This window comes from Amycolatopsis sp. NPDC088138, from assembly GCF_044741685.1.
GTDB lineage: Bacteria > Actinomycetota > Actinomycetes > Mycobacteriales > Pseudonocardiaceae > Amycolatopsis.
Genome location: NZ_JBIUTB010000007.1, coordinates 1 through 449,141, shown reverse-complemented (window position 1 = coordinate 449,141; position 449,141 = coordinate 1). Strand labels below are relative to the sequence as shown.

General features: G+C 70.4%; 440 protein-coding genes and 2 tRNA genes (1 of these 442 running past the window's edge). 219 read left to right on the top strand and 223 right to left on the bottom strand.

Features of this window, described 5'->3' with window-relative positions; all coding sequences use genetic code 11:
* The 3 genes from ACIOD2_RS38735 to ACIOD2_RS38725 all read right to left on the bottom strand — a co-directional run.
* Positions 1-183, bottom strand: partial view of a putative T7SS-secreted protein gene (locus tag ACIOD2_RS38735; protein WP_400549818.1) — the 5' end (the start) only. The gene continues 1,017 nt to the left of window position 1, outside the view; the window shows 183 of its 1,200 coding nt (coding positions 1-183); the start codon lies at positions 181-183; its stop codon lies off the left edge, out of view.
* Positions 180-692, bottom strand: coding sequence for a hypothetical protein (locus ACIOD2_RS38730; protein WP_400549816.1), 513 nt, complete (start codon positions 690-692; stop codon positions 180-182). The genes ACIOD2_RS38735 and ACIOD2_RS38730 overlap by 4 nt, the downstream gene beginning before the upstream one ends.
* 146 nt (positions 693-838) lie before the next feature.
* Positions 839-3,322, bottom strand: a complete 2,484-nt coding sequence (locus ACIOD2_RS38725; RefSeq protein WP_400549814.1) for an endonuclease/exonuclease/phosphatase family protein — start codon at positions 3,320-3,322, stop codon at positions 839-841.
* A gap of 126 nt (positions 3,323-3,448) precedes the next feature.
* Between ACIOD2_RS38725 and ACIOD2_RS38720 the strand changes: the two genes are divergently transcribed.
* A complete protein-coding gene (locus ACIOD2_RS38720) occupies positions 3,449-4,405 on the top strand; it encodes a CapA family protein (protein WP_400549812.1) in 957 nt (318 codons plus the stop codon).
* A 290-nt stretch (positions 4,406-4,695) separates the two neighbouring features.
* Here ACIOD2_RS38720 and ACIOD2_RS38715 read toward each other — a convergent pair whose 3' ends face one another.
* Both ACIOD2_RS38715 and ACIOD2_RS38710 read right to left on the bottom strand, forming a co-directional pair.
* Complete coding sequence (locus ACIOD2_RS38715) at positions 4,696-5,142, bottom strand: limonene-1,2-epoxide hydrolase family protein (protein WP_400549810.1); 447 nt, start codon at positions 5,140-5,142, stop codon at positions 4,696-4,698.
* A 16-nt stretch (positions 5,143-5,158) separates the two neighbouring features.
* A complete protein-coding gene (locus tag ACIOD2_RS38710) occupies positions 5,159-6,076 on the bottom strand; it encodes a TauD/TfdA dioxygenase family protein (protein WP_400549808.1) in 918 nt (305 codons plus the stop codon).
* A 323-nt stretch (positions 6,077-6,399) separates the two neighbouring features.
* On the opposite strand from ACIOD2_RS38710, the gene ACIOD2_RS38705 reads away from it, so the two are divergent.
* Both ACIOD2_RS38705 and ACIOD2_RS38700 read left to right on the top strand, forming a co-directional pair.
* Positions 6,400-6,774, top strand: coding sequence for a hypothetical protein (locus ACIOD2_RS38705; RefSeq protein WP_400549806.1), 375 nt, complete (start codon positions 6,400-6,402; stop codon positions 6,772-6,774).
* A complete protein-coding gene (locus ACIOD2_RS38700) occupies positions 6,771-7,343 on the top strand; it encodes a hypothetical protein (protein WP_400549804.1) in 573 nt (190 codons plus the stop codon). Before ACIOD2_RS38705 ends, ACIOD2_RS38700 begins: the two co-directional genes overlap by 4 nt.
* On the opposite strand, the gene ACIOD2_RS38695 is transcribed toward ACIOD2_RS38700, so the two are convergent.
* Positions 7,336-8,118 (bottom strand): SDR family oxidoreductase, encoded by a 783-nt coding sequence (locus tag ACIOD2_RS38695; protein WP_400549802.1) that lies wholly within the window; start codon positions 8,116-8,118, stop codon positions 7,336-7,338. The two genes, ACIOD2_RS38700 and ACIOD2_RS38695, sit on opposite strands and share 8 nt — an antisense overlap.
* Positions 8,119-8,302: 184 nt before the next feature.
* Here ACIOD2_RS38695 and ACIOD2_RS38690 point away from each other — a divergent pair, with 184 nt between their 5' ends.
* Positions 8,303-9,250, top strand: coding sequence for a Kelch repeat-containing protein (locus tag ACIOD2_RS38690; protein ID WP_400549800.1), 948 nt, complete (start codon positions 8,303-8,305; stop codon positions 9,248-9,250).
* A gap of 76 nt (positions 9,251-9,326) precedes the next feature.
* Here the strand turns inward: ACIOD2_RS38690 and ACIOD2_RS38685 are convergent.
* From ACIOD2_RS38685 to ACIOD2_RS38670, 4 genes are all read right to left on the bottom strand, one after another.
* A tRNA-Ser gene (locus ACIOD2_RS38685) sits at positions 9,327-9,414 on the bottom strand.
* 33 nt (positions 9,415-9,447) lie between these two features.
* Positions 9,448-9,657, bottom strand: a complete 210-nt coding sequence (locus ACIOD2_RS38680) for a CsbD family protein (protein WP_323325705.1) — start codon at positions 9,655-9,657, stop codon at positions 9,448-9,450.
* Between the two features lie 58 nt (positions 9,658-9,715).
* Entirely contained in the window at positions 9,716-10,144 is a 429-nt protein-coding gene (locus tag ACIOD2_RS38675; RefSeq protein WP_323324620.1) for a nucleoside deaminase, read from the bottom strand.
* Between the two features lie 23 nt (positions 10,145-10,167).
* Positions 10,168-10,650: a tRNA adenosine deaminase-associated protein gene (locus tag ACIOD2_RS38670; protein ID WP_323324621.1), complete on the bottom strand. Its 483-nt coding sequence runs from the start codon at positions 10,648-10,650 to the stop codon at positions 10,168-10,170.
* A gap of 77 nt (positions 10,651-10,727) precedes the next feature.
* On the opposite strand from ACIOD2_RS38670, the gene ACIOD2_RS38665 reads away from it, so the two are divergent.
* The gene (locus ACIOD2_RS38665) at positions 10,728-11,957 is read left to right on the top strand and encodes a M20 family metallopeptidase (protein WP_400549797.1); all 1,230 of its coding nucleotides are present in this window, start codon (positions 10,728-10,730) and stop codon (positions 11,955-11,957) included.
* Here the strand turns inward: ACIOD2_RS38665 and ACIOD2_RS38660 are convergent.
* The gene (locus ACIOD2_RS38660) at positions 11,954-13,909 is read right to left on the bottom strand and encodes a phosphocholine-specific phospholipase C (RefSeq protein WP_400549795.1); all 1,956 of its coding nucleotides are present in this window, start codon (positions 13,907-13,909) and stop codon (positions 11,954-11,956) included. The two genes, ACIOD2_RS38665 and ACIOD2_RS38660, sit on opposite strands and share 4 nt — an antisense overlap.
* On the opposite strand from ACIOD2_RS38660, the gene ACIOD2_RS38655 reads away from it, so the two are divergent.
* The 4 genes from ACIOD2_RS38655 to thrS all read left to right on the top strand — a co-directional run bounded on the left by ACIOD2_RS38655 (position 13,908) and on the right by thrS (position 16,969).
* Positions 13,908-14,369 (top strand): VOC family protein, encoded by a 462-nt coding sequence (locus ACIOD2_RS38655; RefSeq protein WP_400549793.1) that lies wholly within the window; start codon positions 13,908-13,910, stop codon positions 14,367-14,369. The two genes, ACIOD2_RS38660 and ACIOD2_RS38655, sit on opposite strands and share 2 nt — an antisense overlap.
* Before the next feature lie 25 nt (positions 14,370-14,394).
* Positions 14,395-14,862 (top strand): heme-degrading domain-containing protein, encoded by a 468-nt coding sequence (locus ACIOD2_RS38650; RefSeq protein WP_400549791.1) that lies wholly within the window; start codon positions 14,395-14,397, stop codon positions 14,860-14,862.
* 78 nt (positions 14,863-14,940) lie between these two features.
* Positions 14,941-15,564: a dihydrofolate reductase family protein gene (locus ACIOD2_RS38645; protein ID WP_400549789.1), complete on the top strand. Its 624-nt coding sequence runs from the start codon at positions 14,941-14,943 to the stop codon at positions 15,562-15,564.
* Positions 15,565-15,730: 166 nt separating this feature from the next.
* A complete protein-coding gene (thrS, locus tag ACIOD2_RS38640; protein WP_400549787.1) occupies positions 15,731-16,969 on the top strand; it encodes a threonine--tRNA ligase in 1,239 nt (412 codons plus the stop codon).
* Here the strand turns inward: thrS and ACIOD2_RS38635 are convergent.
* From ACIOD2_RS38635 to ACIOD2_RS38610, 6 genes are all read right to left on the bottom strand, one after another.
* The gene (locus ACIOD2_RS38635) at positions 16,902-17,729 is read right to left on the bottom strand and encodes a MerR family transcriptional regulator (protein WP_400549785.1); all 828 of its coding nucleotides are present in this window, start codon (positions 17,727-17,729) and stop codon (positions 16,902-16,904) included. The genes thrS and ACIOD2_RS38635 overlap by 68 nt on opposite strands.
* Positions 17,730-17,840: 111 nt before the next feature.
* Positions 17,841-18,617, bottom strand: a complete 777-nt coding sequence (locus tag ACIOD2_RS38630) for a tyrosine-protein phosphatase (RefSeq protein ID WP_400549783.1) — start codon at positions 18,615-18,617, stop codon at positions 17,841-17,843.
* Positions 18,618-18,630: 13 nt separating this feature from the next.
* The gene (locus ACIOD2_RS38625; protein WP_400549781.1) at positions 18,631-19,458 is read right to left on the bottom strand and encodes an ABC transporter permease; all 828 of its coding nucleotides are present in this window, start codon (positions 19,456-19,458) and stop codon (positions 18,631-18,633) included.
* Complete coding sequence (locus ACIOD2_RS38620; protein WP_400549779.1) at positions 19,455-20,348, bottom strand: ABC transporter permease; 894 nt, start codon at positions 20,346-20,348, stop codon at positions 19,455-19,457. Before ACIOD2_RS38620 ends, ACIOD2_RS38625 begins: the two co-directional genes overlap by 4 nt.
* Complete coding sequence (locus ACIOD2_RS38615; RefSeq protein ID WP_400549777.1) at positions 20,345-21,394, bottom strand: ABC transporter ATP-binding protein; 1,050 nt, start codon at positions 21,392-21,394, stop codon at positions 20,345-20,347. Before ACIOD2_RS38615 ends, ACIOD2_RS38620 begins: the two co-directional genes overlap by 4 nt.
* Positions 21,391-22,617 carry an extracellular solute-binding protein gene (locus tag ACIOD2_RS38610; RefSeq protein WP_400549775.1) on the bottom strand — a complete coding sequence of 409 codons (1,227 nt, stop codon included), beginning with the start codon at positions 22,615-22,617 and terminating at the stop codon, positions 21,391-21,393. Before ACIOD2_RS38610 ends, ACIOD2_RS38615 begins: the two co-directional genes overlap by 4 nt.
* Before the next feature lie 122 nt (positions 22,618-22,739).
* Here ACIOD2_RS38610 and ACIOD2_RS38605 point away from each other — a divergent pair, with 122 nt between their 5' ends.
* From ACIOD2_RS38605 to ACIOD2_RS38590, 4 genes are all read left to right on the top strand, one after another.
* Positions 22,740-23,645, top strand: coding sequence for a dihydrodipicolinate synthase family protein (locus tag ACIOD2_RS38605; protein WP_400549773.1), 906 nt, complete (start codon positions 22,740-22,742; stop codon positions 23,643-23,645).
* A gap of 474 nt (positions 23,646-24,119) precedes the next feature.
* Positions 24,120-25,157: a fatty acid desaturase family protein gene (locus tag ACIOD2_RS38600; RefSeq protein ID WP_400549771.1), complete on the top strand. Its 1,038-nt coding sequence runs from the start codon at positions 24,120-24,122 to the stop codon at positions 25,155-25,157.
* Complete coding sequence (locus ACIOD2_RS38595) at positions 25,154-25,336, top strand: RGCVC family protein (protein WP_323324636.1); 183 nt, start codon at positions 25,154-25,156, stop codon at positions 25,334-25,336. Before ACIOD2_RS38600 ends, ACIOD2_RS38595 begins: the two co-directional genes overlap by 4 nt.
* 929 nt (positions 25,337-26,265) lie before the next feature.
* Positions 26,266-26,424 carry a DUF6307 family protein gene (locus ACIOD2_RS38590; protein ID WP_323324637.1) on the top strand — a complete coding sequence of 53 codons (159 nt, stop codon included), beginning with the start codon at positions 26,266-26,268 and terminating at the stop codon, positions 26,422-26,424.
* A 3-nt stretch (positions 26,425-26,427) separates the two neighbouring features.
* Here ACIOD2_RS38590 and ACIOD2_RS38585 read toward each other — a convergent pair whose 3' ends face one another.
* Positions 26,428-27,381, bottom strand: coding sequence for an RNA polymerase subunit sigma-70 (locus ACIOD2_RS38585; protein WP_400549768.1), 954 nt, complete (start codon positions 27,379-27,381; stop codon positions 26,428-26,430).
* 211 nt (positions 27,382-27,592) lie between these two features.
* Between ACIOD2_RS38585 and lysA the strand changes: the two genes are divergently transcribed.
* A complete protein-coding gene (gene lysA, locus ACIOD2_RS38580; RefSeq protein WP_400549766.1) occupies positions 27,593-28,936 on the top strand; it encodes a diaminopimelate decarboxylase in 1,344 nt (447 codons plus the stop codon).
* On the opposite strand, the gene ACIOD2_RS38575 is transcribed toward lysA, so the two are convergent.
* Complete coding sequence (locus tag ACIOD2_RS38575; RefSeq protein ID WP_400549764.1) at positions 28,914-30,566, bottom strand: APC family permease; 1,653 nt, start codon at positions 30,564-30,566, stop codon at positions 28,914-28,916. The genes lysA and ACIOD2_RS38575 overlap by 23 nt on opposite strands.
* Before the next feature lie 171 nt (positions 30,567-30,737).
* Between ACIOD2_RS38575 and ACIOD2_RS38570 the strand changes: the two genes are divergently transcribed.
* Complete coding sequence (locus tag ACIOD2_RS38570; RefSeq protein WP_323324640.1) at positions 30,738-31,214, top strand: Lrp/AsnC family transcriptional regulator; 477 nt, start codon at positions 30,738-30,740, stop codon at positions 31,212-31,214.
* Positions 31,215-31,259: 45 nt separating this feature from the next.
* Here the strand turns inward: ACIOD2_RS38570 and helR are convergent, their stop codons facing one another.
* Positions 31,260-33,464 carry an RNA polymerase recycling motor ATPase HelR gene (gene helR, locus ACIOD2_RS38565; protein ID WP_400549762.1) on the bottom strand — a complete coding sequence of 735 codons (2,205 nt, stop codon included), beginning with the start codon at positions 33,462-33,464 and terminating at the stop codon, positions 31,260-31,262.
* A 123-nt stretch (positions 33,465-33,587) separates the two neighbouring features.
* Here helR and ACIOD2_RS38560 point away from each other — a divergent pair, with 123 nt between their 5' ends.
* Positions 33,588-33,980: a VOC family protein gene (locus ACIOD2_RS38560; RefSeq protein WP_323324642.1), complete on the top strand. Its 393-nt coding sequence runs from the start codon at positions 33,588-33,590 to the stop codon at positions 33,978-33,980.
* Here ACIOD2_RS38560 and ACIOD2_RS38555 read toward each other — a convergent pair.
* Positions 33,956-34,459: a DUF6328 family protein gene (locus ACIOD2_RS38555; RefSeq protein ID WP_400549759.1), complete on the bottom strand. Its 504-nt coding sequence runs from the start codon at positions 34,457-34,459 to the stop codon at positions 33,956-33,958. The genes ACIOD2_RS38560 and ACIOD2_RS38555 overlap by 25 nt on opposite strands.
* Positions 34,460-34,566: 107 nt before the next feature.
* Between ACIOD2_RS38555 and ACIOD2_RS38550 the strand changes: the two genes are divergently transcribed.
* Positions 34,567-35,121 (top strand): superoxide dismutase, encoded by a 555-nt coding sequence (locus ACIOD2_RS38550; RefSeq protein WP_400549757.1) that lies wholly within the window; start codon positions 34,567-34,569, stop codon positions 35,119-35,121.
* Here the strand turns inward: ACIOD2_RS38550 and ACIOD2_RS38545 are convergent.
* From ACIOD2_RS38545 to ACIOD2_RS38530, 4 genes are all read right to left on the bottom strand, one after another.
* The gene (locus ACIOD2_RS38545; protein WP_400549755.1) at positions 35,118-35,507 is read right to left on the bottom strand and encodes a TIGR03667 family PPOX class F420-dependent oxidoreductase; all 390 of its coding nucleotides are present in this window, start codon (positions 35,505-35,507) and stop codon (positions 35,118-35,120) included. The two genes, ACIOD2_RS38550 and ACIOD2_RS38545, sit on opposite strands and share 4 nt — an antisense overlap.
* A 72-nt stretch (positions 35,508-35,579) precedes the next feature.
* On the bottom strand, positions 35,580-37,724 hold the full coding sequence (locus ACIOD2_RS38540) for a DUF2339 domain-containing protein (RefSeq protein ID WP_400549753.1): 2,145 nt from the start codon (positions 37,722-37,724) through the stop codon (positions 35,580-35,582).
* A 60-nt stretch (positions 37,725-37,784) separates the two neighbouring features.
* Entirely contained in the window at positions 37,785-38,750 is a 966-nt protein-coding gene (locus ACIOD2_RS38535; RefSeq protein ID WP_400549751.1) for a Gfo/Idh/MocA family protein, read from the bottom strand.
* On the bottom strand, positions 38,747-39,343 hold the full coding sequence (locus tag ACIOD2_RS38530; RefSeq protein WP_400549749.1) for a TIGR03086 family metal-binding protein: 597 nt from the start codon (positions 39,341-39,343) through the stop codon (positions 38,747-38,749). The genes ACIOD2_RS38535 and ACIOD2_RS38530 overlap by 4 nt, the downstream gene beginning before the upstream one ends.
* A gap of 52 nt (positions 39,344-39,395) precedes the next feature.
* On the opposite strand from ACIOD2_RS38530, the gene ACIOD2_RS38525 reads away from it, so the two are divergent.
* Positions 39,396-39,806 (top strand): MarR family winged helix-turn-helix transcriptional regulator, encoded by a 411-nt coding sequence (locus ACIOD2_RS38525; protein ID WP_400549747.1) that lies wholly within the window; start codon positions 39,396-39,398, stop codon positions 39,804-39,806.
* A gap of 6 nt (positions 39,807-39,812) precedes the next feature.
* On the opposite strand, the gene ACIOD2_RS38520 is transcribed toward ACIOD2_RS38525, so the two are convergent.
* Complete coding sequence (locus tag ACIOD2_RS38520; protein ID WP_400549745.1) at positions 39,813-40,628, bottom strand: SAM-dependent methyltransferase; 816 nt, start codon at positions 40,626-40,628, stop codon at positions 39,813-39,815.
* Between the two features lie 103 nt (positions 40,629-40,731).
* Here ACIOD2_RS38520 and dusB point away from each other — a divergent pair, with 103 nt between their 5' ends.
* A complete protein-coding gene (dusB, locus tag ACIOD2_RS38515) occupies positions 40,732-41,877 on the top strand; it encodes a tRNA dihydrouridine synthase DusB (protein ID WP_400549743.1) in 1,146 nt (381 codons plus the stop codon).
* A 3-nt stretch (positions 41,878-41,880) separates the two neighbouring features.
* Here the strand turns inward: dusB and ACIOD2_RS38510 are convergent, their stop codons facing one another.
* Positions 41,881-42,030, bottom strand: a complete 150-nt coding sequence (locus tag ACIOD2_RS38510; RefSeq protein WP_400549741.1) for a hypothetical protein — start codon at positions 42,028-42,030, stop codon at positions 41,881-41,883.
* Positions 42,031-42,208: 178 nt separating this feature from the next.
* Between ACIOD2_RS38510 and ACIOD2_RS38505 the strand changes: the two genes are divergently transcribed.
* From ACIOD2_RS38505 to phoU, 12 genes are all read left to right on the top strand, one after another.
* Positions 42,209-42,868: a VC0807 family protein gene (locus tag ACIOD2_RS38505; RefSeq protein WP_400549739.1), complete on the top strand. Its 660-nt coding sequence runs from the start codon at positions 42,209-42,211 to the stop codon at positions 42,866-42,868.
* A 32-nt stretch (positions 42,869-42,900) separates the two neighbouring features.
* Complete coding sequence (locus tag ACIOD2_RS38500) at positions 42,901-43,593, top strand: GntR family transcriptional regulator (RefSeq protein WP_400549737.1); 693 nt, start codon at positions 42,901-42,903, stop codon at positions 43,591-43,593.
* A complete protein-coding gene (locus ACIOD2_RS38495; RefSeq protein WP_400549735.1) occupies positions 43,590-44,591 on the top strand; it encodes an ADP-ribosylglycohydrolase family protein in 1,002 nt (333 codons plus the stop codon). Before ACIOD2_RS38500 ends, ACIOD2_RS38495 begins: the two co-directional genes overlap by 4 nt.
* On the top strand, positions 44,588-45,466 hold the full coding sequence (locus ACIOD2_RS38490) for a PfkB family carbohydrate kinase (RefSeq protein ID WP_400549733.1): 879 nt from the start codon (positions 44,588-44,590) through the stop codon (positions 45,464-45,466). Before ACIOD2_RS38495 ends, ACIOD2_RS38490 begins: the two co-directional genes overlap by 4 nt.
* Positions 45,463-46,899 (top strand): purine-cytosine permease family protein, encoded by a 1,437-nt coding sequence (locus ACIOD2_RS38485; protein ID WP_400549731.1) that lies wholly within the window; start codon positions 45,463-45,465, stop codon positions 46,897-46,899. The genes ACIOD2_RS38490 and ACIOD2_RS38485 overlap by 4 nt, the downstream gene beginning before the upstream one ends.
* Positions 46,896-47,423 carry a cysteine hydrolase family protein gene (locus ACIOD2_RS38480; protein ID WP_400549729.1) on the top strand — a complete coding sequence of 176 codons (528 nt, stop codon included), beginning with the start codon at positions 46,896-46,898 and terminating at the stop codon, positions 47,421-47,423. The genes ACIOD2_RS38485 and ACIOD2_RS38480 overlap by 4 nt, the downstream gene beginning before the upstream one ends.
* Before the next feature lie 10 nt (positions 47,424-47,433).
* Positions 47,434-50,628, top strand: coding sequence for an NACHT domain-containing protein (locus tag ACIOD2_RS38475; RefSeq protein WP_400549727.1), 3,195 nt, complete (start codon positions 47,434-47,436; stop codon positions 50,626-50,628).
* A complete protein-coding gene (locus ACIOD2_RS38470) occupies positions 50,625-51,458 on the top strand; it encodes an alpha/beta fold hydrolase (RefSeq protein WP_400549725.1) in 834 nt (277 codons plus the stop codon). Before ACIOD2_RS38475 ends, ACIOD2_RS38470 begins: the two co-directional genes overlap by 4 nt.
* Before the next feature lie 81 nt (positions 51,459-51,539).
* Complete coding sequence (gene idi, locus ACIOD2_RS38465) at positions 51,540-52,103, top strand: isopentenyl-diphosphate Delta-isomerase (RefSeq protein ID WP_400549723.1); 564 nt, start codon at positions 51,540-51,542, stop codon at positions 52,101-52,103.
* A gap of 120 nt (positions 52,104-52,223) precedes the next feature.
* Entirely contained in the window at positions 52,224-52,928 is a 705-nt protein-coding gene (locus ACIOD2_RS38460; protein ID WP_400549721.1) for a GGDEF domain-containing protein, read from the top strand.
* A 993-nt stretch (positions 52,929-53,921) separates the two neighbouring features.
* Positions 53,922-55,382, top strand: a complete 1,461-nt coding sequence (locus ACIOD2_RS38455; protein ID WP_400550650.1) for an LCP family protein — start codon at positions 53,922-53,924, stop codon at positions 55,380-55,382.
* A gap of 83 nt (positions 55,383-55,465) precedes the next feature.
* Positions 55,466-56,131 carry a phosphate signaling complex protein PhoU gene (gene phoU / locus ACIOD2_RS38450; protein WP_400549719.1) on the top strand — a complete coding sequence of 222 codons (666 nt, stop codon included), beginning with the start codon at positions 55,466-55,468 and terminating at the stop codon, positions 56,129-56,131.
* Between the two features lie 161 nt (positions 56,132-56,292).
* Here the strand turns inward: phoU and pstB are convergent, their stop codons facing one another.
* The 6 genes from pstB to ACIOD2_RS38420 all read right to left on the bottom strand — a co-directional run bounded on the left by pstB (position 56,293) and on the right by ACIOD2_RS38420 (position 62,203).
* Positions 56,293-57,069, bottom strand: coding sequence for a phosphate ABC transporter ATP-binding protein PstB (gene pstB, locus ACIOD2_RS38445; RefSeq protein WP_284747324.1), 777 nt, complete (start codon positions 57,067-57,069; stop codon positions 56,293-56,295).
* A gap of 10 nt (positions 57,070-57,079) precedes the next feature.
* Positions 57,080-57,997: a phosphate ABC transporter permease PstA gene (pstA, locus tag ACIOD2_RS38440; protein WP_400549717.1), complete on the bottom strand. Its 918-nt coding sequence runs from the start codon at positions 57,995-57,997 to the stop codon at positions 57,080-57,082.
* 2 nt (positions 57,998-57,999) lie between these two features.
* Complete coding sequence (gene pstC / locus ACIOD2_RS38435; protein ID WP_400550648.1) at positions 58,000-58,920, bottom strand: phosphate ABC transporter permease subunit PstC; 921 nt, start codon at positions 58,918-58,920, stop codon at positions 58,000-58,002.
* Positions 58,921-59,119: 199 nt separating this feature from the next.
* Positions 59,120-60,250, bottom strand: a complete 1,131-nt coding sequence (pstS, locus tag ACIOD2_RS38430; RefSeq protein ID WP_400549715.1) for a phosphate ABC transporter substrate-binding protein PstS — start codon at positions 60,248-60,250, stop codon at positions 59,120-59,122.
* A gap of 226 nt (positions 60,251-60,476) precedes the next feature.
* Positions 60,477-61,382 (bottom strand): mycothiol synthase, encoded by a 906-nt coding sequence (gene mshD / locus ACIOD2_RS38425; RefSeq protein ID WP_400549713.1) that lies wholly within the window; start codon positions 61,380-61,382, stop codon positions 60,477-60,479.
* 68 nt (positions 61,383-61,450) lie between these two features.
* Complete coding sequence (locus ACIOD2_RS38420) at positions 61,451-62,203, bottom strand: response regulator transcription factor (RefSeq protein ID WP_323324667.1); 753 nt, start codon at positions 62,201-62,203, stop codon at positions 61,451-61,453.
* 175 nt (positions 62,204-62,378) lie between these two features.
* Between ACIOD2_RS38420 and ACIOD2_RS38415 the strand changes: the two genes are divergently transcribed.
* The 5 genes from ACIOD2_RS38415 to ACIOD2_RS38395 all read left to right on the top strand — a co-directional run bounded on the left by ACIOD2_RS38415 (position 62,379) and on the right by ACIOD2_RS38395 (position 65,603).
* Positions 62,379-63,278: a DUF2993 domain-containing protein gene (locus tag ACIOD2_RS38415; RefSeq protein ID WP_323324668.1), complete on the top strand. Its 900-nt coding sequence runs from the start codon at positions 62,379-62,381 to the stop codon at positions 63,276-63,278.
* Between the two features lie 9 nt (positions 63,279-63,287).
* Positions 63,288-63,716: a TlpA family protein disulfide reductase gene (locus ACIOD2_RS38410; RefSeq protein ID WP_400549710.1), complete on the top strand. Its 429-nt coding sequence runs from the start codon at positions 63,288-63,290 to the stop codon at positions 63,714-63,716.
* A 274-nt stretch (positions 63,717-63,990) separates the two neighbouring features.
* Complete coding sequence (locus ACIOD2_RS38405) at positions 63,991-64,425, top strand: DUF4395 domain-containing protein (RefSeq protein ID WP_400549708.1); 435 nt, start codon at positions 63,991-63,993, stop codon at positions 64,423-64,425.
* A 30-nt stretch (positions 64,426-64,455) separates the two neighbouring features.
* Positions 64,456-65,292, top strand: a complete 837-nt coding sequence (locus tag ACIOD2_RS38400) for a sulfurtransferase (RefSeq protein WP_392759477.1) — start codon at positions 64,456-64,458, stop codon at positions 65,290-65,292.
* Positions 65,292-65,603 carry a DUF1416 domain-containing protein gene (locus ACIOD2_RS38395; RefSeq protein ID WP_247059122.1) on the top strand — a complete coding sequence of 104 codons (312 nt, stop codon included), beginning with the start codon at positions 65,292-65,294 and terminating at the stop codon, positions 65,601-65,603. Before ACIOD2_RS38400 ends, ACIOD2_RS38395 begins: the two co-directional genes overlap by 1 nt.
* Before the next feature lie 54 nt (positions 65,604-65,657).
* On the opposite strand, the gene ACIOD2_RS38390 is transcribed toward ACIOD2_RS38395, so the two are convergent.
* Entirely contained in the window at positions 65,658-66,053 is a 396-nt protein-coding gene (locus ACIOD2_RS38390) for a MerR family transcriptional regulator (protein WP_400549705.1), read from the bottom strand.
* A 63-nt stretch (positions 66,054-66,116) separates the two neighbouring features.
* On the opposite strand from ACIOD2_RS38390, the gene ACIOD2_RS38385 reads away from it, so the two are divergent.
* The 5 genes from ACIOD2_RS38385 to ACIOD2_RS38365 all read left to right on the top strand — a co-directional run bounded on the left by ACIOD2_RS38385 (position 66,117) and on the right by ACIOD2_RS38365 (position 70,293).
* The gene (locus ACIOD2_RS38385) at positions 66,117-67,457 is read left to right on the top strand and encodes a DHA2 family efflux MFS transporter permease subunit (protein WP_400549703.1); all 1,341 of its coding nucleotides are present in this window, start codon (positions 66,117-66,119) and stop codon (positions 67,455-67,457) included.
* Positions 67,458-67,584: 127 nt separating this feature from the next.
* Complete coding sequence (locus ACIOD2_RS38380) at positions 67,585-68,199, top strand: FABP family protein (protein WP_400549701.1); 615 nt, start codon at positions 67,585-67,587, stop codon at positions 68,197-68,199.
* Positions 68,200-68,210: 11 nt separating this feature from the next.
* Entirely contained in the window at positions 68,211-68,807 is a 597-nt protein-coding gene (locus tag ACIOD2_RS38375) for an allophanate hydrolase subunit 1 (RefSeq protein WP_400549699.1), read from the top strand.
* Positions 68,804-69,661: a biotin-dependent carboxyltransferase family protein gene (locus ACIOD2_RS38370; protein WP_400549697.1), complete on the top strand. Its 858-nt coding sequence runs from the start codon at positions 68,804-68,806 to the stop codon at positions 69,659-69,661. The genes ACIOD2_RS38375 and ACIOD2_RS38370 overlap by 4 nt, the downstream gene beginning before the upstream one ends.
* A 212-nt stretch (positions 69,662-69,873) precedes the next feature.
* Positions 69,874-70,293, top strand: coding sequence for a hypothetical protein (locus ACIOD2_RS38365; protein WP_400549695.1), 420 nt, complete (start codon positions 69,874-69,876; stop codon positions 70,291-70,293).
* On the opposite strand, the gene ACIOD2_RS38360 is transcribed toward ACIOD2_RS38365, so the two are convergent.
* On the bottom strand, positions 70,272-71,120 hold the full coding sequence (locus ACIOD2_RS38360; protein ID WP_400549693.1) for an aminodeoxychorismate lyase: 849 nt from the start codon (positions 71,118-71,120) through the stop codon (positions 70,272-70,274). The genes ACIOD2_RS38365 and ACIOD2_RS38360 overlap by 22 nt on opposite strands.
* A gap of 31 nt (positions 71,121-71,151) precedes the next feature.
* Between ACIOD2_RS38360 and ACIOD2_RS38355 the strand changes: the two genes are divergently transcribed.
* From ACIOD2_RS38355 to ACIOD2_RS38345, 3 genes are all read left to right on the top strand, one after another.
* A complete protein-coding gene (locus ACIOD2_RS38355; RefSeq protein ID WP_400549691.1) occupies positions 71,152-72,285 on the top strand; it encodes a YgfZ/GcvT domain-containing protein in 1,134 nt (377 codons plus the stop codon).
* Between the two features lie 49 nt (positions 72,286-72,334).
* Positions 72,335-72,901 carry an aerial mycelium formation protein gene (locus ACIOD2_RS38350; RefSeq protein WP_400549689.1) on the top strand — a complete coding sequence of 189 codons (567 nt, stop codon included), beginning with the start codon at positions 72,335-72,337 and terminating at the stop codon, positions 72,899-72,901.
* 88 nt (positions 72,902-72,989) lie between these two features.
* Positions 72,990-73,925, top strand: coding sequence for an asparaginase (locus ACIOD2_RS38345; RefSeq protein WP_400549687.1), 936 nt, complete (start codon positions 72,990-72,992; stop codon positions 73,923-73,925).
* Here ACIOD2_RS38345 and ACIOD2_RS38340 read toward each other — a convergent pair whose 3' ends face one another.
* Positions 73,926-74,822 carry a hypothetical protein gene (locus ACIOD2_RS38340; RefSeq protein WP_400549685.1) on the bottom strand — a complete coding sequence of 299 codons (897 nt, stop codon included), beginning with the start codon at positions 74,820-74,822 and terminating at the stop codon, positions 73,926-73,928.
* 207 nt (positions 74,823-75,029) lie between these two features.
* Between ACIOD2_RS38340 and ACIOD2_RS38335 the strand changes: the two genes are divergently transcribed.
* The 3 genes from ACIOD2_RS38335 (at position 75,030) to ACIOD2_RS38325 (ending at position 77,137) form a co-directional block, all read left to right on the top strand.
* Positions 75,030-75,218 carry a DUF3073 domain-containing protein gene (locus tag ACIOD2_RS38335; RefSeq protein WP_247059144.1) on the top strand — a complete coding sequence of 63 codons (189 nt, stop codon included), beginning with the start codon at positions 75,030-75,032 and terminating at the stop codon, positions 75,216-75,218.
* A gap of 125 nt (positions 75,219-75,343) precedes the next feature.
* Positions 75,344-76,198, top strand: coding sequence for a 3-hydroxybutyryl-CoA dehydrogenase (locus tag ACIOD2_RS38330; RefSeq protein ID WP_256475830.1), 855 nt, complete (start codon positions 75,344-75,346; stop codon positions 76,196-76,198).
* 93 nt (positions 76,199-76,291) lie between these two features.
* Entirely contained in the window at positions 76,292-77,137 is an 846-nt protein-coding gene (locus ACIOD2_RS38325; RefSeq protein ID WP_400549682.1) for an alpha/beta fold hydrolase, read from the top strand.
* Here the strand turns inward: ACIOD2_RS38325 and ACIOD2_RS38320 are convergent.
* The 4 genes from ACIOD2_RS38320 to ACIOD2_RS38305 all read right to left on the bottom strand — a co-directional run bounded on the left by ACIOD2_RS38320 (position 77,113) and on the right by ACIOD2_RS38305 (position 81,908).
* Entirely contained in the window at positions 77,113-77,961 is an 849-nt protein-coding gene (locus ACIOD2_RS38320) for an ECF transporter S component (RefSeq protein ID WP_400549680.1), read from the bottom strand. The genes ACIOD2_RS38325 and ACIOD2_RS38320 overlap by 25 nt on opposite strands.
* A 649-nt stretch (positions 77,962-78,610) precedes the next feature.
* Positions 78,611-80,209 carry an ABC transporter ATP-binding protein gene (locus ACIOD2_RS38315; RefSeq protein WP_400549678.1) on the bottom strand — a complete coding sequence of 533 codons (1,599 nt, stop codon included), beginning with the start codon at positions 80,207-80,209 and terminating at the stop codon, positions 78,611-78,613.
* Positions 80,206-81,285 carry a CbiQ family ECF transporter T component gene (locus ACIOD2_RS38310; protein WP_400549676.1) on the bottom strand — a complete coding sequence of 360 codons (1,080 nt, stop codon included), beginning with the start codon at positions 81,283-81,285 and terminating at the stop codon, positions 80,206-80,208. Before ACIOD2_RS38310 ends, ACIOD2_RS38315 begins: the two co-directional genes overlap by 4 nt.
* The gene (locus ACIOD2_RS38305) at positions 81,282-81,908 is read right to left on the bottom strand and encodes a hypothetical protein (RefSeq protein ID WP_400549674.1); all 627 of its coding nucleotides are present in this window, start codon (positions 81,906-81,908) and stop codon (positions 81,282-81,284) included. Before ACIOD2_RS38305 ends, ACIOD2_RS38310 begins: the two co-directional genes overlap by 4 nt.
* Before the next feature lie 77 nt (positions 81,909-81,985).
* Here ACIOD2_RS38305 and ACIOD2_RS38300 point away from each other — a divergent pair, with 77 nt between their 5' ends.
* The 3 genes from ACIOD2_RS38300 to ACIOD2_RS38290 all read left to right on the top strand — a co-directional run bounded on the left by ACIOD2_RS38300 (position 81,986) and on the right by ACIOD2_RS38290 (position 84,749).
* Positions 81,986-82,900: a Gfo/Idh/MocA family protein gene (locus ACIOD2_RS38300; RefSeq protein WP_400549672.1), complete on the top strand. Its 915-nt coding sequence runs from the start codon at positions 81,986-81,988 to the stop codon at positions 82,898-82,900.
* Between the two features lie 265 nt (positions 82,901-83,165).
* Positions 83,166-83,825, top strand: a complete 660-nt coding sequence (locus ACIOD2_RS38295) for a VanZ family protein (RefSeq protein ID WP_400549670.1) — start codon at positions 83,166-83,168, stop codon at positions 83,823-83,825.
* A 171-nt stretch (positions 83,826-83,996) separates the two neighbouring features.
* Complete coding sequence (locus ACIOD2_RS38290; protein WP_400549668.1) at positions 83,997-84,749, top strand: GNAT family N-acetyltransferase; 753 nt, start codon at positions 83,997-83,999, stop codon at positions 84,747-84,749.
* Here the strand turns inward: ACIOD2_RS38290 and arfB are convergent.
* From arfB to ACIOD2_RS38260, 6 genes are all read right to left on the bottom strand, one after another.
* A complete protein-coding gene (arfB, locus tag ACIOD2_RS38285) occupies positions 84,746-85,177 on the bottom strand; it encodes an alternative ribosome rescue aminoacyl-tRNA hydrolase ArfB (protein WP_400549666.1) in 432 nt (143 codons plus the stop codon). The genes ACIOD2_RS38290 and arfB overlap by 4 nt on opposite strands.
* A gap of 33 nt (positions 85,178-85,210) precedes the next feature.
* A complete protein-coding gene (gene purM, locus ACIOD2_RS38280) occupies positions 85,211-86,281 on the bottom strand; it encodes a phosphoribosylformylglycinamidine cyclo-ligase (protein ID WP_400549664.1) in 1,071 nt (356 codons plus the stop codon).
* Between the two features lie 40 nt (positions 86,282-86,321).
* Positions 86,322-87,851, bottom strand: coding sequence for an amidophosphoribosyltransferase (gene purF / locus ACIOD2_RS38275; protein WP_400549662.1), 1,530 nt, complete (start codon positions 87,849-87,851; stop codon positions 86,322-86,324).
* A 120-nt stretch (positions 87,852-87,971) separates the two neighbouring features.
* On the bottom strand, positions 87,972-88,277 hold the full coding sequence (locus ACIOD2_RS38270) for a hypothetical protein (RefSeq protein WP_400549660.1): 306 nt from the start codon (positions 88,275-88,277) through the stop codon (positions 87,972-87,974).
* On the bottom strand, positions 88,264-88,503 hold the full coding sequence (locus ACIOD2_RS38265) for a DUF397 domain-containing protein (RefSeq protein ID WP_400549658.1): 240 nt from the start codon (positions 88,501-88,503) through the stop codon (positions 88,264-88,266). The genes ACIOD2_RS38270 and ACIOD2_RS38265 overlap by 14 nt, the downstream gene beginning before the upstream one ends.
* A gap of 250 nt (positions 88,504-88,753) precedes the next feature.
* Complete coding sequence (locus tag ACIOD2_RS38260) at positions 88,754-89,632, bottom strand: helix-turn-helix domain-containing protein (RefSeq protein ID WP_400549656.1); 879 nt, start codon at positions 89,630-89,632, stop codon at positions 88,754-88,756.
* A 164-nt stretch (positions 89,633-89,796) separates the two neighbouring features.
* Here ACIOD2_RS38260 and ACIOD2_RS38255 point away from each other — a divergent pair, with 164 nt between their 5' ends.
* Positions 89,797-90,630 carry an SAM-dependent methyltransferase gene (locus ACIOD2_RS38255; protein ID WP_400549654.1) on the top strand — a complete coding sequence of 278 codons (834 nt, stop codon included), beginning with the start codon at positions 89,797-89,799 and terminating at the stop codon, positions 90,628-90,630.
* An 8-nt stretch (positions 90,631-90,638) separates the two neighbouring features.
* Here ACIOD2_RS38255 and ACIOD2_RS38250 read toward each other — a convergent pair whose 3' ends face one another.
* Positions 90,639-91,019 (bottom strand): sterol carrier family protein, encoded by a 381-nt coding sequence (locus ACIOD2_RS38250; RefSeq protein WP_400549652.1) that lies wholly within the window; start codon positions 91,017-91,019, stop codon positions 90,639-90,641.
* 56 nt (positions 91,020-91,075) lie between these two features.
* Between ACIOD2_RS38250 and ACIOD2_RS38245 the strand changes: the two genes are divergently transcribed.
* From ACIOD2_RS38245 to ACIOD2_RS38225, 5 genes are all read left to right on the top strand, one after another.
* Positions 91,076-91,783: a type VII secretion system-associated protein gene (locus ACIOD2_RS38245; protein WP_400549650.1), complete on the top strand. Its 708-nt coding sequence runs from the start codon at positions 91,076-91,078 to the stop codon at positions 91,781-91,783.
* An 80-nt stretch (positions 91,784-91,863) separates the two neighbouring features.
* Positions 91,864-92,706, top strand: a complete 843-nt coding sequence (locus ACIOD2_RS38240; RefSeq protein WP_400549648.1) for a lysozyme — start codon at positions 91,864-91,866, stop codon at positions 92,704-92,706.
* Positions 92,707-92,900: 194 nt separating this feature from the next.
* Positions 92,901-93,776 (top strand): lysozyme, encoded by an 876-nt coding sequence (locus ACIOD2_RS38235; RefSeq protein WP_400549646.1) that lies wholly within the window; start codon positions 92,901-92,903, stop codon positions 93,774-93,776.
* Between the two features lie 174 nt (positions 93,777-93,950).
* Complete coding sequence (locus tag ACIOD2_RS38230) at positions 93,951-94,871, top strand: hypothetical protein (RefSeq protein ID WP_400549644.1); 921 nt, start codon at positions 93,951-93,953, stop codon at positions 94,869-94,871.
* Between the two features lie 4 nt (positions 94,872-94,875).
* Entirely contained in the window at positions 94,876-95,958 is a 1,083-nt protein-coding gene (locus ACIOD2_RS38225; RefSeq protein ID WP_400549642.1) for a pentapeptide repeat-containing protein, read from the top strand.
* Here ACIOD2_RS38225 and ACIOD2_RS38220 read toward each other — a convergent pair.
* The gene (locus ACIOD2_RS38220; RefSeq protein WP_400549640.1) at positions 95,955-96,878 is read right to left on the bottom strand and encodes an NADP-dependent oxidoreductase; all 924 of its coding nucleotides are present in this window, start codon (positions 96,876-96,878) and stop codon (positions 95,955-95,957) included. The genes ACIOD2_RS38225 and ACIOD2_RS38220 overlap by 4 nt on opposite strands.
* Before the next feature lie 64 nt (positions 96,879-96,942).
* On the opposite strand from ACIOD2_RS38220, the gene ACIOD2_RS38215 reads away from it, so the two are divergent.
* Positions 96,943-97,500 carry a TetR/AcrR family transcriptional regulator gene (locus tag ACIOD2_RS38215; protein ID WP_400549638.1) on the top strand — a complete coding sequence of 186 codons (558 nt, stop codon included), beginning with the start codon at positions 96,943-96,945 and terminating at the stop codon, positions 97,498-97,500.
* Positions 97,501-98,116: 616 nt separating this feature from the next.
* Here ACIOD2_RS38215 and purL read toward each other — a convergent pair.
* Positions 98,117-100,423 (bottom strand): phosphoribosylformylglycinamidine synthase subunit PurL, encoded by a 2,307-nt coding sequence (purL, locus tag ACIOD2_RS38210; RefSeq protein WP_400549636.1) that lies wholly within the window; start codon positions 100,421-100,423, stop codon positions 98,117-98,119.
* 288 nt (positions 100,424-100,711) lie between these two features.
* On the opposite strand from purL, the gene ACIOD2_RS38205 reads away from it, so the two are divergent.
* Genes ACIOD2_RS38205 through ACIOD2_RS38195 form a run of 3 tightly spaced genes read left to right on the top strand, consistent with a single transcriptional unit; the run spans position 100,712 to position 104,541 of the window.
* Positions 100,712-102,346, top strand: coding sequence for an ABC transporter ATP-binding protein (locus ACIOD2_RS38205; RefSeq protein WP_400549634.1), 1,635 nt, complete (start codon positions 100,712-100,714; stop codon positions 102,344-102,346).
* Positions 102,343-104,088, top strand: coding sequence for an ABC transporter ATP-binding protein (locus ACIOD2_RS38200; RefSeq protein ID WP_400549632.1), 1,746 nt, complete (start codon positions 102,343-102,345; stop codon positions 104,086-104,088). The genes ACIOD2_RS38205 and ACIOD2_RS38200 overlap by 4 nt, the downstream gene beginning before the upstream one ends.
* 24 nt (positions 104,089-104,112) lie before the next feature.
* Entirely contained in the window at positions 104,113-104,541 is a 429-nt protein-coding gene (locus tag ACIOD2_RS38195) for a pyridoxamine 5'-phosphate oxidase family protein (protein ID WP_400549630.1), read from the top strand.
* Between the two features lie 87 nt (positions 104,542-104,628).
* On the opposite strand, the gene purQ is transcribed toward ACIOD2_RS38195, so the two are convergent.
* Positions 104,629-105,306, bottom strand: coding sequence for a phosphoribosylformylglycinamidine synthase subunit PurQ (purQ, locus tag ACIOD2_RS38190; protein WP_400549628.1), 678 nt, complete (start codon positions 105,304-105,306; stop codon positions 104,629-104,631).
* Positions 105,303-105,542: a phosphoribosylformylglycinamidine synthase subunit PurS gene (purS, locus tag ACIOD2_RS38185; RefSeq protein ID WP_086675945.1), complete on the bottom strand. Its 240-nt coding sequence runs from the start codon at positions 105,540-105,542 to the stop codon at positions 105,303-105,305. The genes purQ and purS overlap by 4 nt, the downstream gene beginning before the upstream one ends.
* Positions 105,543-105,703: 161 nt before the next feature.
* Between purS and ACIOD2_RS38180 the strand changes: the two genes are divergently transcribed.
* Positions 105,704-107,284, top strand: a complete 1,581-nt coding sequence (locus ACIOD2_RS38180) for a GMC family oxidoreductase (RefSeq protein ID WP_400549625.1) — start codon at positions 105,704-105,706, stop codon at positions 107,282-107,284.
* A 252-nt stretch (positions 107,285-107,536) separates the two neighbouring features.
* Here the strand turns inward: ACIOD2_RS38180 and ACIOD2_RS38175 are convergent, their stop codons facing one another.
* Positions 107,537-109,033 carry an aldehyde dehydrogenase family protein gene (locus ACIOD2_RS38175; protein WP_400549623.1) on the bottom strand — a complete coding sequence of 499 codons (1,497 nt, stop codon included), beginning with the start codon at positions 109,031-109,033 and terminating at the stop codon, positions 107,537-107,539.
* Positions 109,034-109,067: 34 nt separating this feature from the next.
* The gene (locus ACIOD2_RS38170) at positions 109,068-110,204 is read right to left on the bottom strand and encodes an MFS transporter (protein WP_400549621.1); all 1,137 of its coding nucleotides are present in this window, start codon (positions 110,202-110,204) and stop codon (positions 109,068-109,070) included.
* A gap of 69 nt (positions 110,205-110,273) precedes the next feature.
* Between ACIOD2_RS38170 and ACIOD2_RS38165 the strand changes: the two genes are divergently transcribed.
* Both ACIOD2_RS38165 and ACIOD2_RS38160 read left to right on the top strand, forming a co-directional pair.
* On the top strand, positions 110,274-111,212 hold the full coding sequence (locus ACIOD2_RS38165) for a DUF5937 family protein (RefSeq protein WP_400549619.1): 939 nt from the start codon (positions 110,274-110,276) through the stop codon (positions 111,210-111,212).
* A 39-nt stretch (positions 111,213-111,251) separates the two neighbouring features.
* Positions 111,252-111,887: an MBL fold metallo-hydrolase gene (locus ACIOD2_RS38160; RefSeq protein WP_400549617.1), complete on the top strand. Its 636-nt coding sequence runs from the start codon at positions 111,252-111,254 to the stop codon at positions 111,885-111,887.
* A gap of 20 nt (positions 111,888-111,907) precedes the next feature.
* Here ACIOD2_RS38160 and ACIOD2_RS38155 read toward each other — a convergent pair whose 3' ends face one another.
* Positions 111,908-112,858 (bottom strand): SDR family NAD(P)-dependent oxidoreductase, encoded by a 951-nt coding sequence (locus tag ACIOD2_RS38155; protein WP_400549615.1) that lies wholly within the window; start codon positions 112,856-112,858, stop codon positions 111,908-111,910.
* 90 nt (positions 112,859-112,948) lie between these two features.
* On the opposite strand from ACIOD2_RS38155, the gene ACIOD2_RS38150 reads away from it, so the two are divergent.
* The gene (locus ACIOD2_RS38150; RefSeq protein ID WP_400549613.1) at positions 112,949-113,563 is read left to right on the top strand and encodes a TetR/AcrR family transcriptional regulator; all 615 of its coding nucleotides are present in this window, start codon (positions 112,949-112,951) and stop codon (positions 113,561-113,563) included.
* 95 nt (positions 113,564-113,658) lie between these two features.
* Here the strand turns inward: ACIOD2_RS38150 and ACIOD2_RS38145 are convergent, their stop codons facing one another.
* From ACIOD2_RS38145 to ACIOD2_RS38135, 3 genes are all read right to left on the bottom strand, one after another.
* The gene (locus ACIOD2_RS38145) at positions 113,659-114,354 is read right to left on the bottom strand and encodes a DUF2334 domain-containing protein (protein ID WP_400549611.1); all 696 of its coding nucleotides are present in this window, start codon (positions 114,352-114,354) and stop codon (positions 113,659-113,661) included.
* Between the two features lie 74 nt (positions 114,355-114,428).
* A complete protein-coding gene (locus tag ACIOD2_RS38140) occupies positions 114,429-114,920 on the bottom strand; it encodes an NADPH-dependent FMN reductase (protein ID WP_400550646.1) in 492 nt (163 codons plus the stop codon).
* Entirely contained in the window at positions 114,814-115,818 is a 1,005-nt protein-coding gene (locus ACIOD2_RS38135) for a phosphoribosylaminoimidazolesuccinocarboxamide synthase (protein ID WP_400549609.1), read from the bottom strand. The genes ACIOD2_RS38140 and ACIOD2_RS38135 overlap by 107 nt, the downstream gene beginning before the upstream one ends.
* A 47-nt stretch (positions 115,819-115,865) precedes the next feature.
* On the opposite strand from ACIOD2_RS38135, the gene ACIOD2_RS38130 reads away from it, so the two are divergent.
* Positions 115,866-116,672, top strand: a complete 807-nt coding sequence (locus ACIOD2_RS38130) for an S-adenosyl-l-methionine hydroxide adenosyltransferase family protein (RefSeq protein ID WP_400549607.1) — start codon at positions 115,866-115,868, stop codon at positions 116,670-116,672.
* Here ACIOD2_RS38130 and ACIOD2_RS38125 read toward each other — a convergent pair.
* The 12 genes from ACIOD2_RS38125 to ACIOD2_RS38070 all read right to left on the bottom strand — a co-directional run bounded on the left by ACIOD2_RS38125 (position 116,555) and on the right by ACIOD2_RS38070 (position 129,351).
* Complete coding sequence (locus tag ACIOD2_RS38125) at positions 116,555-117,436, bottom strand: MOSC domain-containing protein (RefSeq protein ID WP_400549605.1); 882 nt, start codon at positions 117,434-117,436, stop codon at positions 116,555-116,557. The genes ACIOD2_RS38130 and ACIOD2_RS38125 overlap by 118 nt on opposite strands.
* Positions 117,437-117,714: 278 nt before the next feature.
* On the bottom strand, positions 117,715-118,458 hold the full coding sequence (locus tag ACIOD2_RS38120; protein WP_400550644.1) for an amino acid ABC transporter ATP-binding protein: 744 nt from the start codon (positions 118,456-118,458) through the stop codon (positions 117,715-117,717).
* The gene (locus tag ACIOD2_RS38115; RefSeq protein WP_400549603.1) at positions 118,455-119,222 is read right to left on the bottom strand and encodes an amino acid ABC transporter permease; all 768 of its coding nucleotides are present in this window, start codon (positions 119,220-119,222) and stop codon (positions 118,455-118,457) included. Before ACIOD2_RS38115 ends, ACIOD2_RS38120 begins: the two co-directional genes overlap by 4 nt.
* Before the next feature lie 7 nt (positions 119,223-119,229).
* Positions 119,230-120,009 (bottom strand): ABC transporter substrate-binding protein, encoded by a 780-nt coding sequence (locus ACIOD2_RS38110; RefSeq protein ID WP_400549601.1) that lies wholly within the window; start codon positions 120,007-120,009, stop codon positions 119,230-119,232.
* Positions 120,010-120,016: 7 nt separating this feature from the next.
* Complete coding sequence (locus tag ACIOD2_RS38105) at positions 120,017-120,793, bottom strand: ABC transporter substrate-binding protein (RefSeq protein ID WP_400549599.1); 777 nt, start codon at positions 120,791-120,793, stop codon at positions 120,017-120,019.
* Position 120,794: 1 nt separating this feature from the next.
* Positions 120,795-121,619 (bottom strand): transporter substrate-binding domain-containing protein, encoded by an 825-nt coding sequence (locus ACIOD2_RS38100; protein ID WP_400549597.1) that lies wholly within the window; start codon positions 121,617-121,619, stop codon positions 120,795-120,797.
* Between the two features lie 148 nt (positions 121,620-121,767).
* Positions 121,768-123,198: an adenylosuccinate lyase gene (gene purB / locus ACIOD2_RS38095; protein ID WP_400549595.1), complete on the bottom strand. Its 1,431-nt coding sequence runs from the start codon at positions 123,196-123,198 to the stop codon at positions 121,768-121,770.
* A gap of 56 nt (positions 123,199-123,254) precedes the next feature.
* A complete protein-coding gene (locus ACIOD2_RS38090; protein ID WP_400549594.1) occupies positions 123,255-124,613 on the bottom strand; it encodes an N-acetylmuramoyl-L-alanine amidase in 1,359 nt (452 codons plus the stop codon).
* Entirely contained in the window at positions 124,610-125,452 is an 843-nt protein-coding gene (locus tag ACIOD2_RS38085; RefSeq protein ID WP_400549592.1) for a DUF4380 domain-containing protein, read from the bottom strand. The genes ACIOD2_RS38090 and ACIOD2_RS38085 overlap by 4 nt, the downstream gene beginning before the upstream one ends.
* The gene (gene dgoD / locus ACIOD2_RS38080; protein ID WP_323324726.1) at positions 125,446-126,591 is read right to left on the bottom strand and encodes a galactonate dehydratase; all 1,146 of its coding nucleotides are present in this window, start codon (positions 126,589-126,591) and stop codon (positions 125,446-125,448) included. The genes ACIOD2_RS38085 and dgoD overlap by 7 nt, the downstream gene beginning before the upstream one ends.
* 13 nt (positions 126,592-126,604) lie before the next feature.
* Positions 126,605-127,288 carry an SDR family NAD(P)-dependent oxidoreductase gene (locus ACIOD2_RS38075; RefSeq protein ID WP_400549590.1) on the bottom strand — a complete coding sequence of 228 codons (684 nt, stop codon included), beginning with the start codon at positions 127,286-127,288 and terminating at the stop codon, positions 126,605-126,607.
* A 14-nt stretch (positions 127,289-127,302) separates the two neighbouring features.
* Entirely contained in the window at positions 127,303-129,351 is a 2,049-nt protein-coding gene (locus tag ACIOD2_RS38070) for a hypothetical protein (protein WP_400549588.1), read from the bottom strand.
* 123 nt (positions 129,352-129,474) lie between these two features.
* On the opposite strand from ACIOD2_RS38070, the gene ACIOD2_RS38065 reads away from it, so the two are divergent.
* Genes ACIOD2_RS38065 through ACIOD2_RS38055 form a run of 3 tightly spaced genes read left to right on the top strand, consistent with a single transcriptional unit; the run spans position 129,475 to position 131,991 of the window.
* Positions 129,475-130,389 carry a sugar kinase gene (locus ACIOD2_RS38065; protein WP_400549586.1) on the top strand — a complete coding sequence of 305 codons (915 nt, stop codon included), beginning with the start codon at positions 129,475-129,477 and terminating at the stop codon, positions 130,387-130,389.
* Complete coding sequence (locus ACIOD2_RS38060; protein ID WP_400549585.1) at positions 130,386-131,003, top strand: bifunctional 4-hydroxy-2-oxoglutarate aldolase/2-dehydro-3-deoxy-phosphogluconate aldolase; 618 nt, start codon at positions 130,386-130,388, stop codon at positions 131,001-131,003. Before ACIOD2_RS38065 ends, ACIOD2_RS38060 begins: the two co-directional genes overlap by 4 nt.
* Entirely contained in the window at positions 130,996-131,991 is a 996-nt protein-coding gene (locus ACIOD2_RS38055; RefSeq protein WP_400549583.1) for a lactonase family protein, read from the top strand. Before ACIOD2_RS38060 ends, ACIOD2_RS38055 begins: the two co-directional genes overlap by 8 nt.
* On the opposite strand, the gene ACIOD2_RS38050 is transcribed toward ACIOD2_RS38055, so the two are convergent.
* From ACIOD2_RS38050 to ACIOD2_RS38030, 5 genes are all read right to left on the bottom strand, one after another.
* Positions 131,988-132,365, bottom strand: a complete 378-nt coding sequence (locus ACIOD2_RS38050; protein WP_400549581.1) for a hypothetical protein — start codon at positions 132,363-132,365, stop codon at positions 131,988-131,990. The two genes, ACIOD2_RS38055 and ACIOD2_RS38050, sit on opposite strands and share 4 nt — an antisense overlap.
* Before the next feature lie 129 nt (positions 132,366-132,494).
* Complete coding sequence (locus ACIOD2_RS38045) at positions 132,495-134,525, bottom strand: alpha-galactosidase (RefSeq protein WP_400549579.1); 2,031 nt, start codon at positions 134,523-134,525, stop codon at positions 132,495-132,497.
* Positions 134,522-135,343: a carbohydrate ABC transporter permease gene (locus ACIOD2_RS38040; RefSeq protein WP_400549576.1), complete on the bottom strand. Its 822-nt coding sequence runs from the start codon at positions 135,341-135,343 to the stop codon at positions 134,522-134,524. Before ACIOD2_RS38040 ends, ACIOD2_RS38045 begins: the two co-directional genes overlap by 4 nt.
* Positions 135,340-136,257: a carbohydrate ABC transporter permease gene (locus ACIOD2_RS38035; protein ID WP_400549574.1), complete on the bottom strand. Its 918-nt coding sequence runs from the start codon at positions 136,255-136,257 to the stop codon at positions 135,340-135,342. Before ACIOD2_RS38035 ends, ACIOD2_RS38040 begins: the two co-directional genes overlap by 4 nt.
* A gap of 1 nt (position 136,258) precedes the next feature.
* Positions 136,259-137,557, bottom strand: coding sequence for an ABC transporter substrate-binding protein (locus ACIOD2_RS38030; protein ID WP_400549572.1), 1,299 nt, complete (start codon positions 137,555-137,557; stop codon positions 136,259-136,261).
* Between the two features lie 154 nt (positions 137,558-137,711).
* On the opposite strand from ACIOD2_RS38030, the gene ACIOD2_RS38025 reads away from it, so the two are divergent.
* Positions 137,712-138,413 (top strand): FadR/GntR family transcriptional regulator, encoded by a 702-nt coding sequence (locus ACIOD2_RS38025; protein WP_400549570.1) that lies wholly within the window; start codon positions 137,712-137,714, stop codon positions 138,411-138,413.
* Positions 138,414-138,417: 4 nt separating this feature from the next.
* Here ACIOD2_RS38025 and ACIOD2_RS38020 read toward each other — a convergent pair whose 3' ends face one another.
* The 3 genes from ACIOD2_RS38020 to ACIOD2_RS38010 are packed head-to-tail and all read right to left on the bottom strand — an operon-like array spanning position 138,418 to position 140,252.
* Positions 138,418-139,014, bottom strand: a complete 597-nt coding sequence (locus ACIOD2_RS38020; RefSeq protein ID WP_400549568.1) for a TetR/AcrR family transcriptional regulator — start codon at positions 139,012-139,014, stop codon at positions 138,418-138,420.
* A 34-nt stretch (positions 139,015-139,048) separates the two neighbouring features.
* Complete coding sequence (locus ACIOD2_RS38015) at positions 139,049-139,750, bottom strand: hypothetical protein (protein ID WP_400549566.1); 702 nt, start codon at positions 139,748-139,750, stop codon at positions 139,049-139,051.
* A complete protein-coding gene (locus tag ACIOD2_RS38010) occupies positions 139,743-140,252 on the bottom strand; it encodes a SigE family RNA polymerase sigma factor (RefSeq protein WP_392759584.1) in 510 nt (169 codons plus the stop codon). The genes ACIOD2_RS38015 and ACIOD2_RS38010 overlap by 8 nt, the downstream gene beginning before the upstream one ends.
* Positions 140,253-140,387: 135 nt before the next feature.
* On the opposite strand from ACIOD2_RS38010, the gene ACIOD2_RS38005 reads away from it, so the two are divergent.
* A complete protein-coding gene (locus tag ACIOD2_RS38005; RefSeq protein WP_400549564.1) occupies positions 140,388-141,410 on the top strand; it encodes a threonine aldolase family protein in 1,023 nt (340 codons plus the stop codon).
* Positions 141,411-141,426: 16 nt separating this feature from the next.
* Positions 141,427-142,005 carry an HAD family hydrolase gene (locus ACIOD2_RS38000; protein WP_400549562.1) on the top strand — a complete coding sequence of 193 codons (579 nt, stop codon included), beginning with the start codon at positions 141,427-141,429 and terminating at the stop codon, positions 142,003-142,005.
* Positions 142,006-142,026: 21 nt separating this feature from the next.
* Here ACIOD2_RS38000 and ACIOD2_RS37995 read toward each other — a convergent pair whose 3' ends face one another.
* The 9 genes from ACIOD2_RS37995 to purD all read right to left on the bottom strand — a co-directional run bounded on the left by ACIOD2_RS37995 (position 142,027) and on the right by purD (position 149,892).
* Positions 142,027-142,215, bottom strand: a complete 189-nt coding sequence (locus ACIOD2_RS37995; protein ID WP_400549560.1) for a hypothetical protein — start codon at positions 142,213-142,215, stop codon at positions 142,027-142,029.
* A gap of 103 nt (positions 142,216-142,318) precedes the next feature.
* Positions 142,319-143,497: a pyridoxal phosphate-dependent aminotransferase gene (locus ACIOD2_RS37990; RefSeq protein ID WP_400549558.1), complete on the bottom strand. Its 1,179-nt coding sequence runs from the start codon at positions 143,495-143,497 to the stop codon at positions 142,319-142,321.
* Positions 143,498-143,523: 26 nt separating this feature from the next.
* On the bottom strand, positions 143,524-144,612 hold the full coding sequence (locus ACIOD2_RS37985) for a transglycosylase SLT domain-containing protein (RefSeq protein ID WP_400549556.1): 1,089 nt from the start codon (positions 144,610-144,612) through the stop codon (positions 143,524-143,526).
* 71 nt (positions 144,613-144,683) lie between these two features.
* Complete coding sequence (locus ACIOD2_RS37980; RefSeq protein ID WP_400549554.1) at positions 144,684-144,995, bottom strand: hypothetical protein; 312 nt, start codon at positions 144,993-144,995, stop codon at positions 144,684-144,686.
* 133 nt (positions 144,996-145,128) lie between these two features.
* Positions 145,129-145,902, bottom strand: coding sequence for an ESX secretion-associated protein EspG (locus ACIOD2_RS37975; RefSeq protein ID WP_400550642.1), 774 nt, complete (start codon positions 145,900-145,902; stop codon positions 145,129-145,131).
* Positions 145,892-147,511 (bottom strand): hypothetical protein, encoded by a 1,620-nt coding sequence (locus tag ACIOD2_RS37970; RefSeq protein ID WP_400549552.1) that lies wholly within the window; start codon positions 147,509-147,511, stop codon positions 145,892-145,894. Before ACIOD2_RS37970 ends, ACIOD2_RS37975 begins: the two co-directional genes overlap by 11 nt.
* Positions 147,512-147,520: 9 nt before the next feature.
* Positions 147,521-148,087 carry a DUF3558 domain-containing protein gene (locus ACIOD2_RS37965; RefSeq protein WP_400550640.1) on the bottom strand — a complete coding sequence of 189 codons (567 nt, stop codon included), beginning with the start codon at positions 148,085-148,087 and terminating at the stop codon, positions 147,521-147,523.
* A gap of 25 nt (positions 148,088-148,112) precedes the next feature.
* Complete coding sequence (locus ACIOD2_RS37960) at positions 148,113-148,454, bottom strand: hypothetical protein (RefSeq protein WP_400550638.1); 342 nt, start codon at positions 148,452-148,454, stop codon at positions 148,113-148,115.
* A 163-nt stretch (positions 148,455-148,617) separates the two neighbouring features.
* Positions 148,618-149,892, bottom strand: a complete 1,275-nt coding sequence (gene purD / locus ACIOD2_RS37955; protein WP_400549550.1) for a phosphoribosylamine--glycine ligase — start codon at positions 149,890-149,892, stop codon at positions 148,618-148,620.
* 169 nt (positions 149,893-150,061) lie between these two features.
* Here purD and ACIOD2_RS37950 point away from each other — a divergent pair, with 169 nt between their 5' ends.
* From ACIOD2_RS37950 to ACIOD2_RS37940, 3 genes are all read left to right on the top strand, one after another.
* Positions 150,062-151,201, top strand: coding sequence for a glycerophosphodiester phosphodiesterase (locus ACIOD2_RS37950; protein ID WP_400549548.1), 1,140 nt, complete (start codon positions 150,062-150,064; stop codon positions 151,199-151,201).
* 40 nt (positions 151,202-151,241) lie between these two features.
* Positions 151,242-152,165 (top strand): serine hydrolase domain-containing protein, encoded by a 924-nt coding sequence (locus ACIOD2_RS37945; protein WP_400549546.1) that lies wholly within the window; start codon positions 151,242-151,244, stop codon positions 152,163-152,165.
* A gap of 71 nt (positions 152,166-152,236) precedes the next feature.
* Positions 152,237-153,775 carry an amino acid permease gene (locus ACIOD2_RS37940; RefSeq protein WP_400549544.1) on the top strand — a complete coding sequence of 513 codons (1,539 nt, stop codon included), beginning with the start codon at positions 152,237-152,239 and terminating at the stop codon, positions 153,773-153,775.
* Between the two features lie 65 nt (positions 153,776-153,840).
* Here the strand turns inward: ACIOD2_RS37940 and ACIOD2_RS37935 are convergent, their stop codons facing one another.
* Positions 153,841-155,070 carry an MFS transporter gene (locus tag ACIOD2_RS37935; protein WP_400549542.1) on the bottom strand — a complete coding sequence of 410 codons (1,230 nt, stop codon included), beginning with the start codon at positions 155,068-155,070 and terminating at the stop codon, positions 153,841-153,843.
* A gap of 150 nt (positions 155,071-155,220) precedes the next feature.
* Between ACIOD2_RS37935 and ACIOD2_RS37930 the strand changes: the two genes are divergently transcribed.
* Entirely contained in the window at positions 155,221-156,855 is a 1,635-nt protein-coding gene (locus tag ACIOD2_RS37930; RefSeq protein ID WP_400549540.1) for a Na+/H+ antiporter, read from the top strand.
* Here the strand turns inward: ACIOD2_RS37930 and ACIOD2_RS37925 are convergent.
* Entirely contained in the window at positions 156,836-157,738 is a 903-nt protein-coding gene (locus tag ACIOD2_RS37925; protein ID WP_400549538.1) for a TIGR03564 family F420-dependent LLM class oxidoreductase, read from the bottom strand. The two genes, ACIOD2_RS37930 and ACIOD2_RS37925, sit on opposite strands and share 20 nt — an antisense overlap.
* Before the next feature lie 298 nt (positions 157,739-158,036).
* Between ACIOD2_RS37925 and ACIOD2_RS37920 the strand changes: the two genes are divergently transcribed.
* Complete coding sequence (locus ACIOD2_RS37920) at positions 158,037-158,534, top strand: OsmC family protein (protein ID WP_400549536.1); 498 nt, start codon at positions 158,037-158,039, stop codon at positions 158,532-158,534.
* A gap of 11 nt (positions 158,535-158,545) precedes the next feature.
* On the opposite strand, the gene ACIOD2_RS37915 is transcribed toward ACIOD2_RS37920, so the two are convergent.
* Entirely contained in the window at positions 158,546-159,832 is a 1,287-nt protein-coding gene (locus ACIOD2_RS37915; protein ID WP_400549534.1) for an adenylosuccinate synthase, read from the bottom strand.
* 77 nt (positions 159,833-159,909) lie between these two features.
* On the opposite strand from ACIOD2_RS37915, the gene ACIOD2_RS37910 reads away from it, so the two are divergent.
* From ACIOD2_RS37910 to ACIOD2_RS37875, 8 genes are all read left to right on the top strand, one after another.
* Positions 159,910-160,590 carry a hypothetical protein gene (locus tag ACIOD2_RS37910; protein ID WP_400549532.1) on the top strand — a complete coding sequence of 227 codons (681 nt, stop codon included), beginning with the start codon at positions 159,910-159,912 and terminating at the stop codon, positions 160,588-160,590.
* 140 nt (positions 160,591-160,730) lie between these two features.
* Positions 160,731-161,369: an HNH endonuclease family protein gene (locus tag ACIOD2_RS37905; RefSeq protein ID WP_400549530.1), complete on the top strand. Its 639-nt coding sequence runs from the start codon at positions 160,731-160,733 to the stop codon at positions 161,367-161,369.
* 186 nt (positions 161,370-161,555) lie between these two features.
* Positions 161,556-163,166 carry an ABC transporter substrate-binding protein gene (locus ACIOD2_RS37900; RefSeq protein WP_400549528.1) on the top strand — a complete coding sequence of 537 codons (1,611 nt, stop codon included), beginning with the start codon at positions 161,556-161,558 and terminating at the stop codon, positions 163,164-163,166.
* A complete protein-coding gene (locus ACIOD2_RS37895; RefSeq protein ID WP_400549526.1) occupies positions 163,163-164,119 on the top strand; it encodes an ABC transporter permease in 957 nt (318 codons plus the stop codon). Before ACIOD2_RS37900 ends, ACIOD2_RS37895 begins: the two co-directional genes overlap by 4 nt.
* Positions 164,112-164,936 (top strand): ABC transporter permease, encoded by an 825-nt coding sequence (locus tag ACIOD2_RS37890; RefSeq protein WP_400549524.1) that lies wholly within the window; start codon positions 164,112-164,114, stop codon positions 164,934-164,936. Before ACIOD2_RS37895 ends, ACIOD2_RS37890 begins: the two co-directional genes overlap by 8 nt.
* Entirely contained in the window at positions 164,933-166,486 is a 1,554-nt protein-coding gene (locus ACIOD2_RS37885; RefSeq protein WP_400549522.1) for a dipeptide ABC transporter ATP-binding protein, read from the top strand. Before ACIOD2_RS37890 ends, ACIOD2_RS37885 begins: the two co-directional genes overlap by 4 nt.
* On the top strand, positions 166,486-167,505 hold the full coding sequence (locus ACIOD2_RS37880) for an LLM class flavin-dependent oxidoreductase (RefSeq protein WP_400549520.1): 1,020 nt from the start codon (positions 166,486-166,488) through the stop codon (positions 167,503-167,505). The genes ACIOD2_RS37885 and ACIOD2_RS37880 overlap by 1 nt, the downstream gene beginning before the upstream one ends.
* Before the next feature lie 16 nt (positions 167,506-167,521).
* The gene (locus tag ACIOD2_RS37875; RefSeq protein ID WP_400549518.1) at positions 167,522-168,628 is read left to right on the top strand and encodes a glycosyltransferase; all 1,107 of its coding nucleotides are present in this window, start codon (positions 167,522-167,524) and stop codon (positions 168,626-168,628) included.
* Here ACIOD2_RS37875 and ACIOD2_RS37870 read toward each other — a convergent pair.
* Positions 168,612-170,504 (bottom strand): FAD/NAD(P)-binding protein, encoded by a 1,893-nt coding sequence (locus ACIOD2_RS37870; protein WP_400549516.1) that lies wholly within the window; start codon positions 170,502-170,504, stop codon positions 168,612-168,614. The two genes, ACIOD2_RS37875 and ACIOD2_RS37870, sit on opposite strands and share 17 nt — an antisense overlap.
* Before the next feature lie 194 nt (positions 170,505-170,698).
* On the opposite strand from ACIOD2_RS37870, the gene ACIOD2_RS37865 reads away from it, so the two are divergent.
* The 4 genes from ACIOD2_RS37865 to ACIOD2_RS37850 all read left to right on the top strand — a co-directional run bounded on the left by ACIOD2_RS37865 (position 170,699) and on the right by ACIOD2_RS37850 (position 175,287).
* A complete protein-coding gene (locus ACIOD2_RS37865) occupies positions 170,699-170,992 on the top strand; it encodes a hypothetical protein (RefSeq protein WP_400549514.1) in 294 nt (97 codons plus the stop codon).
* Positions 170,993-171,078: 86 nt separating this feature from the next.
* Complete coding sequence (locus ACIOD2_RS37860; RefSeq protein ID WP_400549512.1) at positions 171,079-172,224, top strand: LLM class flavin-dependent oxidoreductase; 1,146 nt, start codon at positions 171,079-171,081, stop codon at positions 172,222-172,224.
* Positions 172,225-172,541: 317 nt separating this feature from the next.
* A complete protein-coding gene (locus ACIOD2_RS37855; protein WP_400549510.1) occupies positions 172,542-173,801 on the top strand; it encodes an MFS transporter in 1,260 nt (419 codons plus the stop codon).
* 319 nt (positions 173,802-174,120) lie between these two features.
* A complete protein-coding gene (locus ACIOD2_RS37850; protein WP_400550636.1) occupies positions 174,121-175,287 on the top strand; it encodes a GGDEF domain-containing protein in 1,167 nt (388 codons plus the stop codon).
* A gap of 1 nt (position 175,288) precedes the next feature.
* Here ACIOD2_RS37850 and ACIOD2_RS37845 read toward each other — a convergent pair whose 3' ends face one another.
* Positions 175,289-175,933, bottom strand: coding sequence for a TetR/AcrR family transcriptional regulator (locus ACIOD2_RS37845; RefSeq protein ID WP_400549508.1), 645 nt, complete (start codon positions 175,931-175,933; stop codon positions 175,289-175,291).
* Between the two features lie 71 nt (positions 175,934-176,004).
* Positions 176,005-176,415: a DUF3151 domain-containing protein gene (locus ACIOD2_RS37840; RefSeq protein WP_400549506.1), complete on the bottom strand. Its 411-nt coding sequence runs from the start codon at positions 176,413-176,415 to the stop codon at positions 176,005-176,007.
* A gap of 296 nt (positions 176,416-176,711) precedes the next feature.
* Here ACIOD2_RS37840 and ACIOD2_RS37835 point away from each other — a divergent pair, with 296 nt between their 5' ends.
* Together ACIOD2_RS37835 and ACIOD2_RS37830 are read left to right on the top strand one after the other, a co-directional pair.
* Positions 176,712-177,905: a hypothetical protein gene (locus tag ACIOD2_RS37835; protein WP_400549504.1), complete on the top strand. Its 1,194-nt coding sequence runs from the start codon at positions 176,712-176,714 to the stop codon at positions 177,903-177,905.
* A gap of 195 nt (positions 177,906-178,100) precedes the next feature.
* The gene (locus ACIOD2_RS37830) at positions 178,101-178,901 is read left to right on the top strand and encodes an HIRAN domain-containing protein (protein WP_400549502.1); all 801 of its coding nucleotides are present in this window, start codon (positions 178,101-178,103) and stop codon (positions 178,899-178,901) included.
* Positions 178,902-178,949: 48 nt separating this feature from the next.
* Here the strand turns inward: ACIOD2_RS37830 and fbaA are convergent, their stop codons facing one another.
* Both fbaA and ACIOD2_RS37820 read right to left on the bottom strand, forming a co-directional pair.
* Complete coding sequence (gene fbaA / locus ACIOD2_RS37825) at positions 178,950-179,981, bottom strand: class II fructose-bisphosphate aldolase (RefSeq protein WP_400549500.1); 1,032 nt, start codon at positions 179,979-179,981, stop codon at positions 178,950-178,952.
* Positions 179,982-180,142: 161 nt separating this feature from the next.
* Positions 180,143-180,964: an LLM class F420-dependent oxidoreductase gene (locus ACIOD2_RS37820; protein ID WP_400549498.1), complete on the bottom strand. Its 822-nt coding sequence runs from the start codon at positions 180,962-180,964 to the stop codon at positions 180,143-180,145.
* Between the two features lie 72 nt (positions 180,965-181,036).
* Here ACIOD2_RS37820 and ACIOD2_RS37815 point away from each other — a divergent pair, with 72 nt between their 5' ends.
* The 6 genes from ACIOD2_RS37815 to ACIOD2_RS37790 all read left to right on the top strand — a co-directional run bounded on the left by ACIOD2_RS37815 (position 181,037) and on the right by ACIOD2_RS37790 (position 186,821).
* Positions 181,037-181,945, top strand: coding sequence for an aldo/keto reductase (locus ACIOD2_RS37815; RefSeq protein ID WP_400549496.1), 909 nt, complete (start codon positions 181,037-181,039; stop codon positions 181,943-181,945).
* An 81-nt stretch (positions 181,946-182,026) separates the two neighbouring features.
* On the top strand, positions 182,027-182,941 hold the full coding sequence (locus tag ACIOD2_RS37810) for an SDR family oxidoreductase (protein WP_400549494.1): 915 nt from the start codon (positions 182,027-182,029) through the stop codon (positions 182,939-182,941).
* A 9-nt stretch (positions 182,942-182,950) separates the two neighbouring features.
* Complete coding sequence (locus ACIOD2_RS37805; protein ID WP_400549492.1) at positions 182,951-183,424, top strand: pyridoxamine 5'-phosphate oxidase family protein; 474 nt, start codon at positions 182,951-182,953, stop codon at positions 183,422-183,424.
* An 81-nt stretch (positions 183,425-183,505) separates the two neighbouring features.
* Positions 183,506-184,978 (top strand): flavin-containing monooxygenase, encoded by a 1,473-nt coding sequence (locus ACIOD2_RS37800; RefSeq protein ID WP_400549490.1) that lies wholly within the window; start codon positions 183,506-183,508, stop codon positions 184,976-184,978.
* Positions 184,975-185,835, top strand: a complete 861-nt coding sequence (locus ACIOD2_RS37795) for a metal-dependent hydrolase (protein ID WP_400549488.1) — start codon at positions 184,975-184,977, stop codon at positions 185,833-185,835. Before ACIOD2_RS37800 ends, ACIOD2_RS37795 begins: the two co-directional genes overlap by 4 nt.
* Before the next feature lie 50 nt (positions 185,836-185,885).
* Positions 185,886-186,821 carry a PDR/VanB family oxidoreductase gene (locus tag ACIOD2_RS37790; RefSeq protein ID WP_400550634.1) on the top strand — a complete coding sequence of 312 codons (936 nt, stop codon included), beginning with the start codon at positions 185,886-185,888 and terminating at the stop codon, positions 186,819-186,821.
* Here ACIOD2_RS37790 and ACIOD2_RS37785 read toward each other — a convergent pair.
* Positions 186,816-187,100, bottom strand: a complete 285-nt coding sequence (locus ACIOD2_RS37785) for a YciI family protein (RefSeq protein WP_400549486.1) — start codon at positions 187,098-187,100, stop codon at positions 186,816-186,818. The two genes, ACIOD2_RS37790 and ACIOD2_RS37785, sit on opposite strands and share 6 nt — an antisense overlap.
* A gap of 189 nt (positions 187,101-187,289) precedes the next feature.
* On the opposite strand from ACIOD2_RS37785, the gene ACIOD2_RS37780 reads away from it, so the two are divergent.
* The 4 genes from ACIOD2_RS37780 (at position 187,290) to ACIOD2_RS37765 (ending at position 190,273) form a co-directional block, all read left to right on the top strand.
* The gene (locus ACIOD2_RS37780; protein WP_323325727.1) at positions 187,290-187,862 is read left to right on the top strand and encodes a SigE family RNA polymerase sigma factor; all 573 of its coding nucleotides are present in this window, start codon (positions 187,290-187,292) and stop codon (positions 187,860-187,862) included.
* Positions 187,863-187,953: 91 nt separating this feature from the next.
* Positions 187,954-189,105, top strand: a complete 1,152-nt coding sequence (gene nagA, locus ACIOD2_RS37775) for an N-acetylglucosamine-6-phosphate deacetylase (RefSeq protein ID WP_400550632.1) — start codon at positions 187,954-187,956, stop codon at positions 189,103-189,105.
* Positions 189,106-189,130: 25 nt separating this feature from the next.
* Positions 189,131-189,517, top strand: coding sequence for a hypothetical protein (locus ACIOD2_RS37770; RefSeq protein WP_400549484.1), 387 nt, complete (start codon positions 189,131-189,133; stop codon positions 189,515-189,517).
* A gap of 45 nt (positions 189,518-189,562) precedes the next feature.
* The gene (locus ACIOD2_RS37765; RefSeq protein ID WP_400549482.1) at positions 189,563-190,273 is read left to right on the top strand and encodes a DedA family protein; all 711 of its coding nucleotides are present in this window, start codon (positions 189,563-189,565) and stop codon (positions 190,271-190,273) included.
* Positions 190,274-190,276: 3 nt separating this feature from the next.
* Here the strand turns inward: ACIOD2_RS37765 and ACIOD2_RS37760 are convergent, their stop codons facing one another.
* Together ACIOD2_RS37760 and ACIOD2_RS37755 are read right to left on the bottom strand one after the other, a co-directional pair.
* A complete protein-coding gene (locus ACIOD2_RS37760; RefSeq protein WP_400549480.1) occupies positions 190,277-191,668 on the bottom strand; it encodes an FAD-binding oxidoreductase in 1,392 nt (463 codons plus the stop codon).
* 85 nt (positions 191,669-191,753) lie between these two features.
* Positions 191,754-192,179 (bottom strand): PPOX class F420-dependent oxidoreductase, encoded by a 426-nt coding sequence (locus tag ACIOD2_RS37755; protein ID WP_400549478.1) that lies wholly within the window; start codon positions 192,177-192,179, stop codon positions 191,754-191,756.
* Between the two features lie 265 nt (positions 192,180-192,444).
* Between ACIOD2_RS37755 and ACIOD2_RS37750 the strand changes: the two genes are divergently transcribed.
* From ACIOD2_RS37750 to ACIOD2_RS37735, 4 genes are all read left to right on the top strand, one after another.
* Positions 192,445-192,978, top strand: a complete 534-nt coding sequence (locus ACIOD2_RS37750) for a MarR family winged helix-turn-helix transcriptional regulator (RefSeq protein WP_392759679.1) — start codon at positions 192,445-192,447, stop codon at positions 192,976-192,978.
* Positions 192,975-195,563: an MFS transporter gene (locus ACIOD2_RS37745; RefSeq protein WP_400549476.1), complete on the top strand. Its 2,589-nt coding sequence runs from the start codon at positions 192,975-192,977 to the stop codon at positions 195,561-195,563. Before ACIOD2_RS37750 ends, ACIOD2_RS37745 begins: the two co-directional genes overlap by 4 nt.
* Positions 195,560-196,381: a YceI family protein gene (locus ACIOD2_RS37740; protein ID WP_400549474.1), complete on the top strand. Its 822-nt coding sequence runs from the start codon at positions 195,560-195,562 to the stop codon at positions 196,379-196,381. The genes ACIOD2_RS37745 and ACIOD2_RS37740 overlap by 4 nt, the downstream gene beginning before the upstream one ends.
* A gap of 130 nt (positions 196,382-196,511) precedes the next feature.
* Entirely contained in the window at positions 196,512-197,180 is a 669-nt protein-coding gene (locus ACIOD2_RS37735) for a DedA family protein (protein ID WP_400549472.1), read from the top strand.
* 1 nt (position 197,181) lies between these two features.
* Here ACIOD2_RS37735 and ACIOD2_RS37730 read toward each other — a convergent pair whose 3' ends face one another.
* The 7 genes from ACIOD2_RS37730 to ACIOD2_RS37700 all read right to left on the bottom strand — a co-directional run bounded on the left by ACIOD2_RS37730 (position 197,182) and on the right by ACIOD2_RS37700 (position 202,818).
* Entirely contained in the window at positions 197,182-197,595 is a 414-nt protein-coding gene (locus ACIOD2_RS37730) for a VOC family protein (protein WP_400549470.1), read from the bottom strand.
* Between the two features lie 176 nt (positions 197,596-197,771).
* Entirely contained in the window at positions 197,772-198,515 is a 744-nt protein-coding gene (locus ACIOD2_RS37725; protein ID WP_400549468.1) for an SDR family oxidoreductase, read from the bottom strand.
* Positions 198,512-199,147, bottom strand: a complete 636-nt coding sequence (locus ACIOD2_RS37720) for a nucleoside/nucleotide kinase family protein (RefSeq protein ID WP_247059300.1) — start codon at positions 199,145-199,147, stop codon at positions 198,512-198,514. Before ACIOD2_RS37720 ends, ACIOD2_RS37725 begins: the two co-directional genes overlap by 4 nt.
* Complete coding sequence (locus ACIOD2_RS37715) at positions 199,144-199,980, bottom strand: PfkB family carbohydrate kinase (RefSeq protein WP_400550630.1); 837 nt, start codon at positions 199,978-199,980, stop codon at positions 199,144-199,146. Before ACIOD2_RS37715 ends, ACIOD2_RS37720 begins: the two co-directional genes overlap by 4 nt.
* A 2-nt stretch (positions 199,981-199,982) precedes the next feature.
* The gene (locus tag ACIOD2_RS37710; protein WP_247059304.1) at positions 199,983-200,792 is read right to left on the bottom strand and encodes an ATP-binding cassette domain-containing protein; all 810 of its coding nucleotides are present in this window, start codon (positions 200,790-200,792) and stop codon (positions 199,983-199,985) included.
* The gene (locus ACIOD2_RS37705) at positions 200,789-201,805 is read right to left on the bottom strand and encodes an ABC transporter permease (RefSeq protein ID WP_400549465.1); all 1,017 of its coding nucleotides are present in this window, start codon (positions 201,803-201,805) and stop codon (positions 200,789-200,791) included. Before ACIOD2_RS37705 ends, ACIOD2_RS37710 begins: the two co-directional genes overlap by 4 nt.
* Complete coding sequence (locus tag ACIOD2_RS37700) at positions 201,802-202,818, bottom strand: substrate-binding domain-containing protein (RefSeq protein ID WP_400549463.1); 1,017 nt, start codon at positions 202,816-202,818, stop codon at positions 201,802-201,804. Before ACIOD2_RS37700 ends, ACIOD2_RS37705 begins: the two co-directional genes overlap by 4 nt.
* Before the next feature lie 118 nt (positions 202,819-202,936).
* On the opposite strand from ACIOD2_RS37700, the gene ACIOD2_RS37695 reads away from it, so the two are divergent.
* Together ACIOD2_RS37695 and ACIOD2_RS37690 are read left to right on the top strand one after the other, a co-directional pair.
* Positions 202,937-203,974 carry a LacI family DNA-binding transcriptional regulator gene (locus ACIOD2_RS37695; RefSeq protein WP_400549461.1) on the top strand — a complete coding sequence of 346 codons (1,038 nt, stop codon included), beginning with the start codon at positions 202,937-202,939 and terminating at the stop codon, positions 203,972-203,974.
* A 70-nt stretch (positions 203,975-204,044) separates the two neighbouring features.
* Entirely contained in the window at positions 204,045-204,911 is an 867-nt protein-coding gene (locus ACIOD2_RS37690; RefSeq protein ID WP_400549459.1) for a LacI family DNA-binding transcriptional regulator, read from the top strand.
* Position 204,912: 1 nt separating this feature from the next.
* On the opposite strand, the gene ACIOD2_RS37685 is transcribed toward ACIOD2_RS37690, so the two are convergent.
* Positions 204,913-207,279 (bottom strand): hypothetical protein, encoded by a 2,367-nt coding sequence (locus tag ACIOD2_RS37685; protein WP_400549457.1) that lies wholly within the window; start codon positions 207,277-207,279, stop codon positions 204,913-204,915.
* A 166-nt stretch (positions 207,280-207,445) separates the two neighbouring features.
* Here ACIOD2_RS37685 and ACIOD2_RS37680 point away from each other — a divergent pair, with 166 nt between their 5' ends.
* The 3 genes from ACIOD2_RS37680 (at position 207,446) to ACIOD2_RS37670 (ending at position 209,474) form a co-directional block, all read left to right on the top strand.
* Positions 207,446-208,465 carry a hypothetical protein gene (locus tag ACIOD2_RS37680; RefSeq protein ID WP_400549455.1) on the top strand — a complete coding sequence of 340 codons (1,020 nt, stop codon included), beginning with the start codon at positions 207,446-207,448 and terminating at the stop codon, positions 208,463-208,465.
* Between the two features lie 143 nt (positions 208,466-208,608).
* A complete protein-coding gene (locus ACIOD2_RS37675) occupies positions 208,609-208,857 on the top strand; it encodes a hypothetical protein (protein WP_400549453.1) in 249 nt (82 codons plus the stop codon).
* Positions 208,858-208,946: 89 nt separating this feature from the next.
* Positions 208,947-209,474, top strand: a complete 528-nt coding sequence (locus ACIOD2_RS37670; RefSeq protein ID WP_400549451.1) for a GNAT family N-acetyltransferase — start codon at positions 208,947-208,949, stop codon at positions 209,472-209,474.
* Here the strand turns inward: ACIOD2_RS37670 and ACIOD2_RS37665 are convergent.
* Positions 209,439-210,461, bottom strand: a complete 1,023-nt coding sequence (locus ACIOD2_RS37665; protein ID WP_400549449.1) for a glycoside hydrolase family 76 protein — start codon at positions 210,459-210,461, stop codon at positions 209,439-209,441. The genes ACIOD2_RS37670 and ACIOD2_RS37665 overlap by 36 nt on opposite strands.
* 72 nt (positions 210,462-210,533) lie before the next feature.
* Between ACIOD2_RS37665 and ACIOD2_RS37660 the strand changes: the two genes are divergently transcribed.
* Positions 210,534-212,672, top strand: a complete 2,139-nt coding sequence (locus ACIOD2_RS37660) for a molybdopterin-dependent oxidoreductase (protein ID WP_400549447.1) — start codon at positions 210,534-210,536, stop codon at positions 212,670-212,672.
* An 8-nt stretch (positions 212,673-212,680) separates the two neighbouring features.
* Here the strand turns inward: ACIOD2_RS37660 and ACIOD2_RS37655 are convergent, their stop codons facing one another.
* The 12 genes from ACIOD2_RS37655 to ACIOD2_RS37600 all read right to left on the bottom strand — a co-directional run bounded on the left by ACIOD2_RS37655 (position 212,681) and on the right by ACIOD2_RS37600 (position 218,578).
* Entirely contained in the window at positions 212,681-213,202 is a 522-nt protein-coding gene (locus ACIOD2_RS37655) for a hypothetical protein (protein ID WP_400549445.1), read from the bottom strand.
* Positions 213,203-213,237: 35 nt separating this feature from the next.
* Positions 213,238-213,894 (bottom strand): TrmH family RNA methyltransferase, encoded by a 657-nt coding sequence (locus ACIOD2_RS37650; RefSeq protein ID WP_400549443.1) that lies wholly within the window; start codon positions 213,892-213,894, stop codon positions 213,238-213,240.
* A 15-nt stretch (positions 213,895-213,909) separates the two neighbouring features.
* Positions 213,910-214,302, bottom strand: a complete 393-nt coding sequence (locus ACIOD2_RS37645) for a DUF2784 domain-containing protein (protein WP_400549441.1) — start codon at positions 214,300-214,302, stop codon at positions 213,910-213,912.
* 313 nt (positions 214,303-214,615) lie between these two features.
* Positions 214,616-215,173, bottom strand: a complete 558-nt coding sequence (locus ACIOD2_RS37640) for an alkaline shock response membrane anchor protein AmaP (RefSeq protein WP_400549439.1) — start codon at positions 215,171-215,173, stop codon at positions 214,616-214,618.
* The gene (locus ACIOD2_RS37635; RefSeq protein ID WP_400549437.1) at positions 215,170-215,661 is read right to left on the bottom strand and encodes a DUF6286 domain-containing protein; all 492 of its coding nucleotides are present in this window, start codon (positions 215,659-215,661) and stop codon (positions 215,170-215,172) included. The genes ACIOD2_RS37640 and ACIOD2_RS37635 overlap by 4 nt, the downstream gene beginning before the upstream one ends.
* 26 nt (positions 215,662-215,687) lie before the next feature.
* A complete protein-coding gene (locus tag ACIOD2_RS37630) occupies positions 215,688-216,047 on the bottom strand; it encodes an Asp23/Gls24 family envelope stress response protein (RefSeq protein WP_400549435.1) in 360 nt (119 codons plus the stop codon).
* A gap of 3 nt (positions 216,048-216,050) precedes the next feature.
* Entirely contained in the window at positions 216,051-216,233 is a 183-nt protein-coding gene (locus tag ACIOD2_RS37625; RefSeq protein ID WP_323324842.1) for a hypothetical protein, read from the bottom strand.
* A 2-nt stretch (positions 216,234-216,235) separates the two neighbouring features.
* The gene (locus ACIOD2_RS37620; protein WP_400549432.1) at positions 216,236-216,682 is read right to left on the bottom strand and encodes an Asp23/Gls24 family envelope stress response protein; all 447 of its coding nucleotides are present in this window, start codon (positions 216,680-216,682) and stop codon (positions 216,236-216,238) included.
* A gap of 114 nt (positions 216,683-216,796) precedes the next feature.
* Positions 216,797-217,099, bottom strand: a complete 303-nt coding sequence (locus tag ACIOD2_RS37615; protein ID WP_400549430.1) for a hypothetical protein — start codon at positions 217,097-217,099, stop codon at positions 216,797-216,799.
* Complete coding sequence (locus ACIOD2_RS37610) at positions 217,090-217,452, bottom strand: Asp23/Gls24 family envelope stress response protein (protein WP_400549428.1); 363 nt, start codon at positions 217,450-217,452, stop codon at positions 217,090-217,092. The genes ACIOD2_RS37615 and ACIOD2_RS37610 overlap by 10 nt, the downstream gene beginning before the upstream one ends.
* Entirely contained in the window at positions 217,449-218,021 is a 573-nt protein-coding gene (locus ACIOD2_RS37605; RefSeq protein ID WP_400549426.1) for an Asp23/Gls24 family envelope stress response protein, read from the bottom strand. The genes ACIOD2_RS37610 and ACIOD2_RS37605 overlap by 4 nt, the downstream gene beginning before the upstream one ends.
* Complete coding sequence (locus tag ACIOD2_RS37600) at positions 218,012-218,578, bottom strand: RNA polymerase sigma factor (RefSeq protein ID WP_400549424.1); 567 nt, start codon at positions 218,576-218,578, stop codon at positions 218,012-218,014. The genes ACIOD2_RS37605 and ACIOD2_RS37600 overlap by 10 nt, the downstream gene beginning before the upstream one ends.
* Before the next feature lie 161 nt (positions 218,579-218,739).
* On the opposite strand from ACIOD2_RS37600, the gene ACIOD2_RS37595 reads away from it, so the two are divergent.
* Positions 218,740-218,925, top strand: coding sequence for a CsbD family protein (locus tag ACIOD2_RS37595; protein ID WP_323324854.1), 186 nt, complete (start codon positions 218,740-218,742; stop codon positions 218,923-218,925).
* Positions 218,926-218,961: 36 nt separating this feature from the next.
* On the opposite strand, the gene pyrE is transcribed toward ACIOD2_RS37595, so the two are convergent.
* The 4 genes from pyrE to ACIOD2_RS37575 all read right to left on the bottom strand — a co-directional run bounded on the left by pyrE (position 218,962) and on the right by ACIOD2_RS37575 (position 223,610).
* Complete coding sequence (pyrE, locus tag ACIOD2_RS37590; protein ID WP_323324856.1) at positions 218,962-219,528, bottom strand: orotate phosphoribosyltransferase; 567 nt, start codon at positions 219,526-219,528, stop codon at positions 218,962-218,964.
* Positions 219,529-219,555: 27 nt separating this feature from the next.
* Positions 219,556-222,003, bottom strand: coding sequence for an ABC transporter permease (locus tag ACIOD2_RS37585; RefSeq protein ID WP_400549421.1), 2,448 nt, complete (start codon positions 222,001-222,003; stop codon positions 219,556-219,558).
* The gene (locus ACIOD2_RS37580; protein WP_400549419.1) at positions 222,003-222,764 is read right to left on the bottom strand and encodes an ABC transporter ATP-binding protein; all 762 of its coding nucleotides are present in this window, start codon (positions 222,762-222,764) and stop codon (positions 222,003-222,005) included. The genes ACIOD2_RS37585 and ACIOD2_RS37580 overlap by 1 nt, the downstream gene beginning before the upstream one ends.
* Positions 222,765-222,839: 75 nt before the next feature.
* The gene (locus tag ACIOD2_RS37575; RefSeq protein ID WP_400549417.1) at positions 222,840-223,610 is read right to left on the bottom strand and encodes an SDR family NAD(P)-dependent oxidoreductase; all 771 of its coding nucleotides are present in this window, start codon (positions 223,608-223,610) and stop codon (positions 222,840-222,842) included.
* A 70-nt stretch (positions 223,611-223,680) separates the two neighbouring features.
* Here ACIOD2_RS37575 and ACIOD2_RS37570 point away from each other — a divergent pair, with 70 nt between their 5' ends.
* The gene (locus ACIOD2_RS37570; protein WP_400549415.1) at positions 223,681-224,382 is read left to right on the top strand and encodes a hypothetical protein; all 702 of its coding nucleotides are present in this window, start codon (positions 223,681-223,683) and stop codon (positions 224,380-224,382) included.
* Here the strand turns inward: ACIOD2_RS37570 and ACIOD2_RS37565 are convergent.
* The 4 genes from ACIOD2_RS37565 to ACIOD2_RS37550 form a co-directional block, all read right to left on the bottom strand.
* On the bottom strand, positions 224,379-225,137 hold the full coding sequence (locus tag ACIOD2_RS37565; RefSeq protein ID WP_400549413.1) for a hypothetical protein: 759 nt from the start codon (positions 225,135-225,137) through the stop codon (positions 224,379-224,381). The two genes, ACIOD2_RS37570 and ACIOD2_RS37565, sit on opposite strands and share 4 nt — an antisense overlap.
* 187 nt (positions 225,138-225,324) lie before the next feature.
* Positions 225,325-227,919 carry an ATP-dependent chaperone ClpB gene (clpB, locus tag ACIOD2_RS37560; RefSeq protein WP_400549411.1) on the bottom strand — a complete coding sequence of 865 codons (2,595 nt, stop codon included), beginning with the start codon at positions 227,917-227,919 and terminating at the stop codon, positions 225,325-225,327.
* Positions 227,920-228,023: 104 nt separating this feature from the next.
* Positions 228,024-229,211: an MFS transporter gene (locus ACIOD2_RS37555; RefSeq protein ID WP_400549409.1), complete on the bottom strand. Its 1,188-nt coding sequence runs from the start codon at positions 229,209-229,211 to the stop codon at positions 228,024-228,026.
* Between the two features lie 99 nt (positions 229,212-229,310).
* A complete protein-coding gene (locus tag ACIOD2_RS37550; RefSeq protein WP_400549407.1) occupies positions 229,311-229,796 on the bottom strand; it encodes a MarR family winged helix-turn-helix transcriptional regulator in 486 nt (161 codons plus the stop codon).
* A gap of 325 nt (positions 229,797-230,121) precedes the next feature.
* Here ACIOD2_RS37550 and ACIOD2_RS37545 point away from each other — a divergent pair, with 325 nt between their 5' ends.
* The 5 genes from ACIOD2_RS37545 to ACIOD2_RS37525 all read left to right on the top strand — a co-directional run bounded on the left by ACIOD2_RS37545 (position 230,122) and on the right by ACIOD2_RS37525 (position 234,981).
* On the top strand, positions 230,122-231,297 hold the full coding sequence (locus ACIOD2_RS37545; protein WP_400549405.1) for a globin domain-containing protein: 1,176 nt from the start codon (positions 230,122-230,124) through the stop codon (positions 231,295-231,297).
* Positions 231,298-231,658: 361 nt separating this feature from the next.
* Positions 231,659-232,762, top strand: a complete 1,104-nt coding sequence (locus ACIOD2_RS37540; protein WP_400550628.1) for a globin domain-containing protein — start codon at positions 231,659-231,661, stop codon at positions 232,760-232,762.
* 66 nt (positions 232,763-232,828) lie between these two features.
* A complete protein-coding gene (locus ACIOD2_RS37535) occupies positions 232,829-233,521 on the top strand; it encodes a dienelactone hydrolase family protein (RefSeq protein ID WP_400549403.1) in 693 nt (230 codons plus the stop codon).
* 165 nt (positions 233,522-233,686) lie between these two features.
* Positions 233,687-234,445, top strand: a complete 759-nt coding sequence (locus tag ACIOD2_RS37530) for a lytic polysaccharide monooxygenase (RefSeq protein WP_400549401.1) — start codon at positions 233,687-233,689, stop codon at positions 234,443-234,445.
* Positions 234,442-234,981 carry a DUF305 domain-containing protein gene (locus tag ACIOD2_RS37525; protein ID WP_400549399.1) on the top strand — a complete coding sequence of 180 codons (540 nt, stop codon included), beginning with the start codon at positions 234,442-234,444 and terminating at the stop codon, positions 234,979-234,981. Before ACIOD2_RS37530 ends, ACIOD2_RS37525 begins: the two co-directional genes overlap by 4 nt.
* Before the next feature lie 74 nt (positions 234,982-235,055).
* Here the strand turns inward: ACIOD2_RS37525 and ACIOD2_RS37520 are convergent, their stop codons facing one another.
* From ACIOD2_RS37520 to ACIOD2_RS37495, 6 genes are all read right to left on the bottom strand, one after another.
* The gene (locus tag ACIOD2_RS37520; RefSeq protein WP_328447068.1) at positions 235,056-235,481 is read right to left on the bottom strand and encodes a heat shock protein transcriptional repressor HspR; all 426 of its coding nucleotides are present in this window, start codon (positions 235,479-235,481) and stop codon (positions 235,056-235,058) included.
* 5 nt (positions 235,482-235,486) lie between these two features.
* A complete protein-coding gene (gene dnaJ / locus ACIOD2_RS37515; RefSeq protein WP_400549397.1) occupies positions 235,487-236,668 on the bottom strand; it encodes a molecular chaperone DnaJ in 1,182 nt (393 codons plus the stop codon).
* A 36-nt stretch (positions 236,669-236,704) separates the two neighbouring features.
* Positions 236,705-237,412 (bottom strand): nucleotide exchange factor GrpE, encoded by a 708-nt coding sequence (gene grpE, locus ACIOD2_RS37510; RefSeq protein WP_400549395.1) that lies wholly within the window; start codon positions 237,410-237,412, stop codon positions 236,705-236,707.
* Positions 237,409-239,280 (bottom strand): molecular chaperone DnaK, encoded by a 1,872-nt coding sequence (gene dnaK, locus ACIOD2_RS37505; protein WP_400549393.1) that lies wholly within the window; start codon positions 239,278-239,280, stop codon positions 237,409-237,411. Before dnaK ends, grpE begins: the two co-directional genes overlap by 4 nt.
* 571 nt (positions 239,281-239,851) lie before the next feature.
* A complete protein-coding gene (locus ACIOD2_RS37500; RefSeq protein WP_400549391.1) occupies positions 239,852-240,085 on the bottom strand; it encodes a hypothetical protein in 234 nt (77 codons plus the stop codon).
* 37 nt (positions 240,086-240,122) lie between these two features.
* Positions 240,123-240,893, bottom strand: coding sequence for a DUF4097 family beta strand repeat-containing protein (locus tag ACIOD2_RS37495; RefSeq protein WP_400549389.1), 771 nt, complete (start codon positions 240,891-240,893; stop codon positions 240,123-240,125).
* 173 nt (positions 240,894-241,066) lie between these two features.
* Here ACIOD2_RS37495 and ACIOD2_RS37490 point away from each other — a divergent pair, with 173 nt between their 5' ends.
* Both ACIOD2_RS37490 and ACIOD2_RS37485 read left to right on the top strand, forming a co-directional pair.
* The gene (locus tag ACIOD2_RS37490; RefSeq protein WP_392759771.1) at positions 241,067-241,600 is read left to right on the top strand and encodes a YbhB/YbcL family Raf kinase inhibitor-like protein; all 534 of its coding nucleotides are present in this window, start codon (positions 241,067-241,069) and stop codon (positions 241,598-241,600) included.
* A 7-nt stretch (positions 241,601-241,607) separates the two neighbouring features.
* Entirely contained in the window at positions 241,608-242,045 is a 438-nt protein-coding gene (locus ACIOD2_RS37485) for a GNAT family N-acetyltransferase (protein ID WP_400549387.1), read from the top strand.
* Here ACIOD2_RS37485 and ACIOD2_RS37480 read toward each other — a convergent pair.
* From ACIOD2_RS37480 to ACIOD2_RS37465, 4 genes are read right to left on the bottom strand one after another with little or no spacing between them, the layout of a single operon-like run.
* Positions 242,023-242,457 carry a GNAT family N-acetyltransferase gene (locus ACIOD2_RS37480; RefSeq protein ID WP_400549385.1) on the bottom strand — a complete coding sequence of 145 codons (435 nt, stop codon included), beginning with the start codon at positions 242,455-242,457 and terminating at the stop codon, positions 242,023-242,025. The two genes, ACIOD2_RS37485 and ACIOD2_RS37480, sit on opposite strands and share 23 nt — an antisense overlap.
* 28 nt (positions 242,458-242,485) lie before the next feature.
* Positions 242,486-242,932: a cyanase gene (gene cynS / locus ACIOD2_RS37475; protein ID WP_400549383.1), complete on the bottom strand. Its 447-nt coding sequence runs from the start codon at positions 242,930-242,932 to the stop codon at positions 242,486-242,488.
* 14 nt (positions 242,933-242,946) lie between these two features.
* Positions 242,947-243,507: a TetR/AcrR family transcriptional regulator gene (locus tag ACIOD2_RS37470; protein WP_400549381.1), complete on the bottom strand. Its 561-nt coding sequence runs from the start codon at positions 243,505-243,507 to the stop codon at positions 242,947-242,949.
* On the bottom strand, positions 243,504-243,833 hold the full coding sequence (locus ACIOD2_RS37465; RefSeq protein WP_400549379.1) for a DMT family transporter: 330 nt from the start codon (positions 243,831-243,833) through the stop codon (positions 243,504-243,506). Before ACIOD2_RS37465 ends, ACIOD2_RS37470 begins: the two co-directional genes overlap by 4 nt.
* A 153-nt stretch (positions 243,834-243,986) precedes the next feature.
* Here ACIOD2_RS37465 and ACIOD2_RS37460 point away from each other — a divergent pair, with 153 nt between their 5' ends.
* The 4 genes from ACIOD2_RS37460 to ACIOD2_RS37445 all read left to right on the top strand — a co-directional run bounded on the left by ACIOD2_RS37460 (position 243,987) and on the right by ACIOD2_RS37445 (position 249,092).
* Positions 243,987-246,212, top strand: a complete 2,226-nt coding sequence (locus tag ACIOD2_RS37460) for a (Fe-S)-binding protein (protein WP_400549377.1) — start codon at positions 243,987-243,989, stop codon at positions 246,210-246,212.
* Between the two features lie 90 nt (positions 246,213-246,302).
* Positions 246,303-247,238: a hypothetical protein gene (locus tag ACIOD2_RS37455; RefSeq protein WP_400549375.1), complete on the top strand. Its 936-nt coding sequence runs from the start codon at positions 246,303-246,305 to the stop codon at positions 247,236-247,238.
* A 217-nt stretch (positions 247,239-247,455) separates the two neighbouring features.
* On the top strand, positions 247,456-248,070 hold the full coding sequence (locus tag ACIOD2_RS37450; RefSeq protein ID WP_400549373.1) for a DUF742 domain-containing protein: 615 nt from the start codon (positions 247,456-247,458) through the stop codon (positions 248,068-248,070).
* 17 nt (positions 248,071-248,087) lie between these two features.
* On the top strand, positions 248,088-249,092 hold the full coding sequence (locus tag ACIOD2_RS37445) for a cation diffusion facilitator family transporter (protein ID WP_400549371.1): 1,005 nt from the start codon (positions 248,088-248,090) through the stop codon (positions 249,090-249,092).
* On the opposite strand, the gene ACIOD2_RS37440 is transcribed toward ACIOD2_RS37445, so the two are convergent.
* The 3 genes from ACIOD2_RS37440 to ACIOD2_RS37430 all read right to left on the bottom strand — a co-directional run bounded on the left by ACIOD2_RS37440 (position 249,089) and on the right by ACIOD2_RS37430 (position 256,310).
* On the bottom strand, positions 249,089-249,781 hold the full coding sequence (locus ACIOD2_RS37440; protein WP_400549369.1) for a CAP domain-containing protein: 693 nt from the start codon (positions 249,779-249,781) through the stop codon (positions 249,089-249,091). The two genes, ACIOD2_RS37445 and ACIOD2_RS37440, sit on opposite strands and share 4 nt — an antisense overlap.
* Before the next feature lie 127 nt (positions 249,782-249,908).
* Positions 249,909-255,686 carry a hypothetical protein gene (locus ACIOD2_RS37435; RefSeq protein WP_400549367.1) on the bottom strand — a complete coding sequence of 1,926 codons (5,778 nt, stop codon included), beginning with the start codon at positions 255,684-255,686 and terminating at the stop codon, positions 249,909-249,911.
* A 153-nt stretch (positions 255,687-255,839) separates the two neighbouring features.
* On the bottom strand, positions 255,840-256,310 hold the full coding sequence (locus ACIOD2_RS37430; RefSeq protein WP_400549365.1) for a MarR family winged helix-turn-helix transcriptional regulator: 471 nt from the start codon (positions 256,308-256,310) through the stop codon (positions 255,840-255,842).
* A gap of 73 nt (positions 256,311-256,383) precedes the next feature.
* On the opposite strand from ACIOD2_RS37430, the gene ACIOD2_RS37425 reads away from it, so the two are divergent.
* Positions 256,384-257,577 carry an FAD-dependent oxidoreductase gene (locus tag ACIOD2_RS37425; RefSeq protein ID WP_400549363.1) on the top strand — a complete coding sequence of 398 codons (1,194 nt, stop codon included), beginning with the start codon at positions 256,384-256,386 and terminating at the stop codon, positions 257,575-257,577.
* Here the strand turns inward: ACIOD2_RS37425 and dcd are convergent.
* Both dcd and ACIOD2_RS37415 read right to left on the bottom strand, forming a co-directional pair.
* Complete coding sequence (gene dcd, locus ACIOD2_RS37420) at positions 257,574-258,155, bottom strand: dCTP deaminase (RefSeq protein WP_328447029.1); 582 nt, start codon at positions 258,153-258,155, stop codon at positions 257,574-257,576. The two genes, ACIOD2_RS37425 and dcd, sit on opposite strands and share 4 nt — an antisense overlap.
* Before the next feature lie 23 nt (positions 258,156-258,178).
* On the bottom strand, positions 258,179-259,372 hold the full coding sequence (locus ACIOD2_RS37415; protein WP_400549361.1) for an oxygenase MpaB family protein: 1,194 nt from the start codon (positions 259,370-259,372) through the stop codon (positions 258,179-258,181).
* Between the two features lie 110 nt (positions 259,373-259,482).
* Between ACIOD2_RS37415 and ACIOD2_RS37410 the strand changes: the two genes are divergently transcribed.
* Positions 259,483-259,553: transfer RNA gene (locus tag ACIOD2_RS37410), tRNA-Gly, on the top strand.
* A gap of 263 nt (positions 259,554-259,816) precedes the next feature.
* Here ACIOD2_RS37410 and ACIOD2_RS37405 read toward each other — a convergent pair.
* The 4 genes from ACIOD2_RS37405 to ACIOD2_RS37390 all read right to left on the bottom strand — a co-directional run bounded on the left by ACIOD2_RS37405 (position 259,817) and on the right by ACIOD2_RS37390 (position 262,843).
* The gene (locus ACIOD2_RS37405) at positions 259,817-260,350 is read right to left on the bottom strand and encodes a hypothetical protein (protein WP_400549359.1); all 534 of its coding nucleotides are present in this window, start codon (positions 260,348-260,350) and stop codon (positions 259,817-259,819) included.
* A 641-nt stretch (positions 260,351-260,991) separates the two neighbouring features.
* Complete coding sequence (locus ACIOD2_RS37400; protein ID WP_400549357.1) at positions 260,992-261,288, bottom strand: hypothetical protein; 297 nt, start codon at positions 261,286-261,288, stop codon at positions 260,992-260,994.
* Positions 261,289-261,305: 17 nt separating this feature from the next.
* On the bottom strand, positions 261,306-262,496 hold the full coding sequence (locus ACIOD2_RS37395; protein WP_400549355.1) for an RNA polymerase sigma factor: 1,191 nt from the start codon (positions 262,494-262,496) through the stop codon (positions 261,306-261,308).
* Positions 262,493-262,843 (bottom strand): YciI family protein, encoded by a 351-nt coding sequence (locus tag ACIOD2_RS37390; RefSeq protein WP_400549353.1) that lies wholly within the window; start codon positions 262,841-262,843, stop codon positions 262,493-262,495. The genes ACIOD2_RS37395 and ACIOD2_RS37390 overlap by 4 nt, the downstream gene beginning before the upstream one ends.
* A gap of 118 nt (positions 262,844-262,961) precedes the next feature.
* Between ACIOD2_RS37390 and ACIOD2_RS37385 the strand changes: the two genes are divergently transcribed.
* A complete protein-coding gene (locus ACIOD2_RS37385) occupies positions 262,962-264,161 on the top strand; it encodes a cytochrome P450 (protein WP_400549351.1) in 1,200 nt (399 codons plus the stop codon).
* Here ACIOD2_RS37385 and ACIOD2_RS37380 read toward each other — a convergent pair.
* Positions 264,158-264,808 (bottom strand): hypothetical protein, encoded by a 651-nt coding sequence (locus ACIOD2_RS37380; protein WP_400549349.1) that lies wholly within the window; start codon positions 264,806-264,808, stop codon positions 264,158-264,160. The genes ACIOD2_RS37385 and ACIOD2_RS37380 overlap by 4 nt on opposite strands.
* Positions 264,809-264,896: 88 nt before the next feature.
* On the opposite strand from ACIOD2_RS37380, the gene ACIOD2_RS37375 reads away from it, so the two are divergent.
* Both ACIOD2_RS37375 and ACIOD2_RS37370 read left to right on the top strand, forming a co-directional pair.
* Positions 264,897-265,274, top strand: coding sequence for a nitroreductase family deazaflavin-dependent oxidoreductase (locus ACIOD2_RS37375; protein WP_400549347.1), 378 nt, complete (start codon positions 264,897-264,899; stop codon positions 265,272-265,274).
* 8 nt (positions 265,275-265,282) lie between these two features.
* Complete coding sequence (locus ACIOD2_RS37370) at positions 265,283-265,816, top strand: GNAT family N-acetyltransferase (RefSeq protein ID WP_400549345.1); 534 nt, start codon at positions 265,283-265,285, stop codon at positions 265,814-265,816.
* Here the strand turns inward: ACIOD2_RS37370 and ACIOD2_RS37365 are convergent.
* From ACIOD2_RS37365 to ACIOD2_RS37345, 5 genes are all read right to left on the bottom strand, one after another.
* On the bottom strand, positions 265,806-266,132 hold the full coding sequence (locus ACIOD2_RS37365) for an MmcQ/YjbR family DNA-binding protein (RefSeq protein WP_400549343.1): 327 nt from the start codon (positions 266,130-266,132) through the stop codon (positions 265,806-265,808). The two genes, ACIOD2_RS37370 and ACIOD2_RS37365, sit on opposite strands and share 11 nt — an antisense overlap.
* A 38-nt stretch (positions 266,133-266,170) precedes the next feature.
* A complete protein-coding gene (locus tag ACIOD2_RS37360) occupies positions 266,171-267,865 on the bottom strand; it encodes a bifunctional metallophosphatase/5'-nucleotidase (RefSeq protein WP_400549341.1) in 1,695 nt (564 codons plus the stop codon).
* A 113-nt stretch (positions 267,866-267,978) separates the two neighbouring features.
* On the bottom strand, positions 267,979-268,758 hold the full coding sequence (locus ACIOD2_RS37355; protein ID WP_400549339.1) for an alpha/beta fold hydrolase: 780 nt from the start codon (positions 268,756-268,758) through the stop codon (positions 267,979-267,981).
* A 51-nt stretch (positions 268,759-268,809) separates the two neighbouring features.
* A complete protein-coding gene (locus ACIOD2_RS37350; RefSeq protein WP_400549337.1) occupies positions 268,810-269,889 on the bottom strand; it encodes a Gfo/Idh/MocA family protein in 1,080 nt (359 codons plus the stop codon).
* 49 nt (positions 269,890-269,938) lie between these two features.
* Positions 269,939-270,412, bottom strand: a complete 474-nt coding sequence (locus tag ACIOD2_RS37345; protein WP_400549335.1) for a GNAT family N-acetyltransferase — start codon at positions 270,410-270,412, stop codon at positions 269,939-269,941.
* An 86-nt stretch (positions 270,413-270,498) separates the two neighbouring features.
* Between ACIOD2_RS37345 and ACIOD2_RS37340 the strand changes: the two genes are divergently transcribed.
* Together ACIOD2_RS37340 and ACIOD2_RS37335 are read left to right on the top strand one after the other, a co-directional pair.
* On the top strand, positions 270,499-270,633 hold the full coding sequence (locus ACIOD2_RS37340; RefSeq protein ID WP_400549333.1) for a hypothetical protein: 135 nt from the start codon (positions 270,499-270,501) through the stop codon (positions 270,631-270,633).
* Positions 270,634-270,737: 104 nt separating this feature from the next.
* The gene (locus ACIOD2_RS37335) at positions 270,738-271,382 is read left to right on the top strand and encodes a VanZ family protein (protein ID WP_400549331.1); all 645 of its coding nucleotides are present in this window, start codon (positions 270,738-270,740) and stop codon (positions 271,380-271,382) included.
* Here ACIOD2_RS37335 and ACIOD2_RS37330 read toward each other — a convergent pair.
* Both ACIOD2_RS37330 and ACIOD2_RS37325 read right to left on the bottom strand, forming a co-directional pair.
* Positions 271,323-271,499, bottom strand: coding sequence for a hypothetical protein (locus ACIOD2_RS37330; RefSeq protein WP_003058066.1), 177 nt, complete (start codon positions 271,497-271,499; stop codon positions 271,323-271,325). The two genes, ACIOD2_RS37335 and ACIOD2_RS37330, sit on opposite strands and share 60 nt — an antisense overlap.
* Positions 271,500-271,565: 66 nt before the next feature.
* Positions 271,566-272,219, bottom strand: a complete 654-nt coding sequence (locus ACIOD2_RS37325; protein ID WP_400549328.1) for a class I SAM-dependent methyltransferase — start codon at positions 272,217-272,219, stop codon at positions 271,566-271,568.
* A gap of 253 nt (positions 272,220-272,472) precedes the next feature.
* Here ACIOD2_RS37325 and mug point away from each other — a divergent pair, with 253 nt between their 5' ends.
* The 5 genes from mug to ACIOD2_RS37300 all read left to right on the top strand — a co-directional run bounded on the left by mug (position 272,473) and on the right by ACIOD2_RS37300 (position 277,083).
* Entirely contained in the window at positions 272,473-273,051 is a 579-nt protein-coding gene (mug, locus tag ACIOD2_RS37320) for a G/U mismatch-specific DNA glycosylase (RefSeq protein ID WP_400549326.1), read from the top strand.
* A gap of 342 nt (positions 273,052-273,393) precedes the next feature.
* Positions 273,394-274,179, top strand: a complete 786-nt coding sequence (locus tag ACIOD2_RS37315) for a response regulator transcription factor (RefSeq protein WP_400549324.1) — start codon at positions 273,394-273,396, stop codon at positions 274,177-274,179.
* 159 nt (positions 274,180-274,338) lie between these two features.
* Positions 274,339-276,174 carry an acyl-CoA dehydrogenase gene (locus ACIOD2_RS37310; protein ID WP_400549322.1) on the top strand — a complete coding sequence of 612 codons (1,836 nt, stop codon included), beginning with the start codon at positions 274,339-274,341 and terminating at the stop codon, positions 276,172-276,174.
* 193 nt (positions 276,175-276,367) lie between these two features.
* Positions 276,368-276,643: a GlsB/YeaQ/YmgE family stress response membrane protein gene (locus ACIOD2_RS37305; RefSeq protein ID WP_400549320.1), complete on the top strand. Its 276-nt coding sequence runs from the start codon at positions 276,368-276,370 to the stop codon at positions 276,641-276,643.
* A gap of 146 nt (positions 276,644-276,789) precedes the next feature.
* Complete coding sequence (locus ACIOD2_RS37300) at positions 276,790-277,083, top strand: GlsB/YeaQ/YmgE family stress response membrane protein (protein ID WP_247059437.1); 294 nt, start codon at positions 276,790-276,792, stop codon at positions 277,081-277,083.
* Here the strand turns inward: ACIOD2_RS37300 and ACIOD2_RS37295 are convergent.
* The gene (locus ACIOD2_RS37295) at positions 277,073-278,476 is read right to left on the bottom strand and encodes an MFS transporter (RefSeq protein WP_400549318.1); all 1,404 of its coding nucleotides are present in this window, start codon (positions 278,474-278,476) and stop codon (positions 277,073-277,075) included. The genes ACIOD2_RS37300 and ACIOD2_RS37295 overlap by 11 nt on opposite strands.
* Positions 278,477-278,590: 114 nt before the next feature.
* Between ACIOD2_RS37295 and ACIOD2_RS37290 the strand changes: the two genes are divergently transcribed.
* Together ACIOD2_RS37290 and ACIOD2_RS37285 are read left to right on the top strand one after the other, a co-directional pair.
* The gene (locus tag ACIOD2_RS37290; protein ID WP_400549316.1) at positions 278,591-279,433 is read left to right on the top strand and encodes a helix-turn-helix transcriptional regulator; all 843 of its coding nucleotides are present in this window, start codon (positions 278,591-278,593) and stop codon (positions 279,431-279,433) included.
* The gene (locus ACIOD2_RS37285) at positions 279,430-280,194 is read left to right on the top strand and encodes a leucine-rich repeat domain-containing protein (RefSeq protein ID WP_400549314.1); all 765 of its coding nucleotides are present in this window, start codon (positions 279,430-279,432) and stop codon (positions 280,192-280,194) included. The genes ACIOD2_RS37290 and ACIOD2_RS37285 overlap by 4 nt, the downstream gene beginning before the upstream one ends.
* Before the next feature lie 4 nt (positions 280,195-280,198).
* Here the strand turns inward: ACIOD2_RS37285 and ACIOD2_RS37280 are convergent, their stop codons facing one another.
* The 3 genes from ACIOD2_RS37280 to ACIOD2_RS37270 all read right to left on the bottom strand — a co-directional run bounded on the left by ACIOD2_RS37280 (position 280,199) and on the right by ACIOD2_RS37270 (position 284,812).
* Positions 280,199-281,878 carry a VanW family protein gene (locus ACIOD2_RS37280; protein ID WP_400549312.1) on the bottom strand — a complete coding sequence of 560 codons (1,680 nt, stop codon included), beginning with the start codon at positions 281,876-281,878 and terminating at the stop codon, positions 280,199-280,201.
* A 782-nt stretch (positions 281,879-282,660) separates the two neighbouring features.
* Positions 282,661-282,993, bottom strand: a complete 333-nt coding sequence (locus tag ACIOD2_RS37275; RefSeq protein ID WP_400549310.1) for a GroES family chaperonin — start codon at positions 282,991-282,993, stop codon at positions 282,661-282,663.
* A 1-nt stretch (position 282,994) separates the two neighbouring features.
* On the bottom strand, positions 282,995-284,812 hold the full coding sequence (locus ACIOD2_RS37270; protein WP_400550626.1) for an NHL domain-containing thioredoxin family protein: 1,818 nt from the start codon (positions 284,810-284,812) through the stop codon (positions 282,995-282,997).
* A 177-nt stretch (positions 284,813-284,989) separates the two neighbouring features.
* Here ACIOD2_RS37270 and ACIOD2_RS37265 point away from each other — a divergent pair, with 177 nt between their 5' ends.
* Positions 284,990-285,565 carry a hypothetical protein gene (locus ACIOD2_RS37265; protein WP_400549308.1) on the top strand — a complete coding sequence of 192 codons (576 nt, stop codon included), beginning with the start codon at positions 284,990-284,992 and terminating at the stop codon, positions 285,563-285,565.
* Here the strand turns inward: ACIOD2_RS37265 and ACIOD2_RS37260 are convergent.
* From ACIOD2_RS37260 to ACIOD2_RS37240, 5 genes are all read right to left on the bottom strand, one after another.
* Positions 285,555-286,022 (bottom strand): SRPBCC family protein, encoded by a 468-nt coding sequence (locus tag ACIOD2_RS37260; protein ID WP_400549306.1) that lies wholly within the window; start codon positions 286,020-286,022, stop codon positions 285,555-285,557. The genes ACIOD2_RS37265 and ACIOD2_RS37260 overlap by 11 nt on opposite strands.
* A 497-nt stretch (positions 286,023-286,519) precedes the next feature.
* Positions 286,520-288,835, bottom strand: coding sequence for an oxidoreductase (locus ACIOD2_RS37255; protein WP_400549304.1), 2,316 nt, complete (start codon positions 288,833-288,835; stop codon positions 286,520-286,522).
* Positions 288,836-289,034: 199 nt separating this feature from the next.
* Positions 289,035-289,796: an amino acid ABC transporter ATP-binding protein gene (locus tag ACIOD2_RS37250; RefSeq protein ID WP_400549302.1), complete on the bottom strand. Its 762-nt coding sequence runs from the start codon at positions 289,794-289,796 to the stop codon at positions 289,035-289,037.
* Positions 289,793-290,599 carry an amino acid ABC transporter permease gene (locus ACIOD2_RS37245; RefSeq protein WP_400549300.1) on the bottom strand — a complete coding sequence of 269 codons (807 nt, stop codon included), beginning with the start codon at positions 290,597-290,599 and terminating at the stop codon, positions 289,793-289,795. Before ACIOD2_RS37245 ends, ACIOD2_RS37250 begins: the two co-directional genes overlap by 4 nt.
* A gap of 83 nt (positions 290,600-290,682) precedes the next feature.
* Complete coding sequence (locus tag ACIOD2_RS37240; protein ID WP_400549298.1) at positions 290,683-291,507, bottom strand: basic amino acid ABC transporter substrate-binding protein; 825 nt, start codon at positions 291,505-291,507, stop codon at positions 290,683-290,685.
* 148 nt (positions 291,508-291,655) lie between these two features.
* On the opposite strand from ACIOD2_RS37240, the gene ACIOD2_RS37235 reads away from it, so the two are divergent.
* Genes ACIOD2_RS37235 through ACIOD2_RS37225 form a run of 3 tightly spaced genes read left to right on the top strand, consistent with a single transcriptional unit; the run spans position 291,656 to position 295,114 of the window.
* Positions 291,656-293,314, top strand: a complete 1,659-nt coding sequence (locus tag ACIOD2_RS37235; protein ID WP_400549295.1) for a circularly permuted type 2 ATP-grasp protein — start codon at positions 291,656-291,658, stop codon at positions 293,312-293,314.
* A gap of 13 nt (positions 293,315-293,327) precedes the next feature.
* Positions 293,328-294,275 carry an alpha-E domain-containing protein gene (locus ACIOD2_RS37230; RefSeq protein ID WP_400549293.1) on the top strand — a complete coding sequence of 316 codons (948 nt, stop codon included), beginning with the start codon at positions 293,328-293,330 and terminating at the stop codon, positions 294,273-294,275.
* Positions 294,272-295,114, top strand: a complete 843-nt coding sequence (locus ACIOD2_RS37225; RefSeq protein ID WP_400549290.1) for a transglutaminase domain-containing protein — start codon at positions 294,272-294,274, stop codon at positions 295,112-295,114. Before ACIOD2_RS37230 ends, ACIOD2_RS37225 begins: the two co-directional genes overlap by 4 nt.
* A gap of 36 nt (positions 295,115-295,150) precedes the next feature.
* Here ACIOD2_RS37225 and ACIOD2_RS37220 read toward each other — a convergent pair whose 3' ends face one another.
* Positions 295,151-296,572: a M20/M25/M40 family metallo-hydrolase gene (locus ACIOD2_RS37220; protein ID WP_400549287.1), complete on the bottom strand. Its 1,422-nt coding sequence runs from the start codon at positions 296,570-296,572 to the stop codon at positions 295,151-295,153.
* 373 nt (positions 296,573-296,945) lie between these two features.
* Between ACIOD2_RS37220 and pdhA the strand changes: the two genes are divergently transcribed.
* The 3 genes from pdhA to ACIOD2_RS37205 are packed head-to-tail and all read left to right on the top strand — an operon-like array spanning position 296,946 to position 300,506.
* A complete protein-coding gene (gene pdhA / locus ACIOD2_RS37215) occupies positions 296,946-298,151 on the top strand; it encodes a pyruvate dehydrogenase (acetyl-transferring) E1 component subunit alpha (RefSeq protein ID WP_400549284.1) in 1,206 nt (401 codons plus the stop codon).
* A complete protein-coding gene (locus tag ACIOD2_RS37210; RefSeq protein WP_400549281.1) occupies positions 298,151-299,143 on the top strand; it encodes an alpha-ketoacid dehydrogenase subunit beta in 993 nt (330 codons plus the stop codon). The genes pdhA and ACIOD2_RS37210 overlap by 1 nt, the downstream gene beginning before the upstream one ends.
* A 16-nt stretch (positions 299,144-299,159) precedes the next feature.
* Complete coding sequence (locus tag ACIOD2_RS37205; RefSeq protein WP_400549278.1) at positions 299,160-300,506, top strand: dihydrolipoamide acetyltransferase family protein; 1,347 nt, start codon at positions 299,160-299,162, stop codon at positions 300,504-300,506.
* 49 nt (positions 300,507-300,555) lie between these two features.
* Here ACIOD2_RS37205 and ACIOD2_RS37200 read toward each other — a convergent pair whose 3' ends face one another.
* Positions 300,556-300,849 (bottom strand): DUF6191 domain-containing protein, encoded by a 294-nt coding sequence (locus tag ACIOD2_RS37200; protein ID WP_400549275.1) that lies wholly within the window; start codon positions 300,847-300,849, stop codon positions 300,556-300,558.
* 95 nt (positions 300,850-300,944) lie between these two features.
* Between ACIOD2_RS37200 and ACIOD2_RS37195 the strand changes: the two genes are divergently transcribed.
* Positions 300,945-301,526: a TetR/AcrR family transcriptional regulator gene (locus tag ACIOD2_RS37195; RefSeq protein ID WP_400549272.1), complete on the top strand. Its 582-nt coding sequence runs from the start codon at positions 300,945-300,947 to the stop codon at positions 301,524-301,526.
* Positions 301,527-301,546: 20 nt separating this feature from the next.
* A complete protein-coding gene (locus tag ACIOD2_RS37190; protein ID WP_400550624.1) occupies positions 301,547-303,493 on the top strand; it encodes an ABC transporter ATP-binding protein in 1,947 nt (648 codons plus the stop codon).
* Here ACIOD2_RS37190 and ACIOD2_RS37185 read toward each other — a convergent pair.
* Entirely contained in the window at positions 303,490-304,194 is a 705-nt protein-coding gene (locus tag ACIOD2_RS37185; protein ID WP_400549269.1) for a zinc-binding dehydrogenase, read from the bottom strand. The two genes, ACIOD2_RS37190 and ACIOD2_RS37185, sit on opposite strands and share 4 nt — an antisense overlap.
* Before the next feature lie 131 nt (positions 304,195-304,325).
* Here ACIOD2_RS37185 and ACIOD2_RS37180 point away from each other — a divergent pair, with 131 nt between their 5' ends.
* The 3 genes from ACIOD2_RS37180 to ACIOD2_RS37170 all read left to right on the top strand — a co-directional run bounded on the left by ACIOD2_RS37180 (position 304,326) and on the right by ACIOD2_RS37170 (position 305,774).
* Entirely contained in the window at positions 304,326-304,703 is a 378-nt protein-coding gene (locus ACIOD2_RS37180; protein ID WP_400549266.1) for a TetR/AcrR family transcriptional regulator, read from the top strand.
* A gap of 123 nt (positions 304,704-304,826) precedes the next feature.
* Positions 304,827-305,294: an FxsA family protein gene (locus ACIOD2_RS37175; RefSeq protein ID WP_400549263.1), complete on the top strand. Its 468-nt coding sequence runs from the start codon at positions 304,827-304,829 to the stop codon at positions 305,292-305,294.
* Positions 305,295-305,348: 54 nt separating this feature from the next.
* The gene (locus tag ACIOD2_RS37170) at positions 305,349-305,774 is read left to right on the top strand and encodes a very short patch repair endonuclease (protein ID WP_400550622.1); all 426 of its coding nucleotides are present in this window, start codon (positions 305,349-305,351) and stop codon (positions 305,772-305,774) included.
* Here ACIOD2_RS37170 and ACIOD2_RS37165 read toward each other — a convergent pair.
* From ACIOD2_RS37165 to ACIOD2_RS37155, 3 genes are all read right to left on the bottom strand, one after another.
* Positions 305,752-306,852 carry a DNA cytosine methyltransferase gene (locus ACIOD2_RS37165; protein WP_400549261.1) on the bottom strand — a complete coding sequence of 367 codons (1,101 nt, stop codon included), beginning with the start codon at positions 306,850-306,852 and terminating at the stop codon, positions 305,752-305,754. The two genes, ACIOD2_RS37170 and ACIOD2_RS37165, sit on opposite strands and share 23 nt — an antisense overlap.
* 316 nt (positions 306,853-307,168) lie before the next feature.
* The gene (locus tag ACIOD2_RS37160; protein ID WP_400550620.1) at positions 307,169-307,720 is read right to left on the bottom strand and encodes an SCP2 sterol-binding domain-containing protein; all 552 of its coding nucleotides are present in this window, start codon (positions 307,718-307,720) and stop codon (positions 307,169-307,171) included.
* 93 nt (positions 307,721-307,813) lie between these two features.
* Positions 307,814-308,476 carry an SCP2 sterol-binding domain-containing protein gene (locus tag ACIOD2_RS37155; RefSeq protein ID WP_400549258.1) on the bottom strand — a complete coding sequence of 221 codons (663 nt, stop codon included), beginning with the start codon at positions 308,474-308,476 and terminating at the stop codon, positions 307,814-307,816.
* 127 nt (positions 308,477-308,603) lie between these two features.
* Between ACIOD2_RS37155 and ACIOD2_RS37150 the strand changes: the two genes are divergently transcribed.
* Complete coding sequence (locus ACIOD2_RS37150; RefSeq protein WP_285477575.1) at positions 308,604-309,260, top strand: TetR/AcrR family transcriptional regulator; 657 nt, start codon at positions 308,604-308,606, stop codon at positions 309,258-309,260.
* Here the strand turns inward: ACIOD2_RS37150 and ACIOD2_RS37145 are convergent.
* Positions 309,252-310,085 (bottom strand): MaoC family dehydratase, encoded by an 834-nt coding sequence (locus ACIOD2_RS37145; RefSeq protein ID WP_400549255.1) that lies wholly within the window; start codon positions 310,083-310,085, stop codon positions 309,252-309,254. The two genes, ACIOD2_RS37150 and ACIOD2_RS37145, sit on opposite strands and share 9 nt — an antisense overlap.
* A gap of 3 nt (positions 310,086-310,088) precedes the next feature.
* Entirely contained in the window at positions 310,089-311,423 is a 1,335-nt protein-coding gene (locus tag ACIOD2_RS37140; protein WP_400549252.1) for a 3-oxoacyl-ACP reductase, read from the bottom strand.
* 93 nt (positions 311,424-311,516) lie between these two features.
* Between ACIOD2_RS37140 and ACIOD2_RS37135 the strand changes: the two genes are divergently transcribed.
* Positions 311,517-312,806: an acetyl-CoA C-acetyltransferase gene (locus ACIOD2_RS37135; RefSeq protein ID WP_400549249.1), complete on the top strand. Its 1,290-nt coding sequence runs from the start codon at positions 311,517-311,519 to the stop codon at positions 312,804-312,806.
* Between the two features lie 49 nt (positions 312,807-312,855).
* Here the strand turns inward: ACIOD2_RS37135 and ACIOD2_RS37130 are convergent, their stop codons facing one another.
* Entirely contained in the window at positions 312,856-313,395 is a 540-nt protein-coding gene (locus ACIOD2_RS37130) for a DoxX family membrane protein (protein ID WP_400549246.1), read from the bottom strand.
* A 176-nt stretch (positions 313,396-313,571) separates the two neighbouring features.
* On the opposite strand from ACIOD2_RS37130, the gene ACIOD2_RS37125 reads away from it, so the two are divergent.
* Entirely contained in the window at positions 313,572-314,306 is a 735-nt protein-coding gene (locus tag ACIOD2_RS37125) for a MerR family transcriptional regulator (RefSeq protein ID WP_400549243.1), read from the top strand.
* Positions 314,307-314,382: 76 nt separating this feature from the next.
* Here the strand turns inward: ACIOD2_RS37125 and ACIOD2_RS37120 are convergent, their stop codons facing one another.
* A complete protein-coding gene (locus ACIOD2_RS37120; protein WP_400549240.1) occupies positions 314,383-314,874 on the bottom strand; it encodes a hypothetical protein in 492 nt (163 codons plus the stop codon).
* Positions 314,875-314,998: 124 nt separating this feature from the next.
* Between ACIOD2_RS37120 and ACIOD2_RS37115 the strand changes: the two genes are divergently transcribed.
* From ACIOD2_RS37115 to ACIOD2_RS37105, 3 genes are all read left to right on the top strand, one after another.
* Positions 314,999-316,189 carry an AAA family ATPase gene (locus ACIOD2_RS37115; protein ID WP_392759892.1) on the top strand — a complete coding sequence of 397 codons (1,191 nt, stop codon included), beginning with the start codon at positions 314,999-315,001 and terminating at the stop codon, positions 316,187-316,189.
* 238 nt (positions 316,190-316,427) lie between these two features.
* On the top strand, positions 316,428-316,577 hold the full coding sequence (locus ACIOD2_RS37110) for a hypothetical protein (protein ID WP_323325032.1): 150 nt from the start codon (positions 316,428-316,430) through the stop codon (positions 316,575-316,577).
* Between the two features lie 233 nt (positions 316,578-316,810).
* Positions 316,811-317,737 (top strand): GNAT family N-acetyltransferase, encoded by a 927-nt coding sequence (locus ACIOD2_RS37105; protein WP_400549235.1) that lies wholly within the window; start codon positions 316,811-316,813, stop codon positions 317,735-317,737.
* Here ACIOD2_RS37105 and ACIOD2_RS37100 read toward each other — a convergent pair.
* A complete protein-coding gene (locus ACIOD2_RS37100; protein WP_400549232.1) occupies positions 317,734-318,309 on the bottom strand; it encodes a peroxidase-related enzyme in 576 nt (191 codons plus the stop codon). The two genes, ACIOD2_RS37105 and ACIOD2_RS37100, sit on opposite strands and share 4 nt — an antisense overlap.
* Positions 318,310-318,404: 95 nt before the next feature.
* On the opposite strand from ACIOD2_RS37100, the gene ACIOD2_RS37095 reads away from it, so the two are divergent.
* Entirely contained in the window at positions 318,405-319,010 is a 606-nt protein-coding gene (locus ACIOD2_RS37095) for a hypothetical protein (RefSeq protein ID WP_400549229.1), read from the top strand.
* On the opposite strand, the gene mctP is transcribed toward ACIOD2_RS37095, so the two are convergent.
* Both mctP and ACIOD2_RS37085 read right to left on the bottom strand, forming a co-directional pair.
* On the bottom strand, positions 319,004-320,659 hold the full coding sequence (gene mctP, locus ACIOD2_RS37090) for a monocarboxylate uptake permease MctP (RefSeq protein WP_400549226.1): 1,656 nt from the start codon (positions 320,657-320,659) through the stop codon (positions 319,004-319,006). The two genes, ACIOD2_RS37095 and mctP, sit on opposite strands and share 7 nt — an antisense overlap.
* Positions 320,656-320,937, bottom strand: a complete 282-nt coding sequence (locus ACIOD2_RS37085) for a DUF3311 domain-containing protein (protein ID WP_400549223.1) — start codon at positions 320,935-320,937, stop codon at positions 320,656-320,658. Before ACIOD2_RS37085 ends, mctP begins: the two co-directional genes overlap by 4 nt.
* Positions 320,938-321,125: 188 nt before the next feature.
* Here ACIOD2_RS37085 and ACIOD2_RS37080 point away from each other — a divergent pair, with 188 nt between their 5' ends.
* The 3 genes from ACIOD2_RS37080 (at position 321,126) to ACIOD2_RS37070 (ending at position 323,990) form a co-directional block, all read left to right on the top strand.
* Positions 321,126-322,745: an alpha/beta hydrolase gene (locus ACIOD2_RS37080; protein ID WP_400549220.1), complete on the top strand. Its 1,620-nt coding sequence runs from the start codon at positions 321,126-321,128 to the stop codon at positions 322,743-322,745.
* Between the two features lie 170 nt (positions 322,746-322,915).
* Entirely contained in the window at positions 322,916-323,188 is a 273-nt protein-coding gene (locus tag ACIOD2_RS37075; RefSeq protein WP_392759901.1) for a helix-turn-helix domain-containing protein, read from the top strand.
* A gap of 1 nt (position 323,189) precedes the next feature.
* On the top strand, positions 323,190-323,990 hold the full coding sequence (locus tag ACIOD2_RS37070; RefSeq protein ID WP_400549217.1) for a GNAT family N-acetyltransferase: 801 nt from the start codon (positions 323,190-323,192) through the stop codon (positions 323,988-323,990).
* Here ACIOD2_RS37070 and ACIOD2_RS37065 read toward each other — a convergent pair.
* The 13 genes from ACIOD2_RS37065 to ACIOD2_RS37005 all read right to left on the bottom strand — a co-directional run bounded on the left by ACIOD2_RS37065 (position 323,987) and on the right by ACIOD2_RS37005 (position 336,977).
* On the bottom strand, positions 323,987-324,562 hold the full coding sequence (locus tag ACIOD2_RS37065) for an EndoU domain-containing protein (RefSeq protein WP_400549214.1): 576 nt from the start codon (positions 324,560-324,562) through the stop codon (positions 323,987-323,989). The two genes, ACIOD2_RS37070 and ACIOD2_RS37065, sit on opposite strands and share 4 nt — an antisense overlap.
* A 30-nt stretch (positions 324,563-324,592) precedes the next feature.
* Complete coding sequence (locus tag ACIOD2_RS37060; protein WP_400549211.1) at positions 324,593-325,873, bottom strand: hypothetical protein; 1,281 nt, start codon at positions 325,871-325,873, stop codon at positions 324,593-324,595.
* Positions 325,867-326,472: an ATP-binding cassette domain-containing protein gene (locus ACIOD2_RS37055; RefSeq protein ID WP_400549208.1), complete on the bottom strand. Its 606-nt coding sequence runs from the start codon at positions 326,470-326,472 to the stop codon at positions 325,867-325,869. The genes ACIOD2_RS37060 and ACIOD2_RS37055 overlap by 7 nt, the downstream gene beginning before the upstream one ends.
* Positions 326,469-327,344 (bottom strand): TIGR03621 family F420-dependent LLM class oxidoreductase, encoded by an 876-nt coding sequence (locus ACIOD2_RS37050; RefSeq protein WP_400549205.1) that lies wholly within the window; start codon positions 327,342-327,344, stop codon positions 326,469-326,471. The genes ACIOD2_RS37055 and ACIOD2_RS37050 overlap by 4 nt, the downstream gene beginning before the upstream one ends.
* 13 nt (positions 327,345-327,357) lie before the next feature.
* Positions 327,358-328,200: a TIGR03621 family F420-dependent LLM class oxidoreductase gene (locus ACIOD2_RS37045; protein ID WP_400549202.1), complete on the bottom strand. Its 843-nt coding sequence runs from the start codon at positions 328,198-328,200 to the stop codon at positions 327,358-327,360.
* Between the two features lie 58 nt (positions 328,201-328,258).
* Positions 328,259-330,082 (bottom strand): phosphoenolpyruvate carboxykinase (GTP), encoded by a 1,824-nt coding sequence (locus ACIOD2_RS37040; RefSeq protein ID WP_400549199.1) that lies wholly within the window; start codon positions 330,080-330,082, stop codon positions 328,259-328,261.
* Positions 330,083-330,432: 350 nt separating this feature from the next.
* Positions 330,433-331,146, bottom strand: a complete 714-nt coding sequence (locus ACIOD2_RS37035) for a hypothetical protein (protein ID WP_400549197.1) — start codon at positions 331,144-331,146, stop codon at positions 330,433-330,435.
* A 104-nt stretch (positions 331,147-331,250) separates the two neighbouring features.
* On the bottom strand, positions 331,251-333,089 hold the full coding sequence (locus tag ACIOD2_RS37030; protein ID WP_400549194.1) for a dynamin family protein: 1,839 nt from the start codon (positions 333,087-333,089) through the stop codon (positions 331,251-331,253).
* Positions 333,086-333,427 (bottom strand): nucleotide exchange factor GrpE, encoded by a 342-nt coding sequence (locus ACIOD2_RS37025; RefSeq protein ID WP_400550618.1) that lies wholly within the window; start codon positions 333,425-333,427, stop codon positions 333,086-333,088. Before ACIOD2_RS37025 ends, ACIOD2_RS37030 begins: the two co-directional genes overlap by 4 nt.
* Positions 333,428-333,618: 191 nt before the next feature.
* Positions 333,619-334,233, bottom strand: coding sequence for a TetR/AcrR family transcriptional regulator (locus tag ACIOD2_RS37020; protein ID WP_400549191.1), 615 nt, complete (start codon positions 334,231-334,233; stop codon positions 333,619-333,621).
* Entirely contained in the window at positions 334,230-334,709 is a 480-nt protein-coding gene (locus ACIOD2_RS37015; protein WP_400549188.1) for a hypothetical protein, read from the bottom strand. Before ACIOD2_RS37015 ends, ACIOD2_RS37020 begins: the two co-directional genes overlap by 4 nt.
* 46 nt (positions 334,710-334,755) lie before the next feature.
* Complete coding sequence (locus ACIOD2_RS37010) at positions 334,756-335,403, bottom strand: hypothetical protein (RefSeq protein ID WP_400549185.1); 648 nt, start codon at positions 335,401-335,403, stop codon at positions 334,756-334,758.
* Positions 335,404-335,462: 59 nt separating this feature from the next.
* Positions 335,463-336,977 carry a dynamin family protein gene (locus tag ACIOD2_RS37005; RefSeq protein WP_400550616.1) on the bottom strand — a complete coding sequence of 505 codons (1,515 nt, stop codon included), beginning with the start codon at positions 336,975-336,977 and terminating at the stop codon, positions 335,463-335,465.
* Positions 336,978-337,186: 209 nt separating this feature from the next.
* Here ACIOD2_RS37005 and ACIOD2_RS37000 point away from each other — a divergent pair, with 209 nt between their 5' ends.
* Positions 337,187-338,341: a sensor histidine kinase gene (locus tag ACIOD2_RS37000; RefSeq protein WP_400550614.1), complete on the top strand. Its 1,155-nt coding sequence runs from the start codon at positions 337,187-337,189 to the stop codon at positions 338,339-338,341.
* On the top strand, positions 338,338-338,994 hold the full coding sequence (locus ACIOD2_RS36995) for a response regulator (protein WP_400549183.1): 657 nt from the start codon (positions 338,338-338,340) through the stop codon (positions 338,992-338,994). Before ACIOD2_RS37000 ends, ACIOD2_RS36995 begins: the two co-directional genes overlap by 4 nt.
* Positions 338,995-338,997: 3 nt before the next feature.
* Here ACIOD2_RS36995 and ACIOD2_RS36990 read toward each other — a convergent pair whose 3' ends face one another.
* The 3 genes from ACIOD2_RS36990 to ACIOD2_RS36980 all read right to left on the bottom strand — a co-directional run bounded on the left by ACIOD2_RS36990 (position 338,998) and on the right by ACIOD2_RS36980 (position 341,554).
* The gene (locus ACIOD2_RS36990; RefSeq protein ID WP_400549181.1) at positions 338,998-339,930 is read right to left on the bottom strand and encodes an endonuclease domain-containing protein; all 933 of its coding nucleotides are present in this window, start codon (positions 339,928-339,930) and stop codon (positions 338,998-339,000) included.
* A 128-nt stretch (positions 339,931-340,058) separates the two neighbouring features.
* Positions 340,059-340,970, bottom strand: coding sequence for an SDR family NAD(P)-dependent oxidoreductase (locus ACIOD2_RS36985; RefSeq protein ID WP_400549178.1), 912 nt, complete (start codon positions 340,968-340,970; stop codon positions 340,059-340,061).
* A complete protein-coding gene (locus ACIOD2_RS36980) occupies positions 340,967-341,554 on the bottom strand; it encodes a TetR/AcrR family transcriptional regulator (RefSeq protein ID WP_400549175.1) in 588 nt (195 codons plus the stop codon). Before ACIOD2_RS36980 ends, ACIOD2_RS36985 begins: the two co-directional genes overlap by 4 nt.
* 207 nt (positions 341,555-341,761) lie before the next feature.
* Between ACIOD2_RS36980 and ACIOD2_RS36975 the strand changes: the two genes are divergently transcribed.
* From ACIOD2_RS36975 to trmB, 6 genes are all read left to right on the top strand, one after another.
* Positions 341,762-342,700, top strand: coding sequence for an ABC transporter ATP-binding protein (locus ACIOD2_RS36975; protein WP_400549172.1), 939 nt, complete (start codon positions 341,762-341,764; stop codon positions 342,698-342,700).
* Positions 342,701-342,728: 28 nt separating this feature from the next.
* Positions 342,729-343,481: an ABC transporter permease gene (locus ACIOD2_RS36970; protein WP_400549169.1), complete on the top strand. Its 753-nt coding sequence runs from the start codon at positions 342,729-342,731 to the stop codon at positions 343,479-343,481.
* A gap of 100 nt (positions 343,482-343,581) precedes the next feature.
* Positions 343,582-344,493: an ATP-binding cassette domain-containing protein gene (locus ACIOD2_RS36965; protein WP_400549166.1), complete on the top strand. Its 912-nt coding sequence runs from the start codon at positions 343,582-343,584 to the stop codon at positions 344,491-344,493.
* Complete coding sequence (locus ACIOD2_RS36960; protein ID WP_400549163.1) at positions 344,490-345,251, top strand: hypothetical protein; 762 nt, start codon at positions 344,490-344,492, stop codon at positions 345,249-345,251. Before ACIOD2_RS36965 ends, ACIOD2_RS36960 begins: the two co-directional genes overlap by 4 nt.
* Before the next feature lie 176 nt (positions 345,252-345,427).
* Positions 345,428-345,979 (top strand): hypothetical protein, encoded by a 552-nt coding sequence (locus ACIOD2_RS36955; protein ID WP_392760119.1) that lies wholly within the window; start codon positions 345,428-345,430, stop codon positions 345,977-345,979.
* Between the two features lie 44 nt (positions 345,980-346,023).
* A complete protein-coding gene (gene trmB / locus ACIOD2_RS36950) occupies positions 346,024-346,707 on the top strand; it encodes a tRNA (guanosine(46)-N7)-methyltransferase TrmB (RefSeq protein ID WP_400550612.1) in 684 nt (227 codons plus the stop codon).
* Positions 346,708-346,798: 91 nt separating this feature from the next.
* Here trmB and ACIOD2_RS36945 read toward each other — a convergent pair whose 3' ends face one another.
* Both ACIOD2_RS36945 and ACIOD2_RS36940 read right to left on the bottom strand, forming a co-directional pair.
* Entirely contained in the window at positions 346,799-349,048 is a 2,250-nt protein-coding gene (locus ACIOD2_RS36945; RefSeq protein WP_400549160.1) for an FtsX-like permease family protein, read from the bottom strand.
* The gene (locus tag ACIOD2_RS36940) at positions 349,045-349,746 is read right to left on the bottom strand and encodes an ABC transporter ATP-binding protein (RefSeq protein ID WP_247059524.1); all 702 of its coding nucleotides are present in this window, start codon (positions 349,744-349,746) and stop codon (positions 349,045-349,047) included. Before ACIOD2_RS36940 ends, ACIOD2_RS36945 begins: the two co-directional genes overlap by 4 nt.
* Before the next feature lie 174 nt (positions 349,747-349,920).
* On the opposite strand from ACIOD2_RS36940, the gene ACIOD2_RS36935 reads away from it, so the two are divergent.
* From ACIOD2_RS36935 to ACIOD2_RS36925, 3 genes are read left to right on the top strand one after another with little or no spacing between them, the layout of a single operon-like run.
* Positions 349,921-351,720: a sensor histidine kinase gene (locus ACIOD2_RS36935; protein WP_400549156.1), complete on the top strand. Its 1,800-nt coding sequence runs from the start codon at positions 349,921-349,923 to the stop codon at positions 351,718-351,720.
* Entirely contained in the window at positions 351,717-352,370 is a 654-nt protein-coding gene (locus tag ACIOD2_RS36930; protein ID WP_323325092.1) for a response regulator transcription factor, read from the top strand. Before ACIOD2_RS36935 ends, ACIOD2_RS36930 begins: the two co-directional genes overlap by 4 nt.
* Positions 352,371-352,393: 23 nt before the next feature.
* Positions 352,394-353,701, top strand: coding sequence for an amidohydrolase family protein (locus tag ACIOD2_RS36925; RefSeq protein WP_400549152.1), 1,308 nt, complete (start codon positions 352,394-352,396; stop codon positions 353,699-353,701).
* 128 nt (positions 353,702-353,829) lie between these two features.
* Here the strand turns inward: ACIOD2_RS36925 and ACIOD2_RS36920 are convergent, their stop codons facing one another.
* The 5 genes from ACIOD2_RS36920 to ACIOD2_RS36900 form a co-directional block, all read right to left on the bottom strand.
* On the bottom strand, positions 353,830-354,507 hold the full coding sequence (locus ACIOD2_RS36920; protein ID WP_400549149.1) for an SDR family oxidoreductase: 678 nt from the start codon (positions 354,505-354,507) through the stop codon (positions 353,830-353,832).
* Positions 354,504-356,114 carry an SdrD B-like domain-containing protein gene (locus tag ACIOD2_RS36915; RefSeq protein WP_400549146.1) on the bottom strand — a complete coding sequence of 537 codons (1,611 nt, stop codon included), beginning with the start codon at positions 356,112-356,114 and terminating at the stop codon, positions 354,504-354,506. The genes ACIOD2_RS36920 and ACIOD2_RS36915 overlap by 4 nt, the downstream gene beginning before the upstream one ends.
* Before the next feature lie 87 nt (positions 356,115-356,201).
* Complete coding sequence (locus tag ACIOD2_RS36910; RefSeq protein ID WP_400549143.1) at positions 356,202-358,265, bottom strand: PhoX family protein; 2,064 nt, start codon at positions 358,263-358,265, stop codon at positions 356,202-356,204.
* A gap of 99 nt (positions 358,266-358,364) precedes the next feature.
* A complete protein-coding gene (locus ACIOD2_RS36905) occupies positions 358,365-359,585 on the bottom strand; it encodes an MFS transporter (protein WP_400549140.1) in 1,221 nt (406 codons plus the stop codon).
* Complete coding sequence (locus ACIOD2_RS36900) at positions 359,575-360,033, bottom strand: MarR family winged helix-turn-helix transcriptional regulator (protein WP_400549137.1); 459 nt, start codon at positions 360,031-360,033, stop codon at positions 359,575-359,577. The genes ACIOD2_RS36905 and ACIOD2_RS36900 overlap by 11 nt, the downstream gene beginning before the upstream one ends.
* A gap of 67 nt (positions 360,034-360,100) precedes the next feature.
* Here ACIOD2_RS36900 and ACIOD2_RS36895 point away from each other — a divergent pair, with 67 nt between their 5' ends.
* Positions 360,101-360,739, top strand: a complete 639-nt coding sequence (locus ACIOD2_RS36895) for an HAD family hydrolase (protein WP_400549134.1) — start codon at positions 360,101-360,103, stop codon at positions 360,737-360,739.
* Here the strand turns inward: ACIOD2_RS36895 and ACIOD2_RS36890 are convergent.
* The 4 genes from ACIOD2_RS36890 to ACIOD2_RS36875 form a co-directional block, all read right to left on the bottom strand.
* Positions 360,732-361,466 (bottom strand): hypothetical protein, encoded by a 735-nt coding sequence (locus ACIOD2_RS36890; RefSeq protein WP_400549131.1) that lies wholly within the window; start codon positions 361,464-361,466, stop codon positions 360,732-360,734. The two genes, ACIOD2_RS36895 and ACIOD2_RS36890, sit on opposite strands and share 8 nt — an antisense overlap.
* On the bottom strand, positions 361,463-361,993 hold the full coding sequence (locus ACIOD2_RS36885) for an RNA polymerase sigma factor (protein ID WP_400549128.1): 531 nt from the start codon (positions 361,991-361,993) through the stop codon (positions 361,463-361,465). Before ACIOD2_RS36885 ends, ACIOD2_RS36890 begins: the two co-directional genes overlap by 4 nt.
* A 123-nt stretch (positions 361,994-362,116) precedes the next feature.
* Positions 362,117-363,205 carry an inositol-3-phosphate synthase gene (locus tag ACIOD2_RS36880; protein WP_400549125.1) on the bottom strand — a complete coding sequence of 363 codons (1,089 nt, stop codon included), beginning with the start codon at positions 363,203-363,205 and terminating at the stop codon, positions 362,117-362,119.
* Between the two features lie 69 nt (positions 363,206-363,274).
* The gene (locus ACIOD2_RS36875) at positions 363,275-363,829 is read right to left on the bottom strand and encodes a PadR family transcriptional regulator (RefSeq protein ID WP_323325114.1); all 555 of its coding nucleotides are present in this window, start codon (positions 363,827-363,829) and stop codon (positions 363,275-363,277) included.
* A 244-nt stretch (positions 363,830-364,073) separates the two neighbouring features.
* Here ACIOD2_RS36875 and ACIOD2_RS36870 point away from each other — a divergent pair, with 244 nt between their 5' ends.
* From ACIOD2_RS36870 to ACIOD2_RS36850, 5 genes are all read left to right on the top strand, one after another.
* Entirely contained in the window at positions 364,074-364,472 is a 399-nt protein-coding gene (locus tag ACIOD2_RS36870) for a DUF5318 domain-containing protein (protein WP_323325117.1), read from the top strand.
* A gap of 67 nt (positions 364,473-364,539) precedes the next feature.
* On the top strand, positions 364,540-367,287 hold the full coding sequence (locus ACIOD2_RS36865) for a transglycosylase domain-containing protein (RefSeq protein WP_400549120.1): 2,748 nt from the start codon (positions 364,540-364,542) through the stop codon (positions 367,285-367,287).
* 192 nt (positions 367,288-367,479) lie between these two features.
* On the top strand, positions 367,480-367,824 hold the full coding sequence (locus ACIOD2_RS36860; protein WP_400549113.1) for a hypothetical protein: 345 nt from the start codon (positions 367,480-367,482) through the stop codon (positions 367,822-367,824).
* Positions 367,825-368,404: 580 nt separating this feature from the next.
* A complete protein-coding gene (locus ACIOD2_RS36855) occupies positions 368,405-370,672 on the top strand; it encodes a transglycosylase domain-containing protein (protein ID WP_400549110.1) in 2,268 nt (755 codons plus the stop codon).
* 78 nt (positions 370,673-370,750) lie between these two features.
* Positions 370,751-373,222: a transglycosylase domain-containing protein gene (locus tag ACIOD2_RS36850; RefSeq protein ID WP_400549108.1), complete on the top strand. Its 2,472-nt coding sequence runs from the start codon at positions 370,751-370,753 to the stop codon at positions 373,220-373,222.
* A 64-nt stretch (positions 373,223-373,286) separates the two neighbouring features.
* Here the strand turns inward: ACIOD2_RS36850 and ACIOD2_RS36845 are convergent, their stop codons facing one another.
* Positions 373,287-374,333, bottom strand: coding sequence for a Gfo/Idh/MocA family oxidoreductase (locus tag ACIOD2_RS36845; protein WP_400549105.1), 1,047 nt, complete (start codon positions 374,331-374,333; stop codon positions 373,287-373,289).
* Positions 374,334-374,389: 56 nt separating this feature from the next.
* On the opposite strand from ACIOD2_RS36845, the gene ACIOD2_RS36840 reads away from it, so the two are divergent.
* Both ACIOD2_RS36840 and ACIOD2_RS36835 read left to right on the top strand, forming a co-directional pair.
* Positions 374,390-375,448 (top strand): ROK family transcriptional regulator, encoded by a 1,059-nt coding sequence (locus ACIOD2_RS36840; RefSeq protein WP_400549102.1) that lies wholly within the window; start codon positions 374,390-374,392, stop codon positions 375,446-375,448.
* A gap of 48 nt (positions 375,449-375,496) precedes the next feature.
* Positions 375,497-377,053 (top strand): glycosyltransferase family 87 protein, encoded by a 1,557-nt coding sequence (locus tag ACIOD2_RS36835; RefSeq protein WP_400549099.1) that lies wholly within the window; start codon positions 375,497-375,499, stop codon positions 377,051-377,053.
* Here the strand turns inward: ACIOD2_RS36835 and ACIOD2_RS36830 are convergent.
* A complete protein-coding gene (locus ACIOD2_RS36830) occupies positions 377,046-377,819 on the bottom strand; it encodes a deoxyribonuclease IV (protein ID WP_400549097.1) in 774 nt (257 codons plus the stop codon). The two genes, ACIOD2_RS36835 and ACIOD2_RS36830, sit on opposite strands and share 8 nt — an antisense overlap.
* Before the next feature lie 116 nt (positions 377,820-377,935).
* On the opposite strand from ACIOD2_RS36830, the gene ACIOD2_RS36825 reads away from it, so the two are divergent.
* The 12 genes from ACIOD2_RS36825 to dnaB all read left to right on the top strand — a co-directional run bounded on the left by ACIOD2_RS36825 (position 377,936) and on the right by dnaB (position 387,789).
* Positions 377,936-378,745: a hypothetical protein gene (locus ACIOD2_RS36825; protein WP_400549095.1), complete on the top strand. Its 810-nt coding sequence runs from the start codon at positions 377,936-377,938 to the stop codon at positions 378,743-378,745.
* 122 nt (positions 378,746-378,867) lie between these two features.
* A complete protein-coding gene (locus tag ACIOD2_RS36820) occupies positions 378,868-379,773 on the top strand; it encodes a hypothetical protein (RefSeq protein WP_400549092.1) in 906 nt (301 codons plus the stop codon).
* A gap of 91 nt (positions 379,774-379,864) precedes the next feature.
* On the top strand, positions 379,865-380,773 hold the full coding sequence (locus tag ACIOD2_RS36815) for a hypothetical protein (RefSeq protein ID WP_400550610.1): 909 nt from the start codon (positions 379,865-379,867) through the stop codon (positions 380,771-380,773).
* A gap of 113 nt (positions 380,774-380,886) precedes the next feature.
* A complete protein-coding gene (rpsF, locus tag ACIOD2_RS36810; RefSeq protein WP_400549089.1) occupies positions 380,887-381,216 on the top strand; it encodes a 30S ribosomal protein S6 in 330 nt (109 codons plus the stop codon).
* Between the two features lie 17 nt (positions 381,217-381,233).
* Positions 381,234-381,758, top strand: coding sequence for a single-stranded DNA-binding protein (locus ACIOD2_RS36805; protein WP_400549086.1), 525 nt, complete (start codon positions 381,234-381,236; stop codon positions 381,756-381,758).
* 42 nt (positions 381,759-381,800) lie between these two features.
* Positions 381,801-382,049: a 30S ribosomal protein S18 gene (rpsR, locus tag ACIOD2_RS36800; RefSeq protein ID WP_003098744.1), complete on the top strand. Its 249-nt coding sequence runs from the start codon at positions 381,801-381,803 to the stop codon at positions 382,047-382,049.
* Positions 382,050-382,060: 11 nt separating this feature from the next.
* Complete coding sequence (gene rplI, locus ACIOD2_RS36795) at positions 382,061-382,516, top strand: 50S ribosomal protein L9 (protein ID WP_323325143.1); 456 nt, start codon at positions 382,061-382,063, stop codon at positions 382,514-382,516.
* Positions 382,517-382,644: 128 nt separating this feature from the next.
* Positions 382,645-382,998 (top strand): hypothetical protein, encoded by a 354-nt coding sequence (locus ACIOD2_RS36790; RefSeq protein ID WP_400549081.1) that lies wholly within the window; start codon positions 382,645-382,647, stop codon positions 382,996-382,998.
* The gene (locus ACIOD2_RS36785; RefSeq protein ID WP_400549078.1) at positions 382,995-383,597 is read left to right on the top strand and encodes a DUF3558 domain-containing protein; all 603 of its coding nucleotides are present in this window, start codon (positions 382,995-382,997) and stop codon (positions 383,595-383,597) included. The genes ACIOD2_RS36790 and ACIOD2_RS36785 overlap by 4 nt, the downstream gene beginning before the upstream one ends.
* 2 nt (positions 383,598-383,599) lie before the next feature.
* The gene (locus tag ACIOD2_RS36780; protein ID WP_400549076.1) at positions 383,600-384,997 is read left to right on the top strand and encodes a hypothetical protein; all 1,398 of its coding nucleotides are present in this window, start codon (positions 383,600-383,602) and stop codon (positions 384,995-384,997) included.
* 88 nt (positions 384,998-385,085) lie between these two features.
* The gene (locus ACIOD2_RS36775; RefSeq protein ID WP_400549073.1) at positions 385,086-385,874 is read left to right on the top strand and encodes an ESX secretion-associated protein EspG; all 789 of its coding nucleotides are present in this window, start codon (positions 385,086-385,088) and stop codon (positions 385,872-385,874) included.
* A 508-nt stretch (positions 385,875-386,382) separates the two neighbouring features.
* A complete protein-coding gene (gene dnaB / locus ACIOD2_RS36770; protein ID WP_323325756.1) occupies positions 386,383-387,789 on the top strand; it encodes a replicative DNA helicase in 1,407 nt (468 codons plus the stop codon).
* 62 nt (positions 387,790-387,851) lie between these two features.
* On the opposite strand, the gene ACIOD2_RS36765 is transcribed toward dnaB, so the two are convergent.
* Entirely contained in the window at positions 387,852-388,304 is a 453-nt protein-coding gene (locus ACIOD2_RS36765; protein WP_400549070.1) for a MarR family winged helix-turn-helix transcriptional regulator, read from the bottom strand.
* Positions 388,305-388,370: 66 nt separating this feature from the next.
* Between ACIOD2_RS36765 and ACIOD2_RS36760 the strand changes: the two genes are divergently transcribed.
* Complete coding sequence (locus ACIOD2_RS36760; RefSeq protein ID WP_400549067.1) at positions 388,371-388,751, top strand: MarR family winged helix-turn-helix transcriptional regulator; 381 nt, start codon at positions 388,371-388,373, stop codon at positions 388,749-388,751.
* A gap of 67 nt (positions 388,752-388,818) precedes the next feature.
* A complete protein-coding gene (locus ACIOD2_RS36755; protein ID WP_400549064.1) occupies positions 388,819-389,577 on the top strand; it encodes a DODA-type extradiol aromatic ring-opening family dioxygenase in 759 nt (252 codons plus the stop codon).
* A 160-nt stretch (positions 389,578-389,737) separates the two neighbouring features.
* Here ACIOD2_RS36755 and ACIOD2_RS36750 read toward each other — a convergent pair whose 3' ends face one another.
* Positions 389,738-392,893: a PE-PGRS family protein gene (locus ACIOD2_RS36750; protein WP_400549061.1), complete on the bottom strand. Its 3,156-nt coding sequence runs from the start codon at positions 392,891-392,893 to the stop codon at positions 389,738-389,740.
* Between the two features lie 211 nt (positions 392,894-393,104).
* Positions 393,105-394,034: a hypothetical protein gene (locus ACIOD2_RS36745; protein ID WP_400549058.1), complete on the bottom strand. Its 930-nt coding sequence runs from the start codon at positions 394,032-394,034 to the stop codon at positions 393,105-393,107.
* Between the two features lie 203 nt (positions 394,035-394,237).
* Here ACIOD2_RS36745 and ACIOD2_RS36740 point away from each other — a divergent pair, with 203 nt between their 5' ends.
* From ACIOD2_RS36740 to ACIOD2_RS36730, 3 genes are read left to right on the top strand one after another with little or no spacing between them, the layout of a single operon-like run.
* Entirely contained in the window at positions 394,238-395,497 is a 1,260-nt protein-coding gene (locus tag ACIOD2_RS36740) for an AI-2E family transporter (RefSeq protein WP_400549055.1), read from the top strand.
* Positions 395,494-396,630 (top strand): MacS family sensor histidine kinase, encoded by a 1,137-nt coding sequence (gene macS, locus ACIOD2_RS36735; RefSeq protein WP_400549052.1) that lies wholly within the window; start codon positions 395,494-395,496, stop codon positions 396,628-396,630. The genes ACIOD2_RS36740 and macS overlap by 4 nt, the downstream gene beginning before the upstream one ends.
* Positions 396,627-397,283 carry a response regulator gene (locus ACIOD2_RS36730; RefSeq protein WP_400549049.1) on the top strand — a complete coding sequence of 219 codons (657 nt, stop codon included), beginning with the start codon at positions 396,627-396,629 and terminating at the stop codon, positions 397,281-397,283. Before macS ends, ACIOD2_RS36730 begins: the two co-directional genes overlap by 4 nt.
* Before the next feature lie 4 nt (positions 397,284-397,287).
* Here the strand turns inward: ACIOD2_RS36730 and ACIOD2_RS36725 are convergent, their stop codons facing one another.
* Complete coding sequence (locus tag ACIOD2_RS36725) at positions 397,288-398,193, bottom strand: hypothetical protein (RefSeq protein ID WP_400549046.1); 906 nt, start codon at positions 398,191-398,193, stop codon at positions 397,288-397,290.
* 225 nt (positions 398,194-398,418) lie between these two features.
* Here ACIOD2_RS36725 and ACIOD2_RS36720 point away from each other — a divergent pair, with 225 nt between their 5' ends.
* Positions 398,419-399,084, top strand: a complete 666-nt coding sequence (locus tag ACIOD2_RS36720; protein WP_400549043.1) for a DUF1707 domain-containing protein — start codon at positions 398,419-398,421, stop codon at positions 399,082-399,084.
* A gap of 73 nt (positions 399,085-399,157) precedes the next feature.
* Here ACIOD2_RS36720 and ACIOD2_RS36715 read toward each other — a convergent pair whose 3' ends face one another.
* From ACIOD2_RS36715 to ACIOD2_RS36685, 7 genes are all read right to left on the bottom strand, one after another.
* Entirely contained in the window at positions 399,158-400,540 is a 1,383-nt protein-coding gene (locus ACIOD2_RS36715) for an MFS transporter (RefSeq protein WP_400549040.1), read from the bottom strand.
* A gap of 84 nt (positions 400,541-400,624) precedes the next feature.
* A complete protein-coding gene (ptsP, locus tag ACIOD2_RS36710; RefSeq protein ID WP_400549036.1) occupies positions 400,625-402,256 on the bottom strand; it encodes a phosphoenolpyruvate--protein phosphotransferase in 1,632 nt (543 codons plus the stop codon).
* Between the two features lie 86 nt (positions 402,257-402,342).
* Positions 402,343-403,212: a ribokinase gene (locus ACIOD2_RS36705; protein WP_400549033.1), complete on the bottom strand. Its 870-nt coding sequence runs from the start codon at positions 403,210-403,212 to the stop codon at positions 402,343-402,345.
* Positions 403,213-403,470: 258 nt separating this feature from the next.
* Positions 403,471-404,619, bottom strand: a complete 1,149-nt coding sequence (locus ACIOD2_RS36700; protein WP_400549030.1) for a DUF6346 domain-containing protein — start codon at positions 404,617-404,619, stop codon at positions 403,471-403,473.
* A gap of 36 nt (positions 404,620-404,655) precedes the next feature.
* Positions 404,656-405,684 (bottom strand): hypothetical protein, encoded by a 1,029-nt coding sequence (locus tag ACIOD2_RS36695; protein ID WP_400549027.1) that lies wholly within the window; start codon positions 405,682-405,684, stop codon positions 404,656-404,658.
* On the bottom strand, positions 405,677-406,015 hold the full coding sequence (locus ACIOD2_RS36690) for a hypothetical protein (protein WP_400549024.1): 339 nt from the start codon (positions 406,013-406,015) through the stop codon (positions 405,677-405,679). Before ACIOD2_RS36690 ends, ACIOD2_RS36695 begins: the two co-directional genes overlap by 8 nt.
* Before the next feature lie 25 nt (positions 406,016-406,040).
* Positions 406,041-406,568: a YbaB/EbfC family nucleoid-associated protein gene (locus tag ACIOD2_RS36685; protein ID WP_400549021.1), complete on the bottom strand. Its 528-nt coding sequence runs from the start codon at positions 406,566-406,568 to the stop codon at positions 406,041-406,043.
* A 199-nt stretch (positions 406,569-406,767) separates the two neighbouring features.
* Between ACIOD2_RS36685 and ACIOD2_RS36680 the strand changes: the two genes are divergently transcribed.
* The 6 genes from ACIOD2_RS36680 to ACIOD2_RS36655 all read left to right on the top strand — a co-directional run bounded on the left by ACIOD2_RS36680 (position 406,768) and on the right by ACIOD2_RS36655 (position 411,233).
* Positions 406,768-408,174, top strand: coding sequence for a hypothetical protein (locus ACIOD2_RS36680; RefSeq protein ID WP_400549018.1), 1,407 nt, complete (start codon positions 406,768-406,770; stop codon positions 408,172-408,174).
* Complete coding sequence (locus ACIOD2_RS36675; protein ID WP_400549015.1) at positions 408,171-408,923, top strand: ESX secretion-associated protein EspG; 753 nt, start codon at positions 408,171-408,173, stop codon at positions 408,921-408,923. The genes ACIOD2_RS36680 and ACIOD2_RS36675 overlap by 4 nt, the downstream gene beginning before the upstream one ends.
* A 95-nt stretch (positions 408,924-409,018) precedes the next feature.
* Positions 409,019-409,330, top strand: coding sequence for a hypothetical protein (locus ACIOD2_RS36670; protein WP_400549013.1), 312 nt, complete (start codon positions 409,019-409,021; stop codon positions 409,328-409,330).
* Entirely contained in the window at positions 409,327-409,941 is a 615-nt protein-coding gene (locus ACIOD2_RS36665) for a DUF3558 domain-containing protein (RefSeq protein ID WP_400549011.1), read from the top strand. The genes ACIOD2_RS36670 and ACIOD2_RS36665 overlap by 4 nt, the downstream gene beginning before the upstream one ends.
* 149 nt (positions 409,942-410,090) lie before the next feature.
* A complete protein-coding gene (locus tag ACIOD2_RS36660) occupies positions 410,091-410,447 on the top strand; it encodes a DUF3558 family protein (protein WP_400549009.1) in 357 nt (118 codons plus the stop codon).
* 48 nt (positions 410,448-410,495) lie between these two features.
* Positions 410,496-411,233 (top strand): TetR/AcrR family transcriptional regulator, encoded by a 738-nt coding sequence (locus tag ACIOD2_RS36655; protein ID WP_323325199.1) that lies wholly within the window; start codon positions 410,496-410,498, stop codon positions 411,231-411,233.
* Here ACIOD2_RS36655 and ACIOD2_RS36650 read toward each other — a convergent pair.
* From ACIOD2_RS36650 to ACIOD2_RS36640, 3 genes are all read right to left on the bottom strand, one after another.
* Entirely contained in the window at positions 411,230-411,976 is a 747-nt protein-coding gene (locus ACIOD2_RS36650; RefSeq protein WP_400549005.1) for a 3-oxoacyl-ACP reductase family protein, read from the bottom strand. The genes ACIOD2_RS36655 and ACIOD2_RS36650 overlap by 4 nt on opposite strands.
* A 90-nt stretch (positions 411,977-412,066) precedes the next feature.
* Positions 412,067-414,907 carry a leucine--tRNA ligase gene (gene leuS / locus ACIOD2_RS36645; protein WP_400549002.1) on the bottom strand — a complete coding sequence of 947 codons (2,841 nt, stop codon included), beginning with the start codon at positions 414,905-414,907 and terminating at the stop codon, positions 412,067-412,069.
* Positions 414,908-415,062: 155 nt separating this feature from the next.
* Positions 415,063-416,223, bottom strand: a complete 1,161-nt coding sequence (locus tag ACIOD2_RS36640) for an esterase-like activity of phytase family protein (protein WP_400548999.1) — start codon at positions 416,221-416,223, stop codon at positions 415,063-415,065.
* Between the two features lie 65 nt (positions 416,224-416,288).
* Here ACIOD2_RS36640 and ACIOD2_RS36635 point away from each other — a divergent pair, with 65 nt between their 5' ends.
* The gene (locus tag ACIOD2_RS36635; RefSeq protein WP_323325205.1) at positions 416,289-416,702 is read left to right on the top strand and encodes an SdpI family protein; all 414 of its coding nucleotides are present in this window, start codon (positions 416,289-416,291) and stop codon (positions 416,700-416,702) included.
* A 12-nt stretch (positions 416,703-416,714) separates the two neighbouring features.
* Here ACIOD2_RS36635 and ACIOD2_RS36630 read toward each other — a convergent pair whose 3' ends face one another.
* Positions 416,715-417,296, bottom strand: a complete 582-nt coding sequence (locus ACIOD2_RS36630; RefSeq protein WP_323325207.1) for a YqgE/AlgH family protein — start codon at positions 417,294-417,296, stop codon at positions 416,715-416,717.
* 203 nt (positions 417,297-417,499) lie between these two features.
* Between ACIOD2_RS36630 and ACIOD2_RS36625 the strand changes: the two genes are divergently transcribed.
* The 3 genes from ACIOD2_RS36625 to ACIOD2_RS36615 all read left to right on the top strand — a co-directional run bounded on the left by ACIOD2_RS36625 (position 417,500) and on the right by ACIOD2_RS36615 (position 419,782).
* Positions 417,500-418,792: an MFS transporter gene (locus tag ACIOD2_RS36625; protein ID WP_400548995.1), complete on the top strand. Its 1,293-nt coding sequence runs from the start codon at positions 417,500-417,502 to the stop codon at positions 418,790-418,792.
* 142 nt (positions 418,793-418,934) lie between these two features.
* Positions 418,935-419,459, top strand: a complete 525-nt coding sequence (locus ACIOD2_RS36620) for a YbaB/EbfC family nucleoid-associated protein (RefSeq protein WP_400548992.1) — start codon at positions 418,935-418,937, stop codon at positions 419,457-419,459.
* Positions 419,459-419,782: a WXG100 family type VII secretion target gene (locus tag ACIOD2_RS36615; RefSeq protein WP_323325213.1), complete on the top strand. Its 324-nt coding sequence runs from the start codon at positions 419,459-419,461 to the stop codon at positions 419,780-419,782. Before ACIOD2_RS36620 ends, ACIOD2_RS36615 begins: the two co-directional genes overlap by 1 nt.
* A gap of 2,577 nt (positions 419,783-422,359) precedes the next feature.
* Here the strand turns inward: ACIOD2_RS36615 and ACIOD2_RS36610 are convergent.
* A complete protein-coding gene (locus ACIOD2_RS36610; RefSeq protein ID WP_400548989.1) occupies positions 422,360-423,805 on the bottom strand; it encodes a hypothetical protein in 1,446 nt (481 codons plus the stop codon).
* Between ACIOD2_RS36610 and ACIOD2_RS36605 the strand changes: the two genes are divergently transcribed.
* The 6 genes from ACIOD2_RS36605 to ACIOD2_RS36580 are packed head-to-tail and all read left to right on the top strand — an operon-like array spanning position 423,776 to position 436,518.
* Positions 423,776-427,552 carry a toxin glutamine deamidase domain-containing protein gene (locus ACIOD2_RS36605; RefSeq protein ID WP_400548986.1) on the top strand — a complete coding sequence of 1,259 codons (3,777 nt, stop codon included), beginning with the start codon at positions 423,776-423,778 and terminating at the stop codon, positions 427,550-427,552. The two genes, ACIOD2_RS36610 and ACIOD2_RS36605, sit on opposite strands and share 30 nt — an antisense overlap.
* Positions 427,552-428,001: a hypothetical protein gene (locus tag ACIOD2_RS36600; protein ID WP_400548983.1), complete on the top strand. Its 450-nt coding sequence runs from the start codon at positions 427,552-427,554 to the stop codon at positions 427,999-428,001. The genes ACIOD2_RS36605 and ACIOD2_RS36600 overlap by 1 nt, the downstream gene beginning before the upstream one ends.
* On the top strand, positions 427,998-429,458 hold the full coding sequence (locus ACIOD2_RS36595) for a TNT domain-containing protein (protein ID WP_400548980.1): 1,461 nt from the start codon (positions 427,998-428,000) through the stop codon (positions 429,456-429,458). Before ACIOD2_RS36600 ends, ACIOD2_RS36595 begins: the two co-directional genes overlap by 4 nt.
* A complete protein-coding gene (locus tag ACIOD2_RS36590; protein ID WP_400548977.1) occupies positions 429,459-431,702 on the top strand; it encodes an ADP-ribosylglycohydrolase family protein in 2,244 nt (747 codons plus the stop codon).
* 16 nt (positions 431,703-431,718) lie between these two features.
* Positions 431,719-434,574: an ADP-ribosylglycohydrolase family protein gene (locus tag ACIOD2_RS36585; protein WP_400548974.1), complete on the top strand. Its 2,856-nt coding sequence runs from the start codon at positions 431,719-431,721 to the stop codon at positions 434,572-434,574.
* Between the two features lie 36 nt (positions 434,575-434,610).
* Positions 434,611-436,518 carry a TNT domain-containing protein gene (locus ACIOD2_RS36580; RefSeq protein ID WP_400548971.1) on the top strand — a complete coding sequence of 636 codons (1,908 nt, stop codon included), beginning with the start codon at positions 434,611-434,613 and terminating at the stop codon, positions 436,516-436,518.
* Here ACIOD2_RS36580 and ACIOD2_RS36575 read toward each other — a convergent pair whose 3' ends face one another.
* The 3 genes from ACIOD2_RS36575 to ACIOD2_RS36565 all read right to left on the bottom strand — a co-directional run bounded on the left by ACIOD2_RS36575 (position 436,519) and on the right by ACIOD2_RS36565 (position 440,265).
* A complete protein-coding gene (locus ACIOD2_RS36575) occupies positions 436,519-437,370 on the bottom strand; it encodes a class I SAM-dependent methyltransferase (RefSeq protein WP_400548968.1) in 852 nt (283 codons plus the stop codon).
* A 12-nt stretch (positions 437,371-437,382) separates the two neighbouring features.
* Positions 437,383-438,720 carry a sensor histidine kinase gene (locus tag ACIOD2_RS36570; protein ID WP_400548965.1) on the bottom strand — a complete coding sequence of 446 codons (1,338 nt, stop codon included), beginning with the start codon at positions 438,718-438,720 and terminating at the stop codon, positions 437,383-437,385.
* Between the two features lie 102 nt (positions 438,721-438,822).
* On the bottom strand, positions 438,823-440,265 hold the full coding sequence (locus ACIOD2_RS36565; protein ID WP_400548963.1) for a CCA tRNA nucleotidyltransferase: 1,443 nt from the start codon (positions 440,263-440,265) through the stop codon (positions 438,823-438,825).
* 99 nt (positions 440,266-440,364) lie between these two features.
* Between ACIOD2_RS36565 and ACIOD2_RS36560 the strand changes: the two genes are divergently transcribed.
* From ACIOD2_RS36560 to ACIOD2_RS36530, 7 genes are all read left to right on the top strand, one after another.
* The gene (locus ACIOD2_RS36560; protein ID WP_323325234.1) at positions 440,365-440,907 is read left to right on the top strand and encodes an NUDIX hydrolase; all 543 of its coding nucleotides are present in this window, start codon (positions 440,365-440,367) and stop codon (positions 440,905-440,907) included.
* A complete protein-coding gene (locus ACIOD2_RS36555) occupies positions 440,904-443,051 on the top strand; it encodes a DUF6049 family protein (RefSeq protein WP_400548960.1) in 2,148 nt (715 codons plus the stop codon). The genes ACIOD2_RS36560 and ACIOD2_RS36555 overlap by 4 nt, the downstream gene beginning before the upstream one ends.
* Positions 443,052-443,940: 889 nt before the next feature.
* Complete coding sequence (gene murJ / locus ACIOD2_RS36550) at positions 443,941-445,815, top strand: murein biosynthesis integral membrane protein MurJ (protein ID WP_400550607.1); 1,875 nt, start codon at positions 443,941-443,943, stop codon at positions 445,813-445,815.
* Positions 445,816-445,894: 79 nt separating this feature from the next.
* Entirely contained in the window at positions 445,895-447,487 is a 1,593-nt protein-coding gene (locus ACIOD2_RS36545; protein ID WP_400548957.1) for a hypothetical protein, read from the top strand.
* A gap of 31 nt (positions 447,488-447,518) precedes the next feature.
* On the top strand, positions 447,519-448,142 hold the full coding sequence (gene sigM / locus ACIOD2_RS36540; protein ID WP_323325239.1) for an RNA polymerase sigma factor SigM: 624 nt from the start codon (positions 447,519-447,521) through the stop codon (positions 448,140-448,142).
* Entirely contained in the window at positions 448,139-448,930 is a 792-nt protein-coding gene (locus tag ACIOD2_RS36535) for a hypothetical protein (RefSeq protein WP_400548952.1), read from the top strand. The genes sigM and ACIOD2_RS36535 overlap by 4 nt, the downstream gene beginning before the upstream one ends.
* Before the next feature lie 77 nt (positions 448,931-449,007).
* Positions 449,008-449,141 (top strand): FAD-dependent oxidoreductase (locus tag ACIOD2_RS36530; RefSeq protein ID WP_400550605.1); only part of this gene is annotated, 134 nt, incomplete at its 3' end.

The window sequence follows — 449,141 nt, the reverse complement described above, 5'->3', positions numbered from 1 at the left end:
GGCGAACGCCTCGCTCGCGTCGCCCTGCCAGACACCCTGCTTGGTGACGATCTCGCGCAGCGACACGTTCGCCTCCGCCAGATCGCGGCTCACGACGCGGTACTTGCCGGCCAGGTCGGTGATGCCGTCAAGTTCACCGGGCGCGGGGTCGAAGCCCAGGGCCGGGAAGTCGCGGGCACTCATCGGCCGTGGCCGTTCAGGATGTCGGTGATGCCACCGGTCGCGCCGCCACCGACCGGGCGATCCTCCCGGCCCGCCGGCTTGCCGATGCCCGGCGCTCCGCCCGTGTAGCCGCCGCCGACCGGGCCGTCGCCCGGCTGGTCCGTCAGCTCACCCACGCCCGGCATCCCGCCCGTGATCCCGCCGCCCACCGGACCATCACCCGAGCCGAACACCGCGGAGCCGAACTTCCCCAGCTCCCCGCCGAACTCGGCCTCGATCCGCTCGTACTTCCCCTTCGCCTCCTTCAGCCGCTCCGTGATCCCGACAGCCGCGTCACCGAGCCGCCCGATGCCGTACCGCCAGGCCTCCTCGAACTCGACGCCCGCGCGGCCCAGGTCAGCGTGGCCGAGCGAACCGAACGCCCCGCCGCCGCCGAGCTTCCTGTTCGCGTCAGCCATTCCGTCCGCCGCTGTGCCGAGGTCGCCGATGAGCTTGCCCAGCTCCTCGACCTTCACCGCGTAACCGTCCACGCCACCCTCCCTGTGGTCCCCATCAACCGGTAAGACGACTGAACACGCAGAGCGGTTTCGAAGTCACCCAACGTCACCCGAAGGAGTGGGCACAAAGAAGGCCGCCACCGGGCAAAGCCCGATGGCGGCCTTCGGAAAAGCGACTACTACGGCTGCGGGAAGTACTTCCCGAGCACCTGCTCCAGGTAGTCGAGCAGGTCGTACAGCGCGTCCTGGATCGCGTTGCCCGTGCTCGGCCGGAACCGGATCACCTGCGGGTCGTGGTCACTGGCCTGGTCGGCGAACTCCGCGTTGATGTGGACGACGTCGTAGTCCACCCCTCGCAGCGCTTTCGACGCCAGGATGTGGTCCAGCACCTGCGACTGGCCCTCGAACACGTAGCTGTAGCGCTCCGCCTCCGGCACCGACGCGATCAGGTCCTTCAGCACGCCACCCGCGGTGAGCGTCTGGACGGCCGGCGAGAACGGGTAGTCGTTCAGGTCGCCCGCCACCACGACGTTGGCGTTCTTGTCCGACGCCAGGAGCTGGTCGACGAACCCGCGCAGCAGGGTCGCCTGCTTGGCGCGCTGCACCTCGGAACTGCGCACCGGCGGCTGGTTGCGGCCGTGCGTCGGCTGGTCGCCGCCCTTCGAGTTGAAGTGGTTGGCGATGACGAACACCGTGCGGCCCTGGAAGACGAACTCGCCGGCCAGCGGCTTGCGGCTGGCCGTCCAGGCGTCGTTCGCCGGGTCGACACGGCCCGGCGACGCCGTCAGGTGCGTCTTGCCGTGGTCCTTCGTCACGCCCACCGGCGTGGTCGGCGTCCCACCCGGGCGGTCCACAAAGGACACCCGAGCCGGGTTGTACAGGAACGCCACCCGGATGTTGCCGCCCGGCTGGCCACCGTCCTGGTCGTTCACCGGGTCGATCGAGCGCCACTGGTAGCGCGGGCCACCCTTGGCGACGATGGCGTCGGTGAACTTCTGCAGGGTCTGGTCCGCGGCGACGACACCGTCGTCGGTCGCGCCCGTGTTGTCCTGGATCTCCTCCAGGTTCACGATGTCCGGCGTGGCCAGGTGCGTCACGATCGCCTCGCCGAGCCGGTCGTACTTCGCCTGCGGGTCGCTCGGCGCCAGGTTCTCGACGTTGTAGGTCGCCACGGCCAGCTCACCCGTGCGCTGCTTGCGCGTGGTCTCGGCCTGCAGCCCGTTGTCCTTCTCGGCCCCGAGCACGCTGGCGAGCAGCGTGTAGCCACCGAAGGTGCTGTACTCGACCGGCCCGGACGTGACGCCGGTCAGCGCGTCCCCGACGTTGAGCTTCGGGAACGGCCGCTGGTCGAACGAGATCAGCGACTGCACCTTGAGGACACCGCTGTTGAGCTTGTCGTAGCCCAGGTAGACGCTGCCGCCGCGGACCGACTTGTGCTGGTCCGGCTTGGTCGTCACGTACAGCTCGTTGAACGAGTTCGACGGGCCGACGACGCGGGCGTCGGTGACGCTCACGATCTCGCTCTCGTGCGCCTCCCAGAAGTCCAGCGCGTACTTCGCCGGCTCCAGGGGCAGCGCTTCGATGTTCCCGCCGGGCGACGGCGCGTACGTCTCCGGCACCGTCGCCGGGCTCAGCACGGTCGGCGCGGGCAGCGCGTTGTCGTGCGAGTCGACCGTCCACTGTGCACTGCTCAGCTCGGTCAGCGACTGGTAGACCGACGTCGACGGCGTGTCCGGGTAGAACTCGCGGACGGTGCCGGTCGCGGTCACGGCGTCACCCACGTTGACGGCCGGGCTGGTCGAGCCGGTGAACACGAACAGGCCCTCGCTGGTGCGCGGGTCACTGTCCGGAGCCGGGTCGGTGATCCAGAAGCCGCGGGACGAACCGAAGGTCCGGGTCGCGGTGACGACCCCGGTGACGCCGCTGACCTTCTGGTCCTTGAACGGCGAGATCCGCGTGGTGCCCTGGATTTCGTGGATCTTCGCGGGCGTCCCCGGCTCGCCGGGGCCACTGCCGCCGGTGGTCTCGCCCGCGGCGTTCGTCGGGGTCGGGTCGCCGGTGGTGAAGTCGGTGGCGTTGTCGTCGGTGTCGGCCAGCGCCGCACCGCGCGCGACGGACGTCGAGTTCGACGGCGCGGCGGTCGGGTTGCCCTCCCGGACGGTGGCGGTGCCGAACCCGACGAGGTCCTTGACCCGGGTGTCGGCCGCGCAGTCCGCGGCGGTCTTGCAGGTCAGCGCGGTGGTCCCGGAGACGAGGGCGATCGTGCCCGCGGTCGCCGACATCTGGATCGTGCCGGTCGCGTCCGGCGCGGGCAGTGCGACGGTGCCCCCGGCACCCTTGCCCTCGGCCACCAGATAACGCCCGTTCGGCGCGACGCTGCCGGTCAGCTGCGTCACCTGCCAGGTGCTCGACGCGCTCGGCGAACCGGGCAGGTACTGGACGCTGAAGCCGGCCAGGCTCGCGGCCGCAGTACCGTGGTTGCCGAGTTCGACGAAGTCGTTGGTGATTGTGGCGCCGGAGTTGCCGCCACCGCCGTAGACCTCGGCGATGACCGCGTCGGCGCTGGGTGCGGCGAAGGCGGCCGGTGCGGCCACCCCGCCGAGCACCAGGCCCGACGCGACGGCCACGGTCAGCGCAGCCTTGGATCTGTGGGTCTTGGTCACCCTGAGTCCCCTTTTTGCTTGAACAGTCGTGGCATAGTCCCCCGAACAGATGAGGAGCAGGAAGACAAAGATGCAACGATTCGTAACAACTACTTTCGTCGTCACTCGATCGGCAGAGCAGGTTTCGTGATCACGCTGGTACTCGGCGGGGACGTCAACGTTCAGGGCCGCGCGGAGCCGTCGAAGGCGTTCGAACCGTTGAATCCCCTGCTCCAGGGCGCCGATCTCCGCTTCGTGAATCTGGAAGGTCCACTCGATACGACCATGGCCGAAGCGTTGACGTCGGCCACCATCGACGTCGTCTCGTGCGCCAACGACCTCAGCGCGATGACGAGCCTCCCGGTGCTCGACCACGCCGGGGTCGCACACTGCGGCGCCGGCGTGAACCTCGAATCCGCCCACACTCCCGCCGTACTCGACCGGAACGGGCAGAAGGTCGCTTTCCTCGCATACACGTCGCTTCGTTCGGCACACAGCCACATCGCGCAGGCGGACTCACCAGGGGTCGCGCAAGCGTTTGCGACCACCGCCTACCAGCCGGACCCGCGCGTCGCCGAGATCCCGGGACGGCCACCTCTCGTCCGCACGACGCCGCTGCCCGAACACCTGGAGCGGCTCGTCGCGGACGTGCAGCGCGCAAAAGCCGGCAACGACCACGTCGTCGTCTCGATGCACTGGGGCCTGCCGGGCACGGACCTCACCGAGTACCAGGTGACCTACGGGCGAGCGGCGATCGACGCGGGTGCCGATCTGGTCGCCGGGCATGGGCCACACACGATCCAGGCCGTCGAGGTGTACCGCGGCCGCGCGATCCTCTACAGCCTCGGCAACCTGGTGTTCGACTGGCCGGCGATGCGCGGACGGCACGTCGACGGACTGCTGGCCGGCTGCATGTTCGGCGACGAACCCCGCCTCGAGCTCATCCCGGTACGGCGGAACGCCGACAACGAGTGCGAACCGCTTTCCGGCGACGAAGCGGTGAAGGTGCTGCGCCACGTCGCGGACGCCTCCGCGCTGCGCTCCACGACCATCTCCGTCCGGGACGGGATCGCCTCCGTCGGCGGACTAGGCGTTGGGGCGTAACGGATCGCGCGCGAGGAGTTACAGCTCGCGTTACGCCTGTCACCCATCCGGCGCATCTGCCTTAAATGCAGGTCAAGGACCGGAGTCACCGGTGTGAAGCAGCGGTACGGTCTGTTCCAGCCGCCGGGAAAGTGGCGCGCACCACTCAGGAGGCACAAGAAGTCAGCACGACACGGGGGGAGGGAGAATGATCATGTGGGGGTTGATCGTTCTCAGCTGCGTGTTCGTGCTGGTACTGGGGACCGCCGCGGTCGTGGACCTTCGGGCCCACGACCGCGGCCGTAACCGGGTCAGCGGACAGCGGACCTCGCCCGATAACGGCCGATGAGCGACCGCGCGCCGGCCAGCGCGACCCGCCCGGCGCCCTTCGCACTCGCCGCGAGCACCGTCGTCCAGTCGAAGTAGTCGCGCCACAGCACGATCCGGCCACCTTCGACCTCGAACGTGCCGCACACCCAGAACTCCGCTTCCCACGCGCCGCGGCGCAGCACGTCGGTGCGTTCGGTGAGCACGACGTTGCCGTCCGCGGCGATGTGGTGTGTCCGCGCTTCGAACCCGGAGCCGAACCGGGCCATCAGCCGCAGCTGCTTTTCGACCGCCGCGACGCCGCGGGCGGGCGGCAACGGCACGTTCTGGTACACGATGTCGCTCGCCGCGAACGTCAGCGCGCGGTCGATGTCGAGGTCTTCCAGAGCCTTGAGGAAACCGGTCACCACTGCTTGGGGGTCTTCGGTCATGCCCTCAGGCTAAGGCTCAGAACGGCCGGTCGCCCGCGATGGCGACGCGCTCCGCGATCCGGACGTGCGGGTGGTAGTCGTTCACCGCGTAGTGCTGCGTCGCGCGGTTGTCCCAGAAGGCCACCGAGTCCGGCCGCCAGCTGAACCGCACCTGGAACTCGGGCGTGTGCGCCTGCAGGAACAGGTACCGCAGCAGCCGGTCGCTCTCGGCGCGCTCCAGTCCGACGATGTGCGTCGTGAACGCCTGGTTGACGAACAGGGTGCGCCGCCCGGTCTCCGGGTGCGTCCGAACCACCGGGTGCTCGACCGGCGGGAACCGCTCCTGCCACTGCGCGAGCAGCGCCGGGTCGGCGAACCGGTCGAAGCCGGGGAGGTAGTCGTGCACCGCGGTGAGGCCGTCGATGCGGGCGCGGACGTCTTCGGGCAGGTTGTCGTAGGCGGCGGCCATGTCGGCCCACATCGTGTCGCCGCCGACCGGCGGCACCTCGATCAGCCGCAGCACCGAGCCGAGCGCCGGGTTGGGCCGCCAGGTGACGTCGGTGTGCCAGATGTTCTCGTAGCCGGGCATGGCGGCCGTGCGCTCGAAGCGCGTGACGTGGTCGTCGTCGCCCCGCGCGATGAACGGGTTGGTCTCCAGCTCACCCCAGTTCGCGGCGAAGGCGCGCTGCTGCGCCGACGTGATCCGCTGGTCGCGGAAGAAGACCACCTTCCACTCGAGCAGCGCGCGGTTGAGCTCTTCTCGCAGCTCAGGGGTCACGGCTTCGCGGAGATCGACACCTTCGATCTCCGCGCCGATCACCCGGCCGAGCGGGCGGAGGGTGAACAGCTCGTACGGTTCGGACGTCTGGTGCAGGACACGCGGGCCTTCGACGATGCCGTCGGCGGGCGTCACGGCCTCGCGTAACTGAATCCGGGCAGGCAGGTCTACGGACATGGTTGTGCTCCAAAGGTTTTCGGGGGATTTCGGACGCCGGGCTCGCGTCAGGCAGGGGGTGAGCCCAGGCGGCCGCGGCGCAGGAGCAGCTCCACGGTGCCTTCCCCAACCGACCGCTTGGAGGCGCGATCGTGCCACCGGATCGGCGTGCTTTCCGAGGTGGCGGGCATGGGTTCATGGTCACCGTTGTCCCGCCCCGCGGTCAAGACGTCCACTTGGTGGAACGCCCCAATGCCGCAGGTCACCGCGATGCGGGCGGCCCGGGCCCATGAGGCAAGATCTTCCACGATCGAGTGAGCGCCCTTGACGACGGAGGTCACCCCATGCCGGAAGGCAGAGGCTCGCGGATCGACAGTGACTTCCCGGGGCTTCGCCCCGGGGCCGGGGGCTTTGCCACCCGGAACCCCCCAAAGAGGCCTGACCGGCTCCGCACAGCAGCCGACCAGCTGGATCAAGCCGCAGCCGCGGACGACAAGGCCGCCGGCCGGTTCGCCGAGGCCCGCGTCGACTCGACGCCGTTCGGCATCTCGGCGCAGGCCCGCGAGCTCGCGGCCCGCTGGTCGTCCGCTCTCGCGGCCCGGGAAGCGGACGCGCGCGTCCTCGGCGACGCGACGTCGGACCTGGCCGGCCGGCTCCGGATGGCGGCCGACACCACGAAGAGTTCGGGCTTCCGGGGGCGGATCGCGGTGGCGCCGTGACGCTCGAACTGTTCGAACACCCGGCGCTGACCTCGGCCGCGTCGCGGCTGTCGACGCTTCGGGCGGCCGCGGGCCGGATCGGCGCCCCGGACCCGGTCGCGATCCTGCGCCACCTCGACTGCGCTCCCTCGGCGATCCGCACCTCGGCCGCGGCGGTCGACGCGGGTTCCACCGTGGTGACGACGGCTGCTGCCGAGTTCCGCACCGGAGTCGACCACGCGGAAACCGGCGGCAGCGCGGAAACGTTCGGCACCTGGGCGGACACAGTGGACGGTCAGTACGCCGAGGCCGCCCGCGCGGCGGCGTCGACCGCGGCGCTGGGTGAACGCATCGCCGACTACCTGGACGCCCTGGCCCGGTCGACATCGGCCGAGGTCGCCGCGATCGCCGAAGCCGCGGAACCGGCGGCGTCAGCGGTCCTGTCGGACGACCGATCGGCCGAGGTGGTGAGCACGGTCAGCGGCGCGTGCGCGTCGGTGGTCCGCACGGTCCAGCAGAAGGTCGCCTCGCTGTCTTCCCTCGCCGCGGAACTGGAACCGCTGACGACCCCGGCGGTCGACCTCAGCTGAAGTGCTCCCGGGCCCAGTCCTCGAAGGGCCGCGCGGGATGCCCGGTGACGCGGGCGACGTCCAGCGACACGGGCTCCGGTTCCTCGACCAGCGACGCCCAATAGTCCAGCGCGCCGGCCGCGAATTCCGCACCCATTTGCCGAATCAGCTCCGCCTTCGCTTCCGCGATCGGCTGTTCTTCCCACACCGCCGGCGTTCCCAAGGCGTCCCCGATGAGTCTCACCTGTTCGGCCTGGGTGATCGCCTCCGGCCCGGTGACGAGGTAGACCTGCTCGGCGTGGTCCGAGATGAGCGCTTTCACCGCCATATCGGCGACATCGCGCTCGTGCACGAGTGACCTTTTGGCTTCACCATAGGGCCCCCGCACGACACCGTTCTTGGCTTGCTCCGCCCACCCGAGGGCGTTGGTGGCGAGGCCGGTGACCCTGAGGAACGTCCAGTCGTCGGTGATCTTTTGGACGGCCTTTTCGACGTCGCCCCAAACACCACCCTGCTCCGCGCTCATCGCGGAGAGATAGATGATCTTCTTGCCCTTCAACGGTTCCACGGCGGCTTCAATCCCCTTCGCATCGAAGGAGGGCCAGAGCAGGTAAACGGCGTCAACTCCCTCGGCGGCTTCGGCGAGATCAGTGATGTCACCTTGCACGACGTCCACACCTTCGGACGCTTTCCCCGGATCCCGGACAAGAACACGAACCCCCACGCCGGCGTCCACCAGGCCGCTGACGACGTGGCGTCCGGTGTGGCCGGTGGCCCCGGTGACAAGAACGGTCATGGTGTGCTCCTTCGGTGATCGCCCGGTACCTGCCCAGGCTCACACTTCAAGCCCCCTTCAAGTCAAGGACGCGATTCGGTATCGACGTGCCCGGAAGTGGAACAAATGCTCGCACGGACGAGACCTCCTTCTTAATCCCTTGCGCTACCAGGGAATAGATCACTGAAGAACGAGGGCGGAGAAAATGAGCAAACCATGGAAAGATCGGCCACCGTTGCACACCGGGCGGTTCGCCCATGACGTGGCGACGACCGGCGGGCAGATCTACGTCATCGGCGGCGTGGCCGTAACGGGGTTTCTCGGGTCCGTCGAAACCCGCCGGGTCCACGGGGACGGTGAATGGCACGATGTCGCCCCGATGCACACGCCACGAGGCAACCACGCGGTCGGCGTCCTCGACGGGATGATCTACGCCATCGGCGGCATCGTCCAAGGTGAACCGGACGACCAAGGCACCGCCGTCGTCGAGCGCTATGACCCCGACGACGATCAGTGGACCACCTGCCGGCCGCTGCCGGCCGCCCGCGGGGCCACCTCCGCCGCCAGCCTGGACGGAGTGCTCTACGTCGCCGGCGGCGTCCTCGACAAGGACAACCCCGACGACAACGAACACGCCACCGACTCCGTGCTCGCGTTCGATCCGCAGGCGGACCGCTGGACGCCGGTCGCGTCGATGCTGAGCCCTAGAGCCCGCCACAGACTCGTCGCGGCGGGCGGGCACCTGTACGCGATCGGCGGTGCGCTCAGCAGGATCCAGGAGGCGTACCGGACGGTGGAACGGTATTCACCGAACTCCGACCGATGGGAAGCCGTGCGTTCGATGCACCAGCCGCGAGGTGTGCCGGCAGCGACCGTGCTCACGAACGGCCCCGAAACCCGCATCGTGGTGGTCGGCGGCGGCCCCGGCCCGGCGAGTGATCGCCTGGCCCGTCACCGCACCACCGAGGTCTTCGACGTGCACAGCGGAAAGTGGGAGCTGCTGAGCACGCTGCTTCCCCACGGCACGGCGGCGTTCGGCTGCGCCCGCGAATCCGGCAACAAGGTGCTGGCGATCGGCGGGAGCCCGGTCATCGACGGCGCCCCCACGATCACCTCGGACGTGCTCGCGCTGAAAGTCCCCCACACCGGCTGAGCAAGAAACCTGAGGCACCACAGCAAAACACCCGGCGTCCCTTTGCGGGGAGCCGGGTGTCTCGCTTGCTCAAGAGCGGTGGCGGTGGGATTTGAACCCACGGACGGGGATTAGCCGTCACACGATTTCGAGTCGTGCTCCTTCGGCCGCTCGGACACGCCACCGCCGAGAAATATACCGGAGGGCCTCCCGCTGTCTCACATGGGGTCAGCGGGCCGCTCGGGCCGGCGCCGGGACTGGACGTCCCGGATCACGCCGCTCGCCTTGTCTCGCAGGTCGTGGGCCACTTCGCGGACCTGGGCGGTCCTTCGCTGGGCTCGGCCGGATGCCCTCAGACGCCGGTTGCCGGTCACGTCTCCGAGCTTCTCGCGAGCGCCGCCGACTGCCTGCTGGACCTTGTCCTTCATCGTCACGACGGTTCCTCCTTCGACGGGGACCTCACCGAAGGGGTACCCACCGATGGACTCAGCGACGCGTCGCGAAGTACGTCTCCAGCAGGGACGCGCACTCCGCCTCGAGGACCCCGCCGTGGACTTCCGGGCGGTGGTTCAGCCGCCGGTCGCGCACGACGTCCCACAGGGACCCGACCGCGCCCGTCTTGGGCTCCCACGCGCCGAACACCAGCCGCGAGATGCGCGCCAGCACCAGCGCGCCCGCGCACATCGTGCACGGCTCCAGCGTCACCGCCAGCGTGCAGCCCTCGAGCCGCCAGCCGTCGCCCACCACCTGGGCGGCCGCGCGCAGGGCCAGGACCTCCGCGTGCGCCGTCGGGTCGCCCAGCTCGGTCCGCGCGTTGCGCGCCGCGGCCAAGGGCAGCCCGTCGGGGCCGAACACGACCGCGCCGATCGGGACGTCCGCGCCGGGGGCGTGCGCGGCCTCCAGCGCCGCCTCCACGGCTTCGGTGTCGGACGGGCGTCTCAGAGCTCGTCCAGGAGCTTGGCGAACTCGGTGCCGAACCCGACGCGCTGCGCGATCATCTGCAGCTGCTCGTCCGGGTACAGGTCGACCTCGCCGACGATGACCTCCAGCTCCGGCGCCGGCAGCCCGAGGTCCGCGAGGATCTCGAGATCGCCTTCCGGCCAGACCGAGTCGTCTTCCTCGTCCGGTGGTTCGACGCGCAGGACGTCGAGGACGTCCGCCGCGATGTCGTAGTCGAGTGCCGCCGCCGCGTCCGAAAGCAGCAACGCCGGTCCCCGCGGGCTCGGCCGGACGAGGACGAAGAACTCGTCGTCGACCGCCAGTAGCCCGAAGGCCGCGCCGGTGGAACGTAGTTTGCCCAGTTCAGTGATCGCCGCGTCCAGCTCTGTCAACGCCCCCGGGTCGAGCGCACTGCACCGCCACCGACCGTCCTCCCGGACCACGGCTACCGCGAAGCCCGTGACCGGCTCATCCACCGCCATGCGCACACCGTATTCCGCTGCCCGACCGAGCGCACGCACGGTGCGCCCGAAGCGCCGCATGGGCCACTATCGGGAGCATGACCGGACCCACTGACCTGCCCACCCTGCCCGGCGCACCATTCGCCGGCCTCCTCGACGGCGCGCGGGCGCTGCAGGACCGCACCGTCGCGCTGCGGCGGGCGGTGCACCGCCGGCCGGAACAGGGCCTGCACCTCCCGATCACCCAGGCGGCCATCCGCGAAGCACTCGCTGACCTGCCGTTGGAGATCACCGAGGGCAAGTCCACGACGTCGCTGACGGCCGTCCTGCGCGGGTCCCTCCCCGGCCCGGCGGTGCTGCTGCGCGGCGACATGGACGCGCTGCCGCTGTTCGAGGAGACCGGATTGGACTTCGCGTCCGAGGACGAGGAGTCGATGCACGCGTGCGGGCACGACACGCACGTCGCGATGCTCGCCTCGGCCGCGCGCCTGCTCGCCGGGCGGAAGGACCAGCTGGCCGGGTCGGTCGTGTTCATGTTCCAGCCGGGCGAAGAAGGCCACCACGGCGCCCGGTTCATGATCCACGAGGGCGTGCTCGACGCCGCCGGGACGCGGGTCGAGCGCGCGTTCGGCATCCACATCCTCGCCAACCTGCGCAGCGGCCTGCTGTCGGTCCGCCCGGGCCCGCAGATGGCGTCGGCGGACTCGTTCCACGTGCGCGTCATCGGCAAGGGCGGGCACGGGTCGGCGCCGCAGCACACGATCGACCCGGTGCCCGCGGCCGCGGCGATGGTCGGCGCGCTGCACACGATGATCACGCGCCGGGTCAGCGTGTTCGACCCAGCCGTGCTGTCGGTGACGCGGATCCAGGCCGGCACGACCACGAACATCATCCCGGAGAGCGCCGAGCTCGAGGGCACGATCCGCGCCCTGTCCGAGCACACGCGCGCGCTGGTCCGCGCCGAGCTGCCGAAGGTGTGCGAGCAGGTCGGCGCGGCGTACGGCTGCCGCGTCGTCGCCGACGTCGAGCCGGGCTACCCGGTGACCGTCAACGACGACCGCGTCGCCGCCGAAGTCCTGACGATCGGTGAAGCCGTGCTGGGCCCGGAGAACGTCGAGCTGATGGCCGACCCGCTGATGGGCGCCGAGGACTTTTCCTACGTCCTGCAACGCGTTCAGGGCGCGTACGCGTTCCTCGGCGCGTGCCCGCCCGGCGTCGACCCGGCGGAGGCGGCGGCGAACCACTCGAACCGCGTGCTCTTCGACGAGGACGCCATGCCGAACGGCGTCGCGATGCTGGCCGCCTTCGCCCTGGACGCCCTCCGCTAGGGCCCGGTGCGCGACGGGCGGCCGTCCTCCAGGTGACCGGCGAAGCGACGACGCCAGCCGGGCACCTCGAACGCGACGTCGTACCAGCCGTTCGCCGTCGTCACCGGGAAGTCGTGCTCGCCGCCCGGCGGGATCGTGACGCCGTTCAGCACGACCGGCGCCGGCCCGCTGTTGGTCACGGTCACCCGCAGCGACGGCGTCGGCGCGAACGTGACCGAGGCGTCGAGCCCCGGACCGCCTGAAGCCTCGACCAGGAAGCCGTTCGGGCCGTGGATCGCGACGTCGTAGGCGCCGCCGTACGCGACTTCGCCCGTGACGACACCGTTCGGCGGGACGTCGAAGCGTTGTGACGTCCCACCGGCGTGGTAGGCGTACGCGGCCAGCTGCAGCGTCTGCGTGCCGTGGTTGGCCAGGTGCAGCTTCAGCGCATCCGACTCCACAGCGGCCCACGCGACCGGCTGGTACGGCAGCGGACGCGCCTTCGCCGTGCCCGGCTCCTGCGTCAAGGCACCAGGCCGCACGCCCGGCTTCGGCAGCCGTGTCTGCGTCCGGTCGGCTTCGGCGCGCAACGCGTCGACGTCCGGGAGCAGCGGGATCGTCGTGTCGTGCGTCCGGAAGTCGAAACAGCTGGTCAGGTCGCCGCAGATCGCCCGGCGCCACGCCGAGATGTTCGGCTCCTGCACACCCGTCCACGTCTCGAGGAACCGCAGTACCGACGTGTGGTCGAAGACCTGCGAGTTCACCCAGCCACCGCGGCTCCACGGCGAGATCACCGTCATCGGCACCCGCGGCCCCAGCCCGATCGGGACGGGCGGCCCGGACGGCGTGCCGTTCCAGGGCTGCTTCGCCGGCAGGAACTCACCGGGTGTCCCGGGAGCCGGGGTCGGCGGGACGAGGTGGTCGAAGAACCCGTCGTTTTCGTCGTAGTTGACGAACACGACCGTGGATTCCCAGAGCTCCGGCTTGTCCCACAACGCTTTCAGCATCCGCTGGACGTACGCGGCACCGTCGACCGGCCGGGCCGCGGGGTGCTCGCAGTAGCCGTAGGGCGCCACCACCCACGACACCGCGGGCAGCGTCCCGGCGTCACAGTCCGCGAGGAATTCGGCCAGCACGTGGTCGAGGTCCTTGCCCCGGCCCGAGTCCGGCTTGAGCTTCGTGCGCAGGTTCGCGCGCTCGGCCAGCCGCCGCTTCACGGGGTCCATCGAGTACAACGCGTCGTGGTAGTTCTGGAACAGCCACAACGGGTTGTCGCCGTAGTCGCCCACGAAGTGCTCGGGTACGCCACGCTCCTCGTCGTTCGCGTAGATGCGCCACGAGACCCCGGCGGCTTCCAGCCGCTCCGGATACGTCGTCCAGCGGAACGACGGCTCGTAGTCCGGCGAGTTGTGCGTGGCCGGACCGCCCGCGACCCCGTCGGGGTCGATCGTGCCGGTCCAGTGGAACAGCCGGTTCGGCTGTGTGGGCCCTTGGATCGAGCAGAAGTAGTGATCGCACAGAGTGAACGCGCTCGCCAGCGCACGCTGGAACGGGATGTCGTCGCGCGCGAAGTGGCCCATCGTCATCGGGCTCTTCGCGGCGATCCAGCTGTCGTACGCGCCGCCGTTCCACGCGCGGTGCGTGCTGTTCCAGTCGTGCGGCAGCTCGCCGAGGTCCTGACCGTCCACGACGGACGTGTCGATCCGGAACGGCAGCACCGGGTCACCGCCACCACCGCCGCGCTGGCGGAAGACGTCCCGCAGGGCCGCGCGGTCACCGAAACCGCGCACCCCGGCCATCGTCCCGTAGTAGTGGTCGAACGACCGGTTCTCCTGCATCAGCACCACGACGTGGCGGACGTCTTCGATGGTGCCCGTCCGCGACGCCGGCACCGCGCACGCCGCGGGCAGCGCACCGGCCACGGTCACCGCGGCCGCGCCGCCGAGCACCGTTCGCCGCCGGATCCGGCCCATGCCCACCTCCTCGGGCGCGAGCTTTCCGCACGCCGAGGACGCGGCCAAGGAGTACGTTCACCGCCGAGAGAGAGGTGCAGCCATGCTCGACTCAGCGGATCTGGTCGCCTTCGCACCGTCGACCGACCTGGAGCGCTCACGTGCCTTCTACACGGATGTCGCCGGGCTCGAGTTCATCGAGCAGTCTCCTTTCGCCTGTGTGTTCCGCAGCGGGGGCACGATGCTGCGTGTCACCGCGGTGCCGGAGTTCACGCCGCACCCGTTCACCGTGCTCGGCTGGGCGGTGGCCGACATCCACGCGTCCGTCGCCGAACTGCGCGCCCGGGGCGTCGAGTTCCTGACCTTCGACAACCTGCCACAGGACACCGACAAAATCTGGACCACGCCCGGCGGCCGGATCGCCTGGTTCCGCGATCCGGACGGCAACGTGCTCTCCCTGACCGAGTTCACTGGCAATTAAACAACAGTGTTGATTTAATGGGTGCATGACTGACGCCGAACGCCTCGCCCAGCTCGCTGACCAGGAGGAACGCCTCCAGTTCACGCAGTTCGACAACGAGACCGCGCTTGCTCTCGGCGCCCAGCTGCTGGCTGCCGCGCGGGACCGCGGGCTGCCGGTGACGATCTCCGTCCGCCGCAACGGCCAGCGCCTCTTCCACGCCGCACTGCCCGGGACGTCGGCCGACAACGACGCCTGGATCGAGCGCAAGAGCCGCGTCGTCGACCGCTACGGCCACAGCTCCTTCCTGGTCGGCAGCCAGTTCCGTGCGAAGGGCGGGACGTTCGAAAAGGACTCCCGCCTCGACCCCGACCTGTACGCGGCCCACGGCGGCGTGTTCCCGGTGCTGGTCCGCGGCGTCGGGCCGGTCGGCACGGTCGGCGTCTCCGGCCTCCCGCAGGCCGACGACCACGCGTTTGTCGTCGAACAGCTGGAACTGTTCCTCGCCTCCTGAAATTCTTCGAACGGGTTTGTCGATCCGGCGCCTGCCTCGGACGACGCGTCGGCGACAACCCCGATTCGAGGAGGCACCATGGCCGAACTGATCGTCACGACGTTCCTGTCCCTGGACGGCGTCTACCAGGGCCCCGGCGGCGTCGAGGAGGACACGTCGGGCGGCTTCGACCAGGGCGGCTGGGTGACGCCGTTCTACGAGGACGACATGGCCGCCTACGCCGCGGAGTGGCTCGGCCAGGCCGGCTCGCTCCTGATCGGCCGCCGGACCTACGACATCTTCGTCCAGTACTGGCCGAAGGCCACCGACCCGGACGACCCCATCGGGGTCGCCATGAACGACTTGCCGAAGTACGTCGTGTCCCGCACGCTGTCGAGTTCGGACTGGTCCGGCGTGTCCTTCGTGAACGGCGACGTCGTCGAGTTCGTCCGCGAGCTGAAGGCCCGGCCGGGCGGCGAGATCCAGGTCCACGGCAGCGGCGACCTGCTGCAGACCCTCATCGCGAACGACCTCGTCGACGAATACCGGCTCTGGTTCTACCCGGTTGTCCTGGGCAAGGGGCGCAAGCTGTTCCCGGAGGGCGTGGCGCCGAAGTCGTTCGCGCACGTCGAGACCCGCCAGACGTCGACGGGCGCCAACGTGCTGGTCCTGCGCCCGGCCGGCAAGCCCCGGCACGACACGTTCCAGCTGGTGACGGAGTAATTCCGTCGCGGCGCCGGACGCCGCTGGCTACCGTGGACGCATGCAGCGCGCCATGACGACGACGCCGGAGAGTGTCCCGGCGCGCTGAACGACGTTTCCAGCCCGGGGCGGTTGCCCCGGGCTTCGTCTTGTGGTCACCCGCCTCGCCGTCCCCGAGGAGTCCACAATGCACGATCACCGCAAGCTCGGCCGCGAGCTGGAGCTGTTCGGCTCCGACCCGCTGCTCGGCGCCGGCCTGCCGTACTGGCTGCCCGACGGCGCGATCGTCCGCCACAGCCTGGAGGAGTACGTCCGCGACGTCGAGCGCCGCGCGGGCTACCGGCACGTCCACTCGCCCGTGCTCGGCAAGCGCGAGCTGTACGAGCTCTCCGGGCACTGGTCCCACTACCGCGACGACATGTTCCCGCCCATGGACCTCGGCGGTGAGCAGGTCGTGCTGCGGCCGAGCCTGTGCCCGCACCACGCGCTGATCTACCGCTCGCGCGGGCGCAGTTACCGCGAGCTGCCACTGCGGCTCGCGGAGCTCGGCGGGATGTACCGCGCCGAACTGTCCGGCGTGCTCGGCGGGCTGAGCCGCGTGCGCGCGATCCAGCTGAACGATGCGCACGTCTTCTGCACCCTCGACCAGGTCGAAGACGAGGCCGCCGCCGCGTTGGCCCTGATCAGGCAGGCTTACGACGCTCTTGGCATCCGGCCGGCACGCTACCGGCTCTCACTCGCCGGGGACTCCGGGAAGTACGTCGGCAACGCCGAAAAGTGGGTTCGAGCGGCGAACATCCTGCGTTCGGTTCTCGATCGCGCCGGGCTCGCGTACGACGCCGTCGAGGGCGAAGCGGCCTTCTACGGACCGAAGATCGACGTCCAGGTCGTCGACAGCGCCGGCCGCGAATCGACCCTGTCCACCGTCCAGGTCGACTTCCACCAGCCGGAGCAGTTCGCGCTCGAGTACGTCGGCGCGGACGGCGCGAAACACCGGCCGGTGATGGTCCACCGCAGCATCATCGGCAGCATCGAGCGGGCGATGGCGCAGCTGATCGAGGTCCACGGCGGCGCGTTCCCGGCCTGGTTGGCGCCGGTGCAGCTCCGCCTTCTCCCCGTGTCCGACGCCGAACTGCCCTACGCGGACCGGATTCGGCACGACGACCTGCGCATCGAGGTGGTCGACGCGTCCCGGGGCAGCCTGGGCGCGCGGATCAGGGAGGGGCGGCTGGCGCCGTACCAGGCCGTGATCGGCCCTCGGGAGGTTTCGTCGGGCGGGCTTTCGGTGCGGCTGCGCGATGGGAGCCGGCTGGACGCCAGGCCCGTCGACGAAGTTCTCGCGTGGGTCGCCGGCGAGATCAGGAAACCGCTTCGGCCAGCCAATCCAGCGTCGGTGCCAGGCTTTCCGGAGCCGCCCAGCCGTTGACGATCGCGAGCAGCTCCAGATAGCGCGCGCGACGCGGATCCCGGGCGGCGGCCAGCCATGCGCGAAGCCGCCCGGGGTCCCGCCCGAGACCGTCGACGATCTCGGCGGCCTCCGGCGAGCCGGGCGCGACACCGGCGTCGACGGCGCTCCGGACCTCCGCGGTGAGGTCGCGGCGAAGGCCGCCCGGGTGGTCGTCCGCGAGCCGCCGCAGGACGCCGCGGAACTCCGCGTCCTGAGTCAGCTCCGCCAGCTCGATCCAGGCCTCGACCTGCACGGATTCTGGGTTGTCCGGCAGTTCGGGGGTCAGCGTGCGCGCGATGCCCGCGAGTTCGGGACGGCTGCCGAGGGCGTCCCGGAGGAAGCCGTCGACGAGCCGGCGACGCTCGGTGTCCGACAGCTGGGCCAACTGGTTCATCAGGCTTGTCTCCTCGGGTGTCGAACCACGCTCCGCGACGACGGTCAGGACACTGCGACGCAGCCGCAGCAGCCGGATCTGCACCGCGAGGGCGTCCGCGTGCCTCGCCGCAACGTCGGCGACGGTGACTTCGCCGTCGACGACCCGCCGGATCGTGGCGAGGTCCAGCCCCAGCTCGCGGAGGGTGCGGATCAGGTCGAGCCGGGCGAGCGCGGCCCCGTCGTAGAGCCGATGACCTGCGGAATTTCGCTCGGCCGGCGGCACGAGACCGCGATCGGAGTAGAACCGGACGGCCTTGACGGTCAGCCCCGTCCGCCGGGCCAGCTCGCCGATCGAGTAGCGCATGCGGCTCAGCCTGGCATCTCCTCCCAGGGGAGGCGCAAGACCGGTTTCACCTCATCGTGTCGATCACATGTTCGAACATCGGCGGTAAAGTCGATCACGTGGAAGCAACAGTCAGTGAGCGTGTGAACCCAGGAGCCGATGGCGAACGTTGCGGAGTTCGTCGCGGGAGACAACGGCATCGAGCAGATAGTGCTCGACGTCGAAACCATCGAGGGCCGCCAAGACGGCTTCTTGGGCCGTGGTGCCTCGCTTCGCGAGGGCCTCGACGACCGAACCTTGATCGTCGGTGCCCATCGCGGCGAACAGCGCCTTGAGGGCCTCGGCCGACATGTCGTAGTCCGCGGCGATCGCCCGGGGTTCGACGCCGGCCAGCGCGAGCAGCAGGAGCGTGATCAGCCCGGTCCGGTCTCGTCCGGCGCCGCAGTGGAACAGGACACCGCCGGGATCGGCGTGCGCGATCGCCTTGATGACGGCGGCGCAGCGGTCGGCTTTCCGCCGGAGGAAGAGGGGGTAGTAGAGCGGGGTGCCGTTGAGCCGGTCACGGTTGACGTGCTGCCAGAACTCGACGTCGTCGATGTCGTCGAGCGGTACTTCGAGCCGGTTGATGCCGGTCGGCGTGACCGGCGCCGCGGTGGGTACGGCGAACTGCGCCGATCCCGCCAGCGCCGTCAGCGATTCCGCGCCGGGCCGGATCTCGTCCTCATTGCGGAGGTCGACAACGGTGCGGACGCCGGCTTCGCGAGCTTGGGCCCAGCCCGAGTCCGTGACGAACCGAAGGTCCGCCGACCTGAAGAAGGCGCCGTAGCGGGTCGTCTCCCCAGAACTGGTCGGCAAGCCACCGAGGTCCCTGGTGTTGAAGAAGCCGTCCCAGGCCACCGCCCTGCTCATGGGTTCGAACACCTCAAGCTTCTTCGCGGATCCGGGTCACCAATTGTGTCGGATTCACGAACCGCAACGCCACGACAAGGAGGATCAGCATGGAACCCGTGTAGATGGTGGCCATCGCGTCGACCGACTGGTTGGCGCGAATTCCCGCGGCGAACACGGAGTTGTAGAGGGCCACGACGAGGGTCGTCGAGTCCGGGCCTGCCGTCAGGAACGTCAGCTCGAACATCCCGACCGTGCGCACCAGCACCAGGATCGACGCGGCCAGGATGCCCGGCAGCAGCAACGGCCCGAGGATTCTGGTGAACACCGACAGCGTGCGCGCGCCCGACATGCGCGCGGCCGCTTCGATCTTCGGGTCGATCTGCTCGATGAAGGGCGTCATCGTCAGCACGACGAACGGCACCGACGGCACCAGGTTCGCCAGGATGACCCCGGTCATCGAGCCGGCCAGGTGGAACTTGTAGAGCACCGTGGCCAGCGGGATGCCGTAGGTGATCGGCGGGATCAGGATCGGCAGCACGAACAGCAGCATCACCAAGCGCTTGCCGGGGAACGTCCGGCGGGCCAGTGCGTACGCGGCCGGGACGCCGACCGCCACCGACACCGCGATCACCACCAGGGCGACGATCGCCGTCGTGAGGAGGACGTCCGAGAGGCCGAACTCACGCCAGGCGTCGGCGTACCAGTGGGTGGTGAAACCGTCCGGGAGCCAGGTGCCGAACCACTGCACCCCGAACGAATCGACGACGACGGAAAGGACCACGCCGGCGAGGTTGACGAAGAAGAACGCAACGACGGCCCAGACGACCCAACGTCCGGGACGCGTGACCCAACCGGTCATCCCTTGCCTCCGGTCGCTCCGCGGTACAGCGTGCCGCGCCACGCCATGACCAGGCCGATCACGATCAGCATGAGCACCGCCATGATCATCGCGACGGCCGAGCCCATCGAGTAGTCGTACTCCTCGAACGCGGCGTGGTAGGCCGCGATCGAAATGACCCGGGTCTCGTTGGCCGGGTCGCCGACGAGCTGCGCCGACGGGAACACCGAGAACGCCATCACGAACGAAAGGCAGAAGGTGATCGCCAGGCCGGGCGCGAGCAGGGGCAGTGTGATCCGCCGGAAGCGCTGCACCCAGTTGGCGCCGAGCGTCGCGGCCGCCTTCTCCAAGGAGGGGTCGATGCCCGAGAGATAGGACAACGTCAGCAGGAACGAGAACGGGAAGCCGGTGATGATCAACGACAACACGACACCCGTGTAGTTGTGGACCAGCGGGAGCGGCTGGTCGGTGATCCCGACGGCGGTGAGCACCTTGTTCAGCCAGCCCGCCTCGCCGCCGTACATGATCAGGCCCTGCGCGGTGAGCACCGTGCCGAGCGTGATCGGGACGACCAGGATCGTCGTCAGGAGGCGCTTGCCCCGCACCCGGCCGCGCATGACGTAGGCGATCGGGATGCTGGCGAGCACGTTGACGAACGTCGCGGGCAGCGCGATGCCCAGCGTCGTCCAGATCGTGTCGCGCAGGTACGGGTCGCTGAAGAACCTGGCGTAGTTCGCGAAGACACCGCCCTGACGAGGGGTGAACGACAACTGGAGGCCGTAGAGGAACGGATACAGGAACAGGCACGCGGTGACCAGCAACCCGGGCACCAGGAGCAGCAACGCGCGGTCGATGCCCCGTTCGGCCAGGCGGTGGCGCAGCGCCGGGCGGGTCGTCGTCACGGCGGTCACGGCGCGAACACCAGGACCCGCTCGGCCGGGACACCGATCTTCGCCGGGTCGCCTGGCGCGAGGCGCTTGTCCGTGCGGAAGTAGACCGGTACCCCGTTCGGCAAGCGGGCCGAGACCGACAGCTCGCGGCCGTGGTACTCGACGATCTCGACCGTGACGTCGAGGGCGTTCTCGGTACCTTCGCCCACGACGAAGTCCTCGGGACGGATGGCGACCTTCGCCGGGCCGTCCGTGAGGTCGTCGCGGTTGGTGCCGCTCAGGCGGATGCCGTCACCTTCCACGGTGACCGGACCGGCAGCCGGGCCGGTGACCGTCAGGTCCAGGAGGTTGCGGTAGCCCATGAAGGACGCGACGTAGCTGTTCACCGGCTGGGCGTAGACCTCCTCGGGTGTGCCGATCTGCTGCACCGCGCCCTCGCGCAGCACCACCAGGCGGTCGGCGAGCGAGAGCGCCTCCTCCTGGTCGTGGGTGACGTAGACCGTGGTGAGGCCGAGTGTCTGGTGGAGGCGGCGGATCTCCATCCGCATCTCGAGGCGGAGCTTGGCGTCCAGGTTGGACAGCGGCTCGTCCATCAGGACGACCGCCGGTTCCAGCACCACGGCCCGGGCGATGGCGACGCGCTGCTGCTGGCCGCCGGACAGCTGGGCGGGGAACTTCGCCGCGTGCTCGGTGAGCTGCACCAGGCGAAGGGCTTCGTCGACCCGTCGGCGGGCGTCGGCGCGGGCGACCTTGCGCATCTTGAGGCCGAAGCCGACGTTCGCGCGGACGGACAGGTGCGGGAACAGCGCGTAGTTCTGGAACACCATCCCGAACCCGCGCTGCTCCGGTGGCCGGCCGTCGATGCGGGTGTCGTCGAGCCAGATGCTGCCGCCGGTCAGCGGCAGGAGGCCGGCCAGGCAGTTCAAGGCCGTCGACTTGCCGCAGCCGGACGGGCCCAGCAGGGCCACGAACTCGCCGCGGGTGATGGCGAGGTCGAGGCCGCGCAGGGCGTTCGCGGTGCCGAAGCTGCGCGAGACACCGTCCAGCCGAAGCTGCTCGAACGTCACTTCTTGCCGACCTTCGAGCCGCCGACCAGCTGGTTCCACTTGTCGAACGCCTTGACCTGCTGCTCGGCCGGCAGCGAGGTCTCCTTGGGGTACTGGGCGATCCACTGCTCGTACTCCGGGCGGCCGAACTGCTTGATCGTGTCCTGGCTCTTCTGCGGCGCCATCTGGAGGGTGACGTCCTTGACCGCCGGGCCGGGGTAGAAGTAGCCGTCGTCGTAGGCGATGGCCTGCTGGTCTGGCTTGAGCATCCACGCGATGAGCTGCAGGATCGCCGACTCCTGGTCACCCGAGAGTCCCTTGGGGATCAGGGCGTACTGGGCGTCGGTGACCCAGTGCATCGGCTGCATGATCGCGGTCTTGACCGTGTTCGGCACCGTGCCGAGCTTGCGCGGGTTGATGTCCCAGCCCGTGGTCGACATGACCATGTCGACCGAGCCGGAGGCGAGGTTCTTCATCGCCTCCGTGGTGCCGGACGGGTAGTACTTCACGTACTTGCCCAGCTCCTGCAGGAACGCCCAGGTCTTGTCCCAGCCCTTGTCCGGATCCTTCGGATCCTTGTCCCCGAGGAGGTACGGCAGCCCCATCAGGAAGGTCCGGCCCGGGCCGGAGTTCGACGGCTGGGCGTACTGGAACTTGTCCGGGTGCGCCTTCGCCCAGTCGAGCAGCTCCTGCGGTGATGCCGGCGGCGTGGCGGCCGCGGCCGGGTTGAACTCCAGCAGCGGGCCGGAGGGGTAGTAGACGACCTCGACGCCGTAGCCGTTGGCGAGGTCCTGCATCTTGGCCGCGGGCTCGAGGTAGTTCTGCATCAGGTTCGGGAACCGGCCGGCGAAGTCCGGGAGGATCTTCGCGAGGGTGCCGTTCGCGATGCCCGCGGAGAGGCCGTCGGTGCCGCTGAGGACCAGGTGGGTCTGGGCGACACCGCCGTCCTGCTCGGCCTTGAGCTTGCCCGCCATGCTCGGGGCGGGGGCCGTCGAATAGGTGACCTTGGAGAGCACTTCGGGGTGCGCGGCCTTGAAGTTCTCGATCATCTGCTTGGTGAGCTGCAGGTTGCCGGCGATGTCGAGGATGTTGAGCTCGACCGGTTTGCTCGGCTTGTCCGGCACGGCCTGGGGTGCCGCCGCCTGGCCGCCGTCGCCGCCGGGGGCGCCGCACGCCGTGAGGCCGGCGGCGAGGCTCACCACCAGCAGCGCTCGTCGGAATCGGAAGCCGCTGCGACCCTGCATGGCTGCTCCTTGCCCGTGATAATGTTGTATGTCGCATCATATATCAGATCGGACACGTCCTTGGCGAGCACTTTCGCTCCCTATCGGGCCGTCCGGGTAGACCGTGATCCGGAAGGGGCCCGATGACGTTCGAGCAGCAGAGGCGGCGGCTTTCCGGGGTGGTGGCCATCCCCGTCACGCCGTTCGACGCCGAGGGCGCCGTCGACGACCAGACCTACGCGAAGCTGGTCGACCGTCTGGTGACCAGCGGCATCGAGGTCGTGACGCCGAACGGGAACACCGGCGAGTTCTACGCGCTCGACGCAGGCGAGGCCCGGCAGTGTCTCGAGGTCACCGTCGAGGCCGTGGCCGGGCGGGCGAGTGTGCTCGCCGGGATCGGGCACGACGTCTCGTCGGCAACGCGGGCCGCGGCGCACGCGCGGGACGCCGGCGCGGACATGATCATGATCCACCAGCCGGTGCACCCGTACGTCTCCGGCGACGGCTGGGTCGACTACCACGCCTCGATCGCCGCCGCGGTGCCGGAACTCGGGGTGGTGCTCTACGTGCGCAACCCCGCCATCGGCGGTGAGCAGCTGCACGCCCTGGGCGTCGCGGCGCCGAACGTCATCGGGGTCAAGTACGCGGTGCCGGACCCGGTGCGCTTCGGTTCGGTCGCGCGGGACACCGGCTTCGAGCGGTTCGTGTGGATCGCCGGGCTGGCCGAGCTCTCCGCCCCCGGCTACTTCGCGGTGGGCGCCACGGGGTTCACGTCCGGGCTGGTGAACGTCGACCCGTCGATCTCGCTGGACATGTTCCGCTCACTGTCCACAGGGGACTATCCGGCGGCGATGACCGTCTGGGAACGGATCCGGCCTTTCGAAGAACTCCGTGCTGCCAACGGGAACGCGAACAACGTCAGCGTCGTCAAGGACGCGCTCGCTCAGCTGGGCCTGTGCCGCCCGGACGTCCGGCCACCCAGCCGGCTACTGACGGCGGCCGAACGGGAACGGCTCTTCGGCCTGCTCTCGTCCTGGGGGCTCTCGTGAAGATGGCGGCCCGTCGACGGGTCGGAAGCGCGGTGACGCCGAACCACAACTCGCCGACGAACCACCCTGTGACAGAGGCCTGCTCGGCTCGATCCTCGCTGTAGCAACCCAACTGGGCGCCCCGGGCGTCGCTCTGCGCGACTGCGGGCGGCTGCTCGCCGGCCGAACGGCTGGCACGGTTGCGATACGAGACGGGTTCGGGCCTGACAGGCTCCTGTCTCCAGCCGGAGCGATCCGGCCGGAAGGTCACGGGTGTGCGGTAAGTCACCGTAATCCCGATGTGGCTGACTGTACACCTGCTCGGCAACCTGCGGGGAATTGCCAATCCGGCGGTGGAGTGAGAGGCTTGCCTAAGGACGCGGTACCACCGCGACCAGGCCCCAGTGCCCTTTTCCCGGACCGGACCCGGACCCTGTCGGGGCCGGAAACCGTTGCTGGACAAGCCTTTACGACTTACCCAGAGCGGTTGTGCCGATGAGTGCCACCCAAGTTCCGGATACCCCTGTGTCCACTGGCAGCGACTTCGCCGAGCTGTCCCGGCTCGTCAAGGCCGCCGGACTCCTCCAGCGCCGTCGTCGGTACTACATCGCCCGGATCGCGTTGAACCTCGCCGCCTTCGGTGGCGGGTGGGTCGCGTTCGCCTACCTCGGCGACTCCTGGTGGCAGCTGTTCCTCGCCGCGTTCTTCGCGATGATGTTCGCGCAGCTTTCGTTCATCGGCCACGACGCCGGGCACAAGCAGATCTTCAGCAGCCGCAGGGCGAACGAAGCGACCGGGTTCGTCCACGGTGGACTCACCGGGCTCAGCTACGGCTGGTGGGTCGGCACGCATTCGCGCCACCACGCCAACCCGAACCACGAGGACGAAGACCCGGACGTCGACATCGCCGCGCTCGCGTTCAGCAAGGCGCAGAGCTCGCGCAAGCGCGGGTTCCTCCGCTGGATGGCGAAGTACCAGGCGTTCCTGTTCTTCCCGCTGCTGCTGCTCGAAGGCCTCAACCTGCACGTCTCGAGCGTGAAGGCGGTGCTGAACAAGGACATCCGCCGGCGCAAACTGGAGTCCGCGCTCCTGATCGCGCACCTGGTGGCCTACCTCGCAGCTGTGTTCATCGTGCTCTCGCCGCTGACCGGGATCATCTTCATCCTCGTGCACCAGTTCCTGTGGGGGCTGTACATGGGCTGCTCGTTCGCGCCCAACCACAAGGGCATGGAGATGCTCGAGAGCGGGCACAAGCTGGACTTCCTGCGCAAGCAGGTGCTCACCTCGCGCAACGTCCGCGGTGGGCCGGTCGTCGACTTCGCCCTCGGCGGGTTGAACTACCAGATCGAGCACCACTTGTTCCCGAGCATGCCGCGGCCGAACCTGAAGCACGCGCAGGTGATCGTCCGGGAGTTCTGCGCCCGGTACGGGATTTCCTACGCCGAGTGCGGCTGGGCCCGCTCCTACGGTTACGTGTTGCAGCACCTGCATGAGGCGGGCGAGCCGCTCCGGACGAAGAAGGTGATGGCGTGACAGCACCCGCGCCGGACGAAACCGAAGTGCCCCGCTCAGGCGAGCGTTGCCCGAGCTGCCCGCACCCCCTCGGCACCCACGACACGATCGCCCGCCGCTACTGCGCGGCCACGGCGGCCGGCCAGGGCACCGACCGCGGTTGCGTCTGCGGCAGCGCGCAGGACCACAAGGCCCGCTGAGCACGGACTGAGGTCTCGGCAGCAGCCCTGCCGCTCCGCACCAACGGCTATCCGCTTGGGGTGCGGCAAACAAACCGGATCGCGGTCGCGGCCGGACCGGCCTTCACCGGCCGACGGCCGAATCGCGACCCGGCCGAACCTGCCGCCCTCCGACCGGAATGCGACACCCGACCGGTCCCTCCGGACCGGATCACGACGCCCTCCGGCCCAGACCGCGACAGCCGAACCGGCGCCATCCAACCGGTTCACGACAGCCGAACCGGCGCCATTTAGCTCGGATCGCGACAACCGAACGGGCGCCCTCTGGCTCGGATCGCAACAACCAACCCGTTGCCATCCGACCTAGGTCACGACAGCCGAACCGGCGCCACCCAACCGGGTCACGACAGCCGAACCGGCGCCCCCTGGCTCGGATCGCAACAACCAAACCCGCTGCCATCCGACCTGCATCGCAACAACCAAACCAGCGCCACCCAACCAGGTCACGACAGCCGAACCGACGCCCTCCGGCTCGGATCGCAACAACCAACCCGTTGCCATCCGACCTAGGTCACGACAGCCGAACCGGCGCCATCCAACCAGATCGCTACAGCCGAACCGGCGCCCCTGGCTCGGATCGCAACAACCAACCGTTGCCATCCGACCTGGATCGCAACAACCAAACCAGCGCCACCCAACCAGGTCACGACAGCCGAAACCGAAGCCCTCCGGCCTCGATCACCACAGCCGGTTGGAGCCTCTCCGGCCGCGATCACTGCAGCCGACCAGGCTCCTCCGGCGTGACACACAACCGAACCCGAGCTCTCCGGCCTCGAACGAGACAGCCGAACTCGGGACCCTCGACCCCGGATCGCGACAGCCGAACCCGGCCTCCGCGCCAATCGCACCCAACCCGACCCATCCAATCGACCCACCGGACAGGATTCACCATGACCGCCCAGATCGAACCCACCAGTCGCTACCACCTTCGCGTCGAGCGCGTGAAGAAGATCGTCATGGAAGACACGAAGCTCAGCGACACCAAGGCGCTCGCGCTCGCCGTGCGGATGGTGCACGAGCTCGACACCGTCCCCGAGCCCGTGCGCTGAGTGTCAGGCCGGCAGGACCTCCGGCAGGCCGAACGCCGCGAACACTCCCGGGACGAACGTCGTCACCTCGGCGACCGAACCGTCCACGATGAGCAACGTGTTCAGGCCGAACGCGCGGAACGCACCGTCGTGGCGAAGGTACGTCGCCACGGCGGGGCCGCCGTTGGCCCGCACCTCACGCATCCGCAGCTCCATCGCGTCCGGCCCGTGCAGCACCGGCGCCCAGCCCGCCAGCACCGTCGCGCGGCCGCCGTACCAAGCCGGTTCCGGCCCGTCGTGGCCGCCGGCGCCCGGCTGGTGGCTGCAGCGGACGTCGTCGCGCAGGACCGCCGCGATGGCCTGGTCGTCGCCCGCCGTGATCGCCGCCATGTAGCGGGAGACCACCGCGCGCTCGTCGCCGCTCGACTCGACGCGCCACTCCGTGCGCCGCGACGGCAGTTGCTCCTTCAACTCCGCCCGCGCCCGCTGAAGCGAGCTGTTCACCGAGGCCGGAGTCGTCTCCAAGGTCGTCGCTGTCTCCTTCGCCGTCCAGCCGACGACGTCGCGGAGGATCAGCACCGCGCGTTGCCGCGGCGAGAGGTACTGGACCGCCGCGAGGAACGCCAGCTCGACCGTCTCGCGCGCGACCGCCGCGTCGAGCAGGTCGTCCGGGCAGGGCTGCAGCCACGGCACCGCGGCCGCGGGCCGGGGCGCCAGGTGCGAGCCGGAGGCCACCGGCAGGTCGACGGACGGCACCACCCGCGGCGTACGGGCGAGGAAGTCGAGGCACGTGTTGGTCGCGATCCTGTAGAGCCACGCCCGCACGCTCGCCCGCCCGGCGTACTGCTCGCGGGCGCGCCACGCACGCAGGAACGTCTCCTGGACCAGGTCCTCGGCCTCGTCGACCGACCCCAGCAGCCGGTAACAGTGCACCTGCAGCTCACGCCGGTGCGCCTCGGCCAGGTCAGCGAACTCCATCTCGGTAGTCACCATGCCCTATGTGACGGCGACCGCCACCCGAAGTCAGCTCTTCGCAGGTCAGCCGGGGTGTGGCCGAGGTTACTCGCGCGTTAAAAACTCGTCAGCGGGAGCGGGGAACCCGTCAGGACGGCATCGGCGGCCGGCCTGCGGAGCCCGCCGAAGGGTTGTCCTGGGGGAGTCCGATCCGCCGCGATGCCCGGAGGCACCCGTGACGCTCAGCGAGCTTCTTCCCAGCCTCGGCTGTGAAGCCGCCGACCACCTCGAGCCAGGAGTCTGGCCGCGAAGCACCCGACTCGGCGAAGACGGCGAGCTGCTCCTCGCCGGCGCGAAGGTCAGCCACCTCGCCGCCCGCTTCGGGACGCCGGCCTACCTCATCGACGAGCAGCAGGTCCGCGACACCGCGCGCGAGTACCGGCAGGCGCTGCCGGACGTCGAAGTCGCGTACGCGAGCAAGGCGCTGTGCACGCGGTCCGTGCTGCGCTGGGTGGCCGAAGAGGGGTTGTCGCTCGACACCTGCTCCGCGGGTGAGATCGCGGTCGCCCGCGGGATCGGCTTCCCGGCGGAACGGATGCTGTTGCACGGCAACGCGAAGACGCCCGAAGACCTCAAAGCCGCGCTCGAGTACGGCGTCCGGCGGATCGTCGTCGACTCGCTCGACGAGATCGAGCAGCTCGGCGCGCTCGCGCACGGCGCGCAGCAGGTGATGATCCGCGTGACGCCGGGGGTCGCGGCCGGCGCGCACGCGGCGATCAGCACGGGCACCGAGGGCCAGAAGTTCGGCTTCTCGCTGCTCGACGGCGTCCCGGACAACGTCGACGCCGCTGTGAAGGCCGTCCTGGCCCAGCCGGGCCTGCGGCTCGCCGGCCTGCACTGCCACATCGGCTCGCAGGTCTCCCGCGTCGACCGGTACGAGGCGGCCGCGCGGCGGATGGCCGAGGTGCTCGTCCGGATCCGCGACGTCCACGGCGTCACGCTGCGGGAGCTCGATCTCGGCGGCGGGCACGCGGTGCCCTACGTCGGCGGTGAGCCCGCGTTCGACCTGGGCGGCTACTCGCGACGCCTGCGCGTGGCGCTGGGGTACGAGTGCACGGCGCACGGCTTTCCCTTGCCGCGCTTGACGATCGAGCCGGGCCGGGCGATCGTCGGACCGGCCGGGATCACGGTCTACCGCGTGTGCGCGGTCAAGCGCGGCAGCCGCACGTTCGTCGCGGTCGACGGCGGGATGAGCGACAACGCACGCCCGTCCCTCTACGGCGCGCGCTACACGACCCGTCTGGTCGGACGGCATTCGAAGGAAAAGCGCACCCCGATGACCGTCGTCGGCCGGCACTGCGAATCCGGTGACGTCCTCGCCGACGGCATCCTCCTGCCCGGTGACCTGCACGCCGGTGACCTGCTGGCCGTGCCGTGCACCGGCGCGTACCACCACTCGCTGGCCTCGAACTACAACCAGGTCGGCCGCCCGCCGCTGGTCGGCGTGAAGGACGGCGTCGCGACGCTGCTCGTGCGCCGCGAGACCGAGGAGGACCTCAGCCGACGGGATCTCGGGTAACGATGACGTCGCCGCCGCGCGGCACCAGACCGCGCGGCAGGCGGCGGCCGGCGAAGAACTCGCGGCACGCCCGGTGCACCGCGAACATCAGCGGCACCCCCAGCACGATCGACACCACGCCGATCACGGCGACCCCGCCGACGCCGAACACCGTCGTCTCGCCGGCGTCCGGCCGCGCGTACTCGACCAGCGCGAGCACCAGCACGGCCAGGAAGAACACCCCGCCGACGAACGGCAACAGCCCGCGCAGCAGGAAGTTCCGCACGCTCGCGAAGAGCGTCCGGCGGAACACCCAGACACACGCGAGCGCGGTCATCGTGTACTCGATGGCGATGGTCAGCCCGACGGCGTCGACGCTGTCCGAGAGCACGTTGTCGCTCACCAGCGCGAGCAGCACGTACACCGCGAGCGACACCAGCCCGAACGCCCAGGTGGCCACCGACGGCGTCCGGAACCGGGGGTGCACGCGGCCGAAGACCCGCGGCAGCGCGCCGTGGCTGGCCATCGACAACGTCGTGCGCGCGGCGGGCATGATCGTCGCCTGGCTGGTCGCCGCGCCGCTGGTCAGCACCGAGACGATCAGCAGCACGCCCAGCACCTTCCCGGTGGTGCCGTCCCCGAACACGGCGCCACCCAGCCCGGCCAGGACGTCGTCGGAGTTCGCCTCGTTGCCCAGCCCGACGCCGTCCGAGCCGACGCCCGCGAAGGCGAGCGCCGCGACCGTGACGAGCAGGTAGTTCAGCACCAGCAACACCGTCGAGAGCACCGCCGCGCGGCCCGGCGCGTGGCGCGGGTCGGCCGACTCCTCGTTGACCGAGAGCGAGCTTTCCCAGCCCCAGTAGATGAAGACGGCCAAGAGCACCGCCGAAACAGCAGTGCCGACGCCGACCCCGCCGGGCCACAACCAGTCGAGCCGTGGCACCGAGGCCTGCGGTCCCGCGGTGCCGTCGAAGACGCGGACCAGCGCGACGACCGAGAACAACACCAGCACCGCCAGTTCGACACCGAGCAGCATCCACTGCGCCCGCGCGGACACCTCGATGCCGCGATGGCACAGCCAGCACAACGCGAGCAGCCAGGCGGCACCGATCGCCGTCGTCACCCACCGGTTCTCCGCGACATCGGACGCACCGAACAGCAGCAGTGTGTACCGGCCGGTGAGCGCGGACTGGCTGCTCATCACGAGCAGCTGGGCGACCGTGACGACCCAGCCGGTGAACCACCCGGCGTGGGCCCCGAACGCGCGGGTCGCCCACGTGAAGTTGGTGCCACAGTCGGGTTCCGCGCTGTTCAGCTCCCGGAACGCGAACGCGACGAACAGCACCGGGACGAAGGAGAGCAGGACGAACGCGGCCGCCTTGAAACCGGTACCGGCGAGCACGATCAGCCCGAGCGTCGCCGCGATCGAGTACGCCGGGGCCGTCGACGACATCCCGATGACCATCGACGAAACCATGCCCAGCGCACCGCTGCGCAGCCCTTTCTCCGTGACGGCGGGCGCGGGACGGCCGCCCAGGGCCGCGGCCTCCGGCATGTGCTGGTCCTCCTGGAGTTCCGGTTCGGTGACGACGAGCCGCCAGACGGTACCCGGCGGCGGCCCGCGAGCGCCCCCGGCTGTGCGCGGGCGCACAGATGAGCCTCGGATTGGCTTGTGATTTTCCTCCGGGGCCACCGATTCCTCGGCTGATCGCGACGTGCACGCCGGATCACGTGAAGCTGCTCCGGGACTCTCGCTTTCTGGTCAGGTCTCGATACGCTGCGCACTTGACAAATCACATGCCGAAACACAGGGAGGGACGGCATGGGTGACGAATCACGTGCGCGAGGACTGGACAATACGGACAGATCGTTGATCGCTCTGCTCCAGCAGGACGGCCGGGCCTCGTTCACCGCTCTCGCCAAAGCGGTCGGCCTTTCGGAGGGTGCCGTCCGCCAGCGGGTGCAGCGGCTGCTGCGCGACGACCTGATGCAGATCGTCGCGGTGACCGATCCCGCCAACGTCGATCTGACGCGGCAGGCGATGGTCGGGATCAGCGTCGACGGCGCGGATCCCCGTGCGGTGGCGGAGAAGTTGTCCGAACTGCCGAACGTGCACTACGTCGTGCTCTGCGCCGGACGCTACGACCTGCTGGCCGAACTCGTCTGCCGGGACGACGACCACATGCTCGAAGTACTGGGTGAGGAGATCCGGAAGATCCCGGGCGTCTCCGGCACCGAGTTGTTCGTGTACCTGAAGCTGGCCAAGCAGAACTACGCCTGGGGCCGGCTGACGGCGTAGCGGGCCGGGGTGACGGGCCGAGACCCCGCCCGCCACCCCGGCCGGCTACAGGAAGCGGCGGTGGCCCGCGGAGACCGGCACGCCGGCTTCGACGAGCCCGCTCAGCGCCGCCGGCAGTGACTCCCGGTGGAGCACCCCGAGGCGCTGCGTGGCGCGCGTGAGCGCAACGTACAGCTCCGCGGCGCCGCGCGGACCCTCGGCCAGGATCCGTTCCGGTTCGACGACGAGGACGGCGTCGAACTCCAGGCCCTTGGCCGCCGACGGTGGGATCGCGCCCGGCACGCCCGCCGGGCCGATCACGACGCTGGTGCCTTCACGGTCGGCTTCGTCACGTTCGAATTCGTCGATGGCCGCCTGCAAGTCGCCGTCCGCAACATGTCTGGACCACGGCCGGACCCCGCACGCCCGGACCGATTCCGGCGCCCGCGCGTCCGGGGCGAACTCGGCGAGCAGCGTGCCGGCGACGGTCATGATCTCCGCCGGGGTCCGGTAGTTCACCGTCAGTTCGCGGTACTGCCAGCGGTCGCGGACGTACGGCGCGAGCACGGGCGCCCACGCCGTCGCCCCGGCCGCCGACCGCCGCTGCGCGAGGTCGCCGACGATCGTGAACGACCGGCTCGGACACCGCCGCATCAGCACCCGCCAGTCCATTTCGGACAGTTCCTGCGCCTCGTCGACGACGACGTGCCCGTACGTCCAGTCGCGGTCGTCGACCGCGCGCTCGGCGAGGTCACGGGTGTCGCGCTCGGCGAACCGGTCGGCGAGGTCCTCGGCGTAGAGCAGGTCGGTGGCGACCAGCTGGACGTCCTCGTCCAGTTCCTCGCGGTCCAGCTTCAGGAGGTCCATGACCTCGCCGGCGTACTCGGCGTCCTCCTCCGCCTGCTGCTTCGCGGCGGCGCGTTCGGCGGCGTCGTCCCGGCCGAGCAGGTCGGCCAGCTCGTCGAGCAACGGCACGTCCGAGACCGTCCAGGCCGCGCCGTCGACGCGGAACAACGACGGGTCGGCCCCGGCGGCCTCGAGCCGTCGCGGTGACAGGTACAGCGGCGCCAGCAGCGTCTCCGGCGTCAGCGACGGCCACAACGCGTCGAGCGCGGCCGTGAGTTCTTCGTGTTCCGCCAGCTCTTCGCGGACGTCGGCGCGGAGGTTGGCCCACGCGCCCTGGTCCTCCCGGCTCAGCCAGCCCTTGCCGATCACCGCCACGGCCCGCTCGGCGAGGAGCCGGACGACGACCTCGCGGAACACCGGGCGAGCCTCGTTGTGCGGCAGCTCCGTCCGCCGCGCCTCGAGCCTGGCCTCGCCGGCGACGTCGTCGTCGAGCGCCACCGTGACGTCGGCCAGCTCGATCGGCACCGGCTCGTCGGGCACCTTCTGCCGGTCGGCGACCGCCGCCGCGAGGACGCCGAGGATCTTCAGCGAGCCCTTGAGTTTCGCCACCTCGGGCCGGTCCTCGGCGGTGACACGCAGGCCGGGCACGAGCCCGCCGGCCGTCGTGAAGACGACGTCCGACTCGCCGAGCGACGGCAGCACCCGGCCGATGTGGTCCAGGAACACCGGACTCGGCCCGACCACCAGCACGCCGCTGCGCGACATCCGCTCACGCTGGGTGTAGAGCAGGTAGGCCACCCGGTGCAGCGCGACGGCGGTCTTGCCGGTGCCCGGCCCGCCTTCGACGACCAGCACCCCCGCGTGGCCGAGCCGGATGATCTCGTCCTGCTCGGTCTGGATGGTCGCGACGATGTCGCGCATGCCCTCGCCGCGCGGGGCGTTGACGGCCGCCAGCAGGGCCGCGTCACCGCGCTCGTGGTCGCCGGGCCGGCCGAACACCTCGTCCGTGAAGTCGACGACCCGGCGGCCCATCGTGTGGAACTGACGTCGCCGCCGCATGTTTTCCGGGGTCGCCGCGGTGGCGACGTAGAAGGCGCGCGACGCCGGCGCCCGCCAATCCAGCAGAAGCGGTTCGCAGTCGTTTTCGCCGTCGAAGATCCCGATCCGGCCGATGTAACTCCGTTCGCCGGAAAGGGCGTCCAGCCTGCCGAAGCAAAGCCCGTTGTCGACGACGTTCAGCCGGGCCGTCTCACGCGCCCGGACGCGCACGTCGGCGTCCCGATCCACCAGCGCGATGCCGGTTTCCCCCAGTGCGGCGCGAAAGCGGCCCGCCGCCTGCTCGCGCTCACGGTCGAGACGCGTGTACAGCTCGGCTGTGTACGCGCGCTCGGACCGCAATTCCTCGTCGTACCCCTGATTTGACAAGTTCCCCTCACAGCGGTTAGACTGACAACACATTCGGCGGGTTCTCCTATTCTTTTCGGAGAGCACGTCGATTTTTTATTGTCCACCCGCTGTCAAGAGCGCCATCCGGTACTGTCTCGACGCATGAGCGGTCCACGGGTGTTCCGGTTGATCCAGCCCGTCGACGACATCGAGACGGCGGTGGCGTTCTACGGCCGCGTCCTCGGCGACGCCGGTGAGCGGATCGCGCTCAACCGGCACTACTTCACCTGCGGCAGCGTGGTCCTCGCCTGCGTCGAGGCACCGCTCGAACGCCGGGAACCGCGGCCCGACAAGGATCCGCGGATCGTCTACCTGGCGGTCGACGACGTCGAAGCGACGTTCGAGCAGGTACGGGCCGCCGGGCCGCGGTGGATCGACGACGGCATCGCGACCCAGTTCTGGGGCGAACGCTCCTTCTACGCCGACGACCCGTTCGGCAACCCGCTCTGCTTCGTCCAGGAGGACACGCTCTACTTGGGCGGTCCCGTCGGCTGAGCGTCTTCCAGCGGGTCGTCGTCGGTCGGGTGCAGCCGGAACGGGATGACGAACCAGAGCACGCCGAAGATCAGCAGCGTGACCACCGCGACGACGATCATCGCCGGCTCGCCGTAGACGACCTTCGCGATGAGCGCGACGGTCGACGTGATCGCCAGAGCCAGGCAGACGAGCCCGACCAGCACGAACCGGTTGCCGACGGTCAGGATCCGCTCACGGCTGCCCGTGCGGAACAGCAGCCGGTGCCACGCCGCGGGCGCGGTCAGCAGGGCCGTCGCCGCCACCGAGAGCATCACCGCGGTCAGGTGCAGCGACTTCTCGAACCCGCTGGCGTTGTGGAACCGGTCGGTGAACACGACCGACAGCAGGAAGCCGAAGAGGATCTGCACGCCGGCCTGCGCCACCCGCAGCTCCTGCAGCAGCTCGCCGACGTTGCGCGTCAGCTGCTGGTTGCGGGTTTCCCCGGTGTGTTCGGGCACGGGAAAACGATACGCGGACTCGTGGTCGCCCACGCTCTGGGAAACGCCTCACTCGTTCGCGTGACGATCATGGCGTGGCCCCGGACCGGCCCAGTCAGATGGTCACCATGCGCCTTCTCCCCTCCGTCGTCCTGGCGGCCGTCGCCGCCCTTCTCACCCCCGGCGTCGCCGCCGCCTCGTCACCCGTGCACACCGCCACCGCGCACGGCACGTTCGCCGCGTACGCCCCCAGCGCACACGCGGTGACCTACCGCCCCGACCTCGTCCCGGCCGGTGCCCGGGCCCACGTGTTCAGCCTTTCGGCCGCGCGGACGACGACTTCCCTCGTCGTGACCGGCTTGCTCCCGAGCCACACCTACGGCGCCCACGCGCACGCGCAACCGTGCGGCGCCACCGGCGACGCCGCCGGGCCGCACTTCCAGCACGTGCCGGATCCGGTGAAGCCGTCCGTCGACCCGGCCTACGCGAATCCCCGCAACGAGATCTGGCTCGACTTCACCACCGACCGGCTCGGCACCGGCTTCGCACTGTCCACTGTGGATTGGACCTTCGGGCCACGGCGAGCGCGTTCGGTGGTGGTCCACGAAACCCACACGCACACCGATCCCGGCCACGCGGGCACCGCCGGCGCCCGCCTCGCCTGCCTGGACGTCTCCTTCTAGAACCCCCAGGTGCGCTCGGGCACCACGCGGATGCGGACGGAGTACTCGGCGTCGAACGCGTCCGGCGTCTTGAAACCGATGCTCTCGTAGTGGGAGCCGTACTTGTCGAGGTACCCGGGCGCTTCCGAGGCCTTGCCCTCCTCGATCCGCGCTTTCCCGGTGACGACGAGGATCGAGCCACCGTGCTCGTCGCTGTTCAGGTTCAGCGTGACCTCGGGGTTCGCCTCGATGTGCCGCAGTTTCGCGGTGCCGGGCTGGCTGAACACGAGGATGTCGTCACCGTCGAGGACGAACCAGACCGGCCGTGGCGCCGGCCGCCCCTTCGGTGTCACGGTGGTCAGCCAGCCGATCGGTTCGCCGGCTCGGTCGGCGAGTTTCGGTGCCATGTCCGCGTTACCCCCTGTGGGTCGGTGTTGTGATCCACGTAACCACGAGGCACCGACAATTTCTTCCCGTGATCACCGTGAGGCGACGCGCCGCGCGTACCGCGACCCGGCCGCCAGCAGCACCAGCCCGGCGCCGAGGAACGCGCCGACCCGGGCGAGGCCGTCCAGAGCGGAAAGGTCGAACAGCACCAGCTTCAGCACCGCGACACCGACCAGCACGAGCCCGATCACGCGCAGCGCCACGAGGTCGATCCCGCGCAGCAGCAGGACGAGCGCGGCGACCGTCCAGGACACCGTGATCAGCGCGTGGCCGAGCAGGAAGCCGGTGCGGCCGGGGACCGCCAGCATCGACCCGCTCAGCACGACCCCGCCGGCGCCGTACAGCGCGGCGACCCCGGCCAGCAGCCACACGGGCAGGTCGTCCGCCGGTCCCTTGAAGATCTCCAGCCGCGACGCCGCCCAGGGCAGCGTGACCGAAACGGCGAGGATCAGCACGGACACCGCGAGCGCGCCGGCCAGTTCCGCAGCCGAGTGCGGCCGGGCGACGATCAGCAGCGCGGGCGTGACGTCGAAGAACACGCCGATCAGGCCGCCGAGGGCGGCGAAGGCCAGTGAGGCGCCGAGCGCGACCCGGTTGCGCCCGCCGAGCGCGGCCACGACCAGCAGCAGCGCCTCACCCAGCAGCACCCCGGCGCGGGCCGGGCCGTCGAACTGGGTGACCGTCGCCTGCAGGATCGCCAGCAGCCCGGCGATCCCGGCGAGCTGCCCGGCGAGCCCGGACCAGAAGCGGCGCGCGGCCCACACGGCGAGCAGGACGGCACCCGCCCCGGCCGCGACCGGCACGGCCTGGACCTTCGGCAGCGCCAGCGCGGCGACCAGCGTCGGCACCACGGCCGTCGCCAGCACGGACAGCGCGGCGGGGTCGTTCTCCCGGCGGCGCAAGACGATCAGAGCGAGCGCGACGCCGACGACGGAGGTACCGGCGGCCGCGGCGGTGTTCGCCCAGCTGCCGCCGGAGCCCTCGACGACGGTGGCGATCACGGACGCGAACAGCGGCGGGATCCCGGCGGCCAGCGTCAGCGACGACCAGTCGCGGCGCAGCTGCACCGGCGTCGTCGCGAGCTGGACCATCAGCAGGAAGGTGACCAGTTCCGGGGTGAAGCCGCCGGTGATCATCGGCGCGCACACGACACAGCCGATGACCACGGCCGACGCCAGCAGCGGCGACTCCCAGCGCACGGCCACGAGCAGCCCGCCGACGGTGATGGCCAGCCCGATCGCGAGGCCGGCGAGCACCGGCAGGTACTCGTACAGCGACGTCGCCGCGACGGCGTCCAGGTAGAGCGTCGCGATGCCGGTGGCGGCCAGCGCGAACGCGCCCGTGCGGCCGGCGGGCTTGCGGTGCAGCCACACGCCGGTGCCGGTCAGCGCCAGCCCGAACGCGGCGCCGACGAGCACCCGCGGCAGCGGGCCGAGCCAGCCCCGCTGCACGGCCAGGACCAAGAGCAGGACGACACCCAGCAGCGTCACGCCACCACCGACCCAGGCCAGGACGCGGCTGCCCGCACCCTCCTTGCCGAGCTTCTCGCCCAGCGTCTGACGCGGAACGGGCTGGTACGGCGGCCGCGGCGGGAAGTACTGCTGCTGCGGCTGGGGCGGCTGCCACTGGTACTGCGGCGGCCACGGCGGCGGCATCTGCGGGTGCCGGACCTGCTGCTGCGGGTGCTGGGCCTGCTGCTGAGGCGGCACGGCCTGCGGCTGCGACTGCTGGGTCTGCGACTGAGGCGGCACGGCCTGCGGCTGCTGCTGGCCCTGCCACTGTGGCGGGACAGCCTGCTGCGGCTGCGGTGCCTGGTGTGGCGGTGGTGTCGGCTGCTCAGCCTGCTTCGGCGCTCCAGCTCCCTTCGGCGCTCCAGCTCCCTTCAGCGCTTCGGCTTGCTTCGGCCCTTCGACGGCCTGCGGCGCTTCCGCCCCCTTCGGGGCTTCGGCCTGCTTCGGCCCTTCGGTTTGCTTCGATGCTTCAGTTTGCTTCGGCGCTTCGGTTTGCTTCGGCGCTTCAGTTTGCTTCGGCGCTTCAGCCGCCTTCGGCGCTTCAGCCTGCTTCGGCCGCACCTCGCCCTCGGCGGTCCGCAGTTCGGAACCCACCAGTGCGAGCCGACGCCCCAGGTCGTCGATCTCGCCGGCGAGCCGGAGGAGCACATTCGCTTCGGTGGTCATACCGGACAGGGTCACGCACCGGCGCCCACCTGCGGATCCGTAGCACTACTCAATCCGTGGTCACGTCCTGGTCGCGGCCACCACCTCGTCCATCGTCCCCATGATCGAGACGGTTTCGTCGAGCGGCATGTGCGGGCTCTCGAGCTCGCCGGCGGCCAGGCGCAGCGCCACCTCGTCGGCCTGGTGCCGCAGGCCGCGGCCCTCGTCGACGTACTCGAAGCGGCTCCGGTCACCCTCGCGCGGGATGAGCGTGAACGACGCGGGCGCGTAGAACGGGCCTTCGATCTCGATCCGCGCGTCCGTGCCGACGATCGTCGCCGTCGTCGGGGAAACCGCGCGCAACGTGCAGGTCAGCACGGCCTGCGCGCCGCCGGCGTAGCCGAACAGCATCGACGTCTGCGCGTCGACGCCGGTGAACGCCGGCGCGGCCGTGCTGATGACGCGGTCCGGCGTGCCGAGCACCATCGACGCGAACGAAACCGGGTAGATCCCCAGGTCGAGCAGGGCGCCACCGCCCAGCTCCGGGGCGAACAGGCGGAAGGCCGGGTCCTCGGCGAACCACTGCCCGTGGTCGGCGGTGACCGTGACGACGTCGCCGAGCCGCGGCAGCAGCTCCCGGACGTGCCGGATGTGCGGCAGGAAGCGCGTCCACATCGCCTCCATCAAGAAGAGCCCGCGCTCCCGCGCCAGCGCGACGAGGTCGCGCGCCTCCTCGGCGTTCATCGTGAACGGCTTTTCGACGAGCACGGCCTTACCCGCCTCGAGCGCGAGCCGGGCGTTGCCGTGGTGCATCGGGTGCGGCGTCGCGACGTAGACGACATCGATGTCAGGGTCGTCGGCGAGCGCTTCGTAGCTGCTGTGCCGGGTTTCGATGCCGAACCGGTCGGCGAAGGCGTCCGCGCTCCCGGCGGTCCGCGACCCGACCGCGGCGACGACACCGGAGTCGGTCAGCTTCAGGTCTTCCGCGAAGGCCGCGGCGATCCCGCCGGTGCCCATGATTCCCCAGCGCAGGGGTGTGGTCGTCATGCCACCGACTCTAGGCGCTCCGGCCACTTCGGCGAACGGCCGAGCAGCGCGACGACGCGGTCCAAACCGGACAGTTCCGCGCCGTCGACCGCCGGTCCGAAGGCCGCGCCGGGAACGAGCCGGGACTGTCCACCCGGGACGGATTCGGTGATGCGCGACGCGGCGTCGAGGACGTCCTGGTCGAAGTGGACCGGCAGGCCGAGGGTGCGTGCGACGTCCCAGGAGTGCACGACGTAGTCGACGAAGTGGAAGCCGAGCACCTGCTCCGGCGGGAACGTGATCTCGGTGCTGAACTCCGGCAGCGGCAGCTCGTCGCGGTCGATGGCCGCGAAGGCGTCCAAGACCCGCTCCACCGAGTCGCGGTAGGTGGCGACCGGGTCGTCGCCGAGGGAGACCAGCTTCCAGTGGGCGAGGTCGCCGTCACCGCGCGCCGACGCGGCGAAGCCGAGGTTCTGGGTGGTCATGTGGGCCACCAGGCCGTAGAGGGTCCACGCCTCGCACGGCGTCGCCTTGCTGAAGTCGGCCGGCGTGCTGCGGGCGACGAGGTCGAGGCTGGTCCGGGTGGCGATGGCGTCCAGTTCATTGATAAGCATACGCATATCGTCTACGCATGCTTATCATCTGTCAAGCGGCTAGGGTCGGCGCATGGCGGAGCGACCGGACCTCGCGGCGATGCTCGGCGGACTGGTGCGCACGCTGGTCGCGCTGGAGACGCCGGTGCTCGAGGAGCAGCGGCTGAGCATGTGGGGATACGTCGTGCTCAGCGCCCTCGACGACGGCCCGGTGCGCACCCAGGCCGCGCTCGCCCAGGCGATCGGCGCGGACAAGACGCGGATCATCGGCACGCTCGACGAGCTGCAGGACGCGGGCCTGATCAGCCGCGAGCCGGACCCGGCCGACCGCCGCGTCCGCCTGCTGGAGATCACCGCGGCGGGCCGGGAACGACGGCGGGCCGCGCAGGACCGGATCCAGGCGCGGGAAGAGAAGCTGCTGGCCAAGCTGCCCGCGGCCGACCGCGAAGCGTTCCTCCGCGCGGCGCGGATGCTCGCGGAGTAACCGCCGTCAGGGCTTGCGGGCGACAACCCCGGCGATGAGCCGCTGCGCGGAGTTGAGCGGCTTGAGGCTCGGGCCGTCCGGCCACCAGTTCGCGAGCAGCACGATGCCGGGGTCGACGATCTCCAGGCCGGGCAGCAGTTCCTCGATCTCCTGCTCGGTGCGCGCGGTGGCGCCGCCGAGGGAACCGCTCGCGACGGCCCGCTGGAAAGCGGTCACCGTGTCGTGGTCACCGCCATCGCCGGGGTCGAACAGGTGCGAAATGGCGACGTACGAACCCGCGGGCAGCGCCTCGACGTACTCGCGCATGATCTCGGCCGGGCGGTGCCGGTCACCCTTGTGGTGGTGCAGCGTGGCCACGAACATCAGGGCGATCGGCCGCCGCCAGTCGAGGTGCTCCCGCACGAGGTCGTGGCCGAGGATGGTCTCGGGCTCGAAGATGTCGCCGCTGATGAACCGGGTCCGGTCGTTCTCCTCCAGCAGGGCGTGGCCGTGCGCGACGACGACCGGGTCGTTGTCGACGTAGACGACCTTGGAGAGCTTCTCGACGCGCTGGACGACCTGGTGCACGTTCTCCGTCGTCGGCAGGCCCGACCCGCAGTCGAGGTACTGGTCGACGCCGGCGCGTTCGGCGAGGAAGCGGCAGACGCGGACCAGGTACCGGCGGTTCTCGAGGGCCAGGTCCGCGACCTCGGGCAGCACGCGCTGCAGCCGCACCAGCTCGTCCCGGTCGACCTGGTAGTGGTCCTTCCCGCCGAGCACGAAGTCGTACATCCGCGCGATGCTGGCCCGGGTCGGATCCACCCCGACCGGCGCGTTCGTCACCCTGTGTCTCGCCTCCACCTCCCGAACACGTGGCGTCCACGAAAACCGTTCACGGGGATCCGACTCCGGCCCCTGGTCGACGTGATCGACAGCACAGGTGACAATGGAGGACGTGACCGCCCTGCTGAGCAAGCCCGCCCTGAAGATCGGCCCGTACGAGGTCGATCCGCCGGTCGTGCTCGCGCCCATGGCCGGGATCACCAACGTCGCCTTCCGGCAGCTGTGCGCGGAGTACGGCGCCGGGATCTACGTCTGCGAGATGATCACCGCGCGGGCCGTCGTCGAACGGCACCCCGGGACCATGCACATGATGACATTCGGGGCCGACGAAAAGCCCAGGTCGATGCAGCTTTACGGCGTCGACCCGAAGACCATGCGCGAGGCCGTGAAGATCATCGTCGGCGAGGGTCTCGCCGACCACATCGACTCCAACTTCGGCTGCCCGGTCGCGAAGGTGACGCGAAAGGGTGGCGGGGCGGCGCTGCCGTTCAAGCGGAAGCTGTTCGCCAGCATCGTGCGGGAGTCCGCCGCCGCGGCCGCCGAGGCGGGCGTCCCGTTCACGGTGAAGTTCCGCGTCGGCATCGACGACGACCACCTGACCTACCTCGACGCCGGCCGCATCGCCGAGGCCGAGGGCGCGGCGGCCGTCAGCCTGCACGCGCGCACGGCGGCCCAGCGCTACTCCGGTCAGGCCGACTGGACGAAGATCGCGGCGCTGAAGGAGGCCGTCACCAGCATCCCGGTGCTGGGCAACGGCGACATCTTCTGCGCGGACGACGCCCTGCGCATGGTCGCGGAAACCGGCTGCGACGGCGTGGTCGTCGGCCGTGGCTGTCTTGGGCGTCCGTGGCTGTTCGGCGAGCTGGAGGCAGCGTTCGCGGGCCGCCCGCTGCCGACCCCGCCGACTCTCGGCGAGGTCGCCGTCGTGCTGCGCCGGCACGCCGAGCTCCTCATCCAGCACGACGGCGAGACCAAGGCCCTGCGCGACCTGCGCAAGCACATGGCCTGGTACTTCATGAACTTCCCGGTGGGTTCCGAACTGCGCCGCGGCTTCGCGATGGTGTCCAGCCTGCCGGAGCTGGACGACCTCATCACCCGCCTGGACCACGACGCCCCGTTCCCCGACAACGCGGACGGGCCTCGTGGACGACAGGGCTCGCCGGGCAAGGTGACGCTCCCGCACGGCTGGCTGAACGACCCGGACGACGACTGCGTCCCGGAAGCGGAAGACATGCACTCCGGCGGCTGAGCCTCACGGCTGGTCGCGGTCCTTGCGCCTGATGTCGAGCGGCGGATGCAGGGCCTTCGCGATCTCGGGGATGTCCTCCGGCCGCGCCTTGGACACGAGGGTCTTCGCGGTCAGCCACTTACAGAGCGGTCTGACAACGGAGCCGACCGCCATTCCGCACTACCTGATCGGGTAGGCAAGAAACAGCACCAGACCCGAGCAGCGTTTCCACTGGGCAGGCCGAGTCCCCCGCCTCGCACTCGGCGACCAGCACGCGCCCGTGACATCTGTCAGCCCGAAGTCGTGGCGGACGGCATCCTCACCAAACCCGCCGCCGCGACAAGCTCTTCCCATGACGAACGACAACGCTCCCGCCTCGCTCCTCAAGACCCTCGCCATCGAGATCGCCGCCCCCACCGGCGTCTACTACGGCCTCCACTCGCTCGGCTTCAGCGTCTTCCTCTCGCTCGCCCTCAGCGGGGTCTTTCCGCTGGCCAGGACCCTCTTCCAGTTCGCCAAGAACCGCACCATCAACGGCCTGGCGCTGGTCGTGCTGGTGACCAACGTCGTCGGCATGCTGCTGACCTTCGTCGCCGGGGATGCCCGCATGATGATCGCCAAGGACTCGATCGGGAGTGGCTTCACCGGGCTCGTCATCCTGATCTCCGCGTTCACCGCGCAGCCGATCATGACCAAGGCGCTGCGCCCGTTCCTCACCCACGGCAAGGCCGACCACGAAGCCGCCTGGGAGCGGCTCAGCGGTGGGCGCCGGTTCGAGAGCGTCCTGCGCCGCGCCAGCTTCATCTGGGGGATCGGCTTTGTGCTCGAAAGCGCCGCTCGCGTCGTCGGGGCGTTCACGCTGCCCGTCGAGACCATGGTCTGGCTGAGCACCGTCCTCTTCATCGGCTCGTTCGCCGTGATCATGGTCGTCGCCGGGGCCGCGTCGAAGACGGCCGGTGAGATGGTCGCGAACGAGGCCGCCAAGGACACCCGGGAGCTCGTCGCCGCTTGACCTGCGGAAACGCAAGGTGTACAGGTGTGTACATGTACAGCAAGCGGGAGCAGCTGGTCGGCGACCTCAGCGACCTGATCCGCTCCGGGCGGCTCGCCCACGGTGACCGGCTGCCCGGCGAGAACCAGCTCGCCCTCCAGTACCAGGTCAGCCGCGGCACCGTGCGCAGCGCGCTCTCCGAACTGCAGCAGCTCGAGCTCATCTCCACCCAGGCCGGCGTCGGCTCGTTCGTCACCTTCGACGGCGTCCAGCTCGACCAGCGACTGGGGTGGGCCCGCGCGCTCGCCGACGCCGGGTCGCCCGTCACCACCGAGCTCCTCGGCATCAAGACCGTCGAAGACGCGGCCCTCGAAGAGGAGTTCGGCGAACACAACTACATCGCGGTACGACGCCTGCGCCGGGAGCACGGGCGCGGGATCTCCCTCGAGACGGCGACCGTGCCCGCGATCGGGCCGCTCGCCGAACTCCCCGAAACGGGACTGCGGGACGACTCCCTGACCAAGACGCTCGAAGCCGCCGGCCGGGTCTCGGTCGGCGGGGACCAGTGGATCAGCACCGAACGGCTCGACGCCTGCGCCGCCGAACTCCTCGGCCGCTCGATCGGCGAGCTCTTCCTCCGCGCCGAGCGCACCTCGGTCGACGTCGAGGGCCAGCTCGTCGAACGCGTCGTCAGCCTCCTGGACCCGGACCGCTTCCAGTTCCACCTCACCTTCGGACACCGGTGAACGCGCGGGACCGGGCGCTCGGCGCGTTCACCGGGCTCGCCGTCGGCGACGCGCTCGGGATGCCGACGCAGTCCATGTCCCGCGCCGCCATCGCCGCCGCCTACGGGCCGGTCACCGGGCTGCTCACCGCCGTCGCCGAGCAGCCGATCGCACCGTCCATGCCCGCCGGCTCGGTCACCGACGACACCGAGCAGGCCCTCCTGCTGGCCCGGCTGCTCATCGACGGCCGCGGCACCGTCGACCCGCACGTCTTCGCCGACGCCCTGCTGATCTGGGAGGCGGACATGGTCCGCCGCGGCTCCGCGGACCTGCTCGGCCCGTCGACGAAACGCGCGCTCTCCCGCCTCCAGGACGGCGTCCCCGCCGACGAGGCCGGGCGCACCGGAACCACCAACGGCGCCGCCATGCGCGTCACCCCGGTCGGCATCGCGACACCGTCGGAGGACCTGCACGCCCTGGTCGACGCCGTGGTCGCGACCGCGCGCGTCACCCACAACACCAGCCTCGGCATCGCCGCCGCGGCGGCGGTCGCGGCCGTCGTCTCCGCCGGGGTCGACGGCGCGAGCCTGACCGAAGCACTCGACGCGGGCGAACGCGCGGCCGTCGTCGGCGGCGAACGCGGATATTGGGCGGCCGGCGGCGAAATCGCCGCCCGGATCGGCTGGGCACGCGGCTGGGTGCGGGGCATGACGCACGACGCCGTCGCCGACGCGGTCGCCGAGGTGATCGGGACGTCGGTCGCGTCGCAGGAGTCCGTCGTGGCCGCCTTCGCGCTGGCCGAAGCCATGGGTGACGACCCGGCGGCGGCGCTCCGCCTGGCCGCGGGCCTCGGCGGCGACACCGACACGGTCGCCGCGATCTGCGGCGCGATGCTCGGCGCCACGCACGGTGTTGACGCCATCCCGCCGGACCTCGCCGAGACCGTGCTCAGCGTGAACCACCTCGACCTCGGCCCGCTGGTGGACGAACTTCTGGCGCTGAGACGGCGTTCGCGATGACCGGGCGGCTGGTGCACACCGGGCAGGTCGTGATCGACCTGGTGATGACGGTGCCCGCGCTGCCGCCGCCGGGTGGGGACGTCATGGCGTCTTCGACGAACCTGTTGCCGGGTGGCGGTTTCAACGTGATGTCCGCGGCCGCGCGGTCCGGCGCCGGCGTGCTGTACGCGGGCAGCCACGGCATCGGTGCCTTCGGCGACCTCGCTCGCGAAGCCCTTTCACGCGAAGGCATCGAGGTGGCCCACGAGCCGACGCCGGACCTGGACACCGGCGTGGTCGTCACGCTGGTCGACGCGACCGGCGAACGCACCTTCGCGACCGGGACGGGCGCCGAAGGGCGGCTGCGCGCCGAGTTGCTCGATCATGTCCTCCCAAAGGATGACGATCTCGTCTACGTCACCGGGTACAGTCTGTTGCACGAGATCAATCGGACTGCGCTCCTCGCTTGGCTGCCCCAGCTGCCCGGCTCGAGGATTCTGTTCGACCCCGGCCCACTCATCGGTGACGTTGATCTTGGAGACCTCCGTGAACTTCTGTCCATAGTAGACATTCTCAGCTGCAATGCGCGCGAAGCCGACGTGCTCGGCGAGCTGCCGCCGGTTGCCGTCGTCCGTGATGGCGCGAAGGGCTGCCGGGTCCTCGAAGACGGCCGGACGACCGATGTACCGGGCTTCCCGGTCGACGCCGTGGACACGAACGGCGCGGGTGACACGCACTGCGGCGTACTGGCCGCGGAGCTGTTGCGCGGCAGTACCCTCCTCGACGCCGCTCGGCGCGCCAACGCGGCGGCGGCGCTTTCGGTGACCCGCCGGGGCCCGGCGACCGCGCCGGACCGGGCGGCGATCGACCGCCTACTGACCAGGGACGGGCCATGACCGTGACCGAACGCAAGCTCAAGGTGGAGACCAACGGCCTCGACGTGATCGACGACGCCGAGCGCCGCGGCAGCCCGCGCGGGCTGTTCTGGCCGTGGTTCGGCGCGAACGTCTCGGTGCTCGGGCTGAGCTACGGCTCGTTCACGCTCGCGTTCGGCATCTCGTTCTGGCAGGCGCTGGTCGCCGGCGTGGTCGGGATCCTGTTCTCGTTCCTGCTGTGCGGGTTCGTCGCCATCGCGGGCAAACGCGGGTCCGCGCCGACGATGCTGCTCTCGCGCGCGGCCTTCGGCGTCCGCGGCAACCGGCTGCCGTCGGCGATCTCGTGGATTCTCACCGTGGGCTGGGAAACCGTGCTCACAGCGTTGGCGACGCTCGCCACGGGGACCGTGGTCCAGCGGCTCGGCTGGGGTGACGGGACGACGGCGAGGGTGATCGCGCTGATCGTGGTCGCGGTGCTGATCGTCGGGGCGGGCGTGCTCGGCTTCGACGCGATCATGAAGCTGCAGACGTGGATCACCTGGATCACCGGTGTGCTCACGGTCGTCTACGTGATCCTCGTCGTGGGTGACATCCACTGGGACGCCGTCAGTGCGCTGCCGTCCGGCTCGGCGCAGCAGTGGGTGGGCGCGCTGGTGTTCCTGATGACCGGGTTCGGCCTCGGCTGGGTCAACGCGGCGGCGGACTACTCGCGCTACCTGCCGCGCTCGGCGTCCGGGCGCGGGGTGGTCGGCTGGACGACGTTCGGCGCGTCGGTCGCCCCGCTGGTGCTGCTGGTGTTCGGGCTGCTGCTCGCCGGGTCGTCGGAGGAGCTGAGCAAGGCGATCGGCCTCGACCCGATCGGCGCGCTGACGACGTTGCTGCCGCTGTGGTTCCTGGTGCCGTTCGCGATCGTCGCGGTGCTGGGCCTGGTCGGCGGGGCGGTGCTGGACATCTACTCGTCCGGGCTGGCGCTGCTCTCGGCCGGTCTGCGGATCCCCCGGCCGATCGCGGCGCTCGTCGACGGCGTGCTGATGGTGCTCGGCACGGTCTACATCGTCTTCTTCAGCGACGGATTCCTCGGGCAGTTCCAGGGTTTCCTGGTCACGCTGGGCGTCCCGGTCGCGGCCTGGTGCGGCGTCATGCTGGCGGACGTCCTGTTACGCCGCCGGGACTACGCCGAGCAGGAACTGTTCGACCGGGCGGGTCGTTACGGCGACTTCCGGGTCGGCCCGATCGCGCTGATCGTGATCGCGACAGCCCTCGGCTGGGGCCTGGTGACGAACACGTCCGCGGGCTGGCTGAACTGGCAGGGTTACCTGCTGGAGCCGCTCGGGCTCGGCGGTCGCGACGGCTCGTGGGCGTTCGCGAACCTCGGTGTGCTGGTGGCGCTGGCGCTCGGGTTCCTCGTCACCTTGGCGACGCGCTCCCGGATCCGCGCCCAGGAGGCCGCGTGAAGCCAATCCTGGCGGTCATCGACCTGCAGAACGTCTTCGGCGACCCGGCAAGCGAGTGGTTCACGCCGCGTTTCGCCGAGGTGGTGCCCCCGATCCGGCGGCTGGTGAAAGCGTTCGGCGACAACGTGGTGTTCACGCGATTCATCGCGCCGACCCGACCGGAGGGCGCGTGGAAGCAGTACTACGCGCAGTGGCCGTTCGCTCTGCAACCGCCGGAATCACCGTTGTACCAGGTGATCTCCGACTTCCAGCCAGCGTCCACAGTGGACGCCACCACGTTCGGCAAGTGGACGCCGGAAATGGCCGCCCGAGTGGGCGAAGCACCTCTGGTGCTGGCGGGGGTGTCGACGGACTGCTGCGTGCTGTCGACGGCGTTGGCCGCGGCCGACGCCGGCGTGGCGGTCACGGTGGTGGCGGACGCGTGCGCGGGGGTCGACGACGAGAGCCACGCGAAGACGCTGGACATCCTGCGCCTGTACGGGCCGCTGGTGAAGGTGGCCACAACGGAGGAGGTGCTCGACTAGGCTCGATCCGGTGAGCCTCGAAGCGTCGGCGATCGCGTTGACCACGGCCGTCGTGAAGGCGGCCGCGAAGGTGTGGCTGGGTGACCGGACCATCGCCGCCGACACCACCGCCAAGGTCTTCGACCTGCTGGAGAAGCAGGTCACCGGGCTCAACGACCGCCGCAAGCTGCGGCTGCTGTTCACCAACCTCGAGTCCCGGGTGGCCGACCGGCTGCTGCCGTTCCTCGACGTCGAGTTCCGCGCGCTGCCGGACCACGAGCGGGCGGCGGCGGTGGACGCCGCGCGCGAGACGTTCGACCGCGCCACGCTGACCGACGACGACCTGTTCGCGACCGACCTCGACGCCGCGTTCCTGTACCGCTCACTGCTCCGGAGCGTCCCCGGCGTCCCGCGCGAGTTCCTGTTGTCGGCTGACGCCCTCGAGCTGTACCAGCGGGTCCTCCGCGAATGCTGCGCATACCTGGTGCAGGTCACGAGCACCCTGCCCCGGTTCCAGCCCGGCGCGCTCGTCGAGATCCTCCAGCGGGAGACGGAGATCCTCGAGACCGTCCGGAGCGTGCTGGCCGCGCTGCCCGAACGCCGGCACCCGGACGACTTCGCCGCGGACTTCCGGCGTCAGGTCGTGACGGCGCTGGACCGGATGGCGCTGTTCGGCGCGGGCCTGGCCGACGCGACCCGGCTGTACCCGCTGTCAGTCGCCTACCTGAGCCTCAGTGTCGCCACCGAGCACGGCGGCGCGCCGGGCGACCGGATCGAGCACGTGCTGCCGCACTCGTCGCGGATCCTGCTGCGCGGCGAGGCGGGTTCGGGGAAGACGACGTTGCTGCAGTGGCTGGCCGTCCAGTGCGCGAGCCGGCAGCTGCGGGACGTCGACGGCTGGGCCGACCTCGAACCGTTCCTGGTGCGGCTGCGGCGGTTCAGCCGGTCACCGCTGCCGGCACCGGAGCAGTTTCTCGACGAGGTCGGCCGCCACATCGCCGACGAGATGCCGCGCGGGTGGGTGCAGAACCGCCTGCGACGCGGCCAGGCGGTGCTGCTCGTCGACGGCCTCGACGAGCTGCCGGACGACCGCCGCCGCGAGGTGCGGGAGTGGCTGCGCGAACTCGTCGTCGCGTTCCCGCGCGCCCGGTACGTCGTCACCACCCGCCCGGCCGCGGTGGCCCCGGACTGGCTGCACGCGGAGGATTTCACCGAGGTCCGGCTCCAGCCGATGACACCCCGCGACGTCCGGACGTTCGTCACCCGCTGGCACGCGGCGATGCCCGGCGAGCAGCTCGACGACCGGCGGGACGCCTTGATCTCAGCCATCGGCGCCCGCAGCGCGTTGCGGCGGCTCGCCGAGAACCCGTTGCTGTGCGCGCTGCTTTGCGCGTTGCACCACGAGGGCAACGGACGCCTGCCGGACAACCGGATGGAGCTGTACGACGTCGCGTTGCGCATGCTGCTCGACAGCCGCGACGTCGAGCGGCGGATCGAGTCACCCGTCCGCCTTTCGCTGACCGAGAAGCTGGTTCTGTTGCGGCACATGGCTTATTGGCTGGTGCGCAACGGTCACACGGACACTTCGGCGGCGGACGCCCAGGCCCGGATCACGGCGAAGCTGCGTTCGATGGGCCAGATCGACGTCACGCCGAAGACGGTGTTCCGCCACCTCCTCGACCGCGGCGGCGTCCTGCGCGAACCGGTCCCGGGCCGCATCGACTTCGTGCACCGGACGTTCCAGGAGTACCTGGCGGCCCAGGCGGCCGTCGAAGAGGACGACATCGGGATCCTGATCGCGAACGCACACCTGGACGAATGGCGCGAAGTGGTCGTGCTGGCGGCGGGCCACGCCCACCCGACGCAGCGCGAACGGCTGCTGGACGGGTTGCTCAACTGGGACGCGGACGAGGCACAACGGCTGAGGCTCGACCTGGTGGCGTTGGCCTGCTTGGAGACGTCGCCGGAGCTGAACGAGCGGCTGCGCAACGAGATCGAGGACCGGGCGAGCACTCTGATCCCGCCGTTGACCCACGGACACGCGGTGAACCTCGCCAGTGCCGGAGAGTTCGTGCTGGACCTCCTCGCCGACTGCAACCCGGAGCCGGACGAGGTGCCACTCCTGCTGCGCACGGCCGCGATGATCGGCGGCCCGGGCGCCATCGCCCTGCTCTCCCGGTACAGCGGCCGCGAGGACCTGGCTGTCGCCGAAGAACTGATCGAGGCCTGGACCAGGTTCGACTACGCGGAATACGCGGAGCGCGTGCTCGCCGACTCTCCACTCCGGGGCGGGTCTCTCAGCGTGCACGACCCGGGAATGCTCGCGGGCCTGAAGCACCTGCGTCACCTCACCTGGCTGCGGTGCCGCTTCGAAGACGGCTACGGTCGGCTGGATTTCGTCCGCGACCTCCCCGGGCTCGAAATGCTCGAAATCGCTGACCGGGCCTACTACGACCTTCCGGCTTTGGCGGGCAGCGCGTTGACCGGGCTGGCGCTGATCGGCCAGTTCCAGTTGGAGGCGGTCGATCTCGCCCCGCTCGCCGACGTACCCGGGTTGACCTCGATCGAAGCCAAGCTGACGTCCCGAGGCTGGGCGGCGCTGGCCGGTCTGCCCCGGTTGAAGCACCTCCAGCTGAGCCGGATCGACGATCCGTCCCGGCTTGCCGAACTCGCTGCGTTGACCGAGCTGCGGTCATTGGCGCTGAGCAACGTCTTCGCCTTCCCGGATCTGGTACCGCTGGCGTTTCTCGCCGCCCCGGTGTCCCTCAGCCTCCAAGGCTGCCCGGACCTCCGAGACTTGGCACTGCTCCACCAGTGGCCCGGGCTGCGGCACCTACGGCTGATCGCCTGTCCGGAAGCCGATACGACTCCGATCGCCACCCTGACCGAACTCCGGCTCCTGGAGCTGGCGGGCAGCAAACCGGCCGACCTGTCGCGGCTGTCCGGAATGCGGCACCTGGAAGAGCTGCGATTGCGCGATGTGAAGGCCGTGCCCGATCTCGCACCGCTCGCCACCCTCGATGGCCTCAAGGTTCTGACGGTGGACGGAACGGGTGAGCTGGATCTGCGCCCACTCGCCGGCCGCGCCGGTCTCCAGATCGCGGTGAGCAAGCAGCTCCAGCCGATCGGCGCCGAGCTGCTGGGACCGGGGAGCACGGTCGAGGTGGCGACGGTTCCACGCCGTTGGCCTGGCGTTCCCCGGCGGCCAGTAGATTCAGGCTTGTGATCGACCACATCAGCGTCACCACCGAAGCCGGTTCCTTCGACGGGATCGCCGCCGGGCCCGAGGACGGGCGGCCGGTCATGCTGTTGCACGGTTTTCCCGAAGCCGCCGTCGAGTGGGAGCACCAGGTGGCCACCCTGGGGGTGCTCGGCTTCCGGGCCGTCGCGCCGGATCAGCGGGGGTACTCGCCCGGGGTGCGGCCCGAGCCGGCCGCCGACTACCGGATCGATCACCTCGTCGGGGACGTTGTCGCCATCGCCGACCAGCTCGGGTGGAAGCAGTTCGACCTCGTGGGGCACGACTGGGGTGGCGCTGTGGCCTGGTGGACCGCCGATGCCCATCCCGAACGGCTGCGCAGCCTCGCCGTCGTGTCGACGCCGCATCCCGCCGCGCTCTCCGCGGCCATGAAGAGCGACGAGGACCAGTACCTCCGGACGCAGTACATGACGGAGTGGCGGCAGACGCGGGTCACCGAGCGGCGGATGCTGGAGAACGACGGCCGCGCGCTGCGGGACATGTTCGAGCGGCGGGTTTCGCCGAGCAAGGTCGACGAGTACATCCAGCGGCTGTCCGAGCCGGGCGCGCTCACCGCCGCGCTCAACTGGTACCGCGCGGGCCGGCCCGGCGGGAAGATCGGCAAGATCGACCTGCCGACGCTGTACGTCTGGAGCACCGAGGACGTCTCGTTCGGCTCGACCGCGGCGCTCGACACCGGCAACTGGGTCACCGGGCCCTACCGCTTCGAGATGCTCGAAGACGTCACGCACTGGGCGCCCGAAGAGGCACCGGAGGCCGTGACGACGCTGCTCGTCGAGCACCTGAACGCGCGGTAACCGCCGATCACCCTGCCGTGAGCGTCGCGGCCACCCGCCTTGCGGTACGGGACGCCCGTGGCCGTCGTGTCTACTGGGCCGGTGGATACCGCGACCGAAACCGAGACCGAGCGCGTCGTCTTCGTCACCGAGGACGGTGTGCCCACCGGCGAGACCGGGCCCAAGCTGGCCAGCCACCACGAGCACACCCGCCTGCACCTGGCCTTCTCCTGCTACGTCCTGCGCCGCAGCGACAATGCCCTGCTGATCACCCAGCGCGCACACGAGAAGAAGGTCTGGCCGGGGGTCTGGACCAACAGCGTCTGCGGGCACCCCGCGCCCGGCGAGTCCCTCGAGAACGCCGTCCGCCGCCGGGCCGCCTACGAGATCGGGCTGCCGACGCTGTCCGGGCTGCACTGCGTGCTGCCGAAGTACCGGTACCGGACGCCGCCGTTCGAGGGGATCGTCGAGAACGAGTTCTGCCCGGTGTTCGCCGCCTGGACCGACACCGAGCCCGCGCCGAACCCGGCCGAGGTCGGCGGCTGGCGCTGGATCCCCTGGGGTGACTACACGGAGTTGCTGAACGACCAGACGGCTAATGTGAGTTACTGGGCCAAAGACCAGTACGCGCAGCTCAAGGGCATCGAACCGTTCTCCCGCCTCTGAACCTCCGACTCCGCTGAGTTACCGTCGACCTCCCGTTTGAGCGAAATTCACTTTCGTCCGTACCCACACCTCAAGCGCGGCCACCTCTACGACGACAACCAATGCGTGGTGGAGGTGGGCATGGTCGCCGAGGACGAAGCCGCGCTGCGCCGGGCACGCGGCCCGCAGCCGCCGGACCTGCTCCGCCTCCACGAGACCGTCGCGAGCCTGTTCGCGACCCAGGGCGACTGGCGCCGCGCCTACCAGCACCTGCGCTCCGCGCTGGACATCGCCCGTGACGGCAGCCTGCGTGACGCGCTGACGTCCAGCTACAACCGCCGCTACCTCGACGAGCGCCTGTACGGACCGCTCACCGGCCACCAGACCGCCCGGCCGCGGCCCCCGCTGGCGATCGCGTTGATCGATCTCGACCGCTTCAAGCGCGTCAACGACACGTACGGTCACCTCGTCGGCGACCGTGTTCTCCGCCGGGTGGCCGACCTCCTGCAGGAGGAGCTGCCCGAAGACGGCTTCTGCGCCCGCTACGGCGGCGAGGAGTTCGTGCTGTGGCTGCCCGGCGTCGACGTCGGGGACGCCGTCCGCATCGTCGACGCCGCCCGGCTGCGTGTCGCCCGTCACCCCTGGTCAGAAGTCCAGCCGGGACTGTGCGTGACCATCAGCGCCGGCCTCGCGCACGACTCCGCGACCGAGCCGGACGCGGCGGCGACCCCCGAGCGGCAGCTGCGTTGCGCCGACACCCTGCTCTATGCCGCGAAACGTGCGGGGCGGAACAAAGTCGCCTATCACGACGCGCAAACGACTCGGTTAATAACCCACTCAGAGTAACGTAAACTCCGCATTACCCCGGATTGCGTACAACCGCCTTCACCCGTTTGTCGACGCTGGGCGGCCGTTCGTCGACTCAAGGTGAAGAAAATTCCGGGAGGGTGTCGTCACGAACGGGGGGTATCCGTACGATAACGAAAACCTCCGGGGGAACGATCACCTCTCGCGGGGGAAGACGGCCAAGTCGAAGACCCGCCCCTGGATCGCGCGAGAGGAGACCGAGTGCCGGACGAGCTCGACAGCCCGGGAAACGGTCGCCGCGTCGATGGCCCCGCGCGACCCCGAAGCGGCAGACGCAGGTCCATGGAGGACAACGGCGGGATCAGCGTTTCGGACGTCGTCGCGAAGACCACCGGTGTCCGTCCCGTTCCGCCGCGCGACCAGCAGGACCGCGTTGACCAGCCAGGACACCGCGGGCGCACCGCCGAACCGCCCCGAGCCGCGCAGCCGCCCCGCGCTCGCGCGCCGCGGCCGGTGCAGTCGCCCGCCGACAACCCAGTACCCACGGACGCCACTCGTCAACCGCGTCCCCCGCGGCCGCGTCAGCCCCGCCGCACGACCGCCGCCGCCCCGCAGCCCGAGGCCCCGCTCCAGCGCCGCCCGCCGGCCGCGAACCCGGGCCAGCAGCAGACGTCGGCCGCGCCGCAGCCGCCCCGCCGGCCTCGCCGCCCCGCGGCCGCTCCGGACGGCGCGGTACCGCCGCGTGCGGACGCACCGGCCCCCCAGCGTCCCCCGGCCCCCGACGCGCCGGCGGTGAAGCGGCCACCAACTACCGCCGACAGCCCGGCCGCCAAGCGCGCGGCGGCGTCCGAATCGTCGGCGCCGGGACGCACCCGGCCTGCCGGTGACACCCGCCGCCCGCAGGCCGACGGCCCGGCCGCCAAGCGCGCGGCCGCGTCCGAATCCTCGGCACCGGGACGTGCCCGGCCGACGTCCGACACCACCGCGCTGCGGCGCCCGCAGGCCGACGCCCCGGCACGGCCGGCGAGCGCGGTGCCGCCGCGCTCCGAGCTCGACCCGCTGACCATGACCGACGAGATGGAAGCGATCGACGAGGCGACGCAGTACCGCCGCAAGATCGACCACACCCTCGCCCGGTTCTCGGCCGCGCACGACGAGGGGAACGCCGAAGAGGCGAAGCGGCGTGAACGCCGTGAACGCCTCTCCCCTGCCTCCCTGATCGAGAGCACGCGTACGGCCCTTCAGCGCGTGGTCACCCCGGTCGAGCCCGAGACCGACGCCGCCGAGCTGGCCGCGCAGACGCGGCTGCAGGAGAAGAAGCAGCACAAGCACGAGCGGGCGGGCCGGTTCGGGCGGATCGCCGCCGCCGTCGTCGCCGCGCTCGTCTTCCTCGGCGTCGGTGGCGCGTGGGGCGCCCAGACCTACTTCGACGCGAAGTTCACGCAGATCTCGGCCCTCGACGAGAACTCGTCCGACATCCAGGACGCCGCGGCGCAGGCCAACGACGAGAACTTCCTCATGGTCGGGTCCGACACCCGCGACGGCGCGGGGGCCGAGGAAGGCGTCGGCACCGCGGACAGCACGCCGGGCGCGCGCTCGGACACCGTGATGGTGGCGCACATCCCGGCCGACCGTAAGCGCGTCGTCGTCACGTCGTTCCCGCGCGACCTCGAGATCGACCGGCCCGACTGCCAGCGCTGGGATCCCGCGCAGAACAAGAACACCGACGAGAAGGTGCCCGGCCAGAAGATCGCGAAGCTCAACACCGCGTACGCGGTCGGCGGGCCCTCGTGCGTCACCAAGGTGATCCAGCAGCTCACCGGGCTGCGGATCAACCACTTCGTCGGCATCGACTTCAACGGCTTCAAGGAGATGGTCGACGCGGTGCACGGCGTCACCATCCACAACGAGATCCCGATCGACGACTCCGTGCTCGGCAAGGTGCTGCTGGAGACCGGCGACGTCTCGATCTCCGGTGACCAGGCGCTGAACTTCGTGCGCGCGCGGCACGTCAAGGGTGACCCGACGTCCGACTACGGCCGGATCAAGCGGCAGCAGGAGTTCATCGGCGCGCTGCTGAAGAAGGTCATGTCGTCCGACGTCGTGCTCGACCCCGGCAAGCTCAGCGACTTCATCACGGCGTTCGCGAAGGCCACCTTCGGCGACAACCTCGGTGTCAAGCAGATGATGACGCTGGCGCAGTCGATGAAGGGCCTCGACCCGTCGAAGATCTCGTTCCTCACCGTGCCGACGGTCGGCATCGCCAACAGCCGCGGCAACGAGGTCCTCGTCCGCAGCAAGACGAAGGCGCTCTTCGACGCGCTGCGCAACAACACCGCGCTGCCCGACCCCAACGCCCCGGTCCCGCAGAGCGAGCAGCCGGCGCCCACCAGCTCGTCGAAGTCGTCGTCCTCCTCGTCCTCGTCGTCGAAATCGTCCTCCAAGACCACGTCGAAGACCTCGAGCAGCAAGAAGACCAGCACCACCGGCTGAGCCGCGAGGATTGTTAGTCCGGGTTCACGTGCGGTTCACCCAGCGATGCGGTGTTCGGTCATGGTTGCCCGTAGGGTTGGGCCATGCGTGAGGCTTACCATGTCGAACTCGAACAGCTCGCCGACAACCTGGCCGCCATGTCGCTCCAGGTCGCCGACGCCATGGAGCGCGCCACCCAGGCCCTTCTGGAGGTCGATCTCAGTCTCGCCGAGCAGGTGATCAGCGACGACGCGAAGGTCGACGACGCCCGCGCCCTGTGCGAGGAGCAGGCGTACGCCCTGCTCGCCCTCCAGGCACCGGTGGCGACCGATCTGCGCACCGTGCTGGCGGCGATCCACGCCGCGGAAAGCCTGGAGCGGATGGGCGATCTGGCCCTGCACGTGGCGAAGGCCGCGCGCCGGCGGCACCCCGAACCCGTGCTGCCCGAGGCCGTGAAGCCGTACTTCGCCGAGATGGGCGAGGTCGCGGTGAAGCTGGCCAGGCAGACCGAGGTGGTCATCAAGACGAAGGACGTCGAAGCGGCGAAGACGCTCGAGTCCGACGACGACCAGGTGGACGACATCCACCGCCACCTCTTCACGGTCCTGATGGACCGCGAATGGCCCCACGGCGTCGCCGCCGCGGTCGACGTCACCCTCCTGGGCCGCTTCTACGAGCGCTACGCCGACCACGCGGTGTCGGTCGCGAAGCGGATGATCTTCGTGGTCACCGGCAAGATGCCGGGCTACGGCTCCGACGACGACATCTGAGCCTCGTTCGAGAAGGAAAGCCCCCGGCCGGAGCCGGGGGCTTTTTCTTTGCCGAACAACGGTTTCCGAATATCCACTTCGGACACTGCGCCGACAGAAAAGAAGGCCTTTCTCGCCGGCCCCGAGCACGGGCGAGAAAGGCCTTCCGCAACAACGACTACTCAGCCGAAGCGGCCGGAAATGTAATCTTCCGTGGCCTTTTCGTCCGGGTTGGAGAAGATCTTCTCCGTGTCGTTGAGCTCCACCAAACGGCCCGGCTGCCCCACGCCGGCGAGGTTGAAGAACGCCGTCTGGTCGGAAACCCGCGCCGCCTGCTGCATGTTGTGCGTGACGATGACGATCGTGTAGTCCTTCTTCAGCTCACCGATCAGGTCCTCGATCGCCAGGGTCGAGATCGGGTCCAGCGCCGAGCACGGCTCGTCCATCAGCAGGACGTCCGGCTGCACCGCGATGGCGCGGGCGATGCAGAGACGCTGCTGCTGACCGCCGGAGAGGCCGCCGCCCGGCTTGTTCAGGCGGTCCTTGACCTCGTTCCACAGGTTCGCGCCGCGCAGGGCGCGCTCGGCGATTTCGTCGAGCGTCTTCTTTCCCTTGGTGCCGCCCAGCTTCAGGCCCGCGACGACGTTGTCCTTGATGGACATCGTCGGGAACGGGTTGGGGCGCTGGAACACCATGCCGATCGTGCGGCGCACCTGGACCGGGTCGACGGCCGATGCGTAGATGTTCTCGCCGTCCAGCAGGACGTCACCCTCGACGCGAGCGCCGGGGATGACCTCGTGCATGCGGTTCAGCGTGCGCAGCACCGTCGACTTGCCACAGCCCGACGGGCCGATGAACGCGGTGACGTTGCGCGGCGGCACGGACAGGGTGACACCGTCGACGGCGTGGAACTTGCCGTAGTAGATGTCCACGTCCTTGACGTCGATTCGCTTTGCCATGGCTTACAGCTCACTTCTTCTTCGGGGCGACAAGGCGCGCGAACACGGTGGCGAGGAGGTTGATGATCGCGATGATGAGCACCAGGGTCAGTGCCGCGCCCCAGATCCGGTCGAAGCCGACCGAGCCGGGATCCATCGAGTTGGTGACGCGCTCGTTGTTCATCAGCAGCGGGAGCGCCGCCTGCTCGCCGCTGAAGATGTCCCAGTTCGTGTAGGCGGAGTAGCCGACCAGGACCAGCAGCGGCGCGGTTTCCCCCATCACGCGGGCCAGCGCCATCATGATGCCGCCGATGATGCCGGACAGGGCCGTCGGCAGGACGATCTTCACGATCGTCTTCCACTTCGGCACGCCCAGCGCGTAGGACGCCTCGCGCAGGTCGTCCGGGACGATCCGCAGCATCTCCTCCGACGAGCGGACGACGACCGGGATCATCAGCAGCACCAGGGCCAGCGACACGGCGAAACCGCTGCGCGGCAGGCCGAACGTGGTGATCCAGAGCGCGTAGATGAACAGCGCGGCGACGATCGAGGGGACACCGGAGAGGATGTCGACCATGAAGGTGGTGGCCTTCATGAGCCTGCCCCGGCCGTACTCGACCAGGTAGATCGCGACGAGCATGCCGATCGGCACCGCGATGATCGCGCAGACGAGGCCCTGCAGCAGGCTGCCGATGATGGCGTGCAGCACACCGCCGCCGACCTCGTCGGACAGGTAGTTGCCCAGGTCCTGCGACCACCAGTTGCTGTACGGGATGCGCTTGATGCCGTTCGCGACGACCGTGTACAGCACCCACACCAGCGGGACGACGGCGATCAGGAACGACAGCCAGACCAGCGTGGTCGCCAGGCCGTTCTTGACCTTGCGAGCCAGGCTGACCTGCTGGAACGCCGGTGTCGTCGCGGGAGCTTCGAGCGTGGACGTGGACATGCTCAGTCCCCCTTCTTGCCGATGACGGACCGCGCCGCGAAGTTCACGAGGAACGTGAGCACGAACAGCACCAGGCCGGCCGCGATGTACGCGCCGGCCGAGATCTCGTTGTTGAACTCGCTGTAGTTGGCGGCGATCTTCGAGGCGAACGTCGAACCGCCGTCGAAGAGGCTCCAGTCGAAGTTGCGGCCCTGCGGGATGAGCAGGATGACGGCCAGCGCGATCGTCTCGCCGAGCGCCCGGCCGAGGCCGAGCATCGAGGCGCCGATGTAGCCGGCCTTGCCGAACGGGAGCACGGTGGTGCGGATGACTTCCCAGCGCGTGGCGCCGAGGGCGAGCGCGCCCTCGAGGTGCGGGGTCGGCGTCCGCTCGAACACCTCGCGGGAGAGCGAGGTGATGATCGGCAGGATCATCACGGCCAGCACGATGCCGGCGGTGAAGATCGTGCCGCGCACACTCGGCGAGACGTTGCCCGGCGCCAGCAGCGGGAACCACGAGAACGTGTCGTTGATCCACTGCGAAAACGGCTCGATGGCCGGGGCGAAGACCAGGATGCCCCAGAGGCCGAAGATGATCGACGGCACCGCGGCGAGCAGGTCGATGACGTACGCGAACGGCCGCGCCAGCCGCTTCGGCGCGTAGTGGGTCAGGAACAACGCGATGCCCAGTGACACCGGCATCGCGATGATCAGCGCCACGAGCGACGTCGCGACCGTGACCTCGAGGAGGTCGAGGATGCCGAACGACATGTTGGCGGGGTCGTTGGTCGACCAGCCGTGGTTGAACAGGAAGTTGGCGTTGTCGGCCCGCAGCGCCGGGATCGCCTGGATGAGCAGGAAGAGCCCGATCAGGCCGATCAAGGCGACGACGAAGATCCCGGCCCCGGTGGTCAGGTTCTGGAAGATGCGGTCACCGGGCCGCACCTTCTTCGGCTTCTCGCTCGCGGGCGGCTCGGGCACCGCCGTCGAGGTGGGTTGCTCCGAAATCGGATCCTCCGGGGGCGTCGTGGCGGACGACGAACGCCCACCGGGGTCGCCGGTGGGCGTTCGCGTCGAGGATGACTCGCTCATCAGCTACTTCTGACCAGCCTGTATCAACTCGGGGAGCAGTCGCAAGACCGCGTCAGGAGATCGCCTGGACCGCGGCGAGAACCTTGGTCTGCAGCGACTGCGGGATCGGGACGTAACCCTTGGCGGACAGCGGCTGCTGACCGTCGGTGGCGGCCACCGTCAGGAACGCCTTGACGGCCTTCGAGACATCGGCGTTCGCGTACTTCGAGCAGACGATCTCGTAGGTCGTCAGCAGCAGCGGGTAGGCACCCGGGGTGTTGCTGGCGTAGATGCCGTTGAGGTCGAGCGCGAGGTCGTTCGTGCCGTCCTTGAGGAACTTGGCCGAGTCGAGCGACTTCGCCACGTTCTCCGACGTCAGCTCGACGCCGCCGGAACCGCTGTCGATCAGCGCCGGGGTCAGGCCGTCCTTGGCGAACGCGCCTTCGACGTAGGTGATGGCGCCGTCGGCGGCCTTCACCGCGGTCGCGACACCGTTGGAGCCCTGCGCACCGTTGCCGACGCCACCGTTGAACTTCTTGCCCGCACCCTTGGTCCAGTCGGCCTTCGCCGCCGCGCCCAGGTACTTCTGGAAGTTGTCGGTGGTGCCCGACTCGTCGGCGCGGGAGACGACCTGGATGGCCTTGTCCGGCAGGTTCGCGCTCTCGTTGCCCTTGACCGCCTTGATGGCCGGGTCGTTCCACTTGGTGATGCCGCCGCTGAAGATCTTGGCGATGACCGAGGGGGTCAGCGTCAGCTTGTCCACACCGGAGAGCTTGTAGGCGACGGCCACCGGGCCGACGACCATCGGGATGTTCCAGGCGGGGCTCGCGCAGCGCTTGGTGGCCGCGTCGAGGTCCGCGCCGGTGGCCGGCGAGTCCGAGCCGCCGAAGTCGATCTGGTTGGCGTTGAACTGCTTGACGCCGGCGCCCGAGCCACTCGGGTTGTAGTTGACCTGCTGGCCCGCGCACTTCTTGCTGTACTGCTGCGTGAAGATGTCGATGGCGTTCTTCTGTGCCGACGAGCCTTCGGCGGAGAGCGGGCTCTTGCCGCCGCACGCCACGTCGGCCGTGCCGGTGGCGGCCGGGGCGGCAGCCGAGTTCGAGCTGCTGCTGTTCGTCGCCGCGGGGTCGGAACCACAGGCGGCGAGCACGAGGGCGGCGCTCGCCACGATGCCCACCGCGCTCAGGGGCCGCATGATCTTCACTGCTGTTTCCTCCATCAGGAGCTTGACCGGAACACCCGCGGCGTGGTGCCGCGCCGGATCCGGACATTAGGCAGCCCTGGTGGACGGTCGGCCGTGAACAAATGAACGCAAAGTGAACAAGGCCGCTGATGTGAGCAGTGCGACTACACCGAAAGGGCGCCGTGTCCTGGCCGTGACCTGGGAGTTTGCCGACAGTGACGGAGCGCTTGCACGGCGTCCAACGTGGTCACCGACCGTACTGGACGTCGGTCTCGTGACGGGTGAACCCGAGCTTCGTGTAAACGGCCAGCGCCGGAGCGTTGTCACCCTCCACGTAGAGGATCACCTGCCGCAACCCCTGGCCCGCGAGGTACCGCAGCCCGGCCAGCGTCAACGCCCGGCCGAGGCCCCCGCCCTGCGCCGAAGGATCGACGCCGACGACGTACACCTCGCCGACGCGCTCGCCGCCGAAGCGGCCGGGCGTGGCCTCGTGCACCTTCGTCCAGTGGAAGCCGATCACCTCGCCCTGTTCTTCGGCGAGGAAGAAGCCAGCCGGATCGAACCACGGCCGGCGCTCGTCGGCGCGGATGTCCTCGGCGGTCAGCGCGCCCTGCTCGGGGTGCCAGTCGAAGGCCCGCGCGTTGACCCGCACGACGGCGTCCTCGTCCTGGCCCGGCACGAACGCGCGCAGCGTGACGCCGTCGCGCAGCACCGGCTCCGGCCAGTCCGCGCCGTCGGCGGTGGTGTGCAGGATCAGCAGCTCGCGCTTGCGCTCCAGCCCGGCCCTCAGCGCGAGCTGACGGGCCGCGGGGTGGTCGCCGTGCGCCCAGACCCGGAAGCCGACCGCGGCACGCTCGTCGAGCGCCTGAAGCAGCTTCGCGCCGTACCCGCGGCTGCGGTGGGCGGGGTGCACGAACAGCTCCGCGACCTGGTGGCCGAAGGAGTCGCCGGTGGTGTCGAGGTGGGCGTACCCGACGACGTCGCCGTCGACGCAGGCGACGAGGTGCTCACCACCGTCGAACTCACCCGGCAGCGCGCCCTCGGGCTCGACCTCGGGCCGCCCGTCCGCGTCGCGCACGGCCAGCAGCAGCTCCCGCACGTCCGCGAGCTGCTGCCCGTCCAGTTCCTGGCGCCACTCCCCGTCTCCACTCACCCCGTGACCGTACCCGGGACCGGAGCAACGCGAAGGTCGTGCGAGACGTCCTGGAGAGCGTGGGGGACCTAGCGCGCGAGTTCGGGGGTGTCGGCCGGCGCCTCGGCGGGCGCCTGCACCGGCACGCTGCCGCGCGGCGCGCCCTTGGCCGGCCGCTCGAACTTGTACCCGACGTTGCGCACGGTGCCGATCATCTGCTCGTGCTCCGGGCCGAGCTTCGCGCGCAGGCGCCGGACGTGGACGTCGACCGTGCGGGTGCCCCCGAAGAAGTCGTAACCCCAGACCTCCTGCAGCAGCTGGGCGCGGGTGAAGACCCGGCCGGCGTGCTGCGCGAGGTACTTGAGGAGCTCGAACTCCTTGTAGGTGAGCTCCAGCGTGCGCCGCTTGAGCCGCGCGGTGTAGGTCGCCTCGTCGATGACCAGCTCGCCGACCCGCAGCTCGGCGTCGACCTGCGCGGAACCGCCGTCGCGGGTCGTGACCAGCCGCAACCGGGCGTCGACCTCGGCCGGGCCCGCCGTCGGCAGGAGGATGTCGTCGGTACGCCATTCGGCGCTGACCGCCACCAGCCCGCCCTCGCCGACGACGGCGATGATCGGGGTGGACGCCTCGTCCTCGCCGGTGCCCTTGAGCAGCCGGCAGAGGCTCTTCGCCGAGGCCAGGTCGCTGCGCGCGTCCAGCAGGATGACGTCGCGGTGCCCCGCGTCGAGCAGGGCGGTCACCTCGGGGGGACGGACGCGTACGGTGTGCGGCAGCAAGTCCAGCGCGGGAAGCACCGAAGTGGCGTCCGCTTCCGCGGTGAGTACCAGAAGGTCCAGGCTCATGAGCCGCACCGCCTTCTCAAAATCGTCGCCTCACGGTGGCGTTAGTCGGTGCTAAGTGAGAATAGCGGCTCAACGGCCGGGTACCTAACCCTTGCTGGATCGATCACACCTGGAGAAACCCCCGGTGCGCCCGACGAACCCCGATGATCCCCGACGAAACAGGAGTACGGACGCGATGGTGAGCAGGCCCGTGACCCGGGACGACCGACCCGCACCGAGGCCGGACGCGCGACGCCGCGGCCGCCGGGGCCGTCGCTGGGTGATCGCCCTGGTCGTGCTGGTGCTGCTGCTCGTCGGCGCCGACTTCGGGGCCGCAGCGTTCGCCGAGCACACGATCTCGCAGAAGGCGCGTGAACAGCTGCAGCTGACCGACGACCCGTCGGTGACGATCCACGGCTTCCCGTTCCTCACGCAGGCCCTGGGCGGTGACTACAGTCACATCAGCGTGTCGGCCGCCGGTGTGCCGGTCGGCGACAAGCTCCAGGACGTCGCGCTGAACGCCGAGCTCGAGGACGTCACCGCGCCGCTGTCGGACCTCACGAACGGCAACACCAAGGCGATCACCATCGGCAAGCTGACCGGGGCGGTCACCATCAAGGCCGCCGACCTGGCCCGCATCTCGCCGCTGGACAAGATCAAGGACCTGCGGATCGAGCCGGCGACCACGGACTACGTCCAGAACGGCGACTCCGGGCAGAGCGAGCCGACGCCGACGACCACCACGACCGCCGCCGACGGCCAGACCGTCGACGAGTCGAGCACGGGTGTCCGCATTTCGGGACACCTTCAGTTCGCGGGCAAGGATCTGGAAATCTTCTGCTTCGCGATGATCGAGGCGGACGCGAAGGCGGGAACGATCACCTTCGCGCCGAAGCGGCTGCAGTTCGGGAATGACCAGGAGACGACGGTCGTTCCCCAGGCGGTGCAGAAGGCGCTGCTGCCGAACTTCAACGCGTCGATCGCGACGAAGGACCTGCCGCTGTCGGTGACCCCGACCGGCGTGCGGGTGCAGAGCGGATCGGTGACGATCAAGGGTGAGGCGTCGAACGTGTCCTTCGCGGACCTGAGCAAGTAGGAGTGGCCGGTGACGGGGCTGTGGGTGCTCGTGGCGGTACTGGTGGCCGGGACGGCCGCCGGGCTGCTGCTGCGGGCCCGCAACGGCCGCGTGCGTGAGGCCCGGGACACCGTGCGCGAGCTGCCCCGCCCCGTCGCCGACGCCCTCGACCCGGCGTCCGCCGTGACGCTGGTCCAGATCTCCACCACCTTCTGCGCGCCCTGCCGGCACGCGAAGGCCGTCCTCGCGCCGCTCGCCGAGCGGACCGAGGGCCTGCACCACGTCGAACTCGACGTCACGAACCAGCCCGAGGTCGCGCAGTCCCTGTCCGTGCTGCGGACGCCGACCACGATCGCGCTGGCCCCGGACGGCCGGGAGCTGCTGCGCGTCAGCGGCGTCCCGAAGGGCGCGGATTTGCTGGAAGCGCTGCGCCCGCATCTCACCCTGCGGACGTCCTGACCGGGCGATGTCCCAGCCTGCGGGAATCGTCCCAAGGTATGAACGTGGTTCCCACCCTGAGGGAGCTCTGGGTACCCTCGCACCCGTGACCGGGCTGACCACCTTCTTGACGCAGCGACGCGCAGTCGACCTCTGCCGCGTCCGCAGCAGCCTGTGTCGTGTTCAGCCCGACCGGCGCTGAACGACGTCTCTCATCGCTTCGGTCCCCAGCCAGCCCTGATGCCGCTGACGCGTGCCGTACGCACGCACCTTCTCTGCTCCAGCTGGAGGAACCATGTCCGCCGGACCGGCCGTAGACCCGCGTGGCCCGCGGTTCGCCGCCATCCTGACGACGATCGTGCTCGCGGTCGTCCTGGTCACCCAGTGGTGGCCGCTGCTGGCGATCCAGACCGTCGTCTTCGCCATCGGCGCGTTCATCGGGCTCAAGCCCGCGCCGTACTCGCTGGTGTACCGCTACCTGGTGGCCCCGCGCCTGGGCCCGACGACCGAGCGGGAGGACGCGGCGCCGCTGCGGTTCGCGCAGGCGGTCGGGTTCGTGTTCGCGCTGATCGGGACCCTCGGCTTCGCGCTCGGCGTCACCCCGCTCGGCATCGTCGCGACGGCGTTCGCGCTGTTCGCCGCCTTCCTCAACGCGGCCTTCGACTTCTGCCTCGGCTGCGAAATGTTCTTGCTGATCAAACGCTTCAGTCCCGCCCGCGCGTCGTCCTGAAGTTCAACCCCAGAAAGAGAGTCCGTTTCCATGAGCCGTGAAGACGTCCTGGTCACCACCCAGTGGGCCGAGGAGAACCTGGACACCCCCGGCGTCGTGTTCGCCGAGGTCGACGAGGACACCACCGCCTACGACGGAGGCCACATCCGGGGCGCGGTGAAGTTCGACTGGCGGAAGGACCTGCAGGACGGGGTGCGCCGCGACTTCGTCTCCAAGGAGGGCTTCGAGAAGCTCCTGTCGGAGAAGGGCATCTCGAACGACGACCGCGTGATCCTCTACGGCGGCAACAACAACTGGTTCGCCGCCTACGCGTACTGGTACTTCAAGCTCTACGGCCACGAGAACGTGCAGCTGCTCGACGGCGGCCGCAAGAAGTGGGAGCTCGACGGCCGGGAGCTGAACTCCGACGAGGTCAAGCGCGACACCACCGACTACAAGGCCAAGGACCAGGACCTGACGCTACGCGCGTTCCGCGACGAGGTCGTCCAGTCCATCGGCGCGAAGAACTTCGTCGACGTCCGGTCGCCGGACGAGTTCTCCGGCAAGCTGCTCGCCCCGGCGCACCTGCCGCAGGAGCAGTCCCAGGTCCCCGGCCACATCCCGGGCGCGCTGAACGTGCCGTGGGCGAAGGTCGCCAACGAGGACGGCACCTTCAAGACCGAGGGCGAGATCGAGGAGCTCTACAAGGACCAGGGCATCGACGCCGGCAAGGGCACCATCGCCTACTGCCGCATCGGTGAGCGCTCGTCGATCGCGTGGTTCGCGCTGCACGAGCTGCTCGGCTACGACGACGTCAAGAACTACGACGGTTCGTGGACGGAATACGGCTCGCTGGTCGGCGTGCCGGTCGAGTTGGGAGCCAAGTGATGGCGGTCGACGACAGCTGCGGCGCACCGGTCCAGGAGGCCACGCCGGCGGACTACGACACCAAGGGCCAGGTCGTCCTGGCCGGCAAGGTGACCGGCGCGGACGGGCCGGTCGGCGGCGCGTTCGTCCGGCTCCTGGACGGCGGCGGCGACTTCACGGGCGAGGTCGTCTCCTCGGCCGACGGCGACTTCCGCTTCTACGCGGCGCCGGGCGAGTGGACAGTGCGCGCGCTGCACCGCAGCGGCAACGGCGAAGCGTCCGTCACCGCTTCCGGCCCCGGCCTGCACCAGCTGGCCATCTCGGTCGCCTGACGTTCAAGTCCGTGAAGGCCACCTTGAGGGACTCTGAGTCCCTCAAGGTGGCCTTCACGGCTTTTCGGTCAGGACGCGCGTGGTGTAGTCCCGGAGTGACGGGCACGTCTCGATCGGGTGGTCGCGGGGGCAGCGCAGGAAGTGGTTGAGGAACGTCTCGGCGATCGCGAGCTTCCGCTGCTGCTCGACCAGCTCGGCGATCCGGTCGCGGACCACGGCACGCCAGTCGCCGTGCTCCGGGCCGCGCAGCACGGCGGCGATCTCGTCGAGGGTGCAGAGCCCGGTGTCCTGCAGCATCTTCGCCGCGGCCAGCCGGTGCAGCTCGTCCGGGCCGTAGAACCGCTTGCCGCCCTTGCGCTCCGCGGGACGCACGATCCCGCGCTCGTCCCAGTACCGCAGGGCGGACACCGCGACCCCGACCGTCGAGGCCGCTTCACCGATGGACAGCATGCGACGAGTTGACCTCAAGCCGGGTTGAGGTCGCAAGCTGATTAGGTGACCCTAACCGCTCCCGTGACACGACGCACCGGTCTGCTCGCCGCCGTCTTCCTGGGCAGTTTCATGGCCCTGCTCGACGTCAGCGTGGTGAGCGTCGCGCTGCCGACCATGCAACGCACGCTGGGCACGAGCTTCAGCGGCCTGCAGTGGATCATCGACGGCTACACCGTGGCGCTCACCGCCGTGATCCTCTCCGGCGGCACCCTCGGCGACCGCTACGGCCGCAAGCTCGTCTACCTCTGCGGACTGACGGTCTTCACGATCGCGTCGGTCGGCTGCGCGCTGGCCCCGACGCTCGAACTGCTGGTCGCCGCCCGGATCGTCCAGGGTTTCGCGGCCTCCGCCGTGATCCCGGGCTCGGTCGCGCTGCTCGCGCACGCGTTCCCGGCACCGGCCGAGCGGGCGCGGATGATGGGCCTGTGGGGCACGGTCGCGGGCTGCGCGCTCGTGCTCGGCCCGCTGATCGGCGGCCCGCTGACGGACGCCTTCGGCTGGCCGTCGATCTTCCTGATCAACGTGCCGATCGGGCTGGTCGCGGTCGTGCTGGGCCGCCGCGGGATCACCGAGTCCCGCGACCCGGCGCACGGCGCGCTCGACCTGACCGGGCAGGTGCTCGGCGCCCTGTGGATCGGCCTGCTGACCTTCGCCGTGATCGAGGCCGGACGCCTCGGGCTGAGCGCGTCCGTGCTGGTCACCGGGGTCCTCGGCCTCGCCGCGCTGACGGCGTTCATCGTGGTCGAACTCCGCGTGCCGCATCCGATGCTGCCGGTGCGGCTGTTCGCCGGGACGCGGTTCTCGGTGGCCATCTTCGCCGCGTGGAGCCTCGGGTTCGCGGCCTACCCGGCGGTCTTCCTGATCGGCGTCTACCTGCAGCAGGCCCGCGGCGCGACAGCGACCGAGGCGGGTGTCCAGATGCTGCCGTACGTGCTGGCGAACGTCGCCGCGGCCTTCACCGCCGGCCGGCTTTCGGCGCGCTACGGCGCGGAGCGGCTCCTGCCGATCAGCTACTTCGTCGCGGCCGTCGGCTCGTTCGCGTTTCTCCTGCTCGGCGCAAACAGCCCGTACTGGCTGGTGGCCATCGCGTTCGCGCTGGCCGGTGCCGGGGTCGGGCTGTCGGTGACGCCGTCGAACATCGTCGGGCTGGCCGGGCTGCCGGGCAACCGCAGCGGCATCGCGTCGGCGACGGTCAACGCCGCCCGCCAGACCGGCACCGCGCTCGGCGTCGCGGCGCTGGGTGCGCTCCTGGCCAACGGTTCGACGCTGCCGAGCGGCCTGCACGCGGCGATGGGCGTGGCCGGCGTGGTGCTGCTCGCGGTGACCGTGCTCACCGCGGTGACCCTGCGCCGGGCCGGGTGAGCGGCGGCGGACTATCCTGCTGGGCGTGGAAGCACTGTTTACGACCTTGCTGGTGCTGGCGGGCGTTGCCATCACCTGGTTCGCCGTGTACGTCGTCTACCGGCTTTACGCGGACCAGCGCTGACCGATGGCCGACAGCGGCGACGACGCCATTGCAGCAGCGGAAATGCGCGCGGCGAGCACCCGCGCGCGCAACCTCCCGCTGTGGGACGACCTACCCATCCCCAACGACACGGCCAACCTGCGCGAGGGGCCGGACCTCAACGAGGCCTGCCTCGCGCTGCTGCCGATGGTCGGTGTCTGGCGCGGTGAGGGCGAGGTCGACTACCCGACCATCGAAGGCCCCCGCAAGTTCGCGCAGCAGCTGACGATCGCGCACGACGGCCGTCCGTTCCTGATCCACGAGTCGCGGTCCTGGCTGCTCGACGACGAGGGCAACGTCATCCGCCCCGCCGCGCGCGAGTCCGGCTTCTGGCGGCCGCAGGCCGACGACACGCTCGAGCTGCTGCTCACGCACAACACCGGTCTCGTCGAGCTGTACTACGGCAAGCCGCGCAACCAGACGTCCTGGGAGCTGGGCACCGACGCGGTGATCCGCACGGCCAGCGCGAAGGACGTCAAGGCCGCGCAGCGGCTGTACGGCCTGATCGAGGGCTCCCTCGGCTACGTCGAGGAGCGCGCGATGATGGGCCAGGAGCTGCAGCCGCACACCTCGGCCCTGCTGCACCGCGTGGTCGGCTGACGGCACCCGGCATGCGCTGGCGGCGGTGTGGCGAAGACGCCGCCCTGCTGGACTGCGATTCGCTCGACCAGATGCGGGCAGCACACGCGACGCTGCTCGCGGCGCGCCCGGACGGCGTCACCGACGTCGTGCCCGGCGCGCGCAGCCTCCTGGTGATCGGCGACGTCGCGGCGGCACGCGCGGTCTTGGACGGCGCCGATCTCACGCACCCGCCCGCCGGCGACCCGCGTGAAGTGACCCTCGACGTCCACTACGACGGCGACGACCTCGCCCTGGTGGCCGCCGACGCCGGCTGCTCCGAAGACGCCGTCGTCGACCTCCACACGGGCGCCGGCTACACGGTCGCGTTCACCGGCTTCGCCCCCGGTTTCGGCTACCTGACCGGACTTCCTTCGCCGTTGCGGCAGCCGCGGCTGGATTCCCCGCGCACCCGCGTCCCGGCCGGCGCGGTCGGCCTGGCGGGCGAGTTCACCGGCGTCTACCCCCGCGAGTCGCCGGGAGGCTGGCGGCTGCTCGGGCACACGACCACGCCCCTGTTCGACCCCCACGCCGACCCGCCCGCCCTGCTCGCACCGGGCGACCGCGTGCGGTTCCGGAGCGTCCGGTGAGGTCGCTGGAGGTCGTCTCGCCGGGTGCTCTCGCGCTCCTCGAAGACCTTGGCAGGCCCGGGTACGCGCACCTCGGCGTGGCCCCGTCCGGTGCTTTGGACGTCTCGTCGCTGCGGCTGGCGAACCGGCTCGTCGGCAACCCCTCAACGGCCGCGGGCATCGAAGCCCTGCTCGGCGGCCTTTCGGTGCGGTTCACGACATCCGCGACGGTGGCGGTGACCGGCCCCTCGGTCCCGGTCGACGTCGACGGCCGTCCCTTCGGCTCCCACACACCGGTCGCTGTCCGAGCCGGGCAAACGCTTGCGGTGGGCACCCCGGAGGCGGGACTGCGGTGCTACCTGGCCGTCTCCGGCGGGATCGACGCCGAGGAGGTGCTGGGCAGCCGTTCGCGGGACGTCCTGTCCGGCATCGGCCCCTCGCCGCTGTGTCCCGGTGACGTCCTGCCGCTCGGCCCGGTCCGCGGGGTCCCGGCGGGCGCGGACGTCGTCGCCCCGGCCGCGGCGCCCGCGAGCCTGGTGATCCCGGTGACGCCGGGCCCTCGCGACGACTGGCTGGAGTCCCCGGCCGAGGGCCTGTCGGCGTGGTGGACGGTGACGCCGGAGTCGAACCGCGTCGGCCTGCGCCTGGACGGCACCCCGCTGCGCCGGGCCGCGGAGTTCGCCGAGGCGGAACTGCCCAGCGAAGGAGTGGTCACCGGGGCGATCCAGGTGCCGCCGAGCGGCCTGCCGGTGGTCTTCCTGGCCGACCACCCGACCACCGGCGGTTACCCCGTCGCAGCGGTGGTCCGGACCGCGGCGTTGGGCGCGCTCGCCCAGGCGCGACCCGGTACCCGGGTGCGCTTCCGAGTGGCATGAACGAGCCTCGCCACCGGAGCACACCACCGGCGGTTACCCGTCGCCGCGGGTGGTCCGGACCGCCGCGCTGAGCGCGCTCGACCCGGCACCCGGGTGCGCTTCCGGGTGACGTGAAAGGTCTGTACCGCCACGCGGGTGAGACCCGGGTCACGCGGTGCACCCGTCCGGGTAGGGGCTGGAACCATGTCGCGCCGCCGGCCGTCCTGATAGCTGTGGAACAGGTGACGATCAGCGGTGGCACGGGTTTCCTGGATGTGAACAAGCGCGCGCGGGCGGAGCTGCCCCAGGCGTTGCGGATCGCGCTCGCCACCGGGCAGCTGCGACGTCCGCTCGCCACCACGCTCGGCCCGGTGCTCGACCTGCTCGTCGACGGCGACTATCGCGTCAGCGGCCCGGAACGCGTGCCGGACGACCAGTCCCTGACCCCCACCGACACCTGGCCGCCGTCCGACGAGGCCCGCGTCGGCTACTACCGGACCGCCATCCGCACCGGGCACCGGCCGGTCGCCGTGGTCCTGGGCGACGGCGAACGCGAGCTGATCCTCGACGGTCACCACAAGATCGCCGCCTACCGCGCCGAAGAGATCGCGCCGGCGGTCGTGCGGATCGCTCAGGCGTACTCGGCCTCGTAGGCCGCCACCAGCTCGGCGTAGACCGCCGACGAGTCGGGCAGCCGCGCGCCGTCCAGCGTGTGCACCCGCGTCAGCTTGCGGACCGAGGACGCCATGAACACGCCGTCACCCTCGACGAGGTCACGCACGCGCAGCGGCTCCACCTTGACCGACCAGCCGGCCTTTTCGGCCCCGCGGAACAGCGCGGCCTGGGTCGTGCCCGGCAGGATGCCGACGCTCGACGGCGGGGTGAAGAGCGTCCGCCCCTTCGCGAGCACCACGGTCGACGTCGGGCCTTCGAACACCGAGCCGTCGGCGGCGGTGAAAATCACATCTTCGGCGTCACGGCGGCGGGCTTCGCGCAGCGCGGCCATGTTCATGGCGTACGACAACGGCTTCGCGCCCAGCAGCAGCCACGGCGCCCGCTCGGCGAGGTCCGGCGGGAAGCCGCGTTCCAGGGTGACCGCGGCGACCCCCTCGGCACGCGCTTTCAAGATCGACGGCGCGACCTCCGAACCCAGCGCGAAGCCGGTCGGGACGGCGTCGGGATCGCCGTCGGAACCCCTGGTGTACACCAGTTTCAGCACCATTTCGGGGCTGCCGGTCCAGTGTTCGAGCACGAGCGAAACCGCCCGTTCCCAGGCCGCGAGATCGGGCTCCGGGAGGTCGAGCATGGCCGCCGAACGCGCCAGCCGGTCGAGGTGCGGCCGCAGCTCGCGGGGCTTGCCGCCGACCACCAGGATCGTCTCGAAGACGCCGTCGCCGCGCGTCAGTCCGAGGTCGTCGACCTTGATCTGGGCGGCGTCGGGATCGGCCAGGGTTCCGTCGAGGAAGACGAGCACGCGCATGCCGACACGGTACTCACCTAGGCTGGGCGGTATGCCGTACCGCTCGCCGCTGCTGGACGTGCCCGGATCCATCCCCCCGCCTGACGACCACCCCGAAGCCGGCGTCCCCTGGCACTGGGGAGACCCCTTCGCGGAGCAGCGCACCGCTTCGCGCGGCGTCGTCGTGATCGATCGGTCACACCGCGAAGTCCTGGCCGTGTCGGGCGAAGAGCGGCTGTCCTGGCTGCACCTGGTGATCTCGCAGCACGTGACCGAGCTCGCCGAAGGGACCGGCACCGAGGCGCTGGTGCTCGACAGCCAGGGCCGCGTCGAGACGCACATGGTGGTCGCGCACCTCGACGGCACCGTGTACCTCGACACCGACCCGGGCACGAGCGTCACCAGCGCGTTGCCGAAGGGCGGCCCCCAGACGCTGCGCGAGTACCTCGAAGCCATGAAGTTCTGGTCCAAGGTGGACATCCGCGACGCGACCGAAGAGTTCGCGCTGCTCACCGTGCTCGGCCCGGACTCCGAGCGCGTGCTGAGCGCGGCCGGTGTCGAGGTCGGGCCGGAGCCGTACGCGGTCGCGGCGCTGCCTGGCGGCACCGGTTTCGCGCGGCGGATGCCGTGGCCCGGCCGGTTCAGCGTCGACCTCGCCGTGCCGCGCGCCGAGCTCGCCGGCTGGTGGAAGAAGCTCACCGACGCCGGCGCCCGCGCGGCCGGGAGCTGGGTGTTCGACGCGCTGCGCGTCGAGTCGCTGCGGCCGCGGCTGGGTGTCGACACCGACGATCGCACGATCCCGCACGAGGTGGGCTGGGTCGGCTCGGCCGCGCACGTCGCGAAGGGCTGCTACCGCGGCCAGGAGACCGTGTCGAAGGTGCACAACGTCGGCCGCCCGCCGCGCAACCTGCTGCTGCTCCACCTGGACGGCTCACCCGAGATCCGGCCGGAGCCCGGTGACCCGGTGCTGCTCGACGGCCGCACGGTCGGCCGCGTCGGCACGGTGATCCAGCACCACGAGCTCGGCCCGATCGCGCTGGCCCTGGTCAAGCGGTCGACGCCGGTGGGTGCCGAGCTGCTGACCGGCTCGGAGGACGACCTCGTCCAGGCGGCGATCGACCCCGACTCCGTGCCTTCGGAACTCCCGGCACCCGGGCGGGCTGCGGCGGCGCAACTTCGTGGCTGATCAAAAACCCCTGACAGCAGGATCACGCCCAACCGGGATAAACTGCGCTGTGATCGAAGTGCGGCCCGGCGGCAGGCGGCGGATCGACCGCGTGCTCGGCCCGGGATACCTCAGCGGTGTGGGTGACCTGCCGCTGAAGGTGCTCCGCGAGCGGCGGGACGAAGCCGCCCAAGAAGAGACCGACCTGTCCTACCTGCGCCGGCTGCTGCACGCCCGGATCGACATCGTCCGCGCCGAGCAGACCCGGCGCAGCTCCGGCGGCGAGTCCAGCATCGTCGACCAGCTGGCCACGATCCTCGCCGACAACGCGCTGGGCCCGGCCGCGGGCTCCGGGCGGCACCAGCAGCTGGAGCCGTCCCGCGCCGGCGAGCACCGGCGGCACGCCGAGGCGCTGATCGGCGACACCGACCTGACCGACGTCAGCTCCCTGACGGACGACAAGCTCGCTTCCGCTTTGGACACCTACGCCCGCGAAGAGCTTTCGGTGTCGTCGTTCCGGCGCGAGGTCCAGAGCGTCATGGACACCCTGAACGCGGAGATCGCGCAGCGCTACCAGCAGGGTTCGGCCACTGTGGACGAGCTGCTGGAGAGCGAAGGCGGGCACGAGGCCCAGTGAACCTCATTCAGCCGTCGCCCGGCGCGAAGGTCACCGCTGGCAGTCGGGCTGCAGCACCGCAGCGCCGTGCTAACCAGAATGAGGTTCAGTGACCAACCCCGTTTTGGCCGAGGTCGTCCGTTCCGATTTCGTCGAGAGCGTCCACCGCGGCGCTCTCGTGGTGACCGGCCCCGAAGGCGACGTCCGGCTGGCGCTCGGTGACGTCACGTCGCCGGTTTTCCCGCGGTCGTCGAACAAGCCGTTGCAGGCCGTCGGCATGCTGCGGGCCGGGCTGGACTTCACCGGTGAGGACCTGGCACTGACCTGCGCGTCGCACTCGGGCGAGCCCAGCCACGTCAAGCGCGTCCTCGAACTGCTGCAGGCGGCGGGCCTGACCGAGGACGACCTCGCGTGCCCGGCCGACTTCCCGCTGCACGTGCCGAGCATGCGCGACGCCGCCGAGCCGCGGCGCGTGATGATGAACTGCTCCGGCAAGCACACCGGGATGCTCACCACCTGCGTCCGCGCCGGCTGGCCGACCGCGGGTTACGAGACCCCGGACCACCCGCTGCAGCAGGCGATCGCCGTCGCGGTCGCCGAGCTGACCGGCGAGCCGATCGCGCACACCGGCGTCGACGGCTGCGGTGCGCCACTCTTCGGGTTCTCGCTGACCGGCCTGGCCCGCGCGTTCGGCCGCGTCGCGACCGCGTCCGAAGGTCCGGAGCGGACGGTGGCCGATGCCATGCGCGCCAACCCGTGGCTGGTCGCCGGCACCGGGCGCGAGGACACCGAGCTGATGTCCGCCGTGGACGGTCTCGTCTCGAAGGCCGGCGCCGAGGGCGTCCAGGCGTTCGCGCTGCCGGACGGCTTCGCGGTGGCGATCAAGATCGACGACGGCGCGAAGCGGGCCTGCGCGCCACTGGCCGTCGAGGCGCTGCGGTTCCTCGGCGTGGACGTCTCCGGCCTCGGCGAGCTCGCGCACGGGACGGTGCTCGGCGGCGGGCGCCCGGTTGGCGAGATCCGCGTGCCGGAGCTGCGCGGCTAGCTAGTTGGCGCGTTCCCGCGCCGCCAGGTCGCCCCAGAACTCCCGCAGGTCGGAGAACAGTTCGGCGAGCTCCTCGACGTTGCCCGTGCGCAGCGCGTCCAGGATGTCGTGCACCTCTTCGGCGGTGGTGTCGGCCTCGAGGATGGGGTCCGCGAACAGCTGCACGAGGCCGCCGTAGTCGAGTTCGACGATCGAGTCCGCGTGGAAGTTGTCGAGCCAGCGCCGCGTCTCGAACAGCACGCGGCCCGGCCCGGAGTCGCCGAAGGTCTGTTCCAGCAGGTCACCGGCTTCGCGCGCCCGGTGCTGCGCGTCGGCGAGGGTGGTCCGCCAGGACAGCTCCCGCTTCGGGTCGTCACGGCCGCTGCCGAGCACGAGCTTGCGGTCCTCCGGGTCGACCAGCACGAACCACGGCAGCGGGACGGTCCAGGTGGTCGACAGCGTGTGCGCCGCGGACGTGCTGAGGTCCGACAGCGCGGACTTCGTGCGGGCGCGGATCGCGTCCTGGGTGAAGCCGCCCTCGTCGAGGATCACGTTCTTCAGCGCCGGGTGGGCGTCACCGAGGAAGGTCACCAGCGCGGCCGCGGACCGGGCCCGCAGCTCCAGCGGGCACACAAACGGCCCGTGGACGCGCTGGCCGTCCGGTACGTCGGCCGGATCGAGCACCAGGACGTCGGTCAGCAGGCTGGGCGCGGGGCGCCCGTTGGCGAGCTCGGCGGGCAGCAACCGGCGCGGCGCGGCGACCTGTGACTTGAGCCACATGGCCTGCTCGCGGGCGCCCGCGTCGGTCCGCCCCAGCTTCGCCGCCGCGACGGCCGCGCGCAGCCGATCGTCGGGCGGCTCGCCCAGGGCGAGCAGGGGTTCGTACACCCGCAGATAGGCCACGAAGGGACGGAGCACGAGTAGATCGTGGCACGCCGACCTGCACTGATCGTCACCGACCGGCCGGTAACCGGTGTCCGGCCGACACTGTCACGACCGGCACACCGTGCCACGTCGCATCGAACCCCCCGGACACGGTACGGTGTGAGCAGGAAATAATTGTCGAGACGATGCGGGGCCGCCGATTCCCCCGGCCGCCCCGCCCCTGTGCGAGGGGGTCGAGCCATGGGGCGCGGCCGGGCTAAGGCCAAGCAGACGAAGGTGGCGCGCGAGCTCAAGTACAGCTCGCACGAGACCGACTTCGATGCTTTGCAGCGCGAGCTGTCGACTGGTTCCTCTAGTGGTCACTATGAGGAGCCCGATAGCAATGATCAAGATCCGTACGACGACGGGTACGACGAGTACCGTCGTTGAGCACGCGTAACCGCGCGAGGGCGTGAGCCGGGCACAACCCGGCGACCGCCCTCGTGCGCTGCGTGCTGCCCAAAAGTGTGTCTAAAAGGCACTCGGGGCTACGAATCCAACGAAGGAGTGAGCCGGTGGTAAGTCGGGTTGGAGTCGTCGGGGCGGGACTGATGGGTTCCGGCATCGCCGAGGTGCACGCCCGGTCCGGGTTGGACGTCGTGGTCACCGAGGTGAACCAGCCGGCGCTCGACGCGGGCAAGGCGCGGATCGAGAAGTCGCTTCAGCGCGGCGTCAAGAACGGCAAGCTCTCCACCGAGGACGCCGACGCGGCCCTCGGCCGGCTCCGGTTCACCACGGACATCGCCGAGTTCGCCGACCGCGAACTGGTCATCGAGGCGATCCTCGAGCAGGAGCAGGCGAAGGTCGACGTCTTCCGCCAGCTCGACAAGATCGTCGAGGCGGAGGACGCGCTGTTCGCGTCCAACACGTCGTCGATCCCGATCATGAAGCTGGGCATGGCGACGAACCGCCCCCAGCAGGTGGTCGGCATCCACTTCTTCAACCCGGTGCCGGTGCTGCCGCTGGTGGAGCTGGTCCCGTCGCTCCTGACGAGCGAGGAGACCGCCCGCCGCGCGGAGGACCACGCGACGACGGCACTGGGCAAGACGGTCATCCGGTCCCAGGACCGGGCCGGCTTCATCGTGAACTCGCTGCTGGTGCCGTACCTGCTGTCGGCGATCCGCATGATCGAGTCGGGCTTCGCCTCGGCGGAGGACATCGACCGCGGCATGGAGCTGGGCACGGCCCACCCGATGGGCCCGCTGCGGCTGTCCGACCTGATCGGCCTGGACACGATCAAGGCCATCGCGGACTCGATGTACGCGGAGTTCAAGGAGCCGCTGTACTCGTCGCCGCCGCTGCTGCTGCGCATGGTGGACGCGGGCCTGCTGGGCAAGAAGACGGGCCGCGGCTTCTACTCGTACGGCTGACCGACCTTCGTCGCCGCACGATCCACTTTTGGTGGTCCGTGCGGCGACTTTGTCGTCTTGGGCCGGACGCCCGGGCCCGGTTGACTCCGAGGCATGCCTGAACCGAGCCGTCGTGTGACCACCTTCGTCTTCGCCGCGGGCGCCAACGGTGTCTCGGCCGCCCCGAACGAGCTGGTCCTGCGTGGCCACCGCGGTGTCGGCGTCGAGCAGCCCGGGCAGCAGTTCCGCCTCTCCTACCAGGCCCCGCAGGACCTGGCGGGGTTCGCGACGGAACCGTCGGCGCTGGCCGGCGTCACGGTCGCCGACCAGGTGGCGGCCACGGCCGAGGTCGTCCGCCGCGCGGCGGCGCACGGCCCGGTGGTCCTCGTCGGCGCCAGCATCGGCGGCGCGGCGATCAGCCTGGTCGCGGACGCCGTGCCCGACCTGATCGACCTGCTGGTCTACGACACGGCGTTCTGCTGCGTTGACCTCCCGACCCCGGACGAGTACATGGCCACCCCGGAGGCGGCCGACACCCGCGTCGGCGACCTCCTCGGGTTCGCGGCGGCCGACCCGTCCGTGATCGGCGCGGTCCGGTTCAACTGGCGCACCGCGGACCGCACCCTGCTCACGAAGGCCAAGGAGGCGTTCCTCGCCGAGGCCACCGACGCCGAGTTCTACGCCTTCTTGAACTCGATGGCCCCGGACGACCTCCTCGGCAAGGGAGCCACCCCGGCCCGCGGCACCCGCGACCGGTGGGGCCGGGTTCCGCGGGTCTACGTCCGGCACCTGCGCGACCGGATCGTCCCGCTGGCCCTGCAGGACCGCATGATCCGCGAGGCGGACGCGGCCACGCCGGGAAACCGCTTTCAGGTGTTCGACCTGGACACGAGCCACGTGCCGGACGCGCCGCACATGGCCCAGCTGGTCGACATCTACGACCGTTTGGCGCCCGCCTGATCGAAGACCACCGGCGCGTCGAAGGCCGCCCGCCGAGCCGCGCGGCGCAGGACCGCCAGGACGGCCGGCCCCAGCACGACGATCGCGACCGCGTTGGTGATCGCGCGGCCGGTGTCCCAGCCGAGCGTCGAGGTCAGGACCGTGAAGACAGCGAACCGGTGCAGGTTGTCCAGCAGCGGCGCGCCCGGCACGTACCCGAGCCCCGCGGTGGCGCCCCCGAACGACGTGCCGGCGAGGAACGGCCACGACCACAGGCTCATCAGGAGCCCGAAGAAGTAGGCCGCGACGACGCCGTAGGCCACGAGCAGGGCGATTTCCGCCTTCCCGCGGGAACGCGGCAGCAGCCCGGCCCCGAGCCCGATGAGCGACGAGGCGAGCATCTGGAACGGCAGCCACGGCCCGACGCCCGCGGTCAGCAACGCCGAGGTGAACAGCGACGTCGAGCCGAGGACGAACCCGAACCCGGGCCCGAACACCCGCCCGGCGAGCACGAGCAGGAAGAACACCAGCTCGATCCCGCCGGTCCCCGCCCCGAGCGGCCGCAGCCCGGCGTTCACCGCGGACAGCACACCCAGCAACGCAAGCGCTTTCGCGTCGATGCCCCCGCGCGACAGCTCGGCCAGCACCACGAGGATCAGCACCGGCAGGGTCACCATGAAGACGAACGGCGCGTCGGCGGTGTGCGCGGAGACGCTCGGCGCGGGGTGCGCGAAGAGCGGCCAGCAGAACATGACCAGGCCGAGGACCGCCGCGACGGTGAGGACCAGCGCCGGGCGCGGGCGGAGGCGGATGGCCCTGGACGGTGGGTCGAGGAAGCCGGTCACGTCAGCACCTCGCCACGGCCGAGTTCGCGGTTGGGCAGGTAGACCCGGCCACTCGAGAGTGGCTTCGCCGGGCAGCCCCGACAGCCAGGGTTGGTGCAGCCACGCCGACTGGGCAGGTAGACCCGGCCACCGAAGAGTCGCTTCACCGGGCGGCCCCGACAGCCAGGGTTGGCGAAACCGCACCGACTGGGCAGGTCGACCCGGCCACCGAAGAGCGGCTTCACCGGGCAACCCCGACAGCCAGGATTGGCGAAACCGCGCCGACTGGGCAGGAAGGCCCGGCCACCGAAGAGCGGCTTCACCGGACAGCCCCGACAGCCAGGATTGATGCAGCCACGCCGACTGGGCAGATAGACCCGGCCACCGAAGAGCAGCTTCACCAGGCAACCCCGACAGCCAGAGTTGGTGCAGCCACGCCGGCAGCACCCTGCGCACGCGGCGGCGGGCGATGAGGCGGTCGCCGACGCGAGTTCGCGCGAAGCCGCTCCCTGTGCGCCCGCATCCGCGATGCGGAGGCGTGGCGCGGCAACCGGCACGAAGCCGCGACAGCGCAGCCGCCCACCCGACACCCGCTCGCAACAGTGCGGCCGCCCACCCGGCACCGGTTCGCGAGGTGGCCAGGCAGGGAGGAGACGTGGCGCGACGGATGTCATGTCAGGGCTTCCGCTACTTCGTCCACCGTCAGCCACTCCTGCGGTGCCAGCACCTTCGCCACCTGGGGCGCGAACGCCGGGGAGGCGACGATGACCTCCTTCGTCGGGCCGTCCGCTACCACCTCGCCCTCGGCCATGACCACCACCCGGTGGGCCACCGTGGCCACGAACTCGACGTCGTGGGTGGCCAGCACTATCGCGTGGCCCTGCGAAGCCAGCTCTCGCAGGATCGCCGCGAAGCGCCGTTTTGCGTGGTAGTCGAGGCCGCGCGTCGGCTCGTCGAGCAGGACCACCGGGGGTGCCGCCGCCAGCTGGACGGCCAGCACCAACGCCAGTCGCTGCCCTTCGGACAGGTCGCCGGGGTGCGCTTCACCGGCGATCGCGGGGGCCAGCCGGTCCAACAGTGACCTCGCCGTGCCTGCCGCGGCCCCGGATTCGGTGTCGGCCTGTGCGCACTCGGCGTCGACCGAATCGAGGTAGAGCAGGTCGGCGGGTGACTGCGGGACCAACCCGACACGCTGACGAGCCGCTCGTGGCTTGAGCGACGCAGGATCCGCACCGCCCACGTCGACCTTCCCCGCCGACCGCGGGCCACTGCCCTGCACCGCCCAGAGAAGCGACGACTTGCCGGAGCCGTTGCGTCCCATCAGCATGACGATCTCCCCCGGCCCGACGCGCAGGTCCACCCCACGCACCGCCAGGACATCTCCGTATCGGACCACCACCCCTCTCACATCCAGTGCTTGACCGGTCACCGAGAGAGTACGACCCACCACCGACAATTCTTGAAGCCGAGATCGCAGCGGCCCCGCGATCCGCCGCGCGTCCCGCACCGACAGCGGCAGCGGCGACCAGCCCGCGAGCCGCCCCAGCTCGACGATCGGCGGCGCGATCTCCGCCGTCGCCAGGATCTCCGACGGCGGCCCGGACCGCACCGAACCGTCGCCCGGCAGGTACAGCAGCCGGTCGGCGTACTGGACGACCCGCTCCATGCGGTGCTCCGCGACGACCACCGTGGTCCCGAGGTCGTGCACCAGCCGCGTGATCGCCGCGAGCACCTCCTCGGCCGCCGTGGGGTCCAGCGCGGACGTCGGTTCGTCGAGCACCAGGACCCGCGGATGCGCCGTCAGCACCGAGCCGATCGCGACGCGCTGCTGCTGGCCGCCGGAAAGCGTCCGAAGTGGACGGTTGCGCAGCTCCGCGATGCCCAGCAGGTCCAGGGTTTCCTCGACGCGCTTGCGCATGACGTCCGGCGCCACCGCCAGTTGCTCCATCGCGTACGCGAGTTCCTCCTCGACGGTGTCGGTCACGAACCCGGCCAGCGGATCCTGCCCGACGACGCCGACCACCGCGGCCAGCTCGCGCGGCGGGAAGACCGCGGTGTCCCGCCCATCCACGAGCACCCGCCCGGCCAGCCGCCCGCCGGTGAAGTGCGGGACGAGCCCGTTGATCGCCCCGAGAAAAGTCGACTTGCCGACGCCGGTCGGCCCGGCGACCAGGCACAGCTCGCCCTCCTCGACCAGCAGCGAGACGTCGGCCAGCACCGGCCCGGGAGCGTCGGGATAGGTCACCGTGACCTGCGAAAACTCGATCATCGGACGACCTCCGACAACGACGGGGGGCGAGGTGCGACGAACGCGGGCAGCACCCCGACAAGCAGGGACAGCGCGTGCCAAGGAGACACTTCGGGCCACCGAAGAGGGCTCAGCGACGGGTACAGGTTCCCCGGGTCGACCCGCGAGGAGAAGAACAGCAGCGCGCACGCCCCGACCCCGGACGCCACGACCAGCGTCTCCGGCCACCGCCACGGATCCGGCCGGTACGCCGTCCGCCGGATCCGCCGCCCGCCCAGCACGAACCCCGCCGCGGCCACGACCAGTCCCAGCGCCAGCAGCGGCACGCCCAGCCACGACGACGTCCCGTCGAGCACGCCGTAGACGCCGACGCACACGCCGACCAGCCCGCCGAGCACGCAGCCGGCGATCGTCGCGCGCACGCCGACGCTCAGGTACGCGCGCCGCCCGTAGCCGCGCGAGTCCATCGCCGCCGCCAGCAGCAGCGAGCGGTTCATCGCGTCCTCCAGCACCGGCACCACGATGCCCTTGACCGCCCGCAGCCCGCGAGTCCGCCCCGCCCGCAGCCGCCGGGCCCGCCGGACGCGCTGCACGCTCTCGACCAGCTGCGGGGCCACCGTGAGCGCGACCGTCACGGCCGTGCCGACCTCGTACAACGCTCCCGGCACGGCCTTGAGCAGGCGTTTCGGGTTGGCGAGGGCGTTCGCCGCGCCGACGCAGAGGACCATCGTCGCCAGCCGCAGGCCGTCGTAGAAGCCGCCGAGCAGCTCCTCCGCCGACGTCGACCCGAGCAGCGACACCCCGGCCGCGAACGCCGGCAGCGGGATCCGCGGCAGCGTGAACAGGATGTGCCCGCCGTCCTCGCCGCCGATCAGGATCCGGAACAGCACCCGCGTCGCGACGATCACCGCGCCGACGTAGGCGTAGAGCCGGAACGCCAGCGCCCAGGGCGCGTCACTCCGCCGGTTCGCGACGACGAAGCCGATGATCGCGATGACCAGGCCCAGCAGCAGCGGGTTCGTCGTCCGGCTGGCCGCGACGGCCAGCGCGAGCGCCCAGGCCCACCAGGCGCCGGGGTGCAGCGCCCTGCCGGTCACGTCCGGCGACGTCGTGCGGCGACCCAAGCCGCGCCACCGATCAGCAGGATCGCCGCGATGGCGATGACCACCCCCCACGGGAACGAGCTGCCCTCGGCCGCGGGCGCCGGGGCCGGGGTGGAAACGGCCTGCCGGACCGGCGCCACCCGCGGCGGCGCCGGCAGGTCGTTGGCCGTCTTCGGCCGCGCGAACGCCCAGCCCTCGAACCCGTCAGCCGTGGGCTTCGACGTCTGCGCGCCTTCCTGGCTCGACTCCCACTTGCCGCCGGCCGAGGCGTGCCAGTAGCTCCAGTACGCCGTCGCCGACGGCATGCCCGCGCACGACTCGACGTCCGGGCCCGGCTTGCCGTCGATCCGGCAGGCGACGGCGAGGCCGTACTTCTGCGAGCCGGCGACGTCGATCCCCGCGCCCTGCAGCGCCGCGATGCCGGACGCGGGCGTTCCTGGGGCGCAGCGGACGAGCGGCTGCGGGCCCAGATCACCGAAGTCGACGACCACCGTCACGCCGCCACCGGCCGGGCAGGTGCCGTCCGTGCCCGTCGCCGACGCGGGCGAGGCCCCGGCGAAGCAGGTGGCCAAGAGGAGGAGACAGACCGCGGCGATGCGGGACGGCAGGGTGATCATGCAGGCACTTTAGCCAGGACGACCGGCCTCGCAGGTGCGGTTCCGGCGCGACGCGGGACACACCTAGACTGCGGCCCGTGGGACAGCTCATCGCGGAGGGACAGCTGCGGGTCGGCCTCGTCGGCGCCGGTCCGTGGGCGACGACGATTCACGCGCCCGGCCTGGCGGATCACCCCGGCACGGCGCTGACCGCCGTCTGGGCCCGCCGCCCGGAAGCGGCGCAAGCGCTTGCGGACACGCACTGCGCGGCCGCCGCGAGCAGCGTCGAAGAGCTGTTCGAGCAGGTGGACGCCGTGGCGTTCGCCGTACCGCCGTCGATCCAGGCCGAGTTGGGCGTGCGCGCCGCCGAAGCCGGGAAGCACCTGATCCTCGAGAAGCCGATCGCCGCCGACCTGGCCGGCGCGCAGCGGCTGGCCGACGCCGTCGCGGCCGCCGACGTCGCCGCCCTGGTCATGCTGACCCTGCGGTACTCGACCCAGACCCAGGAGTGGCTCGCCGGCCTCGGCCAGGCGGGCGGCTGGGCCGGCGGCGGCGCGCGCTGGCTGTCCGGCGCCCTGCTCGGCGGCCAGTACGCGGCCTCGGAGTGGCGTCAGGACGACGGCGGCGCGCTGTACGACATCGGCCCGCACGCCCTCGACATGCTGGACGCCGCACTCGGCCCGATCACCGACGTCGTCGCCGCGCGGTGCGGCCCCGGCGACCTGTGGCACCTGATGCTCGCCCACGAGAACGACGTGGTCAGCACGGCCACGCTGTCGCTGCGGCTGCCGGTGCAGCCGACCGTCGTCGAGGTCGCCGTCTGGGGTGAGCACGGCTACCGCACGCTCGGCCGCAAGCCCGGTTCGGCGTCGGAGTCCTACACGGCGTTGCTGGACGACTTCGCGGCGATGATCGCCAGCGGCACCACGGCCCACCCCTGCGACGTCCGCCGCGGCCTGCACCTGCAGGGCCTGCTCGAACGCGCTCGAGAGCTGGCCGGCGACACCAAGTAGTACACAGGCACCCTCTGCGGATTTCCGTTGTGAATTAAGGGGTTTCGAAAGCATCCCCCAATCCATCCACAGGGTTGTCCACAGCATCCACAGTGGACAGTGCGCCTCCCGACCGAACCACGGAAGGTTCCGTCGCGCCACCGGAAAGATCACCGAATAGTGCGCCTCCCTCAGAGTGCCGAGACGATCTTGTGATGCGAAGGTGATCTTGGGAGGGCCGTTTCCAGCGCACAGACGATCTTTGGGTGCTCAAGGAGGGAGGCGCATGGAAACCCTGCTGCGCGCCTTCTGGGGGATGATTCCGGTCTCGGCCATCGCGCTGCCGTACGCGCTGCTCGGGTGGCCCCTGCTCGCGGCTCGGCGGCGGCGAAGACTCCCACCCCGCTACGCGAGCGCCACCGCCGGCGTCGACAGCGCCGCCGTCCTGGTCGCTTTTCTGGTGTTGTGCCTGGTCACGATGCCGGTGAGCGGGTCCGGCCAGAGCACGCTCGACCTCGTTCCGGGTGCCGACATCACCGCCGCTTTCGGCGACGACGGCTCGCTCTGGCAGGTGATCGGCAACGTCCTGCTGCTCTGCCCGCTCGGCGCGCTGCTCCCGTTGCGGATGCGCGGCCTGCGCACGCTGCTGCGGATCGCGCTGGCCGCCCTGGTCGTGTCCGTGCTGGTGGAAGGTACGCAATATCTGATCCACACCGGCCGGGTGACGTCCACCGACGACGTCCTGCTCAACACCACGGGCGCGATCCTCGGCGCGGCGCTGAGCCGGCGCATCTGGCGTTCGCTGGACCTGCCACCGGCACCGCCGGTGGTGATCCCGACGCAGCAACGCCGCACGATCTGCGAGGCCCCGACACTCACCATGCGGGTCCCGCGGTCGGTCTGGGACGCGCGGTACGCGGCCATCGCCCACCCCGACCGGCAGTAAACGGCTTGCCGGCCGTGCCACACTGGCCCGGAAGCGCCCTTTCGACTCAAGGAATGAACGCCTATGCCTGGCGCCGTCTCCGGCGTCGGCCTCCGCTAGGCCTGACGCCCAGCGACCTCCCGCACTGAGCTGCGGTTCCTTGACGTGCTCTCGAAAGGGCTTCCACCAGCAATGTCCGCTATCCAGACGTATGTCCGCAAGACGGCGCCCCGTGGCCGCGAAACCGAGCGGATCGGCCCGTTCCTGGCCACCTACTCGCCGGACACCGAGCACCCGATGCTCAACTACGCGATCCCGGACGACGGCGCGCGGCCGTCGGCGGCCGAGATCGACGCGCTGACCAGCGCGTATCGGCGGCGGGGCCTGCTCCCGCGGCTGGAGTACTTCACCGACGTCGCTCCCGACCTGGAGAAACTCCTGGTCGAGGCCGGTTACGCGCTCGAACGGCGGGTGCCGTTGATGACCTGCGCCCCCGCCGAACGGATCGACAAGGCGGTTCCGGCGGGGATCCGGCTGCGCGCGCCGGAGTCCGGCGAGGACATCCGGCGGCTGCGGTCGGTGCAGAACACGGCGTTCGGCGAGTCGCCGGAGGTCCCCGACGAGGAGGTCGATCGCCTGCGGTCCGGCATCGAGGCCGGGGTCCGGCACCTCCTGGCGGAGGACGTCGCCGGCGGCGTGGTGCTCGGCGGCGGTCTCGCGCTCGCGATCGTCGACGGCACCACCGAGATCGCCGGCATCGCCGTGCACGAGCCGTACCGCGGCCGCGGGATCGCCGCGGCGCTCACCGCCCGGCTCACCCGCGACGTGCACGAGTCCGGCGCGCACACGGCGTTCCTCACCCCCGGTGACCTGGGGATCGGCAACGTCTACGCCCGGGTCGGCTACCGGCCGGCCGGGGAGTGCGTGCATCTCTCGCTGAGCTAGTCGTTCAAGCGGCCGGAGCGGCCACGCTTCACGTCGCTCCGGCGCTTCTTCGACGCCAAGCGGCGCTCCTTCGAACCGCGAGACGGCTTCGTGGGGCGCCGCTTGGCCGGCGGCGGGGCCGACGCGTCGCGCAGCAGGTTCGTCAGGCGGCCACGCGCGGCTTCACGGTTCTGCAGCTGGGAGCGGTGTTCGCTGGCCGCGATCGTCAGGACGCCGTCGACGAGACGGCCTTCGAGCCCGGCCAGCACCCGGTCCCGCAGGTGCTCCGGGATCGACGGCGAACCGGCGACGTCGAAGGACAGCTCGACCCGCGAATCCGTGGTGTTGACGCCCTGGCCGCCCGGGCCGGACGACCGCGAAAAGCGCTCGTTCAGCTCGGCTCCCGGGATCGTGAACCGGGAGCCGATCACCACGTCTCCGGCTGCCATGACACCAGTGTGACAGCCGCGATCAAGTCCGTTTCAGAACCGCGGGTGGTCACCCGAGAGCAGCGCGCGCGGGCCGTCGACGTCTTCCGCGGGCTGGACGTCGCCCAGCACCCACGCCGGGACGTGCCGCGCGGTCAGCATGGCCAGCGCCCGGTCGACGTCCTCGGCCCCGACGATCGCGACCATGCCGACGCCCATGTTGAACGTCTTCTCCAGCTCGGCACGCTCGACCCGGCCGCGCTGGCCGATCAGCGCGAACACCGGCGCCGGCGACCAGGTGCCGCGGTCGAGCCGGGCGACCAGGCCGCGCGGCATGACGCGGGCCAGGTTCGCCTCCAGGCCGCCGCCGGTGATGTGCGCGAACGTCCGGACCTCGGTCTCGGCCGCCAGCGCGAGGCAGTCCTTCGCGTAGATCCGCGTCGGCTCCAGCAGCTCCTCGCCCAGGGTGCGGCCGAACTCCTCGACGTGGCCGCCGAGCGGCATCCGCGCGATGTCCAGCAGCACGTGCCGGGCGAGGGAGTACCCGTTCGAGTGCAGTCCCGACGAGCCGAGCGCCAGCACGACGTCACCCGGGCGGACCTTCTCCGGCGACAGCAGCGCCGACGCCTCGACCACGCCGACACCGGTGGCCGACATGTCGTAGTCGTGCTCGCCCATCAGGCCGGGGTGCTCGGCGGTCTCGCCGCCGAGCAGCGCGCAGCCGGCCTGCACGCAGCCCTCGGCGATGCCGCCGACCAGCGCGGCGATCTTCTCCGGGTGCACCTTGCCGACGGCGATGTAGTCCTGCAGGAACAGCGGCTCGGCACCGGTCACGACCAGGTCGTCGACGACCATCGCGACCAGGTCGATGCCGACGGTGTCGTGCTTGTCCAGCGCCTGCGCGACGGCGATCTTGGTGCCGACGCCGTCCGTGGAGGAGGCGAGGATCGGTTCCTTCCACTTGTCGAGCTTCAGCGAGAAGAGCCCGGCGAAGCCCCCGACGCCGCCCAAGACCTCAGGGCGCGTGGCCCGCTCGGCGTGGGGCTTGAGCAGCTCGACGGCTTGGTCGCCGGCGTCGATGCTGACGCCGGCGGCGGCGTACGTGGCGCTCGTGGACTCGCTCACGGTAGAAGGACTCCCAACTGGAAGGACTAGCCCGGAAGAGCTAGGGACGCCGAAGAGCGTCCTCGGCACCGTACCCGGCCGGGCTGACCGGCGTCGCCGCGCCATTGACCGCGTCGAGGCTCTCGAGCAGGTTCTTCCCGATGAGCGCGTCGTCGGGCAGGGCGATCGGGTACTCGCCGGAGAAGCACGCCGTGCACAGCCGCGACTTCGGCTGCTCCGTCGCCGCGACGAGGCCGTCGAGCGAGATGTAGCCGAGCGAGTCCGCGCCGATCGAACGGCGGATGCCGTCGAGGTCGACGCCGTTCGCGACGAGCTCGGCCCGCGACGCGAAGTCGATGCCGTAGAAACACGGCCAGCGCACGGGCGGCGACGCGATCCGGACGTGCACCTCGAGCGCGCCGGCCTCGCGCAGCATCCGGACGAGCGCGCGCTGGGTGTTGCCGCGGACGATCGAGTCGTCCACGACGACCAGCCGCTTGCCGCGGATGACGTCGCGCAGCGGGTTCAGCTTCAAGCGGATGCCGAGCTGGCGGATGGTCTGCGACGGCTGGATGAACGTGCGCCCGACGTAGGCGTTCTTCACCAGGCCGGTGCCGTACGGGATGCCCGAGCCCTGCGCGTAGCCGATGGCGGCGGGGGTGCCGGACTCCGGCACCGGCATCACCAGGTCGGCCTCGACGGGCTGCTCGCCGGCGAGCCGGCGGCCGATCTCGACGCGGGTGGCGTGCACGCCGCGGCCGGCGATCGTCGTGTCGGGGCGGGCCAGGTAGACGTACTCGAAGACGCAGCCCTTGGGCTCCGGGTTGGCGAACCGCGAGGACCGCAGGCCCTCGGCGTCGATGGCGATCAGCTCACCCGGCTCGACCTCGCGGACGAACGACGCGCCGACGATGTCCAGGCCGGCGGTCTCGCTGGAGACGACCCAGCCGCGCTCGAGGCGGCCGAGCACCAGCGGGTGCACCCCGTGCGGGTCACGCGCGGCGTACAGCGTGTTCTCGTCGGCGAACACCAGGCAGAACGCGCCCTTGAGCGTGGGCAGCAGCTCCATCGCGGCGCCTTCGATGCCCTTGTCGGCGGCGTTCGCGGCGAGCAGCCCGCAGACCAGGTCCGAGTCGCTGGACGAGCCGGTCAGCCCGGCGTGCGGCTTGAGGCCCGCGGCGATGGTGCGTTCGCGCAGCTCCGCCGTGTTGACGAGGTTGCCGTTGTGCGCGAAGGACAGGCCGCTGCCCGTATCGGTGGTGCGGAAGATCGGCTGTGCGTTCTCCCAGATGGTCGCGCCGGTGGTCGAGTACCGGCAGTGGCCGACGGCGATGTGGCCCTGCAGCGACTGCAGGATCTGTTCGTCGAACACCTGGCTGACCAGGCCGAGGTCCTTGAAGACCACGATCTGCGAGCCGTCGGAGACGGAGATGCCGGCGGCCTCCTGGCCCCGGTGCTGCAGGGCGTAGAGGCCGTAGTAGGTCAGTTTCGCGACTTCTTCCCCGGGAGCCCAGACGCCGAAGACGCCACACTCCTCGCGGGGTTCCGGGTCGGGCTGGTCGGAGGACACGAGCTGCGGGTCGGAAACCACCGAGGTGCTCCCAGGAAGACGTGGTCAGGCCGATTTCAGTGTAACCGGGCCGGACATGAGTCAGGCCCCGCCCGACGTGGTTCTGACCACTTCGGACAGGGCCTGAAGATTTTCACTGCGCTAGCAGGCATCCGGCAGCGCGAGGATCTCCGTGAGCACACGGGCACCGTCACCGCTGCGGCGCCACAGCCACCGCTCCGGCTCGAGGATGTTCTCTTCGGTTCCGGGCATCCGCGTCGCCACCACGTCGTCCTCGGCGTTGAGCCGGACCACGTCGACGACGTCATCGTGCACCCGCACACCGACGACGGCGAGAACCTCACCGCGCTCGTCGGCGGGGTGGACGAACTGGTAGCCGCGGGCCACCAGCTCCTGCAGTCCGGTCTCGATGTCGAAGACGGGTGCGACGGCCTCAGCTGAGGACATCGTCGAACTCACCGTCCTTCGCGCCCGCGAGGAACGCCGCCATCTCGGCACGCGTGTACACGAGAGCGGGACCGGTCGGGAAGCGCGAGTTGCGCATCGCGATCTCACCGCTGGACAGGGGGGCGACCTCGACGCAGTTGCCGACGGCGCCGCTGTAGCTCGCCTTACGCCACTCGGCACCGGACAGCCGGTCGGCCGGGATGCCGTTCTCGAATCGCTCAGCCATGGTCCCACCTTCTCGATGCGGAAGCTGTTGAGGCAATGCATCTGCATGTGCATTTGCCCGCGTATCGGAGGCTAGCACGTGTGCCTGCAGCGGTAAATGCACGTGCAGAATTTCTTGCAAACTTCTCCCCCAGTGAAGGATCACCAGGTCATCCTTCATCCAACGGGTGATAGAAACGTTCCCTAACGGGGTAGTCGCTACACGTTGTTACCGCTGATCGGTAACCCGTCGATACCGTCGAACAGGGATCTCAGATCTCCTGGCGGCGCTTCGCCAGCATCGACCGGCTCCGGTCGGGCGTCTCCGCGTCGACCGCGAGCATGTCCAGCGCGCGGCTGTACTTTTCGATCTCTTCGCGCTTCTCGATGTAGTGCGCGCCGGTGAGGTACTCGACGTAGGCGATGTTCGGCAGCTCCGGTTCACCGAACCGCAGCAGCGAGAACGCGTGCTCCGCGGACAGCCCGCTGCGCGAGTACGGCAGGACCTGCACCGACACGTGCGGCAGCGCGCTCATCTCGAGCAGGTACTCGATCTGCCGCTTCAGCACCTTCATGCCGCCGATCGGCCGGTGCAGCACGGACTCGTCGAGCACCATCCAGACGCGTGGCGCGTCCGGCCTGCTGAACATCTTCTGCCGCCGCATCCGCAGCGCGACCAGCTGGTCGACGCGGTCGTCGGCCATCTCCGGACGGCCGTGGCTGAAGATCGCCCGCGCGTACCCCTCGATCTGCAGCAGGCCCGAGACGTAGAGCGGCTCCCAGATCTGGATCCGGGCCGCGGCCTCTTCCAGGCCGACGAGGTCGGTGAACCAGTTCGGCATCGTCTCGCCGAACCGCCGCCACCAGCCTGGTTCGTTCGACTGCTTGACCATGTCGAGGAAGGTCTGGCGCTCGTTCGGGTCGTCGACGCCGTACATCGTCAGCAGGTCGGTGACGTCGCGTTCCTTGAAGCCGACCCGGCCCAGCTCGAGACGGCTGATCTTCGATTCGGACCCGCGGATGTTGTAGCCCGCCTGCTGGCGCGTGACCCCGGCCTCTTCACGGAGCCGGCGCAGCTGCGAGCCGAGGATCATCCGGCGCGCCGTCGGGCCGATGTTCTGTTCAGCACTGGACGCGTTCACCGCGTTCATTCCCGGACCTTCCGCGCGTCAGTCACCAGGGGGCTCTAGCCCGACTACCGAAAGTACACGTTGGGCCGTCCTGCGCAAAGAGGTGACCCGGTTTACCGCATGCGTGTGTAGTCCTACTCTACGTAGAGTACGAGACTTTCGACACAGAACTTGCGAGGTTCAAGATGCCCGACGCCGCGACCCGGACCGAACGAGTTCCCGTTGGAGTCGACCCGACCCGGGCCAGCATCGCGCGGGTCTACGACGCGTTTCTGCTGGGTAAGGACAACTACGAGATCGACAGGGAGGTCCTGCACAAGGTGCAGCAGGCCGCTCCCGAAGCGCAGGACCTGGCCTTCGAAAACCGCGGTTTCCTCATTCGTGCGTGCCGGTTCCTCGCGGGCCAAACGGGTATCACCCAGATTCTCGACCTGGGGTCCGGTCTGCCGACCGCCGAAAACACCCACCAGGTCGTCCAGCGGATCAACCCGGAGACCCGCGTCGTCTACGTCGACAACGACCCGGTCGTGCTCGCCCACGGCCGCGCGCTGCTGGAGGAGAACGAGCACACCCACTTCGTCGCCGAGGACATCTTCGAGCCGGAGCGGATCCTCGAGAACGAGGTCGTGCGCGAGCACATCGACTTCACCCAGCCGCTGATCATGTTGCAGATGGGCACCCTGCACCACTACAACGGCGACCGGAAGCGGCCGGCGGAGATCATGCGGCAGTACGTCGACGCGCTGCCGTCGGGCTCCTTCGTCGGGCTCAGCCACTTCTTCGACCCGCAGAACGACGACTCGGCCACCGCGCGCCGCATGGAGGACTTCTTCGTGCACAGCCCGATGGGCTCGGGCACGTTCCGGACGCAGCAGGAGATCGAGGAACTGTTCCCCGGCCTCGAAATGGTCGATCCCGGCGTGACCCTGTGCGCCGACTGGTGGCCGGACGGCCCGCGCCTCAAGGAGCTCAACGTCGCGCAGCGCACCATCGCCGGCGGCGTCGGCCGCAAGCCGTAACCCGGCGGCTAGACGCGAACCAGCGGGAGCCACTGCGAGAGGTCGGCCCGGGTGCCCGAAGCGGACACCCGGCCGCCGGCCACCGCAGTGGTCCAGTCCAGTAGGCCCGTGGCGAGTTCCAGCCACGTGCGCGGGTCCGTCTCGATCACGTTCGGCGGGGTGCCGCGCGTGTGGCGCGGCCCTTCCACGCACTGCACCGCGGCGAACGGCGGCACCCGGACCTCGACCGTCCGGCCCGGGGCGTCGGCCGCGAGCGCGCGCAGGCTGAGCCGGACCGCGGCCGCGAGCTCGGCGCGCGCGGGATCCGGCGCGTCCCCCTGCAGCCACGGGGAAATCGCCTGCACCGCCGCACGTAACTGTCCGGGGTCGACCGAACGCGAAGAGGCCATGGGCAAACAGTAGAGTGGCGCACCAAGAGTTTTCAGGCACACCCGAGAACGTGGGGATGACGATGGCGCAGCGGGACGAGGCAGATCGGATGGTTTCGCAGCAGCCCACCGGAAGCGGAGCCGAACGCCCCGGGAAGCACGGCAAGCACAGCCGTCCGGCGCGGCGCGGCGGCCAGCAGGCCCGGCGCTCCGGCAAGCACGGCACGCCCGAGATCACCGAGGAGATGCGTGCGAACGCCCGCGCCAACCCCAACAGCTGGCTCTACGTCATCGACGAGGCCTTCGACCCGAACGGCCCGGTGCCGTCGTGGGCGGTCGTCGGCGCGTACCCGGTGAACGGCACCGGTGACGTCGTGGCCGACTTCCACCCCAACGACCGCTACCGGCCCTCGCCCAAGGCGCTCGGGTTCCCGGAGCCGTCGAACGACCTCGAGCAGCTGCTGCAGCTCGTCCGCACCGAGCACCGCCCGCCGTCGGACCTGCCGAAGGTCGTCCTCGACTCGACGCTGTTCGTCTACGCGATGTCGCCGGTGCAGCGCACGGTGATCGGCTTCCACAACACCGACGGCCGGGTCATGGTGCCCGCGTACACGCGCAAGACACTGGTGCCGCGCGAGTGGCCGCACGCGCGGGCCGTGGTCGGCCGCGACATCGTCAGCCTTCTGGGTGGTCACCCGGTCGCCATCAACCCGCACGACCTGATCACCGCCGTCGTGCCCGCGGAGCACCTGCTCAAGGCCCTGGCCGACGAGCAGCAGCGCTGACGGCGGCACCCTCCAGCCCCTCACACTTTCGAGTGTCACCGGGTAGCCGATCCGGCGACGCGGGTGCATCGTGAGGCTCAATGAGACTCACGGGACAGGTGGGGGGCAAGAGGGTGCTGGGCCGTTCACCAAGAGGCCGTTCGCTGCCGCTCCTCGCCGCCGCCGCACTCCTGGTCGCCGGGCAGACGCCCGCCAAGGCCATCGACCTCTACGAGGGCGCTGAAGACCACTACGCGGGCTCGCAGATCGCCAAGGTCGAGGGCATCGAAGCCCTGCCGGACGTGCTGTACGCGGCCGACGACCAGCAGCTCGGCCACGACGTCAGCGGCCACCAGGGCCCGGTCGACTGGCGCGGCGCGGCCGGGTCGGGCGCGAAGTTCGTCTACGTCAAGGCGACCGAGGGCACCGGCTTCGTCAACCCGCAGTTCGCCCAGCAGTACAACGGGTCCTACGACGCCGGGCTGATCCGCGGCGCCTACCACTTCGCCCGGCCGGACGTCTCCGACGGCGCGTCGCAGGCACGCTACTTCCTGGCCCACGGCGGTGGCTGGTCGGCCGACGGCCGGACCCTGCCGGGCGCGCTCGACGCGGAGTACAACCCGTACGGCGAAACCTGTTACGGCAAGGACGCCGCCGGCATGGTCCGGTGGCTCAGCGACTTCTCCGAGACCTACCGCGCGGCCACCGGCCGGTACCCGACGATCTACACGTCGACCAGCTGGTGGAAACGGTGCACCGCGAACAACGGCGGTTTCGGCGCCAACCCGCTCTGGATCGCCCGCTACAACACCTACGTCGGCGAGCTGCCGGCCGGCTGGGGCGTGCACACGATCTGGCAGTTCGCCGACCGCGGCACGCTGCCCGGCGACCAGAACTGGTTCAACGGCGCGGCCGACCGCCTGCGGGCGCTCGCACTGGGCTGAACGGCTTAGCGTTATCGGTAATAGGTGTTAACCAGTCACCAATTGACGATCAACTTCCCGAGAAAATCACCCACACGTATACCCAATTTCACGGAACTGAGTGACAAACCCCGGGTGCGTCGCTAACAATCGTGCGCGGGCGGCTACCTGCAGTAAGCCGTCCTCAGCGAGGGTATCTGTGAAGGGATTCAACGATGTCCACTTCCCGAAGAGGGCGGCTGTTCGCTGCCCTGGTCGTCCCCGCCACGCTGCTCCTGCTCGGCAGCACGGTCCAGGCGACGGCCGCGACCTTCTCCCCGGAGGTCGACCCGGTGACCGCGATCAACGCGGACATCGCCGTGCACAACCACGACATGGGCTCGCAGATCCGGCGCGTCGAGGGTGACAAGTCGACGCCGGAAACGCAGAAGGCCGCGCAGCAGCCGCAGCCCGGCCAGGCCATCCCCGGCCAGGTGCTGGCCACGGTGGCCGGCATGGACGTCGCCAGCTACCAGGGCAACGTCGACTGGGCGAGCTGGTGGAACCAGGGCAAGCGGTTCGTCTGGACCAAGGCCACCGAAAGCACCAGCTACACCAACCCGTACTTCGCCCAGCAGTACAACGGCTCGTTCAACCAGGGCTTCATCCGCGGCGCCTACCACTTCGCCACCCCGAACACCGCCAGCGGCGCGGCCCAGGCGAACTACTTCCTCGCCCACGGCGGCGGCTGGTCGAAGGACGGCAGGACGCTGCCCGGCGCCCTGGACATGGAGTACAACCCGTACGGCGCCACCTGTTACGGGCTGAGCCAGGCGGCGATGACGTCGTGGATCCTCGACTTCCACGACACCTACCACGCCAAGACCGGCCGCTGGCCCGTGATCTACACGTCCCAGAGCTGGTGGAACCAGTGCGTCAGCGCCGACTTCTCCAGCACGGCCCCGCTGTGGGTCGCGCGGTACTCGTCGTCGGTCGGCGCCCTGCCCTACAACTGGGGCTTCTACACCGTCTGGCAGTACACCTCGAGCCCGCTCGACCAGGACACCTTCAACGGTGCCATCGACCGGCTCCAGGCCCTCGCCAACGGCTGATCCACTCCACTCCGGCTCCCGGTTGTGACGACTTCGCGTCGTCACGGCCGGGAGCCGGTTTCATGCCGTACCGTCCGAGCTTGCAGAATGCTGCTCACGACGTCCTGGGGGAACCGCTCGCGTCCGCCGGGCGTCGGATGCGCACGAACACCCAGCGCCCGGAAGGCATGACCCATGACGTACCCGCCTCAGCCGGGCCAGCCCGGCCAGCCCGACCCCTACGGCCAGCAGCCGCAGTCCGGCGGGTTCCCGCAGCAGCCGTACCCCCAGCAGGGCGGCTGGGACCCCAACCAGCAGCAACAGCCGTACCCGACGCAGCAGTACCCGCAGGGCTGGGACCCGAACCAGCAGGGCTACCAGCAGCCGGGCGGCTACCCGCAGCAGCAGGGCTGGGGCGACCCCAACCAGCAGCAGGCCTGGGCCGACCCGAACGCCCAGCAGCAGCAGGCGTGGGCGGACCCGAACGCGCAGCAGTACGGCCAGGCGTGGGACCCGAACTCGGGCGGCCAGATGTCCGGCTGGGACCAGCAGGGTGGCTACGGGCAGGGCTTCGGCGGGCCGCCGGCGCCGCCGAAGCAGAGCAAGACCGGGATGTGGATCGCCATCGGCGCCGTCGTGGTGCTGGTGCTGGCCGGCCTGGGCATCACCGGCTTCGTCGCGCCCGGGTTCTTCCTGTCGAAGGACAGCAACAACACGGCGGCCCCGGCTTCGAGCTCCTCGTCGAAGCCGTCGACGCCGAAGACCACCCCCAGGAAGTCGACGACGCCGAGCACCAAGACGTCGACGCCGGGCGGTGGCTCGGGCGCGACGCAGGGCAAGGTCGTGCTGCAGGGGTTCATCGACAAGCTGAACGCCGGTGACAACCAGGCCGCGATCGCCATGGGCTGCTCGGACTCGAAGGACCTGCTCGACTCGTGGCTCAAGACGTTCCTCAAGTCGCCGCTGCAGCTGGAGCTCGGTGACGTGCCGGACGACGAGTTCCTGGTCGAGGGCCAGGTCACGGGCACGTCCGCCGGCAAGTCCGTCAAGGGCACGCTGAGCGCGACGAACTTCGACGACAAGGGCTTCTGCGTCAGCACCATGCTGGTGTCCTGAACTGGTGAAACCGTGGCGATCACCGCTGGCGTGGACGTTCGCCGCGTCACTGGTGCTGCTGCTCGGGGTCGGCGGCTGGTTGCTGACCGACCCCGCCACCAGCCGCAGTGACGCGCTGAAGACCGGCGGCCTGGCCGGCGGCGCGGTCGTGGCGCTGTACGCGCTGTGGCTGAACGATCGGCGCCGCCGCGTCGAGGAACGACGTCAGGACATCGAGCGGCAGCGGCACGAACTCGAGTCGCAGCGTGCGGAGCAGGACCGCGAGCGGGTGGCGGACGAGCGGTTCGCGAAGGCCGTCGAGCTGCTCGGCCACGCCGCCGACCAGGTGCGGGTGGGGGCGCTGCACGCACTGGCGGGCCTGGCCCGCAACCGGCCGTCGTACACGCAGACGGTGCTGGACGTGCTGTGCTCCTACCTTCGGCGGCCCTTCTCGTTCGAGCGAGACTCGTCGGACTCGTCGGAAGCGGGAGATCCGGAGGGCGAACGCGAACTCACCGTCCGGCTGACGGCGCAACGGCTGGTCACCGACCTGCTGCCCGAGCGCGACGACGACGCCCCGGCGTACGACCTGGATCTCACCGGCGCGACGCTGGAGTACTTCGACCTCTCGGGCAAGCTGGTCGGCGGCCTGCTCCTGCGGTACGCGTCGCTGCGCAGCAGCACGAACTTCAGCGGCTGCCGCTTCAAGGGCCGTGTGTACCTCACCGCCGCGGGCACCGAGCGCAGCCGGCTGGTGGGCTACTTCCGTTGCCGTGGCGCCGTTTTCGAGAGCCACGCGTGGTTCAGCGGGACGAGTTTCGCCGAGGACGCGGACTTCACGAAGACGACGTTCGCCGGGAGGACGACCTTCAAGGACGCGAAGTTCGCGAAGGCGGCGGACTTCACCGACGTCATCGTGTCCACCGAAATCGACCTGCGCCGAACCCGCTTCGAGGGCCAGACCGACCTGCGGTTCGCGTCGCTGCCCGAGGCGGTCTCGTTGTACAACACGCGCGTCCTGTCCGAAAAGGACGTTCAGCTGCCTCCCGGATGGGCGAGTGAAGAGCTGCGCGACGGCGAAGAACGGATCGTCGCCGCCGAGCACTAGCCGATCTTCAGGACGAGCTTTCCGCGTGCCTGCCCGGACTGGCTCAGTTTCGCGGCCGTGCGCCAGTCCTCCAGGGGGAACGTCCGGGCGACCGGGACCGAGAAGCGTCCCTCGGCCGCCAGCCGGGCGTACTCGCCGAGGACGTCCGTGCGCAGCTCGGCGTGGGCGTCGGGCCCGCCGCCGCGGGTGCCCAGCTCGTTGGCCGCCGCGAAGTCGCTGAGCGTCAGCACGTGGTCCGGCGCCTCGACGGTGCGGATGAGGCCTGGCAACGCGTTGCTGACCGGCGCCGTGTCCAGGACGAGGTCGACCGGGCCGCCCGCGAGGGCGCGGACCCGCTCGGGCAAACCGTCGCCGTAACCCGTGACGTCGGCGCCGACGGCGCGCAGGGCGTCGGCGTAGGTCTCGCCGGCGGTGGCGATCACCCGCGCGCCGCGCCCGATCGCGATCTGCACCGCGGCGTACCCGACCGTGGTACCGGCGCCGTGCACGAGCACGGTGGTGCCGGCCCGGACGCCGAGGACGTCCAGCCCGCGGTAAGCCGTCTCGACCGCCATCGGCAGCGCGGCCGCGTCGACCGGGTCGAGCGCCGGCGGCCGCGGGAACCAGACGTCGAGCAGGGCCTGTTCCGACGCGCCGGCGGTCGGGCCCCGGAACGGCACCGGGCCGAACACCGCGTCACCGATGCCGACGCCGGTCACGCCGTCACCGAGCGCGTCGACCGTGCCGGCCACCTCGAGCCCGATCCCGCGCGGCAGGTCGCCGGCGAAGAGCCCGCCGCAGAGGGCCCAGTCCGCCGGGGTCAGCCCACAGGCCTGGACGGCGACGCGGATCTGCCCAGGTCCAGGCGCCGGACGTCCTGCGGGTCGCCGTGCTCGTGGAAACGAAGGGTGCGCATGGGTCTCCTCCGGGAGTGATGACAACAGATGCTGTCGTCACTCACGCTACCAGAGTGACGACAGCATCTGTTGTCGTTAGACTCGGGCCATGGCTCGCTGGGAAGGCAACACGCGCGGCCGGCTCGAGCGGGCTGCCTTGGACCTGTTCACCGAGCAGGGCTACGACCGCACGACGATCGCGCAGATCACGCGGCGCGCGAACCTCACCGAGCGGTCGTTCTACCGCTGGTTCAGCGACAAGCGCGAGGTGCTCTTCGCCGGGGACGAGCTGGAGGAGCGGTTCGTCGCCGCGATCGCCGCAGTCCCGGCGGGCATCGACGCGCTGCCGACGCTGCTGGCCGCGTTCGCCGTGACGCCGGAAGTGCTGCGGCCACAGGAGTTCCTGGACGAACGGGCGGCGGTCATCGCGGCGAACCCGCCGTTGCAGGAACGCGAACTGATCAAGCTGGTGTCACTGTCCGAAGCACTCACCGCGGCCTTGGAGCAGCGCGGCTGCGACCGCCCGACGGCCCGGCTGGCGACCGACGCCGGTATGGCCGTGCTGCGCCTGGCCACCGAGCGCTGGCTGGCCGGCGAGGACACCGACTTCGCACGGCTGCTCGCGACTGGGGCGGCGGAGCTGCGCGCCATCACCGCGTCCAGCTGAGCAGCCCGGCCTTTCGGCAGTCGTGCCGTTGCGGGCGGGGTCTGCTCCTTGGGCTGATCATCCGAGACCGTGGCTTCTCCGCCACCGCACGGGTTTCCGCAACCCACCCGTCGGCACCAGCCCCGCGGCCATGCCACTATCTGCGCCGCCACGGGAAATCAAGAGCCGGCTGCACGGGGTCCGCGAAGCACTCACCGAGAGGATCCACCCGTCCGCCCCGGCACAGGTCCCGGACCACCTGCACAACCCGACGTTCAGCACTCTGCGCGGCAGAGGCCAGAGCAGCATCACTGCGACACTTGACCCGAAATACGCCCCGGCCGGCAGTCCTGCGGGCCATCACCGCGTCGAGCTGAGCAGCCCCCACCCTTCCCGGGGGGCGTCCCCGGGTCCAGTCTATCGGCGGGCAGCGACGAAACCCCCGTGATCACTCGACGAGACCCGACCTGTCCACAATCGAGCCAGCCTGTGGACAGGCCCGGGACCCCGCGTCAGTCCAACGGAGCCGAGGCGTCCTCGCGCAGACGGTGTGGCAGGAAGCAAACCCCAGCGACCGCAAGACAAACCCCGACCTGTCCACAACCAAAACCAAGCTGTGGACAAGCCGGGATCCGCGTCAGTCGAACAGAGCCGGAAGCGTCTTCTCCCAAGCGGTGCGGAGCTCGTCGAGCGTGAACTCCGTGATGTCCTGCAGCTCCAGCGTGCCCGACTCCGGGTCGACCACGCCGGTCTTGCGCCACGGGAGGCCGCGCGCGGTGCACATCTCCGTGAAGCGCAGCTCCTCCGTGCGCGGGACCGCCACCAGCACGCGGCCCGACGACTCGGAGAACAGCTGGACGAACGGGTCCTGGTCGCTGTCGAGGAAGACCCGGGCGCCGCACTGTCCGATGAGGACGGTCTCGACGAATGCCTGGATCAGGCCGCCGTCCGAGAGGTCGTGTGCCGCCGAGATCATGCCGTCGCGGGAGCCCGCCACCAGGACGTCCGCCAGCAGCTTCTCGCGGGCGAGATCCACGCGGGGCGGGACGCCGCCGAGGTGGCCGTGCAGCTCGCGGGCCCACGCCGAGCCGTCCAGCTCGTCGTGCGTTTCGCCCAGCAGCAGCAGGGTTTCGCCCGCTTCGGCGCCGATGCCGGTCGGGATGCGGCGGGTGACGTCGTCGATCACGCCGAGGACGCCGATCACCGGCGTCGGCAGGATCGCCGTCGAACCGGTCTGGTTGAAGAAGCTCACGTTGCCGCCGGTGACCGGGATGCCCAGCTCGACGCAGCCGTCCGCGATGCCGTGCACGGCCTGCTCGAACTGCCACATCACCCCCGGGTCGGTCGGCGCGCCGAAGTTCAGGCAGTCCGACACCGCGACCGGGGTCGCGCCGCCGGTCGCCACGTTGCGGTACGCCTCCGCCAGCGCCAGCTGCGCGCCGCGGTACGGGTCGAGGTAGACGAACTTGCTGTTGCAGTCCGTCGCCACCGAGACGCCGCGGCCACTCGACTCGTCGATCCGGATCATGCCCGAGTCGGACGGCTGCGACAGCACCGAGTTACCGCGCACGTAACGGTCGTACTGCGACGTCACCCATTCCTTCGACGCCTGGTTGGGCGAGGAAATGAGACGCAACACGTCCGCGCGCAGTTCGTCCGGAGTGGACGGACGCGGCAGCGAAGCCGACGTGTCGGCGATCAATGCGTCCTGAAAGGACGGTCGCTCGATCGGCCGGTCGTAAACCGGGCCCTGGTGGGCCACGGTGTGCGCCGGGACGTCGACGACGACCTCGTCGTTCCAGGTGATCACCAGGTGCTCGCCGTCGGTGACCTCGCCGATGTCGGTGGCGATGACGTCCCACTTGCGGCAGACCGCCATGAACGCCTCGACGTTCTCCGGCGAGACGACGGCGCACATGCGCTCCTGCGACTCGCTGGAGAGCACCTCGGCCGGCGTCATCCCGGTGGCGCGCAACGGAACCCGGTCGAGGTAGACGTGCATGCCGCCGTCGCCGGCCGCGGCCAGCTCGGACGTCGCGCAGGACAGCCCGGCGCCGCCGAGGTCCTGGATGCCGACCACGAGGTCCTGGGCGAACAGCTCGAGGCAGCACTCGATGAGCACCTTCTCGGTGAACGGGTCGCCGACCTGGACGCTCGGGAGCTTCTTGCGGCCGCCCGACGACTCGTCACCCGAAAAGGTGTCACTCGCCAGGACGGAAACGCCGCCGATGCCGTCGAGGCCGGTGCGGGCGCCGAACAGGATGATCTTGTTGCCGGTGCCGGACGCGAAGGCCAGGTGCAGGTCCTCGACGCGCATCGCGCCGACGCACAGCGCGTTCACCAGCGGGTTGCCCGAGTAGGACGGGTCGAAGACCAGCTCACCGCCGATGTTCGGCAGGCCGAGGCAGTTGCCGTAACCGCCGACGCCGGCGACGACACCGGGCAGCACGCGCTTGGTGTCGGGGGCGTCGGCCGGGCCGAAGCGCAGCGCGTCGGCCACCGCGAGCGGCCGCGCGCCCATCGCCATGATGTCGCGCACGATGCCGCCGACGCCGGTCGCGGCGCCCTGGTAGGGCTCCACATAGGACGGGTGGTTGTGGCTCTCCACCTTGAAGGTGACCGCCCAGCCCTCGCCGATGTCGACGACGCCCGCGTTCTCGCCGATGCCGGCCAGCATCTTGGCCTTCATCTCGTCGGTCGCGGTCTCGCCGAAGTAGCGCAGGTGCTTCTTGGAGGACTTGTAGGAGCAGTGCTCGCTCCACATCACCGAGTACATGGCCAGCTCGGCGTCGGTGGGCCGGCGGCCGAGGATTTCCCGGATGCGGGCGTACTCGTCGTCGGCGAGCCCGAGCTCGCGATAGGGCTGGGTGTGGTCCGGGGTCGCCCCGGCCCGCTCGGTGGTGTCAACGGTGCTGGTCACGGTGTCCGTGTCAGGGTTCGCCACGGCCGCCAGGATACGTGCCGGGCCCGGGTGCCCCGGACACTGGGCCGCCCCACCGGATCGCGGCCTTCCGGGTGTGACGGAGCAGACAACCCGAGTGGGCGAAGATCCCTCGGGAGCCGCGGCGGAAGGCCCGCGCGGAGTAGCTTTTCCGGTCCCGGATCGGCTGATCCGGGACTGCGGCAGACGGGCGACGGGTCCGGTGCGCGACCACCGAGCGGAGACGCGGCCGCAGGCGGGCGCGGGAAAATCGGTCGCCAACCCCGGGTCGTCGGCTTACCGTCGGGAATCGTGCTTTCCGCCACATATCCCTTTCCGCCGCTGCGGCTGCCCGCACGGCCGACCGCGAGCCGCTTCCTGCTCGCCGTGTTCCGAGCCCGGCTCGGCACGGTGCTGGGCGCGGCCTCGATCGGTGTCGTGTGGGCGCTGCCAGGCGCCCTGCTGCCCCTGGTGATCGGCCAGGGCATCGGCGCCATCACCGCGAACGACGGGGCGGGAGTCTGGCGCTGGGCGCTGGCCGCGGCCGCGCTCGGGGTCGTGCAAACCCTGTCCGGGACCTGGCTGCACTTCGTCGACTACGCCCTGTGGATGCACGGCGCGGGCGCCACCCAGCGGGCCGTGTCGGCGCACACCACGCGCGTCGGCGCCGGCCTGCGCGAAAAGACCACCACCGGCAACCTCGTCGCGATCACCACCACCGACGTCAACCACATCGGCAACGCCACCGCGATGGGCGGCCGGGCGTTCGGTTCCATGCTGGCGTTCGTCGTGGTCGCGGCGTGGCTGATCTCGACGTCGCCGCTGCTCGGCGTGATCGCCCTGGTCGGCGTGCCGCTCGCGGTGCTGGGCATCGGGCCGCTGCTCGCGCCGCTGCAGAAGCGCAAGGCGGCGCAGCGCGAGCAGCGTGGTGACGTCAACGCGCTCGGCGCGGACATCGTGTCCGGCCTGCGGATCCTGCGCGGCATCGGCGGCGAACGCCGGTTCTTCGCCCGGTTCCACGAGGCGAGCCAGCGGGTCCGGGGCGCCGGTGTCGAGGTCGGCAAGGCCGAAGGCTGGCTGGCCGCGGCGGAGGTCGCGCTGCCGGGGCTCGTCACCGTGGTGATCACCTGGCTGGGCGCGCGGCTGGCCGTAGAGGGTGCGATCGGCATCGGGCAGCTCGTGGCGTTCTACGGCGTTTCGGCGTTCCTCATCTGGCCGGTCTCGACCGCGACGGAGGCGGTCGGGGCGATCACCTCCGCGCTGGTGGCGTCGCGGAAGGTGGCGGCGCTGCTGGCACTGCGCCCGAAGCTGGCCGACCCGGAGACGCCGGTGCGGCTGCCCGACGGGCCGCTGGAGCTGGTCGACACCGAGTCAGGCGTGCGCGTCCCCGCCGGGCGGCTGACGGTCGTCGACTTCGGCGCCGACGGCGAGGCGGTGGCCGACCGGCTGGCCCGGTTCGCCGACGCGGCCGACGGCGAGGAGGTGCTGATCGGCGGCGTCCGGGCGGACGAAGTCGCGCTCGCCGAGCTGCGACGGCGGATCGTCTACGCGCACAACCAGGACATCTGGTTCTCCGGCGTGCTGCGCGAGCAGCTCGCGCCGGCGCGCCCGGGCAGCGTCAGTACCACCGAGGCGCTGTTCGCGGCGGACGCCGACGACATCGTCGAGGCGCTGCCCGACGGCGTCGACGAGGTGATCGGCGAACGTGGTCGCGAGGTGTCCGGCGGCCAGCGGCAGCGGCTCAACCTGGCCCGCGCGCTGGCGGTGGACGCGGACGTCCTGGTGCTGGACGAGCCGACGTCGGCGGTCGACGCGCACACGGAGGCCCGGATCACCGAGCGCGTCGCCGAGCTGAGGCGCGGCAAGACGACGGTGGTGTTCAGTCAAAGTCCACTGTGGACACACGTGGCCGACGAGGTCTGCACGGCGAAGGGGGTGACGGTGTGAAGCGGCTTCCCACGGCGTCCCGGCGGGACGTCCGCCGCTGGGCGCTGAAGACGGCGGCGGCCCACAAGCGCGAGTTCGGGCTGCTGCTCGGCGCGCTCTGCCTGTCGACGCTCATCGGGCTGGCCGGGCCGCAGCTGCTGGGCAAGCTGGTCGACGACGTCGCGGCGGGCACCACGACCGTCGAGGTCGACGTGCTCGCGGCGGTGTTCGTCGTGATCCTGCTGCTGCAGGCCGTGGCGCGGAAGATCGCGCGGCTGCGCGGGGCGGTGTTCGCCGAGCTGGTGCTGGCCGAGACCCGCGAGGAGTTCGTCGGGACGGCGTTGCAGCTGCCGCTCGGCACGGTCGAGGCGGCCGGCACCGGCGACCTGCTCAGCCGGGCCACGACCGACCTCGGCCGGATCGACCACGCGGCGCGGTTCGCGGCGCCGGAAATCCTGGTCGCGACGGTGACGGTGGTGCTCACGGTCGTCGCGATGGTGCTGACGTCGCCGCTGCTGGCGCTGGGCCTGCTGGTCGCGGTGCCGCTGCTGGTGAGCGTCAACGTCTGGTACCAGCGGCGCATCCCGGCGCGGATGCAGTGGATGCTGGACCGCTGGGCGGACCTGACGACCAGCGTCCACGAGACGGCGGAGGGCGCCCGCACGATCGAGGCGCTCGGCCTGACCGAACGCCGGGTCACGACCGCGCACGACGCGCTCGACCAGGGCATCCTCGGCGAACGCCGGATGCGGGCGCTGCAGATGCGGTGGCTGCCGTCGCTGGAGATCAGCTACGTGCTGCCCCTGGCCGTGATGCTGCCGCTCGGGCTGCTGGCCTACACGCGCGGCTGGGCCGGGCTGGGCGAGATCACCACCATGCTGCTGTACATGCAGGCGATGGCGGCTCCACTGAACGAGGCGCTGTTCTGGCTCGAGGACCTGCAGGTCGCGGCGGCCGCGGCCCGCCGGATCCTGGGCATCCGCGAGGCGGCGGCCGAGGAGGCACCGAAGGTCACGCAGGTGCCGCGCGGGCGCGACATCGACGTTCACGATGTCCGGTTCGCCTACACCGCCGACCGCGAGGTGCTGCACGGCATCGACCTGCGCGTCCCGCGTGGCGAGCGGCTGGCGATCGTCGGGCCGTCCGGCGCGGGCAAGTCGACGCTTGGCCGGCTGCTGGCCGGCATCGCGACGCCGTCGTCGGGCTCGGTGCGGATCGGCGGCCAGGACGTCTCGGCGCTGGCGGACGACATCCTGCGCGGCGAGGTGCTGCTGCTGACCCAGGAGCACCACGTGTTCTCGGGAACACTGCGGCAGAACCTGGCGCTCCCGGCGCGTCGCGCGGAGGGCGACTGGACGGACGAGGAGCTGACGTCGGCACTGGCGTCGGCGGGCGCGTCCGACTGGGTCGCGACGCTGCCGGACGGTCTCGACACGAAGATCGGCTCGGGCGCCCACCCGGTACCGGCGTCGGTCGCGCAGCAGCTGGCGCTGGCCCGCGTCGTGCTGGCGGACCCGCACACGCTGGTGCTCGACGAGGCGACGTCGCTGCTGGACACGGGCTCGGCGCGTGACCTGGAGCGCTCACTGAACAGCGTGCTGGCCGGGCGCACGGTGATCGCGATTGCCCACCGCCTGCACACGGCCGCGGCGGCCGACCGCGTCGCGGTGGTCGAAGGCGGCCGCATCACGGAGCTGGGCCCGCACGCCTCGCTCCTGGCGGCCGGGGGTTCGTACGCCCGGCTGGTGGCGGCCGCGAGCTGAGTTGCCCTTCGAAGGAGGAACGAAATGTCGTCGTTCGTCATGACGGCTTCGGAGCGCGAGGCGTTCCTGAGCGGGGTGCACGTCGGGGTGCTGGCGGTGGAACGCGCGGGACGAGCACCGCTGGCGGTCCCGGTCTGGTACGACTATTCACCCGGCGGCGAGCTGCTGATCTGGATGGAACGCGACACGGTCAAGGATCGTGCGATCCGTGCGGCGGGCCGGCTGAGCCTGGCCGCGCAGGACGAGACACCGCCGTACAAGTACGTCACGGTGGAGGGCCCGGTGATCGCGAACGACGAGCCGCCGACGCGCGAGCAGGCGTTGCGGATCGCCGGCCGGGACTGGCCCACGGACCAGGCGACGGCGTACGTCGACTCGGCGCTGGGCCCACACTCGGTGCTAGTGCGCGTGCGGCCGGAGAAGTGGCTGTCGAACGACCAGAGCAAGAGCTGAGCCCTGGCCTGTGGACAACCCGCGTCCACCGGCCCGGAACTGTCGGCGCCCCTCGGTAGAATGATCACCGGGGGGCGCCGCCCGGCCTCAAGCCTTGATCAGCGCGTCCACCGCGCTGAAGAACATGCCCAGGCCGTCGTCCGACGGGCCGGTCAGCGCGTCGATCGCGTGCTCCGGGTGCGGCATGAGCCCGACGACCCGGCCGTTTTCACTGCGGATGCCCGCGATGTCGTTGCGCGACCCGTTCGGGTTGCCGCCCACGTACCGGAACACGACACGGCCCTCGGCCTCGAGCACGTCCAAAGTGGACTGCTCGGCCACGTAGCAGCCGTCGATGTTCTTCATCGGGATGAGGATCTCGGCGCCCTGCTCGTACCGGGTGGTCCACGCGGTGTCGGTGTTCTCGACGCGCAGCCACTGGTCGCGGCAGATGAAGTGCAGGCCCTGGTTGCGGATCATCGCGCCCGGCAGCAGGCCTGCCTCGCAGAGGATCTGGAACCCGTTGCAGATGCCGAGCACCGGCATCCCGGCCCGCGCCGCCTCGATCACCGACGTCATGACCGGCGCGAACCGGGCGATCACGCCCGCGCGCAGGTAGTCGCCGTAGGAGAAGCCACCCGGGACGACGACCGCGTCGACCCCGCGCAGGTCCTCGTCCGCGTGCCACAGGGGCACCGCCTCGGCGTCGGCGTACGTGACCGCGCGGGCCGCGTCGCCGTCGTCGAGGGTGCCGGGGAAGGTGATGACGCCGATGCGCGCGCTCACGCGTCAACCCGTGTGATGGTCCACTGCTCGATGACCGGGTTCGCGAGGAAGCCTTCGGCGATCTTCTCGAGTGTCGCGTCGTCGACGGTGTCGTCGACCTCGATCTCGAAGTGCTTGCCCTGGCGGATCTCCTTGATCCCGGTGAAGCCGAGACGGCCGGCGGCGCCGAGCGCGGCCTGTCCCTGCGGGTCGAGGATTTCGGGCTTCGGCATGACGTCGACGACGACTCGGGCCACGGCAGGCTGCTCCTTATTCACGCAGGTCGTGGGTACCCGGCGAGCATAGTTCACCCGGTCCGGCGGGCGGCGGGGGCCGCCGGGAAACCTAGACTGGCCGCGGGCGCCGAGCTGCGCCATGATGAGTCGTTGACATCGCGCCAACAGCGAGTGGAGGCACCGTGGCCGTCCAGGACTCCTATGACTACGTGATCGTCGGTGCGGGCAGCGCCGGGTGCGTGCTGGCGAACCGGCTCACCGAGGATCCGGCGGCGCACGTCCTGCTGCTGGAAGCGGGCGGCGAGGACACCGCCGACGAAATCCACATCCCGGCCGCCTTCCCGTCCCTGTTCAAGACCCGGTGGGACTGGAACTACGAGACCGTCGAGCAGAAGCACACCGGCAAGCCGGCGTACTGGCCGCGCGGGAAGATGCTCGGCGGCTGCTCGTCGATCAACGCGATGCTCTACATCCGCGGCAACCGCGCCGACTACGACGGCTGGCGCGATTCCCACGGCGCCGAGGGCTGGGGCTGGGACGACGTCCTCCCGTACTTCAAGCGCGCCGAGGCCAACCAGCGGCACGGCGGGCCACTGCACGGCACCGACGGCCCGCTGAACGTCGAGGACCGCCGGTTCACCCACGAGCTGTCGAGCGCCTGGGTCGACTCCGCCGTCGCGTGGGGCCTCAAGCGCACCGACGACTTCAACGGCGAGAGCCAGGAGGGCGCCGGCCTCTACCAGGTGACCTGCAAGAAGGGCCGCCGCTGGTCGACCGCCGACGCCTACCTGCGCCCGGCGATGGACCGGCCGAACCTCACGGTGAAGACCGGCGCGCAGGCCACCCGGATCGTGTTCGAGGGCACCCGCGCCGTCGGAGTGTCCTATTTGGACAGCGGGGTCGAGCGCACCGCGCACGCGTCGGCCGAGGTGCTGCTCAGCGGCGGTGCGGTCAACTCGCCGCAGCTGCTGATGGTCTCGGGCGTCGGCCCCGCCGAGCACCTGCGCGAGCACGGCGTCGACGTCGTCGTCGCGCTGCCCGGCGTCGGCGAGAACCTGCACGACCACCCGGCGTGCGGGATCACCTGGTCGACCCGCGGCACCACCGACCTGGTCGACGCCGCGACGCCTGCCGGTCTCGTCCGCTACCAGCTGACCAAGCGCGGGCCGCTGACCTCGACCATCGCCGAGTCGGGCGCGTTCTTCCCGACCGGCGACGGCCTGCCCGCGCCGGACATGCAGATCCACGTCGCGCCGACGCTCTTCTACGACAACGGGTTGCGCGAGCCGACCGTGGCCGGCTTCACGTCCGCGGCCACCGTCGTCGACGTCGCCAGCCGCGGCCGGCTGCGGCTGAAGTCGGCGAACCCGTTGTGGAAGCCGGAAATCGACCCGGCGTACTACGCGGACTCGAAGGACATGGACGTGATGGTCGCCGGGCTGAAGGCGCTCGTCGAGATCGGTCGCGCCGGGCCGCTCACGAAGTTCCTGGACAAGCCGTTCCTGCCGGATCGGCACGATCTGACCGACGCCGAGTTCGCCGAACACGTCCGCGAGAACAGCCAGACGCTGTACCACCCGGTCGGGACGTGCGCGATGGGCACGGGCGAGCACGCCGTGGTGGACCCGCAGCTGCGGGTGCGCGGGGTCGAGGGACTGCGGGTGGTGGACGCGTCGGTGATGCCGGTGGTGCCGCGCGGGAACACGAACGCGCCGACGATCATGGTGGCGGAGAAGGCGGCGGACCTGATCCGGGGGCGGTGAGGTTCGGCCGCGGACCGTGGTGCTCTGCTGCGCCACGGTCACGGCCGCCTCAGTTCGCCGTCGTCGCCGCGGCTGCGACCGGCCCTGTCGATTGAGCGGCCGCCGGTTCGGCTTGCGTGGTTCTACCGCGCCCGGCCGATCGGCGGGAGCCGGAATCGCGCGAGCTGGGCCGCCGCCCCCGGTATCCAGTTTACCGAGGGGTACCGACAGTTCCGGGGTTGTGGAGCCGAGTTGTCCACAACCCCGGACCGGTCAGCGCTTGCCGTGGAGGATGGTCACCAGCTTGACCACCAAGGCGTCCGTGGATTCCTTGCGGGTGAACGAGGTCAGGGTCAGCGGGGCCGTGAAGCGCTGGCGGGCGATGGCCTTGGTGCGGGCGAACTCGCGCAGGCCTTCCGGGCCGTGGATGCGGCCGAAGCCCGAGTCGCCGACTCCGCCGAACGGCAGGGACGCGATGCCCGCGAACGACAGCGGCGCGTTGATCGAGGTCATGCCCGTGCGCAGCTTCTCCGCCAGCTCGACGCCGCGGGACTTCGAAAAGACCGTCGAGCCCAGGCCGTACTTCGTGCTGTTCGCCTTGTCGATCGCCTCGTCCATGTCGCGGACCTTCGCGATCGTCACGGTCGGGCCGAACGTCTCCTCCGTGACCGCTTCGGAGTCCTCCGGGACGTCGATCAGGACCGTCGGCTGGGCGTACCGGTCTCCGACGGAATCCTCGCCGCCGAGGACCGCCTTGCCACCGCGAGCCAGGGCGTCCTGGATGTGCCGCTTGATCACGCCGAGCTGCGAGGGCATCGTCACCGGGCCGTACTGCGCGGCCTCGTCCGAACCCGCGCGCACGTCCTTCGACTTCTCGACGACCTTCGCGACGAACTCGTCGTGGACCTTCTCGTGGACGTACACCCGCTCCACGCCGATGCAGGTCTGACCGGAGTTGGAGAACGCGCCCCAGACCGTCGCGTCGGCCGCGGCGTCGAGGTCGGCGTCCGCGTCGACCAGCACCGGGTCCTTGCCACCCGCCTCGATGACGACCGGGGTCAGCGTCTCGGCCGCCGCGGCCATGATGCGCTTGCCGGTGGCCGTCGAGCCGGTGAAGGCGATCTTGTCGACGCCGGCGCCGACCAGGGCCGCGCCGGTCTCGCCGAAGCCCGTGATCAGCTGGAGCACCGGCTGCTCCGGGACGATCTCGGCGAACGCGTCGACCAGCCACTTCCCGACGCCCGGGGTGTACTCGCTGGGCTTGAACACCACGGCGTTGCCGGCAGCGAGCGCGTAGGCGATCGAGCCCAGCGGCGTGAACACCGGGTAGTTCCACGGGCCGATCACGCCGACGACGCCGAGCGGCCGGTACTCGACGGTGGCCGCCTGGTTCGACATCAGCAGCCCGGCCGAGCGCTTCTGCTTGCCGAGGATCTTCTTCGCGTGCTTGCCCGCCCACGCGATGTGCTCGATGGCCAGGACGCTCTCGAGCTGCGCGTCGGCGATCGGCTTGCCGGTCTCGTCGCGCACCACCTGGCACAGCTGGGCCAGCCGGCGGGTCAGCACGCCCTTCCAGCCGCGAAGCCGCTCCGCGCGCCCGGCGAAACCGAGGTCCGCCCACCACAGCGCCGCGACACGGGCCCGCGCGACGGCGGCCTGCACGTCTTCCGCGCTGTGCACGGGGTAGGTTCCGACAACCTCGTCGGTCGCCGGGCTCAGCGAGTCGAAGGTCTCGCCGAGGGACGTCGGCTTCGGCTGGACGGCAGTCATCGGCGTCTCCCGTAAGTTCGCGGTTCAGCCCAGGTTACGACGTTACTGACGTGGTGCCAATAGCGCCCGCGGGCTTCGCCACCAGCATTGCACCGGCGATGGCCGCAGCAAAGACACCGAACACCGGCGCGAGCCACAACGGCAGGACGCCGACCGCCAGCGAGCCCAGCCCGAAGCCGCACGCCTGCACGGTGAACGACAGCGAGAACCCCGCCGACCTGCGGTTCTTCGGCAGCAGCCGCTGCAGGTTGACCGAGGTCGCAGCCACGAGCGGGCCGGTGCACCCGCCGATCACGGCCACGGACGCGAGCAATCCCGGCCAGCCGAAGTCGCCCGCGAGGGCGAGTCCACCGAGGACGAACCCGCCGAGGAACAGCCGCGGGTCGCCGGTCTTGCCGCGCCACGCGTAGAGCGCGCTGCCCAGGATGCTCGCGCCGCTCAGCACCACGATCACGATCGGCGCGGCCGTGTCGGGAGCCCCGAGCCGCTGGACGAGCGGCAGCGGCGCGACCTCGATCGTCGACAGCAGGAGCCCGACGGTGAACGCGCAGCACAGCCACGGCAGATAACCGCCGGCCCCGGGAGACGGCGCGGAATCCACCTGTTCGCGCTCACCCCCGTGCCGCGGGACGAGCACGGCGGCGCACACGCAGGCGGCGGCCATCGCGATGAGCGGGACGAGCGAACCGGCCAGGTCGAGCAGCGCGACCAGCGCCGGACCGCCGATGAGCACCCCCTCCAGGAGCATCGCGTCGACGGAGATGGCCCGCGGCAGCAGGTCGTCGTCGACGGTGTCCGCGAGCAGCGTCCGGAACCCGCCGGACAACGCGCCCGCCGCGACGCCGGGCAGCAGGACCAGCGCGAGCAGCACGGCGTTCGGCGCGCCGGCGGACGCGGCGAAGGCGAGCACCCCGAACCCGGCGGCCGTGAGGAGCAGCAGCGCGGGCAGGCCGCGCGTGACGCCGACGCGGTCGATCAGCCGCCCGACCGGCACCGCCCCGGCCATCTCCGCAACGACGTAGACCGACATCAGCACCCCACCGAGCCGGTACGAGCCGGTGGTGGCCGTGGTCAGCAGGGTGAACGCGAGCGGCGCCATGGTCGCCGGGAGCCGGGCGAGCTGGACGCCCGCCGACCAGCGCCAGTAGGCGCGATGGGTGAACAACGACATGTCAGCACGCTCTTACAGCGACGGTTTTGCGCCATACTGATTCGGGCACAAGCGAATCCTGAGGTCGCCATGATCGAGCTGGTCCTGACCGCGGCCGGCAGCCAGCGCGTCCGTTTCGCGATCTCGCCGCTGGAAGAAGTGCTCGGCGCCGTCCAGACGCTGCTCGGCCTCCGCGGGCACCCGGCGCACCTGCCGTGGGTGTCCACGGCGCCCGCACTCGACGTCCCCGAGTTGTCGGCGGTCTTGAGCGCGCGGCACTACATCACCGAGTTTCTGAGCCCGCCACCCGAGGGGCCGGAAACAACGGCCCGCGCCCAGCTGCGCGTGGTCCGCGAAACCCCGCCGCACCAGGTCGCGCTGGAGCTGGCGATGGTCGACGCCGACCTTTCACTGCTGCCGGCCGACCCGGCGGCCGCGCGGGACCTGCTGGCCGACCAGCTCGAAACCGTCTGGAACGCGCTGCTCGCGCCGCAGTGGCCGAAGCTGCGCGAACTCCTGGCGGCCGACATCGCGTACCGGACGCGGCTGCTCGGTTCCGGGGGCATCGCCGCGATGCTGGCCGGGCTCCACCCGCAGGTGCGGCTGACCGGCACGTCGGTGTTCGTCGACGTCCGTTCCGACGAACGGCTCGAGATCGACTCCCGCGGGCTCCTGTTCATCCCGGCGGTGTTCGCGTGGCCGAACGTCGGGGTGGTGACCGTGCCGCCGTGGCAGGTCTCGCTGCTCTACCCCGCTCGCGGCGTCGCGTCCCTGTGGGCTTCGGCGACGGCGCCGCCGGAGCCGCTGGCCGAGGTGCTCGGCCGGACACGGGCGCTGCTGCTGGCGACCCTGGACGACCCTGCCGCGACGGCCGACCTCGCGCACCGCTTCGGGCTCGCCCCGGCGACGGTGTCGGCGCACCTGACCGCGTTGCGCGCGGCCGGGCTTCTGACGTCGGAGCGCACCGGGCACCGGGTCCTCTACCGGCGGACCGGACTCGGCGAGGCGTTGCTCCGCGGCGAACTCTGACTAGGCTGGAATCCGCCCACCCGTGAAGGAGATTCATCGATGCGTATCGTCCATTTCGGACACGCCTGCGTCCTGCTGGAGACCGGCTCCGAGCGGATCCTGATCGATCCCGGCGCGTTCTCCACGGACTTCGAGCGCGAGCGTGAACTGTCCGCCGTGCTGATCACCCACCAGCACTTCGACCATCTCGACGTCGAGCGGCTGCCGAAGGTGCTCGAAGCCAATCCCGGCGCGAAGCTGATCGTCGACCCCGGTTCCGTCGAGGCCGTCGAAAAGCTGGGGGTCGAGTTCGACATCGCCAACGTCGGTGACGCGTTCGCGGTCGGCGACACCTCGATCAAGGCCGTCGGCGGTGAGCACGCCGTGATCCACAGCGACATCCCGACGATCCCCAACATCGGTTACGTCTTCGACGACGGCGCGTTCTTCCACCCCGGCGACTCGTTCTTCGTGCCCGAGCAGAAGATCGACGTCCTCGGCCTGCCGACCGGCGCGCCGTGGCTCAAGGCCGGCGAAGCCGTCGACTACCTGCGCGCGGTGGCGCCGCGACTCGCCGTGCCGATCCACGAAGCCGTGCTGGCCAACCCGGCCCTGCACTACGGCCTGTTCGGGAACCTCGCGCCCGAGGGCACCGAGGTCAAGGTGCTCGACCGCGGCGGACTCACCACCGTCTGAGCCGGGTGCGGCGTGCCCGTTCAGGGCCGCATTGCCGGATCCGCCGGCACGCCGCACAATTCGGCCGCCACACGCCACAACTCCTCCTCTCGAACCTCGTCATACGACTCTTCGGACGACGGCACGACCTCACCTCGGTCGAGGTAGGCCCCGGATTCAGCCGGCCGCGGTGTGCTCATGGCAGCCGCCAGTTTCACTCCCGCCGCCTGCGGGCTCGACGCGATCGGCGTCGCCCACAACAGCGGCAGCAACCACCGGAACCCGAAACGCTGGATCGCGCTCGCGTCCCGGGCCAGGCCCGTGCCGGGCACGAACCGTGGCGTGTACGCGTAGACCTCGACGTCCGGCAGCCGCCTCGCGAGCGCGTGCACCAGGTACTGCACCCCCAGCTTGCTGGTCGAGTACGCCCGGCGGCCCGCCGTGACGGTCTCCGCTTCCGGTCCGCTGTCCGGCCTCACGAGGCTTCGCACATCGGTCCACCGCGGTGCCGGGACGAGGCCGAGGTTGTGCCGGAAATCGCCGAAGTGCGACTCGCTGCCGGTCACGATGATCCGGGCACCCGGCTCGAACCGGTCGGCCAGCAGGCGGATCAGCAGGTAGTTCGCCAGGACGTTGATCCCGAACGTGGCCTCGAAGCCGTCCACTGTGGCTTTGGTGGTCGACGCCATCTGCACACCCGCGTTGGCCAGGAACCCGGTCAGCGGCGGGATCTCCCCCGCGGCGAGGCGCCGCCGCACGGTCTCCGCCGCCGCGCGCACCTCCGCGAGGGAACCGAGGTCGCAGGACACCGCCTGGACGTTCGGGTTCCCGGTCCGCGCGGCCAGGTCACGCGCGATCCGCCGCCCCGCGTCGCCGCGCACGGTGATCAGCAGCAGCTGGTCCGGGTGGTCCCGAAGCAGCCGTTCGGCGGCGGCCAGGCCGAGGCCCCGGGTCGCGCCGGACATCAGCAGTGTCCTCGTCGGTTCGGTCATGTCGTCACTCCGTCATCCGATCAGGTACTCGATTCGAATTGGTACTCGGTACCGTAGCGCACTCGATACCAGGTCCGCTAGTGTGGGGTCATGGAGCAACGCCCCTCGCTGCGGGAACGCAAGCAGAAACAAGCCCGCGAGCAGATCGTGGAAGCGGCCTTCGCGTTGTTCGCGGAACGCGGCTTCACCGAGGTCACGGTCTCGGACATCGCGGAGCGCGCAGAGGTCGGGCGTACGACGTTTTTCAGGTACTTCGGCGACAAGCAGGAGGTGGTGTTTTCGGACGAACAGCAGCTGCTGGATCACCTGGCGGAGCGGCAACGAGCATTACCGGGCGAGGCGCCACAGGATCTTTCGACCGCCCTCGAACAGGTCCGCGGACTGGTGCTCGACGTGTGCGCCGAGGCCACGGCGGATGCCGAGCACTACGAGATGCACCAGCGGCTCTTGGAGCAGAACCCCGAGCTCAAAGACCGCAGTGCGCGGAAGCTGCAGCGATTCGCCGAGGTGGGCGAGGCAGTCCTGCTGGAACGCGGCACACCCCGGGACGTCGCGGTGCTGGCAGCCCAGATCGCGGTCGCCTGCTACCAGGCCGGGAGCCGGCTCGCCGGAGCCGACGCTCCCGCACTCGCTCCGGCGGTCGACCTGGCCTTCGGACGGCTCGACGTGCTCCTGGACGCGCAGCCGGCGCATCCCCGGGAATGACGATCAAGAGCCAAGGTGACTCCGCTCCCGGCCCCGAGCCGGGCGAAGATTGACAACTCCAGAGCGAAGCGGCGAATGGCGTCCCGCGTGACCGATCAGGCAGCGACCGTGCGCAGCGAACCGTAGGTCGCGCCGAACGCGCGGTTCTCCAGCGCGACGTCGACGGCGTCGAGCAGGGCCTGGCGGAGGCCGGGGCGGGTGAGGTCGATGGCGTCGACGCCCAGCCGGACCAAGCCGCCCTTCTTCGCCGCCCGCGCGGAAGCCAGCACCAGCGCGAAACAGCGGACCGTCTCGGTGCGCTGCGACTGGCTGGTGAACTCCTGGACACGGGCGCGGCGCACCTCGCCGGTGACGAGGTCACGCACCGCGCCGAGGTCCGCGCACAGGCGGAAGCCGTGCTCGGACAGGGCCTGGAGCGTGCCCTGGGACGCGATCCAGCGCGGCGGTGCGAAGCCGTCGACCCCCAGGCCGGCGGCGTCCAGCGCGGCCTTCGCGGCGATCAGCCGCAGCCGGGCCTCGTGTGCCGGAAGCGTCGCGAACTCGGCCTTCTTGCCCAGGTACACCGTGCGGTGCGTGGGCGTGACGACGTGGTCGTATCCGTGCAGCAGCACGGAATCACCACGGCGGGCGCGGTTGCGCACCCACTCGGTCACCGGGCCTTCGCCGGTGCGAGCGGCGTACAGCACGGAGAGCGGTACTTTGCGGCGGTCGAGCTCGGCCGCGAGATCGGCGCACCGGTGCAGCGTGCGCGGGGTGATGCCCGACAGCGAAACCAGCAACTGAGCGTCCACCCCATCATTGGGACGCACCCGTCTGACCGGCCCGTGAACTGCGCAGAACGGGCGGGCGTCGGTTGCCGGAAGGGTCAGACGCCCTCGCGCAGGCGCTGCACGGCCACGGCGATGCGGCCGCGCAGGTCGGGGTCGGAGACCTGGCCGTCGGCGACCACCGCGCGCGAAACAGGGATCCGCGCGCAGGCTTCGTCGACGATCTTGGCGCCCGCGTACGTCAGCACCTTGCGCAGCGAGTCGTGCGCATCGCGGCCGCCGGTCGGCGCCGCGACGGACGACGCGTTGATCCAGGCGACCGGCTTGCCGTAGATCTCGCCACCGCCGACGGTCCAGTCGAGCAGGTTCTTGAACGAACCCGGCAGGCCGCCGGCGTACTCCGGGGTGCAGATCAACACCGCGTCGGCGTCCTTGATGGCCGTCCGCAGCCCCGCGACGGCGGGGTGCAGCGGGTCGCGGTCGTCATCGGGGTTGAAGTGCGGGAGTTCGCCGAGCCCGGTGAACGTCGTGCTCTCCGTGAGGGTCGCGGCGGTCCCCAGTACCGCCGCATTGCCCGAGCCTGCTCGCAGGCTGCCGCAGATCAGCAGGATCACGCGGCCAGTCTGCCAAAGAAAGCCCGGTGATGCGGTGATAAGCCTCGATGTAGCGGTCGCGCGTGGCGGTCACCACTTCCGGCGGCAACGGCGGCAGCTGGGACACGCAGTCCCAGCCGGAAGCCGGGTCGGTCAGCCAGTCACGCACGTGCTGCTTGTCGAACGCCGGCCGGTTACGGCCGGGTCGGTGGCCGTCGGCGAGCCAGTAGCGCGCCGAGTCCGGCGTCAGCACCTCGTCGGCCAGCACCAGGCCGCCGTGCTTGCCGATGCCGAACTCGAACTTCGTGTCCGCCAGCAGCAGGCCCTGCTCCGCGGCCCGTGCGGCGCCGCGGCGGTACAGCTCGAGCGACGCCTCCCGGACCTCCTCGGCGAGCGCGCGGCCGAGGATCGAAACGAACGTCTCGAAGTCGATGTTCTCGTCGGGCTCGCCGGGGCGGGCCTTGGTCGACGGCGTGAAGATCGGCTCGGGCAGCCGGGCGGATTCGGCGAGCCCGCTCGGCAGCTCGAGCCCGCACACGGCGCCGTCACGGCGGTAGTCGGCGTACCCGCGGCCGGTGAGGTGACCGCGGACGACGGCCTCCACCGGCAGCATCTCGAGCCGCTCGACCAGCATGGCCCGGCCACGGACGGCGTCGGGCACCCCGGGCCCGTCGCACGCGACGAGGTGGTTCGGCAGCACGTCGGCGAGCTCGCCGAACCAGAACACGCTCATCGCGGTGAGCACCCGTCCCTTGTCCGGGACGGGGGTGGCGAATACACGTTCAAAGGCCGAAATGCGGTCGGAAGCAACAACGAGGAGCCGGTCGTCGCCCGCGTCGTACAGGTCGCGGACTTTGCCGGTGGCGAGCTTGGGGTGTCTGGGGAGGGGTGTCACGCGCTGAACCCTAACGGGCACGCTCCGCCACCGAGGATGATGCTGGCATGGCGTACTCCTGGATCTCGGTTACGACCGACTACGGACTGCGCGACGGCTTCGTGGCGGCCTGCCACGGCGTGATCGCGCGGCTGGCGCCTGCCGTGCGGGTCATCGACGTGACGCACGAAGTCCCGCCCCAGGACGTCCGGCACGGAGCCATGGCGCTGGCGCAGACGGCGCCGTTCCTGCCGGAGGCCGTGCACGTCGCCGTGGTCGACCCGGGTGTCGGCACGGCGCGGCGCGGCGTGGTCGTCGTCGCCGACGGCGGCCTGCTGGTCGGGCCGGACAACGGGCTGCTGCTGCCGGCCGCGCAGGCGCTCGGCGGGGTGCGGGCCGCGTACGAGCTGGCCGAGCCGTCGCTGCGGCTGCCCGTGACGTCGGCCACTTTCCACGGACGGGACGTCTTCGCGCCCGCGGCCGCGCACCTCGCGCTGGGCGTGTCGCCCGCGGACTTCGGCGACACCGTCGAGACGCTGGTGGAGCTGCCCGAGCCGTTCGTGGCGGCGTTCCCCGGCAAGCTGGTGTCCGAGGTGCTGACGGTCGACCACTTCGGCAACGTCCAGCTCGCCGCGACCCCGGCCGACCTCGAGCTGAGCGGGCTGACCGGCGCGGTTTCGGTGCACAGCGAGCGGGTCGCGGTGACCACGGCGGTCGGGCGGACGTTCGCGGACGTGCCCGCCGGGGCGAGCGTGCTCTACACCGACTCGGCCGGCCGGCTCGCCGTCGCCATCAACGGTGGCTCGGCGGCCGCCGTGCTCGGGCTGGGCCCGGCCCAGGAGTGCACGATCACCTCGTCGCCGACGGCCACCTGACCCGGCCGGAGTACGGCGGCCTTCATGCCGAACACCACCCCGCCGTCCGGGTGACGGCGATAGCCGGCGAGCGTGCGGATCGGCTCAGGGCCGGCCTTCGCGCCGGTCTCCTGGTCGACCATCGGCACGGTGCAGCGCACGCACTGCTTGGCGTACCCGAACTTCGCGGTGCCGGCGGACATCACCCGGACGTCGTCCTCGCGGTGCGGCTCGGGCCAGCCGGAGAGGATGACGTTGGGCCGGAAGCGATCCATCGGTACTGGCTCGCCGCCTCTTTCGAGGATCCGGGCGTTCAGGCCGTCCAAAGAGGACTCCGAGGCGATCAGGAGTGCGTGGCCGTCGGCGAACGCGGCGGTGCCCGGAGTCTCGCCGCCGGTGCTGCGCTCGTGGTCCGGCGCGACGCCGACGAGCACCGAGGGCAGGCCGAGGATGGTCGAGAACCACTCGGCGGCCTCGGCGCCCTGGTGGACGCCGTCGCCGTGCCAGGAGAAGGTCGACGCCGGGTGCCGTGGGCCGTCGCGCCTTATCCCGACAACGAGGTCTTCGACACCTGGCGCGGACAGCGCGAGCTGGTCTCCGCGCACTCGCGGCCGGACCACGGCCAGCACCGGATAACGCCGCTGGCTGCGGAAATCGCCGTCCGGGGCGACGACCTGGAAGACCCGGTCGTGCGTCAGCCCGGCGGGCCCGACCTCGGCGGCCGGCACGGACGTACCGGCACAGCCCTTGACGGGGTAGTAGGTCAGCCGCGCGATCCTCGCCATGCCTCGCAGGCTACCGGCGCCCCTGCGGCTGACGCGCCGCCTTTAACGCTGAGGCTGCTGCACGGTGAGACCAAGTCTCTGACGGCCACCAGGTTCACCCGCCGAAACTTCAGGCGGCGGTTCCGCCGGGGGCGCATCGCCGGCCCTCAGCGCTCGTCGATGGAGGATTCTGGACACTCGGCGTCCAGAATCTTCCATCGACACCTGGCGGCCACGTCCCAGCCGGAAGAGTCCCGCGGGCGGCACCCAGCGCCCAGTCTGGAGCTGTCGACGACCGGTCAGAGCACCTGCGAGAGGAAGCGCTGCAGCCGCGGGCTCTCCGGCTCGTCGAAGACCTGGGCCGGCGGGCCCTGCTCCACGATCCGGCCCGCGTCCATGAACGCGACCTCGTCGGCGACGCTGCGGGCGAAGCCCATCTCGTGGGTGACCACGATCAGCGTCAGGCCGCGCTCGGCCAGGCCCGCCATCAGCGTCAGCACGCCCTTGACCAGCTCCGGGTCGAGGGCGCTCGTGGCCTCGTCGAAGAGCATCACCTCGGGCTCCATCGCCAGGGCCCGCGCGATCGCGACACGCTGCTGCTGACCGCCCGACAGCGCGCTCGGGCGGTACGGCGCCTTGTCGGCCAGGCCGACGTCCGCCAGCCGGGCGCGGGCGATCGCCGACGCCTCCTCCTTGCTCAGCTTCTTCACGCTGCGCAGTGGCAGCACGATGTTGTCCAGCACACTCCGGTGGCCGAAGAGGTTGAAGTGCTGGAAGACCATGCCGACCCGCTGGCGCAGCGCGTCCGGGTCGGACCTGATCACGGACTCGCCGTCGAGCAGCAGGTCGCCGGAGTCGGGCTCCTGAAGGCGGTTCACGCACCGCAGGAGCGTCGACTTGCCCGAACCGGACGGCCCGATCACGCAGGTCGTCTTCCCGCTCGGCACCGTCAGGTCGACACCACGCAGGACTTCCAGCGTGCCGAAGCTGACGTGGATGTCCCGCAGTTCCACACTGGACGAACGGACCGCCGTCGTCGTCACCACGCGCTCACCCTTCCGCCGGGACCGATCTCCACCGGGTCAGCTTCGTCCGGCTCGTCGGCCCGGACCTTGCGCCCGGTCCGGAGCTTCTTGTCGATGTAGTTCACCAGGTGCGTCAGCGGCACGGTGATCACCAGGTAGACGAACCCGGCGGCGACCAGCGGCGACAGGTTGCCGGTGTTGGCCGCGAAGTCCTGCCCGATCCGGAACAGCTCGCGCTGCTCGGACAGCAAGCCGAGGAAGTACACCAGGCTGGAGTCCTTGACCAGCGAGATGAACTGGTTGACCAGGGCAGGCAGCACCCGCCGCACCCCCTGCGGGATGACGACGAGCAGCATCGCCTTGCTGTAGCTCATCCCCAGAGCGCGACTGGCCTCCAACTGTCCTTTTTCGACACTCTGGATGCCGGCCCGGAAGATCTCGCCGATGTAGGCGGCGGCGATCAGGCTCAGTGCCAGGATGCCCAGCGGGTACGGGTTGGTGCCGACGACGTCCCGCGCGAGCGTGCCGAGACCCTGGCCGATCACGAGGATGGTCAGGATCGCCGGCAGGCCGCGGAAGATGTCGGTGTACACCCGGGCCGGCCAGCGCAGCCACGCCTTGGCCGACAGGCCCATCACGGCGACGACCATGCCGAGCACTGTGCCGATGACCGCGGAGGCGAACGCCAGGATCAGCGTGTTGAGCAGGCCGGTCTTCAGCAGGTCCGGGAAGACCTGCCAGATGTACTCCCAGTCGAGGAAGGTGTCGAAGAATTGGTCCATCGCTCGGCTACTGCCCCGCCTTGAATTCCGCCGGCACCGGCGCGGTGGGCTCGAACTGGTCGTGCACCTTCACCCACGTGCCGTCGGCGATGACCTTCTTCAGGCCGTCGTTGATCTTGCCGATCAGCTCGTCGTTGCCCTTCTTGAACGCGAACCCGTGCGGGATGGTCGTGATGATCGCCTTGGCCACCTTGAGCTTCGCGTCCACGTTGTTCTTCGCGTAGTCCTCGGCGGTGGCCTGGTCGAACACGGCGCCGTCGACCGCGCCGGTCTTGAGCGCGGCCAGCGCGGCCGCGTCGTTCGGGAACCGGACGGCCTGCGCGGTCGGTGCGTTCGAGCCGAGCCAAGTGTCGGAGACCGTGCCCTGGACGACGCCGATCCGCTTGCCGGACAGGGAGTTCTCGTCGGTGATGCCGGCGGTCTCCTTGGCCTCGATGCCGAGGGACTGGTAGTTGTACGGCGCCGAGAAGTCGACCGTCTTCTTGCGGGCATCGGTCTGCGCGATCGCCGAGCTGCCGATGTCGAAGGTGCCGTTCGCGACCTGGCCGAGCAGCGCGGAGAAGTCCGTCGCGACGAATTCGAGCTTGAGGCCCTCCTTCTGCGCGATGGCCTTGAGGAGCTCGTTGTCGAACCCGGTGAAGGTCCCGTTCTCCTGGTAGGCGTTCGGCTTCGAGTCGCTCAACGTGCCGACGCGCAGGGTGCCGGACCCGCTGTCCGAGCCGCCACCACACGCGGTGAGCGCGGCCAGCAGCGTCGCGGTGAGCGCCGTGACCAGTGTCTTCTTCATCCTTCTCCTAACCCTGGAACCCGGCCGGCACCGGAGCGCTCGGCAGGAACTGCTGGTGCAGCTTGAGCCAGGTGCCGTCGGCGATCACCTGCTTGAGACCGGTGTCGATCTTGCCGAGCAGTTCCGTGTTGCCCTTCTTGACCGCGAAGCCGTGCGGCACGTCCGTGACGAAGCTCTTCACGACGACGAGCTTGGCGTCCGGGTTGTCGGTGACGTTCTTCTCGGCGATGCTCTGGTCCAGGATGTACGCGTCGACGGCGCCGGACTTCAACGCCGTCAGCGCGGCGGCGTAGTCGGGGAAGCGCACGGCCTGCGCGGTCGGCACCGTGGTGCCGAGCCAGTGGTCGCCGACGGTCGCCTGGATCACGGCGACCCGCTTGCCCGCCAAGGCTTTCTCGTCGGTGACCGGCGTGCCCTGCTTGGCCTGGATGCTCATGGTCTCGAAGTCGTAGGCCGCCGAGAAGTCGACGGTCTTCTTCCGCTCGTCGGTCTGCGCGATCGCCGAGCTGGCGATGTCGTAGCGACCCGACGCGACTTGCCCGAGCAGCGCGGAGAAGTCCGTCGCGGCGAACTCCAGCTTCAGGTTCTGCTTGGCCGCGATGGCCTTGAGCAGCTCGTTGTCGAAGCCGGTGTAGTTGCCGTCCTTGAGGAAGATGTTCGGCGGCGCGTCGCTGAGGGTGCCGACACGCAACGTCGAGGAAGCGCTGTCCGAGCTGCCACCACCGCACGCGGTGAGGACGGCGGCGAGGGTGGCGGCGAGAGCGGTGACGATCAGCTTCTTCATGTCACGCACCCAGGTTCTTCACGGGCAGGCCGGGGCCACCCTGCTGCAGTTCCTTCGACAACGGCGTCGTCTTGTAGAACTGGCCGTAGATGCGGGCCACCGAGCCGTCCGCGATGGCCTTGGCCAGGCCGTCGTTCAGCTTCTTCAGCAGGTCCGGGTTCGTCTTGGCCACCGCGAAGGCCGACGGCGTGTCCTTGTCCTCGACGGTGTAACCGAGCTCCAGCGGCACCGCGGGGTTCTGGTCCAGGTACTTCTGGCCGATGTCCTGCGGCACGACCCAGCCGTCCAGCGTGCCGTTCTTCAGCTGCGCGAAACCCGCGTTGTAGTCGGGAAAGCGGACGACCTGCGCGCCGGCGGTCTTGCCCGCGAACTCGTCCTGCACCGAACCCTGGACGACGCCGAGGCGCTTGCCGGCGAACGCCGCCGGGTCCTTGAGGTTCGCGCCCTTCTTGGTCACGATCGTGGTGAAGCCGGTGTTGTAGCCGTTGGAGAACGAGACCGTCTTCTTGCGCGCCTCGGTGCTGGAGATCGTCGAGCTGCCGATGTCGAACTTGCCCGTGGCGACGCCGGCCAGCAGGCCGGAGAACTCGGTGCCGACGAACTCGACCTCGAAGCCTTCACGCTTCGCGATGTCGCGCAGCAGCTCGTTGTCGTAGCCGGTGAACCGGCCGTTCTCCAGGTAGATCGACGGCGGGGCGTCGCTCAGCGTGCCGACGCGCAGGGTCGTGCCCGCGGCGGCGGAATCCGAGCCGCCGCACGCGGCCAGGGTCAGTGTCAGCGCCCCCGCGGTGACGACGGCGGCGATCTTCGACAGCGTGGATCTCATCGCTTCTTCCAGAGGTTGGCGCGCCGATGGCGCGAGGAAAGCACGTCAGATCGTCGGGTGGACGATCTGACGCTCCGGTTCAGCGGCGAGATTAGGGATTTCGCCCGTTCGTGTGGCTTTGTTCCAGTCCGTGGACTCGTGCGTCAGCTCACAGGATCGGCTGGGGCGCGTAGCCCGCCGCCTCCGGGAACCGCTCGAGAACGTCTTCGACGCGCGCCCGCAGCTGCTCGACCTGGCGCCCGGCCGTGCCGGTGAACGAGATCCGGTCGGCGAGGAGTTTGTCCAGCTCACCGCGGTCGAGCGGGATGCGGTCGTCGGCCGCGAGCCGGTCGAGCAGGTCGTTCTCGGCGAGACCGCGCTCACGCATCTCCAGCGCGACGGCGACGGCGTTCTCCTTGATGGCTTCGTGGGCCGTCTCACGTCCGACGCCCGCGCGGACCGACGCCATCAGCACCTTGGTCGTGGTGAGGAACGGCAGGTAGCGATCAAGCTCACGCTCGATGACCGCCGGGAAGGCGCCGAACTCGGCCAGCACCGTGAGGAACGTCTCCAGCAGGCCGTCGAGCGCGAAGAACGCGTCCGGCAGCGCGACCCGGCGGACGACGGAGTCGGAGACGTCACCCTCGTTCCACTGGTCGCCGGCCAGCTCGCCGATCATCGACAGGTACCCGCGCAGCACGACGGCGAGGCCGTTGACGCGCTCGCAGGAACGGGTGTTCATCTTGTGCGGCATGGCGGACGAGCCGACCTGGCCGGGCTTGAAGCCCTCGGTGACGAGCTCGTGGCCGGCCATCAGCCGGATCGTCTTGGCCAGGCTGGACGGCGCCGCCGCGACCTGGACCACAGTGGACAGCACGTCGAAGTCGAGCGAGCGCGGGTAGACCTGGCCGACGCTGACGAAGCGGCGGTTGAAGCCGAGGTGCTGCATCACGCGGTCTTCGAGCTCGTCCAAAGTGGACTCGTCGCCGAGCAGGTCGAGCATGTCCTGCGCGGTGCCGACCGGGCCCTTGATGCCGCGCAGCGGGTAGCGGCCGATCAGGTTGTCGAGCCGCTCGAAGGCGACCAGCAGCTCGTCGGCGGCCGTGGCGAACCGCTTGCCGAGGGTGGTGGCCTGGGCGGCGACGTTGTGCGAGCGCCCGGCCATCACGGTGTCGGCGTGCTCGACGGCGAGCGCGGCCAGCCGCGCCAGGACGGCGGCGACGCGGGTGCGGACCAGCTCCAGAGAACGGAGCTGCTGCAGCTGCTCGACGTTCTCGGTGAGGTCGCGCGAGGTCATGCCCTTGTGGATGTGTTCCTGGCCGGCGCGGTCGCTGAACTCCTCGATGCGCGCCTTGACGTCGTGACGGGTGACACGCTCCCGTGCCGCGATCGACTCGAGGTCGACCTGGTCGATGACGCGCTCGTAGTCCTCGACGACGCCGTCGGGCACGTCGACGCCGAGGTCCTTCTGCGCCCGGAGGACGGCGAGCCAGAGCTGGCGCTCCAGCACGACCTTGTACTCCGGCGACCAGAGCGAGACCAGCTCCGGCGAGGCGTAGCGGGCGGCGAGCACGTTGGGAATGCGGGGCTTGTCCGTCACGGCTTCACGATACCTGTGCAGGTGGCGGCCCCGGGCGGGGCCGCCACCGCGCCTGGTCAGCCGCTGTAGGGCAGCGCCCGGACGTCCGACGCCTTCACGTAGACGAGCCGGTGGTTGTACGAGATCTGGAAGTACGTCGTGCCGCCGGTGACGAGCGTGTGGTTGGCCGGTACGCCCGCCGGGTCGAACCGCGCGTAGTAGTTCTCCGCCCGGAACGAGCCGGTCGCCAGGTAGTTCTGGCCCGCGGGCAGCGTCCACGGGATCGGGGCGACCGTCCACGTCGCGTCGAACGGGATCGTGGCCGGGTACTCGGACTGTTCGGGGAAGGCGCGCCCGTACAGCGGGACCGAGGAGACGCCGTACGGCGTGGTCAGCAGCAGGCCGCGGCCGGGAACCGTCGAGTGGTGCCCCGGGTTGGCGAACCACGCCTGCTGCCCGCCGTACCAGATGGCCGTCCAGTCACCCTGCTGTCCGGCCAGCGCGTAGGAGCGGCCCGCGACGGCCTTGTCGCTCCAGTCGTCGATCGCGGTCGTGCCGGGTGAGCCGTCCGGGTGCACAACGGGGTCGGTGATCAACGGGGACGCGGCGTCCGGCGCGGTGTGCAGAGGCACGAAGTTCGCGCCGTGGGCCGGTAGCGGTGTGCAGGCCGTGCCGGTGCAGGACGTCATCTCGGGCTGGTTGGTCGCGTAGTCCGGGTTGATCGTCACGACCTGGCTCGACGCCGAGCCGGTGGCCTTGATCGGCGCACCCAGCAGGTCCATGTAGTGCGCCCAGTCCCAGTAAGGACCCGGATCCCAGTGCGCGGCCGCGAAGTTGCTCGTGCGCTCCCGCGAGATGTCCTCGTGGCCCAGGATGTGCTGGCGGTCCAGCGGGATGTGGTACTTCGCCGCCATGAACTTCACGAGGTCCGCGGACGCGCGGTACATCTGCTCGGTGTACCAGGTGCCGCCCTGCGTCGCGATGCCTTCGTGCTCGATGCCGATCGAGTGCTCGTTCATCGTCCAGTTGCCGGCGTGCCAGGCGACGTCCTTGGTCGGCACCATCTGCGTGACCTGGCCGTCCGACGAGCGGATCACGTAGTGCGAGCTGGATCCGCTCGACGCCTTCTGGAACGTGGCGATGGCCTGGTCGTACGGGCTCACCGTGCTGCCGGGCAGGGTTTCGGTGTCGTGGATGACGATGTACTGGATCTGCTGGCCGTCGTCCGGCCGGTTCGCGGGGTCGTAGTTGCCGTAGTTGTTGGGGTTGCTGTGGTCCGCGGACGACCAGTCGTAGGCCGCCGGGACGAACCGGCAGTCGAGGTTGGCGGGACATTCCGGGGTGGGAGTGTCCGCCGCGTGCGCGGTGACGGGGACCGCGGCCGAGATCGCCAGCGCGAACGCCGCGACGACAAGACTTCTGACAGTGGAGGTCACGCGCCAACCGTGGCACGGATGGTCAGCGCGGTCGAGCCTCCCGGCGCCAAGGTGGTCAGCGGGCCGAGAACTTCCAGCTCGACGATGCGCGCCGGCGGGTCCAGATCGCCCAGCTCCTTCAGCGGCGACGGGAGCGGGTGCTCCAGCCAGATCTCCAGCGGTGAGCCCTCGTCCGGGTACTCGCCCGCCGGGTCGACGTCGAAGGAGAGCGTCAAGGCTCCGTAGGAAACCCACCCCGCGGTGCCCGGCACACCCAGCTTGCCGACGACGTCCTGCGCGGGCACGACCAGCCGGTCACCGTCCACTGTGTACTCCGGCGTGCCCGTCCCGGCGACCAGCGCGACGACGTCGGGACGGCTGAGTCCCGCGGTGACCGAGCCACCGCCGGGGAGCTGGGTCACGTTCCACAACGCCCAGCGGACCTGACGCGAGGAGACGTTCTCCGCGTGCAGGTCCAGCCGGTAGCCGTCGTCGAGGATCGTGACCGCCCGCGTGAACCGCAGGCCGGTGCGGGGGTCCGGCGCGCTGGTCATGGTGACCGTGTCGCCGTCGGCGGCCACGGAGTACGGGCCGGAGTCCAGCACCGGGTCCGGCGGGCCCGCCCACTCGTCCGGGCCGGACCAGCCCTGCGGCGCGGGCCACGTCTTGTCGCCGCCGTAGTTGACCCAGTCGCCCATCCGCCCGGAGTTCGGGGCGTACTCGCCGCGCAGGTCGTCGTCCAGGTGCTCGGGGTTGCGCCACAGCAACTCGGCACCGCGGTGGCGCACCGACAGCAGCCGGCCGCCCAGCTCCGGGACCAGGCCGAGCCGCAGGTCGCCGCGTTCGAGCCAGGTCACCATTCGGCGAGGCCGCCGTCGTCGTGGCGCCACACCGGCGAGCGCCAGGCGTGCCCGATCTCGGCGGCGCGGCGGACGGCGGCTTCGTCGACCTCGATGCCGAGGCCGGGCCCGAGCGGGCGGGCCGCGTACCCGTCCTGGAACGTGAAGATCGACGGGTCGACGAGGTAGGCGTGCTCACTGCCCTCGTGGTAGTGCATGCCGACACTCTGTTCCTGGATGAGGAAGTTCGGCGTCGCGAACGCGACCTGCAGCGACGCCGCCAGCGAGATCGGCCCGAGCGGGCAGTGCGGCGCGAGCGAAGCACCGTACATCTCGGCCAGCGCGCCGATCCGCCGCAGCTCGGAGATGCCGCCGGCGTGCGACGGGTCCGGCTGCAGGACCGCGACCCCGGCGTCGAGCACCGGCTTGAACTCCCAGCGCGAGTACAGCCGCTCGCCGACCGCGATCGGCACGGTCGACGCCTCGACGACCGAGCGCAGCGCGCCGCCCTGCGTCTCCGGCAGGATCGGCTCTTCGACGAACATCGGCTGGACGTCTTCGAGGAGCTTCACCAGCCGCCGCGCCATCGCGGGTGAGACGCGGCCGTGGAAGTCGATCGCGAGGTCGCGGTCCGGCCCGAGGGCCTCCCGCGCTTCCCAGGCGCGCGCCACCGCCGCGTCGGCTTCCCGCGGGGACGCGATCGCCGTCAACGGCCCGGCGACGTTCATCTTCACCGCCGTGAAACCGGCCTCGACCTGCGCGGTCACGGCTTCGCGGATGCCGGAGGGCCGGTCGCCGCCGACCCAGCTGTAGACCCGGACGCGGTCGCGGACCGGGCCGCCGAGCAGCTCGTGCACCGGGGCGTTGCGGACCTTGCCGGCGATGTCCCACAGCGCGTGGTCGAACCCGGCCAAGGCACTCGAAAGCACCGGCCCGCCGCGGTAGAAACCGCCGCGGCGCAGCACCTGCCAGTGGTCCTCGATGCGCAGCGGGTCCTGGCCGATGAGCAGCTCGGACAGCTCGTGCACGGCCGCGCGCACGGTCTCGGCGCGGCCCTCGACCACGGGCTCGCCCCAGCCGCTGATGCCCTCGTCGGTGCTCACCTTGAGGAACAGCCAGCGCGGCGCCACCAGAAACGTTTCAATGCCGGTGATCTTCACCCGTGTCCCCCATCTACGCGGAATCCTTGGCGGCCGACCAGCCGCCGTCGACGGTCAGCTCGGCCCCGGTGACGAACGACGCGGCGTCCGAGAGCAGGAAGGCGATCACGTCCGCCACCTCCTCCGGCTTGCCGAGCCGCCCGGCCGGCGTCGCGCGGGCACTGCGCTCGCGGTCCTCGGGCGAGATGCGGTTCCAGGCCTCGGTAAGCACCGGCCCCGGCAGCACGGAGTTGATCCGCACGTCCGGGGCGTACTCGACGGCCAGCTGCCGGGCCAGCGCGACCAGCGCGCCCTTGCTCGCGGCGTACGCGGGGTGACCCGGCAGGCCGAAGTGCGCGTGCACCGACGAGACGAGCACGACCGCGCCACCCCGGGCCCGCAGCGAGGGCAGGCAGGCTTTCAGGGCCAGGTACGTGCCGGTCAGGTTGACGTCGAGCTGCCGCTGCCACTGCGTGCGGTCGATCTCGTGCAGCGGGCCGACGCTGGGCACGTAGGCGTTGCTGACCAGGGCGTCCACCTCGCCGATGTCCGCCCAGGTCGCCTCGTCGGTGACGTCGCCCCGGACCGGGGTGACACCGCCGGGGAGTTCGGCGATGTCCACGCCGAGCACGCGGTAGCCGTCGTCGAGCAGTTTCAGGGCCGTTGCCGCCCCGATCCCGGACGCCGCACCGGTCACCACCGCTGTCCGCGCAGACATCGCCTCTCCCGTTCCTAGAACTTCGCTACGTGCACATGGTCGTCCGACCCACGGGCCGCGAACCACAACGACGCGCCGTCGGACGCCGCGCCGAGGGTTCCCACGATGCTCCCGCTCGGGTACTCCGGCCGTTTGAACCAGCCCGCCCAGGTGCCGGACCACTCGTTGGCCCACAGCGAGTAGTCGCTCGCGGACGCGGTGAGCGCGACCTTCGCACCGGCCGCGACGAGCGTCGGGCTGCTGCTGACGGTGCCGCCGATGCCCGTCCAGTCCGACCACGTGGTGCCGGTCTTGGTGCGCGTCCAGACGCTGTCGTCGGCGGTGCGGACCGCGACGACCGTGCCGCTGGTGGACGTCGCCGCGCCGGGACGGCCGTAGATCGGCTTGCCGCCGGGCGCGCCGAGACCGGACCACTGACCGGCACTGGTCCGCTGCCAGACCTGGCCGTCGGCGCCGCGCGCGAAGAGCGTGCCGTCGCTGGTGACGGACGGCGAATCGGTCAGCGTGCCACCGAGCCGCTTCCAGTCGCCCCAGTGCCCGTACCGGTAGGTGCGCTGGTAGGCCGCGTTGTCGAGGCCGCGAACGTAGACGTCGATCTTCCCGTCCGAGGCGACGGCGGCGGGCTGGCCGAGGAACTTGCCCCCGACCTGACGCGGCCCGTCGAGGCCCTTGACCTGCAGGGAGCCGCTCTGGTCGCGGAAGAACGTCACCGTCTTGCCGCCGGTGCGGACGATCGCCGGGCTGGCGGACGCCGTGCCGCCGAGGTCGTCACCGGGGACGAGGTCGGTGCCGTGCAGGCGCAGGAACGCCGTGCCGTGCGCGGGCACGGTGACCGTGTACGAGCCGGTCGCGCTGCCGCGGTCGGCGCGGGCACGGAGGTCGCGGACGGACACCCGGCCCTTGAGCCCGGCGTCGGCGAAGTTCAGCGTCATCTGCGTCGGCGTCTCACCGCGGTTGAGCAGCACGACCGCGCGGTCGCCGTCGCGGGAGAGGACCTTGCTGTAGGTGTCGGTGCTGCCGTTGGTTGCGACGCGGACACCCTGGGTGCCGAGGCGGTCCTGGTTGACACCCACGATCTCCGGGTTCTTCAGCGTGCTGATCATCGACGCCGGGAGCGTGCGCGGGTCGGAGCCGAGGATCAGCGGGGAGGCCATCTCCGCCCACATGACGAACTGGGTGGTCGACTCCTCCTCGTTGAGTTCGTAGGTGCCCTGCTCGGTCTTGCGCATCGGGATCAGGTAGTCGGGGTCGTTGTAGTGCCCCGGCCCGTTCGCCTCGGGGTGCGCGGCGTTGGCGTCCATGTTGCGCAGGACGTCGGTCCAGATCCCCTCGTACGGCGTGCCGAACGCGATGTCCGTGCTGGTGCGCCAGGAGTCGGCGACGAGCGGGCCGTAGCTGTAGGCGATGCCGGCGACCTGGTCGGGCCCGTGCGGGGTGCCCCACTCGTCGGTGACCGGGTTGCAGACGTTGAGCACCATCGGCCGTCCCGCCTTGGCGAGGGCCTTGCTGAACTGCGAGAACGCGTCGGCGGGCTTGAGGTTCTGGGCGATGCCGCAGAGGAAGTCGACCTTGACGGCGTCGAACTTCCAGTTCGCGAACCGCTTGGTGTCCTGCTCGTAGTAGCCGCCGGAGCCGGCCGCGCAGTTCTTGCCGTCCGACGCCCCCGCGTCGGTGTAGATCCCGGCCTTGAGGCCGCGGGCGTGCAGGTAGTCGACCAAAGTGGACAGTCCACTCGGGAACTTGGCCGGGTCCGCGAGGAGGTTGCCGCTCTTGTCGCGCGGCTCGGGTGCGGTCCAGCCGCCGTCGATCCAGACGTAGCGGTAGCCGGCGTCACGCAGGCCGCTGGAGACGAGGAAGTCCCCGACGGACTTGACCGACGCCTCGCTGGGCGCACCCAGGCCGTAGTAGGTGTTCCAGCCCATGTACGGGGTCTGGGCGACCCCGCTGTCGTAGTAGTCGGGAGCGCCTTGGTCCGCGGCCGGTGTTGCCTGTGCGGGGATCGCGATCGCGGTGAGCGCGGCGGCAGCCGCTGCTACTACCGCCAGGGATCTCTTCAGGAGCATGTTGCTGGACACCCTTCTCCGATGAAACAGCGTCAGCTAAGCCGGGGAGCAGCATGCCGGGGCGTCTCGGTCTCCGTCAAGAATAAATCCTAAATTAAGATTTCACGCGCTATGCTCTGCTCGATGAACACCGAAGTCGTCACTCTCGGCGAGGCGATGCGGCTGCTGCTCGCCGAGCCCGGCGTCGCGCTGCGACGTGCGCGCACCTTCACCTCGTCGGTCGCCGGCGCCGAGACGAACGTCGCGGTCGGCCTGGCCCGGCTCGGGCACGGCGTCCGCTGGCTGAGCCGCGTCGGCGACGATCCGTCCGGCGCTTCGATCCTCGCGACGCTGCGCGCGGACGGCGTCGACGTCTCGTGCGTCGAGGTCGACTCCGAGCGCTTCACGGGCTTCCTGATCCGGGACACCGAGACGGTCGAGTACCACCGAAGCGGCTCCGCTGCTTCGGCTCTGTCGGCCGCGTACGTGCGAGAAGCAGGTCTCGACGGCGCTCGACTCGTCCACGTCTCCGGCATCACGGCGATGCTCTCGCCTGACGCGCGCGAAGCCGTCGAAGCTCTCTTCGCGCTTGCACGCGCTTCGGGCGCTTGGGTGTCCTTCGACCCGAACGTCCGGCTGAAGCTCGGCCACCCGGAGCGCTGGCGCGAGACCGTCGGACCGCTGCTGACCAGGGCGGACCTCGTCTTCGCCGGTGAGGACGAGCTCGAACTGCTGAGACAGTCACCGGAAGCACTGCTCGCGGGCCGGGCGCAGACGGTGGTCGTCAAGCAGCGGGACAAGATCGCGCGGGCCGTCACCGCGGAGGGCTCGTGGAACCAGGAAAGCCTGGTCACGCGGGTCGTCGACCCGGTCGGTGCGGGGGACGCGCTGACGTCGGGTTACCTGTCGGCGTGGCTTCGGGGCGCTTCGCCGCCCGAAGCGCTGCGCGCGGGCGCGGCCTGCGCGGCGCTGGTCGTCGGCACGCGGACCGACCTCGAAGGCCTGCCCGACCAGGGCGAACTGACCAAAGCACTGATCGGCACGGAGGTGGACCGATGACCTACCGCTGGGAGATCACGGCGGACGCGCTGCGCCAGGGCGTTGTCGGGATCGTGCGCACGCACGACGCGGAATCCGCGGTCGAGGCGGCGCGGGCCGTCCTGGAGGCGGGGTTGCGTTCGGTGGAACTGCCGCTGACCAACCCCGGGGCGCTGGACGCGATCTCGGGGCTGTCCGCGGCGTACCCGGACGCGACGATCGGCGCCGGCACGGTGCTCGACGAGGCGTCGGCGGTGCTGGCGATCCGCGCGGGCGCGCGGTTCCTGGTGTCGCCGTCGGTGGACGCCGCGGTGATCCGCACCGCCCACCGGTACGGCGTCGCGGCGTTCCCGGGCGCGGGCTCGGTGACGGAAATCGTGCGGGCGCTGGAGGAAGGCGCGGACGCGGTGAAGGTGTTCCCGGCGTCCGCGCTGGCGCCGTCGTGGGTGAAGGACGTGCGGGCGGCACTGCCGCAGGCGCCGCTGGTACCCACCGGCGGCATCGGCCCGGACGACGTGCCAGGCTGGCTGGCGGCAGGCGCGGTGGCCTGCGGGATCGGCTCGGCGCTGACCCGCGGCACCACCGAGGAGATTTCCGCCCGCGTCGAGACGCTGTTGAGGAGCGCGCATGGCTGAGCTGGTCTTCGTCGGGTGCTACACCGGCGACGCGGGGAACGGCACCGGGATCACGACGTTCTCGCGATCGTCTTCCGGCTTGACCGAGGTCGCCTCGCTGCCGCTGGAGTCGCCGTCGTGGCTGACGCGGCACCCGTCGCTCCCGGTGCTCTACGCGGCGAACGAGACCGCTTCGGGCGGCGTGACAGCACTTTCCTTCGACTCCTCCGGCGCGTTGACGGTGCTGGGCACCTTGGAGACGGGCGGCGCGCACCCGTGCCACCTGGCGGTGACCCCGGACGGCCGGTTCCTGCTGTGCGCCAACTACACCGGCGGCAGCCTGGCGGTGTTCTCGCTGTCTCCCAACGGTGCGCTGGTCTCCCGGACGGCGCTGGTCCAGCACACTGGCAGCGGCCCGTCCGCGGATCGCCAGGAAGCGGCGCACGTCCACATGGCGGTTCCCGGCGACGGCATCGTGAGCGCGGTCGACCTCGGCACGGACGAGATCCGCAGCTACACGCTGTCTTCCGACGGTTCGCTGGACTTGCTCGCGGTCTCTTCGCTGCCGCCGGGCACGGGTCCGCGTCAACTGGTCCGGCGGCCCGGCACCGACCTGGCGTACGTGGTGGGCGAGCTGGCCGGGACGGTGGTGACGGTCCGCGAGACGTCGCCGGGTGCTTTCGAGGTGGTGTCGGTGGCCGCCTCGACGCTGTCTTCGGTGACGCCGAACCTGGTGGCCCACCTCGAGCTGGCGGGCTCGCGGATGTACGTGTCGAACCGCGGCCCGGACTGCGTCACGGAGTTCGCCCTCGACGACGCGGCCGCGGTGGCCGACCAGCCGTGCGGCGCGAACCCGCGCCACTTCGCCCTGGTGGACGGCACGTGTTACGTCGCCGCCCAAAGCGACGACGCGATCACGGCGTTCACGCTGACCGCGTCGGGTGAGTCGGAGCTGCGCCGCTATCCGACGGGGTCGCCGACGTTCGTGCTGCCGGTTTCGCTTCCCTAGTCCGCGCACTCCGCGGGACGCAGGACCGCCCCGGCCGGGCACCCGGCGACCCCGAACAGCCGGAGGTCGCCGTCCTCCAGGCCGGCGCTGAGGACGACCGGCGGGCCGTCGGCGTGCAGTTCGGCGCGCTGGACACCTGCCTGGAACGCTCCGCTCAGCGTGCCGAACGCGACGGTGTCGGCGTTGTCGGGCAGCGCCTCGCGGACCTCGAACCGCCAGTGGCGCTTCAGCTCCCGCAGCAGGGCGTGGTGTCCGGCGACGACGTCCCGGCGGGCGTGGACGTGCTCGGCGACCGCGCAGCAGACCCGGACCGTGCCGACGCGCGTGTGCGCGCCGAGTTCCATCGTGTAGGTCAGGAGATCGGCGGCGATCACCCGGACGATCGGGTGGCCGCGTTGAACAGCAGCGAGCTGGGCTTCGCGGCCTCGCGAACGGACGTCGCGGCGGCCAGGTCACGCAGGGCCTGCTCGACGCTGTCCATCCGCGGATTCTGGCAGACGACGTCAACCCTGGCGACGGAGAATGACCACGTCGGCGTCGTGGTCGGCCGTCCAGTCGAACGGGAGGCCCGCGTGCTTCAGGTGCGCCCCCGAATAGCGGTTCCCCGCCGAGTCCACATAGGACGAGTCCGGGCGCACCGAAAGGCGGACCCGCGACGAGCGGCCCGGGACCAGCGGTGCTCCGGTCAGCTGGCCCGTGCTCCACGCCAGGACGACCACCGTGTCGCCGTCCTCCGACGTGTACTGGGTCGCCGCCGTCGGTTCGGATGGGCCGGCCAGCACACGCGCGGCGCCGTGGTGGATCACCGGGCGGATCGACTTGTAGAGGGAAATCAGCGCAGCTGATTCTGCGTGCTGAGAGGAAGACCAGCGTGACAGGTCCGCGCCGATGCCCAGCACGCCGGCCATCGCCGTCACGAAGCGGAAGCGCAGCGACCTCGGGCGCGGGTCGAAGACGCCCGGGGCGTCCGTCACCCACGAGCTCATCAGGTGCGGCGCGTGCATCAGCAGGAAGCCGTCCTGGATGGCCAGGCGATCCAACGGGCCGGTGTTGTCGCTCGGCCAGACGACGTCCGTGCGGGCGACCGTGGCCAGGTCCGTGCGGCCGCCGCCGCCCGCGCAGGCCTCGATCGTCACGTGGGGGTGCGTCGCGCGCAGGTGGTCCAGGACTGCGAGGTAGCCCGCGACGTGCTCCGCGTCGAGGTCCGCGAAAGCGGAACCTGGACGTCCTCGTTCCGTTGGCGGGCGGTTCATGTCCCACTTCAGGTACGAGATCGGGTACGTCGACAGCAGTGAGTCCAAAGTGGACTTCACGAACGAGACCACCGCGGGAAGTCCCAGGTCCAGCAATAGCTGGTTGCGGATCAGCGTCGCCGGTCGGCCGTCGATGCGGTACACCCAGTCCGGGTGCGACGCGTACAGCTGCGACTTCGGGCTGACCGCCTCCGGCTCGACCCACAGGCCGAACTCCAGGCCCAGCTCACGCACCGAATCCACGAACGCGCCGAAGGAGGACTCCGCCGGTGTCCAGTCGCCGAGGCCGCCGGTGTCGTCGTCGCGGCCGGTGAACCAGCCGTCGTCCACCACGAACAGCTCGACGCCGATGTCGGCCGCGCGCTTCGCCAGCTCCAGCTGGTGCGCGCTGCGGACGTCGAAACCCGTGGCCTCCCAGGAGTTGTAGAGCACCGGACGCGGACGTCGCCACCGGGAGCCGGCCAGCACGCGGTCGTAGTCGTGCCAGACGGCAGCCAGTCCCTCGAGACCGTCCACACTGGATGCCAGCGCGACGCGCGGGGTCGTCAGCGAGGCGCCGGGTTCCAGGACGACCGGGCCTGGTGACGGCAGTCGTCCGGCTCGGATGCGCGTCAGGCCGGACGGCTCCACATCGGCGGAGATCTCCCACGAGCCCGGCCACTCCAGGGAGACACCGAAAGCCGGGCCCCCCGAAGCGTCCTGCACCGCCAGCCACGGGACGTGCGCGTGGCCCGGGACGCCGAACCGGCTCTCCATCCGGAAGCCGCCTGCGGGCAACGCCACCGACTGCCGGGTGAACTCCTGCGACCACTGCCCGGTCAGGTACGTCAGCTGGGCGCCACCCACCGTCGGGACGCACACGCCCGCCGAGCCCAGCCGGTCGAACTCCAGCGGCTCAGAACCGCCGTTCGAGAACTCGACCCAGCGGGTGAGCACGTCGGTGTCGGGCACCGGCCGGTAGCAGAGCACCGCTCGCAGCCCGGTGAGTTCGTCCACAAAGGCCAGCCGTAAGACGTCGTCGGAAACGGCGCCGTCGAAGCGCCACCACGAACCGCCCCGCACGGCGACGTCCGCGCCGGAGAACGGGCGCAGGCCCAGCGGTGCGTACTCGACCGGCGCCGCGTCGGCCTCGGTGATGAAGTGCACCGAGCCCGCGTTCGTGAAGACCGACGGCCCGTCCTCGACACCGTGCGGCCCCCAGGCCACCAGCTCGGCCCATCGAGAAGACGGATCCAGCGCCACGGTGTACGACGTGGTCGCGAGCGGCACAGTCCACGTCACTTGATCGCCCCGATCGCGAGCCCTGAGATGAAGTGCTTCTGGAACCGCAGGAACACCGCGACGGTCGGCACGGCCGCGATGACCGAGCCCGCCGCGATCACGTTCCAGTTGGACACGTACTGCCCCTGCAGGCCGAGCAGCGCCGGCGTCACCGGCATCACCGTGCCGGTGCGCAGCACGGTGATCGACCACAGCAGGTCGTTGAACGTCCAGGTGAACGCCAGCGCGCCGAGCGCGGCCAGCGCCGGGCGGGTCATCGGCAGGATGATCCGCGCGAAGATCTGGACGACGCCGGCGCCGTCGATCAGCGCCGCCTGCTGGATCTCGTCCGGGATGGACCGCATGAACCCCTGCAGCACGAACGTGTAGAAACCGAGGCCGAACCCGACCTGCACGATGATCAGCGCGGTCAGCGTGTCGTAGATCCCCAGCAGTTCCGACAGCTTCGCCACCGGAACCAGCAGGATCTGCGGCGGGAGCAGGTTTCCCGACAGCATCACCAGGATGATCGTGCGCCGCAACGGGATCCGGTACCGGCTGAGCGCGAACGCCGCCGCCGCGCTGAGCAGCAGGGACAGCAGCACCGTCGGGATCGTGACGATCAGGCTGTTGACCATCGCGTGCCCGCCGCCGCCCTCGCCCCACGCCTGGCCGAAACCGTCGAGCGAGAACGACGCGGGCAGCGCACCGAGACCGTTCGACGCGATGTCCGAGAACGTCCGGACGCTGGTGGTCAGCACCAGCGCGATCGGCAGCAGCCACAGCACCGAGAGCCCACCCGCGAGCAGGTGGAACCCGGCGGTTCGTGTCCTCCTCACGAGTCCTCCCGGAATGCCCGCACGAGATACGTCACGATCACGCCGAACGCCAGCACGAAGATGACGACGGCCAGCGCGGAGGCGTACCCGAGCCGCAGCGACTGGAACGCCGTCGCGTACATGTACGTGCTGAGCAGCTCGGACGAGTGGTACGGCCCGCCCTTCGTCATCGACCAGACGACGTCGAAGGAACGCAGCGAGTCGATGATGATCACCGACAGGACCACGGAGTTGACGCTGCGCAGCTGCGGCCAGGTGACGTTGCGGAACTGCTGCCACGCCGTGGCACCGTCCAGTTTGGCCGCTTCGTACAGCGCCGGGTCGATGCCCTTGAGCCCGGCCAGGTACAACACCATGACGTAACCGAGCTGCCGCCACAGCGCCGGGACGAGCACCGCGTACAGCGCGGTCTTCGGGTCGGCGAGCCAGGCGTGCTGCCAGCTGCCGAGCCCGATCGCGCCGAGCACCTTGTTGAACACGCCGTCCGGCTGGTAGATCACCTGCCAGATCAGCGACGTCGCGACCAGCGAGAACACCACCGGCGTGAACAGCGCCGCGCGGTAGAAGCCCACGCCGCGACGCTCCTTCTGCAGCAGCGTGGCCAGGGCGAGCCCGCCGACGGCCGAGAGGCCGCCGAAGAGCACGATCCAGATCACCGTGTCGAGCGCGGCGGTGCCGAAGATGTCGTCGGAGAACATCTCGGCGAAGTTCCCGAGGCCGACGAACTCGGGCGCGGAGACGCCGTCCCAGTTCGTCAGCGACAGGTAGAACCCCTGCAACGCCGGCCAGAACACCCAGAACCCCTCGACCAGGAGGGGCACCAGGACGAACGCCAGCAGCACGGGTGAGAGCCGGCGGCGGCGCTTCGGCACCCGCGCCGCCGCCTTCGGCCGTTCCGCGGTCAGCACCGCCATCTCAGGACTGCCAGACCTTCTGCGCGGCGGTCTGCCAGTCGGCCAGGATCGAGTCCAGTTCGTTCGGCTTCTGGATGAACCGGATCAGCGCGGCGTCGGCCGTCGGCTGCAGCGCGTCGGAGGAGTCGCGGTTGAAGAACTGCGTGATCTCCTTGGCGTCGGTGAGCAGCTTCCGTCCCTTTTGGACCAGCGGCGTGCCGTTGTCCTTGGCGTCCGGGTTGGTCGGCAGGACCGTGCCGGAGGAGTTCTTGATGTAGAGCTCCTGCGCCTCAGCCGTCGCGGCGTACTTGAACCACTCCTTGACCTCGGCGACGTGCGGGGTGCGCGCGCTGGCGAAGAAGCCGTCGGTCGGGCCCTCCTCGGCCACCGGCACGGCCGGGTCGAGGATCGGGAACTGGAAGAAGTCGAGGTCGTCGAGGGCGTCCTTCGGGGCGGCGTCGGCGAAGAACGTGCCGGTCAGGATCATCCCGGTGCGGCCCTGGAGCAGCACGGTCGTGGCGTCCTGGAACGCGATCGCGGTGCCGTTCGGGTCGGTGTAGGGCAGCGCCTGGCGCCACGGGTCGAAGATCTTCTTGACGCGCGGGTCGTCGAAGCGCTGCTTGCCGGCCAGCAGCTCGCGGTGGAACGGCGCGCCGTTGATCCGGATGTTGAGGTAGTCGAACCAGGCCGACGCGGTCCACGGCGTGGTGCCGCCCGCGCCCATGCCGATCGGCGCGATGCCCTTGCCCTTCAGGGTTTCGCACAGGGCGAGGAACTCGCTCCAGTTCGTCGGCGGCTGCACGCCCCACTTCGCGAAGTTCGACTTGCGGTAGAAGAAGCCCCACCAGTAGTAGGACGTCGGGACGAAGACCTGGTGCCCGGCGCCGTCGCCGGAGAGGGTGCGGAAGGCCGCGCTGTAGTTGCCCATGGTCTGCCAGACGTCGCCGACGTCGAGCAGCAGGCCCTTGCGCGCGTAGCCCGACAGCAGCGAACCCGGGTACCACGTGAAGGTGTCCGGCGGGTTGGCCGCGGTGAGGTAGCTGGGCAGCTGGGTGCGGAAGGTCTCGGACGCGACGGTGTTGACCGTCGCCTTCGTGCCGCCCTTCGCGCTGAACGCGTTCGCCAGCGCCTCGATCGCCTTCTTCGCCTCGGGCGAAGAGAGGTTCGACTGGACGGTGACCGCGCCGGCGGCCTGCTTGACCGGGCCGTTGGACGCGGAAGTGGCACAGGCGGCCAGGAAGCTGCCGGACCCGATCGCGCCCAGGCCGGCCAAGCTCGCGTTGCGCAGGAAACGACGGCGGGACAGGCCTGCACTCGTCATGTCGTGACCCCTTTGTCATATGCACTGGCGTGACTGCTGCCAAAGAGTGCAACCGGGCGACGTCGCTGTCAAGATGTATTCATAATTTATGACGACTTCGTGGACGGCGTAGGATGCTCGCAGCACGACCGCCGCCAGCTGAGAGGGCCCTCCATTGACCGAACACCGGCCACGCGGGCTGCACGGCCAGACCGTGGAGGCACTGGCCAGCCGGATCCTCTCCGACGAGTGGGGCGAGGGCACCGTCCTCGACCTGCCGGCGCTGCGCGAAGAGCTCGACATCAGCCTCACCGCCCTGCGCGAGGCCCTGAAAGTGCTGGCCGCCAAGGGAATGATCGACGCGCGGCAGAAGCGCGGCACGTTCGTCCAGCCGCGCGAAAAGTGGAACATGCTCGACGCCGACGTCATGCGCTGGCAGACCGCGGCCGCCGACGACCCCGGCCTGCTCGACGAGCTGACGGAGGTCCGCACGGTCGTCGAACCGGCGGCGGCGCGCATCGCCGCCGAACGGGCGTCGGACGAGGACCTGGACTCACTGCGCGAGGCGCTGTCCGACATGGCCGCGGCGACCGACGCCGAGGCCAGCGTCCAGGCCGACCTGGCCTTCCACCGGCGGCTGATGGCCGCCACCCACAACAACTTCCTGATGCGGATGGAGCGCGTCATCGCGATCGGGCTGGCCGAGCGCGACAAGCTGGTGCACGGCGCTTCGGCGGCGGAGGACCCGGTGCCGTCCCACCGGAAGGTGCTGGACGCGATCATCGCCCAGGACCCCACCGCGGCCGAGCAGGCGATGCTGGCGCTGGTCACCAAGTCCCGTGACGACCTGGCGAAGGCTCAGCGCAAGAAGCCGTGAGCGATCACGAGCCGTCGAGGGCGGTCTGGAGCATCCGGGCCGCCGCGGCGCGCGGGGCCGGGTCGACGGCGATCAGCGCGTTGACGACCGCGCCGTCGACCAGCGCGACCAGCTTCTCCAGCTCGGCCTCGGTCACCGGCGTGCCCGAGCGCGCGAAGATCTCCGTCAGCAGCTCGTTGAGCTGGACCGACAACGTCCGCATCAGCGGGCGCAGGTACGGGCGGCGGCCGGTGGCGACCAGGCGCTCGTAACGCAGGAGCACCGCCTCGGCGTCCGCTTCCTCGTCGCCGCTCTCCGGGCCGAGCAGCAGGTCGAGGACCAGCTCCACCATCGCCTGGACCCCGCGGTTGCGGGTCGCGAGCTCCTCCAGCCGGCGGCGGCCGGTCGCCAGCTCGGCGTTGCCGTGGTGCTCGACGGCCGCGGCGACCAGGTCTTCCAGCGAGTCGAAGTAGTACGTCGTGGACGCGAGCGGCAGCTCGGCCCGCTCCGCGACCGCGCGGTGCCGCACGGCGTCGAAGCCGCCCTCGACGAGCAGCTTCGCGGCGGCCTCGACGAGCGCGGCGCGCCGTCGTTCCCCCTTGGGCGTGGCCGCAGCGGTCATGACCGGTGATTCTGCCAACCGGGTGCGGCCGGGCTCAGAAGCGGGGCGCGAGTTCACGCGCGAACCGGTCGACGTCACCCGCGTACGGGGCCGCGTTCGCCGCGCCGGGGACGCTGACCAGCACCAGCGTGCCACCGGACGTCGTGGCCACCTGGGCCGTGACCGTGCCGGCCGGCTGGGACTTGAAGGCCACCGGGATGCCCTTCGGGTACACCGCCGCGGCGACCTCGCCGCCCGGAACCGGGAACCCCGCGGACCGCGACGCCGTCGTACAGGCGCTGCCCGGGGACGCCTGGGCAGCGGCGACGTGGCCGGGGAGCTCGCCAGCGAGGGCGATGGCGAGCTCCCCGTCCACCTGTTCGCACCCGGAGGCGCCTTCGGCCAGCTGGCCGGTCTTCCCGTCCCCGCTGCCCCCCTGCTGGGGCGGCGTGGAGGAGAAGTTCGGTGACTCCCCGCCGACTTGAGGACGTGCCGGGCCGAGGCCGGGTTGCCCCGACTGCGCCGACACGGCGTTGTCCTTCGCCGAGGTCAGCCCGGGGGTACCCCCGGAGAGCAGTCCGTAAGCTCCGAAGCCGACGACCACCAGGGCCGCGGCGCTCACGCCGGCGGTGATCCGGTTCCGGCGCCGCAGGGTCTGGCGGCGGGACTCGCGGACGACGTCCTCCTGCGTGAACCCCGCCGAAGGCTCGTCGCCGGGCGCGGCGGAGAACAACGAGCGCAGCTCCTGCTCATCCATTGGTCTCCACCTCCCGTTCCAGTACCTGCTTGAGATTGGCCAGCCCGCGGGCGGTCTGGCTCTTCACGTTGCCTTCGCTGCAGCCCAGCGCCTGCGCCGCGCCGGTCACGTCCAGTCCTTCGAAGAACCGCATGACCAGCACCGCCCGCTGCTTGGGCGGCACTTCCTTCAACGCCGCGAGCAGGTCTTCCCTGGTCGCCACGAGGTCGTCGAGGCCGGGTCCGTCGTCGACCCGTTCAGGCAGCGTCTCGGTCTGCCACTCGCGCCGCCACGGGCGCCGCGATTCGTCGATCGAGGCGCGCACGAGCGTCTTGCGCACGTACGCGTCGGTCGCCGCGCGATCCCTGATCTTCTTCCACCTCCGGTGCAGCGCGACGAACGCCGTCTGCGCGAGGTCGTCCGCCCGGTGCCAGTCGCCGCAGAGCATGTACGCGGTCCGGCGCACGGCGTCCCGCCTGGCGGCGAAGTACTCCGCGAACTCCTGCTCGTCGCGCTGATCCACGCGCTGTCGTGCTCCGCTCTGTTGTCGTCGGTGGGTAGGACGGAATCAGGGGCGTCCACGGTTGCACGGACCGCCCGGGTTCGACCACCCGAGGGCTCATTGATCCTCGTCCGGTCGGTGTGATGTGATCACTCCGTGACCTTCACGCTGCCGCCGCTGGACTTCCGTTCCGACACCGTCACCCAGCCGGATGACACGATGCGGGCGGCGATGGCCTCCGCCGAAGTCGGGGACAACGTGCTGGAGCACGACCCGACGATCGCGGCGCTCGAGGAGCGGGCCGCGGACGTCCTGGGCATGCCGGCCGCCCTGTGGACGCCGAGCGGGACGATGGCCAACCTGATCGCGCTGAGCCTGCACCTGAGCCGCGGCGACCGGTTCCTCGCCACCCGCGGCGCGCACGTGCTGAACAACGAGCTGGGCTCGGCCGCGTGGCTGGCCGGCGGCATGCCGGAGGCCCTGGAGCACGACGGCGGCCCGGGCCGCCCTTCGCCGGACGCCCTCAAAGCGGCGATCGGACAACCCGGGCCGTACTTCACATTACGGACATCTCTGCTCTGCCTCGAGAACACGCACAACGCGGCGGGCGGCGCGGTGACCCCGCCCGACGAGCACGCCCAGCTGCTGTCCGTCGCGAAGGAAGCCGGGCTGACCGTGCACCTCGACGGCGCCCGGATCTGGCAGGCCGCGGTGGCCCTCGAGGTGCCGCCGGCCGCGCTGACCGTCGGTGTCGACAGCGTGTCGGCCTGCTTCAGCAAGGGCCTCGGCGCGCCGGTCGGCTCGGTCGTCGCGGGCAGCAAGGAGTTCGTCGAGCGGGCCCGCCGGATGCGGCAGATGCTCGGCGGCGGCGTCCGGCAGGGCGGCGTCCTGGCCGCGGCCTGCCTGGTGGCCCTGGACCGCGTCCCCGACCTGGCCGAGTCGCACGAGAACGCCCGGCGGCTGGCCGAGGGCCTGCGCGAGTACGGCTGGTCGGCGAACACGCCGGACACGAACATCGTGCTGGCCGAGGTGCCCGACGTGCCGACGGCGCTGGCCTGGCTCGACTCGCTGGGGATCCGCGCGGTGCCGATGGCGGGCAAGGTCCGGTTCGTCACGCACCGGGACCTGAGCGCGGCCGACGTCGAAGAAGCTCTGCGCCGGATCAAGGCCGGCGCCTGAAAACCTGGGGGAAATCGTGAACTGGATCGTCTTCGACTACGGCGACGTGCTCAGCAAGCCGAGCGCCGCCCGCCCGGAACTGGCCGCCAAGCTCGGCGTGCCGCTGCCGGAGTTCGAGCAGGCCTACTGGGACCTGCGGATCCCCTACGACGCCGGCAGCACTCCGCTGGAGTACTGGCAGAGCGTCGGGGACGCGCTGGACGCCCCGGTCGACGAGGCCCTCTCCGACGAGCTGACCCGGATCGACGTCGAGGGCTGGAGCCACCTCGAACCGTCGTCGAAGGACCTGCTCGAGGCGCTCGCCGAGGCGGGCGCTTCGCTGGCCCTGCTCTCGAACGCGCCGTCGGTGTTCGGCGACTGGGTCCGCACCCAGGACTGGGCGCGGCTGTTCAAGGTGACGCTCTTCTCGGGTGACGTCCGGTGCGTCAAACCGGACGCGAAGATCTTCGAGCTGCTGCTCGAACAGCTCGAGGCGAAGCCGGCCGACTGCCTGTTCTTCGACGACCGGCAGTCCAATGTGGACGGCGCGAACGCGGTCGGGCTCCAGGCCCGCCTGTGGAACGGCGCCGACGCGGCCCGGGCGTGGCTCGGCTGAGCCCCCGGGCCGCCGGCTCGCTCAGTAGCGGTTGATCTGCTTGGAGTCCTTCTTGCCGGTGATCGCGCGGTAACCGGCCGCGCCCAGGAAGGCGATGCCGCCGATGATGGCGATCCACAGGACGGCCTTGAACACGAAGCCGATCACGGCGCCCAGCACCATGAACGCCACCCAGGCGATGATCAGGCCGCCGACGATCTTCCAGAACATGGCTTCCTCCGATGTGTTCCCGTGGCCCCTCCGGCCCTGGTGACTCAAGCGTGCCACTTCGGCCGGTGAAACTCCCCTCGTCGGAGCAACGTTCAGGGATGAATCAGGGTTCCCCCTGGCCCAGCCAGGCCCCCAGGCGGCGGACGCCCTCGTCGATGTCGGCGGCGCTCCCGGCGAAGGAGAAGCGCACGTACTTGCCGCCGTCGACCGGGTCGAAGTCGACGCCGGGGGTGATGGCCAGCCCGGTGTCGGCGAGCAGCCGCTGGCACCAGCTCAGGCTGTCTTCGGTGTGGGCGCTGACGTCGGCGTAGGCGTAGAAGGCGCCGTCGGCGGGGGCGAGCTTGTCGAGGCCGATGCCCTTCAGGCCGGCGAAGAGCCGGTCGCGGTTGGCGCGGTAGTGCTCGACGTGCGCGTCGGCCTCGGCGTACGCCTCGGGGGTGAAGGCGGCGATCGCCGCGTACTGCGAGACGGCGGGCGGGCAGATGGTGAAGTTGCCGGTCAGGACGTCGACCGCGCGGTGCAGGCGCTGGGGCACGAGCATCCAGCCGAGCCGCCAGCCGGTCATCGCGAAGTACTTCGAGAAGCTGCCGAGCACCATCGGCTCGCGGCCGTACTGCCACGCGCAGTCGAGCTCGGCGCCGTAGGAGATGCCGTGGTAGATCTCGTCGCTGATCAGCTGGACGCCGTGTGACGCGCACCAGCCGGTGATGGCGGCGAGCTCCCCGGGCGGCAGCACGGTGCCGGTCGGGTTGCTGGGGCTCGCGACGATCAGGCCGTCGATCGGCCCGAGCTCGTCGAGCAGCGCGACGGTCGGCTGGAAGTTCGTGTCGGCGCCGGTCGCGAACTCGACGACCTCGCAGCCGAGCACCGAGAGCAGGTTGCGGTAGGCCGGGTAGCCGGGCCGGGCCATCGCGACCCGGGCACCGGGGTCGAACGCGCTGAGGAAGGCCAGCAGGAACCCACCGGACGACCCGGTCGTCATGACGACGTCCTGCGCGGTGACGTCGAGGCCGTAGCGCGAGGTGTAGTGCCCCGCCACGGCCTCCCGCAGCTCCGGGACGCCCAGCTGCTCGGTGTAGCCGAGCGTGCTGCTGCGGAGGGCCTTCTCCGCGGCCTCCAGGACGGGCTTCGGCGCGGGCACGGACGGCTGCCCGGCCGCGAGCGACACGAGGTCGCCGTGGCTGCGCTGCCGGGCCCCGGCCGCGGAAAGGACGTCCATGACGTGGAAGGGCGGCACCGAGGCCCGCAGCGCGGGCCCGGCGAAGGCTCCGAGGTCGACCATGCGGCCAGGCTAACCGCTCCGAAGACTCAGTAGCCCTGGTAGGCACCGCCGTGGGCCATGGCCTTGATGCCGGGCACGTTCCCGAGGCCGCCGTAGCGGTCGACCGAGTACTTCACCCCGGCGATGATGTTGTCGACCGGGTTGTAGATGTTGTCGTGGCCGGGCAGCTTGTGCGCGTTGAACGTCGAGTCGATGCACTGCATGAGCCCCTTGGACGGGTGCCCCGCGGCCGCGTTCGAGTCCCAGTTGTTGATGGCGTTCGGGTTCCCGCCGGACTCGTGCTGGATGATCGCCCAGATGTTCGGGATGTCGGCGTCGGTCACCGGCACGCCCGCGGCCTGGAGTGCCTTGATGGCCTCCTGGATCCACTGCTGGACGTTGCCCGGGGGCGGCGAGGAGGGCGGGCCGCCGCTGGGCCCGAGGCCACCGCCTCCGCCGCCGCCACCACCGCCGCCTCCGCCCCCACCGCCGCCGCCGTGGGACGCGCCGTTGGAGTGGATGCCGCCGGTGCTCTTGGGCGCCGCGGCCGAGCTGGCCGGCAGCGGCACCTGGTCGTAACCGCCCTCGATCTGCTGGGACATCAGCGTCTGCGAGGCCTTGATCGCGGTGTCGGCCTGGGTCTGCAGCCCGGTCACGTCACCGTCGTAACCCGCGGTGATGGTGTGGATGTCGGTCTTCGCCGTGGCGAGGATCTCGGCCGCACTGGGACTCGGGGCCGGCTTGCCGTTGTCGACCGCCGTCTTGGCGTCGGCCAGCGCCTTGTTCATGGCGGTCTCGGCCTGGGTGTTGCGCTCGTTGACCGCCTTCTCCGCGGCCAGCTGCTTGTCCTGGACGGTCTTCTTGATCTGCGCGAGGTTCTGCTGCAGGTCGTCGAGGTCCTTGGCGACGTCCTCGAGGTGGGTCTGCACCTTGGTGCCGGCGTCGCGGACCTGGCGGACGTAGGTGAAGAACTGGTCCGCCGCCGGGCCGGCCCACACCTGCGCGTCCAGCGAGTCCGTGGAGGTCTTCAGCGAGGCGTTGTGGTCACCCGCGTTCTTTCCGGCATCGCGGAACTGCGTCGCGGCGTCGGTGATTTTCTGCAGATTGACCTTTTCGACCTGATCGACCTTCTTCATGAAGGCGTCCCAATTGTCCGGTGTCCCGGCGCCGACCCCGTTCAATGCCACTCTCGTGCCCCCTGCTCAGTTCACTTGTCGACGTGCAGCTTCAGGTCGCTCGCCCCGACCGCGTCGGTTTCGGCGATCAGGCCGGCGGCCTTGCGCATGGCGAACCCCAGCGCCTCCATGTGCTTGCCCGCGGCGTCGAACTGGCTGTGCACGCCGTCCTTGAACTTGCCGACCGCGCCGTGCGCGTCGCCTTTGTCGTCCATGCCGCCGAAGGGGCTTTCCTTCTCGTGGTCCAAGCCGGTGACCTTCTGCTTGGACTTCTCGAACTCGTCCTTCAGCTTCTCCACCTGGCCGGCCGCGATGGCCATCGAGTCGGCGTCGTAGACAGGCACGGTTCGTCATCCCCTTCGGAAAACTGGTGTCCGCCCGATCAGACGTCGTCATGACCAGGACGGTTCCCCGCATACTTTATGACTTCCCGCGCACTCCGCGTACCGATCTCCGCCAAGTTCCACCCGGCGGGGCTCAGGCCTCCGCCATCAGCTCGCGGATCCGGGTCGCCAGCAGGACGTTGTCCGACGGCGTGACCGTCGCCCACTCGCGGCCGTCGCGGTCCTTCGCGACCTGGAACAGGTAGCGGCCCGCGTCCGTGTCGAAGAACGCCACCACGCGGGGGGCGCGGTGGGCGATGCCGTCGCGGCTCGTGCGCTCGGCGCCGAACTGGCCGCGGGCCTCCTGGCCCAGCAGCATGCCGGACAGCTCCTGGGCCTGGAACAGCACCACACCCTGGTCCTCCAGCGCCGTGACCAGCGCCTTCGGGTCGCCCTTCGCCGCCGCGTCCGCCGCGCGCAGGGTGTCGTACGGGATGCTGACCGTCTGGCCGATGCCCGGGCCCAGGTCGCCCGCCACCGAGACCGCCGCCTCCGGGAGGCCGTCCTCGGTCGCCGGGATCAGCCACACCTCGCCGCTGTCGACCACCGCCAGCACCGCCTGGCTGCGGACGCTGACCGCGCGGCCGCGGATCTCGCGTTCGGCCCACACCCACACGTCCACGCCGAACTGCGGGCGGGCCAGCAGGTGCAGCATGTCGGCCACCTCGCCGGACACCCGGTGGTTGCGGGCCAGCCGTCGTTCGGCCAGTGACGCCCAGGCCGCCTCCACGAACTCCGCGCGTTCCGTGCGGGTGGTCCCCCCGCTCGGCACGTCCAGCGCGACGTGCCGGCGGGGCAGTTCGAGCGACTCCCAGAGCACGTCGAACTCCGACGCGGACAGCACGAGGCTGCCGTGCTCACGCGTCATGGTCACCGATCACGTCGGGCGAGACCATCCGCTGGTCCGCGAACAGGTCCTTGTCGTCGACGCCGAAGCGGCGGACGTGCTCGGCGTCCTCCTCCTGCGGGGCCGCCTTCGACAGGAACCTCGGGTCCTCGCCCTTCTGCTTCGCGCCGATCTGCTCCGACTTCCGCAGCGCGGCCGCCTCTTCCTCGGGCAGCTCGCCGACCGGCAACGGCCGGACCGGGCCCTTCGACTGGCTCTGGCTGCGCTTCTCGCGGTCCTTGTCACCGGCGAGCGCGCCACCGGCCGCGCCCGCGCCGACCGCCGCCGCACCCGCGCCCAGGTCGCCCGGGGTCGCGCCCGGCTTCGCCGCGAAGCCGCGCTCGGCGGTGTACTGCCCGGGTGCGACCGGGGCCTGCGGGATGGCGCCGACCGTGCGGCCCTTGGCCAGCACGCCGTCCGCGCCGCGGTTCGCGCCACTGGCCGAGCCTTCGAGCCCGGTCACGCCGGCGCCGGACGCACCGCCGCCGCCGAGCCCCTTGATCGGCGACGTCGCCGTCGAGCCGGTGCCCGGGCCGCCGGGCAGCTGGCCCGGCGAACCGGGTGCGCCGGAGGAGCCGGGTGCGCCGGGCGGGACGAAGGTGTTCGGGTCGCCGCCGCCGGGCAGGCCGGGGTTGAACCCGCCGGGACGGCCGGGCTCACCGGACGTGCCACGGCCCGGCGCGGTGACCCAGCCGGGGCCGGGTGACGTCGGCGGCTTCGCGCCCGAAGGCGCCGTCGCGGAGCTGGGTGTGGTGCCCTGGCTCGCCGCCGGGGCGGTCGCGCCGGTCTGGCGCGGTGCCTGCGCCGGCGGCCGCGACGCCTGCTGTTGCTGCACCGGGGTGCCGTAGACCGGGGTCGGCGGGTCGGCGTGGACGGTGTGCGACACCGGCTGCACCACCGGCGGGTCGACGTGCACCGACCGGACCTTGTCCGAGGCCGGCCGCACGCTGCCGTCCGGGGTCACCGCGACGGACGCGGCGGCGACGTCCAGCACGCCGGGCGTGACACCGGGAGTGGCCAGTTTCAGCGACTCCGGGTCCGACAGCGACTGCGTCGACAGCAGGTTGGTCCCGCTGTCCTGCGCGTACTCGTTCAGGGCCTGGGTCGCCTGCGCCTTGGCGTCGTTCGCCGCCTCGACCTGACGCGCGTGGTCGGTCTCGAAGCCGATGAGGCTGAGCAGCACGCCGTCGGTAAGGCTGTAGCCGCCCGCGCCCTTCCGGACCGTTTCGGCGTCCGGGAGCTTGTACTTGGTGCGGTTGAACGCCTCCCCCTGCGCGAAGACCATCTCCGCGGCGTGCGCGACCTTCGTGGTGGCGTCCTGGGAGAACCCGGCCTGCTCGGTGAGCACCTGACTGGCCGCGCCGCCCGCCTGGCTCTGCCACTCGACACCCAGCTTGAGCAGCTGGGACCGCAGGGTCTGGTCGGTGTGGGCGAGCGCCGTCGCGACGGCCTTCAGCGCGTCGACGGCGGTGCCGATGCTGCCGGTGCCGTCGCCGTTGATCATCCGCGTGATCTGGTCGGCGATCGCGGTGTTGGTCCAGCCGTCGAACCGGTGGTTCTGGATCCCGGCCGCGAGCTCGGAGAATTCCACGCGCCCTCCCTAGTTGCGTGACTTCAAGGACTGCAGCGCCAGGTCGGCGGCGTGCACCGACATCTCGCACAGCTGCGGCTGGGTGAGCTTGCCGCGGGTGATGGCGAAGGTCTGCACGGTCAGCGTCTGACCCCGCGCGACCCCGACGAGCGTCTCGCAGTCGGCCGGGTCGCCGGCCGCGCGGTAGTTCGTCAGCGCCGGGTAACCGCCGATGTTCTGCGGCACGGTGGTCATGCTGTTCTTCTTGCGGGCGCCGGTGATCCACTGGTCGAGGTCCGCCGCCACCGCCCCCACGTGGTAGGAGTGCATCGGTTCGGCGCCGTCCGCGTCGAAGACGCAGACCGGCCCGTCCGGTTCGGCTGCCTCGCGGGGGACGCTGGTGATCTCCAACGCGTCGAGCTGCACCTGCGGCAGCACGTCGCAAAGGTCGACGTTCTGCAGTGTCAGCTCGGCCGGCCGTTGCGGCAGCTGGGCCGCCTTGGCGCTCTGCGACGCCGCGGTCGCGGCCGTCTCGACCGGGTAGGGGGTGCCTTCGGTGCCCGCCGAGCAGCCGGCGAGCGCCGCCGTCGCGAGCACGCCCCCGGTGATCCGCAAGGTCCGGTTACGCACCGTGCTTGCCGCGGTCACCGAACACCGCCGCCTTCTCGTCTTCGCTGACGTTGTAGTCCTTAGCGGCTTCACGCAGCTGCGACACCAGGCGCTTGAGGCCGGCGACGTACTCGCGGACCTGGCCGGCGTAGGAGCGGTCGCCGTCGGCGATCAGCGAGTTCCACGCGTCGATCGACTGGGTGCTGATCACGTCCGCCGACGGGGCGTCGATCCGCAGCAGGCCGAGGCGGGTCAGCAGCTGGTCTTCGAGGCCGTTGGCCTGCTCTTCGACGATCCGGGCGACGTCGAGGAGCTTGTCCGGGTGGACCAGGACGTCCGCGGCCGCCGGCGCCACCGGGACGGCCGTGCTGAGGTCGTACGAGGGTCCTGACAATGCTCTCCCCTGACGTGATACCGACGGTGACCGGCCGACTCCCGTTGAGGCTACCAACCAGGATGTAGCAGCGGCCTGAGTTTGGACGAAGTTCGTCCCCCGCCGGTTCCCCCGATTTGTCAGATCACGCGTTCTGCTGCGCCACCGGGGCGCTGACCTCGCCGTTCGCCGCCTTGAGCGCGATGTCCGTGCGGTGGTGCGAGCCCGCGAGGTGCACCTTCTCCACGGTTTCGTACGCGTGCTTGCGCGCCGACTTGAGCGTCTTGCCGGTGCCGACGACCGAGAGCACGCGGCCGCCGGAGGAGACGACCGCGCCGTCGTCACGGCGGCGGGTGCCGGCGTGCAGCACGCCGTCGATCTCGCCGCCGGTGATGACGTCACCGGTGCGCGGCTTGCCGGGGTAGCCGTCGGCAGCGATCACGACGGTGACCGCGGCACCGCCGGCCCACTCCAGCGGCGGGTGCTCGGCGAGCTTGCCCAGCGCCGTGGCCTGCATCAGCCCGGCGATCGGCGTGCGCAGCAGGGCCAGCACGACCTGGGTCTCCGGGTCGCCGAAGCGGCAGTTGAACTCGATGACCTGCGGGCCTTCGGAGGTCAGCGCGAGCCCGGCGTAGAGCAGGCCGGAGAACGACGCGTCGCGCGCGACCAGCTCGTCGGCGACCGGCTGGACGACCCGCTCCACCAGCTCGTCGACCAGGTTCTCGGGTGCCCAGGGCAGCGGGGCGTAGGCGCCCATGCCGCCGGTGTTCGGGCCGGCGTCGTCGTCGCCGACGCGCTTGAAGTCCTGCGCGGGCAGCAGCGGCACGACGGTGTGGCCGTCGACGAAGCAGAAGAGTGACGCCTCCGGACCGTCCAAAAAGGACTCCAGGAGGACGGGGTGGCCGCCGTCGAGCAGCATGATGGCGTGCTTGCGCGCCACGTCGTAATCGGTCGTGACGACGACGCCCTTGCCCGCGGCGAGACCGTCGTCCTTCACCACCCAGGTCGGGCCGAAGCGCGAGAGCGCGGCGTCGAGGCGGGCCGGGTTGTCGACCACCTCGCTGCGCGCGGTCGGCACGTTCGCCGCGGCCATGACGTCCTTCGCGAACGCCTTGGAGCCTTCGATGCGGGCCGCCGCGGCCGACGGGCCGAAGCAGGCGATGCCCGCCTTGCGGACGGCGTCGGCGACGCCGGCGACGAGCGGGACCTCGGGCCCGATCACCACCAGGTCGGCCTGCCAGCTCTTCGCGAGCTCCGCGACCGCTTCCGGATCGGCCGCTTCCACGCCGAGCTGCTCGGCCATCGCGGCCGTCCCGGCGTTGCCGGGCGCGCAGGCCAGGGCGGTGACCGTGGGGTCGCCGGACGCCGCGAGGACGAGAGCGTGCTCACGGGCGCCGGAGCCGATTACCAGTACGCGCACGCCGCACAGCGTATCCGGACGGCTTCGCGCCGGACATTTCGCCGTCCCCGGAACGGGTGGCCACGTGCCGTTTACCGCCCTGACCGCCCAGGTACGACCATCGGATGCTTGCGGCAGTGAGGGTTGCGCGGGTAGTCAGGGTCAACCCTGTGTGAAAAGAGGTCACCAGATGAAGCGCAAACGTGTCGGCGTCCTGGCACTCGCCGGACTGGCGTTGCTGAGCGTCACCGGATTGGCGATCGGCTCGGCGAACGCCGCCGAAAGCGGGGGGTCCGCCGATGCGGCCGCGCACGGCCGGGGCCACGATGACCCGGTGATCATCGGACACCGCGGCGCGCCCGGGTACCGCCCGGAGCACACCCTCGCCTCGTACGAGCTCGCCTACCGGATGGGCGTGAGCTGGGTCGACGTCGACCTCGTCCCGACGAAGGACGGCCAGCTCGTCGCCCGGCACGAGCCGGAGATCGGCGGCACCACCGACGTCGCGCAGCACCCGGAGTTCGCGAACCGCAAGAAGACCCTGGTGATCGACGGCGTCTCGACGACCGGCTGGTTCACCCAGGACTTCACGCTGGCCGAGCTGAAGACGCTGCGCGCGGTCGAGCGGATCCCGGCCAACCGGCCGCACAACACGCTGTACAACGGCCGCTACCAGATCGCCTCCTTCCAGGAGGTGCTCGACCTGACCAAGCGGCTCGGCAAGGAACTGCACCGGACGCTGGGCACCTACCCCGAGGTCAAGCACTCGACGTTCTTCCAGTCGATCGGCAACCCGGTCGAGCCGAAGCTGGTCTCGGCCCTCAAGAAGAACGGCCTCGACCGCCCGGACGCGCCGGCGATCATCCAGTCGTTCGAGGTGTCGAACCTGATCGCGCTGCACAAGCAGGTGCGCACGCCGCTGCTGCAGCTGACGTCGGCGACCGGCGCCCCGGCGGACTTCGTCGCGAGCGGCGACAAGCGGACGTACGCGGACCTCGTGACGGCGTCCGGGCTGCGTGAGGTCGCGAAGTACGCGAAGTACCTCGGGCCGGACAAGGCGCAGATCATCCCGCTGGACGCGGCCGGCAACCTGACGAAGCCGTCCTCGATCGTCGCGGACGCGCACAAGGCGGGCCTGAAGGTGCAGCCGTACACCTTCCGCAACGAGAACCCGTTCCTGCCGGCCAACCTGCGCTCCTCGGCGGAGCCGGACGCCTACGGTGACGTGTTCACCGAAGAGGCGGCGTTCCTCAAGGCGGGCGTCGACGGCTTCTTCGCCGACCAGGCCGACACCGCCCTCGAGTCGCTGCACGCGTTCCTGGGTCACTAATCGCGTTGCCGTGAGGGGCACCTTCAGGGACTCTTCGTCCATGAAGGTGCCCCTCACGGCGTTCTCCGGCGTGGTGCTCGTGAGCCGTGGCGACGAGACGCTGGTTGCCGAGGCGCGCGGGTACGCGCATCGCGGCTACGGCGTCGAGAACACCGTCGACACCCGGTTCGCGATCGCCAGCGGCACCAAGGGGTTCACCGCGCTGGTCGTCGTCGGGCTGATCGCCGAGGGACGGCTTTCGCTCGGCACCCGCGCCCGGGACGTCCTCGGCGACGACCTGCCGTTGATCGACGACGCCGTGACGATCGAGCACCTGCTGACGCACACCTCCGGCATCGGCGACTACTGCGACGAAGAGGCGGACCCGCCGCCGCAACCGCTGCTCGCCACGTCCGCCGACTACCTCGCCGCACTCGACGGGTTTCCCCAGAGATCCTTGCCCGGCAAGGAGTTCCGGTACCACAACGGCGCGTTCGCCGTCCTCGGCCTGGTCGCCGAACGGATCGCGGGAAGACCTTTTCCCGACCTCGTGCGCGAGCGCGTCTGCGAGCCCGCCGGGATGACCGGCACGGCGTTCCTCCGTTCGGACGCACTGCCCGGCGGGACCGCCACCGGCTACCTGGAAGACGGCCGCACCAACGTGTTCAGCCTCCCCGTCGTCGGTTTCGGCGACGGCGGGATCTACAGCAGCGCGCCGGACTTCCGGAGGTTCTGGCCCGCGTTCCTCGACGGCCGGATCGTGCCGCGCGAGTGGGCCGACCGGATGCTGCGCCCGCACGCGGACGGCTACGGCCTCGGCTTCTGGCTGCCGTGGCCCGGCGCCGTGCGGCTCGAAGGTGGCGACCACGGCGTCACGTTCCGGAGCACGCATTCCGGCGGTGTCACCGCGACGCTCATCTCGAACGACCACCGCGGCGGCGGGCCGCTGCTCAAGCAGCTGGACGAGTTCTTGACGAAGCCTTGACACCCCTCGCCCACCAGGGCTAACTTCGGCGAATTCAATGGTCTGGCCGCATACCTTTCAAGAGGTGCCCGATGGATGTCTCCGACCAGCAGACCACTCCCGACCACGACGACGATTCCGCACGCTTGCACCAGCTCGGCTACGCGCAGGAGCTCAAGCGGACGATGTCGGGGTTCTCGAACTTCGCCGTCTCGTTCACCATCATCTCCATCCTGTCCGGCTGCCTGACGCTCTACGGCTTCGGCATGAAGACCGGCGGGCCGGCCGCGATGATCTGGGGCTGGCCGCTGGTCGGGATCTTCGTCATCCTGGTCGGCCTGGGCATGGCCGAGGTCTGCTCCAGCTACCCGACCGCGGGCGGCCTGTACTACTGGGCGGCGCGGCTGGCGCGGAAGAACGGCCCCGCGTGGTCGTGGTTCACCGGCTGGTTCAACCTGGTCGGGCAGATCGCCGTCACCGCGGGCATCGACTTCGGCGCGGCGCTGTTCCTCAACGCCTTCCTCGACCTGCAGTGGGGCTTCTCGGCGACGCCGGGGCACACGATCCTGCTGCTCGCGATCATCCTCGTGGTGCACGGCCTGCTGAACACGTTCGGCGTCCGGATCGTGGCGATCCTCAACAACGTCAGCGTGTGGTGGCACCTCATCGGCGTGCTGGTGATCGTCGGCGTGCTGATCTTCGTGCCGGCCAAGCACCAGGACGCGTCGTTCGTCTTCGGCAGCTTCGTGAACCAGACGGGCTGGGGCTCGGCGTTCTACGTCTTCGCGCTCGGGCTGCTGGTCGCGCAGTACACGCTGACCGGCTACGACGCGTCGGCGCACATGACCGAGGAGACGAAGAGCGCGGCGACGGCCGGGCCACGCGGCATCGTGATGTCGATCGTCGTCTCGCTCGTCGCGGGCTGGATCCTGCTGATCGGCCTGACGTTCGCGATCCAGGACTACGCCGGCGAGGTCGGCTCGGCCACCGGCGTCCCGCCCGCGCAGATCTTCATCGACGCGACCGGCGCGGTCACCGGCAAGTTCCTGCTGCTGATCTGCATCGGCGCGCAGCTGTTCTGCGGCATGGCGTCGGTGACGGCGAACTCGCGGATGATCTACGCGTTCGCCCGCGACGGCGCGATCCCGGGGTCGAAGTTCTGGCACAAGATCAACAAGCGGACGCAGACGCCGACCAACGCCGTCTGGCTCGGCGCGGGCGGCGCGCTGATCCTGGCGCTGCCGTACCTGTGGAGCTACACGGCCTACAGCGCGGTCACGTCCATCGCCGTCGTCGGCCTGTACGTCGCGTACGTGATCCCGGTGTTCCTGCGGGTCCGCCAAGGTGACGACTTCGAGCGCGGCCCGTGGCACCTCGGACGCTGGGGCAAGCCGGTCGGCATCATCGCGACGGCGTGGGTCGTCGTGATCTTCGTGCTGTTCATGCTCCCGCAGGCGTCCCCGGTGACGGTGGACTCGTTCAACTACACGCCGATCGCGTTCCTGGTCGTCCTCGGCGGCGCAGGCCTGTGGTGGGCGGTGTCGGCCCGAAAGTGGTTCAAGGGCCCCAAGGTCCAAGGCTCCGAAGCCGAACTCGCGGCGGTAGAACAGGAACTCAAGGAACTCGGCTGAAAAGTCCGTGAATGGCCCATTGAGGGACTCTAAGTCCCTCAATGGGCCATTCACGGCTTTCCTGGTCAGGCGGTGGCTTCCCGCGCCGGGGCGGGTTCTTCGACGCGGGCGTTGCGGCCGGGGCGGACCACCGTGACGGCGGCCGCGCCCAGGGCGCCGACCGCGGCGAAGGCGTAGAAGCCCCACGGGTACGCGATTCCGGCCGTCAGCAGCGCGCCGCCGAGCAGCGGGCCGGAGATCGCGCCGATCCGGCCGATGCCGGCGGACCAGCCGAGGCCGGTCGCGCGGATCGCGTCCGGGTAGATCCGGCCGATGTAGGCGTACACCAGCACCTGCGCGCTGAAGACGAAGCAGCCGGTCAGGAACACCGCCGCGTACAGCCCGACGGCCGGCAGCTTCACGCTCAGCAGCGCCAGGAACACCGCGCCCGCGCAGAACCAGGCGATCGCCGACGGCCGGATGCCGACGCGGTCGGCGACCCGGCCCGCGACGAGCAGGCCGACGATGCCGCCGACGTTCAGCGTCAGCAGCAGGCTGAGCGCGGCGCCGAGCGGGTAGCCGGCCTGGCGCATGATCTCCGGCAGCCAGGTGTTCAGGCCGTAGACCAGCAGCAGGCCCATGAACGACGTCACCCAGAACGCGATGGTGGCGCGCAGCAGCCCGCCGCGGAACAGGCCGGCGACGGCGTGCCCGGCCGAGCGTTCGGTCTCGCGGACCCGCTGGAACGACTCGGACTCCGGCAGGAACTTCAGCATCAGCGGGATCAGCACCACGGCCGGGAGCGCCCCGGCGACGAACATCGCGCGCCAGCCCAGCGGCGAGATCAGCACGATGGCCAGCAACGCCGTCAGCACCGCGCCGACGTGGTAGCCGGTCATCACCGTGGTCGTCGCGCTGCCGGCCTTGCCGCGGCGCGCGTACTCCGTGACCAGCGTGATGGCCGTCGGCAGGCAGCCGCCGAGGCCGAGACCGGCGACGAAGCGCAGCAGGCCGAAGACGAACGTCGACGGCGCGAAGGCGCACAACAGCGTGCACAGCGAGAACAGCGCGACCGAGATGATCAGGGACTTCCGGCGGCCGATGACATCGGTGATCGTGCCGATCGCCAGCCCGCCCAGCATCATCCCGGCCAGGCCGACCGTCGAGACGACCGACGCCGTGCCGGGCGTCAGGCCCCAGACGTGGTCGCGGAGGAGCACGGGCAGCACGGAGCCGAGCACGACGAGGTCGAACCCGTCGAGCAGAACGGCGGTCCAGGCCAGGGGCACGACCCAGGAACGGGTGCCAGGGGACATGGGGGAACCTCCGGATGTGCGTCGGTGCACGTGATCCGCACAAGTGTGCGTAGTGCGAACAAGTATGCATATCGGACATGGCGTAAGCCAGGTCCCTTCCACTCACCGGAAGCCGAGCGCGAGGTCCCTGCCTGCGCGAGGATCACGCGCGTGGAGATCCTGGTTCTGATGGGCGTGCTCGCCGGCTCGCTCGCGCTGACGGCGTTCGCGCGGCGCTACAACCTGTCCGCGCCGCTGCTGGTCGTGGTGGTCGCGCTCGGGGTCGCGCTGATCCCCGGTGTGCCGCGGCTCGAGCTGGAGCCGGAGCTCGTCCTCACCGTCGTGCTGCCGCCGCTGCTCTACTCGACGTCGCTCGAAAGCTCGTTGACGCACTTCAAGCGCAACCTGCGGCCGATCGTCGCGCTGGGTGTGGTGCTGGTGGCCGTCACCGCGGTGGTCGTCGCGCTGGTCGTGCACCTGCTGCTGCCGGACGTGCCGTTCGCGTCGGCGCTCGTCCTGGGCGCGGTCGTGGCGCCGCCGGACGCGGTGACGGCGGTGGCGATCGGCCGCAAGCTCGGCCTGCCACGGCGGGTGATGACCGTGCTGACCGGCGAAAGCCTGGTCAACGACGCTGCCGCGCTGACGCTGTACAAGGTCGCGCTCGCCGCCGTCGCCGGCACCGCGGGCTCGGCCGGGCACGGCTTCGCGGTGTTCGGCGTCGCGACCGTGCTGGGCATCGCCGTCGGGCTGGCGATCGGCGCGCTCGTCGTCGGGATCCGGCGGCTGCTCGACGACCCGCTGCTGGAGTCGGCGTTCGGGATCATCGTGCCGTTCGGCGCGTACGTCACCGCCGAGCACCTGCACCCGTTCGGCGAGGAGTTCAGCGGCTCGGGGGTGCTCGCCGTCGTCGCCGCGGGCCTTTACCTCGGGCACCGCTCGCTCTACGCGTCACCCGCGACCCGGATGCAGGACAGATCGGTGTGGGCGTCGATCGACGTCCTGCTGGAGGCGCTGGTGTTCGCGCTGATGGGCCTGCAGCTGCCGTTCGTGCTCGACGGCGCCGCGCACGCGGCCCGCGACAACGGCACCCTCTCCCTGGTGGCGCTGGCCGTGCTCGCGGCGACGATGCTCGTGCGGTTCCCGGCGGTGGCGCTGTTCGCGTACCTGCCGAAGACGTTGCGGCTGTTCGGCCGGGTCCGCCGGGCGCCCGACTGGCAGACGATCGCGGTGATCTCGTGGACCGGCATGCGCGGCGTGGTCACGCTCGCGGCCGCGGCCGGCGTCCCGGCTGACACGCCGGGCCGTGAGGAGATCCAGCTGTTCGCGTACGCGGTGGCGATCGGCACGGTGCTCATCCAGGGGCTCACGCTGCCGCCGTTGATCCGGGTGCTGAAGGTGGGCGACCCGGAGGAGGCGGCCCACGACGAGGCCGAGGAGCTCGCGGCCCGCGAGGTCGCGCAGAAGGCGGCGCACGCGCGGCTGCGGGAGATCAGCCGTGACCGGCTCGCCGAGCTGGACCTGCCGCCGGAGAAGATCGAGCGGCTCAAGGAGCGTCTCGAACGGCTCGTCGACACGCGCTACCGGTTCGCCAAGGCGGCGATCACGCTGTCCGGCGAGGACCGCTCCGGCAGCCCGCACGCGCAGTTCGCCAAGGCCCGGCGCGAGCTGCTGATCACCCAGCGCAAGGCGATGATCGAGGAGAACCGCGCCGGCCGGCTCGACGACGAGATCCTCGGGAAGATGCTGCGCGAGCTGGACCTGGAGGAGCTGTCGGTGTCGACGACCCTCACGAACCGATTGAGCTGATGACCTCCCAGGTCCGCCGCCGCTCTTCGGACGAGCGGATGCCGGTCTGCGACACGAGGACGTCGGTCGCGCCGGCGTCGTAGTACCGCTGAAGCCCAGCCAGGACGGTCTTCTCGTCACCGATGATCGCCAGGTCCGCCGGATGATCGACACCTTCCGCGGCCAGGATCCGTTGATACGACGGGATCTGCGCGTAGAAGCCCATCTGTTCGACGGCGAGCGCGCGCACGGCATCGGGGTCGTCGGTGACGATCGCGGGCACGGCGGCGAGGATCCGCTTGCCACTGGGCAGGTGAGGCACGATCTGCTCGGCCAGCGCCCTCGGCCCGGCGAGGAACGGCAGCGTCCCGTCGGCCAGCTCGCCGGTGACCCGCAGGGCCTGCGGCCCCATGGCCGCCACGATGATCGGCACGTCACCGCCCACAGTGGACCGTCCGGGCGCGTGAGCCTGGACGGTCTCGCCGTCGAACTCGACGTCCTCGCCCGTGAAGACCTTCTTGAGCACGGTGAGGTACTCGCGCAGGTGCTTGATGGGCGGCGGGTACTCGACGCCGTAGACGGGCCCGAGAAACCCCTTCGACCCGAGCCCGACGCCGAGGGTGAACCGCCCGTGGGTGGCGGCGTGCGCGGTCTGCGCCGCGTTCGCGACCACCAGCGGATGCCGCGGGTAGATCGGCACGACGGAGGTACCGACCTCGAGCCCGGGATTCTCCCGCCCCGCGATGGCGGCGACGGAGATGGCGTCCTGGCTGAGCGGAAGCTGCGAGAACCAGACGGACTTGAGCCCGGCATCGGCAGCCTGGCGAGCCTGCGCGACAAGCTCGTCGACCAGGTTGGGTGCGGCGTCGGTGTCGCCGGAGGGAAGCGTGACTCCGATGGTCATGGTTTCGACGCTAGCGCTTGGTGCCATCGGTTTCCGGCTTCCCAGCGCGTGGGAAGCCACGCGAGCCTGCCGCCGGACACCTCGCAACCTGGCAGCTATTCAGCGGCACACCCTCGCGGCGAACCGAACCCAGCCTCGCGAGAAGGCAGACCACCGCGCCATGATCCCGGCTTCGGGCGGTCAAGCAAGCGCTTCCGCATCCCGGGAACCGCTGCTCCCAGCGCGTGGGAAGTCGGGCGGACTGTGCGGAAATCGCCCACCCTGGGCGAGATCCCGATCACCATCCTCAGGAGATCCCATGTCGCTGACCGATGTCATCGACGGCACTCGCAAGGCCGTCGACGCCGACCCGCACAACGCTGCTGTGTCCTTCAGCGTGGACCACACCCTCAAGCCCGGCACCAAGACCGAAGTCGCGGTCAAGGTGCGGGGGCACGAGCTCACCGTCGACGAGCCGCCCGCGCTCGGCGGGACCGACCAGGCCGCGAACCCCGTCGAGTTCGCGCTGGCCGCCCTCGGGTCGTGCCAGGTGATCACGTACCAGTTCTGGGCGGCCAAGCGGGGGATCCCGATCGACTCGATCAAGGTCACCGTCGACGGTGACCTCGACCTGCACGGCTTCTTCGGCTTCTCGCTCAACACCCGCCCCGGTTTCGGGGACGTCCGGGTGTCCGTCGAACTGGAAGGGCCGGCGAGCCGGGAGCGCTACGAAGACCTCAAGCGCGAGGTCGACGAGCACTGCCCGGTGCTCGACCTGTTCCGCAACGAGACGCCGGTCAGCACGAAGCTGACCTAGACGACAGCGCCTTATACAAACGTGTGCCGCACGATCGTCTGGTCGCGGCCCGGGCCGACGCCGATCGCCGAAATGCGGGCGCCCGACAGCTCTTCCAGGCGCTCGACGTACGCGCGGGCGTTCGCGGGCAGCTCCTCGAACGTGCGGCACGCCGAGATGTCCTCGAACCAGCCCGGGTGCTCTTCGTAGATGGGGATCGCGTGGTGCACGTCGGTCTGCGTCATCGGCATGTCCTGCGTGCGGAAGCCGTCGACCTCGTAACCCACGCACACCGGCACCTTCTCCAGGCCGGACAGCACGTCCAGCTTGGTGAGGAAGTAGTCGGTGATGCCGTTGACGCGGACCGCGTAGCGCGCGATCACCGCGTCGAACCAGCCCGTGCGCCGTGAACGCCCTGTAGTGACACCGAACTCGCCACCCTGCTTGCGCAGGTACTCGCCGGACTCGTCGTTCAGCTCGGTCGGGAACGGGCCGGAGCCGACGCGCGTGGTGTAGGCCTTGAGGATGCCGAGCACCGTGCCGATCCGGCCCGGGCCGATGCCCGAACCGGCGCTCGCACCGCCGGACGTCGGGTTCGACGACGTCACGAACGGGTAGGTGCCGTGGTCGACGTCGAGCAGCGTGCCCTGTGAGCCCTCGAGCAGCACGGTCTCGCCGCGCTCGAGCGCCTGGTTGAGCTGCAGGCGCGTGTCGGCGATGCGGTGCGCGAACTTCTCGCCCGCGGCCAGCACCTCGTCGGCGACCTGGTCCGCCTCCAGCGCCTTGCGGTTGTAGACCTTCACCAGCACCTGGTTCTTGAACTCCAGCGCGGCTTCGACCTTCTGCCGGAAGATCTTCTCGTCGAGCAGGTCCTGCACGCGGACGCCGACGCGGGCGATCTTGTCCTGGTAGCACGGGCCGATGCCGCGGCCGGTGGTGCCGATCTTGCGGCTGCCCAGGTAGCGCTCGGTGACTTTGTCGATGGCCACGTGGTACGGCATGATCAAGTGCGCGTCGGCGGAGATCAGCAGCTTGGACGTGTCGACGTCCCGCGCTTCCAGTCCGGACAGCTCGTCCAGCAGCACACCCGGATCGACGACCACGCCGTTGCCGATGACGTTCGTCACGCCGGGGGTGAGGATGCCGGACGGGATGAGGTGCAGGGCGAAGTTCTCGCCGTTCGGCAGGACGACCGTGTGACCGGCGTTGTTGCCACCCTGGTAGCGGACGACCCACTGGACGCGGTCACCCATCAGGTCGGTGGCCTTGCCCTTGCCTTCGTCTCCCCATTGGGCACCGATGAGCACGATGGCCGGCATGTGACACTCCAAGGTGTTCGACGACGTGAGGTTTAGTGTCCGGGACGGACACCGGTGGCGCTGGTAAATGCCGGTGCATGACTGTAACGGAGGACCCGCGGGTGCGCGGAATAGTGGTGGCCTGTGGCGAGGGCGCGGCGGGCTTCGAAGAGGTCGATGACGTCGAATCGATCCGCGTGCCGAGCCGTCCCGGCAAGGCGGAAATCGACCCCTTGCTGGGCGAACACGATCACCTGGTGGTGTCGGGCACCGACGCCGATCTCGCGGCGGTCGTACTGCGACTGGTGCGCAAGGACGCGATCTCCGGCGTGTCGGTCGGGTTCGTGCCGTCGTCACCGGAGTCGTCGGTCGCCGCGCTCTGGGGACTGCCGAAGACGCCGCTGCAGGCGCTCGCGCTGGCGCTGCGCGGCGAGGTCGACCCGGTGCCGCTGATCCGCGACGACGTCGGCGGGGTGCTCGTCGGGCGCGGGCTGCTGCGGCTCGTCCGCGGCGTCGCGTACTGCGACGAGCAGGTCGCGCTGCGCGGGCCGGCCGCGTCGATCGAGGTGACACCCGACCCGGGCGGGCCCGGGATGGCCGTGCGCGTGGTGAAGGGGACCATCTTCAAGCGCCCGACGACGCTGTACTCGCGCGCGTTCCAGATCGGCTGCATCCCGACGCGGCCCGTGAGCGACGACGTCGTGCACGAACGCGCGGTGAACAAGTGGACCTGGTACCGGCACACGGAGGATCTGCGGCTCGTCCGTGGCGCCGTCTGACCTGCGAGTTTCACTCCGAAGTACGGAACCGGACACGCAGCGTTCGGAAACGGGCAGCAACATGTCACCTATACGTGTTGCACTCGCCACACAGGTGTATCAGGGTTAGCTGTCCCCACACCTGACATGGAGGCAGCAATATGCCAACCAGGCGTGCTGTTCGTCATTCCTTGACTGTCCTCGCCGCGGCCGCGGTCTTCTCCGGGACGCTGGTCAGCGTCGCCGAGGCCACCCCGCCGGGCATCCCGTCGACCACGACGGCGAAGTCCGAGCTGGCGTCCCTCACCGTCAAGGCCGACGGGTCCCAGACCGGCTACAGCCGTGACAAGTTCCCGCACTGGATCCAGCAGGGCGACAACTGCGACACCCGCGAGGTCGTGCTGAAGCGCGACGGCACGAACGTGCAGACCAACTCGAGCTGCACCGCGACCTCCGGCAGCTGGAAGAGCCCGTACGACGGCGAGACCTGGACCGCCGCGTCCGATGTGGACATCGACCACGTCGTCCCGCTCGCCGCCGCGTGGCGCACCGGCGCGTCGTCGTGGACGACGGCCCAGCGCCAGGCGTACGCGAACGACCTGACCGACCCGCAGCTGATCGCCGTGACGGACAACGTCAACCAGGAGAAGGGCGACAAGTCGCCCGACCAGTGGAAGCCGCCGCTCACCGGCTACTGGTGCACCTACGCGAAGATGTGGGTCGCGGTGAAGACCAAGTTCAAGCTGACGATCAACTCCGCGGAGAAGACGGCCCTGACGGACATGCTCGGCCGCTGCTGACCCGGCTCCCAAGCCGTGAAGGCCACCTTGAGGGACTCTGAGTCCCTCAAGGTGGCCTTCACGGCTGTCAAGGGGGAATCCCTGCGGTGTCAGGGGTTGGGACCGCGGCTCAGCTTGTGAGACGGGCTCAAGTGCGGAACTAGCGTCGCGCTTGAAGACGCAACCACTCCCCACTGGAGGCCGTCGGTGTCCCCACTTTCCCGTGCCCGCAACGCCGCGGCCCTGCTCACCCTGCCCCTGCTGCTGACCGCGTGCGCCGCCGCGGGCGGCGACCCGGCCGCCGACGCCGGGCCGCCCAAGGCCGGCGGCACGCTCCGGCTCGGCATCTCGTCGGCGCCCGACTGCATCGACCCGCAGCAGACCGCCACGAACGCGTCCATCAACGTCGCGCGCCAGCTGGTCGACTCGCTGACCGACCAGGACCCGAAGACCGGCGAGATCAAGCCGTGGCTGGCCGAGAAGTGGGAGAGCAACGCCGATTCGACGGCGTTCACCTTCCACCTGCGCGCCGGCGCGACGTTCTCCGACGGCTCGCCCGTCGACGCCGCCGCGGTCAAGGCCAGCTTCGACGGCATCAAGGCCCTCGGCACGAAGGCCCAGCTCGGCTTCGGCTACCTCGCGGCCTACAAGAGCACGACGGTCGTCGACCCGCGGACCGCGCGCCTCGAGTTCTCCGCGCCCAGCGCCCAGTTCCTGCAGGCCAGCTCGACGGTCTCGCTCGGTGTCCTGGCTCCCGCGGCGTTCCAGAAGACGCCGGAGCAGCGCTGCCAGGGCAACGGCCTGATCGGGTCCGGGCCGTTCGTCTTCGAGAGCCTGAAGCAGAACCAGGAGATCGTGCTGGCCAAGCGCAAGGGCTACACGTGGGGCTCGTCACTGTTCAAGCACCAGGGTGAGGCCTACCTCGACAAGATCGACTACAAGATCGTGCCGGAGCCCGGCGTCCGCACCGGCAGCCTCGCCTCCGGCCAGCTCGACGCGATCACCGACGTCCAGCCGGTCGACGAGCCGCAGTTCACGAGCAACGGCTTCACCGAGAACATCCGGCCGAACCCCGGCGTCGTGTTCAACCTGCACGCGAACACCACCCGCGGGGTGCTCACCGACGAGAAGGTCCGCCAGGCCGTGCTCAAGGGCGTCGACCGCACCGAGGTCGTGAACACCGTGCTGACGCCGAGCTACAAGCCGGCCACCAGCATCCTCGGCTCGGCGACGCCGTTGCACAGCGACCTGTCCGCCCAGCTCGCCTACGACCAGAAGGGCGCCGCGGCGCTGCTGGACGGCGACGGCTGGGTGCCCGGCGCCGACGGCATCCGCACGAAGAACGGCCAGCGGCTGAGCGCGGCCGTCGTGTTCTCGCCGGTGTTCAACCAGAACCGCAGCGTGCTGGAGCTGATCCAGCAGCAGCTGCGCAAGATCGGCTTCGACCTGAAGATCGAGCAGCACACCAACGCCGAGACCACGCAGATCCAGCTCGCCGGGAACTACGACTTCCTCTGGTACAACGTGACCCGCGCCGACCCGGACATCCTGCGCGGCCAGTTCTCCACGAAGTCCGGCAACCGCAGCCGGCTCACGCCGGGCAACCCGCTCGACGTCGCCCTCGACGCCCAGTCGTCCACTGTGGACAACGCCAAGCGCGAGCCGGCCGCCGACGAGGCGCAGAAGCTGATCGTCGACCACGCCTACGCCGTGCCGGTGTTCGAGCTGACCCAGGTCGTCGCGCAGAGCGCGAAGGCGCACGCCGTCGACTTCGAGGCGTCGTCACGGCTGCAGCTGTTCGACGCGTGGCTGTCGTGAGGAACTACCTCCTGCGCCGGGTCGCGCAAGCGGTCTTCGTGCTGTGGGCGGCGTTCACGCTGTCGTTCCTGATCCTCTACCTGCTGCCGGGGGACGCCGTTTCGGCGAAGCTCGCCGGCGGGGAGGCCGGATCGTCGACGACGCCGGAGCAGCTCGCCGCGGCCCGCGCGGAGTACGGCCTCGACTCGCCGCTGCCGGTCCAGTACCTGAAACGGCTGGTCTCGGCGCTGCACGGCGACTTCGGCCGCAGTGTCGCGACCGGTGACGACGCGACGCACATGGTCGTCACGGCGCTGCCGCCGACGCTCGCGGTGACCAGCCTGGCGCTGGTGTTCGCGGTCGTGTTCGGCGGCGGCTCGGCGTTCCTCGGCACGTTCACGCGGTTCCGCTGGCTGCGGCAGGCGCTGCTGTCCCTGCCGTCGCTGGCGATCTCGCTGCCGCCGTTCTGGGTCGGGCTGCTGCTGATCCAGTTCTTCTCGTTCCGGCTGCGGCTGCTGCCCGCGCTCGGCACGCAGGGGTTCGCGGCGCTGCTCCTGCCCGCGGTCACGCTGGCCCTGCCGACCGGCGCGATCATCGGCCAGGTGCTGGCGAAGAGCCTGGCCACGCAGCAGGAGCAGCCGTACGCCGAGATCGCCGCGGCCAAGGGCGCGAGCCGCTGGCGCGTCCACTTCGGACACCTCCTGCGCAACGCCGCCGTGCCGACGCTGACCGTCGCCGGGGTGGTGGCGGGCAACCTGGTCGCCGGCTCGGTGATCACCGAGACGGTGTTCTCGCGCGACGGCGTCGGCCGGGTCACCGCGGCCGCCGTCACCGCGCAGGACGTCCCGGTGGTGCAGGCGGTGATCGTGCTGGCCGCGCTGGTGTTCGTGGTGCTCAACCTGATCGTCGACCTGCTCTATCCGCTGCTCGATCCGCGGATCGCGCGTACCCCCGAGGCGGTGGCCCGTGGTTGACCTCGCCACCCCGGCCCGGACGGCGGTCCGGCAGCCCGGGCTCGTGATCGCCGTCGTGGTGCTGGCGCTCGTGCTGCTCGCCGCCTTCGTGCCCGGGCTGCTGACCAGCTACGACCCGATCACCGGCGTCCCGGCCGAACGGCTGCAGGGGCCGTCGCTGCACCACCTGTTCGGCACCGACGAAACGGGCCGTGACGTCTACGCGCGGGTGATCCACGGCGCGTCGCTCTCGCTGCGCGCGACCGCGATCGCCGTGCTCACGGCCCTGATCGCGGGCTCGGCGCTGGGCCTGCTCGCCGGGTTCCGCGGCGGCTGGGCCGACACCGTGATCATGCGGATCGTCGACGTCTTCCTGGCCATCCCGCCGATCCTGCTGTCACTGGCCCTGGTCACGGCGCTGGGCTTCGGCACGACGAACGTCGCGATCGCCGTCGGCATCGCGAACCTGGCGTCCTTCGCACGCGTCATGCGCGCGGAGGTGCTTCGCGTGCGAAGCGGCGTGTTCGTCGAAGCCGCGCGCGCCAGCGGAGTGCGCTGGTCCGGCGTGCTGCTGCGGCACGTCCTGCCGAACGCGGCCGGCCCGGTGCTCGCGCTGGCGACGCTCACCCTCGGCACGGCCGTGCTCGAGGTATCGGCGCTGAGCTTCCTCGGGTTCGGCGCGACCCCGCCGACGCCGGAGTGGGGCTCACTCGTCGCCGGCGGCCGCAGTTTCCTGGCCACGGCCTGGTGGATGACAACGTTCCCGGGGCTGACGGTCGCGGCGGTGGTCCTGTCCGCGAACCGGCTGTCCCGCGCCCTGGACGGAGGCGAGCGATGACCCTGCTGCGCATCGAAAACCTGGCCGTGTCGTACCGGAAGGTCCCGGCGGTCCGGGACGTCGGCCTGGACGTCGCCGCGGGTGAGGTGGTCGCCGTCGTCGGGGAGTCCGGCTCGGGCAAGTCGACCACGGCGCACGCGGCGATCGGCCTGCTTCCCCGCGGTGGCCGCGTCGACGGCGGTTCGATCACCTTCGACGGCCGGAACCTGCTTTCCCTGTCGGACAAGCAGTGGCGTGGGGTGCGCGGGCGCGAGATCGCGCTGGTGCCGCAGGACCCGGCGGTGTCGCTGAACCCGGTGCACCGGGTCGGCGACCAGGTCGCGGAGGTGCTGAAGATCCACGGCCTCGCCGACCGGCGCGGCGCTTCGCTGCAGGCCATCGAACTGCTCGAACGCGCGGGTGTGCCCTCGCCGGAGCTGCGCGCGAAGCAGTACCCGCACCAGCTGTCGGGCGGGCTGCGGCAGCGCGTGCTGATCGCGTCGGCGCTGGCCGGACGGCCGAAGCTGATCATCGCGGATGAGCCGACGTCAGCGCTGGACGTCACCGTGCAGCGCCGGATCCTCGACCACCTGACGTCGCTGGCCGCCGAGTCGGGCACGGCGATCCTGCTGATCACGCACGACCTCGGTGTCGCCGCGGACCGGGCGTCACGGATTGTGGTGCTCTCGCAGGGTTCGGTCGCAGAAGAGGGCAAGACCGCCGAAATCATCAGCGCGCCTTCGCAGCCGTACACCCAGCAGCTGCTGGCGGCGGCGCCGAGCATGACCAGCGCGTCCCGCCCGCCCGCACCGCCCGCCGAGCCGCTGGTTTCCGTCCGGGACCTGGCGAAGACGTTCGACGGCGGCATCCGCGCGGTCGACGGGATCTCGTTCGACATCCCGCGCGGCCAGACGCTGGCGCTGGTGGGCGAGTCGGGCTCGGGCAAGTCGACGACGGCCCGCATGGTGCTCCGGCTGGAAACGCCGTCGGCGGGTTCGGTGGAGTTCGACGGCCAGGACATCACCGCGTTGTCCGGCAACGAACTGCGCAGGCTGCGGCGGCGGATGCAGATCGTCTACCAGAACCCGTACGCGTCGCTGAACCCGAAGTTCTCGATCGAGGACGTCGTCGCCGAGCCGCTGCGGGCGTTCGGTCTGCCGCGCACGCGGGTTCCGGAGCTGCTGGAGCAGGTGGCACTGCCCGCGTCGGTGGCCCGCCGGAAGCCGGCGGAGCTGTCGGGCGGCCAGCGGCAGCGGGTGGCGATCGCGCGTGCGTTGGCGCTGCGGCCGGACCTGGTGGTGTGCGACGAGCCGGTGTCGGCGCTGGACGTCTCGGTGCAGGCCCAGATCCTGCGGCTGCTGGCCGAGCTGCAGTCGGAGCTGGGGCTGTCGTACCTGTTCATCTCGCACGACCTGGCGGTGGTGCGGCAGCTCGCGGACCAGGTCGGCGTGCTGCGCGCGGGCGCGCTGGTCGAGCTGGGCCCGGCGGCCCAGGTGCTGCACGAGCCGCAGGCGGAGTACACGAAGGAACTGCTGGCCGCGATCCCCGGCCGTTCGGTCCAGGAGGTCTGATGAAGTTCGGGCTGTTCTCTCTGGTGGCGCACTACGCCGACGGTGGCTCGCAGCACGAGCGGCTGCGGCGCGTGATCGACGAAGCCGTCCTGGCCGAGGAGCTGGGCTTCGACGCGTACGGCGTCGGCGAGCGCCACGGCGAACCGTTCCTGTCGTCGGCCCCGCCGGTCCTGCTGGCGGCGATCGCCGAGCGGACGTCCCAGGTGCGGCTGCTGACGACGTTGACGGTGATCAGCGTCCTCGACCCGGTGCGGGTCGCGGAGGACTACGCGACGGTGGATCAGCTGTCCGGCGGCCGGCTGGAGCTGATGATCGGCAAGGGCAACGACCCGCGGCACTTCCCGCTGTTCGGCCTGTCCGAGGAACGGCAGTGGGAGTACCAGGCGGAGAAGTTCGAGCTGCTGCGGCGGCTGTTCTACGAAGAGAACGTCACGTGGGCGGGTTCCTTCCGGCCGTCGCTGACCGACGTCACCACCCAGCCCCGGCCGTTCCACGCCCGGCCGCGGATCTGGCACGGAAGCGCTTCCAGCACGGAGTCGACCGAGCTGGCGGCCCGCTTCGGCGATCCGCTGTTCACCGCGAACGGCTTCCACCCGAAGAAGAAGTACGCGGACCTGATCGACCACTACCGCGCTCGATGGGCCCACTACGGCCACAACCCCGCCGATGCCTTGGTGGGTTCCGGCGCGGGCGGGCTGTACGTGGCACGAACGTCCCAGGAGGCCCTGGACGGCTACCGGCCGTACTTCGAGGCGCTGACGAAGACGCCCGCGTACCAGCACAACAAGTCGGAGTTCTCGACTTTGGAGGAGAAGATCACCAACGGTTCGGCGCTGGTGGGGAGCCCGCAGCAGGTGATCGACAAGATCGGCGACTACCACGCGTCCTTCGGCCACGAGGTCCAGGCGGTCTCGGTCGACGGGCTGTCCGCGGGTGAGGCGCGGTCGGGGCTGGAGCTGTTCGCGTCGGACGTCATGCCGGTGGTGGCGAAGGAACTGCCGTCACGGGTGTGGAGCTGACAGTAGGCTCGGGTGAGTGCGAATCCTCTTCTCCTGCCGCCCGGCGTACGGCCACCTGTTCCCGCTGGTTCCCCTCGCGAACGCGGCGAAGGCGGCGGGCCACGACGTCGTGTTCGGGACCGGGGCGAAGTTCCTCGAGACCGTGCGTGACCTCGGGTTCGAGGCCCACCGGGCCGGGATCTCCATCGGTGACGCCGAAGCCGAGGCCAAGCGGCGCCACGGTGAGGACGCCGGTTTCGCCGAGCTCGGCATCACGATGTTCGCCGAGTTGCTGCCGTTGGCACTGCTCGATGACCTGACGCCGCTGCTCACGGAACTGCGTCCGGACCTCGTGGTCTACGAGCAGAGTGACGTCGGCGCCGGGGTCGCGGCCCGGCGGGCGGGCGTCCCCGCCGTGTCCGTCGTGATCGGCCGGTCGATGCCGCCGGAGCTGCTGGCCCTCGCCGCCGAGCGGCTGGCGCCGCTCTGGGGCACGCTGCCCGCGGACGCCATGTTCGGCGACGCGTGTGTCGACGTCTGGCCCGACAGCGTCCGCGACCCGGGCACCGCCGCCGTGCCGACGGTGTTCCGGATGCGCCCGACGCCGTTCGACCCCGACGTCCCGCTGCCGCCCCTCCCGGCCGACGGCTTCGTCTACCTGACCCTCGGCACGGTCGTCTTCGGCGCGACGCAGGTCCTGCGCGGCGCGCTCCACGCGCTGGCCCGGCTGCCGGTCGACGTCCTGGTGGCGCTCGGCCCCGGTGATCCGGCGCTGCTGGGCGAACTGCCGCCCCGGGTGCGGGCCGCCGGGTTCGTGCCGCAGGCCGAGGTGCTGAAGCACGCGGGCCTCGTGGTGCACCACGGTGGCACCGGCACCGTGCTCGCCTCGCTCGCCGCCGGCCTGCCGCAGCTGGTGCTGCCCCAGGGCGCCGACCAGTTCGTCAACGCGGAGACGCTGACCGCGCTGGGCGCGGCGAAGTCCCTGGTGGGCGAAGCCATCCGGATGGACGCGATCGAAGCTGCGGCCCGCGAGCTGCTGGACGACCCGAAGCCGCGCGACATCGCCGAAGGCGTCGCAAGGGAGATCGCGGCGATGCCCGCGCCGGAGCAGGTGCTCGAAGAGCTCGTCAGCTGGGCGGGCTGACCAGCGCCAGGATCTCCCGCGCCACCGCGTCGTTCTGGCGGAACGACGAGGCGTTCGTCCGCGGCCGGGTGAAGGCCGCCGCCGAGCGGGCGCTCGTGTGCGGGCCCACGGCGAAGCGGTGCGTGTGCGGGTTTCCGGCGTTGTCGAGCAGGCGGGAGTCCGAGACGCGGGTGTGGATCCGGCCCGACGGCAGGAGAACGCCGGTCTCCGGGTCCGCCACCGTCTCCTCGGCGAGCTGGCCCGTGTCCCGCAGCTGCCGCAGCAGGCCGTCCGCCGCCCGCGTGACGCTCGGGCCCGGCAGGCGCGCCTCGATCAGCGTGCGTGATGCGACTTCGCCCGGGTAGCTCGCGCCGGACGCCACGAAGACGCCACGCGCGGCATCGGCCGTCACGCGCATTTCCGCGCCCGCGAACGAAACCACCCCGGCCTCGTGCAGCGCGAGCAGCTCCTCCAGCCGTCGCGGTGGCGGACCGCTGGCGTAGTAGGAGAAGAACCCGTGGAACCAGCCGTCCATATCGGACACTTGGGAAGCCGCGTTCAACCGTCGCTTTTGGACCAGCGCCGGCATCTGCCCGTAGACCGAGAGCAGCGCCATGAACGCGCCGAGGTCGGCGCTGAACGTCTGGTCGGCGCGGCGCGCCAGATCGCCCTCGATGTATTCGCGCAGCTCCTTGCCGAACTCCTCCGGCGTGCCGAACTCGCGGCCCGCCATCGGCCGGTCCAGCGCGTCGAGGTCGAGGCGGTCCTCCTCGGCGGGCACGGCCCGCTCGACGAGGTCCCGCATCCCCGGCGAACCCCAGGCCAGGTCGGCGAAGGCGTCGGCGAACACGGCGAAGTCCAGCCGCACCCGGTCCGGGTGCCCGGTGAACAGCTCGCTGTAGTAGCCCCAGGCCAGTTCCTTCGCGATCCGCGGCCAGACGTCGGCGCGGAAGTCGAGCGCGCCCGGTGCCCCAGCCAGCTCGTCGATGGCGTAGGCGTCGAAGAACCTGGGCAGCCGCAACGGTTTCCCGGACAACCGGTAGCCGATCTTCGCGTGGTAGGGCACGCCGCGTCGCGAGCCGACGTGCAGCACCGGCTCGGTGCCGCTCGGGTGGTAGCGCAGGCCGCCGCCGTCCAGCTCCTCGAAGCGCCCGCCGCGGCCTTCGGTCAGCAGCAGCATCAGGTCGACGAACGCCAGCCCGAACCCGCGCACCAGCACGGTTTCCCCCGGTTCGACACCCGAGTAGTCGACGTCGGCGGTGTAACCGGCCGGGTAGTAGGCCAGCCCGTGCCGCCCGGCGAACGACGCCAGCTCGCGCTCCCACTCGTCCGGTTCCGCGTCGAGGTGCCCGACCGTGAACACGACGGCGTCCGCGTTCAGTTCCGTGCCGTCCGAAAGCCGGACGAGCGAGCCGTCGACGTCCACCGCCCGCGCCGCGTGCTCGACGACGCCGATGCCCTCGGGCAGGTCGCCGAGAACCTTCCGGTACACCCAGGTCAGGTACGCGCTCTGCAGCCGCCGCGTCGGGAAGTGGAAGGCGTCCAGCGCGGTCAGCTCGGCGACGACGTCCGCGGGCACCTCGGCCTCGAGCGAACCGTCACGCACCTTCTTGGCCCACTCCAGCAGCGACGGCCCCGGCAGCACCGGGCCCGCCATCTTCACCGAGTCGTCGGTGAACATCGTGACGTCCTCGGGCATGGAGTTCATCCGCAGCAACGGTGACTGGTCGTAGCGCCACACCCGGCCCGGTCCCGGCGGGAACGGGTCGATCAGGTGGACGTCGAGCCGTCGGCCGCCGAGCAGCTCGGCGGCGTTCGCGCCAAGCCGTTCGAGGACGCCGACCCCGCGGGGTCCGGCGCCCACGACGGCGAGTGTGAACGGCGCTGGATCGGCCACGCGTTCGAAGCTACGCCGGAGCCGGAGCGCCGGACGTCCTTCCCACACTGCGGAATTCCGCCGATCGCACCAAACACTTCGCCCGCGGGCGACGAATCCCCGCCGCAGCGTCTTCCTCCGGCGAGAAGGAGCGGATTTGTCCCTCACCCACCCAGGCGCCCGGGCCTTCTCGACGTCGCCGCGACGCCGAAGACTTGGCCGCTGACATCGGCACGCCGCACCGCGTCCACACCGCGCAGGACGTGGTCGGCACCCTGCTCAGGGGGAACTGGGCGATCTACGCACACGAATGGGGCGATCAGGACGGCGTGGACCCGCAGCACTGGCGGGACGTCGTGGAGGCCGCCGCCGAAGCGGCCGGCGTCGACGTCGAGTTCGTGGTGGTGCCACGCCGGTCCCTGACCGTGGTGTTCAACCGGGCGGTTCCGCCCACCTTCGACCAGGTCCACGCGTCGATCGAGGTGATCGGGCGCTACCGGAAGCACTGAACGGTTCCACCCTGCGGACGTCGTTGCCGCGCGGGTGCGCCCAGGCGTAGCCGTTGGGGGTAGCGACGCGAGAGAAGGTGGACGTCATGCCGGTGGAGTTCCTGGGCATCGGGGGCACGCACGACGGATCGGAGACGCACGCCCGCTCGGGCGGGGTGTTCGACAAGGAGTACACGCTGCGCCTGGCCCGCGCGCACGAGGACTTCGGCTGGGACCGCGTGCTGTTCGCGTACGGCTCGGGTTCCCCGGATCCCGCGCAAGCTGCCGCGTACGTCGCGACGAAGCTCGACAAGCTGCAGATCCTGCTCGCGCACCGTGCAAACGTCTCGTACCCGACGTTCGCCGCGAAGACGTTCGCCACGCTCGACCAGATCTCCGACGGCCGGCTCACGGTGCACTTCATCACCGGCGGCAACGACCACGAGCAGCAGCGCGAGGGCGACTTCCTGACGAAGGACCAGCGCTACGGGCGCACCCGCGAGGCCATCCAGATCATCAAGAAGGCCTGGACGTCGGACGAGCCGTTCGACTTCGAGGGTGAGTACTACCGCTTCGCGGACTACGTCAGCGACATCAAGCCGGTGCAGCAGCCGCGGCCGGGTGTCTCGTTCGGTGGCTCGTCACCCGCCGCGTACGCGGCCGGGGGCGCCGAGGCCGACATCTTCTGCCTCTGGGGCGAGCCGCTGGCCCAGACCGCCGAGCAGATCGAGTCGGTCAAGGCGGCCGCGCTGGCCGCCGGCCGCACCGACGTGCCGCGGATCCAGGTCGCGTTCCGGCCGATCATCGCCCCCACGGAGGAGCTGGCCTGGGAGAAGGCCCACCGCACGGTCGGCGCGATCAAGGACCGCACCAAGGGCGGCCAGCCGCTGACCCGCCGGCACAAGCTGACCGAGCCGGAGAACACCGGCTCCCAGCGGCTCTTGGCGGTGGCCGCACAGGGTGAGCGTTTCGACCGCGCGCTGTGGACGCCGACGGCGGCCGCGACCGGCGGCGCGGGCAACTCGAACGCGCTGGTCGGCACGCCGGAGACGGTCGCGCAGGCCCTGCTGGACTACTACGACCTGGGCGTCGAGATCCTCTCGGCCCGGGGTTACGACATGCTCGGCGACACGATCGACTTCGGCCGGTACGTCATCCCGATCGTCCGCGAAGAGGTCGCCAAGCGCGACGCGGCCCGTGCCGCCGGGACCACCCGCGCACCCGCCGAGGACGCACTGGCCGTCGACGGCTGATCTCCGTTTCTCCCCGGTAGCCACCTCGCCCCGCGCGAGGTGGCTACTTTTGCCTCTGGTCCTGGGCCAACGGGTACGGAATGATCCATTAGTGACTCCTGAGCGATCGGTCAAACACGGCGGGCTATCGTCTGACACGTTCGGGAAAGCTCCGTGACACCTTCGATACCGGCGAAAGAACCTAGAGATTCACCAACCGTCACGGGACACTGTCTGAGGTAACTCACGTACCGTGACCGCCTTATGACCGACGGGTCGTCGTGCCGCCGGCGGTCATGTGCGGGGCGCGGTGTGAACAAGAGGTCGGGAGAAGACGTATGGCAGCACCGCCGGACCGGATCACGTTCCGCGAGGTGTTCGGAATCGCCGAGTTCCGTGCGCTCTGGTTCGGGGAACTGCTGTCGATCGCGGGCGACCAGCTGGCGAGAGTCGCGCTGTCCATCCTGGTGTTCACCGGCACCAACTCGGCCACGCTGACCGGCCTGACGTACGCACTGACCTACGCGCCGTCGCTGTTCGGCGGCATCTTCCTCACCGGCTTCGCCGACCGCTTCCCCCGCCGCTCCGTGATGGTGCTCGTCGACCTGCTGCGGGCCGGGCTGATCCTGCTCGTCGCCCTGCCCGGCATGCCGTTCTGGCTGATGTGCGTGCTGGTCGGCGGCGTCTCCCTGATCAACCCGCCGTTCAAGGCGTCCCAGCTGGCGCTGCTGCCGCAGGTGCTCGAAGGCGACCGGTTCGTCGTCGGGATGGGCATCCGCAGCATGACCGTGCAGAGCGCGCAGCTGCTCGGGTTCGCCGGCGGCGGCGCGCTGCTGATCGCGCTCGACCCGCACATCGCGCTGATCATCGACGCCGGCACGTTCGTGCTCTCCGCGCTCTTCATCCGCTTCGGCGTCCGCGCCCGGCCGGCCGCAGCGACCGGTGAGCAGCGCAAGTCCTTCTTCGCGACGCTCGGCGGCGGCGGCCGGACGGCGTTCGCGAACTCGTCGCTGCGCACCCTGGTGCTGTTCACCTGGCTGATGGGGCTCCTGCCGGTCTACGAGGGCATCGCGGCGCCGTACGTGGCGTCCTCGGGCGGTGGCCCCTCGGCGATCGGCCTGCTGCTCGCGGCCGACCCGATCGGCAGCGTCATCGCGACCTTCGTCTACACGCGCTGGGTGCCCGCGCGGCTGCGGCCGAAGCTGATCGGACCGCTCTCGGCGCTGTGCGCCGTCCCGCTCGTGCTGTGCTTCCTGAACCCCGGACCGGTCTCGTCGATCGTGCTGTTCATCGTCTCCGGCGGCTTCGGCACCGTCTGCCTGCTGCAGGCGACCGCGTCACTGACGCTGGCCGTGCCCGACGAGCAGCGGGCGCAGGTGATGGGCCTGTCCAACACCGGGCTGACCACGATGATGGGCGTCAGCCCGCTGATCGGCGGTGTGCTCGCGGACCAGCTGTCCCCGCACGGCACCGTCGGGATCTTCGGCATCGTCGGGGTCGTGCTCACCCTGCCGCTGGCGGCGCTGTGGGCACGAGCCCTGACGGGCGAGCCGAGACGAGGGAACGACAAAGAAGCCGCACGCGCAGAACATGCATGACATGCCCCGCGCGTGGGCTCGACCTGCGCGACCTTGCGGTGCGCTGTGCGGTCACTGTTCTTTGCCGCGCATCGCTGGCCACCCTCTCGTTCCGGTGTCAAAGAAAAAGTACACACCGATTGCCCTTGTGGACAGCAGGCAAACGGTCTGAAACTGTCTGTAAGTACTTTGTCACCGTAGATCCGCGCAAGGGGCTGGGGGAAAAATGGTCACATCGGGGGAACAGGACGGCCAAGACTTGATTTCTCGCGTGAGGGGCTGGGCGCTGTGGACCCGGCCCCGCGACTGGATCATCGCCACGCTGACCGCCATCACGGTCATGCTCACGTGGACGGCCGTTTCACTGTTGACCGTACCGGTCACACTCGCCCAACTGGGCACGTTTGCGCTGCTCACGGCCCTGGCCGTGGCGCAGACGGAGGTCAGCAGGCGGCTGGAGCGGCAGCGCCGCATCCTCAGCCGGGGGCCGTACATCTCGATGACTTCGGTGTGGCTGCTGCCCGCCGGACTGCTGCTGCCGGCCCAGCTGGTTGCCGCGCTCGGGGTCGTCCTCTACGTGTACCTAGCGTTCCGTAGTTGGTCTGGCACCCGTCCGGGTGAATTTCACCGCGTGGCCGCGAACGCGACGACGATGATCTTGTCGGCCTTCGCCGGGGGTGTTGTGGGTCACATGACCCTCGGCAGCGGGGTCGCGACCGTGACGCTGGCCGGGCTCGCCTTCTTCACGGTCAACACCGCGCTCACCGGCCTCGGCCTCTACCTCGCCGACCCCGAGAGCGCGACCCCCGTGTCGTGCCTCGGCACCATGGACGACAACCTGCTGGAACTGTCCACTTTGTGCGTCGGCGCGCTGCTGGTGATGGTGCTCAACGAAGAGCCGCTGCTGTCGGTGCTGGTCATCCTGCCGCTCTACGTGCTGCAGCGGTCGGTGCTGATCAAGCGGCTCGAGGAGCTCGCGACCACCGACCAGAAGACGCAGCTGCTCAACGCGACGACCTGGCAGGACGGTGCCGAGCGCGAGATTTCCCGCGCGGAGCGCGAGAACGGCAGCTTCGGCGCCATGATGATCGACCTCGACCACTTCAAGCGGATCAACGACACCTACGGGCACCTCGCGGGGGACGACGTGCTCAAGGCGGTCGCGGCCGTGGTCAGGCAGGAGACCAGGGCGCACGACCTGGTCGGCCGGTTCGGCGGCGAGGAGTTCGTCGCGCTGTTGCCCTCGACGTCCAAAGCGGACGCGATCGTGACCGCGGAACGCATCAGGCAACGGGTCAGTGAACTGATCATCAGCACCACCACCAACGAGGGCGAGGCGGTGGACATCCGAAGGCAGACAGCGTCCATCGGCGTCGCCGCGTACCCACTCGACGGGGCGTCGATCGAGGCTGTGATGGCGTCCGCCGACGCGGCCGTCTACGCGGCCAAACACGGCGGGCGAAACCGGGTGATCGGGTCGCCGGACCTCGAGATGGCCGTGGCTTAGCTCAGCGCAACCGGTGGATGACGTCGCTCGCCTTCGTCTGGAGGCGGGTGACACCACCGACGGTGAACTCGGTCAGCAGGTCGATCAGGGCGTCCTGGGGTGGCGGCTCGCCGTCCCAGGTCGCCTGGACCAGTGACTCGGTCATCGCGAAGAAGAGCGTGACCAGTGCCCGATCGGCGCGGCCGGAGTCGATGCCGTGCGCGGCCCACCGCTTGGCGCTGGCGTCGGCGTAGACGACGGCCAGGCGCTCCCGCAGCCGCGTGAGCGCGGGGTCGCCCGCGCGTTCCGCCGCCCGGAGCACGCCGTAGGCCTCCGGGCTCTCGGCGACGAACGTGACCATGCCGGCGTAGCTGGCCCGCGCCCATTCCCGCAGGCCCGCCTGCGGGTCGGCCGCCGACGCCTTCGCGATGGCCGCGAAAGCCCGCCCTTCGACCTCGGCCACGACCTCGGCGAACAGCGCCGTCCGGTCGCCGAACTGCTCGTAGACGGCTTGGCGCGAGACGCCGGCTTCGCGCGCGATCTGCTCGATCGTCGCGCCCTGCATCCCGTGCTGCGCGACGACCTTCGCCGTCGCCTGCAGCACGCGGGCGCGTTGCTCCCCGACGGGGAGCTTCCGCGGCCGCCCGCGCGGCGCGGGGCTGGACATGGTGACCTGCCTCACTGGTTCTACGGCCGAGCCGTGAGTGGCGATCCGGACCGCCACTCACGGCCGGTGGGTCACTTCAGGCCGGTGGCTTCCGCGGCGGCCGGGTCGGAGTCCGCGAGGAACGTCCGGCAGCGGTCGTACTCCTCGGTCTCGCCGATCTTGCCGGCGGCCTTGCCGAGCACGGCGAGGGCGCGCAGGAACCCCTGGTTCGGGCGGTGCGCCCACGGCACCGGGCCGAAGCCCTTCCAGCCCGCGCGGCGCAGCTGGTCGAGCCCGCGGTGGTAGCCGGTGCGCGCGTAGGCGTAGGCGGCGACGGTCTCACCCGACTCGAAGGCCTTCTCGGCCAGCGAAGCCCACGCCTCGCTGTAGTCGGGGTGTTCGGCCGCGACGGTCGCCGGGTCGTTCCCGGCGTCGAGCGCGGCCTGGGCGGCGGTGTGCTCGGGCAGCAGCGTCGGCTCGGGGCCGAGCAGGTTGTGCGTCATGCCGCCCATTCTGCCCACGCTCACGGATCAGAAGAACAGGCCCGCCAGAACCCCGCCGCCGGCCAGCACCATGGCGGCGATCAGGACCGCCGCGACAACTCGTTTCGGCATCATGGCGGCACACCTTGCCAACCGCTGCTGGGCGAAAGCAAATCGTCCACCCGTAGGGGTGAACCCTGGCGCGAAGCGCCTCCGTTGAGGGTGGTGGTGGGGAAGAAGGTCGGGGGAACCCCGATTTTGGCGTCGTTTGCCACTGTCTTGGCCCGCTCGTGACCATGAGCGGCCATGATGTCCGCATGGCCAAGGCAGTGGACGTCCCGGTAGCGGACGTGATCCCGCGCAGCCCCATCGGCAAGACGCGGCTGTTCTTCTCGCGGCACTGGCACCGCGGCGCACCCGGGCAGCCGACACCGGACTGGGTGCTCCGGTTCTGCTACGGGATGTGGCTGGCGGCGTTCGCCTTCAAGCTCGTCGGCTCGTCGTGGGACATGTCGTGGCACTTCATGTGGCTGCGCGACGACCTGGCGCCGCCGCACCTGATCAACACCGTCGGCACGGTGATCATCGTCGTGCTGGTGGCGATCCACAGCTACACGGGCCTCGGCGCCGACAAGACGTCACTGCGGCTGATGCAGATCGGCCTGCTGACGTTCCTGGTCGCGGCGCCGCTGGACGTCATCAACCACCGCGTCAACGGCCTCGACCTGACCGCGTGGAGCCCGTCGCACATGATGCTCTACCTGGGCACGGGCATCATGCAGGCGGGCGTGCTGCTGGGCTGGCTGCGGCTGTCGCCGCCGGGCCGCTTCCGCACCGGCGTGCTGCTCGCGCTGTGGGCGTTCTTCCTGGAGAACACGTTCTTCCCGAACGGCCAGCAGGAGTACGGCATCCTCGGCCTGCGCGCCTGGGAGCGCGGCGCGCCGGAGGCCGAGCCGTCGCTGCTGTCGTTCGCGGCCAACCAGATCGGCCACCCGGTCGACCGGACGGCCATCCTGCACTTCACGATGCCGATCCCGGAGTGGGTGTACCCGCTGTGGGGCATCGGCGTGATGGCGCTGATCCTGGCCCTGGCCCGCCACACCCTGGGCCGCCGCTGGTCGGCTTCCTTTGTCGCGCTGGCTTACATCGCCTACCGCGGCGTGATGTGGCCACTGCTGCTGGGCATGGGCTTCCCGGTCTCGACGATCCCGTTCTACCTGCTCTTCGTGGGTCTCGCCGTGGACCTGGCGTTCACGATCGGCCGCGGACACGGCCTGTTGACGGCGGGCGCGGGGGCGTTGCTGGTGACGGCGTTCGGTTATGGCGCGCTGTGGCTGCAGTCGCAGTTCCGGCCCTGGGTGCTGGGTGACGCGCACACGGAGTCGGCCCCGCCGGTGGAGTACTGGACGGCTGGGGTGGCGTTGGTGGCGGTGTTCGTCCTGTGGGCGGCGGCCGGGCCGGTCACACGGAGGCTGGCCGCGAGGCGGGTCTCGGTGCAGCCGACCCCGTAACAACGAGCCGGATGGCGACGACTCCGAGGCACGCGTGATCCACCTGCGCCGAGCTCGGAGGATGAGGACATGTGGCCCTTCTCGCGAAGGAACAAGACGCCGCAACCGCAGAGTGCGCCGGTTTCCGTGCAACGCCCTCGGCAGCCGATCTCCGCCGCAGCCCCTCGTCCCCGCGTTCAACCGCCGAGCGCCGGCGTGACGCACCTCAAGCTCGTGCCCCTTTCCGATGACGGACGGCTCGCCGTTGTCGGCGAGAGTCACTACCAGGACGCCCTTCGCCTCGCCGCCGGCGGAAGAGCCTTCGGCACGGACTTCGAAGACCACCTGCCCACGACGGCGGTACTGGTACCGGAGCCGGAGAACCCGTGGGACGGGAACGCCGTACGGGTCGACGTCCTGGTGGGCAACCGCCCGCTCAAGGTCGGTTACCTGTCCAGCACCTGGGCGGAGGATTACCAGCCTGAGCTGCTGAAACTCCGATCCGGCGGCGTGCTGGGCACCTGCCCGGCACGCATCACCGGTGGCGGCGCGAAGTTCTACGGCATCTACCTCCACGTCGCCGGTCCCGGCGAACTGCACGCCCGCAAGGAACCCGAGGACCCGGTCGTCGCGAAACTGACGGAATCGGACGTGCTTCTCCGAAGTGCCTGGTCGTGCACGGTGACCAAGGAGGAGAACCACCAGGACGTGCTCCGCGGCTTCGCCCCCGCGGGCGAGCAGGAGTACCGGGAGGTCGTGGCGTCGTTGGCCTTCTGCACGATCGAGAGCGGCAAGTACCAGGGCCGGCAAGCCATCGAAGTCCGTCTCGGTGATCGGCGCGTCGGCCAGCTCACCTACGCGATGACCGAGAGGTACAAAACGATGGTCGAGCGGTTTGCCGAACAGAACCTGGCCGTCCGGTGCGAGGCCTACACGACCAGAACAGCCAAGGGTGTCGAGGTGGAGCTGCTGATGCCTCGGAACCCGGGACGTGCGGTCCGGCGAGGTGAGGGGTAAGACGACGAAGGGCCGCCACGGAAACCGTGGCGGCCCTTCGTGTCCGGCTTACTTGACCTTCGTGCCCGCCGAGCCGAGGGCCTGGCAGGCCTCCACGACACGGGCGGCCATGCCACCTTCGGCGGCCTTCAGGTACGAGCGCGGGTCGTAGACCTTCTTGTTGCCGACCTCGCCGTCGATCTTCAGGACGCCGTCGTAGTTCTTGAAGAAGTGGTCGACGATCGGGCGGGTGAACGCGTACTGCGTGTCCGTGTCGACGTTCATCTTCACCACGCCGTACGTCACCGCCTCGCGGATCTCCTCCGGGAGCGAGCCCGAGCCGCCGTGGAAGACCAGCTCGAACGGCTTCGCGCCGGCGTCGAGGCCGAGCTTCTTCGCCGCCGCTTCCTGGCCGCCCTTCAGCACGTCCGGGCGCAGCTTCACGTTGCCCGGCTTGTAGACGCCGTGGACGTTGCCGAAGGTCGCCGCCAGCAGGTAGCGGCCCTTCTCGCCGGCGCCGAGGGCGTCGATCGTCTTCAGGAAGTCGCCTTCGGCGGTGTACAGCTTCTCGTTGATCTCGGCTTCGACGCCGTCCTCTTCGCCGCCGACGACGCCGATCTCGACCTCGAGGATGATCTTCGCGGCCGCGGTCTTGGCCAGCAGCTCCTGCGCGATGACGAGGTTCTCGTCGAGGTCGATCGCCGAGCCGTCCCACATGTGGGACTGGAACAGCGGGTTCTGGCCGTTCTTGACGCGCTCGGCCGAGATCTCGATCAGCGGGCGGACGAAGCCGTCCAGCTTGTCCTTCGGGCAGTGGTCGGTGTGCAGCGCGACGTTGACGTCGTAGCGCGCGGCCACGACCTGCGCGAACTCGGCGAGCGCGGTCGCGCCGACGACCATGTCCTTGACCTTCTGGCCGGAGGCGAACTCGGCGCCACCGGTGGAGAACTGGATGATCCCGTCGCTCTCCGCCTCGGCGAACCCGCGGATGGCGGCGTTCACGGTCTCGGACGAGGTCACGTTGATGGCCGGGTAGGCGAACTGGTCCGCCTTCGCCCGGTCGAGCATCTCCGCGTAGACCTCGGGGGTCGCGATGGGCATCGGTATTCCTCCTTGGCAGGGATGGGTCCCGACCGCATCGTACGAGGTGTACCGCCGCCGCACACCGGTCCCCGCTCCGAAACCACGGAAACTTCTCCGCACGTCGAATCGGTTCAGAAGGACTGCGTCCGGCCGCCGGCGCACCGGCGGCCGGACGAGGATCACAGCAGCTCGGAAGCCAGTGCGCGGTAGGCCGGCCACGGGTCCTCGTTCAGGACCTGGACGATCACCTGGTCCGCACCCGCCTCCAGGTGGGCCGACAGGCCGCGGGCCACCGTCGCCGCGTCGCCGTGCAGGGCGAGGGCGTCGATCAGGTGGTCGCTGCCCTCGCCTTCCAGATCGGCGTCCGTGAAGCCGAGTTTGCGCAGGTTGGCGACGTAGTTCGACAGCCCGAGGTAGTACTTCACCGTCTGACGGCCGAGCGCGCGCGCCTCGGCGACGTCGGTCGACACGACGACCTTGTGCTCCGGCGCCAGCAGCTTGCCCGCGCCGAGGATCTCGCGGGTGTCGCGCGTGTGCTCCGGCGTGGTCAGGTACGGGTGCGCGCCCGCCGTACGGTCGCCGGACAGCTTGACGACCTTCGGGCCGAGCGCGGCCAAGGCCCGGCCGCCGACCGGGACGCCCGCCGCGTCGAGGCCGTCGAGGTAGTCGACCAGCGCCGCGTACGGCTTCTTGTACTCCTTGGTCGCCTCGCGGTGGCCCGCACCGACGCCGAGCAGGAAGCGGTCCGGGTACTTGCCCGCGATCCGCTCGTACGCCCGCGCGATCGAAGCGGGCTCGTCCTGCCAGATGTTCACGATGCCGGTCGCGATGACCAGCGAGTCCGTCGCGGCGAGCAGGTCGTCGACGGACGCGAGGTCGCCGCCGGGCGAGCCGCCCAGCCAGATCGCGCTGTAGCCGAGAGCCTCCGCGTCGGCCGCGAACTTCGCGTCGACGTTTCCGTGGTAGCGCCAGATTCCGAGCTTGCCCAGTTCGATTGCCATGGAACACTCCAACGCGTGGGACACCGATTTTCCTCCCACCCTCCCAGCTCGTGGGAAAGCTAGCGTGGTGACATGACCAAGCTGGGCAACACCGACCTCGACGTGTACGGCCTCAACCTCGGCGGCAACGTCTTCGGCTGGACGGCCGACGAGCCGCAGTCCTTCGCCGTGCTGGACGCCTACACCGCGGCCGGCGGCAACTTCGTGGACACTTCCGACCTCTACGGCGGTGGCGGCCGCTCCGAGGAGATCCTCGGCAACTGGCTGACCGCGCGCGGCAACCGGGACGACGTCGTCGTCGCGACCAAGGTCGGCATGTGGGACGGCCGGCCGGGCCTGTCCGCGAAGAACATCCAGGCCGCGGCCGAGGACTCCCTGCGCCGCCTGCGAACCGACCACATCGACCTCTACTACGCACACCGGGACGACCCCGACACCCCGCTCGAGGAGACGCTCACCGCGTTCGACGCGCTGGTCCGCGCGGGCAAGGTCCGCCACCTCGGCGCGTCCAACTACAGCGCCGAACGGCTCGCCGACGCACTGTCCACTTCGGACAAGAACAACCTCGCGCGGTTCGCCGTGCTGCAGCCGCACTACAACCTCGTCGAACGCGACTACGAGCACGACCTGGCCCCGCTCGTCGCCCGCGAAGGCCTCGCGACCCTGCCGTACTTCGCGCTCGCCAAGGGGTTCCTCACCGGCAAGTACCGCTCGAAGGACGAGCCGGTCGACAGCCCGCGCGCCGCCCGCGCATCGTCCTATTTGGACGCGAACGGCGAGCGCGTGCTCGCGGTCCTCGACGAGGTCGCGCAGGCGCACGGCGTCTCGGTCGCCACGGTGGCGCTGGCCTGGCTGCGGGTGCAGCCGACGGTCGCCGCGCCGATCGCCAGCGCCCGGACCCCCGAGCAGCTGACGGACCTGATCGCGTCGGTGACGCTCGAGCTGACCGGCGCCGAAGTCACCGCGTTGAGCGAAGCCTGAACCTACTATCGGGTAGCTTACTGCGGGTAAGTTGAGGTACGGTGCCCTCCAGAAGCGACGTGCGACGTCCAGGAGGGCACCGTGGCCAACCCGTTTTCGCTGTTCAGCGGCTCCAAGAAGGTCGACGGCAAAGTCGTCCTGATCACCGGCGCGGCCCGCGGCATCGGCGCCGGGCTGGCCGAACGCCTCGCCGCGCGCGGCGCGAAGGTCGCCCTCGTCGGCCTCGAAGCCGAGGAGCAGCAGAAGGTCGCCGACCGCATCGGCGCCAACGCGAAGTCCTGGGAAGCCGACGTCACCAGCTGGGACGCGCTCGAAGCCGCCACCGCCGGCGTCGTCGAGCACTTCGGCGGGATCGACATCGTCATCGCCAACGCCGGCATCGCGACCGCGGGCTTCGTCCGCTCCGTCGACCGAGCCGCGTTCGAGAAGGTCATCGAGGTCGACCTGCTCGGCGTCTGGCGCACGTTCCGCGTCACGCTGCCGCACGTCATCAACCGCAAGGGCTACCTGCTCGCCATCTCGAGCCTGGCCGCGATCACGCACGCGCCCGGCATGGCCAACTACTCCGCCGCGAAGGCCGGCGTCGAGGCCTTCTCGAACAGCCTGCGCGCCGAGGTCGCCCACCTGGGCGTGAAGGTCGGCGTCGCGCACCCGACGTGGATCCGCACCGACCTGGTCGAGAGCGCCGACGCGCACCCGGTGTTCGGCAAGCTCCGCGCGTCGATGCCCGGCCTGATCGGCAAGACCTACCCGCTGGACGTCGCCCTCGACGACCTCGAAGCCGGGATCCTCAAGCGCGCCCGGACGATCCACGTGCCGCGCTGGGTCGGCGGGCTCAAGCTGATCCGCGCGTTCCTGCCGCCGATCATCGAGATCGGCTCGCGCAGCCGGGTACCTTCGGCGGACAAGGCCGCGCTCGCCGACATCGAGGCGCGCGGCGCGTTCGAGTCCGCGGTCACCGGGCACGGCGGCCGCGCGGCCACGACGAAGTCGTAGGAGCTGCGGATGTCACGTCGCGACCAGATCAGGATGACCGAGGACGAGGTCCGCGGGTTCTTCGCCGAGCAGAAGGTCATCAACGTCGCCAGCGTCGGCCCGAACGGCCGCCCGCACCTCGCGCCGCTCTGGTACTACCCGCACGAGGACGGCGTCGCGACCTGGACGTACGGGACGTCGCAGAAGGCGAAGAACCTGCGCCGCCTCCCGGAGGCGACGGTGCTCATCGAGGACGGCGACACCTACGAGAAGCTCCGCGGCATCTCGCTCGAGGCCGACGTCCAGCTCGTCGAGGACACCGAGGAAGTCACCCGGATGGGGATCACGCTCATGCAGCGCTACGCGGGCGCCAAGCCGGGCGACCCCGTACCGTCCGAGCTGAGCACCTTCATCGCAGGTCAGGCGCCCAAGCGGGTCGGGTTGATCTTCCGTCCGACGAAGATCGTCAGCTGGGACCACACGAAGCTCGGTGGGACGTACTAACCGGTAGGTTGTACTTCCAAGTAACTGTTACTTGAGGTAACGTCATCTCCGCAGTTTCCTCGAAGCAGCGGAGGCCGACAGATGACCGAGCGGTTCAAGGTCGTGATCGTGGGCACCGGGTTCTCCGGGCTCGGCCAGGCGATCCAGCTCGAAAAGGCCGGCATCCGGGACTACGTGATCCTGGAGAAGGCCGGCGAGGTGGGTGGCACCTGGCGCGACAACTCGTACCCCGGGTGCGCGTGTGACGTCCAGTCGCACATGTACTCGTTTTCGTACGAGCAGAACCCGGACTGGTCGCGGTCGTTCTCGCCGCAGCCGGAGATCTTCGACTACCTCAAGGGTGTCGCGGACAAGTACCGGCTGCGCGAGAAGATCCGCTTCGGCGTCGAGCTCACCGGCGCGCACTGGGACGAGCAGGAGCGCCGCTGGACGGCGACGACCAAGGACGGCCGGGAGTTCTCCGCGCAGTTCCTCGTCTCCGGCGTCGGCGGCCTGCACATCCCGCAGGTCCCCGAGCTGCCCGGGATCGCGAACTTCCAGGGCCAGACCTGGCACTCCGCGCAGTGGAACCACGAGTACGACCTGCGCGGCAAGCGCGTCGCCGTGGTCGGCACCGGCGCCAGCGCGGTCCAGTTCGTCCCGAAGATCGCCCCGGACGTCGCGGAGCTGACGCTCTTCCAGCGGACGCCGCCGTGGATCATGCCCAAGCCCGACCACGCGATGCCGGAGTGGTCGCGGACGCTGTTCCGCCGCGTCCCCGGCGCCCAGCGGGCCTACCGCAACGCGCTGTACTGGCTCCTCGAAGCCCGCGCCATCGGCTTCAACGGCCACCCGGGTGTCATGAAGGCCGGCGAGCTGATCGCCAAGCGGAACATCGCGAAGGGCATCACGGACCGCGCGCTGCGCAAGAAGGTCACACCCGACTACACGATGGGCTGCAAGCGCGTCCTGATCTCCAACGACTACTACCCGGCGCTGGACCGGCCGAACGTCGACGTGAACACCTCCGGGATCAAGGAGGTCAGGGCGCATTCGATCGTCGACTCCGCCGGGGTCGAGCACGAGGTCGACGCGATCGTCTACGGCACCGGCTTCAAGGTCACCGACGCGCTGGAGTACCTGGACATCACCGGCGTCGACGGCCGCAACCTGGCCAAGGAGTGGGCCGCCGAAGGGATGCAGACGCACAAGGGCATCACCGTGTCCGGCTTCCCGAACCTGTTCTTCCTGCTCGGCCCGAACACCGCGCTGGGCCACAACTCCGTCGTCTTCATGATCGAGTCGCAGTCGCGCTACGTCGTCGACGCGATCAAGCTGGCCGACTCGCGCGGCGCCGCCGCGGTCGACGTCCGGCCGGGGGTGCAGGACGAGTTCCAGCGCGAGATCCAGGACAAGCTGGTCAAGGGCGTCTGGACGCAGGGTGGTTGCAAGAGCTGGTACCTCGACGCCAAGGGGGTCAACCGGACCATCTGGCCCGGCTTCACCTGGCGGTACTGGCTGGAGACGCGGAAGGTGGACCCGGCCGACTACGAGCTCAGTGGTCGTGCGCAATGACCCGCGAGGACACTGAGCAGTTCGTGCTGCACGCCCGGGACGTCCACTTCGACTGGGCGAGCCTGCCGATGCACTGGATCCCCGGCGAGCCTCAGGCCACGCACACGATCAACGTGCTGCACCTGGCGCTGCCCGAGGGTGAGCGCTGGTTCGTCGAGGTGTTCAAGCAGGCCGTGCCGCTGATCCGCGACGAGCGGCTCAAGGAGGACGTGCTCGGCTTCATCGGCCAGGAGGCGGTGCACGCCGAGGCGCACGACGGCGCGGCCGCGCACCTGGAGGCCGCGGGGGTGCGCGTGCGGCCGTACATCGCGCAGATGGAGTGGCTGTTCCGGAAGCTGCTCGGCGACCGCGACCTCACCGGCCGGGCCGCCGAGGAGTGGCTGGTCGAACGGCTGGGCATCGTCGCCGCGATCGAGCACTACACGGCGTTCCTCGGCCAGTGGGTGCTCGACGCGCCGCTCGCCGAGGCCGGCGCGGACCCGGTGATGCTCGATCTGTTGCGCTGGCACGGCGCGGAAGAAGTCGAACACCGGTCGGTCGCGTTCGACCTGTTCGTGCACCTCGACGGCCGCTACACCCGCCGCGTGCGCAGCATGGCCGCGGTGACGCCGGTGCTGGCCTGGGTGTTCCTCCGTGGCACGCGGTTCCTGATGCGCAACGACCCGACCCGCCCGGGGCGCGCGTCCCTGCGCGGCTATCGGCGGGCGGCGAAGAAGGGCCTGCTGCCGACCGGGCGCCAGCTGCTGCGGGAGATCCGGCCGTACTTCCGGAAGGCGTACCACCCGGCCGAGACGGGCAACACCGAACAGGCCGTGGCCTACCTGGCGAGCTCACCCGCCGCGCGGGCGGCGGGGTGACCCTCGGCCGGCCCACCCGGCTCGACGGCAGCGACCGGACCGACCGGCTGATGTCCGCGATGGTCGGCGTGGTCGGGGTGTACCGCCGGCTCTCGCAGGTCAGCGGGAAACGGCGGCCGCAGGTGCGCGCGGTCGACCGGGACCTGCCGCTGACGGTCGAAGCGGTCCGCCCCGAAGCCGAGGGCGTCGTGAGCCTGCGCCTGGCGAACGGTGCGCCGCTGCCGGGCTGGCGGCCGGGGGCGCACGTCGACCTCGTCCTGCCGTCCGGGCGGGTGCGGCAGTACTCCCTGTGCGGCGACCCGTCCGAAAAGGACCATTACCGCATCGCCGTGCGGAAGATCGGTGCCGCGTCGGCCGAGGTCCACACCCTGACACCGGGCACGCGGGTCACCGTGCGCGGGCCGCGGACGGCGTTCCCGCTCGTCGGCCAGGGGCCGTTCCTGTTCGTCGCGGGCGGTATCGGGATCACGCCGATCCTGCCGATGGTCCGCCGCTGCGTGGAACTCGGCGTGGACTGGCGGCTGGTCTACACCGGCCGCAGCCGGGCGTCGATGCCGTTCGTCGACGAACTGGCGGCCTACGAGCGCGCCTGGATCCGCCCGGACACCGAGTACGGCATCCCGGCCTCGGGCGCCGAGCTCCTCGACGGCATGCCGGACGGCGCCGCGGTGTACTGCTGCGGCCCGGTGCCGATGATCACCGGCGTCCGGGTCGACCTGGCCCTGACCACGGGCGCGGTGCACTTCGAACGGTTCGCCCCGCCGCCGATCGTGGCGGGCGAGCCGTTCCGGCTGACTTTGCGCCGGTCGGGGCGGGTGCTGGACGTCCCGGGTGACCGGTCCGCCCTCGACGTCGTCCGCGAAGTGCTGCCCGACACGCCGTATTCGTGCCGCCAGGGCTTCTGCGGGACCTGCGCGGTGCCGACGGCCGACGGCGGATCGATGCGGATCTGCGTCGACCGCGGCCCCGCGGTGCTGGAGTTATGAGCCCTCGGGCAGCCAGGCGCCGATGACCGGCTTGAACTCGCGGACCGTCCGCTCGGCGATGACCCCCTCCAGGGCGTACGGGTCCTGGTCGAGCGTCTCCTTGAGGTGCGCGTCGTCATCGGCCTGGTAGAGCGTGACGCCGCCGGTGCCGTCACCGAGCGGGCCGGCGACCGCGACCCGGCCCTCTTCGGCGAGCTTGGCCAGGAAGTCGCGGTGGCGCGGGCGCACCTCCTGCAGCTTCTCCTGGACGTAGGTGATTTCGACGAGGTACCAGGCCATGTGGATCTCCGTGCTCGGACGGGCGGGATGCGACCGACGCTACTCTGTGTCCCAGTATCCGAACGCTGGCGACGCGGGGCCAACCCGATAGGCTAGGCGTGCGTCAGTACCTGTGTGAGCGCTGTGAATACCGTGAACCTGCTGACGCGGCACACCGTGCAAACCGGGGTCGAGGACAGGCAGGGGTTCATGCTCGAAGGCAATGCGGAACGCAGTGTCGAGGCGACCCTCGGCCACTTGCGGGTCATGGACGGGCCGGCTCCGGTGCAGACACCGGCGCCGCTGAACCTCGAAGACCTGTACCGCCAGCACCGCATGCGGCTGGTCCGGCTGGCGATTCTGCTGGTCGACGAGCCCGCGACGGCGGAAGACGTGGTCCAGGAGGCCTTCACCGGCCTGCACCGCAACTGGGGCCGGTTGCGTGACGCCGCGGCCGCGGTCGGTTACCTGCGCACCGCCGTGGTCAACGGGTCGCGCAGCGTGCTGCGCCGGCGCAAGACCGCCCGGGAGTACGTGCCGCCGCACGCCGTCAACGCGCGGTCCGCGGAGAGCCTCGCGATGCTCTCCAGCGAGCACCAGGCGGTGGTCAGCGCGCTGTCCAAGCTGCCGCCCCGCCAGCGTGAAGTGCTGGTACTGCGTTACTACGGTGGGCTGAGCGAGGCCGAAATCTCTGAGGCCGCGGGCATCTCCAAGGGTACCGTCAAGTCGACCGCCAGCCGGGCGCTCGAAGCTCTTCAGAAGGCCATGCAGACGCCACAGTGACCCGGGTGGACCATCCCGATCACTGAGTCGTATCACCATGCTTGGTCCAGACCAATATATGCTGGGGTACGTGAGAGGCGCCGGAGATTTCGTGATCATGGGCGGCCGGGTCGTCGCCCCGGACCGTGTACTCGACGACGGCTGGCTGGCCGTCTCCGACGGGCGGATCGCCGGCGTGGGTTCCGGGACCCCGCCGTCCGGCGAGCACGTGGACGTCGGCGGGGCACTGGTCGTGCCTGGATTCGTCGATACCCACTGCCACGGCGGGGGAGGTGCTTCGTTCACCTCCCTCGATCCGGAGGAGCTCCTGACGGCGGTGCGGGCACACCGCCGTCACGGCACCACGACCATGCTCGCCAGCCTGGTCTCCGATCCGGTGGACATCCTGCGTGAGCAGGTGGCCGCGCTGCGTGAGATCGTCCAGGACGGCGAGGTCGCGGGCATCCACCTGGAGGGGCCGTTCATCTCGAAGGCCCGCTGCGGGGCCCACGACCCGGAGACGCTGCTCGAGCCGGACACCGGCACGGTCGACAAGCTGCTGCGGGCCGGCCAGGGCGCGATCCGGATGGTGACCATCGCCCCGGAGCTGTACGGCGGGGTCAAGGCCGTCCGGCAGCTGGCCGAATCGGGCGTCATCGCCGCGATCGGGCACACCGACGGCGTCGAGGAGCAGCTCCGGCCGGCGATCGACGCGGGCGCGAGCGTCGCGACGCACCTGTTCAACGGCATGCGCCCGCTGCACCACCGCGAACCCGGCCCGGTCGGCGCGCTGCTGGACGACGAGCGCATCACGATCGAGCTGATCGTCGACCTGGTGCACCTGCACCCGACCGTGGTGCGGCTGGCCGCCAAGCACGCGGGCCGCAACCGGACGGTGCTCATCACCGACGCCATGTCGGCCACCGACGCCGCCGACGGCCGCTACACGCTGGGCCGGCTCGAGGTCGACGTGCACGACGGCGTCGCCACGCTCGCCGACAACGGTTCGCTGGCCGGCAGCACCCTGACGATGGACACCGCCTTCCGCAACCTCGTCAACGGTGCGAAACTCGGGATCCTGGACGCCGTGCACGCGACGTCCCGCCGTCCGGCCGAGCTGCTCGGCATCGCCGACCGCACGGGATCGCTGGTCCCGGGCAAGGTGGCCGACGTCGTGGTGCTCGACGCGGACCTGCGGCCGGCCAAGGTGCTGCGCCGGGGTGAATGGGTCGCCGAAGTGGGTACGGCTACCTTGAGCACCTAAAACTCACGACGAGGAGACGGGTGGGATGAGCGAGCCGAAGGACCCCGAGCAGCTGCTGGCGGACGCCCTTCGCGCGCAAGCCGTCTTCGCCCCGCAGGCGTCCCCCGCCCCGGCCCGGGAACCCGAGCCGGGTACCGGCACGGGCCCGACCGACGCACTGGCCAAGCCGGCCGAGCTGCCCTCGGCCTACGGCCTGCTCTCCGGCGCCAGCGCGGACTCGCTCGAGCGGGAACGCGCCGCACTGGACGACGCCGACGCGCCCACGACGTTCACACCGCGCCCGGAGCCCGAACCGGAGACGGTCCGCCAGGCGACGACGGGCGCGCAGCTCCCGGCGTACTGGATCCTGATGCTCGCGGTGCTGCTGGGCCTCGCCGCGGGGTCGGTCGTGGGCCTGCTCACGCTGGTCTGAACGGGTCTTATCAGGCACTCAGGGTGACCCTGTACCGTTTTTGAGGTGATTCTCGCGCAGAGCACCGTCAACACGATGTCCCTGCTGCCGTCCTGGCTGGACCCGCAGCACTTGCTGAGCGGCTTGACGACACCGGTCCTGGCGGTGCTGTGCCTGATCATCTTCATCGAGAGCAGCATCTTCCCGGTGCTGCCCGGTGACTCGCTGCTCTTCACCGCCGGCCTGTTCATCGCGAACGGCACCCTCGACGCGTCCCTGTGGCTCGTGTGTGTGCTGGTCACGGTCGCGGCGCTGCTCGGCAACGTCGTCGGGTACTACCTCGGCTACTTCGTCGGGCCCAAGCTGTTCAACCGGCCGGATTCGAAGTTCTTCAAGCGCGAGTACATCGACAAGACGCACGAATTCCTGGAGAAGCACGGCCCCAAGGCGGTCGTGCTGGCCCGGTTCGTGCCGTTCGTGCGTACGTTCATCACCTGGATCGCCGGCATCGGCCGGATGGACCCGAAGCGTTACTTCACGTACACGATCCTCGGCGGCATCCTCTGGGCCGCGGGCATCACGATCCTCGGCTCGCTGCTCGGCAACATCGGCTTCATCCGGAACAACGTCGACTCGATCTTCGTGCTGATCGTGCTGGTCTCGGTGGTCCCGATCCTGTTCGAGTACCTCAAGTCGCGGCGTGAGAAGAAGTCGTCGGCCGCCATGGCGTCGTCCGACCCCGAGGTCACCCAGCGCATCCCGCGCATCAAGGACTGACCCTCAGGTCATCGAGAACATCGAGCCCGGGTTGAAGAGGTTCTCCGGGTCGAGGGCCCGTTTGATCTCGCGGTGCACGCGCATGCCGATCGGGCCGATCTCGCGCTCCAGCCACTCACGCTTGATCTTGCCGACGCCGTGTTCGCCGGTCACCGTGCCGCCGAGCGAGAGCCCGATCTCGAGGATCTCGTCGAACGCGCGCTGGGCGCGGGCGAACTCGTCCGGGTCGTCGGGCTGGTAGACGATCGTGGGGTGCATGTTGCCGTCGCCGGCGTGGCCGACCACGGCGATCCGCAGGCCGACGTCCTCGCTGACCTTCTCGCAGCCGCGGATGAGCTCGGCGATGCGCGTGCGCGGGACGCAGACGTCGTCGGTGAGCCAGAGGCCGTAGGTCTCCAGCGCCGTCAGCACCACCCGGCGGGCCTGCAGCAGCATCCGGCCTTCTTCGAGGTCCTCGGTGGTGTAGGCGAGGTCGGCGCCGCAGTCGACGCAGATCTGCTCGAGCTTGGCGAGCTCGCGGCGGGCGACCTCACCCCCGGCGTCGGACTGGCCGAGCAGCAGGGCCTGGCACTCCGAGCCCGCGCCGAGGTCCGTCTTGAGGTAGGTCTCGGACGCCTTGATCGAGGACGCGTCCATGATCTCGAGCAGCGACGGCACCAGCCCTTCGCGCACGACCCGCGCGACGGCCTCACCGGCGGCTTCGGCGGTGGTGAAGCCCGCGACGAACGTCGCCGGCGCCTGCGGCAGCGGCTTGAGCTGGACGGTCGCCTGCGTGATGACCCCGAGTGTGCCCTCGCTGCCGACGAACAGCCGCGCGAGGTCGTAGCCGGCGACGCCCTTGACCGTCCGCCGCCCGGTCTTGAGGATCTCGCCGTCCGCCAGCACGACCTCGAGGCCGAGGACGGAGTCGGTGGTGACGCCGTACTTCACGCAGCAGAGGCCGCCGGCGTTGGTGGAGAGGTTGCCGCCGAGGGTGCACCAGTCGTAGCTGGACGGGTCCGGCGGGTAGAAGAGGCCGTGCTTCTCGACGGCGTTGCGGAAGTCCAGGTTGACGACCCCGGGCTGCACGACGGCCAGCCGGTTCCCGGCGTCGATCTCGACGATCTCGTTGAGCTTGGTCAGCGCGAGCACGACGCAGCCGTCGATGGCGTTGGCGGCACCGGAGAGGCCACTACCGGCCCCGCGCGGCACGATCGGCACCTTCGCCGCGGCACAGGCCTTCACGACGGCCTGCACCTGCTCGGTGTTCTCGGGCAGCACCACGGCGAGCGGCACCCCGGAGGGCGCGAGCGGCATCATGTCGCGCGAGTACGACGCCGTGACGTCGGAATCGGTGAGCACGGCGCTCTTGCCGAGCAGGTCGCGGAGCCGGGTGACCAAAGCTTCGTCGCTCATAGCTTCATGGTAAGCCCGGATAGTCCGCACTGCGGAAATCTTCTTTCGAATCTGCCCGGTTCAGCGCAGTGCGGACGACCGGGCGTCAGCGGATCACGCCGAAGACCTTGTCCAGGTGCAGGGTCAGCAGGACGCGCTGGTCCGTGACCATCGCCTCGCGGTACTCGTCCCAGTTCGGGTGCTCACCCGCCGCCCGGCGGTAGTAGCCGACCAGGCCCTCCACCGTCGCGTCGTCCGGGGCGGCGGCCGGGTCGGTCAGCTCCGCGTGCGCCTCGGCGACCACGTAGCTCCAGCCGTCCTCGCTGCCCACGTGGTAGGTGACGCGCGGGTCGCGGCGCATGTTCTTCGTCTTGGCCCGCGTCTCGGTGATCGACGCGGTGATCGTGTCCGTCTCCGGGTTGTAGAGGTGGGTGATGGTGGACAGCTGCGGCCGGCCGTCGCGGCGGATCGTCGCGAGCACGCCGTGGCGGTGCGAGGTGATGAAGTCCCTCAACGCTGTGTCGTCGGTCATACCCCTACCAACCCGTCGCGGCCCCCTTTGTTCCGCACCGCGGAGGACGCCGGAACACCGCCGGGTGACACCCAAAAGTGCAGCTCAGTGGCCCCGAACCCGGCAGAAGAGACAAACTGGGGCAGGTAAATCTGCTTGCATACGGCAACTAAAGTGTGTTGTGACACATCGTCGTGTTCCTCGCTTGCAGAACTGTCCGTGAAGGCACATCCTTGCCTGAGGCAACTAGTTGCAGCCGCCAACCAAAGCCGCGTGAGGACCAACCATGGCACCCAACAGCTCAGCAGCAGCCCGTCCGCGGGCCGAACTGGATCTGGCCGACTCGCTCGGCCATGAGCTCGTGCGCTTCATCCGGTTGATCAACAAGGCGAAGTCCCAGGTCTCCAAGCAGGGGCCGGACGGGATCGAGCGGGCGGCCTACGCGATCCTCTTCACCCTCATCCACGAGGGCCCGCAGCGCACCAGCCGGCTCGCCGACTCGCTGCACGCCGAGATCTCGACGATCAGCAGGCAGTCGAGCTCGCTCGTCCAGCACGGCCTGGTCGAACGCCAGGCCGACCCCGAGGACGGGCGGGCCTGCCTGCTCGCGCCGACGGCCGAGGGCCTGCGGGTGTTCGAAGAGAACCGCAAGCAACGCAATCAGTGGCTGGCCGAAGTGCTCGAGGACTGGCCGGAAGAGGACCGCCAGAACCTCAACCGGCTCTTCGGACGGCTCAACACAGGTATCGAGAAACACTCTCCACAGCTGGCCGACGCGCAGGCGCCGACCGCTGCACCGGCCAAGGGGGCCACTGCATGAGTACCACCGTCGACAAACCCGCTCAGCTACCACAACCGAAAGCGTTGCCGCAGCTGAGCCACCGCCAGATCGTCACGATCCTGAGCGGCCTGATGTGCGGCATGTTCCTCGCCGCGCTGGACCAGACGATCGTCGGCACGTCGATCGTCAAGATCGCCAACGACCTGCACGGCTTCGACCTGCAGGCGTGGGCCACCACGGCGTACCTGATCACCTCGACGATCGTCACGCCGATCTACGGCAAGCTCTCCGACATCTACGGGCGCAAGCCGTTCTACCTCGCCGCGATCACGATCTTCGTCGCCGGTTCGCTGGCTTCGACGTTCTCGCAGTCCATGTACGAGCTCGCCGCGTTCCGCGCGGTCCAGGGCCTCGGCGCCGGCGGTCTGATGTCGCTGGCCATGACGATCATCGGTGACGTCGTCCCGCCACGGGAACGCCCGCGGTACCAGGGTTACATCCTCGCCGTGTTCGGCCTCTCCACCGTGCTCGGCCCGGTGCTGGGCGGCTTCTTCGCCGGCTTCGACACCCTCGGCGGCATCTCCGGCTGGCGCTGGGTCTTCCTGATCAACGTCCCGATCGGCGTCATCGCGCTGTTCGTCGTCGCCAAGGTCCTGAACGTGCCACACGAGCGGCACGAGCAGAAGATCGACTGGTGGGGCGCGCTTTCGCTGGTCGTCGCGGTCGTGCCGTTCCTGATCGTCGCCGAGCAGGGCCAGAAGTGGGGCTGGGGCGACGGCAAGGCGATCCTCTGCTACGTCGTGGGCGGCGTCGGCGTGATCGCGTTCATCCTGATCGAACGGATGATGAAGGACGCCGCGCTGATCCCGCTGCGGCTGTTCAAGAACTCGACGTTCACCGTCGCGATCATCGGCGGTGTCATCGTCGGTGTGGCGATGTTCGGCGCCATCACGATGATCCCGCAGTTCATGCAGGTCGTGCAGGGCTACACGCCGACCGAGTCCGGGTTGCTGATGCTGCCGCTGATGGCGGGCATCATGACCAGCTCGATCGTCTCCGGCCGGATCACGTCGAAGACCGGGCACTACAAGATCTTCCCGATCCTCGGCACCCTGCTGATCGCCATCGGCGCGTTCTTCTTCGCGCAGGTCGAGTACAACTCGGCGCTGTGGCACCCGCTGGTCGCCGCGGCCATCATCGGCCTCGGTCTCGGTCAGTGCATGCAGACGCTGGTCATCGCGGTGCAGAACGCCGGCCCGCGCAGTGACATGGGCGCCTCGACCGCGTCGGCGACGTTCTTCCGCCAGATCGGTGGTACCGCCGGTGTCGCCATCTTCCTGACGATCCTGTTCAACACGCTGGGCCCGAACATCACCAAGGCCTTCGGCGGCAAGCTGCCGGCCGGCGCGGGTGCCGGGATCGGCAACCTGTCCGAGAACACCAGCGGCATCCAGAACCTGCCCGAGGCGATCAAGACCCCGGTGCTGATCGGCTTCACCGAGTCGATCACCACGGTGTTCTACGTCGCGGGCGCGGTGGCCCTGCTGGCCACCGTGGTGCTGCTGTTCATGAAGGAGATCCCGCTCGCCGGGATGAACCCCGCCGCGGCGGCCGTCGAAGGCGGCGAAGCGTTCCTCGACGACGCCGAAGCCGAGAACTTCGCCGACGAGCCCACCGAGATCGTCGAGCCGGTCCGCCCGCTCGACCGGGAACCGGCGCTCGTGGGCGGCGGGAAGCACGCACTGAGCAACGGGCACGGTGACTACCAGGCCGTGTCGGGCGCGCTGCCGATCACGAACTCGATCTCCGACGCCGAGCTCGACACCCCCGTCGGGTCGGGTGGGGTGCCGGTGGTCGGGCACGTGCGCCGCCAGGACGGCAGCCACGTCGCGGGTGCCGCGCTGACCCTGATCGACCAGCGCGGCCGCCAGGTCGCGCGGGCCACCGGCTCGGCCGACGGCAGCTACTCGGTGCCCAGCCAGGGCCCCGGCGCGTACGTCCTGATCGTGTCGGCCCACGGCCACCAGCCGCAGGCCTCCAGCGTCGTGATCAGCAACGGGCCGGCGACGGTCGACGTCACGCTCACCGGGTCCGGCGAGCTGACCGGCACCGTGAAGGCCGCCGCGACCGGTTCGCCGCTGCCGAACGTCACGGTCACGCTGACCGACAGCCGCGGCGAGGTCAACGGCGCGTTCATCACGACCACGGACGGCACCTATGCGTTCGTCGGGGTCGGCGCCGGGGCCTACACCCTGGTCGCCAGCGGCCCGGGCTACCGGCCCGTCGCGGTGACGCTGACCGTGCCGGACAGCGGCGTGCTGCGCCACGACGTCGAGCTCGCGAGCTCGGTGCTGCTGAGCGGCACCGCGCGGACCGAGGGCGACCGGATCGTGCCGGACGCGCGGATCACCGTGCTCGACCCCGAAGGCAACGTGGCCGCCGTGGCCCGGACCGACGGTGAAGGCCGGTACCTGGTCAGCGACCTGCCCGCGGGCGCGTACACCGTGGTCGCGAGCGGTTACCCGCCGGCGACCAGCCGGGTGGAGCTGACCGGCGGCGAAGAGGACCACGACGTCCGGCTGAGCTACGACCAGGCCTTCGACGAGCTGGTCGACCGGTCATGACCGGACTGCGCGCCACCCTGCGCACCGCCGAAGGCTGGGCGGTCGAGCACGCCGTGCTCACCGTGACCGACCCGGCCGGACGGCAGGTCGCCCGCCAGGCGGCCGACGTCCGCGGCGACGTGGTCACCGACGCGCTCACGCCGGGGACCTACACCGCGGTCGTCACGGCGGCCGGGTACACCCCGGTCGCCCGAATGGCGCAGGTCGCCTCGGACGGCTCCGGCTCGCTCGGCGACGTCGTGCTGGCCCCGGTCGCCGAGGCGATCGACCTGCCGCCGGCCGGGCCGTGGGTGATCGACCCGATGCACTCGTCGGTCGTCGCCACCGCCCGTCACCTGGGCATCGCGAGCATCAAGGCGCGGTTCCCGGACGTGTCCGGCCGGATCGACATCGGCCGGCCGGCCGAGCGGTCGTCGGTGCACGCCGAGATCAAGGCGGCGAGCATCGACACGAACATCCGGATGCGCGACGACCACCTGCGGTCGCCGGACTTCCTGGACGTCGACGTGCACCCGGTGATCACGTTCGTGAGCACGGGGATGCGCCAGCGCGGCGTCGACTCGTGGACGCTGGTCGGCGACCTCACGCTGCACGGCGAGCGCCGCGAGATCGAGCTCGAGCTGACCTACGGCGGCTGGGGCCCGGACCCGTGGGGCGGCGTGCGCGTGGCGTTCCACGCCGAGACGACCCTGCACCGGAACGACTTCGCGATCAACTACAGCGCGATGGTCCGGGCCGGCGTCGCGGCGGTCGGCACGAAGGTCAAGATCGAACTGGACGTCGAAGCGGTCCAGGGCGAGTCGCTGCCGCAGTTCTGAGAACCCCTCGCTGAAGGCCCCCTCACCGCTGGTGAGGGGGCCTTCACCGTTCGTGCGAGGTGAAATTTCCGGAGGGCTCGATTCGGCCGTTGGCCGTGGGCCGTTCACCTCGGCCACGTAGGCTCATCGTGTGAACGTCGTGAGCATCGAGGCCGCGGGCGTCGGCGTGAGCTGGCTGGACACCGCCGGGCCCCTGCTCGTCTGGGTGATCGTGCTGAGCTTCGTGCTCGTCGAATGCGCGCTGATCATCGGGCTGTTCCTGCCCGGTGACTCGCTGCTGTTCGGCGCCGGTGTGGTGCTGGCCCAGCACGGCTCGGACCTGAACGCGTGGCTGCTCTCGGGTGCCGCGCTGATCGTCGCCGTGCTCGGCAACCAGATCGGGTACTACATCGGGCGCACCGGTGGCTCCAAGCTGATCGCGCGCCGCGACGGGAAGGTGCTCAACCGGCAGAGCCTCGAGCGCGCGCAGAACTTCCTGGACCGTCGTGGCTTCTTCGCGATCGTCGCGGCCCGCTGGATCCCGTGGATCCGCACGCTCGCCCCGCTCATCGCCGGTGCCGCGCGGATGGACCCGCGCCGGTTCATGCTGGCGACGGCGCTCGGCGGCCTGCTCTGGGTGCCGACGCTCGTGCTGCTCGGCTACTACGGCGCCGGCCTGCTGGACGTCCTGCCGTGGCTGAAGACGGCCGCGCTGTGGGTCAGCGTCGCGTTCTTCGTGTTCGGCACCGCGTACGGCGTGCTGCGTTACCGCCAGGAGATGCGCCGCCCGGTCGAAGAGACGGACGACGCCCGCGCGTGACTCACAGTTCGGGATCGGCCCAGATCTCGAGCTGGATGCCGTCGGGGTCGCGGAACACGACCACCCGGGATCCCTCGAAGGTGCGTGACGGCGCGGCCGGCAGGTAGGAGACGCCGAACTCGGCCAGCCGCTCCTCCCACTCGGTCAGCTCGGTCACCGAGCCGACCTTGAACGCGACGTGGTCCAGACCGGTTCTTCGCTCGTCGAAACCGCGTCTTCCGGTGTCCGCGTGCTGCACCAGCACGACCGAGAACGCGTCCCCGGCGGACCGCAGCACGACCTTGCGCAGGCCCGTGTCCGGCTCTTCGCGCCGGGTGACCTCCTCGAGGTCCAGGACCCGGGCGTACCACGGCACGCTGCGGTCCACGTCGGTCACGGTCAGCGCCAAGTGGTGCACGGACATGAGTTTTGCCATGGCTTGGGAAGCCGTCCTTTCGCGTGGCGGCTCCCCAGAGTTGCACAGCGTTCGCTTGGCAAAACAACGGTGACCAAGTTCCCGGGACAATCGTGATCTCGCCGTCTCCGGGCGTCCCAGTACGCGGACGTCCGTAACTGACAGTCATTCCGAATTGTCGGAAAGTATCCGGACGATCACCGACCGCCACCGACGTCCAGCACCGCTCCGGTGGTGAACGACGCCGCCGGCGACAGCAGCCACAGCACGGCCTCGGCGATCTCGACCGGCTGCCCGGCGCGGCGCATCGGGATCAGCGGCGCGTACTTCGCCATCCGGCCCGGCAGGCCGGCGGCCTCGTGCAGCCCGGTGTGGATCATCCCGGGCGCGACGGCGTTGACCCGCACGCCCTCGTCCGCGACCTCCTGGGCGAGCCCGTGGGTCAGGGTGTCGACGGCGGCCTTCGACGCGGCGTAGTGCACCCACTCCCCGGCCGAGCCGGTGCGCGCGGCCGTCGAGGAGATGTTGACGATCGCGCCGCCCTGGCCGCCGTGGCGGGTCGACATCCGGCGGACCGCCTCGCGGCAGCAGAGGAAGACACCGGTGACGTTCACGTCGAGGGTCCGCCGGACGACGTCGACCTCGTACTCGTCGAGCCGCCCGGGGGTGTTTCCGGTGATGGCGGCGTTGTTGACCAGCGCCTCGACCGGGCCCAGCGCCGCGGCGGCGTCGAACAGCGCGCGCACGTCGTCCTCGGCCGAGACGTCCGCGCGGACCGCCGCCGACCGCCGCCCGAGGGCTTCCACGCGAGCGGCGACCTCCTCGGCGGGCGCGGGATCACCCGAGAAGTTGACCACGACGTCGTAGCCCCGCGAGGCGGCCAGCTCGCAGGTGGCGGCGCCGATCCCCCGGCTGCCGCCCGTGACGATCAGGACGCTCACAGCGCGAAGTTGACCAGCGGGAGGTTCTCCAGCACGAGGTCCGCGCGGTCACGCGTCTGCGTGATCAGGTCGGCGTTGCGCTGGTCCGAACCGAGCGCGCGCTGCCGCGCCTCGACGAGCGAACGGCCGTACCGGCGGTGGCGCGACACGAGCCGTTCGATGCGCTCGGGCTCGTCCGGCGCGAGGAACCAGGCCTCGGTGAGCAGCGGCCGGATGGCGCTCCACGGGTCGTCCGGCAGCAGGAGGTAGTTGCCCTCCGTGATGACCAGCTGGACCTCCGGGGCGACCGCGACGGCACCCGCGATCGGCTCTTCGATCTCGCGGCGGAACTCCGGCGCGTAGACCGTCTCGCGGCCTTCGGCGAGGCGGCGGATCAGGTGGTAGTACCCGGCCGCGTCGAAGGTGTCCGGCGCGCCCTTGCGCTCGGCGCGGCCGAGCCGGCGCAGCTCGACCTGCGCGAGGTGGAAGCCGTCCATCCCGACCACCGCGGCGCGCGAGCCCAGCGCGTTCGCCAGTGCCCACGCGAGCGTGGTCTTCCCGGAGGCGGGCGCGCCGATGATGCCGAGCACGTTGCGCTGCCCGCGCACGGTCAGTCCCTCGGCCCTGGCCAGCAGATCGTCGAACGCCGTCATGTCCTGTTCCTTCCTGCGATCGCGGTCGTCCAAGACCGCGGTCCCACCAGCCGCACCCGTTCGGCGGCCACCTCGTTGGCGAAGCGAATCCGGTCCGTCACCGTGAGTCTTCGCGCCACGGCGACGGCGAGCGCGCCGTGCCAGACGTCTCCCGCTCCTAGTGTGTCCCGCGCTTCGACGGACGGCACGGGCACCTCTCCGGAATCCCCGTCGGCGGTCGACCACCGCACCGGACCAGGGCCGGAGGTGGTGATGACCGTCGGCACGCCCCGCTGGTGGAGGCCGGGTTCCGGGGCCCGGAAGTGGGCGGAGCAGGCGGCGACGTCGACCAGCGGCAACAGCTCGTCGAGCACCGGCTTCCAGCTCCCGGCGTCCAGCACGACCGGCACACCCGCGGCCCGGGCTTGCCGCGCAACATCCAGCGCGAGTTCCGGATAGTGCCCATCGAGCAAAACGACGTCAGCTGTCAAAAGCGGCACTTTCACGTGAAAGTGCCGCCCTCCGGCGTTGCGGGAGACGACGGTGCGCTCGCCGTCGCGGTCGCGGACGGCGACGGCGCTGACCGGCGGCGGGTCGGAGCGGGACGGGTCCAGGTCGACGACCTCGACGCCGCAGGTTTCCAGGTCGGCGCGGGCGAGCGCCGCCAGCGGGTGTGCGCCGAGGACGGTCAGCAGCGTCGCCTCGGCGCCGAGCGCGGCGGCCGTCACCGCGGCGTTCGTCGCGGGCCCCCCGGCCGCGACGTCCACCCGCAGTGACTGCACCTTCTCGCCCGGGGCCGGAAGCTCCGCGACACGCTGAACGACGTCCACGGTGCACAAGCCCGCCAGCAGCACTCTCACTTCAAGCCGGCCACGTGGGTCGCGGCTGCCGCCTCTTCGATCTCGCCGTTCTCGTTCAGCCGCAGCGCACCCGTGAGCAGGCCGACGACCTGGTTCATCGAGTGCGTCTTCGGCGAGACGACCGCGACGCGCTTGCCGAGGCGGTGCACGTGGATGCGGTCGGCGATGTCGAACACGTGCGGCATGTTGTGGCTGATCAGCACCACCGGCAGGCCGCGGTCGCGGATCCGGCCGATCAGGTCGAGCACCTTGCCGGACTCGGCGACGCCGAGCGCGGCGGTGGGCTCGTCCATGATCACGGCCTTGGTGCCGAACGCCGCCGCGCGCGCGACGGCGACACCCTGGCGCTGGCCACCGGAGAGCGTCTCCACGAGCTGGGTGATCGACTTGATGTTGATGCCCAGCTCGTCGAGGATCCGCTGCGCCTCACTCCGCATGGTGGCGGTGTCGAGCTTGCGGAACAGCCCGAACGCGCCGCCGATGCGTTTCTCCCGGCCGAGGAACATGTTCGACGCGATGTCCAGCGCGGGCGCGACGGCGAGATCCTGGTACACCGTCTCGATCCCGTACTGCCGAGCGTCCAAAGGGGACTTGAAGTGGACGGTCTCACCGTCCACTTTGATCTCCCCCTCGTCCGGGATCACGGCCCCGGAAAGGGTTTTGATGAGTGACGACTTCCCGGCGCCGTTGTCGCCGACGACGGCGAGCACCTCGCCGGGGAGCAGGTCGAAGTCGGCGCCGTCGATGGCGGTCACCCGGCCGTAGCGTTTCACCAGGCCACGGGCCTGCAGGATCGGTTCGGTCATGACTGCTGCTGCCTCCTCGCGATCCGGTCCACCACGACGGCGGCGATGAGCAGGGCCCCGGTGGCGAGGTCCTGGTAGTTGCCGTCGACGTTCATCTGCGTCAGCCCGGACCGCAGCACCGCCACGACCAGCGCGCCCATCAGCGTGCCCAGCACCGAGCCGCGGCCACCGAACAGGCTCGTCCCGCCGAGGACGACGGCGGTGATCGAGTCGAGGTTGCCGAGCTGGAACTGGTTCGGGTCGGCGTTCGGCGTCCGGCCGAGCGCCTGCCACGCGGCGAGGCCGAAGGCGAGGCCCGCCACGATGTACACCGACAGGACGGTGCGGTTGACCTTGATGCCGGACAGCCGCGCGGACTCCGGCGCGTTGCCGACCGCGTAGACGTGCTTGCCCCACGCGGTTTTCGTCAGCGCGTACCAGACGCCGAGGTACATCAGCAGCGCCAGCGTCATGCCGTAGGTGATCGGGATGCCGCCGAAGAGGTAGCGCTTGGTGCCGAGCCACTGCAGCAGCCCGTCGGTCACCGGCACGGCCTGGCCGCCGGCGATCAGCTTGGACACCGCGGTGAGCATGGTGAACGTGCCGAGCGTGATGATGAACGCCGGCAGCTTGATCCGCGTGGCGAGCGAGCCGATGAAGATGCCGACGATGACCGTCAGCACGACGCCGGCCAGCAGCGCGACGAAGCCGTTGGTCCCGGCCGCGGCGAGCTTCGCCATGATCAACGTCGCGACGACCATCGACGACGCGTTGGACAGGTCGATGCCCGCGATGAGGATGACGAGCGTCTGGCCGAGCGCCAGCGTCCCGACGACCAGCGACTGCTGGACGACGGTGGAGAGGTTGTCGAGGTCGAAGAAGGTGTCCGTGGCCAGCGAGAACACCACGACGGCGACGATCAGGGCGAGCGCCGGGCCGACCGCGGGGGCGCGGAGGAGGAACTCGCCGAGCGACTCACGTTCCTTTGTGGACGGACTAGCGACGGTGGCGGTGGTCGCGTTTGCAGATGTCACTGCGCGCCTCCCCAGCAGTTCTGCAGGCCCCACGCGGTGTCGTGGCTTTCGACGCCGGGCATGGGCTTGTCGGTGATCACGGCGGACCCGGTGTTGACGAAGCCGGTCGGCTTCTTGCCGGTCTTCGCGTACTCGACGGCGGCGAGCACACCCTGTTCGGCCATCTTCTTGGGGAACTGCATGACGGTCGCGGCGTAGAGGCCGTCCTTGACGTTCTGGACGCCTTCGCAGCCACCGTCGATCGAGCCCATCACGATCTTGCCGGCGAGCCCACGGGCCTTCAGCGCCGCGTTGGCGCCGCGGCCCATCGGCTCGTTCATCGAGTAGACGGCGTTGATGTCGGTGGTGCGCTGCAGCAGGTTCTCCATGCCCTGCTGGGCGAGGCTCTGGTCGCCGTTGGCCGCGGTGTGCCCCTTGATCTCGGGCGAGCCGTCGGTCAGCCCGATGCCCTTGAGGAACCCGCCGTGGCGCTGGGTGTCGACCGAGCTGCCTGCGGTGCCGTCGACCATCAGCAGCTTGGGCGGGGTGCCGGCCAGCGCCGCCTTGACGTACGCGCCCTGCTGCTGGCCGGCCGCGAAGTTGTCGGTGGCGAAGGTGGCGTCGACGGCGTCCGGCGGTTCGGTCGCGGTGTCGAGGGCGATGACCAGGATCCCGGCGTCGCGGGCGTCCTTGATCGCCTTCAGCACGCCGGTGGACGAGCTGGGCGTGATGAGGATGGTGTTCGCGCCCTGCTGCACGAGGTTCTCGATGGCGCGGACCTGGCCGTCGTTGTCGCCGTCGAACTGCCCGGCGAGTGCGCTGAAATCGGCGCCGTTGGCCTGTGCGGTGGCTCTGGCGGAATCGCGCAGGGCCACGAAGTACGGGTTCGTGTCGGTCTTGGTGACCAGGCCGACCTTCGCCTTTCCACTGCCACCGGTGTTGGTGTTGCCACCCCAGTGACGTTCGACGGTGCACCCGGTTGTCGTGGCCAGAACTGCGGCCAGCACAAGTGCGGTGAGACTTCGTTGTCTCATGGGTTCCCACCCTTTTCAGGAGACACGGACGGTTCGAAGCTTGCCGATGGTCGGGAAGGTAGACAGACTGCTGCGTGGACGCAAGCGTTTGCGCAAACGCTTGCCGGAAAGGATTGGCATGCCCCAGCCGAGATCATCGCGGCCGACCCAGCGGGACATCGCCGAGCTCGCCGGCGTCTCGATCACCACCGTTTCGCACGTCGTGAACGGGACCCGCGCGGTCGCCGAGGACACCAAGGCGGCCGTGCTGCGGGCGATCGAAACGACCGGCTACACCGGCGACGCCATCGCGCGCTCGCTGGTCACCGGCGGCACCCGGTCGATCGGGATGGCGATCTCCCTCGTGGCCAACCCGTACTTCGCGACGCTGATGCAGGCGATCGAGCGGGAGGCGTCGACCCACGGCTACACCGTGCTGCTCGCGGACACCCACGACACGGTGAACACGGAGCGTGACACGGTCCGGACGTTGCGCTCCCGCCGGGTCGACGGCCTGCTGATCACGCCGGCGCCGGGTGACGGCTCGGTGATCGGCGAGCTGGTCTCGCTGGACGTGCCGACGGTGCTGATCGACCGGCTGACCACCCGCGGCGACGTCGACCAGGTGGGCACGGAGAACATCCAGGCGACGTCGGCGCTGACCGCGCACCTGGCCACGCTCGGGCACCGGCGGATCGGGATGATCAGCGGCGCGCCCGGCCTGTCGACCAGCGAGGAGCGCGTGCTCGGCTACCGGCTCGGACTCGGCCGGTCCGGGCTGACGTGGTCGGCCGACCTCGTGGCCTGCGGGAACTCGTCCCACGAGGGTGGCGCGCTGGCGGTCAGCCAGCTGCTCGCGCTGCCCGAACCGCCGACGGCGCTGGTCGTCGGCAACGACAGCATGATGGTCGGCGTGCTGCACGAAGCGCGGCGGCGCGGGCTGAAGATCGGGCAGGACCTGCCGGTGGTCGTCTACGACGACGTCGAGTGGGCGGACCTGGTCGACCCGCCGCTGACGACGATGGCGCAGCCGATCGAGGAGATCGGCCGGCAGGCGGTGCGGCTGCTGCTGGCGCGGATCAACGACCCGGCGCGCAAGGCCGAAACCGTGCGCCTGCCGCCCACGCTGCGTCACCGAGAGTCGTGTGGCTGCCCGGCGGTTCACTCACATCAGTGATTCTGGGGTGTTGACGCCTCGACGCGCTCGTTCAGCGGCTACCTTTCGGCTGAGCGTCTGCGAGGGCTTTATGACGGCACTTTCGCCGGAGCTCCGGTTGTGGGACCCCCCGGTCACCTACCGGATCGGCGTCGCGATGGGTACGCACGCGCACCCCTACTCGGGTGAGCTGTTGCGTTCCATCAGGGCGGCCGCCGCCCAGGCCGGCTGCGACGTCACGCTGGCCGACACCGGCGACAGCGTCAGCGAAGAGGCCGCGGTCGTCCGCGCGCTGCGGGCGGACCTCGTGGACGGCGTGCTGCTGGTCCCCTCTCCCGGTGACGACGCGGTGATCAACGGCCTGGTCCGGATGGGCGTGCCGACGGTCGTGATGGACCGCCTCGCGGCCCGCAACGACGTCGACCAGGTGGGCACGGAGAACGTCCACGCGGTGTGCGGGCTGGTGAAGCACCTGACCGAGCGCCGCCACCGCAAGATCGGCCTGATCTCGGGCGACGAGAGCCTGGACGTCAGCCGCGAGCGCGTCCGGGGTTACCGCATGGGCCTGGAGCAGTCGGGCCTGCGCTGGGACCGCGAGCTGGTCGAGTCCGGCCTGTCGAACTCGGGCGGAGCGGCCCGCGCGACGGCCAAGCTGCTGGACGGCTGGCCCTCCCCGACGGCACTGGTGGTCGCGGACGAGTCGATGCTGGTGGGCGTCCAGTACGAGGCCCACCGCCGGGGCATCCGCATCGGCTCGGAGCTGGCCGTGGTCGGCTACGGCGACATGGACTGGGCGCGCCGGGTGAGCCCGGCGGTGACCACGCTGGTCCAGCCGATCGCCGATATCGGCCGCCGCGCGGTCCAGCTGCTGCTCTCCCGGATGGCGGACCCGGACCGGCCGCCGGAGTCGGTACTGCTGACACCTCGCTTCCTGCACGGCGCGTCCTGCGGGTGCTGACTCATTCGGAATGCGCGGTGACCTGGCCATCAGGCGCGGGCAGCATCTTGCGCCTGCCGGACGCCCGGCTCCGGTGATGCTCAGCGAGTACGTTCTGCACTGCCTGCACCGAGGCGTCGCGGACCATCGTGAGCAGCTGCTGTCCCCTGTCCGTCCGGCGGCACTGCTCCGCGTAGGCCAGGAGCACCGGGCTCGCGCCGTTTTCGTCGAGGCTCCGGTCCATCAGCTGCGCGTCGGTCGGGTCACCCGCCTGCCGGCGAAGATCGTCGAGTGAGGTCTCCGGGTGGCCGGAACGTTCACCGGTTTCCGCGAGGCGCTGAAACTCGCATCGCAGCTCGTATTCCTCTCGGTCGTACTGCGCTTTCTGCACCAGCAACGGGCGAGCGCAGCCGCTGTAGTGGCGGAGATCATCGTGTTCGAGAGACCCGTCCCGGAACGCCGCCCAGAACACGAACGCAGCCGATCCGATCAGAGCCGCACCAGCCAAGCCGGCGATCAACCCGCCTGCCGCGGCCGGCCCGGATCGGGCGAGGCCGGTGTAGAGCCCAGCGGACGCGATCGTCCCGAAGGACGCGGTCAGCACCGATACCCCACACAGCACGCCTTTGGTCGTGGCCGGCATGTTCGTCCACACGAGTTGGCGACGAAAGTTCTTGTACTGCCGCTGGTTGCGGCCGAGCTGGTGCAGTCCGGCAGCTGCGCCACCGGTGGTGAGCAATGCCACCAGGGTGCCGGCCGCGCCGGCCAGCCATGCCGGAACATCCAGCGCACCGCCGATGCTTGACATCGTCAACCACAGCATGATCGGCAGGTCGAGCAGAGTCACGGTCAGCAGGACGAGCGCTCGCGTCAACCGGGAGACGCGCCGGTGCCGCAGGCTGCCCCGGGCCTGGTCCATCTCGATCCGGCCGTCTAGCAAATCGGCCCTGGCGTGCGCTTCCCGCACCGTCAGATTCTGTCCGTGCGGACCGACGACATGGGACTCCAGCACCTGCGCCGACTGCTGGCGCAGCTGCCGGATCCGCGTATCGAGCACCTGGATGCGACCGGGCGTGACGAGGTTCCCGGGTGGCGGCGGCGGTTCCTGATCCGGAGCGGCTGTCACGCGGCGTAGGGGTCGGGCAAACCGCTTCCCGAGCAACCCGCGCAGCTCACGAGGAGCATGCGTGACGGGCGTGGCGCGGTCACGGCTCCGGCCAGGCTGCGGCAGGCGCAGCGGAGCCCCGTTCACGTAGTCGAAAGAGCGAGCACCACCCGCCAAGCACAGCGCACGGAGGTAGCCCGTACGCCAGTCGTTCGAAACACCGGGGCCAGGCCCGATACAAGTGACCGTCCAGTCACCGAGGTCAGGTAGCAGCCCCTGGGCGTCGAGGTCGAGTACCGCCAGTTGCTGGTCGACCTGAGTAGCATCGGGCACCACACCCGCCCAGTCCGTGATGATGATGAGGTGCCCGGGACGTGGCGGACGGTCGTCCTGCATCAACTGCCGGAACTGTACGGCGACCGGGTGGTACGGGGCCCCGGGTGGCTCGGGCGGTTCGCCGTCCGCCGCACAGCGGAACCTGATCCGGGCGTCCAGCTCGCCCCACGCCCGGTCACGAGCGGCGTCGAGCACTTCGCGGAGGTGCTGGGGCGAGCGGAAGCGGACGTCGAGGTCCAGGTCCTGGTAGCGCTCACGAACCTTGAGAATCTGCCGGTGCACCGTGAGCGCCACGTCCCCGAGTCCGACGTGGTCGGCGAGCACCATCACCGGGAACTCCACTCGGGCATGCGGTATCGGAGGCTGTGGCGGCACCGGCACGTCGATCTCGCCGAGAGGCAGGGAGTCCGCGCGGCTCTGCGCAGGAACCAGGTAACGCTCGATCAGGCTGAGCCAGCCCTGCGGGCCGGCGTGATCGAGAACTTCGTCGGCGGTGGTGGACGCCTGGTCGAGCAAGAGCCGCAACCGGACCGTCTCCAGGTCCATCCCCTCCGGCTCGATCGCGTCCCGAAAGGCGGGCGGCACCAACCGCTCCAGTCGCTCCTCGAAGCCCAGGGATTCAGCGGTGAGGAATGCTCCGGCCGCGCCCACGAGCCGACCGACCACCTGGGCGCTCCGCTCGTCGCCCGCAACGTCGGGCGGCCGCCCGGCCACCGCCGCGGCCAGGTCGGAGTAGCGCACCCTGATCCGGAAGAGCTCCCCCAGTAGTAACTGCCACCGTTCGCCGGGCAGCGCCGGCTCGTCCGGCACCAAGGTATGTTCCAGGCGGCGGTGCACATCGTCGAGTGCCTGGACGCCGTCACGTGCGACCAGGATCATCGTGTGCAGCACCGCTTCCGCGAGCTCCCGGTCGAGAGCACCGAAGCGAGTCATAATCTGATCGGCCACGGCGCCATGGTTGCCTGCCCGAGACACCGATGACAACACCTATTCATGAACGCGGCTCCTTATTCGTCAATCATGAACATGACCGCAGCGCATGAATCAGGCATTCGACACCGCATTAATGATCGACTACGAATCCGTAGTTGCATGATTACGTATCATTGCCCGCATGACCGAAATTGACGGCGTCGGCGCTGAGAGGGTCCAGCGCTGCAGCACCGGGAATGGCGACGCCGAGCAGGGTTCGGCCATTGCCGGCAAGCGCGCCGACGCGGCCTGGCTGACCACGGCCGGCGATCTTGCGGTGCCCTGGCTGATCGTGTACGGCCACGGTCCGAAGTGCGAAGAACTCGGCCGCGCCATCGCCCTGCGCTGCCAGATGCACAGCGCGCGCCCGCGGCTCCTCCCCATCGACGAAGTGCCCTCGGAGGACCTCGGCCTGTTCCCGTCCCTGGTGCTCGTGGTGCCGACGGCGGCAGCCTTCCGCCAGTTCCGCACCACGGACCGCAAGATCACAGAGCTCGTCCAAGCGTACCGGTTGCGGCGCCCGAGCGGACGGCAGCTGCTGAACCCGCGCACCAAGCGCTGGTATGCGGCGGGCGTACTGCAGGTCGTTCACCCCGGAGACGCGCTCACCCAGCCGGGCGTGCGGTTCGCGGTGGAAAATGCCTGCGCCACGCACAAAGCCGCCGAAATCGAGGACCTCGACACAGTGGACCTCTTCGAGGTGTACCGGCCCGGTGCACTGCCCAAGACGGACCAGCTCGCCTCGTCGCTCGACTACCTGTGGGTACAGCTGTCGCTCTGGGGCATCACCACCCCCGACCAGGCGCACGAGATCAAGGAGTTCATCGACCAGCGGAGACTGCTCTACGAAGATCCCAAGAAGTACAAGGCGATGTACCGGCCGGTGCCGCAACTGCCTGGGATGAACCACCTCGTACTCGTGCTGGAGGGTGAGCTCGACGCGCGGCCGCCCATGCTTCGGACTCTGCCCGAGCCGGAGCGGATCCGGGCCGAGACCTCGTTCGTCGAGAGCAGCGCCCGCGCCGTTCGCGATCTCGTCAACGAGCTCAACGACAAGTTCCCGTACTTCGCCCGGCCGCTGCACCGCGAAGGCCGGAAGGGGTCACGAAAGGACCTGCACAACCTGTACCGCGTACTTCGGGCCATCACCGGCAATTCATGATCAACGGTACCATTCAGGTTTCAGGTACTGCACTCACCGGTTGACGATCAACGAACAGACCAGACATGTTCACGTTTGACGCTTGCCCGGAAGATTCAGGTACCAAATTTCCCGTTCAACGTTTTTCGCGGTAGAAATCAGACATGGGAGATACCCGAAACAATGTGCTGGTCACAGCCGCGCTCGCATTGACACTGGTGTTCACGATCTTGCTGTTTGCCAGCACGAGCCCGTGGCTGCTGGCCGGCGTCCCGCCGGTGCTCGCCGGGACCGCGGCGGTCATCCGCGCGATCCAAGGCGGCACCCGTCCGGACGAGGAGCCGAAGCGCACCGACGGCACGCCGAAGGAGGTCGAGACCGAAAACACGACCGGTGATGACACGTCGAGCTAGCCACGAACGCACCGATCGCGCCGACAGGCGCACCGCCACCCAGCGGTGCGCCTGTCTTTGTTTCCGATGTGGCGCGGCATGATGATGTCGTGATCCGGCTCGCACATACCGGGCAGTTGCCCGCCGCCCTTCTAGATTCGGTCCGCACCCTGCTCGAGGGTGCGTTCAAGGACTTCGACCTCCCCGGCTGGGAGAACACGCTGGGCGGGATGCACGCGCTGACCTTCGACGGCGATGAGCTGGTCGGTCACGCCTCGCTGGTGCAGCGACGTCTCCTGCACGGCGACCGCGTGCTGAACACGGGGTACGTCGAGGGCGTCGCCGTCCATCCCGGGCACCGGCGGCGGGGAATCGCGAGTGCGCTGATGGCCGAGATGGAAGCGCTGCTGGGTGGTTACGAGGCGGGCGCGCTGAGCGCGTCCACGGCCGGAGCGCCGCTGTACGCCGCCCGCGGCTGGCAGCTGTGGCGCGGACCGACGTTCGCCCTTACGCCGTCGGGAATCCAGCGCACCGCGGACGACGACGGCGCCGTCTACGTGTTCCCGGGCCGGGCACCGCTGGACCTGGACCTGGACGGCGAGCTAACCGCCGACTGGCGGGCCGGCGACGTCTGGTGACAGCGTCGCCGCTGCCTCCAGGAGCATCCAGCCGCCCACCTGGACCGACATGTCGCGTTCCGGGGCGTCGTCCGGCAGCGGCGGCAACGGCGCCGGGCGGTCCCAGAACGCGCTGAACACCGGGCCCTCCGACGCGCCCGACCAGCACGCCTCGGCGGAGGTCAGCACCAGATCTCGTGCCACCGAAGCCTCGGGGCCGGGGAGGGAACGAGCCGCCAAAGCCAGGTAGCGCGCCAGGATCGCCGCGAACAGGCCGCCGTCGCCGCCGCTTTGGCCGCGGATGATGCCACCCGGGGCGCAGTGTTCAGCCACCGCTCGGATCGTCCGTGCGGCTTCGTCCACTAAGGACAGCTCCAGGCACGCGCCGAGGTAGACCCCTTGGCAGTACGTGTAAATGTGCTTCACCAGCTCGCCCGTGTCCGTCCGGATGCCGTCCCACACCAGACCTGTCTCCGGGTCCACCAGGGTCGTCGACATCCAGTCCGTCATCTCGCGGGCGCGGGCCACGTTGCCGGAGCGGGCGTGGAAGATCGCCGCCGGGCCGTTGGCCGGGGCGTTCTTGAACTCGTCGCCGACGCGCCACCAGATGCCGCCGCCCGCCGCCTCGGTCCAGCCCGACAGCAGCTGCGTGTCGATCGCCGCCAGTGCCGGGCCGACGTCGATACCCAAGGGCGAAACCCGTTGCAGCGCAAGGCCGAGCCACGCGATGTCGTCGTAGAAGTCGTTCGTCCAGCGGCCGAAGTTGCGCAGCCGCACCGAGCGGACGAACGAACGGATCGTGGCGAGCCGGCCGGGAGTGGGCGCGCGCAGCTGCGCGTCGATGAGCGTGTCGAGCAGATGGGCCTGCCACCAGTAGTTCCAGTGCCAGTGCAGCCGCTGGCCCGGCGACGCCGGCCAGCCGCTGCGGCCGAGGACCGTGCCGGGCAGCCCCCACACCCGGCGCAGGTGCCGCGAGGTCACCGCGCGTTCGGCAGCTGCGACGTTCATGTCGTAATCCTGCCTTGCCCACCGACATACCGCTCGGTATGTTGAAGGACCCCGACGGCCTGCGAGGTATTCATGACCACGGCACACGTCACCTGCCCGCTGTGCGAAGCGACCTGCGGCCTCGAGGTGACGCTGGACGAGAACCGGCAGGTCACCCGCGTCGTCGGTGATCAGCAGGACGTCTTCTCGAAGGGTTACATCTGCCCGAAGGGCGCGTCGCTCGGAGCGCTGCACCACGACCCCGATCGGCTGACCGCGCCGCTGCTCAAGCGCGACGGCGAGTTCGTCGAGGTCAGCTGGCAGGAGGCCTACGACGAGATCGAGCTGCGGCTCCCGCCGATCGTGGAGAAGCACGGCCGCGACGCCGTCGCCGTGTACGCGGGCAACCCCGGCGTGCACAACATCGCGCTGACGCTCTACAGCCGTGTGCTCTACAAAGCCTTGGGCACCAAGAACTTCTACAGCGCGACGTCCGTCGACCAGATGCCGAAGCACTACTCCTCCGGCACCATGTTCGGCGACCCGCTCGCCATCCCGGTGCCCGACGTCGACCGCACACGGCACCTGCTGATCCTCGGTGCGAACCCGCTGGTGTCCAACGGCAGCCTGATGACCGCGCCGGACATGCGCGGGCGGCTGCGCGGGATCCGCGAGCGCGGCGGCAAGATCGTCGTCGTCGACCCGCGTCGCACGCGCACCGCGCAGTACGCCGACGAGCACCACGCCATCCGCCCCGGCACCGACGCCCTGCTGCTGTTCGCGCTGGTCAACGTGCTGATCGCGGAGAACCGCGTCGCACCCGGCCGCCTGACCGAGCACCTCAACGGCCTCGACGACGTCCGCGCGCTGGCCCGGCCGTTCACCCCCGAAGCCGTCGCGCCGCGCACCGGCATCGAGGCCGCCGAGATCCGCCGGATGGCCCTGGAGCTGGCCGACGCCGGGAACGCCGTGGTCTACGGCCGGATCGGCACCACCACCCAGACGTTCGGCACGATCGCGAGCTGGCTGGTCGACGTCCTCAACGTGCTCACCGGCAACCTCGACGAGCCCGGCGGCGCGATGTTCCCGCTGGCCGCGTGCACGCCGACCGGCAACCGCCGCCCGTTCAAGGTCGGCCGCTGGCACAGCCGGGTGCGCGGCTACCCGGAGGTCGTCGGTGAGCTGCCGGTCGCGACGCTGGCGGACGAGATCGAGACCCCTGGCGACGGCCAGGTCCGCGCACTGATCACCGTCAGCGGCAACCCGTGCCTGAGCACGCCGAACGCCGGTCGGCTGGCCGAAGCCATCAAGGGCCTCGACTTCATGATCTCCGTGGACGTCTACCTCAACGAGACGTCACGCCAGGCCGACGTCATCCTGCCCGGGCCGTCCCCGCTCGAACGCCCGCACTTCGACCTGGCGTTCTACCAGCTTTCGGTGCGCAACATCGCCAACTGGACGCCGCCGACGCTGCCGTCGGAGCTCCCGCAGGAGTGGGAGACCATGCTGCGGCTCACCGGCATCGTCACCGGTCAGGGCCCCGAGGCGGACGTCGCCGCGCTCGACGACTTCGTCGCCGCCGACGTCGCGCGCCGCGCCAAGCTCGAGGTCACGCACGATCGCACCGGCCCCGCCCGGCTGGTCGACCTGATGCTGCGCAGCGGCCCGTACGACGTCACGCTCGCCGACCTCGAAGCGGCGCCGCACGGCATCGACTTCGGCGCGCTGAAGCCGCGGATCCCGGAGGTGCTGTGCACCGCGTCCGGCCGGATCGAGCTGGCGCCGCCGACGATCGTCGCGGACGTGCCTCGCCTGCGTGACGAGCTGGCCAAGCCCCTCGAGGACGGCCTCGTGCTGATCGGCCGGCGGCACCTGAGCTCGAACAACTCGTGGATGCACAACCTCGCGCCGCTGGTCCGCGGCGGAAACCGCTGCACGGTCCAGGTCCACCCGGCGGACGCGACGCGCCTCGGCCTGACCGACGGCGGCCTCGCGTCGGTGACGTCCCGCGCCGGCAAACTCGAGGTCCCGGTGGAGGTGACCGACGAGGTCCGCCAGGGCGTGATCAGCATCCCCCACGGCTGGGGCCACGACGCCGACGGTTCGCGCACCCGGGTGGCGAGCGCGAACCCGGGCGTCAACTCGAACCTGGTCGCCGACGAAACGCTGCTGGACGTGCCGTCCGGGACGTCGGTGCTGAACGGCATCCCGGTCGAGGTGGCACCGGCCTGATCACCAGGTCACTGGATGTAGTACAGCCTGTCCAGCGGACAGTGGAGGGGTTCTATCTCTTCGGGCAGGTTTCCGTCCAGGATGTCCGCCAGGGTCTCCGTGAAGTTCCCGTCGAAGACCACCGGGATTTCCTCGTCGATCACCACTTTCCAGCTGTCGGGCGGGCCCTCGGTCAACCAGTAGCACTGGACCCGCCCGGTCGTGTTTCCCCAGCACAGCAGCCCACCCGGATCCGGGTACACGGGGTATTCGTACAGGACGGGGAATTCCGCGGTCAGCTGACGGACGGCTGCCGTCCGTCCGACGGCGCCGCTGAGCAGGTTGTAGAAGTCATCGCTGCACGTCGGGTGGTCGACCCGAAGGTTTTCGTCGAAGACCGCCGCCGGATAACGCGCGCAGTACTCCTTGTAGTCGGACGGCAACGCCGTGCCGAGTGTCGCTTCGACGATCTCCCAGTCCACGGGCAACGGCGGAACGGTGGGCTCACCCAGCCGGCGGACGATCCGGTCGAGTGCCTTCGGAGTTGTCACGCCGCGAGGTTAGCGAGCCGCACCGACAAAAAGCGTCACCAGGCTTGGGACAGGTCCGCGTGCTGCCGGACCCAGGCGTGCATCACGATGCCCGCCGCGACGCCCGCGTTGATCGAGCGGGTCGTCCCGAACTGGGCGATCGACACGACCAGCGACGCCGCTTCCTGGGCGACCGGGGACAACCCCGGCCCCTCCTGGCCGAACAGCAGCACGCACTCGCGCGGGATGTCGGCCGTCTCGACCGGCTCGGAGCCCGGCGTGTTGTCGACCGCCACCACCGCGAGCCCCTCCGCGGCGGCGAACTCCACCAAACCGGTGACGTCGTCGTGGTGGCGGAGGTGTTGGTAGCGGTCGGTCACCATGGCGCCGCGGCGGTTCCAGCGGCGGCGGCCGACGATGTGGACCTCGGCGGCGGCGAAGGCGTTGGCCGTGCGCACGACCGTGCCGATGTTGTGGTCGTGCTGGAAGTTCTCGATGGCGACGTGGAACGGGTGCCGGCGACTGTCGACATGGGACACGATCGCCTCACGGCGCCAGTAGCGGTACTTGTCGACGACGTTGCGGCGGTCGCCGTCGCGCAGGAGGTCCGGGTCGTACCGCTCGTCCGAGGGCCAGTCACCCGGCCAGGGGCCGACGCCGACCTCTTCGCGGCTCACCCACTCGGTGGGCCCGACGTCGTGGGGTGTGCTCACGGCGTCGATTGTCGCCTAACCCAGGTGGACGGCGTGCGCGTGGGCGTCCTCGTGGTGGTCGCGGTGACGCCAGCGGTGGTACACGCCGACGTAGGAGTAGGCGACGACGATGATCGCGACGATCCCGATCGCCGGCAGCCACGAGCGCGGGAAGACCGTGTCGTAGAGGTAGTACGCGTTGAACCCGCCGGGCAGGTCACCGAGGCCCTGCTGGTGGCGGAAGAAGTTCTCCAGCGCGGTGAACGGGCACGGCACCGGCGCGACGTTCACGAGGATGCCCCACGCCGCGGCGAACATGTGGACGAAGATCAGCTTGGGCCAGCGCCACGCGACGAATCCGCCGAACCCGATCAGCAGAAGGGCGAGCATGTGCACCGCAACGGTCACGTCGGCCAGGAACTTCGCCACCGTCCACCCCCTTACCCCGATCCCCCTACCAGCGACTTTACTCCGATGATCGGAATCAGCCTCCTCGAAGAATGCCCAGGCTTGTGATGTTCAACCCACCGGAGCAACTTCTTCACCTGGGCGGTGACGGAGGGGTCACACCGGGTGGAAATTCGGGTGGGCGTTTCGCCGGATACTTCGTCGGTTCCTCGTGTGGGTACTGATCCGGCGCTCCGTCCGGTTTCTTCCGGTTCGGATCGTTCGGGCGGTGCGGCGGCTCACCGGGGTTCGACGGCTCGTCCATCCGTCGACGGTAACCCCGGCAGCCACCACCTCACCGAGCTCGAGCGCCCGATTTCGCCGTCAGCCGAACTTCGAGACGCACCGGCAGCTCGTCGACCTCGAGCGCCTGGCGCAGGCGCGGGACGGCGTGCTCGGCGATCCGGGTGCGGATCGCCCCGGCGTCGGCGTCGGCTTCGGTCGTCACGATCAGGAACAGTTCCGGCAGGTCACGCGGCCCGGTGAGCCAGGCCGACGCCGACCGGACGCCGTCGTAGCCCTCGACGTCGGCCGCGACCGGCGCGGCGGCCGTCGCCGAGTCCAGCTCCGTCGCGCCGTCGGCCTCCTCCGCGCGCCAGGCGACGGTCTTCGGCCGCCGGAACGCCTGGGCGGCCAGCCAGCGCAGGCACAGCAGCCCGAGCACGACGGCGACCGCGATCGCCACGTAGAACACCCAGGTCGGCGGGGCCGTCGAGCCCGGGACCAGCGCGGACGCCGGGTCGAGGACGTGCAGCCGGCCGAAGTGGGTGGCCAGCGCGAACCCGCCGGCGGCGAGCAGCACCAGCCCGATCAGGGCGAGCAGGGTCCGGTTGAGCGCGGCGGGCCGGTTCATCGGACACCTCGCACGCGGACGCGCACCCGCGGCGGCCTCGCCAGTCCGACCTGGTCGAGCCGGGTTTCGAGCGCGGCACCGACGGCGTCGGCGAGCCCGTCCGTGCGCGTCCGGGCGGTCTTGACCTTCACCCGCACGGTGCGGCGGCGCAGCTTGAGCGCGGCGGACGAGACGCCGTCGACGTGCGTGGCCGTCGATCGCAGCGAGGTCCGCAGGCCGTGGCGCGTGGTGCCGGTGTCGAACCCCGGCTCCGGGGCCAGCGGCAGCACCACCGGACGGCCGCGGAGCAGCGCCGTCGCCAGCAGCACGAATCCCACGAGAACCGCTGCCCCGCCCCCGACGAGCACGGGCAGTTCGTTCCAGGAGGTGTCGTGCACGCGGGCGGCGACCGCGTCGTAGGACAGCACCGGCGGCTCGCCGAGCAGCCGCTGCACGAGCGCCGTCACGACGAACGCGCAGGCGGCCAGCACCACGAGCGCGGTGAGCACCGCTGGCACGCTCCGGCGCGGCCGCCTCATCGGACCCGCCGCTTCGGCGGCTCGACCGGCGGCAGCGCGATCGTGATGTCGACGCGCTGCGTGCGCAGGCCGGTCAGTTCGGTGGTGCGGCCGAGCAGGTGGGCCCGGACCCGGTCGGCGGTGCCGTGGATCGGCGCCGGGTAGGCGACGGGCAGCCGAATGTCCAAAGTGGTCACATCTCCGTCCACAGTGGCCTTCGCGGTGACGTCGGCGGCGACGCCGTCGACCTCACGCGCGGCGCGGGCGGCGATGCGCCCGACCGCGCGCGGCTCCACGGTCGTCTCCCCGCGCTCTTCGTCCTCGTCTTCGACCGTCTCGACGTCGTCACGGCGGTGCCGCGCGGTGAGCGTGGACACGGCCTACCTCCGATCTCGGGCGGCCCCGACGAGGGCGGCCAGGTCGAGCTTGCCGTCGGCCCACCGGCCGACCAGGAGACCGAGCCCGCCGAGCACGAGCACGGCGACGAAGGCGCCGAACCCGCCGAACGCGGCCGCGAAACCCAGTGCCAGGCCGAAAAGCAGGCCGATCAGGGTGCCGTTCACGGTCAGAGCACCCGGTCGCTGGTGACGGGCTCGTCGTCACCCGGGATGTGGACGTCGTTGACGTTGATGTTCACCTCGACGACCTCCAGCCCGGTCATCCGCTCGATCGCGGTGATCACGTTGCGGCGCACGGCCCGCGCGAGATCCGCGATGGCGACGCCGTACTCGACGAGCAGCTGCAGGTCGACGGCCGCCTGCTTCTCGCCGACCTCGACGGAAACACCCTGGCCGACACTGGCGGACGCACCGGGGATGCGGTCGCGCAGGGCACTCAGGGCCCGCGCGGCACCGCCGCCACCGAGGTCGTACACGCCGTTGACCTCGCGGGCGGCGAGCCCGGCGATCTTCTGCACGACGGTGTCGGCGATGGTGGTGGTGCCCTGCTTGGAGACGAGGGCGGTGGTGTCGCTCGCGGTCGTCACCACGGTCTTCTCGGCGGTCGCGGTCATGGGTCCTCCTCGGATGTCCTGGGAAACAAGGCTTTCTGCCTGGTTCGTAGGTAAGGACACCGGGGATGGGGGATCGTCACTGCCACGATGGTGTGACGTGGGTCTCCCGCGGGATCAGGCGAAGGCCGCGCCGTCGAGGTCGGTGACGACCAGGCGCAGGTGGGCGTTTTCCCACTCCGTGCCGGCCAGCACCGGGCGCACGGCTTCCGAAGCGCGGTCCAGCAACGGCGGGATCGGCAGCCGTGACGCGATCAGCCGGATCTGCACCAGTTCCGGCGTCAGGTCGACGGCCATGCCCTCCCAGTCCACCGGGAGCCACGTCGTCCCCGGGGAAACCGGGGTCGCCGGGCGGAGACCGGGAACGCCCTTGATGGCGACGATGATCTTCTCGACCGCCTCGCCCGCGATCACCGGCACGCCACCTCGATGTCCATGATGGACACCGAAACCTCGTCGACGACCAGGCCGGTCTGCGAAGCCACGTACCGGCTGACCGCGCGCTGCACCGAGCGTCCCACCGTCGCCGCCTGGTCGGCGCCCGACGCGATCAGGTCCACCTGGACGCTCAGCCGGCCGTCCACCGTGCGGACGCGGACGCCGTCGGCCGGGGCCGGGTCGAGGCCCTTCCACCGCTGGCGGGCCGCGCGGGTCCACGCCGTCACCAGGCCGCGCAGCCCCGGCTCCAGCCGCACCACGCCCGGCGCGGTGACCGCCGCCCGGGCCGCCACGCTGGCGATCACCGGGTCCGCGATGACGTACTCGACAGTCATTCCCCCTGCTCCTCAACAGTGCTTTCCTCAAAAACGTCGTCCACCAGCAGGTCGAGCTTCGCCAGCGTCAGGCCCACCCGGGCCGCGGCCGCCGCGGTCACCCGCTCCCGCACCAAGGACAACGCCTCACCGCCCGTAGCGTTCCGCAAACTCACCGCGAGAGTGAGCTCGACTTCGACGACACCCGCGCCGTCGTTCCGGATCCGGCAGCGCCGGGCCCGGATGCCCTCGACGGTGTCCGCCGCGTACCGCAGCACCGCCGCCACCGCCTGCTCGCTGACCTCGACCGACCCGGGTTCCGGGGTCGGCAGCGGCACCATCGAGCCGCGCCGCACCTCCGCCCGGACCGCCGACATGATCCGGCCGAACAGGTCCGGCGGCGGCACGTCCTCCTCCGCCACCATCTCGGACGTCGCCTCACGCAACGCGAGCAGGCTCTCACGCGCCGCGCGGCAGTGCGGGCAGGTCAGCTCGTGGTCGTCGGCCAGCCCGGCGCCGACCGCGTCGAGCCGCTCCCACACCTGCTCGACATCGCGTTCGCAGGGCAGTTCGTAGTCCGTCATCGCCATGGCTTCATCACCTCCGCCAGCTGTGCCCTGGCCCGCGCGATCCGGCCCCGCACCGCGGTGCCGTTCACGCCGACGATTTCGCCGATCTCCTCGTAGGACCGGCCGTGCACCTCACGCAGCAGCCAGCACGCCCGTTGTTCCGGGGTGAGCTGCGCCAAGGCCGTGTTCAACGCCGCGAGCTGGCCGCTCACCTGGGCGGCCCGCTCCGGCTGGAGGTCCCGGCGCGGCGACTCCGCCGTGTCGAGGTCGACGTCGGACTGCGGCCGGCGCGCCCGGATGGCGTTCAGGCAGCGGTTCGTCGTGGCCCGGTAGAGCCAGCCGACGAACGCGGCGTCCTCACCCAGCTGGTCGAGCTTGCGCCAGGCGTTGAGGAACACCTCCTGCACGACGTCCTCGGCGTCACCGCGGTTCGCGAGCATCTTCGCCGCGAGCCGGAACATCGGGCCCTGGTAGCGCAGCACGAGCTGTTCGTACGCCCGGACGTCGCCGTCCCGCGCGCGGCCCACCAGGGTCGCGTCGTCGAGCGGCGTGCCGGGATCCGCGCTGGTCGTCGTCACGGCACCTCCTCCACCGAGGAAGGACACCGGAGCACGGGAAACGTCACGCACTGATTGTGGGTGACAGGCGTCACCGGGGCGAATCCGTGACGATCGGGCGCCGCGGTGGTCCTTCCGGCACCAGGCGCCCGACCGGGGCGCCGCAGTGAGGGAGGTGCCCCATGTCGCTGGGCGACAAGATCGGCAACAAGGCCGAGGACCTGGGCGGGAAGGCCAAGGAGGCCACCGGGAACGTCACCGGGGACGAGCAGCTGAAGGCCGAGGGCCAGGGCGACCAGGCGAAGGCCGGCCTGAAGGACGCGGTCGAGCACGTGAAGGACGCCGCGAAGGACCTCTTCAAGAAGTGAGCCGGGCCCGGCGCGGGGCCGGATCCCGGCCCCGCGTCAGCTCTTCAGGCCGAGATCGTCCAGGCCCAGGATGTAGCGGTACGGCAGGCCTTCCTTCTCGATGGCCTCGCGCGCGCCGGTGTCGCGGTCGACGACCGTGACGACGCCGATCACGTCGGCGCCGGCTTCACGCAGGGCCTCGACCGCGGTGAGCACGCTGCCGCCGGTGGTGGAGGTGTCCTCGACGGCCAGCACGCGCTGCCCGCGGACCTCCATGCCCTCGATGCGCCGCTGCATCCCGTGCGCCTTGGTGTCCTTCCGGACGACGAACGCGTCGAGCACGACGTCGTCGTCCGCCGCGGAGTGCAGCATCGCCAGCGCGACCGGGTCGGCGCCGAGGGTGAGCCCGCCGGCCGCCACGTAGTCCCAGTCCGCGGTGAGCTGCCGCAGCAGCTTGCCGATCAACGGCGCGGCCGCGTGGTGCAGCGTCGCCCGCCGGAGATCGATGTAGTAGTCGGCTTCCTTGCCGGACGCCAGGGTCACTTTTCCGTGCACCACGGAAAGATCGGTGACCAGCCTGGCCAGTTCGAGTTTCGCCGCTTGATCCAGAACGGGGTTCGCCACGGCCGTGAGTCTTACACACGACCGGGTTCACTCCCCGATGGATGTGGCGTCGACCGCACGCCCGCGCGTCGCCGCCCAGGCCGGGACCAAGATCGCCACCAGGGCCAGCACCACGGCGATGGCCAGCACCGTCAGGTAGATCGTGATCGGCCCGGACGGCAGCACCGAACCGGTCACCACGAGGCAGAACGGGACGATCGCGCCGGCCGCCGTCGCCGTGCCGAGCAGGATCGCGATGGTCGCGATCAGCCCGCCTTCGACCCCGGCCATCCGCAGCACCTGGCCGCGGGTGAACCCGCTCAGCCGCTGCAGCCCGAACTCGCGGCGCCGCTTGCCGGTCGCCATCACCAGCGTGTTGACCACGGAGATCACGGTGTAGGCGATGATCATGCCGACGAGCAGGTAGTTGACCCAGGCGCCGACCTCGTTGCCCTTCGCGTGCGCCGCGATCAGCACGGCACGGTCGCCGACCTGGACCGGCAACCCCGCTGTCGCCTCGCGAAGGCGCGAAGTGAGCGTTGCCGCGTCGACGCCGGGAGCGGCGCGGACCAGCAGCTGCGGAGCGAGCCCGAGCGTCGTGTGCGGCGCCAGCAGTCCGGCGGGCAGAACGAGGCTCTCGAACCCGGCGCGCTGCTTCTCGACGGCCCCCACCCGCACGTCCGCCGGGGTGCCGTCACCGAACCGCAGCGACAGGGTGTCGCCGACGTGGCGGCCGAGCGTGTCCGGCACCGTGATCGTGTTCCCGGTCAGCTCGCTGACCCCGACGGCGGGCCAGCCGTCCTTGTCCTGGTTCGAGTCGAACGGCTTCTCGATGAAGACCGTGCTCGTGACGTACTCCGACGCACTGGCCACCCCGGGGACCGAACGGACCCGGCTCACCACCGAGGGGTCGAGGCCGATCGGCGAGCCGACGACCGCGTCCGCCCGCAGGTCCTCGGTGTACGCCTGGTTCGAGACGGCTTCCTGGGTCGTCTGCAGGTAGATGTTGGCGGTCGCGATGCCGACCGCGAGCATGATCGGGGTGACCGCGCCGGCCGTCCGTACCGCGACGACGCGCGTGTTGAGCAGCGCGACCCGGCCGGTGACACCGCTGATCGCCTGCACCGGCCAGCGCAGCAGGGTCGCCATCACCTTCGTGACGCCGGGGCTGATCGCCGCCAGGCCGAACGCCCACAGCATCACCGCCGGGCCGGACGTGCTGGCCGCGACCGGGCCGGTCATCACCGCGACCGTGACGATCGCCAGCGCCGTCCCGCCCGCGAAGCACAGGATCGCCGTGACCAGCCGGATCGGCGTCAGCCAGCGCCGTTCGACGGCGGCTTCGGCGAGCGCCTCGGTCGGCCGGACCTTCGACGCACGACGGCCGGCGACGAAGGCCGCCGCGACGACGGCCAGCAGGGACGCGCCCGCGGCGACCGTCGCCGGGAGCCAGCCCTGTTCGAAGCGCAGCACGTCGGGGACGACGTGGTTGGCCGCGAGCTGGTCGAACAGCCACCGCCCGAGCACCGGGCCGAGCACGATCGCGGCCCCCACCGCGAGCAGCCCGACGACCAGCGCCTCGCCGAGCACCATCCGCCGCAGCTGGCGGGGAGTCGTGCCGATGGCGCGCAGCAGCGCAAGCTCGCGCTGACGCTGCTGCGTCGAGAGCGAGAGCGTGCCCGCGACGACGAACACCATGACCATCGCCGACAGCCCACCGGAGACCGCGGCCAGCACGATGAGGTTCTCCCCGCTCTGGTCGACCTCCGGGAACTCCAGGAGCCCGCGGTCGGTGCCGGTCGTGACCACCCCGGCGTCCCCGACCGCCGCCGTCACCGCGGCGACGTCGCCGCCGAAGACGCCGATCGTGTCGAGCTTGCCCGGGTGCCCGGCCAGGCGTTCGGCGTCCTCGGTGCTGAAGAAGACCGCCGAGTCCCGCATCGGCTGCGGGGCGGTCGCGATGCCGGAGACGCGGTACTGACCGGCTTCGCCGTGCGCGGCGACGGGCAGCGTGGCGCCGACGGGGATCCCCAGCCCGGCGTCGACGACGACCTCACCGGGCCGCGGCGCCTGACCCCGCAACGAGTACGGCGTCAGCGCGGCGGAGTCCCAGGCGCGCCCGAGAGCGCTCGCGGAACCGATCTGCGCCGCGAAACTGACCTCGCCGACCACGTTGGTGACACCGGGAACCGCGCGGAGGCGGTCGGCCAGCGCGGCGTCGACCCGGACGCGCTCGGCCAGGGTGCCGTTCTCGAACTTGTGCTTGTCCTCGGGGTCGAGCGTCGCCGGGTCGTCCTCCGGCAGCTTGAGCGTCTGCTGCCCGCCGACGACGATCGGCGCCGCGGCCAGCCGCTGCACCGGCGTCTCGGACCGGATGCCCGACTCCATCAGGCCGCCGCACGCCGAGACGATCAGCGCGCCGAAGAACACGGCGACGAACGTCGCCAGGAAGGCGCCCTTGCGCTGGCGCAGGGTGCGCAGTGCGAGCTTGAACATCAGACCCGCACCGCCGCTCGGTCCCAAGCACCCAGGTGGGTCATCCGCTCGGCGACGGCGGCCGCGGTCGGCCGGGCCAGCCGGCCGGCGATCCGGCCGTCGGCCAGGAACACGACGTCGTCGGCGTAGGACGCGGCGACCGGGTCGTGCGTCACCATGATCACCGTCTGGCCCGACGCACGGACGGACTCGCGCAGCAGGCCGAGGACGTCGGCGGCGGTGCTGGTGTCGAGCGCGCCGGTCGGCTCGTCGGCGAACAGCACCGCCGGGTCGGTGACCAGGGCGCGCGCGATCGCGACGCGCTGCTGCTGCCCGCCCGACAGCTGCCCGGGCAGGTGCTTGCGGCGCCCGTCGAGCCCGACGTGCGCGAGGATCCGCTTGACGAGCCGCTTGTCCGGGCGCTTCCCGGCCAGCTGCAGCGGCAGGACGACGTTCTGCTCGACCGTCAGCGCCGGGAGCAGGTTGAACGCCTGGAACACGAAGCCGACGCGGTCGCGGCGCAGCTTGGTCAGGTAGGTCTCGCTCTTGCCGTCGAGGTCCTGGCCGTCGAGCAGGACCCGCCCCGACGTCGGCCGGTCGAGGCCGGCCGCGCAGTGCAGGAACGTGCTCTTGCCCGAGCCGGACGGGCCCATCACGGCCGTGAAACCGCCGCGCGGGAAGGAGATCGAGACTCCGTCCAGCGCGACCACGCCTTCGCCGTACTCCTTGCGCACGGCCTCGAGCCGGACCGCGTCGGCTGCCTCGTGCCACCCAGTTGTCATGGGAAGAACGCTAGGCAGGTACCGCCCGAACCTCCCTGGTGCTGACGCGCGTTTCGAAGGTAGGGACAGCCCTACTCAGGTGCGGCCCTTGCCGCCGAAGCCGCCGCTGATCCTGCGCAGCACGGCGCGCGGCAGCAGCCCGCCGATCGCGACGACGGCCTTGTACTGCAGGCTCGGCACCGAGATCACCTTGCCGCGGCGCAGGTCGGCGAGCGCCTCGGTGACCACCTGTTCGACACCCAGCCAGGCGATTTTCGGGCCCGGTTTGTCGATGCCGGCCCGCTCGTGGAACTCGGTCGCGGTGAAACCCGGGCACAGGGCCATCATCCGGACGCCCTTCGGGAGCGACGCGGCGATGCCTTCGGTGAACGACGTGACCCAGTTCTTGCTAGCGGTGTAGGTCGAACCGCGGCCGCTGAAGAAGCCCGCGACGCTGCTGACCTGGATGACGTCACCCCGGCCGCGCTCGACCATGCCCGGCAGCACGGCCCGGGTCAGCCGCAGGACGGCGGTGACGTTGACGTCGAGCTGGCGCTGCAGCGCGTCCGGCGAAACGGTCCAGAAGTCGCCGCCCAGCCCGAACCCGGCGTTGTTGACGAGCAGGTCGATCGGGCCGGCGGCCAGCCGTTCCTCGACGGCCGTTCGTCCGTCCACTTCGGACAGATCGGCGGGCAGCACCTCGACGGTGACACCGTGGCGTTCCCGCAGTTCGGCGGCGTAGGCCTCGAGGCGTGTGGCGTCCCGGGCGACGAGCACCAGGTCGTACTTCTCGGCGGCGAGCGTGCGCGCGAACTGCGCGCCGATGCCCGCGGTGGCTCCGGTGATCACGGCGGTGGTGGTGGTCATGTGGGTGAACCATACCCGCTGGTCAGGGCCCGAGATGCAGCCGTTTGGCGCCCGGGTTATCGTCCCGCTCATGGGTAAGCACAGCAGGCGCAAGAGCGGCTATCTGCCCAGGGTCGCCGCCGGCGCGGCACCCGTCGCCCTCTTCTTCGCCGCCCCCGTTTCGGCGTTCGCCGCCCCGTCCACTCAGTCCGATCTGACGCTGCCGATCGACCACCGGCACACCACGACGCTGGACAACGACGGCGACGCCCTCACCGCGACCCGCCGCGACGTCGTCGTCAAGCAGCTCGGTGACGTCCGGCTCGTCTCCGACCTCACGGAGGCCGCCGCCACGAGCCGCGATCGCGCGGGCGTCGCCCAGAGCGCTCACCAGGGCGTCTGGCTGGGCCACGGGGTCGACGTCCTCAGCGAGAACGCCGAACGGCTCGACACAGGCCTGTTCACCGGGGATCTCACGGGTGGCGTCGCCGTCCGCCGCTCGTCCGGCCAGGCCGTGGACCTCGGCCGGCTGGGCGCGGTCGGCACCAGTTCGGAGCAGCACGTCATCGGCAGTTTCGCCGGCGTGCTCGACGCCGGGCAGAAGCACGAGGTGGGCGGCACGCTGGGACCGGCGTTCGGCCTGGTGAAGGCGTCGCAGAGCCTTCAGTCGGGCTCGATCAGCGGCGACCTGGGTGTCGACCACGTCGTCCACGTCCAAGGTGGCGCGACGTCGGTGCGCGGCACCCTGGCCCCGTCGACGCAGGTCAGCGTGCTGGACCAGCCGGTGCTCTAGTTCTGCGGCGGCTGGTCCGCGGGCGGCTGCTGCACCGGCGTCCCGGCGGCCGGGGTGCCCGGCGCGGAGCCCGCGGCGGGGATCGGGGCGCTCGCCTGGTGGCGGCCGGCCTCGTAGTCCTCGTCGAACGGGTCGACGATGTCGGCGATCTCGCCGAGGTCGCGCAGCAGCCGCTCGAGCCGGGACGGGCCGGCGGTCGGGACGACGCTGGCCAGCACCCATTCGGCCTCGAGCCACGCCACGCCGACGTCGCCGCCGAGCTGGTCCGCGGCGTCGACGAGCTCCTGCGTGATCACGGCACGGGCGCCGTCGGCGTCGTCCGCGAAGGCGTAGCGGGAGCCGATCGGGCCGAGCATCTCGGGCATGTCGGCGCGCTGGAACGGCACGCTGGACAGCCACATCTCGATCGGGATCTTGTGCTTCTTGTTGCAGCGCACGGCGACGACGACGGCCGGGATCTGCCCCTCGGTCTCGATGTCGAAGATGAACACGGGACGGCGGCCGTCGGAGGTGAAGGTCGAGCCCGCGACGACGTTCACGGCGGCGTCCGCGCCGAAGTAGCCGATGGCCCCGTTGGACCACTGCTGCGGCAGCCGCTCGTCCTCTTCGACGAACTGCCAGCCGCGCAACTGAGCCCAGCGCATGCGCTCGCGGTTGCGCGAGCCCTCCTTCGCCCGGTCGGCAGCGAGCAGCCCGAGGCCCGCCACCAGGGCGACGGCCGCGATGACGAACCAGATCCACGCCGGAATACCCACGACGGTGAGGGTATCGCCTGCTACGCCGAAGAGATGAGCGCCGGTACCCGTGTCGCCGCGCCCGTTCGGAGCATTTCCCCGTCGTCAGGTCGACATATCGCTATCTCCGGCCACTTTGGACGGCCACCGAACGCCGTGAAGGCCACCTTGAGGGACATAGAGTCCCTCAAGGTGGCCTTCACGGACTTCAGACGCGGGTGACCGTCAGGGCGTCGCCCGCCTCGATGTCCGGGATGTCGACCCGGACCGTGTCGCCGTCGCGGACCTCGCCCGACAGCAGCTCCTTCGCCAGCTTGTCGCCGATCGCCGACTGGACCAGCCGCCGGAGCGGGCGGGCGCCGTAGATCGGGTCGAAGCCGTTGAGCGCGAGCCACTCGCGAGCGCCGTCGGTGACCTCCAGGTTCAGCCGGCGCTGGGCCAGCCGCGCGGCCAGCCTGGCCACCTGGATGTCCACAATGGACGTCAGCTGCTCGGTGCCGAGCGAGTGGAACACGACGATGTCGTCGAGCCGGTTGAGGAACTCCGGCTTGAACTGCCGCTGCACCACGTCCAGCACCGCGTCCCGCCGCTGGCGTTCGTCCAGCGAAGGGTCGGCGATGGCCTGCGAACCGAGGTTCGAGGTCAGGATCAGGATGGTGTTCCGGAAGTCCACCGTCCGGCCCTGGCCGTCGGTCAGCCGCCCGTCGTCGAGGACCTGCAGCAGCACGTCGAAGACGTCCGGGTGGGCCTTCTCGACCTCGTCGAGCAGCACCACCGAGTACGGCCGGCGCCGGACGGCCTCGGTCAGCTGCCCGCCCTGGTCGTACCCGACGTAGCCCGGCGGGGCACCGACCAGGCGCGCCACCGAGTGCTTCTCGGCGTACTCGCTCATGTCGATCCGCTGGATCGCCCGCTCGTCGTCGAACAGGAACTCCGCCAGCGCCTTGGCCAGCTCGGTCTTGCCGACACCGGTCGGGCCGAGGAACAGGAACGAACCGGTCGGCCGGTCCGGGTCGGCGACGCCGGCCCGGGCGCGGCGCACCGCGTCCGCCACGACCTGCACGGCTTCGGCCTGCCCGATGACGCGGCGGCCCAGCTCCTCCTCCATCCGGAGCAGCTTGCCGGTCTCGCCTTCGAGAAGGCGGCCCGCCGGGATGCCGGTCCACGCCGCCACGACGTCCGCGACGTCGTCCGCGCCGACCTCTTCCTTGAGCATCACGTTCTGCTGGCTGACCTCGTTCGCCGCGGTGGCCGCTTCGAACTCCTTCTCCAGCGCCGGGATCCGGCCGTAGCGCAGCTCGGCGGCCTTGCCCAGGTCACCGTCGCGCTCGGCGCGCTCGGACTCGCCGCGCAGCTGTTCCAGCTGCTCCTTGAGCTCACGGACCTTCTCGATGGAGCCCTTCTCGTTCTGCCAGCGCGCGGTCAGCGCGGTCAGCGTCTCGCGCTTCTCGGCCAGCTCGGCGCGCAACGCGCTGAGCCGGTCCTTCGAAGCCGCGTCGCTCTCCTTGGCGAGCGCCATCTCTTCGATCTCGAGACGACGGACGGCGCGCTCGACCTCGTCGATCTCCACCGGCCGCGAGTCGATCTCCATGCGCAGCTTGGACGCGGCCTCGTCGACCAGGTCGATGGCCTTGTCCGGCAGGAAGCGCGCGGTGATGTAGCGGTCGGACAGCGTCGCGGCGGCGACCAGGGCGGCGTCCGTGATCCGGACACCGTGGTGCACCTCGTAACGCTCCTTCAGCCCGCGAAGGATCGCGATGGTGTCCTCGGGCGACGGCTCGCCGACCAGCACCTGCTGGAAGCGCCGCTCCAGGGCGGCGTCCTTCTCGATGTGCTGGCGGTACTCGTCGAGCGTGGTCGCGCCGACCATCCGCAGCTCACCGCGAGCGAGCATCGGCTTGATCATGTTGCCGGCGTCCATCGCGCCTTCACCGGTCGCGCCGGCGCCGACGATGGTGTGCAGCTCGTCGATGAAGGTGACGACCTCGCCCGCGGAGTCGGTGATCTCCTTGAGCACGGCCTTCAGCCGCTCTTCGAACTCGCCGCGGAACTTGGCGCCGGCCACCATCGACCCGAGGTCGAGGGCGATGACGCGCTTGCCGCGCAGCGACTCCGGCACGTCCCCGGCGATGATCCGCTGGGCCAGGCCCTCGACGATCGCCGTCTTGCCGACGCCGGGCTCGCCGATCAGGACCGGGTTGTTCTTCGTGCGCCGCGACAGCACCTGCACGACCCGGCGGATCTCGGTGTCCCGGCCGATGACCGGGTCGAGTTCGCCGGCGCGGGCGCGCGCGGTGAGGTCGACGCCGTACTTCTCCAGCGCCTTGAACGTGCTTTCCGGGTCCGCGCTGGTGATCCTCGCCGAGCCGCGGACCTTGGCGAACGCCTCCCGCAGCGCGTCCGGCGTGGCGCCGTGGCGCTTGAGCAGGTCGGCCACCTGGCCGCCTTCGGTGGCCAGGCCGACCAGCAGGTGCTCGGTCGAGACGTACTCGTCGCCCAGCTCGGTCGCCAGCTTCTGCGCGTGCGTCAGCGACTTCACGGCGAAGGTGTCGAACTGCGGGCTCGACACGGTCGCGCCGGTCGCCGACGGCAGCGCCGCGGTGATCGGCTCGAGCTCCTTGTGCACCACTCCGGGGTCGGCCCCGACCGCGGTCAGCAGCGGCGCGGTCAGCCCTTCACCCTGCGCCAGCAGGGCGCCCAGCAGGTGGGCGGCCGAAACGTGCGGGTTGCCGGCCATGGTGGCCGCCTGTGCCGCGGACGAGATCGCCTGCTGGGTCTTCGTGGTCGGGTTGAAAGCGTCCATCCCTCACCTCATGCTCGATAACTCGGATTCGCAAAAGTCCAGGTGACGGGCCTGACCGTGACCCGTCAATTTGTACAACGCACAAAGACTTGAGTCTGTTCCGCTCAACTTTGACCGGGTGCGACCGCCTCCGCCGGCAACCGGGGCGCGAGCGTCCCGAGCCCGGCGACGGCGAGCCCGGCGCACACCCCGACCAGCACCCAGGGTAACCAGTCGGCGACCGCGAACAACGCCACGACGGCGGGTGCCAGGACCTGCGCCATGGTGAACGCGTACTGGTACGCAGCGAGATAACGCCCGCGGGCGTCCGGAGGTGCCGCGGCCTCGGCCAGCGCCCCCGACCGCGGCCCGAAGACCAGGTCACCGGCGGCGAACACCAGCGTCGAAGCCAGCAGGTACACCACCCGCCAGTCCTCGGGAACGAGCAGCACCCCCAGGCTGACCACGCACCACGCGGCGAACAACGCCGAGCCGGCCCGCATCGCGCCGATCCGGGTCAGCTTGGCCGTGAGCCGCAGCGCGAGCGTGCCGCCGACGCTCGTCAGCACGGTGAGCAGGGCGAGGATCGCGCCGGGCAGCCAGGCCGGCCCGTGCAGCCGGTCGAGCACGAACACCGGGGTGCCGATCAGGAAGAAGTCGAGCGAGAGCCCGAACAGCCCGCTGAAGAGGATCAACGCGAGGTAGGGCCGGTTGCGCAGCACCCGCGCGGGCCGTTCGCAGTCCCTCTGGTGCGGCCGGACGAGCCGGACGAAGAACCCGAGGATCCACGCGGCGGCGACGAACGTGCAGACGTCCATGACCAGCGCGATCTGGTAACCCTCCACGCCCCGCCAGGTCAGCAGCACCCCCGCCACGAGACCGCCCAGGCCGAAACAGCCGGCCCGCACCATCCCCACTTCGGCGAACGGCCGATCCTTCGGGACGTCACCCGCGACGTCGGCGATGAGCACGAACAGGGAGCTGTAGAACAGCTGCTGCCCGGCGGCGAGCAGGACCGCGGCGAGCACCACGGTCCCGGCGCCGTCGGCGAAGAGGTACGCGGTCGCGCCGGCGGCCTGCAGCAGCTGCGCGCCGATGACCACCACCCGCGGTCCGACGCGGTCGACGAGCCGGCCGGCCAGCGGCGGCACCACGAGGCCGCCGACCGTGCCGAGGGTGACGGCGGTACCGGCCATCGCGAGCGGCACGTCGACCACCTGGGTCACGTAGACCAAGGCCAGCGGGAGGAACAGACCTGAGCCGAAGTTGTCGATTCCCAACGCACACAGCAGTGCGACCCGGCTACGCGTCACAAAACGACGTTAGCGCCGCTCAGCACCGGGAAGTCAGGACCGAACGGAGACAATCGGTCACGCCGAATGCAACTGGCGGTGTCGCCGATTGCCTGCCCGTCACTTGGTCGTGTCGGCGAGGCACGCGGCGCTGCCGAGGGCGCGCCGGAGGTCGACGTTCATCTCCGCGAGCCGGGCGGTGAGGTCGGTGACGCGCTCGTCGTCCCAGCCGCCGAGGGCCTGCTCCATGAACTCCAGGTAGTTGGTCCGCCAGTTGGCGAGCTCCGCGCGGCCCTTCTCGGAAACGCTCACCAGCGTCGCCCGGCCGTCCTCGGGCGCGGGACGGCGGTCGATCAGCCCAGCGGCGGAGAGCTGGGTGATCTGCCTGCTGACCACCGACAGGTCCACGAACCGGCGCTTCGCCAGCTCGGACGGCCGCGCCTCGCCGTTCTTCGCCAGGTCGGACAGCAGCATCGCGGCCGCGGGGTGCAGCCCCGGCGCGTCCTGCCAGGCCTGCATGACCCAGGCGTGCTGCAGCTGGGACGCCGTTTTCAGCTCACGCATGAGCTCGACCCGGACGTCGTCCTCGGTGTCGTCGAAGCTCATAGGAACCCTCCCGGTACTGCCTGTTAGTTGTGCAATACAAGTTTATTGCCGGACGCTTGCGCAGGGCAAGTATCGGACCGGTGAGGTCGCCCACGCCGTAACCGGGACCGATACACCCGGTCGGAGCAACAATGCGGGCAACAGGCCGTCCGACGGCTACCCTGCGGACGGCGGCCGGTGCGCCAAGCGCGCCGAGTGACGAGGTGGAGCAGTGGCGATGGACTCAGGAGGCGGCTGTGCGCAGAACCGCCGTCACCGCGCCCGGGCCGGCGGTGCATGATCGGGTGCCTTCGTCCTTCCGTCCCCGACCAGCGAACACCCGCCCATGACAGCCGATTCGGTCAGCCCGCTCCCCAGGTCCTCCGTCTCCCGTGAAGCACCCGCGGCCGTCACCGCGATGGTCCAGCTCATCCGGGACAGCTGGGCCAAGTCCGAGCCGTACATCGCGGACATCTCCCAGTTCTTCTACGGGATGCTGTTCACCCTCGCCCCGACGACGCGCGACTTCTTCCCGATCAACATGGAGATCCAGCGCGGCCGGCTCGTGCGCGCGCTGGTGCACATCGTGCAGATGGTCGACCGGCCCGACGACCTGGCGCCGTTCCTGCGGCAGCTCGGGCGCGACCACCGGAAGTTCGGCGTGGTGCCCCGGCACTACGAAGCCGTCGGCACGGCGCTGCTGGCGTCGCTGAAGAACCACCTCGGCCGGGAGTGGACCCCCCAGGTCGAACGGGCCTGGGCCGAGGCGTTCACCATCGCCGCGCGGGCCATGCAGGACGCCGCCGCGGCCGACCAGAACCCGCCGGTGTGGCACGCCACCGTCGTCGAGCACCGGCGGCTGACCTGGGACCTCGCGCTGGTGCGGCTCGTCCCGGACCAGCTGGTGCCCTACCACCCCGGCCAGTACATGAGCGTCGAAGTGCCGCAGCGGCCGCGGCTGTGGCGCTACCTCTCACCGGCGAACGCGCCGCGCGAGGACGGCGGCATCGAGTTCCACGTCCGCGCCATCGACGGTGGCTGGGTCTCGCGCGCCATCGTCAGCCACACGCAACCCGGCGACGTCTGGCGGCTCGGCCCGCCGCTCGGGCGGCTGGCGGTCGACCGGGAGTCGTCACGGGGTGTGCTGATGATCGCCGGCGGTACCGGGATCGCGCCCCTGCGGTCGATCCTCGACCACCTCGCGCTGTGGGGCGAGAACCCCCAGGTACGCCTCTTCTACGGCGGGGCGGCCCGTGAGGACCTCTACGACCTCGAAGAGCTGCGTGCGCTCGCGTCCATCAACCCGTGGCTGCACGTGACGCCGGTGGTGGAACGCGGCGGCGACGTCCCCGGGTTCGAGCAGGGCACCCTCGCCGAGGCCGTCACGCGCTACGGCTCGTGGCCGCGCTACGACGTCCTCGTCTCCGGCTCGCCGGCGATGATCCGCGCCACCGTGTCGCGGATGCTGGTGGCGGGCAGCGCGCTGGACCAGATCCAGTACGACCCGTTCACGATCGACTAGTTCTTCGTAAATATCGCGATGCACCTGTCCGGTGAATGAGTCGCGCGAACTCCGGTAATTGTTACCGCGTTCCGTGAATCCATCCGGGTGATCCTTTTTACGCAGTGCCAGACGGGGTTGACCCCGCGTGGCGAAATTGCTCCGTTCGAGCGGGACCGCGCGAAATCACGCGCATCTGCACGGGAATGCGCCTACAGTCGGGAACCCTCGGGGGCGGTACCGCACAGCTGTGCCGCGTGGACGGCGTCAAAAAGCCATGCACGACTGGAGAAAACCGTTCCCGATGACTGCTGAATCCGTGAAGATCCCCACCCTGCCCACGCCCGCCCCCGTTCCCGTTTCGGCTGTGGAAGGCCGAGAGATGGCCCGGCTGATCCGTGAAAGTTTTGCGGTGGTCGAGCCGAAAGCCGAAGAGCTGGCACAGTACTTCTACGGCGCGTTGTTCGTGGTCGCGCCCGATTGCCGTGACCTGTTCCCGGTCAGCATGACGACCCAGCGCAGCAGGCTGCTGCGCGCGCTGGTGTACGTCGTGCAGATGGTCGACCGGCCGGACGAGCTCGTCACCTTCCTCGGCCAGCTCGGCCGCGACCACCGCAAGTTCGCCGTGGTCGCGCGCCACTACGACGCGGTCGGGATCGCGCTGGTCGCGGCCCTGAAGCGGTTCCTCAAGGACAAGTGGACGCCCGAGGTGGAGTCCGCCTGGACCGCGGCGTACGGGATCATCGCCAAGACCATGCGCGAGGCCGCCCAGGCCGAGACCGGGCCGGCGTCGTGGTCGGCGACGGTGCTCGAGCACAAGAAGCTCACGCGCGACGTCGCACTGGTCAAGGTGCAGACCGAGGGCCTGCTGCCGTACCGTGCCGGCGGCTACGTCAGCGTGGAGGTGCCGCAACGCCCCAGGCTGTGGCGTTATCTCTCGCCGGCGACCGCACCCCGCGGTGACGGCCAGCTGACGTTCCACGTGCGGGCCGTGCCGGGCGGCTGGGTCAGCGGCGCCATCGTCAACCACACCAAACCGGGTGACACCTGGCGGCTCGGACCGTCGATGGGCGCGCTGAACGTGCGGCCGAGCACCACGAAAAAACGGCTGCTGATGATCGGCGGCGGCACCGGGATCACGCCGTTGCTCGCGATCCTCGACGACCTCCAGCGCTGGAAGCGGAACCCGCCGGTGCACCTGTTCTTCGGCGGCCGCAGACCGGAAGATCTGTACGCGCTGGAAGATCTGCGACGGCTTTCCGCAACGTCGAAGTGGCTGACGGTAACCCCGGTTACCGAAGAGGGCGCATTGTCCGGCGGCGACCGCGGGACACTCGCCCACGCCGTGACCCAGCGCGGCACGTGGAAGAACCACGACGTGCTCATTTCCGGATCTCCGCCGATGATCCAGGCGACGATTGCGAAACTGCTGGCCAAGGGCGTGGATCTGGAGCGAATTTCGTACGACCCGTTCACGCTCGACTGACCACCTGCCCGAAATGGCGGAATCGGCAGGGGGCGGAACGACCCGATCCTCGCTATCGTCACCGATATGGAGACGACTATTCCGGTTTCGGGCGGCATCGGCGGTTACCTGGCGGAACCCGAGGGGCCGGGGCCGCACCCGGGCGTGGTGCTCATCCACGACGCGTTCGGGCTGAGCCAGGACACCCGCAACATCACCGACCGCTTCGCCGGCGAAGGCTTCCTCGCACTCAGCCCCGACCTGTACTCGCGCGGCGGCATGCGCAAGTGCGTCCGGCGCGTGTTCTCGGACATGTTCGCGAACCAGGGCCAGGCGTTCGACGACATCGAGGCGTCACGCGCGCTCCTGGCCGCACGCCCGGACTGCAGCGGCCGGATCGGCATCGCCGGGTTCTGCATGGGCGGCGGCTTCGCGCTCATCGCCGCGTCGCGCGGCTTCGAGGCGTCCGCGCCCTACTACGGCCAGCTGCCGAAGAACCTGTCCGTGCTGGACGACGCCTGCCCGATCGTCGCGAGCTTCGGCCAGAAGGACTTCGGCCTGCGCGGCGCGGCCGCGAAGCTCGAGACGGCGCTCACCGAGCGTGAGATCCCGCACGACGTCAAGGAGTACCCGGGCGCCAGCCACGGGTTCGCCAACAAGATCGACGTCGCGCCGCCGCTGAACCTGCTGCTCAAGGTGGTCGGCTTCACCTACCACCACGAAGCGTCCGAGGACGCGTGGCGCCGGGTGACGTCGTTCTTCGGCGAACACCTGCGGTGACCTGACCTTCGCACTGAGCCGACCGGAGCAGGAAAACCGCCGAATGGCGGTAGTTCGTTGACCGTTGTGCCCGAATCGACTTATGGTCTAGACCACATCTCTCCCCGGATGTGCTCGTTCGCCCTCCCCTCCGGAACGACGTCGTTCCCCCTTCGAGGAGCCGAAATGACCTTGAAGCGCAAGCTACTGGCGGCTGCCGCCGGCGCGATCCTCGCGCCGGTGCTGGTGGTCGTCCTCCCCGCTGTCAGCGCCAGCGCCCACGGCTACATCTCCGACCCACCCAGCAGGCAGGCCAACTGCGCGGCGGGGAAGGTGCCGAACTGCGGGCAGATCGTCTACGAACCCCAGAGCGTCGAAGGCCCGAAGGGCCTGCGCAGCTGCAACGGCGGGCTGTCCCAGTTCGCCGAGCTGACCGACGAGTCGAAGCCGTGGCCGGCCAAGTCCGTCGGCACCACGGTGACCTTCAACTGGGTGTTCACCGCCCGGCACGCCACGTCGAGCTACGACTACTACGTCGGCAACACCCGCGTCGCGACGTTCCCCGGCAACAACCAGCAGCCGCCGGCGACGCTGTCGCACACGGTGAACCTGTCCGGGTACTCGGGCCGGATCAAGGTGCTGGCCATCTGGAACATCTCCGACACGGCCAACGCGTTCTACAGCTGCGTCGACCTCCAGATCGGTGGCGGCGGCACGACCCCGCCGCCCACCACCACGCCACCCCCGACCACCACGCCGCCGCCCACCACGACCCCGCCCCCGACCACGACCCCGCCGGCCGGCGGAACGTGGACGGCCGGCAAGGCGTACAAGGCCGGTGACGTCGTGACCTACGGCGGCGCGAGCTACCGCTGCCTCCAGCCGCACACGGCGATCGCGGGCTGGGAGCCGCCGAACACCCCGGCCCTCTGGCAGCGCCAGTGAGGCTGCTGCTGGTCGCCGTCGCGCTGCTGCTGGCCGGATGCGGCAGCGGCGCGACGGCGTCCGCCCCGTCGTACAACGCGGCCGACGTGATGTTCCTGCAGATGCTGATCCCGCAGAACCAGCAGGGCATCGAGATCGTCCGGCTGGCGAAGGACCGCGCGGTGCCCGCGGACCTGAAGGTCCTGGCGGCGGCGATCGAGTCGACGCAGCAGACCGAGGTCGACGACATGAAGGGCTGGCTGCGCGGCTGGAACCAGCCCGAAACGATGGACATGAACCCGCAGGCCCACGCCGGCCACGGCGGCATGAAGATGGCCGCCACCGACCTGGTGGGCACGCTGAAGACGGCACCCGACGCCGAGTTCGGCCGCAGGTTCCTGGACGTCCTGACCGGCCAGCAGCAGGGCGCGGTCGAGCTGGCCCAGACGGAGAACGGCACGAACGGCGGCGTCAACGCCCAGGCCCGCGACCTGGCCCGCCGGGTCATCGAGTCGCGCGGCGCCGAGGTGAAGCAGCTCCTGAACTTCAAGCTCTGACGCGCCCGGAGCTTGAACGCCGTGAAGGCCCCCTCACCGTCTTCGATGAGGGGGCCTTCACGGGCTTTTGCGAACTAGCGGCGCTTGGGGCGCCAGACCACCATCGCCGTCTGCTGGTTCAGCGGAACCAGGTCCCGGCGGTAGGAGGCGTGCGCCGCCGCCGCGGCCTGTTCCCCGGCCGCGTACGCCGCGGCCAGTTCCTCGGTGAGCTCCGTCAAGCGGGCCCGCAGCGCGTCGACCTGGTTCTCCAGCTCGATGATGCGCTTGATGCCGGCCAGGTTGACGCCGTCCTCCTGCGACAACCGCTGGACCTCGCGCAGCAGCGCGATGTCCCGCATCGAGTACCGGCGGCCGCCACCGGAGGTGCGGCCCGGGGACACCAGGCCCTGCCGGTCGTAGGTGCGCAACGTCTGCGCGTGCATCCCGGCCAGCTGCGCCGCCACCGAGATGACGAACACGGGGGTCTCTTCGTCCCCCTCCGGGGGAATCCCGCCGAACATCCCACTCACCTGCCTTCGAGCAGCTCAGTGATCTCGGGCCGGGGATCGTGCCCGGCCATCGACTCGGCGTACGCCTGCAGAGCCTCGCGCGCCTTGTCGTCCAGTTTGGCGGGAATCGCGGCCTGGAGGGTGACGAGCAGGTCACCTTGCGAACCGTCACGCTTCGCGATGCCCTTGCCGCGCACCCGCAGCACCCGCCCGCTCGCGGTGCCCGGCGGCACCTTGAGCGAGACCTTGCCCTCGAGCGTCGGCACGGTGATCGTGGTGCCGAGCGTGAGCTCGGTGAAGTCCACCGGCACGGCGATCGTCAGGTCGAGCCCCTTGCGCCCGAACAGCGCGTGCGGAGCCACGTGCACCCGGACGTAGAGGTCGCCCGCCTGCGCGCCACCCCGGCCCGGCTCACCCTGACCGGCCAGCCGGATCCGCTGGTCGTCGTCGACACCCGGCGGGATCCGGACGGTCAGCGTGCGGGTCCGCGTGCTGACCCCTTCGCCGCCGCACTCGGGGCACGGGTCGTCGATGATCTGCCCGCGGCCACGGCAGTCGCGGCACGGCTCCGAGAACGCGAACGCGCCCTGGCTCCGGCTGACCAGGCCCGACCCACTGCAGGTCGGACAGGTCCGCGGTGACGTGCCCGGCTTCGCGCCGTTGCCGCCGCACGTCGAACAGGTCGCCGGGCTCGACAGCCGCAGCGGCAGGGTCGCGCCCTTGACCGCCTCGGTGAAGTCGATCCGGACGTCCGTCTCGACGTCGGCGCCGCGCTGCGGCCGGTTGGCCGTCGCGCCCGCCGTCGTCCGGCCACGGCCGAACAGCCCGCCGAGGATGTCGCCGAGCCCTCCGAAGCCCTGCTGCTGGCCCGCACCCGCGCCGGCCTGGCCGAAGATGTCGCCCATGTCGAAGCTGCCGGAACCGCCGGCGCCACCGGGGAAGTTGAAGCCGCCCCCGCCGCCGCCGAACAGGCGCCGCGCCTCGTCGTACTCCTTGCGCTTGCTCGCGTCGGAGAGCACCCCGTAGGCCTCGGAGACCGCCTTGAACTTCTGCTCCGCCTCGGCGTTGCCGGAGTTCGCGTCGGGGTGGTTCTCCTTGGCCAGCTTGCGGTAGGCCTTCTTGATCTCGTCCGCCGTGGCGTCGGAGGAGACGCCCAGTTCACGGTAGAAGTCCTTACCGATCCATTCCCGAGCACTCATCGGGCGCCTCCTCCTTCCGCTGGAACCGGATACTGGTTACTGCTGTTGCTCATCGAGTCCGCCGCCGAGTGGCAACTCGCCACCGACCGGCGGGTCCACCGGGGCCGCGCCGGGCTCGTGGTCGGTCACGCCGACCAGCGCCGCCCGCAACACGCGGTCGCCGAAGCGGTAGCCGCGGCGCATGACCACGGTGACCGTCGGGCCCGCCACGTCCGGCGAGGTGTTGTGCTGCACGGCTTCGTGCACGCTCGGGTCGAAGGCCTCGCCCTCGCTGCCGAACGACTCGAGCCCCGCGCGCTGCAGGCCGCTGATCAGCTTGTCGCCGACGGCCTTGAACGCCCCGGTGAGGTCACCGTGCTGGTCGGCCCGCTCGAGGTCGTCGAGCAGCGGCAGCAGGTCGTTCACCACCGTCGCCTTCGCGCCGATCACGACCGCTTCGCGGTCACGCTCGACCCGCTTGCGGTAGTTGGCGTACTCCGCCTGCAACCGCTGGAGGTCGGCCGTGCGCTCGGAGAGCTCCTTCTCGACGTCGGAGACCACGGTCACCGAATCGTCCATGATGGACTCCCCGAGCGAGGGGCCCGCGTGTTCCACGGGCGCCTCGTCCGGCTCCGGCGCGGCGTGGGCCGGACCGGGCGGGCGAACCTGCCCGGTCTGCGGGTCCACGCGGCGCCGATCACGCACGACCACCGGCTCCTCGGGGCTACGGCCCTGGTTCTCGGATTCGTCGTAGCTGTGAGTCACTTCTTCTCGTCCTCTTCGACGATCTCGGCGTCCACCACGTCATCGGCCTTGGCACCATCCGCGCCGGCCGCACCGGCGTCGCCGGCCGCACCCGAAGCACCGGCCGCACCAGCGGCGGCGTCGGCGTTCGCGTTGGCGTACAGGGCGGTGCCCAGCTCCTGCGAAGCGGTGTTCAGCTTCTCGATCGACTCGCGGATCTTCGCCGAGTCGGTGCCCTTCAGGGCCTCGTTCGACTCGTCGATCGCGGACTTGACCTTGCCCTTGAGGTCCTCGGGCAGCTTGTCGTCGTTGTCCTTGAGGAACTTCTCGGTCTGGTAGACCAGCGTCTCGGCCTGGTTGCGGGTCTCGGCCTCTTCGCGACGGGTCTTGTCCTCCTCGGCGTGCGCCTCGGCGTCCTTGACCATCCGCTCGATGTCGTCCTTCGGCAGCGCGGAGCCACCGGTGATCGTCATCGACTGCTCCTTGTTCGTGCCCAGGTCCTTCGCCAGGACGTGCACGATGCCGTTCGCGTCGATGTCGAAGGTGACCTCGATCTGCGGCACGCCACGCGGGGCGGGCGGGAGACCGGTCAGCTCGAACATGCCGAGCTTCTTGTTGTGCGCGGCGATCTCGCGCTCACCCTGGAACACCTGGATCTGCACCGACGGCTGGTTGTCGTCCGCGGTGGAGAAGATCTCCGAGCGCTTGGTCGGGATCGTGGTGTTGCGCTCGATGAGCTTGGTGAACACGCCACCCTTGGTCTCGATGCCCAGCGACAGCGGGGTCACGTCCAGCAGCAGGACGTCCTTGACCTCACCCTTCAGCACACCGGCCTGCAGCGCCGCGCCGACCGCGACGACCTCGTCCGGGTTCACGCCCTTGTTCGGCTCGCGGCCGCCGGTCAGCTCCTTGACCAGGTCCGACACGGCCGGCATGCGGGTGGAACCACCGACGAGCACGACGTGGTCGATGTCGCCGACGGCGATGCCCGCGTCCCGGATCACGTTGTTGAACGGGTTCCGGGTGCGCTCGAGCAGGTCCGAGGTGATCTTCTGGAACTCGGCGCGCGAAAGCTGCTCGTCGAGGAACAGCGGGTTCTTGTCGGCGTCGACGGTGATGTAGGGCAGGTTGATGCCGGCCGAGTTCGAGCTGGACAGCTCGATCTTCGCCTTCTCCGCAGCCTCACGGATGCGCTGCAGCGCCATCTTGTCCTTGGTGAGGTCGATGCCGTTCGTGGCCTTGAACTTGTCGACCAGCCACTTGACGATGCGCTCGTCCCAGTCGTCGCCACCGAGGTGGTTGTCACCGGAGGTCGCGCGGACCTCGACGACGCCCTCGCCGATCTCCAGCAGCGAGACGTCGAACGTGCCGCCACCGAGGTCGAAGACCAGGATGGTCTGTTCCTTCTCGCCCTTGTCCAGGCCGTACGCCAGCGCGGCGGCGGTCGGCTCGTTGACGATGCGGAGCACGTTCAGGCCGGCGATCTGGCCGGCTTCCTTGGTGGCCTGCCGCTGCGCGTCCTCGAAGTAGGCCGGGACGGTGATCACGGCGTCGGTGATCGTCTCGCCCAGGTACGCCTCGGCGTCGCGCTTCAGCTTCATCAGCACTCGCGCGCTGATCTCCTGCGACGTGTAGTTCTTGCCGTCGATCTCGGTCTTCCAGTCGGTACCGATGTGCCGCTTCACGGACCGGATGGTCCGGTCGACGTTCGTGACCGCCTGGTTCTTCGCCGGCTGACCGGTCAGCACTTCGCCGTTCTTGGCGAAGGCGACGATCGACGGGGTGGTCCGGGAACCTTCGGAGTTGGCGATGACCGTCGGCTCGCCGCCCTCCAGGACGGCGACGACCGAGTTGGTCGTGCCGAGGTCGATGCCGACCGCTCGCGCCATGGTGCTTCCTCCTGTGTAAGCCTGCAATGGATCGTGACCTGCGGGTTCTTCCTCGCCTTGAGCGGGGCCCTGGCAAGTTCTATCGGGCTGTTGCGCGTCTCGTCAAGCTGGACTTGAGCCGACTGCGCTCAACCTCTACATGCAGCCTAACGAGCGGTTCTGCCGTCTTGTTCCCGGCCCACCCGAGAGAGTGGGCCTCAACCGGGTGTGAGGCCGCTCACCAGGCAGCCGACCAGGGCCGAGCCGGGTTTCCGGCAGCTCGCCGACCGGACCGGCACGGTCACGAGGCCGGCACACGGGTCGATGCGAGGGCGACGCTGGTGCCGCCCGGCACCGGGTCGCCGAGACGGCAGGCAGGCACCGCCGGCCGCCGCTCAGGCATCGCGCCGCGCGAGTACCGGGACCCGCGAGCCGACGTCCGCGGAGAGGCCGCGCTCGGGGCCCGCCTCGGTCAACCTGGAGCCGGCGATGTCCGGCGAGCCGCGGCGATCCGGCGCACGTCCATGATCTGGTTCCTCCTCTGCACGCCGGCCTTCGGCGTGCACCCTTCCTAACAGCGGCCCCCGACAGTTCAGGAGCGGCGGCCGGTCCAGGAGGAGAGGAAGAAATCCGGAGTTTCTTGCAGCACAACGGTTTCCGCCGCGGTGCCGTCCCACGAAGTCACTCGATAGTGGGAATCCACCGCGACCGGCACCCCCTGCGCCGGCGTCGCGGTGTTCTCGCCGCGCGTGAATCCCACGACGCCGAACATCGCGACGGCCCCCACCAGCGCGGCGGCCAGCACGCGCCGTTCGATCTTGCCCATGGCAGTTTTCCCCTGTGTGTAAGAAAGTCCGTGAAAGTCAGGCCGCGTTGACGGTGACGCTGCCGCTGTCGGTGGTGAGGTCGAGCGTGTGCGCGGCGGAGGCGTCGGTCGGGACGTCGATCTCGCGGTGCCCGCTGTCGCTGTTGCCCTGGACGCGGTACGGGCCGCCCGGCACGGTCAGCTCGACGCTGCCGCTGTCGGCGTGCACCTTGACGTCGTTCGCCTGCGCCAGCGTGAACTCGACGCGGCCGCTGTCGGCGTTGACGTCGACCGGGCCGCGCACCTCGTCACCGGTCACGCTGCCCGAGTCGCTCTGGAGCGTCACGGCGCCGACGTCGTGCAGGTCGATGGAACCGCTGCTGAGCCGCAGTTTCACCGCGCCGGACACGTTCTCGACGCGCGCGCTCCCGGAGTCGGCCTGGACGTCCACACTCGACACCCCGGCGATGTCCAGGCCACCGGAGTCGACGCTGCCGGTCACCGGCACCCCCGCCGGCACGACGACCTCGAAGTCGACGGAGCAGTTGTCACCGCAGTCGCCGAGCACGAGCTGGTCGCCGTCGACACGGTAGAAGGTGTCGCCCGGGTTGCCGCGCCAGTGGTAGTTGATCTCCTGGTGCACGGTCGACGGCCCGGTGCCGGTGCGGATCTTGACCCCGCCCGAGTCGCCTTCCAGCTTCACGCTGCGGATGGTCTGCGAAAGCGTGTTGTCGTTCTTGAAGTCCGATCCCCAGCCCCAGCCGAACGCGGTCGCCAGGCCGACGCCGATCAGGACGATGCCACCCAGAGCCAGAAGCGGGCGCGCCATGGTCTTGGTCCCCTCAGTGATGTTTCCCTCTGCCCGGAAAACGTTAGGACCGGGGCACCGCCCAGTACATGGGGGTAACCCCCCGAAGAACCCTGAGATCCCTCCCTGAGATGCGGGTGCGCGATCCGGGGCTAACCTGGCGAGGGTCTCCAGTTCCGTGATCAGGAGGATCCATGCCGCAGCAACCCGGCCCGTACGAATCCCTGCCCGACGTGCCGTCCTTCACCCTCCGCAGCACCGACGTCGCCGACGGCGAAACCCTGGCCACGCCCCACCTGTCGGGCATCTTCGGCGCCGGCGGCGAAGACCGGTCACCGCAGCTGTCGTGGGAGGGCTTCCCGGCGGAGACCAAGAGCTTCGTCGTGACCTGCTACGACCCGGACGCCCCGACCGGCAGCGGGTTCTGGCACTGGGCCGTGTTCAACATCCCGGCTTCGGTGACCGAGCTGGCTTCGGGCGCGGGCGACGGCTCCGGCCTCCCGGAAGGAGCGGTGACGCTCAAGGGTGACGGCGGGGTCAAGCAGTTCCTCGGCGCGGCGCCCCCGCCCGGGCACGGCCCGCACCGCTACTACTTCGCGGTGCACGCCCTCGACGTCGACAAGCTGGAGATCGACGGCGACGCCACCCCGGCATTCCTCGGCTTCAACATGTTCGGCCACACCCTGGCCCGCGCGGTGATCACGCCGGTCTACGAGAACAAGGGCTGACGGCGGCATGCCACTCCCGCCCGTCCGGGTCGTCGGCCCGGACGACTGGCGGGAGTGGCGCGACCTCCGGCTGGCCGCCCTGCGCGACGCACCCCGGACGTTCAGCGCAACGCTCGACGACTGGGCCGACGCGCCCGAAGAGCGCTGGCGGCAACGACTTCGAGGCACGCACAACCTGGTCGCCGACCTCGACGGTGTCCCTTCCGGGATGGCGACCGGGTTCCCGCGCGACGCCGCCGTCGAGCTGGGCACCATGTGGGTCGCGCCGCACGCGCGCGGCCGCGGCGTCGGTGACGCCCTGGTCCGCGCCGTCCTCGACTGGGCCGGGAGCCGGCGCGTGACGCTGCGGGTCGCCGAGGGCAACACCTTCGCGGCCGCCCTCTACCGGCGGCACGGCTTCACCGGCACCGGCCCGCTCTACGTCAGCGCAACGACTCCGCGTTGACGCCTTCGCGCTCCAGATAACGGCCCTTCGTGTGCTCACCGAAGCCGAACTGCCGGTACAGCCCGTGCGCGTCGGCGGTGTGGAGCATCCAGCGGAACCCCGCACCAGGACCGTTGTCGATCATCTCGCGCACGATCTCCTTGCCGAGGCCGGTGCCGCGCGCGGAGTCGACGACGAACACGTCGGCCAGGTAGGCCGACGAGACGCCGTCGGAGAACGCCCGCGCGAAGCCGACCATCTCGCCGCCGCGGTAGGCGCCGACGATCCGCCACGAGCCTTCGATGGCCGCCTCGACCTGCGCGCGGGTGCGCCAGCGGCCCCAGTACGCCTCGGTGGAGAGGAACTTCCACACCACCTCGAGGTCCAGCCGCGCCCGGTCGTCGTCGAGTTCGTGGTCGCCGAATGTCCGCATGATCGGCAAGTTAACCCAGCGGGCAGGCTCAGCCCCACTGATATTTGAGGAACTTCCCGTCCATGGTGACGACCACGCGCTCGCCACCCGGGTCTTCGCGCCGCGAGACGTCGAGCTTGAAGTTGATCGCGCTCATGATCCCGTCGCCGAACTGCTCGTGGATCAGCTCCTTGATCGTCGGCCCGTACACCTGCAGGACCTCGTAGAAGCGGTAGATCGTCGGGTCGGTGGGCACCACGTCGTCCAGCGCGCCGCGGGTCGGCTGCAGGCGCAACGCGGCTTCGTCGTCGGCGTCCAGCTCCAGGATCTGCGCGGCTTTCGCCGCCAGTTCCGCGGGCACCGGGTGCTGGCCGAGCAGTGCGGACGTCGTCCAGGCGAGCGGGGCGTCCAGGGTTTCGGCGAGCTGGGCCCAGCTGAGGCCGAGACGGACCTTCGCGGCGAGGACGGCTTCCGCGGCTTCTTGCTTCGTCGTCATGTGCCGACGCTAGATCAACGAGGTTTCAGCAGGTAGGCGACAACCGGGCGAAGTTCGTCGGCGGACGGCGGCTCGTCGTCGATCAGGCCCTGGATCAGCAGCCCGTCGATGCCGGCGAGGAACACCCGGAACGCCACTTCGTCGTCGTGCCGGACCATCGAGGTCAGGACGTCCAGCCAGCGCCGCGCGGCCGGGCGCAGCTCGGGCTTGCGTGCGGCGAGCAGGTACAGCTCGTACTCCGCCATCGTGCGGCCGCGACGCGGGCCGAGCGCCTCCGCCAGCAGGCCGGCGACCTCCTCGGCGCCGCGGCTGCCGCGCGAGCGGGCGCGGTCGATCATCCAGTAGACCTCGGTCGCCATGTCGCGGGCGCACGAGATCAGGGTCGCGACCAGCAGGTCGTCCAGCGACGAGAAGTGGTAGGTCGTGGACGTCGTGGGCACGCCGGCCTCGGTGGCGACCGTCCGGTGGGTGACGCCCGCGACGCCGTCACGCTCGATCACCCGCAGCGTCGCCTCGATGATCTCCGCACGCCGCTTCTCGCCGCGTACCTTCCGGCCGTCGGCCTGCAGTTTCACGTCGACGCACTCCCGATCTCGATCAGCACCACGCCACCGATCACCAGGGCCAGCCCGGCGATCATGGCCGCGTTGACCGGCTCCTTGAGGAACACGACGCCGACGATCGCGACCAGCGCGACCCCGGCGGCGGCCCAGATCGCGTACGCGACGCCGATCGGCAGCCCCATCTTCAGGACGTACGACAGCGCGACGAACGCGACGGCGTAACCGAGCACCACGATGATCGACGGGCCGAGCTTCGAGAAGCCCTCGGAGAGCTTCAGCGAGACCGTCGCGGAGACCTCGGCGGCGATCGCCAGCGCGAGCAGAAGGTACGCACCCATAGGGTGAAAACTACCTGAACGATCGTCCCGAAACAAAGAGCGACGTACACCACATCGGTGGGACTTAGGCCCACTCAACGGGTTACTCATCAGTAAGGAAGGTTAGTCTCCCGGCACCACCACTGATCCATCCGGACGAAAGGCACCCGAACGATGGGCGCTCTGCAACTGACGCTCGGCGGGATCTCGGTCCTGCTCGGCCTCATCGCCTGGGGCATGTTCGCCGCGACGATCGCCCGCTTCGTGCGGGTCATCCGCCTCGGACAGCCCGACGCGACCCGCAACGGCCCCTTCATGCCGCGCATGAAGACGCTGATCAAGGAGTTCGCGGCCCACACCCGGATGAACCGGAAGCGCAGCGTCGGACCGGCCCACTGGCTGGTGATGTGGGGCTTCCTGCTCGGCTCGCTCGCCCTGTTCGAGGCCTACGGCGAGGTCTTCGTCCCGCACTGGGGCTGGCCGATCCTCGACGACTTCCCGCCGTTCCAGCTGCTCATGGAGCTGCTCGGGGTCGGCACGATCGTCGGCATCCTGGTGCTGATGGCGATCCGCCAGCGCAACCACCCGCGCCGCGCCGACCGCCAGAGCCGCTTCCAGGGCTCCAACTTCAAGTGGGCCTACTTCATCGAGGCCGTCGTCCTGATCGAGGGCATCGGCATCATCGGCGTCCGCGCCGCGAAGGCCGCGCTCGGCGCGCACGAGACGCCGACCTGGGCCGCCTTCGTCTCGAACCCGCTCGGCGAGCTGCTGCCGGCCAGCCCGAACCTGGTCACGGTCTTCGCGTTCGTCAAGCTGATGAGCGCCACGGTCTGGCTGATCGTCGTCGCCCGCACGATGACCATGGGCATCGCGTGGCACCGCTTCAGCGCGTTCTTCAACATCTACTTCAAGCGCGAGCAGGACGGCGGCGTCGCCCTCGGCGCGCTCAAGCCGATGATGAGCGGCGGCAAGGTCCTCGACCTCGAGGAAGCCGACCCGGACGAGGACACCTTCGGCGTCGGCAAGATCGAGGACTTCAGCTGGAAGGGCTGGCTGGACTTCTCGACGTGCACCGAGTGCGGCCGCTGCCAGGAGCAGTGCCCCGCGTGGAACACCGGCAAGCCGCTGTCGCCGAAGCTGCTCATCACGCAGCTGCGTGACCACGCCTACGCGAAGGCGCCGTACCTGCTGGCCGGCGGCAAGCGCGACATGGCCGGTGACGAGGTGGGCCTCAGCGGCGACAACATGTACGCCGGGATCGACGTCCTCGCGATCGCCGAGTCGCAGAAGGCCCTGATCGGGGACGACGGCGGAGTCATCGACCCGGACGTCCTCTGGTCCTGCACCAGCTGCGGCGCCTGCGTCGAGCAGTGCCCGGTGGACATCGAGCACGTCGACCACATCGTCGACATGCGCCGCTACCAGGTGATGATCGAGTCGTCGTTCCCCAGCGAGCTGAACGGCATGTTCAAGAACCTGGAGAACAAGGGCAACCCCTGGGGCCAGAACGCCAAGGACCGGCTGGCCTGGACCGAGGACCTGGACTTCGAGGTCCCGGTCTTCGACGGCGACATGGGCGACGCCGAGTACCTCTTCTGGGTCGGCTGCGCCGGCGCGTTCGAGGACCGCGCGAAGAAGACGACGCGGGCGGTCGCCGAGCTGCTGCACATGGCCGACGTGAAGTACAAGGTGCTCGGCTCGGAGGAGTCCTGCACCGGTGACCCGGCGCGGCGCGCGGGCAACGAGTTCCTGTTCCAGATGCTGGCGCAGCAGAACGTCGAGGTCCTGAACTCGGTGTTCGAGGGACGGGAGCGGAAGGCCCGCAAGGTCGTCGTGACCTGCGCGCACTGCTTCAACACCCTCGCCAACGAGTACCCGGAGCTGGGCGGCCAGTTCGAGGTCGTGCACCACACGCAGCTGCTGAACCGCCTGGTGCGGGAGAAGCAGCTGGTGCCGGTGGCGCCGGTCGCCGAGGACGTCACCTACCACGACCCGTGTTACCTCGGCCGCCACAACAAGGTCTACGACGCGCCGCGCGAGCTGGTCGGCGCGACGGGCGCGCGGCTGCGCGAGATGCCGCGGCACGGCGACAAGTCGATGTGCTGCGGCGCCGGCGGCGCGCGGATGTGGATGGAAGAGAAGATCGGCAAGCGGATCAACGTCGAGCGCGTCGACGAGGCGCTCGGCACCGCGCCGTCGAAGATCGCGACGGGCTGCCCGTTCTGCAAGGTCATGCTGAACGACGGCCTCACGGCCCGGCAGGCCGACGGCAGCGCGAGCGAGAAGGTCGAGATCGTCGACGTCGCGCAGATGCTGCTGGAGTCGGTCAAGCGCAAGCCGGAGCCGAAGCCGGTGCCCCTCGGGACGCCGTCACTCGCCGAAGCTTCCGAAGAAGCCTGACTCGCACACGGCCCGGCCACGACGGATGTCATGGCCGGGCCGTGATCGTTGACCCGGGTCCCGGCGCCGCGTCCGCCCGACGATGAGGGCATGCGAATACTCACCCTGGTGTTGCTCGCCCCGTTCACGGCCGAGTTCCTGCTCGGCGACCAGTACCTGGCCGGTCCGCCCGAGCTCGGCCAGCAGCTGGGCATGTTCGCGCTCTACGTCGCCTTCTACGGCTCGGCCGCGCTGCTCATCCGCGAGGTCGCCCGACGCGCCGGACGCGGCTGGCCGACCATCCTCACCCTCGCGCTGGCCTTCGGCGTCTTCGAAGAGGGACTGCTGACGCAGACGTTGTTCAACCCGCACTACCTGGGTCTGGACCTGCTGTCGTTCGGGCACGTCCCGGTCCTCGGCATCGGCGGGCCGTGGACGCTGTACGTCCTGACGCTGCACGTCGTGTGGAGCATCGGCGCGCCGATCGCGGTCGCCGAGGCGCTCTTCGGCCGCGAACCGTGGCTGAAGAAGGTCGGACTGAGCCTGTGGAGCGCGGCGCTGGTCGTCGGTGCCGTCGCCACCTTCGCCATCACCTACTCCTTCGCCCCCTTCGTCGCGCCCGTCGCGCAGCTCGCCGGAGCGGCGCTGGTCGTGCTCGCGCTGGCCGTCGCCGCGTTCCGGCTCCGCGCGCCGGCCTGGACGTCGGCACCGGGCAACCCCTGGGTCGCGTTCGCACTCGGCGTCGGCGCGAGCTCCGCGTTCCAGCTCGTCTTCCACGCGATGAACAGCCTGCCGTGGCTGCTCGTCGGACTGCTGCTGGTGATCGAACTGGCAACCGTGTTCGCCGTCACCCGTCTGCGCCCGCCGACGTTCCCGCTGGCCGCCGGAGCACTGATCACCTATTGCTGGCTGGGCCTGAAAACGGCGATCGAAGCGGGCAGCACGGCGATATTCGAACAATCCGCGCTCGTCCTCGTGACCGTGGCACTACTGGTTGTCACAGTTCGACGAGTTCGTACCTCGGTGAGTGTTCCCAAGGTCCACTAGCTGGGAATTCGTCAAGGCAAACGATTACCTGAATAGCGCACCCAAAAATCACCAGAATGGCGCAGCAAGTCAAGGACAAACACTGGCCAATGGGCTGGCCAACCGGCGTATCCTGGCCTTTCCCCGCCGCCACCGCTGCCAGCGGGGACAACCTTTGACTACGCGGAATCAGGGGGCAGCGAGGATGGGCCAGGACCGGCGGACCACCACCGGACGAGTGGGTGCACGCTTCCCGTCGGCCGGTCGGCACGCTCTCCACACCGCCCCGGAAGACGCCGACGATCGAATCGCTCTGCCCCAGCCGTCGTCCTCGGTCGGCCGCGTCGGTGCCCGGTTCCCGTCCTCGACGGCCGCCGAGCGCCTCGTGCCGGACCCGGCGCCACCACCCAAGCGCGTCCCGGAACCCGTTGTCGACGTCGTCGATGTGGCCGACGTCGAGATCGACGAGGACTTCGCCGCCCGCATCATCCCGGCGCAGGACCACGGGTACGGCCCGCGGACGCTCGTGCGCCCGTACGTCCTCACCCGGGGCCGCACGCAGTCCCGCCGGCACCTCGCCATCGAGGCGATGGTCTCGACGCGGGCCGGCGCGCACTGGAACGGCGCCCGCCTGACCGGCGAGTTCCGCTCGGTCCGGACCCTGTGCCACCACCCGCGCTCGGTCGCCGAGGTCGCGGCCCGGCTCAGCGTCCCGCTCGGCGTGGCCCGGGTGCTGCTCGACGACATGGCCGAGCAGGGCCTGGTGACCATCCACGACACCCGCGTGAGCGCCGACGGCCGTCCGGCGGCCGCGCTCATGGAACGCGTGCTGCACGGCCTTCGACGCCTCTGACCATTACGCTCACCAAGGTGAGCGAGGAACCCGAAAACTCCGGCGGCGAAAGTACCCTGACCGTCCTGCTCGCCGGTGGGGTGAACCTGGCGATCGCGATCATGAAGCTCGTCGCGGGCATCATCACCGGCTCGGGCGCGATGCTGTCCGAGGCCGCGCACTCCGTGGCCGACACGTTCACCGAAGCCCTGCTGCTGACGGCGCTGAAACGCTCCGACCGCCCGGCCGACCGGGTGCACCCCTTCGGCTACGGCAAGGAGCGCTACTTCTGGTCGCTGCTCGCCGCGGTGTCGATCTTCGCGTCGGGGTCGATGTTCGCGCTCTACGAGGGTATTTCCACGCTTTTCGGGCACGGCGAAGCGCAGAGCACCTCGATCCTCAGCTACATCGTGCTGGCCGTGGCGTTCCTGCTCGAAGGCACGTCGTGGGTGCAGGCCGTGCGCCAGACGCGACGGGAGTCCAAGGCCGAAAACCGGTCATTCTGGGCATATCTCCGCCTCATCGACGACCCGACGCCGAAGACCGTGCTGTTCGAGGACTCCGCCGCACTGGTCGGCCTGGTCGTCGCGTTCGCCGGCATCGGGCTGCACCAGCTCACCGGCTCGGAGGTCTGGGACGGCGTCGCGTCGATCGTCATCGGCGTGCTGCTCGCCTGCGTCGCCTACCTGCTCGGGCGGACCAACCGCGGCCTGCTGATCGGCCGCCAGGCCAACCCGGAGATCGTCCGCGGGGTCCGCGACCACCTGTCCGCCGCGCCGGAGATCGAGGCCGTCGTCGACCTGCAGACCATGCTGATGGGCACCGACCAGGTGCTGGTCTGCACCCGCGTCGACTTCGACGACTCCCTCGGCGCCGCGGACCTCGAACGCGCCTGCGTCCGGATCGCGGCCGAGCTGACGGAGTCGTTCAACGACGTCACCGAGGTGTTCATCGAGCCGGTGCCGCGGACCGATCCCGATCTGCGCGCGACCGTGCTGGCCCGCTACGGCGACATCGCGGAGCGGTGGAACAACCCGGCCTAGTAGCCGAAGTCCTGCACCCAGTAGTTGCCGGCCTTCGTGAACCCGACGCCGAGCTTCGTCAGCGAGCAGTTCAGGATGTTCGCGCGGTGGCCCTCGGAGTTCATCCAGGACTCCATGACCTGCGCCGCGGACGTCTGGCCCTTCGCGATGTTCTCCGCGCCCGGCTTCGCGTAACCGGCGGTCTTGATGCGCTGGTCGAAGGTGACGCCCTCGGGGTTGGTGTGGGAGAAGAAGTTCCGGGCCGACATGTCGTCGCTGTAGTCCTGCGCGGCCTTCGTGAGGTGCGATTCCTCGGCCAGCGGCTTGCAACCCGCCTTCCCGCGCTCGTCGTTGACGAGGTCGAGGACCTGGGTGGCGATCGAGGACGCGACGCGGGCCGCGGGCTTCGTGCTGGTCGGCGGGGCTTCGGCCGACGTCGGTGCCGCGGACGTCGTGGGCGGGGGTGGGGCTTCGCTGGACGTCGTCGGCGCTGCCGCCGAGGTCGTCGCAGGTGCGGCCGACCGTCCCCCGGTGCCCTTCGCCTGGCCGTTCAGCTCCGTGCCGCTGGCGCCGCCGGACCCGCCGGGCTCGTTGGGAAGCACCAGCGCCGCGGCGGCCGCCTCCGCGGTGTTTCCTTCCGCGGTGGCCATCCAGGTGCCGGCCGCCGCGGAGAAGACGCCAAGCAGCACACTGAGTGACACCATCACCACGCGAGCACGTTCACCAATGGGGGACACGGCGCAGGAACGTATCACGGAACGATTACAGCGAGAACCCTCCTAACGAACTATCACTCTTCGCACTGTGGCGAACACACGATTTCGAGAACGGTTTCCGTCAGCTTCGGCGCGTCCTTCGGACGGCCAGTAGCAGCAGGACACCGCACCCCAGCAGGGACAACGCCGTAAGACCCGCGGGAACCGGGTCGTACCCGGTGTCGGGCAACGGTGCCGGCCCGGGTTCCTGACCAGGAGAAACCGGCGGCGTCACCACGTGGACCGTGGTGGATGCACTGTCCCACACCGGTTTCCCGGGTTGCTCGGTGTCGGGCGTCCCGGTGGCCGTCGCGGTGTTGCTCACATCACCACTGGTCGGCGCGGTCGCCGTGCACGTCCATTCCTGGTGATCGGCGACGGGAAGGCGCGGGAACTTGCGGGCACAGGCGGGATACGCGGGGTCCGTGACGTCCACATCGGCCAGGTCGACGTTCCCGGTGTTGCGCACCACGAGCGTGAAGGTCACCGTCCCACCCGGACGGATCGTCGGGTCGGCCTTCTTCTGCAGGTCGATCGCGGGTTTTGCCACCTTCGCCGGTGCGTCGTCGGTCGCCGTGACGGGTTTTCCGTTCGGATCGTCGCCGGTCGCGGTCACCGTATTCGTGAGGTCGTCATTGCTCATCGTCACAGCACAGGTCACCGGTTTCGACGATTCTCCGGGCGCGAGCGTCCCGATCACGATCGAGCATTTCGGAGCGATCGGGTCATTCAGCGTTACGCCGGTCAGCGTAACGTCGCCGGTGTTTTTCGCGACGACCGTGAATACCGCTTCCTGCCCCGGGAGAACCGGTTTTGCCGGCCCGGTCTTCGTCACGGTGATACCCGGGCCGATCACGTTGACGCTGGCGTCGTCGGACGCCGTCACCGGTCGCCCGGTCGGGTCGTCGCCGGTCACCGACGCGACGTTCGTGACGTCCTCGCGCACGGCGACCGAGCACTGGCGCGTCTCCTTGCCGCCGACGTCCAGCTTCGCGACGGTGAACGCGCAGCCCGGCGTCTTGTCGTCGGTGACGGCCACGGTGGTCAGCGGCACGTCGCCGGTGTTGGTCACCGTGATCGTGTACGTGACCTCGTCACCCGGGCGCACCTGCTCGGGCGAGACCGACTTGTCGATCTTCACCGCCGGGTGGATGACGTCGACGTCCGCCTTCGCCTCGCTGGTCACGAGGTCGCCCGTCGGCGGCGTCCCGGTCACCTTCGCGACGTTCGTGACGTCGTCGGCGGGCGCGGTCATCGTGCACGCGTACCGCTCGACCCCCTTGGCCGGCAGCGCGCCGATGCTGCGCACGCATTCGGAGGCGATCGAGTCGGCGACCGTCACCGAGTGCAGGTCGACGTCGCCGGTGTTGGTCACCACGATGTCGAACGGCACCGAGTCGCCGGTGCGGAACGGGCCGCCGCGGACGTTCTTGGTGATGCTCAGGCCGGGGTGCTGGACCACGAAGGTGGCGTCGCCGGTCGCCGTCACCGGCCGGTTCGTCGGGTCCTGGCCGGTGGCCGTGGCGGTGTTGGTGAAGCCGTCCCTGCCCGCGACGGTGGTGCACGTGTACGTCTCTTCGCCGTCGGGCGCCAGGGCCGCGACGGTGTGCGCGCAGGCCGGGGTGCGGTCGTCGGCGACCGTCACGTCGGTGAGCGGCACGTCACCGACGTTCTTCACGAGGATGGTGAATGTGACGGTGTCGCCTTCCCGGACCTCGTACGGTGTCGCGTCCTTCATCAGGGCGAGCCGCGGGTGGATGACGTCGACCGCGGCGGTGGCGGTGGACGTCACCGGGCGGCCGGTCGGGTCGGTGCCGGTGACACCCGCGGTGTTCGTGAAGTCGTCGCTCGGGGCCTTGGTGGTGCAGGTGTAGGTCTGGACTTCGGCGAGCGCCAAGGTGGCGAACGTCTTCGGGCACGACTGCGTCTGTTCGTCGGTGACGGCCACAGTGGACAGTGGGACGTCGCCGGTGTTCGTCACGACGATGGTGAAGGTGACTTCGTCGCCTTCACGCACTGTCTTCGGCGAAGCCTCCTTCGTGATGGTGATCGCCGGATGGATGACGTCGACCTTCGCGTCGTCGTTGGCGTCCAGCGGCGGGCCGGTCGGCGGCTTCCCGGTAACCTTCGCCGTGTTGACGACGTCGTCCGCCGGGGCGGCCATCGTGCAGTCGTAGGCCTGCTTTTCCTTCGGTGCCAGCGTTTCGAACGTCTTCGCGCACTGCGGCGCGGTCTCGTCGGTCACCGTCACGCCGGTGAGCGGGGAGTCGCCGGTGTTCTCGACGGTGATCGTGAACGTCACCGTGTCACCCTCGCGGAACGGCCCGCCCTTGACGTCCTTGGTGATGGACAGCCCCGGGTGCAGCACGGTGTACGACGCGTCGTCGGTGGCCGTGACCTGGCGATCGGTCGGATCCGTGCCGGTCGCGGTGGCCGTGTTCGTAAAACTGTCGGTGCCCGCGGTTACGGTGCAGGAGTGGTGCTGTTCGGCACCGGGAGGGAGGGAGCCGATGGTCTGAGCACACGACGGCGTCCGGCTGTCCACAACGGACACTTCGGTCAGCGGCACGTCGCCCGTGTTCTTCACGACGATCGTGAACGTCACCGTGTCGCCCTCACGGACCTGGGCGGGCGCGGCGTCCTTGGTGATGCTGATCGCCGGGTGGATCACGTCCACCGCGGCCTCGGCGGTCGACGTCACCGGGCGGTTCGTGCCGTCGGTTCCGTTGGCGGTGGCGGTGTTGGTGAAGTCCGCTTCGCCGGCCACGAGCTTGCAGGTGTAGGTCTGCTTCGCCTGGGGTGCCAGCGTGCCGAGACGCTGGGCGCACTCCGGGGCGAGCTGGTCGGCCACGAAGACGTCCCGCAGCGGGCTGTCACCGGTGTTCGTCACGGTGATCGTGAACGTCACGGTGTCGCCCGCACGGACGACCTTCGGGTCGGCGTCCTTGGTGATCGCGATGCCCGGGTGGATGACATCGACGGGCGCGTCGTCGGAGGCGGTCACGACGGGGCCGACCGGTGGTGTGCCGGTGACCTGCGCGGTGTTCGTGAAGTCGTCGGCCGGCGCGGTGCCGGTGCAGCCGAAGCCCCACGTGCCACCGGGTTCGAGTGTGCCGTCGAAGGTTTGCGCACAACCGGCGACGAGCGCGTCCGCGACCTGGACACCGGTCAGCGGCACGTCACCGGCGTTGCGGACGGTGATCCGGAACGGCACGGTGTCGCTTTGGCGGAAGGGCCCGCCGGTGACGTCCTTGGTGATCGTGACGGCCGGGTGCTGCACGGTGAACGAGGCGTCGTCGGACGCGTCCACGGGCCGCTTCGTCGGATCGGTACCGGTGGCCTTCGCGGTGTTCGTGAAGCCGGCCGGGCCCGCGACGGTGGTGCAGGTGTAGGTCTGCTTCGCCTGCGGTGCCAGGGTTCCGAGCGGCTTCGCACACGGGGCGACCTCGTCGTCGGCCACGGCGACGTCGGTGAGCGGCACGTCGCCGGTGTTGGTCACGGTGATCGTCCAGGTCACGGTGTCGCCCTCGCGCACCTGCGCGGGAGCGGCGTCCTTGACGATCGCGATCGCCGGGTGGATCACGTCGACGACGGCGTCGTCGGTGACCTTCACCTCGCGGCCGAGCTGGTCCTTGCCGGTGGCGGTCGCGGTGTTCGTGAAGTCGTCGGCCGGTGCCGGGGCGGTGCAGGTGTAGGTCTGCTTCGCCTGCGGTACCAGGGTGCCGAACGTCTTCGCGCACGCCGGGGTCCGGTCGTCGGTGACGGCGACGTCGGTCAGCGGCACGTCACCGGAGTTCGTGACGGTGATCGTGAACGTGATCTGGTCGCCGGTGCGGACGGTCGCCGGTGAGGCGTCCTTCGTGATGGTCAGCGCCGGGCTGATCACCGTGACGGTCGCCTGGGCCGTGTCCGTGACCGGCTGGCCGGAGCGGTCGGTGCCGGTGGCGGTGACCGTGTTCGTCGTGGTCTTCGACGGGTTCGCGGTGCAGGTGTAGGTCTGCGACGCGCCCGCGTCGAGGCTGTCGAACGTGCGCGAGCACGACGTCGTCGTGTCGTCGGTGAGCTTCACCGGCGCGAGCGGGCTGTCGCCGGTGTTCTTGACGGTGATCGTCCACGTGACGGCCTCACCGGCGTGGATCACCGGCGGGGTGGCGGTCTTGGTGACGTCTATGGCCGGGGCGATCGTCGGCGCGGGTGCGTCGGCGGTGGCCGTGACCTGCTTGCCGAGGCCGTCGACGCCACTGGCGGTCGCGGTGTTGACGCCGTCTGCGACCGGGGCCTTCGCCGTGCAGGTGAGGGTGCGGGTCTCGCCGGGCTTCAGCACGCCCGCGAGCCGTTGCGCGCACGACGGCGTCTTCGGGTCGGTGACCTGCAGCGCGGTGAGGTTGGCGTCGCCGGTGTTGGTGACCTTGAGCGTGAAGGTCACGGTGTCGCCGGCGCGGTACGCGGCCTTGTCGGCGGACTTCGTGATGCCGATGGCCGGGTGGATGACGTTCACCGAGGTCGTCGCCGTGCCGTCCAGCGGATCGCCGAGCGCGCTGGTGCCGGTGGCCTTCGCGGTGTTCGTGAAGTCCTTGTCCGGCGCCGTCGCCGTGCAGGTGTAGCTGACCGTCTGCCCGCCCTTGAGCGTGCCGATGTCCTTGCTGCACGCCGGGAACGCGTCGTCGGCGACCTTCACCCCGGACGCCGGGGCGCCGCTCGGATTGGTCACGACGATGGTGAACGTGACCGGCTCACCCGGGTGCACCTGGGCCGGTTCCGCGCGCTTGCTGATCTGGAGCTCGGGCACCGGCGTCGAGAAGGCGAGGTTCTGCGCCAGGTAGGAGTCGCCGCTGGTGGCGAAGCCGAGCTTGGCGCTGGTGGCGCCGGCCGGGATGGTGTCGACGTTGAACGACTTGGCGTCCACGCTGAAGTTGTTCTTCACGGCGGGATCGCTGGCGTTGTCGGCGTTGGAGATGAAGAAGTTCGTCGTCCCGCCGGCCGACGGTTCGGCGGCCGGTTTGTCGTTGATCAGGAACTGGTCACCGGAGATGCCCCAGTCGCCTTCGTAGGCGGTGACGCCGACGTGCGCGTCCGCGGCGGCGGCGCGGAACCCGGTGATCGTCGTGTTCGTGGGCTTGTCGGTGCTGTTCTGCCGGACGTGCCCGTCGTAGACGAACACCTCGCGCTTGTTCGGCGCGTAGTCGGCGTTGCGTTCCGGGTAGGCGTAGACCAGGGCGACCGACCACCCGCCCATGCAGTTGAAGCCCTTCGGCGCCCAGACGTTGCCGACGGTCAGGTCCAGCGCGGACCCGGTCGGCGCGGTGGCGAACTGCTTGGTGACGTCGGCGTAGGCGGAGTAGTACTGGCCGCCGCTGAACGTGTCGAGCGGGTCCTCGGTGTAGGCCGCGGGCGGCACGTCGACGGATTTCCCGTCGCCGATGGTGAGCCGGACGTCCTGTTTCGCCGGTGTTCCGGGCGGCACGATCGCGGCCGTGTTGTTGTTGCGCGACTGGCACATCTTCGTCGGCGACAACACACCCGGCGACGTCGTGTAGGCGCCGGTGTTGCCCGCCCAGTTGAGCCGCGCGAAGACGATTTTCGCGCCCGGCGGAATGGTGACCGTCGCCTTGGCGGAATCGAAGGTGCCGCGGTCGGCGTCGACGTCGGCCCACTGCATGAAGAAGTTGTCGTTGACGAGGGTGTCGCGCCGGTCGGCGGTGTTCGCGCAGGTCGCGGGCGTGTTGCCGCTGCCGGTCGTCGGCGCGTTGTCCGCGTTCACCGGGCACCGCACCACGCCGTTGCCCGCGTAGAGGAAATCGCCGTAGACGACGTCGTCGTAGTTCAGCTGGAACGGCTTGACGACCGTCGCTTCAGCCAATGGTGTGATTGCGGAAGCCGCGAAAACCAGGGCCAGGACCAGCAGGAGCCGAAGAGGTTTTCTGGACAGCGGCATACGAGCACTCCCGGGGGCCGAGGCGACTTCCGGAGCCTGGCACGCGCTCGTCCTTCCCGCCCTTTTTGGCCCCGGTGATCACCCGCCCGGGGAATCCGTCAGCTTCACCGTCGACTCGTGGGTGATGGCCGCGGCCGCGGCGACGAACCCGATCACCGTGCGGAGCTCGTCGTCGGAGTAGCGCTCGCACAGCTCCAGGACCTTGGCGACCAGGTGGTCCCAGAGGTGCATGCTGCGCTCGATCGCCCCCGGGTCGAGCGCGATGAGGACCTTGCGCCGGTCGTCCGGGTGCGGCTCGCGGCTGACGAAGCCCTTGCGCTCGAGCCGGTCGATCAGCGCCGTCACCGACGCGGGCGCGAGCCCGGACAGCCGCGCCAGCTCCTTCGGCATCTGCGGGCCGAGCCGGGCGAGGTAGTCCAGCACCTTGCTCTCGACCGGCGACAGCCCCCGCGTCTCCGCGATCGCGGTGTGGAACATCACCGTCTCCGTCGACAGCTCACGGGCCCCGAGCAGGACCTCTTCGACCAGCTTCGCTCGCTCGCTTGACACGGCGACCAGCGTAGCCCACTCTTTAGTTCGACAGAACGAATTAGTTTCTAAGAGTTTCGAGGGGATGAACAACATGACACGGGCACTGATCATCGGGGGCGGGATCGCGGGGACGATCACGGCCATCGCACTGCACGAAGCCGGCCACGAACCGCTGCTGTTCGAGGCCCACGACCGCGGCGCCGAGGGCGTCGGCGCGTTCCTGACGCTGGCGGTGAACGGCCTGGACGCGCTGCTGCCGCTCGGCCTGAAGGACGTCGTCAAGAGCACCGGCTTCGACTCGCCGCGGATGTCGATCGGCCTCGGCGACGGCACGCGGCTGGCCGAGTTCTCCCTCGGCGGCGCGCTGCCGGACGGCACCGTCAGCCAGACCGTGCTGCGCTCCGACCTGTACGTCGCCCTGCGCGACGAGGCCGCGCGGCGCGGGATCCACGCCGAGTACGGCAAGCGCCTGATCGGCGCGAGCCAGACGTCTTCGCAGGTCACGGCCGACTTCTCGGACGGCTCCCAGGCCACCGGCGACCTGCTGGTCGGCGCCGACGGACTCCGTTCGCGGGTCCGGACGATCATCGACCCGGACGCCCCGGCACCCAGGTACGTGCCGACGCTCAACACCGGCGGGTTCGCCGAAGGCCTGACGCTGCCGGACGAGCCGGGCGTGCTGAACATGGTCTTCGGCCGGAAGCTGTTCTTCTGCCACGTCGTCGCCCCGGACGGGCGCGTCTGGTGGTTCGCGAACCCGGCCCGCAAGACCGAGCCGACCGCGTCCGAGCTGGCCACGCTGGCCGGCGAGAAGCTGCGGGCCGAGCTGCTGGAGCTGGTGGCGCGCGACCGGACCCCGGCAGCCGAGGTCATCCGCGCGACCCGCGACGTCTACCCGGCGTGGCCGACGTACGACTTCCCGACGGTCCCGGTCTGGCACCGCGGCCGCATGGTGATCATCGGCGACGCGGCCCACGCGACGTCACCGGCGGCGGGCCAGGGCGCGTCGATGGCCATCGAAGACGCCGTCACGCTGGGCAAGTGCCTGCGCGACGTGCCGGACGTCGGGCAAGCACTGGCCACCTACGAAGGCCTGCGGCGCGAGCGTGTCGAAGCGGTGGTGGCCCAGGGCAAGCGCAACGGCGACGACAAGGTGATCGGCCCGGTCGGCCGGGTGATCCGCGACTTCTTCATCAAGCGCGCGTTCGCGAAGCCGCAGACCGAGGACCCGAACGCCTTCATGTGGAACCACCACATCGACTGGGAGGCTCGGGTGGCCGCTTAGCGCCAGGTGTCGACGCGGTGGAAGTTCTTGTACGCCCGGCTCGGCGTCGGGCCGCGCTGGCCCTGGTAGCGGGACCCGGCTTCGCTGGAGCCGTACGGGTGCTCGGCCGAGCTGGACAGCCGGAAGATGCACAGCTGGCCGATCTTCATGCCCGGCCAGAGCGTGATCGGCAGGTTCGCGACGTTCGACAGCTCGAGCGTGATGTGCCCGGAGAAGCCGGGGTCGATGAAGCCCGCGGTCGAGTGGGTCAGCAGCCCGAGCCGGCCGAGCGACGACTTGCCCTCGAGGCGGCCGGCCAGGTCGTCGGCCAGGGTGACGAGCTCGAACGTCGAGCCGAGCACGAACTCGCCCGGGTGCAGCACGAAGGGCTCGTCGCCCTCCTTCTCGACCATGGAGGTCAGCTCGTCCTGCTGCAGCTGCGGGTCGATGTGGGTGTACTTGCTGTTGTTGAAGACGCGGAAGAACCGGTCGAGCCGGACGTCGACGCTGGACGGCTGGACCATGCCGGGGTCGAAGGGGTCGATGCCGAGCCGGCCGGCGTCGAGCTCTTTGCGGAGGTCACGGTCACTGAGCAGCACGCCGGGAAGCCTATCCGGTGGGTTCAGGCCGCCCGCATGTGCTGCGCGTACGTCGTGTCGGGCGAGAAGAGCTTCTCAAGCCGCTTCACGTACCCGCGGCGCCCCGCCTCACCGATCCGTTCCTGCAGGGCGGTGGCCCCGGGGATGAACCGCCGCACCGTCTCGGCGGCGAAGTTGACGCCGGCCGCGGTGACGATCACGGCCTGCGCGACGGGGTCGTCCGGCAGGCCGAGGAAGTCGGCGTTGGTCTTCCCGAGCACGAGCCTGCTGATCGAGGAGTGCACGGCGACGGAGACGTGGGACAGCACCTTCCCGACGGCCCCGCGCCCTTCGCCGACAGCGGCGTTGGCCTCGACCAGCGCCTTCGCGAGCCGCTTGGAGTCGTCGTCCGGGATGAACTCGGTGGCGGCGAGCAGCCAGAGCAGCCGCCACGCGTCCTCTTCGTCACTGGGCAGCAGCTCGTCGTTGACGCCCATGAGCCAGCCGATGTAGCGCCAGAGGTGCAGGATGTCGCCGCGCTCGCGGGCGGAGTAGCGCAGGCCGAGCAGCTGAGTGCCGAAGACGTAGACGAGCGAGAAGAGCAGCAACGTCCCGGCGGTCTGCACCTGGTTGACGGGCTTGTCCCAGGCGGCGTAGTCCCAGTCGTCCCGCCGGTTCATGGCGGCGCGCACGTGGGCGTGCACCACCCGGATCCGAAGCGCGGACGCGTACCCGGTTCGCCCGTGCTTCAGGGCGCCGGGCGTGGTGACGTCGATCCACCAGGCCGCGGTCTCGACGAGCCGCCGGGTCGCCTTGTACTCGATCTCCCCGGTCCCGACCAGCGACTTCGTCGCGCGCGACGCGAGGTAACCACCCATGAGCGACATGTCCCCGAGCGGAAAGAGCCCGAGCAACCCGGCCCGGGTGATGGCCTTGGCCCCACGCTCGAGCCGCTCGTCATCAACCCAGTACGGCTTCGCCTCGACAGCGTCGAAGAAGACCTTCAGCGGCCCCTCAGCTGCGGCGCCGTCCTTGAGAGCGTCCTCGAAGAGCCGATGCCCCTGCCCCCTCGGCTGCCGCGCCATCCAGGCGACGACGTCATCGGCCAGCCGGTCCTCGACCTGGGCGAACTCCCGAAGCCGCGCGACCTGCCGCTCGTCACCCCGGATGTCACCCTCGATGAACAGCCGCGAAGCGAGCCGGAACCCGCCCTCCCGGAACAGCTCGGGATCATCCATCCGGCACACCTCCGACGTCGACAACAAGTGTTGTCACTTGACGCGCCGACGTCAAGGAGGGGAGGGTCTGGACAGGAGGATCTCCACGCCGTGTATGCTTGCCACGCACTGCGGATGTAGTTCAATGGTAGAACATCAGCTTCCCAAGCTGAATACGCGGGTTCGATTCCCGTCATCCGCTCTCATGGAGAAGCCCCAGGTCACACGGTGTCTACTGTGGACCTGGGGCTTTCTCTATCTCCGGTATTCACTTCTCGCGTGCCATTAATGTGCCATTAGCCGACGGGCACCGGTTGGCCGTCCTGATCTTCATCGTCGTCCGGAGTGACCCAACCAGAAGCGGCACCGGCTCTGCCGTGTCGTTGGGCAGTTGCTGCCGAACTTGGCTCCGTGGGATCAAGAGTGGCACGCAAGCGTGCTGCTGCCGAGGAGGGTCGTCCGGCCTCAGCGCGACGCATTGCGGCCTGTCTCCGAGCCCAGGTCGAGCCTCATCCTCTCGACGGCTGCGTCGAGTGCCTGTACGAGGGCGTCGGCTTCGTCGCCCTCTGTTCGCCCACTGGCCAGTGCGTCCTGGTAGGGAGACAACGCCTCAACCACCTGCTCGGCCGCCGCAATCACGTCAAGTGGGGCTAGAAACCGAATCTGCCCGTACATCATCGCGGCCGAGTCACCAAGCTCGCGCACGTCGTTGGTCAACTGCGCGATTGTCTTCACAGGTCCGACCTGCCCGAACCTGGTCTTCGCTTGGCGGTGCGCGTTCGCCGCATCGCCAAGTTCGTCGGCAGCTCTTCGGTAAGCGGCAATTACCCGGTAGAACTCGGCATAGACACCCGAGCGACGCTCCCGAGCACGTTCGACGCGCGCCTCTTCCGCTCGCTCATTCTCACGCCAGGCGCCGACTACGACCGTCACCAGCACACCCAGCAGGCCAACAGCGGCTACAACCAATGTCCCCCACCAGGGAGTAGGTGTCGTCATTGAGCCCTCCTCCTGCATCGGATGCCGCTCCGGAGCCTAGGAGCAGCAGGGTCGATGACTGCGACGACGCGCCCGGCGCAGCGGACAGGGAACCACAGCCAGCCTCGGGGCCGACCACGCATGTCGAGGCCGTAGGGCTAGAGAGGCGTGCTCATCGCCCGGACGGCCGCTGATGGCGCACCTGCTGATCTCTAGCGTTGTTCCTATGGACGCCACGCCGTATGAATGGACACCACACGGATTGCCCTGCTACCGGTCACAGGCCGCTCCAACCTTCCTGTGCACGGAGTCTCAACTACGAGGGCTAGGGCTGGCGCCCGGGAGCGTGCCCTGCGCTTACGTCGATTCGCAGTACGGCCCGGCCGCGCTGTACCTGATCACTGAAGCGCAGCTTGCGCAGCCCGAGAAATGGCCGCCGACTCACCCCGAAACTGGATCATGACTACGGCCGCGTTCTGGCTTCGTATCAGGGTGGCCCCGGGGGGGTCTGGGCGAGGCGCAGCTCATGCCATTAGCTGCCATTCAGGCCGGTCAACCAAGGTCAACAGCGGGTACCACGAGGTAGGCCCACTCGCAGGTCAGAGCCACCTTCGAGCATGGTCACCATGGTTCCCAAGCTGAATACGCGGGTTCGATTCCCGTCATCCGCTCTCAGCCGAGGGCCCCGGATTTACGATCCGGGGCTTTTCGCTTTCCGGTTCGGGCGCATGACACCAGCGCACCTGATGGTCGGGTTCGTCGCGGTGTTCGAGCAGGCCGGCGTCGACCAAACCGAGCAATGCCTTGTAGAGGCCGCTGCCCAGCTTGTTCTCGGACCAGAAGATCCACTTGATCCCGGCCCACTCTTCGTCACCGCGAAATACGCCGAGCTCGATCGCCAGGAGATATTCCGCGTCCTCCAAGTCGGTCCAGTCGGCCAATCGCTCTTTCAAAGCCATGAGTCGATTGTCCGGGTCTAGCGCAACTGGTTTATCCGTTGACGCAGGTGCGCGGCGTGGGCGGCCGGGAGTCCGGTTTCCACCGCGCGGTCCAGCGCCTCCGCAGCTGAGGGCGAACCCATGCGGTGCAACAACTCCGCTCGAGACGCGTGCCACCACGGGTACCCCTCCAAACCAGGCAATGCGTCCACCAAAGCCAAAGCCGCCGCCGGGCCGTCCCGTTCCGCCACCGCTGCCGCGCGGTTCAGGCGGACCACGGCTGTGTCCTGGACCGACAGAAGCACGTCGTACCAGGAGATCACCGCGTCCCAGTTCGTCTCGGCGTACGACGGGGCCAGGTCGTGGCAGGCCGCGATCGCTGCCTGGACGACGTACGGGTTGGGCACCGAAGGCGTTCGCCGCAGGCCGACGCCCACCAACGACACGCCTTCCTTGATCAGGTCGGGGTCCCAGAGCGAGCGATCCTGCAGAGACAGCAAAACCGGCACACCGTCGGCAGTGCGAGCCGCGCGGCGGGCGTCCTGCAGCAGGACCAGCGCCAGGAGGCCGAGGGCCGTCGGCTCGTCCGGCATCAGTTCCGCCAGCAAACGCGCCAGGCGGACGCCCTCAGTGGTCAGCGAAAGGCGGCCGGTGTAACCCTCGTTGAAGATCAGGTAGACCGTCGACGCCACCCCGGACAGCCGCGACGGGAGTTCGTCGGCAGCCGGGACGCGGTAGGGAATGTGCGCCTGGGCGATCTTCTGCTTCGCGCGCGTCAGGCGTTTCGCCAGCGTTGCTTCGGGGAGCAGCAGCGCGCGGGCCACCTCCGCCGTCGACAAGCCGCCCAGCGTGCGGAGGGCCAGCGCCACGGACGCGTCCGGCGACAACGCCGGGTGGCAGCACGTGAAGACCAGCCTCAGCAGATCGTCGCGGACCGAGAGCGGGTCGGGGTACGGGTCGACGGCGGGCATCGCGTCGGCCTCCTTCCCGAGCCGCTTCGCTTCGCGGCGGACGACGTCGACCGCTCGACGGCGGGCCGCGACCAGCAGCCAGCCGCGTGGGTTGTCGGGGACGCCGTCGCGCGGCCACGTCTCGAGGGCGCGGACCACCGCGTCCTGGACCGCGTCTTCGGCCAGGTCGACGCTGCCGGTGACGCGGACCAGCGTGGCCAGTACCCGGGTGCCCTCGTCCCGGACCAGCCGCGCGACCGCGTCACCGGCGAAGGTCACTTGCCGAATTCGACGACCGGCCGGACCTCGATCGCGCCGTCCCAGGCGCCCGGGATCTGGGCCGCGACCTTGACGGCTTCGTCGAGGTCGGCGCATTCGATGAGGTAGAAGCCGGTGAGGGCTTCCTTCGTCTCGGCGTACGGGCCGTCGGTGGTGGCGATGTCGCCACCCTTGCCGCCGGTGACGCGCACGGTCGTCGCGGTCGCGGTCGGGTAGAGGGCCGCGCCACCGCGGATCACGGCCTGCGCGGCCGCGCCGAACTCGTCGTAGTCCCGCATCATCCCGGCGGCCTCGGGCTGGGTCGGGTCGACGTCGGAGGCGTAGATGATGGCGGCGTACTTGGGCATGACAGCTCCTCGCAGGGGTCGACCGGCGCCGATCGCCGGCTCTCACTGTAAGGACGAACGGGCGAAGCCGCGCCAGGACACTTGCCGCGAAAAAACTCCGGCGGGCAGGGTGGGACCCATGGGAGAGCCCGCGCTGTTCGGTCCGGACTTCGATCGCGACCCCTCACCGGCCTACACCTGGCTGCGCGAACGGCCACCGCACCGGCTCGAGTTCCCCAACGGCGTCGCGGCCTGGCTGATCACCCGGTACGACGACGCGCTCGTCGCGCTCGACCACCCCGCCCTGCTCAAGAGCCCTTTCGCGGGCAACGAGGAGTGGCAGCGCGCGGAGATGGGCCTGCCCTTGGACCACCGGCCGTCACTGGCGACGAACATGATCAACACCGATCCGCCCGACCACACCCGGTTGCGACGCGCCTGCGCCGGCGCCTTCGCGCCGCGACGGATGGCGAAGCTGCGCGAACGCACCCAGCGCGTGACCGACAGCCTCCTCGACGTCGTCGAGGCCCGCGGGCACGGCGATCTCGTCACCGAACTCGCCTATCCGCTGCCGATCGCGATCATCTGCGACCTGCTCGGCGTGCCGGAGTCCTACCGCGAGGCCGTGCACGAGTGGTCGCTGGTCATCGACTCCGCGGACGACTCCGACGGGTCGAAGGTCCGCGAAGCCACCGACGCGCTGGAACGCCTGGTCACCGAGGTCGTCGACGTCAAGAGGGCCGAGCCGGACACGGACCTGGTCAGCGACCTCGTCGCGCAGCAGGCCGAGGGGCTGCTCAACGCGGACGAGGTGACGTCGACGGCGTTCCTCATCCTCATCGGCGGGCACGAAACGACCGTGGGCCTGATCGCGACCGGTGCCCTCGCGCTCCTGACCCACCCGGACGAGGCCGGCCGGGCCCGTCGCGATCCCGCGCATCGCGCCGCCGTCATCGAGGAGACGCTCCGGCTGCACGCACCACTGCAGAACGCCACCTGGCGGTTTCCCGCCGAGGACGTGGAAATCGGCGGCCGGCTCATGCGACCAGGCGACCCGATCCTGGTTTCGGTGCTGGCCGCCAACCGCGATCCCGCGGCGTTCACGGACCCGGACGAGTTCCGGCCCGGACAGCGGAGCGGCGACCGGCGGCACGTCGCGTTCGGCGCCGGACCGCACCTCTGCATCGGCGCCGCGCTGGCGCGACTGCAGGCCGACGTCACGTTCGAGACCGTCCTGCGACGGCTTCCGACGGCGCGGCTGTCCGTTCCCGAAGAAGAACTGACGTGGTGGCCGAGCCCCATCACGCGCGGGCTCTTCCACCTGCCGATCGAGCTCTAACCTTCGACGAGCTCCCAGTCGCTGTCCGGGGTCTCGCGGTCGTAGACCTGGCCCGGCGCCGCCTTCAGGACGGTGCTGACGTCCGGGTACAGCTTCGCGACGTGCTCCAGCTCCAGGCCCTCGACCTCGAAGTCCTCCGCTTCCGGGACCTCGAAGCCGACGAACAGCCACGTGCCGTCCTGCTCGCGGACGACCTGGCGGACCGCGCGGACCGGGCGCTCGCGGCCGGTCGGGATCTCGGTCAGGCCGCTGCTGATCTGCGCTTCGTCGTCCGGCGAGCCGGCGAACTCCCAGGCGGCGCGGCGCTGGGCGAGCAGCCGGATGTCCTCGTCCTCGTCGTCGGAACCGGTGACCGACGAGAGCAGCCACGTGCGGTGGTCCGGGTCCCAGTCGGCGGCCATGCCCGTCGGCATCCCGGCCAGCGCCGCCAGCTGCGGGAGCAGCTCGAGGGCCTCGCGGACCGACATCTTGCCGAAGTTCTCGCGGTTGACCAGCACGTCTTCGGAGAGCTCGGTGCCGTCGCTGATGAACCAGTCGTCTTCGTCGTCCAGCACGACGAAGCCCAGTGCGTCCGCGTCGGAGACCAGGGCCATGGCGATGATGACCGGTGCTTCCGGGTCCTGGCGCAAGGGCCACTCGGTCGACATGGGCCATATCCCACCATCGGGCGACCGCGGGCCGGGACCCGGGGTCGCCCGCTCGCTGAATTCATCATGCGTTGATATTGTGTCCCGCATGGTGCTTCCCAAGGGGCTCGCCCGGTTCAACCGGGTCGCCACCAACCGCGTCAACAAGTACGTCGTCAACTGGGCACCCGGCTTCGGCATGATCGTCCACAAGGGACGGAAGTCGGGCAAGGAGTACAGGACGCCGGTGAACGTCTTCCGCACGGCGGAGGGGTACGTCGTCGCGCTGACGTACGGACCCGACGCCGACTGGGTGAAGAACGTGCTGGCCGCGGACGGCTGCACGATCGTCACGCGCCGGAAAAACCAGCACGTGCACGGCGCGCGGCTCGTGCATGATGAGTCGCGCCAGGCCATGCCGATCCCCGTGCGGCAGTTCCTCGGCCTGCTGAACGTCCACGACTTCCTGCTGCTCAAGCGGGACTAGGGGGAGCAATGCTCGAGGGCGACCTCGTCCGGCTGCGTGCGCTCGAACCGGAGGAAGCCGACCGGATCCACGGCTGGGTGCACGATCCCGAGGTCGGCCGGTGGATGAACCACAGCTACCCGCGCTCGCTCGCCCAGCTGCGCAAGCGTGCCGAGGAACGCCCGGTCAACAGCTACGAACTGGTCGTGCTCGGGATCGAGGCCAAGACCGACGGCAAGCTCATCGGCATCGTCGACCTGCGGGACGCCGAGCCCGAGGTCGGCAACGCCGAGCTGGACATCTACATCGGCGAGGCCGAGTACCGGGGCGGCGGCGGTTACGGCACCGAGGCGCTGCGCCTGATGTGCCGCTACGGCTTCAACTCCATGCGCCTGCACATGATCACGCTCTGGGTGGTCGCCGAGAACGAGCGCGCCCGGCACGTCTACCGCAAGGTCGGGTTCTCCGAAGACGGCCGCCACCGCGAGGTGTTCGTCGCGGCGGACGGCAAGCGTCACGACATGATCCTGATGAGCATGCTCAAGGGCGAGCTCAAGTGGTGAGCCGGCGCGGCGCCTTCAGCCGCCACGCCTCTTCGAGCAGCTCACGCAGCTGATCGACGTCGACCTCGTCCAGGTCGACGATGATCGAGCCGGAGCCGTCGTAGTGCGGTGTCGTGAAGAAGGCGGCGTCGCCGGATTCCAGCAACGCCGCCTTCTCGTCGTGGCCGCACATCACGACCAGGCCGCCTTCGGCCTCGGTGCGCAACCGCGCGAACCCCTTGCCCGCCACCTTCAGCGCGGGCGTGCGGTACCAGGTCGCCGCCTCGACCTCGGGCAGTTCCGAGGCCAGGCGGACGACGTCTTCCCAAGTCGTCATGGGTCCATTGTCGACCCGGCGTCTTGGAAAAACCGGATCTACGGCAGCAGGGTGATCCGGTCCGCCGCGGGCGGGGCCAGGTTCGGGTGGGCGCCCAGGTACGCGGTCAGCGCGTCCAGGTCGACCGGCCCGCCCGCCAGGTTCGTGCCCTTGGTGAACTCGGTGAAGCCGTCACCGCCGGCGGCGAGGAAGTTGTTCACCGACACGCGGAACGTCGCCGCCGGGTCGACCGGCGTGCCGTTCACCGTGAGGTTCGAGATCCGCGAGCCCTGCGGCGCGGACGCCGAGTAGCTGTAGTGCAGCGAGCTCGAGATCTGCAGGAACTTCGGGTTCACCCCCGGCGCCCACTGCTGCTCCAGCACGTTCTTCAGGTTCGCGCCGGTCAGCGTGATCGTCTGCATGATGTTCGAGAACGGCTGGACGGTGAACGCCTCGCCGTAGGTCACCACGCCGTCGCCTTCGCCCGCCGGGGACGACGCGTAGGTCAGGTCGGCGCGGATGCCGCCCGGGTTGGTCATCGCGATGACCGCGCTGTTGGACTGCGTGCCCGCCAGCTGCGCGTCGGCGATGACGTCGCCGAGTGCCGACTCGCCGGCCGTGTTCCCCGCCGCCTTCAGGTCCGTGGTGATCGTGCCGACCTGCTTGTTCGCGATCGGGCCCGACTTCGCCGTCGCGTTGGCGACCAGCGCCGCCACCGCCGGGTCCGGGGTGACCGTGCGCGTGACGATCTCGTTGTGCGCCTGGGTCGCCGACCGGACGACGTCGCGCGTCTTCAGGTTGATCTTCAGGTCCACGACGGACAGCAGGCGGCCGAACGACGCGCCCTGGATGACCGTGCGCGGCTGGCCGGCCGGGTCGTTGATCACGCAGTTGTACTGCTGGTGGCTGTGTCCGGTGAAGATCGCGTCGACCTTCGGGGTCACCGCCTTCGCGATCGCGGTGGCCGGGCCGGGCAGCACCCGGCAGTCGTTCGGCCCCTCGAGCTCGGTGCTGTCACCCTGGTGCAGCAGCACGACCTGGGACTTGACGCCGAGGAAGTCGAGCAGGTTCGCGGTGCGGTTGATCGCTTCGACCTCGTCGCCGAACTTCAGGCCCTTGATGGCCTCCGGCGTGACGACCGACGGCAGGTCCTTCAGCGTCGCGCCGATGACGCCGATCGGCACGCCACCCTCGAACTTGACGGTGAACGGCAGCAGCGCCGGCAGGCCGTTGGTGAAGTACACATTGGACCCGAGGAACGGGAAGTCCGCACCCTTGAACTTCTTGTCGAACTGGCAACCGTCGGTCGGGTGGCAGCCACCGAACTGCATGCGCTGCAGTTCCTGGTAACCCTCGTCGAACTCGTGGTTCCCCACGACGGACGCGTTGACGCCCAGCATGTTCAGGAAGTCGATGGTCGGCTCGTCGTGGAACAGCGCCGAGGTCAGCGGCGACGCGCCGACGTTGTCACCGGCGGAAACGACGAACGAGTTGCGCACCTGCGACCGCAGCTGCTTCACGTGCGTGGCCAGGTAGGCGGCGCCACCGGCGTCCACTGTGGTCCCGTCGGACTGCGTGACGCGGCCGCTGGAGCCGGCCGGGGGCTCCAGGTTCCCGTGCAGGTCGTTGAAAGCGATGATCCGGACGTCGGTGGTCGGGTCCGGGCGCTGGCCCGCGGACGCGGGTGCGGTGGTCACCGCCGTCGTCGCCAGCGCGGCCGCGGCGAGCACCACGAGCCGGGTTGAAAGCCTCATGCGTGTTTCCTCCGATTCGCGCCCAGATCCCCTTACGGGCGCACGGCGGAGGATTCTGCCTCGCTGAGGGGTCAGCGACCAGGGTCAAAAGACGGACGTAAAGCGAATGTCACCTAACGGCTTCCTTCGAGCAGCGTCTTCGCGACCAGGCCCGGGTCGTCACCCATCGGCACGTGCCCGCAGCCCGGGAGCAGCTTGAACGTCCCGTCCGGAGCGATGTTCCGCAGATCGGCGACCCGCGGCCGGGCGAGGATCCGGTCGTGCTGGGCCCAGGCGATCGTCACGGGGATGCCGGTGACGGGCCCCGTGAAGCGGAAGCTGCCGCGGGACTGCGCGGCGGTCGGCTCGAAGCCCGGCGCGGTCGCGAGCGCGTGGGCGTCCTCGACGACGGTCTCGGGGCTCTGCAGCTCGGGCCGTCCGACGATCATGCCGGTCAGCGCCCTGCGCCCGGCCGCCGTCGCGGCGATCCGGCGCACGACGTGCGGTGGTGTGCGCTGGGCGAGCGCCCGGTGGGCCTTGAGCGTCGCGATCGCGTAGACCTTCTGCCGCCGGTTCCACAGCCCGGCCGGCGACAGCGCGGTGACGCTGCGGACGAGCCCGGCCCGGCCGAGCTCCAGCGAGAGCAGGCCGCCGAGCGAGTTGCCCGCGACGTGCGGCCGGTCGAGGCCGAGCTCGGTGAAGAGCTCCTTGAACATCACCAGCGCGGGCTCGACGCCGTAACCGCCGGACGGCTCGGGTGACTCGCCGAAGCCGGGCAGGTCGACGGCGATGACGTCACGGTACGGCGTGAGCAGCGGAAACACCGGCGACCAGGCCTGGCGGCGGTGACCGATGCCGTGGATCAGCACCAGCGGTTCGCCTCGGCCCGCGCGGTCGTAGACAACGTCGTCCATGACCCGAGAGTAAGTCCGGGTTGACGGAAAAGCTACAACCGCCGGTAACAGTTACTCTGCGTCCGGGTGAACCCGGGTGCCGGTGTCGGCCGACCGCTGGACGGCGTCCAGCACCCGGTACACCCGCAGCGCGTGCCCGAAGTCCGGCAGGTCGCCCTTGAGGTGGCGCGCGTACGCGTGCGCGACGTTGTACGACGGTTCGGACGCGCGCCCGGCCAGCTGCGGCAGCTCGTACCTGGCCGGCACGGCGAGCCGCTCGAGCGTCCCGGTGCGGCTGCCGCGCAACGTCAGCTTGGAGATCCAGAACAGCGGGTCCGCGGCGTTGACGACCAGCGTGCCCTCGGTGCCGTTGATCTCCCAGAGGAAGTCCGTGGCCGGTGACGTCCCGCCGCGCAGGTGCAGCGACACGATCGCGCCGCCGTTGAGCACCCCGGAGACGGCGATCTGGTCGGGCACGGTCATCGGGACGGCGTCGCCGGTGACCTCGTCGCGCACCCGCGGCCGGACGGTCGCCATCGTGGCCGACAGCTCGGCGAACCCGCCGAGCACCATGTGCAGCGTGTCGGCGGTGTGCGCGAACGGGATGCTCAGCAGCGTCGCCCCGCCCTCGGGGTGCAGCTGGTAGTCGCGCCCGGCGCGCACGCTCGAGCCCCAGTTCCCGCCGGACGCGATCAACGACGTCGAGAGCACACGGCCGACGTAGCCGTCCTTGATGAGGTCACGCAGGTAGCGCAACGCCGGCGCGGAGCGGCCCTGCAGCCCGACGGCCGTCTGCCCGTCCTTCGCGGCTTCGGCCAGCGCCTGGGTCTCCGCGAGACTGACGCCCAGCGGCCACTCGCTCAGCACCTGCTTGCCCGCGGCCAGCGCGGGCTCGATGAGAGCGCGGTGCTCGGGCACCTTCACGGCGACCACGACCAGGTCGACCTCCGGGTGCCGCGCCAGCTCCCCGGCGTCGCCGAAGGTCAGCGGCACGCCGTACTTCTCGCCGGCCACGCGCGCCGACTCGGCGCTGCTCGCGCTCAGCGCGCGGAGCTCGTAGCCCTCCACCGCGGCCAGCGCGGGCACGTGCGCGGTCGCGGCCCAGCCGCCGTTCGCGCTGAGCCCGACGATGCCGACCCGGACCGGTGCCATGAGCGTTCCTTTCGTTTCCCCCACAAGACTTACGTGCCGAGCGTCGCGGTCATTCCCGCGTGAGCGCAAGCCGCATCAGATGGCGGCGGCCCTTGCCCGGAACGTCCTCGCTGTCCCCGGTGCGCACGAAACCGATCCGCTCGTAGACCCGTCTCGCGCGGTCGTTCCCCTCGAAGACGTGCAGGGCGATGGCCTGGGCGCCGGTTTCCCGGGCCGCCGCGCGGACCGCGTCGATGAGCCGCGCGGCCAGGCCGTGGCCGCGCATCTGTGGCGCAACCCACATCGAGAAGACCAGCCATTCGGCCGCACCCGCCCAGCCGCAGGCGAGCGCGACGGCGGTGTCGCCGTCGAACGCCGCGAACCACGCGCGCTCGGCCAGCCAAGCCCGCCAGTCGTCGTCGGACTTCGTGCGTTCGACGGCAACGAGCGAGCCGAAGTTCTCCGGGGTGTCCGCCAGCGCGCGAAGCCGGATTTCGCGCAGCACCAAGGCGTCGCCGGGGGTCAGCCGTCGCACGTGGACCATTCACGCAGGCTCGCACGCGGAACGTGTCCGGTAACACCGAATAACGCTGCCGCGATGAGGCGAACGTTCCGGCGTGTGGGGGAAACATGGGCATCGAGGTCGTCCTCGTGGTTCTGGCCGTCGTCGTGCTGTTGATCGGCGGCACGGTGTTCAGCGCCTGGCGCGCCGAGCGCACCGAGGAGCGCGAGGACGAAGCCGACCCGCTGCCCGATCAGCCCTGACCGATCGGCCCGTCGCCGGATCGGCCAAGTGGCCGATGGGGGCTTTCGGCGTCCGGCTCATCGACCGAAGCGGCACCCCGGTCAAGATCCATAACGTCGGCAGCATGACGAACGCACAGGTCACCGCCCTGCAGTACGGACTCATCGGCTTCCTCGCGCTGTGGACCGTGGTGCTGGTGCCGCAGCTGCTCACCCAGCTCGCGCGGCACGGCGGCCTCCGGCTGCGCGGCATCGTCACCACCGCGGCCGTGCTGCTCTACGGGTGCATGACCCTCGCCGTCGTCTTCCTGCCGCTGCCCGGGCCCGGCACCCGCCGGCTGGGCCAGACCGTGCAGCTGCACCCCTTCCAGTGGATCACCGACATCCACACCGAGCTGCTCAAGCACGGGGAGCCGCTGTCGCAGTGGTTCATGACGCAGACGTTCCAGCAGGCCTGCATGAACGTCCTGCTGTTCGTCCCGCTCGGCGTGTTCGCCCGGATCCTGTGGCGCCGCGGGCTCATCGGCACGACGTTGATCGGCTTCACCGCGTCGCTGCTGATCGAGATCACGCAGCTCACCGCGAACTTCGGCACCGCGCCGTACGTCTACCGCATCTTCGACGTCGACGACCTCATGAACAACACGTTCGGCGCCGGCGTCGGCTGGGTGTTCGGAGCGCTCCTGCTGGCCCTGGTGCGAGCCAAGCGTTCAACGGTCGACGTGCAGCCGGCCCGGAGCGAGCGGATCCACCTCGCCCAGACGCGCTAGCCGAGCCTTGCGCTGCAGGGCGGCCCGCTTCGCCGCGCGGCGGTCCTCGAGGACGACCACGAGGGCGGCCACGGCCAAGACCAGCGCGACCAGCCCGAGGACGATCGGAAGCTGCACGAAATCCTCCTCGGTACGGCGCTGTGCGGGAGATCACACAGGTTACGCAGGTCAGTGGTGAATTCGCTACCCCCAGCGACGGGCTCGTGCGGCGAACCAGGTGTGATCAGCGGAAAGCCAGCCGTCGAAGATCAGATCGGCCGAGGTCAGGACGGCGTCGAGGTCGATCCGGCGGCAGGTGAACTCTTGGTCCCAGTGCCGGCCATCGGCCGAGTAGCGGACGGTCGCGGAGAGAAGATCGCCTTCGCGGACGACACCGGTCAGTTTCAGATCGACTTCGCCGAGCCGCCCACCCTGGCCGTCCGCCACGGAGTCGAACCACGCCGGCGGATGCCATTCGACGATCAGCCGCCCGTCCGGCCCGAGGTGCGCACGCGCGGCGGCGAGCATGGCCTGACGGTCGCGGTCGTGCGCGGTGTTGATCAGGTGACTGCCGAGCAGGACGGCGTCGAACTCCCGGCCGAGGCGGAGGTCCCCGATCCGCGCGCGGACGGTCTCGGCCCGCACGTGCGCGAGCATGGCGGCCGAGTCGTCGACGGCGACCACCTCGTGGCCGAGCGCCCGCAGCGGATGCGTGACCCGGCCGGCACCGCAGCCGAGCTCGAGAACCGACGCACCGGGTCCGGCGGCGGCGTGCACGATCTCCGGCTCACCGGCGGGCGGCAGCAGGAGATAGACGTCGACGGCACAGCCGTCCGCGGTGACCTGGCCGATGTCCATGCGTCGAGCTTGCCGGACCGGACGAATCCCACCCAGCCCCTGCGAGGCCGGAGCCGGAAAATCCCGCCCCGGAACATCCCCCGCCCATCCCTGGGGGCCGGCCCCGCCTCCAGCGTATCGGCGGCCACCGACGAAACCGGGCCGAGCGCGAAAATCCGGCGCGGTTGTCCACAACAGCGGGAGCCTGTGGACAACCCGGGCGCGCGGGCACTTGTGCCGTGCCCGGCCGTAACCCGTGCCGGAGACTGGACGGGTGAGCACCAGACCGACCAAGGACCAGCTGGCCGCGGCCTACGGCACCACCATCCCGGACGTCCTGGCCCCCGGCCTCGACGTCCTGTTCTGCGGGATCAACCCCGGCCTCTACTCCGGTGCCCTCAAGCAGCACTTCGCGCGGCCTGGGAACCGCTTCTGGCCGGCGCTGCACGGCGGCGGCTTCACGCCGCGGCGGTTCGACCCGTCCGAGCAGGACCAGCTGCTCGACCTGAAGCTCGGCGTCACGAACGTCGTCGCCAGGGCCACCGCCCGGGCCGACGAGCTCACCGGCGACGAGCTGCGCGAGGGCGGGAAGCTGCTGGCCGCGAAGGTGCTCGAATACCGGCCGCGGTGGCTGGCGGTAGTCGGGATCACGGCGTACCGGACCGCATTCGGCTTTCCCAAGGCGAGCGTCGGGCGGCAGGAGCAGCGCATCGGAGGGACACACGTGTGGGTGCTGCCCAATCCGAGCGGCCTGAACGCCCACTGGACGCCGGCCGGGCTGGCGGCGGAGTTCGCCGCGCTGCGGGCCGCGGTCGTGACTCGCTGGCCCGCTCCGCACCGTGCTGACCAGTAACAACCCGCATCCAACGGCGCCGTGGGGCGTTAGAGGGGGACGAGCCGGGAGGTAGCGCAACGACACGGGCCACCCTCAGTAGCACCCGCCGCCCCATCAGGTCGTTCTGCTCCCGGTCGAGCAGCACTCCCGAGGGGGTTTTCTACCCAGAGTTTGCTGTAACCGGCGGGTTGGGCCATGAGGGGGAATTGGCGTCATGAGCTGCGAACTTGCGACTCGTACCAAGCAGGAGGAGTCATTTCTGGCCGGTCCCGCAGGGGGGACCGGGTGGTGCCGGATCGCGTGAACCGAGGGGACACGTCCGGCGTCCCAGGAGCGACGGCGCAGAGACGGAGGCCCACGATGCACGGCATCGAGCCCACCCGCAGGCCCACTGGGCCGCCAGGACCCGGCGGGCGCAGTCTCGGCGTGGCGGTCGTCGATCCGATCCCGATCTACCGCGACGGCCTCGCCGCGCTGGTCCACCGCAGCCAGGGACTGCACTGGGCCGGCCAGGCGGCCAGCCACCACGCCGCGTTGCAGCTGTGCGAGCAGGTGAAACCGGACGTCGTCGTGCTCGATTCGGCGCTGGATCCGAACTGCCACCTGACGAAGCTGCTCAACGCCGGCGACCCGGCGCTCATCATCGTCACGCTCATCCGTGACGTGAATCGCACGCAGCAGTACCTGGCGGCCGCCATCGCCGCCGGGACGCACGCGATCGTGCCGCGGTCAATCGATTCACGACGTCTTGCCGAAGCGATCCGGCGGGCCCACACCGAACGCCGGTACATCGACCCCGGGCTGGCCGCGCTCACCGCCCGGCCGAAGCGCTCGACCGTGCCGAAGGGGGACCTCGCCCACGACAGCCCGCCGGCGCCGCGGGGCGGGATGCCGCTGTCCAGGCGCGAATACCAGGTGCTGCAGCTGGTCGCCGAAGGGCTGGAGAACTCGGCGATCGCGAAGCTGCTCTTCCTGTCCGTCGAGACCGTGCGGACCCACGTTAAGAGCATCCTGCGGAAGCTCTCGGCACGGGACCGGACACACGCCGTGACGATCGCCTTCCGCGGCGGGATACTGATCGTCCGGGCGGACGACGGCCACGTGCCGGTGACGGCGGACACAACGGCCATCCCCGGCCACCGCTGACCCGGGTCACGCTGCTCGAGGCCCACTTTTCGGTGGATTTCCGGTACTCGGAAGTGCGGATCTGCTTGCTCCAGTTACCCGCAGGTAATATCCTGAAGTTACCGGCGAGTAAGGCGAGTGTGTGCCCGGCCGGGGAGCCGAACACATTGGAGTGACGACATGGGCCACTACAAGAGCAACGTCCGAGACCTGGAGTTCAACCTCTTCGAGGTACTCGGCGTGCAGGAGCGCCTGGGCAAGGGTGTGCTCGCCGAGTCGGACGAGGAGACCGCGCGCGGGGTGCTGGCCGAGCTGAACAAGCTCGCGTCCGGCCCGCTGGCCGAGTCCTTCGCCGACGCCGACCGCAACCCGCCCGTGTACGACCCGAAGACCTTCAGCGTCAAGATCCCCGAGTCGTTCAAGAAGAGCTACCAGCAGCTCCTCGACGGCGAGTGGTGGCGCTTGGGCCTGACCAACGACCTCGGCGGCTTCGGCCTGCCCCCGACCGTCCAGTGGGCCGCGTCCGAGCTGATCCTCGGCGCCAACGCCCCGCTGTTCATGTACCTCGCGGGCCCCAACTTCGCGATGATCGTGAACAAGAACGGCACCGAAGAGCAGCAGCACTGGGCCCAGCTGATGATCGACCGGGCCTGGGGCGCCACGATGGTGCTGACCGAGCCGGACGCCGGCTCCGACGTCGGCGCGGGCCGCACCAAGGCCGTCAAGCAGGAGGACGGCTCCTGGCACATCGACGGCGTGAAGCGCTTCATCACCTCCGCCGAGCACGACATGAGCGAAAACATCATGCACCTCGTGCTGGCGCGCCCCGAGGGTCCCGGCATCGAGACCAAGGCCGGCACCAAGGGCCTGTCGCTGTTCCTCGTGCCGAAGTTCCACTTCGACACCAAGACCGGTGAGCTGGGCGAGCGCAACGGCGCCTTCGTCACGAACGTCGAGCACAAGATGGGCATCAAGGCCTCGACGACGTGCGAGCTGACCTTCGGCCAGCACGGCACCCCGGCCAAGGGCTGGCTGCTCGGCGAGGTCCACGACGGCATCGCGCAGATGTTCCAGGTCATCGAGTACGCCCGGATGATGGTCGGCACCAAGGCGATCGCCACGCTGTCCACCGGTTACCTCAACGCGCTCGAGTACGCCAAGGAGCGCGTCCAGGGCGCCGACCTGCCGAACATGCTGAACAAGGCCGCGCCGCGCGTCACCATCACGCACCACCCGGACGTCCGCCGTTCGCTGATGCTGCAGAAGGCGTACGCGGAGGGTCTGCGCGCGGTGTACCTGTACACGGCGTCGTTCCAGGACCAGCTGTGGACCGGCGAGGGTGACCAGAAGGTCGCCCACGGCGTCAACGACCTGCTGCTGCCGATCGTCAAGGGTGTCGGCTCCGAGCGCGCCACCGAGCAGCTCGTGCAGTCGCTGCAGACCCTCGGCGGTTCCGGCTTCCTGCAGGACTACCCGATCGAGCAGTACATCCGCGACGCCAAGATCGACTCGCTGTACGAAGGCACCACGGCGATCCAGTCGCTGGACTTCTTCTTCCGCAAGATCGTCCGCGACAAGGGCGCGTCCCTGGCCTTCGTCGCCGGCGAGATCACGAAGTTCATCGAGTCCGAGGCGGGCAACGGCCGGCTCAAGAACGAGCGCGGGCTGCTCAAGCAGGCCCTCGAGGACACCCAGGGCATGCTGGGCTCGCTGATCGGCTACCTGACGACGTCGCAGGAGGACCCGCAGAACATCAACAAGGTCGGCCAGCACACGGTCCGCCTGCTGATGTCGGTCGGCGACCTGCTCATCGGCTGGCAGCTGCTCAAGCACGCCGAGGTCGCCATCGCCAAGCTCGACGCGGGCGCGTCCGCCAAGGACGTCCCGTTCTACGAGGGCAAGATCGCCGTGGCGTCGTTCTTCTCGAAGAGCGTCCTGCCGGAGCTGACGGCTCGCCGCGCGATCGTGGAGGCCGCGGACAACGCGCTCATGGAGCTCGACGAAGCCGCGTTCTGATCCACGACCGAAGGGGCCCTTCCCAGCCGGGGAGGGCCCCTTCGCCGTTTCCGGCAGGCGTAGTAACGATGCGGTGGCGACGGGGGTAATTCCCGGTACACGGTGTTTCGCCGTCACCCACCCGGGGCATTCCGAGCATCGAGCCACGGAGCCCCGGAACACCGGGACCGCGGATCCCTTGAGAGGAGAAGCGATGACAATCGCCAGTGTTCTCGGCGCCATCATCATCGGCCTGATCATCGGTGTGCTCGGGCGGCTGGTCGCGCCGGGCAAGCAGAGCATCCCGATCTGGCTGACCATCTTGATCGGTATCGTCGCCGCGTTCATCGGTACGGCCATCGCGCGCGGTATCGGCTACGCCGACACCAACGGTATCGACTGGCTGGAGATCCTCACCCAGGTCGTCCTCGCGGCCATCGGTGTGTCGATCGCCGCCGGTGCCTACGGCCGCCGCGGCGTATCGAGGTAACACCCCGGATCCCGGCCCGGTCCGGTTCGCCGTCGGGGGCGAACCGGACCGGGCCTTTTCGTGTCTCACCCCATCAGGGGTTCAGAGAGGCGGAGCGTCCGAATAGGTGTCACGGTTGCGCTTATTGGGCTATCGGAGGAGGCACCGTGCTCGGCGGACTTTGGGGCATCATCTCGACGATCATCGTGGGCCTGATCCTGGGCGTGCTCGGCAGGTTGTTCGCGCCCGGCGACCAGAAGATCCCGATCTGGCTGACGATCGTGGTCGGCATCGTGGCCGCGTTCATCGGCAACTGGCTCGCCGGCGTGTTCGGCGTCCGGGACACGAACGGCATCGACTGGATCCGGCACGTCTTCCAGATCGTCGCCGCCGTCGTCGGTGTCATCGCGGCTTCGGCGATCTACGCGCGGATCAAGGGCGGCAGCCGCACTAACGCCTGACCGACGCGCGCGCCAGCACCACGGCGAACCCGGTCCCGGCCAGCAGCAGCACGGCCGCCCAGGTCATCGTCGTGGTGATGGCGTGCGCGGAGGAACCCGCCGCGAGCGTCAGGAAAACACTCCCGAACGTCGCCACCCCGATGACCTGACCCAGCTGCAACGTCGTGGTCAGCAGGCCGCTGACGTCCGCCGCCCGGGTGAGCGGGACGTGCGTGAGCGCCTGCGTCATCAGTGAGCCGAACGCCGGGCCCATCGAGAGCCCGAACAACATCAGGGCCACGAAGAACAGCACACCGCCGTGGCTGCCGTCGTGCAGGCTCAACGCGAGCAGGGCGTACGCCGCGGCCGAGCCGACGTAGCCGATCGGTGTCAGCGCCGCGTGGACCCTCGCGGGCAGCCGGTTCCAGAAGAACCCGCACAGGCCGAAGACCACACCGCCGGGCGCCGTCGCGAGCCCTGCCGCGAGTGGGGTGTCACCGAGCCCGGCATGCAGGTGCAGCCCGACGCAGAACAGGAACCCGCCGTAGGACGCGACACCCGCGGCCAACGCGGCCAGACCCGGTGCGACACCACGGATCCGCAGCACCTCGAGGTTCACGAGCGGATCGGGCACCCGGCGTTCCACAACCACGAACACCACGGCCAGCAGAGCGCCGACGACCAGTGAGGCGAACGTCCAAGCTGGCCAACCGGTTTCGTGCCCGAGCACCAGCGGCAGCACGACCAGCACGACGGCGGGCACGGCGATCGCGAGCCCGGCGAGGTCCAGCCGGCGGCCGTTCCGCGCGGCACCGCCGGGCACCAGCCTGGCCGCGAGCACCGCGACGAGCACGCCGATCGGCACGTTCACCAGGAAGATCGGCCGCCAGCCCTCGCCGAACAGGTCCGCGCCGACCAGCACACCGCCGGCCACCTGACCGGCGACGAACGCGACCGAGATGACCGCGGTGTACGCGCTCAGCGCCTTCGCCCGGGCAGCGCCGGTGAACTGCGCCTGGATGACGCTGATGACCTGCGGCATCATCAACGCCGCGCCGGCCCCCTGGGCGATCCGGGCGACGATCAGCGTTCCCGCGCTGGGCGCCAGCCCGCACAGCAACGAAAAGACCGTGAAGGCGACAACGCCGGTGACGAACATCCGGCGCCGCCCGAACAGTTCGCCGAGGCGGGCGCCGGTGATCAGGAGCATCGCGTAGCCCACGGTGTAACCGGAGACGACGAGCTGCAGCGCGGCGCCGGACGTGTGCAGGTCGGCGCGGATGCCGGTCATGGCGACGTTGACGACGGTGACGTCCAGCAGCGCCATGAACTGGCCGAGCAGCAGGACGCCGAGCATGAACCACGGCCGTGTGGTCCGGCCCGGGACGGCCGGGGCCGGGGTGGTGAGTGTCATGCCTCTGACCCTGCGGCTCTTTCCCTGGCTGCACCGAGAGTCCGGTGATGCTGGTACTCACAGCACCTGGTTCGGTTTTTCGAAACTGTCGTACCCCTCGGGCACCATGTCCGCATGACCCAGACGCAGGTCCACGCGAGCCACCGAGAGGAACTCGGGCGGTTCCTCAAGGCGTGCCGGGCGCGGATCGGCCCCGAGGAGGTCGGGCTGGCGCCCGGCCTGCGCCGTCGCACGAGCGGGTTGCGGCGGGAGGAGGTCGCGCTGCTCGCCGGCGTCGGCGTCACCTGGTACACGTGGCTGGAGCAGGGGCGGCCGATCAACGCGAGCGCGCAGGTGCTCGACGCGGTGGCCCGCACGCTGCGGCTGGACCCCACCGAGCGGGAACACCTCTACCGGCTCGCGGAGCTGACCCCTTCGCGGCTGCCGTCGACGGTCGAGGTCCTGCCGGACGCGGTGCTGGAGGTGCTGCGCGCTCTCGACCCGTTGCCGGCCACGGTGGTCAACGGCCGGTACGACGTCATCGAGTCGAACGCGGCGCAGGAGGAGCTGTTCTGGGAGTGGCACAGCCTGCCGTGCCTGCACAAGAACCTGCTCTGGTGCTGCGTGACCGAGCCGAACGCGCGGGCCTTCCTGCTGAACTACGACGAGGAGGTGCGGCACATGGTCGCGCGCATGCGCGCCGACTACGCCAGGCACCTCGGTGACCCGGCGTGGGAGGAGGACATCCGGCGGCTCTCGGCGCTGAGCCCGGAGTTCGCCGAGCTGTGGGCCCGCCACGAGGTCACGGAGCCGCAGGCGCGGCTGCGGCGGTTCGACCACCCGCGGGCGGGGCGGCTGGACTTCCGGCTGACCGAGCTGGCCGTGTCCGAGGCGCCGGACCTGCGCATCCAGGTGTCGACCCCGGACGACGCGCGGACCTGGGCCCGGCTGCCCGCGACACGCCGGGAGAGCACATGACGTGGCTCGATCTGAGTGGCCAGGGGCTGACTTCGGTGCCGTCCGTACCGGACGACGTCACGCGGCTGGACCTGGATCGGAACCGGCTGACTTCGGTGCCGGTCCTGGGTTCCGCGTTGGAGCACCTGAGCCTGTACTCGAACGAGATCGCTTCCGTGCCCCCGACGTTGTGGCGTCTCGTCGGCCTGCGCGTGCTCAACCTGGCCACGAACCGGCTGACCGAGCTGCCGCCGGGGATCTCCGCGTTGTCGTTGGTGCACACGCTCGACCTGGGGCACAACCGGTTCACGTCGGTGCCCGGCGAGCTGGGTGACCTGGCGGGCCTCACGGAGTACCTGTACCTCAGCGACAACCGGCTCACGGAGTTCCCGTCGGCCTTGTGCCGCCTGGGAAAGCTGCGGTACCTCGGGTGCACGGACAACCGGATCGAATCGCTGCCCGACCTGTCGGGGCTGACGTCGTTGCGCGAACTCCGGCTGTACCACAACGAACTGGCCGCGCTGCCGGAGTCGATCGGTGCGCTCGGTGCTCTGCGGGAGCTGCACCTGCGCGGCAACCGGCTACGTGAGCTGCCGTCGTCGATCGGGTCGTTGAGCGAGCTGCGTCAGCTGGACCTGCGGGAGAACGCGCTGGAGACGCTGCCCGCGTCGGTGGCCCGGCTGTCCAAATTGGACAAACTGGATCTGCGGTGGAACAAGCACTTCCGGGAGCCGTCGTGGCTGCGCGAGTTCGAGGAGGCTGGTTGCATGGTCCTTCGCTGACAACTCAACACAGGATCGTCGGATGCGGACCGTAGGTCGCGGTGTGCGACGACCGGCGGACCTCGGCGCCGCTGGTGACGTCGTAGAGCACGCGCGTGTCGGTGACGCTGAAGCCGGGTGTGCCGATCGACGGCTGGCACGGGGTGGTGCCCCCGAACTGGACCGGCGGTGGGTCGCCGGGTGTCTGCCCGCCGGTCGAGCCCTCGACGCGGTAGTGGCGGGTGCCCCAGATCCGGACCGTCACGGAGTCGCCGGACACCACGGCCTGCAGGGCGATGCCGGTCGGCGCGTCGTTGGTCAGCTTGAGCTCGACCGGGCTGCCGTCGGCGTTGATCGCCTTGGCGTCGCGGCCGACGGGGTAGCGGTCGAGGTAGGTGTCGTGCTCGAGGTGACCGCCGTCGGCCAGGCCGGCGAGGTATCCCGCGTTGTACAAAGTGGACGCCAGCTGCGAGACACCGCCGCCGACCACGGTCGCGCCGGTGCCGTCTTCGTTGGCGGGGGCCGGCACGTAGCCGCTGTCCGCCGTGCGCGGGCCGGAGCGGCCGCCGAGGCTGAAGGTCTCGCCGGGCTTGACGATCGTGCCGGACACGCGGTCGGCCAGCGTGCGGTTGTTCGTCGTCGCCGGGCCGGTGAGCCCGCCGGTGGTGAACTCGCCGATGACCTCCTTGATGCCGAGCGCGCCCGCGGCTTCGGTCGTCACGCTGGGCTTCGACGCGTTGTAGGCGACGGGGAGATCGCGGCCGTCGGCCTTCTTGAGGACGTCGATCAGCGGGAGGAAGGTCTTCTCCCAGTTGATCTTCCGGGCGTCCTCGGACGGCTCGACGGCCGGCTGGTCGCCGGCGAAGACGATCTGCGCGTCCTTGCCGTCGGTCTCGGTGCTCGCCAGGCCGTCCCTGAGCGCGGCCTGCAGCTTGCCCTGGTCGATCCGCACCTCGACGGCGCCGCCCTCGACGGGCGCGAACTGGAACGAGGAGGCGATGGCGTCCGGCTTGAGCGGCACGTCCTTGCCCTGGCCGTGCACGACGACCGGCTTGGCGACGGCGGGCACGACGATCTGCCGGAACACGGCCTCGACGCCGGCCGCGGTCGCCCGCACCGGCGCGACGGCCATCGGCAGCGTGACCCCGCCCCGGTCGAGCCAGTGCTCGGTGACGGCCTGGACGGCGCCGTCGAAGTCGGTCAGCTGCTGGCCTTGGCGCGGCAGGATCGGGTACGGCGTGACGCCGCCGTCGCTGCCCTGCAGCGGCATGAACCCGACCGCGCCTTCGGTGGCGGCGTGGTTGAGCTTGCCGTCGGCCAGTCCGCGGACGGCCTGGCTGATCTGCTGCGGATCGGTCCGGGTCGCGACGCCGACCTCGCGACTGCTGAAGAAGGACATGATCCGGGTGATCGGACTGAGCGGCTGGTGCCCGGCGAGCCCGAGGGTGTTCGGCCAGTCGAGCCCGAGCCCGGACTTCGACGGGACGAGCTCCGCCTGCACGTCCCCACCGTGCACCACAACGGGCCGGGTGAGCCGCGGCTCGAGTTCCTGACGCAGCTTGGCTTCCGCGTCGGCGTGGGTCATGCCACCGACATCGACCCCGGCCACGGTCACCCCGCGCGGCACGTCACCGGCGCTGGCGATCAGGTCGATGGCGTAGAGGATGACAAAGAGCCCGAGCGCGAGCCCGATGATCATCATCATCCGGGCGACACCCTTGCGCAGTTTCTTCGCAGGGGTTTCCGGTACCGGCGGTGCCGCGGGCTTTTCGAGGAGTTCGCCGAGCAGATCATCGGCGAAGAGATCAGTGGTGACGGCAGAATCGTCAACAGCGGCGGCCTCCGCCTCCGCAGCAGCACGTTCATCGGGCCACGCCGCATCCTCGGCAGTGGCAGCCGGTTCAGCCGGCAACCGCACAGATTCGGCGCCCTCCGTGACCAGTGCCGCGGACTCCAGTGCAGCAGCCTCGTCCGGCCGCGGCGCGGGCTCGGCAGCGGACTCCGCCTCAGCCGGCGCCGAACCAACCCGCACCGGTCCATACTCAGCGGCGGGCAAGACCTCCGTAGTAGCCGCCCCGCTCACCATCAGGCTCTCGGCTCCGCCGGCGGACGGTGGCTCGGCGGAGGACACCTCGACCGCAGGCACTTCCGGCGACAACGCGGGGTCTTCGGCGGTCAGCACCTCGGCACCGGTCGAACCGATCGCCACCACAACCCCAGATTCGGCAGCGAACTGCACCTCGGCCGCGGGAACGTCTAGCAACGCCCCGGACTCGGCGACAACCGGCACCTCAGCATCAGCCGAACCGGCCGCCACCGCAGAGCCGGATTCGGCTGGCTGTACCTCGGCCGCGGATTCGTCCGTCGAGTCGACAACGACCGGCGACTTCGCAGCATCGGCGGCAAGCTGTCCGGCGTCCGGCGCTGTGGGCGCTTCGGTGCGCTCGCGCACCTCGTCGTCTGCCACGCCCATGCCCTCCGCGGGCCCTAGAGGTAGAGCCCGGTGCCGTGTTCGGTTCGCTCGGTCGCCACGGCGTGGATGTCGCGTTCGCGCATCACCAGGTGCCCCTCGCCGCGGATCTCGACCTCGAACTGGTCCTCCGGGTTGAAGAGCACGCGGTCGCCGACGTTGACGTTCCGCACGCTGTTCCCGATGCCCAGTACATCACCCCAGGACAGCCGGCGCGCGACCTGTGCGGTGGCGGGGATCACGATGCCGCCGCTGCTGCGCCGCTCGCCCTCTTCCGGGGACAGCCGCACCAGCACGCGGTCGTGCAGCATCTGGATCTCGAGTTTCGGCCCGTCGGACACGGCTTGCATGCTACTCGGCGTCCCGCGGCTCCCCGGCCATGACCAGGCTCAGCTCGCTCGCCCCGCCCTCCTCGAACTTCACCGGGACGCCCCAGTCCTGCCGGGTGATCCGGCACGCGGGGTGCTCACCGCCGTCGTCGCAGCTCGCGGCCTGGGCGACCACCTGCAGCACGCCCTCGGTCACCCCCGGCGCGAACCGGATCTTGCGGGTCAGGTCGGTCCCGGCGCCGACGCCGTCCGCCAGCAGTTCCGGCGGTGACGCGCTGATCTCGAGCCGCGTCGACGGGCCGAACCGGTCGTCCAGCTTCTCGCCGGGTGGCGCGGTGAAGACCACCGAAAAGTCGACTTCACCGGGCGCGAGCACCGTCGGCGGACGGCGCACTGCGTGCGCGTCACCGGTGACCACCGAAGGCTCGCCGCTCGGCACCGGGCCGATCCGGTTGCCCGCGGACTCGACGACCAGCAGCCGGCCGTCGGTCAGCAGCAGGCCCTGCGGCTCGGCGAGGCCGGTGGCGAGCGTCGTCACCTCGCGCGTGAAGAAGTCGAAGCGGCGGACGGCGCCGTTGTAGGTGTCGGCGATCGCGATCCGCTCGCCGAGCAGCACGGCGAGGCCGAGCGGGTGCTGGAGCAGCGCTTTGTCAGCCGGGCCGTCGGTGTGGCCGAAGGAGAAGAGGTCGATGCCGATCGCGGTGTGCACGGTGAACGAGTCGCCCGCCGGCTCGATCCAGCGCAGCGCGGACGTCTCGGCGTCGGCGAGCCACAGCTTGTCCCCGTCCGCGGCGAGGCCGGACGTCTGTGCGAAGAACGCCTCGCTGACGTCACCGTCGCGAAGGCCTTCGACGGTCGTCCCGGCGAAGCGGCGGATGCGGCCCGACACCGGGTCGAACACGCTCAGCGTGTGGTTGCCGGCCATCGCGACGACGACCCCGCCGGCCGGGCCCCACCACGCGACGTCCCACGGGCTCGTCAGGTCGACCTCGACGCCCTTGCCGGAGTCCGGCCCGTTGCGCCACTGCGCGCCGGTGCCGGCGACCGTGGTGACCTCGCCGGTGATCAGGTCGAGGCCGCGCAGCCGGTGACCGGCGGTGTCCGCGACGACGGCGTGGTAGCCGGCGCGCTCGGCGACGTCGTAGGGCAGCAGCGCGATGCCCGACGGCTCGGTGAAGGTGGCGATGTCGAACGGCCCGTCCTGGCCGCCGCGCTCGCCGCTGCCGAAGCGGCGGATGACGGTCTCGCCGTCCGAGGCGAACTCGACGACGGAGTGGTGCCCGGTGTCGGCGACGAGGATGCGGCCTTCGGCGGTGGCGACGGCCTTGCTCGGGAACCGCAGCTCGCTGTACTGCTCCTCGACCGGCACGTACGGGCTGCCGCCGCGGCGGAGCGTCCCCTTCGCCTCGTGCTTCTTCACGAGGTCGGCGATGACGCGGCGTAGCGCCTCTTCATGCCCTTCACCTGCGGCGACGTGCACGACGTAACCCTCGGGGTCGACGACCGCCAGCGTCGGCCACGCGCGGACCGCGTACTGCGACCACAGTTCCATCTTCGGGTCGTTGACGACCGGGTGGTGCACCTCGTACCGGCGGACCGCGGCCTCGATGGACGCGCGCTCACCCTCGTGCAGGAACTTCGGGGAGTGGACGCCGATCGTGACCAGCACGTCCGCGAACTCGGCTTCGAGGGGGCGCAGCTCGTCGAGGACGTGCAGGCAGTTGACGCAGCCGCTGGTCCAGAAGTCCAGCAGCACGATGCGGCCGCGCAGTTCGGCGAGGGTGATCGGGCGGCCGCCGGTGTTCAGCCAGACGTCGCCGCGCAGCTCGGGAGCGCGCACGCGGGCCTGCGGTCGGGGAGAGGTCACGGCAAGAGTGAACTACACGCGCTCACGCTCTGTTCCGGAGTCCAGCCGATGAGAGAACAAACTCACCCGGCCGGGGTCACCCCTGGCCAGGTGTCAAGGGGGCGGAAAAGAACGCGCGGCGGGGTCGGGCGCCACTTACGCTCTCCAGGTATGACACCCGTCCAGCCGGCCGGTGCCCTCTCGCCGGAGGAGGCACGCCACCTGCAGGAGAACCTCCGGGAACCGGTGCGTCCCGGGTTGAGCGAGGCCGAGCTCGACGACGTCGAGAGCCGGTTCGGCTTCCACTTCGCCGCGGACCACCGCACGTTCCTCGCCGCGGGCGTCCCGATCGGCGACCGCTGGCCGGACTGGCGCTGCGGCAACCCCGAGCAGCTGCGCAAACGTTTGGCATGGCCGGTCGACGGCGTGCTGTACGACGTCGAGCACAACGGCTTCTGGCTGCCCGACTGGGGCACGCGCCCGGTCGGCCCCGAGGACGCCGTCCGCGAAGCCCGGCAACGCCTGGCCGACGTGCCGCAGCTGGTGCCGGTCTGCGGCCACCGCTACCTGCCCGGTCTCGCCGGCACGTCCGGTTACCCGGTGCTGTCGGTGTACCAGACGGACATCATCGTTTACGGCTCCGACCTGCGGGACTATCTGAACCGCGAGTTCGCGACCGGCGGCATCAGCACGGCCCCGCCGGACGGCCCGCGCTACATACCCTTCTGGTCCCGCTTCATCGACTAGCTTCGACGGCGGTCTTGAGCCGCGCGAGGGTGGCGGCGATGTTGGCGGTGTTGGCTTCCTGCCGGTTCCAGACCCCGGTGACCGTGGACGTCGGCACCCGGAACCACGCCGGCCGCCGTTCCCACATGCTTTCGACGACGACACAGCCGTCACCGGCGGCTTCGAAGTCGTACTGCCATCGTGCGACGGGCAGCCCGATCGAGGTCACCTCGAAGCCGAACCGTCGCCCTGGGTCAGCGTCGGTGATGGTGGACAAAGTGCTCCACCGCCTGAGGCCGCGCCGATTGCGCCCGCGGAACCGAGCCCCCACGACAGGTCCGCACGGTTGCCCGACCCACCGGTGCCCGGCGTACTCCTCGGCGAGATCGGCCAGCTTGCCCAGATCGCTGACCAGGTCATACACGGCCTCCGGAGCCGCGCCGACCTCGATCCGCCCGCTGGCGTCAGGTTCGCCCATGGTGCCCTCCACGTCGAGTTGGCATACCGAGGGTATGCCAGAAACCGCGGTCAGGTGAAGCGCCTGTGGATACCTTTCGTGCGATGTGGACAACTCGGCCCTTCCACCGCCGATCGGCCAGGGTTGTCAGTGGCCGCCGATAGGCTGGACCTGGGGACGCCCCCCGGAGAGGGTGGGGGCTTGGTTGGGGCGGAATTGGGCCTCGGCGGGCAATCGGCGGCCTTGGGCAGAGAGCCTGAGCGGAGAATCGGCGGGCTTGGGCAGAGGAAGCCTCGGCGGGCAATCGGCGGGCCCGGGCAGAGCCTCGACGGGCATTCGGCGAGCCCGGCAGAGGGGCTCGGCAGGCCTGGGCAGAGAGCCTCGGCGGGCAATCGGCGAACCTGGGCAGAGGGCTTCGGCGGCCCAAGCAGGAGCCTGACGGAGGACTTGCTTGGGGTTTCTGGTGAACTATCGGACTCGCGCTAGATAGCCCGATAACCCGGCAGAGACCGCGAGAATCAGCTCTCCCGACGCAGCATCCGGCTGACACCCGCGGCCACCGTCGTCGCCAGGATCCAGCCGGATGCCGTGAAGCCGGCCGCCACCCAGTTGTCCGCTCCGTGCATGTACCAGCGGGACTTGTTGCCGAAGTCGACGATCGGGACCAGCAGGTCAGCCGTGTAGATCACCGGGTTCCACTGCAGGCCCGTGTCCTGCTGGTTCACCACGCACCGGGGGCCGTTGGCGATGATCTGGTGGGCCTGATCCGTCGGAGCCCAGTTGACGCAGTCGTCCGTGCCCAGGCCGAACCACAGGCTGCCCAGCACCAGCAGCGTGAACAGCCAGCCCAGCGCGCGCACCGGGCGGTAGCCGTAGCCGACCATCGATCGCTGGAGCCAGCTCCACAGGCGGACGCCGGGGCCGAAGAACTTGAAGCCGCGGGCCAGCGCCTCGTAGCGGAACTGCTGTTTGCGCAGCGCCACCGTCGAGGCGTGCTCTTCGTTTCCCGCCGCGCGGAGCATGTGCGCGAGCTGGTCGTACGGGCCCGGGCGGTAGCCGCGCATGGCTTTGCGCAGCAGCTCGATGCGGTGGTCCAGGGTCTTGTCGTCGTCGAGGGGGATGCCTTCCTTCAGCGCGTCGTACCGGAAGTCCTCCAGCTCGATGCCCTCGGTCGCGGCCCAGAACGCCTCGTTGTCCGTCAGCGTTCCGCAGTGCGCGCGGCGCAGCACCACCCGGCCGACGGGCGGGCTGCTCGGCGTGAACGTGAACTCGTCGGCGGCGACGTCGCCGGCGTCGAGGGCGACGTTGAAGGGCGGGAACGACCCGAGCTGCGCGCCGCGGATCTCCACCCGCCGCGCGACCTGGGCGCCGTCCAGGTTGATGCCGCCCTCGGCGACGAACGCGCGGCTGTTGTCGTCGCGCAGCAGGAGGTCGCGGCCGATCCGGCCGGTGCGGATGTCGAGAGAGAAGCTGCTGGTCGCGCGGTGTCCCGGGTCCGTCAGCCGGGTGCCGGCGAGGTTGATGCTGCCGCCGACCTCGACGCCCTGCAGCCGCAGCGTGCCGTGGATCGTGGCGTCGGTGAGCTGGAAGTTGCCGGCGATCTTCGACCGGCGCGCGGAGAAGACGTCGCGGCCGGGGTGGCGGAACATCGAGTTCCAGGCCAGGAAGTTGCCGCCGACGGTGACGTCGGCCAGCCGCAGCTGCCCGGCCGGCACGCGCAGGCTGGTCGCCTCGATGTCGCCGCCGATCTCGGTGCCGTCCAGGTGCAGCGCCCGGTCGTAGTACGGCGGGGTCTTGCCGCGCACGACGCTGACCTCGGCGCCGGCCAGCCGCAGCGAGCCGCCGATCCGCGCGTTGACCATCCGCAACGTGCCCAGCGCCTGCAGGCCGTCGGACAGCTCCAGGTTGCCGTCGACGCTCAGCCGGTCGGCCACCAGCGCCGGGCGCGGGTCGAGGTACGGGTCGTTCGACTTCCACGCGTCGACGGCGATCGGCCCCTGCTGGGACACCGTCAGCTTCGCCTCGCGCATGATGATGTCGCTGTCCACCGTGGCGCTCGGCAGGTACATGATCCCGGTGGCGGAGAAGCGTTTCCGCTGGCTGGCCGGGCCGTAGTTGTCGACCTCGCACAGCAGGCTGCCGCCGATGTGGATGCCGTTGCCGTTGAGCGCGAAGCCGTCCGGGTTGTTCAGCGTGGCGCCGGAGAAGTTGACGTTACCGCCGGTGTGCAGGCCCGGGAGCCGGACTTCGCCGTTCGCGACCATCCGGTACGCCAGCAGCGCGCCGGTGAGCACCAGCCGGTCGGCCTGGATCGCCTTGCCGTGCGGGTGCGAGATCACGGTGCGGGTCAGCACCATCGAGCCCTCGATCACCGCGTCGGTCAGGTTGACGGCCGCGTTCGGCATGCCACGCTCGCGGTCGTCGCCGCGCTGGACGGTCGTCTCCTCGATCTCGCGGTCGTCGCCGTCGACCTGCACGACGCAGCGGATCAGCCGGACGTCGTTGCGGCTGCGCATGTTGCGGGCCTTGAGCCCGGGCAGCCAGCACTTGCGGAAGACCAGGCCGAGCAGGTTCGCCTCACGGACGTCCGGCGGCTGCTCGAACCGGCAGCGCTCGAACCGGAACAGGTACTTCAGGTCCGCGGCGCGCAGGTCCAGCGTGCCGGTGATGTAGGCGTCCTCGACGTAGACGATCGGCGCGTTCGTGGCCTGCCGCCGCCAGCGCATCAGGCCCGCGTTGCCGGGTTTCAGCAGCTCGGAGGCCTTGACCTCGTAGCGCTTGTCGGGGATCCCGGCGAACGGGTCCAGGGGTGGCAGCACGCTCTCGGTCGTCATGGCCGGGCCCGCCTCCCCATTCGACGAATCACGGGGCCCGGTACGGCGGAACCCCGGCATCGTCCTCCCTCAACCCCTGTTCGCACCTTCAAAGTAGCCGAGAGTGCACGGTATTCGCAGGCGTTTCGCAGGTCGACGGCCGAATTCCCGCCAGACCGGCCGCGCGGTGCGTACCGCGCGGCCGGTTCGCTGGACGCGGTCAGCTGCCGTCCGGTGACGCGGTCGGGTTGAGCACCCGGTCGAGGAACGACTTCGTGCGCTCGTGCTGCGGGTCGCCGATCACCTGGTTCGGCGGGCCCTGCTCGACGACCACGCCGCCGTCCATGAACAGCACGCTGTCGGCCACCTCGCGGGCGAACTGCATCTCGTGCGTCACGACCAGCATCGTCATGCCCTCTTCGGCCAGCTGCCGCATGACCGCGAGCACGTCGCCGACGAGCTCGGGGTCCAGCGCGGACGTCGGCTCGTCGAAGAGCATCACGTCCGGGTTCATCGACAGCGCCCGCGCGATGGCGACGCGCTGCTGCTGACCACCGGAAAGCTGTCCGGGCAGCGAGGTCTCCTTCTCGGCGAGGCCGACCTTCGCGAGGTTCTCCCGCGCGATCTGCTCCGCCTCCTCCTTGCCCCGCTTCAGGACCTTTCGCTGCGCGACGGTGAGGTTGTCCAGGACGGTCAGGTGCGCGAAGAGGTTGAACCCCTGGAAGACCATGCCGATCTTCCGCCGGGCGGCGTCGATGTCGACGTCCTCGTGGGTGATCTCGTTGCCGTTCACCTCGATCTTGCCCTGCTGCGGCTCCTCCAGGAGGTTCACGCAGCGCAGCAGGGTCGACTTGCCCGAACCGGACGGCCCGATGATGCAGACCACCTGGCCGCGCTCGACCTGCAGGTCGATGCCCTTGAGCACCTCGAGCGAGCCGAACGCCTTGTGCAGCCCGGAGATTTCGACGATGAAGTCGGTCATGTGGCACCTCCGCCGGACACCCCGGCGCCGTATTTCTTTTCCAGCCGCTGCTGCAGGATCGACAGCGGGATGGTGATGACGAGGTAGCAGAGGCCCGCGACGACGATGGGCGTCAGGCCCTTCGCCTCCAGCAGCGCCTGACGGCTGAACTGCGCCAGTTCCTGCTGCGCCGGCGTGGTCCCGAGCAGGAACGCCAGCGACGAGTCCTTCGTCAGCATGATGAGCTCGTTGGCCAGCGGGGGCAGCACGATCCGGAACGCCTGCGGGATGACGATCGTGATCATCGACCGCGTCGGTGACATGCCGAGCGAGCGGGCGGCCTCGACCTGCCCGCGCGGCACGGCCTGGATGCCGGCCCGGATCGTCTCGGCCATGTAGGCCGAGGACACGATGCCGAGGGCGATCATGATGGACACGTTGCGCGGCAGGTGCGTGTCCGGGAACGCGATCGGGACGCCGACCCCGACCGCGAGGAAGATCAGCAGCGCGGGCAGGCCGCGGAAGAACTCGATGTAGGCACGCGCGAACCACCGGTACGGCCCCACCGAGGACAGCCGCATCAGGGCGAGCAGGAGGCCCAGTCCCAGTCCCAGCGCGAAGCCGAGCGCGGTGAAGATGATGGTGTTCTTCAACGCGACCGTGATCACGTCCGGGAACTGCTGCGCCGCGACATCGAGGTCGAAGAACGCGCGCCCGATCTGGCCCCAGTTGGCCAGGAACGCGAAGACCACGATGATCACCAGCAGCAGGACGTACTGCGCACCCCGGAACGCCGAGCGTCGCTGGCGTCGGCCTAGTGCCATTTCTCTCCTCAGGCAAGCCCCGGAAAAGGGCATCGGAAACACCGCTGTGGCCGGTGCCGAAGCACCGGCCACAGGCGGGGGTCTTACTGGGTGGCGCTACCAGGCAGCCAGGTCGGGGCCTTGCCGAACCACTTCTGGTAGATCGAGGCGTAGGTGCCGTCGGAGACGGACGCCTTCAACGCGTCGTTGATCGCCGTGACCAGGGCGGTGTTGCCCTGCTTGACGCCGATGCCGTAGAACTCGTTCGTCTTGAACTCCTTCACCACCGCGGTGTCCGGGTTCGTCTTGACGAAGTCGTAGAGCACGCCGTTGTCGTTGACGCCGGCGTCCACGGTGCCGTTCTTGACGGCCTGCTCTTCCAGGGCGAGGTCGTCGAACGTGACGATCTCGGCGCCCTTCGCGTTCTCCTTGGCGTAGTCGGCGCCGGTCGTGGCCGACTGGACGCCGATCTTCTTGCCGGAGACGTTGCTGAAGTCCTTGATCGGCGAACCCGACTTGACCAGCAGTGCCTGCGTGGCCTCGAAGTACGGCTCCGAGAAGTCGAACTTCTGCTTGCGCTTGTCGGTGATCGTCATGCCCGCCGCGGCCAGGTCGCACTGGCCGCTGTTCATGGCCTCGCCCGATTCGATGTTCTCGAACGCGATGTCGACGATGTTCTGCTGGACGTTCAGCTTCTTCGCGACCAGGTCGACGAGGTCGACGTCGAAGCCGACGATCTTGTCGCCCTGCTTGACCTGGAACGGCTGGTAGGGCAGGTGCGTGCAGGTGGTGAGCTTGCCGGACGCGATCAGCTGGACACCGCCGGCCGCCGTGCCACCTTCGTCGCCCCCGCACGCGGTAAGGGCGGCGGCCGCCAGGGCGAGCGCCGGGATCAGGGCGAGCGCCTTGAGTTGGGGTCCTCGGGCCACGTCGTCACTCCTCGTAGTTCTCAGTTCGTGAGAGCACGCATATTGCCACTCATCCATACCAAAGCACAGCACTGTCGAGTTACAGCGACGTTTCGCACCGCGCCCACCTGCGTGGGAGTGTCGCGCGTTAGTGGGCACGTAGGTGAGGATGTCGTTCATGAACGCGATCCCGCCCCGGCTGCCCCCCTCCGGTCGACGCGCGCGGAAGGCGACGACCCGCCGGATCACCCGGCCGGGAGCCCGGTTCGACGGGTACCTCTCCCCGGAACGGCCGCACGCCGAGGCCTACGACGAGATGTTCGCGGCCGACGGCACGGTCCGCGGCCCGTACCGGGCGCTGTACGAGTCGATCGCGGCGCTCGACGCGCACGACCTGAACTCGCGCTCGCTCGCGCTGGACCGGGCCATGGTCGACCAGGGCATCACGTTCTCGCTGTCCGGGCAGGAGCGGCCGTTCCCGCTGGACCTGGTGCCGCGGGTGATCCAGGCGGCCGAGTGGTCGAAGCTCGAACGTGGGGTGGCGCAGCGGGTCCGCGCGCTCGAGGCGTTCCTCGCCGACATCTACGGCGACCGGCAGATCCTGCGTGACGGCGTGTTCCCGCGGCGGCTGATCACGTCGTGCGAGCACTTCCAGCGGGAGGCCTTCGGCATCAACCCGCCGAACGGCGTGCGCATCCACGTGTCCGGTGTGGACCTGGTGCGCGACGAGGAGGGCACGTTCCGGGTATTGGAGGACAACCTCCGCAATCCGTCCGGGGTGTCGTACGTGATGGAGAACCGGCGGACGATGGCGCGGGTCTTCCCCGACCTGTTCGCCCAGCACCGGGTGCGCCCGGTCGGCGACTACGCGTCACACCTGCTGCGGGCCCTGCGTGCGGCGGCCGCGGCGAACGTCGCCGACCCGATGGTCGTGGTGCTCACCCCCGGTGTTTACAACTCGGCGTACTTCGAGCATTCGCTGCTGGCCCGGCTGATGGGCGTCGAACTCGTCGAAGGCCGCGACATGTTCTGCCGTGACAACGTCGTCTACCTGCGCACGACCGAGGGCGAGCGCCAGGTCGACGTCATCTACCGGCGGATCGACGACGAGTTCCTCGACCCGGTGCACTACCGGCCGGACTCGGTGCTCGGCGTCGCCGGGGTGCTCAACGCGGCGCGCGCGGGCAACGTCGTCGTCGCGAACGCCATCGGCAACGGCGTCGGGGACGACAAGCTCGTCTACACCTACGTGCCGGAGATGGTGAAGTACTACCTCGGCGAGAAGCCGCTGCTGCCCAATGTGGACACCTTCCGCTGCTGGCTGCCGGACGAGTTCGACCACGTGATGGCGCACCTCGACGAGCTGGTCGTCAAGCCGGTCGAAGGCTCCGGCGGGTACGGCATCGTGTTCGGGCCCGAAGCCACCAAGAAGGAGCTGGACGTGCTGCGCCGGAAGGTGCGCGCGAACCGGCGCGGCTGGATCGCGCAGCCGGTGGTGCAGCTGTCGACCGTGCCGTCCAAGGTGGAGGACCGGCTGGCGCCGCGGCACGTCGACCTGCGGCCGTTCGCGGTCAACGACGGCAAGGACATCTTCGTGCTGCCCGGCGGGCTGACCCGGGTGGCGCTGCCGGAGGGCAGCCTGGTCGTCAACTCGTCGCAGGGCGGCGGCTCGAAGGACACCTGGGTGCTGGCGTCGCGGGCGTCCACCGCGGAGCGTGAGCTGGAGCAGCCCGCGCTCGGCAGTGTGTCCACTGTGGACGGCCTGGTCGCGGAGCAGGGACCCGAGCTGTCCGCCACCCAGCAACAGCAGCAGCAACAGCAGAGCTAGGGGAGGTTTCGCCATGCTGGCACGCAACGCGGAGTCGCTGTACTGGATCGGCCGGTACGTCGAACGCGCCGACGACACCTCCCGCATCCTCAACGTCTCGGTCCACCAGCTGCTGGAGGACGCGAGTGTCGACCCGGACAACGCGAGCCGTCAGCTGCTGGCGGTGCTGGGCATCGAGTCGGAGGGCACCGAGTCCCTCGACGTCTGGAAGCTGACCGAGCTGGTGGCGTACGCGAAGGACAACCCGGCGTCGATCGTCGGCTCGATCAACTCGGCCCGCGAGAACACGCGCGGCGCCCGGGAGGTCGTCTCGACCGAGCTGTGGGAGTGCCTGAACGCGACGTGGAACGCGGTGCCGGACCGCCAGCGGTACGCCCGGCGCGCCGGGCCGCACGCGTTCCTGTCGTTCGTCGAAGAGCGCGCGGCGATGTTCGCCGGGCTCGCCGACTCGACGATGAGCCGCGACGACGGCTGGCTGTTCATGGTGCTCGGCCGCTCGATCGAACGCGCCGACATGGTGGTGCGGCTGCTGCTGTCGCGGGTTTCGGACCGCGCGTCGTCCCCGGGCTGGATCACGGTGCTCCGCTCGGCCGGCGCGCAGGACACCTACCTGCGCACCTACCGCGGCGCGCTCGACGCCGGCCGGGTCGTGCAGTTCCTGTTGCGGGACACGCTGTTCCCGCGGTCGGTGTTCCACGCGCTGCGGCAGGCGGAGGAGTGCCTGCAGCGGCTCGACCCGGGCGGCGCGGCACGCAACAACGAGAAGTCCGAGGCGCTGCGCGAACTCGGCCGGGCCCGCAGCGAGCTGGAGTTCCTGCGCCCGTCGGACCTGCTGACCGACCTGCCGCGACGGCTGGGGACGCTGCAGACGTCGATCAAGGAGATCGGCGAATCCGTGTCGATGCAGTACTTCAGCACGTCGCCGTGGGTGGCGTGGAGCGGTGCGGAGGTTTCGCTGTGACCTGGCAGCTTCGGGTGGCCCACCGGACGGGGTACCGGTACGCGACGCCGGCGACGCAGTCGTACAACGAGGCGCGGCTGACCCCGCGCTCGGACCGCCGTCAGACGACGGTGGCGACGCGCATCGAGACGACCCCCGCGACCCGCGCGTACCGCTACACCGACTACTGGGGCACGGTGGTCACGTCGTTCGACCTCCACGCGCCGCACACGGAGTTCGCGGTGCTGGCGACGTCGGTGGTCGAGACGGCGGACGAGGCCGAGCCGATCCGTGTGGCGTCGTGGCGCGACCTGCGCAGCGAGACGGTGATCGACCACCGCACGGAGTACCTGTCCCCGACCGACTACACCCCGCGTGACCTCGAGCTGGCGCGCGAGGCGCGCGCCCTGCGCACCGGCCTCGACCCGGCGGACGCGGTGCTGGCGGTGTGCGAGTGGGTGAACAAGCAGCTGAAGTACCAACCGGGCACGACGGGCGTCCACTCGACGGCGACCGATGCGTGGAAGGCGCGCGAAGGCGTCTGCCAGGACTTCGCGCACGTCACGCTGGTGATGCTGCGCGCGATCGGCGTCCCGGCGAGGTACGTGTCGGGCTACCTGCACACGAAGAAGGACGCGAAGCTGGGCGAAGTCGTGGCCGGCGAGTCCCACGCCTGGGTCGACGTCTGGACGGGCGGCTGGTGGGCGTACGACCCGACCAACGCGATCCCGGTGGGGCCCCGGCACGTGTGGGTCGCGTACGGCCGCGACTACGCGGACGTGGCGCCGCTGAAGGGCATCTTCACGGGCGGCGGGCAGTCCACTTTGGACGTCTCGGTCCACCTGACCCGGCTGGCCTGAGCGGCGCGCCTCCCGGGAGGCGCGCCGCTACCGGCTTCAGCCGCGGGCGTGGGCGTCCAGGATGTGCGCGACGGCCTCCGTGACCTGCTGCGCGTACTCCAGGTGCAGCCACTCGTCCGGCACGTGGATGTTCGAGTCCGAGCCGCACGCGCCCGTGACCAGGAACTGGGCCTCCGGGTACTTGCGCGAGAGCAGGCCCATGAACGGGATCGAGCCGCCCATGCCGGTCGCGCGGTGCGGCTGGCCGAAGACGCCGTCGCTGACCGTCTGCAGGGCCGCCGTCAGCCACGGCGCCTCGGTCGGCGCGTTCCAGCCGTCCTCCGACTGCGTGTTGTCGCCGAAGGTCACCTTCGCGCCGTACGGGACGTCCGTGGTCAGGGTCCGCTTCACGGCTTCGAGCGCCTTCGCGGCGTCGACCGTCGGCGGGAGGCGGAAGCTCAGGGTCAACGTCGTGCTCTCGCGGAGCACGTTGCCCGCGTCGGCCGGCTTCGGGAAGCCGTCGGCGCCGATGATCGACAGGGTCGGCCGCCACGCGTTGTTGAGCATCAGCTCCAGCGCGTCTTCTGTGATCACGCGACCACCCTCGACCAGCGGGAACGCCTTCGACAGCGCCTCCGGGAAGTCCTTCGAGACGGCCTCCAGCTCGGCCAGCCGGTCGGCCGGGACCTCGACCTTCAGCTCGTCGAGCAGCAGTTCACCGGTGGCGCTGTCCTCGAGCCGCTCGAGCAGGTTCCGCAGGACGCGGAACGAGCTCGCGACGACACCCGAAGCGACACCGGAGTGCTGCGCCGAGCCCAGCAGCTGGACGGTGACGTCCAGGTGCAGCATCCCGCGCAGACTCGTGACCAGCCACAACCGCTCGTAGTCGCTGCCACCGGCGTCGAGGCAGACGACCAGCGAGACCTCGCCGATCCGGTCGGCCAGGTGCTCGACGTAGGCGGGCAGGTCGGGGCTGCCGGACTCCTCGCCGGTCTCCAGCAGCACGACGATGCGCGCGTGCTCACCGCCGGCGGCGTGCACGGCCTCGATGGACGTCGTCGCCGCGTAGCCGGAGTAGCCGTCGTCGACGGAGCCGCGGCCGTACAGCCGGCCGTCGCGGATCACCGGGGTCCACGGGTCGAGGCCGTCGGACCAGCCGCCCACCGGGGGCTGCTTGTCGAGGTGGCCGTACATCAGGACGGTCCCCTTGTCCGCCGCGCCCGGGGTCGCCGGGACGTCGACGAGCAGCAAGGGGGTCCGGTCCGGCAGCTCGACGACGTCGAGGGTCGCGCCGTGCAGGTCGCGCGCGGCGATCCACTCGCGGACGTGCTCGACGGCGGCGGCCAGGTGCCCGGTCTTCGCCCATTCGGCGTCGAAGGCCGGGGACAGGGCGGGGATGGCCACCAGTCCGGACAGGCTCGGGATGACGTCGTCGGTCCAGCCGGACACGACGGATTCACGCACGGTTTTCGGCTCCACGACGCCCATCGTGCCACGGGCGTCCCGGCGTGCGGCACGTCACAAGGTCGGCTTCGCGGGGCACACGAGCGCACACGCAGAGGTACGCACCCGCCCGAGCGCGCCTGGTGAACGCGCGGACCGACGACCTACTCTCGTAGGTCCAATGCTCGGGCTTCCTAGCGTTTTGCCTGTTCAGAGCCCGTTTCTCAGCAACAAATCAGCAACCGTGGCTGACCAAAGCGCGGACCTTCGTGCCAGGATGACGGCGTGAACCGTCAACGCCGACGGTGACCGAGCGCTTCGGAGACCCGAAACGCTGGTCGCCGCCGGTGCAGTCGCTGTGGTCGCCACAAGCGGCCGCCAGAGGCACCGACACCGAGGAGCAACGCCCATGCCGTCCGAACAGTGGACGCACCCGGAGCCTGGAGATGGACCGGCCGCCGTCGCGGCCCAGCCTTCCCCCGAGCAGGTGATCGCCGGATTGCGAGCGACCAGCGAAGGTGGCGCTGAGCTGACTCAGCTGCTCACCCCCGAAGGCGAGCGGGTCCCGTCGCCGCAGTTCGACAAGTACGTCGACGACGTCGACGACGAAGCCCTCCGCAACCTGTACCGCGACATGGTGCTCGTCCGCCGCGCGGACCGCGAGGCCAACGCGATGCAGCGCCAGGGCCAGCTCGGCATCTGGGTCCCGCTGCTCGGCCAAGAGGCCGCGCAGATCGGGTCGGGCCGCGCGCTGAAGAAGAACGACATGGCGTTCCCCAGCTACCGCGAGCACGGCGTCGCGTACGCGCGCGGGGTCGACATGAAGGACCTGCTCGGCATCTTCCGCTGCACCGACCACAGTGGCTGGGACTACCAGGGCACGGGCTTCCACCCGTACACCATCGTGATCGGCAACCAGGTGCTCAACGCCGCCGGGTACGCGATGGGGCAGAAGTTCGAGGGCAAGGTCGGGGACGACGACGGCGAAGCCACGATCTGCTACTTCGGTGACGGCGCGACCTCACAGGGCGACGTCCACGAAGGATTCGTCTGGGCCGCGGTCTACGACGCGCCGCTCGTGTTCTTCTGCCAGAACAACCAGTGGGCGATCTCCGAGCCGACCGAGCGCCAGTCGCGCCTGCCGCTCTACCAGCGCGCCCGCGGTTACGGCTTCCCCGGCATCCGCGTCGACGGCAACGACGTCCTGGCCTGCCTCGCGGTGTCCCGCTGGGCGCTCGACGAGTGCCGCCACGGCAACGGCCCCGTCCTGATCGAGGCGTTCACCTACCGGATGGACGCGCACACGACGACCGACGACCCGTCGCGCTACCGGCTGTCCGACGAGCTCGAAGAGTGGAAGCTCAAGGACCCGATCGAGCGCGTCCGGGCGTTCCTGGCCCGCAAGGGCGGCGCCGACCACGACTTCTTCGACCAGGTCCAGGCCGAGGCCGACGCCTTCGCCGCCGACCTGCGCGAGTACACCTTCAACATGCCGGAGCCGCCGCCGGACCGGATCTTCAGCAACGTCTACGCCGAGGGCAACCCCGTCCTCGACGCGCAGCGCGAAGAGTTCCTGTCCTACCTCGACGGCTTCGTATCGGCGGGTGAGCACTGATGACCGATCTCCAGAAACTCACCATCGGCAAGGCGCTCAACCTCGGCCTGCGCCGCGCGATGGAAGAGGACCCCAAGGTCCTGATCATGGGCGAGGACGTCGGCAAGCTCGGCGGCGTCTTCCGGATCACCGACGGCCTGCAGAAGGACTTCGGCGAGCAGCGCGTGCTGGACACGCCGCTGGCCGAGTCCGGCATCATCGGCACCGCGGTCGGCCTGGCCGTGCGCGGCTTCCGGCCGGTCTGCGAGATCCAGTTCGAGGGCTTCATCTTCCCGGGCTTCGACCAGATCTCGTCACAGCTGGCGAAGCTGCACTACCGCACGCAGGGCAAGATCAAGATGCCCGTCGTGATCCGGGTGCCGTTCGGCGGCGGGATCGGCGCGGTCGAGCACCACTCGGAGTCGCCGGAGTCGCTGTTCGCGCACATCCCGGGCCTGAAGGTCGTCTCGATCTCCAACGCCGTCGACGCCTACTGGGGCATCCAGGAAGCGATCAAGTCGGACGACCCGATCCTGTTCTTCGAGCCGAAGCGGCTGTACCACTCGGGTGCGCTGCGCGCGGAGATCGACGTCACGGGCACGCCGCAGCAGATGTTCTCCTCGCAGGTCGTCCGTGAGGGCACCACGGCGACGGTCGTCGCGTACGGCCCGTCGGTGAAGGTCGCGCTCGACGCGGCCGCCGCGGCCGACGACGAGGGCAAGTCCCTCGAGGTCATCGACCTGCGCACGCTCTCGCCGCTGGACCTCGGCCCGGTGTTCGAGTCGGTGCGCAAGACCGGACGGCTGATCGCGCTGTCGGAGGCGCCGTCGGAGTCGTCGCTGACGTCGGAGATCGCCGCGCGTGTCCAGCAGGAGTGCTTCTACTCGCTGGAGGCGCCCGTCCTCCGGGTGACCGGGTTCGACACGCCGTACCCGCCGGCCAAGCTCGAGGAGCACTACCTCCCCGACCTGGACCGGGTGCTGCACGCCGTCGACCGCTCGCTCGCCTGGTAAGGGGGATTTCCGCGTCATGCCAACGTTCAAGCAGTTCCCCCTCGCCGACACGGCCGAGGGGCTGACCGAAGCCGACATCCTGTCGTGGCACGTGAAGCCGGGCGACACGGTGACGGTCAACCAGATCGTGGTCGAGATCGAGACGGCGAAGGCGGCCGTCGAGCTGCCGATCCCGTGGGCCGGCGTGGTCACGGAGCTGCACGTCGAGCCGGGTCAGACGGTGGAGGTCGGCACGCCGATCCTCACCATCGACGTCGACCCCGGCGGCACTGCCGCTCCTGCTCCCGCCGCCGCTCCTCCTGCCGCCGCTCCGGCTGAGGAAGAGGAGATGAAGCCGCTGGTCGGCTACGGCTCCAAGGCCGTCGTCACGCAGCGGCGGGCCCGGAAGGGTTCGGCGCCCGCTCCCGCGGCTGCTGTCGTTGCGCCTGCTCCTGCTCCGGTTGCTGCTCCGGCTCCGGTTTCGGCTCCGCGCGGTGGTTACGTGCCGCTGGCGAAGCCGCCGGTGCGGAAGCTGGCGAAGGACCTGGGCGTCGACCTGCACGCACTGACCGGCACCGCTTCGGGCGGCGTCATCACGCGTGACGACGTCGAGCGCGCGGCCAACGGCTCGGCGGTCCCGGCCGCCGCGGCGGCGTCCACTGTGGACACCGGTTACGACCCGGCGACCCGCGAGCGGCGCGTCCCGATCAAGGGCGTCCGCAAGATGACCGCGGCGGCGATGGTGCAGAGCGCGTACACCGCTCCGCACGTCACGGAGTTCCTGACCATCGACGTCACGCCGATGATGGAGTTCCGCGAGAAGCTGAAGAAGTCGCGGGAGTTCGCCGGCGTCAAGGTCACGCCGCTGACGTTCGCGGCGAAGGCCGTGTGCCTGGCGGCGAAGCGCACCCCGGACATCAACGCGGTCTGGGACGAGGCGGCGCAGGAGATCGTCTACAAGGACTACGTCCACCTCGGGATCGCGGCGGCGACGCCCCGCGGCCTGATCGTGCCGAAGGTCCGCGACGCCGACTCGCTGTCGCTGAAGGAACTGGCGAGCGCGCTGACCGCCTTGACGGAGGTCGCCCGCGAGGGCAAGACGTCCCCGGCCGACATGGCGAACGGCACGATCACGATCACCAACGTCGGCGTCTTCGGCGTCGACACCGGCACGCCGATCATCAACCCGGGCGAGTCCGCGATCTTGTGCCTCGGCGCGATCAAGGACCAGCCGTGGGTGGTGGACGGCGAGATCAAGGTCCGCAAGGTGCTGCAGCTGTCGCTGAGCTTCGACCACCGCGTGGTCGACGGCCAGCAGGGCTCGGAGTTCCTGGCCGACGTCGGCGCCCTCCTTGCCGACCCGGCCATGGCGATGACCTACTAGGAGTTCGTGAGGGGCACCCTCATGGTCTTTACGGCCATGAGGGTGCCCCTCACGGCTCTCGGATGACGAACTTCCCGGCGTCGAGGTCGACGCGGGTGCGCGGCGGGGCGCCGTCGGCTTCGTCGTCGACCAGCATCAGCTGGACCTGGCGTTGCTCGAGGTCGTGGTGTTTCGTGCCGCCGAGCAGCGCTTCGACCTCCTCGGTCGCGGCCACGCTCGCCACCCGCTGGCCGTCGCCGCGGCGGTGCCACGGCAGGAACCGGCGGCCCCAGACCTCGAGCACGGCGAGCAGGAACAGCAGCACGAGCAGCATCGGGAACGCCATCGCCCAGACCACACCCATGAGAGCCAACTTATACTCGCTTGACGGAGTGAGCACTCACTCCGCACACTGGTCGCATGACACCAGCACCCGAAACCCGGCGTAGAGCGCCTGGCATGAGCGTCGAAGCCCGGCGCAGCATGATCGTGCACGCGGTGCTGCCCCTGCTCATGGAGCACGGGGCCACCGTCACCACGAGCCAGATCGCCCGCGCCGCCGGCATCGGCGAGGGCACCATCTTCCGCGCGTTCAAGGACAAGGACGAGCTGTTCGACGCCTGCACGGCCGAAGCCCTGCGTCCCGACCACGTCCTCGACGCCATCGCCGAAATCCCCGTCGACCAGCCCCTGGAGGACCGGCTCGTCGAGGCGGCCGAAGCGCTCGGCGCGCACCTCGAGCGGATGGGCGCGCTGATGGGCGCCCTGCACGCGTCCGGCCGGATCAAGCACCGCGACCCCGAACAGCGCCTGCGCGGCAGCTGGAAGGGCGGCCGCCGGGAGTCGATGGCCGCCATGCGTGGCGCGATGACCGAACTGTTCGAGCCCGAGAAGGACCGCCTGCGGCTGTCACCCGAGCACCTGGCCGCCCTGTTCCTCACCATGCTGTTCGGCGGCCGCCGGATGGCCCCGGACGACGACGCGCCCACCACGCGCCAGGTGGTCGACGTCTTCCTGCACGGCGCCGTGGAGGCCAAATGATCCCGGGCGGTGGGGGCGGGATGGAGTTCGCGATCGCCCGGCGCGGCCGGCGGCGAGCCATCTCGACGGTCCCGGACAGCGGGCTGACCGGCCCGGTCGACATCCCGGAGCCGAAGCAGGACGACCAGCCGAAGGACTGGCGCTCCCGGCTGAAACGCGCGAAGACGTCGGTCTCGGGCACGGTCCGCGGCCTGCCCAAGGTCGTCAAGCTGACCTGGCAGGCGAGCCCGGTCCTGACCATCATGCTGGCGTTGATCACGCTGCTGTCGGGCCTGCTGCCGACGGTGACCGCGTACATCGCGAAGCTGCTGCTCGACTCGGTCGTCGCGGCGATCCAGCACCGCGGCACGACGATGGACATCGTCAACGTCGCGTTGTTCCAGTTCGGCGTGCTCGCCGCGACCGCGATCAGCAGCGCGGCGACGTCGATCGCGCAGACGCTGCTGCAGGAGCGGATGACGCTGACCATCCGCCACCAGGTGATGGCGCACTCCAGCGAGCTGCACCTGGCGTACTTCGAGGGCTCGGCGTCCTACGACATGCTGCGCCAGGCCGCGCAGGAGGCGCCGACCCGGCCGCTGTCGATGATGAACTCCGCGCTGGGGCTCGTGCGGACGCTGATCACGTTCGGCAGCATGATCGCGCTGCTGGTGGCCGTCAGCCCGCTGCTGGCGCTGGTCGCGCTGCTCGCGCCGATCCCGGCGTTCATCTCGCAGTCGAAGTACGGTTCACGCGCGTTCTGGCTCACCTTCCTGATGTCGCCGATCAAGCGGCGGATGGACTACCTGTCTTCGCTGGTCACGACGGACACCTACGCCAAGGAGACGAAGCTGTTCGGGCTCGGCCCGTACTTCGTCGACCGGTTCCGCCGGCTCGGCGTCGTCTCCTACGAGCGGCAGCGGAAGCTGACGATCAACCGCAACATCAGCTCGACGTCCTGGGGGCTGCTGAGCACGCTCGTCGGGTCGGCGATCGCGCTGTACATCGCGCTGGAGGCGGTCGGCGGTCGGCTGACGCTGGGCGACCTGGCGCTGTACACGGCCGCGGCGGCGTCCGTGCAGACGTCGGTGTCCGGGCTGTTCACGGCGTTTTCCGGGATGTACGAGAACAACCTCTACCTCGACACGCTCTACCGCTTCCTGGGCACGAAACCGGAGATCACCGCGCCCGAGAAGCCGCGGCCGATGCCGTCCACAGTGGAGGGTCACATCGAGTTCGACTCGGTGACGTTCGCCTACCCCGGCGCGGAAGAACCGGCCCTCGACGGCGTCAGCTTCGAGATCCGGCCGGGCGAGACGGTGGCCGTCGTCGGCCGCAACGGCGCGGGCAAGTCGACGCTGTTCAAGCTGCTGTGCCGGCTCTACGACCCGACCGGCGGCCGGATCCGCCTCGACGGCGTCGACATCCGCGAGTACGACCCGGACGAGCTGCGGACGCGGATCAGCGCGATGTTCCAGGACTACGTGACGTACCAGGGCACCGCGGCGGAGAACATCGGCCTCGGCGACCTGACCCGGCTGGAGGACCGCCCGCACATCGAGGACTCGGCCCGCCGAGCCGGCGCGGACGAGCGCATCGAGCGCCTGCCCCAGGGGTACGAAACGCCGCTGGGACGCTGGTTCGACCAGGGCGTCAGCCTGTCCGGTGGCGAGTGGCAGAAGGTGGCGCTGGCCAGGGCGTTCCAGCGGGAGGCCCCGATCCTGATCCTCGACGAGCCGACGTCGGCCCTGGACGCGCAGGCGGAGCACGACCTGTTCTCTCGCCTGCGCGAACTGTCCGAGGGCCGCACGACGCTGTACATCTCGCACCGGTTCTCGACCGTGCGCCAGGCGGAGCGGATCCTGTTGCTGGAGCACGGAAAGGTCGCCGAGTACGGCACGCACGAGCAGCTGATGGCGGCGAAGGCGGGCTACGCGGAGCTGTTCACGCTCCAGGCGCAGGCGTACCTGGACGAGATCCCGAGCTAGGGAACGAGCAGCACCTTGCCGACGCCTTCGCGGCTTTCGACCCGGGCGTGCGCCTCGACGACGTCCTCGAGCGCGTACGTCCGGTCGATCACCGGCGTCAGGGTGCCGTCCGCGACGAGGCGCAGTGCTTCGCCGCGGGCGGCGGCGACGTCCTTGCCATAGGCGTCCGGGCCGCCGAAGCCGATCAGAGTGAGTCCCCGCGAGATGAGATCGGCGACCGTGAGCACCGGAAACTCGCCGCTGAGCAGGCCGTAGGCGAGAATCCGCCCCCGCGGCGCGAGCTTCGGCACGAGCTCGGCGGCGCGCGGCCCGCCGATCGACTCGGACGCGGCCTCGACCAGCACGGTCTCGCTGTCGACGATCTTGGCCGTACGCACTAAGGCAATCGCAACCGCCGCCGGAACGGCCGCGCCGACGGCGTTCTCGGAGGACACCCGCTCAGGCACCAGCGTGTACTGGCTCGCGGCGACGAACTCGGCGTACACACCGCCGACGTAGGACATGCCGGCGACCCGACGTCCGACCAGCTGTTCGTCATCGGCTTCGACCACAACACCGACGGCCTCGTGCCCGAACACCGCGGGCTCCCCGCCGGGCAGCATCCCGCACCGCAGCTGGGTTTCGTAGAACGGCACAGAGATCGCCTCGACCCGGATCAGCACCTCGCCGTCGCGGCGTTCCGGCCTGGGTCGTTCTTCCACCTTCAGCACCTCGGGACCCCCCGTCCCGCGCTGCACCACTGCTCACATCTGCGACGCGACTCGCAACCGCCGGGCGATCCTGCGCGCGACCGAGGACCTACTTGCCACGCACGGGCTTGGAGCACGTATTGATGGACCGTGTCGCGCAGGCGGCGGGCGTCGGTAAGGGCACGGTGTTCCACCGCTTCGGCAACCGCGAAGGCCTGATGCGCGCGGTGGTCGAAGAGCGAGTGCGGGCCTTGTCGTCGGCCCTCGAATCGGAACCACCGCCGCTGGGCCCGGGCGCCCCACCGGCCGAGCGTCTGGCGGCCTTCTTCGACGCGGTGGTCGAGCTGGCGACGAAGAACGTCACAGTGATGGCGGCGTTCGAGCAGGCCTCGACGGACCCGCCTGAACAGCCCGATCTACCTGTCCTGGCACGCGCACGTCGCGGGCCTGCTCAAGTCGGCGGCGCCGTCATTGGACGCGGACCTCATCGCGCACCTGCTGTTGGGGTCGCTGCACGGTGACTTGACGATCCACCTGCTGCGCACAGCGGAGTCCCACCGCTTGGCGCTGGGGTTGCGGTCAATGATCGAGACGCTGCTCAGGCAGGCCGGGAGCAAATCGGACAGCTCGTTCGTTGTGCTGGTATGGCTGTCGTGTTTCTGCTCTACGTCATCGCCGAGATTGCCGCGATCTGGGCGGTCGGCTCGGCCGTCGGCGTGCTCGGCACGCTGGGCCTCCTGCTGGCCGGCGCGTTCATCGGCTCCTGGCTCGCCCGCCGCGAAGGCGCCAAGGCGATGCGCGCGTTCATCGAGACGTCCCGATCAGGGCGTTCAGCAGAGAAGGAACTGACCGACGGCATGCTGGTCGGCCTGGGCGGGGTACTGATCCTGATCCCGGGCTTCGTCAGCGACGTCCTGGGCCTGCTGCTGATGCTGCCACCGTCCCGAGCGGTGGCCCGCAAGCTGTGGCTGCGGCGAATGGAGAAGCGAGCGGTGCGCTTCGCCAACCAGCGCCGCGGTCCGGTGATGGTGGTGGACAGCGACGTAGTGCCGCCTTCGTCGTCGGAAGACAAGGCGCGCCCTGTGATCGAAGGCCGCATCATCGAGGGTTAGACCCACGGCCTCGCCGTAGACCGGAGGCCTTGCCACAATGTGCAGGTGGAGCCTCTGAAGACCACGTCTGCGGTAAGCATCCGAATGAGCAAGCAGAAGTCCCGCAACACCGGGATCGAGATGGCGTTGCGCAAGGCCCTGCACAGAGCTGGTTTTCGTTACCGCGTGCACCGCAGGCCCGTGAAGGCCGTGCGTCGCGAAGCCGATTTGGTGTTCGGTCCGGCGCGCGTCGCCGTATTCGTCGACGGCTGTTTTTGGCACGGTTGTCCGGATCACGCCACATGGCCCAAGACCAACGCCGAGTTCTGGCGCACCAAGATCGAAACCAACCGGCGCCGCGACGCCGACACCGACAATCGTCTTCACGACGCCGGTTGGCTGTCCGTCCGCATTTGGGAGCACGAAACCGTGGAGACTGCGGCGCACCGGGTGATCACAGCGGTCCGCGAGCGCCGCGCTACGAACCAGTCGGCTTCTTGACAAGGCCTTTGACGCCACTGCGGGTTACCCGCCAACTTTGCTTGACGCAGTTGTCCAGCTTGGCATCGTCGAGTTCCATACCCAGCGCCGCGGCCAGAACGTGTACCCCCAGCCTCGGAGGGATCGCGTTGCCGATCTGCTGCGCGATCCCTCGCCCCGACCAGGGGTAATCGTACGGGAAAGTCTGGAGCCGGCCTGCCTCGTGGTCGCTGAACCGCTCGGGCAGGCCCTTCCCTCGGCCGATGAGACGGTTGCGGGACACCTTGCCGGTCACCGTGAACGCCGGCTGTTCCGAGCTTCTCTCGCCACGTAACTTCGGGTCACCACCGGTTCCGTAGTTGGACCGCACGGTGAACTGCTCCGACCAGCCGAGAGCCTCACCCATCGTCTTCCAGGGGCGAAGGCGCGGGTCGCCGTCCTCTTGGACTCGCCCCTTGCGGTAACGACGGTGAGTCGGAGTGGGCAATTTCGCTTCGCCGTTGAGCCGAGCGATCAAGATCGCCCGGCGACGTGTTTGCGGGACTCCGAAATCTTCGGTGTGGAGGATTCCGCAGTCGACGCTGTAACCCCGAGCCTTGAGGACGCGACCGAATGCCGTCCACACCGGCAACACGGCGGGAACCTGCTCCAGCAGGATCGCCTCGTACGGGGCACCCCGGTCAGCCGCGTCGAGGGCCCACCTCAAGGGCTCCAGGACAAGACCGGTTCGTTCGTCTTTCAGCTTCCTGAGAGCGGGAATCACATCCTCGCCCTCCTCCATGGCCTCGACGAAACCCAGCACCCGATCGAGGGCTTTGCGTCCTTCACCCTTCCCCGCGACCGTGTAGGTCTGACAGGGCGGACCACCGGTGAGGATTCGTGCATCGGGATAGTCGAGAGGCTTGGAATGGCGAACATCGCCGTGCTCGGTGGGCAAACCCGCTGCCCTGCGGGTCTCGCAGGCATCGTTGTCCCACTCGATGCCCGCAACGGACACACCGAGCCAGTGAGCTGCGACGTCGAGGCCACCAGGACCGGCGAAGAGGTCGACCATCTCGACCTGCGCAGACGTAGGCGAAGGCGGCTGTCCGTCGGTCATGAGAAGGGAGTCTATAAGTCGGGCCGGCCCCTTCCGAACGAGTCCCGAATCCGACACGCCGGCGGATGCTGCACTCGGTGCTCAGACCGATGTGACGTGCCCGTGACCACGTGGAGTAACAACCAAGGCAATTCGTGCAACGTGACCGTTCACGGAGCGAGTTTGTGTTCGGAGAACCTACACAGGGCAGAGGTCGCCTGTCCGAGGAACCTGACGGCGAGTTCGCCGTGCAGCTCACGACTCGCTGCGTGCGTTCACCGCGGAACACTGACCTTGGCACTCGCTCGAACACACCCACGGGGTGACAGGAGAATAACTAGTCCGCCGTGGGCTTGGGGATGTCGAAGTAGCTCGAGAACCGCACCGCCGGGGCGTACTCGCCCTTGACCTTCACCCTGCCCGTTACGAACATTGCCGCTACCGCTGCGTTTCCCGTGGCCATGCGGATGAAGTCGTCCACCGACAGGGTGATCGTGGTGTCCGGGGTGCGGGACAGATCGGAGCTGGAAACGCACACTCCGTCCTCGATGACCGTCTGGAAGCGGTCGTAGCCGTCCTCGCCGACGCCGTCGGAAAAGCGCCAGGAAACGACGAAGTCCACGTGACGAGCTCGCTCCGGGAGGAAGTGTTCCGACATTCTGCGGAATATCTCGTCCAAGAAGACCGATCGGAGTTCCGGGTGGTCGGCGATGGCCTTCAGCTGGTCGCGGGAGGCACGGCGGACGACGTCGACCAGGACGTCTGTCGACAGTGAACTCAGCTCGATGCCCGCGCCCGCGTTTCCCAGCATGTGCAGGGTTTCCAGGACCTGGATGAACTGCTCGGCCGTCAGGTTGCCGATCACCAGCTTCTCGGCGAAGCCGTTGATCGCGTGGCTCGCCCGGATGCGCACCGGACGGCGGGAAGTGCGCAGGCGGGATCGCCAAGGGCGGTCGTCCGCATTTCGGGGCACGGCGACGAACTATACGGGTTTCGGAAGGTCGAAGAAACCGATCAGGCCGGCGGCAAAGGCGAGGTCACCTTTGACTTTGATTTTTCCCGTGACGAACAACACGGCCGGCGTCGCCTGGTGGGTGATGAGCCGGAAGAAGTCGGCCGGGGCGATCGTGATCGTGACGCGCGGGCGTTCGCGCATCTCGCGGCTGACCGTGCACGAACCCTTCGAGATGACTGTCTCGTAGCGGTCGTAACCGCCGTCGCCGGTTCCGCCGGCCAGGCGCCAGTGGACGACCGCGTGCAGGTCGCGGGCTCGGTCGGACCGGATGTGCGCGCCCATCCGGGCGAAGATCTCGTCCAGTACGCGCTCGCGCAACGGCCGCTCGGCGACGACGCTCTCGAGCTGCGCCCGCGACGCCGAAGACACCAGTGACGCGAAGCGTGTCGGGTCGACCTTGCTCAGGTCGAACGCGGGGGCGCGCTCGGCCAGGCGCAGCAGCGCGTTCAGGAGCCGGCGGAAGTCGTCCTTGCCGAGGTCGCGCGGGTCGACCGCGTCGGCGAGGGCGTTGACGTCGAGGGCATGCGCCTCGGGGCCGAGCGGGTCGAGCCGCTCCAGCGCGTCGAGCAGCGCCGCACCGCGGAGGCCGACAACCTGATCGGCGCTGGTCATCCCGGCATTGTCGGCCATGGTCACTCCCTCTCCAGTTACCCGAGCGTAAGGCTACCCGCCAGTAGGTAGGCGGGCAAGCGTGCCGAAATCACCCCACCGGGTCAACGCCCGGTACCGTCTCCGGTCAGTAACAGGGAGGTCCAGCGTGTCAGAGGATGATCAGCGTCCGCCCGAACGGGCTCGGCGGCTGCCCCGTGCGGTGCGCGAGCGCCAGATCCTGGACGCGGCCGTCCAGGTCTTCTCGCGCCACGGGTACCACGCGGCGTCGATGGACGAGATCTCCGACGTCGCCGGCGTCTCGAAGCCGATGATCTACACCTACCTCGGCTCCAAGGAGGACCTGTTCGGCGCGTGCATCCGCCGCGAGGCGACGCGGCTGCTCGAGGCCATCCAGGCCGGGGTGAAGCCCGACTTGCCGCCGGACATGCAGCTGTGGCACGGCCTCCGCTCGTTCTACCGGTTCGTCGCCGAGTACCGCGAGTCGTGGACGGTGCTGCACCGCCAGGCCCTGACCGTCGGCGGCGCGTTCGCCGCCGAGATCACCGACATGCGGGCGCGCGCGATCCAGCTGGTCGCGGCGCTCGTCGTCTCCGCCGGCACCCGCAAGGGCGTCGGCGAGCAGGCCGAGTTCTCCGGTGAAGGCCTGTCCGCGGCCCTGGTCGGGGCGGCCGAGTCGCTGGCCGACTGGGCCCTGGACCACCCCGACATCTCGGACGGCGTCCTGGCGTCGTGGCTGATGAACCTCGTCTGGCTGGGCTTCAACGACCTCATCGAGGGCGAGGTCTGGAAGCCGTCAGAGTGAGGTGATCGTGCCGTCCAGGTGGGGCTTCGACTTGCTCCACAGCTCGAACGCCCAGCCCTCCGGCGTGGACCACGACGTGAAGCCCGCCTTGGCCGGCAGCAGCACCGGCTGCTTGAAACGGACGTCGATCGTGAACGCCTCCGGTAGCCGACCTTCGAACGCCGCGAGCGCGTGGGCCTTCGTCCACATGCCGTGCGCGATCGCGCGAGGGAAGCCGAACAGGCGCGCCGTCAGTGGGTGCAGGTGGATCGGGTTGCGGTCGCCCGAGACCTCCGCGTAGCGCCTTCCGATGTCGCCCGGGATTCGCCAGATCGCGTCCGGGGTCGGCGGGGCCAGCTGTTCACGGCGGACGGAAGGACCGGCTGAGCCGCCGCGGCGCAGATACGTGCTGACGTCCGTCCACACCGTCTCGTCGCCGGCCTGGGCCTCGCTGATGACGTCGAACTGCTGACCCTTCTCGTGCGGGCGCAGGTTCTCCGCTCGGACGCGGACCGTCAGCGCCTCACCCAGCCGCAGCGCGCGGTGCTGGGTGATGCGGTTCGCCACGTGCACCATCCCCAGCAGCGGGAACGGGAAACCCTGCTCGGTCATCAGCGCCATCTGCAGCGGGAACGCCAGCATGTGCGGGTACGTCGCGGGCAGCTCGTCGCTCAGCCGGAAGCCGCACACCGTGTTGTACGCGGCCAGGTGCGCCGGGTCGACGACGATGCCGGTGCGCACCAACTCTGTGTCCGGCAGCGAAGAGCCGGTTCGGCGCAGGCGGAGCAGGGCCTTCGGGTACAGCGTCGCCAGGCTGGGCGTGCTGTCGAGTTCGCGGATCGCCACGCCTCACGCCCCCAGCAGGGCCTGGCCGCAGACGCGGACCACGTTGCCGTTCACCGCGGCCGAGCCCGGGTTCGCGTACCAGGCGATCGTCTCGGCGACGTCCACCGGGAGGCCGCCCTGGCCGAGGCTGGACAGCCGGCGGCCGGCTTCGCGGATGAACAGCGGGACCGCCGCCGTCATCTTCGTCTCGATGAAGCCCGGCGCGACGGCGTTGATCGTGCCGCCGTACTCCGCGAGCTGCGGCGCGCCGACGTTCACCATGCCGATGACGCCCGCCTTCGACGTCGCGTAGTTCGCCTGCCCGACGTTGCCGGCGATGCCCGCGATCGACGAGACGCCGACGATGCGGCCGTTTTCGTTCAGCACGCGATCGCCGAGCAGCTTGTCGTTCACCGCGAGCTGGGACGCGAGGTTCACCGCGATCACCGAGTCCCACGCGCTTTCGCTCATGTTGCCCAGCGTCTTGTCGCGCGTGATGCCCGCGTTGTGCACGACGACGTCGACGCCGCCGTGACGCTCCTTCAGGTACTCCGCGAGCTTCGCGGGCGCGCTCGGGGACGTGATGTCGAGCTGCAGCGCCGAACCGCCGATCTTGTTGGCGACCTTCGACAGGTCGGCGCCCTGGGCCGGGATGTCGAGGGCGACGACGTGCGCGCCGTCGCGGGCCAGGACGTCGGCGATCGCCGCGCCGATGCCGCGGGACGCGCCGGTGACCAGCGCGACCTTGCCATCGAGGGGCTTCTCCCAGCTCGCGGGCGCGGCCGCCGTCTTGCCTTCGGCGCCGATCCGGATCACCTGCGCGTCGACGAACGCCGACTTCGCGGACAGCAGGAAGCGCAGGGTCGACTCCGTCGCGTCTTCGGCGCCTTCGGCGACGTACACGAGCTGAGCGGTCGCGCCGCGCTTCAGCTCCTTGCCGACGGAACGCACGAAGCCCTCGAGCGCGCGCTGCGCGATCCGTTCGCGACCCTCGACCTGCTCGGGCGGCGTACCCAGGATGACGACACGGCCGGACGGGCCGACGCTGCGGATCACCGGGTGGAAGAAGTCGTAGACCGCGCGCAGGCCGCTGGGCTCGGTGACGCCGGTGGCGTCGAACACGAGCGCCGCGTGCCTGTCACCCGAAGCGGTGACGACGGTGATGCCCGCGTCCGCGAGCTGGTCACGGACCTTTTTCTCCAGACGTCCACCGGGCGCGGCACCGAGAAGTGCGGGACCCTCGAGGGCGGGTTGCCCGGGCTGGTACCGGCGCAGCGTGGCGGGGTTGGGCAGGCCGAGCTTCGGCACCACGAACTTCCCCAACGGGGTTTTCGTGAACTGCTGGTACCTGTCAGCCATCGGTTGCCTCCCGTGCAGTCTGCGTCACGTCGCAGTCTAACCTACTTGCGAGTAGGTTACAGTGTGAGAGAGCCGACCAGAGAGGTGACGTTCATGCCGCCCAAGAAAGCACCAGCTGTCCGCAAGGTCGCGATCATCGGCGGCAACCGGATCCCCTTCGCACGGTCCAACGGCCCGTACGCGAAGGCGTCGAACCAGGACATGTTCACCGCCGCGCTCGACGGCCTGGTCAGCCGCTTCTCGCTGCAGGACGAGGTGATCGGCGAGGTCGCCGCCGGTGCGGTGCTCAAGCACTCGAAGGACTTCAACCTGGCCCGAGAGAGCGTGCTGGGCAGCAAGCTCTCGCCCGCGACGCCCGCGTCCGACGTCCAGATGGCGTGCGGCACCGGCCTGCAGGCCATCGTCAACGTCGCCAACAAGATCGCGCTCGGCCAGATCGACTCGGCCATCGCCGGCGGTGTCGACACCACCAGCGACGCGCCGCTGGCCGTGAACGAGGACCTGCGCCAGATCCTCATCGGGCTCAACGCCGCGAAGACGCTCGCCGACCGGCTGAAGCTCGTCGCGAAGATCCGCCCGGGCCACATCGTCCCGGCGATCCCGCGCAACTCCGAGCCGCGCACCGGGCTGTCGATGGGTGAGCACGCGGCGCTGACCGCGAAGGTCTGGGACGTCACGCGCGAGGCGCAGGACGAGCTGGCCGCCGCCAGCCACCAGCACCTCGCCGCCGCCTACGAGCGCGGGTACTTCGACGACCTCGTGACGCCGTTCCTCAAGCTGGCGCGCGACCAGAACCTGCGCGCGGACTCGACGGCGGAGAAGCTCGCCAAGCTCAAGCCGGCCTTCGGCGGCCCGGGCGGCACGATGACCGCGGGCAACTCGACGCCGCTGACCGACGGCGCGTCGACCGTGCTGCTGGCCACCGAGGAGTGGGCAAAGGCGCACAACCTGCCGGTGCAGGCGTACCTGACGTTCTCGCAGACCGCCGCCGTCGACTACGTGCACGGTGACGAGGGCCTGCTGATGGCGCCCGCCTACGCCGTGCCGCGGATGCTCGCGCGCGCCGGGCTTTCGTTGCAGGACTTCGACTTCTACGAGATCCACGAGGCGTTCGCGTCGCAGGTGCTGGCCACGCTGAAGGCGTGGGAGGACCCGGCGTTCGCCAAGGAGAAGCTGGAGCTGGACGAGCCGCTGGGCTCGATCGACCGGGCGAAGCTGAACGTCAACGGCTCGTCGCTGGCGGCCGGGCACCCGTTCGCCGCGACCGGCGGCCGGATCGTCGCGACGCTCGCGAAGCTGCTGCACGAGAAGGGATCCGGCCGCGGCCTGATCTCCATCTGCGCGGCGGGCGGCCAGGGCGTTACCGCGATCCTCGAGAAGTAAGGCACGCAAAAGGGGCCGTCCCGGCTGGGACGGCCCCTTTTCGCGTGCGTCAGTTGGGCAGGGCCTTCTCGGCCTTCTTCGCCAGCTTCTTCGCGCGCTTCTCGGCCTTGCGGCCCAGCTTCTCGACGCCGTGACCGGCGTCCTTCGCCGCGCGACGCGCCCGCCAGCCGACCGACGGCTTGCCCGCGGTGTCGGCGACGGCCAGCATCAGGCCACCGGCCAGGCCGGCGTTCTTCATGAACTGGATCTGCTGCTTCTTCTTCTCGGCCGGGTCCTGGAACGTCCAGAAGCTGTGGGCCGCCAGCGTCGTCGGGACCAAGCTGCCGAGCAGCAGCGCCGACGCCAGCCGCGGCGCCCGGCCCGTCGCGAACGCGAGGCCGGCGCCGATCTTCACGGCGGCGTCGATGCGGACGAGCGTGGCCGGGTCACGCGGCACCTGCTCGGGAATGACGCCCTCGAGCTTGTCGAAGGCATCCGTGAGGAACGGCTCGGCGGTCTTCGCGTGCGACTGCGTGTTCCGGAGCACGTTGATCCCGCCGTACACGAATGTCGCGGCGATCAGTGGGCGAGCCACACGACGGAGTATCACGGTCGTTGCCTTCCTGGTCCGGGCTTCTTCCTGGTCAACCTACAACTTGAGTGCCCGCTCGGCTCGGCGCCGAACCCTGCTAGCCCTGTCTGGACGAATATCGGTTTATCACTAGACGGTCTTAGAGAGCTTTAGTGGTTGACCTTGACGTTGCGTCAACTTCTATCGTCGACGCCATGGAGTGGTCGATCCAGGACATCGCCCGCTCGGCCGGGACCACGAGCCGGACGCTGCGCCACTACGGCGCGGTCGGCCTGCTCGAGCCCAGCCGGATCGGCGGCAACGGCTACCGCTACTACGACGAGCAAGCGCTCGTCCGGCTGCAGCGGATCCTGTTGCTGCGCGAGCTCGGCCTCGGGCTCCCGGCGATCGCCGAGGTCCTCGACGGGCAGCGCGACAGCGCGGCCGCGCTGGAGACCCACCTGGACCTGCTCGAACAGGAGCAGCGGCGGATCGAGCGGCAGATCGCCTCGGTCCGCACGACGCTACGGAAACTGAAGGGAGGTGAACGACTGATGGCAGAAGAGGTGTTCGACGGCTTCGACCACACGCAGTACCAGGAAGAGGTCACCCGGCGCTGGGGCGCTTCGGCGTACGAGACGGGGGACCGGTGGTGGCGCTCGCTGTCGGCCGAGGATAAGAAGGCCCACCAGCAGGAGCAGGTGGACATCGCCACCGCGTTCGGCGCGGCCCACTCGGCCGGGCTTTCCCCGGACTCGGCCGAGGTCCAAGGGATCACGCGCCGGCTGCACTCGTGGCTCCGACCAGCAGTTTCGTCGGTGTCCGCGGGCTACTTCGCGGGCCTGGGGCAGCTGTACGTGGACGAGCCGCGCTACGGCTTCGAAGGCGCGACGGCGGAGTTCGTCCGGGACGCGATGAAGATCTACGCGGAGCGGAACCTGAGCGACTAGCGCTGCGTCGTAGTGCGCGCTGGGGGTAGAGACGAGCAGGGCTGCAGACCTGTTCGTCTCTATGTACCCGCTGGATCTATTTACCTACAGGACGCAGGAGCGTGCGCCGGGTCGTGTCGAGGTGGCGGACCACCTCGTATTCGGCGCGGCTGCCGACCGCGGGTAGGTCACCTTCGCCTTCCAGCAGCGACCAGCCCCCTTCGTACCGGACGAAGTACGAGCCGTCCGAGACGAATGCCTGGCTGACCTCCGCCGTCAAGGTCACGCCGACCGGGTAGCGGCTCTTCCGCGCCCGCCAGTCGTCTTCGGACACCCCGTTGCCCAACGGCCCCGACCGGAACCGAGCATCGAGCGGCCACAGGCGGATCTGCCCGGGTCGACGGTCGAGCACTTCGAACGTCGTCCTCGTGCCGACCGCCGGCCACGACTCCACCTGCCTCGGCAGGCTCAGGACATCGACGAAACCCTCGGTCTCGCCGTCCAGGTCCACGATGATCCCGATGGCACCCGGCCGCGGGATCAGCGAGACGGTGCCGGTCACCGCCGAACCCACCTCGAACCCGATCACCGCGCCACCGTGCCACACCGAAGCCGTCGATCCGCTCGGCCATCCGGTCGAACATCGGCGACACGCGCTAGCCGTCTATGGCGGAATATCGGGCTCGCGCTAGATACGTCGATAGCTTGGCAGAGTGGACCCCATCCGCAACCCCTTCGCGCCGGGCGCCGGGCAACGGCCTCCCGAGCTGGCCGGGCGTGAGCGTGAGCTCAAGGCCTTCGAAGTGGTGCTGGAGCGCGTCGCGCGGGGGAGACCCGAACGCAGCCTGGTGCTGACCGGGCTGCGCGGGGTCGGGAAGACCGTGTTGCTCGGTGAGCTGCGGGCGATGGCCGTGCGGCACAAGTGGGGCGCCGGGAAGATCGAGGCGCGGCCGGACGCCGAACTGCGGCGGCCGCTGTCCGCCGCGCTGCACCGGGCCATCCGGGACCTCGCCGTGCGGCACCGGGCGCCGGACCGGGTCGAAGAGGTGCTCGGCGTGCTGAAAGCGTTTGCGCTGCGGGCCAACAAGGCCGACGCGAAGCTGCGCGACCGGTGGCAGCCGGGCATCGACGTGCCCGCCGCGCAGGGGCGCGCCGACTCCGGGGACATCGAGATCGACCTCGTCGAGCTGTTCACCGACGTCGCCGAGCTGGCCGCGGACGTCGGCACCGGGGTCGCGCTGCTCATCGACGAGATCCAGGACCTGCAGCCCGACGACGTCTCCGCGCTCTGCGCCGCCTGCCACGAGCTCTCGCAGTCCGGGGCGCCGCTGGTCGTCGTCGGTGCCGGGCTGCCGCACGTGCCCGCGGTGCTCTCGGCGTCCAAGTCCTACTCCGAGCGGCTCTTCCGCTACGCGCGCATCGACCGGCTCGACCGCGGGGACGCCGATTTCGCCGTGATGGCGCCGATCGAGCGTGAGGACGCCAGCATCGAGCCGGAGGCCCTCGACGCGCTCTTCGACGCGTCCGGCGGCTACCCGTACTTCATCCAGGCCTACGGCAAGGCCGCCTGGGACGCGGCACCGGCCGACCCGATCACGCTCAAGGACGTCCAGGTGGCCGCGCCCGAGGCGGAGTCGGAGCTGGCCGTCGGGTTCTTCGGCTCGCGCTACGAGCGCGCGACGCCCGCCGAGCGCGAGTACCTCCTCGCGATGGCCGAGCTGACGCAGGGGCGGGACGAAGCCGCCGGCACCGCCGACGTCGCCGTCTTCTTGGGGCGGAAGCCCTCGTCCCTCTCGCCGGCGCGCGACAGCCTGATGAAGAAGGGCCTGGTGTACTCCGCCGAGCGGGGCCAGATCGCCTTCACCGTCCCGCACTTCGGGCACTACCTGCTCGGCCGCGACTGACGGCTTATCCCGCTCACTACGAATATCTAGGCCCAACGCTAGACAGCGCTATAAGCCGCTAGCCGGGTTGCTTCGTCGTGACCGCCGCCACCCTCATCTCTCCGGCTCTTTCCCAAATTTGCCGATGATTCATCGGCGAGTGCGCCACATCACCGGACATTCGTTGGCTTCCTTGTGAAAAAAGGTGCATACTAGAGGCACAAGCCAACCAAGACCCTTGAAGGGGATGCAGACACCGATGAACAACATCGCCGCCAAGCTCCGTGCCCGTCGCGCCGAGGTTCGCACTCGCCGGGCGCTGAACCGGGCGATCGACACCGCCGCGACCGCGACGGTTCGTCAGGAACTCATCGCGATCGCGCAGGCTCGACAGGGCTACATGCGCTGATCTCTCACCCCGTGGCGGTCGCCCATTCGAGTGACCTATGCCACAAACTAGTGAAGGTGTAACGCCGCGCAAATCCGCGTCGATACCCCCTACGACCCCGTGATGCTGGCGGACCCCCGACCTGGCAGCATCACGGGGTTTCCCATTGCCCGAAAACCCGCCCGAAAACTTCTTGCCCGGGCCGCCGCGTCGCGTAATCATTGACTTCGTCAACGACTTTGTTGAGGTGGTCAATGAACGACGTCGAGCTGGCCGAACGGGTCGCCGCGGTCCGCGCCTTCAACCGGCTGTACACCGGAGTCATCGGGGTGCTCGACGAAGGCCCGGCCGACGCCGAGTACTCCCTCCCCGAAGCCCGGGTGCTGTTCGAGCTCGCCCAGCAGGACCCGCTGGCCGTCACCGACCTGCGGAAACGCCTGGATCTCGACGCCGGCTACGCCAGCAGGCTGCTCACCCGCCTCGAGTCCCGTGGCCTGATCTCCCGTGAACGGTCCGACGAGGACGCCCGCCGCCAGCTCGTGCGGCCGACGCCGGCGGGCCGGGACGCGTTCGCGCTGCTCAACCGCCGTTCGACCGACCAGATCGGCGGGCTGCTCCGGCGCTTCGCCGACGAGGACCAGCAGCGTCTGCTGACCGCCATGCGCACCATCGGCGACGTCGTCGCCGAACGCCGTCGCGACCCGGTGCTCGTCCTCCGCCCGCCACGACCGGGGGACCTCGGATGGGTGGTGCAACGGCACGGCGCGCTGTACGCCCGCGAGTACGGCTTCACCCACCGGTTCGAAGGACTCGTCGCTCGCATCGTCGCGGACTTCGCCGCTCAGGACGACTCGCGCCAGGCGTTCTGGATCGCCGAGCTCGACGGGGAGCGCGTCGGCAGCATCGCGTGCGCCCGCGGGCAGGACGCGGACACCGCGAAGCTGCGGCTGTTGCTGCTGGAGCCGTCGGCCCGTGGCCACGGCGTGGGCCGGCGGCTGGTCACCGAGTGCGTCGAGTTCGCCCGGGCCCACGGCTACCGCGCGATGGAACTGTCGACGGTGTCGATCCTCGACGCCGCCCGCGCCCTCTACCGCGCGGCCGGGTTCGAGGTCGTCGGCGAAGAGGATTTCGACGACTGGGGTCCGAAGCTGACCGAAGAGACCTGGCGCCGGGAGTTCTAGCGTGGAGTCCGGCCGAGCAGGAAGAACTCCGGGTTCGGCCGCAGCGCCGTCAGGTGCGCGAGCCGGTTCGACATCGCGAACAACGCCGTGATCGCGCCGACGTCCCAGATTTCGTCGTCGGTCAGGCCGGCGTCGCGCGCGGCTTCGAGATCACCCTCGCCGAACAGCGCCGAGTCCTGGGCCAGCGCGAGCGCCAGGTCGACGATCGCGCGGCCGCGCTCGTCGAGCTCCACCTGCCACGGGTTGCTCGACACCCGGTCGGCGAGCTCCGGGTCCTTGGCGCGGATGCGCAGGATGGCGCCGTGCGCGACGACGCAGTAGGTGCAGTGGTTGGCACCCGACGTCGCGACGACGACCAGCTCGCGCTCGGCCTTGCTGAGTCCGCCGGACCGTTCCATCAGCGCGTCGTGGTAGTCGAGGAACGCGCGCAGCTCGGCCGGCCGGTGGCCGAGCGCGCGGAAGATGTTCGGCGTGAACCCGGACTTCTCCGCGATCACGCCGACGCGCTCGCGCAGGTCGTCGGGCAGGTCTTCGAGTTCCGTCACCGGGAACCGGCTCACCTCGTGGCTCATGGCATGCCTTTCGGGGGTCCGGGTGGCGAAGCCCCCGGCCGGGGCGAAGCCCCGATTGTCACTGCGCCTCACGCTAGTCATGGTTGGCTGTCACCGTGACGGACTACGTCGACGGGTACTGCGAACGGGTCGCGCCCGGTCTCTGGGGAGAGCCGCTCGACAGTCTCAGCAATCTCGCGTTCCTCGTGGCCGCTGTGCTGGTGTGGCGGCTGGCCGCGGGGGACCGGGCCGGGCGGGTGCTGGCCGGGTTGATCGGGCTGGTTTTTGCGGCCAGCACGGTGTTCCACCTGCTCGCGACGCGCTGGGCCGGCGTCGCGGACTCGGTGAGCATCCTCGTTTTCGTGCTGGTGTACGTCGTGTTGTTCGCGCGCGTGTTCTACGGCTGGCGGCTGGCGTGGCTGGCCGCGCCCGCGTTCCTCGTGCTCACCGCCGTCACGGCGGTGCTCGGGGGTGGGCTTTACCTCTCTGCGCTCATCGCGTTCGGCGTCGTAGTCGCGCTTCTCGTGTTCTCGCGCGACGCCGCCTGGACGCACTTCGCCGTGGCGGGCGCGATTTTCGCGCTGTCATTGAGCTTGCGCACGCTCGACCGGGACGTCTGCGACTACGTCCCGGTCGGCACGCACTTCCTCTGGCACCTGCTCAACGGCGTGGTGCTCTACCTCGTTTCCCGCACGCTGATCCTCCGGCGCACCACTCAGTGAGCCGCGCCGATCGGGCGCAGGTCCTTGTCGTGCTCGTCGGCCAGGTAGTCCGCGGGGTTGGTGTCGTCGGTGCCGTTGAACACCTTCATCCGCCGCGCGATCACCGTGACGATCGCGGCGACCACCAGGTTGGCGATCAGGGCCACGAAGCCGACGTAGATCTGGACCAGCGAACCCGAGAACGGGTGCCAGCCGAAGATCGACAGGTTGCCCAGTGGCAACGCCGAGGTGCCGAAGTGCTGCTTGCCGTTGGCCCCGGGGATGCCGTACAGGATGAGCAAACCCCAGCCGATGCCGACGACCCAGCCCGCGATCAGGCCCCAGCGGTGGAACCAGCGCGTGTACAGCGCGAGCGCCACGGCGGGGAGCGTCTGGAGGATCAGCACGCCACCGATGAGCTGGAGGTCGATCGAATACTGCGGGTCGAGCAGGATGATCGCCACGACCGCGCCGAGCTTCACGACCAGCGAAGCGAGCTTCGCCTGCTTTGCTTCCTGCTGCGGCGTCGCGTTCTTGCGGATGTACTCCTTGTAGATGTTGCGCGTCCACAGGTTCGCCGCGGCGATCGACATGATCGCGGCCGGCACCAGGGCCCCGATGCCGATGGCCGCGAACGCGATCCCGGCGAACCACGACGAAAACTGGCTGTCGAACAGCAGCGGAACGACCGTGTTGCTGTCCGGCTTGCCGGTCGCCGCGTTCGTCAGCGGCTTGACGCCCGCCGTGATCGCGACGTACCCGAGCAGCGCCAGCAGGCCCAGCACCAGCGAGTACGCCGGCAGCGCGACCATGTTCTTCTTGATCACGCTGCGGCCGCGCGAGGCCAGCACGCTGGTCAGCGAGTGCGGGTACAGGAACAGCGCGAGCGCCGAACCCAGCGCCAGCGTCGCGTACTGCAGCTGGTTGTTCGTGTTCAGCAGGATCGAGCCGGCCGGCTTACCTGTAGTCGGGCTCGGGGTACCGAGCTTCGCCGCCGCCGTGTCGAAGATGTGCGACCAGCCGCCCAGCTTCGAGGGCAGGTAGATGATCGCCACGAGGATGACGATGTAGATCAGGATGTCCTTGACGAACGCGATCAGCGCGGGCGCCCGCAGGCCGGACTGGTAGGTGTAGACCGCCAGGATGATGAAGGCGATCAGCAGCGGCAGGTGCCCGACGATGCCGGAGCCGTTGATGCCCATCGTCCGCAGCACGGCTTCGAGGCCGACCAGCTGCAGCGCGATGTACGGCATGGTCGCGACGATGCCGGTGATCGCGATCAGCAGCGCGAGGATCGGCGAGCCGAAGCGGCCGCGCACGAAGTCGGCCGGGGTGACGTAACCGCGCACCCGCGACACCGACCACATCCGCAGCGCCGGGAGCAGGACGATCGGGTAGACGACGATCGTGTACGGCAGCGCGTAGAGGCCGAGGGCGCCGGCGCTGAACACCAGCGCGGGCACCGCGACGAACGTGTACGCCGTGTAGAGGTCACCGCCGAGCAGGAACCAGGTGATCCACGAGCCGAACTTGCGGCCGCCGAGACCCCATTCGTCCAGGTGGTCCAGGCCACCGCCGCGCTGCCAGCGCGCCGCCATGAACCCGAGCACGGTGACCAGCAGGAACAGGACCGTGAAGATGATCAGTTCCGGCCACTGCAGGTTGCTCATCGAGCGTCCCCCTCGTCCAGGTCGTCGACGCTCAGCTTGTCCGGGGCGTCACCGGCCGGCTGCTTGTCCCGCGTCATCAGGTAGACGATCAACGTGCTGAGCACGCCGACCACGACGAAGAGGAACTGGAACCAGTAGAAGAACGGCATCCCGAACAGCCGTGGACCGTCCATGTTGAACAGTGGCGTGACCAGGACCAGCAGCGGAACGATCAGGAGCAGGTTCCACGGATTGAACGGCTTCCGGGGCACCTTCCTGTCTTGCTTCACAGTCGACATCGGACCTCACCTAACACTCCCGTAACCGACCGTCCGACCTTAGAACCTGGCTGACGGGACGTCACGTCTGTCCGATATCGATTTGATCGCCACGCACCGCGTTGCCGACCAACGTCGGTTGCCCCGCCGTTACCCGCCCTATATCAATAGCGCGACTCCACTATGTGAAAACCCAAAGGGGCAACCGTATGACACGACTCCGCTACGCGGTGGTGATCCCGGCCATCGCCGGCACCCTGCTGGCCGGGTTCACGCCTGCGTTCGCAGGTCAGGAGGCAGCGGCCGGCAAGCAGCCGCTGAACTCCACGAACATCCCGGCGCAGTACGCGAACCAGAAGCTGGACTGGCACAAGTGCGCCGTCCCCTCCGAGCTGCCGACCGCCCCGCCCGCGGGCGCCCAGGACATGGAGTGCGCGACCTACAAGACGCCGCGCAACTGGTACCAGGCGAACGCCCAGATCGACCTGACCATCGCCGTCAGCCGCCTGAAGGCGACCGGGGACGCGACGGCCAGCGTCGTCACCAACCCCGGCGGCCCCGGCGCGCCCGGCCGGAACTTCCCGGCCCGCCTGCGCAACCAGGCGAAGCTGCGTGAGCACCAGGAGATCGTCGGCTTCGACCCGCGCGGCACCGGCAAGAGCACGAACATCACGTGCGGTGGCGCCATCGGCACCGGCTCGGACCTGGACCCGCGTGACCGCGACCGCGCGAACCTGAACCTGATCCTGCAGGCGACGAAGTACGCCGCGCAGTCGTGCCAGGTGAAGTCCGGCGAGCTCGGCCCGCTGATCAACACCGACCAGACGGTCAAGGACATCGACCTGCTGCGCGTGCTGCTCGGCCGCGACAAGATCAACTGGGTCGGCTACTCGGCGGGCACCTGGATGGGCGCGCACTACGCCCAGGCCTACCCCGCGCGCACCGGCCGGTTCGTCCTCGACTCGTCGACGGAGTTCACGACCACCTGGCAGAAGTCGTTCGACTGGCAGCCACTCGGCTTCGAGCGCCGCTGGCGGCAGGACTTCCTCCCGTGGATGGCGAAGTACGACAAGCTCTACCACTTCGGCACCACCGGCGAAGCCGCTCGCCAGACCTACGAGCAGGTCCGCTACGTCCTGACCCAGGGCGCGGTCACCCTGCCCGACGGTTCGAGCGTGTCGGCCAACGGCCTGGACGCCTTCATCGCGTCGAGCATCTACTCGAAGTCCGCGTTCCCGGGTCTGGCCAACTACCTGGTCAGCGTCCGCACGCTGACCCAGGGCACCGCTTCGGCGCAGGCCAAGTCCTCGGCCGCGCAGAAGGTCAAGGCCGCCGACACGAGCACCACGACCTACGGCGCGCAGCCGCTGATGGTGCCCTCCGACGGCGACGCCTACGACGCCAGCTTCTGGAGCATCCCCTGCAACGAGGGTCCGTGGACCGGCACGACGAACAGTGCCATCAAGGACTCGCAGAAGCTGATCGACAAGCAGCAGCCGCTGCTGGGCGCCGGCTGGTTCATCCAGCCGTGCCTGTTCTGGAAGAAGACCCCGGCGCCGCTGCCCGTGCTGGACGGCAAGGGTGTCCCGCCGGTGCTGATCGTCGAGTCGGAGCACGACCCGGCGACGCCGATCGAGGGCGCGCGGCGCGCGCACAAGGCGTTCGCGAACTCGCGGATGCTGACGATCACCGGTGAGGGTGACCACGGGATCTACGCCGGCGGCAACGCGGGTGTGGACAAGGTCGTGGAGGCCTACCTGATCGACGGTGTGGTGCCGAACGACCAGAGCCTGCCGGGTGTGGCACTTCCGGTACCGCCGGGAGCCTGACGCCACCAGGTGTTGTGGGGCCCCGTCGAGCTTCGGCTCGGCGGGGCCCTTTCCACACCTGTGCACAGAGTTGTCCACAGGCAGTGGACAACTACTGGTATTCCATCCATGCCCCCGCCACCGCCCTCAACGGAGGCGCTTCGCGCCACAGTGGTATTAAAATAGGGTTCATGGTGCGGGTGCCGCTGACGGACGAAGAGCGCGAACGGGGCGAACGCCTCGGCCAGGCGCTGCGGACGGCGCGGGCCGGCCGGAGCATGGTCGACGTCGCGGCGGAGGCCGGGATCTCCGTGGAGACGCTCCGGAAGATCGAGACGGGCCGGATTCCGACGCCCACCTTCTTCACGGTCACGGCCATCGCGGACGCGGTCGGGCTGCCGCTGGACGAGCTGCGGGCGGCCGTCACGCCGGCGGCGTCACCACCGCTTTCCCAGGCCAGCTGAGTTGCGGCTGACCGAAGACGTTCACGACTTCCTCGCCCGGGCCGGGGACTTCCTGCGCTCACGTCCCGCGCTCCACACGACTCCGCTGACTACGCTCGAGAAGCTGCGGCTCAACGGAAACGACGGCACCGTGTTCGGCCGGCTGGAGAACGCCCTCTGCTACCGACGGCCGTCCGGCCGGTTGACTCTCGCGTCCCTCCCGCCCGAGCAAGCCGACGCTCTTGCCGCCGAATGGGTCGCGCTCGGCCACCCGCTTTCCGGAGTCCTCGCGGAACACGACACGGCCACCGCGTTCACCGAGGCCTGGCGTCGGCGCACCGGCGCGTCGGCGGTTCCCGGGGTGCGGGTCCGCCTACACCGCCTCGGCACGCTCACCCCACCGGAGCCGGTACCGGAGGGCCGGGCGCGCGCTCTGGGTGCGCCGGACCGCACGGAGATCATCCGCTGGTGCACCGATTTCGCCGCCGCCGTCGGAGAGGCTCTCGACCCGGACGCCTGGGCCGCGTCGCGGTTCGGGGACAAGCACTACACGTTCTGGGAGACCGAGGGCCCGGTCGCCATGGCGGCGTCGACCACGATGGTCGCCGGGATGATCCGGGTGGATCCCGTCTACACCCCGGCCCACCTGCGAGGGCAGGGCTACGCGGGCGCCGTCACGGTCGCGGTGAGCCAGGCCGCGCTCGACGCCGGAGCCACCGACGTCGTGCTCTACACGAACCCCTCCAACGCCACCAGCAACGCCCTCTACCGGCGGATCGGCTACGTCCCGATCGCCGAGTTCACCGGGTTCGACTTCGCCTAAGCGCGTAGCTGGGTCAGGATGTGGTCGCGGTCGTTGAGGAACGCGCAGCCCGCCACCGGCAGGTCGTAGCTGTTCAGCAGCTTCTCGAAGTCCGACAGCTCGTCCGCCGAGAACTTCAGGTCGACCTTTGTCGCGTGGGCGGCCAGGACGTCGGCCAGTTCCTCCCACTCGCCCGACCACAGCAGCGTGCGGTAGTGCGTGAAGTCCTCGGGGGAGAGGCGGTCGCCGAGCATCGTGAGGACGCTGTCGGCGAAGAAGCTGATGCGGTTCTCCTTGAGGTCGGCGACCGTCGGGTTCGCCGGGTCGCGGGCCGCGTCCGGGTTGCGGGTCACGCCCGGGCCGGCTACCGGGTAGGCGGTGTGGACGTGCCCGTTCTCCTCGACCAGCACGACCAGGTGCACGTTGAACCGCTCGCCGGCGCAGCGCCAGCGGCCGTTCTTCTGCTGCCGCCGGGCCTCGCTCGGGTCGTTCGCGACGTCCTTGATCACCGAGATGATGTGCTCGTCGCTCCAGCCCGGCGGGAACTCGCTGGTCGCCCGACGCCCTACCCCCGACGCGTGTCCGCCACCCATGACTGCTCCATTCGTCGCATCGAGGGTAGGTCAGATGGCCGCGGAAAGCAGTACGATCCCGAGAACCTGCAGGTCGAGACCGCGGAAGAGCTGGCGGACGAGGTTGGCCGGCATCGGTCCCATCGGGGTGTCGACGAACGCCGGGTTGCCGTAGTCGACGGCCTTGCGGGTGACCGTGCGCAAGATCGAGAGCACCGACAGCGGCACGGCGAGCCACGCCGGCCCGGCGAACGACGTCCCGGCCGCCAGCGTGACGCCGAACAGCACCGCCGCCCAGAGCAGGCCGACAACCGCGAGGACCAGGCCGCTCGCCAGCACCAGGTCGCGGTTGGGTGAGCCCAGCCAGCGGCGGCGTCCCGGGTTGCGCCACAGCTCACCGAGGCCGGCGCTGAACGGCATCAACGCGAGGTACGCGCCGAGGCCGATCAGGACGGGGCCCGGCAACGTCGGGAGCGCGATGTGCGCGACCACGATCGCGAAGCCGACCAGTACGCCCGCGCCGGCGTACTTGGACCGGCCGATCGTGCCCGCCCAGGCCAGCCGCAGCGGCGTCGGGCGGCGCACGGAGATCCGCCCGACCGGCGCCGACGGCGGGAGCAGCATCATCGGGTCGAGGAAGGTGACGGCGACCGAGCGCAGCACGCGGCCTTCCCAGCCGGTGAGCAGCGCCGAGCGGCCCGCGCGCGTCACCGGCTCGCCTCCGAACGCCAGTGGCAGCGCCAGGACGACCACGCCGGCCGCGACGAACTCCACCGTGGTGGCGCCGAGGTGGAACGCGGCGATCGCCAGCCCGAGCGCGGCCAGCGCCAGCGGGCCGGCCGCGTCGAACCACAACGCCGTCCGCCGGGCGGTCACGTACGCGATCACGGCGGTCGCGGCGACGACGGCGATCCCCGCGCGCCACTCGTCGAGCCCGGCCCCGCCGACCGCGAGCAGCAGCGCGACCAGGTAGCCGGTCACGACCACGACGCCGGTCCACGCGCCGAGCAGCCGCAGCACGACCACCCGACCGCGGTCGACCGGCGCGAAGTCCAGCCAGGTCAGTTCGGCCGGCTCGACCCAGGCGAACCCGCGGCGCAGCAGTCCGCGCCAGCCGACCGCGCAGCAGAGCGTCAGCAGCCCGAGCACCGCCGGGAAGTTCACCCGGGACGAGCCGTAGACCGCCGGGCGCCAGCCGTCTACGTGGAAGAACGCCGTGAAGAGGAACCCGAAACCGAACAGGAAGGCGAACGACGCCGTGTCGCCGCTGAAGATCCCGCCGAACCGCTTGCGGCCCGGGATCTTCATCCGCCGCGGCGCGAGGGTCACCACAGCTCGAGCACGCTGTCCGCGGCCTCCAGCAGCGGCGGGTGGTGGGTGGCCACCACGACCGCCGCGCCGGCCGCCGTCGAGCGGGCGATCAGCTCGACCAGCCACTCCTTGCCCGCAGTGTCCAGCGCGCGCTCCGGCTCGTCGAGCAGCAGGACGCGGTGCGGCCGCACGGTGACGCCGAGCAGCAGCAACCGGCGGCGCTGACCGGCGGAGAAGTGCCCGGACGTGACGTGCATGCGTTCGCCGAGGCCCGCGTCGCGCAGCAGTTCCTTGTGGTCACCGAGGTCGGTGCCGAACGTGCCGGCGAGCAGGTCGAGGTGCTGCAACGGGGTCAGCTCGGCGAAGAAGTCGGAGTCGTCGAACAGCACCGAGACCTTCCGGCGGAACTCGACGTCCCGTTCGTCGGGCACCTTGCGGTCCACCAGCACCCGGCCCCGCTGCGGGGTCTGCATGCCGTAGAAGCAGCGCATCAACGTCGACTTGCCGACACCGTTCGGCCCGACGATCGCGGCGACCTCGCCGGGGTCGACGCTGAAGTCGAGGTCGTCGAACAGCCAGATGTCGCCGGCGCGGACGCCGATCCCCTTCGCGTCGATCATCGGAGGGCTTCGAGCACCGGCGCGAACTGGGCCATGTTGTGCTCCAGGACGGTGTAGTAGGTCAGCCCGAACCGCTCGCGGTGCGCGTGGAGCTGCTCGACGACCTCGGCGGGGGAGCCGATCAGCGCGGTCGGGACCTCGGCGAGCTGGTCGGCGCTCAGCGCTCCCTGCGTCAGCTTCGCGAGGTCCGCCAGCGCGCCCGCGCGGTCTTCGGTGATGTTCACGAAGTGGCAGAGCAGGTTGAACTCCGCGCTCCGGTCACCGAGCTTCGACCGGACGAACGCGACGCGCTCCTCGATGTCCTCGGCGCTCGCCGGGATCAGCGCGCCGCCGTCCGGTGACTTCGCCGTGCCGGTGAAGCCGATGATGTCGGCGTGCTCGGCGGCCAGCGTCAGGATCCGGTCGCCGCGGCCGCCGAGCAGCAGCGGCGGTCCTTCCGGGCGCACCGGCGCGGGCTTGTGCTCCGGGTCGGCGTACAGGCGCTTGAGCTCGAGGATCGTGCGTTCGAGGTGGTCCACGCGCTCGCGAGCGGTCGGGAACGGCATCCCGGCGGCCTCGAACTCCTCCTTGACGTACCCCGCGCCCAGCCCCAGCTCGAGCCGTCCTTCGGTGAACTGGTCGGTGCCCGTGACGTCGCGGGCGAGCAGCACCGGGTTGTAGAAGGGCGCGTTGAGCACGAAGGTGTTCAGCTTGACGCGCGAGGTGACCTCGCCGGCCAGCACGAGCGCCGGGAACGGCGGCGCCATCCCCAGGTGGTCGGCCGCGGACACGACGTCGTAGCCGAGGTCCTCGGCCTGGCGGCACTTCCCGACCCACGCGGCACGGCTGTCCGGTACGACCATGTTCACGCCGAAGCGGAAATCCCCAGTCATACCGACAAGGTACTCAGCGGAGCTTCTCGATCACCGGGGCCAGCCTGGTCAGGTCCTCTTCGATCACCGTGAAGTAGCTGACGCCGAGGGTCTCCCGCGTGCGCAGCAGCTGCTCGGCCGCCGCTTCCGCCGAGCCGATGAGGACGGTGGGCAGCTCGCCCAGCTCGGCGGCGTCGAGGTGCGGCACGAGCTGGTGGGCCTCGTCGAGCGCTGCCTGCCGGTCGTCGGTGATCCGGACGAGGTGGACCATCAGGTTGAGCTCGGTGTCACGGTCGCCGAGCGCCCGTTTCACGAAGTCGACACGTTCGGCGACCGCGTCCGGACCGGCCAGCGCCAGCCGCCCTTCGGCCGCGCCGGGCGCGGTGCCGGTGAAGGCGATGGTGTCGGCGTGCTCGGCGGCGAACGTCAGCATCCGGTCGCCGCGGCCGCCGAGCAGCAGCGGCGGCCGGGGGCGACCCGCGTACGCGCGTTCGATCTCGGCGACCACGTGCTTCAGCCGCGCGAACCGCTGCCCGGGTGTGCCCCACTCGATCCCGGCGGCCTCGAACTCCGCGCGGACGTACCCCGCGCCGATCCCGATCTCGAGACGGCCGCCGGTGAACTCGTCGAGCCCGGTGAGGTCACGGGCCAGCAGCACGGGGTTGTGGAAGCTCGCGTTGAGCACGTAGGTGTTCAGCTTGATGCGCTCTGTCGCCTCGGCCGCCAGCAGCAACGCCGGCATCGGCGCGACCCGCCCGAGGTGGTCGACCACGCCGACGACGTCGTAACCGAGGTCCTCGGCCCGGCGGCACTTCGCCGCCCACTCGGCGCGCGAGCCGGGTGCCACCAGCGCCACGCCGAAGCGGAACGGTCTCATGGGGCGAACCTACAAGAAGGGGACGTCCACACGGGACGTCCCCTTCTTGGCAGAGAACTCAGGCGAGGCGCTGGGCCAGCGCGTCGAGCTCGTCACGCAGCGACGTCGGCACGGTGTCGCCGATCTTCGCGAACCACTCCTCGATCAGCGGCAGCTCCGCGCGCCACTCCTCGGGCTTGACGTCCAGGGCGGCCTGGATGTCCTCGATCGGCTCGGTGAGGCCCTCGGTGTCGAGGTCCTCGGCGCGCGGCACGAAGCCGATCGGCGTCTCGACGGCGTTGCCCTTGCCCTCGACGCGGTCGACGACCCACTTCAGGATCCGCGAGTTCTCGCCGAAGCCCGGCCACAAGAAACGGCCGTCGTCGCCGCGGCGGAACCAGTTGACGTAGAAGATCTTCGGCAGCTTGTTCGCGTCGGCGTTCTTGCCCAGCGTCAGCCAGTGCTTGAAGTAGTCGGCGGCGTGGTAGCCGAGGAACGGCAGCATGGCCATCGGGTCGCGGCGCACGTTGCCGACCGCGCCGGCGGCCGCGGCCGTCGTCTCCGACGACATCGTGGCGCCCATGAACACCCCGTGCTGCCAGTCGCGGGCCTCGTTCACCAGCGGCACCGTGGTCTTGCGGCGGCCGCCGAACAGGATGGCCGAGATCGGCACGCCCTTCGGGTCGTCCCACTCGTCGGCGAGGATCGGGCACTGCGACATCGGCGTGCAGTAGCGCGAGTTCGGGTGCGCGGCCTTCTCGCTCGACTCCGGCGTCCACTCCTGGCCCTTCCAGGAGGTGGCGTGCTCGGGCTGGTTCTCCATGCCCTCCCACCAGATGTCGCCGTCGTCGGTCAGGGCGACGTTCGTGAAGACCGTGTTGCCCTGCTCGATGGTGCGCATGGCGTTCGGGTTGGTGTGCCAGTCGGTGCCCGGCGCGACGCCGAAGAAGCCGAACTCCGGGTTCACGGCGTAGAGGCGGCCGTCCTCACCGAAGCGCATCCAGGCGATGTCGTCACCGAGGGTCTCGGCGCGCCAGCCCGGGATGGTCGGCTGCAGCATCGCGAGGTTGGTCTTGCCGCAGGCGCTCGGGAACGCCGCCGCGACGTAGTGGACCTTGTCCTCGGGCGAGATCAGCTTGAGGATCAGCATGTGCTCGGCGAGCCAGCCTTCGTCGCGCGCCATCACCGAGGCGATGCGCAGCGAGTAGCACTTCTTGCCGAGCAGCGAGTTGCCGCCGTAACCCGAGCCGTAGCTCCAGATCGCGCGCTCTTCGGGGAAGTGCGAAATGTACTTGGTTTCGTTGCACGGCCAGGAAACGTCCTTCTGGCCGGGCTCGAGCGGCGCACCGACGGAGTGGAGCGCGGGCACGAATTCGCGCTCGCTGCCGTCCGGTCCGACGAACTTGTCGAGCGCGGCGCGACCGGCGCGGGTCATCACGCGCATCGAAGCGACAACGTAGGCGAAATCGGTGATTTCGATACCCAGCTTGGGATTCTCGTCGGCGAGCGGGCCCATGCAGAAGGGGATGACGTACATCGTGCGGCCGCGCATCGAGCCCCGGAAGAGCTCTGTCATGGTGGCCTTCATCTCGGCCGGGTCGGTCCAGTTGTTGGTCGGACCGGCGTCCTCGGGACGCTCCGAACAGATGAAGGTCCGGTCTTCGACGCGGGCGACGTCGTTGGGGTCGGAGGTGGCCCAGAAGGAGTTCGGCTTCGACTTGAGCTGCACGAACGTGCCGGCTTCGACGAGCTCCTGGTTGATCCGGGCGGCTTCTTCGTCAGACCCGTCGACCCACACCACGCGGTCCGGGGTGGTCAGTTCGGCGACCTCCCGGACGAAGGACAGCACGCCACTGTGCGTCGTCGGCGCGGTGTCCAGTCCGGGGATGGCGACTGCGGTCATCTCTACTCCTGACTTCCGACGACAAAATGAGCCCGCTCGGAACGACGGTGTTCCGGGCGGGCTTCGTTGCCGGCGACCGAATGGCTTCGCACACCGGCTGGCGAAGCCGGTGTGCGTTTTTTGGGATTCCCTGAGAGTAGCCGCATGACCGGCAGGTAACCGAGAGCTGACGTGTACGTTCTCTCACAAGAACGATAAGGGAATCGATTCAGACGTCACCGGATCGGTGCATTCGCAGTAAATCTTGCGGTGCCCGGTGTCACACCCGTGACCTGCTTGTTTTCATTTGCGACATGAAAAAAGCCCGGCGCGGGTGCGCCGGGCTTTCAAACTGTGACCTGGGTTACTTCTCAGTTGGGCGAGATCCACTGCCCGGTGCCGGAATCGATGTGCGCGACACCCTCGAGCGTCTGCGTGCCGGCGCCACCCCACTCGGCGTCCGCCGCCGGGTCGCCCAGCTGCTGGTCACTCCCCGAGTCCATCAGTCCACTCGAGACCTCGGTCCACTGGCCGGGGCCGCTGTGCTCGAACGTCGTGGTCGTGCCGTCCGCGTCGACCTGCACCGCGACGTCCGCTTCGCCGTCGCCGTCCTTGTCGGTGAAGGCGATGGTGCCGCCGCTCTTCGTCTCGACGACGGCGGTGTCGTTGTGCCCGTCGTGGTCGGTGTCGATGGTCGCGACACCCGCGTCGACCTCGCCGTCCGGCATGTCCGCGTGGATGTGGCCGCCGGAGCTGTCCTCGTGGCCGGTGTCCGTGCCCGAGTCGTCGTGGCCGTCGCCGCCGGACTGGACCCACTCACCGCTGGCCTCGTCGTAGACGGCCTGCTCGACGACGTGCCCGGTCTCGTCCAGGACGGCGTACTGGTCGGCCTGGCCGTCGTGGTTCGAGTCGATGAAGGCCTGGGCCGTGCCGTCGTCGTGCTCGACGATCGCGGTGTCGTTGACGCCGTCCTCGTTCACGTCGTAGTTGACCTCGGCCTGGTACTCCTGGCCGTCGACGTGCACGGTCATCGCCTCGGCACCACTGGCGTCGGTGTCGCTGCCGCCACTCTCGTCGACCCACATGGGACTTCCCCCTTCGAACCGGGTAACGCCGTTCTCCGACCTGCTGTCTGAGGGTATGACTCACCGTAGGCCGGTTCGGTTCCCCACCACAACCGGACGCGCGCTCAGGCCGTCTTGTCCCGCAATGCCCGGATCCGGGTCAGGAAGGCTTCGGCCCGGTCGCGGCCGTCGCTGACCTCTTTCAGGCGCTTCGAGACGATCGCGATCTTCTTGGCCCGTTCCTGGGCGCCCATCTTGATCGTCTTGTCGACTTCCTTCAGCTCGGCCTCGATCGCGTCGATACGCCGGCCCAGGGCCTCGTCCAGGGCCATCGACAGCTGCTGCTCGGCTTCGATGAGCTGCTCGGCGACGAGCTGGTCGAGCGTCGAGCGGGCGTCCGCGATGGCTTCGACGAGCCACTGCTTCATGTGCTGCTTGTCGGCCGCGTGCTTGCGCGTGCGGGCCATCCACCAGCCGGCGCCGAGGCCGATGATGATCGTCGCGGGCAGCACGACCGGGTTGAGGATCGCGACGCCGGCCAGCGGCAGCGCGGCCACCTTTCCCGCGCCGACACCACCCGAGATGCCCATGAAGACGAGCAGTTTGTCCTCGGCCGTCGGCGGTTTCTTGTCCGGCGGGCGCAGCACCACCGGCGGGCCGCCGGCCCGCGCGAACTGCGCGCGGATGACGTCGAGTTCCTCCGGGGAGAACAGCTCGGACAGCGAGACGTTCGTGACGTGGTTGAGCCGCTGGGACAGCAGCATCGAGATCCGCTGCGACGTCGTCTGCAGCGCGATGTCGACCTGCTGCGGCAGCGCGGCCAGCGCGTCCCGCTTCGCGCCGTCGATGAGCTGGCGGAAGTGCGTCTGGGCGTCCCGCATCTGGCGGCTGCTCTCGTGCAGCACCTCGACGCGGGTGCGCTGGACCTCACCGCGCAGCTTCAGCTGCCAGCCGCGGGTCGACGTCCGGCGCTCGGCGGTCAGCTGGTCACGGCGTTCGCGCAGCTGCTCGGCCTCGGCCTCGCCCGCGGACAGCGCCCGGCTCTCGGCCTGCAGCTTCGCCTTGAGCTCGCCGAGCGCGGTGGACAGCGCGCGCAGCGTGTTGGCCTCGCCGAGCATCGCCGAGCGGCCGACCAGCAGCTCCTGCAACGCGGTCTGGATCGCGGCGACGCCGGACTTCTCCCGCAGCATCGCGGCCATCTGCTCGTTGGGCGCCTTCGACGCGGTCTCGAACATCCGCGCCGACACCGGGTGGAACACGGCGTCGGCGAAGCGGGGCGCGTGCTCGGCCAGCAGCCGCCGGTCGGCCTCCAGCACCTCGCGCCAGCCGCGGAACATGTCCACCTTGGTCAGCGCGAACACCACGGTCTCGACGCGCTCACCGACGTCACGCAGGAACTGCAGCTCGGTCGAGGTGAACGGCGCCGACGCGTCGACGACGAACAGCAGCGCCGTCGCGCCCGCGGCCGCCTCCTTGGCCAGCTCGCCGTGCATCGAGTCGAGCCCGCCGACGCCCGGGGTGTCGACCAGCGAAAGGCGTTCGAGCAGCGGCACCGGCCCGGTGACCTCGACGTAGCGCGGCGGGATCTGGCCCGGCGGCAGCTCGTGCGCGGCCGACACCCAGTTGATCAGCTGACCGAGGTCGATCGGCACCGGCGCCAGCTGGCCGGGGTAGCAGGCCTGCGCGCCCCAGGCGTCCGCGTGGTCGAACACGAGGTAGGTGGCGGTGGCGACGTCGGCGTCCACAGGGGACAGTCCCGGACGTGCGAGCAGCGCGTTGACCAGGGAGCTCTTGCCGCGGTTCGTCTCGCCGACGACCACGACGGCGGGCTTCTTCGGCCGCGCCTTCCGGATGTCGTCGACCCACCGGGCGGCGTCCGGATCGGCGTCGCGGACGACCGTCAGCAGCTGGTCGCGGGCCGCCTGGACCTGTGCGGGCAGGCTCGGCGCGGTAGGCGCGCTCACGGTGTCCTCTTCGCGTAGACCATGACGATCGGGGCGCGCAGCAGGCGGTCGTGGTCGGCGAAACCGGTGACCTCGGTTTCCGCGACGACACCGTCCAGCGCGGGGTCCTCGGTCGGGACCGCGCCGCCGGCTTCGTGGCGGGCCGGGTCGAACCGCTCGCCGTCCGGCCGCAGTGCTTGGACGCCGATCGCGGCCAGCCCCTCTTCGAGGCGTTCGACCACCCCGCCGCTGCGGGCGCGATCCAGTGCGTACAGGCACATCTGGATCAGCGCATCGCGGTCCGCGAGTGCGCGCTCCAGGCCGACAGGCGACGTGATGACCGGCTGCAAGGGGTGCACATCGGTGTCCGACGCGGGTTTGCCGCCGTCGGTTCCCTTTTCCGTGTCAGCCTCTTGGACGATCCGCGCGATGCTGATCGCCGGGATCTGGCCGGTGGGCGTCTCATCGGCATCCACCACGCCGTCCTTCCGAAACCACGCCACCCGCACCACCCCGTCCGGCTCGCAGAGATTCCACCAGTCTGAAGGACTCAAGCGCCATCCGGGGGCGAAACCGGGCGAAGGAAGCGGATCAGGATCGTCCGGAGGATCGCCAGTTCGGCCGCGGTATCCACGTCCGCGTCGAAGGCCGCCCGGGTGATCAGCGCGTCGGCGAGGGCGGCGACCCAGCCTGCGGCAGCGTGCGGCGGAACGCCGGGGTCGATCTGCCCGGCTTCGACGGCCCGCTCGATCAGCACGGCCAGGCCGTCGGCCAGCGCACGTTCGTTGCGCCGGATCAGCTCGGCGAACTCGTCGTCACGCGCGGCCTGCGCGGCGGCCTCCAGCACCAGCCGGGCGATGGCGGGGTGGGCGACCTCGGCGGCCAGGTCCGTGACGACGTCGAGCAGCGCGGCCCACGGGTCGGCGGCCTCGGCGGCCGCGGCGAGCCGCTCGGCCGTGTCGCGGGCGTCGTCGGTGAAGATCGCCGTGAACACCGCGCGCTTGTTCGGGAAGTAGTGGAAGAGGCTGCCGGAACTGATGCCCGCGGCGCGGCAGATGTCCGCCGTCGTCGTCCGCTCGAAGCCCTTCTCGGCGAAGCACCCGGCCGCGGCGTCGACGATCGCGCGGCGCTTGGCCGCGTGCTTCGCGGGATCGACGGTCCTCATCGCTCGACCGGCGGCTCGTCGCGCCAGGGGTACCCGTGCTCGGCGAACGCCCTGGCCAGCTCGGGGCCGCCGAGATCGGTCTTCTCGCGGGCGATCTCCCGGCCGTCCGCGGTGTGCAGGACGAGCTCCTTGCCGTCGAGGTAGACAGCGTCGAGCTCGGCTTCGATGCGGCGGGTTTTTTCGCCGCGGACCAGGGTGACGCGGTCCGGCGCCACGGTGACGACCAGCCGGTCGTGCGCCCAGATCATCGCGAAGACGAACCCGAGGACCAGGCCGCCGGCGACGGCGGCGAGCGTCGCCCAGGGCTGCGGCAGCTTCGTGAGCACCTTGAAGACGCCCTGGAACGGGAAGGCGGGCAGGTCAGTGACCCATGCGGCGATGGCCCACACCCCGGCCCCCAGGGCGCCGCCGACCAGCGGGCAGCCGATCCAGGACCCGGTGCGCAGCCACGACGGCTCGTCGACGGTCGTCTCCATGCCGTCTATTATTAGACCGCGTGCTCGGTTTATGAAAGCCGGGGGCTCAGACCAGCTCGGTGATCACCTCGCGCAGCTTGGCCTCCAGCCCCGGGCCGTCTTCGGCGAGCCGGGAGGAGACCAGCAGCTGGTCGTCGGCCGTGCGCAGGCAGATCGAGCCGGCCACGGAGATCTCGATGACGTTCAGCCGGAACGGGTACGCGCGGCGCCCCTGCCGCACCTCGGCCTCGCGCACCAGCTGGCCGAGCCGTTCGCCGGCGACGATCTGGCGCCGGTAGAAGCCGGGCGCCCAGGGCGTGCCGCCGGCCGGGACACCCGCGCCGCGCAGCGCCGGGCCGCGCGCGTTGGCGAAGTGCCGGGCCGCTGTCGGCGTGAAGTACTCGATCGCCTGCCGCATCGCCGAGTCGTGGGCGAGCGCGGGCCTGCCGTAGCGGTTGCGCGGGCTGCGTGGATCCGGATCCTCGCGGCCGCGGAGGAACGCGAGCAGGTCGTTCCACCAGTCCGCCCACTGCGCCTGGACGGCGGTGCGGTCGACCTCCGGCGGGATGTGCACCGGAACCTGCGGCTCCACCGGCGGCAGGACCTGTCCTTCGGAAACGGACAGCGCCAGGGCGTCACGGATGAACAGCGCGACGTCGATCTCGGCCTCGCTGCTCCACCTCGCTCGCCAGGATGTCGTGTTCTCCAGCTGCACGTTTCCACAGTACGCGGGAAACCGGCCCGGCTCGGCAAAGTCGGCAAGCAGAAACAAGCTCAGGCCGGGGACTCCCGGAGCTGTTGCCAGATCAGGAAGTACGCGCGGTGCACGACGTGCGCGACGCGGCTCTGCGCGGGTGTCGCGCCGAAGGACGCGAAGGACCGCCACCAGCCCGCGCGTTCCAAGGCGTGCGCGGCCAGCTCCGGCCGGTTCGCGCCCGGTTTGCCGAGCTGGGCGCCGATGTCGGCGTTGCTGCCCACCCGCAGCACCTCTTCGGAGAGGTCCTCGGGCATGTCGACGGCGCCGGAAGCGACCAGCGTCAACGCTTCGAGCAGCCGCAGCTGGTGGGCCTCGGGCTTGGCGAGCAGCACCTCGATGGCGTCGTGGACGCGCTGGCGCTCGCCCGGGTCGCCGGAGGCGTGGGCCAGCGCGGTGACCGACGCGAGCGCCGCGGCCGCCTTGATCCCGTCGGCGCGGGCGGCGAACACGATCGACAGCCGGTGCCGCACGGCTTCCAGGCCGGACGCGTCCAGCAGGGAGCGTCGCAGCGCACCGGCGGTGATCTCGGGTTCCTTGCGGACGGCGTCGACGGCGTGCGAGATGCCGAACAGGTCGAGCTTCTCCAGCAGCCGCAGCCGGGTGCCTGCCGGGACGTCGCACTCCCAGCTGGTGAAGATGTCGGCCGAGATCAGCATGGTCTGCAGGACGTCGTCGTCGAGCTCGGCCAGCTGCCGCAGCGCCTCGGCGTCGGCGGAGGTGAAGCCGCCCACCTCGGCGGACTCGGCGATCAGCCCGATCACCGGCAGCACGTCGGCGACCCTCGGCTTGAGCGTCGAGGCCTGCTTCTCCGACAGGATCGTCGCGGCCTTCCAGATGTCGCCGTCCGAGCCGTCGACCGACTCGGGGGCGATGGTGTCGGCCTTGTTCAGCACGGCGATGGCGTTGACCGGGCCGGCCTCACGGCTCGCGGTGGCGGCGGTGAACGCGGCGAGGGCCTGCTGGTCGTCGGCGCGGACGCCTTGGGTGACGACGTAGAGGACGGCCTCGGCGCCGGCGACGGCGTTGCGCGAGGTGTCGTCGAGCTCGTCGGAGCCTTCTTCGTCCTTGCTCTGCTTCGCCGCGCCGAGGAGCAGTTCGGTGCGGGACACCGACGCGGCGTCGAGCGAGCCGAGGCCGGGGGTGTCGATCACGGTCATGCCCTGCAGCACGGCGTTGGTCAGGTAGGCCTCGATGTGCGAGACCTTGGTGATGTCGACGCCCAGCTCGGCCGGGATCATCCCGTCCGAGGCGAAGGGGAGCACCTGCTTGCGGCCGTCGGTGAAGACGATCTCGACGCGGTCGACCGTGCCGTACTGGAAGCGGGTCACCAGCCGGGTGCACTCACCGATGTCGGTCGGCGCGACCCGGCGCCCGATCAGCGCGTTGACCAGCGTCGACTTGCCCGACTTGATCCGCCCGGCGACGGCCACCTGCAGCGGCGCGCCGAGCCGGCGCAGCACCTCGGCGAACCCGGCGGCGGTCCGCGCGGACACCTGCGACTGCAGGCGGTGGCACAGGTTGGCCACCGACATCGACAGCGGTCCCGCGAGCCGGTTCTGCTCCGGTGACGTCACGACCCCCAGTCCCTCCCCGGTCGAACGGACACGACCCGGTGAATCGTGCCATGTCCGTCATCCTCGGGTCGCACCGAAGGTGGTACCGGCGACCGACGCGCGGGCCCCGGACCGGGACCTAGTGTTGTCTGGTGCGACGGCTGAGTCTCTGGATGCGTGCCCACCCCATGGCGGGCGACTCGGTGCTCGCCGTCCTGCTCGGCCTGATCGACCTGTTGCTCTTCGCCGCCGACGGTTTCGCCGAGGTACCCGAGCTGCCGCCCTGGTACGTCGGGGTGCCGGTGATCATCGCGATGGTGGCGCCGCTGGTCTTCCGGCGGAAGGCGCCGCTCTGGTCGGCCTACGTCGTGCTGGTGATCAGCATCGTCCACGCGACGCTGCTGCTCGGCATCGGCAGCGTGGCCGGGCTGGCGATGAGCATCTACTCCGTCGTCGTCTACGCCGGGCGGCGGCAGGGGCTGGTCTACGTCGCCGCGGTCGTCGCCGCGTCGGCGGTGGGCATGCTGCTCGACCCCCCGGGCGGCCTGCTGGTCCCGGTGCTGTTCCTGGCGTTCGGCATCGCGCTCTGCTGGACGCTCGGCGAGTTCGTCGGGGCGCGCCGCGCCTACGACGTGGAAGTGGAGGCGAGGTTGCACCTGCTCGAAACGGAACGCGACCAGGCCACCCGGATCGCGGTGGCGGAGGAACGCGGCCGCATCGCGCGCGAGCTGCACGACGTCGTCGCGCACGCGGTCAGCGTGATGGTGGTGCAGGCCGACGGCGCGTCGTACGCGATCCGCAGCAACCCCGAGCTCGCCCAGCGGGCCCTGCAAACGATTTCCGAGACCGGCCGCGGTGCGCTCGGCGAGCTGCGCGCGCTGCTCGACGTCCTGCGCAACGAACGCGCCGAAGGCGAGCCGCGCGTCCCGCAGCCGGACGCGCACGCGATCGCCGACCTCGCCGAGCGGATGCGCGCGGCGGGCGTGCCGGTGGAGCTGGAGGCCGACGAGCTCGGCGACCTGCCCGCCGGGGTGTCGCTCGGGGTGTACCGGATCGTGCAGGAATCCCTGACCAACACGCTCAAGCACGCCGGCCGCGGCGCGACCGCGTCCGTGCGGGTGCACCGGACCGGCGACCTGGTGGAGGTCCTGGTCTCGGACGACGGCGCGGGCCGGCTGCCCCAGCTGACCCCGGCCGGCGGCCGGCTGGCCGTCCCGGGCGGCAACGGCTTGATCGGGATGCGCGAGCGCGCGCACGTCTACGGCGGAACCCTCGAGGTCGGCCCGGCTCCGGGTGGTGGGTGGCAGGTCCGCGCGGCCCTGCCGGTTAGGTTGGCGCAGTGATCCGTGTGGTGGTCGTCGACGACCAGGAACTGATGCGTGTCGGGTTCCGGATGGTGCTGGGCGCGCAGGAGGACATCGACGTCGTCGGCGAGGCGGGCGACGGCGCCCAGGCCATCCGGATGGCCGAGGAACTGCGCCCCGACGTCGTGCTGATGGACGTCCGGATGCCGGTGCTCGACGGGGTGGAGGCGACGAAGAAGATCGTCGCCGACGGCACCGCACGGGTGCTCGTGATGACGACGTTCGACCTCGACGAGTACGTCTACGCGGCGTTGCAGGGCGGGGCGAGCGGGTTCCTGCTGAAGGACACCCAGCCCGACCACCTGGTCTCGGCGCTGCGCGCGGTGGCGTCCGGCGACGCCGTCGTCTCACCGTCGGTGACGCGTCGGCTGCTGGACCGCTTCGTCGGCGCGGGCGGCTCGCCGATGCGGGACACGGCCGAGCTGGACGTGCTCACCGACCGCGAGCGCGAGGTGCTCGTGCTGATCGCCAAGGGCATGTCGAACCTGGAGATCGCCGAGGCCCTGTTCCTCTCGGAGGCGACGGTGAAGACGCACGTCGGCCGCATCCTCGCGAAGCTGGACCTGCGAGACCGGGTGCAGGCGGTGGTGCTGGCCTACGAAACCGGCCTCGCCCGCCCGGGCCTCGCTTAGCGCTCAAGCGGCACTTTCACGTGAAAGTGCCGCTCGGACGACTTCGACCACACGCTTCCGTTCGCCGTACAAGTCGGCTTTGGTGACGACCACGAAACGCCATCCCTCGGCTTCGATCGCGGCGCGGCGCAGCTCGTCGCGGCGTGGCTGGCTCCCCTCGAGATGCCACTCACCGTCGTATTCGACCGCCAGCTTCTGCTCCGGGAACGCCAGATCGAGACGACCGAGGAAGACACCTGTCTCGGCAACGACGTCGACCTGGACGTCCGGTTTCAGCCCGGCGACGGTCAGCCACACCCGCAGCTCGGACTCAGGAACGCTCTCCGAACGCGCATCCGCCAGTGCGACCGCTTTTCTGGCTCGCACCATTCCGTTGTCACGGCGCGGCTCGATGTAGTCACGAAGTTCCGCGAGATCCACCAGACCGACGCGGAGAAGGACATCGAGATAGGCGACGACCCGGGCGAGCGAACGGTGGAGCTTGGTGTTCGTCAGGACGTCCATGGCCAGCCGTAGTGGCGTAGCGAGGCGAATGTCCCCCCACGGCTCGCTGTCGATCTGCCCACGACTGGTCCTCCGGATGTGCACACCGGCCTGACGGGCGAACAGCAAGCTTTCCGGCAGAACGAACTCGACCGGGTCGTAGGTGCCGACCAGCTCGAGACCCCTGACGGCAGCTGCCGAGCATCCGGACAAGACAGCACCGCGGGGTGCGAGCAAAGCGGCAGCCTGGCACCGCACCGAATGGGTAACCGCAACTGTCGAGGCGATGTAGACGTTTCGAAACAACCGCGTGAACAGAGGAGTCCGCAAGGCCCGCGACGTCACCACGCCTTCGGCTACAGCATGGCTGCCGATGAAGGGCTCGGCGAAGTCGACCAGGTCACTGCTGTGATCACGAAACACCCGGCAAGTCTGCAGCGTCCCGGCGCGCACCAGACCGTTCCAAGATCAACAAGTTGCCACTTGTCCACATCCCCCGAAAGCTGTCCACAACCCGGCACTTTCACGTGAAAGTGCCGCTCCTGCGCCTCCAGGCGTCACTTTCACGTGAAAGTGACGCCTTAGCGGTAGTCGTCGGGCGGGGTGGTGGCCGGGTCTTTGCCTGCGTTGCGGACTTCGGTTATCCAGCGGCCGAAGTCCGGGCGGTCGCCGTCGATGTCAATGTAGTCGTACTCCTTCATCAGGGTCCAGGACGCCAGTGTCTGGCCGGCGAAGCGGGCGACGTCGGTGTCTTGGGCCAGGGCTGCGACGCCTCGGGCCAGCAGGTACGGCGTTTCGGAGATCTTGAAGTCGACGGGCGCGATCTTGCCGACCGCGTCGCGCCAGTTGTCCTCGGTGACCTGGAAGATGTCGAGCATCGACTCCGAGCGCAGGAACCCCGGCGTGACGGCGAGGCCGACGCAGTCGTTCTTCTTCAGCTCGACGCCCAGCGCGCGGCCGAGCGCGCGGATGCCGCACTTGGCCAGGTAGTACGGCAGGCCCGCGCCGACGTAGTCGTCGTTGTCGCCGTCGGTCACCTCCAGCACCAGGCCGCGGCGGGCGACCACCAGCGGCAGCAGCCGGTGCAGCGCGATGAGGTGCGTGTCGAGCGCGTTGTGCGTCAGGTTCAGCGCGTCCTCCAGCGGCGTCTCCCAGAACGGGGCGTCGAAGTGGAAGTACATGTCGCCGCCCCAGACGTCGTCGACCAGGATGTCGACTCCGCCCGCTTCGGACTCGACGCGGGCTTTCAGAGCGTCCACATCGGACACCGACGTGAAGTCGCAGCGCACCGCGACGGCCTTGCCGCCCGCCGCTTCGACCAGCTCCGCGGTGTCTTCGATCGTCTCCGGGCGCTTCATCGGTGACGCCGTTTCGCGCGTCGACCGGCCCGTGACGTACACCGTCGCCCCCGCGCGGCCCAGTTCCACCGCGATCGCGCGGCCGCACCCCCGGGTCGCTCCCGTGACCACCGCGACCTTGCCCTGCAAGCTCATGTCTTCTCCCGTCCCCGCCACGCGGTCAGCACCGCGTCGACGTCTTCGGCCAGCCGGTCGGCCAGCCGCCCCTCCGGCCGGATCGACCAGTCCAGCGACACTCCGTTGATCACCGCCAGCAGTGCCCGCGCGGCGCGGGGCACGCTCGGTGCGTGCGGCAGTTCGGCCGCCACCGCGCCGACCAGCCGGGCCAGCTCCGCTTCCACCGCCGCGTAGTGCTCGCCCAGCAGCGAGCGCAGCACCGGATCACCGATGTCCACGCCGAGCTGCCCCAGGTGGTTCGCCGCCTCTTCGGCGTCGCCGAGCACCGCGTAGACCGTCACGGCCGCGGACCGCAGTCCCACGATCGGGTCATCCGCGGAATCCGCGCACTCCCGCATCTGCTCGACCGCGCGGGTGGTCGCGCGCCGGCTCAGCGCCTGCAGCAACCCGGCCTTCGACCCGAACCGCTGGCCGGCCGTGCCGACCGCGACGCCGGCTTCGGCGGCCACCTGGGCCAGGGTGAACCCCGGGCCGCAGCGGCCGATGACGGTCTCCGCGGCGGCCAGCAGCCGCTCGTCGGTGATGCTCCTCGGCCGGGCCACGGGATTATTGAACCACAGTTCATTAATGCTGTCACCCGGGGTCGGATCAGGGTCGGGTCAGGGTCTTCACCGATCGCGCATCAGCCGAAAAGCCAGGAAGGTACTACTCAGGTAGGGGGACCGGTTCGGTCTACAGGGTGACGCGCGAACAGGCCTCCACCCGCGACGATGAGTACGTCGTAAGCGAGGGGACAAGAGGAGCAAGCCATGATCGAGGCAACGGGCCTCACCAAACGGTACGGAAAGACGCTGGCGGTGAACAACCTGTCGTTCTCCGTGGCCGCGGGTCAGGTCACCGGCTTCCTCGGCCCCAACGGGGCGGGCAAGTCCACCACCATGCGCATGATCCTGGGCCTGGACAACCCCACCGGGGGCCAGGTCACCATCGGGGGCAAGAAGTACCACGACCTCAAGCAGCCGCTGCGCACCGTCGGGGCCCTCCTCGACGCGAAGTGGGTGCACCCCAACCGCTCGGCGCGCGCCCACCTGCAGTGGATGGCGAAGTCCAACAAGATCCCGAACTCCCGCGTCGACGAGGTGCTCGACACCGTCGGCCTGAGCAACGTCGCGAGCAAGCGCGCCGGCGGGTTCTCGCTCGGCATGTCGCAGCGGCTCGGCATCGCGGCCGCCCTGCTGGGCGACCCCGAGGTGCTGCTGTTCGACGAGCCGGTGAACGGCCTCGACCCGGAGGGCATCCTCTGGATCCGGAAGTTCATGCACCGGCTGGCCGAGGAGGGCCGCACGGTCTTCGTGTCGAGCCACCTGCTCTCGGAGATGGCGCTGACCGCCAGCAACCTCGTGGTGATCGGCCGCGGGCAGCTGATCTCGCAGTCGTCGACCGAAGACTTCGTCTCCCGCGCCGCGGAGAACACGGTCAAGGTCCGCTCGCCGCAGCTGACCGAGCTGCGTGACGTCCTCCAGCGCGCGAGCGCCGGCGTCGCCGGTGACGAGAAGGCCCTCATCGTGTCCGGAATGGACAGCGACAAGATCGGTGAGATCGCCGCCGAGCACCGGATCGTGCTGCACGAGCTGAGCCCGCAGGTCGGCTCGCTCGAGCAGGCCTTCATGCAGATCACGGGCGACTCCGTCGAGTACCACACCGGTCTCGAAGCCGAGGCGCAGCACGTGCTCGAGTCAGCCAAGTAGCCGAACACCACACGGGGAAACCAAAGTCATGAACCTGCTCGCGGTCGAACGCATCAAGCTGTTCACCACCCGATCGCCGTGGTGGTGCGCGCTCATCACCATCGGCCTGTCCGTCGGCTTCGCGGCCATCCTGGCCGGCGCCACCGACGCCGACGACTCGCTGACCGTCTCGGCCACCCAGTTCGGTGGCTCGCAGTTCGGCATCGCCGTCGTCATGGTGCTCGCCGCCCTCGCGGTGACCACCGAATACCGCTTCAACACCATCCGCACCACGTTCCAGGCGGTGCCGCACCGCTCGCCGGCGCTGGTCGCCAAGGCCGTCGTCGTCGGCCTGATGTCGCTGGTCCTCGGCGAGATCGCCGGGTTCGGCTCGTGGGGCCTCGCGAAGCTGATGCGGCCGAACGACAACCTCGCGCTGGCCACCGGCCAGGACTGGGCGAACGTCGCCGGCCTCGGCCTGGTCTTCGCGTTCAGCGCGGTGCTCGCCGTCGCCGTCGGCATCATGATCCGGCACAGCGCCGGCGCGATCGCCCTGCTGCTGATCTACACGCTGGCCGTCGAGAGCCTGGTGCAGCTGATCCCGAAGATCGGCGACAACATCCACCAGTGGATGCCGTTCAACGTGGTCAACAAGTTCCTCGTCGGCTCGGCGCCGGCCCAGAACGGCCCGCCGCCGTCGGACTCGCCGCTGAGCCCCGGCTGGGCCCTGGCGTACTTCGCCGGAATTTCGATCGTGTTCCTGCTCGTCGCGCTCGGGGTCGCGAAGAAGCGGGACGCCTGAGGGGTAACAGGGGAAAAACGGGAAATCCGGGTCGCGCTGTCGGGGGGCGACCCGGATTTTCCGTTTCTCGCTAGGCTCACCGCGACGGGACGGGGGGCCGATGATCGAAGCGACGGCACTGACCAAGGCGTACGGCGACACGACCGCGGTGAACGAGCTGACCTTCACCGCGCGGTCCGGGCGCGTCACCGGCTTCCTGGGGCCGAACGGCGCCGGCAAGTCCACGACGATGCGGCTCGTCGTCGGCCTCGACACCCCGGACGCCGGGACCGTGCTCATCGACGGCGTTCCGTACCGCGAGCTGAAGGACCCGCTGACGACGGTCGGCACGATGCTGGACGCCGGCTGGCGCCACCCCGGCCGCGGCGGGCGCGACCACCTGCGCTGGCTGGCCGCGACCAACGGCATCCCCGACAAGCGCGTCGACCAGGTGCTGGCGCTGGTCGGCCTGACGAGCGTCGGGAAGACGCGGGCCGGGCGGTACTCGCTCGGCATGCTGCAGCGGCTGGGCATCGCCGCCGCGCTGCTCGGCGACCCGCGCGTGCTGCTGTTCGACGAGCCGGTCAACGGGCTCGACCCCGAGGGCATGGCCTGGATCCGGCAGCTGCTGCACTCGCTGGCCGCCGAGGGCCGGACCGTGTTCGTCTCGAGCCACCTGCTGCCCGAGATGGCGCAGACCGCGCAGGACCTGGTGGTGATCGGCCGGGGCCGGCTGATCTACCAGGGCACGATGGACGAGTTCGTGGCGCGCACCAGCCACCACGGCGTGCGCGTGCGCACCCCGCACGCCGACGAGCTGCGCGCCGCGCTCACCGGGCAGGTGGAGTTCACCGAAGCCGACGGCGCCTTCGTGGTGTCCGGAGTGGACAGTGACCGGATCGGGCAGCTCGCCTTCGACGCCGGCGCGACCCTGCACGAGCTGAGCCCGATCGCCGGCTCGCTCGAGCAGTCCTACCTCGACCTCACCCGTGAGGCCGTCGAGTTCGGTGCCGCTCCGGAGGTCGCGCGATGACGACGACGTCGAACCTGCTCCGCGCCGAGCGGATCAAGCTCTTCAGCACCCGGGCACCTTGGTGGTGCCTGGCACTCGCGTTCGTCGCGCCGCTCGGCTTCACCGCGTTGTTCTTCGCGCTGGCCGGGCCGGAGATCCCGGCGACCGTCGGCAACACGCAGCTCGCGAGCGGCAACGGCCGGACCGTGCTGCTCGTGCTCGCCGTGCTCGCGACCGCGTCGGAGTTCGGCTGGGGCACGATGCGGCTGACCTTCCAGGCGGTCCCGAGCCGGGTGCCCGCGCTGCTGGCGAAGGTGACGGTCATCGGCGCCGTGGGTGCCGTGCTCGGCCTGGTCGTCGGCTTCGGCTCGTGGGGGATGGCGACGCTGGTGCAGCCGGACGCCGACCTCGCGCTGCACTCGGGCGCCGAGTGGCGCTCGGTGCTCGGCCAGAGCCTGGTCTTCCTGCTCACCGCGGTGGCCGGGGTCGGCGTCGCGCTGCTGCTGCGCAACGTCGCCTTCGCGCTGACCGCGGTGCTCGTCTGGACCCAGCTGCTGGAGGGGCTGGTCATGTTCATCCCGGGCGCCGGGAAGCACATCTACCAGTGGATGCCGTTCCACGCGGCGGACGAGTTCGTCGGGGCCGGCGGGTTCACCGGCGGGCCGACGCAGCTGCCGCCCGCACCGCTGAGCCCGTGGGGCTACCTCGGTTACTTCGCGGCGATCGGCGTTGCCCTGTTCGTGACCGGGGTGCTCGTCACGGCGAGGCGTGACGCCTGAGCGTGATCGCCGTCTCACTACTCCACAAAACTGTGTTAAGAGAAGATGAAAACGTTGTGGCTTCTCTCACAGGCGCCGGACATAATGTTATGACCAGGCAATATTCGTAAGAGAGCGAACCGGACCCGTCTGAGCTCCCCTGGAGGTGATCCTTGGCGGTGGACACCGGTCAAGAATTGGGCAGCACGATTCCCCGAGCCCGCGTCGAAGACGACGCACCACGGCTCGAACCCATGTTGGATCTTGAATGGTCGCGGGCCATCGAACTCCCGCAGAACGCCATGGCGGCGGCAACGCCGGCCGAACTTCGCCGTGCTTGGGTGCATCGCGCGCCCGAAGACAGCGTCCTGGCCCTCTTCCGCGCATCGGCCGGGATGGCCGGGCCGATCCCCGCGCCCTGGTGGCTGCGCGCGGTCGCGGACGGCAGGCTCGATTCCCGGGAACAGGGTTTCCGCGTCGAGGACCGCATCGCGCAACTGCTCGGCCGTCGGCCGGGCTGGGAATTCGTCCCGTGGGCGGCGGACGGCGAATCGGGCTACTGGGAGTTCATGCCGTCCGAACGCGGGAAATCGGGACACGCGATTCCCACGACCGTGATGAACACCGACCGGCACGCCGGCTGGATCGACGTCCTCCCGGCGCACACCGGGGCGACGCCGGACCCGATCCCGGTCGCCGGACTGGCCGGGCTGCGCTCCCGGCTCGGGGAGTTCGAAGCCGCTCGGTGACCGTTGGTTAACCTCGGCACGTGGAGAACGAAGACAGTCGACGGCTGCGCAGCGTGGTCAGTTACGTCAAACGCGGTGGCCGGATGACCGTCGGGCAGCAGCGCGCCTGGGACGAGCTCTGGCCGGACCTCGGCCGCACGGTCGGCGAGCTGCCCGACGGGAAGCTGGACTTCGGCGCGTGGTTCGGCCGCGAGGCGCCGGTGCTGGTCGAGATCGGCTCCGGCATGGGCGAGACGACGTCGCAGCTGGCCGCCGCGGCGCCGGAGCTGAACTACGTGGCCGTCGAGGTCTACGACCCGGGCCTCGGCCAGCTGATGCTGCGCGCCGAAAAGCTGGGTGTCGAGAACCTCCGGCTGCTGCACGGTGACGCCGTCGTACTGCTCACCGAGCACGTCGAGCCCGGGACGCTGCACGGCGTCCGGCTGTTCTTCCCGGACCCGTGGCCGAAGAAGAAGCACCACAAGCGGCGGATCGTGTCGCCGTCGTTCGCCGCGCTCGTCGCGTCGCGGCTCGCGCCCGGCGGGACGTTCCACATGGCGACCGACTGGGAGAACTACGCCGAGCAGATGCTCGAGGTCTGCTCCGCCGAGCCCGCGCTGCGCAACCGGTACGCCGACGAGCCGGGTGGCTGGGCGCCGCGGCCGGAGTGGCGGCCGGTGACCAAGTTCGAGCAGCGCGCCGACGTCGAAGGCCGCGTCTCGCACGACCTCATCTTCGAAAAACGCTGAAGGGGACCCTCCCCGGATCCCCGCGGAGAAAGGTCCCCTTCAGCTCACTACCCCCGGTGCTCGCCCCTCCCCCGACAGAGGGGCGAACGTCCTATTCCTCGGCCAGCGGCTCGGCCTGGACCCGCTTGAGAGCGGGAGTGCAGACCGACGCGCCGAGCAGGGCCACGCCGACCCCCAGCACCACCGGCGCCAGGAGCCACGGGCTCAGCACGATCCCGCGCGGATCGACCATGCTGTAGAGCCCAACACCGACGAGCACCCCGACGATTCCCGCGCCGATGGTGGCGACCAGCGCGGGCAGCGCGGCCTCCATCCGCAACGCCCGTGAGAGCACCCGCACCGGCGTGCCGGCGGCCATCAGCGCCCCGAACGTCCGGCGGCGGTCCATCACCGAGCCGGCGGTCGCGACGGCGGCACTGCAGCCGGCCAGGATCCCGGCCGCGAGCAGCCCGATCACCGTGACCCGGCGCAGGTCGCCGAGCTCGGTCTGCTGGTTGAACAGGTACTGGTCGCGGCTGCCGATCTCCTCGCCGGCGGCCGGACCGGCCAGCGCCGTCCGGACGATCTCGCGGTTCGCGTCGGTGGTCGGCGCGACCACGGTGACGTACTTCGGCGCCAGGCCGTCCGGCAGCGCGGCCGGGTCGATGATCGACGTGCCGGACAGGTCGGGGTCCGGCAGGTGGATGGCCTCCGCCCGCGTCCCCGACTTGACGGCCACCGCCGGCCCTTCCCAGTTGTCGGCGATCTTGTACTGCGCCAGGTCGAGCGCCGAGCCGCCGAAGACGGCCGGACCGCCCGTGCAGTTCTCCGCGGTGAGCCCGAACCGGGTCAGCTTGACCGCGTCCGCGCAGCTCATCACCAGCGCCCGGCTGCCGGTGCGGTGCGAGCCGTCGCCCTGGACCAGGTAGACCTCACCGACCGCGACGGCCCGCTCGGACTGGCCGTACTTCTGCAGCGAGCCGTTGGCCTGGTCGACGATCTTGCTCGCGTGCTGACCGTCGGTGTCGACGTAGAGCACGGAATCCTGGAAGGACCGTCCGCCGCCCGCCATCGACTCGAACGTCGGCAGCAGCGTCAGGGCCATCGACCCGGCGAACACCGCGAGCACGATCCCGGCGGACGCCCGGTAGGCGCTCTTCGGGTCGTCACGCAGGCGGCGGCCGGCGAGCAGCGACGACGGCCGCCGCCAGATCCGGACGAACGTGCCGCCCACCGCCGACGTCACCCACGGCCCGACGATCGCGGCCGAGCCGACCAGCAGGAACAACCCGATCATGACCATGCCGATGCCGCCGGAGTCACCCGAGGTCGACACCGCGTAGAGGAAGAACAAGCCGGCCGCGGGCAGGGCCAGCAAGCGCCACCAGCGCAACGGCTTCTTCGTGTGGCCGCCGGTGGCGAACAGCGGGTTCTTCAGCACCCGCCGCAGGCCGAGGACACCGGCGAGGACCACGAGCACCGGGATCGCCACGACGATGAACACCGTCAGGCCGACCGGAAGCGTGAAGTCGGCCGCCTGCCAGGTGCCGCCGGCCCAGGGCACGAACGACGCGAGGCCGTGCAGGGCCGGGCTGAGCAGCAGGCCGAGCAGGGCACCGATGCCCGCGGACAGCGTCGTCTCGGCGGCCACCATGTTCGTGACCTGCCCCGGTGTCGCGCCGGCCAGCCGGAGCGCGGCCAGCCGCCGCTCGCGCCGGGCCGCCGTCAGCCGCGCCGACGACGCGACCAGCACCAGGCTCGGCACCAGCAGCACGATGATGCCGACCCACGAAAGCAGCATCAGCAGGCCGTCCGGCCGCGCCGCACCCTTCGGGAACTCGGCGAGCTGCGATGAGGCTTCCGGCATCTGGTCCGCCGTGTGCCCGGTGAGCGCGACGAGCTGCTCGGGAAAGCGCAGGGCGTCGTCATTCAGCGCCCCGACGGGCTTGCCGAACCGGTCGCCGAGCTGCGCGGCGGAGTTGCTCTGCAGCAACCGGCCGAGCGCGGGCGACACGACGGTCTCACCCGGGCCGGGCAGCTGCGGCACCCCCGGCGGCAGCTCGAGCCCGGCCGCGGTGGCGCCGGGCGCCAGCGCGACGTCGACGCGGATGATCTGCTTGCCGTCGAAGTAGTCCTTCGACGCGGAGTACACCAGCTTGGCCGGGGTGTCGGAACCGCGGCTGTAGAACTGGTCGCCCTGCCAGAGGGCGCGTTCTTCGCGCTGCACCGTGGCGAACGGCAGCGTCGCCAGCAGCAGCACCAGCCCGGTCGCGACGGCCACCCCGACCGCGGTGAGGATCGCCGACGTCCGGGTCCGCCGGTCGACCTTCAGCACCCGCAGGGCGATCTGGAGCGAGTTCATGCCGCGAGCCTCGTGGCGATCAACCCGTCGCGGATGGCGACGGTCTTCGGCATCGACTCGGCCAGCTCGCGGTCGTGGGTCACGACGATCACCGCGGCGCCCGTCTCGTGGGCGGCGCCGAGCAGGGCGTCCATCGTGTCGCGGCCGGTGCGGGTGTCGAGCGCGCCGGTCGGCTCGTCGGCGAAGATCACCTTCGGCCGGTGGGTCAGCGCCCGGGCGATCGCGACGCGCTGGGCCTCGCCGCCGGACAGCTCACCGGGACGGCGGCGCTCCTTGCCGGCCAGGCCGAGGCGCGAGAGCCACTGGCGGCCGGCGTCGATCGCTTCCTTGCGGCCGAGGCCGGCCAGGAGCGACGGCAGCGCGACGTTCTCTTCGGCCGACAGTTCCGCGACGAGCATCCCGGACTGGAAGACGAAACCGAACTCGGTGCGGCGCAGCTCGCTGCGCTTCTTCTCGCCGAGGTGGTCGATCCGCTGCCCGGCCAGGAAGATCTGGCCGTCGTCGGCGCGGAGGATGCCGGCCAGCACGTGCAGCAACGACGTCTTGCCCGAGCCGGACGGCCCGACGATGGCGACGGCGTCGCGCGGCTGGATGTCGATGTCGATGCCGGCCAGGGCGTACTGCGCGCCGTAGCGCTTCACGAGCCCACGGCCGGACAGCACCGGCCCATCGGTCCACTGTGGAGTGTTCGGGTCCACGAGGTTCTCCCCTGTCGGTCGGGATCTTGATGCCGATGAGCTTCGCCGAGATCAGGGGGTGTCCACTTCGGGCAGACGGCCAGTCACGGGCCCGCCCGCATCGGCCGATCGGCCGAGGGAGTGCGAGCCACTCGGCCAAGGTGCGGACGCCCGCGGATCCTCTAACGTCACGTTGTGCCCGCCGCGCCCCCGCCGAACACCCTCTACACCCGCACCGCCGCCCTGGTGCGGCGCATCGGCGTGCCCGCGGCCGTGCTGTTCGCCGCGCTGCTCTTCGACGTCGTCTTCACGACGCAGGCCGCGCTCGACGACCACGGCCCGCGTTTCGTCGACTTCGGGCTGCTGCCCGGCATCTTCGCGATGGTGGCCTGCGCGCTCTGGGCCCAGAAACGGGCCGCCGTCGCCGGTGCGGCCGGTGCCGCCGTGCTGGTGTTCTCCACCCTCTTCATCCACGCGTTCCACATCCCGCCGTACTCGAGCGTGCTGCCGAAGGTGACGATCACCGAGGTCGTGGCGGGGGAGCTGATGCTCTACTACGTCACTCGCCGGGCGCGGGCCGGCGTGGCGTTCTGCGTGGTCAGCGCCCTGACCGTCGGATGCCTGGTCGCGGTCTTCGGCCGCTACCGGGGCGTCGGCGAGCTGGACAGCGGCACGCTCTACCAGGCCCTGCTGTTCGGCGTGCTGCTGCTCGCCGGGGCGGTGGTGCCCGCCATCGCGATCCGCGACCGCGGCCCGAAGGCCGATCCGCGGACCCGCAAGCTGCGCCGGGTCAACGAGCTGGCGATGGGGCAGTGGCCGTTGATCGGCCTGCTCGCCTTCGCCCTGCTCTTCGAGTTCGGCTACACGTACTCCAGCACCGCCCGCGGCTTCCCGATCCTGTTCTGCTCGCTCGTCGCGGCCGTCATCGCGGTGCTGTCGCCGCGGCGGCCGTCGGACGCGGTCCTCGCCCTCGCCGGGGTCCTGCTGCTCTCCGCGGTCATCACGCCGTTGCTGCAGCTGCGCAGCTCCTACCCGATGCCCGGCGGGGTGCCGTTCGTGCAGGTCATCGCCGGGATGGGCGTGGTGGTGAACCTGACCCGCGCCCGGGGGCTGAGCGCCTCGTGGGCACGGGTCGCCGTGCTGTCGGCCGTCGTCGCGCTCGGGGCGATCGTCAATTCGAACCAGCCCGCCGGCAACCTGCAGACCGACCCGCAAACGCTTTCGATACTGGCTTTCGCCGCGGCGCTGATGCTGGGCATCTCGATCGCCATCGGCCTGATGCTGCGGTCGCGCGACTCCGAGCGCACCACGGTCGTCCAGTCCGCGGTGTCCGAGGCGCAGACCGCCGAGCGGATGGCGCTGGCCCGCGAGCTGCACGACATCGTCGCCCACCACGTCACCGGGATCGTCGTGCAAGCGCAGGCCGCGCGGATGATGGCCGAACGGGACCCGCAGATCGCGGTCGAGGCGATGGGCCGGATCGAGAACGCCGGCGTCGAGGCGCTCGCGGCGATGCGGCGGCTGGTGCGCTCGATGCGCGGCGACGCTCCCGCCGGGTCGAGCGAATTCAGCGAGCAGGCCACCACCGATCTGGGCGCCGACCTGCGGAAGCTGGTCGACGGCGCCAACCACGGCGTGCCGACGTCCATGCACCTCGACCTGCCACCGGACCTGCCGCACGAGGTCGGCCGGTCGGCGCTGCGGCTGGTGCAGGAGTCGCTGACGAACGTCGGCAAGCACGCCTCGGGTGCGACCGACACGTTCGTGCTCGCCGAGGTGAGCGGCCCCGAGCTGCACCTGCGGGTGACCGACAACGGGCGCGAGCGCACGCAGCGGCCCGCCGGGGGATCGGGCGGTTACGGTCTGGTCGGCATGCGTGAACGCGTCGCGCTGCTGAAGGGCCGGCTCTCGGCCGGGCGGGGCCCGGACGGCGGCTGGCGCGTCGAAGCTTGGCTGCCGCTGGCGGCCACGGAAGAAGCGGAAGGGGACGAGTGATCCGGGTACTGATCGCCGACGACCAGGAGATGGTGCGGATGGGCTTCCGCATGATCCTGGACGCGCAGGACGACATCGAGGTCGTCGCCGACGTCGCGGACGGCGTCTCGGCGGTCGCGAAGGCCCGCGAGCTGCGCCCGGACGTCTGCCTGCTCGACATCCGCATGCCCGGTCTCGACGGCCTCGAGGTCACCCGGCAGCTGGCCGGCCCGGACGTCACCGACCCGCTGAAGGTGGTGGTGGTCACCACCTTCGACCTCGACGAATACGTCCACACGGCGTTGCGCAACGGCGCGTCCGGCTTTCTCCTGAAGGACGCCGGGCCCGCGCTGCTGATCGAAGCGGTCCGCGCGGCCGACCGCGGCGACGCCCTCGTGTCACCGCAGATCACCGTCCGCCTGTTGAAGCACTTCGACGGCAGCGGCCCAGCGAAACCGCAGGTCAAGCCGCCTTCTGAGCCGCTGACCGCGCGCGAGATGGACGTCGTGAAGGCGGCCGCGCGCGGGCTGACGAACACCGAGATCGGGTCCGAGCTCTACCTGTCGCTCTCGACGGTGAAAACTCACCTCGCGTCGGTGCAGGGCAAGATCGGCGCCCGCAACCGCGTCGAAATCGCGGCCTGGGCGTGGCGGAGCGGAGTCGTCTCGTAATTCCGGGTGCGTAGTATCCCGACATGCAACGCCGTTTCCACGCTCCTGTCGTTCTCCCCGCCGACCCGTCCTGTTCACTCCTGCGCGACGCGGTCGTCGATGTCGACACCGATGGGCGAATTTCGTACTGCGGACCGGCGGCCACCGCCCCCGAGTCCGCCGCACCGGTCACCACCCTGACCGGCATCCTGCTGCCCGGCCTGATCAACACGCACGCGCACAGCCCGATGACGCTGCTGCGCGGCATGGGCGGCGACCTGCCGCTGCTGCCGTGGCTCAACGAGATCATCTGGCCCGCCGAAGCGAAGCTGCGGCCCGAGGACGTCCGCACCGGCATGCTGCTGGGTTCGGTCGAGATGCTGCGCCACGGCGTCACGACCAGCGCGGAGATGTACTTCGAAGGCGAGCAGCTGGTCGACGCGGTCCTCACGACGGGCGGCCGCGTGCTGGTCGCACCGCCGGTGATGGAGCTGCCGGGCCTCGACTGGCGCGCCCAGCTGGCCGCGATCGAGCGCTGGATCGACACCGACGGGCTGCGCTTCGGCCACGGCGACCGCATCGAGCTCGGCTACGGCCCGCACTCGGCGTACATGCTGTCCGAAGAGGGCCTGCGCGCGACGGCGGAGTCGGCCGCTTCGCGCGGCGCGCTGATCCAGATCCACATCGCCGAGGCTGCTGCCGAGGATCTTGTTGCGCGCGAGGCCCACGGCTCGGTGCCCGCGCTGCTGGCCAAGCTCGGCATGCTCGACGGCCGGGTGCTCGCGGCGCACGCGATCCACCTGTCGGACTCCGACATCGCGCTGTTCGCCGCCCACGGTGTCGGTGTCGGGCACTGCCCGGGCTCGAACGCGAAGCTGGCTTCGGGCATCGCACGGATCACCGAGCTGCGCGCGGCGGGCGTCGCGGTCGGCCTCGGCACCGACGGCCCGGCGTCCAACGACGACATCGACCTCTGGGAAGAACTGCAGCTCTCGGCGATGTTCGCCCGCCTCGCGACGGGCGACTCGACGGTGCTGACCGCGGCGGACGCCTTCCTGCTGGCCACCCGCGGCGGCGCGGCCGCTCTGGGCCGTTCGGACATCGGCGCGCTGGAGCCGGGCCGCTGGGCCGACCTGGTGCACGTCGACCTGGACGACCCGGCGTTCGCGTGCGGCTTGGACGTCCCGGACGTCCAGCTGCTGTCGAACCTGGTCTGGGCCGCGGGATCCCGGCGGGTCCGGGACGTGTGGGTCGCGGGCGAGCAGGTGGTCGCGGACGGCGAGTCGATCAAGGTGGACCGGGCGAAGGTGCAGGCCGGGGTGGCGGACACGGCGGCCCGGCTGCGGGCTTGAGCGTTGTCCACAGGCCCCGCCTGATGTGGACAACTCGGGGCTCGAAGCCTCGAACGGCCGGGTTTGTCGGCCACCGCCGATAAACTGGACTCGGGGCAGCCCCCCTGGGACGGGTGGGGGCCGCCTGGTCAGCGGGGCTTCAGCATCAGCTCGGTCAGGTGGGCGTCCGGGGTGGCTGACACCGCTGTCACCACGGCGGTGGCCACCGAGTCCGCCTTCAGCAGGTGCGCTGTGTCGTACTCGCGACCTTCGCCCTTGAAGATCGTCTGCTGCATCTCCGTGTCCGTGCGGCCCGGGTAGACCGACGTCACGCGGATGTCCGGTTCCTCCTCGCGGAGGGCGTCGGCGAAGGCGCGGACGGCGAACTTGCTCGCCGCGTACGGGGACCAGCCGGGGCGGGCGTTCAGGCCCGCGCCCGAGTTGATCACCACGACGTGGCCGTGGGCCGCGCGCAGGGCCGGCAGCAGGAGGCGGGTCAGCTCGACCACGGCGAGGGTGTTGACCTCGAAGTTCTCGCGCCAGGCTTCGGCGGAAGCCTCCTCGATCCGGCCGAGGCGGGCGACGCCGGCCGAATGGACCAGGACGTCCAGGGACGCGATGTCCGCCGCCGCCTGCTCGAGGGAGGCCGGGTCGGTCAGGTCCACCGGCCACGGCGCTGCGCCCGGCAGTTCCTTCGCCAGTGCGGCCAGCGCGCCGGTGTCCCGGCCGCCGAGGAGCAGCCGGTGTGTCGGGGCGAGCTGGTGGGCGACCGCCGCGCCGATCCCGCGCGAGGCACCGGTGACGAGGGCGAGGGGGAGATCCGTCATGCCCCCACCGTAACGGCGAACCCGGCGTCCACCGTGCCGTCGTCGCGCTTGCCGGGGCCCGGTGTCCGGGCGTCGGCGCAGCCCGACGGGTCCACGTCCGAGTCGCGAGCGTCGTCACCGGCGTCCTTCTTGGTCGGCTTGCGGCCGTCCACGGTGAAACAGACCTGGTAGCTGCCGTCTTCGAGGCCGGTGAAGGCGTACGCGCCGTCCGGGCCGGTGACGACGCTCGTGCCGTTGTTCAGCGTCACCTTCACCCCGGCGAGGCCCGGCTCACCCGCGTCCTGCAGGCCGTTGCCATCGGTGTCGGTCCAGACGAAGTCGCCGATCCGGTTGGTCGGCGGGGCGAGGCCGAGGTCCACCGTGAAGTCCTCGCGGTTCGGGCCGCCGAGGGTGCGGGGTGCGGTGCAGCCGTCCGGGTCCGCGTCGGAGTCCTTGTCCTCGCTGCCGGCGTCCTTGCGTGTCACGGTGAAGTCCGCCGGAATGGCGAAACAGAGCTGGTAGGTGCCGTCCTTCAGCTTCTCGAAGCCGTACTTGCCGCTCGCGTCCGTCGTCGCGGTGCCGACCGTGCCGCCCGCGCCGTCCTTCAGCGTCACCTTGACGTCCGCGACGCCGGGCTCACCCGGGTCCTGCAGCCCGTCGCGGTTGCGGTCGGCCCAGACGAAGTCGCCGATCTTGGCGATCGCGGGCGGCGGGACCACGGTGATCGTCGCGGACGACGTCTTGTCGCCCAGCGTGCCGCCGGGGTAGTGGACGCCGGTGACCTTCGCCGTGTTGACGTGCCCGGTGTCGGCCACCGTGAGGTTCGGGTGGTCGCAGGTCAGCTGCCGGTTCGCGGCCGCGGCCAGCGTGAACGGCGCGAACGGCGTGGCGCACCACGGGTCCTGGACGGTGATCCCGGTCAGGTCCTGCGTGCCCTCGTTCGTCACGGTGACGCGGTAGTGCGCGGTCTCGCCCGCCGTGACCGTCGCGAACGGCCCCCACGCGCCGGTCGCCGGGTTCTGCACTTCCTTCTTCACCGAGTACGCCGCGAGCTGCAGGCCGACGCAGTCCCAGCGGAGCCGCTCGGCGCCGGTCGTGGCGAAGAACTTCACCGTCGTCGCCTTCGCCGGAGCCGTCGCCGCGGGGAAGTCCTGCTTGGCGAGGTGCCCGTCGGCCGCGTTGTGGTCGGCGACCAGCTTGGTCTCCTGCACCTGGGCGCCGGTCGCGTCGTAGAACCGCAGGCCGGTGGCCGGGTTCCCGCTCGGCAGCGCGGAGCCGGTCGACACGCTGAGCGTGTAAACGCCGCCCGGCACGAACTTCTCGGTCTGGTAGGCGGTGCTGGTCTTGCCGTCCGGGGTCTGGATCACGGCGGAACGCTGGCCGTCGACGGCGTACGCCTGCTCGGTCAGCAGCTTCGGCTGCTTCGCCGACGGCGTGCCGGGCGGCACCGGCGCAGCCGGGGTGAAGACGTAACCGTCCGGGGCGCCGTTCGCCGCCGCCTGCTCGACGCTCGGGTTCGCCGCGACGCCGCCGCAGGCCGGAGGCGGGTCTGCCGCGGCCGCTCCGGGCACCACCACCCCGGAGGCCGCCACCACCGCCACTGCCATCGCGCGCGCCGAAGTGATCACCCCACGACTATGGCGCGCGGCACGGGCCCGCACCGGCCGAGAGCGGTCCCCTTCAGGGTGAACCTCGGCCGGTGCGGACCCGGAGCGTCAGCGCTCGCCGATGCGGCCGGGCCGCCCGAAGCGGCCCTTCTTCCAGACCGAGACGAGAGACGGCCGCGGCTGCGCGGCGCCACCGTCGGGCCAGTGCGACGTCGGGGTCGCCGAGCTCGCCGCGTTCTCACCCGGGTGCTGCACGGCGACGAGCACCACGTGGTCGGTGACGTTCGGGCCGCACGTCTCGGCGCCGACCGGCACGGACAGGAACTGCTTGACGTGACCGCGTTCCGGCCCGGTCACCGGCACCGAGAACAGGCCGTCGTTCGCGCCGAGCGCGTTGCCGTCGGTGGAGATCCAGAGGTTGCCGTAACGGTCGAAGGTGACGTTGTCCGGGCAGGAGATCGGGCTGACCTTGGTCTTGTCGAAGCCGCCGTAGTAGGTGTCGGCCGCCGCCGGGTCACCGCAGACGAGCAGCAGCCGCCACGAAAACGTCGTCGACGCCGCGTCGCCGCGGTGCTCCTCCCACTCCAGGATCTGCCCGTTCTTGTTGGCCACGCGCGGGTTCGCCTCGTCGGCGCCGGCCTTGCCCGCCGCGCCGCGGTCGCTGTTGTTGGTCAGTGCCGCGTAGATCCGGCCGTTGACCGGGTTCGGCTCGATGTCCTCCGGGCGGTCCATCTTCGTCGCGGCGACCTTGTCGGCGGCTTGCCGCGTGAAGACGTAGACCTCTTCCGCGGTGAATCCATCCACAAAGGACTTGTTGCCGCTGGCCAACGGGATCCACTCGCCGGTGCCGTCGAACTCGTTGTCCGACGGGAGCTTGCCGGTGCCGTCGATCTCCGCGGCCGGGCTGTCGCCGGTGAACCGGCCGACGTACAGCGTGCCTTCGTCGAGCAACGCCGAGTTGTGCCGACGCGCGTGCGCGCTCCGGCCCGGCTTGTACTTGCCCTTCGAGACGAACTTGTAGATGTACTCGAAGCGTTCGTCGTCCCCGGAATAGGCGGCGACACGCCCGTCGGCGGTGATCTTGATGTTCGAGCCCTCGTGCTTGAAGCGGCCCAGCGCGGTGTGCTTGACCGGCGTCGAACTCGGGTCGTTGGGGTCGATCTCGACGACCCAGCCGAACCGGTTCGGCTCGTTCGGCTCCTGGGCGACGTCCCAGCGCTTGTCGAACCGCTCCCACTTGCGGGTGCTGGCGCCGGTGCCGATCGCGTAGCGCTTCAGCCGCGCCGCCTCGACCGGGTCGGTGACCTTGTCGGCGTTGGCGAAGTACTGGTGGAAGTTCTCCTCGCCGGACAGCACGGTGCCCCACGGCGTCACGCCGCCGGAGCAGTTGTTCTGCGTGCCGCGGACCTTGCGCCCGGACGGGTCGGCCGACGTCTTCAGGTACTTCGAGCCGGCGGCCGGGCCGCGGACCTCGAAGACGGTGTCGAGCGTGATCCGGCGGCCGAACCGGCTGGGCACGATCTCGAGGCCGCCGCGGATCGGGTCACGACGCGCCCGCAGCACCGAAAGGCCGTGTGCCGCCCAGGCGATCTTCACCTGCTCCTCGGTCGGGTTCGCCGGGTCGTACTGGTCGGCCGGGAACAGGTGCACCTCGGTCGTGTACTCGTGGTTCACGACGAGCAGGTTGTCCAGGCCGAGCGCGTCCTGCGGGATGAGGCCGACGAAGTCGTTGTTGTAGCCGAACTGCTTCGCCTGCGCGGCCGCCGTCTGCTTGGTGAAGTCGAACCTGGGCGCGCCCGGCACGACCGGATCGCCCCAGCGGATGACAACGCGCTGGGCGTAGCCGTCGGGGACGGTGACGGCGTCGAGCTTGTTCGACGGAACCGGGTCGAAGTCGGTGCCGGGAGCCGGACGCGGCTTCGCGGCGGGCGCGGCGGGTGCGGCAGCCGCCGTCCCCGACAGCGCGGCGAACCCGCCCGCGGCGGCCGCCATCACGGCGCCGGCCTTGAAGACCCGGCGGCGGGAGATGTCCTTGACGACGTCGCCGAAGTACTCGTTGCCGGACTCGTTGGGCTCGGGATGGGCACAGGCGTTGCCACAGCGGTATTCGCAGGTGATCGGGGAGCGGCCACCGGGGTGGACGGGGAGGAGCGGGAGCAGACGGTCGGGCACGAGGCCTCCATGGTGGGAGTTCGGGAACGAACCGACCGTAAGTCTCCCAAACCAGTCAATGCGGACATTCAGGTGAACGTCGCATGTACTGGCTCCTCGTCAGAACTCCTCGCCGCCGACCAGCGCCGCTTCCCGCGGGACGGTGTGCGGGTCGGCCTTCTTCTCCCGCAGCGAGAGCAGGCCACCGGCGATCACGCACAGCACGGCGGAGGCGACGAACGGCGCCTGCGGCGAACCGAACCACTCGGCCACGTGCCCGACCAGCGTCGCCGCGACGGCGCCACCGAGCCAGCGGCAGAAGTTGTAGCCCGCGCTGGCGACCGGGCGCGGCGCGTCGCTGATGGACATCGCGGTGCCGGTGAACAGGGTGTTCAGCAGACCCGACACGAGTCCGGAGACGATGATCCCGGCGACCAGCACCGGCTTGCTCGGCACGGCCAGCACCAGCATGAGCACGGCGTAACCGAAGACGGCGGCCGCGGCGGCGTGGCGTTCACCGAGCTTGGCGGCCAGTCGAGGCGCGAGGGCGACCCCGGCGACGGCGACGCACAGGCCCCAGCCGCAGAAGATCAGGCCGACGGCGACGGCGCTCCAGCCGAGGACGAACGGCGACCAGGCCAGCACCGCGAAGAACGCGGCGGTGTACAGCGCCGAAGCGACGGAGGTGCGCAGCAGACCGGTGTGCTTCAACGCGCGAAGCGGGTCGAGCAGCTTGATCGGATCACGCTTCTCGTGCTTGTCGCTCTTCAGGAACATCGCGCACAGCACGAGCGCGCCGGCCATCAGGATCGACGTGCCGACGAACGGGCCGCGCCAGGAGATGCTGCCGAGCAGGGCGCCCAGCAGCGGGCCGACCGACAGGCCGACACCCAGAGCGGCTTCGTAGAGCAGGATCGCGCCGGACTGGCCGCCGGTCGCGGCGCCGACGATCACGGACAACGCCGTCGCGATGAAGAACGCGTTGCCGAGGCCCCAGACCGCGCGCAGCCCGACGAGCTGCTCGATCGACCCGGCGGCCGCACACAGCGCGGTGGCCGCGACGATCAGCGTCAGCCCGACGAGCACCGTGCGCTTCGGGCCGAACTTCGCGCTCGCCGCGCCGGTGACCAGCATCGCGATGACCTGGACGCCGAGGTAGGACGAGAAGAGCAGGGTGACCTGGGACGGCGTCGCGTCGAGGCCCTTGGCGATGGACAGCAGGATCGGGTCGACCAGGCCGATCCCCATGAAGGCGATGACCGCGGCGAACGCGGTGATCCACACCTGCTTGGGCTGGCCCTTGACGGCGTCCAGCAGGCTCGAGTGGTGTTCAGCGCTCATCACTGATCAGTGCTTCTTTCTTCGTTTCGATGAGTAGCTTGGCGAGAGCCGGCAGGGCGGCTTCGATCGCTGCGCGGTCGGCGTCGTCCATCGCGATCAGGCGTTCGCGAAGGAACTCTTCGCGGGCGGTGACCATCTCGGCGTAGAAGCGACGACCCTCGTCGGTGACGTCCACGAGCACCGCCCGCCGGTCGGCGGGGTCCGGCGTGCGGGTGGCGAGACCGAGGCGTTCGAGGCGGCTGACGACGTCGGTCATCGACGGCAGCTTCACCCGCTCGAACTCCGCCAGCGCGCTCATCCGCCGGGGCCCGCCGTTGACCAGCTCGCTCAGCACCGATCCCTGGGTGAGGGTCAGCGTCAGCTGCGGGGTCGTGCGGCGCACCTGGTGGTACAGCCGGAAGACCAGCGGCCGCAGCCGGTGGGCGAGATCGGCGATCGGGGAAGTCACTTAGCTATGCTAACAAATATTAGTAAGGGTGGCTAAGTAACTCGTCTCACAGGCTACGCTCAGGGACATGGACGCGGTGATCTTCGACCTCGACGGTGTACTCGTGGACTCCGAGCGGATCTGGGACGAGGTCCGCCGGGCGGTCGTCGCCGAGCACGGCGGCACCTGGCGCGAGGAGGCGACGCGGGCGCAACAGGGGATGAGCACCCCGGAATGGGCCCGCTACCTGGTCGAAGAGCTGGGCGCACAGCTCACGCCACCCGAGATCGCGACGGTCGTGGTCAAGCGCATGGCCGCCCGGTACGCCGAGCAGCCGCCGCTGATCGACGGCGCGGTCGACGTCGTGCGCCAGGTCGCGAAGCGCTGGCCGGTGGCGATCGCGAGCTCGTCGCCGGTGATCCTGATCAAGGGCTTCCTCGACGTCACGGGCCTGCCGGTGGGCGCGGCGGTGTCGTCGGAGCAGGTCGGGGCCGGGAAGCCGGCACCGGACGTCTACCTGCGGGCGGCGGAGCTGCTGGGCGTGGCGCCGTCGGACTGCGCGGCGGTGGAGGACACGACGAACGGGCTGCGGTCGGCGTTGGCCGCGGGGATGGCGGTCTACGCGGTGCCGAACCCGCACTTCCCGCCGGACCCCGAGGTGCTGAAGCAGGCGACGGCGGTGGTGGAGACGATCACCGGCTTGCCGGGTGCGCTGGGAATCAGCTGAACCGGCCGTTCTCCACCGCGGCGCCCTTGCGGACCTGGAACCGCGCCGGTGCGCCGCTGCTCCCCAGGTCGGCGAGGAAGACCTGGTTGCCGAAGAACTGCCCGACCGGCTTGGCGAAGGTCATGTCGCCGGACGCGGCGTAGATCCGCAGGTCGGCCACGCCCGGGACGGTGAGGTAGACCGCGAGGCCCGCCGGGAGCGGGCCCCCGGGCTCCGCGAAGTACCCGGCGAGGAACGTCGCCCCGCCGACCTCCTCCCCGCAGACCGGGGACATCGTCCCGAACTGCGGCTGTGCGGGGTCGAGCGGCGCGCCCTTCGGCACCGCGCCGACGCAGAACTGCGGCGTGCCGGCCACCACGGCCGAAAACGCGTACGAGGTCCAGACATCGGTCTGGCCGGGGAAGTCGCGAAGGGTGATCGGAGTCCCCGTCACCTGCAGCTCGCCCATCGGCCGGTAGGTGAGCTTGGCCAGCGGGATCGTGCCCGGCGTGTTCGCCGGCGCGACCGGAGCCGTGGGCGCGGACGTCGGGACCTGCGTGGCGATCGCGACGCTGGTCAGCACCACCAGCACCGCGGCCAGCGGGGCGATCCACACCGCGGCCCGGCGTCGGCGCTGCGGCCTTCGCTGGCGGCGTTGCTGCTCGGCCCAGGCCGCGTCGAGGTTCGGCGTGACCTCCCCGCCCTGCTCCCGCAGTGTCTCGGCCAGTTTGCGTTCGAGGTCGGTCATCGCTCACCTCCCAGGTCGTCCCCCAGGTGCTTGCGCAGGTTCTCCATCGCGTGGTGGGTGGTCGCCTTGACCGTGCCCGGCGAGATGCCGAGGGTCTCCGCGATGCCCGCCGTGCTCAGGTCCAGCCAGTAGCGCAGCACCAGCACCTCACGCTGTCTCCTGGACAGTTTGCCCAGTACCGCGCGGATCCGCTGGTGTTCCCAGTTGGCCACCGCCGTGACCTCGGCCGACAGCTCGTCCGCCGGGCGCTCCTGCGGTGTCCGGCGGACCACCCGCAGGTGCCGGGTCCGCGACCGGGACATGTTCACCACGGTGGTGCGGAGGTAACCCGCCACCCGCGTGTGGTCGGTGAGGGTGTCCCAGCGCTGGTGGAGCTTGACGAAGGCTTCCTGCGCCACGTTCTCGGCGTCGTCCGCGCCGAGCAGGTGCGCCAATCTCGTCATCTGGCCGAAGTACTCCCGGAAGAGGGCGTGGAAGGTCGGCGCGCCCAGATCCCCCGGCACGCTCTCCCCCACGCTCGCACTCACATCACGCTCACGCCCACCCCGCCCCACCGGTTTAGTGCACCACGCGAAGAAGATGCGCAAAAGCCGTGAAGGCCACCTTGAGGGACTCTGAGTCCCTCAAGGTGGCCTTCACGGCTTTGGGTCTCAGCGCTCCAGGTCGCCGTGGATGAACTTCTCGACGGCGTCGCGCGCGGTCGAGTCGTCGTACTGCTCCGGCGGCGACTTCATGAAGTAGGAGGAGGCCGACAGGATCGGGCCCCCGATGCCGCGGTCGAGCGCGATCTTCGCGGCGCGGACGGCGTCGATGATGATGCCCGCCGAGTTCGGCGAGTCCCACACCTCGAGCTTGTACTCCAGGTTCAGCGGCACGTCACCGAAGGCGCGCCCCTCGAGCCGGACGTAGGCCCACTTGCGGTCGTCGAGCCACTGCACGTAGTCCGACGGGCCGATGTGGACGTTGCCCTTGCCGAGGTCGCGGTCGACCTGCGAGGTGACGGACTGGGTCTTCGAGATCTTCTTCGACTCGAGCCGCTCCAGCTCCTTCATGTTCAGGAAGTCCATGTTCCCGCCCACGTTGAGCTGCATCGTCCGGTCGAGCTGGACGCCGCGGTCCTCGAACAGCTTGGCCAGCACGCGGTGCGTGATGGTGGCGCCGACCTGGGACTTGATGTCGTCACCGACGATCGGGACGCCGGCGTCGGTGAACTTCTGCGCCCACTCCGGGTCCGACGCGATGAACACCGGCAGCGCGTTGACGAACGCGACCTTGGCGTCGATCGCGGCCTGCGCGTAGAACTTGTCGGCCACCTCGGAGCCCACCGGCAGGTAGGAGACCAGGACGTCGGCCTTCGCCTCACGCAGCGCGGCGACGATGTCGACCGGGGTCTCGTCGGACTCCTCGATCGTCTCGCGGTAGAAGCGGCCGAGGCCGTCGTGGGTGTGACCGCGCTGGACGGTGACGCCGAGCGGCGGCACGTCGGCGATCTTGATGGTGTTGTTCTCGGACGCGAAGATCGCCTCCGACAGGTCACGGCTGACCTTCTTGGCGTCCACGTCGAACGCGGCCACGAACTCGATGTCGCGGACGTGGTAGCCGCCGAAGTCGACGTGCATCAGGCCGGGGACGCGGGTGGCCGGATCCGCGTCGCGGTAGTACTGGACACCCTGGACCAGCGACGCCGCGCAGTTGCCGACGCCCACGATGGCCACCCGTACGCGGCGGTTCTCGCCCATGGGGGGTTTCTCCTTCAATCCGTGTCTCTTCAGTAGGTCTGCCGCGACGCTGCGGCGCGGCCGGACGGCTCAGGTCTCGGGACCCTGCCGCTCGGCTTGTTCGTGTTGCTCGTGCGCGATGAGCTCGTTGAGCCAGCGCACCTCCCGCTCGCTGGTCTCCAGACCCAGCCGGTGCAGCTCGCGGGTGTAGCGATCGATCCTCTCCTCGGTCCTGGCCAGCGCGGCCCGCAAACCCTCGCGGCGCTCTTCGACGCGCCGGCGCCGGCCTTCGAGGATCCGCATCCGCACGTCGGCCGGGGTCCGCGAGAAGAAGGCCAGGTGAACACCGAACCCCTCGTCGTCCCAGGTCTGCGGCCCGGCGTCGCCGAGCAGCTCACCGAAGCGCTCCTTGCCCTCCGCGGTGAGCTTGTAGACCCGGCGGCCCCGCCGGGACCACGCGCGGTCGTCGGCTTCGTCGAGCTCTTCGACCAGGTACCCGGCCCGCAGCAGCCGCCGCAGGGTCGGGTACAGCGAGCCGTACGAGAACGTCCGGAGCGTGCCGAGCGTCTCGTGCAGCCGCTTGCGCAGCACATACCCGTGCATGGGCGCTTCGTGCAGAAGACCCAGGATCGCGAACTCCAGCACGTGCACCCCCTTCCGGGAACAAACCTCGGCGACCGGCGTTGCTCCGAATGATCGCCTCGGTCCAACCTACTCAGCCACTATATCGCCCCGATACATCGAAGTGGCGAAGCCAACAGGCGAGTTCAGCGCATCGTGGGCGAAATTCACCGGAGAGTTATCGAACGTCCGGCGTGTCCCCGGTGACCGCGAGACAGGTCACGCTAGGGGGCGTGGACCACACAGGAAGAGCCCGTACTCTGTCCTGGTGATTAACCAGCGGCAGGTCGTGGACTTCGCCTTGCAGCGCCGTGCGCTGCTGGCCGAAGTCCGCTCCGGGCGCGTCGGCAGCCATGAGGCCTGCGACGCGAGCCCGTACCTGCTGCGGGCGGCGAAGTTCCACGGCCGGGCCGGTGACCAGCCCTGTCCGATCTGCCGCCAGGAACCGCTGACCCTGGTGTCCTGGGTCTACGGTGACGAACTCAAGCATGTCGCGGGCTCGGCGAGGACCCCCGAAGAGCTGGCCAGGATGGCCGGCCGGTTCGCCGAGTTCACCGTGTACGACGTCGAGGTGTGCCGTGCGTGCCACTGGAACCACCTGGTCCGGTCGTACGTCCTCGGTACGGGGGAGCCTGCCGACGGTCCGCGAAGGACCGCGGGCCGGTGAGCTGGAACACAACCGCTGAAGAGCGCAGAACGGCGCACTACCGGGCGCCGGTCTGGGAGGCCCATTCGTGAACGACGATCGCAACCGCTCCTGGCCCGGCCAGGAGCCAGATGCACCTCGCCGTGCCCAGTCGGGCCCGTGGCCCGGGGAGGACCCCGGCCCGGCCTGGCCCGGTGAAGAGGCCCCCCGCCGCCCCCAGCGCGGTACGCCTCCTCGTGGCGTCCCCAGCGGACGTGGTGGCACCCCGGAGTGGCCGGCCGGCGACGAAGGCGGCCCGCAGTGGCCCGCCGACGAGCCGGCCCGGCGTCCGCAGCGTGCCCGCCAGCAGGGCATGCCGGCGCGGCGGCCGGTGCCGCCGCCTCCCGGGCAGCGGCCCCAGCAGGGTCCGCCCGGCTCGCCCCCGCAGGGCTTCCGGCAGCCGCCCCCCGGCCGCCGTCCGGTCCCGCCGCCCGGGCGTGAACCGGACCTGATCACCCACCACGCGCACAACGGCACCGACGACTTCGGCCGCGACCCGTACGACGACGGCTACGAAGACGACGCCGCCTTCAACGAGTACGCCGACGACGTCGAGCCCCAGGAAGAGCTCGACGAAAAGGGCAAGAAGGTCCTGACGCCGGCGCAGAAGAAGAAGCGCCGCTGGAAGATCATCCGCCGCTGCGCCTACGTCTTCGTCGGACTGTTCTTCGTGGTGCCCGCGATCGCGTTCGTCATCACCTACTTCCTGGTGGACGTGCCGACGCCGGAGAGCATCAAGGCGCTGCAGAGCCAGCCGATCACCTACTACGACGCGGGTGGCCAGGTCATGGGCCGCGAGCTGCCGCCGGGCGGCGACCGCCAGCTGCTCAAGCCGGGCGAGGTCCCCGACGTCGTCAAGCACGCCGTGTACTCCGCGGAGGACGCGACGTTCGAGACCAACTCGGGCTTCGACGTCACCGGCATCCTGCGCGCGGTCTTCAACCAGGTGACCGGCGGCCAGGGTGGTGGTTCGACGATCTCCCAGCAGTACATCAAGCAGGCGACGCAGAACGACCAGCAGACCCTGACCCGCAAGTGGACCGAGCTGGCGAAGTCGTTCAAGATGAACAACCAGCAGTCCAAGGAAGAGATCATCACTTCCTACCTGAACATCGTCTACTTCGGACGCGGGGCCAACGGCATCCAGGCGGCCGCGAAGGCGTACTTCAACAAGGACGCCAAGGACCTCAACGCTTCCGAGGCCTCTCTCCTGGCCGGCCTGATCCAGGGGCCCGGTCGCTCGGAGAACGAGGCGTACGCCCAGAAACGCTGGACGTACGTGATGGACCAGATGGTGGCCAACAAGTGGCTGCCCCAGGCCGAGCGGACCGCGGCCCAGTACCCGACGCCGATCCCGAGGAACTCCAACAAGGAGCAGGACTCGGGGAAGATGACCTACCAGCTCCAGCAGCGGATCAAGGACGAGCTGGCGGCCAAGGGCTATGACGAGAACAAGCTGTTCTCCACCGGCGCGAAGATCCACACCACGATCGACCCGGCGGCGCAGGCCGCGGCGGAACAGGCCTCCCAGGAGGGCATGAAGGGCCAGACCGACGAGAACCTGCTGAACGCGCTGGTCGCGGTCGATCCGAAGACCGGTGGGGTGATCGCCTACTACGGCGGGCCGGAGCTGGTGAAGGACGCCGACGGCAAGGACCAGATCAACCAGGACCGCGCCAACCAGGCACGCAACCCGGGTTCGTCGGTGAAGGCGTTCGATCTCACGGCGTTCCTCAAGATGGGCAAGGGCCTCGGCGAGACGTTCGACGGCTCGAACAACCGGGTGCTCGGCGGCCGCACGGTCCGGAACGCGGGTGACAGCGCGAGCTGCGGCAAGGACTGCACCGTCGCGAAGGCGATGGAGATCTCGGCGAACACCGTGTTCTACGACATGGTCCTGAACGTGACGAAGCCGTCGCGGGTCGCGGAAGCGGCCAAGGAGGCCGGGGTCAAGGTCTCGCCGGACGGCAAGAGCGTGCTCTACACCGACGACAACAACATCTCGCTCGGTGGTGGTGGCACGGCCGTGACGCCGGAGGACATGGCGGCGGCGTACTCCTCGTTCGCCAACGGCGGGACGTACCACGAGCAGCACTTCGTCTCGAAGCTGACGAACGGCCAGGACGAGGTGGAGTTCGACGAGAACAACATCAAGACCAACCCGGCGTTCGACGACGACGCGTCGAAGAGCCAGCAGATCGCGGGCAACGTCACCGAGGCGCTGGGGCCGGTCATCAAGCACTCGAACCTGAAGTGCCCGACCGGCCACGAGTGCGCCGGCAAGACCGGGACGCAGCAGTACACGGCGAAGGACGGCGACCCGAAGGCGTACGGCGATCGCAACGCGCAGACGTGGATGGTGGGCTACACGCCGTCCGTGTCGGCCGCGGTCTGGGTCGGTGGTGACGGCAACAAGCCGCTGCACGACCCGAAGAACAAGCCGATCTTCGGTGCCACCATCGCCGGTCCGACCTGGCAGAACTTCATGAACCTCTACCTCAAGGGCAAACCGGCGGAGAAGTTCGACAAGGTCGCGCCGATCGGCAAGGACGCCGCGACGGTGACGTCGACCCCGCCGCCGCCGTCGGAGACGCCGACCACGACGACGACACCGACCACCCCGGAAACGACGACGAGCACCGAGCCGACGGACACCGACACCAACACCTCGACGAAGCCGAGCCGGCCCACGCTGACCCGGCCCGGTCCGGGTGGACCCGGTGATCCCGGCATCGGCAACACGTTCGGCGGAGGTGGTGGCGGAGTCGCCTCGCCACCGGGCGCCGGCCCGGGTTAGCACTTCCTGGATCAGGGCCCTCCGCGAGCGCGGAGGGCCCTGATTTCGTTCCGGGAAGCGCTCGACAGAAGATAAAGCAGGGCGAAGAGTTCCAGGGTGATCGCGATGCGCAAAAGCGGAAGGAAAACAACCGGAGCAATTTCAGCGACGACAGCGTGAACTCCGGTCTGCCCGTGTACGAGGAGAGCAGCAATGTCGACCGAGGGCGGGCGCTGGTACAGCGTCCGATGCCTGTTCCAGTGGATCAGCTACGAAGAGAAGCCTTACGAGGAACGAATCACCCTCTGGCGGGCGACCAGCATGGAGGAGGCCGTCGAGTTGGCCGAGAGCGAAGCTGCCGACTATGCGGTGTCGGGCAATGAGCTCACCTATCTCGGGTTCGCCCAGGGCTATGCCCTCGACGAGGACATCGAACTCGGTTCCGGGGCAGAAGTGTTCTCACAGATTCGCGACAGTGAACTCTCCCCAAAGGAATACCTGGACAGGTTTTTCGCCACCGGAGAAGAACACCTGCGCCACATCGAAGATTCACCCTGACCAGTCGGAAATGGAATGCCGAGGATGTCGAGGCGTCCCCGGACTCGCTCCAGCGGGAAGCTGTCGGTCACCTCCGCGGCCAAGCAGACCAGTTCCAGCTCCACCTGGGTTTTCCGCGCCGGCACCAAGGACACCCATCACGCGGTCGGCTTGGACACGACGCGCCACTGCCCAACCAGGCTCAGCTGGTCCCTTCGTGAAGCAAGATGCCTGGTCACACGCCCCCGGCCCGCACCGATTGGCGACGAGCCTCCCGATTGGCATCGAACGCAAAGCACGCCTCCGCTGTCATCCGGCAACCCGCGGGGTTCACGCGCGTCCCTTCCAACAGGGGATGGCGGCTATCGCCGTCCCGTGCTGACTGGAGGACCGCCCCGTGCCCGACGATCGATCCCGCTCCTGGCCCGGCCAGGGTCCTGATCCGCGCCGTCAGGGGCCGTCCGGACCACAGGGGCCCCGCGGCCAGGGCCCACGCCGCCCGCCGACTCCGCCTGGGGGACGGCCGCAGCAGCAGCCACCGTCGCGTCAGCCGCAGCAGCCGTGGCAGCAGCCGCGCGGCAACCGGCCGGAGCCGCCGCCGATGAGCGGTGGGCCCGAGCTGATGACGCACCACGCGTACGAGGAAGCGGACGGCTACGACGACCCGGAGCCCGACGCCGACGGCAAGCCGGTCCTCACCCCGGAACAGCGGAAGAAGCGGCGCTGGAAGATCATCCGGCGCGTCGGCTACGGCTTCGTCGGGGTGTTCCTCGTGCTCCCGGCGATCGCGTTCGTCGTCACGTACTTCCTGGTCGACGTCCCGTCGCCGACGGAGGTCGCGCAGAACCAGAGCCAGGCGGTGACGTACTTCTACGCCGACGACTCGCCGATGGGCAAGGACGTGCCGCGCGGCGGGAACCGGGTGCTGCTCAGCCCCGAGCAGATCCCCGACATCATGAAGCACGCGGCGATCGCGACCGAGGACGACTCGTTCGAGACGAACTCCGGTTTCGACGTCGGCGGCCTGCTGCGCGCGGTGTTCAACAACGCGACCGGCGGTACCGGCGGCGGTTCGACGATTTCGCAGCAGTACATCAAGAAGGCCACCGACAACGACGCCCCGACGTTGACGCGCAAGTGGACCGAGCTGGCCAAGTCCTTCAAGATGAACCAGACGTACGAGAAGAAGGACATCATCACCGCGTACCTGAACATCATCTACTTCGGGCGCGGGGCGTACGGGGTGGGCGCGGCTTCGCAGGCCTTCTTCCACAAGGACGCGAAGGACCTGACCTACTCGGAGGCGGCGCTGCTCGCCGGGCTGATCCAGCAGCCGGGCCGGTCGGAGAACGACAAGGTCGCGCACGACCGCTGGACCACCGCGCTCGACCGGATGCTGAAGAACAACTACATCAGCGCGGCCGACCGCCAGTCGGCGCAGTTCCCGACGCCGATCCCGCTCGAGGACAGCAAGCAGCAGGCCGGCGCGCCGCCCGCGTTCGTCGTGCAGCAGGTGAAGGACGAGCTCGCCGCGCACGACATCCCGGAGGACCGCTACTACTCCGGCGGCTTCCAGGTGCACACGACGATCGACCCGAAGGCGCAGCAGGCCGCGGAACAGGCGGCCACCGACGCGATGAAGGGCCAGGTCGACGACCAGCTGCTCAACGCGCTCGTCGCGGTCGACCCGAAAACCGGCGGTGTGCTTGCCTACTACGGCGGCAAGCCGATCGTCCAGGTCAACGGCCAGGACCAGGCCGGGCGCGACTGGGCCGACACCCCGCAGAACCCGGGTTCGTCGATGAAGGCGTTCGACCTCACGGCGTTCCTCAAGATGGGCAAGGGCCTCGACGCGACGTTCGACGGCTCCAACAACCGCACGTTCGACGGCCGTGTCGTGCGCAACGCCGGCCCGGGCAGCAGCTGCTCGAAGGAGTGCACCGTCTCCGAGGCGATGATGCGCTCGGCGAACACGGTGTTCTACGACATGGTCCTCAACCAGACGAAGCAGGGCCCGGTCAAGCAGGCCGCGCAGGAAGCCGGCGTCACGACCAAGGACGACGGCGGCCAGTCGATCATCTCCACCAAGGACAACAACATCTCCCTCGGCGGTGGGGAAACCCAGATCACGCCGGTGGACATGGCCTCGGCGTACGCGACCTTCGCGGCCAACGGCGAGCAGCGGGCCCGGCACTTCGTGACGAAGGTCGTCAACGGGCAGAACGAGGTCGCGTACGAGGCTTCGACGGACTCCAAGTCGGCGTTCGACAGCGACTCGGACAAGAGCCGCCAGATCGCCGGGAACGTCACCGAGGCGCTCAAGCCGGTGATCGACTTCTCGAAGCTGAAGTGCCCGGCCGGCCACGAGTGCGCCGGCAAGACCGGGACGCAGCAGCACACGAAGACCGCGGGCGAGCCGGCCTGGGCGGCGAACGCGAACTCGCAGACGTGGATGGTCGGCTACACGCCGTCGGTCTCGGTGGCGGCCTGGGTCGGCGGCGACGGCAACAAGCCGCTGCACGGCAAGAACAACTCGCCGATCTACGGCTCGACCATCGCCGGCCCGATGTGGCAGAAGTTCATGTCGCTCTACCTGGCCGGCAAGCCGGGCGAGAAGTTCGACAAGGTCGACCGCATCGGTGGTGAGGTCGCGCCGCCGCCGTCCTCGGACGTCGCGACGACGACCGAATCGACGCCGACGGACGAGAACGCCGACGACGGCGGCGACCAGGGTGACAACGGCGGCGGGAACGACGGCAACGACCACGGGCACGGCAACCAGTCGTCGTCGCAGGAGAGCACGCCGAAGCACACGAAGTCGTCGACCCCGAAGGAAACGCCGACCTCGGGAGACGATCCGGGCAACTGACGGCCTGAACCACGGTGGGCCGCGGTACGTGTGCCCTCCGAGAGGACTGCGTCCGCAGCCCACCGTGGAGGCCGGCCCGTGACCAACGACCGAACCCGCACTTCGCGCGGTCGCGCTCCCGATCCGCGCCGCCGTCCCCGGCGGCCGTCGGCCCGTCCGCTGCCGCGCGCCGGGCTGCAGGGCAGCGAACCGGAGCTGATCACCCACCACGTCCACAACGGCACCGAGCCGGACGACCCGCCGACGGTGCCGATCATCCGGCAGCGCCCGGGCCAGCCGCCGCGCCGTCCCCGGCCGAGCACCGAGCAGGACGTGCGGAAACGGCGCTGGCGGCGGATCCGCCGGATCGGTTACGTCGTGGCCGGGCTGTTCTTCGTCGTTCCCGCGATCGCGTTCGTGATCACCTACCTGGCCGTCGACGTCCCGTCGCCGGAGACCGTCGCGCAGGCGCAGGGCCAGGCCGTGACGTACCTGTTCAGCGACGGCACCGAGATGGGCAAGGACGTGCCCACCGGCGGGAACCGGCAGATCCTGGCGGCGAACCAGATCCCGGACGTCGTCAAGAAAGCCGTGATCGCGACCGAGGACGCGTCGTTCGAGACGAACTCGGGCTTCGACGTCGGCGGCATCCTGCGGGCGGCGTACAACCAGGTCACCGGCGGGTCCGGCGGTGGTTCGACGATTTCCCAGCAGTACATCAAGAACGCCTCCGGCGACGACGATCCGACGCTCACGCGGAAGTGGACCGAGCTCGCGAAGTCGTTCAAGATGAACCAGACCTACGAGAAGGCGGACATCATCACCGCCTACCTCAACATCATCTACTTCGGCCGCGGCGCGTACGGCATCCAGGCCGCCGCGCAGGCGTACTTCGGCCAGGACGTCGGCCAGCTCGACTACTCGCAGGCCGCGTTGCTCGCCGGCCTCATCCAGCAGCCGGGGCGCTCGGAGAACACCGCCGTCGCCACGGCCCGCTGGACCACGGCGCTGGACCGGATGCTCAAGAACGGTTACCTGACACCGGCCCAGCGCGCCGGGGCGAAGTTCCCGGCCCCGATCCCGCTGGTGGAGAGCAAGCAGGCCGGCGCGCTGAACCCGTTCGTCAAGAAGCAGGTCAAGGCGGAGCTGGCGGCGCAGGGGATCAGCGAGCAGGAGTACTACCGCGGCGGGTTCCAGGTGTTCACCACGATCGACTCGCAGGCGCAGCAGTCGGCCGAGCAGGCCGTGACCGAGGGGATGGCCGAGCAGACCGACGACCGGATCCTCGACGCGCTGGTCGCCGTCGACCCGAAGACCGGCGGGGTGCTCGCCTACTACGGCGGCGATCCGGTGGTGAAGGGCCCGAACGGCGAGGACCAGGCCGGACGCGACTGGGCGGACGAGCCGCACAACCCCGGGTCGTCGATGAAGCCGTTCGACCTCGCGGCGTTCCTCAAGCTCGGCCGCGGCCTCGACGCGCGGTTCGACGGCACCTCACCCCGCACGTTCCCCGGTGTCGACCTGCCGATCCGCAACGCGGGTGACAGCAGCAGCTGCTCCGATCAGTGCACCGTCGCGGAGGCGATGCAGCGGTCCACGAACACGGTGTTCTACGACATGGTGCTGAACGTGACGAAGCCGTCCGGGGTGGCGGAAGCCGCGCAGGAAGCGGGTGTCCGGACGAAGGACAACGGCGGCCGCAGCGAGCTGTTCACCGGCGACAACAACATCTCGATCGGCGGTGGCGGCACGCAGGTCACCCCGGCGGACATGGCCACGGGCTACGCGACGTTCGCCGCGGGCGGCGTCCAGCGCGAGCGCCACTTCGTGCAGAAGGTGACCAACGCGAACGGCGAAACGGCGTACGAGGCCAAGAGCCGGTCCACGGACGCGTTCGCCGACAACGACGCGGCCCGCAGCGCCCAGATCGCCGGCAACGTGACGGCGGCGCTGGCCCCGGTGATCCAGTTCTCGCGCCTGACCTGCCCGGCGGGCCACGAGTGCGCGGGCAAGACCGGCACCCAGCAGCACACCCCGCAGAACGACGAACCGGCGTCGGCGGCCAACGCGAACGCCCAGACGTGGATGGTCGGGTACACACCTTCGGTTTCGGCGGCGGTCTGGGTCGGCAGCGACGGGGACAAGGCCCTGCGCAGCCCGACGGGCGCCCCGATCTTCGGGTCGACGCTGGCCGGCCCGATCTGGGACCGCTTCATGCAGCTGTACCTGCAGGGCAAGCCGGCCGAACGCTTCGACCGCGTGGCGGCGATCAGCTCACCGGTGGACCAGGTCCAGGTCCAGCAGCCGCCGCAGCAACCGCAACAGCAGCAACAACAACAGCAGCGCGACCCACGGAACCAGAACCAGCAGGCCCAGCCCGGCAACCGCCAGCAGCAGGACCAGCTCCGCCAGTTCCAGCAACGGCTTCAGGAACTGCAGGACCGGCAGCGCAACCGCAACGGCGGCACCAACAACGGCAACACCACGGGGAACAACACCACCGGGAACACCGGCACGGGCAACGGGAACGACTCCGGTCAGAGCGGCGACCCGGACCCGGGCGGCGGCTGAGCGGGGAAGAAGGTGGCCGTGACCCCAGTACTGGGGGTTACCGAGGTCACGGCCGGTCTGGGGGTCAGAGCTCGACGACGGTTCCTTCGACGCCGGAGCGGTGCGCGGCCTCGATCACGCGCAGCGCGGCGACCGACGACTCCGGGTCGACCGGGAACTCGCCCTCGCCGCGCAGCGCGTCGCGCACCTGGGCGTAGAACTGCTCGTAGCGGCCGGTCAGGGTGGGCACGGTCTTGAGGTCGTTGCCGACGCCGATCGTGCCCGCGTCGGCGGCCGGCTCCACGCCCCAGCCGTCGTCGCCGGGCCGCATGCCCGTCTTGATCTGGGGTTCCTGGACGTCGAGGCCGTACTTGGTGAACGTCGCCTGGTCACCGAGCACGCGGAACCGCGGGTTCAGGGTGCCCGCGAGCGCCGTCGCCCACAGGTGGGACCGGACGCCGTTCGCGTGGTGCAGCGCGACGAACACGTCGTCGTCGACCTGGACGCCGGCGCGGCGGCGGTCGGCCTCCGCGTAGACCCGGGTGACCGGGCCGAACAGCTGCAGCGCCTGGTCGACGATGTGCGCGCCGAGGTCGTAGAGCAGGCCGCCGGCCTCGGCCGGGTCGCCGAACTCGCGCCAGTTGTCCTTCGGCTTCGGCACCCAGCGGTCGTAGCGGGACTCGAAGCGGAACACCTCGCCGAGCCGGCCGGAGTCGAGCACCTCGCGCACGGTGAGGAAGTCGGAGTCGAGCCGCCGGTTCTGGAACACGGTGAGCCCGACGCCCGCCGCCTTCGCCGCGGCGACGACCCGCTCGGCCTCGGCCGCGGTCGGCGCGAACGGCTTGTCGACGACCACCGGCACGCCGGCCTCGATGGCCCGCAGCGCGAGCGGCACGTGGGTGCGGTTCGGGGTGCTGACGACGATCAGGTCGAGGTCGCCCGCGCGCTCGAACACCGCGTCGGCGTCCGGGACGATCTCCGCGCCGGGGTAGTCGGTCCGGGCCTGGACGGCGTTGCTCGACGTCGTGATCACGGCCGGGGTCAGCCCGGGGGTCGCGGCCACCAGCGGTGCGTGGAAGACGCGTCCGCCGATGCCGTACCCGAGGATGCCCACCCGCAAGTCGTCAGCCATGGGGCCCATTAAACAACAGTGTTGCGAAATTGACCAGGCGTGCGAAGATCTAGTCCATGGCGGCCACCGGGAGGAACCTGCGCAACGTGCGTGAGCACAACCGCGCCCTCCTGCTCGCGCACATCCTGCGAGCCGGCGGCCTGAGCCGGGTCGAGCTCGCCGAACGCACCGGGCTGACCCAGCAGGCCGTGTCCAAAATCGTGCCCGAACTCCTCGACGCCGGCCTGCTGGACGAGGAACGTCAGCCGTCCGTGGGCGTCGGCAAGCCCCGCACGCAGCTGACCGTCCGGTCCAGCGCCCGGCACGCGCTCGGCGCGCGCCTCGACCGCGACGAGTACCGGGTGCTGCGGACCAACCTCATCGGCGAGGTCGAGGAGACGGCGGGCGGCCCGCTCCCGGTCGGGTTCACCCCCGAGCAGGCCGTCGAGGCCATCGGCGCCACCGCGCTCGAACTCGCCGACGGCTTCCCGGTGCTCGGCCTCGGCCTGGGCGCGGTCGGCCCGCTGGACCACATCGCCGGCCTGGTCCGCGACGCGACGAGCATGCCCGGCTGGCACGACGTCCCGCTGCGCGATCTGCTCGAGAAGCGCACCGGGCTGCCGGTGCTGCTGGACAAGGACACCAACGCCGCCGCGTTCGCCCAGCTGTGGCCGCACGGCGAGCCGACGGCGACGGCGGTGGTGCTGGTCGGCACCGGCATCGGTGTCGGCCTGCTGATCGACGGCCGGCTCTACCGCGGGCCGCGGACCAACGCTGGTGAGTTCGGGCACACCACGATCGCCTACGACGGCCCCCGCTGCGCCTGCGGGCGGCGCGGCTGCGTCGAGATCATGGCCAAGCAGGCACCCGACACGCGCACCGCCGCCGGCTTCCTCGGGATCGGCCTCGCCGACCTGGTCCAGGTGCTCGATCTGGAACGGATCGTGCTGGCCGGACGCGCCGTGCGGGACGAACCGGGCACGTACCGTGACGCCGTTTCCGAGCGGCTCGAGGAGCTGCTCCCGCTGCCGCACTGGCAGCGCATCGAGGTCGTGGAGGACTCCTTCGGCGAGGAGATCGTCACGCGCGGCGCGGCCGCCGAGGTCCTGGCCTCGTACTACGCGAATCCGGCATGATCGTCGCCTTCACTTCGGCGTCGGGCCATCACCGATAACATCCCGGTCGTGCCAGAGGAGACCACGCGCGAGCCGGACCCCGGCCCCGTGACGCTGAGCAGGGCCGATCGGGTCGTCCCGAGCCGGAACGACCCACTCGCGGCGGCGGTCACCAGACCCGTCGGCGGCCCGCTCGGCGAGCACGCCGCGGTCGGCAGGCACTGGTTCTGGTCCCCGCAGCGCGTCGGCCTGCTGCTGGCGACCCTGGCCCTGATGCTCTGCTGGTTCGGCAAGGGCTCCTGCATCCAGCAGTACCAGGACTCGAGCGGCGCCACCCAGCTCGACTGGCGCGCGGGCCGCCCGTTCGTCGCGATGTGTTACTCCGACATCGTGCCGCTCTACAGCTCGGAGCGGCTCGACCGGCCGAGCACCTTCCCGTACTACACGTCGTGGAAGGAGAGCTCGCAGACCGCGGAGAACGACACCCGGTACATGGAGTACCCGGTGTTCACCGGGCTCTTCCAGTGGGCGAACGCGAAGCTCGCGGCCGGCTGGCTCAACGTCGCCGAGTCCGGCTGGCTACCCGGCGCGTTACCCGTGGCGATCTACTTCGACATCACCGCGTTCTTCCTGTCGATGGCCTGGCTGATCACCGTCTGGGCGACCGGGCGGACGATGAAACGCCGTCCGTGGGACATGGTGCTGGTGGCGGCGTCACCGCTGGTCCTGGTGCACGCGTTCACCAACTTCGACACGATCGCGACCGCGTTCACGGCCACCGGCCTGCTCGCCTGGTCGCGGAAACGGCCGTTGCTCGCCGGGCTCCTGCTCGGCCTGGGCGCGACGGCGAAGCTCTACCCGCTGCTGCTGCTCGGCGTGCTGTTCGTGCTCTGCCTGCGGGCGGGGAAGCTGACGCCGTTCTGGCGCACCGCGGCGGCCGCCGTCGTGACGTGGGTGGCGGTGAACGCGCCGTTCATCCTCACCGCGACCCGCGGCTGGTGGGAGTTCTTCCGGATGAACACCCTGCGGCCGATGGACCCGGACTCGCTCTACAACGTCTTCTCGTACACGACCGGCTGGGCCGGGTTCGACGGCGTGCTGCAGAAGAACCAGACGCCGACCTACCTCAACTGGACGATCGCCGTGCTGTTCCTGGCCTGCTGCGCGGGCATCGCGTACGTCGCGCTGGCCGCGCCGCGGCGACCGCGCCTCGGGCAGCTCGCGTTCCTCGTCGTGGCCGCGTTCCTGCTGACCAACAAGGTGTGGAGCCCGCAGTACTCGCTGTGGCTGGTGCCGCTGGCGGTGCTGGCGATCCCGCGCTGGCGGCTGCTGCTCGGCTGGATGCTGATCGACGCGCTGGTCTGGGTGCCGCGGATGTTCTACTACCTCGGCGTCGACCACAAGGGCCTGCCCGAGGGCTGGTTCCTGGGCACGGTCGTGGTCCGCGACCTGGCCGTCGTCGGGCTGTGCGTGCTGGTGGTCCGGGAGATCTACCACCCGGCGACCGACCTGGTCCGGATCGCCGGTGACGACGACCCGGCCGGCGGCTTCCTCGACGGCGCCCGGGACGTGATCATCCCGAACGCCACCCGCCGCCGCCGGAAGGCCGTCGCCGTCCCTAGCTGAGCTGTTCCTTCAGGTAGGCGATGTCGGCGGCCTGGCCGTCGGCCGGGGTCTCGACGATCACCGGGGCACCGGCCTCGCGGGCGACCGCGACCAGTGCCTCGGGGTCGATCGTGCCCTCGCCGTCCACGACGCTCGCGTGCCTGTCGCGGGTCGAGCCGAACTCGTCGCGGGAGTTGTTCAGGTGCACCAGGTCGATCCGGCCGGTGATGGCCTTGACCTTCTCGACGGCGGTCGCGAGGTCCCAGCCGGCCGCGTAGGCGTGGCAGGTGTCGAGGCAGAACCCGGCGCCGAACTCGCCGACCTTGTCCCAGAGCCGGGCGATGACCTCGAGGTCGCGGGTGATCGCGTTCTCGCCGCCGGCGGTGTTCTCGATCAGGATCGGGACCTTGAAGCCGCCCTTCTCCTGCTCGCGCTCGAACAGCTTGCGCCAGTTGTCCAGGCCCACCTCGACGTCGTCGGTGTCGCCGACGTGCCCGCCGTGCACGATCAGGCCCTTCGCGCCGACGGCGGCGGCCCCGTCCGCGTGCTGCGTGACGTTCTTGCGGGACGGGATCCGGATCCGGTTGTTCAGCGAGGCGACGTTGATGAGGTACGGCGAATGGATGAACACCTCGACCGGGTCGGCCAGGATGGCCTCGCCGTACGGGTGCGGCTTCGGGGCCTTCCAGCCCTGCGGGTCGGAGAGGAAGAACTGGACGACGTCGGCCTTGCGGTCGGCCACCGCGGTCAACGGGTCGTCGTCACGGACGTGGGCGCCAATCAGCATGCCGAGCACGCTACTCCGGGATGAACTTCGGACTTGGTGAACCAGTTGGTGACGCTCGTGGAGTACCGTGAGCGCGTTCCGTGATCCAGATTGGTCCGACTGCCGGAGGGGCATCGATGGGGAAGCACGTCGCCCGGATCACCGCACTGGGGTTCACTCTCGCCGCGTCGGCCGCGTTCGCGGCACCGGGCGTGGCGAGCGCGGACTCCAGCCCGACCCTCGGCGGCGACTGCGCGGCCACACTCCAGAACGGCCAGGCCCGCGACGCGAAGACCGGCCTGCTGCTGGACGCGGGCGCCCCGCTCAACTCCCCGGACCGGCTGACCGTCGGCCTCGACTCGAGCGCGAAGAACACGAACGGCTCGAACCCGCTGCTGACCCTCCCGGTCGGCGACACGGTGCGCGCGCTCGGCATCGGTGACGTACCGGTGGTCGGCGACGCCGCGGCGAAGGCCGTCTGCCCTGTCGGGCAAGGCGCGGTCAACGCGGTCGGGAACACGACCCAGGGCCTCCTGCAGGGCGTCGGCGCGCCGACGCTGCCCGTGCCGCCCGGAACACCGCCGCCGCCCCAGCAGCCGACCCCGCCGACTCCTCCCGGTCAGACGCCGCCCGGGCAGACCCCGCCCGGCGACAGCACCGGCCCGATCACCGGCGGTTCCGGTGGCGCCGGCCTGCCCGGCGACGCGATCTCGGGCATCTTCACCAACGCCGCGCTCCTGCCCGGCAGCCTGGTCCAGGCGCCGGTGATCGCCCAGATCATCCCCGGTCAGCAGGTCCCGACGGTCGACGAGCAGAAGTCCGGCACGGCCGAGGCGCTGCCCGGCGTCACCCCGCCGGCGAAGCTGCCCATGCTGCTCGCGGTGCTGGCCCTCGCGATCGTCGCGGCGGCCCTCGTCCGCGCCTGGATCCGCCGCAACCCCGCCTGAGATTCACCCACGGTGACGCCCGCTTCCACTCGAATGCCGGACATTCCTGAGCGAGCGGGCGTCACTCGAGTGCCTTAACGTCGTTGTCCTGGGCAGAGGGCACGAGACAAGGGGCGGCGAGCATGGAGAACCGGGCACGCAGAGCAACGGCGGTCGGTGCGACGGCGTTCGTCCTCGCGGGTTCGGCAGTGCTCGGGATGCCCGGCACCGCTTCCGCGGCCGAGACGAAGACCGTCCCCTGCGGTGGCAGCGTGACCGCGAAACCCGGCGACACGGTCCAGGGCACGACCCCGCTCCTCGGCCTCCCGCTCAACCTCGGCATCGTCACCCAGGGCACCCAGGTACTGACCGGCACGATCAACTCGATCCTCGGCACGCTCTGCAAGGTGACCGTGACCGTGGTGAACACCGTTGTGTCACCGGTCCCGGTGATCGGGGCGCCCGCCGCGAGCGCGGTCAACCAGGGCGTGCAGGACCTCACCAGCGGCGTGCAGCAGGGCGTCAACTCGCTGAACGGCGGCGGCAAGCAGTCGCCCGCGCCCGGCTCGGGTGGCAACCCGCAGCAGAACCCGCCCGCCCAGGGTGGGACCGGGGGCGCGCCGCAGGGTGGTACCCCGCAGGGCAGCACCCCGATCCCGGACGCCAACAGTCCGCTCCTGCCCGGGTTCGCGAGCAGCCCGGTGTTCGGCGGCTTCCCGTTCACGGTCGGGACCGGCTACGCGCCGATGCGCGACTACAGCGGGATCCCGTTCGCGACGGCCGGGTTGTTCACCCCCTCGCCGGCGATCCGGTACGGCAGCCAGATCCCGGGTTACGCCCCGCAGTTCGGCCTCACCGGTCCGAACGACCCGGCGGCCGGGAACTCCGGAATCCAGACCGCGGGACGCGCCGAAGCACTACCCTCCGCGCAGGACGGTTTCACGAACGGGTCGAATCTCCCGCTCCTGATCGCCGTTTTGGCACTCTCCGGAGTCAGCGCGGGCTTGGTCCGCACTTGGGTACTCCGCCGGATGGCCGCTGCTAATTGAGCCGACTGCCGAGTATCTTTCACGTATCCCCGTCGTTGATCCTGGTGTTGCTGTTGCCCAGGACCACGCCCCGATGACCCTCCGGAGGACAGTGCTCGTGCGGAAGATCCCCACCTGGCAGACGACCCGCCGCGCACTGACCGTCACCGCTGTCGCCGCCTTCGTCACCGGGGGCGCGTTCCTGTCCGCTGGCACCGCCTCGGCCAGCCAGCAGGTCGTGAGCAACAGCTGCACCGGCACGGTCTCCGGGCAGATGGGCGACCAGGTCGCGATCGACGGCGCGTCGGTGAAGACCCTGGTCACGAACGGCGCGAACAACGCCGGCACCCTCGCGGTCGGCAGCTGGGCGGGCGACTCGATCGCCAAGAACCACGCGATCCTCGTGGGTCAGGTGCCGAACTCGGCCGGCGGTGAGGCGACCGGCGCCGCGATCGGCAAGGCGGTGCGCACCGCGCTGTCGAACTCCGGCACCTGGGGTCTCGGCTTCGACTGGAACAAGACGCTGAGCAGCGTCGAGACCACGGTCGCCAAGAGCTGCAACCTCACGTTGCTGGCCAGCAACTACGTCGCGCCGAGCACCCCGGGGCAGCCGGGCGCGGGCGGCACCGGCGCCCAGCAGGGCGGCGGCACCGCGGCCGGACCCGGCGGCTCGACCGGGAACCTCTCGAACCTCAATCCGGGCACCGCGGGCGGCAGCGGCGGCACCGCGCCGATGCGCGACTACGGCGGCATCCCCACCGCGACCGCGGGCACCGCCGTCGCGCCGGGTGTGCGCTACCCGGCCAACGGCACGCTCCCCGGTGACGCCACCGCGCCGCAGGTCGGTGCCGGCGACCAGGCCGGCCAGGGTGCCGACGTCCGCGACGCCGGCAACGCGCAGTCGCTGTCCTCGCCCGTCGGCCCGGACGACGTCCAGCTGCCGATGCTGCTCGCGGTGATCGTGCTCGCCGGCGTCACGGCCGGCCTCGTGCGCACCTGGGTCCTGCGCCGCGCCGGCTGAGCCCCCGGAGACCCCGCTGTCGGGCTCTGTCGTACCCCCCAGGTAGCCTTACCTGGACAAACCCTCCTGTCACGGACAGTCCGTGACCGCGAGCCCATAGGAGGTGAGTGGTTGTGTCACGCCATTACGAGGTAATGGTCATCCTGGACCCCACGCTCGACGAGCGCACTGTCGCTCCGACGCTGGACACCTTCCTCAACGTCATCCGCACTTCGGGTGGCAGCGTTGAGAAGGTCGACGTCTGGGGCCGGCGCCGGCTTTCGTACGAGATCAAGAAGCACGCGGAGGGCATCTACGCCCTGCTGGACCTGAACTCGTCTTCGGACGCGGTGAAGGAACTGGACCGCCAGCTTTCGCTGCAGGAGACCGTGCTCCGCACCAAGGTCATGCGTCGCGAGATCAAGCGCGCCGCGGCCAAGCCGCCCGTCGCCGTCAAGGCCTGAGCCGAAGGGTATTCCCGATGGCTGGAGACACCGTCATCACGGTGATCGGCAACCTGACGTCCGACCCGGAACTGCGCTTCACCCCGTCCGGTGCGGCGGTCGCGAACTTCACCGTCGCGTCCACGCCCCGCACGCTCGACAAGCAGTCGGGCGAGTGGAAGGACGGCGAGGCGCTGTTCCTGCGCTGCAACATCTGGCGCCAGGCGGCGGAGAACGTCGCCGAATCCCTGACCCGCGGCGCTCGCGTCGTCGTGCAGGGCCGCCTGAAGCAGCGGTCGTTCGAGACGAAGGAAGGCGAGAAGCGCACCGTCGTCGAGCTCGAGGTCGACGAAATCGGCCCCTCGCTGCGCTACGCCACGGCCAAGGTCAACAAGGTCAGCCGCGGTGGCGGCGGTGGTGACTTCGGCGGCGGAGGCGGCGGCGGCGGTGGCAACCGCGGCGGTGGCGGCGGCGGCATGCCCGCCGACGACCCGTGGGGTTCGGCCCCGCCCGCCGGTGGCGGCGGTGGCGGTGGCGGCTTCTCGGACGAGCCCCCCTTCTGATCTCGTACACATCCACAAGATTTGAAATTCCAGGAGTAACCAGTGGCCAAGCCACCCATTCGCAAGCCCAAGAAGAAGGTCTGCGTGTTCTGCAAGGCCGAGAAGAAGGGCCGCCCGGAACTGATCGACTACAAGGACACCAACCTGCTGCGGAAGTACATCTCCGACCGCGGCAAGATCCGTGCCCGTCGCGTCACCGGCAACTGCAGCCAGCACCAGCGTGACATCGCCATCGCGGTCAAGAACTCCCGCGAGATGGCACTGCTGCCCTACACCTCGACCGCGCGCTAGGAGGCACGGAGATGGCGAAGATCATCCTCACCACCGACGTGGCCAACCTGGGCGGCCCCGGCGACGTCGTCGAGGTCAAGGACGGCTACGCGCGCAACTACCTGCTCCCGCGGGGTTACGCGATCGCGGCCACCAAGGGCGCGGAGAAGAACGTCCGCACGATCCAGCGCGCGCAGGAGAGCCGTCGCATCCGCGACCTCGACCACGCCAAGGAGATCAAGGCGACGCTGGAGGGCCTCGGCGCCATCCAGCTCACCGGCAAGTCGGCCGAGGGCTCGAAGAAGCTCTTCGGTTCGATCACGTCGGCCGAGATCGTGGACGCGATCAAGGCGGCCGGTGGCCCGCTGCTCGACAAGCGCGTCATCGAGCTGCGCGACCACATCAAGACCGTCGGCAAGCACTCGGTCGGCGCCCGGCTCCACCCGGACGTCAAGGTCGAGGTGCGGCTCGAGGTCAAGGCCAAGTAGCACCTGGCACGTCGTGAAGGCGGGTCCGCCCCTGGTGGGTGGCCCGCCTTCACGCGTTTCGGGGGAACCCCGGACACCACGGCCACGTCGTAGGAGAATGGGCGGGGACGCGAAGGGGATGGATCCGGATGGGTAACGAGGTCAACATGTCCGCGCCGGCCGGTGGCGGCGGCTTCACGTTCGACGCGGACAAGATCGACGGCATCATCAAGCAGTGGCAGGACCTCCAGGCCGACCTCAAGCGCGACTACGACGACGCCAACCTGATGGCGAACGTCAAGGCGCCCGGCAAGGAGTTCGCCAGCGGTGACTGGGAGAAGCTCGCGAACCCGTCCGGCAAGGCGTTCCTCGAGCAGAACAAGAAGATGCAGGACTACGTCAAGAACTACATCGAGGCTTTGACGGCCGCGAAGAAGAAGATCACCACCAACGAGTCGGAGACGCAGGCCGGCCTTTCGAAGACGGGGAACCAGGCCACGTGAACCGACGACTTCTCGCCGTCCCGGCACTCGCCTTCGCCGTGCTCGCCGTCGCCGGCTGCTCGAGCCGGACCGGGGGCACCGCCAACCCGGCGCCGTCCGCCGAGCCCAGCAGCAGTGACGCCTCCCAGCCGGCCGCCGGCTCCGCGCCGCGCGTGCCGAGCCCGCTGAACGCCGGGAACATCACCTCGGACGCCTGCACGACGCTCAACGCGACCGGGCGCTCCGCGCTGAGCCTCGGCGACGGCACCCCGCGCAGCACGGGCAACGGCCCGAGCTGCACGTTCCAGGAGGCCGCCGACCCGGGCAACCAGATCGACGTGACCACGGTGACGGCGAACAAGAACGGGCTCCAGGACGTCTACGACACCAAGGCGAACGACGCCTACTTCGACGAGACGCAGGTGAGCGGGTACCCCGCCGTCTACGCCGCGGCGGCGGACGACCGCAAGGACGGCAAGTGCGGCCTGTTCGTCGCGGTGACCGACGAGCTGACGGTCAACATCCTCGTGCAGTACGACAACGGCGCCGGCGCTTCGGACCCGTGCCCGGTGGCGCAGAAGTTCGGTGAATCGATGGTCCAGACCCTGATGGGGGGCTGAAGATGCTGGAACTGGTCCTGCTCGGCGGGTTCGCCGCCTACAACATGGCGACCACCCACTCGGACGACCACACGTCGCAGCAGGGTGATCGGAAGATCGACTGCTACGACATCTGGGACAAGATCACCACCGGGCCCGGTACGGGCTCGATTTCGAACGGTCAGGCGGCGGCCAGCCGGCTGAAGGGCGCCTACCAGGACCGGCTGACCACGATCGACGGCCTGGCCAAGGACATGGACGCGGCCTGGACCGGCGGCGGCTCCGAAGCGGCGCAGAACGCGGGCGCGCACCCGCTGCGGGTGTGGATGGAGGACTCGGGCACCAAGCTCACCGACTCCGACAAGTACCTCGGCGAGCAGAACAACGCGTTCACCACGGTGCACGCGCAGGTGCAGGAGGTCCCGAAGGACCCGCCGAAGAACAACCTGCTCAACGCGGTGACGCCGTGGACCACCGACACGGACCGGGCGATCCGCGACTACAACACCAAGGGCCAGGCCAACGTCGACGCCTTCAACGCCTACTACAAGGCGAGCAACGACAACGGCCAGAAGATGCCGACGTACTCCGCGCTGGAGGGGCAGCAGGAGAACGTCAGCGTCGACCAGGACAAGAACGGCAAGAAGAAGGACGACAAGAACGGGAACGGCGACGGCGGCGGACCCGGTGGCGGCCCTGGCGGCGGTCCCGGTGGGGGTCCTGGCGGCGGTCCGGGCGGCGTGAACATGCCGGGGCCGGGCAGTGTGCCGTCCTTCGGCGGCGGCCCGGGCGGCGGACCCGGCGGCAGCTTCGACCCGTCGAAGGTCCCGGGCGGGAGCTACGACCCGTCCAAGGTGCCGAACTTCGACCCGTCGCAGGTCCCCGGCGGCGGGAACTACGACCCGTCGAAGGTCCCGACCGGCAACTACACCCCGCCGAACTTCAACTCAGACGGCACCCACTCGTCGGGCTTCTCGCCCTCGGACATCCCGGGCGTGCCGAGCTTCGGCCCCGGGAGCACCCCGAACTTCTCGAGCGGCGGCGGTGGCGCCGGCGGCTTCGGCCCCGGCGGTTCCAGTGGCCTCGGCGGGATCGGCGACCCGACCGCGGGCTTCGGCCCGGGCGGCGGCGCGGGCTTCGGTCCCGGCGGCTCGACCGGTGCGTCGGTGCCGGGTGGCGCGGGCGCGTCCGGCGCCGGTGGCCGCATGGGTGGCGGAGCCGGCGGCGGGATGGGCGCGGGCGGCGCGGCGGCCGGGCGCGGCGGGTCCACCGGCATGGGTGGCATGGGCGGGATGGGTCACGGCGCGAAGGGCCAGGGTGGCGGCGACGAGGAACGCTCGTCGAAGTACCTGCTCGGCGACGACCCGAACGACATCTTCGGCACCGACGAGCTGACCGCCCCGCCGGTCATCGGCGAGTAACACACGCGGGACCGCCGGGCGCGTGCCAAGATTGGGCGCGCCCGGCTTTCCGGGTTCACCAAGCTGATCTTCACTAGGGGGAAGAGCGGTGCTGGACAGGCAGGTCACCCTTTCGACCGGCACCCTGATCAACCTGATCCGGCGCCGCGGCGGGGAGCCGCACACGGTGCTGGCCGAGACGCCGACCTGGTACAGCGACGAGGCCCAGCGCGCCGAGGACGAGCGTGTCAACGCCGAGCTCACCAAGGCGGGGCTGTTCGGCCCGCGCGGCATGCACCCCGGGTTCGTCGCGACGCTCGAGGCCGTCGCGCGGCCGCAGCTGGAGTACTACGGCTGGGTCGACGGTGGTTTCCAGGGCAAGCCGGTGAGCTACCGGCTGCTCGCCGGCAGCGCCGGCGGCGAGGCGTTCGTGCTCGCGAAGCACGAGCAGCTCGACGTCGTCGTCCTCGAATCAACCCGGCCGGGCGAGGTGCTCGACGACTTCCTCGGCCAGATCCCGAAGCTGGCCCCGGGTCGCGGGACGCCGGTCGCGGTGCCGAAGAGCCAGCTCGAGGGGTCCGGCCGCCGCGACGACGACGGCTTCGCCCTGATGCGCAACGACCGGCCGGCCGACGGCTCGCAGGAGGCTGACGAGCTCCGGCGGATCCTCGCGTTACGCCGAATGGGCAGCGGCAGCCTGTACGTCGCGGCCCGCAGCCGTACCGGTTCGTGGCAGCGCATCGAACGTCCGGTGAACTACATCGATACCTCGGAAGGCCGGTGGCTGACCGAAGAGGTACCGGGGCGTGGCGAGAGCCGGATCGCCTTCACCCCGGCCGACCAGCGCGTTCTCGCCGACCGGTTACGCAGCGCACAGGGCAGGCTCACAGCGGCGTGACATCTCGGCCGTTCAGCCCACCGAGTGACGGCTCTACCGTGCGTGATATTCATCCACAGGCCGCGAGGCTCAATGGGCCTGGGCTGGTCCACGACACGCCGAACGACGGGTTTCATGCGACACGCCGGACGGGTTTTGCGGAAGTTCTCCACACCTTACTCACAGGCCCTGACCTGCGGATTCACCAAAGGCGATCACGCTTGTCCCCAACTTGTCCACAGCTGTCGCGGCACCTGTGACTGGTTACCCCCATTCATCCCCAGGTTGTCCACAGATGGGTCCCCACCCTGAATTGCTTTCGGCCTTCCGGGGGACATAGCGTCCCCGCCGAGCCGGTACTCACGGTGGTGCCCCGGCGTGGCGATCAGACTCGTGGCCCGCTTTCGCCGATCATCGGGGGACACGGCGCAAGGGGACCGGTGGCGCGACTCGCGCCACGTGCTTCGAGAGTGAAGATCCGGCATAATCGAACGGGTGTTCGCATGATGACGAGGAGGTGTCCGGAGCGGTGGCGCTGACCGACGACCGCAGTCCGATGTATGCGGAGAACGACCCGGGTCCGAGTGACCCCGGCTCCGGTGGCGGGTTCGACCGCCAGCCGCCGCAGGACATCACGGCCGAGCAGTCCGTGCTCGGCGGCATGCTGCTGTCGAAGGACGCGGTCGCCGACGTCATCGAGGCGCTCGGCCCCGACGACTTCTACCGCCCGGCGCACCAGGCGATCTACGACTGCATCCTCGACCTCTACGGCCGCGGCGAGCCCGCCGACCCGATCACCATCTCCGCCGAGCTGGAACGCCGCGGCGAGCTGGGCCGCATCGGCGGCGCGCCGTACCTGCACACGCTGATCGCGACGGTGCCGACAGCGGCGAACGCCGGCTTCTACGCGGAGATCGTCGCGGAGAAGGCGGTGCTGCGCCGGCTCGTCGAGGCGGGCACCCGGATCGTCCAGTACGGCTACGGCGCGGCGGCCGCGGACGGCGCGAACATCGACGAGGTCGTCGACCGCGCCCAGGCCGCGATCTACGACGTCACCGAGCGCCGGACCAGCGAGGACTACGTCGCGCTGGAAGAGCTGCTGCAGCCGACGATGGACGAGATCGACGCGATCGCGTCCCGCGGCGGGCAGTCCCAGGGCATCCCGACCGGGTTCACCGACTTCGACGAGCTGACGAACGGCCTGCACCCGGGCCAGATGATCATCGTCGCCGCGCGACCCGGTGTCGGCAAGTCGACGCTGGGGCTGGACTTCGCCCGTTCGGCGTCCATCCGCCACGGCCTGACCAGCGTCATCTTCTCGCTGGAAATGAGCCGGACCGAGATCGTCATGCGCATGCTCTCGGCCGAGGCGAAGATCCGGCTGGCCGACATGCGCGGTGGCAAGATGTCCGACGACGACTGGACCCGGCTGGCCCGCCGGATGAGCGAGGTCTCCGAAGCACCGCTGTTCGTCGACGACTCGCCGAACATGACGATGATGGAGATCCGCGCGAAGGCCCGGCGGCTCAAGCAGCGGCACGACCTCAAGCTCGTCGTCCTCGACTACCTCCAGCTGATGACGTCCGGCAAGCGCGTCGAGTCGCGGCAGCAGGAAGTCTCGGAGTTCTCGCGGCAGATGAAGCTGCTGGCGAAGGAGATCGAGGTCCCGGTGATCGCGATCAGCCAGCTGAACCGTGGTCCCGAGCAGCGCACGGACAAGCGCCCGATGCTGTCCGACCTGCGTGAGTCCGGCTCGCTGGAGCAGGACGCCGACCTCGTCATCCTGGTCAACCGCCCGGACGCCTGGGAGCGCGACGACCCGCGCGCCGGCGAGGCGGACCTGATCATCGCCAAGCACCGTGCCGGCCCGACCGCGACGATCGTCGTCGCGCACCAGCTGCACTACAGCCGTTTCGTCGACCTCTCCCACGACTAGCGGGGCGCACCCGGAGGTCCGGACGGGGTTGCTCGCCGAGGAAGCGGCCGCGGTCTTCCGGCCTACTTGAGCTGCCCGTAACCGCGGACGAACTCGGTCAGCAGGCGCCCGAAGTTCTCCCGGTCGTCGTCCGGCCAGCCGGCCATGACCTCGGCGAACACGGCGCGGCGGAAGGCGTGCAGCTCGTCGAGGTGGGCCTGGCCGGCTTCGGTCGGCACGAGCACCGCGCGCCGCCCGTCGTGCTGGTCGGCCACGCGCCGGAGCAGTCCCTGCTCGACCGCGCGCGCGACCAGCCGGCTCGCGCGCGGCTGGTCGACACCCATCGCCGTGCTCAACGCCGTCACCGTGCCGGCTTCGCCGCGTTCGGCGAGCTCTTCGACGACGTCGAGCAGCTCGTGCACCGGATCGTGCCCGCCGCGGCCGCGCTCCTTGGCGATCCGGCTCAGCGCCCGCCGCTGCTGGCTGCGGCGGATCGCGATCATCGCGCGCTCGACCTCGGCCACCGCGTCCGTCATCGTTGCCCCACCTCCGAACTACATGTACTTTTACATGTAGTTGTGCCACGACAATCAGGAGTATCCATGAAACCCCTCGGCTGGTGGCTTCGCCACGTCCACGACCTTCTCGAATCCTCGATGGCCCACGCCCTCAACGCCGAGGACCTGACCCGCCGACATTGGCAGGTACTCAACACGATCGCCCTGGGCGCCCGCACGCCGGAGGAGGTCGACGCGGCGATGGCGCCGTTCGGTTCGGTGACGTCCCAGGTGGCCGGCCTGCGCGACCGCGGCTGGGTCACCGAAACCGGCGAGCTCACCACCGAAGGACGCGAAGCCCACGCCCGGGTCGAAGCGCGCGTCACGGCGTTCCGGTCATCGGTGACCGACGGCGTCAGCGACGAGGACTACCGCACGACGATCCGCACCCTGGAGCGGTGCGCCGCGAACCTCGAAGCCGCCTGAGGAATAACCGGCGCGACGGCGGCGTCGGGTACTCTAGTAGTTGAACTTTCAAACACTGGAGCCGTCGATGACCCCGGTCCTCTACCTCAGCCACGGTGCCCCGCCGCTCGCCGACGACGCCACGTGGACCCGTCAACTCGCCGGCTGGTCGGCCGACCTGCCGAAACCCACCGCGATCCTGGTCGTCTCGGCGCACTGGGAAGAGGCGCCGCTGACCCTGTCGGCCACCACGACGGTGCCGCTGGTCTACGACTTCTGGGGTTTCCCGGACCGCTACTACCAGGTGAAGTACGAGTCGCCCGGCGCTCCGGAGCTCGCCGCGAAGGTGAAGAAGCTGCTTCGCTCGACGGAGACTCCGGTCCACGACGCGCCCGAGCGCGGCCTGGACCACGGCGCCTACGTGCCGCTCGTCGAGATGTACCCGGACGCCGACATCCCGGTTCTGCAGGTTTCGATGCCGTCACTCGACCCGCGGGAGCTGTTCGAGCTCGGCCGCAAGCTCGCGCCGTTGCGCGACGAGGGTGTGCTGATCATCGGCAGCGGCTTCTTCACGCACAACCTGAGCGGCATGGCCCGCGCCACCGACGGGACACCGCCGGCGTGGTCGGCCGAGTTCGACCACTGGGGTGACGAGGTGCTGCGCAGCGGCGACGTCGACACGCTGCTCGACTTCCGGCACAAGGCCCCGGCCGCGATGCTCGCGCACCCGCGGATCGAGCACTTCGCGCCGCTGTTCGTCTCCCTCGGCGCCAGTTCGGGCGAGGGGCGCACGGTGATCGACGGGTTCTGGCACGGCCTGGCGAAGCGTTCTCTCCAGTTCTCCTGACCCGGAACGCGAACGAGCCCCAGGAGCCGGCGCTGGCTCCTGGGGCTCGTCGTCTCCAGGGAGGGAGAGTCTTGTGCAGGTGGAACAGGGCTTTCGCCCTGGGTGCCGGGGGCTTCGCACCCGAAGCCCCCGACACCGTCAGGTAGTGCTCACGCAAGAACTACTTGCGCTTGACCAGACCCAGCAGCTTCGCGAGGAAGCCGGTCGAGTCGAGGCCCGACATGGCCGGGACCTGCGCGGCCGGGGCCGCGCCGTCCAGCACCGGCAGCTTCGCGTTCACCGGCAGCGCGGCCGGCGCGGCCGGCAGCGTCGTCGGGGCGGCGGGCAGCTGCGGGTTCGCCGGCAGGGCCGGGGTCACCGGGAGCGCGACGGGCAGCGTCGGGACGCCGCCACCCAGGGCCGGGACGGCCGGCAGGGTGGGCAGCAGGCCGCCGCTCAGGGCCGGGACGTGCACCGGGAGACCACCGGTCGGCAGGTCCGCACGCTCGGTGCCGTGCCCGGGCAGGGCACCACCCAGCGCGGAGAGGCTGCTCAGGCCGGGGAGGCCACCAGCGGTGGGCAGACCCGGGGTGGGCAGGCCACCCGGGGTCGGCAGACCCGGGGTCGGCAGGTCGGCACGCTGGGCCGGAACGGCCGTCGGCAGCGCGGGCAGGCCCTGGGTGGGCAGCCCCGCCGTCGGCAGGCCACTGGCCAGCCCGGTCAGCGACGGCAGCTCGCCGGCGCCCAGCTCCGAACCCTCGACCGGGTTCGCGATGGCCTCGGAAGCGTCCGCGGCGTCACCGTCGATGCTGGTGACGTCGGTCGCGTCCGCGGTCGCGTTGCCGATCAGCTCCAGGGGAACCCCGAAGATCTGCACCGGCACCACGAGGTCGTGGTAGAAGTTGTACCCCGACAGGCTCGACCCGTCACCCTCGGTGACCGGCTCGCCGCCGTTGTCCGTGGTGAGGACGTTGTCACCGTTCGCGTGGGCCACGCCGCCCACGGCCACCGCGTCGCCGAACAGCTGGGCGATCGCCGTCACCGGGATGTCCAGGATGTCGCCGGCCAGCGCGCCTTCGACACCGGAGGTGGTGTCGTCGCCCGCGTTGGTCACGGTGGTGGTGTTCATGCCGTTGCCGCTGGAGACGCCGCCGGCGCTCACCGCGTCGCCGAAGATCTGCGCGACGGGCACACCGTCGACACCGATGATGTCACCGGCGATCGCACCGCGGTCACCGTTGGTCGTGGCGTCGCCACCCGCGGAGGACAGCGTGTCGCTCGTGCCGGTGCCGTGGCCCAGGGCCGCACCCGCGACGCCGTCGCTGAACAGCTGCACGGCACCCGCGAACGGAGCCTTCACGATGTTGCCGGCGATCGCGCCGTCCTGCCCGTCGGTGAGGGCGTCGCCACCCGCCGACGAGTCGGTGATGTTGTCGTTCTCACCGGTGCCGATGCCGCCGAGGGCGGCACCCGAGCCGGCGGCCAGCACCGGCAGGGAGACCGGGGCCTCGACGATGTTGCCGGCGCCCGCACCCGCGGGGCCGTTGGCCTTGACGTCGCCACCCGCGTTGGAGGTGGTGTCGGTCGAGCCCTTGCCGTGGCCCTGGCCGATGAAGGCGCCACCGATGTTGGCGACCTGCACCGGGAGCGACGCCGGGACGGTGCCCAGGTTGGAGCTCAGGAAGCCGTTGTCGTCCTTGGTGCTGCCACCGCCGCCGCCCGAGACGACCTTGGTCTCCTCGGCCGAGCCGGAGCCCTGGCCGATGAAGGAGCCACCCACGCCGAAGACCTCGGCGGGGACGGCGACCGGCACCTGGACGACGTTGCCCGAGCCGGACGAGTTGTCACCCTGCGAGCCGTCGTACGCCCCGGCGGTGACCGTCTTGTCCTCGGTCGAGGTGCCGGAGGCGTTGCCGATGTGGCTGGCGCCGATGCCGTAGACCTCGGGCGCGCCCGCGGCCTGGGTGTTGACGACGTTGCCGCCGAGGACGGCGTCGTTGCCCTTGGTGTAGCTGCCGTTGCCCGCGTTGGCGTCGGTGGTGTTGTCGTGGCTGGCGTGCGAGTTGCCGATGTAGGTCCCGCCGATGCCGAACGCCTCGACCGGGAGGGCGACCGACGGGTTGATGACGTTGCCGCCCGCACCCGAGCCGTCGCCCGCCGTCTTGACGAAGCCACCCGAGTCGACAGTGCTGGAGGAGCTGCCGCCCTGGGTCTCTTCGCCGTCACGGCCCGTCGCGCCACCGGTGGCCGCGTTGCCGATCCACGACGCCGCGACACCCGCGACGTTGGCGACCGGCGAGAGCGACACCGCGCCCGCGTTGCCGTCGAGGAACGAGTCGTTGCCGCTCGTCTCTTCGTAGGTCGGGATGCCCAGCGAGCCTTCGCGGGTGTCCCCGGCCTTGGCGTCGGCGGACGAGTTCGACAGCGTGTCCGCGTCCGAGCCCCACACGCCACCGGCGTTGCCGTTGAACTTCACCGGCAGGGCGATCGGCGCACCGATGATGTTGCCCGAGCCCGAGCCACCGTCACCGGCGGACTTGATCGAGCCACCCGAGGTGGCGTCGGAGTCGGCGTCGTACTGGCTGTACGCGTTGCCGAGCAGGTAGGAAACGGCGTTGCCGGTCACCTGGACCGGGGTGGCGAACTGGCCGGCCACCACGTTGCCGGACAGGCCGGAGCCGGTGCCGTCGGTGTCGATGTTGCCGGTCTCGGTGGTGCTCTGGCTGGCCGAGCCACCGTGCACCGCGCCGGAGCCGCCCGCCACGCCGCCGGAGTTGCCGGCGATCTGGACCGGGAGCGCCCAGTCGAGGACCACGGCGTTGCCGGCGAGGCCGGACTTGGAGCCGTCGGTCGCGACGTCCTGGTTGTGGCTCCAGGTCTGCGAGTGGTCCGTGCCGTCGACGTGCGCGTCGCCGATCACGCCGATCGCGTTGTCCACGATCTGGATCGGGACGACGACGTCGCCGGCGACCTTGTTGCCCTTGAGGTTGTTGTGACCCGGGGTGAAGGCGCCCGCGCCGTCAGCCTTGGTCGCGCCACCGAGGGTGCTCTGGCTGATCGGGCTCGCTTCGTCGAGCTGCTTGACTGCCTCGTTCGCGGCCTTGGTGGCCGGCTTGGTGCTCAGCTCCGTCTGCCCGGCGGGCAGGTCCAGCTGGCCGAACGGGGTGCCGACCGCGTTGTTGGCTTCCGAGATCGGAGCCGTCACGTTCAGGTCGAGCGGGGAGGCCGGGGAGTCGGGGTTGACGTTCTCGTCAGCCGAGGCGATGCCGGTGCCCAGCATCAGCAAACCACCCGTGACCAGCGCGGTCTGGAGGCCGCGCTTTGCCCACGTCTGCATGGGGTGTTTCTCCTTTATTTCGGGTTCCCTTACGGGCTTATGGGGGTGCGCTCGTCGAAGTCGAAACGGAGTCCGAGACGCACCGGGAGGGGAAGGAACTTCTTGCGGGCGCAACAAAGCGCACCGCCGTGCCACGGGGGATTCGTGCGGACGCGGATGCCGTCAGATGAAGACGGACTTGGGCGCGTCAGCTACCCGTGGAGGGAGGTGTTCAGTCAGGAGTGACACCGGGCTGCGTGCCCGGGGTGCGCGGCGTGTGCCGCAGGCCGCCGCGGTAAGCGCTGGCGGCGGCATCGCTGACGGCAGCGGAGACCCACGAGGGGACGCCGAAGTTCAAGCCGTCGAGGTGGCCACCGGGGGCAGAGCTGCCACCCGGGGCGGTGGGGATGGACGGTGCGGCCGGAAGCTGCACCGGGACCAGCGGCGACGACGGCAGATCACGGTGCGAGTCGCGGGACTCGCCCGCGGCACCGGTGACGTCGTCCTGCTGGCCACCCGTCGGCATCGCGAGCGCGGCTCGCAACGCGGCGGGGAGTTCGACGGTCGAGACGGCGACCGTGTCCGTGGTCCGGCCGACGCCTTCGGTCACCGGCTCCTGCTCGACCGGGGCGAGCCCCGGAAGCTGCGGAAGCGGGACCAGGTCGCCCTTACCGGCCGGGTCGAGCAGCTGCCACACCTGGCGGCCGAAGTCCTTGGCCGGCTCGGGGGCGATGGTCTCCTCGATGACCTGGCGGGTGTCCTCGGGCTTGCGGGCGATGTGCTCGAACGCGCCGAGGGTGCGGTGGACCGGGCTCACGACGGCGTCATCGGTGAGGTCCGAGACCGAGTCGCTGACGCGCTCGGAGGCCTCGTGCTCGAGGACGCGGGGCTTGCTCCACGACGTGACGTCCTGGGGCGAACCGGCTTCGGCGACGTCACCGGGGACGTGCGAGACGTCGCCGAGGCTGCCGGCCGTCGCGTCGGTCGCCGGCGTAACCGCAGCCGTGCCCGCTTCGACTGTGTCGGCGGAAGCGGTCGCACCGGAGACGAGCCACGCGGCGGCGGTGCCGGCGATGGCGCCACCGACGACGAGGAGCGCACGCGACACGAGACGGCGCGAGCGCATGGCGCCCTGCCCCTCGTTCGTCGCGGTGTTCGCCACTCGTCTGTCTCCTGACGCGTTCTGGATCTACTGCCACATAACGTTGCGGTAGCGACCTAACCAAACACGGGGCGTGACGCGCACCCTCGACACGACTTGATGCCCCCATCGTGTGAAGAACACACGGTGTATTCCGAACTGACGATCAGTGATCACGGCTGGCAGTCGGGCAAATAGGGCGGCTCAGCCGCTACGGTGTGGCGGTGAGCCACGCGCGAGGAGAAGACCCGTTCCTGCCGGAGCACGAGGACATCACGGGACTGATCCCCCGAGGGCTGCGTATCACCGCTGCACTCGCGTGGCGGTTCATCGTGATCGTCGCCGCGCTGTACGCGGTGGTGTGGGTGATCGGCTACCTCTCGGTGGTCGTCATCCCGCTGTCCATCGCCCTCCTGGTTTCGGCGCTGCTCGCGCCGGCCGTCCAGAAGCTGGTGGCCCTGAGGTTCCCGCGCGGGCTGGCGACCGCGATCGTGGTGATCGCCGGGCTGGCCGTGCTGGGCGGGCTGCTGACGTTCGTCATCACGCAGTTCTCCTCCGGCCTGCCGCAGCTGCAGCAGCAGCTGAACGCGAGCCTCGACCAGATCAAGAACTGGCTGCTCAACGGCCCGCCGCACCTGCGGCAGGAGCAGATCCAGGACTTCATCAACCAGGCGATCGGCTTCATCCAGAACAACCAGGCGTCCATCACCACGACGGCGCTGACCACGGCGAGCACCGTCGGCGAGATCCTCACCGGCTTCCTGCTGACGCTGTTCATCACGATCTTCTTCCTCAGCGGCGGCGACGGCATCTGGACGTTCCTGGTCCGCGTCGTGCCGGGCCGGGTCCGCAACCGGGTCGACGTCGCCGGGCGCCGCGGGTTCGCGTCGCTGGTCAGCTACGTCCGCGCGACGGCAGCGGTCGCCGTGGTCGACGCGGTCGGCATCGGCGTCGGCCTGTGGATCATGGGTGTGCCGCTGGTGATCCCGCTGGCGACGCTGGTCTTCATCGGCGCGTTCATCCCGATCATCGGCGCCGTGCTGACCGGTGGTGTCGCCGTGCTGATCGCGCTGGTGACGAACGGCCCCATCGGCGCCGTCATCGTGCTCGGCATCGTGATCGGCGTGATGCAGCTGGAGAGCCACATCCTGCAGCCGCTGCTGCTCGGCCGGGCGGTGAAGCTGCACCCGCTGGCCGTGGTCCTGGCCATCACCGCCGGCCTGGTCGCGGGCGGGATCGCCGGCGCGCTGCTGGCCGTGCCGCTGCTGGCCGTGCTGAACGCCGGCGTCCGGTCGCTGCTGCACGAGCGGAACCCGGACCCGGCCGAGGTCGACGTCCTCAAGGACCAGGCCGCGCAGCCGAACGACGCCGAACCCGGGACTCCCGACGCGGAGGTGCCGACGATCGGTGAGGACGACGAAGAAGACGAGGAAAAGAACGCCCGCGCGGCGACGGCCGTGAACAAGGACGAAAAGAAGGAATGACCACCGCGCGGACGCCGGACCCGATCACGCCGCTGTGGCGCGGCGTGAACGCGTTCCGCGTGCTCACCTGGGCGTTCGCCTGCGGCACGGTCGTCGTGCAGCACGAGCACTACCGGCGTGAGTGGCTGGCCTGGACGCTGCTGGGCGCGATGGCGGTCTGGTCGGTCGTGGTCAGCGTGCTGTACCTGCGCGAGCGGACGCGGCCGCCGTGGCTGGTCGTCGTCGACGTCGTGGTCGGCACCGGGCTGCTGCTGACCTCACCTCTTGTACTGAGCGACGCGCAGTTCGCGCTGAACGTCCCGCTCATCACCACTGTGTGGGCGGCCGTGCCGCCGGTGGCCGCGGGCGCCCGGTTCGGCGCGGTCGGCGGGGTCCTCGCCGGCCTGGTCGTCGGGGTGGCGACCGGTCTCGCGCGGGAGAAGTTCGACCTCGACGTCGCACGCGACGGCGTCCTCCTGGCGGCCGCCGGGCTGCTGGTCGGGATGGCGGCGACGCTGAGCAGGCAGGCCGCCACGCGGCTGGCGCAGGCGCTGCGGAAGGAAGCGGCGACGGCCGAGCGCGAACGGCTGGCCCGGTCGATCCACGACAGCGTGCTGCAGGTGCTGGCCCGCGTCCGCAAGCGCGGCAACGAGGTCGGCGGCGAAGCGGCCGAGCTGGCCAAGCTCGCGGGTGAGCAGGAGATCGCGCTGCGGTCCCTGGTGACGACGGAACCGGTGCGGCCGAGCGAGACCGGTACAACGAGCCTGCGCGCGGCCCTGCAGCTGCTCGCGACGCCGTCGGTGCAGGTCTCGACCCCCGCGGACGACGTCGAGCTGCCGGCGCACGTCACCGACGAGCTCGTCGCCATCACCCGCGAAGCGCTGGCGAACGTCGAGAAGCACGCGGGCCCCGGCGCGCAGGCGTGGGTGCTGCTGGAGGACCTCGGCGCCGACGTGGTGGTGAGCATCCGCGACGACGGACCGGGCATTCCGGACGGCGTTCTCGAGCGAGCGGCCGCGAACGGGCACCTCGGCGTGGTGGAATCCATCCGGGGGAGGGTGCGCGACCTCGGCGGGAGCGCGTCCCTCGACACCGGCCCCGGCCGGGGCACGGAGTGGGAGGTCAAGGTGCCGAGCACCAGAGGAACGTCATGAGCGAGCCGCTGATTTCGGTGATGGTGGTCGACGACCACCCGATCTGGCGCGACGGCGTGGCCCGTGACCTGACCGAACACGGCTTCGACGTGCGGGCGACCGCGCCGGACGCCGACGCCGCGCTGCGGATCGCGCGGACCGTGGCGCCGGACGTCGTGCTGATGGACCTCAACCTCGGCACCACCTCCGGGGTCGACGCCACCCGCGAGATCACCGCGGCCCTGCCGTCGACGCGGGTGCTGGTGCTCTCGGCGAGCGGGGAGCACAAGGACGTCCTGGAGGCGGTGAAGGCCGGCGCGTCCGGTTACCTGGTCAAGTCGGCGTCCGCCGCCGAGCTGGTCAACGCCGTCCGCCGCACCGCCGCCGGCGACCCGGTGTTCACCGCCGGCCTGGCCGGACTGGTGCTCGGCGAGTACCGGCGGATGGCCGACGCTCCCGCCGGAGGCGCCGAGCCGCCGCGGCTGACCGAGCGCGAGACCGACGTCCTGCGCCTGGTCGCGAAGGGGCTCACCGCGCGGCAGATCGCCGAACGGCTCGTGCTGTCGCACCGCACCGTCGAGAACCACGTCCAGTCGACGCTGCGGAAGCTGCAGCTGCACAACCGCGTCGAGCTGGCCCGCTACGCGATCGAGCACGGCCTCGACGAGGAGTAGGTCTTCAGGGGAGAACGGTTACGCCGCCCCAGTCGCCGTCCGGCAGCGTGGCCTTGCCCAGCCGCCAGGCCGGTTCGCCGGGGTGCCAGGCGGCGAGGACGCCGTCCGCGAGCACGAGATCACCCGCGTCACTCCAGTCCAGGCCGCCACCGTCCTTGAGGTGCTGGGTGATGAACGGCATCCCCGGCGCGTGTTCCCAGCTCAGCGCGTCCGGGCGGAGCAGCCAGACGTCGCGCAGTTGTGTGTTGGTGGCCCGGTAGGAGTGGACGGCGAAGTCGGCGGCGAAGAGGGTTCCCTCGCGTGAGGGCACCACCGTCGGCGCGGGCCCGACCGTCGGCCGGCTGAGTTTCTTGCGGCTGTTGTCCCGCAGGTCGACCAGGGTGAGGTCGGTGAGGCCGTCGAGCAGCATCCAGTCGCCGGCGACGGCGAGGATGCGCGGGGCCTGCTGGACCGTGCGGCCGGTCTCCGGCTCGACGAGCGCGTCCGTCGACTCGGCGCCGTCGGCGTTGATGCTGATCAGCAGGCCGTGGCGGCTTTCGGAGCGGACCTGGGTGCGGCAGCTCGCGGACTGGCCGCGGCCGAGCTCGCCGCCGTCGAGCTTCACGTGCTGGAGCCGGCAGCTGTCCGGCGCGTCCTGCCGGATCGCCCACACGCTCTCGCCGTCGGCACCGGGCGCCACCGACCAGGCGCGGCCGAGCGACCGCGGCGGGCTCGCCGGGCCGGTGTAGACGAAGACCTCGAACGGGTCCGTGACGTTCTCGCCGCGCGTGTAGGCGATCAGGACGACGGACTTTCCGACGCGGACGGCGTCCATCCCGATGTCGCCGCCGGGGTAACCGGGCGGACTGGCCGCGGGGCCGCGGTCGGCGTCGAAGAGGACCGGGCCGGTGGTGTGGAGGAGCGCGGTCACCCCGATCCCGCCCGTGGCGGGGGTTCCCTGAAGCCCTTCGGGCAGGGCGGCCGCGCTGGTCGGCGGCGAGCTGGTCGGCGCAGGCGCGGGTAGCGGAGCGGGCTCGTCGCCGGTGCACCCGGCCAGCAGCAGGAGCGCCGCTCCGAACGCGGCCGCGCGAATTGCGGGTCCGTTCAGGGTTTTCCCCCGATCTCCCTGGTGAAATCCGGTTCTACCATCGTGGACATGGGCGAGGAAGAGACCACGGCGGCAGAACCGATGACCGAGACCAAGCCGTTGAGCGAGCGCGATCTTCGGGTGTCCGACGACGAACGCGAGCACGTCGTCGGCGTGCTCCAGAAGGCTATCGGCCGCGGGATGATCGATCTGGACGAGTTCACCGAGCGCACCGACCGGGCGCTCGCGTCGAAGACGCGGGGTGAGCTGAACACCGTGCTGGCCGACCTCGCCGGCCTGTTCCACCCGGCCGCGGCCGGCGCGGCGGCCCCGTCGTACGCGCCCCCGGCCGGCTTCGGCGGCGGGTACGTGCCCGGCCGGCGCTTCGAGCTCAACGCGAAGTACTCGTCGCTGCACCGCGGCGGGCCGTGGGTGGTGCCACCGGAGATGGTCGTGCGCAACAAGTACGGCTCGACGAAGCTGGACTTCACCGAGGCCCAGGTCCAGTCGCCGGTGGTGCACATCGAGCTGGACGCCAAGTGGGGTTCGGTCGAGATCGTCATCCCCGAGCACGCCGCGGTCGACGTCAACGCGATCAGCGACGTCAAGTTCGGGTCGATGGAGGACAAGACGCACAGCAACGGGCGGATGGGGAACCCCCGGTACGTGCTGAGCGGCCGGGTCCACGGCGGTTCGCTGGTCATCCGCCACCCGCGGCGCGGGCTCTTCGGCTAGCCGGGGTCCCTCTGCCCCCGGCGTCAAGAAGGCCTCCCCCGTCCAGGCATCGGACGGGGGAGGCCTTCGTTCGTCAGGCCGCGACCGGCTGGGCGGTCCGCAGGTAGCGGGCGACGAAGTAGACGAGGACGGCGAACGCGACCGCGCTCAGCCCGGCGACGACGTGGAGGCCGACCGCTTCGTCGTGGGCGCGGACGACGGCGTTGCCCAGCGTGCCGACGGTCGCCATGCCGAGCGCGTACCCGAACTCGTTGGCGGTCTGGGCGAGCGACGCGGCGGCGCCGGCCTTGCGCGGCGGCACGGACCCGATGACGAGGTCGGTGCCGAGCGCCACCATCGGCCCGACCCCGGCGGACGCCACGGCGAACCCGATCGCGGGCCACACGGGGTTGCCGTCGGCGAAGGCCAGCACGACCATCCCGAGGGTCGCCGTGACGACCCCGCCCGCGATCAGCGTGCCGGTCGGGAAACGCCGGGCCAGCACGGGAGCGACCAGGAAGCTGAGGGCGGAGGTGATCATCCCGGGCATCAGCCCGAGCGCCGCGGCGACGGGTGAAAGGTGCAGCGAGAGCTGGAGGAACTGCGCGACGAACAGCATCGTGGTGCCGCCGAGCATGCTGAACAGGAGCATCCCGCCGAGCGCGGTCCGGAACGCCTTCCCGGCGAACAGCCGCAGGTCGAGCAGCGGTTCGTCGAGGGTCCGCTGCCGTTTGACGAAGACGTACCCGAAGGCGATCCCGACGGCCAGTGCCGCGACCGGCAACGGCCCGACGCCGTCGCGAGCGAGCTCCTTGACGCCGTAGACGGCGGGCATGATCGCGGCGAGCGACAGCGCGACGCTGGGCAGGTCGAGCCGGCCGGCGGTCTCGTCGCGGTACTCGGGCAGCAGCTTCGGGCCGATGACCAGGAGCAGGACCATGGCCGGGACGCCGAGCAGGAAGACCGAGCCCCACCAGAAGTGCTCGAGCAGGAACCCGCCGACCATCGGGCCGATGATCGCACCGACGGAGAAGCACCCGGCCCAGATCCCGATCGCGGACGCCCGCTGCCGCGAGTCGGTGAACATCGTCCCGATGAGGGCGAGGGTCGAGGGAGCGAGCGTCGCGCCGGCGATCCCGAGCACGGCCCGCGCGGCGATGAGCATGAGGGCGCTGGTGGAGAAGGCGGCGACGACGGAGGCGAGCCCGAAGGCCGCGGCCCCGATGAGCAGCAGCTTCCGCCGCCCGATCCGGTCCCCGAGGGTGCCCATGGTGACCATGAACCCGGCGACCATGAACCCGTAGACGTCCATGATCCAGAGCTGCTCGGTGCCGTCGGCGTGCAGGCTGACGGCGAGGTTCGGCAGCGCGAGGAGCAGCACGAAGACGTCGAGCGAGACAAGCAGGGTGGGCAGCGCCAGCACGGCCAGCCCGACCCACTCGCGCCGCCCGGCCCGGGTTCCTGTGGTGGTGCTCATGGGGTGTCCTCTCGACTCGGGTTCTTACCCGTTCGTCGAGTGGGCCGGGCTCGGATCGACACCTTCGCGAAAGTTTTGGAGAAGTCAGGGGCGCGCGGCGGCGCGGGCGGCCGCCGGGTCCGACGTCGCCAAGGCTGCTTCCGCCAGAGCCTCGCACTCCGCCAGCGTCACGCTCGCCAGGCTCGCGCCCACCGTGCGGACGGCCGGGGCGTTCATCGACAGGCTCGTCAGGCCGAGGCCCGCCAGGATCAGGGCGAGCCGGGGGTCGGCCGCCGCTTCGCCGCAGACGCCCGCCGGCTTGCCGGTGGCCTTGGCCGCGTCGCCGATCAGCTTCAGCAGGCGCAGCAGCGCGGGCTGCCACGGGTCGTTCAGCTTCGCGACCGCGCCCAGCTGGCGGTCCGCCGCGAACGTGTACTGCGCCAGGTCGTTGGTGCCGACCGAGACGAAGTCGACGACCTCGAGGATCTCGCGGGCGCTCAGCGCCGCGGCCGGGATCTCGATCATCACGCCGGCCCTGGCGATCCCCGCCGCGCGGACGCGGTCGGCGAACCAGGCGGCTTCCTCGACCGTCGCGACCATCGGGGCCATCACCGAGACGTCGGCGCCGGAGTCCGCCGCGGCCCCCGCGATGGCTTCGAGCTGGCGGTCCACGACCTCCGGGCGGTCGAACGCCACGCGCAGGCCGCGCACGCCGAGCGCCGGGTTCGGCTCGGCTTCCGGCGAGAGGAAGGCCAGCGGCTTGTCGGCGCCCGCGTCCAGCGTCCGGACGATCACGGGCTTGCCGCGGAACGGCGAAAGCACCGCGGTGTAGGCCGCGCGCTGGTCGGCCACCGACGGCTCGGCCGGGGCGTCCAGGTAACAGAACTCGGTGCGGAAGAGGCCGACACCCTCGGCGCCGGCGTCCGCCGCGGCCTGCGCGTCGGCCGGGGAGCCGACGTTGCCGTAGACCTTCACGCGGTGACCGTCGGACGTCGCGCCGGTGCCGTTCCAGTCCGCCAGCTGCGCCACCGTCGCGGTGACGATCGGGGCGGCCGGGTCGGCGAGCTCGACGACGCCGGTGTCACCGTCGACCGCAAGCGCTTGCGCGTCCAGCGCCAGCAGCCCGCGGACGGCGACGACGGCCGGGATGCCGAGGGCGCGCGCCAGGATCGCGGTGTGGCTGGTCGGGCCGCCCTCTTCGGTGACCAGGGCGAGCACCTTCGCCGGGTCGAGGCCCGCGGTGTCGGCCGGCGCGAGGTCGCGGGCGACCAGCACGCTCGGCGACGCCAGCTCGGGGACCCCCGGCGGCGCGATGCCGAGCAGCTCGGCGATCAGCCGATCACGCACGTCGCGGACGTCACGCACGCGTTCCGCCATGTACCCGCCCGCGGCGGCCAGCGCTTCGGCGAAGCCTTCGGCGGACTGGTAGACAGCGCGCGCGGCGGGCAGGCCCTGCGTCTTGACCAGCTGTTCCGCCTGCGAGGCGAGCGCCGGGTCGGCGGCCATCGCGGCGGTCGTGATCAGGATCGTCGCCGCTTCGCCGGTCGCGGTCTCGGCCTGTTTCTCCAGGCGCCCGGCCACGGCTTCGGCGGCGGGCGCGATCCGGGCGGCCTCGGCGGCCGGATCGGCCGGGGCGGGAGTGGCGGCGGGCTCACCCAGCGGCTCCGCGACGCGGACGACGGGACCACTCGCGCGGCCGGGGCTGACGGCTACCCCGGACAGAAGCTCAGACGACATGGTCTAGACCATAGCTCAGATACGTCCCGATATCTCGTGGTGGCCAGCATACCGCGGAATCCCCGGGCCTCCAGACGTCCGAGTGATCATTCCCCCAGGTCAGCGACGGACGGATAGGACGGCTGGGCCCCGTGCCGGGTCACGCTGAAGGCCGCGACCCGCACCGCGTACTTCGCCGCGGCGACCAGGTCGGTGCTGTCGGCGAGGGACGCCGCGAGCGCACCCGCGAAGGCGTCCCCGGCCCCGGTGCTGTCGACGGCTTCGACCTTCGGCGACGCGACTTCGGTGGCTTTTCCGGCCTCGACGACCACCGCACCGGCCGCACCAAGCGTGACGACAGCCGAGCGCGGCCCGAGGTCGAGCAGCTTCCGGAAGTCCGCACCGGGCCCGGTCAGCCAGGCGGCTTCGTGCTCGTTGACCAGGAGGACGTCCAGCTTGGCCAGCGTCTCGGCGGAGAGCTTCGCCGCCGGCGACAGGTTCAGCAGCACCTTGACGCCCTTTTCGGCGGCCCTCGCGACGGCGTGCTCGATGGCCGGCAGCGGCACCTCGAGCGAGGCGACCATGACCTGCACCCCGTCGAAGACGGCGTCGACGTCGGCGGGTTCGAGGCTCGAGTTGGCGCCGGGCGAGACCAGGATCGAGTTCTCGCCGTCGGGCGTGACGGTGATGTAGGCGATGCCGGTCGGCCGGTCACTGGTCCGGACCAGACCAGTGTCGACCCCGGCGGCGCGGAGCGAATCGAGCAGCAGCCGGCCGTAGACGTCGTCACCGACCGCCCCGAGCAACGCGACGTCGGCCCCGAGCCGGCCCGCCGCGACCGCCGTGTTGGCGCCCTTGCCACCGGGGGAGAGCACGGTGTCCCCGCCCAGCACGGTCTCACCCCCACCCGGCCGCCGATCCACCGCGACCACGAGGTCGGCGTTGGCGGATCCCACAACGAGTACGTCGGAGTTCATGTCCGTACTTTGCCACGAATCACGGTCCGACCTGGTCATCAGGGGTGCCGCCGAAGAAAGTGAAGGTTTTTGTAACTTATCCGGGGCCGAGTGCGACAATCATGCGAGCAGCGGATGTCCGTCACTCGTTCGGGGGATGCGCGTCCCCCGGACGTCACTTCACAGACCGGCTCCGCTCTCTTGGTGCGTCATCGCGGAAACGGGATGACGTTGCCCAACCGGCGCAAGCCGGGCAGGGCATCGGGTCGCCGGCGCCGATCACGTAGCCCCCCGAGTGATCGGCGTCGGCGGCGCCCCCGCCACCACGCCCGCGGCGAACTCCCGGTAGAGATCCGGCCGGAACATGGCCATCGCCTGCCGCACCTGACCGATCGCGGCTTCGCTGAAGGCCTCAGGCACCCGAACGGCTCCGGATTCCCCCGGTAGCCGGTGCCCGCCGAGTCTCGCCCCGGTCTGCCAGAACCGGCCGAGTTCGGCGTGCCGTTCCAGCACCTCCGCTCCGGCCGGGAACAGATCGACCACGCGCAGGGTCAGGCCGTCGTGGGTGACCGCAAGGACGCGGACTTCGGCCAGGTCCGCCCAAGCGAGCGCGAAAAGTTCCTCGCGTCGGCGTCGCTTCCAGCTGATTCCTTCAGCCGAAACAGTCAGCTGCGCCGAGTAGGCGCTCTTCCGGTACCAGCGCGGCGTACATGAGATCAACCAGGCCGGAGCAGCGAGCCCGAACCCCGCGAGGACGAAGAGAGCTTTGCGGCCCTCTGGGTCGTCGACAGTCAGCGCGAGCGCGCCGACCACGACGCCCACCGCCATCGCGGCACCTGCGATACGCCAATACTTCCGCTGCGACCACTCAGCGGGCGAAATCACCGCTGCACCACGCCGGTAGCCGCCGGCGACCGAAGGGTTCGGCACCTGGACCGGCGTCGTGAGCTGGACGTCGGCCGGTAGCTGCACGACTGGTCGCCGCAACCGCTTGAGGCGCCGACGTTCCGCCCAGCCCAGAGAGACGAGAAGGACGACGGCCACCGGGGCCGGCAACCACGGCGGCATCTTCCGTTTCACGACATCGCGCCGGAACTCCGTGTCCCAGCCCACGACGGGAACGGCCTTGCCGAAGTCGTCCGGAGTCAACTCGTCCAGGCCGAACCGCACGGTCCGGGTCTCGCCGCCGACCGGAGTCACGTCGGCCACGCAGATCCAGTAGAAGCCGATACCTCCGATGCTGAGAGGCCCGAGCCGCTCACACGACTTGGCGTGGGCAACCGCGACCGGCGGGCCGTCCCGCAGCGGGCCGTGGCTCGTGGTCACCCACGCCACCCCGGTCCACGACCCCACCACGAACAGGACAGCGAGAACCGCGATGACGACGGTGCGCACCTGTTGCGGCCGTCCTACCGAGGGAATGGTCATGCGGTGGCCTTCACTTCGACGTCATCGGCATGGGGGCTAGATCGACCCGGAAATCCGCTGAGCGCCCGGCTGCCCGGAAAACGGCCGGCCGTCATCCGCGGTGACCGGGCCGGAACGAGGCACCTGGCCGACCGGATAGGTCGAGTGGTCTTCCGGGACGATCGACGTCGCGTCACGGTCGTGCTGCGACTCTCCGGCGGACTGACCAGGTCCGGTGGCGAGTTGCTCGAACGCCTTCATGCCGGTTTCCCGCGCTGCCGCTTTCGCGAAGCCCTCGAACATTTCCTTACCCGCGGTCCCGACGGCGGAGACCACCCTGCGGAAGAAGTCGCCGAGCGCGCCGAGGAACTCCTTCGCCCGAGAAAAGGCACGCGCGAGCCGGCTGCACTCCTCGACCATCTTCCCGCCCTGCTTCACCGCGAAGGGCAGGCCTTCCGCGGCCAGCGCGGCGGGATACCCGGGTGGCGGGTAGCGGAGCAGGATCATGACGATCTTCGCGAGCGTGTCGGTGATGAGGTCACGGATCAACGTGCGGACCACGTCGAGGATCGTTTTGCAGATCCCGATGACCTGCGCCACCTTTGTCGCCGCGTCCGAAAGGGCCGCATACGCGTCCAGCTGCTGCTGTACGTAAACACGGTACTGATCGGCGACCTTGCCCTTCCAGTCGAGGCAGTTCTTCCGCACCTCGGCGGTCAGTTCTTCGGCGGTCTTCTGGACGTGCTTGCCGATCGTCTCCCATTTCTTACCCTCGAGATCCATGGCGTCCTGGTCACCGGTGACCCAGTCGAGCGGCTCCTTCAGGAAGTCGACGTGCTCGATCAGCCAGCCGAAACCCCAGCTCATCAGCGTTTCGAGGGGGTTCCCGTCCTTGACGAGGTCCATGGCGCCGAGGCCGGCGTTCGCCAGGCTGAACAGGCCTTCGGTCCAGTCGCCGTGCAGGATCTTCTCGAAGCCGCCGTAGTAGTCCTGCAGGGCTCCTGCGCCCTCGAGAAAGCTGTCGACGCCGTACTTCTCGGAATCCGTCTCGCCCTTGGCTTCCGTCATGAGCGGGTTTTCAGCCATGGCCGACCTCCGATGCCCGGTTCACCAGCGCCGACGCCGATTCTTCGTCCACCCGGCGAGCCTTCGCCCAGGCCTGCACCGCTTGGACGTGGTAGTCGGCTCCGGCGACCACCGACTCGAGCGTGTCCGTCGCCTGCCCCGCCAGATGACCGCACCAGGTACTGAGCTGACACACCTGGCCGATCAGTCCGAACGCATCCGGGCTGATCGGGTCGTCACGCGTGAGTGCCAAGGCCTGTTTGAGGACGTCGAACGTCGCTTCCATCTGCTTGGCGTGTGCGTCGATCGCGTCGGGGTTCTCGTCGAACCCGGGGCCTGATTGTCCGGCCACGTTCACCCTCCCCTGTTCCGGTGGCTCAGCGCAGGTAGTCGCCATCGCCGAAGTAGTCGTCGTCCGTGCCGCCGTTCGCCGGCGGACGGGCCGCGCGAGGGGCGGCCTTCGGGCTCTCCGGCTTCGGAGGTTCTTCCTCAGCGACGAAGCGGGAACCGTCGTCGGCGCGAGCCCCGTAGCCACCACCGCCTTCGACAAAACCGTCGGGCTCCGATTCCGGATATTCGCGGTGCAACTGGCCGACCAGCTCGTTCATCGTGTCGGTCCCCGCGATGGACGGCACACCGGACTCGACCGCGGCCGCGAGCCTGCTCTGTGCGACCTGCACGGTCCGGAGGATTTCGGCGGCCAGATCGGGCTTGTCGCGGACCGCGTGGCCGATCTCGAGGCCGACGAGGTTGCCGAGGTGGTTGACCTTGACGGCGATCTGGCCGTCCTTGCTGCGCTCGGCGACCGACACGGTCTCCATCTCGGCGCGCATCCGATCAGCCTTCTGCTGCGCCTCCGCCATCTTGGCCTCGAAGGTCGCGAAAAGCTGCTCAGGGTTCGTCACGCGAACCTCCCCGTTCACGTCAGTAGCCGTACGGCGACCGAGTGTGGCATACGGCACCGACAGTCGCGGGGAGTTCTGCTCTTTGTGACGAACACCGCCGTGGATCCCCTACCAGGTCGTTTCGCCCCACCAGGTGTAACCGGTGCGCTATTGTGCGTAACGCAAGAGGGGAGATCGAACGCGAGGGGAGCGCAGTTCGGTGGGGTTGTTCGGCGACATGCTCGACGCTGCCAAGCACGTCGGGTCGGAGATCGCGCACACCGTCGAGTCGGGGGCCGATGGACTCGGCAAGGTCCTGAACGGCGCCGGTATCGGCATGCTCGCGGGCGGTCCGCTCGGCGCGATCGCGGGCGGCTACATCGCGTCACAAACGGGCACTGGAGCGAACAACCCACAGGCCTCGGGGTTGTCGCCGGGCCAGCTGGTGCAGGCCGTGCTGACCGGGCCGGGCACCGGCTCGCTGCAGGAAGTGCACAAGGCGGGCGTCGACCAGTCGACGTACCAGCGGCAACTGGAGCAGGGAACGCGCGAGCTGACGTCCGGGCTCGAGTCGGCGTGGACCGGCGGCGCTTCGGACGCGGCCCGGGCGCGGCTCCAGCCGCTGACCGCGTCGGCGACCTCGGCGTCGGCGACCCTGGACCGCAACTCGACGCTGTCCCAGACGCAGATCGACCAGTTCCACCAGATGAAGAACTCGCTGCACCCGGACGTCACCGACCAGCCGCCGACCCGCAGCGCCTGGGACGTCGCGACGCCGTGGGACACCGACACCGAAGACCAGATCAACCAGTACAACCAGAAGGCGCAGGAGAACGTCGAGCGGTACACGGCGTACTCGCAGCAGTCCAGCACGAACACCGCGGGCCGGACGATCGACTACGGCCAGCTCGGCGAGTACGACGGCGGCGACTTCGAGGTGAAGGACCCGGTCGAGCCGCCGGAGAAGAAGGAACGCTCCCAGGGTCGCAGCGACCACTCGGTCGACGCGCAGGTGCAGCCACCGCCGGCGGTCCATCCGCCGGTCGTGCAACCGCCGCCCCCGGGTCACGTCACGCCTCCCGGCCAGGTCACGCCACCGCCGGGCTCGCACACGCAGGTCCCGGGTGTGGACGACAGCGTCCGGGCGCAGGGTTACGTCCCGCCGTCGTCGACGCAGTTCCCGCCGGGCTACCAGCCGCCCGGCAGCTCGCCTTATTCGCCGGGGAACGGGTTCGGCCCTGGCGGCGGATTCGGTCCCGGCGGCGGATTCGGCCCGGGTGGCGGCTTCGGTCCTGGTGGCAGCGGCGGCTTCGGTCCGGGCTCGGGGTCGTCCGGGTCCTCTGGGTCCTCGTCGGGGGCGGGCAGCTCCACCGGCGCCCGCGGCCCCGGCGCGTCCACCGGAGCGGCCCTTCCCGGCGAAGGACGTCCGGGCGCGGCCGGCGGAATCCGCGGCGGCGCGGCGGGCAAACCGGGCTCGCCGGGGATGGGCGGCATGGGCCAGGGCGCCAAGGGCGGCAAGACCGAGGACGAAGAGCACCAGCGTGCGTCGTACCTGGTGGAGGCCGACCCGGAGAGCGTCTTCGGCGGGTCCGACGAGAGGACCGTGCCGCCGGTGATCGGGCTGTGACGGTGCTCTACCTGCCCAAGTCCGCGCTGCTCACGGCCTGGGAGTGGGAGCGGCACGGCCCGCCCCCGGCGGTCCTCGGCGCGGACAACCTCTGGCTCGGCGACGAGACCCGCAAGCGGCTCGACGAGAAGGTGCTGGACGTCCTCGCGTCCCTCCGGCTCGCCGCCGGCGGGACGTTGACACGCGACTTCCGCGACGTCCTGCGCGTCCTGGCGCGCGGTCCGCGGCAGTTCACGGCGTGGCTGGGCGACATCGAGGCGGACGAGTCGGGCACGGTCCTGGTCTCGGCCGACGGCCCGGACGCGTACCGGCTGATCCGGAAGGACGACACGGTCCGGATCGACACCGTGGAGCCGTCAAGGCTCGCCGAATCCCTGGTGGACGTCCTGCCGCCGGTCCCGCCGGCCCGGATCGAGCGAGTGGCGATCCCGCAGGCGCGGTTCACGGGCCAGGCCCAGGAGGACTCGTACGACCAGACCGATCACACGGCCGACGACGGCGCCCGCGACCCGCTGCCGTGGGCCCGCCGCTTGATGGCGGCGAAACGAACGGGGCTGCACCAGTGCTACGCGGTCAACCGGGGAACGCGCAGCGCACCGATCACCGCGGTCGACGCGGTGGGATTCGGACGGGTGCTGACGTACGCGTTCCCAGGACGTGAACGGATGGTCAGCTTCCAGCCAGGCACCCGCGCCGCAATGACCGACGTGCTGTACGCGACGCTCAACGGAATGAGGGGAGTCCGATGACAGATCCAGGAGGCGCAATCTTCAGCGGCGTCGGCTTCTGGGCTACGGACATGCCCAGCGGGGGAGCGCCGCCGGCCGGTGGGCAGGGGTTCGCGATGAGCAGTGTCGAAATGCGGTCGGTGCTGAAGAACGCCGAAGATCTTCGCTTCACCATCGAAGCGCAACTCGGAACCGCCCACCTGCTGTCCCAGGCTGATCCACCTGCCCAGGAACCCGTCAGCGTCCAAGCCGTCACCGGCCAGAACGGGGTCAACGACACCGGGCGGTACTACGAAGGTCACCTGCACTACCAGCTGAACTACCTCTCCGAGCTGATCGGACGGTTGCGCCAAGCACTCGGAATCGTCGAAACCACTGATCAGCAAGCCGCCGAAGGCACGACCAAGACTTACGGGACTCTGGGATGAAGCACTGGAAAGCCGCCGCGGTCAGCTCGATCGCGGCCAGCGCCCTCTTGTTGGCCGGTTGCACGGGCAGCCCGAAAACTCCGGCACCGAACACATCAGCAGAACCGACCGCATCAGCGTCAGCCACCGAAAGTGACGTGCCGCAGGTTTCGAGCCCGTTGCCGGACAGTGCGCTCGACGGGAACCCCTGCGAAACGGCACTCACCTCGGAGCAGATCGGCACCTTCCTCGGGCAGGCCAGCGCGGGTTCATCCAGCGACAACCAGCTCGGACCCACCTGTCACTGGGGTAACGCAGCCGGGTCAGGAGCAGGCATCACAGTCGCCTACCAGACGAAGTCCGATCAAGGACTGGCTCTGGCCTACCACAACGTGCAGCCCAAAGCCGCGCGATGGAAGGTCCTCGATCCGATCCAGGACCACCCCGCCATCGCGTATTCCGACTTCGACGACAAGCGAGTCGGAGTGATCGTTGTCGGCGTCACCGACAAACTCGCGTACTCGGTCTCGTTGACGTTGGGCGACAAGGCCGTCAGCGAGGGCAAGGACTCATTCGACCTCGGGCCGCAGGTCGCCGATGCAGTGATGACCAATCTCAAGGCTCGAGCCTGAGTCCGCGGTGATGCGCAACCGGTCGGCTTCCAGCGTCTAGACCGAGGTAGGCGCGATCTTCAGCGGCGTCGGCTTCTGGGCTACGGACATGCCCAGCAGCAGATTCGACCAAGACGATCAAGGGGTCGCTCGAGTGAGCAGCGCGGAGCGTGCTGGGACCCTCGTGCGACTGGGCCAGCACCTCCGGAAGCGCCGCCGGCATTCTTGTCGGCTATGAGACCAAGGCCAGGCAAGGACTCAGTCTCACCTACAAGAACGAAAAGCCGAAGGCTTCTCGCTGGGTCGATGACCTGGAGGCGGTTCAGGGCTATCCAGCAGTCGGTTATGTGGACGTGGGGACAACCGACAACCGAACTTGCGTTGTCGTTGTCGGTGTCGCGGATGACCTCGCCTATTCGGTCTCGTTGAGTCTGGGTGACTCGGCGGCTCAGGCGGGAAAGGACGCCTGCACGCTCGGGCGAGGTGTGGCGGACACCGTGCTGACCAACCTCAAGGCTCGGGCCTGAGCCCGCGTTAATGCGAGACTTGTCGCAGTAAGCGCCTAGACTGTTCGGATGAGCCACCCCACGCGGAGGGGTCGCGCGCGTGCGGCTACCGAACTGGACATCCGGCGGACCGCCCGGAAGCTCCTGGTCGAGCAGGGGCCCGAGGCGGTCACACTGCGTGCGATCGCGCGGGAGCTGGGGATCACCGCGCCCGCGTTGTATCGGTACTACGAGTCTCGGGACGACCTGGTCGAGAACCTGCGGCTGGACGTCTGCGCGGACCTGGCCGACGAGCTGGCCGAGGACATCGCCGGGCTGCCCGATGACGGGATGTTGCAGCTGTTCGCCATCTGCAAGGGCTTCCGGCGGTGGGCGCTGACCCACACGAAGGAGTTCACGCTCGTCTTCGCGTCACCTACCGGTGGGGTCGGGTCCGCGGCCGGCAGTGCGTTGAGCCGGGTCGACGAGCCGTTCGGGCGGATCTTCCTGGCCGCCGCCGGGCGGGTGCTGGCGATGCACGACCTGGTCACGCCGCCCAGCAGCGGGGTGCCGGACGAGCTGCGTGACGACCTCATGACCTTCCAGCAGTCGCTGGCCGACGTGCTTTCCGAATCCGGGCAGAACATTCCGGCGGAGCGGCTCGACCTCGGCGTGACGTACCTGATGATCCAGTTCTGGGCCCGGCTCTACGGGCACGTCACGCTCGAGGTCTTCGGCAACTACCCGATCCCGATGTCCAAGCCGGACGTCCTGTTCGAGGCCATGCTGATCGACCTCGCGCGGGAGATCGGGCTCGACCGCAGCTAGGCCGCGTGGCCGCCGTCGACCGAGAGGGTCGACGCCGTGACGTACGCGCTGGCCGGGTCCGCGAAGTAGGCCACCGCCGAAGCCACCTCGGACGCCGTTCCGTAGCGGTCGAACGCCGTCAGGGCGCGCTGGTCCGCCGCGTACGGGCCGTCGGCCGGGTTCATGTCGGTGTCCGTCGGGCCCGGGTGGACCAGGTTGACCGTGATGCCGCGCGGGCCGAGCTCGCGCGCCAACGCCTTGGTCAGGCCGGTCATCGCCGCCTTGCTGGTCGCGTACAGGACCATGCCCGGGCCGGGGACGCGGTCCGTCACGCAGCTGCCGATCGTGATCACGCGGCCGCCTTCGCCGAGGTGGCCGGCCGCCGCTTGGGTCACCGCGAGCACGCCGCGGACGTTCACCGCCAGCACGCGGTCGACGTCCGCCAAGGACGTTTCGGCCAACGCGCCGACGAAGCCGACGCCTGCGTTGTTCACCAGGACGTCGAGCCGGCCGAACTCGGCGACCGTCGCCGAAACGGCCGCCGAAACCGCATCGACGTCCGCCGAGTCCGCTCGGATCGCCAGGGCGCGGCGGCCGAGGGCCTTGATCTTGCCGACCACCTCGGCCGCCTGCCCGGCGTTGTGCTGGTACGTCAACGCGACGTCCGCGCCGTCCTCGGCGAGCCGCAGTGCCGTGGCCGCGCCGATGCCGCGGCTGCCGCCGGTCACCAGCGCCACCTTGCCCGTAAGGCCATCGAGGGTCATCCCCAGGTCTCCTTCGATCGAACGGATTTCCTTGACCGTTCAATCAAATCGGGGATGGCCGTCGACCACCGGCGGCTTTCCGACAGCGCGCTACAGGACGATGTTGACCAGCTTGCCCGGCACCACGATCACCTTGCGCGGGGTGCCGCCGCCGACCAGGGCCGCGACCTTCTCGTCCGCCAGCGCCGCGGCCTGGACCGCGTCCGGCTTGGCGTCCGCCGGGACCGTGACGCGGGAGCGGACCTTGCCGTTGACCTGGATCGGGTACTCGACCGAGTCCTCGACCAGGTACTTCTCGTCCACCACCGGGAACGGGCCCTGCACCAGCGAATCCGCGTGACCCAGGCGCCGCCACAGCTCCTCCGCCATGTGCGGGGCCAGCGGCGCCAGCATCAGCACCAGCGGCTCGGCCAGCTCACGCGGCGTCGACGCGGTCGCGCCGTACGTCTTCGTCACGTGGTTGTTCAGCTCGATCAGCTTCGCGCCCGCCGTGTTGAAGCGCATCTCCGCGTAGTCGTCGCGAACGCCGGCCACGGTGCGGTGCAACACCTTGCGGTCCGCCTCCGAAGCGTCCTCAGTGGACACTCGCAGCTCGCCGGTGGTCTCGTCGACGATCAGGCGCCACAGCCGCTGCAGGAAGCGGTGCGAGCCCACGACGTCCTTGGTCGCCCACGGGCGCGACATGGCCAGCGGGCCCATCGACATCTCGTAGAACCGGAACGTGTCGGCGCCGTAGTTCTCGGCCATCTCGTCCGGCGTGACGACGTTCTTCAGGCTCTTGCCCATCTTGCCGTACTCCTGGCGGACTTCCTCGCCCTCGAAGAAGTGCTTGCCGTCGCGCTCCTCGACCTGCTCGGCCGGGACGTACACCTCGCGGGCGTCCGTGTACGCGTACGCCTCGATGTAGCCCTGGTTGAACAGCTTCCGGTACGGCTCCTTGGACGTCACGTGGCCCAGGTCGAACAGCACCTTGTGCCAGAACCGCGAGTACAGCAGGTGCAGCACCGCGTGCTCGACACCGCCCACGTACAGGTCGACGCCGCCGGTGTCGTCCGCGCCGTGCTCGGCGGCGCGCGGGCCCATCCAGTACGCCTCGTTCTCCGGCGCGCAGAACGTGTCCGCGTTCGTCGGGTCGACGTACCGCAGCTGGTACCAGCACGAACCCGCCCAGTTCGGCATCGTGTTGATGTCGCGGCGGTAGGTCTTCGGGCCGTCGCCCAGGTCCAGCTCGACCTCGATCCACTCGGTCGCGCGGGCCAGCGGCGACGACGGCGTCGAGTCGCGGTCCTCCGGGTCGAACGTCACCGGCGAGTAGTCGGCGACCTCGGGCAGCTCGATCGGCAGCATCGACTCCGGAACGGCGTGCACGCCACCGTCCTCGTCGTAGACGACCGGGAACGGCTCGCCCCAGTAACGCTGCCGCGAGAACAGCCAGTCGCGCAGCTTGAACTGGACGGTGCCGACGCCGGTGCCGTCCTCGGCCAGCCGCTCGATGATCGTCTTCTTGGCCTCGGCGACGTCCATGCCGTCCAGGAAGCCGGAGTTGATCGCCGGGCCGTCACCGGTGTACGCCTTGCCGTCGAAGCCTTCGGACGGCTGCACGGTCCGGATGATCTCCAGCCCGAACTTCTCGGCGAACTCCCAGTCGCGGACGTCCTGGCCGGGCACGGCCATGATCGCGCCGGTGCCGTAGCCCATCAGCACGTAGTCGGCGACGAAGATCGGGATCTGCTTGCCGTTGACCGGGTTCGTCGCGTACGCGCCGGTGAAGACGCCGGTCTTCTCCTTGTTCTCCTGCCGGTCCAGCTCGGACTTGCGGGACGCCGCGACGCGGTACTCCTTGATGGCCTCGGCCGGACTCGCGGCATCGCCGGTCCAGCGCTTGTCGACGCCCTCGGGCCACGCGGCCGCGGCCAGCTCGTCGACCAGCGGGTGCTCCGGCGCCAGCACCATGTAGGTGGCGCCGAACAGCGTGTCCGGGCGGGTCGTGAAGACCTCGATCGCGTCTTCGCCGGTCTTGAACGTGACGCGGGCGCCGTGCGAGCGGCCGATCCAGTTCCGCTGCATGGACTTGACCTTCTCCGGCCAGTCCAGCAGGTCCAGGTCGTCGACCAGGCGATCGGCGTACGCGGTGATCCGCATCATCCACTGGCGCAGGTTGCGGCGGAACACCGGGAAGTTGCCGCGCTCGCTGCGGCCGTCGGCGGTGACCTCCTCGTTCGACAGCACCGTGCCCAGGCCCGGGCACCAGTTGACCGGCGCCTCGGAGATGTAGACCAGGCGCTGACCGTCGATGACCGTCTTGCGCTCGGCGGCGCTCAGCGACGCCCAGTCCTGGCCGCCGGGCACCGGGCGGGAGCCGTCGGCGAAGGCGGCCTCCAGCTCGGCGATCGGGCGCGCCTTGCCCGCTTCGGTGTCGTACCAGGAGTTGAAGATCTGCAGGAAGATCCACTGCGTCCAGCGGTAGTACTCGGGGTCGATCGTGGAGATGCGACGGCGTTCGTCGTGGCCCAGGCCCAGGCGCCGGATCTGGCGCAGGTAGGTCCGGATGTTCTCCTCGGTCGTCTTGCGCGGGTGCTGCCCGGTCTGGACCGCGTACTGCTCGGCCGGCAGGCCGAACGCGTCGAAGCCCATCGTGTGCAGCACGTTGCGCCCGATCATCCGGTGGAAGCGGGCGAAGACGTCGGTGCTGATGAAGCCCAGCGGGTGCCCGACGTGCAGGCCGGAGCCGGACGGGTACGGGAACATGTCCTGGACGAACAGCTTGTCGCTGGGAACCGGCTGTCCCTCGACCGCGAGCGGCCCGACCGGGTTGGGCGCGTGGAACGTGCCCTGGTCGGCCCAGAAGTCCTGCCAGCGCCGCTCGATCTGGCCGGCCAGCGCGGCCGTGTAGCGGTGCGCCGGGACGTCGGTCCCTGTCGCCTCAGTCATCGCCGTCATCCTTCGTCGCGAGGTGCTCCAGAAACAACTCGACCCCTCAGCCGCGAGGGCATGAGGGGTCGCCGCGCCGGCCGGGCCGGGCCCGGTCAGCGCGGCAGGCTAAGGAGCAGCCGAGCCGTGTTCACAGGTTCATCGTAACTTGCTGGTCAAAGCCGTTCGGAGGGGACCGCCACTGCGGCGAACTGCGTGACCTGGGTGGCCGCGAAGTTGTTGTCGCTGACGATCACCAGGCTGCGCTCGCCGCCCGGCAGCTTCGGGCCCCACGTCATGCCTTCGAGGTTGTCCACAGTGGACAGTCCGAGGTCGGCCGCGTCGAAGAGCAGGCGCTTCTTGACCGGCTTGACGTTCTTGGCGTCGGCCAGGGACTTGACGTTCAGGATGTTCGTCGCGCCCTTCGTGTCGATTTCGTAGACGCGCACCTTGTTGCCGACGCCTGTGACGAACGAGCGTTCCATCATCAGGTACTTGGTCGGGTCGGCCTGGTCGACGGCCAGCATCGAGGAGACGCCGGTCGTCGCGAACGCGCCATCCGGCACCGGTGACGCGAAGATCGGCTCCTGCGGGTAGGCGTACTGCGCGAGGACCGGGCCGTAGCGGCCCTGCAGCGTGATGCGGGAGACGCCGCCGGTGGTGCGCGTCGACTCCGGGCCGTCCTGCAGGAGCGGGCCCTCGTCCTCACTGGCGATCAGCGCGCCGAACCCGGCGAAGGTGAGGCCTTCGAGGACCAGGTTCTGCCGCGGGCCGGCCGTCGGCGTCATCTTCTCGTTCGCGGGGATCGGCAGGTCGCGGACGTACTCGCCGTCGCGGCGCGCCTCGCGGATCGACGGGTCGATCAGCGTCGTCGCGGTGCGCTCGCCCTCCTGCGACCAGTAGTAGTCGCCGGTCCACGGGTCGACGCGCAGCTCTTCGGGGTCGATCGTCTGCTCGTTCTGCGGCTTCGCCGGGTCGTTCTGCGTGAGCGGCGGGTACGGCGTGCCGTCGGGACGCAGGAACGGCTTCGTGCCGGTGAAGGTGACGTCGCCGACGCCCTTCGCCGTCACCGGGAACGTCGCGGTGTAGAACCGGGCGGGGTTGATCGCCGACCGGTCGTCGCAGATCAGGGCGTAACCGCCGGTCCGCGGGTCGTAGTCGATGCTGGAGAGGCCGCCGACGATCGTCCCCTGGTACGGCAGGGAGTTCGGGACGATCTTTTCGCCGAGCAGCCGGATCGGACGCTGGTGACTCTCGGTGGCGCCGGCCGGCGCGGCGGCGGCCAGACCCCCGATCAGAGTAAGAGCCAGCACTGTGGGCAGTACGCGGTGTGACATGGCCTGTAGCACAGTCGACCAGGGTATCCAGCAGGTTGCCGGAACGTCACGCTTATCCTTGACCCGTGTTCGCTATCGCGCTGGTTCCGATCCTGCTCGGTGTCGTCGTCGGCTGGGGTGGTGTCCTCGGCGTCCGCGAAAGGCTGACGCGCGAAGGCGGCACCGGCGTGCGGACGCAAGCCGCACTGCGCAGCGAAGAAGCGTTCAAGCTGGCCAACCGCGTCGCCGGGCTGCCGACGGCGGCCGGCGGGGCGATCGCGATCCTCTCCGGGCTGGCCGGACTCGCGATGCCGTCGACCGGTGGCCTGGTCGCCGCCGCGCTCGGTGGTGTCGTCGCGATGTTCGTGCTGGTCGCGGGCGGTGGTGTGCTCGGCAACCGGGCCGCGCTGACCGTCCCCGCGCCGGCTCCGGCCGCGCCCGCCGGCTGCAGCGGCTGCGCGTGCGGCGAGGGCGGCTGCGGCGTCTTCAAGAAGGCTTGATCTTTTGACGAGCTAGTTGCGCTGGAGGTCACCCGGATGGGTGGCCAGCAGCGCGATCGGGACGCCCTGGCGGCGCAGCACCTGGCTCCAGAGGTCACCACTCGGCGAGGCCAGGATGTCGCTCGGCAGGGCGGGCACGATCACCCAGTCGTCCCGCTCGATCTCGCCGGCCAGCTGGCCGGAGTCCCAGCCCGCGTACCCGGCGAACACGCGCACGCCGCGGACCTTCGGCACCAGGATCTCGGGGTCGGTGTCCAGGTCGACCAGCGCGACCGGCCCGCGGACGGCGATCACACCCGGCACGCTCGCCGCGGTCTCGCCGGTGCGCAGCGCGGCCAGGCACAGGGCCGTCTTCTTCTCCACCGGCCCGCCGACGAACACCGCCTGCGGCTCCGCGACGTGCCCGCCCCAGTTCGGCAGCACGTCGTGCACGGCCACGTCACTCGGACGGTTCAGGACGACGCCGAGCGTGCCCTCGTCGCGGTGATCGATGACGAACACGACGGTCCGCTTGAAGTTGGGGTCGACCATCGTGGGGGCGGCGACCAGGAGCGTTCCCGGTTCAACCTCGGCGTCCGCTGGCACGCGACCCATGATCCCACCCTTGGCCCGGCGAATTACTTCGGCTCGGGAACAATCGCCCCACCCGCCCCGTTTGAAACAGTGGTCGGCGCACTCCGTGTCCCCCGGGCTCACTGAAGAACCGCCTTTGTGGAATACCGTCCGGCTGGAGCCACACTGCGCATAGCCGCCGAGAGGCGACCTTAGTGCGTCGGCCACCCTCTACCCTTGGCTTCGTGACGATCAGCGCCGACGTGGCCACCGGCCGAAGAGGCCCTCGGGAGCTTCTCAAGGACCCGGCCTTCCGGCGTCTGCTCTTCACCCGCTTCGCCGCCAGCTGGGGTGACGGGGTCTTCCGCGCCGGTCTCGCCGGCGCTGTGCTCTTCAACCCCGAACGCGGCGCCGATCCGCTGGCCATCGCGGGCGGCTTCGCGGCGCTGCTGCTGCCGTACTCGGTCGTCGGGCCCTTCGCGGGTGCCCTGCTCGACCGCTGGGACCGGCGCAAGGTCCTGATCTTCGCGAACCTCCTGCGCGGCCTGGCGATCCTCGCGTCGGCCGCTGCCGTCGGGTTCGGTTTCGGCGGGATCGGCCTGTTTTCGCTGGCACTGGCCGCGGAAGGGATCTCGCGCTTCATCGGCTCCGGGCTCTCGGCGTCGCTGCCGCACGTCGTCGAAGAACAGAGCGTCGTGACGGCGAACGCGTTCGCCACCACCATCGGCTCGGTCATCGCCGTGATCGGCGGCGGCTGCGCGATCGGGCTGCGTGCCCTCTTCGGCAGCGACGACGTCGGTTCGGCGTACACGACGGCGTTCGCGGTGCTCGGCACCCTCGTCGCGGCGTTCATCGCCCGCGGGTTCGCGCGTGGGGTGCTCGGGCCGTCCGTCGTCGACGAGCCGACGAACCCGTTCCTCGCGGTCGCCCGCGGCCTCGCCGACGGCGCGAAGCACGCGTGGCGCGCGCCGAGCGTCACCGCCGGGTTCATCGCGCTGTTCGCGCACCGGGCGTCGTTCGGCGTCTCGCTGCTGGTCACCGTGCTGCTGATGCGCAACTACTTCACCGACCACGGCCTGCTGCGCGCCGGCCTGCCCGGGCTGGGGCAGATGGCGGCGCTGGCCGGGGCCGGGCTGCTCATCGCCGGCCTGCTGACGGCGCGGCTGATCCGCCGCGCCGGACGAGTGCGCGCGGTGCTCGGCGCGCTGGTCGTCGCGGCGATCGCGCAGTCTGCGCTCGGGCTGCCGATGGTGCTGCCGTGCGCGCTGCTCGCGTCGTTCTTCATCACCGGCGCGGGCCAGGTGCTGAAGCTCTGCGTCGATTCGTCGATCCAGCTCGACGTCGCCGACGAGGCACGCGGTCGCGTCTTCGCGCTCTACGACACGCTCTTCAACATCACCCAGGTGGCGGCGGTATCACTGGGCGCGCTGATCATCCCGGACGACGGCCGTTCGCCGGGCTTGCTGATCGCCGCAACCGTTTGCTACCTGGTCGGCGGCGCGGGGTACCTGCTCGCCCGGCGCCGGACGGTTCGCTGACGCAAACGCCGAACCCGCTCCGGTGACTGCTCCATTGGCATTAGGGTGACGGCGAAGTCATCAGAAGGTTCGAGGGACACCGGGGGCACCTGTGACCACCGCGGGCGACGACCGTGCGCGTCTTGAAGCACGCAATGCCGCGATGAAGGACCAGATGGACACCCTCCTGGAGAACTTCGAGCGGCAGACGGCGCAGCTGCGTGACGCCCAGGCCGCGGCCGCCGAGACGACCGCCCAGGTCGCGTCGTCCGACGGCCTGGTCCGCGCGACCATCGACGCCGGCGGCAGCCTCGCGAAGCTCGAGTTCGCGCCCACGACGTTCGAGCGCACGACTCCCGCGCAGCTCGCGAACACCGTCGAGACGCTGGTGCGTCTGGGATCGTTGCAGGTCAAGCAGAAGATCGCAGACCTGATGGCGCCGATCACCGAAGGGCTGCCGGACCTCGCCGACCTGGTCGAGGGCGCGCCGTCGCTGGCCGGGCTGGTGCCGCCAATCCCGGAGTTCGTCGCGGAAGATCCCGAACCGCCGCGTCCCGAATCGTTCGAAGACTCCGGGCCGATCCTGCGTGACGACCAGCCGCCGGCGCCCGCGCCCAAGCGCGTCCGCCCGCCGCGGGCGGACGAGGACGAGGAGCCGCCGTCGTCCTGGATGACGAGGGGCGACTGATGCCGGACGGGGGTTCCGGGTTCACCGCGGAGCCGGACGCGGTGCTGAGTGCCTCGAAGGGCCTGGTCACGGCGGCCGACGGGCTCGACAACGCGCTGAAGGCGTTGCAGGGCGCGCTGTCCGCGCAGGGCGAGTGCTGGGGCGGCGACGACTCCGGCAAGGAGTTCGCGAAGGACTACGTGCCCGGCTCGCAGGGCGCCGTCGAAGGCTTCACCAACCTCGTGCAGGGGTTGCGCGGGATGCAGCAGAACGTCGACAAGTCGATGAAGGCCCTGTCGGGCGCCGACGAAGACGTGACCTCGCAGCTCGGCAAGGGGCAATGACCCGTGGGTATGGAGATGCCCGACGCGGTCAAGTGGCTGCTGCCCATCGTCGTCGGGGAGAGCTGGCCGGAGGGCGACGAGACCAAGCTGCGCGCGCTGCGGGACGCGTGGCACACGGCGTCTTCCGCGATCGGCCCGGCGTCGGACGCGGGCAACCAGGCGGCTTCCGGCATCCGCGACAACTGGACGGGTGACGGCGCCGACGCGTTCACCGAGCAGTGGAAGAAGTTCGTCGAGGGTGACGAGGCGTACTTCAAGCAGCTGGCCGACGCGACCAAGGCCCTGGGCGACTCGTGCGACCAGACGGCACTGGACGTCGAATACACGAAGTACATGATCATCATCTCGCTGATCGTGCTGGCCGCCCAGATCGCGGCGATGATCGCCGCCGCGGCGGTGACGTTCGGCGGCTCGACGGCGGGCATCGCGCCGGCCCAGGTCGCGACGCGGATGACCGTGCAGATGCTGTTCCGGCAGCTGCTCGAGAAGCTGGCGCAGCAGGGGTTCAAGCAGGTCGCGAAGGAGCTGCTGGAGAAGCTGCTCAAGCAGGGCCTCAAGAAGATCGGCATGGAGGTCCTGAAGAACGAGGCCATCAACCTCGGCATGGACGCCGGCATCCAGGGCCTGCAGATGGCCAAGGGCGACCGTCAGAGCTGGGACTGGTCCAAGACCAGCGATGCGGCGATCTCGGGCGCGGTCGGCGGCGTCGTCGGCGCCGGCAGTGGCGCGATCGGCCGCGGGGCGACCGAGGGGTTGTCGCACAGCGCGGGTGGGCAGATCGCCGATGCCGCGATGCGGGCCGGGACTCGGGGTGCGGTCGAGGGTGTCGCGCAGACGGTCGGTCAGGCCGCGGTGACCGGGGATCTCGGGTCGTTGACGCCGGAGCAGCTGCTGACGGGCGCCTCGAGCGGGGCGGTTGGTGGGGCTGTCGGGGGTGCCAAGGAGCAGATGCACTCGGTGCACGAGGCGAACATCCCGCGTTCGGATCCTGGCTCTGGTTCCTCGGAGCCGGGCGCGGGCTCCGGGGATGCTGGGGAATCCCGGGGTTCTGGTGGGGCCGGGGATTCGGAGTCCGGTTCTGGGGAGTCTCGCGGCTCTGGTGAGTCTGGCTCGGGCTCAGGTGGCTCCGGGGAGTCGCGCGGTGCCGGGGAGGCTGGCTCGGGCTCTAGCTCTGGTGAGTCCGACTCGGCCTCAGGTGGCTCCGGGGAGTCTGGTTCTGGCTCTGGTGGGGCCGGGGAGTCGCGCGGTGGGGATTCCGGTGAGTCACGGGGTGCCAACGAGTCCGCGGATGCGCGGCGGGGCTCCGAGGAGCCGAGTTCGTCATCGGAGCCAGAGTCGCGGGGTGAAGAGCCGGCTTCGCGGACGGAGTCGTCGTCGGACCCGGCGTCGAAGAGCGAGGCGTCACCCGAGCCTGAGTCACGGGGTGAGGAACCGCAGTCTCATCGCGAGCCGGAGTCGCGGAGTGAGATGTCGCCGGAAGCCACGTCTCAACGTCCGGAGCAGGCACCTGAGCGGCAGACCGTCGCTCAGCAGCAGCCCGAGACGCCACGAGTGGCGTCGGACGGTCCCGCTCCCCAGCAGCAGGCGACTGGCGGCGGAGTGCCGAGCTCGGCCGGAGGTTCGTCGAACGGCGGCTACGGCATGGCCCCGCCGGGATCCGGCGCCGAGCCGGGACGGCAGGGTGGTGGACGTCCGGCGGACAACGTCGGCGCGGCCGGGTTCGCCGGTGGCCCGAGCCAGCCGCTGGCTGCGGACTCGGGGCAGACGCCATCGCAGGGTGGGGCGCAGCAGCAAACGGCGCCCCCACCCGCGGGCGGATTCACACCACCCCCCGGCGGAATGCCGAACGGCGGCGCTCCAGGCGGCGGCGCAGGTAGTCCGAGTCCCCGCCCGGGCGGACCGACGCCGCAGTCGATGCCCCCGCGGGGTGGCCAGCCCGAGCAGCCGCGACGCGTGGCGCCGCAGGACCCGCGCCGAATGCCGCCCGGTGGGCAGTCTGGTCAGCCGCCGATGCCGCCGCGGGGTGGTCCGGCGCCACAGGCTGGGCAGCCACCCCACGGCAGGCAGGCCCCGCACGCTGGACAACCGCCTCACGGCGGGCAAGCACTACCCGGCGGACAACCGCCGCACGGGGGATCGCCCCCGCACGCTGGACAAGCGGCGGCGCAGGGTGGACCTCGGTCTGGACAGGCAGCTCAAGGTGGACCGCAGGCCGGGCAAGCGCCGCGCGGTGGACCCCAGCCTGGGCAACCAGGTCAAGGTGGACAGCCGCCGCGGACTGGGCAGCCGCTCAACGGTGGACAGGCTCCGCACGCCGCGCAGTCGTGGCGGGGTGAACAGGCGCCGCACAGTGGACAGAGACCTCAGGCCGGGCAGCTACCGCACAGTGGGCAGGCACCGCAGAGTGGGCGGCCGTTGCCGGGTGGGCAGGCGCCGCCGAACGGGGTGCCGTTGCAGGGTGGACGGCCTGCGCAACCGCCCCATGGTGGGCCGCCGAACATTCACCCGTCACAGGGTGGGCAGTCGCCCGCGAGTGGGCAGTCGCCCCAGAGCGGACAGCCGTCGCAGGGCCATCCGTCACAGGGTGGGCAGTCGTCCGCGAGTGGGCAGCCGCCGCAGGGTGGACAGGCGTCCGCAGGTGGGCAGTCGCCCCATGGTGGGCAGTCGCCCGCAGGTGGACATTCGCCCCATGGTGGGCCGCCGAACGGTCATCTGCCGCAGAGTGGACAGCCGCCCGCGGGTGGGCAGGCGCCCCAGAGTGGACAGTCGTCGCAGGGCCATCCGTCGCAGGGTGGGCAGCCGCCGCACGGGCGGCCGCCGCTGGGTGGGGGGCATCCGAACGATCCGCGCTGGATGCCGCCTGGTGGGCGCCCGCCGGGGCCGCAGCAGCGGCCGCCGATGCCGGGTGGGCAGCGTCCGGCGGGGTATCCGAATCAGCCGCGTGGGCCGCAGGGTCCGGGTGGTCGTCCGCCCATGCCGCCTCCGCCTGGTGGCCGCCCGCCGATGCCGCCGCACGACCCGCGGGTGGGTCCGTCGCGTCCGGTGGGGCCGCCGCAGGTGCCGCCGCCCCGGTTCGGGCCGCCGCAGGAGAACCTGCCGCGCGGGCCGCACAACCAGCCGCCGAGGGCCTTCGAGCAGCCGCACCGGCCGGCGGATCCGCCTCAGGGCCAGCGGCCTGCCGAACAGGCTCCGCCCCAGGGGCAGCCCACACGTCCGGCGGAACCGACTCCGGCTGGGCAGCTGCCTTCCCGGGAACACATCGCCGAGCCGCCTGCCGAGCACGCGGCTCCGGACCGGGTGGGTGAGCAACCTGCCGCCGAGCAGCCGGTCGCGCCCGACCACGCGGCTGAGCAATACGAGCCCACCGCCGAACGGCAGGACGGTGCTGCTCAGCAGCAGGCGCCCGCCGCCGGGCATGACCGCGCGCCTGAGCAACGCGGGCCGGCGACCGACCGGCCTGCCGACTCTGAAGTCGCCGAGCAAGACCGGGTGAGCGAGCACCACGGACCCACCGCCGAACAGCAGCCCGCCGTGGGGCAAGACCACGCGACCCAGCGCCAACCTGCCGCCGGGCAGGACCAGGCGCCTGAGCACCATTCGCCCGCGGGCGAACGGGCCGACGGCTCGGCAACCGCCGGACAAGACCCCGCGGCCCGACAACACGAGCCCGCCGCGGGGCAGGACCGCGCCGCCGAACAGCGCGAGCCTGCCGCTGGGCAGGACCATGCCGCTGAGCAGCAGGCGTCCACGAGCGAACGGCCCGATGAGCCGGTTGCGGGTGAGCAAGTACCAGCCGACGAGCAGTACGGCGAGCTGCGCGCTGACGAGCCCTACCTCACCGATGAGCACTTCCACACCGACGAACCCGCCGGTGTTCGGCGGATCGAGGACACCTTCATCGACTCCGGGCGGCAGAGTGCCGAGAGTGGGGAGTGGCGGCACGAGCAAGTCCGGCGGGAGGCGCTTCTCCGGCGCGACGAGTTCCACCCCGGCATGTCCGATGACGGCGCCTTCGCCGTCCACGCCTACACGCGGCACGAGCTGGTCGGGCCGCTCAACCGGGCGCTTCGGTTCGGGGGGCCCGAGCTGGCCGACCTCGCGCCGCAGGCTGGGGCGCTCGTCTCCGGGCTGAACGAGATGCCGCCGCACGTCGGGACCGTCTCTCGGCGGGTCGACTTCCAGGGGGATCCGGCTCGGCTTCAGGCCTTCCTCGGGCGCTTCCACGAGGGCGCGCACATCACCGAACCTTCTTTCCTCAGCTCGTCGAAGGTCGACGCCGAGCATCCGCGGAGCATCTTCCCGGGTGAGGTCGAGATGCGGATCGACTCCCGGACCGGCCGGGACGTCGAGTCCATGGCCAGCATCGGGCGCGAGCGTGAGGTCCTCTTCAAGGCCGGGTCGCAGTTCGAGATCACCGGCATCGAAAAGGGGCCGGGCCACCCGGAGCACCCCGACTACGTCCACGGCTCCGGCGGCACCATGGACCAGCCGCAGTGGATCGTGCACGCCGAAGAGGTCACCGCCGGGGATCCGCGGCATCTCGGGGACGCCGACGCCCAGTACGCGATCGACGAGCGGCGGGCGCAGGAGCGGGCCGACGACGAGCGGTTCCAGCGTGAGGCCGACGCGGAGACCGAGAAGTTCTACGCCGAACACCCCGAGCTCAAGCCGAGCGGCAACCTGTTCAAGCTGCTGGGCGGCGACGACGCCGAACCGCCCGCGCCCGAGCGGCGGGTGCCGGCGACGCGGGCGCCCGAGGGTGGCTGGTCCCAGCTCGCCGAGCCGCTGACGCCCGGTGGTCAGCCCGTGCTGCACGCCGGGTCCGTCGAGTCCGCGCAGCAGCACGCGCGGCTCGTTCGCGACGCCGTTCCCGAGCTCGCCTCGGTCAACACCCGCAACCACTACGGCCCGGACGCCCTCGAACGCGGCTTCCGCACCAACTCCGCCGAGTCGATGGTCGCCTTCGAGCGGCGGATGAACGGCGAGGACGTCGTCGCCGGGCCGGGCACGCACCAGCCGAGCCTCGCGCACGTCGGCGAGCAGCTCGGTGGCCGGTGGCAGAGCCGGGACAGCTTCGCCGACGTCGCCCACGAGCTGGGTGGACGTCCGGTCGGCGCGCGGACGGCCGTCGCCTTCGAGACCGGTGGCGAGCCGCGGCTGGTCGCCGGGGTGCACACCGAGCACGGCATCGTCTTCGCCGATCCCGTCACCGGACGGCTCGCCGAGCTGCCCCACGACGCGACCGGCATCCACGAGATGCCCCTCGGGCACACCGAGACGCCGACCATCACCGACCGGCTCAACCCCACGCCCGAGCGTGTCCCGCACGACGAGCACTACCTCTTCGACGGCGAGCACCACGCCACCCCGGCCGACCACGAGAGCGTCCGCCGCGCGGTCGGCGACGAGGGCGTCTACCAGGACATCCACGACCGCGCGCTCGCCCGCCGGGACGCCGCCGGCCTGCCCATGACCGACGAGGGCGCCGTCGCGGTCCACGGTTACACCCGTGGCGAGTACGCCTACGACGTCAACGAGGCCCTGCGCCGCGGGCCCGGCCACCCCGGGTTCGCCCTCGCGCACGAGAACACCCGCGCGATCGTCGACGGCCTCGGCCAGGTGCCGCGGACGTCCGGCGAGACCGTTCGCGGCATCGACGTCGGCGGCGACCCGCGGCTGGCCGAGCTGGTCGCCGGGCCGTACGAGCCGGGTGCGGTGGTCGTCGAGCCCGCGTTCTCCAGCGCGTCCATCAAGACCGGCGAACTCTCGACGTCGAAGTTCGGTGACGACGTCGAGCTGCACGTCCGGTCGGACAACCTCCGCGACATCTCGAAGCTCGCCGAGAACCCGGGTGAGCGCGAGTCCCTCTCGCCGCCCGGAACGCAGCTGCTGGTGCACGACAAGCGGCTCGAGATCACGCCCGAGGGCCGCCGCAAGTGGGTGATCGACGCCGAGGAGATCGGGCCCGGCCACCCGCGCTACCTCAACCCCGAGGCCGCGCAGCAGAAGATGGCCGAGCGCCGGGCGGAGAACGAGCACAACGCGGCCGAGTTCGACCGGCGCAAGCAGGAGTCGATCGCCGAGCGGCTGGGCGGGCTCAACGAGCCCGTCGTCGAGCACCACCCGACCGCGGTCAGCGACGTCCTCGACGGCCCGGCCGAGCCACACGTCGAGCCCCAGCCACAACCGGACTACTCGTCACTGGCGCGCGCGACGAACCCGCCCGCCGAGCCGGCCATCCACGCCGGCGCGGCGACGCCGTCGGAGCGCGCGGCCTACGTCCAGGACCGCCACCCGCACCTGCGCGAGGTCAACCCGGGCTTCCACGAGCCGGGCGCGCTGGAGAACGGGTACGTCTCGAACTGCACGCGCGGCCCCGAGGCGTACTGGGACCGGCTGCACGGCGGCGACGCGACGGCCGAGCCGATCCCGCTGCACGAGATGGGCACCCGCGGCACGCTCGAGCACATCGAGAGCCGGTTCGGCGAGACGTTCTCCGACCGCGCGAGCTACGACGACGTCATCCGCGAGATGCGCGAGCGGCCGGTGGACCACCACGCGGTGGTCGCGGTGAAGTACGACGGCCCGAACGGCGTCGAGTACGGGCACGTCGCGATGGTCGTGCACACCCGTGACGGTGTCGCGTTCATCGACCCGCAGTCCGGCGACCTGATGCACCTGCCGCACCCGCCGAAGGACATCAAGCTGCTGCACGTCGGGACGCCGGGCACCGAGCACGTCCCGACCGAGGTGCACGGCGAGCACGGCGGCTACGGCGTTTCCGAACAAGGCTTCCTGGACCGGGACGACGTCGCCGCCGCCCTCGACGGCCACGCGGACGCCGATTACATCCGCGCCCACCTCGGCGAACACCCCGATCTGGTGCGGGTGCTCGCGGATCCGGCCAACGACCACTTGACACGCTCGCTGCTCGACAACCCGAAGACGCTGGCCAGCCTGCTCAGGCACCCCGAGGCGATCCCGATCCTCGAGGACGCCGTCCACGAGGTGCACGAGCGCGGGTACAGCGTGGTCGACGACGTCGAGCACCAGGGGGTCGAGCCGTTCGACCCGACTCCGGAGCAGGCGGAGATCTCCGCCGATGTGGCGGCGATCGCCGTGGACGTCGACCGGGGGTTGCGGCTGCACGGGAGTTTCGATCTCGGCCGGGCGGGAGATCCGGAGTACTGCCGGCAGTGGGTCGCCGAGGAACGCGAGCGCTGGCCCGAAACCCAGGGCACGCTGAACCGCATCACCGAGCGGATCGCGGGCGAGACCGACGGCCACGCGGGGTTCCGGCCGGAGCCCAAGGACGACGTACGCGCGCTGGCCAAGATCGAGAAGTACGGCTGGAACGGCGCGAAGCTGCACGACCTCGTCGGCGCGAAGATCCAGTTCGAGCGGGTGGCGGACATGTACCGCGCGCTGGACGCGGTGCGCAACGATCCCGAGCTGACGATCGTCGACTTCACCGACCGGCTGGCCGAGCCGAAGGGCAGCGGCTACCGGGACCTGCAGCTCAACGTGCGGCTGCCGAACGGGCACGTGGCCGAACTGCGGTTGCACCTGACGCACATCGACGAGGTGGCGTCGTACGAACACGCGCTCTACGAGGTGCGCCGCGACTTCGAGACCTTCAGCAGGAAGGAAGGACGCGACGGCCTCCTGTCGCCCGAAGAAGCGGCGCTCGACGCGGCGTTGACCGAGCAGGTCCGAGGCCGTTTCGAAGAAGCGTTCCGGCGGGGACTGACATCCGAGGAGAGCGGCTGATGGCCTTCCAGACCCCGATGTTCTACAAGTACTACTCCCGGACGTACCGGATCGACGCCACGCCCGACGGCGGCCTGGTCGGCTTCCTCCTCGACCTGGGGACCGGTTTCTTCGTCCAGGACAGCAGCCACATCCGCGAGGTCATCTGGTCGACCACCGAGTCAGACATCGACGGTCCCTTCAAGGAAGACCGCTTCGTCCAGGAGACCGAGCGCGAACGGGACTTCCACCTGACCGGCGAGGGGCCGATCTTCGCGCTCTACGAGACGGTGGGCGGGTTGTACGAACAGGCGAAGAAGCGGGAAAGCCGACGGCTGGAACCGCAGGAGTCCGCACTGGTCCAGTCGATCTACAAGCGCACTTTCAAGATGTGGGAGGACGAAGCCACCCGGCGTGCGGCCGGTGAGGCGCCGACGTTCGAAGCCAAGCCGCGCTACCCGAGGCAATGATTCACGTGGAACAACGACTTTCGCCCGATGAGCAGCGCACCCTCCTGGTGCGACTGGGAAAGCTCGTGCGCGAGCACCGGGCCGACGCCGAACGGCCCGCCGTCGTCGACTTCCGGCAGGTGGGCAAGCACGTCGAGATCGAGGGGCACAACGCCGCGACGGCGGACGAGTTCGCCGAGCTCTTCACCCGGCTGCGGCAGGGGATGTACACCGAGGACCGCGGTACCTGGCTGCAGGCGCGGTTCACGCTCGTCCCCGACGGCACCTTCGACTTCGACTTCGCGCTCGACGACGATCCGATCTGGACGGACGCGCCCGAGCCGGCGGCCTACCCCGAGGAGCTCGGCGAGTTCCCGCGGGCCGACGAGCACATCCCGGACTGGTGGCGGCTGCGCGCGCTGCTCCCGCTCGGGGTCGTGTTCCGGTACGCGGACGTCGGCGGGCCGGACGCCGACCGGCCGCCGCTGACCGACACCGAGGCGCCGCTGGTGCTGCAGTACCTCGAGCGCGAGGCCGTCGTGCTGGACGGTGACGGGCTCGGCGTGGACGTCTTCGCGCCTGATGAGCCGGCCGACGTCCCCGAGCGCCACCACACCGACGGCACCTGGATCTGGCCCGCGTCGGTGCCGCACTACCTGGCGAAGTACGGCCTTCCGCCCGAACCGGACCTGGTCGCGCACATCCGGCGGCACCACTACCAGCCGCCGTACGTCGAGCAGCTGGTCCGGCGGACCGCCGAGGCGGACCTGCTGGGTAAGCCGCGGCCGAAGGCGAGCCGAGCCGACGTGAAGACGACCGGGGGTGACGTCGTCGCGGAGCTGGAGACCACTCCGGACCCGCGGCTGGACGACGAGGAGCTGCTGACCGTCCTGGTGCGACGCCTCGGCGAGCACGGCGTGTGGCCTGAGGCCTACCGCGTCGGCGACCGCGCGGACGGCACGTGGTGCCTGAACTACACACCGGACGGCTGGGAGGTCGCGGCCTACGCCGACGGCGCACCCCGGAAGCCCAAGTACTTCGACCGGCTCGAGGACGCCGCCCAGCAGTTGCTCGGGGCGTTGCTGCTGCACCCCGCCCGGATGACCGCCGGCCACGAAACGCCGTTGGAGACCGCCCGGGAACTGGACGACTGGCCGGTCCACCCGGCCCCGGGTGAGCCTCCCCTCACCCTGCTCCGCAACAAGCGCATCACCCGGCTGGTGGCGGGTACGGTCGTTCTGCGCTTCGGCGAGGAACCCGGCAACCTCGTTCATCACGGGGAGGTACGGTTCGCCACGACGTCGCTGCCACTCGAACGTGAGCGGGTGCGGCGGAGTTACCGGCTGAGACGCCCCTTGCACGTGATCACCGGCATCACGGTCCCGTGGGCGAACCTGCCCGGTGGCGCGGTGGCCTGCGTGCTGCCGAAGACGATCGCCGAGCACGAGTCCGACGGAAGCCTGGAGAGGATCGAGTAGGTGGAAGCGGCGGAAGCGATTGCCAAGGTCGGCCAGTGGCTGCGCGCGGTGCACGGCCCGGACGTCTCCGGTCCCGCCGGGCTCCGGGTGGACACCGAAAAGGTGCTGCGCATCCCCGAGGGCTGGTCGGTGCCCTACAACACCATCGCGTTCCTCGACGAGGGACGGCCGGACAAGGAGATCTTCCCGCCGCCGTCGGTGGTGGTCCGCGAGCCGGACGGCGAGCTGCGCCAGGCGCACCCGCACCCGGGCGGGCTGTCGGTCCCGGTGGCGTTCCCCGGGCAGGAGAACTGGCGCGAGGTCGTCGACCCCGAGTACGTGAAGGCCGGGCTCGGCGAGCTGGGCGTGCCGCTGCAGGCCGTCGCCGGCTGGGTGAAGGTCGACGCCGACGGCAACCAGACCGGCGAAGAGCGCGAGAACCCCGAGTACAAGGCCGGGCCGATCCGCCGCGGTTACCCGAAGCCGGAGAACACCCTCGAGACGCTGCTGTCGTTCGCGAGCGTCGGCTGGCTGACGCGGGAGCTGCTGCTCATCGGGCTGATCCGGTGCGAGGTGTTCGTCCCGCTCGACCTGGAGACCGGCAAGACGGACCGGTTCTACTTCGCCGAGGAGCGCAACGAGCTCAAGGTCTTCAGCTCGACGCGGCACCTGCCTTCGCGCGAGCACGGCTGGTGGCGGGTCGACGTCGCCACGCTCGCCGAGTTCGAGCACCCGCCGAACCTGGTGATCAACGGCGGCCCGACGACCATCGAAGACGTCTCGAGCGGCGAGCTGGCCGAGATCGTCAAGCGGTTCCCGCGGCACGAGCCGCGCATCGACGTGCACGGCCGCTGCCCGGAGGCCGAGGAGGACCTGATCCGCGTCGCCGCCGACACGGCGTCGCGGATGGGGCTGCCGGACCCGGTCAAGCCGCCGCTCGCCGCGGCCGAGAAGGCCCGCAAGCGCGGTTACGAGCTCACCGCCGAGGAGTGCGCGAAGACCGTGCTCGGCGAGTCGTGGCTGAAGCGGATGACCATGCCCGAGCCGCCGCGCAGCAAGCCCAACGACCTGCGCGCGAACGGGCTGGCCCCGACGTACGACAACGCCGGGCGCGCGGTGCCGCGGCTGGACACGTTCGGCAAGTACTTCGAGCGGGATCTCGACGGGTTCCGCTACGGCTGGCAGCGCGTCACGGGTGCATACGTCGGCTTCGCCCTCGGCGAGGCGCTCGGCGCCGCGGTCGACCGGATGCCGCTCCACGACATCCACTCGAAGTTCGGCATCGAGGGTGTCACCGACCTGGTCCAGGCGTTCGACCAGCCGGGCCGGATCGGTTCGCTGACGCAGCGGCTGCTGTTCTACACCGAGGCCGTGATCCGCAGCCCGCACCGCGAGCAGCCGGAGTCGCGCGAGGCCGAGCAGCTCCTCCCGGACGTCACCCGCGGGGCGCTGCAGCGCTGGCTGCGGACCCAGGGCGCGCCGCTGGAGCACCCGGACGGCTGGCTCGTGCAGGTCGCGGACCTGCACGCCCGCCGCGACGCCGACGACGTCGAGCTCAACGCCTACCACCAGCTCGCCACCGGGGCCGCCGGCGCGCCGCCGATGAGCGGCCCGGCCGCGCTGATCCCCGCGTTGCCCGCCGCGCTCACCGTGGCCGGGCCCGGCAGCGGATTCAGCGGCGGCGCGCGCCAGGTCGTGCGCGAGCTGGCCGGCGTCACCCACCCCGGCGAGCAGGACCTCGCCACGGCGACGTACCTGACGTGGCTGTTCGAGCAGGCGCTGACCAAGGACGCGTTCAGCTTCCCGATCTGGAACCTCGGCCGGGAGGTCCTCAACCCGGAGAACACCTTCCAGCAGGGTCCGGAGTGGACCGAGATCAAGGAGATGGTCGCCGAGTCGGTGCCGTTCTTCGGTGAGCACGGCCTGCCCGACCTGCGGATGCCGGAGCTGATCGGCGACGGCAAGACCACGCTCTCGGTGCTCGGGCGCGCGTTCGCCGCGTTGTCCGGGTTCGAGAACTACCCGGAGCAGGCGCTGCTGCGGGCGGTCAACCACTCCGGCCGCAGCGCGCTCACCGGCGCGATCGCCGGCGCCCTGCTCGGTGCGCGCACCGGGATCCCCGGGCTGCCGCAGAAGTGGGTCGACCAGCTGGAGCTGCGCTACCTGGTCGAGAACGTGGCTTCGGACGCCTACTGGCACTTCGACCGGCACTCGGCGCTGAGCGCGCTGGGCGACCAGTGGATCGAGCGGTACCCGCGGCACTAGCTCGAGGATGGGGAGCATGAGCGAGATCGACGACAGCTTCGTCGAGTGGCGTCCGGACGTCGACCCGGAGTTCGACGAAAAGGCGTTCCCGGACTTGGGTATTCCGGTGCGCGCCATCCGCGGCTGGACGCAGTTCACGCTGTACGGGGAGCCGACGGGCCGTCGTCGCGCCAACGAGCAGTACACCTCCGGCCCGGTCTGGCGCGGCTTCCCGGAGCCGGCGACGGACGCCGGGAAGCTCCTCAACTACCTCGGCGCGAACTGGATCAGCCGTGCGGAATTCGCGCAGGCGCTCCTGGACGTCGAGGTGCTGGTGCCGACGCCCGACGGCGAGCCGCTGCTGCGGCCGGTTCCGGGGACGCCGGGTCACGAGGTCATCGTCTACAGCTCGTCCGCGAAGGTGCCCGGCCGTTACCCCCAGCGGTGGCGGGTGGTCGTCCGCGAGCTGCTGCGGCACCGGCCGGGGACCGGCCTGACGCTCGACCCGGGCACCGGGCTCGTCCGCAGCCTGGCCGCGGCCGAGCTGGTGGAGGCCCAGACCGAGACCGAGCCCCGGCCGTGGATCGACGAGCCCGCACCCGAAACCGGTCCGGAGGTCGCCGAGGCGCTGCCGGCGCTGGTCGCCGAGTTCGGCATCGAGCCGCCGGACCTGCTCACCCGCCACCTGCGGTACGCCGTCGACCAGGCCCGTGACCACCGCGTCGAGCTGACGCCGGACGAGTGCCTGCGGTACCTGCGCGGGTTCGCCTGGCAGTACCGCAACGGCGTCCGGCGCCGGGCGGGCCAGACTCCGGAATGGCCGGCCGACCTGGGCGCGAACGGCCTGATCGCGCACGTCGGCGAGGACGCCGGCGCGCGGCCGGTGCCGTGGACGTTCGGCAAGTTCTTCGCACCGGGCACGCTCGCCGGACGCTTCGCGTGGCACCGGATCGTCGGCGCGTACGCCGGTTTCGCGATCGGTGACGCGCTGGGCAGCGGTGCGACGGGCACCTTGCCGCTGGGCGGGCTGACGCGGCACCTGCTGTTCCACACCGACATCGTGCTGCGCGGCCTGCCGCCGGTGCCGACCGGCGAGGTGCCGGCCACGCTGCCGGATCCGGACCCGGTCGGCTGGCTGGCGGTCGCGACGCGGCGCGCGGGTCCCGCGCCCGACGATCTCTCGACGTTGCTGGTCACGGCGCTGGCCGCGACGCCGGCGGGAGCGGTCGCCATTGAGGGCGCCGACGGCGAGCAGTACGCGAAGGACGTCGCCCGCGCGTTGACCGGTGACGCCGGGGGCGAGCTCGCCGAGGGCGCCGACCTGCTGGTGGCGTTGTTCCAGGCCCTGCTCACGCGCGAGGAGTACGCGCTGCCGGTGCACCTGCGGCTGCGCGAGATCGGCGGTGAGCTTGCGACGTCGACGCTGGCCCTGCGCGAAGACCGCGACGCCGACGACGTCACACAGCTCGAAAGCATCGGCGACGGCCGGAGCGTCCGGTCGGTGCTGGGCCGCGCGCTGTTCGCCGCGGCCAAGCGCGGCCACGACCCGGAAGCGGCGATCACGCTCGCCGCGCGCTCCGGCCCGGTCGCCGGAGCCTTGGCGGGCGCCCTGGTCGGCGCCCGGCTCGGCGTGCCCGGCCTGCCCGCGGCCTGGGTGGCCGCGCTGCCGGACCTCGGGCTGCTCGACGACGTCGCCAGCGACGTCTTCTGGTACTTCAACCGCAACGGCCTCCAGACGGAGACGGCCGAGCACGCGCGCTGGGAACGCCGGTACCCGAGCGGCCGGTTCACCCTCGCGGCGCCGAAAGGACCGGACTTGCGCTCACGGCTGCGCGGCAGCATCCTCGCCGGCGCGATCGGGGACGCGCTCGGCGCGAAGACCGAGTTCGACTCGATCGACCGGATCCGCGAGCTGGCCGGGCCGGACGGCATCACCGACTTCATCCCCGCGTACGGCGGCGTCGGCCGGATCACCGACGACACGCAGATGACGCTGTTCACGCTCGAAGCGCTGATCCGCGCGCACGCCCAGCGCCGCCGGACGGGCTCCGCCGACGTCGCGCACTCGCTGCAGCTGGCCTACCAGCGGTGGCTGCACACCCAGGGTGTCGCGTGGGACCGGGCGCGCGGGCCGCAGTCGCCCGTCGAGGCGCCGGACGGCTGGCTGATCACGCACCAGGAGCTGTTCAGCCGCCGCGCGCCGGGGCTGACGTGCTTCGGCGAGCTGGAGGCCTACGGCCGGTCGGGCGTCCGCGGCACCATGGACCGGCCGGTGAACAACTCGAAGGGCTGCGGCGGGGTGATGCGCGCGGCGCCGGTCGCGCTCTGGTCGGACGACCTCGCCGAGGTCTTCCGGCTCGGCGCGGAGAGCGCGGCGCTGACCCACGGTCACCCGAGCGGGTATTTGTCATCGGGCTGCTTCGCGGTGGTCGTGCACGAGCTGCTGCACGGAAAGGCCCTGCTCGACGCCGTCACGACGGCCCGGGCCGAGCTGGTGAAGTACCCGGCACACGAGGAGCAGAGCGCGGCCCTCGACGCCGCGCTGGCGCTGGCGGAGCAGGGACCGCCGACGCCGGAGAAGGTGGAGTCGCTCGGGCAGGGCAACGTCGGTGAGACGGCGTTGTCGATGTCGGTGTACGTCGCGTTGACCACGACGGACCCCGACTCGGCCCTGCTCGCGGCGGTCAACCACAGCGGGGACAGCGATTCGACCGGCTCGGTCTGCGGCAACCTCGTCGGCGCGATGTACGGCGAGGAAGCACTGCGGCGGAGCTGGCTCGACCAGCTCGAGCTCCGCGATGTCATGGTCGAGCTGGCGGACGACGCGCTCACCGAGTTCGGCGCGGATGCGCCGGACGAAGACCGGTGGTTCGCTCGGTACCCGCTCGACTAGATTTCTGGGGTCACTGGGGTCAGGGGAGGACAAAACGTGCGTTACCGGGTTGAGGTGGCCGAACGCCCGGACGGCCTGTACGCGGCGTGGGGTGAGGGGACCTTCCGCGCGCAACGCTCCACGACGGACGGCACGGTGCTGCTGTCCGTGCTTCCGGAGGAGGAGCCGCCGGACGGCTTCGACAAGGAGCACGACGGGCGTCCGGCGCGGGTGGTGCCGGCGAGCGAGGTCTCGTCGACGTTCACGCTGCGCACCTACTGCGACTACGACGACGAGGTCTTCGAGGTCGCTCCGGGCGAGCGACCCGAGCTGACCCTGCGCTGGGTCCAGGACGACGCCGCCCGCGCGGCGCAGCTGGGCCTGACCGACTTCTCGGCGACCGTGCCGGCGAAGCAGGTCAAGGCGATCTGGCAGGCGCGGCAGGACTTCACCGAATCGCCGGACGCGCGCCCGAAGCCGGGCACCGGCGACCAGAACGCGCTGCTGCGGGCGATCGGGCGGACGCTGCTGCACACGGTGCCGGGTGGCTGGACCCGGGTCGGCGCGCAGTTCCGGCAGGTCGGCGACTACTCCGAGATCGAACTCCGCGCGGTCGGCGACGAGGACGGCCCGGTTTCGGTGTCGCTGCCCGCGGTGCCGCGCCTCGGCGGGCTCTTCGCGCAGCTGCGCTCGGCGATGTACCAGCCCGAGTCCGGGACGTGGTTCCAGGGCACGTTCACGCTGGACTCGGCGTCGTCGTTCGACTTCGACTTCGACGCTGACCGCGAGCCGGACTGGCGGGTCCCGCCGAACGACGGCGGCCGTCCGTCGACCGCGGCCTACGAGCTGGAGCTGGCGACGTTCCCGCGCTCGGCGAAGCACCTGCCGGCCTGGCTCACCGCCCGCGCCGGGCTGCCGCTCGACCTGACCTTCCGCGTGGCCCGAGCCGCCGACTCGCACACCGAGGGCGAGCGCCCGGTCGTCAACCGGCCGCCGGTGCCGCCGGACCAGGTCCGCGGGGTGCTCGACTACCTGTTCCGGGCGCCGGTCGCGGTGCGACGGCCCGCTCCGCTGCCGGACATCTTCGGCAAGCCGGGCACACCACCGGACGTGCCGAACGCGTTCCACACCGACGGCACCTGGATCTGGCCCGCCGCCGTGCCGCACTACCTGCGCAAGTACGGGGTGCCGCCGGAACCGGAGCTGGTCGAGCACGCGCGCGCGGCCGGGTTCCGGCCGCCGTTCGTCGGGGAGCTCGTCCGGGCGACGGCGGAGGCGGAGGTCGCCGGTCACCCGCGGCCGCCGCAGACGGCCGCCGACCTGCCCGACGACCGCGCGCTCACCCGCGTCGCGCAGGGCGAGCAGGTGCGGAACCTCAAGGGCGCGGAGACGCTGGAGCTGCTCCAGCAGCGGCTCGCCGAGCACGGGGTGCCGGCCGCGGCTTACCGGATCGGCGCGACGGAGGTTCCCGCCGAGGGCGTCTGGACGCTCCGCCGGGCCGAGAACGGCTGGGAGGTTTCCCGGCCGCCCGCCGACGAGCCGGTGGCGTTCGGCTCACTCGGTGACGCGGCCCGGTTCCTGCTCGGGGTGCTGCTGATGCTGCCGCCGCGTCCGGCGGAGGAGTCCGACCAGCCCGCCGACTGGCCGATCCTGCCGATGCGCGGCGAGCCGCCGTTGAACTTCTACCGCGGCAAGCGCGTGATCGTGCTCCCGCCGGGGACGACGGTCGTCCGGTTCGGCAACGAGACCGGCAACCTGGTCCACGCCGAGCCGACGCGGTTCGTCGAGACGTCGCTGGCGTTCGAGCGCGAACGGGAGAAGCGGCTGTACCGGGTGCAGCGCGCCATCCGGGTGCTCACCGGCGTCACCGCGCCGTGGGGCGGGATGCCGGGCGGCGGCGTGGCCTACCTGCTGCCGCGGCCGCTCGCCCAGCACCTCGAAACGGGCTCCCTCAGCAGGGTTTGATCAGGACGCAGTGATCACGACGGCGGGCGACCACCAGTAGTCGGCGAGCGGTTCGACGCCGACGTCGGTGAAGCCCGCCGTCTTCAGCTGCTCGGCCCAGACGGCGGCCGGGTGCTCCCAGTTGGTCCGCTCCTGCCCGGCGACGAGACCGAGCAGCACCGGCAGCAGGAATCCCTGCGCGACCAGCGACGCATCTTCGCCGTACTCGGCGACACCGCGTTCGTAGCGCTCGACGAGCGAGCGAAGGTGCTCCGGCGACCCTTCGGTGAACTCCGGGACGTCGAACTCGGCGAGCACCAGCGTCCCGGTGCGCTGCTGAAGCGTGCGAAGCACCTCCGCGCGCTGCTCCGGCTCGATCGACTGCATCGCGAACGTCGACTGGACGAAGTCCCAGCCGAGGTCGTCGCGGGCCAGGAACTCCTGCGCGGTCGACTGCCAGCACTGCGCCGACGGCACCCGCTCGTGGACACCCTCGAGCAGCGCGGCCGACGGCTCGACGAGGTCGATCCGGCTCGGCAGGTGCGTGGCCTGCTCGAGCGCGGGCACCACGGCCAGGCCGTCACCGCAGCCGAGGTCGAGCAGCGACTCCGGCTTCGCGGCGTCGTAGCGGGCGGCGAGTTCGGCGCTCAGGGCCCGGTAGAGGCCGACGTTGCCGCCGCCGCGGATGAACGCCGTGAACGCGCTGGGCTGGTCGTACACCGGCGCCGAGCCGTCGGAAGCCAGGTAGGTCCGCAGCTCGTCGGCCAGTGAGGAACCGGCGCGGCCGGCCTGGGCGGCGAGTTCGGCGGCCTGGTCGCGGTCACCGGCCCGGTGGGCGGCGAGGGCGTCGGCGAGCAGCTCGATCGAGGTCATGCACAGGGGATATCAGAACGGGACCCAGAGCGTCACCCGAGTGCCCCCGCCGGGGAGGTTCGATTCCACCAGGGACGTCCCGCCGACCTCGGCCAGCCGCGCGGTGATCGACTCGCCGATGCCGAAGCCGGCCGGGCGGTCGGCCGCGCTGAAGCCGGTGCCGTGGTCGCGGGTGATGACCGCGATCCCGCCGTCGCGCTCCTCGACACGCACGACGACCCGGTCGGTGCCGGAGTGCTTCATCGTGTTCCGCAGGGCTTCGCGGACGGCGTCCCGGATGGCGATCTGGCGGACCTCGGACAGCGTGTCGTCGTCCAGCTCGGCCACCACGAGCTGGGCGCGCAGCCCGTCGCGCGCCATCTCGGCGGCGAGCGCGGCGAGCTTCTCACCCAGCGGCCGGGCCCCGGCCTCGGCGCGTTCGGAGGCCGCCGACTCGATGGTGTGCCGGATCTCCATCGCCTGCGCCCTGGCGAGCCGCTGGATCTCGACCAGCCGCTGCTCGGGGTTCGCGGTGCCGGACAGCGCCATCGCCTCGAGGGTCTGGAGCACGGTGTCGTGCAGCATCCGGTGCTGCTGGGCGCGCTCGGCGAGTCGGCCGTTGCGGGTGCCGTAGGCCAGCGCCAGCCGCGTGCCGAGGCCGGTCAGCACCAGCGCGGCGGTCGCCAGGAACATCAGCGCGAGCAGCGCGGAGTACGTCGAGAACGCGGCGCCGACGTGGAACTGGCCGGTGTTCAGCCAGTTCGCCAGCATCCGCAGCGGGAAGCTGACCAGCGCGAAAACCAGCCCGGCCGGGACGCCGAGGGCGAGCGTGAGCAGCCCGGCCTCGCCGAACAGGTGGACGCTGCTGACCGCGAGCGCGTCGAAGTACGCCTCCTGCGGCACGGTCAGCGCCAGCACCAGCGGCGAGAGCACGGTGAAGGCGAGGTCGACGGCCAGCAGCTTCGACGCGTCGCGGCCGCGGAACGGCGCCGAGCGGAACATCCAGCGGAAGCCGATGACGTTCAGCACGACCGAGAGCAGCGTGAACAGGCCGACCGGCAGCAACCCGGTCGTCCCGTGCTCGAAGACGTGGAAGGCGAACTGGCCCGGCACGGCGAGCAGCCGGTAGGCGAGCGGGATGAGCACGACGTAGCGGGTCGCGCGCAGCAGCAGGCCGTCGCGCTGGGCCGGGTCGATCGGCCCGGCCATCTTCGAGATCCGCTTCAGCGCGTGGATCGGGGTCGGGTCGCCGATCTCGTCCGACAGCTCGCTGGTCGCCGTCGCGATCGCCGGGGCACCCTGCCGCAGCAACGCCACGAAGAAGCTGCCCCCGCCCACCGCTTTCGGCGAGTCGGGCGCTTCGGTGGACATCGCGCAGACAACTCCCTGGTCACATCGGGTGAGCCGAGGTCCGGAGTATCCCCAATCCGTGGCGGTGAGGTCCAGCGTTCCACGGAATTCATGGGGAGTTGGTCAGGAGTTCCCGATTCCCTGCTCGGCCGCCCACTGCTTCAGCTCGGCCACCGCGTCGTCGTGGTCCAGCGGCCCGCGGTCCAGGCGCAGCTCCTTGAGGAACTTCCACGCCTTGCCGACGTCCGGGCCCGGCTTGAGGCCGAGCAGCTCCATGATCTCCTCGCCGTTGAGGTCCGGCCGCACGCGGTCGAGGTCCTCCTTGGCCTTGAGCGCGGTGATCCGGGCCTCGAGGTCGTCGTAGGTCGCCTGCAGCGCGGCCGCCTTCTTGCGGTTGCGCGTGGTGCAGTCGGCGCGGACGAGCTTGTGCAGCCGGCTCAGCAGCGGGCCGGCGTCGGTGACGTACCGGCGGACCGCCGAATCCGTCCACTCGCCCTTGCCGTAGCCGTGGAAGCGCAGGTGGAGGAACACGAGCTGGGAGACGTCGTCGATGATCTCCTTGGAGAACTTCAGCGCCCGCAAACGTTTGCGGGCCATCCGCGCCCCGACCACCTCGTGGTGGTGGAAGCTCACGCCGCCGCCGGCCTGGAACTCCCGCGTCGCCGGCTTGCCGACGTCGTGCAGCAGCGCCGCCAGCCGCAGGATCAGGTCCGGCTCCGACGTCGGCTCGTGCGAGGTCTCCAGGTCGATCGCCTGGGCCAGCACGGTCAGCGAGTGCTCGTAGACGTCCTTGTGCTGGTGGTGCTCGTCGATCGCCAGGCGCATCCCGGACACCTCGGGCAGCACACGGTCGGCCAGCCCGGTGTCGACCAGCAGCTCCAGGCCCGGGCGCGGGTCGGCGGCCAGCAGCAGCTTGGACAGCTCGGCCTGCACCCGCTCGGCGGTGATCCGGTCGATCTCCTCCGCCATCGACGTCATCGCGTCGACCACCCGCGGCGCGGCGGTGAAGCCCAGCTGGGCGGCGAAGCGCGCGGCCCGCAGCATCCGCAGCGGGTCGTCGGCGAAGGACTCCTGCGGCGTCGCCGGGGTGTCGAGCACCCGCTCGGCCAGCGCGTGCAGCCCGTCGTGGGGGTCGATGAACGTCTTGGACGCCAGCTCGATGGCCATCGCGTTGACCGTGAAGTCGCGGCGCAGCAGGTCACCCTCGATGGTGTCGCCGAAGGTGACCTCGGGGTTGCGGCCGACGCGGTCGTAGGTGTCGGCGCGGAACGTCGTGATCTCGAGCTGCATGCCCTTCTTCGTCACGCCGACCGTGCCGAAGGCGATCCCGACGTCCCAGACCGCGTCGCCCCACTCGCTGACGATCTTCAGCACCCGGTCCGGCCGCGCGTCCGTGGTGAAGTCGAGATCGCCGGAGCGGCGGCCGAGCAGCGCGTCACGCACGCTGCCGCCGACGAGGTAGAGGCGGTGACCCGCCCTGGCGAACCTTTCCGCCAGCTCTTCCGCCAGGGGAGAGACCTGCATCTGCTCCACCACCGCGTTCTGCTTGGCGACCACGTCGTTCACGGAAAACCCACTACGTTCGGGTGCGATTACTACAGGCACCACCGGACAGGACACGGAGAGCCAGCCTACCGGGGCAACCGTTTGCTCTAGCATCGCAGCATGTCTGGATCAGCCGGCCGCCCCGGCGCCTCGAAGCCGCGGAGGCGGCGGAGGCGGCAGCGCGGCAGGCGCCTGACCACGGTCGACGAGACGTCGGCCGGTGGCCTCGTGCTGGACGCCGCGCGCGAACAGGCGGTGCTGATCGGCCGGCTCGACCGGCACGGCAGACTGCTGTGGTCGCTGCCCAAGGGCCACATCGAGGACGGTGAAACGGTGGAACAGACGGCCGTGCGCGAGGTGAAGGAAGAAACCGGCATCTCCGCGCGTGTCCTGCGGCCACTGGGGACCATCGACTACTGGTTCGTGGCCGAGAAGCGGCGGATCCACAAGACCGTGCACCACTTCCTGCTCGAAGGCCTCGGCGGTGAGCTGTCCGACGAAGACGTCGAGGTCACCGAGGTGGCCTGGGTCCCGCTGGCCGAGCTGGAGACCAAACTCGCTTATTCCGACGAGCGGAAGCTCGTCCGGAAAGCCAAGGAACTTTTGGCGCGCCCGGACGTCCACGGACGAGACGAGCACGCCCCTGAGGGAGCCCCCGAGTGAAGCGGTTCGCCGCAGCCTTCCTTTCCGTCCTCTTCCTGGCCGTCCCCGCCCTGGCCGGCGCCACGGTGGCCCACGCGGAAGAGGGCGCCCGACTACGCGTCGAGCTCAACGAGCTCAACCCGCGCGTGATCACCGGTTCGACGACGACGCTGACCGTCGCCGGCACCGTCACCAACACCGGGGACCGCAAGGTCACCCGGCCGCAGGTGCGGCTGCAGGTCGGCGAGCGGCAGACGACCGAACGCGGGATCGGCGAGGTCCTGTCCGGCGCGGTCATCAAGGACAGCCCGCTGACGGACTTCACCTCCGTCGCCGACGTGCTGGAGCCCGGGCAGAGCGCGCCGCTGAACATCTCGGTGACGCTGACCGGCCAGCGCGCGGCCCAGTTCAGCCGTCCCGGCGTCTACCCGCTGCTGGTGAACGTCAACGGCACGCCCGAGTTCGGCGGCCCGGCCCGGCTGGGCGCGGTCAGCATGCTGATGCCGGTGCTGACCGGCCCCGGCAAGCAGGCCACCCACCCGTCCGGCGCGCCGAGCATGACCCTGCTCTGGCCGCTGACCAGCAGCGTCCCGCACGTCTACGCGGCGCCGCTCGGCGGCAAGACCGTGCTGGCCGACGACCGCCTCGCCGACGAGATCGGGCCGGACGGCCGGCTGAACGCGCTGGTCACGGCCGCGCACACGGCCGTGCAGGGTGACGCGAACCTGGGCCGGTCGCTGTGTTTCGCGCTCGACCCGGACCTGCTGGCGACCGTCGACGCGATGAGCCACGGCTACCTGGTGCACACCGACGCCGGGAACATCGACGGCAAGGGCACCGAGACCGCGCAGGCGTGGCTGGCCGCCCTCCGCTCGCTGGTCGGCACCCGGTGCGTCGTGGCGCTGCCCTTCTCCGACGCCGACCTGAACACCGTCTCGCAGATCCGCCCCGGCGACCCCGCGCTGGTCACCAGGGCGGCCGGCGGCGCGGCCACGATCCAGGAGCTCACCGGCGTCACGCCGCAGCCGGGGGTGCTCTGGCCGGACGGCACGCCGAACGACTCCGTGCTCGCCGCGCTGTCGCAGGCCGGGATCCGGACCGTCGTCACCGACGCGGGCAAGCTCGCGCCCGCCGCGACCGGCGGCGGGGTCACCGTGCAGGGCAGCACCGTCCGCGCGCAGCCGACCGACTCGCTCATCGCCTCGGCCATGGCGGGCGTGCCGACCGTGCCGGACTCGGTCACCGTGCCGGCCACCACCGAAGCGGCCGTCGCGAGCCAGAACGGCCTCGGCGCGCTCGCCTTCCGGGCCGGCCTCGGCCTGCCCACCGGGCAGCAGCGGCCGGACCACCTGCTGGTCGCGCCCCCGCGCCGCTGGGACGCCCCGGCCGCCGAGCTCACCGCGTACCTGCAGCAGGTCGGCAACTACCTCGACGCCGGGCTCGTCACGGCGACCTCGCTCCAGACACTGCTGGCCGCCGAACCGGCGGGCTCCGGCCCGGTCGGCGACGGCGGCCAGGACCCGGCCGCCGATCCCGCCCTCGTCTCGATGCTGGCGAACCTCGACGACAAGACCACCGGCCTGGCCGCCGCGATGCAGCTGGATCCCACCAAACGGGTGAAACCGGACGACGTCGTCGCGCCGGTCCGGCTGGCCGAGCTTCGGGGCGCGTCCACCGCGTGGCGGGGCCTGCCCGCCGACGCGGCGACCGCGAACGCGCGCGCCGACCTGTCGGCGATCAGCGAGCAGGTGTCCGTCTCGCAGCCCAAGCAGACGATCGCGCTGGCGTCGGGCAACTCGCCGCTGCCGGTGTACGTCAGCAACGACCTGCCGGTCGGGATCAACGCCCGGTTCGTCCTGACCAACAACACCGGCCTGCGCTCCGACGACGCGAGGGCCTGGTACTTCCCGGCCGGCGGCGGCAAGAACTACTTCCTCCCCGTCGAGGCGCTGCGGGCGGGCCGGTTCAGCGTCGATGTGTCGTTGCGCACCCCTGCGGATACCCCGCTCGGGTCATCCGCGCGCTTCGAACTGACGTCCACGGAGTACGGCGCGATCACCATCATCGCGACCGTCGCCGCAGGTGCGGCCCTGCTTCTGCTGGCCTCCCGGCGCATCTACCGGCGAGTTAAGGACGCGAAGGCCGGACGCGACTTGGTGGACTGATCCTTCGGCCTTTGAGTGTTCCGAGCCGTTCCCGATTACCCTGGGTCCGCACGTGCGCGGCGCCAGGCCGCGGCATCGGGACCGAGCACTGAGGATTGGGCACGCGTTGGAGAGAGAGCCGGGCTTACCACCCGAGCGTGCGAGTCGTCCTCGGCGCGAAGGCGCTCCGCCCCCGCAACGGGGTGACGGGCCGCCCCGAGCGTCGCAGCCGGTCCGCCGCCAGCCCCCGCCGAAGCAGCAGCCGCCTCCGCCACCGCCGGAGCGCGGCCGCCGCCAGCCGCCGCGCAACGGCCACACCCGCCAGATGCCCCGCGAGGACCAGCCGGTCCGCGAGGGCCGCCCGCCGCGCGACGACCGCCCGGTCCGTGACGGTCGTCCGCCCCGGGACGACCGCGCGCCGCGCGAGGAACCGCGTGACGGCCGCCCGCCTCGCGCCAAGCAACCGGTCGAAGACGGCCGCCCGCCCCGGGCCCAGCAGCCGGTCCAGGACGACCGGCCGGTCCGCGAGCGCCCGTCCCGGGACGACTGGCCGGTGCACGACGAGCGTCCGGTCCGCGACCAGCGACCCGACGACCACCCGGACCGCGCGCTGCGTGAGGACCGGCCGCCCCGGCGCGTCCCGCCGCCGCAGGGCCCGCCACCGCAGGGGCCACCGCCCCAGCCGCCGCGTGGCGGGCAGCCACCACGCAACGCGGCCGGCCCGGCACCCACGCGCGTCCAGCCGGTGCCACCCGGACCGCCACCACCGCAGAACCCGCCGGGCCCGCCTCCACAGCAGGGCCCGCCTTCGCACCAGGGGCGGCTGCCGCAGCCGGCGCCGCCGGTGATCCCGCCGGTCGCCCCGCCCGTGACGCCGCCGCCCGGCACGCCGGCCGTGGGCAACCCGGCCATGGGAACACCGCCTCCGGGCATCCCGGTGCCGCCACGCGGCCGCGGCCCGCGCCGCCCGGCGCCGGTCCGGCCGTGGCAGGAGGAGGCGGCCCAGCGGCCCGCCGACCCGGAGGCGACGCGGTTCATCCCGCGCACCGCCGGTGTCCCGATGGCCTCCCGCTGGCCGGTCGCCGACCCCGACGTCATGCGGCCGTACGACGCGCTGGCGACGCAGGTCATGCCGGCGATCGGCAAGCCGCTGGTCAAGCCGGTCGAACCCGGCACGGAGGCCGCGGCCCCGGCGAAGGCGCCGTCGCTCGCGAAGGCGTCCGGCCGGATGGCCATCGCGTCGCTGATCAGCCGGATCACCGGCTTCCTGTGGAAGCTGCTGCTGGTCGGCGCGATCGGCCAGGGCATCGCGAACGACTCGTTCAACGTCGCGAACACGATGCCGAACATCATCTTCGAGCTGCTCATGGGTGGCGTGCTGGCCAGCGTGGTCGTGCCGCTGCTGGTGCGCGCGCAGGACGAGGCCGACGGCGGCGCGGCCTACACCCAGCGGCTCATCACGGTCGCGTTCACGCTGCTGCTGTTCGGCACGGTGGTCGCGGTGTTCGCGGCACCGGCGTTCACCAGCCTGTACGTCGACGGCTCGGGCAAGGCCAGTTCGGGCCTGACCACGGCGTTCGCCTACCTGCTGCTGCCGGAGATCTTCTTCTACGGCGTGTTCGCGCTGCTTTCGGCGGTGCTGAACGCCAAGCAGATCTTCGGGCCGACGGCCTGGGCGCCGGTGATCAACAACCTGGTGGTCATCTTCACGATCCTGGTCGTCTGGATCATGCCGGGCGACATCGACACCGTGCACCCGTCGCTCACCGACCCGAAGGTGCTGACGCTGGGCATCGGCGTCACCGGCGGCATCGTCGCGCAGGCGATCCTGCTGGTCCCGCCGCTGCTGCGCTCGGGCTTCCGGTTCAAGTGGCGCTGGGGCATCGACAAGCAGATGAAGGAGTTCGGCGGCCTCGCGCTCTGGATCCTCGGCTACGTCGCGGTCAGCCAGATCGGCTACACGATCAACACCCGGGTCCTGACCAGCGGTTCCCCCGGTGGTGTGACGGCCTACAGCAACGCCTGGCTGCTCTTCCAGCTGCCGTACGGCGTCATCGGCGTCTCGCTGCTGACGGCGATCATGCCGCGGATGAGCCGCGCGGCCGCCGACGGCGACCACAAGAAGCTCATCGGCGACCTCTCCTACGCATCGCGGATCTCGACGGTGATGCTGGTGCCGATCTCCGCGGTGATGACCGTGGTCGGCGGCTCGATCGGCATCGCGCTGTTCACCTTCGGCAAGGGCACGGTGGAGACGGCCGAGCGGCTCGGCGACGCGCTGGCCATCTCGGCGTTCGCGCTGCTGCCGTACGCGCTCGTCATGCTCCAGATGCGCGTCTTCTACGCCATGAAGGACGCCCGGACGCCGACGCTGATCATGATCGTGATGACGCTGGTCAAGGTGCCGCTGCTGTACCTGTGCCCGGTGCTGCTGTCGCCGGACAACGTCGTGCTCGGCGTGATGATGGTCAACGCGCTGACGTTCGTCGTCGGCGCGATCCTCGGCCAGGTGTGGCTCTGGGTGACGCTGGGCAACCTGCGGAGCAAGCGGGTGATCGGCGTGATCCTGTTCACGGTCGTCGCCAGCGGGCTCGGGGTGGCCGCGGCGTGGCTCGTCGGCAGGGTCGTCCCCGACTCGTTCGGGCCCACTTTCGGTGCCTGGGTGAAGCTTCTGCTGCAGAGCATCGTCGGCATCGTCGTCTCGTTCGGCGTGCTGATGGCGCTCAAGGTGGAGGAGCTCCAACCGGCCACGAGCAGGTTCACCCGGTTGATCAAGCGGGGGTAACGATTCCGGTACGGATGACGACGACTCCCGCGTCGTATTCTGGGTACCCTCGACGCGGGGAGCTAACGGGAGAGTGCGGGTGGATACGAGGCGCAGCGAACAGGCAGGGGGTGCGAACCACGTGGGCAAGGCCCAGGTCGGATCGCTCGCCCCCGGACGTGTGGTCGGCGACGGCCGCTACCGCCTCCTCGCACAGTTCGGCGTGGACGAACGGGGTGACGCGCACCTGTGGCGCGCGCGGGACGGCCAGCTGAAGCGGGACGTCGCGCTGACCCTGCTGGTCGGCGACCCGGCCGACCCGGAAGCCGCGCGGCTCGCGCGGCGCACCCTCGAACGCGCGACGCACGCGTCCAAGTTCGGCCACGGCGGTGTCGCCCGCGTGCTCGACGTGCTCGCCCTCGGCAGCGGCATCACGTCCAGTGAAGGACTGCTCGGCGTCGTCGTCGCGGAATGGACCAAGGGCAGCGACCTGGTCGACCTGGTCGCGCAGCGGCCGGTGGCGCCCGGCGCGGCCGCCCGCATGGTGCAGGCGCTGGCCGAAGCGGTCGAGCAGGCCCACCAGAACGGTCTCGTCCTCGGCCTCGACCACCCGCAGCGGCTCCGGCTGACGCCCAACGGCGCGCTGAAGCTCGCGTTCCCCGGCCCGCTGCCGGAAGCGACGCTGCGCGACGACGTCAAGGCGCTCGGCGCGGTGCTGTACCTGCTGCTCACCGGGCGCTGGGCGCTGCCCGGCGGCCCGCCGGCCATCCCGCCGGCACCGACCACGCCGCAGGGCCGGATCGTCCCGCCGCGCCAGCTCATCCCGACCGTGCCCGCCGACCTGTCGTCGCTGGCCGTTCGCACGATCGAGGACGGCGGCAACGGCGGCATCCGCACCAGCGCGGCCATCCTCCGCATGCTCGACCAGGTGGCCGAGGAGGAAGAGCGGACCCAGCTGATCAAGGCGGTCGGCGGGGACCCGGCCGAGACCGAGGGCACCGTCTGGACCACGAAGAAGCCGGTCAAGGACGTCGCCCGGCGGCGCAAGCTCGCGCTCGGCGTCACCGTGCTGGTGGTCGCCACCGTCGTCATCCTCGCCTGGGCGGGGCTGATGCTGATCAACGTCTTCCAGGGTGATTCGAAAGCGAGCGGGCCGACGATCAACGTCGCGGCGCCGCCGGCCTCGAGCCAGCCGGCCGGGCAGCCGCCCGCGTCGAGCCAGCAACCCGCCCCGCCGCCGTCGCCGACGGTCGGTCCCGCGGCGGCACCGCAGGCCGTCGCCGTCTACAACCCCGACGGCAAGGGCGACAACACCGCGCGGGCGAAGTACGCGACCGACGGCAAGCCCGAGACGCAGTGGCGGACCGAGAAGTACAAGCAGCAGTTCCCCGCCATCAAGTCGGGCGTCGGGCTGGTCGTCACCTTCAAGGACCCGATCAACCTGAGCCAGGTCAAGATCTCCGGGGGCACCCCGGGCACGAAGGTCGAGATCCGGTCGGCGACCGAGAAGAACCCGGACCTGGCCGACACGAAGGTGGTCGGCAACGGCGACCTGAAGGACGGCGACACGACGATCCCGCTGGCTCAGCCCACCCAGGGTGAGTACTTCATCGTCTGGATCACCCAGCTGGGCGGCGAGGACGGCCAGTTCCTGAGCCAGATCGCGGACGTGTCCTTCCTGCCTGCGGCGTGACGCACCCGACAGGGTCAGTAGGCTCTTGCGGGTGACAGCTGCAGCTCCCACGGATGCGGATCTGATAGCGGCTCACGCCGCGGGGGACCCTCATGCGTTCAGCGAACTCGTCCAGCGACATCGCGACCGCATGTGGGCGGTCGCGCTACGCACGGTCCGCGATCCCGAGGAAGCCGCCGACGCGTTGCAGGACGCGTTCATCTCGGCGTTCCGGGCCGCCGGCAACTTCCGCGCGGAGTCGCAGGTCACGACGTGGCTGCACCGGATCGTGGTGAACGCCTGCCTCGACCGGATCCGCCGCCGCCAGGCCCGCCCGACCGTCCCGCTGCCGGAGACCGGCTTCAACGAGCCGGCCACCCCGCGCGACTCGATGGCCGAGCGCGAGACCAGCCTGCTGGTGCGCGAGGCGCTCAACCAGCTGCCGGAAGACCAGCGTGCCCCCATCGTGCTCGTCGACGTCGAGGGCTACTCCGTCGCCGAGACGGCGAAGATGCTCGGCATCGCCGAGGGCACGGTGAAGAGCCGCTGCGCCCGGGGCCGGGGGAAACTCGCGAAGGTTCTCGGACACCTGCGGAACCCCGATGCGATTGCGAACGTCCCAACTCACGAAAGCAAACGGGCCGGGCGCCAGCCGGGTAGCGGGGAGGGACGATGACGGACGAAAGCCGGGGGATCGGGGGGACCATCGGTCCGCCCTGGTCTGTCGACGTGCTCGCCGACCTCCACGCCGGCGTGCTGGACGACGACCGGGCCGCGCAGCTGTGGCCGGTCGTCAACGCCGACCCGGAGGCCCGCGCGATCCTGGACGCCCTCGACGCGACGCAGGCCGACCTGGCTTCGCTCGCCGAGGCACCCGCACCGCCGATGCCCGCGGAGTTCGCGGCGCGGCTGGACGCGGCGTTGGCGGCCGAGGCAGCTGCCGCCTTTCCTCAGCAGCGGACCGCGCCGGCACCGGAGCAGACCGGGACCGGGGACGCCGAGGTGGTGGACCTCGCGGCGGCCCGGCGGCGCCGGAACAAGCGGCTCGGCTGGGTCGCCGGAGTCCTGACCGCCGCCGCGGCGGCGGTCGTCGCGGTGACGATCGCGATCCCGAGCACGACCCAGCAGAGCGGCACCCCGAACGTCGCGGCCCCGCCGCCGTCCGGCCCGACGGTCGGCAGTGACGGCAGCGGCGCGCAGGCCCTGATCGGCAAGGCGGTCGGCGTCCGCGACTTCGGCCCGCTGGGCACCGAAGACCGGCTCGACGGCTGCATCACGGCCGCCGGTCTGGACGCGAACGTGCGCCCCGAGGGCATCCGCCCGGTCAACGTCGACGGCAAGGCCGGCGTCATGATCATCCTGACCACCGGCAAGCTCGCCCAGTTCCGTCTGGTCGCCTTCGGGGCGGACTGCGGACCGGGAAATCCGGCCGTCCTGTTCGACAAGGTCGTCGGGGAGAAGTAGCGGCCGTCACGCCGGGGAACACGGCCACCTACGATCGTGTTGAGCCTGTACAGGGTCACTACGAGCGGAGGTCACGGGTGGCTGCCGAGGAAATCAGGAACCTGATCATCGTCGGATCGGGTCCTGCCGGATACACCGCTGCCGTTTACGCGGCACGGGCCCAGCTGGAACCGCTGGTGTTCGAGGGCACGCAGTTCGGCGGCGCGCTGAT

Excerpts from the sequence above, each read along its gene's own strand:
- ACIOD2_RS38715 (WP_400549810.1), bottom strand. The coding sequence starts at position 5,142 with ATGACCGAAGACCCCCAAGCAGTGGTGACCGGTTTCCTCAAGGCTCTG.
- ACIOD2_RS38710 (WP_400549808.1), bottom strand. The coding sequence starts at position 6,076 with ATGTCCGTAGACCTGCCTGCCCGGATTCAGTTACGCGAGGCCGTGACG.
- ACIOD2_RS38705 (WP_400549806.1), top strand. The coding sequence starts at position 6,400 with ATGCCGGAAGGCAGAGGCTCGCGGATCGACAGTGACTTCCCGGGGCTT.
- ACIOD2_RS38695 (WP_400549802.1), bottom strand. The coding sequence starts at position 8,118 with ATGACCGTTCTTGTCACCGGGGCCACCGGCCACACCGGACGCCACGTC.
- ACIOD2_RS38690 (WP_400549800.1), top strand. The coding sequence starts at position 8,303 with ATGAGCAAACCATGGAAAGATCGGCCACCGTTGCACACCGGGCGGTTC.
- ACIOD2_RS38680 (WP_323325705.1), bottom strand. The coding sequence starts at position 9,657 with ATGAAGGACAAGGTCCAGCAGGCAGTCGGCGGCGCTCGCGAGAAGCTC.
- ACIOD2_RS38670 (WP_323324621.1), bottom strand. The coding sequence starts at position 10,650 with ATGGCGGTGGATGAGCCGGTCACGGGCTTCGCGGTAGCCGTGGTCCGG.
- ACIOD2_RS38665 (WP_400549797.1), top strand. The coding sequence starts at position 10,728 with ATGACCGGACCCACTGACCTGCCCACCCTGCCCGGCGCACCATTCGCC.
- ACIOD2_RS38655 (WP_400549793.1), top strand. The coding sequence starts at position 13,908 with ATGCCCACCTCCTCGGGCGCGAGCTTTCCGCACGCCGAGGACGCGGCC.
- ACIOD2_RS38660 (WP_400549795.1), bottom strand. The coding sequence starts at position 13,909 with ATGGGCCGGATCCGGCGGCGAACGGTGCTCGGCGGCGCGGCCGCGGTG.
- ACIOD2_RS38650 (WP_400549791.1), top strand. The coding sequence starts at position 14,395 with ATGACTGACGCCGAACGCCTCGCCCAGCTCGCTGACCAGGAGGAACGC.
- ACIOD2_RS38645 (WP_400549789.1), top strand. The coding sequence starts at position 14,941 with ATGGCCGAACTGATCGTCACGACGTTCCTGTCCCTGGACGGCGTCTAC.
- thrS (WP_400549787.1), top strand. The coding sequence starts at position 15,731 with ATGCACGATCACCGCAAGCTCGGCCGCGAGCTGGAGCTGTTCGGCTCC.
- ACIOD2_RS38635 (WP_400549785.1), bottom strand. The coding sequence starts at position 17,729 with ATGCGCTACTCGATCGGCGAGCTGGCCCGGCGGACGGGGCTGACCGTC.
- ACIOD2_RS38630 (WP_400549783.1), bottom strand. The coding sequence starts at position 18,617 with ATGAGCAGGGCGGTGGCCTGGGACGGCTTCTTCAACACCAGGGACCTC.
- ACIOD2_RS38625 (WP_400549781.1), bottom strand. The coding sequence starts at position 19,458 with ATGACCGGTTGGGTCACGCGTCCCGGACGTTGGGTCGTCTGGGCCGTC.
- ACIOD2_RS38610 (WP_400549775.1), bottom strand. The coding sequence starts at position 22,617 with ATGCAGGGTCGCAGCGGCTTCCGATTCCGACGAGCGCTGCTGGTGGTG.
- ACIOD2_RS38605 (WP_400549773.1), top strand. The coding sequence starts at position 22,740 with ATGACGTTCGAGCAGCAGAGGCGGCGGCTTTCCGGGGTGGTGGCCATC.
- ACIOD2_RS38600 (WP_400549771.1), top strand. The coding sequence starts at position 24,120 with ATGAGTGCCACCCAAGTTCCGGATACCCCTGTGTCCACTGGCAGCGAC.
- ACIOD2_RS38590 (WP_323324637.1), top strand. The coding sequence starts at position 26,266 with ATGACCGCCCAGATCGAACCCACCAGTCGCTACCACCTTCGCGTCGAG.
- ACIOD2_RS38585 (WP_400549768.1), bottom strand. The coding sequence starts at position 27,381 with ATGGAGTTCGCTGACCTGGCCGAGGCGCACCGGCGTGAGCTGCAGGTG.
- ACIOD2_RS38570 (WP_323324640.1), top strand. The coding sequence starts at position 30,738 with ATGGGTGACGAATCACGTGCGCGAGGACTGGACAATACGGACAGATCG.
- ACIOD2_RS38560 (WP_323324642.1), top strand. The coding sequence starts at position 33,588 with ATGAGCGGTCCACGGGTGTTCCGGTTGATCCAGCCCGTCGACGACATC.
- ACIOD2_RS38550 (WP_400549757.1), top strand. The coding sequence starts at position 34,567 with ATGCGCCTTCTCCCCTCCGTCGTCCTGGCGGCCGTCGCCGCCCTTCTC.
- ACIOD2_RS38545 (WP_400549755.1), bottom strand. The coding sequence starts at position 35,507 with ATGGCACCGAAACTCGCCGACCGAGCCGGCGAACCGATCGGCTGGCTG.
- ACIOD2_RS38540 (WP_400549753.1), bottom strand. The coding sequence starts at position 37,724 with ATGACCACCGAAGCGAATGTGCTCCTCCGGCTCGCCGGCGAGATCGAC.
- ACIOD2_RS38535 (WP_400549751.1), bottom strand. The coding sequence starts at position 38,750 with ATGACGACCACACCCCTGCGCTGGGGAATCATGGGCACCGGCGGGATC.
- ACIOD2_RS38530 (WP_400549749.1), bottom strand. The coding sequence starts at position 39,343 with ATGCTTATCAATGAACTGGACGCCATCGCCACCCGGACCAGCCTCGAC.
- ACIOD2_RS38525 (WP_400549747.1), top strand. The coding sequence starts at position 39,396 with ATGGCGGAGCGACCGGACCTCGCGGCGATGCTCGGCGGACTGGTGCGC.
- dusB (WP_400549743.1), top strand. The coding sequence starts at position 40,732 with ATGGAGGACGTGACCGCCCTGCTGAGCAAGCCCGCCCTGAAGATCGGC.
- ACIOD2_RS38510 (WP_400549741.1), bottom strand. The coding sequence starts at position 42,030 with ATGGCGGTCGGCTCCGTTGTCAGACCGCTCTGTAAGTGGCTGACCGCG.
- ACIOD2_RS38505 (WP_400549739.1), top strand. The coding sequence starts at position 42,209 with ATGACGAACGACAACGCTCCCGCCTCGCTCCTCAAGACCCTCGCCATC.
- ACIOD2_RS38500 (WP_400549737.1), top strand. The coding sequence starts at position 42,901 with ATGTACAGCAAGCGGGAGCAGCTGGTCGGCGACCTCAGCGACCTGATC.
- ACIOD2_RS38490 (WP_400549733.1), top strand. The coding sequence starts at position 44,588 with ATGACCGGGCGGCTGGTGCACACCGGGCAGGTCGTGATCGACCTGGTG.
- ACIOD2_RS38485 (WP_400549731.1), top strand. The coding sequence starts at position 45,463 with ATGACCGTGACCGAACGCAAGCTCAAGGTGGAGACCAACGGCCTCGAC.
- ACIOD2_RS38460 (WP_400549721.1), top strand. The coding sequence starts at position 52,224 with ATGGTCGCCGAGGACGAAGCCGCGCTGCGCCGGGCACGCGGCCCGCAG.
- phoU (WP_400549719.1), top strand. The coding sequence starts at position 55,466 with ATGCGTGAGGCTTACCATGTCGAACTCGAACAGCTCGCCGACAACCTG.
- pstB (WP_284747324.1), bottom strand. The coding sequence starts at position 57,069 with ATGGCAAAGCGAATCGACGTCAAGGACGTGGACATCTACTACGGCAAG.
- pstA (WP_400549717.1), bottom strand. The coding sequence starts at position 57,997 with ATGTCCACGTCCACGCTCGAAGCTCCCGCGACGACACCGGCGTTCCAG.
- ACIOD2_RS38420 (WP_323324667.1), bottom strand. The coding sequence starts at position 62,203 with ATGAGCCTGGACCTTCTGGTACTCACCGCGGAAGCGGACGCCACTTCG.
- ACIOD2_RS38415 (WP_323324668.1), top strand. The coding sequence starts at position 62,379 with ATGGTGAGCAGGCCCGTGACCCGGGACGACCGACCCGCACCGAGGCCG.
- ACIOD2_RS38405 (WP_400549708.1), top strand. The coding sequence starts at position 63,991 with ATGTCCGCCGGACCGGCCGTAGACCCGCGTGGCCCGCGGTTCGCCGCC.
- ACIOD2_RS38400 (WP_392759477.1), top strand. The coding sequence starts at position 64,456 with ATGAGCCGTGAAGACGTCCTGGTCACCACCCAGTGGGCCGAGGAGAAC.
- ACIOD2_RS38395 (WP_247059122.1), top strand. The coding sequence starts at position 65,292 with ATGGCGGTCGACGACAGCTGCGGCGCACCGGTCCAGGAGGCCACGCCG.
- ACIOD2_RS38390 (WP_400549705.1), bottom strand. The coding sequence starts at position 66,053 with ATGCTGTCCATCGGTGAAGCGGCCTCGACGGTCGGGGTCGCGGTGTCC.
- ACIOD2_RS38380 (WP_400549701.1), top strand. The coding sequence starts at position 67,585 with ATGGCCGACAGCGGCGACGACGCCATTGCAGCAGCGGAAATGCGCGCG.
- ACIOD2_RS38375 (WP_400549699.1), top strand. The coding sequence starts at position 68,211 with ATGCGCTGGCGGCGGTGTGGCGAAGACGCCGCCCTGCTGGACTGCGAT.
- ACIOD2_RS38360 (WP_400549693.1), bottom strand. The coding sequence starts at position 71,120 with ATGCGCGTGCTCGTCTTCCTCGACGGAACCCTGGCCGATCCCGACGCC.
- ACIOD2_RS38355 (WP_400549691.1), top strand. The coding sequence starts at position 71,152 with ATGCCGTACCGCTCGCCGCTGCTGGACGTGCCCGGATCCATCCCCCCG.
- ACIOD2_RS38335 (WP_247059144.1), top strand. The coding sequence starts at position 75,030 with ATGGGGCGCGGCCGGGCTAAGGCCAAGCAGACGAAGGTGGCGCGCGAG.
- ACIOD2_RS38325 (WP_400549682.1), top strand. The coding sequence starts at position 76,292 with ATGCCTGAACCGAGCCGTCGTGTGACCACCTTCGTCTTCGCCGCGGGC.
- ACIOD2_RS38315 (WP_400549678.1), bottom strand. The coding sequence starts at position 80,209 with ATGATCGAGTTTTCGCAGGTCACGGTGACCTATCCCGACGCTCCCGGG.
- ACIOD2_RS38305 (WP_400549674.1), bottom strand. The coding sequence starts at position 81,908 with ATGATCACCCTGCCGTCCCGCATCGCCGCGGTCTGTCTCCTCCTCTTG.
- ACIOD2_RS38295 (WP_400549670.1), top strand. The coding sequence starts at position 83,166 with ATGGAAACCCTGCTGCGCGCCTTCTGGGGGATGATTCCGGTCTCGGCC.
- ACIOD2_RS38290 (WP_400549668.1), top strand. The coding sequence starts at position 83,997 with ATGTCCGCTATCCAGACGTATGTCCGCAAGACGGCGCCCCGTGGCCGC.
- arfB (WP_400549666.1), bottom strand. The coding sequence starts at position 85,177 with ATGGCAGCCGGAGACGTGGTGATCGGCTCCCGGTTCACGATCCCGGGA.
- ACIOD2_RS38270 (WP_400549660.1), bottom strand. The coding sequence starts at position 88,277 with ATGTCCTCAGCTGAGGCCGTCGCACCCGTCTTCGACATCGAGACCGGA.
- ACIOD2_RS38265 (WP_400549658.1), bottom strand. The coding sequence starts at position 88,503 with ATGGCTGAGCGATTCGAGAACGGCATCCCGGCCGACCGGCTGTCCGGT.
- ACIOD2_RS38260 (WP_400549656.1), bottom strand. The coding sequence starts at position 89,632 with ATGAACGCGGTGAACGCGTCCAGTGCTGAACAGAACATCGGCCCGACG.
- ACIOD2_RS38255 (WP_400549654.1), top strand. The coding sequence starts at position 89,797 with ATGCCCGACGCCGCGACCCGGACCGAACGAGTTCCCGTTGGAGTCGAC.
- ACIOD2_RS38250 (WP_400549652.1), bottom strand. The coding sequence starts at position 91,019 with ATGGCCTCTTCGCGTTCGGTCGACCCCGGACAGTTACGTGCGGCGGTG.
- ACIOD2_RS38245 (WP_400549650.1), top strand. The coding sequence starts at position 91,076 with ATGACGATGGCGCAGCGGGACGAGGCAGATCGGATGGTTTCGCAGCAG.
- ACIOD2_RS38240 (WP_400549648.1), top strand. The coding sequence starts at position 91,864 with ATGAGACTCACGGGACAGGTGGGGGGCAAGAGGGTGCTGGGCCGTTCA.
- ACIOD2_RS38235 (WP_400549646.1), top strand. The coding sequence starts at position 92,901 with ATGTCCACTTCCCGAAGAGGGCGGCTGTTCGCTGCCCTGGTCGTCCCC.
- ACIOD2_RS38230 (WP_400549644.1), top strand. The coding sequence starts at position 93,951 with ATGACGTACCCGCCTCAGCCGGGCCAGCCCGGCCAGCCCGACCCCTAC.
- ACIOD2_RS38215 (WP_400549638.1), top strand. The coding sequence starts at position 96,943 with ATGGCTCGCTGGGAAGGCAACACGCGCGGCCGGCTCGAGCGGGCTGCC.
- ACIOD2_RS38195 (WP_400549630.1), top strand. The coding sequence starts at position 104,113 with ATGTCGTCGTTCGTCATGACGGCTTCGGAGCGCGAGGCGTTCCTGAGC.
- ACIOD2_RS38175 (WP_400549623.1), bottom strand. The coding sequence starts at position 109,033 with ATGACTGCCGTCCAGCCGAAGCCGACGTCCCTCGGCGAGACCTTCGAC.
- ACIOD2_RS38170 (WP_400549621.1), bottom strand. The coding sequence starts at position 110,204 with ATGTCGTTGTTCACCCATCGCGCCTACTGGCGCTGGTCGGCGGGCGTC.
- ACIOD2_RS38165 (WP_400549619.1), top strand. The coding sequence starts at position 110,274 with ATGATCGAGCTGGTCCTGACCGCGGCCGGCAGCCAGCGCGTCCGTTTC.
- ACIOD2_RS38160 (WP_400549617.1), top strand. The coding sequence starts at position 111,252 with ATGCGTATCGTCCATTTCGGACACGCCTGCGTCCTGCTGGAGACCGGC.
- ACIOD2_RS38155 (WP_400549615.1), bottom strand. The coding sequence starts at position 112,858 with ATGACCGAACCGACGAGGACACTGCTGATGTCCGGCGCGACCCGGGGC.
- ACIOD2_RS38150 (WP_400549613.1), top strand. The coding sequence starts at position 112,949 with ATGGAGCAACGCCCCTCGCTGCGGGAACGCAAGCAGAAACAAGCCCGC.
- ACIOD2_RS38130 (WP_400549607.1), top strand. The coding sequence starts at position 115,866 with ATGGCGTACTCCTGGATCTCGGTTACGACCGACTACGGACTGCGCGAC.
- ACIOD2_RS38125 (WP_400549605.1), bottom strand. The coding sequence starts at position 117,436 with ATGGCGAGGATCGCGCGGCTGACCTACTACCCCGTCAAGGGCTGTGCC.
- ACIOD2_RS38115 (WP_400549603.1), bottom strand. The coding sequence starts at position 119,222 with ATGGACCAATTCTTCGACACCTTCCTCGACTGGGAGTACATCTGGCAG.
- ACIOD2_RS38110 (WP_400549601.1), bottom strand. The coding sequence starts at position 120,009 with ATGAAGAAGACACTGGTCACGGCGCTCACCGCGACGCTGCTGGCCGCG.
- ACIOD2_RS38105 (WP_400549599.1), bottom strand. The coding sequence starts at position 120,793 with ATGAAGAAGCTGATCGTCACCGCTCTCGCCGCCACCCTCGCCGCCGTC.
- ACIOD2_RS38100 (WP_400549597.1), bottom strand. The coding sequence starts at position 121,619 with ATGAGATCCACGCTGTCGAAGATCGCCGCCGTCGTCACCGCGGGGGCG.
- ACIOD2_RS38085 (WP_400549592.1), bottom strand. The coding sequence starts at position 125,452 with ATGGTGACCTGGCTCGAACGCGGCGACCTGCGGCTCGGCCTGGTCCCG.
- ACIOD2_RS38075 (WP_400549590.1), bottom strand. The coding sequence starts at position 127,288 with ATGTCTGCGCGGACAGCGGTGGTGACCGGTGCGGCGTCCGGGATCGGG.
- ACIOD2_RS38070 (WP_400549588.1), bottom strand. The coding sequence starts at position 129,351 with ATGCTCCTGAAGAGATCCCTGGCGGTAGTAGCAGCGGCTGCCGCCGCG.
- ACIOD2_RS38065 (WP_400549586.1), top strand. The coding sequence starts at position 129,475 with ATGAACACCGAAGTCGTCACTCTCGGCGAGGCGATGCGGCTGCTGCTC.
- ACIOD2_RS38060 (WP_400549585.1), top strand. The coding sequence starts at position 130,386 with ATGACCTACCGCTGGGAGATCACGGCGGACGCGCTGCGCCAGGGCGTT.
- ACIOD2_RS38055 (WP_400549583.1), top strand. The coding sequence starts at position 130,996 with ATGGCTGAGCTGGTCTTCGTCGGGTGCTACACCGGCGACGCGGGGAAC.
- ACIOD2_RS38035 (WP_400549574.1), bottom strand. The coding sequence starts at position 136,257 with ATGGCGGTGCTGACCGCGGAACGGCCGAAGGCGGCGGCGCGGGTGCCG.
- ACIOD2_RS38030 (WP_400549572.1), bottom strand. The coding sequence starts at position 137,557 with ATGACGAGTGCAGGCCTGTCCCGCCGTCGTTTCCTGCGCAACGCGAGC.
- ACIOD2_RS38020 (WP_400549568.1), bottom strand. The coding sequence starts at position 139,014 with ATGACCGCTGCGGCCACGCCCAAGGGGGAACGACGGCGCGCCGCGCTC.
- ACIOD2_RS38015 (WP_400549566.1), bottom strand. The coding sequence starts at position 139,750 with ATGGATGAGCAGGAGCTGCGCTCGTTGTTCTCCGCCGCGCCCGGCGAC.
- ACIOD2_RS37995 (WP_400549560.1), bottom strand. The coding sequence starts at position 142,215 with ATGTTCTGGAAGATCGTCGGCGGCCTGATCATCGCCTGGGTGGCGTTC.
- ACIOD2_RS37990 (WP_400549558.1), bottom strand. The coding sequence starts at position 143,497 with ATGGTCGACCTCGGAGCCTTCGCCGGGCCCGCGCTGCGGGCCTCGGTG.
- ACIOD2_RS37985 (WP_400549556.1), bottom strand. The coding sequence starts at position 144,612 with ATGAAGAAGGTCGATCAGGTCGAAAAGGTCAATCTGCAGAAAATCACC.
- ACIOD2_RS37975 (WP_400550642.1), bottom strand. The coding sequence starts at position 145,902 with ATGACGCGTGAGCACGGCAGCCTCGTGCTGTCCGCGTCGGAGTTCGAC.
- ACIOD2_RS37950 (WP_400549548.1), top strand. The coding sequence starts at position 150,062 with ATGAAGCGCAAACGTGTCGGCGTCCTGGCACTCGCCGGACTGGCGTTG.
- ACIOD2_RS37945 (WP_400549546.1), top strand. The coding sequence starts at position 151,242 with ATGAAGGTGCCCCTCACGGCGTTCTCCGGCGTGGTGCTCGTGAGCCGT.
- ACIOD2_RS37940 (WP_400549544.1), top strand. The coding sequence starts at position 152,237 with ATGGATGTCTCCGACCAGCAGACCACTCCCGACCACGACGACGATTCC.
- ACIOD2_RS37935 (WP_400549542.1), bottom strand. The coding sequence starts at position 155,070 with ATGTCCCCTGGCACCCGTTCCTGGGTCGTGCCCCTGGCCTGGACCGCC.
- ACIOD2_RS37925 (WP_400549538.1), bottom strand. The coding sequence starts at position 157,738 with ATGACCATCGGAGTCACGCTTCCCTCCGGCGACACCGACGCCGCACCC.
- ACIOD2_RS37920 (WP_400549536.1), top strand. The coding sequence starts at position 158,037 with ATGTCGCTGACCGATGTCATCGACGGCACTCGCAAGGCCGTCGACGCC.
- ACIOD2_RS37915 (WP_400549534.1), bottom strand. The coding sequence starts at position 159,832 with ATGCCGGCCATCGTGCTCATCGGTGCCCAATGGGGAGACGAAGGCAAG.
- ACIOD2_RS37910 (WP_400549532.1), top strand. The coding sequence starts at position 159,910 with ATGACTGTAACGGAGGACCCGCGGGTGCGCGGAATAGTGGTGGCCTGT.
- ACIOD2_RS37905 (WP_400549530.1), top strand. The coding sequence starts at position 160,731 with ATGCCAACCAGGCGTGCTGTTCGTCATTCCTTGACTGTCCTCGCCGCG.
- ACIOD2_RS37885 (WP_400549522.1), top strand. The coding sequence starts at position 164,933 with ATGACCCTGCTGCGCATCGAAAACCTGGCCGTGTCGTACCGGAAGGTC.
- ACIOD2_RS37880 (WP_400549520.1), top strand. The coding sequence starts at position 166,486 with ATGAAGTTCGGGCTGTTCTCTCTGGTGGCGCACTACGCCGACGGTGGC.
- ACIOD2_RS37860 (WP_400549512.1), top strand. The coding sequence starts at position 171,079 with ATGCCGGTGGAGTTCCTGGGCATCGGGGGCACGCACGACGGATCGGAG.
- ACIOD2_RS37855 (WP_400549510.1), top strand. The coding sequence starts at position 172,542 with ATGGCAGCACCGCCGGACCGGATCACGTTCCGCGAGGTGTTCGGAATC.
- ACIOD2_RS37850 (WP_400550636.1), top strand. The coding sequence starts at position 174,121 with ATGCTCACGTGGACGGCCGTTTCACTGTTGACCGTACCGGTCACACTC.
- ACIOD2_RS37845 (WP_400549508.1), bottom strand. The coding sequence starts at position 175,933 with ATGTCCAGCCCCGCGCCGCGCGGGCGGCCGCGGAAGCTCCCCGTCGGG.
- ACIOD2_RS37840 (WP_400549506.1), bottom strand. The coding sequence starts at position 176,415 with ATGACGCACAACCTGCTCGGCCCCGAGCCGACGCTGCTGCCCGAGCAC.
- ACIOD2_RS37835 (WP_400549504.1), top strand. The coding sequence starts at position 176,712 with ATGGCCAAGGCAGTGGACGTCCCGGTAGCGGACGTGATCCCGCGCAGC.
- fbaA (WP_400549500.1), bottom strand. The coding sequence starts at position 179,981 with ATGCCCATCGCGACCCCCGAGGTCTACGCGGAGATGCTCGACCGGGCG.
- ACIOD2_RS37820 (WP_400549498.1), bottom strand. The coding sequence starts at position 180,964 with ATGGCAATCGAACTGGGCAAGCTCGGAATCTGGCGCTACCACGGAAAC.
- ACIOD2_RS37815 (WP_400549496.1), top strand. The coding sequence starts at position 181,037 with ATGACCAAGCTGGGCAACACCGACCTCGACGTGTACGGCCTCAACCTC.
- ACIOD2_RS37805 (WP_400549492.1), top strand. The coding sequence starts at position 182,951 with ATGTCACGTCGCGACCAGATCAGGATGACCGAGGACGAGGTCCGCGGG.
- ACIOD2_RS37800 (WP_400549490.1), top strand. The coding sequence starts at position 183,506 with ATGACCGAGCGGTTCAAGGTCGTGATCGTGGGCACCGGGTTCTCCGGG.
- ACIOD2_RS37795 (WP_400549488.1), top strand. The coding sequence starts at position 184,975 with ATGACCCGCGAGGACACTGAGCAGTTCGTGCTGCACGCCCGGGACGTC.
- ACIOD2_RS37790 (WP_400550634.1), top strand. The coding sequence starts at position 185,886 with ATGTCCGCGATGGTCGGCGTGGTCGGGGTGTACCGCCGGCTCTCGCAG.
- ACIOD2_RS37785 (WP_400549486.1), bottom strand. The coding sequence starts at position 187,100 with ATGGCCTGGTACCTCGTCGAAATCACCTACGTCCAGGAGAAGCTGCAG.
- ACIOD2_RS37780 (WP_323325727.1), top strand. The coding sequence starts at position 187,290 with ATGCTCGAAGGCAATGCGGAACGCAGTGTCGAGGCGACCCTCGGCCAC.
- ACIOD2_RS37770 (WP_400549484.1), top strand. The coding sequence starts at position 189,131 with ATGAGCGAGCCGAAGGACCCCGAGCAGCTGCTGGCGGACGCCCTTCGC.
- ACIOD2_RS37760 (WP_400549480.1), bottom strand. The coding sequence starts at position 191,668 with ATGAGCGACGAAGCTTTGGTCACCCGGCTCCGCGACCTGCTCGGCAAG.
- ACIOD2_RS37755 (WP_400549478.1), bottom strand. The coding sequence starts at position 192,179 with ATGACCGACGACACAGCGTTGAGGGACTTCATCACCTCGCACCGCCAC.
- ACIOD2_RS37750 (WP_392759679.1), top strand. The coding sequence starts at position 192,445 with ATGGCACCCAACAGCTCAGCAGCAGCCCGTCCGCGGGCCGAACTGGAT.
- ACIOD2_RS37745 (WP_400549476.1), top strand. The coding sequence starts at position 192,975 with ATGAGTACCACCGTCGACAAACCCGCTCAGCTACCACAACCGAAAGCG.
- ACIOD2_RS37740 (WP_400549474.1), top strand. The coding sequence starts at position 195,560 with ATGACCGGACTGCGCGCCACCCTGCGCACCGCCGAAGGCTGGGCGGTC.
- ACIOD2_RS37730 (WP_400549470.1), bottom strand. The coding sequence starts at position 197,595 with ATGGCAAAACTCATGTCCGTGCACCACTTGGCGCTGACCGTGACCGAC.
- ACIOD2_RS37720 (WP_247059300.1), bottom strand. The coding sequence starts at position 199,147 with ATGACGGCGTTCGACGATCTGCTGGCCAGGGCCGAGGGACTGACCGTG.
- ACIOD2_RS37710 (WP_247059304.1), bottom strand. The coding sequence starts at position 200,792 with ATGACCGAACCGATCCTGCAGGCCCGTGGCCTGGTGAAACGCTACGGC.
- ACIOD2_RS37700 (WP_400549463.1), bottom strand. The coding sequence starts at position 202,818 with ATGAGACAACGAAGTCTCACCGCACTTGTGCTGGCCGCAGTTCTGGCC.
- ACIOD2_RS37695 (WP_400549461.1), top strand. The coding sequence starts at position 202,937 with ATGCCCCAGCCGAGATCATCGCGGCCGACCCAGCGGGACATCGCCGAG.
- ACIOD2_RS37690 (WP_400549459.1), top strand. The coding sequence starts at position 204,045 with ATGACGGCACTTTCGCCGGAGCTCCGGTTGTGGGACCCCCCGGTCACC.
- ACIOD2_RS37680 (WP_400549455.1), top strand. The coding sequence starts at position 207,446 with ATGACCGAAATTGACGGCGTCGGCGCTGAGAGGGTCCAGCGCTGCAGC.
- ACIOD2_RS37675 (WP_400549453.1), top strand. The coding sequence starts at position 208,609 with ATGGGAGATACCCGAAACAATGTGCTGGTCACAGCCGCGCTCGCATTG.
- ACIOD2_RS37665 (WP_400549449.1), bottom strand. The coding sequence starts at position 210,461 with ATGAACGTCGCAGCTGCCGAACGCGCGGTGACCTCGCGGCACCTGCGC.
- ACIOD2_RS37660 (WP_400549447.1), top strand. The coding sequence starts at position 210,534 with ATGACCACGGCACACGTCACCTGCCCGCTGTGCGAAGCGACCTGCGGC.
- ACIOD2_RS37640 (WP_400549439.1), bottom strand. The coding sequence starts at position 215,173 with ATGAACCGGCCCGCCGCGCTCAACCGGACCCTGCTCGCCCTGATCGGG.
- ACIOD2_RS37620 (WP_400549432.1), bottom strand. The coding sequence starts at position 216,682 with ATGACCGCGACCGCCGAGAAGACCGTGGTGACGACCGCGAGCGACACC.
- ACIOD2_RS37610 (WP_400549428.1), bottom strand. The coding sequence starts at position 217,452 with ATGACTGTCGAGTACGTCATCGCGGACCCGGTGATCGCCAGCGTGGCG.
- ACIOD2_RS37605 (WP_400549426.1), bottom strand. The coding sequence starts at position 218,021 with ATGGCGATGACGGACTACGAACTGCCCTGCGAACGCGATGTCGAGCAG.
- ACIOD2_RS37595 (WP_323324854.1), top strand. The coding sequence starts at position 218,740 with ATGTCGCTGGGCGACAAGATCGGCAACAAGGCCGAGGACCTGGGCGGG.
- ACIOD2_RS37585 (WP_400549421.1), bottom strand. The coding sequence starts at position 222,003 with ATGTTCAAGCTCGCACTGCGCACCCTGCGCCAGCGCAAGGGCGCCTTC.
- ACIOD2_RS37580 (WP_400549419.1), bottom strand. The coding sequence starts at position 222,764 with ATGACAACTGGGTGGCACGAGGCAGCCGACGCGGTCCGGCTCGAGGCC.
- ACIOD2_RS37575 (WP_400549417.1), bottom strand. The coding sequence starts at position 223,610 with ATGACCACCACCACCGCCGTGATCACCGGAGCCACCGCGGGCATCGGC.
- ACIOD2_RS37570 (WP_400549415.1), top strand. The coding sequence starts at position 223,681 with ATGGGTAAGCACAGCAGGCGCAAGAGCGGCTATCTGCCCAGGGTCGCC.
- clpB (WP_400549411.1), bottom strand. The coding sequence starts at position 227,919 with ATGGACGCTTTCAACCCGACCACGAAGACCCAGCAGGCGATCTCGTCC.
- ACIOD2_RS37550 (WP_400549407.1), bottom strand. The coding sequence starts at position 229,796 with ATGAGCTTCGACGACACCGAGGACGACGTCCGGGTCGAGCTCATGCGT.
- ACIOD2_RS37545 (WP_400549405.1), top strand. The coding sequence starts at position 230,122 with ATGACAGCCGATTCGGTCAGCCCGCTCCCCAGGTCCTCCGTCTCCCGT.
- ACIOD2_RS37540 (WP_400550628.1), top strand. The coding sequence starts at position 231,659 with ATGGCCCGGCTGATCCGTGAAAGTTTTGCGGTGGTCGAGCCGAAAGCC.
- ACIOD2_RS37535 (WP_400549403.1), top strand. The coding sequence starts at position 232,829 with ATGGAGACGACTATTCCGGTTTCGGGCGGCATCGGCGGTTACCTGGCG.
- ACIOD2_RS37530 (WP_400549401.1), top strand. The coding sequence starts at position 233,687 with ATGACCTTGAAGCGCAAGCTACTGGCGGCTGCCGCCGGCGCGATCCTC.
- ACIOD2_RS37520 (WP_328447068.1), bottom strand. The coding sequence starts at position 235,481 with ATGTTCGGCGGGATTCCCCCGGAGGGGGACGAAGAGACCCCCGTGTTC.
- dnaJ (WP_400549397.1), bottom strand. The coding sequence starts at position 236,668 with ATGAGTGCTCGGGAATGGATCGGTAAGGACTTCTACCGTGAACTGGGC.
- dnaK (WP_400549393.1), bottom strand. The coding sequence starts at position 239,280 with ATGGCGCGAGCGGTCGGCATCGACCTCGGCACGACCAACTCGGTCGTC.
- ACIOD2_RS37500 (WP_400549391.1), bottom strand. The coding sequence starts at position 240,085 with ATGGGCAAGATCGAACGGCGCGTGCTGGCCGCCGCGCTGGTGGGGGCC.
- ACIOD2_RS37495 (WP_400549389.1), bottom strand. The coding sequence starts at position 240,893 with ATGGCGCGCCCGCTTCTGGCTCTGGGTGGCATCGTCCTGATCGGCGTC.
- ACIOD2_RS37490 (WP_392759771.1), top strand. The coding sequence starts at position 241,067 with ATGCCGCAGCAACCCGGCCCGTACGAATCCCTGCCCGACGTGCCGTCC.
- ACIOD2_RS37485 (WP_400549387.1), top strand. The coding sequence starts at position 241,608 with ATGCCACTCCCGCCCGTCCGGGTCGTCGGCCCGGACGACTGGCGGGAG.
- ACIOD2_RS37480 (WP_400549385.1), bottom strand. The coding sequence starts at position 242,457 with ATGCGGACATTCGGCGACCACGAACTCGACGACGACCGGGCGCGGCTG.
- cynS (WP_400549383.1), bottom strand. The coding sequence starts at position 242,932 with ATGACGACGAAGCAAGAAGCCGCGGAAGCCGTCCTCGCCGCGAAGGTC.
- ACIOD2_RS37465 (WP_400549379.1), bottom strand. The coding sequence starts at position 243,833 with ATGGGTGCGTACCTTCTGCTCGCGCTGGCGATCGCCGCCGAGGTCTCC.
- ACIOD2_RS37460 (WP_400549377.1), top strand. The coding sequence starts at position 243,987 with ATGGGCGCTCTGCAACTGACGCTCGGCGGGATCTCGGTCCTGCTCGGC.
- ACIOD2_RS37455 (WP_400549375.1), top strand. The coding sequence starts at position 246,303 with ATGCGAATACTCACCCTGGTGTTGCTCGCCCCGTTCACGGCCGAGTTC.
- ACIOD2_RS37425 (WP_400549363.1), top strand. The coding sequence starts at position 256,384 with ATGACACGGGCACTGATCATCGGGGGCGGGATCGCGGGGACGATCACG.
- ACIOD2_RS37415 (WP_400549361.1), bottom strand. The coding sequence starts at position 259,372 with ATGGATGATCCCGAGCTGTTCCGGGAGGGCGGGTTCCGGCTCGCTTCG.
- ACIOD2_RS37405 (WP_400549359.1), bottom strand. The coding sequence starts at position 260,350 with ATGACGACACCTACTCCCTGGTGGGGGACATTGGTTGTAGCCGCTGTT.
- ACIOD2_RS37400 (WP_400549357.1), bottom strand. The coding sequence starts at position 261,288 with ATGGCTTTGAAAGAGCGATTGGCCGACTGGACCGACTTGGAGGACGCG.
- ACIOD2_RS37390 (WP_400549353.1), bottom strand. The coding sequence starts at position 262,843 with ATGCCCAAGTACGCCGCCATCATCTACGCCTCCGACGTCGACCCGACC.
- ACIOD2_RS37385 (WP_400549351.1), top strand. The coding sequence starts at position 262,962 with ATGGGAGAGCCCGCGCTGTTCGGTCCGGACTTCGATCGCGACCCCTCA.
- ACIOD2_RS37380 (WP_400549349.1), bottom strand. The coding sequence starts at position 264,808 with ATGTCGACCGAGTGGCCCTTGCGCCAGGACCCGGAAGCACCGGTCATC.
- ACIOD2_RS37375 (WP_400549347.1), top strand. The coding sequence starts at position 264,897 with ATGGTGCTTCCCAAGGGGCTCGCCCGGTTCAACCGGGTCGCCACCAAC.
- ACIOD2_RS37370 (WP_400549345.1), top strand. The coding sequence starts at position 265,283 with ATGCTCGAGGGCGACCTCGTCCGGCTGCGTGCGCTCGAACCGGAGGAA.
- ACIOD2_RS37365 (WP_400549343.1), bottom strand. The coding sequence starts at position 266,132 with ATGACGACTTGGGAAGACGTCGTCCGCCTGGCCTCGGAACTGCCCGAG.
- ACIOD2_RS37360 (WP_400549341.1), bottom strand. The coding sequence starts at position 267,865 with ATGAGGCTTTCAACCCGGCTCGTGGTGCTCGCCGCGGCCGCGCTGGCG.
- ACIOD2_RS37355 (WP_400549339.1), bottom strand. The coding sequence starts at position 268,758 with ATGGACGACGTTGTCTACGACCGCGCGGGCCGAGGCGAACCGCTGGTG.
- ACIOD2_RS37350 (WP_400549337.1), bottom strand. The coding sequence starts at position 269,889 with ATGGCACCGGTCCGGGTCGGCATCGTCGGGCTCAGCGCGAACGGCGGC.
- ACIOD2_RS37345 (WP_400549335.1), bottom strand. The coding sequence starts at position 270,412 with ATGGTCCACGTGCGACGGCTGACCCCCGGCGACGCCTTGGTGCTGCGC.
- ACIOD2_RS37340 (WP_400549333.1), top strand. The coding sequence starts at position 270,499 with ATGGGCATCGAGGTCGTCCTCGTGGTTCTGGCCGTCGTCGTGCTGTTG.
- ACIOD2_RS37335 (WP_400549331.1), top strand. The coding sequence starts at position 270,738 with ATGACGAACGCACAGGTCACCGCCCTGCAGTACGGACTCATCGGCTTC.
- ACIOD2_RS37325 (WP_400549328.1), bottom strand. The coding sequence starts at position 272,219 with ATGGACATCGGCCAGGTCACCGCGGACGGCTGTGCCGTCGACGTCTAT.
- ACIOD2_RS37315 (WP_400549324.1), top strand. The coding sequence starts at position 273,394 with ATGCACGGCATCGAGCCCACCCGCAGGCCCACTGGGCCGCCAGGACCC.
- ACIOD2_RS37310 (WP_400549322.1), top strand. The coding sequence starts at position 274,339 with ATGGGCCACTACAAGAGCAACGTCCGAGACCTGGAGTTCAACCTCTTC.
- ACIOD2_RS37305 (WP_400549320.1), top strand. The coding sequence starts at position 276,368 with ATGACAATCGCCAGTGTTCTCGGCGCCATCATCATCGGCCTGATCATC.
- ACIOD2_RS37295 (WP_400549318.1), bottom strand. The coding sequence starts at position 278,476 with ATGACACTCACCACCCCGGCCCCGGCCGTCCCGGGCCGGACCACACGG.
- ACIOD2_RS37290 (WP_400549316.1), top strand. The coding sequence starts at position 278,591 with ATGACCCAGACGCAGGTCCACGCGAGCCACCGAGAGGAACTCGGGCGG.
- ACIOD2_RS37285 (WP_400549314.1), top strand. The coding sequence starts at position 279,430 with ATGACGTGGCTCGATCTGAGTGGCCAGGGGCTGACTTCGGTGCCGTCC.
- ACIOD2_RS37280 (WP_400549312.1), bottom strand. The coding sequence starts at position 281,878 with ATGATGATGATCATCGGGCTCGCGCTCGGGCTCTTTGTCATCCTCTAC.
- ACIOD2_RS37275 (WP_400549310.1), bottom strand. The coding sequence starts at position 282,993 with ATGCAAGCCGTGTCCGACGGGCCGAAACTCGAGATCCAGATGCTGCAC.
- ACIOD2_RS37265 (WP_400549308.1), top strand. The coding sequence starts at position 284,990 with ATGACACCCGTCCAGCCGGCCGGTGCCCTCTCGCCGGAGGAGGCACGC.
- ACIOD2_RS37260 (WP_400549306.1), bottom strand. The coding sequence starts at position 286,022 with ATGGGCGAACCTGACGCCAGCGGGCGGATCGAGGTCGGCGCGGCTCCG.
- ACIOD2_RS37255 (WP_400549304.1), bottom strand. The coding sequence starts at position 288,835 with ATGACGACCGAGAGCGTGCTGCCACCCCTGGACCCGTTCGCCGGGATC.
- ACIOD2_RS37250 (WP_400549302.1), bottom strand. The coding sequence starts at position 289,796 with ATGACCGACTTCATCGTCGAAATCTCCGGGCTGCACAAGGCGTTCGGC.
- ACIOD2_RS37245 (WP_400549300.1), bottom strand. The coding sequence starts at position 290,599 with ATGGCACTAGGCCGACGCCAGCGACGCTCGGCGTTCCGGGGTGCGCAG.
- ACIOD2_RS37235 (WP_400549295.1), top strand. The coding sequence starts at position 291,656 with ATGTCGTTCATGAACGCGATCCCGCCCCGGCTGCCCCCCTCCGGTCGA.
- ACIOD2_RS37230 (WP_400549293.1), top strand. The coding sequence starts at position 293,328 with ATGCTGGCACGCAACGCGGAGTCGCTGTACTGGATCGGCCGGTACGTC.
- pdhA (WP_400549284.1), top strand. The coding sequence starts at position 296,946 with ATGCCGTCCGAACAGTGGACGCACCCGGAGCCTGGAGATGGACCGGCC.
- ACIOD2_RS37210 (WP_400549281.1), top strand. The coding sequence starts at position 298,151 with ATGACCGATCTCCAGAAACTCACCATCGGCAAGGCGCTCAACCTCGGC.
- ACIOD2_RS37205 (WP_400549278.1), top strand. The coding sequence starts at position 299,160 with ATGCCAACGTTCAAGCAGTTCCCCCTCGCCGACACGGCCGAGGGGCTG.
- ACIOD2_RS37200 (WP_400549275.1), bottom strand. The coding sequence starts at position 300,849 with ATGGGTGTGGTCTGGGCGATGGCGTTCCCGATGCTGCTCGTGCTGCTG.
- ACIOD2_RS37195 (WP_400549272.1), top strand. The coding sequence starts at position 300,945 with ATGAGCGTCGAAGCCCGGCGCAGCATGATCGTGCACGCGGTGCTGCCC.
- ACIOD2_RS37190 (WP_400550624.1), top strand. The coding sequence starts at position 301,547 with ATGGAGTTCGCGATCGCCCGGCGCGGCCGGCGGCGAGCCATCTCGACG.
- ACIOD2_RS37180 (WP_400549266.1), top strand. The coding sequence starts at position 304,326 with ATGGACCGTGTCGCGCAGGCGGCGGGCGTCGGTAAGGGCACGGTGTTC.
- ACIOD2_RS37175 (WP_400549263.1), top strand. The coding sequence starts at position 304,827 with ATGGCTGTCGTGTTTCTGCTCTACGTCATCGCCGAGATTGCCGCGATC.
- ACIOD2_RS37165 (WP_400549261.1), bottom strand. The coding sequence starts at position 306,852 with ATGACCGACGGACAGCCGCCTTCGCCTACGTCTGCGCAGGTCGAGATG.
- ACIOD2_RS37155 (WP_400549258.1), bottom strand. The coding sequence starts at position 308,476 with ATGGCCGACAATGCCGGGATGACCAGCGCCGATCAGGTTGTCGGCCTC.
- ACIOD2_RS37140 (WP_400549252.1), bottom strand. The coding sequence starts at position 311,423 with ATGGCTGACAGGTACCAGCAGTTCACGAAAACCCCGTTGGGGAAGTTC.
- ACIOD2_RS37135 (WP_400549249.1), top strand. The coding sequence starts at position 311,517 with ATGCCGCCCAAGAAAGCACCAGCTGTCCGCAAGGTCGCGATCATCGGC.
- ACIOD2_RS37125 (WP_400549243.1), top strand. The coding sequence starts at position 313,572 with ATGGAGTGGTCGATCCAGGACATCGCCCGCTCGGCCGGGACCACGAGC.
- ACIOD2_RS37110 (WP_323325032.1), top strand. The coding sequence starts at position 316,428 with ATGAACAACATCGCCGCCAAGCTCCGTGCCCGTCGCGCCGAGGTTCGC.
- ACIOD2_RS37105 (WP_400549235.1), top strand. The coding sequence starts at position 316,811 with ATGAACGACGTCGAGCTGGCCGAACGGGTCGCCGCGGTCCGCGCCTTC.
- ACIOD2_RS37100 (WP_400549232.1), bottom strand. The coding sequence starts at position 318,309 with ATGAGCCACGAGGTGAGCCGGTTCCCGGTGACGGAACTCGAAGACCTG.
- mctP (WP_400549226.1), bottom strand. The coding sequence starts at position 320,659 with ATGAGCAACCTGCAGTGGCCGGAACTGATCATCTTCACGGTCCTGTTC.
- ACIOD2_RS37085 (WP_400549223.1), bottom strand. The coding sequence starts at position 320,937 with ATGTCGACTGTGAAGCAAGACAGGAAGGTGCCCCGGAAGCCGTTCAAT.
- ACIOD2_RS37080 (WP_400549220.1), top strand. The coding sequence starts at position 321,126 with ATGACACGACTCCGCTACGCGGTGGTGATCCCGGCCATCGCCGGCACC.
- ACIOD2_RS37075 (WP_392759901.1), top strand. The coding sequence starts at position 322,916 with ATGGTGCGGGTGCCGCTGACGGACGAAGAGCGCGAACGGGGCGAACGC.
- ACIOD2_RS37065 (WP_400549214.1), bottom strand. The coding sequence starts at position 324,562 with ATGGGTGGCGGACACGCGTCGGGGGTAGGGCGTCGGGCGACCAGCGAG.
- ACIOD2_RS37055 (WP_400549208.1), bottom strand. The coding sequence starts at position 326,472 with ATGATCGACGCGAAGGGGATCGGCGTCCGCGCCGGCGACATCTGGCTG.
- ACIOD2_RS37050 (WP_400549205.1), bottom strand. The coding sequence starts at position 327,344 with ATGACTGGGGATTTCCGCTTCGGCGTGAACATGGTCGTACCGGACAGC.
- ACIOD2_RS37045 (WP_400549202.1), bottom strand. The coding sequence starts at position 328,200 with ATGAGACCGTTCCGCTTCGGCGTGGCGCTGGTGGCACCCGGCTCGCGC.
- ACIOD2_RS37040 (WP_400549199.1), bottom strand. The coding sequence starts at position 330,082 with ATGACCGCAGTCGCCATCCCCGGACTGGACACCGCGCCGACGACGCAC.
- ACIOD2_RS37035 (WP_400549197.1), bottom strand. The coding sequence starts at position 331,146 with ATGTGGGTCGACGAGAGTGGCGGCAGCGACACCGACGCCAGTGGTGCC.
- ACIOD2_RS37020 (WP_400549191.1), bottom strand. The coding sequence starts at position 334,233 with ATGAGGACCGTCGATCCCGCGAAGCACGCGGCCAAGCGCCGCGCGATC.
- ACIOD2_RS37015 (WP_400549188.1), bottom strand. The coding sequence starts at position 334,709 with ATGGAGACGACCGTCGACGAGCCGTCGTGGCTGCGCACCGGGTCCTGG.
- ACIOD2_RS37005 (WP_400550616.1), bottom strand. The coding sequence starts at position 336,977 with ATGTCGGTGGCCAACCTGTGCCACCGCCTGCAGTCGCAGGTGTCCGCG.
- ACIOD2_RS37000 (WP_400550614.1), top strand. The coding sequence starts at position 337,187 with ATGGCGGGCGACTCGGTGCTCGCCGTCCTGCTCGGCCTGATCGACCTG.
- ACIOD2_RS36985 (WP_400549178.1), bottom strand. The coding sequence starts at position 340,970 with ATGAGCTTGCAGGGCAAGGTCGCGGTGGTCACGGGAGCGACCCGGGGG.
- ACIOD2_RS36975 (WP_400549172.1), top strand. The coding sequence starts at position 341,762 with ATGATCGAGGCAACGGGCCTCACCAAACGGTACGGAAAGACGCTGGCG.
- ACIOD2_RS36970 (WP_400549169.1), top strand. The coding sequence starts at position 342,729 with ATGAACCTGCTCGCGGTCGAACGCATCAAGCTGTTCACCACCCGATCG.
- ACIOD2_RS36965 (WP_400549166.1), top strand. The coding sequence starts at position 343,582 with ATGATCGAAGCGACGGCACTGACCAAGGCGTACGGCGACACGACCGCG.
- ACIOD2_RS36960 (WP_400549163.1), top strand. The coding sequence starts at position 344,490 with ATGACGACGACGTCGAACCTGCTCCGCGCCGAGCGGATCAAGCTCTTC.
- ACIOD2_RS36945 (WP_400549160.1), bottom strand. The coding sequence starts at position 349,048 with ATGAACTCGCTCCAGATCGCCCTGCGGGTGCTGAAGGTCGACCGGCGG.
- ACIOD2_RS36925 (WP_400549152.1), top strand. The coding sequence starts at position 352,394 with ATGCAACGCCGTTTCCACGCTCCTGTCGTTCTCCCCGCCGACCCGTCC.
- ACIOD2_RS36920 (WP_400549149.1), bottom strand. The coding sequence starts at position 354,507 with ATGACGGATCTCCCCCTCGCCCTCGTCACCGGTGCCTCGCGCGGGATC.
- ACIOD2_RS36905 (WP_400549140.1), bottom strand. The coding sequence starts at position 359,585 with ATGAGCGCTGAACACCACTCGAGCCTGCTGGACGCCGTCAAGGGCCAG.
- ACIOD2_RS36895 (WP_400549134.1), top strand. The coding sequence starts at position 360,101 with ATGGACGCGGTGATCTTCGACCTCGACGGTGTACTCGTGGACTCCGAG.
- ACIOD2_RS36890 (WP_400549131.1), bottom strand. The coding sequence starts at position 361,466 with ATGACCGACCTCGAACGCAAACTGGCCGAGACACTGCGGGAGCAGGGC.
- ACIOD2_RS36880 (WP_400549125.1), bottom strand. The coding sequence starts at position 363,205 with ATGGGCGAGAACCGCCGCGTACGGGTGGCCATCGTGGGCGTCGGCAAC.
- ACIOD2_RS36860 (WP_400549113.1), top strand. The coding sequence starts at position 367,480 with ATGTCGACCGAGGGCGGGCGCTGGTACAGCGTCCGATGCCTGTTCCAG.
- ACIOD2_RS36855 (WP_400549110.1), top strand. The coding sequence starts at position 368,405 with ATGAGCGGTGGGCCCGAGCTGATGACGCACCACGCGTACGAGGAAGCG.
- ACIOD2_RS36845 (WP_400549105.1), bottom strand. The coding sequence starts at position 374,333 with ATGGCTGACGACTTGCGGGTGGGCATCCTCGGGTACGGCATCGGCGGA.
- ACIOD2_RS36840 (WP_400549102.1), top strand. The coding sequence starts at position 374,390 with ATGGCGGCCACCGGGAGGAACCTGCGCAACGTGCGTGAGCACAACCGC.
- ACIOD2_RS36830 (WP_400549097.1), bottom strand. The coding sequence starts at position 377,819 with ATGCTGATTGGCGCCCACGTCCGTGACGACGACCCGTTGACCGCGGTG.
- ACIOD2_RS36825 (WP_400549095.1), top strand. The coding sequence starts at position 377,936 with ATGGGGAAGCACGTCGCCCGGATCACCGCACTGGGGTTCACTCTCGCC.
- ACIOD2_RS36820 (WP_400549092.1), top strand. The coding sequence starts at position 378,868 with ATGGAGAACCGGGCACGCAGAGCAACGGCGGTCGGTGCGACGGCGTTC.
- ACIOD2_RS36805 (WP_400549086.1), top strand. The coding sequence starts at position 381,234 with ATGGCTGGAGACACCGTCATCACGGTGATCGGCAACCTGACGTCCGAC.
- rplI (WP_323325143.1), top strand. The coding sequence starts at position 382,061 with ATGGCGAAGATCATCCTCACCACCGACGTGGCCAACCTGGGCGGCCCC.
- ACIOD2_RS36790 (WP_400549081.1), top strand. The coding sequence starts at position 382,645 with ATGGGTAACGAGGTCAACATGTCCGCGCCGGCCGGTGGCGGCGGCTTC.
- ACIOD2_RS36780 (WP_400549076.1), top strand. The coding sequence starts at position 383,600 with ATGCTGGAACTGGTCCTGCTCGGCGGGTTCGCCGCCTACAACATGGCG.
- ACIOD2_RS36765 (WP_400549070.1), bottom strand. The coding sequence starts at position 388,304 with ATGACGGACGCGGTGGCCGAGGTCGAGCGCGCGATGATCGCGATCCGC.
- ACIOD2_RS36760 (WP_400549067.1), top strand. The coding sequence starts at position 388,371 with ATGAAACCCCTCGGCTGGTGGCTTCGCCACGTCCACGACCTTCTCGAA.
- ACIOD2_RS36755 (WP_400549064.1), top strand. The coding sequence starts at position 388,819 with ATGACCCCGGTCCTCTACCTCAGCCACGGTGCCCCGCCGCTCGCCGAC.
- ACIOD2_RS36750 (WP_400549061.1), bottom strand. The coding sequence starts at position 392,893 with ATGCAGACGTGGGCAAAGCGCGGCCTCCAGACCGCGCTGGTCACGGGT.
- macS (WP_400549052.1), top strand. The coding sequence starts at position 395,494 with ATGACCACCGCGCGGACGCCGGACCCGATCACGCCGCTGTGGCGCGGC.
- ACIOD2_RS36730 (WP_400549049.1), top strand. The coding sequence starts at position 396,627 with ATGAGCGAGCCGCTGATTTCGGTGATGGTGGTCGACGACCACCCGATC.
- ACIOD2_RS36720 (WP_400549043.1), top strand. The coding sequence starts at position 398,419 with ATGGGCGAGGAAGAGACCACGGCGGCAGAACCGATGACCGAGACCAAG.
- ACIOD2_RS36715 (WP_400549040.1), bottom strand. The coding sequence starts at position 400,540 with ATGAGCACCACCACAGGAACCCGGGCCGGGCGGCGCGAGTGGGTCGGG.
- ptsP (WP_400549036.1), bottom strand. The coding sequence starts at position 402,256 with ATGTCGTCTGAGCTTCTGTCCGGGGTAGCCGTCAGCCCCGGCCGCGCG.
- ACIOD2_RS36705 (WP_400549033.1), bottom strand. The coding sequence starts at position 403,212 with ATGAACTCCGACGTACTCGTTGTGGGATCCGCCAACGCCGACCTCGTG.
- ACIOD2_RS36700 (WP_400549030.1), bottom strand. The coding sequence starts at position 404,619 with ATGACCATTCCCTCGGTAGGACGGCCGCAACAGGTGCGCACCGTCGTC.
- ACIOD2_RS36695 (WP_400549027.1), bottom strand. The coding sequence starts at position 405,684 with ATGGCTGAAAACCCGCTCATGACGGAAGCCAAGGGCGAGACGGATTCC.
- ACIOD2_RS36670 (WP_400549013.1), top strand. The coding sequence starts at position 409,019 with ATGAGCAGTGTCGAAATGCGGTCGGTGCTGAAGAACGCCGAAGATCTT.
- ACIOD2_RS36665 (WP_400549011.1), top strand. The coding sequence starts at position 409,327 with ATGAAGCACTGGAAAGCCGCCGCGGTCAGCTCGATCGCGGCCAGCGCC.
- ACIOD2_RS36655 (WP_323325199.1), top strand. The coding sequence starts at position 410,496 with ATGAGCCACCCCACGCGGAGGGGTCGCGCGCGTGCGGCTACCGAACTG.
- ACIOD2_RS36650 (WP_400549005.1), bottom strand. The coding sequence starts at position 411,976 with ATGACCCTCGATGGCCTTACGGGCAAGGTGGCGCTGGTGACCGGCGGC.
- leuS (WP_400549002.1), bottom strand. The coding sequence starts at position 414,907 with ATGACTGAGGCGACAGGGACCGACGTCCCGGCGCACCGCTACACGGCC.
- ACIOD2_RS36640 (WP_400548999.1), bottom strand. The coding sequence starts at position 416,223 with ATGTCACACCGCGTACTGCCCACAGTGCTGGCTCTTACTCTGATCGGG.
- ACIOD2_RS36630 (WP_323325207.1), bottom strand. The coding sequence starts at position 417,296 with ATGGGTCGCGTGCCAGCGGACGCCGAGGTTGAACCGGGAACGCTCCTG.
- ACIOD2_RS36620 (WP_400548992.1), top strand. The coding sequence starts at position 418,935 with ATGAAGGACCAGATGGACACCCTCCTGGAGAACTTCGAGCGGCAGACG.
- ACIOD2_RS36615 (WP_323325213.1), top strand. The coding sequence starts at position 419,459 with ATGCCGGACGGGGGTTCCGGGTTCACCGCGGAGCCGGACGCGGTGCTG.
- ACIOD2_RS36605 (WP_400548986.1), top strand. The coding sequence starts at position 423,776 with ATGTCCGATGACGGCGCCTTCGCCGTCCACGCCTACACGCGGCACGAG.
- ACIOD2_RS36600 (WP_400548983.1), top strand. The coding sequence starts at position 427,552 with ATGGCCTTCCAGACCCCGATGTTCTACAAGTACTACTCCCGGACGTAC.
- ACIOD2_RS36595 (WP_400548980.1), top strand. The coding sequence starts at position 427,998 with ATGATTCACGTGGAACAACGACTTTCGCCCGATGAGCAGCGCACCCTC.
- ACIOD2_RS36585 (WP_400548974.1), top strand. The coding sequence starts at position 431,719 with ATGAGCGAGATCGACGACAGCTTCGTCGAGTGGCGTCCGGACGTCGAC.
- ACIOD2_RS36575 (WP_400548968.1), bottom strand. The coding sequence starts at position 437,370 with ATGACCTCGATCGAGCTGCTCGCCGACGCCCTCGCCGCCCACCGGGCC.
- ACIOD2_RS36570 (WP_400548965.1), bottom strand. The coding sequence starts at position 438,720 with ATGTCCACCGAAGCGCCCGACTCGCCGAAAGCGGTGGGCGGGGGCAGC.
- ACIOD2_RS36560 (WP_323325234.1), top strand. The coding sequence starts at position 440,365 with ATGTCTGGATCAGCCGGCCGCCCCGGCGCCTCGAAGCCGCGGAGGCGG.
- murJ (WP_400550607.1), top strand. The coding sequence starts at position 443,941 with ATGGGAACACCGCCTCCGGGCATCCCGGTGCCGCCACGCGGCCGCGGC.
- ACIOD2_RS36535 (WP_400548952.1), top strand. The coding sequence starts at position 448,139 with ATGACGGACGAAAGCCGGGGGATCGGGGGGACCATCGGTCCGCCCTGG.